A 461,373-nucleotide genomic window follows, 5' to 3' on the forward strand; every position below is an offset into this window, starting at 1 on the left:
TTATTGGCGGTCCTGGCGCTGCTTACAAATACGGACTGGGATGGGTGCTGCTGGCGATGATCCAGTTGCCTGCCGTCTGGCTCTCATTGGGGATTCTTGGTAAGAAATTCGCGATTCTGGCGCGTCGTTATAATGCTGTTACCCTCAACGATATGCTGTTTGCGCGCTACCAGAGCCGCCTGCTGGTGTGGCTGGCGAGTCTCAGCCTGCTGGTCGCGTTTGTCGGAGCAATGACCGTACAGTTTATTGGCGGCGCACGTCTGCTTGAAACCGCAGCGGGCATTCCTTACGAAACTGGATTGCTGATTTTTGGCGTCAGTATCGCATTGTATACGGCGTTCGGCGGATTTCGCGCCAGTGTACTGAACGATACCATGCAGGGTATGGTGATGCTGATTGGAACTATCGTTTTGCTGGTCGGCGTCGTCCATGCTGCCGGTGGCCTTAGCAATGCGGTGGTAACCCTGCAGACTATCGATCCTAAACTGGTCTCGCCGCAGGGCGCTGATGACATTTTGTCACCCACGTTTATGACCTCATTTTGGGTATTGGTGTGTTTTGGCGTAATTGGCCTGCCGCATACGGCGGTACGCTGCATCTCTTATAAAGACAGTAAAGCGGTACACCGCGGCATTATCATCGGCACCATAGTGGTGGCGATCCTGATGTTTGGTATGCATCTGGCGGGTGCTCTGGGACGGGCGGTAATCCCTGACCTGACGGTACCAGACCTGGTTATCCCTACGCTGATGGTCAAAGTCTTGCCGCCGATCGCTGCCGGGATCTTCCTTGCGGCTCCCATGGCCGCGATCATGTCGACGATCAATGCCCAATTGCTGCAAAGTTCCGCTACGATCATTAAGGATCTGTACCTGAACCTTCGTCCGGAACAGCTTAAAAATGAAACCCGGCTGAAGCGCATGTCAGCCGTGATTACCCTATTGCTGGGCGCGTTACTGTTGCTGGCCGCCTGGAAACCACCAGAGATGATTATCTGGCTGAATCTGCTGGCGTTTGGCGGGCTGGAAGCCGTCTTCCTGTGGCCGCTGGTGCTGGGCCTCTACTGGGAGCGGGCAAACGCGTCAGGCGCATTGAGCGCGATGATTGTCGGCGGCGTGCTTTATGCTTTACTCGCCACCTTTAACGTTCAGTTCCTGGGCTTCCATCCAATCGTGCCCTCGTTACTGATAAGCTTGCTGGCTTTCCTGATCGGCAACCGTTTCGGTTCCGCCGTCCCGCAAGTCGCCATATTGACTACTGATAAATAAAGAGTTTTGCCATGCCATGGATCCAACTGAAACTGAACACGACCGGTGCCAACGCTGAAGAGTTGAGCGATGCGCTGATGGAAGCGGGCTCCGTTTCCATTACTTTCCAGGATACGCATGATACGCCGGTATTTGAACCTCTGCCGGGCGAGACTCGCCTGTGGGGTGATACCGACGTTATCGGCTTGTTCGATGCAGAAACCGACATGAAAGAAGTTGTTGCCATCCTGGAACAGCATCCGCTGCTGGGTGAAGGCTTCGTGCATAAAATCGAACAGCTCGAAGACAAAGACTGGGAACGCGAATGGATGGATAACTTCCACCCGATGCGCTTTGGCGAACGTCTGTGGATTTGCCCGAGCTGGCGCGATGTCCCGGATGAGAATGCTGTCAACGTGATGCTGGACCCGGGTCTGGCGTTTGGTACAGGCACGCACCCCACCACCTCTCTGTGCCTGCAATGGCTAGACGGTCTTGATCTTAACGGTAAAACGGTTATCGACTTTGGCTGCGGCTCCGGCATTCTTGCCATTGCGGCACTGAAACTGGGTGCGGCGAAAGCCATCGGCGTGGATATCGATCCGCAAGCGATTCAGGCCAGCCGTGATAACGCCCAGCGTAATGGCGTTTCTGAGCGTCTGGAGCTTTATCTGCCGAAAGACCAGCCAGAAGCCATGAAAGCCGACGTGGTGGTCGCCAACATCCTCGCGGGCCCATTACGTGAACTGGCGCCGTTAATCAGCGTACTGCCCGTTGAGGGTGGTCTACTGGGGCTTTCTGGTATTCTTGCCAGCCAGGCGGAAAGCGTCTGTGAAGCCTATGCCGATCTCTTTACGCTCGATCCGGTTATTGAGAAAGAAGAGTGGTGTCGCATTACCGGCCAGAAAAAATAATCCCTTCCGGCGTGGTTATCTGACCACGCCATTTTCAGACAATAGACCAGCATACCGACACTTTCCTCAGCGATATAATAATCAATTGATTTTGTTATTTTTTATATTGATTTTCATTGAGTAAACGTATGCGTTTCAACTGTTTTACAACAACTTTGCTGGCAGCATGCCTGATGCCACTGACCACGCTGGCCGTACCATGGGGATATACCGAAGAAAACGGCCCCGCACGGTGGGGAGAAATCAGCAAAGCGTATGCAACGTGCCAGACAGGCATAAACCAATCCCCCATAGACATCCAGACCACCACAACCAGTAAACTCGGTCTTCCCGCGCTCAACATGCAGTACGTCGATGGCCCAACTAGATTTCGGAGCATTAACCATACGTTGCAGGCAACGATGAGTAGCTATACATCTAATTCCATTGAAATTGATGAAACGCTTCATTATTTAAAACAATTTGAATTCCACGCCCCGAGTGAACATGCCCTCAACGGTAAAACCTATCCGCTGGAGCTGCAGCTGCTCCACAAAAATCAATCCGGAGACATCGCTATCGTGGCGGTTATGTTTGACGTCGGCGAACCGAACCAGGCGATTCAAAATTTGTGGGAGTCCTTTCCAGCCATGGAAGACAGCAGTATGCCCATCTTCTCACCAGTTAATATCAATCAGCTTTTACCCGACAATAAAACCTACTGGCGCTACCGTGGTTCGTTAACAACGCCACCCTGCACCGAAGGCGTCACCTGGGCTGTCCTGAAAACGCCTGTTGCTCTTTCAGCCGAACAGTTGGATAAATTTCACTACATTGTTGGGCCTGCAAACAATCGCCCGCTGCAGCCGTTGAATGAACGCAAGATTACGGACAGCTATTCTGGGGATACCGAGATCCTGTACTAAAATGAGGTAGCGATCACACAATGGCGAGGTAATTTGCTGATTAATTCAGCAGAATATCTTGTCAGTACCTTCTGCAGCTGAAGAAAAAATGAGAAGTTACGCAAAATTATATGTGTATATAAAATCGACACATTTTTATAATGCAATGATTTATATGATTAAATATTTTCATGCGTTCACATTTACGGCAATTCATTGATCCACCTCAGTGGATTGGTCAAAGTTTGGCCTTTCATCTCGTGCGAAAAATGCGTAATATACGCCGCCTTGCAGTCACAGTATGGTCATTTCTTAACTCATGCGCATCGGACAATACCAGCTCAGAAATCGCCTGATCGCAGCACCTATGGCTGGCATCACTGACAGACCATTCAGGACGCTGTGCTATGAGATGGGAGCAGGATTGACGGTATCCGAGATGATGTCTTCTAACCCGCAGGTTTGGGAAAGTGACAAGTCTCGTTTACGGATGGTGCACGTTGATGAGCCAGGAATTCGCACGGTGCAAATTGCCGGTAGCGACCCTGTTGAGATGGCCGATGCCGCACGTATTAACGTGGAAAGCGGCGCCCAGATTATTGATATCAATATGGGGTGTCCGGCTAAAAAAGTGAATCGTAAGCTCGCAGGTTCAGCCCTCTTGCAGTACCCGGATTTAGTGAAGTCGATACTAACCGAGGTCGTCAATGCAGTGGACGTTCCTGTCACACTCAAGATTCGCACCGGCTGGGCTCCGGAACACCGTAACTGCGTAGAGATTGCCCAACTGGCTGAAGATTGTGGCATTCAGGCTCTGACCATTCATGGACGCACCCGCGCCTGTTTGTTCAATGGAGATGCTGAGTACGACAGTATTCGGGCAGTTAAGCAGAAAGTTTCCATTCCGATTATCGCGAATGGCGACATTACTGACCCGCATAAAGCCAGAGCTGTACTCGACTATACGGGGGCGGATGCCCTGATGATAGGACGTGCAGCTCAGGGAAGACCCTGGATCTTTCGGGAAATCCAGCATTATCTGGACACTGGGGAGCTGCTGCCCCCGCTGCCTCTGGCAGAGGTGAAGCGCTTGCTTTGTGCGCACGTTCGGGAACTGCACGACTTTTATGGTCAGGCAAAAGGGTACCGAATTGCGCGTAAACACGTATCCTGGTATCTCCAGGAACACGCTCCGGATGACCAGTTTCGGCGCACATTCAACGCCATTGAAGATTCCAGCGAACAGCTGGCGGCGTTGGAGGCATACTTCGAAAATTTTGCGTAAACAGAAATAAAGAGCTGACAGAACTATGTTCGAACAACGCGTAAATTCTGACGTACTGACCGTTTCTACCGTTAACTCTCAGGACCAGGTAACTCAAAAGCCCCTGCGTGACTCGGTTAAACAGGCACTGAAGAACTATTTTGCTCAATTGAATGGTCAGGATGTTAACGATCTCTATGAGCTGGTACTGGCTGAAGTAGAACAGCCCCTGTTGGACATGGTGATGCAATACACCCGCGGTAACCAGACCCGTGCTGCCCTGATGATGGGCATCAACCGTGGTACGCTGCGTAAAAAACTGAAAAAATACGGCATGAACTGATACTAATCAGTTAAATGTTTGTTTTAAAAGGCGCTACTCGGCATGGGGAAGCGCCTTTTTTATTAACTTCACACGGGAGGCTTTGGCGATGAACGCAAGATGTGAACCTGTCTATTTTGGCGATGAATCTAAAAAGATAATCCTGGGTGATGCACTGACCGAACTGAAAAAGCTGTCTTCTGAAAGCGTCGATCTCATTTTTGCCGATCCACCTTATAACATCGGTAAAGATTTTGACGGGATGGTGGAGTCCTGGGATGAAGAGGCTTTTCTGGCGTGGCTGTTTGAGTGCATTGACGAGTGCCATCGCATTCTCAAACCGCACGGCACCATGTACATCATGAACAGTACGGAGAACATGCCGTATATTGACCTCAAATGCCGCCAGCTCTTTACTATCAAGAGCCGTATCGTGTGGTCATACGATAGCTCAGGGGTACAGGCCAAAAATTACTTTGGTTCGATGTATGAACCGATCCTGATGATGGTAAAAGATCAGAAAAACTACACATTTAATCGTGACGATATTCTGGTTGAAGCCAAAACCGGGGCTCAACGCGCGCTAATAGACTACAGAAAAAATCCACCGCAGCCATACAATCAGAAAAAAGTGCCGGGAAATGTCTGGGAGTTCCCACGCGTTCGCTATCTGATGGACGAATACGAAAACCACCCCACCCAGAAACCCAAAGCCCTCCTGGAGCGTATAATTCTGGCATCCTCGAACCCAGATGACAGGGTACTGGATCCGTTTGCCGGCAGCTTCACCACCGGTGCCACCGCCGTGGAATTGGGTCGCAAGTTTGTCGGGATTGAGATCAATGTTGAATACGTAAAAATGGGGCTCAGAAGACTGAGTATCGGTTCTCATTTTTCAGAAATTGAGCTTGCCAAGGTGAAAAAACGTAAGACAAAAAACCTGTCTAAAAAGAGTCGATTGACGGCAAAGAGCGGCGATCTTTCAACAAAGTAAAGGCATTGTAAGTCTGCTTTTCAGGTTACAGATTTCGTGTATATTCCCTGCACGCTTGGGCATGAATACACAGGGTTTGGTAATGATTCGCAAGTATTGGTGGCTGGTTGTTTTTGCAGTATTCGTTTTTCTTTTTGATGCGCTGCTCATCCAATGGATAGAGCTGATGACAACAGAGCACGATAAGTGCCGGAATATGAACTCAGTGAATCCCCTTAAGCTGGTCAACTGCGTCGACCTCGAATAGCGCCACCAACCCCACTTCAGCAGCCGTCAGGCCTGGCGGCTAAAACTACCCCACCTGACTCTCACTCTGCGCTAATTGCCTTACGCTACCATCTGGGCTTAACATTTTTAATACATTATCAACTAATACTGGCGCTTGTTTATAAAGATCATAACTCATTGGATTAATGAGCCAGTTTTTAACAATGCCACTAAAACTCCCATGAAGAATAATTATTATAACGTCTAAATCAAGGCTGGTTGCGATAAGTCCGTCGTCCATACATTTTTGCAAGGCAATGCGCATACCCAGATGATTGATACCAATTTTTTCACGAATAGCCTGTTCCGATATCATATCGTTATGGAATTCACATTTATGATATAAAATTTGCATTAATGCCTGCTGGCGAGGATTCTGCGCAATATATTGCAACCCCACAACTAACTTTTCACGCAGTCGCTGTAAAGGATTATCTCCCCAACGGCCAATAAGCTGGTCCTGAATAAGATCGCGCAATGGCGGTTGTTGTAACCATAGTTCATTAAACAATTGCGTCTTGTTTTCAAAATGCCAATACAGCGCCCCCCGCGTCACGCTGGCGGCGTCTGCAATGTCGTTTAGCGTCGTATTGCTTACGCCACGTGCGGCAAACTGTACAATCGCTGTTTCTATCAGGTGCTGCCGCGTTTTGAGGGCATCAGCTTTCGTTTTTCTGGCCATGGTTTCAGCTGTCTGAGGTAAGGGTAAGGTAGAGAATGATTAACTTTCTTATCTAATATTTGCGGTACAGAACAAATGTATCACTTAGCATTTATTTAAACGAGCCCTAAAAAATATTATTACTGACTTTGCACACGAATAAACAAAACAAATACCAACAATCAATATATTCATAAACCAAATACTTATTTCAATTTGTGTTTATACACATCATAGTATTGCTATTAACACCTCAATGAAACAACAGTCGATTAATCTCTTTTTGCTTTTACGTGCCGTGAATCGCACCCATAAATAAGTATTGCTTACATCGCTAGCTAATAATTTGTAGGATAGCCAACTATTATTTTCTCTTGTGCGCGTTATCGCCCCTGCATTACCCGGTTAATAACGAGCGTTCGGTTTTTTAAGGAATTGAAATGACGAAAAATGCCAGGTTTTCACTCCTGCCCTCATTCATCATCGTCTCCGCTGCATTACTCGCCGGTTGTAACGATCAGGGAGAAGCACAAGCTCATCCCGCAGAACCGCAGGTGACTGTCCATGTCGTCGAAAAGGCTCCTTTAGCCGTAACGACCGAATTACCCGGGCGCACAACGGCATTCCGAATTGCAGAAGTCCGTCCCCAGGTCAGCGGGATAGTGCTTAAACGGAATTTCACTGAGGGAAGCGATATTGAAGCCGGACAGTCGCTTTATCAGATCGATCCCGCGACTTACCAGGCCGACTATGACAGCGCCAAAGGTGAACTGGCGAAGAGTGAAGCGGCTGCTGCAATCGCGCATTTAACGGTAAAACGCTATGTGCCATTGGTTGGCACCAAGTACATCAGCCAGCAAGAGTACGATCAGGCAATTGCTGATGCTCGTCAGGCCGATGCCTCCGTGATCGCGGCAAAAGCGGCGGTCGAAGGCGCGCGTATCAATCTGGCCTACACAAAAGTGACATCGCCGATTAGCGGACGCATCGGTAAATCTAACGTCACCGAAGGCGCATTAGTCACGAATGGCCAGGCTACAGAGCTTGCTACCGTTCAACAGCTCGATCCCATTTACGTCGACGTAACACAGTCCAGTAACGACTTTATGCGCCTCAAACAGTCTGTTGAACAAGGGAGTCTGCATAAAGACAGCACCAGCAGTACGGTCGAACTGGTGATGGAAAATGGTCAGTCATACCCGCTAAAAGGCTCTTTGCAGTTTTCTGATGTGACGGTTGATGAAAGCACCGGATCAATCACCCTCAGAGCCGTGTTCCCTAACCCACAGCATACGCTGTTGCCGGGCATGTTTGTGCGCGCACGCATTGATGAAGGTGTTCAGCCAAATGCCATTCTCGTTCCGCAGCAGGGGGTAACGCGTACGCCTCGCGGCGATGCCACCGTAATGGTCGTCAATGACAAGAGTCAGGTTGAGTCTCGCGCAGTCGTTGCCGCACAAGCCATTGGCGACAAATGGCTTATCAGCGAAGGACTGCAACCGGGTGACAAAGTTATCGTGAGCGGCTTACAGAAAGCACGTCCAGGCGTTCAGGTTAAAGCAACCGCCGATACCGAAACTCCTGCCACGAAAGCCCAATAAGGTAACCGGACATGGCTAACTTTTTTATCAGGCGTCCTATCTTTGCCTGGGTACTGGCTATCATTCTGATGATGGCGGGTGCTCTGGCAATCATGCAACTGCCCGTGGCACAGTACCCGACCATTGCGCCTCCTGCGGTCGCCATTTCTGCCACCTATCCTGGTGCAGATGCGCAGACGGTTCAGGATACAGTCACACAGGTTATCGAACAGAATATGAATGGTATCGATAACCTGATGTATATGTCCTCCACCAGCGACTCAGCCGGGAGTGTGACTATTACGCTGACCTTCCAGTCCGGTACCGATCCCGATATCGCGCAAGTACAGGTGCAAAATAAACTGCAGCTCGCCACTCCGTTACTGCCGCAAGAAGTTCAGCAGCAAGGGATCAGCGTCGAGAAATCGAGTAGCAGCTTTTTGATGGTCGCGGGTTTTGTTTCTGACAACCCACAAACCACACAGGATGACATTTCCGACTACGTCGCTTCGAACGTTAAAGACTCCATCAGCCGTCTGAATGGCGTGGGTGACGTGCAGCTGTTTGGTGCACAGTACGCCATGCGCATCTGGCTGGATGCAAATTTATTGAACAAATATCAGCTCACGCCGGTTGATGTGATCAATCAGTTGAAGGTACAGAACGATCAGATTGCCGCAGGTCAGTTAGGGGGGACGCCTGCATTACCTAACCAGCAGTTGAACGCCTCTATCATTGCGCAAACGCGACTGAAAGACCCTGAAGAGTTCGGAAAAGTGACTTTACGCGTGAACAGCGATGGTTCGGTTGTTCACCTGAAAGACGTCGCGCGTATCGAGTTGGGTGGGGAAAACTACAACGTCGTGGCGCGTATTAACGGTAAGCCTGCATCCGGCCTTGGGATCAAGCTGGCAACCGGGGCAAACGCGCTGGATACCGCGAACGCTATCAAAGCCAAGCTGGTTGAACTGCAACCATTCTTCCCGCAGGGAATGAAGGTGGTCTACCCATACGACACGACGCCGTTTGTGACCATCTCCATTCATGAAGTGGTAAAAACGCTGTTTGAAGCGATCGTGCTGGTGTTCCTGGTCATGTATTTGTTCCTGCAAAACATCCGGGCAACGCTCATTCCAACCATCGCTGTCCCCGTCGTATTGTTGGGCACATTCGCCGTACTTGCCGCGTTTGGCTACTCGATAAACACCCTGACGATGTTCGGCATGGTGCTCGCCATCGGTCTATTGGTCGATGATGCGATAGTGGTGGTGGAAAACGTGGAACGCGTGATGATGGAAGATAATCTGCCGCCTAAAGAGGCGACGGAAAAGTCCATGTCACAAATACAGGGGGCACTGGTTGGTATTGCCATGGTGCTGTCTGCGGTATTTATCCCGATGGCCTTCTTTGGCGGTTCAACTGGGGCTATCTATCGGCAGTTCTCCATTACCATCGTTTCCGCCATGGCGCTTTCTGTACTGGTAGCGCTGATCCTGACTCCTGCGCTTTGTGCAACATTGTTGAAGCCGGTATCGGCTGAGCATCACGAGAAAAAAAGCGGTTTCTTTGGCTGGTTTAATGCCAAATTCGATCACAGCGTCAATCACTATACCAATAGCGTCAGCGGTATTGTGCGTAAAACAGGGCGTTACCTTGTCGTCTATCTGATCATCGTGATCGGAATGGCGGTTCTGTTTATGCGCCTGCCGACCTCCTTCCTGCCAGAGGAGGATCAGGGTGTGTTTATGACAATGATTCAACTTCCGGCAGGAGCTACGCAAGAGCGCACCCAGAAAGTACTGGATCAAGTTACTCAGTACTACCTGACCAATGAGAAAGCTAACGTCGAAAGCGTCTTCACGGTTAACGGTTTTAGCTTCAGCGGTCAGGGGCAAAACTCAGGTCTGGCATTCGTTAGCCTCAAGCCCTGGAATGAACGTAGCGGCGAGGAAAATAGTGTTGAAGCGGTCATTGCACGCGCCACACGCGCGTTCAGCCAGATCCGCGATGGGTTAGTCTTCCCCTTCAATATGCCCGCTATTGTTGAACTGGGTACCGCAACCGGCTTCGATTTTGAGCTGATCGATCAGGGCGGTCTGGGGCATACGGCGTTGACGCAAGCCCGTAACCAACTACTGGGAATGGTCGCTAAACACCCCGATCTGTTGGTTCGCGTTCGTCCTAACGGACTGGAAGATACTCCGCAGTTTAAGCTGGATGTTGATCAGGAGAAAGCACAGGCACTGGGGGTATCGCTGTCGGATATCAACGAAACTATCTCCGCATCACTGGGCGGCTATTACGTCAATGACTTTATTGACCGCGGTCGTGTGAAAAAAGTGTACGTTCAGGGGGATGCAAAATACCGCATGCTGCCAGCGGACATCAATAATCTGTATATCCGCAGCTCCAATGGCGAAATGGTTCCGTTCTCTGCGTTCAGTGCATCACATTGGATTTATGGTTCACCGCGACTGGAACGTTACAACGGTATGCCATCCATGGAAATACTGGGCGAAGCGGCACCAGGGCGAAGCACTGGTGAAGCAATGGCGCTGATGGAAAGTCTGGCGGAAAAACTGCCGAATGGTATTGGTCATGACTGGACGGGTATGTCTTATCAGGAAAGGCTGTCGGGTAACCAGGCGCCTGCGCTGTATGCCATCTCGTTAATCGTAGTATTCCTTTGCCTTGCCGCATTGTATGAAAGCTGGTCTATTCCTTTCTCGGTGATGCTGGTTGTACCGCTCGGTGTTGTAGGTGCATTGTTAGCAGCATCACTGCGCGGGATGAATAACGATGTGTATTTCCAGGTTGGCTTACTAACCACTATCGGCCTCTCGGCTAAGAACGCCATCCTGATCGTCGAGTTTGCCAAAGACCTGATGGATAAAGAAGGCAAGGGGTTGATTGAAGCGACGCTGGAGGCATCACGTATGCGTCTTCGTCCTATCCTGATGACATCCCTGGCCTTTATTCTGGGGGTTATGCCTCTGGTTATCAGTCACGGAGCAGGTAGTGGTGCACAGAATGCGGTCGGTACAGGTGTTATGGGAGGAATGCTGACCGCAACATTGTTGGCTATCTTCTTCGTCCCCGTCTTCTTTGTTGTCGTGAGACGGCGTTTTAGTCGGCACAACGATTAATTTGTAAAATAAAGGCGTCTACGGACGCCTTTTTTACCTACGATGCTCCTCTTTATTTATTAGTAAGATAGCCATTTATTTCATTTAAACTACCCCTCTAAACTCGCCTACGACCTTTCTTTTTATCCATTATTTTTACAATCCACATGAATTGAGATTATTCCTCATGTCAGTCCTTTTTTAAGAAGTGGTAAAATAATCACCGAGTTCGCAGATGGCTTAGCGTTTGTCTTTGCTTAATTAGCGAAACGCTTATTTTGAGGTAACACCATGAAAAGATTAATATCCGTTGCATTGCTTACCGCATTCCTGGCTGGCTGTGCACACGATTCTCCTTGCGTACCTGTATACGACGATCAGGGGCGCCTGGTTCATACCAATACCTGTATGAAAGGCACTACCCAGGATAACTGGGAAACAGCCGGAGCCATCGCCGGTGGTGCTGCAGCCGTTGCCGGACTGACACTTGGGATTGTCGCCCTGACCAAATAAATCATCTCAAAAGCGCGGTTATTACCGCGCTTTGAGCACTAAGCATAAAATCTACATATAAGACAAAACGTTGCTTAATAGCGACTGACATATAATAAAATTATTATAGATTTCCCTCACACATCCACGATTTAAAATTAGCATTTTTTCTGTTTTTCGTTACACCACAGTTTCTTTTCATTATTCTCACGCCATTAATATTAACGCCAGAAATCGTTATCACGCGTCCTGTCTGATTTTTAAATTTTTTGCGCTGAAATGTGGCTTACGTTTCAATTTTGCACCACTTCAGGGCGCTGCATTTATTTTTTCCTGTCTACACTCTGCATATTGCGTCGAATAATCAGGCGCAAAAAACTGGCACTACCTTTGCTTAAAAGAGTATGGCCAAAGCCACAGACAGGTAAAAGACGTTTTCAGAACGTTTCCATAACAATAATTCCTCCACACAGGATGCTCTATGAAAAAGATGATAATCGCCAGCCTGGCTGCGGCCGGCGTGCTGCTTGCTGTTGCAAATCAGGCGCATGCCGGCGCAACACTTGATGCCGTAAAGAAAAAAGGGTTTGTGCAATGTGGGATCAGCGACGGCTTGCCTGGCTTTTCTTATGCCGATGCAAGCGGCAAGTTCTCGGGTATTGATGTTGATGTATGTCGTGGCGTTGCCTCCGCCGTATTTGGCGATGATAGCAAAGTAAAATATACCCCGCTCACCGCCAAGGAACGCTTTACTGCATTACAGTCTGGTGAAGTCGACATGCTCTCTCGTAATACCACGTGGACCTCCTCTCGTGATGCCGGTATGGGTATGTCCTTCACTGGCGTAACGTATTATGACGGCATTGGTTTTCTTACCCACAATAAAGCAGGTCTGAAGAGCGCTAAAGAGCTGGATGGCGCAACGGTCTGTATTCAGGCGGGAACCGATACCGAACTGAACGTGGCCGACTACTTTAAAGCCAACAATATGAAGTACACCCCCGTCACCTTTGACCGCTCGGATGAATCAGCCAAAGCTCTGGAATCTGGACGTTGCGATACGCTGGCTTCCGACCAGTCTCAGTTGTATGCCCTACGCATCAAGCTGAGCAATCCTGCGGAGTGGATCGTCCTGCCAGAAGTTATTTCTAAAGAACCGCTGGGACCTGTCGTACGTCGTGGGGATGATGAGTGGTTCTCCATTGTTCGCTGGACGCTGTTCGCCATGTTGAATGCGGAAGAAATGGGTGTTAACTCGAAAAACGTCGATGAAAAAGCGGCTAATCCAGCAACTCCGGATATGGCTCACCTGTTGGGTAAAGAAGGGGATTATGGCAAGGATCTGAAGCTTGATAACAAATGGGCCTACAACATTATCAAGCAGGTTGGTAACTATTCGGAGATCTTTGAACGTAACGTTGGATCGGAAAGTCCGCTGAAGATCAAACGTGGACAGAACAACCTCTGGAATAACGGTGGCATCCAATATGCGCCACCGGTGCGCTAATGCGTAGTGATGTAACGGGCGCCGCAACTGCGGCGCTCAGCCCAGAGTCATAGTTACTGAGGTTTTCTTATGTTCCATCGCCGCTCAACCGTAAAAGGATCGTTATCCTTTTCTAACCCTGCGGTCCGCGCCTGGTTATTTCAAATACTCGCCGTCATTGCGGTTATCAGCATTGCGGTCTATCTCATTCATAACACGATAAATAACCTGAACAATAGCGGTATTACCTCGGGGTTTTCTTTTCTCGATCGCAGTGCCGGATTTGGTATTGTCCAGCATCTGATTGATTACGAGCAAGGCGATACATATGGTCGTGTCTTTGTGGTCGGCCTGCTCAATACGCTATTAGTTTCTGCATTGTGTATTGTTTTCGCATCAATTCTCGGTTTCTTTCTCGGACTGGCACGCCTGTCAGATAACTGGTTATTGCGAAAACTCTCGACGATCTACATCGAAACGTTCCGCAATATACCGCCGCTGCTGCAGATCTTCTTCTGGTATTTCGCTGTATTACGTAACCTGCCCGGCCCACGCCAGGCTGTTAACGCACTGGATTTGATGTTCCTGAGTAACCGGGGGCTCTATATACCGGCCCCACAAATGGGAGAAGGTTTTTTTGCCTTTTGCACCGCTGTCGTTATCGCTATTGTCGTCACCATCGGATTATTTCGCTTCAACAGAATGCATCAAACCAAAACCGGCCAACTACGTCGGACCTGGCCCACGGCTCTGGCGTTGATCATACTTTTACCGGTGATTTCACAGTGGATGTTTGGCGCTGCGCTTCACTGGGACATTCCCGCACTTCGTGGTTTTAACTTCCGTGGCGGTATGGTGCTTATTCCCGAACTGGCGGCACTGACTCTGGCGCTTTCGGTGTACACCTCGGCATTTATTGCAGAAATTATTCGGGCGGGAATTCAGGCCGTTCCTTATGGCCAACATGAAGCCGCACGCTCGCTGGGTCTGCCAAATCCGGTGACGCTACGCCAGGTAATCATCCCACAGGCGCTACGCGTCATCATTCCCCCACTGACCAGCCAGTACCTGAATATCGTCAAGAACTCTTCTCTTGCGGCCGCCATTGGCTATCCGGACATGGTGTCACTGTTTGCCGGCACGGTACTCAATCAAACAGGGCAAGCCATTGAAACGATCGCCATCACTATGTCGGTATACCTGATCATTAGTCTGAGTATTTCTTTGCTGATGAATATTTATAACCGCCGTATTGCACTGATTGAGCGCTAAGGAGCCATGATGACAAAAACCCTGCTGTCTCACCCCTCACGCCAGCGCAGTAATCCGGCAAGCCGCAGCCTACTCTGGGTACGTAAAAACCTGTTCTCCAGTTGGTCAAATAGCCTGCTCACCCTACTATGCATATGGCTGATTTGGTCATTTCTTCCGCCACTGTTGAACTGGGTATTCTTTCAAGCCAACTGGGTAGGTTCAACCCGAGCAGACTGCACCAAAGCCGGAGCCTGCTGGGTGTTCATTCATGAACGCTTCGGGCAATTCATGTATGGACTTTATCCCCACGATCAGCGCTGGCGTGTAAATCTGGCCCTGATAATTGGTTTGCTGTCTATCGTTCCCATGTTCTTGAAAACAATCCCGCATCGTGGCCGCTATATCGCCGTCTGGGCCGTCGTTTATCCAGTGGTGGTTTGGTGGCTGATGTACGGGGGTTTTTTCGGGCTGGAGCGCGTAGAAACCCGGCAGTGGGGTGGATTAACACTGACGCTAATTATCGCATCCGTGGGGATTGCAGGCGCGCTTCCATGGGGCATTTTACTGGCGCTGGGACGTCGTTCCCATATGCCAGTCGTGCGGGTTTTATCCGTCATTTTCATTGAGTTCTGGCGCGGTGTGCCGTTGATTACCGTTCTGTTTATGTCCTCGGTCATGCTTCCTCTGTTTATGTCCGAAGGAACCAGTATCGACAAGCTTATCCGGGCCCTGGTCGGCGTTATTCTTTTCCAGTCGGCCTATGTCGCAGAAGTGGTTCGCGGAGGGTTACAAGCCCTACCAAAAGGTCAGTATGAAGCCGCTGAATCACTGGCGTTAGGATACTGGAAAACTCAGGGGCTGGTCATTCTTCCGCAAGCCCTCAAGCTGGTTATCCCTGGCCTGGTTAACACGATTATCGCCCTGTTCAAGGATACCAGTCTGGTCATTATCATCGGTCTGTTTGATCTCTTCAGTAGCGTGCAGCAAGCAACTGTGGACCCTGCGTGGCTGGGTATGTCGACAGAAGGATATGTTTTCGCTGCACTGATTTACTGGATCTTCTGTTTCAGTATGTCGCGTTACAGCCAACATCTGGAAAAACGTTTTAACACCGGGCGTACACCGCACTGAGGAATTTATGAGCCAATTATTAATGCCGTCTACCGACGCGATGATTACGCTGGAAAACGTCAACAAATGGTACGGACAGTTTCACGTCCTGAAAAACATCAACCTGAAGGTAAAACAGGGAGAGCGCATCGTATTATGCGGGCCTTCCGGTTCGGGTAAATCGACAACTATCCGCTGTATTAACCATCTGGAAGAGCATCAGCAAGGACGCATTGTGGTGGATGGGATTGAACTCAATGAAGACATCCGCAATATTGAGCGCGTCCGACAAGAAGTTGGCATGGTCTTTCAGCACTTTAATCTCTTTCCTCATTTAACTGTCCTACAAAACTGCACACTGGCGCCTATCTGGGTGCAAAAGATGCCGAAAAAAGAGGCTGAAGTACTGGCAATGCACTACCTCGAGCGGGTCCGCATTGCCGAACATGCGCATAAATATCCCGGGCAAATCTCTGGTGGACAACAACAGCGCGTGGCCATTGCACGCTCGCTGTGTATGAAACCCAAAATCATGTTATTTGATGAACCCACATCAGCGTTGGATCCTGAAATGGTAAAAGAAGTGCTGGATACCATGATAGGTCTGGCACAATCGGGCATGACCATGCTATGTGTAACCCATGAAATGGGCTTTGCCCGCACAGTAGCTGACCGGGTGATCTTTATGGATCTTGGCGAGATTGTGGAAGAGGCACCACCGGATGAGTTTTTTGCTCACCCCAAATCTGAACGCACTCGTGCGTTTTTATCGCAGGTTATTCATTAAAGCCATATGCCGGATACAGTTCCGGCTTATTTCCGCGTATAAACGCAAAAAGGCCATCCTTTCGGATGGCCTTTCGCTTTTATTTGATGTCTGGCAGTTCCCTACTCTCGCATGGGGAGACCCCACACTACCATCGGCGCTACGGCGTTTCACTTCTGAGTTCGGCATGGGGTCAGGTGGGACCACCGCGCTACAGCCGCCAGACAAATTCTTTTCTAAGTGCCGAACTTTAACCGAAAAACTGGTGCTGATACCCAGAGTCGAACTGGGGACCTCACCCTTACCAAGGGTGCGCTCTACCAACTGAGCCATATCAGCACACTAAATTTGATGCCTGGCAGTTCCCTACTCTCGCATGGGGAGACCCCACACTACCATCGGCGCTACGGCGTTTCACTTCTGAGTTCGGCATGGGGTCAGGTGGGACCACCGCGCTACAGCCGCCAGGCAAATTCTGTTATCAGACCGCTTTATGCGTTCTGATGTAATCTGTATCAAGCTGAATGTCGTCTCTTCGCCAAAACATCTTCGGCGTTGTAAGGTTAAGCCTCACGGTTCATTAGTATCGGTTAGCTCAATGTATCGCTACACTTACACACCCGACCTATCAACGTCATCGTCTTTAACGTTCCTTCAGGAGACTTAAAGTCTCAGGGAGAACTCATCTCGGGGCAAGTTTCGTGCTTAGATGCTTTCAGCACTTATCTCTTCCGCATTTAGCTACCGGGCAATGCCATTGGCATGACAACCCGAACACCAGTGATGCGTCCACTCCGGTCCTCTCGTACTAGGAGCAGCCCCCCTCAATTCTCCAGCGCCCACGGCAGATAGGGACCGAACTGTCTCACGACGTTCTAAACCCAGCTCGCGTACCACTTTAAATGGCGAACAGCCATACCCTTGGGACCTACTTCAGCCCCAGGATGTGATGAGCCGACATCGAGGTGCCAAACACCGCCGTCGATATGAACTCTTGGGCGGTATCAGCCTGTTATCCCCGGAGTACCTTTTATCCGTTGAGCGATGGCCCTTCCATTCAGAACCACCGGATCACTAAGACCTGCTTTCGCACCTGCTCGAGCCGTCACTCTCGCAGTCAAGCTAGCTTATGCCTTTGCACTAACCTCCTGATGTCCGACCAGGATTAGCTAACCTTCGTGCTCCTCCGTTACTCTTTAGGAGGAGACCGCCCCAGTCAAACTACCCACCAGACACTGTCCGCAACCCGGGTAACGGGTCCACGTTAGAACACCAGCCATTAAAGGGTGGTATTTCAAGGATGGCTCCATGCAGACTGGCGTCCACACTTCAAAGCCTCCCACCTATCCTACACATCAAGGACCAGTGTTCAGTGTCAAGCTATAGTAAAGGTTCACGGGGTCTTTCCGTCTTGCCGCGGGTACACTGCATCTTCACAGCGAGTTCAATTTCACTGAGTCTCGGGTGGAGACAGCCTGGCCATCATTACGCCATTCGTGCAGGTCGGAACTTACCCGACAAGGAATTTCGCTACCTTAGGACCGTTATAGTTACGGCCGCCGTTTACCGGGGCTTCGATCAAGAGCTTCTCCTTACGGATAACCCCATCAATTAACCTTCCGGCACCGGGCAGGCGTCACACCGTATACGTCCACTTTCGTGTTTGCACAGTGCTGTGTTTTTAATAAACAGTTGCAGCCAGCTGGTATCTTCGACTGATTTCAGCTCCATGAGTAAATCACTTCACCTACATATCAGCGTGCCTTCTCCCGAAGTTACGGCACCATTTTGCCTAGTTCCTTCACCCGAGTTCTCTCAAGCGCCTTGGTATTCTCTACCTGACCACCTGTGTCGGTTTGGGGTACGATTTCGTGTTACCTGATGCTTAGAGGCTTTTCCTGGAAGCAGGGCATTTGTTACTTCAGCACCGTAGTGCCTCGTCATCACACCTCAGCGTTAAAAAGGTACCGGATTTACCTGGAACCTCCGCCTACATGCTTAAACCGGGACAACCGTCGCCCGGCTAACATAGCCTTCTCCGTCCCCCCTTCGCAGTAACACCAAGTACAGGAATATTAACCTGTTTCCCATCGACTACGCCTTTCGGCCTCGCCTTAGGGGTCGACTCACCCTGCCCCGATTAACGTTGGACAGGAACCCTTGGTCTTCCGGCGTGCGGGTTTTTCACCCGCATTATCGTTACTTATGTCAGCATTCGCACTTCTGATACCTCCAGCATACCTCACGATACACCTTCAACGGCTTACAGAACGCTCCCCTACCCAACAACACATAGTGTCGCTGCCGCAGCTTCGGTGCATGGTTTAGCCCCGTTACATCTTCCGCGCAGGCCGACTCGACCAGTGAGCTATTACGCTTTCTTTAAATGATGGCTGCTTCTAAGCCAACATCCTGGCTGTCTGTGCCTTCCCACATCGTTTCCCACTTAACCATGACTTTGGGACCTTAGCTGGCGGTCTGGGTTGTTTCCCTCTTCACGACGGACGTTAGCACCCGCCGTGTGTCTCCCGTGATAACATTCTTCGGTATTCGCAGTTTGCATCGGGTTGGTAAGTCGGGATGACCCCCTAGCCGAAACAGTGCTCTACCCCCGAAGATGAGTTCACGAGGCGCTACCTAAATAGCTTTCGGGGAGAACCAGCTATCTCCCGGTTTGATTGGCCTTTCACCCCCAGCCACAAGTCATCCGCTAATTTTTCAACATTAGTCGGTTCGGTCCTCCAGTTAGTGTTACCCAACCTTCAACCTGCCCATGGCTAGATCACCGGGTTTCGGGTCTATACCCTGCAACTTAACGCCCAGTTAAGACTCGGTTTCCCTTCGGCTCCCCTATACGGTTAACCTTGCTACAGAATATAAGTCGCTGACCCATTATACAAAAGGTACGCAGTCACCCCATAAAGAGGCTCCCACTGCTTGTACGTACACGGTTTCAGGTTCTTTTTCACTCCCCTCGCCGGGGTTCTTTTCGCCTTTCCCTCACGGTACTGGTTCACTATCGGTCAGTCAGGAGTATTTAGCCTTGGAGGATGGTCCCCCCATATTCAGACAGGATACCACGTGTCCCGCCCTACTCTTCGAGTTCACAACCTGTGCATTTTGGTGTACGGGACTATCACCCTGTACCGTCGGACTTTCCAGACCGTTCCACTAACACACAAGCTGATTCAGACTCTGGGCTGCTCCCCGTTCGCTCGCCGCTACTGGGGGAATCTCGGTTGATTTCTTTTCCTCGGGGTACTTAGATGTTTCAGTTCCCCCGGTTCGCTTCATTACGCTATGTATTCACGTAATGATAGTGTGACGAATCACACTGGGTTTCCCCATTCGGAAATCGCCGGTTATAACGGTTCATATCACCTTACCGACGCTTATCGCAGATTAGCACGTCCTTCATCGCCTCTGACTGCCAGGGCATCCACCGTGTACGCTTAGTCGCTTAACCTCACAACCCGAAGATGTTTCGTAAAACACCAACGTGTTGCGAAAATTTGAGAGACTCGAACACACCGCTTTTCATTTCTTATTACGGAGAAATGAAACAGTGTGTCGTTTCAATTTTCAGCTTGATCCAGATTTTTAAAGAGCAAAACTTCGCAGTGAACCTTTTCAGGTACACTCTGAAGTTTTCTTGTGTTTTTGCAGTAAAGATGGTGGAGCTATGCGGGATCGAACCGCAGACCTCCTGCGTGCAAGGCAGGCGCTCTCCCAGCTGAGCTATAGCCCCATCGTAGTTATCTCATTCACCTTAATTCCTGCTGAGACAAGGCGTGGAGCGGCGAAGCATACTGAAGTATGCGAGTCGTTTCACAACGCGGTATCAGAAAGAATTTGGTAGGCCTGAGTGGACTTGAACCACCGACCTCACCCTTATCAGGGGTGCGCTCTAACCACCTGAGCTACAAGCCTGCAGAGATTTTCTTACTGCTAATTTTTCATCAGACAATCTGTGTGAGCACTACAAAGAACGTTTCTTTAAGGTAAGGAGGTGATCCAACCGCAGGTTCCCCTACGGTTACCTTGTTACGACTTCACCCCAGTCATGAATCACAAAGTGGTAAGCGCCCTCCCGAAGGTTAAGCTACCTACTTCTTTTGCAACCCACTCCCATGGTGTGACGGGCGGTGTGTACAAGGCCCGGGAACGTATTCACCGTGGCATTCTGATCCACGATTACTAGCGATTCCGACTTCATGGAGTCGAGTTGCAGACTCCAATCCGGACTACGACATACTTTATGAGGTCCGCTTGCTCTCGCGAGGTCGCTTCTCTTTGTATATGCCATTGTAGCACGTGTGTAGCCCTACTCGTAAGGGCCATGATGACTTGACGTCATCCCCACCTTCCTCCAGTTTATCACTGGCAGTCTCCTTTGAGTTCCCGGCCGAACCGCTGGCAACAAAGGATAAGGGTTGCGCTCGTTGCGGGACTTAACCCAACATTTCACAACACGAGCTGACGACAGCCATGCAGCACCTGTCTCAGAGTTCCCGAAGGCACCAAAGCATCTCTGCTAAGTTCTCTGGATGTCAAGAGTAGGTAAGGTTCTTCGCGTTGCATCGAATTAAACCACATGCTCCACCGCTTGTGCGGGCCCCCGTCAATTCATTTGAGTTTTAACCTTGCGGCCGTACTCCCCAGGCGGTCGACTTAACGCGTTAGCTCCGGAAGCCACGCCTCAAGGGCACAACCTCCAAGTCGACATCGTTTACGGCGTGGACTACCAGGGTATCTAATCCTGTTTGCTCCCCACGCTTTCGCACCTGAGCGTCAGTCTTTGTCCAGGGGGCCGCCTTCGCCACCGGTATTCCTCCAGATCTCTACGCATTTCACCGCTACACCTGGAATTCTACCCCCCTCTACAAGACTCTAGCCTGCCAGTTTCGGATGCAGTTCCCAGGTTGAGCCCGGGGATTTCACATCCGACTTGACAGACCGCCTGCGTGCGCTTTACGCCCAGTAATTCCGATTAACGCTTGCACCCTCCGTATTACCGCGGCTGCTGGCACGGAGTTAGCCGGTGCTTCTTCTGCGAGTAACGTCAATCGCTGCGGTTATTAACCACAACGCCTTCCTCCTCGCTGAAAGTACTTTACAACCCGAAGGCCTTCTTCATACACGCGGCATGGCTGCATCAGGCTTGCGCCCATTGTGCAATATTCCCCACTGCTGCCTCCCGTAGGAGTCTGGACCGTGTCTCAGTTCCAGTGTGGCTGGTCATCCTCTCAGACCAGCTAGGGATCGTCGCCTAGGTGAGCCGTTACCCCACCTACTAGCTAATCCCATCTGGGCACATCCGATGGCAAGAGGCCCGAAGGTCCCCCTCTTTGGTCTTGCGACGTTATGCGGTATTAGCTACCGTTTCCAGTAGTTATCCCCCTCCATCGGGCAGTTTCCCAGACATTACTCACCCGTCCGCCACTCGTCACCCAAGGAGCAAGCTCCTCTGTGCTACCGTTCGACTTGCATGTGTTAGGCCTGCCGCCAGCGTTCAATCTGAGCCATGATCAAACTCTTCAATTTAAGTTTGATGCTCGTGAATTAAACTTCGTAATGAATTACGTATGTTCACTCAGAGACTTGGTATTCATTTTTCGTCTTGCGACGTTAAGAATCCGTATCTTCGAGTGCCCACACAGATTGTCTGATAAATTGTTAAAGAGCAGTTGCGACGCGCTTTAGCGCTCTGTCGCGAGGTGGCGTATATTACGCTTTCCTCTTTCAGAGTCAACCCTCATTTTCAGGTTTTTCTCTTCAACCGAACCGGCTGTTTGTGTGAAGTGATTCACATCCGCCGTGTCGATGGAGGCGCATTATAGGGAGTTTCCTGTGGCCCGCAACCCTTAAATGACAGAAAAATGACTGACTGCTGCATTCCACAGCAAAACCCCGCCTTATACCCATTTACGCACAGAGTTATCCACAATCGTAAGCAAATTATCTGTCAGCGTCCCTGAAAAAGGAGAGAACCGGTATGAAAACTTCTATATAGAAAGAAATTCACTCTACGCTATATAAAGAAGAAGGGCTGACAACTTAAGCTCCATAATCCCTACCACCTTTGAATTACGCCCTCCATCAGGCGATAATACCCGCACAAACCGTGATTCCAGGACCGTGATGAGACACTCACTGCAACGTACTGCTATACGCAAACGCCCGATGAAGCTTGGCACCACCGTGATCCTCATGGTTAGTGCAGTTCTCTTCTCCGTGCTGCTTGTCGTTCATCTGATTTATTTCTCGCAAATTAGCAATATGACGCGCGATGCGTTAGCGAGTAAAGCGCTTGCCGTCGCGCGAACGTTGGCCAACTCTCCGGAGATCCGCCAGGGACTAATGAAAAAGCCCGAGGAAAGCGGTATTCAGGCGATTGCCCAGGCGGTGAATAAGAGCAACGATTTTTTGTTCATCGTCGTCACCGATATGCAAAGCATTCGTTACTCCCATCCCGAAGCACAGCGAATCGGCCAGCCATTTAAAGGCGATGACATTTTGCTGGCCCTGCAAGGTAAAGAGAATGTCGCCATTAATCGCGGGTTTCTGGCTAAAGCCCTGCGGGTATTCACCCCTATATATGACGAACATCACCAGCAAATTGGCGTGGTAGCGATCGGTCTTGAGCTAAGCAGAGTTGCTGAACAGATCAATAACAGCCGCGGCAGCATCATCTGGTCAATCTTATTTGGCGTGCTGGTTGGGCTGCTCGGCACATGGATATTCGTTAAGGTCCTCAAACGCATTCTGTTTGGTCTGGAACCTTATGAAATCTCCAATCTGTTCGAACAACGCCAGGCAATGCTGCACTCTATAAAGGAAGGTGTCATTGCCGTTGACGAGTGCGGTGAAGTGACGTTGATTAACCAAGCTGCGCAGGAGCTGCTGGATTATCACAAATCACAAGATGATGCCCAGCTCTCCACGCTCAGCCATGCGTGGTCACAAGTGGTCGATTTTTCACAGGTACTACATGACGGAACGCCGCGCCGCGATGAAGAGATCATGGTGAAGGATCGGCTACTCTTAATTAACACGGTCCCGGTACTCAGCAACGGTAAAATCATCGGCGCCATTTCAACCTTCAGAGATAAGACTGAAGTCCGAAAGTTAATGCAACGCCTGGACGGTATGGTCAACTATGCCGATGCACTTCGTGAACGATCCCACGAATTCATGAATAAATTGCACGTGATTCTGGGATTATTGCATCTGAAAAGTTATAAGCAGCTTGAAAATTACATCCTAAAGACCGCGAACAATTATCAGGAAGAAATTGGCTCACTGTTAGGAAAAATAAAATCTCCGGTGATCGCAGGATTTTTACTCAGTAAGATTAATCGCACATCTGATTTAGGCCATAGCCTGGTCATCAGCAATGAAAGCCAGCTACCGGAGAATAACAACGAAGATCAGGTGGCGGTGCTGATTACCGTTCTGGGGAATCTGATTGAAAACGCCCTGGAGGCGCTAGGTCAAGAACCTGGTGGTGAGATCAGCATATCCTTGCATTATCGACACGGCTGGTTGCATTGCGAAGTGAATGACGATGGTCCGGGGATCGCCCCCGAAAACATTGAGCACATCTTTGAGAAGGGCGTTTCGTCAAAAGGAACCGAACGGGGCGTAGGTTTAGCGCTTGTTAAACAACAGGTTGAAAACGTTGGCGGCAATATATCCGTCGAGTCTGAACCTGGGATCTTCACCCAATTTTTTGTACAGTTACCGTGGAATAGTGAGAGGGCCAGCAGATGATCAATGTCTTAATTGTCGATGACGATGCAATGGTAGCGGAATTAAACCGTCGTTATGTCGCGCAACTCTCCGGTTTTCACTGCTGCGGCACAGCCTCCACGCTGGAGAAAGCAAAAGAGATAATCTTTCATAGCGGTCATCATATCGATCTGATTTTGCTAGATATTTATATGCAAAAAGAAAACGGCCTGGACCTGCTACCGGTTCTGCACAGTGAAGGTTGCAAGTGCGATGTCATCGTCATCTCTTCTGCAGCCGATGCCACCACCATTAAAGATTCACTTCACTACGGCGTCGTTGACTACTTGATCAAACCTTTCCAGGCGTCCCGGTTTGAAGAGGCGCTCACCGGCTGGCTACAGAAAAAAACTGAGATGGAAAAGCATCAGTACTATGAACAGTCTGAGCTTGACCAGTTGATTCACGGCAGCTCCTCCAATGAACAAGAAACGCGGCGCTTACCCAAAGGATTAACGCCACAAACGTTGCGCACGTTGTGCCAGTGGATTGATGAGCACCAGGATCAGGAGTTCTCCACGGATGAGCTGGCTAACGAGGTCAATATCTCGCGCGTCTCTTGCCGTAAATACCTTATCTGGCTCGTCAATTGTCACATCTTATTTACCAGCATCCATTATGGCGTGACCGGCAGACCTGTTTATCGTTATCGCGTGCAGGCTGAACACTACTCATTGCTTAAACAATATTGCCAATAAATACACTTGGGATTATTTGTTATTTGAAAGTAACAATTATTAAAATAATGAAAAATCCCTATTTCACCAGCTGACACTGCAAAATTATAAATTTGCGTTAGATCAAATATATTTGTATCCGGCATGTTAAATGTATTATTTTAATATTAACAAATATCACACTGTTTTTAATTTCAAAATCGCTAACAAAAGTTAATTAAGTATTATCTAACTCGCAGAGTGTGTATTTTTACCCATAAAGGATTAGTCTGAAATTAACCAGACATACAAAATCTAGACTGGTAGCAATGGAGACCATGCTACGTACCATGGACACCGTACATTTTTGTGAGCAAATAAAAGTATCCGCACGCCGACTTCATCACATCATGAAATGGCGTGACCGTGATCACATAAATAACCCACTCACTCATTCTGTCGGTGGTTCATGTAATAGCGGAAAACGCAAAATAGATAAATTACAGCGTCAACCGCGGCTCTCCATGTTCAGCTCTGCTTCCCATCGCCTGAGGATTCTCTCCTCTGATCAAAGCCACAGAAAAAACCAAATATCGCCATAACTTTAAAAAAAAATTCTAGCAAGACATTTGAACATTAATCGCAAATATGGACATATCGAATACTGACCATTTTTTGATGCTTATTCTGGCAAAAAAGAATGTGGCACAGATCCATTTTTCAAAAAATTGACTGGGTTTTTCGCGAGGGTAAATAAAATGTTATTTAGTATACAACTTCTCATAATATTAATATGTTTGTTTTATGGCGCCAGAAAGGGCGGTATCGCGCTGGGTTTATTAGGCGGTATCGGCCTGGTCATTCTGGTTTTCGTTTTCCATCTCCAGCCGGGTAAACCACCTGTAGATGTCATGCTGGTTATTATTGCCGTGGTGGCCGCATCGGCAACCTTACAAGCCTCCGGCGGTCTTGACGTTATGCTGCAAATCGCTGAAAAGCTGCTGCGCCGTAACCCAAAATATGTTTCCATCGTCGCACCTTTCGTTACCTGCACCCTGACGATTCTCTGCGGTACAGGGCACGTGGTATACACCATCCTGCCAATCATTTATGACGTTGCCATTAAGAACAATATTCGCCCGGAACGTCCGATGGCGGCGAGTTCTATCGGTGCGCAGATGGGGATTATCGCCAGCCCGGTTTCTGTAGCCGTTGTGTCACTGGTAGCAATGCTGGGTAACGTAACGTTTGAAGGCAAGCATCTCGAATTCCTCGACCTGCTCAGCATCACCATCCCGTCTACCTTGTTGGGTATCCTGGCGATCGGTATCTTCAGTTGGTTCCGTGGTAAAGATCTGGATAAAGATGAAGAGTTCCAGAAGTTCATTTCTGTACCTGAAAACCACAACTATGTGTATGGCGATACCGCCACGCTGTTAGACAAAAAGCTGCCGAAAAGCAACTGGCTGGCCATGTGGATCTTCCTTGCCGCTATCGCCGTTGTTGCCGTACTCGGCGCGTTCTCTGAGCTGCGCCCTACCTTTAGCGGCAAACCACTGTCAATGGTACTGGTTATCCAGATGTTCATGCTGCTGACGGGTGCGCTGATTATTATCCTGACGAAGACCAATCCCGCTTCAATATCTAAAAACGAAGTCTTCCGTTCCGGTATGATCGCGATTGTGGCGGTGTACGGTATTGCCTGGATGGCCGAAACAATGTTCGGCGCGCACATGACAGAAATCGAAGGTGTGCTGGGCAATATGGTGAAAGAGTATCCGTGGGCCTATGCAATTGTTCTGCTGCTGGTATCCAAATTTGTAAACTCCCAGGCAGCAGCGCTGGCAGCGATTGTTCCGGTCGCACTGGCAATCGGGGTTGATCCAGCGTACATCGTGGCTTCCGCTCCGGCATGTTACGGTTACTACATTCTGCCGACCTACCCGAGCGACCTGGCGGCTATTCAGTTTGACCGCTCTGGCACCACCCACATCGGCCGCTTCGTTATCAACCACAGCTTCATTCTGCCTGGTTTGATCGGCGTAAGCGTATCCTGTGTCTTTGGTTGGATCTTCGCCGCAATGTACGGTTTCCTGTAATCACAGTTCGCGTGCCGTCCGCGTTGGTACGGCACGCCACCATTAAGACACAGAGAATTTTAAAATTCCTGAGAAAAATGAAAAGGCTGGAAGCAAATGTCAAAAGTTGAATTCACTTACCAGGCGGCTTTCCCACTGGGGGAAGACAAAACTGAGTACTACCTGCTGACATCCGATCACGTCAGTGTCGGCGAGTTTGAAGGCGAAACAATCCTGAAAGTAGCTCCTGAAGCACTTACGCTACTGGCCCAACAAGCCTTCCACGATGCCTCCTTCATGCTCCGCCCAGAACACCAACAGCAAGTCGCCTCAATTCTCCATGATCCCGAAGCCAGCGAAAACGATAAGTACGTGGCGCTGCAGTTCCTGAGAAACTCCGAAATCGCCGCCAAAGGCGTGTTGCCAACCTGCCAGGACACCGGTACGGCAATTATCATGGGTAAAAAAGGTCAGCGCGTTTGGACCGGCGGCGGCGATGAAGCGGCCCTCTCCAAAGGCGTATTTAATACCTATATTGAAGATAACCTGCGCTACTCGCAAAACGCGGCGCTGGATATGTACAAAGAAGTGAATACCGGCACCAACCTGCCCGCACAAATCGATCTGTACAGCGTGGACGGTGACGAATACAAATTCCTGTGCGTGGCCAAAGGCGGCGGCTCAGCCAACAAAACCTATCTGTATCAGGAAACCAAAGCGCTGCTGACTCCCGGCAAACTGAAAAACTTCCTGGTTGAGAAAATGCGCACGCTGGGTACTGCAGCTTGCCCGCCGTATCACATCGCATTCGTCATTGGCGGGACGTCAGCGGAAAGTACCCTTAAAACGGTGAAATTGGCCAGCACACACTACTATGACGCGCTGCCGACTGAAGGTAATGCTCACGGCCAGGCGTTCCGCGATCTGCAACTAGAACAGGAACTGCTGATCGAGGCACAGAAACTCGGCCTTGGCGCTCAGTTTGGCGGGAAATACTTCGCACATGATATCCGCGTGATCCGCCTGCCTCGCCACGGCGCATCCTGCCCGGTTGGTATGGGCGTTTCTTGCTCCGCAGACCGTAATATTAAAGCCAAGATTAACCGCGAAGGGATCTGGATTGAAAAACTGGAACATAACCCAGGTCAGTACATTCCGGAATCTCTGCGCCAGGCGGGTGAAGGTGAAGTGGTTAAAGTTGACCTTAACCGCCCGATGAAAGAGATCCTCGCTCAGCTCTCTCAGTACCCGGTTTCTACTCGTCTGTCACTGAGCGGTACTATCATTGTCGGTCGTGACATTGCCCACGCGAAGTTAAAAGAACGTATTGAGTCCGGCGAAGGTTTACCGCAGTACGTGAAAGATCATCCGATCTACTACGCGGGTCCGGCCAAAACGCCTGCAGGCTATCCGTCCGGTTCTTTAGGCCCAACCACCGCGGGTCGTATGGACTCCTACGTTGACCTGTTGCAGTCTCACGGCGGCAGCATGATCATGTTGGCGAAAGGTAACCGCAGTCAGCAAGTGACTGACGCCTGCCACAAACACGGCGGCTTCTACTTAGGCAGCATCGGTGGTCCGGCAGCGGTACTGGCGCAGCAGAGCATTAAGCATCTGGAATGCGTGGAATACCCGGAGCTGGGAATGGAAGCTATCTGGAAAATCGAAGTAGAAGATTTCCCTGCTTTCATCCTGGTCGATGACAAAGGCAACGATTTCTTCCAGCAAATCGTCAGCAAACAATGCGCTAACTGCGCGAAGTAACCCATTCGGCCCGGCACTGGACTGGCACTAAATTTTTGGCGTCAGTCCAGCGATCCCCCCGGGCCAACTTTATCCCCCCATTTACTGGTATTGAATTTTTGCCGTTCACAGGGAATAGTGACCTTTTCCATTACGTGTGAATTCGCAATGCTCCGCACTCTGAACCCCACAATCTTGCACACTGGCGCAGTATTCCTGGCGCTGATCCTTATCTACACCGGTATCTCTGCCTCGGAGAAAATCACCTGGCTGATGGAAGTCACGCCGGTCATTATTGTCGTACCGCTGTTGCTGGCTACCATGAAGCAGTACCCATTGACGCCGCTGCTTTATACGTTGATTTTCTTGCACGCCATCATTCTGATGGTAGGCGGGATGTATACCTACGCCAAAGTTCCCGTCGGTTTTCAGGTTCAGGAATGGCTGGATCTCAGTCGTAACCCCTATGACAAGTTGGGTCACTTCTTCCAGGGGCTGGTACCAGCCCTGACGGCAAGAGAGATTTTAGTGCGCGGCAATATTGTCCGTGGTCGTAAGATGCTGGCATTTTTAGTCTGCTGCGTAGCACTGGCGATTAGCGCAATGTATGAACTGATCGAGTGGTGGGCAGCGCTGGCAATGGGACAAGGTGCGGAAGACTTCCTTGGCACGCAGGGTGACCCGTGGGATACCCAGTCGGACATGTTCTGCGCCCTGCTCGGCGCGTTAACAACGATCCTCGCGTTGGCGGGCTGGCACAATCGGCAGTTGAAAACGGCCGGAGAGCGCTAACGCTTCTCCGGCAATCTGCGCTACCTACTGCGATACTTGATAACCAGAATCGGCAAGGCGAACAACAGTGTCAGAAAGTTCGCCATGCTGACAGCGGTATCTTCAATCAATAACCCATAAGCCAGCCACAACACCAGCCCGCACACAAACATCACATACATTAAACCGGAGATACCCTGGGTGTTGCGGGTGGTAATAACCTTAATCGCCTGCGGCAAAAAAGAGAGCGTCGTCAGCGTTGCCGCCAGATAGCCAATCCAGGAATGCCACTCCATAGCTAGGCCTTCACATCGCTGGCCACTACCACCGGAATCTCCGGAGTATTCGACTGTTTGACGGGCGACGGCACTTTTCGGTACTTATCCAGCAGGTGGATCTGAATCTTACGCAGCATATCGCCATTCAACCGGTAGTAACGGAAATAGAGCACCAGTGTCACAACGAAAAAAAGCGTGGGCAGCGCGATCATGATGAACTGCATGCCGAGGATGGTCTCAGCAGATTGCGTCGCATTCGGAACATAACCAATCAATCCCAGCACCACCGCAATAAAGAAAGCGGAAAACGCCGAGCCACCTTTGACCACCATTGTCTGCACGGCATAGGCAATACTCTCGCAGCGGACGTTAAACTTGTATTCACCGTAATCTACGGTGTCCGCCACCATAATCACCTGCAGTACCCAGAACAGCGCCGTACCAATGTTCAGAAGGATCCCTGCGGTAACAATCAGGAAAGTATTGTGGAATGCCCCCAGAGCCATAATCAGCAATACGCCTGCGCTGAGAACTGGCATAACCGAAGCGCCAGCCCACAGTACCCGGCGAGAAAGCGCCTTTGACAGACGGGGAAAGAGAATCAATGTCAGCAAGTTAGCTGCTCCGGCATAGGAGAGGTAGTATGGGAAAAGGTCAGCATCACCCACCACGTAGGTGAAGTAGTAAATCGCAAAACCTGTAATGATATTGGACGCCACGTTGTAAGCCAGCGCCATCCCCAGCAGGCAGGAAAGCTGATCGTTTTTGTAGATAAGCGCAAGGATTGATTTCAGCGTCAGCCGGGTGCTGTCTGCGGTAGCTTCGCTGTCAGAGGAATACACTTCATGCACATTGCGCAAGGTTACGAGGGTAGAAACAATAAAAAATGCGATCAGCACCAGCGTAAACATCTGAAAACCGAACCCGCGATCCGCGCCGCCAACATAGTTTACAAAGGGTAGCGTCACGCCCGCGGTGACAAACCCGGCAAGGCTGGCGAAGAAACGGGGATACGGCACCAGTTGTTCACGCTCGCGTTTATCCAGCGTAATGGTTGGCACCAGTGACCAGAATGGAATATCCATAATGGTGTAGGTCATTCCCCATAAAATATACGTCACGCAAACAAATACGACCTGCGCAGTACCCTCAAAAAGATGTGCGCTAAAAAGCAAAAACAGCACCAATGAGTTCGCTCAGCGTACCGAGTAAAATCCAGGGTTTAAATTTTCCCCAGCGCGATCGGGTGGCATTCACTATCCACCCCATCACCGGATCGTTAAACGCGTTCCATATTTTTGCCACCAGGAACAAGGTTCCGACGACGCCCACCGATAATCCCACCACGTCGGTGTAGTAATACATCAGATACATGTACACAATACCGATAGCGAAATCCTTACCGAACGCTCCAAATCCGTAACTGAGTTTTGTTGTCAGAGAGATGCTCATAGGGTATCGGGTCGCTGTTACCAGCGCCCGCCTTCTGTAAGAGGAAACGTCAGAGGTTAAACGCCGGATGCTCTGCCCGGCGTGATTGTGTATTAACGGTGCAGCCAGGCCGGCAGCCAGTCGCCGTGAGACGCGATCAGGTCGTCCACCAGCGCATAAATCTCTTCAATCCCCAGTACCGCGGCGGTATGCGGATCCATCATCGCTGCGTGATAAACACGATCGCGGTTCTCCGTCAGGATGGCTTCCGTTAGCAGAGTCTGAACATTGATATTGGTTTGCATCATAGCCGCCAAATGTGACGGGAGAGCACCGACTTTCGTTGGCTGAATACCATTCGCATCAACCAGACAAGCGACTTCAACACAGCAACCTTGTGGCAGGTTATCGATCAGATTGTCATTGCGAACGTTGCCATACACGACGCTCGGTTCACCGGTCCAGATAGCGTTCATGATAGTGCTGGCATATTCGCGCGACGGTTTAATGTCGATCCGCTCAGCCGTTTTGTACTCTTCCAGCTCTTTTTTCCAGTTCGCCAACTGTTCCACACAACGTTTCGGATATTCATCCAATGGCACCTTATAGCGCTCAATCAGATCTTCACGCCCCGGTTTGATAAACCACGGCGTATATTCGGCGAAGTGTTCCGACGATTCGGTGACGAAATACCCCAGTTTTTTGAACATTTCATAGCGCACAATGTTCTGGCAACGGGTATTTCCGTGAATATTCGGTTTCGGTGCCTGACCGGATTCATAGGCCGCCAGCAGCTCCGGGTAGAGATTCACATAGGCGCCGTCCGCCGTTTTGCGCTCCAGCTCCAGATAAAATGCCATATGGTTGATCCCGGCACTGCGATAGCGCAAAGAGGCAGGGTCAATGTTCAGATCGCGGGCCAACTCCTCCGCCGTCCCCTGCACCGAATGACACAGCCCAACCTGCTTAATATGCGGATAGCGTGCATACATTGCCCAGGTGTTCATCGCCATCGGGTTAACGTAGTTAAGCATGGTGGCCTGCGGACAGACTTCGGTCATATCCTCACAAATCTGCCATAAATGCGGAATGGTGCGCAGCGCGCGCATAATGCCGCCCGGCCCCAGCGTGTCGGCAATCGTCTGCTCCAGACCATGGCGTTTACACACCGTAAAATCGGTGACGGTACAGGGTTCATAGCCGCCGATCTGGAAAGCGACCACCACAAAATCAGCATCCTGTAATGCTGCTTTTTGATCGGTATAGCAGGTGATTCGTCCAGACGCGCCCGCAGAATCCATCAACTTGCGCACAACAACGTGTGACTCTTCCAGACGCGTAGGATCGAGATCCATCAAGGCGATATGCGCAGATTTAAGCGCATCGCGGTGAAAGACGTCCCCAAGAATATTTTTGACGAAAATCGTGGAACCGGCGCCGATAAAGGTAATTTTGGGTGCAGACATCATGACTCTCCAGAACATTAGTAAACACAGTCATGGTGGCACAGCGTATAGCTGAAAACTTCCGACTTCTCTGCTGAGCATTCCCATAAACTCAGATCATCACTCTGCACCCTATTGGATCTGAGTTTATGGGACAAAATTACCCAAAAAGCAGAGTATGTGGCCGCAAAATGTCGCTATGCTCAATGGTAACGGTCCAATTTGTGTCCTGATTCTCAGCCTTAATACGTGTTAAATGACATGATTCTGATAATTCAGGAAATGGAGCAACCATGAGTACATTACCGACATCGCCTCTTCCTCCCGATCCGCACATGTGCAGTAGCGATGAAGAACAAACCCGCAGCCCGCTATCGCTGTACTCAGAATATCAACGGATGGATATCGAGTTGCGCTCACCGCATGCTATGCCAGCCAGCCATTGGCATGGGCAGGTGGAGATCAATGTGCCGTTTGATGGTGACGTCGAGTATCTGATCAACAACGAAGTCGTACAGATAAAACAGGGACACATCACGCTATTCTGGGCCTGCACACCGCATCAACTCACGCGTCCGGGCAGTTGCCAAAGTATGGCTATCTTCAATTTACCGATGCACCTTTTCCTCTCCTGGCCGCTGGATCGCGAGTTGATCAACCATGTTACCCATGGAATGGTCATCAAATCGCTGGCGTCGCAGCAGTTGAGCACCTTTGAAGTTCAGCGCTGGCAACAGGAACTGAACAACCCGAACGAACAAATTCGCCAGCTCGCCATTGATGAAATTGGTCTGATGCTCAAGCGGTTTAGCCTTTCCGGCTGGCAGCCTATACTCGTCAATAAAACCTCGCGGACCCACAAAAACAGCGTGTCTCGGCACGCCCAGTTTTACGTCAGCCAAATGCTGAGCTTTATTGCCGATAACTACGATCAGGCGCTCACCATCAACGACGTCGCGGAACACGTGAAGCTCAACGCCAACTACGCGATGGGGATTTTCCAACGCGTGATGCAACTCACCCTGAAGCAGTACATCACGGCAATGCGGATCAATCACGTCCGCGCATTACTTAGCGATACCGATAAAACCATTCTCGACGTTGCGTTGACCGCCGGATTCCGTTCCAGCAGCCGTTTTTATGACACCTTCAGCAAGTTTGTCGGCATGTCGCCGCAGCAGTACCGCAAACTAAGCCAGCAGCATCGGCAAACAATGGCTGGTTGATATCATTCGGCCATATCAGTATCAGCCAAAAAAATATTCCCCCTGTCGATAAACGGTGGTGAAAAACCGCCAACAAGCAAACGTAACCATATGTTTAAAAACAAATTAAACATAAATCAGACTATTTTTCACCCGCTTTACAGCCCGTTTTGACAGGATAATACTTGCCTGCGTCACATTCATACGGTGTGTCTGCAATTCATAGATTGCAACCTTTCCACAACCGGGTAAAAGATGATGAAAGTATTAATTGTTGAAAGTGAGTTTCTGCATCAGGACACCTGGGTCGGTAGCGCTGTCGAACGTCTGGCTGACGCATTAAGCCGCCAAAATGTTACCGTCATTAAGTCCACCTCATTCGACGATGGCTACGCAATCCTCGCCGCCAATGAAGCCATTGATTGCCTGATGTTCAGCTATCAAATGGAACAACAAGACGAACACCTGAACGTCAGGCAATTGATCGGCAAGCTCCACGAGCGCCAGCAAAACGTTCCCGTATTCCTGCTGGGCGATCGCGAAAAAGCCACCGCATCGCTGGATCGCGACCTGCTGGAGCTTGTCGATGAATTCGCCTGGATTCTGGAGGACAGCGCTGACTTTATCGCTGGCCGTGCCATCGCAGCGATGACTCGCTATCGTCAGCAGTTGTTACCACCGCTGTTCAACGCCCTGATGAAATACAGCAATGTCCATGAGTATTCCTGGGCTGCACCGGGTCACCAGGGCGGTGTCGGTTTCACCAAAACACCTGCCGGTCGACTGTACCATGACTACTACGGTGAGAATCTCTTCCGTACCGACATGGGGATTGAACGTACCAATCTCGGTTCTTTACTCGACCATACAGGCGCATTTGGGGAAAGTGAAAAAAATGCTGCCCGCGTGTTCGGTGCCGACCGTTCCTGGTCCGTAGTGGTCGGGACTTCCGGCTCTAACCGCACCATCATGCAGGCCTGCATGACCGACAACGACGTCGTGGTGCTGGATCGTAACTGCCATAAATCCATCGAACAGGGGCTGATCCTCACCGGGGCAAAACCGGTGTACATGGTGCCAAGCCGCAACCGGTACGGCATTATCGGGCCTATCTACCCGCAAGAAATGCAGCCTGAAACTTTACAGAAAAAAATCAGCGAAAGCCCGCTGACCAAAGGCAAAACTGGGCAAAAACCGTCTTACAGCGTTGTGACCAACTGTACCTACGACGGTGTTTGCTACAACGCCAAAGAGGCGCAGGATCTGCTCGCACAAACCAGCGATCGCATCCACTTCGATGAAGCCTGGTACGGCTATGCTCGCTTCAACCCAATTTATGCCGATCACTACGCCATGCGTGGCGCGCCGGGCGATCATAACGGTCCTACCGTTTTTGCCACCCACTCGACCCACAAACTGCTGAATGCGCTCTCTCAGGCATCTTACATTCACGTTCGTGAAGGGCGTGGGGCCGTGAACTTCTCCCGCTTTAACCAGGCGTACATGATGCACGCCACCACCTCTCCGCTGTATGCTATCTGCGCCTCAAACGACGTGGCGGTCTCCATGATGGACGGTAACAGCGGCCTGTCGCTCACTCAGGAAGTGATCGACGAAGCAGTCGATTTCCGTCAGGCCATGGCACGGTTGTACAAAGAGTTCACCGCCGAAGGCGACTGGTTCTTCAAACCGTGGAACAAAGAAGTGGTAACCGATCCGCAGACCGGTAAAACCTATGACTTTGCCGACGCGCCAGCCACATTGCTGGCTACCGATCAGAACTGCTGGGTGATGCGTCCGGGTGAATCCTGGCACGGCTTTAAAGACCTGCCGGATAACTGGAGCATGCTGGACCCGATCAAAGTCAGCATTCTGGCACCGGGGATGGGCGACGATGGCGAACTGGAAGAGAACGGCGTACCGGCTGCACTGGTTACCGCCTGGCTTGGCCGCCACGGCATCGTGCCGACCCGAACCACCGATTTCCAGATTATGTTCCTGTTCTCCATGGGGATTACCCGCGGGAAATGGGGCACACTGATTAACACGCTGTGCTCTTTCAAACACCACTACGATGCCAATACCCCGCTGGCACAGGTGATGCCAGAACTGGTTGAGGAACATCCTGACACTTATGCCAACATGGGTATTCACGATCTGGGCGACACCATGTTCGCCTGGCTGAAAGAGAACAACCCAGGCAGCCGTCTCAATGCAGCCTACTCCGGTCTGCCGGATGCGGATATTACTCCGCGTGACGCTTACAACGCGATAGTCAGTGACAACGTTGAGATGGTGGCGATTGAAAATCTGGCGGGACGTATTGCGGCAAACTCCGTGATCCCTTACCCACCGGGAATTCCGATGCTGCTGTCCGGTGAAAACTTTGGCGATGCCAACAGCCCGCAAATTGGGTACCTGCGTTCGTTGCAGTCCTGGGACCACCACTTCCCTGGATTTGAACATGAAACCGAAGGAACGGAAATTATTGACGGTGTTTATCACGTTATGTGCGTGAAAGCATAAGGTCTCTTTTTAGATAGTCCGATGTTTAAGGTAGACATGTCATTCTTGAGTAATTCCTGAGTATTGCTGCAAAACAATAACACTGTCATACCTTTTTGCGCGGGACCACCCCGCGCTTTTTTTATACGCAAATAGCATCTTTCCACTTGCGTAAAAAAATGTGTACATAAGAAAAATCCCACCAAACATTGTAATTAATTTCAGACACGTTATTTTATTGCGGTCCTGGTTTCATCATACAATTTCAATTTAGCCGATTTGGCTCATCTGATGTTGAGCTACGGTGTTTTTTCATATTCCTGGAGTTGGGTATGAAGCTTTGCAGCAAAGAAGCTTGTGTTGTTGTATTAACGGAGAAGGATGTTTGGTTAAGGATTAACGGTAAAGAAGCCATCAGTTTAAAAGCTAATCATATGGCACTGGTGGCATGCGATAATAATATTATCGATTTTTCATCACTTAATAACGCATTGGTCGTACATATTAGCCGCGATATCATTAAAGACTATCTGCGCTTTTTAAATAAAGACCTTTCACAGATCCCACTCTGGCAACGCAGTGCCAGCCCAGTAATGACCTCAGCGTGTCTGACGCCGGATGTCTTCAGGGTGGCTGCCCAACATAGCGTAATGGACACAGTGAACGAAGCTGAAAGAGAGCGTACGCGCTCGCTACTGTTCACGGTGTTATCACGCTTTCTCGACAGCAAAAAGTTTATCTCTTTGCTCATGTATATGCTGCGCAACTGTATCAGCGACAGCGTTTATCACATTATTGAGAGCGATATACATAAAGACTGGAATTTAAGCATGGTTGCCAGTTGCTTATGCCTGAGTCCCAGTTTGTTAAAGAAAAAGCTCAAAAGTGAAAATACAAGTTACAGCCAAATAATTACCACCTGTCGCATGCGATATGCCGTCAATCAATTACTGATGGACGGCAAAAACATTTCCCAGGTCTCTCAACTATGTGGATATAACAGTACCTCATACTTTATCTCCGTATTCAAAGAGTTCTATGGGATGACGCCTCTGCATTATGTTAGTCAACATAGGGAGCCATCCGCCGCCTGATTTTTAATCAGTTAGCGATAAGCCATAATAATATCAGCATTAGCGATACCCCAGCTCCGTCATCATTAAACAGACTTTTGACGAGGTATGATAAGGCGTCATTTATCCTTATCAGGAGTTAGAAAATATGTCGACGGATGCTGATGCTCACAAAGTGGGCTTAATCCCCGTCACCCTTATGGTGTCGGGGAATATTATGGGTTCCGGTGTATTCCTGCTACCCGCAAACCTTGCGTCAACTGGCGGGATTGCAATCTACGGATGGTTGGTCACGATTATCGGTGCTCTGGCACTGTCGATGGTGTACGCCAAAATGTCGTCCTTAGACTCCAGTCCCGGTGGTTCTTATGCTTACGCCCGCCGCTGCTTCGGTCCTTTTTTGGGCTACCAGACCAACGTACTGTACTGGCTGGCCTGCTGGATTGGTAACATCGCCATGGTGGTCATTGGCGTCGGTTACCTGAGCTACTTCTTCCCCATCTTAAAAGATCCGCTGGTCCTGACGCTGACCTGTGTCGTCGTGCTGTGGATCTTCGTATTACTGAACATTGTCGGACCGAAAATGATCACCCGCGTGCAGGCCGTCGCAACGGTACTGGCGCTGGTACCAATTGTCGGGATTGCCGTCTTCGGCTGGTTCTGGTTCCGCGGTGAAACCTATATGGCGGCCTGGAACGTCAGCGGCATGAACACCTTCGGCGCGATTCAAAGCACTCTGAATGTTACCTTATGGTCATTTATCGGGGTAGAAAGCGCCTCCGTCGCGGCTGGCGTGGTTAAAAACCCCAAACGTAACGTACCTATCGCCACCATGGGCGGCGTGCTGATTGCCGCGGTTTGCTACGTGCTCTCCACCACCGCGATCATGGGTATGATCCCTAACGCGGCGCTACGTGTTTCAGCCTCTCCGTTCGGTGATGCCGCACGCATGGCGCTGGGTGACACCGCAGGGGCAATTGTCTCCTTCTGTGCTGCGGCCGGGTGTCTTGGTTCTCTGGGCGGCTGGACGCTGCTTGCCGGGCAAACCGCCAAAGCCGCAGCCGATGACGGCCTGTTCCCACCGATTTTTGCCCGCGTGAACAAAGCCGGTACGCCAGTGGCCGGGTTAATTATCGTCGGCATTCTGATGACCATCTTCCAGTTCAGCAGCATGTCGCCGAACGCAGCGAAAGAGTTTGGTCTGGTCTCTTCGGTCTCCGTTATCTTCACCCTGGTGCCGTATCTGTACACCTGCGCCGCGCTGCTGCTGCTCGGCCATGGTCACTTTGGTAAAGCACGCCCGATGTACTTACTGGTGACCTTTATCGCCTTTGTCTACTGCATCTGGGCGGTTGTCGGTTCCGGAGCCAAAGAAGTGATGTGGTCGTTCGTCACGTTGATGATCATCACCGCGCTGTACGCACTGAACTACAACCGGATCCATAAAAACCCGTATCCACTGGATGCCCCGGTAAACAATAACTAACACCAACAATCGTCGTGGCCCGATGGCGTAAGTTCATCGGGCCAACGTTCTCCCACCGCTCTTCGAAACATCAACATTAAGAACTTAAGGTTGGCTTAATTTTACTTTGAGAGGATTTGCGCCACATAGTCGATGGAACCCCCTTAATGTTAAAGCTCTTGTTTAAAAGGCCCACTCTCGGGCTAATCAGCTGGCTTCTGCTGATCTCATTTTATCTTGCGACCTTCCTGAACATTGCGTTCTATAAACAAGTGCTGCAAGACCTGCCTCTGGACTCTGTGCGTAACGTGCTGGTGTTTTTATCAATGCCGGTGGTCGCGTTCAGCGTCATGAACATTGTGCTGACACTGGCCTCATTCCTGTGGCTTAATCGCCTGGTGGCGTGCATTTTCATTCTGGTTGGCGCATCGGCCCAATATTTCATCATGACCTACGGCATCATCATCGACCGCTCAATGATCGCCAATATGATGGACACCACCCCCGCCGAAACCTTTGCTTTGCTGACGCCACAACTGCTCATCACGCTCGGGGTGAGCGGCATTCTGGCCGCACTTATTGCCTGCTGGGTAAAAATCAAACCGATCACGTCTGTCATGCGCAGCATACTGTTTCGTGGCGCGAACATTCTGATTTCCGCACTGCTGATCGTGCTGGTCGCTGCGTTCTTCTATAAAGATTACGCTTCACTGTTTCGCAACAACAAAGAACTGGTGAAATCCCTCAGTCCATCCAACAGCATTGTGGCGACGTCATCCTGGTATTCACACCAGAGGCTGGCCCACCTGCCGCTGGTACGCATTGGCGAAGATGCACACCGCAATCCGTTGATGGTGAAAGAAAAGCGTAAGAACCTGACGATTGTGGTTCTCGGCGAGACTTCACGTGGCGATAACTTCTCGCTGTCAGGCTATTCGCGCCAGACCAACCCACTGCTGGAAAAAGATAATGTGGTCTATTTCCCCCGCACAACGTCCTGCGGAACGGCAACGGCAGTATCAGTACCCTGCATGTTCTCGGATATGCCACGCGCGCACTACGACGAAGAACTGGCGCAGCATCAGGAAGGCGTGCTCGACATTATTCAACGGGCGGGAATTAACGTTCTGTGGAACGATAACGACGGCGGCTGCAAAGGGGCTTGTGACCGGGTTCCACACCAGAATATGACTAAGCTGAACCTGCCGGGGCAGTGTATTGACGGTGAATGCTACGATGAAGTCCTGTTCCACGGGCTGGAAGAGTACATTAATAACCTGAAAGGCGACGGCGTGATTGTGTTGCATACCATCGGCAGCCACGGTCCGACCTATTACAACCGCTATCCTGCGCAGTTTAAGAAATTTACGCCAACCTGCGATACCAACGAAATCCAGACCTGTTCACAGCAACAGTTGGTCAATACTTACGACAACACTATTCTTTACGTTGACTATATTGTTGATAAAGCAATCAATATACTGAAAGAGCACCAGGATAATTTCACCACCAGCCTGGTCTATCTTTCCGATCACGGCGAATCCTTAGGGGAAAATGGCGTCTATTTGCACGGCCTGCCGTATTCGATTGCACCTGATACGCAAAAACATGTGCCGATGCTGCTGTGGCTCTCCGAGGATTATCAGCAACGCTATCAGGTCTCTCAGACATGTTTGCAAAAACGGGCAAGCTCAGAAGATTTCTCACAGGATAATCTCTTCTCAACCCTGCTGGGATTAACGGGCGTACAAACACAGAAATATCAGGCGGCGGATGATATTCTGCAACCCTGCCGGGGAGGCTAAACGAATGAAAATCCTGATTGTTGAAGATGATACGTTGTTATTACAGGGACTGATACTCGCCGCGCAAACAGAAGGCTACGCCTGCGACGGCGTATCCACGGCCCGCGCAGCGGAGCAGTGTCTGGAGAGCGGACATTACAGTCTGGTGGTCCTCGACCTGGGCTTACCGGATGAAGACGGCCTGCACTTTCTGAACAGAATCAGACAGAAAAAATACACCGTGCCGGTACTTATCCTCACCGCCCGCGACACGGTGAAAGACCGTGTCAGCGGACTGGACGTGGGTGCTGATGACTATCTGGTCAAACCGTTCGCACTGGAAGAACTGCACGCCCGCATCCGGGCGCTGCTGCGTCGGCATAACAATCAGGGTGAAAGTGAACTCATTGTCAGCAACCTGACGCTGAATATCGGTCGGCGCCAGGTGTGGATGGACGGGCAAGAGGTTATCTTAACGCCGAAAGAATACGCACTCCTGTCACGCCTTATGCTCAAAGCGGGCAGCCCAGTACACCGGGAAATTTTGTATAACGACATCTACAGCTGGGATAACGAACCGTCGACCAATACGCTGGAAGTGCACATTCACAATCTGCGCGACAAAGTCGGAAAATCTCGCATCCGCACGGTCAGGGGATTTGGCTATATGCTGGTTGCCACTGAGGAAAGCTAAGTGAAGCTGCTGCAATATCTAAAACAACCGCTCCCGCTTCGTCATCGCCTGATGCTGACGATTGGTCTTATTCTGCTGGTCTTTCAGCTGATTAGCACTTTCTGGTTGTGGCATGAAAGTACCGAGCAAATACAGTTATTCGAACAGGCATTGCGCGAAAATCGCAACAACGATCGCCACATCATGCATGAGATCCGCGAGGCCATCGCCAGTCTGATCGTCCCCGGCATCTTTATGGTCAGCCTGGCGCTGCTGATTTGCTACCAGGCAGTGCGACGTATTACTCGTCCGCTGGCAGATCTGCAAAAAGAGCTGGAGGCGCGGGCAGCCGATAACCTGACCCCGATTGAAATTCACAGCTCAACCATTGAGATCCAGGCGGTTGTCTCCGCGCTCAACGACCTGGTAACGCGGCTAACCAGCACGATTGAAAACGAACGCTTATTTACCGCCGATGTCGCTCACGAACTGCGCACACCGCTGTCAGGCGTGCGCCTGCATCTGGAATTATTATCCAAAACCCATAAGGTCGACGTTTCGCCGCTAATTGCCCGGCTAGATCAAATGATGGACAGCGTATCGCAACTGCTGCAACTCGCCCGCGTCGGACAGTCGTTTTCGGCCGGGAGCTACCAGCATGTCAAGCTGCTGGAGGATGTTATTCTGCCCTCCTACGATGAACTCAGCACCATGCTGGACCAACGTAAACAGACGCTGCTCCTGCCACAAAGCGCGGCGGACGTTGTCGTGCCTGGTGATGTTACGCTGTTGCGGATGCTACTACGAAATCTGGTGGAAAACGCGCATCGTTACAGCCCGGAAGGCACCCATATTACGATTAGCCTGAACACAGAGCATGATGCCGTCCTTGCCGTTGAAGATGAAGGGCCGGGCATTGATGAAAGTAAATGCGGGGAGTTGAGTAAAGCGTTTGTGCGTATGGACAGCCGCTTTGGCGGAATTGGACTGGGGCTGAGCATTGTCAGTCGCATCACCCAGTTACATCAAGGGCATTTCTATTTGCAAAATCGCCAGGGAGCCAACGGCACTCGCGCATGGGTGGAATTGGCGAAAATTCAGTAAGAGCTCACCCATACATACAAAAAGCTGCTGACGATCAGCAAACTGCACACGGTGGTCAAACTTTCATAAATACGGGTTTTCATGACACTCTCCTCCGAAACTATGGAGGAGAGTTTGCCTGAAGGATATTAAGCCAACCTTAAGGCCACGCGCCGGATGGCGGCAGACGCCTTATCCGGCCTACAAAGTACAATGCTACCCGTAGGCCTAAAATCTGCGTGCCATCAGGCAATGACACGATTACTCATCAATACGCGGATGCTGCTGCACCAGACGCGTGCGCTTAACCTGTAGTTCAGCAATTTCCTGATCGATATCTTCGATTTTCTGTTCAATGTTATCGTAGTGTTCGCCGAGGATCTCTTTCGCTTCCTGAATATCCGAAGCGGCAGGCGTGGCCCCTTTCAGCGGCTGATTGGCGGTCTCTTTCATGGTCACGCCGGTAATTAAACCAACCACCGCAATCACCATCAGATAATAAGCAGGCATCATCAGATTCTGCGAGCTTTCCACCAGCCATGCGGCCAATGTCGGAGTCAAACCAGCAATCAATACCGAGATATTAAACGCGGCGGCCAGTGCACTGTAGCGAATATGCGTCGGGAACATCGCCGGTAACGTTGACGCCATCACCCCGGTAAAGCAGTTGAGGATCACCGCCAACATCAGCAACCCGGCGAAAATCAGACCGATAACATTACTGTTAATCAGGATAAATGCCGGAATCGCCAGCACAAACAGCGCAATACTGCCCATGATCACAAACGGACGGCGCCCGAAGCGGTCGCTGAGCAACCCCATAATCGGCTGCACAAACAGCATACCAATCATGATGGCGATAATAATCAACACACCGTGGTCTTCGGAGTAATGCAGGTTATGCGACAGGTAGCTCGGCATATAGGTGAGCAGCATGTAGTAGGTGACGTTGGTAGCAATCACCAGACCAACACATGCCAACAAGCTGCGCCAGTGCTTAGTCGCAATCTCTTTAAACGAAACCTTCGGACCTTCCTGTAGACCCTGACGATCGCCCTGCTCCAGTTTATCCACGTGCTGCTGGAACGCCGGCGTCTCTTCCAGCGCATGACGCAGGTACAGACCAATCAGCCCTAATGGTAGCGCCAGGAAGAACGGAATACGCCAGCCCCACTCAAGGAAATTTTCCTCGCCGACGACGGTTGAAATCAGAACCACCACGCCCGCACCCAGCACAAACCCGGCAATCGAGCCGAAGTCCAGCCAACTGCCCATAAATCCACGCTTACGGTCCGGCGAATATTCCGCGACAAAAATCGACGCCCCGGTGTACTCTCCGCCGACCGAGAATCCCTGTGCCATCTTACACAGCAGCAGCAGAATCGGCGCCCAGATACCAATCGAGGCATACGAGGGAATAAGACCGATACAGAAGGTACTTATCGACATAATCACAATGGTGATAGCCAGTATCTTCTGACGACCGTATTTATCGCCGAGCATACCGAAGAACAATCCGCCAAGCGGTCGAATCAGAAAGGGAACAGAGAAGGTAGCGAGTGCAGCAACCATCTGCACGCTGGGGTCAGCCCCCGGGAAGAACACTTTACCTAATGCGTAAGCAACAAATCCATAAACACCAAAATCGAACCATTCCATCGCATTACCTAACGACGCTGCGGTAATGGCTTTTCGCAATTTACCGTCATCAATGATGGTAACGTCGCGCAGCGTTATCGGTTTTATTTTTTTCCTTTTTAGCATACTCGTCCTCATAGACTTAGCCCTGTCACGCTCCAGTTCGAGTCCCCCAACGCCCATGCGTCAAGGTCATCACCGAGCGGGGAACGCACAGGCGCATTCCCTGTAACAAGCGTAGCAGGTTTACTTACACTGACGAGAAACGCACAGTACAACCGAACCTGTTGACGCCTGATTGGGCGGTTAATGACCTCTTTACCCTAACAGCGTTTAAATTTGTGATCAACTTCACATATGGTTTTTCATTTCGTCAACATGCGTAAATTAGGTCATTCTTAGTCATCTTTTTTACATGTAACGCTTGTGATTTACTGACAATTAAATACAAGAATAAATCGCTTTATTGCACCAACAATCACAGCGGTCATTATTATTCTGCTAGCAAAAAAAACACCTAATCCCTTCACAAAAAGATCACAGCTTTTTTAATAATCAGAGCGACCGGGAACTTTTGCTCGGAATATGTGATGAAGATAACTAAAACATCGTTTTATTTTGATTGAATCAACGTTCCCATGAATGCAAACTAATTCCAGACGCAATATCCCTGGGAGCAGCAACACGCTCAATGTATGCCGCGTTAGATTTTATAAAACAAAGAGATAGCGATTTTCTTTGTTAAGAGAAACCAGTAACTATTTGAATTTATTAATTTTTACCCTCTTGCGCTAGTGTTAGCGGCGACAAGACATGAGGACGTTTATGAAAATTAAAGCCACGATTGAACGCATCCCCGGCGGAATGATGTTGATTCCTCTGTTATTAGGCGCAGTGTTAAATACGTTAGCTCCGGATACCGGTGCGTATTTCGGTTCGTTTACCAAAGGAATGATCAGCGGAACGGTACCGATTCTGGCAGTGTGGTTTTTTTGTATCGGCGCATCTATTGATTTACGGGCAACCGGCACGGTATTACGCAAGTCCGGTACGCTGGTAATAACCAAAATAGCCGTGGCGTGGGTAGTGGCAATGATTGCGGCTTCATTTATTCCTGATACCGGTATTCAAACCGGGTTCTTTGCAGGCCTCTCAGTTTTGGCAATTGTCTCCGCAATGGACATGACCAACGGTGGTTTGTACGCCAGCCTGATGAACCAGTACGGCACCAAAGAAGAGTCTGGCGCATTTGTGTTGATGTCTCTGGAATCCGGCCCGTTAATGACCATGGTGATCCTCGGCTCCGCGGGTCTGGCCTCCTTCGAGCCACACCATTTCATCGGCGCGGTATTACCGTTCCTGATTGGCTTTACATTAGGCAACCTGGATCATGACCTGCGTTCTTTCTTCAGCAAAGCCACACCGGTGCTGATCCCGTTCTTCGGCTTCGCATTGGGTAACACCATTAACCTGAGCGTAATCGTTGATACCGGTCTGCTGGGTATCTTGCTGGGTGTCGCGGTTATCGTCATCACCGGTATCCCGCTGATTATTGCAGACCGTGTTATTGGTGGCGGGAACGGTACGGCAGGCGTGGCAGCCTCTTCAGCAGCAGGCGCTGCGGTGGCAAACCCGGTGATTATCGCCCAGATTAACCCGGCGTTCGAACCGGTTGCCGCATCCGCTACGGCGCTGGTTGCCGCCAGCGTAATTGTCACCGCCATTCTGGTGCCGATTATCACCGCGCTGTACGCCAAACGTTTTAATAAAAACCTGGTCGCCAACGAGACGGTGGCCACCCCGGCAGACTCTCTGCACCACTAACTCTGTCTTAGCCCCACTGACCGTCCCTGCTCAATTGATGAGTAGGGACGGTGCAAAAATCTCCTCAACCATCGCATCAGCCAGTCGTTTCGCCGAACACAATCGCGGCATTCCTAACGCCACATTTTGCCAACGCTGCGTCACCGACCAGCTCACCGGATGACGCTGCGCATCGCACCAGTCGCCTAACCAGCTCAGCATATCGTTATACTCGCCCGATCCGCCGACAACTGGCGTGCTGAGCCAATGATGATAGTAATGACGCGTAGCAGGCGCCGCATTCACGCTGTCCGCCAACGCCTGAGCGGCCATGGTTCGCAGGTTGTCTTTTAGCATTAACACCACATCGGCATTCGCTAACCGGCAGGCGTCACCGAAGGCTCCCCAGCGCAACTCCTCCAGCGCAACAAAACAGCGTCCAGGTAACGACCAACCGTCATATGCGCCAGCCCGCCAGCGGGTAAAAATTTGTTCGCTGTGTTCGCCCGCCTGAACCGTCAGGCCACGCTGGGTCAGCGCCTTCTCTTTATACGCAGCGCGTTGGGTAAACCAGTCAGTCAGTGAATTTATTTGTTGTAAAAGACCGGGGGTTGAAAGCCCACGCGGGTGTTCGGTTTGTTGTAAAAACTTCAGCCCTTCGGCAATACGCACCAGCGCCAGATGGCCTGGGTCGATCATGCCCGCCAACTTTTCTACCAGCTTAAGACGCATCACCAGATGCTCGCTGGACACTCCCGCCATCACCCACGCCCGCAGTTGTGTCTGGGATAACACCTCCTGCGTCAGACGCGCACGCAACCGCTGCTGCTGTTGCAGAAAACCGCCGGAACGTTTGGTTTCATCTCCCTGAACCAGATCGACCATAAACTTCGGGTAGACACACTCCAGCGTCCTCCCGGGGCCTTCCAGTAAAACGTTAGTCATGTGTGCTCGGTTGCAAAAAGGGTATTGATATCGTCACGCAGCAAACGGGAATCTTCATAAAGCCATGCCGCAATCGTAATGCGCTGCTGCAATTGCTCATTCATTGCATTCACCGCGGATTCATTTTGTTGGCGTAGCGTCAGACTCTCACTCAGGCTCGCCTGTAATTGCGCCAGACACAGTGAAAAATCTGCAAAAAACGTGGCCATGCCTGCCGTAACGGAAATATCGACCTGAGCAACTAAAGCTTTACGAATTTGTTGGCAAAACTGGGAGACATACTGCACAAGGTTCTTATGCAAAGCGCCCATATCAATGAGATAACGCGTTTTTGTTTCGACGTAATCATTCCATCCCCAGTTGGGTTGATTTAGCCAACGAGAGAAAGTGTCACGCACCGCACCACCAGTAGACGGCGCATTTTCTGCCGGAATATCCTGCTCAATGGCCTCGTTAAACAATTGGCGGGTATTGAAATTAAACATCGCTGTATGGAACGCTGGAAAACGGATCCGCGCACGAAAACCGGCGTGGTTTAGCTCCTCTTTCACCCTTTGCTCAATTGGCCGCATCGCGTCATTTAGCGCCCGGGAGAGTGTCGACTCAAGCTGTTCAAAACGCAGGGCTAAGTCACGGCTGATGCTTTCCTGCGCCGCCAGCAATACCCCCTCACAGGACGAGCGAATTTTATCTAACACAATTTTCGCCTGGCCTTCATCGTGCAGCACCAGCATTTCTCCGGCCATTTCTGCCGAGGAGACGCCAGTTCCCAGACTATGTTGTGACATCATCAGGACGTTTTCTTTGACAAAGAACGTGTTGATACCGCAAAGAATCTCGGTTTGTTGCTCTCTGAGATAGGCTGCAGCAGCTTCCAGCGCCAGTTCTACTTCATGGCTGACTTCATCGCTCACCCGCCCCTGGCTCACTTCTAACTGCTGCATATCCTCTTCAATATGCGTGATGTTCAGCCGTAGTTCGTCATAGGCGACCGTTAACCCGTGGGCACGAAACTCCAGATATTCGTGCACGCTTTGCGCATAGTTCAATAACTTATGTGACGCTGAGCGTAGCGCATACAGCGATGCATTGGCGTAAGCGGCGTGAATCACTTTCTGGATAGGCTGTTCAAACAGCGAGTCTTCCCACAACAGGTCGGCGGCATGACGGATATGCTCCGTATCTTCAAGATCGGTGGTGCGCCAGCGTCTGCCAAGCGCCGCTTCGGCAAAATCCTGCACCCAACGTTGCACCTGATGATCCGGCAGTCGCCCACGGGCCGTCAGCTCATGACGCGCCCTGTTTGCCAGATAGCCCCACATTGAGGAAACCGGATAGATTCTTTCAGGGGCAATGCCACCTTGCATCAACGTGCCAGAAATCAACGCCCGCACCTGCTCTTCATCGTCACTGTTGCGGTCTTTCTGATCGAACTTGTTCACCAGCGCATACAGCGGTACTGACTTGCCAACCGCCATAATCGCCTGACGCACTTCCTCATCAGAAATAGATTTCAATTGGGTGTAATCCAACACTGCCAGCACCGCAGAGGCCCGTACCAGCTGTTCATTAAGCATTTTTTGTAAGTGCGGTTGTCCCGCCTCGTTCGGCCCCGGCGTATCCAGCAACGTTAATTGCCCTGGGTAGCTTGCTTGTCCGGCCAAATGGACAAACTCAACCTCAATAACCGGAATATGCTCAATCGCGGCATAGGCAGCAAAAGGAAAATCAACATCCAATGCTTTTGACAGGCGCACCAGGTCGTTCAGGCTTTTAAGGCAATGGAAAATAGGCTGTGCGCCAAGATAATACCGTTCAAATGCCACGCCGGTTTCAATATGCTGCAGCAGGACATTCATATCCTTGTCAATTTCCAGGGTCTGCGTAAGACGCTGGCGATCGCACTCGCGCACACGCTGCTGTAAAACCTTCATTAAGGCATCAATCGGCGCGACATGTGAAAAATGCAGGACCGGCTCTTTCTGCCCCGGCGTATGACGAATTAGCGTTGGTAACGCCGTCATGGGGCGATTACGATTAGGTAAAACTTCTGTCCCTACAATCGCGTTAATCGTCGTCGATTTTCCCGCTTTCATCGTGCCAACAATCGCCAGCACCATTTCCAGACGCGTAATCTTGCGCAACTCATTATTGAGCGTTGCTTGCTGGACATCCATGCCACGCGCGCTGAAGTGCAGGGGCTGAACAACCTGACTGCTATGCTCTCCTTGTTTTAGCGCGACATCATCCAACGACGTTATGGGCAATTTTTGCAATTGCCTGAGATGTTCAAGCGAGAGCATCAGCAAGCGTTCCGCTTCCTGACTTAATTCATATATTGTCTGTGTGTGCATGGAAAATCTTTCCTTAACGCAAATAGCATTGCTTTTATTTAGCCCAATCGTTTTATTTATAGATTTTTTGGCTTTTATAATTACGTGTGGAAATAATTAAAATCAAAACAACCAATTGATATTATTAAAATAAGTTTGGCGTACAACCGCTGGCCTGAAACCTCTCACTTATGTAATAAGTAAGAAAGATAAACAGCGTAGTTCAGTTTTAAAAAATGCCAGCTTAATCCCCCTACTAAAATTAAGGGGGATTGAGATATTCAATCACAATGACTTAGACATCCGCAGGCGATGTTACCTATGAATATCAGATATTTCGCCTCACCTTATCTTAAATAACCTGACGTAGCAATTTCCCTTAAAAAATATTACCCCATACTTTCATTGAGGTAAAAGCAAAGGGTCTTTACAGCAGATCATTTGCGTAATCACACAGTAGTCCCGACAAAAGCAGGGATTTTATGTATAATTGCGGCCTTTTTCGGCAATCTGCCATTTTTTGGGCGCATTTGCCCCTGCTGACTTTTGAGGAAATCCACATGTCATTACCACACTGCCCACAATGCAACTCCGAATACACTTACGAAGATAACGGCATGTTCATCTGCCCGGAATGCACGCACGAATGGAACGATGCTGAACCGGCACAGGACAGCGACGAACTGATCGTTAAAGATGCTAACGGCAACCTGCTGGCCGACGGCGACAGCGTTACCGTCGTGAAAGACCTGAAGGTAAAAGGTAGCTCTTCCATGCTGAAGATCGGTACCAAAGTGAAAAACATTCGCCTGGTTGAAGGTGACCACAACATCGATTGCAAAATCGATGGCTTTGGCCCAATGAAGCTGAAATCTGAGTTTGTGAAAAAGAACTGATGCAAATTGCCTGATGGCACTACGCTCATCAGGTCTACACCAGCTCATCTGCCAGGCGGGAAGCTCATACTTCCCGCCTGGTTTATTTATGCAGACGATAACTACACTTAACTGGTTTCTTTTACCTGAGGTAAAGATTATGCCGTTAAGTCCCTATATCTCCTTTGCAGGCAACTGCGCTGACGCTATCGCCTACTATCAAAAAACGTTAGGCGCTGAACTGCTCTACAAAATCAACTTCGGTGAAATGCCCAAATCGGCGCAGGATAGTGAAGATGGTTGCCCTTCAGGCATGAAATTCCCCGACACCGCCATTGCCCACGCCAACCTGCGCGTTTCGGGCAGCGACATCATGATGAGCGATAGCGCCCCGGACGGAAATGCTCACTACTCTGGCTTTACGCTAGTGCTCGACACGCAAAACGTCGATGAAGGCAAACGCTGGTTTGATAACCTGGCAGCAAACGGAAAAATCGAAATGGACTGGCAGGAAACCTTCTGGGCCCACGGTTTCGGTAAAGTGAGCGACCAGTATGGCGTGCCGTGGATGATCAACGTCGTCAAACAACAGCAACCCCCTACAGAGTAATCCAACGGGAGGCCAGCCCTCCCGTACTGTCATCAAATAGCGCTCAACTCTTCATCATCGAGTAACTATCCCTTAACGAAAACGTCACATTGATCCGCCACGATGGGGCCACTTTTTTAGGGAGGCCGCAGCATGCAAACGATTATTCGCGTCGAAAAACTCTCCAAGTCCTTCAATCAACATCAGGCGCTCAATGCGGTTGATCTGAACATCTGTTCCGGTGAGATGGTGGCTCTGCTTGGGCCGTCCGGCTCCGGCAAATCCACCCTTTTACGTCATTTAAGCGGTTTGATCGTCGGTGATAAATCACCCGGTAGCCGCGTCGAGCTGCTGGGCCGCACCGTTCAACATGAAGGCCGCCTGGCGCGCGATATCCGCAAAAGCCGCGCCCACACCGGCTACATCTTCCAGCAGTTCAATCTGGTGAACCGCCTGACAGTGCTGGAGAACGTCCTGATTGGCGCGCTCGGCAGCACGCCGTTCTGGCGCACCTGTTTTAGCTGGTTTACCGCTGAGCAGAAACAGCGTGCATTACAAGCGTTAACCCGCGTTGGCATGGCGCACTTTGCATACCAGCGTGTTTCCACGCTTTCGGGCGGACAACAGCAGCGCGTCGCAATCGCCCGCGCGCTGATGCAGCAGGCCAAAGTGATCCTTGCCGATGAGCCGATTGCTTCACTGGACCCGGAATCCGCACGCATCGTGATGGACACCCTACGCGACATCAACCAGACCGACGGCATCACCGTGGTCGTCACGCTGCATCAGGTGGATTACGCCCTGCGCTACTGCGAACGCATCGTCGCGCTGCGCCAGGGCAACGTCTTCTTTGATGGCAGCAGCCAGCATTTTGATAACGATCGTTTTGACCATCTTTACCGCAGCATGAACCGCGTCGAACAGAACGCGCAGGCTGCATAGTTCTAAAAAACCAGGCGTTATTGGCGCAGCCAGGCTGGAGACGGCCAGCGCGGAAAAACCGGAGCGTACACGCAGTACGTGAGGATTTTGAGCACTGCCCGGATTCAGGCTGGCAAGTGAAATAGCCTGGAACAATGACTAATTAAGGAAACGACATGAGCTATAAGACAGTTGCCGCGCTGGCTTTCACCAGCATGTTTAGCGTCAGTACCTTGTTAAGCCCGGCGCATGCCGAAGAGCAAGAAAAAGCGCTGAACTTTGGCATTATTTCGACCGAGTCACAGCAAAACCTGAAGCCGCAGTGGGAACCGTTCCTGAAAGACATGGAAAAATCACTGGGCGTGAAAGTGAACGCCTTCTTCGCCCCGGACTACGCCGGGATCATCCAGGGCATGCGCTTTAACAAAGTGGATATCGCCTGGTACGGCAACCTCTCGGCAATGGAAGCGGTGGATCGCGCTAACGGGCAAGTGTTTGCCCAGACCGTCGCCGCCGACGGATCCCCGGGTTACTGGAGCGTGTTGATCGTTAACAAAGACAGTCCGATCAATAACCTGAACGATCTGATCGCCAAACGTAAGGATCTGACCTTCGGCAACGGCGATCCCAACTCAACGTCAGGCTTCCTTGTTCCCGGCTACTACGTCTTTGCCAAAAACAACATCTCCGCGAGCGATTTCAAACGCACCGTTAACGCCGGACACGAAACCAACGCCCTGGCAGTCGCCAACAAGCAGGTTGATGTCGCCACCAACAACACCGAAAACCTCGACAAGCTGAAAACTTCCGCACCGGAAAAGCTGAAAGAGCTGAAGGTGATCTGGAAGTCACCGCTGATCCCGGGCGATCCGATCGTCTGGCGTAAAAACCTCTCCGAAACCACCAAGGACAAGGTGTACGACTTCTTTATGAATTACGGCAAAACGCCGGAGCAGAAAATCGTACTGGAACGCCTTGGATGGGCACCGTTCCGCGCCTCCAGCGATCTGCAACTGGTGCCGATTCGCCAGCTGGCACTGTTTAAAGAGATGCAGGGTGTGAAGGACAACAAAGGGCTGAACGAGGAAGAGAAAACCAGCAAAACCTCGGCGTTGAAAGCGCAGCTCGATGACCTTGACCGTCTGACCGCCGCACTGGGCGCTATGACCAGCGTCACCAAAGCGGTGCAGTAACCCTGGTGCCCGGTGGCGCTTCGCTTACCGGGCCTACGGTGTTTTGTAGGCCGGATAAGACGCCTGCGCCGCCATCCGGCAATAACCTATGCACGGAGCTAAACATGCAAACCATCACCGTCGCCCCGCCCAAACGTAGCTGGTTCTCGCTGCTGAGCTGGGCCATTCTGCTCGCCGTACTGGTGGTCTCGTGGAAAGGTGCCGAAATGGCTCCGCTCACGCTGATCGAAGATTCCGGCAATATGGCAACCTTCGCCGCCGACTTCTTCCCACCGGACTTCAGCCAGTGGCAAGACTATCTCGGTGAAATGGCCGTCACCCTGCAAATTGCCGTCTGGGGGACTGCCCTCGCCGTGGTGCTATCGATTCCCTTCGGCCTGATGTGCGCCGATAACCTGGTGCCGTGGTGGATTTACCAGCCGATGCGCCGCCTGATGGACGCCTGCCGCGCCATCAATGAAATGGTCTTCGCGATGCTGTTCGTGGTCGCCGTCGGGTTAGGGCCATTCGCCGGGGTGATGGCACTGTTTATCCACACTACCGGGGTACTCTCCAAGCTGCTTTCCGAAGCGGTAGAAGCCATTGAGCCGGGTCCGGTAGAAGGTATTCGCGCCACCGGAGCCAACAAAATTGAAGAGATTCTGTACGGCGTTCTGCCACAGGTCATGCCGCTGCTTATCTCCTACTCGCTGTATCGCTTTGAATCCAATGTTCGCTCAGCCACGGTAGTCGGCATGGTGGGCGCAGGTGGTATTGGCGTGACCTTATGGGAAGCGATTCGCGGCTTCCAGTTCCAGCAAACCTGCGCCCTGATGGTGTTAATCATCGTCACCGTCAGCCTGCTGGATTTCCTTTCCCAGCGTTTGCGTAAGCACTTTATCTGATTAGCGAGGCATTGATTGCTATGCACTTGTCTACACATCCGACCAGTTATCCAACGCGTTATCAGGAAATTGCCGCGAGACTTGAGCAGGAGCTACGTCAACATTATCGCTGCGGTGACTATCTGCCCGCCGAGCATCAGCTTGCCGCGCGCTTCGAGGTAAACCGCCACACCCTGCGCCGCGCCATTGACCAGTTGGTTGAACGCGGTTGGGTTCAGCGTCGCCAGGGAGTCGGCGTACTGGTGCTGATGCGCCCGTTCGATTACCCGCTTAATGCCCAGGCACGCTTTAGTCAGAACCTGCTGGACCAGGGCAGCCACCCCACCAGCGAAAAACTGCTGGCGGTGCTGCGTCCGGCCTCCAGCCACATTGCCGATGCGCTCAGCATAAACGAGGGCGATAACGTGATTCACCTGCGCACCCTGCGTCGGGTTAACGGGATCGCACTGTGCCAGATCGACCACTATTTTTCCGACCTCACGCTGTGGCCGCTGCTGCAAGGCTTTAACAGCGGCTCACTGCACGACTATCTGCGCCAACAATCCGGTCTGACGCTGCTGCGCACGCAAACGCGCATCAGCGCCCGCCGCGCGCAGGCCAAAGAGAGCAAGGTGCTGGAAATCCCCAATATGGCGCCGCTGCTGTGCGTGCGCACCCTGAACCACCGTGAAGGCGAAAAACACGCGGCGGAATACTCCGTCAGCCTGACCCGCGCCGACATGATCGAATTCACTATGGAGCACTGAATGCATTTCGATACCGCCACCCGCCAGCGCTGGATGCGCGCCCTGGCTTACAGCAATGCCGATGCCCTGAACGCCCGTATCAACGCGCTCAAACTGACGCCGGACTATGAACTTATCCGCGCACCGGAAAGCGGACTGATGCAGATCCAGGCCCGTATGGGCGGTACCGGTAACCGCTTCTTTGCCGGTGACACCACGCTTACCCGCGCAGTGGTACGCCTGAAGAGCGGCACGCTGGGTTACAGCTACCTGCTGGGACGCAACAAACAACATGCCGAGCAGTGCGCGGTGATTGACGCGCTACTGCAGGAACAAACGCATTTCCAGAACCTAATGGAAACCTTAATTGCCCCGCTGGAAGCGGAACGCGATGCGCTGATTAACGCACGCTGTGCCGAAGTCAACGCCAGCCGGGTCGACTTCTTCACGCTGGTACGCGGAGATAACGCATGACCTTACAGACCGCATTTAATTTACCCGTTCAGGATGCTCAGCAGAGCTTTCGTCGCCTGCTGAAAGCCATGAGCGAACCGGGCGTAATCGTCGCCCTGCATCAGCTGAAACACGGCTGGCAGCCGCTGGGTCTGGCGACCACCAGCGTGCTGCTGACCCTGGTCGATGGCGACACGCCGGTCTGGCTGGCGCCGTCGGTGGATAACGATATCGCCCGGCAGAACCTGCGTTTTCACACCAACGCGCCGCTGGTGGATCAACCACAGTTGGCGGCCTTTGCCGTCGCCGACGAACGTATCAGCAGCGAACAGCTTAACGCCCTCTCCGCCGGTTCAGCCGTCGCACCAGAAACCAGCGCCACGCTGATTGTGCAGGTCTCTGGCTTAAGCGGTGGACGCATGCTGCGTCTGACCGGCGCGGGCATCGCCGAAGAGCGCATGATCGCGCCACAGCTCCCGGAATGCCTGATTCACGAACTCACCGAACGCCCGCACCCGTTCCCACTGGGGGTCGATCTGATCCTCACCTGTGGCGAACGCCTGCTGGCTATTCCGCGAACCACCCATGTGGAGGTGTGCTGATGTACGTCGCCGTCAAAGGGGGCGAAAAGGCGATAGCCAACGCCCACGCCCTGCAGGAAAACCGACGCCGGGGCGATGAGACCATTGCTGAACTGAGCGTGGCGCAAATCGAACAGCAGATGAACCTGGCCGTTGATCGGGTGATGACCGAAGGTGGCATCGCTGACCGCGAACTGGCTGCACTGGCGCTCAAACAGGCCAGCGGCGATAACGTCGAGGCCATCTTTTTGCTCCGCGCCTACCGCACTACGCTGGCAAAGGTAGCTGTCAGCGAACCGGTTAACAGCGCAGAAATGCGTCTTGAGCGCAGAATCTCCGCGGTCTACAAGGATATTCCCGGCGGGCAGCTGTTGGGTCCAACCTATGACTATACCCATCGCCTGCTGGATTTTACCCTGCTGGCGAACGGTGAAGCGCCGCCGCTGCGCACCGCTGAGAGCGAACAAGATGCCTCCCCGCACGTCTTTTCCCTGCTGGCGAACCAGGGCATGGCTAAACGTGAAGAGGATGATGGCGCAACACCCGACGACATCACCCGCACGCCGCCGGTTTACCCCTGCTCACGCGCTTCACGTCTGCAACAGCTGATGCGTGGTGACGAGGGATATTTGCTGGCGCTGGCCTACTCCACCCAGCGCGGCTACGGGCGCAACCACCCGTTTGCCGCCGAAATCCGTAGCGGCTATGTGGCACAGGAAACCGTACCGGAAGAGCTGGGATTTGCGGTGAACGTCGGCGAACTGCTGATGACGGAATGTGAAATGGTCAACGGTTTTGTCGCGCCAGAAAATGAATCCCCCCATTTTACCCGCGGCTACGGGCTGGTGTTCGGTATGAGCGAACGTAAAGCAATGGCGATGGCGCTGGTGGACCGCGCCCTACAGGCAGCCGAATACGATGAAACGGTCACAGGACCGGCGCAGGACGAAGAGTTCGTGCTGGCGCATGCGGATAACGTCGAGGCGGCGGGTTTTGTTTCGCACCTCAAACTTCCCCATTACGTCGATTTCCAAGCCGAACTGGAACTGCTCAAACGCCTGCAACAGGAGGCCACCCGTGACCACTAACCTCTCCGGCTACAACTTTGCCTATCTTGATGAGCAGACCAAACGCATGATCCGCCGCGCAATTCTGAAAGCGGTAGCGATCCCTGGTTACCAGGTACCGTTTGGCGGACGTGAAATGCCGATGCCATACGGATGGGGAACCGGCGGCATTCAACTTACCGCCAGCGTGATTGGCGAACCGGACGTGCTGAAAGTGATTGACCAGGGCGCGGACGACACCACTAACGCCGTATCGATTCGTAATTTCTTCAAGCGTGTGACCGGAGTGAATACCACTGAGCGTACGGAAGATGCGACGCTGATCCAGACCCGCCACCGCATCCCGGAGACGCCGCTGGTGGAAGATCAAATAATCATCTTCCAGGTACCGATCCCCGAGCCGCTGCGCTTTATCGAACCGCGGGAAACGGAAACTCGCACCATGCACGCGCTGGAAGAGTACGGCATCATGCAGGTGAAACTGTATGAAGATATCGCCCGCTTTGGTCATATCGCCACCACTTACGCCTATCCGGTGAAGGTCAACGACCGCTACGTCATGGACCCGTCGCCCATCCCGAAATTCGACAATCCGAAGATGGACATGATGCCGGCCCTGCAACTGTTTGGCGCAGGCCGCGAAAAACGTATCTATGCCGTTCCACCTTACACTCGCGTGGAAAGTCTCGATTTCGACGATCACCCGTTTACCGTGCAGAGCTGGGATGAACCTTGTGCCATCTGCGGCTCAACCCACAGCTATCTCGATGAAGTGGTGCTCGATGACAGCGGCAAACGCATGTTTGTCTGCTCCGACACCGATTACTGCCGCCAACAGAGCGAGGCCCTCAGCAAATGACGCAACCGCTGCTTTCAGTCAACAACCTGACCCATCTCTACGCGCCGGGCAAGGGCTTCAGTGATGTATCTTTTGACCTGTGGCCAGGCGAAGTGCTGGGTATCGTCGGCGAGTCCGGTTCTGGCAAAACCACGCTGCTGAAATCGATCTCTTCACGGCTGACGCCGCAGAGCGGTGAGATTTTGTATCAGAACCGTTCGCTGTACGGCATGAACGAGGCCGACCGTCGCCGTCTGCTGCGCACCGAATGGGGCGTGGTGCATCAGCATCCGCTGGATGGCCTGCGCCGTCAGGTCTCCGCCGGAGGCAATATCGGCGAACGCCTGATGGCCACTGGCGCGCGTCACTACGGCGACATCCGCTCCACCGCGCAGCGCTGGCTGGAGGAGGTGGAGATCCCTGCCTCGCGTATCGACGACCTGCCAACCACCTTTTCCGGCGGTATGCAGCAGCGCCTGCAGATCGCCCGCAACCTCGTCACCCATCCCAAACTGGTGTTTATGGACGAACCCACCGGCGGGCTGGACGTTTCGGTACAGGCCAAACTGCTGGACCTGCTGCGCGGCCTGGTGGTGGAACTGGATCTTGCAGTGGTCATTGTCACCCACGATTTGGGTGTGGCGCGTCTGCTGGCAGACCGTTTGCTGGTGATGAAGCAGGGTCAGGTGGTGGAAAGTGGGTTAACCGACCGCGTGCTCGACGACCCGCACCATCCGTACACCCAGTTGTTGGTGTCGTCCGTTTTGCAAAATTAAACATCGGATGCCGGATGGCAGCTTACGGGGCGCTTTTTGTAGGCCGGATAAGCACAGCAACATCCGGCAATAAGAACCATGAGGCTCAAATGATCCGCGTTGAAAATGTCAGTAAAACCTTTGTCCTGCATCAGCAAAACGGCGTGCGTCTGCCGGTGCTGCAAAACGCCACGCTGGAAGTGAAAAACGGCGAATGCGTGGTGCTGCACGGTCACTCGGGTAGCGGCAAGTCCACGCTGCTGCGATCGCTGTACGCCAACTATCTGCCGGATGAAGGACACATCCACATTCGCCACAGCGATGAGTGGGTCGATCTGGTGCAGGCCCCGGCGCGCAAAGTGTTGGAAGTTCGCCGTTCAACCATCGGCTGGGTAAGCCAGTTCCTGCGCGTAATCCCGAGGATTTCCGCGCTGGATGTGGTGATGCAACCGCTGCTGGATCTGGGTGTCTCCCGTGAGGAGTGTGCAGCCAAAGCGGCTAACCTGCTTACCCGCCTGAACGTGCCGGAGCGGCTGTGGCACCTGGCGCCGTCGACCTTCTCCGGTGGCGAACAGCAGCGCGTCAACATCGCCCGCGGGTTTATCGTCGATTACCCGATTCTGCTGCTCGATGAACCCACCGCCTCGCTGGACGCCAAAAATAGCGCCGCCGTCGTCGCATTGATTGAAGAAGCAAAAGCCCGCGGCGCAGCAATTGTCGGTATTTTTCACGATCAAACCGTGCGCGACCGCGTAGCGGATCGTCTGCATCTGATGGGAACAACAGCATGATTATCAATAATGTAAAGCTGGTACTGGAAGATGACGTGGTGCAAGGATCGCTGGAAATCGAGGGCGGGGTCATTCGCGCCTTTGCTGAAAGTCCGAGCAGCCTACCTGAGGCGCTGGACGGCGAAGGCGGCTGGCTGCTGCCAGGGCTTATCGAGCTGCATACCGATAATCTCGACAAATTTTTTACCCCGCGCCCGAAGGTAGATTGGCCTGCCCACTCGGCGATGAGCAGCCACGACGCGCTAATGGTCGCCAGCGGCATTACCACCGTGCTGGACGCAGTGGCGATTGGCGATGTGCGCGACGGTGGTGACCGTCTGGAAAATCTGGAGAAGATGATCAACGCGGTGGAAGAGACGCAAAAGCGTGGGGTCAATCGCGCCGAGCACCGCTTGCACCTGCGCTGCGAGCTGCCGCATCACACTACCCTGCCGCTGTTTGAAAAACTGGTCGGTCGTGAGCCGGTGACGCTGGTGTCGCTGATGGATCATTCCCCCGGCCAGCGTCAGTTCGCCAATCGTGAGAAGTACCGCGAGTATTATCAGGGCAAGTATTCGCTCACCGACGAGCAGATGGCCCGTTATGAAGAAGAACAGTTAGCGCTGGCTGCGCGTTGGTCACAGCCCAACCGCACGGCGATTGCCCAGATGTGCCGTGAGCGCCAGATTGCGCTGGCGAGCCATGACGATGCCACCTGCGATCATGTGCTGGAATCGCATCAACTTGGCAGCGTGATCGCCGAATTTCCCACAACTTTCGAAGCCGCCGATGCCTCACGCCAGCATGGCATGAACGTGCTGATGGGCGCACCTAACATCGTGCGCGGCGGTTCTCACTCCGGCAACGTGGCGGCACATAGGCTGGCTGAGCTGGGGCTGCTGGATATTCTCTCCTCCGACTACTACCCCGCCAGCCTGCTCGATGCGGCATTTCGCGTAGCGGATGACGACGCTAACCGCTTTACGCTGTCGCAGGCTATTCGTCTGGTGACCCGCAATCCGGCGCGGGCCTTAAATCTCGACGATCGCGGCGTTATTGCCGAAGGTAAACGCGCGGATCTGGTGCTGGCGCATCGCAAAGGCGGCAACATCCATATCGACCACGTCTGGCGTCAGGGCAAAAGGGTATTCTGACTATGGGTAAACTGATCTGGCTGATGGGGCCGTCCGGCTCCGGTAAGGACAGTCTGCTGGCAGAATTGCGCCAGCAGGAACCGGCGCAACTGCTGGTGGCGCATCGCTACATCACCCGCGCCGCCAACGCCGGGAATGAAAATCATATTGCGCTAAGTGAACCAGAGTTTTTTACCCGCGCCGGGCAGAATCTGCTGGCGCTGAGCTGGCACGCCAACGGTTTCTACTACGGCGTCGGCGTGGAGATAGACCTCTGGCTGCACGCTGGTTTTGATGTGGTGGTCAACGGCTCGCGTGCGCATCTGCCCCAGGCGCAGGCCCGTTATGGCGCTTCTTTGCTTCCCATTTGCTTACAGGTTTCTCCGGCAATTCTCCGCCAGCGCCTGCAGGCTCGTGGGCGGGAGAGCGAAACGGAAATCGCCGCCCGTCTTGAACGCGCAGCCCGCTACGCCCCGTATGACTGCCACGTCCTGAATAACGATGGTAGTTTGCTACAGTCTGTCGATACACTGCTCGCACTGATGGGACGCAAGGAGAAGAAACATGTCTGTCTGTGAATTACGCCGCGCCACGCTCTACGATACCGATGCGGTTTACGCGCTCATCTGCGAGTTGAAGCAGGGTCAATTTGACCTGCAGGCTTTTAGCGCTGGTTACGCCGCTAATCTGCAAGATGCCAATATGCACTACCAGCTGGCACTGATCGACGGACAGGTCGTCGGCTTGATCGGTCTACACCTGCAGTTTCATCTTCACCACGCCAACTGGATTGGCGAAATCCAGGAACTGGTGGTGATGCCGCAGGCGCGAGGGTTAAGGGTTGGCAGCCAGCTACTGGCCTGGGCCGAAGCCGCCGCACGCGAAGCGGGCGCAGAAGTCACCGAGCTTTCCACCAGCACCCAACGCCTTGACGCACACCGTTTTTACCAGCGCGAAGGCTATACCATGAGCCATTTTCGCTTCACCAAACCGCTGTAGGGGGAGCCATGAGTCTGACCATTACGCTAACGGGAACGGGCGGCGCACAGCTGGTGCCGACATTTGGCTGCGACTGTGCGGCCTGCCAACGAGCACGCTTACAGGCGCAATATCGTCGACGCCCTTGTAGCGGGGTGGTCAAATTCAACAATGCGGTGACGCTGCTGGACGCGGGGATCCCGCATCTGATGGACGACTGGCCAGCGGGCAGCTTCCAGCAGTTTCTGTTGACCCACTATCATATGGATCACGTGCAGGGGCTGTTTCCGCTGCGCTGGGGCGTGGGGGCGACTATCCCGGTGTACGGACCGCCGGATGAACAGGGTTGCGACGATCTGTTTAAGCATCCCGGTATCCTCGATTTTAGCCATACCGTCGCGCCATTCGTAGTGTTTGACCTGCAAGGATTGCAGGTCACGCCGCTACCGCTCAACCATTCAAAGCTGACGTTTGGTTATCTGCTGGAGACCGCACATAGCCGCGTGGCGTGGCTCTCCGATACCGCCGGACTTCCCGACAAGACGCTGAAGTTTCTCCACAATAACCAACCCCAGGTGATTATCATCGACTGCAGCCATGCCCCGCGCGCCGAGCCACCGCGCAATCACTGTGATTTAAATACCGTTATCGCGTTGAACGACATTATCCGCTGTCCACGGGTGATCCTGACGCATATCAGCCATCAGTTCGACCTGTGGATGATGGAAAACCAGCTTCCCGCAGGGTTTGAGGCAGGATATGACGGTATGGAGATTATGCTGGAGTAAGGAAATTTGCCGGATGCGATGAAAACATCTTATCCGGCCGACAAGACGACAGTCAGGCGACTTTTCCATAAGCATAGAGAGATTGCAATGCATACATGCACTGTGCTCAAGTGCATGCATTAACATAAAATGGCGAGATGTTGAGCTGACAGCGAAATCCCTTACAGGGGATAAAATATTCTTACATTTAGATAGTTACAGTTAACGATCGTAATCTTCTTCCATTCTGCGTTCTTCGTCTTCTAACTGACGCCGTTCTTGATCAAGCTGGCGCTGACGGTCATCCAGTTGGCGACGTCGATCTTCAAACTGGCGGCGGCGATTATCATATTGCCTGCGCCGGTCGTCACTCATCTGGCGCTGCCAGCTTTCATCACGGGAATCATCATAATCCCGCCCGTTGTCCGGTTTGTATGCGTCGTTTATCGCCTGCTGAATATTACCAATGGCGTCATCGATAATATCCGCCTGCGCCGATACGGTGGTCAGCATCAGCAAACTAAAAAGAAGGAATGTCGCGGAGCGTTGCATAAAACCAGCCTCATCAAGAAACTCGCCCCACGGTAACCAAAGCGTATTTGCGCGGGTAGCGGAGGAATCTCAATTACGCGAATGCCGCAGCGCCTGCGCCAGCTCTCCCCGGGTAAAAGGCTTACGCAATAGTGCCACATCCGGCAGCGCCGGGTTATGCGCCGGGCGTAAATCCTGACCGCTCATCAGCAGGATGGACAACTGCGGATAATGTGCCTGGGCATGGTTAACCACATCCACGCCGCTTAAACCACCTGGCAGCATTAAGTCGCTGATAAAAATATCAATCTCGGATGAAGCCGCCAGCATATGCATCGCCTGTTCGCCGTTGGCGGCCTCTAACGTCAGGTAGCCCAGCAGGTGTAATTGCTCGCACAACGTCTGGCGTACATCGTCCTCATCCTCGAGCACCAACACCAGTTTTTCATCGTTAGTCGTTGTGTGTTGCGCTACCGCTTCCACTTGAGCCTGCACCGGAACAACGGCGCGAGGCAGTTGCAGCCGGACAGTCGTTCCCTGCCCGGGGGCGCTTTCAATCTCCACCCGGCCACCGGACTGGCGCACAAAACCGTAAACCATCGACAGCCCCAGCCCACTGCCGCTGCCGGTCTGTTTGGTGGTGAAAAAGGGCTCGAAGACCTGCGCTTTCACTGCCTGCGACATCCCACTTCCCTGGTCGGCTACCTCCAGCATCACCATGTCCTGCTTACGCCCATCGCTGCGCGTAACCCGTTGATTCCAGGTACGGATTTTTATCGTGCCCGCCTGCCCGTCCATGGCGTCACGGGCGTTCATCACCAGATTGATAATGGCGTTTTCTAGTTGGCTGACGTCAATCCACGCGGGCCAGGCAGGCGACTGGGCTTCAATCTCCAGCGTCAATGTGGCCGGAAGAGAGTGGCGCATCAGTTCGCCCAGGTTTTCCAGCAGCGTTTTCAGCTCCACCGCATGAGGGTGCAATGACTGTTTGCGCGAAAAGGCCAGCAGCCGTTGGGTAAGCAGCGCCCCGCGCTCGGCGGCTTTTAGCGCCCGATTGACCCGTGGTGCGTCGGGAGAATCCGGATCCACCAAATCCAGGCTGCCAATAATCACCGCCAGCAGGTTATTAAAATCATGGGCTAATCCGCCCGTCAGTTGCCCTACCGCCTTCAGCTTTTGGCTATGCAATAGCGCTTCCTCCAACCCCTGACGCTCGGTGCGGTCGATTTCCATCTGCGTGGTTTTTTCTTTCAGCAGCCGGGTCGTGTGCTCCAGCGACGCGGTATTGCGGGCAAAGACGCTAAAGGCGCGGGCCAGCTCGCCCAGCTCATCGCGCCGCTGCAGGGCCGGGACACTGACGTCTGATTCACCGTGCGCCAGTCGGGTCATCGCCCGCGAAATGGCCGTTAGGTTGGAGCCGAGATTACGGTAGATATACCACCCGGCAAAACCGGTGATCACCACCGCCAGCAGTGCAAACACTAAAATAAACAACGCGCCGGATTGCAGTTCCTGATGGCTTTGCGCCACCCGCTGCTCTGAGATCAGCGCCACCTGCGAGGCATACTGGTTGATATCGCTGTTGAGGATCGCCACCAACGCTTTGATGTGGAACATATACCAATTGATGGCCAAATCACTTTGCTCCAGCGCGGAGGAGAGCGGCTCCAGCTTATGCAGCTCCTGGTTGAAGTCGTTGAGGATACCGCTAATCAGCGGATTGGCATGCAGCAAGGGAAGAGCGGGCATCACTGCATCCAGTTGTTTCACCACCGAACGCGGCGTGGGCGTGTCGATGGCGGCAACAATTAAGCGGTCCATCTGCCCCAGCAGCACATCGTCCTGCGCGCCGGTGAGCTTTTGCAGATGACGTAAATAGCTTTGATTTTGATACAGCGAACTGAGCAGCGCGTTACGTTCCAGGTGCCGCCGCTGACCGCGCTGCAACATACCTTCTACGCTGCTTTGTAACTCCTGGCTGCGCTGGATAATTCGCTCGACCAGCACCGGCTCCTGCTGTGCCAGCGGCGCGGTAGCCAGTTGTTCCAGTGACTGCTTCAGCGCCCTTTGCGTCTCCTGCAGCCGCTCCGCTTCCCCTTTGTATTCCAGCGCCCCGACTACCTGCGACAGCCGCACCGCCGCTGTCGCGACGTTCGCCGTATCCCGTGCCAGGTTCATGCTGCCGGTCATGTCGTCAACGGTTTGCTGCTGCACCTGCTCCTGGATCTGGCTTGCGTGCTGAAACCCCAGCACCGCCACGCCGCTCACCATCAGCGTGACCGCCACCACCAGCAGATTGAAGAACAGCAATCGTCCACGCGCACTGGCGAAAAAGTGACGTCCCGGTTGCGGCATATCACGCTCCGTGAAGAAAAATCGCAATATGACAAATATGAACGGCTTCTGACATTTTGCATTTACATTCCTGTGATGGACTGCTGATATCGGCCACCCCACAGGAGATCCGCCATGAGCAGGACACCGGTTCTGGAGATGCGCAACATTGCTAAAGCGTTTGGCAAATTTTACGCGCTGAAAGGGGTCGATTTAACGGTCTGGCCGCGCGAGATTCATGCCCTGATGGGCGAGAACGGTGCGGGGAAAAGCACCCTGATGAAGATCCTCGCGGGCGCCTATACCGCCACCAGCGGTGAAATCCTGATTGACGGTCAGCCGTTTCACATTCGCGGTCCCAAAGATGCGCTGAGCGCAGGCATCACGCTGATTTATCAGGAGATGCAGCTCGCGCCGAACCTGACGGTGGCAGAAAATATCTTTCTTGGCAGCGAGCTGTCGCGCGGCGGTCTGGTCCAGCGTAAAGAGATGGTCATGCAGTCACAGAAAGTCATCGATCGACTCGGCGCCCAGTTTAAGGCCAGCGACCGTGTGATGACGTTGACCATCGCCGAACAGCAGCAGGTTGAAATTGCCCGTGCCCTGCACCGTAACAGCCGCATTCTGGTGATGGATGAACCCACCGCCGCCCTCTCCTCACGTGAAACCCACCGCCTGTTTGAACTGATCATGCGCCTGCGCGATGAGGGGATGGCGATTATCTACATCAGCCACCGCATGGCGGAAGTGTACGAACTCTCCGATCGCGTCAGCGTCCTGCGCGACGGGCAATATGTTGGCAGCCTGACCCGCGACAAACTCAACGCCTCGGAGCTAGTGCGCATGATGGTGGGCCGTCCGTTGAGCGACCTGTTCAACAAAGAGCGCGACATTCCCTTAGGTAAAGCACGCCTCAACGTCCATCACCTTACCGACGGCCATAAAGTCCAGCCGTGCAGCTTGCTGGTGCGTTCCGGGGAGATCGTCGGCCTGGCCGGGTTAGTTGGCGCCGGGCGTTCTGAACTGGCGCAGCTGATTTTTGGCGTGCGCAAAGCCATCGGCGGCATGATTGAAGTGGACGGTGAACCGGTGGTGATCCACTCCCCGCGCGAAGCAATTGACCACGGCATTGGCTTTCTGACGGAAAACCGCAAAGAGCAGGGATTATTTTTAGAGCTGGCAGCGGCAGAAAACATCACCATGGCAACGCTGGAACGTGACGCGAACTGGGGCATGCTCGATCGCAAAAAGGCGCAGGCGATTTCTGATGACGCCATCAAATTGCTCAATATTCGCGTCCCGCATGCCCAGGTCCGCGCAGGCGGCTTGTCCGGCGGCAACCAGCAAAAGCTGCTGATTTCGCGCTGGGTGGCGATCGGGCCACGCATTTTGATCCTCGATGAACCGACGCGCGGCGTGGACGTCGGCGCCAAAAGCGAGATCTACCGGATCATGAACGATATGGCGCGCAAAGGCGTGGCGATCCTGATGATCTCCAGCGAACTACCGGAAGTGGTCGGGATGAGCGACCGCGTGTACGTCATGCGCGAAGGCAGTATTGCCGGCGAGCTGAACGGACAAAGTATTACCCAGGAAAATATTATGACGCTGGCAACCGGCGTGAACGACTCCCATCATCAGGCGGTGCCCCATGAATAATCCAACCACTCCCCAGCAGGTGGCGAAATCCGCCTCCGCAAAAAAAATGCTGATGAGCGATCTGATGCAAACGGTCGGTATCTTACCGATTCTCATCCTGATAGTGGCGGTGTTTGGCTTTATCGCGCCTAACTTTTTTACCGAAAGCAACCTGCTGAATATTACCCGCCAGGCGTCGATCAACATCGTGCTGGCCGCTGGCATGACCTTCATTATTTTAACCGGCGGCATCGATCTTTCGGTTGGTTCGATTCTCGGCACCACCGCAGTGGCAGCGATGGTGGTTTCGCTGATCCCGGAGTTTGCCATGCTGTCAGTCCCTGCCGCACTGTTGCTCGGCATGGTGCTGGGGTTGTTTAACGGCGCGCTGGTCGCTTTTGCCGGCCTGCCGCCGTTTATCGTCACGCTTGGAACCTATACGGCGCTGCGCGGCGCGGCCTATCTGCTGGCGGACGGCACCACGGTGATTAACTCCAACATCAGCTTTGAGTGGATCGGCAACAACTATCTCGGTCCGGTTCCGTGGCTGGTGGTCATTGCGCTGGCGGTGGTGGTGGTGTGCTGGTTCATTCTTAGGCGCACAACGCTCGGCGTTCATATCTATGCGGTTGGCGGCAATATGCAGGCCGCGCGCTTAACCGGGATCAAAGTGTGGCTGGTGCTGCTGTTCGTCTACGGCATGAGCGGTTTGCTCTCAGGTCTTGGCGGGGTGATGAGCGCCTCGCGACTGTACAGCGCCAATGGCAACTTAGGTATGGGTTACGAACTGGACGCCATCGCGGCGGTGATCCTCGGCGGCACCAGCTTTGTTGGCGGGATCGGCACCATCACCGGCACGCTGGTGGGGGCGTTGATCATTGCCACGCTCAATAACGGCATGACGCTGATGGGCGTCTCCTATTTCTGGCAATTGGTGATCAAAGGGGCGGTGATCATCATAGCGGTGCTGATCGACAAATACCGTACCCGACACCATCAAAGTGTATAGACAAGCTTACTGGCCTACTCATTCGTAGGCCTGATAAGCGCAGCGCCATCAGGCGTATAACAACAATACCCTACGTGAGGAAACGAGTATGCGTTTGAAGCCATTAGTGACCGCGCTCTGTGCTGGCGCCCTGCTTGCTGCAGCTCCATTTGTGCAGGCAAAAGAACTGAAATCCATCGGCGTTACGGTGGGCGATCTGGCCAACCCGTTCTTCGTGCAGATCACCAAAGGCGCGGAGCTGGAAGCACGCAAACTGGCAGGTGATAGCGTTAAAGTCACGCTGGTTTCCAGCGGCTACGATCTGGGGCAACAGGTGTCGCAAATCGACAACTTTATTGCCGCCAAAGTCGACATGATTATCCTTAACGCCGCCGACTCCAAAGGCATCGGCCCGGCGGTTAAACGCGCGAAAGACGCCGGGATCGTGGTGGTTGCCGTTGACGTAGCGGCGGAAGGCGCAGACGCGACCATTACTTCCGATAACACTCAGGCAGGCGAAATGGCCTGTAAATACATTACCGACCGTCTGAAAGGGAAAGGCAACGTCGTCATCATCAACGGGCCGCCGGTTTCCGCCGTCCAGAACCGTGTGGAAGGCTGCCAGACTGAGTTTAAACGCCACCCGGACATCAAGGTACTGTCGCATAACCAAAACGCCAAAGGCAGTCGCGAAGGCGGGCTGGAGATCATGACCGCGTTGCTGGCGGCGAATCCGAAGATCGACGGCGTATTCGCCATTAACGATCCCACGGCGATCGGCGCCGATCTGGCGGCAAAACAGGCGCAGCGTAGCGAATTCTTTATTGTCGGCGTAGATGGATCCCCAGACGGTGAAGAAGCGCTGAAGCGCGAAAACTCACTATTTGTGGCGACTCCGGCACAAGATCCGCAGGTGATGGCTGCCAAAGCAGTTGAAATCGGCTATGACATATTGCAGGGGAAACCCGCCCCGAAAGAACCCGTGCTGATCCCAGTGACGATGATCGATAAAAACAACGTCGGCAGTTATAAGGGTTGGACGGTTAAATAGCCCGCCACAACAACGCCGGTTGGCGGCAAAGATGCCTTATCCGGTCTACAAAATCGCTATGAATTTGTAGGCCGGATAAGCGCGGCACCATCCGGCATTATATTAAGGAGGATTCTGCCGATGAAACGCTCCGCAATAAACGAGATCCTTGGTCACACGCGCCAGTTTTTCTCTCAGCACGACGTGCATCTCCCCCCTTTTGCCAGCTTCCCCCCGACCCAATGGCGCAAGCTTGATGCCGCTGCCTGGAGCGAAGTGTTCGACCTTAAGCTCGGTTGGGATGTCACCGCGTTTGGCGGCAACAATTTCGCCGCGCAAGGATTAACGCTGTTCACCCTGCGTAATGGTTCGCCGAAAGGCATGCCTTACGAGAAATGCTACGCCGAGAAAATCATGCATGTTCGCGATGCACAGGCCACGCCGATGCATTTTCACTGGCGCAAACGCGAAGACATTATCAATCGCGGCGGCGGCAATCTCATTGTAGAACTGTGGAATGCAGGGATCCGCGAGCAAACGGAAGACAGCGACGTTAGCGTGGTAATTGACGGCTGCCGGCAAACCCATACCGCAGGCAGTCAACTGCGCCTGACGCCGGGTGAAAGCATATGCCTGCCGCCGGGCCTGTATCACAGCTTCTGGGCGGAAGAAGGTTTTGGCGACGTGCTGGTTGGCGAGGTCTCTTCTGTTAATGACGACGACCACGACAACCATTTTCTGCAACCGATTTCCCGCTACAACGACATTGAAGAAGACGAACCGGCGCTGCTGGTACTGTGTAACGAATATCGCCTGTTCCGCTAACCAAGGAGCACATTATGCCGTTGATCTCACTCGCTGATGGCCTTGCCCATGCCCGCGAGCACCGCTATGCCTTAGGGGCGTTTAACGTTCTGGATTCACATTTCCTGCGCGCGTTGTTTGCCGCAGCAAAGCAAGAACGTTCGCCGTTTATTATCAACATTGCCGAGGTGCATTTTAAATATATCTCGCTAGATTCTCTGGTCGAAGCGGTCAAATTCGAAGCCGCGCGGCATGACATTCCGGTAGTGCTGAATCTTGACCACGGCCTGCACTTTGAGTCGGTGGTGCGAGCGTTACGCTTAGGTTTCAGCTCAGTGATGTTCGATGGCTCCACGCTGGAGTACGAAGAAAATATCCGTCAGACCCGTGAAGTGGTGAAGATGTGCCACGCCGTCGGCGTGTCGGTGGAAGCTGAGTTGGGCGCAGTCGGTGGCGATGAAGGCGGTGCGCTGTACGGTCATGCCGACGAATCACTGTTTACCGACCCAATGCTGGCGCGTGATTTCGTTGACAGAACCGGGATTGACGCGCTGGCGGTCGCCATTGGCAACGCCCACGGCAAATATAAAGGCGAACCGCTGCTCGACTTCCCGCGTCTGGACGCCATTCGCCAGCAGGCGGCAATCCCGCTGGTACTGCACGGTGGCTCCGGCATCAGCGACGACGATTTCAAGCGCGCAATTGAACTCGGCATTCACAAAATCAACTTCTATACCGGCATGTCGCAGGCGGCGCTGTCGGCAGTGGAGACGCGGATGGCGAATCGTCAGCCCTTATACGACGAATTCGCTGAACTGCTGCTCGGCATTGAGGAAGCCATTACCGATACCGTTTCAGAACAGATGCGCATTTTTGGCAGCGCGGGACGGGTCTGATGGAACGCAAAGGCGTTATCGCCGCAGGCAACATGCTGGTCGATCATGTGCATCAAATTGTGCAGTGGCCGGAACGCGGCTGGTTGGCGGAAATCACCCGTAGCGAACGCGCCACGGGCGGTGCGCCGCTTAATGTGCTGCTAACGCTGGCAAAAATGCACACTGGGCTGCCGTTGCAGGCGGTGGGGTTAATCGGTCAGGACAGCGATGGCGACTACATCATGGCGATGCTGGAGCAGTATCACGTTAATCGCCAACACGTGCAGCGCACGACATTCGCGCCCACGTCAATGTCGCAGGTGATGACCGATCCCAGCGGTCAGCGCACCTTTTTCCACTCGCCGGGCGCCAACAGACTGCTGGATTTGCCCGCTTTTGAGCAACTGGATACCTCGATGAAAATCTTCCATCTGGGATATCTGCTGCTGCTCGACAGTCTGGACATGCCGGATGAGGAGTACGGGACGCGTAGCGCAAGGCTGCTGGCGCAAATGCGCGACAACGGCTTTGAAACGTCGTTGGATCTGGTCTCACGCAAGGGCGACCCGCGCTACCAACCACTGGTGATGCCAGCCTTGCGCCATCTCGATTATCTGGTGATTAACGAGCTGGAAGCCGGAGAATTTAGCGGGCTGGAGATCCGCCAGCCCAACAGCGAGCTGCATATCCCGCATATCGCTACCGCCGCGCGCGAATTATTGGATGCAGGCGTACGCCAGCGGGTGGTTATTCACTGTCCGGAGGGTGCCTGGGGTGAAGCGCCGGATCTGCCGGGCGTCTGGATCCCGTCGCAGTACCTGGCGCAGGAGGAGATCGTTGGCAGCGTCGGGGCGGGTGATGCGTTTTGCGCCGGATTTTTGTATGGCTGTCATGAGCGCTGGTCGCTGACGGACAGCGTCAGGTTGGCACACGCCTGTGCGCGGGCAAGCTTGCTGTGCGCCAATGCGATAGACGGCGCGAAGACGCTGGCAGAGCTAAAAGCAGAAATGGTTGACGCCTGATGCGCTGCGCTTATCAGGCCTACGACCGCATCCGGCAAGTGCACACGATCACGCCGCCTTATCGTGATGCTGCACGTCAGCGGCAAACACATAACCCAACCCGCGCAGGGTTTTGATCAACATCGGTTGATGCGGGTTAATCTCTATTTTTCGCCGCAAGCGCATGATTAACACGTCAATGGTGCGGTCAAACACCTCAACACTGTCGCTACGCGTCAGCTCCAGCAGTTGTTCCCGGCTCAGCACCCGGCGGGCATTTTGGGCCAGCGCCAACAGCAGGCTGTATTCCCCCTGCGTCAGGTCCACCTTCAATTGCTGAGGATTACGAAGCTGGCAACCGGCGGTATCGAGATGCCAGCCATTGAAAGAAAGCCCCGTGGTCTGTGGCCCGCCGCTTTCTGCCGTTAACACGCCAACGCGTCTGAGCACCGCCTTTACCCGAGCCACCAGCACCCGCGCATTGAACGGTTTACCGATATAGTCGTCAGCGCCCATTTCCAGCCCGACCACCACATCCGACTCGCTACCAAGCCCGGTCAGCATCACCACCGGTAATCCGGGCCTCATCTTTTGCACCTGCTGCAGCACCATCAGACCGTTGATGTCGGGCAACATCATATCCAGCAATACCAGCGCGATCTCCGGATGAGTCTCAATGCAGCGCAACGCCTCCTGTCCGGTGTGACAAGCGGTCACCGCAAAGACGTGTTCGTTCAGCACATCCTGTAAAAGCGAGCAGACTGCCACGTCATCATCCACAACCAGAACAACGGGTTTCATCATTCGACTCCGTCCACTTCGTTATCATCTTATTGTGAGTAATATCAGGCGAAGTGAAAGAGCACACATGATCTATCTGATAAAAATATAATCCTTGTCACACTATTCAGTAAACATAATAGGTTTTCCTCTGCTCAGCACTTTGGGCACAAATACCTAATAAGAATAACTACGCAGATCACACTTCCTTTCTTTAAAATAAACCATTCGAACTTATGATAATGACAAAATTAAAGCAGCGACATTTACCATTTTAATAAATTCACAGTACATATGATAAATGGAGATTCATATGAATAAATCTCAGCCGTTCCGCCTGAGCAGGATTTTTATTGCATTGGTCGCGACTACCGGAATATTAGTTAATCCTGTACTTGCCAGTGAGTTATCCCAACCAGCGTCACAATATACAAAGCAACAGAATCAACATTATTTAACATCATTACCTTTTGCCGATCGCCAGGATTTTGACGATGCGCAGCGTGGTTTTATCGCACCACTGCCTAACCAAGGTATTCTTAAAAATGCCGACGGAAAACCCTTTTATCGCGCAGAAGATTATAAGTTTGATATCAATGCCCCTGCACCAGAAACAGTAAACCCCAGCTTATGGCGACAGTCGCAGATCAACGGTATTTCGGGCTTGTTTAAAGTCACTGAACGGATGTATCAGGTACGCGGCCAGGATATTTCCAATATCACTTTTATCGAAGGTGATACAGGTATTATCGTTATCGACCCATTGGTTACCGCTGGGGCAGCAAAAGCCAGCCTGGACCTCTACTATCAACATCGTCCGCAAAAACCGATTGTTGCCGTTATTTATACCCATAGCCATACCGATCACTATGGCGGTGTGAAAGGCATTGTCTCTGAAAATGACGTGATATCTGGCAAAGTGCAGATTCTCGCCCCGGCAGGCTTTATGGAAGAAGCCATCAGCGAAAACGTATTGCTGGGCAATATTATGAGTCGCCGTGCTCTGTTCTCCTACGGCCTGCTTCTGCCTCGTAACCCACAAGGAAATATCGGCAACGGTCTGGGCGTCACGCTGACAACAGGTCTACCGACCATCATTGCCCCAACCCAATCAATCATCAAAACCGGTGAGAAAAAAGTCATCGACGGCCTGGAGTTCGATTTCCTGATGGCGCCAGGCAGCGAGGCGCCTTCCGAAATGCACTTATATATTCCGGCGCTCAAAGCGCTCTGTACGGCAGAAAATACGACGCACACGCTGCATAACTTCTATACGCTACGCGGTGCAAAAACACGCGATACCAGCAAATGGACCGAGTATCTGAACGAAACACTTGATATGTGGGGCAGCCAGGCAGAAGTGTTGTTTATGCCGCATACCTGGCCCGTCTGGGGTAATCAGCATATTAACGACTATATCGGTAAATATCGCGACACCATCAAGTATATCCACGATCAAACTCTGAATATGGCTAACCAAGGCTATACGATGAATGAGATTGGCAACATGATTCAACTACCACCAACGCTCGCCAATAACTGGGCCAGTCGTGGCTACTACGGTTCGGTCAGCCATGACGCGCGTGCGGTCTACAACTTCTACCTCGGCTACTTCGACGGCAACCCGGCAAATCTGGATCCTTACGGACAGACAGATATGGGTAAACGCTACGTCAAAGCGTTGGGTGGTGCAAAACAGACCATTGAGCTGGCTCAGGAAGCCTATGACAAGGGTGATTATCGCTGGACGTCAGAACTGCTCAAGCACGTGATTTCCGCTGAACCAGACAACCAGGCGGCTAAGAATCTGCAAGCGAATGCGTTTGAACAACTGGGCTATCAGGCCGAGTCCGCCACCTGGCGCGGTTTCTACCTCACCGGCGCGAAAGAACTGCGTGAAGGCGTGCGTAAATTTACACACGGCACCACCAATTCTCCGGACACCATCAACGGCATGAGCGTAGAAATGCTGCTCGATTACATGGCCGTTCGTCTGGACAGTGAGAAAGCATCAGGTAAACACATCAGCCTGAACTTCAACCTGGACAAAGGCGAGAACCTGAATCTGACGCTCAACAACAGCGTGCTCAATCATCGTCAGACCCTGCAACCAGATGCCGACACCTCATTCTATATCAGCCGTACAGATCTGCACGACGTGCTGACAGGCCAGGTGAAAATGAGCGATCTGGTACACGCGAAGAAAGTCAAAGTGATTGGCAAAGCCGCGAAGTTGGATGAAGTGATAGCGATGCTGGATCAATTTGATTTGTGGGTTAATGTCGTTACACCCAATTAATAACAAGCCGCTTCCAGAGATATTTTCAATCTCTGGAAGCATATTTATTCACACAACAATGTGCAATCGCAAAAACAATAGAATAAATAAATGAATTATGAACTCGGTGGGCATGCAAAGATATTTTATCTCGTTAAAAAATTGCCATACTGCTGACGCTTTATATTCACTCAGGATATTGTTCGCGATAAACAGGATGTATTTTGTTATGCAAACGGTTAACTCCAGCATTGTGATACCGCTGAGAATAATAGGCTGGTTCCTCTCGCTGCCATTATTAACAGGATGCAACTTCTCTACCGCCATTCCGGTCATCGGTGCTTACTATCCCGACTGGCTGTTCTGCCTTATTGGCGGCGTCATCCTGACACTCATAACCCGAAAAGTTATTCTGCATAAATATAGCGGATTGGCCTTTATCGGGATTATTTATACCGCCCTTTTTGCCCTCTACTCCATGCTGTTCTGGCTGGTATTTTTCTAACTTATTTTGAGACGCCCCTATGGAAAGCTCGTCGAAAAAAGCTCCGCGTAACAAACTTCCCGCGCTGATGCTGGTGGTACTTGCGCTGATTATTTTGGTCTTCGTCATCTGGAAACTGGATAGCTCACCCGCGACCAATGACGCCTACGCCTCAGCCGACACCATTGATGTCGTGCCAGAAGTCAGTGGTCGCATTGTCGAACTGGCTGTTTCCGATAACCAGCAGGTCAAGCAAGGTGATGTGCTGTTTCGTATCGATCCCCGTATCTATGAAGCGAATCTGGCAAAAGCACAATCGTCCCTCGCCGCTCTGGATAAACAGATCATGCTGACCCAGCGCAGCGTAGATGCACAACAATATGGTGCTGACTCCGTACGGGCTACGGTAGAAAAAGCGCGAGCAGCCGCTAAGCAAGCCAGCGATACTCTGCGCCGTACCGAACCACTACTGACGGAAGGTTTTGTCTCCGCGGAAGATGTTGATCGCGCCAGAACGGCACAACGCGCCTCAGCGGCAGATCTTAATGCGGTGTTATTACAGGCGCAGCAGGCTGCCAGCGCGGTGAGTGGCGTTGATGCCCTGGTAGCTCAGCGCATCGCCGTAGAAGCCGATATCGCCCTGACCAAACTACATCTTGAAATGGCAACAGTACGCGCACCCTTCGATGGCCGCGTGGTGGCATTAAAAACCTCCGTCGGGCAGTTTGCTTCCGCCATGCGACCCATTTTTACCCTGATTGACACCCGTCACTGGTACGTAATCGCCAATTTTCGCGAAACAGAGCTGAAAAATATCCATGCAGGCACACCAGCCAATGTTCGCCTGATGAGCGACAGCGGCAAAGTGTTTGTCGGTAAAGTGGATTCAATCGGCTACGGTGTATTACCTGATGATGGCGGTATGGTGCTGGGCGGTTTGCCGCGTGTTTCCCGCTCTATCAACTGGGTTCGCGTTGCCCAACGCTTCCCGGTAAAAATCGTGGTAGATAAACCGGATGAAGAGATGTTTCGCATCGGCGCATCGGCGGTTGCTACCCTTGAGCCACAGAAATGAAAGCACTTAACTGTTTGCCTCTGCCACTGGTCAGGCTATTGGCGTTTTTTCACGAAGAATTAAGCGAACAACGTCCCGGAAGACTCCCACAAATCATGCAGCTCTGGGCGGGTTGCCTGCTGGTGGTACTGATCTCGATGACCTATGAGATCCCCTTCCTGGCGCTTTCGCTTGCCGTACTCTTTTATGGTATCCAGTCCAATGCTTTCTATACCAAATTCGTGGCGATTCTCTTCGTCGTCGCCACAGCATTAGAGATAGGTAGTTTATTTCTGATCTACAAATGGTCTTATAGCTACCCTCTGGTCCGTCTGATCATTGCCAGCCTGATCGTTCTGGCCTGCATGTTCCTGATGCGAACCCATCGTCTGGGGCTGGTTTTCTTTGCCGTGTCGATTGTTGCAATATACGGGCAATCTTTCCCCGGCATGCTCGACTACCCCGAGGTCGTCGTTCGCCTGACGTTATGGTGCATCGTCGTTGGTCTGTACCCCACGCTACTGATGACGCTGATCGCCGTTTTGTGGTTTCCCAGCCGCGCTGTCAACCAAATGCGCGAAGCCCTGCGTGCCAGGCTGGGTGATGCCCTCAATTACCTGACGGCACCGACAACACCGCTTGCGGAAAAATACATCGAACGAGAAGTGCTGGCGCTGCAAAAGCTGAACATCTTTTGTCTGGCAGATGACGCAGACTGGCGAGAAAAAAGTGCCTGGTGGCAGGCTTGCGTTGCCACAACCACCTATCTGTACACTACGCTCAATCGCTACGATTTCACGGCACATAACCCGGCAACCCGCGATCTCCAGCAGAAACTGTGCCGTGAAATAACCGCACTGCAAGATGCGGTTGCTCGAGGTATGCCCTGGCAAAGTGAATGGGAACTCAGTCAGGCAGAAGCCGCAACGGCCCGCGAATGCGGCCTGGAACCCCTGTGCCAAACCCTGCTACAGCTTGGTCACATGGACCCTAATACGCCGCCAGCTCCTGTCGCTAAATCGCCCTCAATGGTATCTGACGCGTTCACCAACCCAGGCTATATTCGCTACGCGTTAAAAACACTGCTGGCATGTCTGATTTGCTATGTCTTTTACTCCGGTACCGACTGGGAAGGCATTCACACCTGTATGCTGACCTGCATTATTGTCGCGAACCCCAGTATCGGCTCGTCATACCAGAAGATGGCACTGCGCTTCGGCGGAGCATTTTTCGGCGCAATTCTGGCCCTGCTGATGACGATTTTTGTCATGCCCTGGCTGGACAATATCGTCGAACTTCTCCTGGTGCTGGCGCCACTTTTCCTGATGGGTGCCTGGATTGCCACCGGTTCAGAACGTTCCTCTTATATCGGAACCCAAATGGTCGTCACCTTCGCGCTGGCAACACTTGAAAACGTCTTTGGCCCAACCTACGACCTGGTGGAAATCCGCGATCGCGCCTTCGGCATTTTGATCGGCACTCTTGTTTCCGCGGTGATCTACACCTTTGTCTGGCCGGAAAGCGAAGCCAAAGCGCTGCCACAAAAACTGGCAAGCTCGCTGGGACTGCTCAGCAAATTACTGCGGATCCCGCGTCAGCAGGATGCTGTTCTCATGCGCACTTATCTTCAGATGCGTATTGGTCTCCATGCGACGTTTAACGCCTGTGATGAAATGTGCGAGAGGGTCGCGCTGGAACGCCAACTCCCCGGCGATGAACGCATAGCGCTTATTCAACGTAGTCAGCGCGTTATTCACCTGGGCCGTGACATTCTCTATACCTGGGATACCACCCGAAATGACGCCCCGACGCTGGATAACGCGGTATTGCTGGAGAGCGCAACACACCTGGCCGATGCGCTGGAAAAATACGCAGCCGACCTGGCAACAGCATCCAGCCTTCCGCCGTCGATTGAAAACCTGTCCCCATCTCAAGACATTTTACCAACGTTACCCAAACAGGAGCGCTGCATCATACAGCAGATAACCTGTTTACCCGACTGGACTCACCCGACGCTAATACCAGCAAGCGAGCAGGAGCAAGGAACCTCCCAATAATGAACCGATATCTCCCTCGATTACTCCTCTGCGGCATACTCAGCGGCGCAACGGTCCTTTCCGGCTGTGCACTGATCCGCAAAGATTCTGCACCACATCCGCAATTACAGCCTGAGCAGATCTCACTGGCTAAAGACATTCATCTGGCAAGCTCAGGATGGCCACAGGCACAGTGGTGGCGGCAGTTTAACGACCCACAGCTAAACTCGCTTATTGAAGCAACGCTGTCTGGCTCCCATAACCTCGCCGAAGTGAAGCTGCGTGAAGAGAAAGCGCAGTCGCAGACTGAACTGCTGGAAGGGCGTTCTCAGCTCCAGATGGCAGCGCTGGGCATGGTTAACCGCCAGCGAGCGTCTGCCAACGGCTTCCTCGGCCCCTACGCGCTGGATGCGCCACGATTAGGGATGGACGGCCCCTACTACACTGAAGCGACGATTGGTCTGGTCGCCGGACTGGATCTCGACCTGTGGGGCGAGCATCGTTCCGCTGTCGCGGCAGCTATTGGCGCACAAAATGCCGTGATTGCCGAAACCGCAGCAGTGGAACTCTCCCTGACGACCGGCGTCGCGCAGCTGTATTACAGTATGCAAGCCAGCTACCAGATGCTTGATTTGTTGCAGCAGACCCACGATGTTATTGATTATGCCGTGAAGGCCCACCAGAGTAAGGTCGCTCACGGGCTGGAAGCAAAAGTACCGTACCATGGCGCACGTGCGCAATTGCTGGCAGTGGACAAGCAAATCGTCGCGGTTGAAGGACAAATCAAAGAAACTCGGGAATCACTCCGGGCGCTGATCGGTGCCGGCGCAAAAGATCTGCCTGAAATCAAACCGGTCGCACTGCCAACTGTCGATACAGGAATACCCGCAACGCTCTCCTACGACCTGCTTGCCAGGCGTCCGGACTTGCAGGCTATGCGCTGGTATGTGCAGGCTTCGCTGAACCAGGTCGAGGCCGCTCGCGCCCTGTTTTATCCGAGCTTTGATATCAAAGTCTTCTTCGGTTTAGACGCTATCCATATCGATCAACTGTTCAAAAGCACCAGCAGGCAGATCAACTTCATCCCCGGCCTGCGTTTACCGCTGTTTGACGGAGGTCGTCTGAATGCCAATCTGGAAGGCGCCCGCGCAACCAGCAATATGATGATAGAGCGCTACAACCAGTCGGTGCTCAATGCAGTGCGCGATGTCGCGATTAACGGAACACGTCTGCAAACGCTCAATGAACAACGGGTAATGCAGATGGAACGCGTAGATGCCACGCATTACACGCAAGCAGCAGCAGACGCGGCTTACCAGCGAGGCCTGAGCAGTCGCCTGCTGGCAACAGAGGCCAAATTACCCGTGATCGCAGAAGATATGTCGCTCCTGGTCATAGATACCCAACGACTCATGCAGAATATTCAACTCATCAAAGCGCTTGGCGGAGGTTATCAAGCCCCTGCTAACAAGAAGTAGCGTTCTCCGACCTCGCCGCGTGATATCCGTCACGCGGCATTTTCTTTCGTCACGTCAAATATGACGACAGCCTGTTTTTCGTCAGGGTTTTGACCAAAAATCACCCGTAATATCAGGGAATGCCCACAATAAAAAAGTGGCATAGAAGATGCATACTGAGGGCGACAGCGCGTATGCGCGATTTGATTAACTGGAGCGAGACCGATGAAAAAAGTCGTCACGGTTTGCCCATATTGCGCATCAGGTTGCAAAATCAACCTGGTGGTCGATAACGGCAAAATCGTCCGGGCTGAAGCGGCGCAGGGGAAAACCAACCAGGGTACTCTGTGTCTGAAGGGCTACTATGGCTGGGATTTTATCAACGATACCCAGATCCTGACCCCTCGTCTGAAAACCCCAATGATCCGTCGCCAGCGTGGCGGCAAACTGGAATCTGTTTCCTGGGATGAAGCGCTTGATTACGTCGCCACTCGTCTGAGCGCCATCAAAGCGAAGTATGGCCCGGACGCTATTCAGACGACCGGTTCATCTCGCGGTACGGGTAACGAAACCAACTATGTAATGCAAAAATTCGCGCGCGCCGTTATTGGTACCAATAACGTTGACTGCTGCGCTCGCGTCTGACACGGCCCATCGGTTGCAGGTCTGCACCAATCGGTCGGTAACGGCGCAATGAGTAATGCTATCAATGAAATTGATAACACAGATTTAGTGTTCATCTTCGGGTATAACCCGGCGGATTCCCACCCGATCGTGGCGAATCACGTGATTAACGCTAAACGTAACGGGGCGAAAATCATCGTCTGCGATCCGCGCAAAATTGAAACCGCGCGTATTGCCGACATGCACATCGCGTTGAAAAACGGCTCGAACATCGCGCTGCTCAACGCCATGGGTCATGTCATCATCGAAGAAAAACTGTACGACCAGGCGTTCGTCGCCTCCCGTACGGAAGGATTCGAAGAGTACAGCAAGATTGTCGAAGGCTACACGCCGGAGTCCGTCGAAGATATCACTGGCGTTAGCGCGCAGGATATTCGTCAGGCTGCACGTATGTATGCCACGGCAAAAAGCGCGGCTATCCTGTGGGGTATGGGTGTTACCCAGTTCTATCAGGGCGTGGAAACCGTGCGTTCACTGACCAGCCTCGCAATGCTGACCGGCAACCTCGGTAAGCCAAGCGTGGGCGTTAACCCGGTTCGTGGTCAGAACAACGTTCAGGGCGCATGCGATATGGGCGCGCTGCCGGATACCTATCCGGGCTATCAGTACGTTAAGTTCCCGGAAAACCGCGAGAAATTCGCTAAAGCCTGGGGCGTGGAAAGTCTTCCTGCACATACCGGTTATCGCATCAGCGAACTGCCGCACCGTGCTGCGCATGGCGAAGTCCGCGCGGCGTACATCATGGGTGAAGATCCATTACAGACCGATGCTGAACTCTCCGCAGTGCGCAAAGGCTTTGAGGATCTGGAACTGGTCATCGTGCAGGATATCTTCATGACCAAAACCGCCGCTGCCGCAGACGTTATTTTACCGTCTACGTCATGGGGTGAGCATGAAGGCGTATTCTCCGCGGCTGACCGTGGCTTCCAGCGCTTCTTTAAAGCCGTTGAGCCGAAGTGGGATCTGAAAACGGACTGGCAGATTATCAGTGAAATCGCCACCCGTATGGGCTATCCGATGCACTACAACAACACCCAGGAAATCTGGGACGAGTTGCGTCATCTGTGCCCGGATTTCTACGGTGCCACTTACGAGAAAATGGGCGAGCTGGGTTATATCCAGTGGCCTTGCCGCGACACCTCAGAAGCCGATCAGGGGACGTCTTATCTCTTTAAAGAGAAGTTCGACACCCCGAACGGCCTGGCGCAGTTCTTCACCTGCGACTGGGTAGCGCCAATCGACAAACTCACCCCAGAGTACCCAATGGTACTGTCTACGGTGCGTGAAGTCGGCCACTACTCTTGCCGTTCGATGACCGGTAACTGTGCGGCGCTGGCCGCGCTGGCGGATGAACCGGGCTATGCCCAGATCAACACCGCCGACGCAGAACGCCTGGGCATCCAGGACGAAGAACTGGTGTGGGTTAACTCGCGTAAAGGTCGGGTCATTACCCGTGCGGCAGTCAGCGATCGTCCAAACAAAGGCGCGATTTACATGACCTACCAGTGGTGGATTGGCGCATGTAATGAGCTGGTAACCGAGAACTTAAGCCCGATTACCAAAACGCCAGAGTATAAGTACTGTGCCGTTAACGTTGAACGCATTGCCGATCAGCGCGCTGCCGAGCAGTATGTTATTGATGAGTACAACAAGCTGAAAGCCAGTCTGCGCGAAAGCGCGATGGGTTAGTCCGTTTACGTACCTGTTCTGCAACAGCCTCCGCCCGGAGGCTGTTTTTTTATCCATACGATCTCTTTATACTGTTCATTCCGTACCCTAAATAAAACTCAAAATGAAACAACTCATTGCATTGATGTTCTTTATGACATTCTTTGCCCATGCCAGTGATACTGAGCCAGGAAGCCAGTACTTACAGGCCGCTGAGGCAGGGGACCGTCGCGCACAGTACTTTCTTGCCGATACCTGGTTCAGTTCGGGCGATTTGAGCAAAGCCGAGTATTGGGCGCAAAAAGCCGCCGACAATGGCGATGCCGACGCCTGCGCGCTCCTGGCGCAAATCAAAATTACGAATCCGGTCAGTCTGGATTACCCCCAAGCCAAAACGCTGGCGGAAAAGGCAGCCAAAGCGGGCAGTAAAGCGGGAGAACTGACCCTGGCGCGGATTCTGGTCAACACCCAGGCAGGACACACAGATTACCCCAAAGCCATTACCTTGCTGCAAAACGCCTCTGAAGATCTGGAAAATGACTCCGCCGTCGACGCGCAAATGCTGCTCGGGCTGATTTACGCCAACGGCGTGGGGATCCCCGCAGACGATGAAAAAGCGACATGGTATTTCAAACGCAGCTCCGCCATCTCCCGCACCGGTTATTCCGAGTACTGGGCCGGAATGATGTTCTTAAACGGCGAGCAGGGTTTTATCGTGAAGAATAAACAGAAGGCGCTACACTGGCTGAATCTGAGCTGTATGGAAGGGTTCGATACCGGCTGTGAAGAGTTTGAAAAGTTAACAAACGGGTAATGGTTTGCATTGCCGGATGGCGGCATAAACGCCTTATCCGGCCTACAGTTCACCGTCTTCCGTAGGCCGGATAAGCGCAGCGCCATCCGGCAATCTTTCATTAATTAATGATTAGCGGTCTTATCAAATTTACCCAGCATCTCGCGCTCGTAAGCCAGCGCCTTCTTGCGGTCAAATTTGTGCTCCCACTTGGCGATAACCAGCACCGCCAGCGCATTCCCCACCACATTCAGCGCGGTACGCGCCATGTCGAGGATACGGTCAACACCGGCAATAAACGCCAGGCCTTCCAGCGGGATCCCCACGCTGCCAAGCGTAGCCAGCAGTACCACGAAGGAGACGCCCGGCACGCCCGCAATCCCTTTCGAGGTCACCATCAACGTCAACACCAGCACGATTTCCTGCCACAGCGACAGGTCGATACCATACAGCTGCGCAATAAAGATCGCGGCAATACTCTGGTACAGCGTTGAACCATCAAGGTTGAATGAGTAGCCGGTCGGCACCACAAAGCTGGTGATTGAAGCCGGTGCGCCATAGGCTTCCATCTTCTCGATAATACGCGGCAGTACGCTCTCGGAACTGGCGGTAGAGTAAGCCAGAATCAGCTCATCTTTCAAAATGCGGATCAGGATCCAGATGCTCAGACCGCAGATACGCGCCACAATCCCCAGCACCACCAGCGCGAAGAACAGGATGGCAAAATGTACCAACAGCACCAGTTTCGCCAGCGGCCACAGTGAGGCAAAACCGAAGTTCGCGACGGTCACAGCAATCAGCGCAAAAACACCGACTGGCGCATAACGCATCACCATGTGGGTCACTTTAAACATGGTTTCTGAAATCGAGCGGAACACAGTCACCAGCGGCTCGCGGTGGGTTGCTGGTAGTGAAGACAAGCCTAAACCAAACAGCACCGAGAAGAAGATAATCGGCAACATATCGCCTTTCGCCATCGACGCGACGATATTAGTCGGCACCAGCGACACAATCGTGCCCATCAGGCCATGCGCGTGGCTCTGCACTTCTGCGGTGGTATTTTGATATTTCGAAATATCCACGGTCGCCAGTTGCGACATATCAATCCCGGAACCCGGCTGGAAAACATTCGCCAGCGTGATGCCAAGAATAATCGCTACGGTGGTGATCACTTCGAAATAGAGAATGGTTTTGGCGCCAATACGGCCCAGCTGTTTTGCATCACCCACCCCGGCAATACCAACCACCAGCGTGGAGATAACAATCGGCACGACGATCATTTTGATCAGATGGATAAAGATATCGCCCGCCGGAGACAGCAGGTTGACCACCAGCCATTCGCGGCTGTCGCTATGGTAATGCAGGTAACTCCCTAGCAGAATGCCCAGCACCATGGCGATTAGAATCTGCCATGCCAGGCTGACTTTCAAATTTTTCATAACAACGGACTTCCTCGATGGAGCGCTATTCCACATGCGGTGTGTGGGAATAGTACATACTGAAAGGGTATGAATTGTGTTGCGTTCGTTTATGGAGTTTTTTAACGCTTATTATCATTATCATCTGCATGGCATTCCGCGCAACCCTCTAAGAACAGGGCTTTTGGCTGAATTTATGCATAAAAATGCAATTTTATCGCGGTATTGATGAATAACTTTTTGTTATAAAAGAATTTTAATATGTTCAAAAATGAAGAAGTCATAGCGTGAGTTTTTTTCGCTCACCTGTTCGTTTGCCTGTTTTTTAAACAGGCAAAATGATACAAATCACAAATAAAACAAATTTATTTTTGCCGATTCTGCAACAACTTCGCCATATTAATAGAGTCAACGAGCTGTGCCCGGTTCACCCTCGGCGAGTTTAAATCCATAACTTTTTGCCAAACTGAAATAGCCTGGGCGTAGTCTGCCTGCATAAACGCATCTGAGGCTAACAACATCAGCGCGGTGACCTCTGCCGGGTCCAGCGCCAAGGCCTTATCAATCATCTCGCGAGTGGGCGGCGCCATATGTTGTCCGGCCTGGTAATACAATACCGTTGCCATCGCTGAATAGATCTCAGCATTTTCACCGCCGACACGCAGCGCCTGCTCGTAGGCCAGCAGCGCATTATGATACGCGTTTTGCCAAAGATAGTACTCCCCGAGTTGCGCCCATTTCACGCCGTCCCGTGGATTGGCTCGAATCTGCGATTGCAGAAAAAGCAACTGTTTTTCCTGAATATTTTCATCAGAGAAAGCATGTAAAGGGTCCGCCAGTCGCGTCTGCTCCTGACGAACCGCCTGCCATTTTGGCGTCAACAGGTAGCCTCCAATGCAGGCCACAACCATCAGTACCGCCGCAGCGGTCAGCCGCTTCACGGGCATTGGGCGTAACAGCGGCTCGCACTGGCTCATTATTCACCTTCCTCCGTATGCTGACGTCTTCTCACTCGCCAGACCACTACACCTACCAGCAACAACAACAGGCACGGCAACGCCCACAGCAGCAGCGTTTGCTCATTCAGCGGCGGATTATAACGAACGAAGTCACCGTAACGCTCGGTCATCCAGGTGGTTATCTCAGCTTCACTTTTCCCTTCCGCCACCATGCTATAAACCTGATGGCGCATACTGACCGCTACCGGCGCATTGGATTCCAGCAAATTTTGGTTTTGGCACTGTGGACAACGCAGTTGGCTGGCAATAGACAGCGCTTGTTCCTGCTGCTGCGGGTTGGCAAACGTCCATGTGTCCACAACCTGGGCATGCGTAGCGAAAGTAATGAAAAACAGGACGAGCGTTAAGAGTAATAACTTTCTGCCGGATGGCGCTGCGCTTATCCGGCCTACGGTTTGCGCACCTTGTAGGCCGGATAAGGCGTTTACGCCGCCATCCGGCAACGCTGTGATTAATTTACGCATCGCGTTTCCTTCCTCGCCATCCGCTCAGCAGCGCGCCAAAGACCATTAATAGTCCCCCACCCCAAATCCAGCGCACGCCGGTCTGCACGTACAAGCGCATGGCATAACGGTCTGGTCCGGTTTTTTCACCCATTACCGCATACCAGTCATGCATCAGGTTCCATCGGATCCCCGGCTCCATCATCTGTTGACGACGCGCGGCATAGAAGCGCCTTTCAGGTTGCAGGCTGCCAATGCGTTTTTCATTGTGCCACAGCGTGATCTGCGCTTTTTCACTGGTGTAGTTACCTTTGGCTTCCAGGTCGAGACGCTCAAAACGGAAAATGTAACCCGCCAGTTCAACCTGCTGCCCAGGGCTCAGGTTCAGGCTTATCTCCTGACGGCTACCGCTGGAAAAGACGATCCCCGCCGCAAACACCAGCACTCCGGCATGCGCCAGCAGTGCCGGAAGTTGGATGCGGAAAGACACTTTGCGGCTTCTGACCATTGCCAGCACAATAACCAGCAGCATCAGTAGGCCAAAGGGCAGCGTAGCGCGGTTAAAGTACGGTGCACCCACGGAAAGCCGCCCCCAGCCGAACAGCCCGTAAATCATCGGGTAGAGCGTGCCAATCAGCACAATCAGCAGCACCGCACTAAAGAGCAGCAGCGCAACCAGAATCAGCATCTCGCGTGACCAACCGCCAAAACGAGCATTCTGCCGGACTTGCTGGCCCCGCCAGGCGTACAGCCCGAGCGACGCCAGACTCAACACGGTAAACAGCGCAAACAGCGGCGCGGCACGAACGTTATCCAGCGCGAAAGCATGCACCGAAACGAGAATGCCGGAACGCACAATCAGCGTCCCCAGCAGCGATAAAATCAGCGTGACGATCGCCAGCAGCAGCGACCAGTGGCGGAAGATCCCGCGCTGGCGCGTGATATACAGGCTATGTAGCAGCGCGCTGGCGGAAAGCCAGGGTAATAAGGAAGCGTTTTCTACCGGGTCCCAGAACCACCAGCCGCCCCAGCCCAACTCGCAGTAGGCCCACCAGGAGCCGAGGATAATCCCCAGCGTCAGCGCGCACCAGCCGGGCAAGGCCCAGCGCCAGCACACCCAGGCGCTCTGCGCATTAAAGTCACTACGTAGCAGCGAGGCCAGCGCCACGCCTGCCGCCACCATCAAACCACCGTAACCCAGGTACAGCAGCGGTGGATGGAGGATTAACCCAAGATGTTGCAGCATCGGGTTAAGGTCGCGTCCTTCAATGGCTGGCGGAAAGATACGCACGAACGGATCGGACCATACCACCACAAACAGCAGCAGCAGGGCCGTTATCATTGAAAGGACGCAGAGCGTCAGTGGAAACAGCGCGTTGGTATTACGCCGATAGCGAAGAGCAAACAGCGCGCTCCAGGCTGAAAGAAACAGCACCCACAGCAGCAGCGATCCTTCATGACCGCCCCACACCGCCGCCAGTTTTAATCCCCACGGCAGCAGGCTGTAGCTGTGCTGGGCAACGTAGACCACCGAAAAATCGCTGGTCAAAAAGCAGAATACCAGAATGGTAAAGGCCAGTAGCAGCAGGGCAAATTGCGTCCACACGCCCACGCTTGCCAGGCGCATCACCCCTTGCCAGCGCTGCCGGACACCTACCAACACGGCAAGCGGGGTCAACACGTTGACCCCGAGGCTTAATAACAGCGCCAGAAAACCGGCTTCAGGAAGGAGAACGTCCAGATATCACCTTACGCAACGGTTAGCTGACCCGCATAGAGGATAAAAAAGCGCAGCAGCAGTACGCCGGTCAGGCTGGCGCCGCACACTGCCAGCACGCCATGAAACGTCGAACTGCGGTTGGCCCAGGGTTTTAGCAGCATCGGCAGTATCAACCCAAGCCCGGCCACGCCAAGCCAGAACCACCAGGTCCAGAATCCGCCGCCCAGTGCCGCCGCCAGCGCACGCATTTTGCCGTCATCGCCCAGCGCCAGACCAACAAAGAACGCCGCCAGCAGGAAGATCTCCAGCCATACGACCGGGACTTCCATGCGATGCACAAAGTGCGCTTCCGTACTGTGCGGATTGCTACGATGACGTAACGCCATGGCGATCAGCGCCACTGCCGCACCGGAGGAGATCCCGGAGAACAGGAACAGCACCGGCAGGATCGGGTTATTCAGGAACGGGTAGGATTTCAGCGCCGACAGCAGGAACCCGGTATACGCCCCGAGCAGAACCGCCAGCACCAGCATCAGCGTCTCAAGCGCGCGATGGAACGGCGTGATTAGCGTCAGTAGTTTTGACACAATCGTCAGTCGCGGCACGAACCGCTGTTGCAGGACAATTACCTCTTTTTCAAAGATTTTTGCCAGCCACAGCACTAACACCACCATGTACAACTGGAACAGCATGACCCCCATCGACATCACCGAGGTGAAGCTGTAGTGGAACATCAGTTTCCAGAAAGTCCATGGACGCGTCAGGTGGAACACCAGAATCAGCAAACCGAGGATAATTGCCCCCGGCCCTAACACCAGCGTGGTGCGCAGCAGCGTGCTGTCTGAACCGCCCGCCTCCGGATGGAAGCGACGCAGCAGAATCGCCAACGTGACCAGTCCGGCAGAGATACCTATCAGGAACAGATAGATGGCAATGGGCCAGTCCCACACCAGTGATTCAAAATGAAATGCAGAAGCGGATGTCATTGGCTCACCTCCCCAAATTTAAAGGGAACGCGGTAGACCTTCGGTTTTGTACCCAACGCCAGTTTGTAACGGTAGGTAGTTTTCTGCTGCAACAAACGGGATATATCGCTGTTGGGATCGTCCAGATTACCAAACGTCAGCGCCTTCGTCGGGCATGACTCAACGCAGGCGGGCTGTTTGCCCGCTTTCAGGTTGGTTTTCCGGCAGAAATCGCATTTATCCGCCGTTTTGCTCACCGGATGGATAAACCGTACGCGATAAGGACACGCGGCGATACAGTACTGGCAGCCAACGCAAAGGTCCGGGTTCACATCCACAATGCCGCTGGCGGCATCGCGATACGATGCCCCCGTCGGGCAGACGTCAACGCAGGGAGCGTGGTCGCAATGCTGGCACGAGTGACGGAAGAAGCGATACTTCACATCAGGAAATGTCCCTTGCGGCTCACTGCGGATAATCGTCAGACGCGATACGCCTTCCGGCACGTTGTTAACTTCCCGACAAGCATCCATGCAGGCCGTACAGCCAATGCATAAAGACTCATCATGAACCATACCGTAACGCACGCCATTGATGTTCAGCGTCTTCGCCACAACGCGCCCCGCCGTCCCGCTCACTGCCACCAGCGCGCCGACGCCGGTGATAAACTGGCGACGAGAGCAACTCATGGATGCTCCTTAAGCAACGGAACCGACGCCGGGTTAAAGTTCGGATTGTTACGTTGATCGCTGTGGCAATCGACGCAAATCTTGATCCGTCCTTTATCGCTCAGCGTCTGCATCGTGTCTTGCTTCGGATGCAGTGAGTGACAGCTGGCACACGCCACTTTGGTTACGTGGACATCGTGCGGCCAGAACGCTTTTTGCAACTGCTCAGGCAGGTGACAGGACATACAGACACTGTTCTGCTGCTCCACGTTGTACATCGGCTCATTAAAGCGCATCACATCTTTCACCCCTTCGCGGTGGTTCGGTGACGGCTGGCCGTGACAATTGGTGCAGGTGACAGGCAGTTTGTTATTCGGGTTGATGGCTTCCGCATGCTTACCATGCATGCCTTCGGTATCCGGCTTGTGACAGTCCAGACAGGCGGCATCCGGATTACGCTGTTGGGTAACCGTCCAGCGTTGATCCGACTCCTGCGGCGTTGGCGTGGCAGTGATTCCACTCAGGCTCCATAACAAGCCTGACGCCAGCACCCCAGCAGTTAATAACGAACGTAATACGCTCATATTCACTCCGTTGAGTTATCCGCCCCTTGCGGGGCGAAATGGGGTTATTGGCTTAACAGACCGTTTTTACGCGCCTGATCTTCCCACTGCGGAATCACCGTTTTGATGAAGTCCTGCTTCTCAGCATTGATTTGCTGCATGTTCAAACCAATCGCCGCCTGGGCTTTCTCTTTGGTAGAGATATCCGGTAACGGGATTTCATGCGTGATGCCTTTGGTCGCCAGCAGACGGACCAGTTTGGTACGTGCGTCAGCGGCTTTATCCATTGCGCTACCCAGCATCCGCAGACCTTCTTCCGGGGCGTGCATGTGAATACCGTGTGAGGCGATAGACAGGTCCCAACGCCATTGCGCGTGACGGATATCTTCCAGAATCGGCTTCATTTCCGCTTCGGTCGCACCCGCATCCCATGCGGCTTTCGCTTCGAAGTGCGCACGAACAAGCTGGTCTTCAACTTTGATTTTCAGGTCATGAATGGCCTGTTTACGCTCGGCGACCACTTTTTGCAGGGACGCTTTGTCCTGGGTGTGGCAGTTCGCACAGGTCTGAGCGAAGTTATCGAACGGATTACCAATCTTATGGTCGGTGTAAATCTTGCCTTCCGCGTTCTGCACTTTCGGCATGTGGCAGTCGATACAGGTCACGTTGTTCTTGCCATGAATGCCTGCGCTCCAGGTTTCATACTCCGGGTGCTGCGCTTTCAGCATCGGGGTTTTAGACAGGGAGTTGGTCCAGTCAGAGAAGGCGATGGTGTCGTAGTACTTCTCCATGTTCTCGACTTTCATGCCGTCGTCCCACGGGAACTTAACGGCTTTGTTTTTACCGTCGAAGTAATATTCCACGTGGCACTGGCCGCAGACCATGGATTGCTGGTCAAAGCGACCGGCTTTCTCAAACGGTTTGCCGATTGTTTCCATCGCGCGTTCAGCATAAGGACGCGACAGCGTCAGTTCTGGCTTGCCTTTGGCAAAGTCTGGTGACGCGGTGTTATGGCAATCGCCGCAGCCAAGATTATTAACAATTTCAGGACCGCCGCGCGCCCATTTACCGTGGAAGTAGCCATCTTCACCGTCTTTCTGGATCAGACGCGCCACATCCGGGCTTTTACAGCTCCAACAGGCCATCGGCAATGGACCATCTTCTGCCGTTTTGGGTGCGCCAGTACGTAAGGTTTCACGAACATCGGTCACTGCATACGCGTGCCCGCGCGGTTTGTTGTAATCGCGCGAGAAGGGATATCCCGCCCACAGGATCACCAGACGAGGATCTTCTGCCAGCGCATCTTCACGGGCTGATTGCTCAGACGTGGCTTTCCAGGAGAGATATTGATCGGGATGCTGAGGGGCGAAGACTTCATTCTTCGCTTCAACGGTGACGGTTTTTGCGGGTACGGGGGTTTGTTCAGCGTGAACTGCAGTGATAAATAATAAAGGTACTAACAGGCTGAAGAAACGGCGTACGCGTGATTTTATCCTTGCCATAGGGGTCTCATCCAGATGACGCCATTATCTGCAATGGCGGTTCTTTTATTGTTTTCCATAACAGCAACCACACGAATACTGTCATGACATTGCTCCACCCTATTTGTAACAAGAAACCACACTTAAAATGTTGTCTTTAATCAATTGTAAGTGTATGTAAAATACCACTTTAGAGTTAGTAACACCCTTTGATTGCTCCCTCTTTTGTCTAATTCAGATACAGATCACCTTTTCAACAATCCTTTAGATAACTACATGTTATCGCGAGATTTAGTCAATTTTGCTAGCTCCCTTCAAAATTCAGTTTGTCGCTAATTTGCACAATTCGTTTATTGCGTGATCTGCCGCGCAAATACTAAACAAAACTCTCAAAGCCCCTACATTTAACGTTTATGAGACATATTATTAACATCCTACAAGGAGAACAAAAGCCATGAGCCAAATACATAAACACGCTATTCCCGCAAACATTGCGGATCGTTGCCTGATAAATCCGGAGCAGTACGCAGAGAAATACCAGCAATCCGTTAACGAACCCGACACATTTTGGGGCGAACAGGGAAAAATTCTTGATTGGATCAAGCCGTACAGCCAGGTGAAGAACACTTCCTTCGCACCAGGCAACGTGTCGATTAAATGGTACGAAGACGGCACCCTGAATCTGGCCGCAAACTGCCTTGACCGCCACCTGCAGGCAAACGGCGATCGTACCGCCATCATCTGGGAAGGCGATGACGCAACCCAAAGCAAAAACATTACCTATCGCGAGTTGCATCGCGATGTCTGCCGTTTCGCCAATACGCTACTGGATTTAGGCATTAAAAAAGGTGACGTGGTGGCCATTTATATGCCGATGGTGCCGGAAGCTGCGGTCGCCATGCTAGCCTGTGCCCGTATTGGCGCGGTGCATTCGGTCATCTTCGGTGGTTTCTCACCGGAAGCCGTCGCCGGACGTATTATCGACTCCAATTCACGCCTGGTGATCACCGCCGACGAAGGCGTACGCGCCGGGCGCGCTATCCCACTGAAAAAGAACGTCGATGATGCGCTGAAAAATCCAAATGTGAAAACCGTTGAACATGTGATCGTTCTCAAACGTACCGGTGGAAAAACGGAATGGCAGGAAGGTCGCGACCTGTGGTGGTCCGATCTTATCGAGAAGGCCAGCTCAGAACACCAGCCGGAAGAGATGAACGCGGAAGATCCGCTGTTTATCCTGTATACCTCCGGCTCAACCGGTAAGCCGAAAGGCGTACTGCACACTACCGGCGGGTATCTGGTCTACGCTGCAACTACCTTTAAGTATGTGTTTGATTACCATCAGGGCGATATCTATTGGTGTACCGCTGACGTAGGCTGGGTAACCGGGCACAGCTACCTGCTGTACGGTCCGTTGGCCTGCGGCGCAACCACGCTGATGTTCGAAGGCGTGCCAAACTGGCCTACCCCGGCGCGTATGTCGCAGGTTGTGGACAAGCATCAGGTCAATATTCTGTATACCGCACCGACCGCCATTCGCGCCCTGATGGCGGAAGGCGATAAAGCGATTGAAGGCACTGACCGTTCGTCACTGCGTATCCTGGGTTCAGTTGGCGAGCCGATCAACCCAGAAGCATGGGAGTGGTACTGGAAGAAGATCGGCAACGAAAAATGCCCGGTCGTCGATACCTGGTGGCAGACTGAAACCGGTGGATTCATGATTACCCCGCTGCCGGGCGCCACCGAACTGAAAGCCGGTTCTGCAACCCGTCCATTCTTTGGCGTACAGCCTGCGATTGTCGATAACGAAGGTAATCCGCTGGAAGGCGCGACCGAAGGCAATCTGGTGATTACCGACTCGTGGCCGGGCCAGGCGAGAACGCTGTTTGGCGATCACGAACGCTTTGAGCAAACCTACTTCTCTACCTTCAAGAATATGTACTTCAGCGGCGACGGCGCGCGCCGTGACGAAGATGGCTATTACTGGATCACCGGACGTGTGGACGATGTGCTGAACGTCTCCGGCCACCGTCTGGGAACGGCTGAAATCGAATCGGCGCTGGTGTCGCATCCGAAGATTGCCGAAGCCGCGGTGGTAGGGATTCCGCATAATATTAAAGGCCAGGCGATCTACGCTTACGTCACGCTGAATCACGGTGAAGAGCCGTCACCTGAGTTGTACGCCGAGGTTCGCAACTGGGTGCGTAAAGAAATTGGCCCGCTGGCAACGCCAGACGTGCTGCACTGGACCGACTCACTGCCGAAAACCCGCTCCGGCAAAATCATGCGCCGTATTCTGCGTAAAATCGCGGCGGGCGATACCAGCAATCTGGGCGATACCTCGACTCTCGCCGATCCTGGCGTCGTGGAGAAACTGCTCGAAGAGAAGCAGGCCATCGCGATGCCATCATAACCATAACTGTGAAATGCCCGATGGCGCGCAGCTTATCGGGTCTACAAATCCTATCCCTACCCCTCCCCTGACCGGGAGGGAAATATAAAAACCCTCCCCCAAAGGATTTCGCGTTGCAGGAAGGCGGCAAGCGAGCACATCCCCAGGAGCATAGTTCACTATGTGACTGGGGTGGGCGAGTGCGGCCAACGCACCTGCGGCGTGAAAGACGAAGGGGGTATCTCTGGAGACTCTGTGATGAATGACCAAATTTATCAGCGGATAGAAGACAGTGCGCGTTTCAGGGAGTTAGTAGAAAAACGGCAACGGTTTGCCACCATTCTGTCCATCATCATGCTGGCAGTTTATATCAGCTTTATTTTACTGATTGCCTTTGCGCCTAGCTGGCTGGGTACGCCGCTCCACGCGGGAACCAGCGTCACCCGGGGTATTCCGATTGGGGTCGGTGTGATCCTTATCTCCTTCATTCTGACCGGGATTTATATCTGGCGGGCAAACGGTGAATTTGATCGCCTGAACAATGCGGTTCTGCACGAGGTTAAAGCATCATGAAGAGAGTCCTGACGGCGCTTGCCGCCACGCTGCCCTTCGCCGCAAACGCGGCGGATGCTATTAGCGGTGCAGTTCAACGCCAGCCAACCAACTGGCAGGCGATTGTTATGTTCCTGATTTTCGTCATCTTTACGCTCGGCATTACCTACTGGGCGTCTAAACGCGTACGTTCGCGTAATGACTACTACACCGCCGGCGGTAACATCACCGGTTTCCAGAACGGGCTGGCGATTGCGGGCGACTATATGTCGGCGGCATCGTTCCTTGGAATTTCCGCGCTGGTATTTACCTCCGGTTATGACGGGCTGATTTACTCACTCGGCTTCCTGGTCGGCTGGCCAATTATTCTGTTCCTGATTGCTGAGCGTTTGCGTAACCTCGGTCGTTACACCTTTGCTGACGTTGCTTCTTATCGTCTGAAGCAGGGTCCAATCCGTATTCTGTCGGCCTGTGGTTCCCTGGTGGTGGTCGCGCTGTATCTGATCGCCCAGATGGTCGGCGCAGGTAAACTGATTGAGCTGCTGTTTGGTCTGAACTATCACATCGCCGTCGTACTGGTTGGCGTACTGATGATGATGTACGTTCTGTTTGGCGGCATGCTGGCAACCACCTGGGTACAGATCATTAAAGCTGTTCTGCTGCTGTTCGGCGCCAGCTTTATGGCCTTCATGGTAATGAAGCACGTCGGCTTCAGCTTCAACAACCTGTTCACCGAAGCGATGGCAGTACACCCAAAAGGCTCCGCGATTATGAGCCCGGGCGGTCTGGTAAAAGATCCGATATCCGCCCTGTCGTTAGGTCTTGGATTGATGTTCGGTACAGCAGGTTTGCCGCATATTCTGATGCGTTTCTTCACGGTCAGCGATGCCCGCGAAGCGCGTAAGAGCGTATTCTATGCCACCGGCTTTATGGGTTATTTCTACATCCTGACCTTTATCATCGGCTTTGGCGCGATCATGCTGGTAGGCGCTAATCCAGAGTACAAAGATGCTGCAGGCGCACTGATCGGTGGTAACAACATGGCGGCGGTTCACCTGGCGAATGCGGTGGGCGGTAACCTGTTCCTCGGCTTCATCTCTGCAGTGGCGTTTGCCACCATCCTGGCGGTGGTTGCCGGGCTGACGCTGGCGGGCGCTTCGGCAGTTTCTCACGACCTGTACGCCAACGTATTCCGCAAAGGCGCAACCGAACGTGAAGAGCTGAAGGTGTCAAAAATCACCGTACTGGTACTGGGTGTGATAGCCATCCTGCTCGGCGTGCTGTTTGAGAACCAGAACATCGCCTTCATGGTGGGTCTGGCGTTCGCCATCGCGGCCAGCTGCAACTTCCCGATCATCCTGCTTTCCATGTACTGGTCGCGTCTGACCACCCGTGGCGCAATGCTGGGTGGCTGGTTAGGTCTGTTAACAGCGGTAGTATTGATGATTCTCGGCCCAACCATTTGGGTCCAGATCCTCGGTCACGAAAAAGCCATTTTCCCGTATGAATATCCAGCGCTGTTCTCCATCAGCATAGCGTTCCTCGGGATCTGGTTCTTCTCTGCTACCGACAACTCAGAAGAAGGCAACCGCGAACGCGAGCAGTTCCGTGCTCAGTTCATCCGCTCCCAGACCGGGTACGGCGTAGAACAAGGTCGCGCGCACTAACCTCCCCTCTCCTCCGGCTTTCAGGCCGGAGGATTACATCCTTTCTTAGAACATCAGCCTCGCGACCAGCGGCGCCACCAATACCATCACCACACCGGAAAGCATCATCACCAGGCTGGCAACTACGCCCTCTTGCTGACCAAGCTCATAAGAGCGCGCCGTGCCTGCCCCGTGCGATGCGGCGCCAAATCCTGCGCCTTTCGCCATTCCTTCACGAATGGAAAGGCGTAAAAACAGCACATCGCCGACCGCCATGCCGAATACGCCGGTCACCACCACGAACAAGGCCACCAGGTCCGGCTGCCCGCCCAATGGCTCTGCCGCTGCCAGCGCAAATGGCGTGGTGACGGAACGCACCGCCAGACTGCGTTGGATCTCATCAGGCAACATAAACAGACGCGCCAGCCACACGGAACTGGTGACGGCCACCAGCGTTGCCGTTACCACGCCCGCCGTCAGCGACATCCAGTGACGCTTAATCACCGCAAGGTTGTCATACACCGGAACGGCAAAGGCGATGGTCGCCGGTCCTAACAACCACAGCAACCAGTGCGATTCACCAATATAGTTTTGCCAGGAGATATGGCCGAAGACTAGCATCAGCACCAGCAGGGCTGGGGTGAGAACTAATGGCATCAGCGGTAATTTACGAAAACGGCGATACAAACGCTTATTAGCAAAGTAGATACCCAGCGTAATCACCAGACACAGCACGCTTAGCTGAAAATTACTCACGGTTTAGCCTGCTCATTTCATAGCGATACACTTTATCCACCACCCACGCCGTTGCGCCGAGCACCATCAGCGTACTGATCGCAATGACGGCAAATATACGCCAGCCATCAACCAGCAACAGCTGCGTGTAGTTCACAACGGCGACCACCGCCGGGACAAAAAATAGCAGCATTTCAGCCAGTAACCAGCGAGCACCTGCGCGAATCCAGTTCAGCGGGATAACCCGGCAGACAATTAACGCCAGCATCAGCACCATCCCTACCAGGTTGGCAGGAAGCGGCAGATGCAGCCAGGAGACAAGATATTGAGCAAATACAAAGAGACCTGCGTACAACAGAACCTGAACGGGGATCTGGAGTCGATGAATAACAGCAGGCGTCACGCGGCTTATCGCCACAGCCATGAGGGTATGTCCTTAAAAAATAGAGAGCGCCAGTATAGAGAGCCCCCGTCCAGGACTGAAATGAATTAAACTCATTGCAGGCATAGTCTTAAGGAATAATCATGGATATCAGAACGCTGCGATATTTTGTTGAGGTGGTTCGTCAGCAGAGCTTTACTCGCGCAGCGGAGAAGCTTTTTGTCACCCAGCCCACCATCAGCAAGATGTTGAAGAACCTTGAAGACGAGCTTAATTGCACGTTGCTCATCCGCGACGGGCGGCGGTTGTTGTTAACCGACACCGGGCAGGTCGTTTTCGAACGCGGCCTGGCGATCCTCGCTGAGTTTCGCCAGCTTGAAGCCGAACTTAGCGACATTAATCACCTCAACAGGGGTGTGCTGCGCCTCGGTATCCCGCCGATGGTCGGTATGTTGATGGCCGGGCCTATCAGCCTGTTTCGCCAGCGCTATTCCGGCGTTGAGCTGAAGGTCTCTGAATTTGGCGGCTTAACCGTCCAGCAGGCGGTGATGAACGGCGATCTGGATGTCGCGATGACCGCGCTGCCGGTTGAAGAAGAGAGTGGTCTGGCGACCCTACCGCTTTTCAGTCATCCGCTCTGCGTGCTGGTCCCCCGCTCCGGTCAGTGGACAACATGCGAATCCATTTCCCCCGAGGCACTGGCGGAACATCCGCTACTGATCTACAACGAAGATTTCGCGTTGAGCCGCCAATTGCTTGAGCTGTTTAGCCAACACAACGTCAAGCCCCGCATCGCGGTACGCAGCGGGCAGTGGGATTTTCTGGCTGCGATGGTACAAGCCGGAGTCGGGATTGCCATTTTACCGGAGCCGATTTGCCAGCGCCTGGATAAGCAAACGTTGCGCTGGATCCCTCTGGAGAGTGATTTACGCTGGCAGTTGGGCATGATTTGGCGCGAAGGCGTGTATCTGTCGCACAGCGCCCAGGCGTGGCTCAAATGCTGTGAAGGGTTTTGGCTACCGCAAGCGTCGTAAAATGCCGGATGCGGCGCAAACGCCTTATCCGGCCTACATCGGTTTTGTAGGCCTGATAAGCGTAGCGCATCAGGCACTCTCGTTTATTGGTTCTCGATCAACAGCGCTTCCAGCAAGTCCAGATCGTGCAGCAGCTTTTGCAGCGTTTCATTGCTGATTTCCCGCGTCGCGCGCAGATGATAAAGCTCCGCGCGTTCTGAACGCAACGCTGCCAGGCGGAAACGTCGCTCGAGGTTTTCTTCCTGCATCGAGCTTTCCACATCGTTGCGTCCGTCGGCGCGACGACGCAGGTTACCAATCACGCGGGAACTCACCTCGGTGAGTAACTGGTTATCGATGTTCTCTTCGGTGTCCGCGGCCAGTCGCTCCTCCATTTTCTGGATCGCGACAATCGCCACTTCTGCCGTAGCAGCGCGAGCAATACGTTCCTCTTTCTGCTGCTGCGAGTGGTCTGCCACTTCCAGATGTTGTAGCAGAATCGGCAACATCACCACGCCAACAAACAGCGAGAACAGAATCACGCCTGCGGCAAGGAAGATCAGCTCATATCGCGCCGGGAATCCGCTACCGTCCGGTAACAACAGTGGAATGGAGAGCACACCGGCGAGGGTAATTGCCCCGCGCACGCCCGCAAAAGAGGCAATCAGGATTTCACGCGTTGTCCAGGAGCCGAATTCCATTGGTTTTTTCTTCAGGAAGCGCAGACTGAATTTTTTCATCGTCCACAGCCAGCCAAAACGTACCAACATCAGCGCCACGTAAATCAGCACGATATCGGTAAACAGCATCCAGATTTCAACGTTCGGATCGACCTCTGCCGCCGCTAAGGAAGACTCCAGAATCCCCGGTAACTGTAGCCCTAACAGCAAGAAGACCATGCCGTTAAACACAAACTCCAGCATTGCCCAGGTACTGTTAGCACGTAAACGCATCGCCAGCGGTGCGCGGCGCATCACCCCGGAACGAGTGATCGTCATCCCGGCAGCGACCGCCGCGAGGATACCGGAAACGCCGATGTGTTCCGCAATCAGGTAAGACGCAAACGGCAGCAGGAACAGCAGGACGATTTGCGTTGCCGGCTCGTCACCGCCCCAGCGGCTGAGGAAGCGCAGGGAGCGCCCGTACAGCCAACTGACGACAAAACCAGCCAGGATGCCGCCAATCGCCACTTTGAAGAACTCAAGCGTTGCGCCACCAACGGTAAATACCATCGTCCCCATCGCCACGGCGACGGCAAACTTCAGAGAGACCAGACCGGAGGCGTCGTTCATCAACGCTTCGCCCTGCAGGATGCCCATGATTTTCTTCGGTATGCGCCCCTCCCCCACAATGCCGGAAAGGGCAACAGCATCAGTTGGCGAAAGGACGGCGGCCAGCGCAAAGGCTGGGATAAGCGGTATCCCCGGCACCAGCCAGTAAATCATAAATCCAATGCCGACCACCGTGACCAGCACCAGCGCCAGCGCAAGGCCGAAGATCTCTCGCCCATGCTCGAGAAACTCACGCGTTGGCGTCTTCCAGCCATCGGCAAATAGCAGCGGCGGGATGAACAGCACCAAAAACAGCTCAGGATCGAATTCCACATGCAAACCAAACGTCGGCCACGCCAGCAAGGCGCCGATGGCGATCTGCATTAGGGGTAAAGGGAGTTGGAAGGGCAATACGCGAGTAAATACCCCCGACAGCGAGACCACAAGGGTCATGATGAGTATGGTGAAAAAGATTTCCATGCGTTCCCTGTTTGCGATGTTTCTTATGATTAGTGATGAGAGGCGTCGTGCCTCAATTCTATCTAATTGAGAGTAACGCAAAAGACAACGAGTGTGTTCTGAAAATAAAAACGGGCGGCCAAAGCCACCCGTTTTGAGGATCTTTATCGAATAAAAATCAGATAGCCCAGCCGCCCGCGTAGAAGGCCACCAGCGCGATAGCGATAACCACCGTGCCGATGTTCAGCTTGCGCCATTCGCCAGAGACAAGACGGCCAATCACCAGGGTAGCAAAGCCAATCATAATGCCGGTAACGATGTTACAGGTCAGCACGATAAATACGGCCGTTACCAGACCCGCCATTGCGTCGACAAAGTCAGCAAAGTCGATTTTCGCAACGTTGCTCAGCATCAACAGGCCCACATACATCAGTGCAGGCGCCGTTGCGTATACCGGTACAAGATACGAGAGCGGAGAGAGGAACAGGATCAGCAGGAACAGGACACCAACGGTGATCGCCGTCAGGCCAGTTTTACCGCCTGCCGCCGTACCCGCTGCGGATTCAATGTATACCGCCGCAGGAGCAGCGCCCACCAGACCAGAGAACACGCTGCTCAGGGAGTCGGTGGTCAGCGCTTTGCCGCCGTCGATAATCTGTCCGTCTTTATCCAGCAAATTCGCCTGACCGGCTACGGCACGGATGGTGCCGGTCGCATCGAAGACGGCGGTCATGACCAGCGCCAGCACGCTCGGCAGAACGATAGGATTCAGTGCGCCCATTATATCCAGGCTGCCGATCAGCGAGTTGCCGTTTTCGTCGCTCAGAGACGGCATGGCAAAAATACCGGAGAAATGCACGGCCGGGTCGAAAATCAGGCCAACAATGGAAATACCGATAATAGTCAGCAGGATGCCGCCCGGTACTTTCAGTTTTTCGAGGCCAATAATCACCGCCAGACCAACCAGCGACATAATCACCGGGAAGGTATCGAAGTCGCCCAGCGCAACCGGCAGACCGTCCAGCGGATTCTTAATCACCAGACCAACGCCGTTTGCCGCAATCAGCAGCAGGAACAGGCCGATACCGATTCCCGTACCGTGCGCAACGCCCTGCGGCAGATTGCGCAGGATCCAGCTACGAATACCCGTCGCGGAAATGATGGTAAACAGGACACCCATCAGGAACACCGCGCCCAGCGCAACGGGCACGCTGATATGTTGCCCCAATACCAGGCTGAATGCGGTAAACGCCGTCAGAGAAATGGCGCAACCAATCGCCAGCGGCAGATTTGCCCACAGGCCCATCACAATAGAACCGACGCCCGCGACCAGGCAGGTTGCCACAAATACAGCGGCAGGCGGGAATCCGGCTTTACCCAGCATCCCTGGAACCACAATAACGGAGTAAACCATGGCGAGGAACGTCGTTAATCCGGCAACGACTTCCTGACGAACGGTACTGCCGCGAAGCGAAATTTTAAACCAGGCGTCGAGTGAACCGCCGGTACGCGCTGAAGGCGTAGACATAGAAAACATCCCCTGAGAGTTTATTTTTTCGTCATTATGCGTGCTGGACAATCCACTGCCTGCTAAACGTTTTCTCCATGTGCCAGGTTTGCGTCATTAGGGGTGTCGCAAAAAAGCAAACGTTTAGCTCCGCGCATAAAAAACGGGTGGTAAAAAAAAGCAAACGATTATCCAGCGATCATACGCCGGTTTTCAACTGAACTTTGCCGCTTTTTACTCATTTCTTCTTATAACGCACAATAAACAACCAGTCGATGCGCAAACGTTATCGTCAATGCGCAATCTGGTAACAAATTTCGCCAGATTGTCGCAACAATCGTTCTTATTTTTCGCGCAAACTCGCGCAAGAAAACCGGTGAAGATGCGGTAAATTTTTTGGCTAAAAAATCATCGTTTCACTGGCAAATGGAGGGAGGTAGCTTACACTTACATTATCAACACAGGCCGGAACCTCCCCTAATGTGCTCGACTGAGGGGTGTTGATGTCGGGGGAAACCCTCCCGTGAACCAGCGGGATAGAGTGAAAGACAAAGACCGGAACCAAACTAAAGCGCCCTCTGTGGCGCTTTAGTTTTATACCCGTCATACTTCACGTTGCAGGTGTGTTGGCTGCGTTTACTCACCCGAATCACTTAGTTTACTAAGCTCATCGGGATTCGTGCTCTTGCCGCCTTCCCACAACGCGAATTATTTAGGGTATATATCCGTCATATATTTAAACCAATCAATCATCTTCCAGCAGACGCGCCCCGGTTCCTTGCTCGCCCAGCTGATCGCCTGGGTTACGCAACGGGCAATCGCTGCGCGACAAGCAGCCGCAACCAATACATCCATCCAGTTCATCACGTAGCGACACCAAAGTATGAATGCGTCGGTCCAGCTCTTCACGCCATTGCGAAGAGAGCTGTTTCCACTCTTTAGCGCTAAGTGAATGCCCTTCAGGTAATACGCCCAGCGCGTCGCCAATCGTTGCCAGCGGGATCCCAATACGTTGAGCAATCTTGATAATCGCCACGTAACGCAACACATCACGTTTGTAGCGACGCTGATTACCGCTGTTGCGCATGCTGCTGATTAACCCTTTGCTTTCATAGAAATGCAGGGTCGAAACTGCCACGCCGCTACGCTTTGCAACTTCACCTGGCGTGAGCAGCGCTTTTATCCGGGGTAATTTCTTTTCCATAAATCGCTTTACCTCAAGTTAACTTGAGGAATTATACTCGCCCACAGACAAAACGACGAATCGAATACTGAGAAAGAGGCAGCCCTATGTCCCATCAGCAGATTATTCAGACCCTTATTGAATGGATTGATGAACATATCGATCAGCCGCTGAACATTGAGGCGGTTGCGAAAAAATCAGGTTACTCGAAGTGGTATTTACAGAGAATGTTCCGCACGGTGACGCGCCAGACGCTGGGTGACTACATCCGCCAGCGACGACTTCTGCTGGCGGCGGTTGAACTGAGGACGACTGAGCGACCTATTTTCGATATCGCGATGGATCTTGGTTATGTATCGCAACAAACCTTTTCGCGCGTGTTTCGCCGCGAGTTTGATCGTACCCCCAGCGATTACCGCCACCGCCTGTAAGCTTATTGCCCGCTCTGCGTCAGTATGGCGGGCGACCGTTGTATCCAGTGCATGAACTCCTGCGACGGCAGCGCCTTCGCAAAATACCAGCCCTGACAATACTGTACGCCGCGTTCAAGCAGCCATTCGATTTGTTCCTTCGTTTCCACCCCTTCCGCAATCGTCTTCAGGTGTAAGCTTTGCGCCATCTCAATAATATGTTCGGCAATCAAGTGACTGGTGCTGTTAGTGGACAACGTGCTAATAAACGATTTGTCGATCTTCAGGATATCGACATTCAGCGCTGACAAATTATGCAGATTGGAATATCCCGTGCCAAAATCATCAAACGCCACTTCATAACCCGCCTTGCGGAACGCCTGAATTACTGGGGTCATTTTATGTACATCTATGAACCCCCGCTCCGTCACTTCGACTTTAATTTGCTGGGCCGCCACGGAGTACTCACGATTTTTGTCGTTAATCAGAGCAATCAATCGGGATGAATGAAAGTCAGAAGCGGAAAGGTTAATCGAGATATAAAGCTGAGGATGCGCCGAAAGAAAATACCCCAAATCGTTGAACACCTCTTCAACGACATAATCCGTGATCCGCTCAATCATTCCCTCTTTTTCAGCCAACGGAATAAACTCCGTCGGGCTCATCACCTCACCTTTACAACCCGGCCAGCGCAGCAGAGCTTCAGCACCAACACATTGTCCATTCTTAATATCAATGATCGGCTGGTAATGCAGGCAAAGCTGACGTTTTTTGATCGCGCGTTTTAGTAAGCGCCGGGGAGATAAGTATTCCTGGCGCGTGCGCCACCACATTAGCAGTATCAGGATGCTGCAGATAATCCCGAAGGGAATGGTTAACGCCGCCTCGTGATAAAAAATCTGACTTACGCGGTTGTCTGAGGTCGACACAATGATCGCAATTGGGCGTTTTTCTGAATGCACGATGGTGTAAAAGCGATCGTCTTGTTGAAAGGTCGAGGCTTCACCGCGTACGAGAGGCGCGAATTGCGCAATATTTGCCGCTTCGCTGGCGGAGAAAAACGTATCTGTTACTGTGTCATATACGCCCCAGGACAGATCCGGATCATCTGACATGACTTCGCTGTAGGATAATGGATTTATGACTGCGACGTAGTTCCCACGTTGCATGTACGTCATTCTGTAGCCAGCGAAAAAAGGGGTATCGCGGTAGTAATAGATGGCGATATCCGGCGTACGTTTATAGTCTGCGGTCGGCATAATATAGGTAACGGGTGGCACCATCGACGTAGAGCACAAAAAATGATCGCCCTGCGCATAAATTAGCTCGCTGATATATAAACGACCGCGAATAATATTCAGCATACTTTTCTGATGTGCCGGGGTACACATCTTACCCTGATACAACTGGGCCATATCACGCGCCAAATCGGCTTGCAGGATTACCAATTCTGTTTTATTTAACACCAGTTGAGCAAATGAGCGAAGTTGATTACGGGTTTCGGACATAGCCCGAATTTGAGCAAACCATAATGCCAGCACCACGGGGAGCAATACCACCATGAATGTTCCCAGCAACTTCAGCAGCTTGCGTCGCGCACTGTGATTCATGTCAGCCTTATGTCCCTGTTTTGTCTATGCCAGTACCTGTCACGGCAGGATGCTATAAACACCAGCTAGTTAACTTGCATGAATCTATCAGTATTAGCAACAGACGTCTCTATGTAAAAGTCTGATAATAGTTGATGATGATATTATTTTTCCGTAAGGCAAACTTAAAGTTACGCTTATTTCACAACGTTATTATCCCTAAAACGTAAATTTTTTATGAGCACTATCCTGGTTGCATTTAAGAAATTCATTAAATTTTTTTAACACAAAATTTAGGATAAATTAAACCGGTGGTCTAAATGCACCTTTAAGATTGATTATTTAGTGTCAAAAGCCTTTTTGAATATAACCACACATTAAGAGTGGTTATGATCCTGTAAAAATAACGTCCAGTACTGGTGAACAAACGAGCACTTGTGATATATTTCACAAAAATCATGTAACAGAAACAATGTTTCATTCATGTTATTGCCCGTCGATAGCCAGAGTACTACACCCTCGGTGAACACCCCCGCGCTGTCCTGGGCATCCAGACTTTCTGAGGACGTTTTTCATGGCAACGATAACAACTGGCGTGGTTCTTCTGCGGTGGCAATTACTCAGTGCAGTGCTGATGTTTTTAGCCAGTACGCTCAATATCCGTTTTCGTAAATCAGATTATATTGGCCTGGCCGTCATTAGCAGCGGTTTGGGGCTGGTTTTTGCCTGCTGGTTTGCGACTGGATTGCTCGGCATAACCCTGGTGGATATGTCTACTATCTGGAAGAACATTGAAACCGTGATGGTTGATGTGATGAGCCACACACCGCCAGACTGGCCGATGGTGTTGAACTGATAACAACAGTGTGTCCGACCAGAATATACCCGGTCGGACACGGTTTTAAGCAATAACGATTCTACTGACGTTCCGGTAACCGTTTACCACTCCATACGGAACCCTGCGTTCACCTGCCAGTTCATATCAATGTCGCCTCCAGCCGATCTTTCCAGGTCAACATACAGTCGGGAGTTATTGTTCTGAGTGAGGTGGATATTGGTACCAATACCGTAGTTAATCCACGAGTCACTTCCTCCCTCGCGAACCGTCATGGACGCGTCTTTACCCCACACAGTGACATCACGATCGCCGGCAAACTCATGCAGCAGATCCAGCTTCACATAAATGTCGCTGTCCGGGCGTTCTTCAAATCGATAACCTCCTCGCAATCCGACACGACCGATCACGCTATCGATATCATTCTGACGAACCCGTAGTCCGCTGCTGGTGGTATAACGAGCCTCATCCAACCGGGTATACACGAGCTGCGCTTGCGGTTCGATGAAAGAGGATTCTCCCAGACTAAACTCACGACCGTATTCTGCGCTGGCGCTAATTGACCACGTACTGCTATCCGCCACCCCCATATTGCCGTACACATTTCGGTAGTTAAAATCACTCTCATGGCGGCTATATTTCAGCACCAGATCCAGGTAGTCCTGTTTCTCCGGACGGTTCCATGCAGCATAAAGTGAACCACCGTAGCTCTTGTTATCACCCGTGCCATAAGTAAAGTCAGCGTTACCTCTCATGTAATGCGCCGCAATGCCTCGCGTCCAGACTGATTGTTCACCTTCTTCTTTATTGTCATAACCAAGTTGCCAGAAGCTGTACAGGTTTTTGAAGTAGCTGCCATTATCGCTTTCCATTTCGCCGCCTTTATAGCGTATCCACAGACCATTTTGCTGTTGGTTCTGGCGTAATTCCCCTAAACGCTTATTCAGGCTGTCGATTTCGAGACGGGCGGTGGCCGCCGCGTAGTTTAACCCAGCATTGGCAATTGCGGTGTTGCTACCCGCACTGGCTTTCGTTGAAACCCCCGTGATATACCAGTTTGTGCCATACTGGCTTACCGGATCGCCTTCCCGAATATCAGAACGCAGTAGCGGTTTATAGTCGTATACATACTCGTTAGTGATATCGATTTTATCGTACGCTGCGAACGTCACATTGCTGGCGGCATCGGCAACCCAGATATCTTCTTGCAGATTGCTGAGCTTATTAATATTTAACGCCTCAATGGCATGAGTTCCCCCCGTGCTACTCTTAACGACCTCGATAAAGTCGCTCCCATTACGCCGCTGCTCATCGGTTTTATTTGTATTTACATCAATCAGGAAAATACCGTTGTTGCCTTTCAGATCGTGAATCTTCACGGTTTCGTTGATACTCTGATTGGTATGCAGGTTAAAACCATGCAGGTTTATCGTCCCGCCGTCTTGCAAGGTAATGGCGCTGATCTGAGCGTCTTTGCCATCCGGGATCCAGTAAGCATTATTCATCAGCGTCAGATTCAAATCTCCCGCCCATTTACCGCTGGCAGTTTCCAGGAAGTTCGCTTCATGCCCATGCCAGAATGACTCTGCACCATTGAGAGTAATATTCATCTGGCTGGTATTAGCATATATTTTATCGCCGAAGTCGATATTTCCTAACAAATTAACCTTGTGCTCACCTGACTGATTAATATTTACGACACCACCATCTTTAGCACTAACTGCATCACTTTTTGATGAGCCATCAGGATAACCACTATTGTTCTCCAGCAGTTCTTTGAAATTACTGGCGTATGTATTAATGTAAACATCGCCACCGTTAGCTGTAATAGTTGAACCTGCACCGCGCGCATAGACTCCATTATTTGCCAGCGTGGCGTCTTTCCCCTCGTTGCTGTGTTCAACCTCTGAACGAATGTACACATTACCGTTTACAGTGATATCCGCACCGCTTCCCGCATACAACGCAGTATTGTTATGTGTATACTTAGAGCCAATTAAGAAAGTGTTTTTCAGGCTAAAGTTATCGACGGTGACGTTGGTGTCCTGACCTTCGGCGGATAAGCCAAAAAAGGCCAGACCGGCGCGGTGTTCCTGTTGCGTAGTTCCGCTAATATTCACGTTGTAATTGCCAATTTGATAATCTCCCGCCTGGGCTTTGGTGATACTGCCAATCTTCACCTCAAGGCCATTACCTTCACCTCGCACAGGGTTATCAATATTTACCGTGATATCATAGCTTTTATCATCAGCAATCGTATCCTGAATGATGATCCCTTCCTGACCACCATTAACATCTATATAATTTAGTTCATAGTTTTTTGCACTCGCAAATCCGGCGCAAACCAACTGCGCTGCGGTAAATGATAGTGCAAAAGGTATTATTGCTTTCGGGTTTATCTTCCTGTGATACATAGTAAGCTCCATAACAAATAGTTTACCAACGCACTTATTAACACCCCACCAATAAAAAGCAGCCAATAATAAATATATTTTCATCAATGAAGAATTGATAAGCTAAAAGCATTATTTAAAGCCATGCATTAATTTGTCAATATTTACCACGCAGCAAATTACATTTTTTTCTTTAAATTAATTTAATATTGCTCTCCAAAAACTATCTCAAACTGAAAAAATCAAAAGTGCAATATAAATCCATTAGTTATTATCGTCATTTTTAATGTTATTATTCGGTAATACCTACATTGATTTTCATTCCCTGTAACAATCAATAAATATTATCGAATATTAGCGTAAATCAGTTCGTATTAAATGAATAATAAAGCTGCGATGATAAACCAGAAAATACCGAATAATTAATTCTGAATAAGAGATGTAAAAAAACCCCGTCGCAACGGGGTTTTTTTACATTAGAACGTTAATGCGTTCAGCTATCTTAGAACGGAATATCGTCGTCGAAATCCATCGGCGGTTCGTTAGACGGCGCTGCCGGAGCGGACTGCTGCGGACGAGACTGCGCGCCGCCGCTGAACTGATTGCCGCCCTGCGGCTGCTGAGGCTGACCCCAACCACCCTGCTGCTGGCCGCCACCTGCCGGAGCACCACCGCCCTGACGACCGCCCAGCATTTGCATGGTGCCGCCAACGTTAACAACAACCTCAGTGGTGTACTTTTCTACGCCGGACTGATCGGTCCATTTGCGGGTACGCAGCTGGCCTTCGATATAGACCTGGGAACCTTTACGCAGATATTCACTGGCCACTTCCGCCAGTTTGCCAAACAGCACAACGCGGTGCCATTCAGTCTGCTCTTTCATTTCACCGGTCGCTTTATCACGCCAGGATTCGGAAGTAGCCAGCGTAATGTTGGCAACTGCGCCACCATTCGGCATATAGCGTACTTCCGGGTCCTGGCCCAGATTACCGACGAGAATCACCTTGTTTACGCCTCTGCTGGCCATGATCGTGTCTCCTGAAAAACGTTACTGAATAAGTGTAAGCGCGGGATTGTAGCATTTCCAATAGCGCTTTTACTACGTTGCGAAGTTGATTCCAGTAAACAACCCCCGCCAGACATTGTTGCACAGGAACATGCGTTTTGCATTCCAATACTGTATATCCATTCAGGTCAGGTTGTGTCATAATTAACCGTTTGTGATCGCCGGTAGCACCATGCAGCCAGGCAAAAAAGCGTTTAATCCGGGAAAGATGAATGGATAAGATCGAAGTTCGGGGCGCCCGCACCCATAATCTCAAAAACATCAACCTCGTCATCCCGCGCGACAAGCTGATTGTCGTCACCGGGCTTTCGGGCTCAGGCAAATCTTCGCTCGCTTTCGACACCTTATATGCCGAAGGGCAGCGTCGTTACGTTGAATCCCTTTCCGCGTACGCGCGTCAATTTCTGTCGCTGATGGAAAAACCGGACGTCGACCACATTGAGGGGCTCTCTCCTGCCATCTCAATTGAACAAAAATCGACGTCCCATAACCCGCGATCCACGGTAGGTACAATTACCGAAATTCACGACTATCTGCGTCTGCTGTTTGCCCGCGTTGGCGAGCCGCGCTGTCCGGATCACGACGTTCCCCTGGCAGCGCAGACCGTTAGCCAGATGGTGGACAACGTCCTGTCCCAGCCGGAAGGCAAACGTCTGATGCTGCTGGCACCGGTAATTAAGGAGCGTAAAGGCGAGCACACCAAAACGCTGGAAAACCTGGCGGGCCAGGGCTATATCCGCGCCCGTATCGACGGCGAAGTGTGTGACCTTTCCGATCCGCCCAAGCTTGAGCTGCAAAAGAAACACACTATTGAAGTGGTGATTGACCGCTTTAAAGTTCGTGACGATCTCACCCAACGACTGGCTGAATCCTTTGAAACCGCGCTGGAACTGTCCGGTGGTACGGCGGTGGTCGCCGATATGGACGACCCGAAAGCGGAAGAGCTGCTGTTCTCCGCTAACTTCGCCTGCCCTATCTGCGGCTATAGCATGCGCGAACTGGAACCCCGCCTGTTCTCGTTTAACAACCCAGCGGGCGCGTGTCCAACCTGTGACGGTCTCGGCGTGCAGCAGTATTTCGATCCTGACCGGGTGATTCAAAACCCGGAACTGTCGCTGGCCGGTGGTGCTATTCGTGGTTGGGATCGCCGTAACTTCTATTATTTCCAGATGCTTAAATCTCTGGCTGAACACTATAAATTCGACGTTGAAGCCCCATGGGCCAGCCTGAGCCCTACCGTGCATAAAGTGGTGCTGTACGGTTCGGGTAAAGAAAATATCGAATTCAAATACATGAACGATCGCGGCGATACGTCCGTACGTCGTCACCCGTTTGAAGGTGTGCTGCACAATATGGAGCGCCGTTATAAAGAGACGGAATCCAGTGCGGTACGTGAAGAATTAGCCAAATTCATCAGTAACCGACCGTGCGCCAGCTGTGAAGGGACGCGTTTACGTCGCGAGGCCCGCCACGTATTTGTTGAAAATACGCCGCTGCCTGCAATTTCTGACATGAGCATCGGTCATGCAATGGATTTCTTCAACAATCTGAAGCTTGCGGGTCAGCGGGCGAAGATTGCCGAGAAAATTCTTAAAGAGATTGGCGATCGTCTGAAGTTCCTGGTCAACGTCGGCCTCAACTACCTGACGCTATCGCGGTCGGCGGAAACGCTATCCGGCGGTGAGGCCCAGCGTATTCGTCTGGCAAGCCAGATCGGCGCGGGTCTGGTCGGTGTAATGTACGTGCTGGATGAACCGTCTATCGGTTTGCATCAGCGCGATAACGAGCGTCTGCTGGGTACGCTTATCCACCTGCGTAATCTGGGTAATACCGTCATTGTAGTCGAGCACGATGAAGATGCGATTCGCGCCGCTGACCACGTTATCGATATCGGCCCCGGCGCGGGTGTTCACGGTGGTCAGGTCGTCGCCGAAGGGACGCTCGACGACATCATGGCAGTGCCTGAGTCGCTGACCGGCCAGTACATGAGCGGTAAGCGCAAAATTGAAGTACCGAAACAGCGCGTGGCGGCTGATCCAGAGAAAGTGCTGAAGCTCACCGGCGCACGCGGCAACAACCTGAAAGATGTCACCCTGACGCTGCCGGTAGGTTTATTTACCTGCATTACCGGGGTTTCCGGTTCGGGTAAATCGACGCTGATTAACGATACTCTGTTCCCAATTGCGCAGACGGCGCTGAACGGTGCGACGCTGGCGGAACCTGCGCCGTATCGCGATGTTCAGGGTCTGGAACATTTCGACAAAGTCATCGATATTGACCAAAGCCCGATTGGCCGTACGCCGCGTTCTAACCCTGCGACCTACACCGGGGTATTTACGCCGGTGCGCGAACTGTTTGCCGGCGTGCCGGAGTCACGTGCACGCGGTTACACCCCAGGGCGTTTCAGCTTTAACGTCCGCGGCGGACGCTGTGAAGCCTGTCAGGGTGACGGCGTGATCAAAGTCGAAATGCACTTCCTGCCGGATATCTACGTGCCGTGCGATCAATGTAAAGGCAAGCGCTATAACCGCGAAACGCTGGAGATTAAGTACAAAGGCAAGACTATCCACGAAGTGTTGGATATGACGATTGAAGAAGCACGCGAGTTCTTCGATGCCGTTCCGGCGCTGGCGCGTAAGCTGCAAACACTAATGGACGTTGGCCTGACGTACATCCGACTGGGTCAGTCCGCTACCACACTCTCGGGCGGCGAGGCGCAGCGCGTGAAGCTGGCGCGCGAACTGTCAAAACGCGGTACTGGGCAAACGCTGTATATTCTCGATGAGCCGACCACCGGTCTGCATTTTGCGGATATTCAGCAACTGTTGGACGTGCTGCATCAGCTCCGGGATCAGGGCAACACCATCGTGGTGATTGAGCACAATCTGGACGTGATTAAGACCGCTGACTGGATTGTCGATCTCGGTCCGGAAGGCGGCAGCGGCGGCGGCGAAATTCTTGTCTCCGGCACACCAGAAACGGTCGCTGAGTGTGAAGCCTCACACACGGCACGTTTCCTCAAACCACTGTTGTAATTACGCAACACTTATCAGGCCCACAGAACAGGCGTAAAGCTTGTAGGCCTGATAAGGCGCTTGCGCCGCATCTGGCAACGGTTGTGCCTGATGGCGCTACGCTTATCAGGCCTACAAGACCGTTCAGGGCTGCGTCAGTAGCCGCCGTTTATCAGCAGGCAGCGTGTTCACAGCCTGCTGATAAGAGGCGTCAACCAGATAATAAATCTGTGAATCCGGCAGCGAGCCGTCCAGATACACCGTACTCCAGTGCGCCTTATTGAGATGCCTGCTTGGCCGAACATCGCTATGCTGCTGGCGCAACAACTCTGCCAGTTCTGGGCTGGTTTTCAGAGACACCGCCGGGCGTTCTTCCACCTCTTTTACCATGGCAAAAAGCACATCTTCGACTTTGATTTGTGTGGCCTTCCAGTCACTGTGAACGCTCTGCTCCGCGCCCATTTTTGCCATGCAGTATTGCAGCAACTCCGAATTCGTCATCTTTATTCCCCTTACCAGCATATTGCCTAATGAGAACATCATTTATTCAGTGTGCAGCAAGTCCGCAAAAGGTAAAAGCCAGCAATGTAAATTTGTTTAAAAAAACAGCAACCCGCAGCCAGTGTCCTCAATATTCCGAGTTGACGATCACCTCTTCACCAAACGCACCGGCCTGTGGCAGCGGCTTATAAGTGGAGTTAGAGGCGCGCAAAATGCGAATACCACGAATGCCCACGTCGCGAGCGGCAGTGATGTCATTATCGGAGTCACCGTAAAACATGCGGATATTTTTATCCTGTAACCACTGCGTTTTGGTGTTCTGGCCCGGCTTATCGCCGGCAAAAATGACCGGATTCATATTGCCTGCCGGGATGTGAAAGTTATCAGACAACGTTTTCGACACCGTTTCAGTCTTCGTCTGGCTACGCCCGGTCACGAAAAAGATGCTGTCACCACGACGCACATGCATATCAATTAGCTGGCGCGCGACTTCTTTTGGAATACTGAACTCGTCCCAGCCGTTATTCATTTTTTCCCAGAAGGCCGGATTCTTCAGGTAATCCTCACTGTCCGGAGAATACGTTTTTTTACCGCGCCAGAAGCCTGGGCTGGAAAAGAGGACAGTGTCATCGATATCAAACCCGACCGCCATCGGCGGACGTCCGGTCAGGCTGTTTTCAATTTGTGCCACGGAGACCCAGTGAATGGGAGCCTGCTCAGCGAGCTTTGCAACATTGGTGCCTGGATTGAGCTGAGAGGGAGAAGACACGAGTGCCTGGGCTGGCTGATTTAGCGTGAACAATAAACAAACGGCACTCAGTGCCAACGTAAACTTGCGCATATTTTTCCCTAAGTAGTCAGTTAGTTATCATTTTTTTATTAACAACTGGTCAAAAAACTATCTGACCTTACCCCTTAGGGGGAGGGAAAGGAAGGATTTTCTCTGGTTTTGCTCTGGAAAAGGAGCACGATCACACGGAAAACGTGCCTGATGGCACGACGCTTATCAGGCCTCCAAACGAAAATCTATATACCTTTGTAGGCCGGATAAGGCATTTCGCCGCCATCCGGCAACATTCAAAGCCGGTTACATGACGGCGGCAAATGCCTTTGCCACGCGCTGCACGTTACCGTGATTCAACCCAGCTACGCACATGCGACCGCTGGCGATCAGGTACACACCGAACTCATCGCGCAGGCGATCAACCTGGGCTGCGCTAAGCCCGGTATAGCTGAACATACCGCGCTGTTGCAACAGGTAGTCAAAGTTACGGCCCGGGATCTCTGCATTCAATACGTTAACCAGCTCCTGACGCATCGCCAGAATGCGGGTACGCATCTCTTCGACTTCTACCAGCCAACTGGCTTTCAGCGCGTCATCACCCAGTACCGCGGCAACTACCTGCGCACCAAAGTTTGGCGGGCTGGAGTAGTTACGACGCACCGTCGCCTTTAGCTGCCCCAGAACGCGGCTGGCGGTATCACCATCTTCACATACTACAGACAGTCCGCCGACACGCTCGCCGTACAAGGAGAAAATCTTCGAGAATGAGTTACTGACCAGAGCGGGCAATCCGGCGCTGGCAATGGCGCGAATCGCATAGGCGTCGTCTTCTATTCCACCACCGAAGCCCTGGTAAGCAATGTCCAGGAACGGAATCAAATCGCGTGCTTTCAGGATCTCAATAACGCTATCCCACTGCGCAGGCGTTAAATCCGCACCCGTCGGGTTATGGCAGCACGGATGCAGCAGCACGATGCTGCGCGCCGGTAAAGTATTCAGCGTTGCCAGCAGGTCGTTGAAACGCACGCCGTTAGTCGTGTCGTCATACCATGGGTAAGTGCTTACTTCGAATCCAGCCCCCTCAAAAATCGCGATATGGTTTTCCCAGGTCGGATCGCTGACCCATACGCCAGAATCAGAGAAATAGCGTTTCAGGAAGTCTGCGCCAACCTTTAACGCACCGGAGCCGCCCAGCGTCTGAATAGTTGCGACGCGCTGCTGCTGGAGAACCGGATGATCTGCGCCAAACAGCAGCGGCGCAATAGTATGACGATACGTGTTCAGACCTTCCATCGGCAGATACAGCGAAGCACCATGCGGTTTGGCATTAAGTCGAGCTTCCGCTTCCGCCACCGCTTTAAGCTGAGGAATAATTCCGTCTTCGTTGTAATACAGGCCGATGCTGAGGTTCACTTTGTCGCTACGTGAATCTTCTTTGAAGCGCTCCATGAGCGATAAAATCGGGTCGCCGGCGTAGGCGTCAACTTTTTGAAACACGTGTGGTTCTCCAGGTTTACAGGCAAGGGTTAAGAACACAATAAACCGGAAGCGGGAGAAGATCGAGAGGATGTTGAGGGTAATATTGCCGGAAGGCGGCGTAACCGCCTGTCCAGCACATCATTCTGCTAATCGATATACTTCATCGCCACCCTTGAGGTCAGGCGCGTAATAAGTTCGTAAGCACTTACTTTCGTCATTTCAGCAATGCGTTCAACGGGCAGTCCCTCACCCCACAGAATCACCGAATCGCCGGCTTTATCCTGCGCTTCGGGGCCTAAATCGACGCAGATCATATCCATCGCAACGCGACCGACGATCGGCACTTCACGGCCATTGACCAGTACCGGCGTCCCAGACGGCGCCGCGCGCGGATAACCATCACCATAGCCCATTGCCACCACGCCCAGACGCGTGTCGCGCTCGCTCTGCCAGGTTCCACCATAGCCAACCGGTTCGCCCGCTTTGTGCTCACGCACCGCAATCAGGCTGGAGGTCAGCGACATCACCGGCTGGCAGCCAAAATCAGCACCGATAGAGTGGTTTTCCAGTGGCGACACACCATACAGAATCAGTCCCGGACGCGCCCAGTCGAAGTGAGACTGTGGCCACAGCAGAATACCGCCCGATGCGGCAATCGAACGCTGCCCAGGTTTGCCCTCGCAAAAGCTGTTGAAGATATCGAGCTGTTTTTCGGTCGCACCGCATTCAGGTTCGTCTGCGCGCGCAAAATGGCTGACGATATTGACCGGCTGGCGCACATTTTCACATTGCGTTAGGCGCTGATAAAACGCCTCGGCCTGCTCAGGGCGTACGCCCAGGCGGTGCATACCTGTGTCGAGCTTCATCCAGACGGTAACGGGTTCAACCAGATTAGCTGCTTCCAGGGCTTCGAGCTGCTCCTGGTTATGGACGGCTGTATGCAGACGCTGCGCGGAAATAGTCGGCAGATCGGAGGCATCAAAAAATCCCTCCAGCAGCAGGATGGGCTGCGTGATCCCTCCCGCTCGCAACCGCAGGGCTTCTTCAAGACGAGCGACACCAAAAGCGTCCGCATCGGGGAGCGTTCGCGCGGTCTCTAACAGACCATGGCCGTAGGCGTTCGCTTTCACGACCGCAACCAGTTTACTGGCAGGGGCCAGTTCACGCAGACGTTGCAGGTTGTGTCGCAGAGCGCGGCGGTTAATGACTACAGTTGCCGCTTGCATTTGTATTCCTTAGAAATTACTCATCATCATATTGAGGACCGGCATAGTTGTCGAAGCGGGACCACTGTCCGTTAAACGTCAGGCGCACCGTACCGATCGGACCGTTACGCTGCTTACCAATAATAATTTCGGCGATGCCTTTTAAGTCACTGTTTTCGTGATAAACCTCATCACGATAGATAAACATGATTAAGTCGGCATCCTGTTCGATGGAGCCGGATTCACGCAGATCCGAGTTAACCGGACGCTTGTCGGCGCGTTGTTCCAGAGAGCGGTTAAGCTGCGACAGCGCCACCACCGGCACATGCAATTCTTTCGCTAACGCTTTCAGCGAGCGGGAGATTTCTGCAATTTCCAGCGTACGGTTGTCGGAGAGCGACGGCACGCGCATCAGCTGCAGGTAGTCGATCATGATAAGTCCGATACCGCCATGTTCACGGGCGATACGACGGGCACGCGAGCGCACTTCCGTTGGCGTCAGGCCGGAGGAGTCATCAATATAGATGTTTCGTTTCTCCAGCAAAATACCCATTGTTCCGGAAATTCGTGCCCAGTCCTCATCATCCAGTTGACCGGTACGGATTTTGGTTTGGTCTACGCGTGAGAGCGAGGCCAGGGAACGCATCATGATCTGTTCCGAGGGCATTTCAAGACTAAAGATAAGAACCGGCTTATCCTGCAACATCGCCGCATTTTCGACGAGGTTCATCGCAAATGTTGTTTTACCCATCGACGGACGCGCGGCGACGATAATTAAGTCTGACGGCTGCAAACCAGCCGTCTTTTTATTGAGGTCGTCATAACCGGTGTTCACCCCGGTGACGCCGTCGTGCGGCTGCTGGAACAGCTGCTCGATACGCGCGACGGTGGCGTCGAGCACATCAGTAATATTTTTCGGCCCTTCGTCTTTATTTGCGCGGCTTTCCGCGATTTTAAAGACACGGGATTCAGCAAGGTCCAACAGATCTTCACTGGAACGGCCTTGCGGATCAAACCCGGCTTCCGCGATTTCGTTCGCAACCGAAATCATGTCACGAACAACAGCACGTTCGCGGACGATATCCGCATAAGCGCTAATATTCGCCGCACTTGGCGTATTTTTAGATAACTCAGCCAGGTAAGCGAAACCGCCGACGCTATCCAGTTGTCCCTGAACCTCCAGCGACTCTGCCAGTGTGATCAGATCGATGGGTTTCCCCATCTCCTGCAGGCGATGCATTTCCGTAAAGATATGCCGGTGCGGCCGGGTATAAAAATCTTCCGCCACCACACGCTCGGCGACATCGTCCCAGCGTTCGTTATCCAGCATTAAACCGCCCAACACCGACTGTTCCGCTTCAATCGAGTGCGGCGGTACTTTCAGCCCGGCGACCTGGGGATCGCGCTCACGAGCATCAGTCTGTTGTTTGTTGAAGGGTTTATTTCCTGCCATAGTGAATGGAGTTACCGAGATAATGATTGGGTCGAAAGATTACCACATTTCTTTTGGAGGAAGCATGGCAACACGTATTGAATTTCACAAGCATGGTGGCCCTGATGTACTCAAGGCGGTGGAGTTTACACCCGTAGACCCGGCGGAAAACGAAATCCAGGTCGAGAACAAAGCTATTGGGATCAACTATATCGACACCTACATCCGCAGTGGTCTTTATCCGCCGCCATCTCTGCCCAGCGGCCTGGGTACCGAAGCTGCCGGCGTAGTCAGCAAAGTCGGCAGCAAAGTGACACACATAAAAGCTGGCGATCGCGTGGTGTACGCCCAGTCTGCCCTTGGTGCATACAGCTCAGTGCATAACGTTCCGGCCGATAAAGCCGCCATCCTACCCAACGCTATCTCATTTGAACAAGCCGCAGCCTCATTCCTGAAAGGGTTAACCGTTTTCTATCTGCTGCGTAAAACCTATGAAATTCAGCCTGATGAGCCGTTTTTGTTCCACGCGGCTGCGGGCGGCGTCGGGATGATTGCCTGCCAGTGGGCAAAAGCATTGGGCGCGAAGCTGATTGGTACCGTCGGCAGTGCGCAAAAAGCGCAAATTGCGCTGCAGGCCGGCGCATGGCAGGTCATTAACTATCGTGAAGAAAGCATAGTTGAGCGAGTGAAAGAGATAACCGGCGGAAAAAAAGTACGGGTGGTGTATGACTCGGTGGGGAAAGATACCTGGGAAGCCTCGCTGGATTGTTTACAGCGCCGGGGACTAATGGTCAGCTTTGGTAATGCTTCCGGGCCGGTGACTGGCGTGAACTTAGGTATTCTGAACCAGAAAGGTTCGCTGTACGTGACCCGTCCTTCACTCCAGGGGTATATCACCAATCACCGCGAATTAACCGAAGCCAGCAATGAGCTATTCTCGCTAATTGCCAGCGGAGTAATCAAAGTGGATGTCGCGCCTGGTCAGACGTTCGCACTGCACGATGCACAGCGTGCTCATGAAGTACTGGAAAGCCGGGCAACGCAGGGATCGAGTTTGCTAATCCCATAATGCTTCGACTTCCCCTAAATAATTCAAATTGCAGGAAGGCGGCAATTGAATGAATCCCCAGGAGCTTACTGGAGTAAGTGACTGGGGTGAATGAAAGCAGCCAACACACCTGCGGTTTGAATTATGACGGGGAAGTAAAGAATTAGGGCTTCCCGTGGGAAGCCCTTTCTTTTTTTAGTTCGGCTGTATGTAGGGTACAGCTCGATGAATTCGTTAACCCGGCAATAGTGACAGATTTGATAATCAATTCCTATTTGGTTCTAAAGGCAATGTTGCAGGTTGTGACGCACCACTCAATACCTTAGTAAAATCGACGGTTATTGCGCTGATACTGTGGGACTTTTGGCGCTTTTATCGCCTTGATAACCCACACCACGGCAACAGCCAGTAGCAGCCAGGGCAACAGTTTAATCATCAAGGCAAATAGTCCGCCCAGAAACATCACTGCGGTGGCTACGACCAATGCAGCCAGAACGCCCAGTAAAGATACGCCGGTGACCATCAGCATGATAAAAAATCCAATCACAAAAAGTAGTTCCAGCATGGCTCTCTCCCGAAATGAAATTCTCTCCATTGCTTTACAAGAAACATGCCAAAAATAATGTATTGATTTATAAAGAAAACGCCCCGCGACAAAGCGCAGGGCGTGGTGAAATTAACTAACTTTTGGCGAAAACTTAACGCTTGTCAGCGACCAGCTTCAGCGCATGCTCCAGTACGTTAATATCTGCCCCGGCTTTATGCGCATTTTCGCTCAGATAGCGACGCCACTGACGAGCCCCAGGGATCCCCTGAAACAGCCCCAACATATGGCGCGTCACATGTCCCAAATAGGTTCCCTTACTCAGTTCACGCTCAATGTACGGGTACATGGCGCGCACCACGGCAACTGGATCGGCATCTTCGGTGGCAGCAGCAAAAATCTCACGGTCAACGGACGCCAGAATTCCTGGGTTTTGGTAAGCTTCACGCCCCACCATCACGCCATCCATATGTTGCAGATGAATTTTTGCTTCTTCCAGCGATTTAATGCCGCCGTTGATCGACATCGTCAGATGCGGGAAATCACGCTTTAGCTGATAAACACGGTCATAATCCAGCGGTGGGATCTCGCGGTTTTCTTTCGGGCTTAACCCGGATAGCCAGGCCTTGCGGGCGTGAATAATAAACATCTCACATTCGCCGTTGCCAGATACCGTGTTGATGAAATCGCACAGGAATTCGTAGCTGTCCTGGTCATCAATGCCGATACGCGTTTTCACCGTTACCGGAATCGACACCACGTCGCGCATTGCTTTGACGCAATCGGCGACCAGTTGCGCATTCCCCATCAGACAGGCGCCAAACATGCCATTCTGCACGCGGTCGGAAGGACAACCCACGTTGAGATTGATTTCGTCATAACCCCGCTGTTCAGCGAGCTTTGCGCACTGCGCCAGCGCCGCAGGATCGCTCCCGCCCAGTTGCAATGCGACCGGATGCTCTTCTTCGCTATACGCCAGATAATCGCCTTTACCATGAATGATCGCGCCGGTGGTTACCATCTCCGTATAGAGCAACGTCTGGCTGGACAGTAAGCGCAAAAAGTAGCGGCAGTGTCTGTCCGTCCAGTCGAGCATCGGCGCGATAGAAAAACGATGAGCGGGAAAAGCGGTAGACTGAGATTCAGGCAGCATGGCGAATATTCAAGCATCCGGTTAAAAAAGGGGCGCTACTATAGCATAGACCGTTACGATAGTGAGCCACATCCTCGCGGCTCACTCCCCCTGCCCATCAACAAACGCTATTTACGCCCCGGTTTTCCGTCGTGTGATCCGAAAAACTGCGGCGGATGGTCGACCCAGCGATCCTCACGTGTAGCGGCATAGACCGGGTTAAGCGGATAATAAATGCGGTTATATTTTTTGTTCGCCTCACCCACGACTAACAGACGCACCTCTTCACTGGTGTTATTGATAAAGGTATGGCACACGCCTGTACCTGCCGGGAAACCGACGCTGTCGCCCGGCTCTAGCTTCCATAAATACCCGTTAATCCAGGCCTCAGGATAACCTTCCAGCACATAGATAAACTCTTCCTCATCGCTTTCAGCGTGCGGGTACGACGTGCGCCGACCCGGCGGCAGGCGTTCATGATGAATGCCGAGTCGTCCTAACCCCAACTTGCGGGCAAGCGGCGCGCCAATAGCAAATAGCTCATCGCTGTCGGGATAAGTGGAGTCATCAGCCCCCTCAACCTCACGCCAGTGGCGAATACAATCGGGTCTTTTCATGGTTATTTTCCAGTATTGCGATGCGTCAGGTATAGCACACCGCGGTGGATCTCGGCGTTTTAAGCAGAACATGTTAAAGTAAGGGATTAACCTTCCACGCAAATCGAGGCGCCAAATGGACAAAACCACTACGCAAGAGTTATTGGCTCAAGCTGAAAAACTCTGTGCGCAACGCAACGTGCGGCTTACGCCACAGCGTCTCGAAGTGTTGCGCCTGATGAGCCTGCAGGAAGGGGCTATCAGCGCCTATGACCTGCTCGACCTGTTGCGGGAAACCGAGCCACAGGCCAAGCCGCCAACCGTGTATCGTGCGCTCGATTTTCTGCTGGAACAAGGATTTGTGCATAAGGTGGAATCCACCAACAGCTATGTCCTTTGCCATCTGTTCGATCAGCCAACCCACAGTTCCGCGATGTTCATTTGTGACCGCTGTGGTGTGGTAAAAGAAGAGTGCGCAGAAGGTGTGGAAGACATCATGCATACGCTGGCGGCCAAAATGGGCTTTGCTCTGCGACATAATGTTATTGAAGCACACGGACTATGTCCGGCCTGTGTAGAAGTTGAGTCATGCCGCCATCCTGGCGAGTGCCAGCATGACCATACGATTCAGGTGAAGAAGAAAGTGGGGCGCTAGGTAAGCGGGAGAGCGTACATCCTTGTACTCTCAGGAGGGAGGGGTTAATTACCAGCGGTAATCATTACGTTTTTCCCAATCGTTAACTTCTTTCTCCGCCTGATCTTTCGCGTAACCGTAACGCTCCTGGACTTTACCGACCAGTTGGTCACGTTTACCTTCAATGACCGTCATATCATCATCGGTCAGTTTGCCCCATTGCTCTTTCACTTTACCTTTAAACTGCTTCCAGTTGCCGCCGACTTCGTCTTTATTCATCATCAAGTCCTCATCGTTAGGTTGTGAATAGCGAGAGTGCCATGTCCAGACACATGCTGTTTTTGCTGGACGTGAGAATAAGTGTAGTCAGTGATTCTGGGTTTTATTTACTATTCGGAATTTTTAACCATCCAGATTAGGCAAACCAGGTTCCATTACGCCAGTGACGCCGCCAGATAAAGGCCAGCGACAGCCCGCGCAACGCGAGGAAAACGGTTAACGCCAGCCACAAACCATGATTTCCCAGCCACGGCAACGTCAGGAGCGTTAAGGCGAATCCCACTGCGGCAACGGCCATACTGTTGCGCATTTCTGCAGCCCGCGTCGCGCCAATAAACATTCCGTCGAGCAGATAACACCAGACACCCACCAGCGGTAACACCACCTGCCAGAAGAGATAGCGATCGGCCAGTAGTTGGATTTGCGGCAGCGAGGTCAGTAGCGCAACAATCTGCTCGCCAAACAGGGCATAAACCAGCGAAAACAGAATAGCCACAATACCGGACTGCCGACAGGCCGCCCGCCAGACGTCCAGTAACTGGCTACCATCTCGCGCCCCATAGGCCTGGCCCGAATGCGCTTCCACGGCATAGGCAAATCCATCCAGCGCGTAGGCGGTAAAGGTTAGCAGGGTCATCAGAACGGCATTAACCGCAATAATATCGCCTCCCAGACGTGCACCCAGCACCGTGATAGCGCCAAAACAGAGCTGCAGCAGCAGCGAGCGCAACATGATGTCACGGTTAAGCGCCAGCAAACGACGGAAGTTGCCACGCCACGCCTGCTTCAGCATTGCCAGCGATATTCCGCGCATATGCAGGACTTTGCGCACCATCATCAGGCCGATCAGTAAGGTGGCATATTCAGCAATCACCGTCGCCAGTGCCGCACCTTGCACGTTCATATGCAGGCCCATCACCAGCCATAAATCGAGCACAATGTTAAGAATATTGCCAACAATCAACAGGATAACCGGCGCACGCGCATACTGAACGCCAAGCAGCCAGCCGAGCAGCACCAGATTAGCCAGCGAGGCGGGTGCGCTGAGCCAGCGGATTTCAAGGAAACGCCGGGCTTGTTCCAGTACCGCTTTACTTCCCCCGACAATATGCAGCGCTACATCGATAATCGGCGTACGAAACAGTGCGATAAGCAACCCCGCTCCCAGCGCCAGCATTAGCGGCTGCACCAGTGCGCGCGCCAGCGCCTGTGGATTTTTCGCACCAAATGCCTGGGCAGTAAGACCCGTGGTGCTCATGCGCAGAAAAAGCAGCAGCATAAAGAGAAAACTGGTTGCCGTAGCACCAACCGCAACACCGCCAAGATAGACCGGACTATCCAGATGACCAATCACCGCGGTGTCCACCAGTCCCAGCAGGGGAACGGTGATATTGGAGAAGATCATCGGTAAGGCGAGGTGCCAGAGTGCTTTATCAGAGGAGGTAAAGAAAGGCATACAGGAAAGCCTGATGAAAAGAAGTGAAAACTAACTGTGGCGCAGAATGCGCCACAGTATTAATACATGATTACAGCCATTCACCGTTACGAATGACACCTACCGCCAGCCCTTCAATGGTGAAGCTTTGCTCACGCAGGTCGACAACGATAGGTTTAAATTCGCTATTTTCTGGCAGAAGTTCAACCTTGTTGCCCTGCTTTTTCAGGCGCTTAACCGTAACTTCGTCATCAATACGGGCAACAACAACCTGTCCGTTACGCACGTCCTGAGTTTTATGCACCGCCAGCAAATCGCCGTCCATAATACCGATATCTTTCATCGACATACCGCTGACGCGCAGCAGAAAATCGGCGTTCGGTTTGAACAATGAGGGATCGACCTGGTAGTGGCCTTCGATGTGCTGCTGCGCCAGAAGTGGCTCGCCTGCCGCCACACGACCGACAAGCGGTAATCCCTCTTCTTCTTCCTGCAGCAGTCTAATACCGCGCGATGCGCCGGAGACAATTTCCAGCACACCTTTACGCGCCAGCGCTTTCAGATGTTCTTCAGCGGCATTTGGGGAACGGAACCCCAAACGCTGCGCGATCTCCGCACGCGTCGGTGGCATACCTGTCTGGCTGATGTGATCTCTAATGAGATCAAACACCTCTTGCTGCCTGGCCGTTAACGCTTTCATTCCGCCCCCTGGGTGTATATACAGTTATGCTGTGAGTATATACAGCTAAAGGTGATTTTGGAACCGCAAACTGCACAAAAAGCAGGAGATTTATGAAGATGTGGAATCCTTATCGCAAATGCGACCACAACAGGATGCCCCAGGTAATCAGAGCGACAAAAATAGACAACAATACCGCCGCCGACCCCATATCTTTCGCCCGGCCGGAAAGTTCGTGATACTCAGAGCCTATACGGTCAACTACCGCCTCAATCGCACTGTTGAGGATTTCAACGATCATCACCAGCATCACGGAACCAATCAACAGCACGCGAGTAATCGCATCGACGTCCAGCCAGCAGGCGATAGCTACGCCCAGCAGTACGGCAACGCTTTCCTGGCGGAATGCCGCCTCATTGATCCATGCGGCGCGAAAACCTTTCCAGGAATAGCCTGCAGCTTTGATAATTCGGGTGAATCCAGTGGTATTATTGGCCATCAAAAAGAACCTTTTTACATTATTAGCGTCAATGTCATTGTAACGTTACCCCGTTTGTTTCAGGGTGTGGCAAAGCAGCGCGAAGTATGACGGGATACCACAGAAATTCACTAAACTTTCTGATATCCTTGCAGCGCATTTGCATTATTAACCAGAGGCTTTACATCGTTTATGTCCGGCTGGCCACGAATTTACTACAAATTACTGAATTTACCATTAAGCGTCCTGGTAAAAAGCAAGTCTATTCCGGCAGAACCTGCCCCGGAATTGGGACTCGATACGTCTCGTCCCATTATGTACGTCCTACCGTACAATTCAAAAGCAGACTTGCTGACGCTGCGTGCCCAATGTCTGGTGCACGATCTCCCCGATCCCCTGGAACCGCTGGAGATAGACGGGACTTTACTGCCGCGCTACGTGTTTATTCACGGCGGCCCGCGTGTGTTCACCTATTACACGCCAAAAGAAGAGTCCATCAAGCTGTTCCATAACTATCTCGACTTACATCGCAGCAATCCAGACCTGGATGTGCAGATGGTGCCGGTTTCGGTGATGTTTGGCCGTGCGCCAGGGCGTGAAAAAGGTGAAGTTAATCCGCCGTTACGTATGCTAAACGGCGTACAGAAATTCTTTGCGGTTTCATGGCTGGGTCGCGACAGTTTTGTCCGCTTCTCCCCGTCGGTCTCTCTGCGTCGTATGGCGGATGAACACGGTACGGATAAGATCATTGCCCAGAAGCTGGCACGCGTGGCGCGTATGCACTTTGCTCGCCAGCGTCTGGCCGCTGTCGGCCCGCGCCTCCCTGCCCGCCAGGATCTGTTTAATAAACTGTTAGCTTCAAAAGCGATCGCTCGCGCGGTAGAAGATGAAGCGCGCAGTAAAAAAATCTCCCACGAAAAAGCGCAGCAAAATGCCATTGCGCTGATGGAAGAGATTGCCGCCAACTTCTCCTACGAAATGATCCGTTTGACGGACCGTATCCTGGGCTTTACCTGGAACCGTCTGTATCAGGGGATTAACGTTCATAATGCGGAGCGTGTACGCCAGTTGGCGCACGATGGGCATGAAATCGTGTACGTTCCGTGCCACCGCAGCCATATGGACTATATGCTGCTGTCGTACGTTCTGTACCACCAGGGTCTGGTTCCGCCGCACATCGCAGCCGGTATCAACCTGAATTTCTGGCCAGCGGGTCCGATTTTCCGTCGTCTGGGCGCATTCTTTATTCGTCGTACCTTCAAGGGCAACAAGCTCTACTCCACCGTATTCCGCGAATATCTGGGCGAGTTGTTCAGCCGCGGCTACTCGGTTGAGTACTTTGTCGAGGGTGGACGTTCACGTACTGGTCGTTTGCTCGACCCTAAAACCGGCACCCTGTCGATGACTATTCAGGCGATGCTGCGCGGCGGTACGCGTCCTATTACTCTCGTACCGATCTACATCGGCTACGAGCACGTAATGGAAGTGGGCACCTACGCCAAAGAGCTGCGTGGCGCGACGAAAGAGAAAGAAAGTCTGCCACAAATGCTGCGTGGCTTAAGCAAGCTGCGCAACCTGGGTCAGGGCTACGTCAACTTTGGTGAACCAATGCCATTGATGACTTACCTCAACCAGCATGTGCCAGAATGGCGTGAATCTATCGATCCTATCGAGTCTATCCGTCCGGCCTGGCTGACGCCGACGGTGAATAACATTGCCGCCGATCTGATGGTGCGCATTAACAACGCTGGCGCGGCCAACGCCATGAACCTGTGTTGTACCGCGCTGTTGGCTTCCCGCCAGCGCTCTCTGACCCGTGAACAGTTAACCGAGCAGCTCGACTGCTACCTGAGCCTGCTGCGCAACGTGCCGTACGCGGCGGACTCAACCGTTCCTGCGCAAAGTGCCAGTGAACTGATCGACCACGCCTTGCAGATGAACAAGTTTGAGGTCGAGAAAGACACCATCGGTGACATCATTATTCTGCCGCGCGAGCAGGCGGTCTTGATGACGTACTACCGCAATAACATTGCGCATATGCTGGTTCTGCCTTCGTTGATGGCAGCCATTGTGACTCAGCATCGTCGTATTTCACGCGTCGCGCTACAGCAGCATATTGATGCGTTGTACCCGATGCTGAAAGCCGAGTTGTTCCTGCGCTGGGAGCGCGATGAGCTTGCCGGGGTGATTGACGAACTGGCCAGCGAAATGCAGCGCCAGGGGCTGATTACTCTACAGGATGGCGAGCTGCATATTAATCCTGCCCGCTCCCGTACGCTGCAGCTGTTGGCTGCGGGTGCTCGCGAGACGTTGCAACGCTACGCCATCACCTTCTGGCTACTGAGCGCCAACCCGTCGATCAACCGTGGCACGCTGGAGAAAGAGAGCCGCACCGTGGCACAACGCCTCTCAGTGCTGCACGGCATTAACGCGCCGGAATTCTTCGATAAAGCGGTGTTCAGCTCTCTGGTGCTGACGCTGCGTGACGAGGGATTCATCAGCGATACCGGGGATGCCGAGCCGGAAGAGACGATGAAGATCTATCAGATGCTGGCCGAACTGGTGACGTCGGATGTCCGTCTGACCATCGAGAGTGCCACACAGGGCGAGTAAGCATTAAAAAACCGGTCGAAATGACCGGTTTTTATTTTGCAGGCTAAGCCAAACTCAAAAGTGCCAGTAGCTCATCGCCAGTCCTAAGAACAGTACCAGGCCTACATAGTTATTGTTCATAAACGCTTTAAAACAGGCATCACGTTCACGATTAACAATCAGCTTCTGCTGATACGCAAACAGCGCGCCCGCCACCAGCAGAGACCAGTAATAGCCCATCCCCAACCCGTTTAACCACCCCACCAGCGCCATCAGCGCCAGCACACCGACCTGCAGAATACCAATAATGAGTTTGTCGTTCTGGCCGAACAGGATCGCGGTCGATTTAATGCCAATCTTCAGGTCATCATCCCGATCAACCATCGCATACTGTGTATCATAGGCCACCGCCCAGAGAATGTTGGCGAGGAACATCAGCCAGCAGCTCAGTGGTACAGACTCGCTCACGGCGGCAAACGCCATCGGTATAGACCAGCCAAACGCCGCGCCCAGCACCACCTGCGGCAGATGCGTGTAGCGTTTCATGAAGGGATAGACCCACGCCAGCGCTAGCGCCGCAACGGACAACAAAATGGTCATCGTGTTGAGCGTCAAAACCAGCAGGAAGGCGAGCAACACCAATACGACGAACAGCGTTCGGGCTTCTTTTTCGGTGACAGCACCGCTCGGCAGCGGTCGATTCGCGGTGCGTTTAACGTGTCCGTCAAACTTCCTGTCGGCATAATCATTTACCACACATCCAGCGGCGCGCATTAACCAAACGCCGGCGACAAATACCGCCAGGATCCACAGTTGCGGCATGCCTGGGGTCGCCACCCACAATGCCCATAGCGTTGGCCAGAGCAGCAGTAAGGCGCCGATCGGCTTATCCGTACGCATCAAGCGGTGAAACGCCAGCAGCTTATTCTGCGTCAGACTCCACTCCATCTTTATCTTCCTCTTAGTACAACGGCGATGCAGGCAGAAAAAGCTCGGTAAGCATCAGCGGCTTACCGCTCAGCCGTAGGCGGGAACGACGCCCCCATAGCGCTGCATCGCGGCCAATCTCAATAAAATCTCGGGTCAATGTCGATGACGTAAACAGGTAGCGTCCGAGCGGGGTTTTCCCCAGGTTCTGTAAGGCCAGTTCTGGGCCGCACAAGGTTGATTCAGGCACCACGGTCCGTCCGGCAAGCCAGGGTTCACCATCCGCACATAACAGGATTTCACGTAACCAATAGCGAGACTCTTTAGGCAGCAGCATCAGTTCTTCAGCCACCTCATTTTGCCCAACAAATCCTTCGCGAAGTAACGTGACGGTAACCTTTTTCCCCTGCAGCTCAAAACGTTTGGTCATGGAATCTTCCAGTAACAACCAGTCGAGCAGTTGGGGGTCCAGCGCCGGGATCGCATCAAAATAACGCAGCGCACGCAGTTGCGTTAACGCAGGGTGTGGCATGCCTTACTCTCCGATTTATAACCTGAAGGCATTGTATCGCAGAAAATGCATTACGGGGTGAGCAAACACAATTAAGTGATCGTCAGAGCAACATAAGTGTAACAATTAGCACCGAAGGATAAAAAAAGGTGCGCCAGGAGACGCACCAGTTGTTGCAAAATCAGCACTGCGGGGAGACGTTTACCCCTTGCCTTTTACACTGCTGATAAAGGTGGATCGGGCAGATTTGGATCCCAGACGTTCAGCTTCATCAAGCAGCTTCAGCGCTTTATCGACATCGCCTTTCGCCACGGCATCCTTAATGCCCTGGTTAAAATAACTTTCCGTGTCATTTAACATCGGCTCACTTTTCTTCACCGGTTGTGGCGCTGGAGCAGCAACGGCTGCCGCCGGAGCCGCATAAGTAACTGCAGGCGCTGCGGTATTACCCACCGTGACAGGGCCAGGGCCGGATGAGCCAAACAGCGGCCCTACCAGCACGCTGGAGGAGGAACTGGTTTTGACTTTCAGCTTCAGCAGACCGTCGGTGGTATGACGGGCGATCGGGTCAGGAATATCCGGAACAGCGTTACCTACACCCTTGGCATAGGCTTTTGCCGGGTCAAGCAGGGTCGTGGTCTGCTGGAGATCTTTATCTGTGGTAAAGACCAGAACATAGAGCTTTTGCTGGCCCAGCGCTGGCGTCAGACGCATTACGCCTTCCAGACGATCGGCACTCATCACGCCGGGTTCCTGGTAGGTGAAATAGCTGCTGGGGAAGAACGCAGATGGCGTCATGTTCTGATCAAGAATTAAAACGTTTGGTGCAAATACACTGGTTTGTTTGTTGACTTCACTGGTCAGCGTCAGAGTTAACTCACCAATATTCGCGGGTACGCTGTACGCAGCGACTGGGCCAGTAATACCAGCAACATCCAGACGCTGACCCGCTGTCGCTAGCTGTGTCGACTGGGTTTTGGATTGATCAACCGGCGTCCAGGTTAACTGTTGTAGCGCAGCAGTGGGAATAGCTGGAGCCGCGGTGGTGTTCTGCGGAACAATATTTACATCGGCCAGGCTGATGCCAGGCGCGCTGGCAAATAACCCTGCAGATAAACAAAGGGCAACGAGACTTTTCTTCATTTTCATTGTTATCACCTCAGATAGCATGGGTTCAGCGGTGGCCAGGCAATAGCGCGCTAAACCGTAATCAAGAGGGGCTGGCGCCCCTCTTTCGGTCTTTACGTCAGGTTAGTGCTGAATTACCACCAGATTTCCATCTGGGCACCGAAGGACCACTCATCGCTGTCGCCACGGCTGGTTGTGCTGATACCAGAGTTGGTTGCAGCGGCGTATTTGGTTACGTCGTTACCATTTTTAACGTAGCCCCACTCTTCATCCCATTTGGCATAGGTTGCAAAGACACGAATTGCCGGGCGGGACCAGATGCTGTCGCCAGCCTGCCACTGTTGCGCCAGGGTGATTTTGTACTGGCTGTTGCGATCGCCAGTTTGCTGAGATTTGACGTTGTCGTAACCGACTTCCAGCAGGGTGCTCATGATCGGTGTCCATTTGTACATCGGACGGATACCGACGGTGTACCATTCGGTCCCCAGGTCGTTATCCATGTCGAGGTTCTGGTACATACCGACGTACATCAGATCCCATTTGTCGCCAAGGGAGATTGCACCGTGGTCAAGTACGCGGAACAGGCTACCGTTGTTATTAATAACGTTATTGGCGTAATTCGTTTTACTACCGTCTGGGTTAGTAACGGTGAAGGAGGATGAACCGTAAGACCCTTGGTTCAGACCTTTACCCTGAGTGGTCATAGAATCTGTCGCGTACTGAACAACAAACTTGTTGTAGCCCTTCAGCATGCTCTGGGTATGTTCAGCGGTGAACATCCAACCATCTTTAGATGCGCCGTCTGCCAGGTGGTAATCATCGGTGGTATTCGCACGGCCATAGTCAACGCCCAATTCCAACATCCCATCCGGGTTAGTTGCCAACTGTGCTAAACGAACGTCAAATACGTCGTTGGCGGTGTCTTTGGTACGATCATAGATATTCTGGCTGCTGAAAGCATATGAACCACCCGCTTCCTGTGAACGGCTCGCGGCCAGAGACAGTTTACCGAAGCCCAGATCGATGTTTTCAATACCAGCACCAGGACCTGAAATATCCCAGTAGTAGAAGTCGATCATGTGAACATCATGACGCTGATAGAAGCGCTTACCTGCCCAGATAGTGGAGCCTGGCAGCCATTCAATCAGGTTTTTACCCTGCACGTTGGCTTCACGGAAGGCCGGGTCAGTCCCTTCCCAGTCATTCTGCTGTGCGACGGAATAGGCAACGTTAGTGTCGAAGTAGAAGCTCTTATCGCCCTCTTTCCACACTTCCTGACCTAATTTAATTTCCGCATAGGTTTCACATTCGTTACCAAGACGGTATTTACTTTGGGCGCCGGTTGCCTGGAAACACTGTTGTTCACCGCCGCTACCCGTCCAGCCAATACCGGAACGTGCATAGCCATGGAAATCCACAGCCATTGCCTGAACAGACATAATGCCTGCCGCCACAGCAACCGCCAGAGGGAGTTTGCGCAGAGTAATCATCGTTCTATCTCCTGAGATCATTGCTTTTCTTTAAACGCTTCACCTTGACGGTTTTGCGCTTTTTTTTAATGGGATACCTTAAACACCCGGCTCTTGATGCAACCGACGACATGCACTGCCATCCTCACGGAACAGATGGCAACGCTCTGGCGGCAGGCCGATAGCGAATGTGGCACCCTCTTCTACCAACACCACGTCGTTCTGGCGGTAAACCAGGTTTTGACGGATGGCGGGGATCTGGATATGAATTTGTGTTTCGTGACCAAGCTGCTCGACCACCTGCACTTCACCTTCGAGGGTGACATCGGCGATATCGCTGGGCAGCAGATGTTCCGGGCGGATACCTAAAGACATGTTGGCACCAACCTGCACCGCATGGCTGTCTACCGGGAGCCATATTTGCTGGCGGTTAGGCAGTTCAACCTGCACCTGATCGATGGCCGTCCCGGTGACTTTCACCGGCAGGAAGTTCATCTTCGGCGAGCCAATAAACCCGGCAACAAAGCGGTCAGCCGGGTAGTGGTATAGCTCCAGCGGTTTACCGACCTGCGCTACGCGACCGGCATCCAGCACCACAATTTTGTCAGCCAGGGTCATCGCTTCGACCTGATCGTGGGTGACGTAAATCATCGTGCGACCAAGACGTTTATGCAGGCGGGAGATTTCAATACGCATCTGGACGCGCAGCGCGGCGTCGAGGTTTGACAGCGGTTCGTCCAGCAGGAATACACGCGGTTCGGCGACCAGCGTACGGCCAATCGCCACACGCTGACGTTGTCCGCCGGAAAGCGCTTTTGGTTTACGCTCCAGCAGGTGTGCCAGTTGCAGAACTTCCGCAACCTGGTTCACACGTTGGTTCATCACCTCTTTTTTCGCCCCGGCCAGTTTGAGGCCGAATGACATGTTTTCCGCGACAGATAAATGGGGGTATAACGCGTAGGACTGAAAGACCATACCCACACCGCGTTCGGCGGGCGGAATGTCGTTCATCCGGGTCCCCCCGATAAACAAGTCACCACTGGTGATGGTTTCAAGCCCGGCGATCATACGCAGCAAGGTCGACTTACCGCAGCCTGACGGTCCGACAAACACCACGAATTCCCCTTCGTGAATGTCGAGATTGATATCTTTCGATACCACCACGTCACCCCAGGCTTTTGTTACATTTCGCAGCTGTACGCTCGCCATGCCCTTCTCCCTTCGTTACAACCTGTCATCGACAGCAACATTCATGATGGGCTGACTATGCGCGATCACTTGACTGCGTGAATCCTCCACCCCCCGGCTTTTTTATGGGGGAGGAGGCGGGAGGATGAGAGAGCAGCGTCTGAGACCCGGGCTACCTGCCTCAGAGGAATTTCGTGATGCAGCCTGCAAAAATCGGTGGGTTTTTATGTGCGCCAGTACGCAATACTCACATTTATGTAACACAGATCACATAAAGAGCGGGTGGGGCGTAGGGGTAAGGAGGATGGAAAGAGGTTGTCGTATAAAGAAACTAGTAACCGTTAAGCCACCTCTGCAAAATCACCAAACAGGATGGGAACTATGAAAATCAAAACTGGCGCACGCATCCTCGCATTGTCTGCATTAACGACGATGATGTTTTCCGCCTCGGCTCTCGCCAAGATTGAAGAAGGTAAGCTGGTTATCTGGATTAACGGCGACAAAGGCTATAACGGCCTCGCTGAAGTGGGCAAAAAATTCGAGAAAGACACCGGGATCAAAGTCACTATTGAGCACCCGGACAAACTGGAAGAGAAATTCCCGCAGGTTGCCGCGACCGGCGACGGCCCGGACATCATCTTCTGGGCTCATGACCGTTTTGGCGGTTACGCTCAGTCTGGCCTGCTGGCTGAAATCACGCCTGACAAAGCGTTCCAGGACAAACTCTATCCGTTCACCTGGGATGCCGTACGCTATAACGGCAAACTGATTGCCTACCCGATCGCGGTTGAAGCGCTGTCGCTGATTTACAACAAAGACCTCGTGCCAAACCCACCGAAAACCTGGGAAGAAATTCCTGCACTGGATAAAGAACTGAAGGCGAAAGGTAAATCCGCGCTGATGTTCAACCTGCAAGAGCCGTACTTCACCTGGCCGCTGATTGCCGCCGACGGCGGTTACGCATTCAAGTTTGAAAACGGCAAGTACGATGTGAAAGACGTGGGCGTGGATAACGCCGGCGCGAAAGCGGGTCTGACCTTCCTGGTTGACCTGATCAAGAACAAACACATGAACGCGGATACCGATTACTCCATCGCCGAAGCGGCCTTTAACAAAGGTGATACCGCGATGACCATCAACGGTCCGTGGGCGTGGTCCAATATCGACAAGAGCAAAATCAACTACGGCGTCACGCTGCTGCCAACCTTCAAAGGCAAAGCGTCTAAACCATTTGTTGGCGTTCTGAGCGCCGGTATCAACGCCGCCAGCCCGAACAAAGAACTGGCGAAAGAGTTCCTCGAAAACTACCTGCTGACCGATCAGGGTCTGGATGAAGTGAACAAGGACAAGCCGCTGGGCGCCGTTGCGCTGAAATCCTTCCAGGATCAGTTAGCAAAAGACCCACGCATTGCCGCCACCATGGATAACGCCCAGAAAGGCGAAATCATGCCGAACATCCCACAGATGTCCGCATTCTGGTATGCCGTTCGTACCGCAGTGATCAACGCAGCCAGCGGCCGTCAGACCGTCGATGCCGCGCTGAAAGATGCACAAGGTCGTATCACCAAGTAATGCTGTAGCACACGTGCCGGATGGCGGCATAAATGCCTTATCCGGCCTACAACACACCGTAGGCCTGATAAGCGCAGCGCCATCAGGCACGCTGACCAACAGGTTTTCATTGTTGTTGAGGATTGAACCCCATGGATGTCATTAAAAAGAAACACTGGTGGCAAAGCGACACGCTGAAATGGTCAGTGATGGGTCTGCTTGGGCTGCTGGTCGGTTACCTTGTTGTTTTGATGTACGCTCAGGGGGAGTACCTGTTTGCCATCATGACGCTGATTTTAAGCTCTGCTGGCCTGTATATTTTCGCTAACCGTAAAGCCTATGCCTGGCGCTATGTTTACCCGGGCGTTGCCGGTATGGGGCTGTTTGTCCTGTTTCCGCTGATTTGTACGATCGCCATTGCCTTTACCAACTACAGCAGTACCAACCAACTGACCTTTGAACGTGCTCAGGAAGTCCTGATGGATCGTTCGTATCAGGCTGGGAAAACCTACAACTTTGGCCTGTATCCGGCGGGTGATGAGTGGCAACTGGCTCTCACCGACGGTGAAACCGGCAAGAATTATCTCTCCGACGCCTTTAAATTTGGCGGCGAACAGAAACTGCAGTTGAAAGAAGCCGAAGCGCTGCCAGCGGGCGAGCGTGCAACGCTGCGTATCATCACGCAAAATCGCCAGGCATTAACCCAATTGACCGCCATCCTGCCGGATGAAAGCAAAGTGATTATGAGTTCACTGCGCCAGTTTTCCGGCACGCAGCCACTTTATACGCTCGCTGATGACGGTACGCTCACCAACAGCCAGAGCGGCGTAAAATACCGCGCCAATAACGATATTGGTTATTATCAGGCGATTAACGCTGACGGTAACTGGGGTAGCGAAAAACTCAGTCCAGGCTATACCGTTGCCATCGGCTGGGATAACTTCACTCGCGTGTTTACCGACGAAGGCATCCAGAAACCGTTCTTCGCCATCTTTGTCTGGACGGTGGTCTTCTCCGTTCTGACGGTGATCCTCACCGTTGCTGTGGGGATGGTGCTGGCCTGTCTCGTACAGTGGGAGTCTCTCAAAGGCAAAGCGATTTACCGTGTCCTGTTGATTCTTCCGTATGCCGTACCGTCGTTTATCTCGATTCTGATTTTCAAGGGCTTATTCAACCAGAGCTTTGGTGAAATCAACATGATGCTGAGCGCACTGTTTGGCATCAAACCGGCCTGGTTCAGCGACCCAACCACCGCGCGTTCGATGATTATTATCGTCAACACCTGGCTCGGTTATCCATACATGATGATCCTGTGCATGGGTCTGCTGAAAGCGATTCCTGACGATCTGTATGAAGCCTCGGCGATGGATGGTGCAGGTCCGTTCCAGAACTTCTTTAAGATAACGCTACCGCTGCTGATTAAGCCGCTGACACCGCTGATGATCGCCAGCTTCGCCTTTAACTTTAACAACTTCGTGCTGATTCAGCTGTTGACCAACGGTGGCCCGGACCGACTCGGCACCACCACGCCAGCCGGTTATACCGACCTGCTCGTGAGCTACACCTACCGTATCGCCTTTGAAGGCGGCGGTGGTCAGGACTTCGGTCTGGCGGCGGCGATCGCCACGCTGATCTTCCTGCTGGTGGGTGCGCTGGCGATTGTGAACCTGAAAGCCACACGTATGAAGTTTGATTAAGGGAGACAACGAACATGGCTATGGTACAACCCAAATCTCAGAAACTGCGTCTCTTAACAACGCACCTGCTGCTGCTGATTTTCATCGCGGCGATCATGTTCCCGTTGCTGATGGTTATCGCTATCTCGCTGCGCGAAGGTAACTTTGCCACCGGCAGTTTGATCCCGGAAAACATCTCCTGGGAACACTGGAAACTGGCACTGGGCTTTAGCGTTGAACACGCGGATGGCCGCGTGACGCCACCGCCATTCCCGGTATTGTTATGGCTGTGGAACTCGGTGAAAGTGGCCAGCATTACCGCGATCGGTATCGTGACGCTTTCCACCACCTGTGCTTACGCCTTTGCGCGTATGCGTTTCCCGGGCAAAGCAACCCTGCTGAAAGGGATGCTGATTTTCCAGATGTTCCCGGCGGTGCTGTCTCTGGTCGCGTTGTATGCTTTGTTTGACCGCCTGGGTCAGTACATTCCGTTTATCGGCCTGAACACGCACGGCGGCGTGATCTTCGCCTATCTTGGCGGTATTGCGCTGCATGTATGGACGATTAAGGGTTATTTCGAAACCATCGACGGTTCGCTGGAAGAAGCGGCCGCGCTGGATGGCGCAACGCCGTGGCAGGCATTCCGCCTGGTGCTGCTACCACTTTCCGTTCCGATTCTGGCGGTCGTGTTTATTTTGTCTTTCATTGCCGCTATTACCGAAGTACCGGTCGCGTCACTGCTGCTGCGTGATGTGAACAGCTATACCCTCGCGGTAGGTATGCAGCAGTACCTCAATCCACAGAACTATTTGTGGGGCGACTTTGCCGCCGCAGCTGTACTTTCAGCCATTCCGATCACTCTGGTGTTCTTGCTGGCGCAGCGCTGGCTGGTCAACGGACTGACGGCAGGTGGTGTGAAAGGTTAAGTTTTACCGAAGTAACTGCCCGGCAACGGGCAATGCCACTGCAACCCTCAACTTATGTTATCCCAACCTGTGACTGTTATTCGGCGCTCTACGGAGCGCCCTTTTTTTATGTTATTTTGTATTACGCTTACGATTATTTCCTTTCGTGCTCCCCGTCACTGCAATTCTATTTTTCACCCGAGCGCAATAAAATTAAACAGAATTAAGATCACAGAAAAGACAAAACGTAATTGCAATGTAAAAAATGATAATTGTCTTCCCTGCCTGTTAAATTCAACATCACGGCACTGATCAAAAGAGCTGTATCCTCTAAGGCAGGTCTGAATGAACACTCAATATAATTCCAGTTATATTTTTTCGATTACATTAGTGGCAACATTAGGAGGGCTATTATTCGGCTACGACACTGCAGTCATATCCGGAACGGTAGAGTCCTTAAATACCGTATTTGTCGCCCCACAACACTTAAGTGAATCCGCCGCCAACTCGCTGTTGGGCTTTTGCGTCGCCAGTGCGTTGATTGGCTGCATCATCGGCGGTGCGCTGGGCGGCTATTGCAGTAACCGGTTTGGCCGCCGGGACTCGCTGAAAATCGCGGCGCTGCTGTTCTTTATTTCTGGTATTGGTTCCGCCTGGCCGGAACTAGGCTTTACAACTATTAATCCAGATAACGCCGTACCCGTTTATTTAGCCGGATACGTTCCCGAATTTGTTATTTATCGTATCATTGGGGGTATTGGGGTAGGTTTAGCTTCAATGCTCTCACCAATGTATATTGCTGAACTGGCACCCGCACACATTCGTGGGAAACTGGTGTCATTTAACCAATTCGCCATTATTTTTGGTCAACTGTTAGTGTATTGCGTTAACTATTTTATCGCCCGTTCGGGTGATGCGAACTGGCTGAATACCGATGGCTGGCGCTATATGTTTGCGTCCGAAAGTATTCCCGCTCTGCTGTTTTTACTGCTGCTGTACACCGTACCAGAAAGCCCGCGCTGGCTGATGGCGCGTGGCAGACACGAACAAGCGGAAGGTATTCTGCGCAAAATTATGGGCAGCACCCTCGCCACCCAGGCCATGCAGGAGATCAATCAGTCTCTGGAACATGGTCGTAAAACCGGTGGTCGCCTACTGATGTTTGGCGCAGGCGTTATCGTCATCGGCGTAATGCTGTCTATCTTCCAGCAATTCGTCGGTATTAACGTCGTGCTCTACTACGCCCCGGAGGTGTTTAAAACGCTGGGAGCCAGCACCGACGTGGCCTTGTTACAGACCATTATAGTTGGCGTGATCAACCTGAGCTTCACCGTGCTGGCTATCATGACGGTGGATAAATTTGGTCGCAAACCACTGCAGATTATTGGCGCTCTGGGCATGGCCATCGGTATGTTCAGTCTCGGTACCGCGTTTTATACCCAGGCTTCCGGGCTGGTTGCTCTGCTGTCGATGCTGTTTTACGTCGCCGCATTCGCCATGTCCTGGGGACCAGTTTGTTGGGTGCTGCTGGCCGAAATCTTCCCGAACGCGATTCGTGGCAAAGCGCTCGCCATTGCCGTTGCAGCTCAATGGCTGGCGAACTACTTCGTCTCCTGGACCTTCCCGATGATGGACAAAAATTCGTGGCTGGTTTCCCATTTCCACAACGGTTTCTCCTACTGGATTTACGGTTGCATGGGCATTCTGGCCGCGCTGTTTATGTGGAAGTTTGTGCCGGAAACCAAAGGCAAAACGCTGGAAGAACTTGAACAACTGTGGGAACCCGCCGCAGAGAAAACCCAGCCTGCCTCTGCGCAGTAATCCTGCCCTGCAACACGCCGCAGCCCGATTGCGGCGTGTTGTCTTTTACTCTCGCTTCAGCCGTTTGGAATTACACAGCCACAGGGTGATCACCAGCAGCAGGATCGCTGCAGAATAGATCAGCACATCCATCGGCGCTTTATGATCGACAATGATCAACCGCACAATCGCGGTGATCCCGATATAGACAAAGTAGCGCAACGGAAAGTGAAACCCTGACTGAAAGTACTTCACAATCAACGCGATAAATTCAAAATAGAGGAAGTAAACCACCAGCCCTTCCACCAGCTCATACTTGCTGGTTTGTTCCGGGGCGAACAGCACGTCCGCCAGATGCAGCGTTTCTTTCCCGAGGAATACAACCAGGATCAGGCCCAGACTCAGCAGTCCCAGATTCAACACGGTCTGTAAAATAGTGGAGATAAACTCCACGCGCGGACGAGATAGCGACGTCATAGCAGCACCTCTTACTCAGTGGCGAGGTTCCTGTATAACGCAAAAATGTGACAGAGATCTACATTTTTTGTTTATATTTTGTGCAAGAAAGGTCAACGGAGAATGATGAATGCCACGATACATTTCACAGGATGAATTATGCAGCTAAGACAATCCGCTGTCCGCAACGTTACCTGCGGTGAGAACGTGGTGATTTATGAACCCGCCAATCTCTACGATTGCATATTGGGAGACAACGTTTTTGTCGGACCATTTGTTGAAATCCAGGGCAGCACGCAGATTGGCGCAGACAGCAAAATTCAGTCGCACACCTTCATCTGCGAATATGTCACCATCGGTTCCCGCTGTTTTATCGGGCATGGCGTGATGTTCGCCAACGATATGTTCCGCGACGGTAAACCCAACGCCGACCGCAACAGTTGGGGAAGAATTACGATTGGCGACGATGTTTCGATCGGCAGCGGGGCGACCATTCTGGCGGTCACTGTCTGCGATGGCGCGGTCATCGGCGCAGGAAGCGTAGTGACCAAATCGATCACCGAGAAAGGCGTGTACGCGGGAAACCCGGCAAAATTATTGCGTCGCCTGTAACTTCCCTGATGACGGCGTAAATACCTTATCCGGCCTGCAATACAGGCACTTTGTAGGCCGGATAAGCGTAGCGCCATCCGGCTGGCAAACGGCTCGATTACCGAAAATTCACGCTGCGATCGCTGGTCATATCGTACAGACCAAACTTACGCCCAAGCTGCTGACCGCCATCACGTGTTAACGGCGTCCAGCCAATCGCCGCACGGCTGCGGGTCGGACCAGACGAGAACAGATCCAGCGGCACGGAAACGTACACCCCTTTAGTAAAATCACCCTCGCCATACTCATCCGGCGAGGCGTTAGTGATAGTCGCATAACCACCCACCACGACACCGCTGTCGAAGCGTTTGGCGATCTCCAACGTTCCGCCCTTATCCCCGGCCAGATACTGACCCACGCTGGCTTTCACCAGCACATCCTGGGCGAAAGAAGGATTCCAGTACGCGGTCAAATGCCCGGTCTTCACGCTGTAGTCGGTGAATTTCATCATGTCCTGCGCGCTACGCCAGTCACGCTGTTTCACGTAGTTGGCATCAACACCAAACGCCCAGTTGCTGTCTAGCGGGCGATACAGCACTTCTGCCCCCGCCCCGCCGTACATGGTCTCCAGATAGCCGCCGTAAACCTGTCCGTAAAAGCCGTTGCCGAGTGACTGGAAGTAGTTGGCCTGCAGGTTATTCACGTAAACATCGTTTTGCACGTAGTCACGTACATGGGTACGCACACGCGGCAAATGCGAATCCTGCGGCGGGTTGGTGTAGTTAAACTTGTCATAGTTATTGGCGAGGTTGGCGAACAAACTCCCGGTGGTCAGCAGATGATCGGTCACCCACCAATCCGCCGTCCCCATCACGCCCAACTGATACATATAGAAATTTTCCGGGCCACCCACCGACTGGTTTAGCACCGGATCGATATGGAAATCGAAGCGCGACTTATCGATATACCAGCCCTGCTCGGTCGTTTTCGGCACCACGGGCTCCACGCGTTTTTGCGCCAGTTGAGTCTCATGGCCCAACGGCTCGCCTTCCAGATGGCGCTTGAGGCTGGAAACCTCTGTTTCGGTCGTCACCTGCGGCAAGTTAAGGCGATTTTCCGTAATACGGATCGTGCGGATCCCGTCAGGAAGATCGTTCATCACGATCCGGTTGGCACGCTCGATCCCCTCGCGCGAATCACGGTATTTCACCTGTTCGCCTGTTACATACAGCGTATCGCCCTGCACCTGGATTTTAGGATCAGCCAGCCCGGCATTGTATTTCAGCAGCGTTAGCTGATTCGCCACCACCGAATGTTGCAGGATGGCATCCTGCGGCTGCGGCTGATATTTCGGGCGGGCGTTGTCGTTATAGTTTGGTCGCAAGTCGTTGAAGTTAGTCCGCAGCGTGACCCCAAACATAAAGGTGTTGCCGCGCTCATAGCTGAGGTTAACGTCGGCCCAATCGGTGACGCGATAAATAGCGCCGACGTTAAACTTGCTCTTCTGATCCAGCTTGCCCGCAAAATCCTGCTGGTAATTATTACCCTCATACTCCAGTTTCAGACGCAGCGGCTGCCAGGGTGTCTGATATTCCACGCCGCCAAACAGCGACGCCGGGCCGTGGAACATCTGGCTGCCGTCAATGGAACCCGCCTGCTTGTAACTGTTATCGCGATGACAGAATTTATCGCTGTATGAGCAAAACGGATTGCTGACGTTGCCGCTGGTCCCGAGGTATCCCCAGCCAAGACCGAGTGAGAAATCAAACGGTCCCCAGGCTTTGTTCGCCACAATATACTCCGCATCGAACAGGCCCGTTCCGCCAATATCTCGCGCGCCAACTGCCACCTGCGGCATCCAGTAGCTCTCTTCCCACAGACGTAGTTTGAGATCAAAAGCTTTATCCTTGTAAGTCTGATCGCCAGAAAACGACTCCACGCTACTGTATTGTTTGGTACGCACATCGGTATAGCGCAGCGTGGTTTCCAGCCACGGGAAGAGCTGCACCGACGCAGAGTAATAGCGGTACTGATCGTTATCGCGGTAGTTAAGGCTCATTTCGCCCTCACGCGCCATGCGTGCGGTTGGGGTTTGCAGCAGCCCCACGCCGCCAAAATCGGACTGGGAAGGACCAATCGGCGCAGGATACGTTTCACCGTGACAGGCCGCACTGATACCCAGCGCCAACAGGCTGAGCAGATAAGTTTTTCTCATTATTCGGGTATCCGCTGGGTCAGGGTGCGAAGAATGTCGGCATTGATTTCATCCGGGGTGCTGCTCCAGACAGAGTCCGACAACCCGACAAAAATGATGCTGCCGGGCATCGGCTCAATGTGACGTTTGTTCCAGTAGGCGATCGGTACTTTTTGTGTGCGTCCGTTGGGATAGACAACCCAGGCGTAGCTACGATCCGCACCGCTGAGCCGATGCTGCCCATCGAGATAGCTGGCAACATCACGTCCGGGTATAAAAGGCTGTTTACCCGGGTGGCTTAGCAGGCCAAACAGCGTGATATACGTGAGCTGCGGTCCGACCCACAGTGTGTAATTGCCCTGCAACGGCGGGTTGCCTGGCTCACTGGTACGTACTACATCCGGGTCGAGATTAATCGTCTGTCTACCGGTCACCTTCAGCGCCTGAATTTGCTGGCGTAATGCGTTGATAGCGCCAGCATCATCACCGCTTGCTTCAGCGCTCAACGCCGCCAGACGAGCCAGTAATGCCTGCTGCTGACGTTGTGCCTCAGTTGTTGCCCGCTCTTCGCTGATAACCGCACCTGGCCACCAGCTATTGCTCAACCGCGGCTGTCCAACCAGGTCGAGCAGATGTTCAGCCCCGGTCAGCGTTTTTGCTTCTGTGCTACCTGTCGTAATCACTTTTACGCTGCCCGCAGCAAAAACAGATGCCGCGCACAGGCTGAATGTCAGCGCAGTAATCATTTGTTTCATCATGGTTTTGCCGCCTTAATCAGCGTGGTTTTCACCGGGAAGAAACCTGCGCCAAGATACTGTTCCGACTGGCGAATCATGCCGTCACTGTCTACCCAGTAGCGGTTATGCCAGAGCGTTTGATCGGTGGTGATCTCTTCATCAAGGATCCGTACCGGCGTGTTATCGCTGCCGACTTTGATGGTGTCGGCGCCATCCCATGTGAAAACCGAGCGCGCGGTGGCATAGCGTACCTGCTGATGTTCAGTCCAGCCCATCGTGCGGGTCCACGTTGCGCCGTCGACTATCTGATTTGGCTTGATGAGCGGGTCTGTCGCCAGATTATTCACCTCGATTAGGTTGTCCCCGCCAAGGTGCGTTTTCACAATGCGCCCATGCTGCGTGACGAGAATAGCCCGATCCTGAGTCACCCATTTCTGCTGTCCGTTTTCTGCAAACGCGAGTACCACAAACAGTTGGGGACCGCCGTTGAGCTGCATGTACTGGCTGGCGTAAGGCATGTTTTGAATTTCATCGTCCGTCATCTGTACGCCGGGAGTACCAAACACGCTATCCCACAGCGAATGACCCAGCCCTTCGGTAGTGGCTGAGCACGCCTGCAGTAGCAGGCAAACCATTATGATCGCTGGTCGCTTCACGACGTTTCTCCGCATTATTGCCGGGTGGCGCGACGCTTACCCGGCCTACAAATCCCACAGACTTTTGGCAATTCCAAAATAACCACACCGAAGTGTGGTTAGAATTAAACGTACCTTTATTACTGGGTACTGGTGGTTGTGGTAGTTGTGGTTCCGGTATTAGAACCATCGCCGCCGCCGGTCGCCGCCAGGGCAACCCCCACCGCAGAACTTACGGTGCTCACGCTGGTTGCGGAGGAACTTCCTGCCGAAACCGACGCAGCAGCCGACCCTGCAGCCTCACCCACCTGAACGGGGGCGGCATAGACAGAGGTCGCCGCAAGCGCAGATATAGCCCAAAGGCCATACAGAACTTTTTTCATCACAAATTCCCTTCATTGTATGAATGGAGATTTACCCAAAAGAATTTCGGGCGAGATCGAGTATACACAAGCGAAGTTTGTAAATTAGGTCGAGAGAGAATTTAGGACAATTAGATAACGAGAGAAAATATGATTAACAACAAATAATAAAAACAAATTAATTCAAAGAGTTAAAATACCATAATAAAAACACAATACCCGGTAAATCTGAAAATATCAGAAACAGGATAACGTTGAATAAATTATTTTAGGATTAAGCTCAATTAAAGAGTGAAGTAAAAACGTAGATATCCTGGAGTAATCTTATAAAAAAGCCGATATTAATATCGGCTTTTTTATTTCATTAATGCCGGATGGCGGCGAAACGCATTATCCGGCCTACAGGATATGTGCCTGTAGGCCGGATAAGCGCAGCGCCATCAGGCGCGCCAGGCTTTGTAACGGTTAATCAACCCATTAGTAGAAACATCATGGGAAGAAACAGTTTTATCATCGTTCAGCTCTGGCAGAATGCGGTTCGCCAGCTGTTTGCCCAGCTCAACGCCCCACTGGTCAAAGGTGAAGATGTTCAGGATCGCGCCCTGAGTGAAGATTTTGTGTTCGTACAGCGCAATCAGCGCACCCAGGCTGAACGGCGTGATTTCGCGCAGCAGGATGGAGTTCGTTGGACGGTTACCTTCGAACACTTTGAACGGCACAACGTGCTCAAGCGTAGCCGGATCTTTACCCTGGTCGCGATATTCCTGCTCAACCACTTCACGAGATTTACCAAAAGCCAGCGCTTCGGTTTGCGCGAAGAAGTTAGACAGCAGTTTCGGATGGTGATCCGACAGCGGGTTGTGGGTGATTGCCGGCGCGATGAAATCGCACGGCACCATTTTGGTGCCCTGGTGGATCAGCTGGTAGAACGCATGCTGGCCGTTAGTACCCGGCTCACCCCAGATGATTGGGCCAGTCTGGTAATCCACCGCATTGCCGTTACGGTCAACGTATTTACCGTTGGATTCCATGTTGCCCTGCTGGAAGTAGGCCGCGAAACGGTGCATATACTGGTCATACGGCAGAATCGCTTCGGTTTCGGCACCGAAGAAGTTGTTGTACCAGATACCGATCAGCGCCAGCAGCACCGGCAGGTTTTTCTCAGCCGGGGTGGTGGAGAAGTGTTTGTCCATCGCATGCGCGCCGGAGAGCAGCTCAACAAAATTGTCGAAGCCTACGGACAGGATGATGGACAGGCCGATTGCAGACCACAGGGAGTAACGACCGCCAACCCAGTCCCAGAACTCGAACATATTGGCTGTATCAATACCAAACTCGCCAACCGCTTTACCGTTAGTGGAAAGCGCTGCGAAGTGTTTGGCTACGTGCTTGTTGTCGCCAGCGGTCGCCAGGAACCAGTCGCGCGCGCTGTGGGCGTTGGTCATGGTTTCCTGGGTGGTGAAGGTTTTGGAAGCGACCAGGAACAGCGTGGTTTCCGGGTTCACTTTTTTCAGCACTTCGGCGATGTGCGTACCATCGACGTTCGACACAAAGTGCATGTTCAGGTGATTTTTATACGGACGCAGCGCTTCGGTCACCATGAACGGGCCAAGGTCAGAACCGCCGATACCGATGTTTACTACATCAGTGATGGCTTTGCCGGTATAGCCTTTCCAGCTTCCGGAGATGATCGCTTCAGAGAAAGATTTCATCTTCTCCAGTACCGCATTCACTTCCGGCATCACATCTTTGCCGTCAACGATGATCGGCGTATTGCTACGGTTACGCAGCGCCACGTGCAGCACGGCACGGTCTTCAGTACGGTTGATTTTCTCACCGGAGAACATGGACTTGATGGCACCCGCCAAATCGGTTTCTTTCGCCAGATCCTGCAGTTTAGCCAGCGTCTCTTCAGTGATGCGGTTTTTGGAAAAATCCACCAGCATCAGATCGTCAAACGTCGCGGAAAACTTAGTGAAACGATCGCTATCTTTCGCGAAAAGATCCGCGATAGTAACGTCTTTCATTTCTTCAAAGTGTTTTTGTAGTGCCTGCCAGGCTGAGGTCTGCGTTGGATTGATGTTTTTCATTAGCAATACTCTTCTGATTTTGAGAATTGTGACTGAGATCGATTGTAACGCCAGTCACAGAAAAGTGTGATTGTTTTAATGCCATTGCCAGGGCATCCGCCAAACGTGGCTAAAAAGTATAGCGGTTATCAGCGTTGTTATTAGTACCGTTACTCAACGCAGTTGCAGCATGAAAAATCCGCATAATCCCAGCGTTGACAGTGCAAGCTACACATTTTATTTATAAATACGGTATTTGCATTTGCGCCTGCACCGGTTTTCGTTCTGCCTTATGTGCCATGGTCGCTCTATTCATTCCCTGACACGAGGTAGTTATGACTGATGTAGTTGTCTCCAAGTTTGGTGGTACCAGCGTGGCGGATTTTGATGCCATGAATCGCAGCGCTGATGTAGTGCTTTCTGATGCTAACGTCCGTGTGGTGGTACTTTCCGCTTCTGCGGGAATCACCAACCTGCTGGTCGCACTGGCTGAAGGGCTGGAGCCAACCGCGCGCTTCGAAAAACTCGATGCCATTCGTCAAATTCAGTTCAATATTCTGGAACGCCTGCGTTATCCAAACGTGATCCGTGAAGAGATCGAACGTCTGCTGGAAAACATCACCACACTGGCAGAAGCGGCGTCACTGGCGACCTCAACCGCGCTGACCGACGAACTGGTCAGCCACGGTGAACTGATGTCTACCCTGCTGTTCGTCGAGATCCTGCGTGAACGCAACGTGCAAGCGCAGTGGTTTGACGTGCGTAAAGTGATGCGCACCAACGATCGTTTTGGACGTGCAGAACCCGACGTCACGGCGCTGGCTGAACTGGCAACGCTCCAGTTGGCCCCGCGTCTGAGCGAAGGTCTGGTGATTACTCAGGGCTTTATCGGCAGTGAAGGCAAGGGCCGCACCACCACGCTGGGACGTGGCGGCAGCGATTATACCGCCGCCTTACTGGCAGAAGCCCTACACGCAACGCGCGTTGATATCTGGACCGATGTTCCCGGCATCTACACTACCGATCCACGCGTAGTTCCGGCTGCGCAGCGTATTGATGAAATCGCCTTTGAAGAGGCCGCGGAAATGGCGACCTTTGGCGCGAAAGTTCTGCATCCGGCAACCCTGTTGCCAGCCGTACGTAGCGATATTCCGGTGTTTGTGGGCTCCAGTAAGGATCCAAAAGCAGGCGGTACGCTGGTATGTAATAAAACCGCGAATCCACCGCTGTTCCGGGCGCTGGCATTACGCCGTAAGCAGACGCTGCTGACACTGCATAGCCTGAATATGCTGCACTCTCGCGGCTTTTTAGCGGAAGTTTTCGGCATCCTGGCGCGCCACAATATCTCGGTCGATTTAATTACCACATCCGAAGTCAGCGTCGCGCTGACGCTGGATACCACCGGTTCAACGTCCACCGGCGATACACTGTTAACACAGTCTCTGCTGATGGAACTGTCTGCCCTGTGTCGGGTTGAAGTGGAAGAAGGCCTGGCGCTGGTGGCGTTGATTGGCAATGACCTGTCCAAAGCCTGTGGCGTGGGTAAAGAGGTGTTCGGCGTACTGGAGCCGTTCAACATTCGAATGATTTGCTACGGCGCGTCCAGCCATAACCTGTGCTTCCTGGTACCCGGTACTGAAGCGGAGCAGGTTGTACAGAAGCTACACCATAACTTGTTTGAATAAATAGACGTCAGCGCCCGATGGTTCTTAGGCCATCGGGCATTTTCACCGCATCACCGTTTCATATAACAATCTGTCCAGCTCCCTGACATCGCCTTCCCGGCAATCCGGTAACGCCGGTGGAATCTCTCCTCTTTCCAGCTCGGCGCGGATAAACGCATGCAACAGTGGACGGCGCGGGCCGTATTCCGCTTCACCCGCACACTGCTTGCGCTCCAACAGCTCATCAATTTCATGACGCAATGGCGCATCCAGTTCACTCCCCGCCAGCAGGTCGGCAAAACGCATCGGCGGCACGCCTTTTCCCGCCTCCACCCAACGTACCGCCAGCAGCGGCCGAATGACGTAGAAGTACTTCTTCAATCGCACGTCGTCACCTTGCAGATAGCCACGGAAGTTTTTCCGCGCCATCGAGTAGTAGTGCCAGCGGGCACGTAGCGGAGAAAACCATTTGGGCACCAACGCTTTCAGCGCCGAAACGGTCACTTCATCCTGCTGATAGACAACTGGCGAATCCAGCCACTCGATAAGCGTCGGGTTTGCGCCTTTGAGTAACCCCAGCGCCTTGCGCCATTCCCAGCCGCACACGTCCAGCTCATCATCTATCGGCAGCTCGATAACATCGCGAGGCGCTTCGACCCGCAGATACCATTCAGGGGGATGAACATAGAGAAATCGCACGTCGTAATCGCTGTCCGGCGAGGCAAATCCCCAGCCACGGCTGCCGGATTCACAGGCATACAGCACCCTGACGCCATAGCGCTGCTCAACCTCTTTTAGCTGGCGCAATACCCGTTCGCGCATTGCGCCGTCCACTGTGTTGTCGCTCATTATTCTTATCCTTTTATGTTCACAAGACCGTGCAGCACCTGATCCAGGCCCCCGAACACCGAGATTTTATCGATGCGCTCAGCAACTCTTTCGAGGGTTTCCAGTTCTTTTAAGCGCAGCGCTACCGGGTTGTTTTCCATCACTTTTGCCGTATTTAACAGCGATCGCGTGGCGGCAGTCTCTTCGCGACGTCGGATCACGTTGGCCTGGGCGGATTTTTCCGCTTCAACCAGTTGCGATAAAATAGCCTTCATATCGCCGGGCAGGACAATATCCTTCACCCCCAGTGAAGCCACCTCAATACCAAACGGCGTCATACGGGCTTTCACCTGCGCGCTCACCACTTCATCGATCACCTGCTTATCTTCCAGCAATTCGTCCAGCGTGCGCGTTCCCACCGCTTCACGCAGCGCAAACTGCAATTCACGGTAAAGGTGATCCAGCGGTTTAGTCAGTTGACCAAATGCCAGCAACACATCGCTATAACGCCAGTTCGCCGCCAGGTTTAAACGCAGGTTGACCTTATCTTTGGTCAGTATCTCCTGGCCGCCAACCTCCAGCACCTGCAAACGGGTATCCACCACTTCCGCTTCAATCAGATGGTTTACCTTCCAGTATGCTGTTAACCCCGGCAGCAACAGCGCCTGAGTTTCACCATCAATTTTCAGTACACCGACGTGCCACGCCGGGACCTGCACCGTTAAGATAGCTTCGCGACCTTTCACCGCACCGCTGCGACGTGGCTGTAATACTGCGTTCATCACGTCAACAGGAACCAAAACCTGACGTGTATCCATCCGTACCAGCTTCAGCGCTTCATCGGCCTGCCAGTACAGACGGCGCGTTGCCGGTGGCAAAATTTCCTGCAAGACGCCGTTCACATACAGCGCACCTGCTTCAGTATCGGTTAAATCAGCCACCACACAGTACTGCTCCACCCATGTAGGCTGGAAGCGACGTAAATACTCCGCGAGCGCTTCCGGAATTTCGCTGCCATCGGTATTGATTACCAGAACGTCCGGAGTGTTAAACCATGGCAAACGGTGTTCACCTGCATCCAGTACCTGATAGTAATCACCCTGTCGGGATAACAGGCCAAGCTGGCCTTTACGAATAGTGATTTTTTTCATCATTTTTTTATTCCTTATTGTGAGTCAGGTGCGGGTGCAGGGGCGAAGCGACAGGGGAATTCCTTTTTGCCTGTCACACGGCATCATTACCGGCAGCCTGTTCTGGAGCGTGCTAACTGCGCATCACTCCGCTTTATTTCTATGATTAACAACCAGTTTTCATTCGGGGATGAAATTGGGAATCGAACCCACTGTGTGTCATCGGCTGACGGAACACTCCCGGAAAACAGCCTGTGCCGTTCCTGACGTGCCGGCGGGGTTTAACCCCCTGCGCTTTCAGCGTGATTGACGAAAGTGTTATTGCCAGAAGCGTGCCAGGAATTAAAACAGGCATATTTAATTTTTAATTAATTGATTTTTATAATTTTAATTATTGATGCCAATAATGGCGGTTGTCTTGACGGGTTAATTTTTTTATCTTTTATTCTCTTATTTATCTTTTTGGATAAACCATGAAAAAACGGCGGGTAGTGATTGGCGTACTGGGAACGGTGCTCGATAAGCGCGGCAAGCGGGCCAATCGGTTTAAGAAGTGGCGACCCACGGTTGGGCTATGCCAACAACCCGATTTCCCTGTCGACAGGCTGGAACTCCTCCACCAGCCACGCGATGAGAGCATGGCGCAAAGGTTGATTGAAGACGTCGCGCTGCTTTCGCCGCACACCCAGGTTCGCCCGCATGCCGTCACCATTAACGATCCGTGGGACTTTGAAGAGGTCTACGCCGCGTTTCTCGACTTTGCCACGCATTATGAATTTGATACGGAAAACGAAGAGTATCTGGTGCACATCACCACCGGCACTCACGTGGCACAAATCTGCTGGTTTTTGCTGACGGAAGCCCGCTACCTGCCCGCCAGCCTGCTGCAAACCGGCCCCGCGCCACGCGGTTCATCAGATGAGGCCGTCGCCGCTGGCGTCTGCTCGGTTATCGATCTCGATTTAAGCCGCTACGCCACGCTCACCAGCCGTTTTCAGCGCGAACAGCAGCAGTCAGTCTCTTTTCTGAAAGCCGGGATTGATACGCACAACGCCACCTTCAATAAACTGATCGATCGCATTGAGCGGGTCGCTCTGCGTTCGACCGACCCGATCCTGCTCACCGGCCCTACCGGCGCGGGCAAATCCTTCCTCGCGAAACGCATTTTCCAGCTACGCCAGTCGCGGCATCTGGTAGCGGGAAAACTGGTGGCGGTTAACTGCGCGACCCTGCGCGGCGACAATGCGATGTCCACGCTGTTCGGTCACGTGAAGGGGGCGTTTACCGGTGCGCTCACGGCGCGTAGCGGATTACTGCGAGAGGCCGATGGCGGCGTGCTGTTTCTCGATGAGATAGCCGAATTAGGGTTGGACGAGCAGGCCATGCTACTCAAAGCAATTGAAGAAAAAACCTTTTTCCCGTTTGGGTCAGACAAAGAAGTACGCAGCGATTTTCAGCTGATTGCCGGCACCCATCGCGACATGCGGCAATGGGTCGCTGAAGGCCGTTTTCGCGAGGATCTCTACGCGCGTATCAACATGTGGTGCTTCGCCCTGCCCGGTCTGGCGCAGCGGCGGGAAGATATCGCGCCGAACGTCGAGTATGAGCTGCAACGTTTCTCCAACAGCAAACAGACGCAAATCCGTTTCGATAAAGAAGCCCGCGCTTCCTATCTGGCATTTGCCTGCTCCCCACAGGCGCAATGGCGCGGCAACTTTCGCGAACTCAGTTCATCCATCGCGCGCATGGCGACGCTTGCCGAACAAGGTCGCATCACCTTATCCCTTGTCGAAGAAGAGATTGCGCTGCTAAAGGAGAGTTGGCAGATAGCAACTCCGCAGCCTGAACTGAATATGGACATTGACCTGTTCGATCGCCGCCAGTTAGAAACGGTACTGGAAGTGTGCCGCCGCTGCGCGTCGCTGTCGGAAGCCGGACGCGAACTGTTTGCCGTCTCACGGCAGAAAAAAGCCAATCCTAACGATGCAGACCGCCTGCGCAAATATCTCGCTCGTTTCGGGCTAAGCTGGGAAAGCGCTCACAGCGATCAGATACAATGAAACAATATCTAGATCTAATATTACCCAATCTGAACTGTTACTGGTTTTCCTAACTTCACCAGCATCATGACCAGCGCATCAAGAGTAAATTTGTTGGTTTTCTGATTAACAACATCTGAAACACGGGGCCGGGAAATATTCAGTTTCACAGCAGCTTCCGCTTGTTTCAGATGGTTTTCATGAATCCATCCGGAAATTTCTTGCATCAACTGCTGCTTCAGGAGAATGAGTTGTTCTACCTCACATTCAGCATCATGCTTTAGGCTCTTCGCTTCCGCTTCTGCAAATCCCAGTTCGGCAAAAATATTGACATCCGGAGAGGTTACATGGCGAACCTTATTATCAACGGTATTGTTCATTTCTGATTCCTGTCTTCTTACAAAGCCGTTCGATATCTAACTTTAGCAATGTGGTTATCGTGCTCAGAAGTACGTTTTGTCTTTTTATTGAAGCAATGCAATACATAGACCGCGTTAGCATAGCGAGCAATGTAGATGATTCGGTATGCGCCAGATTCATACCTGAGCCTTACCTCCTCAACACCGCGACCTATCTCTGGCATCGACTTCCAGTCAGCAGCTTCTAATCCCGCCTGTAAACGATGTGAAAACCAGCGGTTTTACGTATATCTTCAGAAAAGCTTCGTAAATCATCAAATGAACTGCCAATCCAGACAATGGGCTTTAAGGCTCGCCTTATTGAAAGCATAACACATCCTTGTATAAAATTTTATACAAACAATAAAATGTTGTAACCCACACGTTTTCCTGTCATTACGCTAAATCAGAATAGAAATTCCGTCACTTCAACAAGCTATATTTTGCGAGGCTCTTTCAGGATTAGTTTTATTCTGCACGAATTACCGTACACTGAGGATATCGGCTAACAGAGGGCACCCGTATGGCACTCCCCCGCATTACCCAAAAAGAGATGACCGAGCGCGAACAGCGTGAACTGAAAACGCTGCTCGACCGCGCGCGCATTGCGCATGGCCGGCTGCTGACCAACGCAGAGACCAACAGCATCAAGAAAGAGTACATCGATAAACTGATGGCCTTGCGCGAAGCGGAAGCGAAAAAAGCCCGCCAGTTAAAGAAAAAGCAGGCTTATAAACCGGATTCAGAGGCGTCATTCTCCTGGTCGGCGAATACGCCAACGCGCGGCAGACGTTAACGTCCTTTCTTCTTACGCCCCGGTGAGATAAAACGCTTGCCGTTTGCCGCCGGGCGCGATTTCTCTTTCTCCGCAGATTTTTCGATTTTCACTACCGGGCGCTTAATGCCTGCGGTTTTTGGCTTCGCTTTCGCCTTCGGTTTGGCCTCTGAGGACGAGTTCTCAATCAACTTGAACAGATCGATCAGTTCGTCATCCGTCAGGTCGCGCCATTCACCAAGCGGCAGGCCGGACAAGCCAACGTTCATGATACGCGTACGCTCAAGTTTGGTAACTTCATAGCCAAAGTGTTCGCACATACGACGGATCTGACGGTTCAGCCCCTGAATCAGCGTGATGCGAAACACAAACGGCGCTTCTTTCTTCACCTTACATTTCTTGGTGACGGTACCGAGGATTGGCACACCAGCCCCCATACCACGGATAAAGTCATCAGTGACCGGCTTATCTACCGTCACCAGATACTCTTTTTCGTGATCGTTACCGGCACGCAGGATTTTATTCACCAGGTCGCCGTGGTTGGTCAGAAAGATTAGCCCCTGGGAATCTTTATCCAGACGGCCAATGGGGAACACGCGCTTGCTGTGATTCACGAAATCAACAATGTTGTCGCGTTCGCTGTCTTCGGTGGTGCTGACAATTCCTACCGGCTTGTTCAGCGCGATAAAAACCAGATCTTCCGCTTCACGCGGCTCAATCAACCGACCATTCACTTTTACGACGTCGCCAGGCATCACCTGATCGCCGATGGTGGCGCGTTTACCATTCAGGAAGACATTCCCTTGTTCGATAAAGCGATCCGCCTCGCGACGCGAGCAGATTCCGCTTTCACTGATGTATTTATTTAATCGGATGGATGAGTCGGGCAGCATAATTTCTCCTGTATACACTTCATCCTTCAAGCCGTCTCTGCGTTGGCTGCCCTCACTTACCCTGGTCACATAGTTATCTATGCTCCCAGGAATTCGTTCCCTTGCCGCCTTGATACAACTTGAATGCTTTTGTGTATTAAAAGCGAAATATACCCTACCTTGCGGACGATAAAAAATAATCGTGTTCGACTGCCCACGCGCTATTTGTGATCCGTCACACCTTTTGACACAAAAGTGTCAGCGATCCATCCCTGCAATTTTGTTGGGTGAAAACAAGCAGAATCAATACATTAGAGAGACAAGCACATATGTGCCGACAGCACGCCATCACCACATCAAATGTGCAACACAATCGGTCATTACAGGGCACTGAAATAAGTGAAAATAGCTTTGAGATGGAGAACAGTTGGGGTTATATCAGATCAAGAAGACAATTTCGTGATTTGCACAAATGTGCAGGGGTCCAAAAATGGCGACGGAAAACAGCGATGATATCCGCCTAATCGTAAAGATAGCGCAGCTGTATTACGAACAGGATATGACACAAGCGCAAATCGCCCGCGAGCTGGGGATTTACCGCACCACGATCAGCCGGTTGCTAAAACGTGGACGCGAGCAGGGTATCGTCACCATCGCCATTAATTACGACTACAACGAAAATCTGTGGCTGGAACAGCAGCTAAAACAGAAATTTGGCCTGAAAGAAGCGGTGGTGGTCTCCTGCGACAGTGAACAGGAAGACGAACAACTCACCATGATGGGTGTGCACGGTGCACAGTTGCTGGAACGCTTACTGGAACCAGGGGACATTATCGGGTTCTCATGGGGCCGCGCGGTGCGGGGACTGGTGGAAGGGTTATCCCCTGCCAGCCAGTCGCGCCAGCTGATCTGCGTGCCGATTATCGGCGGACCGTCCGGCAAGCTTGAAAGCCGCTACCACGTCAATACGTTGACCTACGGCGCTGCGGCAAAGCTTAAAGGGGAATCACTCCTGGCAGATTTCCCGGCACTGCTGGAAAACCCGCTGATCCGTAACGGGATCATGCAGTCACGACATTTTAAATCGATTTCCGCTTATTGGGATAATCTGGACATCGCGCTGGTTGGGATTGGATCTCCGGCAATACGTGATGGCGCCAACTGGCACGCTTTTTACGGCAGTGAAGAGAGTGATGACCTGCATGCTCGCCGGGTCGCCGGAGACATTTGCTCGCGCTTTTACGATATCAACGGTGCAACCGTAGAAACCAATATGAGTGAAAAGACGCTCTCCATCGAAACCAATAAATTAAAACAGACGCGTTATTCCATTGGCATTGCAATGGGTGAAGAAAAATACAGTGGGATATTAGGCGCATTACGTGGGAATTATATTAATTGTTTAGTCACCAACAGCCATACCGCTGAATTATTGTTGAAGTAAATAAATTCTAATTGGTCCTGCCATAATTAATTTTATGTGGGATCCCCTTATCTGAAATCGGGAGTTAATTATGCAAACGTGGTTAAACTTGCAGGGCAAAGTCATTATTGTTACCGGTGGTGCATCCGGTATTGGGCTAGCGATTGTTGAAGAGTTATTAGCGCAGGGCGCTAATGTGCAAATGGCGGATATTCACGGTGGTGACGGTAAATATGAAGGCCATAATGGATATCATTTCTGGCCGACAGATATTTCCAGCGCCAAAGAAGTTAATCATACCGTTACCGAAATTATCCACCGCTATGGGCGTATCGATGGTTTGGTGAATAACGCAGGCGTTAATTTTCCGCGGCTACTGGTCGATGAAAAAGCCCCCGCCGGGCAATATGAACTCAACGAAGCCGCTTTTGAAAAAATGGTGAATATCAACCAGAAAGGTGTGTTCTTAATGTCGCAAGCAGCGGCACGCCAAATGGTAAAACAGCGTAACGGCGTGATTGTGAATGTCTCTTCAGAAAGCGGGCTGGAAGGTTCAGAGGGCCAAAGTTGCTATGCCGCCACCAAAGCAGCATTGAATAGCTTTACCCGTTCCTGGTCGAAAGAGTTGGGCAAACACGGCATTCGTGTGGTGGGCATTGCACCCGGCATTCTGGAAAAAACCGGACTGCGTACCCCCGAATATGAAGAAGCGCTGGCCTGGACTCGCAACATCACCGTCGAACAGCTGCGCGAGGGCTACACCAAGAACGCGATCCCAATTGGGCGCTCAGGGCGCTTAAGCGAAGTCGCTGATTTTGTTTGTTATCTTTTGTCTGAGCGCGCCAGTTACATAACCGGAGTAACCACTAACATTGCTGGCGGAAAAACGCGAGGCTAAGGAGGTTTTATGGTCAATGCAATCTTCTGTGCTCACGGCAAACTGGCCTGCGCCATGCTGGAATCGGTACAGATGGTCTACGGTGATGCCAACGTTGAAGCCGTGGCATTTGTCCCCGGAGAGAACGCCAGCGACATCGTGGAAAAGCTGAAAAAGTTAGTAAGTATTCACACTGGCGATGAATGGCTGATTGCCGTCGATTTGCAGTGTGGCAGTCCCTGGAATGCTGCCGCGACGCTGGCGATGCACAATCCGGCGATACGGGTCATTAGCGGGTTATCACTGCCGTTGGCGCTGGAGCTGGTAGACAACCAAAGCAGTATGAATGTGGATGAACTGTGCGAACACCTGACGACCATTGCTCAACAAACCTGTGTCGTCTGGAAACATCTGGAAACGGCCGAAGAGGATTTCTGATGAACATTACCCTTGCTCGTATTGATGATCGCCTGATCCACGGTCAGGTCACCACCGTCTGGTCGAAGGTGGCGAATGCCCAACGGATTATTATCTGTAATGACGACGTTTATAACGATGAAGTACGTCGTACATTATTACGTCAGGCCGCCCCGCCGGGAATGAAAGTGAACGTTGTTAATATCGAAAAGGCGGTCGCAGTTTACCATAATCCGCAATACCAGAACGAAACCGTTTTTTATCTATTTACCCGCCCGCAGGATGCATTAGCAATGGTAAAACAAGGGGTAAAAATCACCACATTAAATATTGGCGGCATGGCCTGGCGACCAGGTAAAAAACAATTAACCAAAGCCGTTTCTTTAGATAACGACGATATTCATGCGTTTCGTGAGTTAGATAAACTGGGTGTCACGCTGGATTTACGCGTCGTCGCATCCGATCCATCTATTAATATTCTCGAAAAAATAGAAGAACAATCGTTCGCTGAATAAATAAAAATGCCTGTGTACTTATGCTTTAACAGGCAGGGATGATCACATTCACAAGGTGACATATTATGGAAATAAGTACCCTACAAATTATCGCCATATTCCTATTTTCCTGTATTGCCGGAATGGGTAGCGTGCTGGATGAGTTCCAGACCCACCGTCCGCTAATTGCTTGTACCGTTATCGGCCTGATCCTCGGTGATTTAAAAACCGGGATTATGCTCGGCGGCACGCTGGAGTTAATCGCTCTTGGCTGGATGAACGTCGGCGCAGCCCAGTCTCCCGATTCGGCGCTCGCCAGTATTATCTCCGCCATTCTGGTTATCGTCGGTCAGCAAAGCATTGCTACCGGTATCGCCATCGCCCTGCCGGTGGCGGCGGCAGGCCAGGTACTGACGGTATTCGCCCGTACTATCACCGTGGTGTTCCAGCACGCGGCGGATAAAGCCGCCGAAGACGCCCGCTTTCGTACCATCGACATGCTGCACGTTTCCGCTCTCGGTGTACAGGCGCTGCGCGTTGCCATTCCTGCATTAATCGTCTCGCTGTTTGTCAGCGCCGATATGGTCAGCAATATGCTCAACGCCATTCCGGAATTCGTCACCCGCGGATTGCAGATTGCCGGTGGCTTTATCGTGGTGGTCGGCTACGCCATGGTGCTGCGCATGATGGGGGTGAAATACCTGATGCCCTTCTTCTTCCTCGGGTTTATCGCTGGGGGTTATCTCGATTTGAGCCTGCTGGCTTTCGGTGGGGTTGGCGTGATTATCGCGCTGGTCTACATCCAGTTGAACCCACAGTGGCGTAAAGCCGAACCGCAGGCGCAACCCGCCTCTTCTCAAGCTATCGATCAGCTTGATGACTAATGGAGCCAGCCATGGAACAGAAAAAACTGACCAAATCCGACCTGTTTAGCATGTTCGTTCGCTCCAACCTGCAACAGGCGTCATTCAACTTTGAACGCATTCATGGGCTGGGCTTTTGCTACGACATGATCTCTGCCATCAAGCGCCTGTATCCGCTGAAAGAAGACCAGGTTGCAGCACTCAAACGGCACCTGGTGTTCTTCAATACCACACCTGCCGTTTGCGGCCCGGTGATTGGCGTGACAGCCGCGATGGAAGAAGCTCGCGCCAACGGTGCGGAAATTGACGACGGTGCCATCAACGGTATCAAAGTTGGGCTGATGGGTCCGCTGGCCGGCGTCGGCGATCCGCTGGTATGGGGAACGCTGCGCCCGATTACCGCCGCGCTCGGCGCATCGCTGGCGCTGTCCGGCAACATTCTCGGCCCACTATTGTTCTTCTTTATTTTCAATGCAGTACGTCTGGCAATGAAGTGGTACGGCTTACAGCTTGGCTTTCGTAAAGGGGTCAACATCGTCAGCGACATGGGCGGCAACCTGCTACAGAAACTGACCGAAGGCGCATCGATTCTCGGCCTGTTTGTGATGGGAGTATTGGTCACCAAATGGACCAGCATCAACGTGCCGCTGGTGGTATCGCAAACGCCTGGCGCAGACGGCACCACCGTCACCATGACCGTGCAGAACATTCTCGACCAACTCTGCCCCGGCCTGCTGGCGTTGGGTCTGACGCTGCTGATGGTGCGTCTGCTCAACAAGAAAATTAATCCGGTATGGCTAATATTCGCCCTGTTTGCGCTGGGAATTATCGGTAACGCACTGGGCTTCCTGTCCTGATTTTTTCGCTCCGGCAATGCCGGGGCAACTTCAACAAATAGTCCTCGAAAGAGGAAGAGGTGGTAACAATGCAAACAACAACAGCTTTACGTCTTTATGGTAAACGCGATCTGCGCCTGGAAACTTTCGACCTTCCTGAAATGCGGGATGACGAAATTCTGGCCTCAGTCGTAACCGACAGCCTGTGCCTTTCTTCCTGGAAAGAGGCTAACCAGGGCGAGAACCACAAAAAGGTGCCGGACGATGTGGCCACCAACCCGATCATCATCGGTCATGAGTTTTGCGGCGACATTATTGCCGTAGGCAAAAAATGGCAGCATAAGTTTCAGCCCGGCCAGCGCTATGTCATTCAGGCTAACCTGCAACTGCCGGATCGCCCGGACTGTCCCGGCTACTCCTTCCCGTGGGTGGGCGGTGAAGCCACGCACGTCATCATTCCTGATGAAGTCATGGAGCAGGACTGCCTGTTGGCCTACGAAGGTGAAACCTATTTTGAAGGTTCGCTGGTTGAGCCGCTATCCTGCGTGATTGGCGCATTCAACGCCAACTATCACCTGCAGGAAGGCTCTTATAACCATAAGATGGGCATTCGTCCGCAGGGACATACACTGATACTCGGCGGCACCGGTCCGATGGGACTACTGGCGATCGACTATGCACTGCATGGCCCGGTTAACCCGGCGCTGCTGGTGGTAACCGATACCAATAACGACAAGTTGAGCTACGCCCGCAAGCACTATCCATCAGAACCACAAACGTTGATCCATTATCTCCACGCCCAGGATGCGAGTTATGACACCTTGATGGCGCTGAGCGGCGGGCACGGGTTTGATGACATCTTTGTGTTTGTGCCCAACGAACAGCTGGTTACGCTGGCCTCTTCCCTGCTGGCTGCCGATGGTTGCATGAACTTCTTTGCTGGTCCGCAGGATAAGCAGTTTAGCGCGCCGATTAACTTCTACGACGTACACTACGCCTTCACCCATTATGTTGGGACGTCTGGCGGCAATACCGACGACATGCGCGCGGCGGTTAAACTTATCGAAGAGAAGAAAGTTCAGGCGGCAAAAGTGGTGACGCACATTCTGGGGCTGAATGCGGCAGGTGAAACCACGCTGGAACTGCCAACAGTCGGCGGCGGGAAAAAACTGGTTTACACCGGCAAAGCCTTACCATTAACCGCGCTCACCCAGATTGATGATCCAGCCTTGCGCGATATCCTGGAGCGTCATCAGGGGGTCTGGTCGCAGGAAGCCGAACAGTACATATTGTCTCACGCCGAGGAAATTTAACATGATTAACCGCGACACCCAGTTGTGCATGTCGCTTGCCGGTCGCCCCGGCAACTTTGGCACTCGCTTTCACAACTATCTGTATGAAAAATTAGGGTTAAATTTTATCTACAAAGCCTTTACCACGCAGGATATTGAGGCCGCAGTGAAAGGCGTTCGCGCGCTGGGTATCCGCGGTTGCGCGGTATCAATGCCGTTTAAAGAGAGCTGCATGCCGTTTCTGGATGCCATCGATCCTTCCGCAAGCGTCATTGATTCCGTCAACACCATCGTCAATGACAACGGTACGCTGACAGGATTTAACACCGACTATATTGCGGTAAAAAGTCTGATTGCCAGCCACCAGCTCGATAGCAGTGCACGCGTGATGATTCGCGGCAGCGGCGGCATGGGCAAAGCCGTCATCGCCGCGTTTCGCGATGCCGGTTTTCGCAATGTGATTATTGCCGCACGTAATCGCGAGAGCGGCCCGACGCTGGCAAAACAGTACGGTTTCCAGTGGCAGCCGCAGCCGGATGGAATTGCCTGCGATATTCTGGTCAACGTGACGCCCGTCGGCATGGCGGGTGGTAAAGAAAGCCATGAGCTGGCCTACAGCGAAGCGATGGTCGCTGCCGCCAGCGTAGTGTTTGACGTCGTCGCCCTGCCGCCAGAAACACCGGTGATTAAGCTGGCACAGCAGTTGGGTAAAAAGACCATCAGCGGTGCAGAGGTGATTGCCTTACAGGCTGTAGAGCAATTCGCCATGTACACCGGCATGCGCCCGGATGACGCGCTGATTGCCGAAGCCGCAGAATTTGCGCGGGCGGGGTAACGAAGCAGGAACAGAGCGCCAGGGATGGGCGCTCTAATAGCCATTAATCAGAAAATCAATCGCATCTCGAAGTTCTGCCCTGTTTGCGGTCAGATCTCCCACAAAGTTACCCACATTCTTCACAGGTATGCCTGTCATCATGTACGTCATCACCACATAGGCTTGCCCACCAATGCTAACAACCGGGCAAATTTTAGCTGGAGGTACTTCGTTGGGAAACTGGCTTAGCGCTATAACGGGTGCGACCAGTACATGCTGCAAAACAGCGGCCACCGGATGCTGTAAGCTAATTAAAAACGGATAAACGCTTTTTCCACTGCCTGTATTCTCATAAGCGCAATACTGCTCCATCAGAATGTCCTTTGAAAATCACTGAACGAACCGTTTTCTTCCACCCATTGATTTAATGCTTCTATCGATTTTTTATTATCCCGCAACCATTCTTCGCGTTTGTTCTCGCGAAATTTTTCGATCAGGGCTTCGGTTAAAACCGCTGACAGATTGATTTTAAGCTTGCGCGCCTCTTCCAGTATCTCTGGAGCCAGAGAGACATTGACTGATTTTTTTACCTTAGACACAGTGCGCATGATAACCCCCATAGTAGTGCGCATGACATGCCTAAGATTAGCGTAATAAGCGAGCATTTCCTATTCCCCGACCAGCAAATCATCATGTCACACTAAGGTGGTTGCACAGGCCTGTCACGCCCCGAAGAAGATGTCTGCGAGGCGCTTTCCAGATTAGTTTAGGGAGTCGCTGACAAACAGCTGCTGGTCAGCTTTCGCTTCCAACTGCGCCAGCGCGGGAATCAACTGGCTGATATTTACCAGACTGTGTCCTAACTGGCATATGCTCTCATAGGCAAAATGTTCCTGACCTTCACCCGCCATGGTCAGCAGGCTTTCGCCCATAAAATTCAGCGTCTGGTACAACCCTGCCAGCGCCTCTTCACAGCCAAACGATAGCGCCAGATTTTCTTCGGTGGTGAGATGGCGACAATCAAGATGGCGGAACGCCTCGGCGAGTGGAAAATAAAGCAGGTCAGCTTGCGGTATGAGAGAAGAAGACGCAAAACAGGCGTTAGTGGTACTATTAGCATCAGCCATAGCATTACCTCGTATAATGTTGTGGTAAGACGCCCTGATCGTGTTCCCGCACTTTCGGGGCGTTGTCATTTTTGGTGTGTGAGAGTAATGTGTCATCACACATACTCACACTACTCTTGTGTAATTAAGGTGTCAACACACATGAACGAAAGAAGAGGCAATCCCCCGTTTCAATTCCGTCTGGATCCGGAACTGCGCAAAGCGATGGAAGAAGCACAACGGCAGGATGGCGATGAATCGTTGGCAGCCTGGATTAAACGTGTGATCAGAAAAGAACTGAAGCAGAAAGGGATTGAAGTCTAGCGATCGGCATTATGTATCGTTTTCTGGAGGTCTGCTTAGAGCACAAAGCAGCCCCTTTACCCTGTTACCGTTTCTCGTATAAACCGCAGCATCCTGGAAAATTACGCATTACTGCGAGGCGCTTTCCTGTTTACGCCCACCAGCATTTCCTCTTACATCCCAGTTTTTTATTCTCTACTTTCAACTTGTCAATTCACAATGTAGTTTATAAAATACATGGAACGTAATCATGGAAATTCTTCAGACCACGGTTTTCCAACGCTGGGAACAGAATCTACGGGATCACAGGGCCAAAACGCTCATTGCCGCACGACTTTTTCGACTGCCGAATGGTTTAGCTGGCGATGTTAAACCTATTGGAGAATGCTCGCCCGTTCACTGGACTATCAGGAGACCTTCCGCCATGAATAAACTTACTCACTACGATCCTGCCACTGCGCTGGTTGATGATGAAGAAATTGCTGTATTTATGGCGGATGCCCTCGAAACAGGCGATGCAACGTACATTGCAAAAGCGTTGGGCGTGGTGGCACGCGCTAAGGGAATGGCGAGCATCGCGGCAGAAACGGGATTATCCCGCGAACAACTCTACCGCTCGTTTAGTGAGAAAGGAAACCCGACGCTGAAAACCACGCTGGCGGTGATGAAGGCGCTCGGTATTGGATTGACACTTAGAAAATAGTCCCAGCCCTTCCAACATCGTGAGCCATATCAGTAAGGCGTCAGGCTGATAGTGGTAGCATTAGCGCGGTTTGTAATTTTCTGATTACATGGAGAAATGATGGAACTGCTTTTATTGAGTAACTCGACGCTGCCGGGCAAAGGCTGGATGGAACATGCGCTGCCGCTGATCGCAGAGCAACTGAATGGTCGCCGTACGGCGGTGTTTATTCCGTTCGCCGGCGTGACGCAAACCTGGGATGAGTACACGGCGAAAACGGCAGCCATCTTTGCGCCAATGGGCGTCAACGTTACGGGTATTCATACCGTTGCCGATCCGATTGCAGCCATTGAAAACGCCGAGCTGGTGATTGTCGGCGGCGGGAATACCTTCCAGTTGCTGAAAGAGAGTCGTGAGCGCGGGTTGCTGGCGCCGATCGTGGATGTCGTCAAACGCGGTGCGCTGTACATCGGCTGGAGCGCGGGTTCCAACCTTGCCTGCCAGACCATCCGCACCACCAACGACATGCCGATTGTCGATCCCAAAGGTTTTGATGCGCTGGGTCTGTTCCCGCTGCAGATTAACCCACATTTCACCAACGCGCTGCCGGAAGGCCACAAAGGCGAAACGCGTGAACAGCGTATCCGCGAACTGCTGGTTGTGGCACCGGAGCTGACGGTGATTGGCTTGCCGGAAGGTAACTGGATCAAGGTGAGTAACGGTAAGTCCGTGCTCGGCGGCCCGAACACCACGTATATCTTTAAAGCGGGTGAAGAGGCGGTTGCTGTTGAAGCAGGCCACTGCTTTTAGTTGATTTGTTGTCTGATGCCGGATGGCGGCATAAATGCCTTATCCGGCCTACCGCTTCAGCTCACTCAATAATCATCCCGCTCATCGTCTTCATCCGGTTGTTCCAGCACGCTGTAGGCCACGGAGCAAAACAGCGAGTTCAGACGCTGCATATCGCCCAACAGCGCCAGGTGTAGGGAACTGGTCTCGATGCTTTGCACGTTCTGCTGATGCAGACGGTCGACGTGCGCATGCGAATAACGACGGTTGAGAATACGAAAACGGTGCTTGCTGCGGCGTAGACGACGGGCACTGGTCACATCGCCTGAGAAGAACACCGACATCGCCAGCTGCAGATTGCTGAGCAGCTGATCGTAAAGTGCATCCAGCTCTTTCAGCCCTTCTACCGAGAATGCCCGACGGGCGGCCAGCGACTTATCGGCAATCTCGCTGCCCATACGTTCAACGATATCGGAAGCCTGTTCGAGGTTGAGCGACATTTCGATAATCTCCGCCCAACGGCGTGATTCCTCTTCCGCCAGTTCATCCTTTGGCATCCGCGCCAGATAGAGCTTAATCGCCGTATACAGCACGTTGATGTCATCCGCCATCCTGCGCAACTCTTTCTCTTCGCGCGGCTCGCCGTGCATCACCTTCTTCAACCCGTCCATCATCTGCTCCATCGCATCGCCAATACGCAGCGCTTCGCGGGCGGCATTAGCCAGAGCGAGCGTCGGCGTATCCAGCGCACTGACGTCCAGATGTTTGGGCTTCAGATGCGCATCCAGCTCCGGCTCATCGCGGATGATGCGTTTACAAAAACGCGCCATCGGTTCGGCGAACGGCACCATCGCCACGCAGCGCACCAGGTTGTAGAAGACGTGGAAGTAGATAACCAGTTCAGATTTCGGCAGCGGCAGTTCATCCATCAGATTGGCCAGCGGATGAACAAACGGCAGGATAATCAGGCTGCCCACCAGCTTAAACAGCAGGCTACCGAGCGCCACACGACGAGCGGCGGCATTCGCAGCACTGTTGTTGAGCATCGCCAACAGACCAGAGCCGAGGTTGGCGCCAATCACCAGACACAACGCTACCGGGAACGAGATAATGCCCGCCGCGGTCAGCGTTGCCGTCAACAGTACCGCCGCCAGGCTGGAGTAACTGATAATCGCAAACATGGCGCCAATCAGCGCATCGAGCATGATATCGCCGGTGAGCGAGGCGAAAATAACCTGTACGCCATTAGCCTGAGTGATCGGCGTTACTGCCTGCACAATCAGCTCCAGCGCCAATAAAATCAACCCCAGACCAATACCAACCCGCCCCAGTTGCCCCACGCGGGACTGCTTACGGCCGAGAAAGAAGATCACGCCGATAAAAATCAGCAGTGGCGACAGCCAGGAGAGATCGAAGGTCAGGATACGCGCCATCAGCGCGGTCCCCACGTCGGCACCAAGCACAATCACCAGCGCAGGGGTGAGCGCCACGAGATCTTGTGCAACAAACGAGGTCACCAGCATGGTGGTGGCGTTGCTACTTTGCACCAGCGCCGTCACGCCGATACCTGCACAAAAGGCGAGCGGCTTCTTTTCAACGCTACGGCTGAGCACGGTACGCAAGCGGGCGCCGAAGACGCGCATCACGCCGGTACGCACAATATGCGTACCCCAAACCAGCATCGCGACGGCAGAAAGCAGGTGTAACAGAGTTAACACGGAATCAGGTACTCCTTATCGTTATATGTTCCTGGGCTCGGCGCAGATAGCGTGCCTGATAAGGCGTTTACGCCGCCATCCGGCAAACAGCGCTCGCGAACCTTCTTTCAGTATAAGGGTTTAAACGTAATAAAGAGACAGGGCACTCATTGAGCGCCCTGTTTGTTGTAAAGAAAGATGACAGTTTGTGAATCAGTCGGCGTCGTAGCCGAGGTTCGGCGCTAACCAGCGCTCCACTTCTGCCACGCTCATCCCTTTACGGAAGGCATAATCTTCAACCTGATCGCGCTGGATTTGCGCCACAGCGTAGTACTTGCTGTCCGGATGACTGAAATACCAGCCGGAAACCGACGCACCTGGCCACATGGCGAAGGATTCGGTGAGCTTCATCCCGGTATGCGCCTCCACGTCCAGCAGTTCCCAAATGGTGGCTTTTTCGGTGTGTTCCGGACACGCCGGATAGCCCGGTGCCGGGCGAATCCCCTGGTAGTTTTCGCGGATCAGCTCCTCGTTACTGAGATTCTCATTCGCCGCATAGCCCCAGTAGACTTTACGTACGCGCTCATGCAGATATTCTGCGAACGCTTCCGCCAGACGGTCAGCGATCGCTTTCACCATGATCTTGTTGTAGTCGTCATGCTGGGCTTCGAAGGCGTCCGCCAGCGCATCTTCTTCCAGACCACCAGTGACCGCAAAAGCACCGATGTAGTCCGCTTTACCGCTCAGTTTCGGCGCAACAAAATCAGACAAGCAGTAGTTGGCGAAACCGACTTTTTCCGTCTGCTGGCGCAGGTGATGACTCACGTTGATGACGTGCGTACGCGTCTCGTCACGGTAAATCTCGATGTCGTCACCCACGCGGTTGGCCGGGAATAAACCCACCACGCCACGCGGATTCAGCGTCTTCTCAGCGCTGAGTTTATCCAGCATGTCGTTGGCATCTTTGAACAGGCGCTTCGCCTCTTCGCCCACTACTTCATCTTCGAGGATGCGAGGATATTTCCCGGCCAACGACCAGGTCATAAAGAACGGCGTCCAGTCGATGTAGTTGCGCAGGGTTTCGATACTGGCTTCCACTTCCTGTACACCCAGACGGTGCGCCACCGGCGGGGTGTAGTTTTCCCAGTCAAAGGCCAGATCGTTGTCGCGGGCAGCCTGTAACGTTACGGGCGGAGTACGCGGTTTCTTACGCGCATGCTGGATACGCACGGTTTCATACTCTTTACGCGTACGGGCGACAAAGTCATCACGTTGGGTGTCAGAGAGCAGCGCAGCGACGACGCCAACGGTACGCGAGGCGTTCTGCACGTACACCGTCGGGCCGCTGTAGTTCTGCTCAATTTTCACCGCGGTGTGCGCTTTCGAGGTGGTCGCGCCGCCAATCAGCAGCGGAATAGTGAAGCCCTGACGCTCCATCTCTTTCGCCACGTTGACCATTTCGTCCAGCGATGGGGTAATCAGCCCGGAAAGGCCAATCAGATCGGCATTCACTTCACGCGCCGTTCTGAGGATTTTCTCCGCGGGCACCATCACGCCAAGATCGACGATTTCGTAGTTGTTACATTGCAGTACCACGCCGACGATATTTTTACCGATATCGTGCACATCGCCCTTCACGGTTGCGATGACCATTTTGCCGTTGCTGGAACCTTTCTCTTTGCTGGCCTCAATGTACGGTTCAAGGTAGGCCACCGCCTGCTTCATCACGCGAGCGGATTTCACCACCTGCGGCAGGAACATTTTGCCCTCACCGAACAGGTCGCCAACCACGTTCATGCCGTCCATCAGAGGCCCTTCAATAACCTCGATCGGGCGCGCGGCCTGCTGGCGAGCTTCTTCGGTATCCAGCTCAATAAACTCGGTTATGCCTTTCACCAGCGAGTATTCGAGGCGCTTCTTCACGTCCCAACTGCGCCACTCCGCCATCTGGGCATTCGCCGTGTCATCGGTTTTACTGCCGCGATACTTCTCAGCAAGCTCCAGCAGTCGTTCGGTGCCATCGTCACGACAGTTGAGGATCACGTCCTCAACCGCATCGCGCAGCTCGGTGGGCAGGTCGTCGTAAATTGCCAGTTGTCCGGCGTTGACGATCCCCATGTCCATGCCGTTGCGAATGGCGTAGTAGAGGAATACCGCGTGAATGGCTTCACGTACTGGGTCGTTGCCACGGAACGAGAATGAAACGTTAGAAACGCCGCCGGAGATCAGCGCATGCGGCAGTTCGCGTTTGATATCTTCACAGGCCCCGATAAAGTCCTGCGCGTAGTTGTTGTGTTCATCAATCCCGGTCGCCACCGCAAAGATGTTCGGGTCAAAGATAATATCTTCCGGCGGAAAGCCCACCTCTTCGGTAAGAATCTTGTACGCCCGACGGCAGATCTCAATTTTGCGCGCGCGAGTGTCGGCCTGGCCCTGCTCGTCAAAGGCCATCACCACCACTGCAGCACCGTAGCGACGCAGCAGCTTCGCGTGATGGATAAAGGTCTCAACCCCCTCTTTCATCGAGATGGAGTTAACGATGCCTTTACCCTGAATGCACTTCAGCCCTTTTTCGATTACTTCCCATTTCGAGGAGTCGATCATAATCGGCACGCGGGCGATATCCGGTTCACCGGCAATCAGGTTGAGGAAACGAACCATCGCCGCTTCGGCGTCGAGCATCCCCTCATCCATGTTGATATCGATGATCTGCGCGCCGCTTTCCACCTGCTGACGGGCGACATCCAGCGCTTCGCTGTATTTCTCTTCTTTGATCAGGCGTTTAAACTTCGCCGAACCGGTAACGTTGGTACGCTCGCCGACATTCACAAACAGGCTGTCGTCGCCGATGTTCAGCGGTTCGAGGCCAGACAGACGGCAGGCAACCGGGATTTCCGGCAAGCGGCGTGGCGGCAGTCCGTCCACTGCGCGACTCATGGCGGCGATGTGTTCCGGCGTGGTGCCGCAGCAGCCGCCAACAATATTCAGGAAGCCCGCCTCGGCCCATTCGCGGATTTGCGCCGCCATGGTGTCGGCATCGAGATCGTACTCACCAAAGGCGTTCGGCAGCCCGGCGTTCGGGTGCGCGGTAACGTAGCATTCGGCAATACGCGACAGTTCCTGCACGTACTGGCGCAGTTCGTCCGGGCCTAAGGCACAGTTCAGACCAAAAGTCAGCGCATCGGCGTGGCGCAGGGAGTTGTAGAATGCTTCGGTGGTCTGGCCGGAGAGCGTACGCCCGGAAGCGTCGGTGATGGTGCCGGAGAGCATAATCGGCAGCTCAACGCCCAGCGCTTCGAATTCAGTTTTAACCGCGAAAATAGCGGCTTTGGCGTTGAGGGTATCGAAAACGGTTTCAATCAGGATCAGGTCACTGCCGCCTTCCACCAGCGCTTTGGTGGATTCGCGGTAGGCGGCCACCAGCTGATCAAAGGTAATATTGCGGTAAGCCGGGTCGTTGACGTCGGGCGAGATAGACGCCGTACGGTTGGTTGGGCCAAGCACGCCCGCGACGTAGCGCGGTTTGTTCGGCGTGCGTGCCGTCCATTCATCTGCCGCCGCGCGCGCCAGTTTGGCTGCCGCAAAGTTGATTTCCGCCGACAGGGATTCCATCTGGTAATCCGCCATGGCGATAGTCGTGGAGTTAAAGGTGTTGGTTTCGATTATGTCCGCGCCCGCCTCGAAGTAGGCGTTGTGAATCGCGGCGATCACCTCCGGTTTGCTGAGCACCAACAGGTCGTTGTTGCCTTTCAGATCGCACGGCCATTCGGCAAAGCGTTCGCCGCGGAAATCCTCTTCGCTCAGACGATATCCCTGGATCATGGTGCCCATACCGCCGTCCAGCACCAGAATACGTTCATTTAACTGCTGACGTAATTGTTCTACTTTGCTGCTCACACTCGCTCCCGACAACGCTCAACCAGACCGAAAAAAACTCAACAGGCCATACTGGCACAAACCTGAGAGGCGGAAAAGAGAACAACGGCCAACATGAGACATGTTCAGCTTCACTCATCCGATCAGTACAGGAATTCTTGCATTATAATTGAATAAAACGAAAATGATTTCCACGATACAGAAAAGGAGTCTGCCATGGTTGCCCCCGTTCCCGCGAAACGCGGTAGAAAACCCGCCGCTACTACTACGCCCGCAACCGGGCAGGTTCAGTCCCTGACGCGCGGCCTGAAGCTACTGGAGTGGATTGCGGAATCCAACGGCAGCGTGGCGCTGACCGAGCTGGCGCAGCAGGCCGGCCTGCCAAACTCCACGACTCACCGATTATTGACCACCATGCAGCAGCAGGGATTTGTTCGTCAGGTTGGTGAATTAGGGCACTGGGCCGTGGGTGCACATGCGTTTATCGTCGGCAGCAGCTTTTTGCAAAGCCGTAATCTGCTGGCGATTGTGCACCCAATCCTGCGCAAGCTGATGGAAGACTCCGGTGAGACGGTCAACCTCGCCGTGCTGGATCAAAGCGATCATCAGGCCATTATTATCGACCAGGTGCAGTGCACCCAACTGATGCGCATGTCCGCGCCTATCGGCGGCAAACTGCCGATGCATGCTTCCGGCGCGGGTAAGGCGTTTTTATCCCAACTGAGCGAAGAACAGGTGACAGGGCTGCTGCACCGCAAAGGACTACACGCTTATACCCACGCCACGCTGGTGTCGCCAGTGCATCTGAAAGAGGATTTGGCTCAGACGCGCAAGCGCGGCTATTCCTTTGATGATGAGGAACATGCGCTGGGTCTGCGCTGCGTGGCGTCGTGCATTTATGACGAGCACCGCGAGCCGTTCGCCGCGATTTCCATCTCCGGACCCATTTCGCGCATTACCGACGATCGCGTGACCGAGTTCGGCGCCATGGCGATCAAAGCGGCGAAAGAAGTGACGCTGGCGTACGGCGGATTTCGCTAAGATGGGGTTGCCGGGTGGCGGTTACGCCTTACCCGGCCTACGGTCGGTTTCATAACGCACGCTGAAACGCTGTTTGCGTCGGTAGGCGTAAACATCTTCCACATGCCCGTTTTTAATCCGCGTTTGCAAACCCCGCCAGTAGTCGGCGCTGAACAAGTCAGCGTGCATCTCTTCAAATAGCGGCCCGATACGCGGGTCGGCACATAGCCAGTGGCGAAACTCTTCCGGGAAGACATCTCCAGGCGATACGCTGTACCACGGCTCAGCGCTCATCTCATCTTCCGGGTAGCGTGGCGGCGGGATATGACGGAAATTAACCTCCGTCATGTAGCAGATTTCATCGTAGTCGTAGAACACCACGCGCCCGTGACGGGTGACGCCGAAGTTCTTAAACAGCATATCGCCGGGGAAAATATTGGCGGCGGCCAGCTGACGAATCGCGTTGCCGTACTCTTCAATGGCATCGCGCAGTTGTTGACCTTCGACTTGCTCCAGCCAGATATTCAGCGGCACCATCCGTCGTTCGATATACAGATGGCGAATGACAATCTGATCGCCAAGATCGGTAATTTTTTCCGGGGCTTCCTGCAATAACAGCGCCATCAGCGCCGGATCGATTTGCCGTTTATCCAGCACAAAATTCTCGAACTCCTGGGTGTCAGCCATCCGCCCCACACGATCGTGCTCTTTGACCAGTTGATAACAGGCGCGGACGTGGGCGGCAGACATCTCTTTTTGCGGCGCAAATTTGTCTTTAATGATTTTAAACACCCGGTCAAAGCCCGGCAGGGTAAACACCAGCATCACCATACCGCGGATCCCCGGCGCTTCAATAAACTGCTCATCACAGTTGGCCAGGTAGAGCAGATACTCCCGATAACTTTCCGTTTTTGCATGCTTCTGACAGCCAATCGCCATATACAATTCAGCGGTGGTTTTACCGGGCAGGATCTCGCGCAACCACTCCACCAGTGCCGCGGGCAGCGGGGCATACACCATAAAGTAGGAGCGGGCGAAGCCAAACACAATGCTCGCCTCCGCCGTCGTGGTCAGGCAGGTATCGACAAACAACTCACCTTCGTCTGTCCGGTGGATTGGCAGTAAAAACGGCAGCGTTCCAGAAGGGGTAATCAGCTTACCGACCAGCCAGGCTGCCTTGTTACGATAAAACAGTTCATTCGCCACCTGTAAATGGCAGCCAGGCAACACATCCGCTCCCAGGGTTTCGGTCAGGTGTTCGATGATGTAGTGGATATCACGATGTTTATTCTGCCATGGAAGACGTAGGGGAAGATCGCTAAGGACGCGAGTTAGCAGCCACTCCCAGCCGGTATCAGGAAAAAAGTCTTTCGCCAACGGGCGTGGGATCGTGCGGAAACGACGCTCTGGCTGAGAACTGAAAATAAACAGCCGCTCGGGAGTCAGCGAGCGGTGGTCAAATAACCGACAGTAAACGGAGTTAAAAAAGCTCTCCGCAATCTCGAAGCGCGGGTAATCCGGCAGTAGCCGGGTGTAATGCTCTTTCACGCGAAGTAAAAAATCCGCGTCGGTACTTTTGCCGTCTGTAATGCAGCGCAACTGCTCCACCACCAGACCTACGTGATGATCGTAAAGGTGAATACGGCTTTTCATCGCCTGCTGAACCGCATGCCAGTCGGCATGTTCAAAACGCTGCTGCGCGCCGGAGGTGACTTCCAGAAAACGCCCGTACTGGGCGTCGAAACCTTGCAAAATCGTCTGAGCAATCAGTAATTCCAGGCCACGCGTCATCGACTTCTCCCATCCGGCACAACGTCATGCCGGATGGCGCGTTCGCTTATCCGGCCTACATCCCTTCGTAGGCCCGGTAAGCACAGCGCCACCGGGCATTAATCAAAACTGCGATTCTTCGGTCGAGCCGGTCAGCGCGGTCACCGAGGAAGCGCCGCCCTGAATGATAGTAGTGACTTTGTCGAAGTAGCCTGTACCCACTTCCTGCTGATGGGACACGAAGGTGTAACCGTCTTTAGCCGCCGCAAATTCTGGCTGCTGAACCTTCTCAACATAGTGGCGCATGCCTTCACCCTGCGCATAGGAGTGTGCGAGGTCGAACATGTTGAACCACATGCTGTGGATGCCCGCCAGGGTAATGAACTGGTATTTGTAACCCATATCCGACAGTTGCTGCTGGAAGCTGGCAATGGTTTTGTCGTCCAGGTTTTTCTGCCAGTTAAATGACGGCGAACAGTTGTAGGCCAGCAGTTTGCCGGGGAATTTCGCGTGAATCGCATCGGCAAAGCGCTTCGCCAGTTCGAGATCCGGCGTGGAGGTTTCACACCACACCAGATCCGCATAAGGTGCATAGGCCAGACCACGGCTGATCGCCTGCTCAATACCCGCATGCGTACGGTAGAACCCTTCGCTGGTACGTTCGCCGGTGATGAACTCGCTGTCGTATGGGTCGCAGTCAGACGTTATCAGATCGGCTGCGTCAGCATCAGTACGCGCAATAACCAGCGTCGGAACACCCATGACGTCGGCTGCCAGACGGGCGGCCACCAGTTTCTGGATAGCTTCCTGAGTCGGCACCAGAACTTTGCCGCCCATGTGACCACATTTTTTTACCGATGCGAGCTGATCTTCGAAGTGAACGGCCGCTGCACCAGCCTCAATCATCGATTTCATCAGTTCAAACGCGTTCAGGACGCCGCCAAAACCCGCTTCTGCATCGGCGACGATCGGCAGGAAGTAATCCACATAGCGCGGATCGTTCGGCTCAATACCGGTTGACCATTGGATCTGATCGGCGCGACGGAATGTGTTGTTGATCCGATCCACCACTGCCGGGACGGAGTTCGCCGGATACAGCGATTGGTCCGGGTACATGCTGGAGGCCAGGTTGGCATCTGCCGCCACCTGCCAGCCTGAAAGGTAGACCGCTTCAATACCGGCTTTCGCCTGCTGCAGCGCCTGACCGCCAGTCAGCGCGCCGAGGCTGTTGATATAACCTTTCTTCGATTCGCCGTGCAGCAGACGCCACATTTTCGCCGCGCCAAGCTGAGCCAGCGTGCATTCCGGGTTGACCGAGCCACGTAATTTCACCACTTCCTCCGCGCTATATGGACGGGTGATGCCTTCCCAGCGCGGTTGAGTCCATTCTTTCTGTAATTCTTCGATTTGTTGAGTACGGGTTTTCATGTGCAGATGCTCCATATTGTTATGTGGTGGATTACGCCAGCAGGCGGTAGCCTGGCAGGGTCAAGAAATCGATCAATTCATCAGAGGTAGTGATTTGCTCCATCAGGCGCGCGGCATCGTCAAAACGCCCGCTGCTGTAGCGGTGTTCGCCCAGCTCGTCCTGAATCACCAGCATCTCTTCGGCCAGCATCTGACGGAACAGCGGTTTGGTAACCGGCTTGCCGTTGCTGAGCGTCTTCTGGTGGTGGATCCATTGCCAGATGGAGGTACGGGAGATTTCGGCAGTGGCCGCATCTTCCATCAGACCGTAAATCGGTACGCAGCCGTTACCGGAGATCCACGCTTCGATGTACTGCACCGCAACACGAATGTTGGCGCGCATGCCTTCTTCAGTACGCTCACCTTCACAAGGTGCCAACAGTTGCTCTGCGGTAATCGGGGCATCTTCTTCACGGGTCACGAACAGCTGATTTTTGTTTTCACCGAGTACGTCGTTGAACACCGCCATAGCGGTATCTGCCAGCCCCGGATGAGCAATCCATGTGCCGTCATGACCGTTATTTGCTTCCAGCGCTTTGTCCGCTTTTACCTTGGTCAGAACCTGGTTGTTACGTTCCGCATCTTTGCTGGGAATGAAAGCTGCCATGCCGCCCATCGCGAATGCGCCACGTTTATGACAGGTTTTAATCAGCAGACGCGAATAGGCGCTGAGGAATGGCTTATCCATCGTCACCACCTGACGGTCCGGCAGCACGCGATCCGGATGGTTCTTCAGCGTTTTGATATAGCTGAATATGTAGTCCCAGCGACCGCAGTTCAGACCGACAATATGGTCACGCAGGGCGTACAGAATTTCGTCCATCTGGAAGACGGCCGGCAGCGTTTCAATCAGCAGAGTCGCTTTGATGGTGCCGCGTGGCAGATTAAAGCGATCTTCTGCATAGCTGAACACTTCGCTCCACCATGCTGCTTCTTGCCAGGCCTGCGTTTTTGGCAGGTAGAAGTAAGGGCCGCTGCCTTTTGCCAGCAACGTTTTGTAATTGTGGAAGAAATAGAGGGCAAAATCGAACAGGCTGCCCGGGATGGATTCGCCACGCCAGGTGACGTGTTTTTCCGGCAGATGCAGACCACGAACGCGGCATACCAACAGAGCCGGATTAGGTTTGAGCTGGTAAATTTTACCCGCTTCATTGGTATAGCTAATGGTGCCATTGACCGCATCGCGCAGGTTTATCTGCCCGTCGATAACTTTGTTCCACTCAGGAGCCAGCGAATCTTCAAAATCAGCCATAAAGACTTTGACGTTCGCATTCAGCGCGTTGATAACCATCTTGCGCTCAACAGGCCCAGTTATCTCTACGCGGCGATCCAGTAAATCATCAGGAATTCCGCGAATTTTCCAGTCACCTTCTCGAATGGAATCCGTTTCCGAAATAAAATCAGGCAACTTACCGTCATCAATATCCTGCTGCTGCTGGATACGTGCAGCCAGAAGTTTATTGCGTTTTGGCGTAAATCTTGTCACCAGTTCAGTCAGAAACTCTACTGCTTCAGCGGTCAGAATTTGTTGCTCCTGTTCGCCACGCGGCCTGGTGAAGACCAGTTCATCGGTTGTCGTTGCCTGTTGATTCATTGCGTAGTTCCTCGTCATTGATCCAAACACATCCCCAATGCGAACGAAGGATCGTTGTGCGCTTTTCGTTCAGCACAACTAAGACTACTCATTTAAATTTCAAAATCAAAAACAATTTCCATTTTTAATTTAATTATCAATTAACCTATTGATAACAATATAAATAAAATTTAATTACACCGTGAGGTGCGTTTCGGAAATAAAAAAGGCACCCGAAGGTGCCTGATTCAATATGCTGAAACGCTTAAGGATCGTCTGCTACAGAAGATTAATCCAGCGTTGGATTCATGTGACGCAGATCATATGGCGTGATCTGGTAGACGTAATAGTTGAGCCAGTTGGTAAACAACAGATTACCGTGGCTACGCCAGGTTGCCCGCGGTTTGTTTTGCGGGTCATCTTTCGGGAAGTAGTTATAGGGCACTTCCGGCGTTAGGCCCGCTTCGACGTCACGAAAATACTCACTGCCGAGCGTATGGGCATCATATTCCGGATGGCCCGTCACAAAGGCAATTCGTTTATCTTTGCTGGCAAACAGGTAGGCATCTCCCTCTTCGGTTTCAGCAAAAATCTCGAGATCGGTGTAGTCGCGAATAAGCGCAGCAGGAAAATCGGCATAGCGCGAATGCGGAGCCAGGAACGCATCATCGAATCCACGCGTCAGCAGCGCATGAGGATGCAGAATATGGTGCTCATAGACGCCTGAGAGTTTGTCCGTACGGGTTTGCTTAGGAATTCCGTACAGGATATTCAGCGCGGCCTGCACCGCCCAACAAACAAATAGCGTTGAGGTAACGTGATCTTTCGCCCATTCAAGCACTTGTTGAATCTGCGGCCAGTAAGCCACGTCATTAAATTCGACCAGACCCAACGGCGCGCCGGTCACGATCAGTCCGTCAAAGTTCTGATCGCAGATATCCTCGAAATTACAGTAAAAGTTATTCAGATGCTCCGTAGGGGTGTTACGTGACTCGCGAGCATCGATGCGCAATAGCTGAACATCTACCTGTAGCGGTGAGTTAGACAGTAAGCGCAGAAACTGGTTTTCCGTTTCAATCTTCTTGGGCATCAGGTTGAGGATGAGCACCTTCAGTGGTCGAATTTCCTGACCGGAAGCGCGGGATGTCGTCATCACAAAGACGTTTTCCTCACGCAAGAAATTGACGGCGGGTAGCTCGTCCTGCACGCGAATTGGCATAACCTGATAACCTCACTACATACGTTTAAACGTTTAGACATCCAGATAGCTGAAGATACCCAGGAATCATGCGAATGTCGAGCCTGCATCCTCAAGTTGAGAAAGTTTCACGGCCCTTGCTGTAGAATAGTGCAGTAAAGATAAAAGGAGAATGCCATGCCCTTTACCATTCGTCGTTCGCGTAAGGACGAAGGCGATAAGCTCATATCTATCTGGTGTCGTTCTGTCGATGCGACGCACCATTTCCTCTCTGCGGATTATCGGATTGAGCTGGAAGAGCTGGTAAGTTCATTTTTACCAGAAGCTCCGCTATGGGTTGCAGTGACAGAACAAGATGAGCCTGTCGCCTTTATGCTTTTGACCGATCAGCATATGGATGCGTTGTTTGTCGATCCGGATGTGCGTGGTAGTGGCGTTGGTAAACTGCTGATTGAACATGCTTTATCAATGGTTTCAACGCTAACGACCAACGTTAATGAACAGAATGAGCAGGCAGTTGGATTCTATAAGAAGATGGGATTTACTGTGACGGGACGGACGGAAGTGGACGATCTCGGACGAGCGTACCCGTTACTCAACCTCGTACACGGGTAGCCGTATCCGGATAACTGCTGGCGCACACCGCATCCGGCGTTTTTTACCCCGCACACACGCAAAAAAGCCCATCCTGACGGATGGGCTTCTTCACTTTAATTGATGCCTGGCAGTTTATGGCGGGCGTCCTGCCCGCCACCCTCCGGGCCGTTGCTGCGCAACGTTCAAATCCGCTCCCGGCGGATTTGTCCTCCTCAGGAGAGCGCTCACCGACAGACCACAGATAAAACAAAAGGCCCGGTCTTTCGACCGGGCCTTTCGCTTTTATTTGATGCCTGGCAGTTCCCTACTCTCGCATGGGGAGACCCCACACTACCATCGGCGCTACGGCGTTTCACTTCTGAGTTCGGCATGGGGTCAGGTGGGACCACCGCGCTACAGCCGCCAGGCAAATTCTGTTATTAACCCGCTTTTCGCCGGTTAATGTAATCTGTAATCAAGCTGAATCTGATGTCTGTCTCTTCGCCAAAACATCTTCGGCGTTGTAAGGTTAAGCCTCACGGTTCATTAGTATCGGTTAGCTCAATGTATCGCTACACTTACACACCCGACCTATCAACGTCGTCGTCTTCAACGTTCCTTCAGGAGACTTAAAGTCTCAGGGAGAACTCATCTCGGGGCAAGTTTCGTGCTTAGATGCTTTCAGCACTTATCTCTTCCGCATTTAGCTACCGGGCAATGCCATTGGCATGACAACCCGAACACCAGTGATGCGTCCACTCCGGTCCTCTCGTACTAGGAGCAGCCCCCCTCAATTCTCCAGCGCCCACGGCAGATAGGGACCGAACTGTCTCACGACGTTCTAAACCCAGCTCGCGTACCACTTTAAATGGCGAACAGCCATACCCTTGGGACCTACTTCAGCCCCAGGATGTGATGAGCCGACATCGAGGTGCCAAACACCGCCGTCGATATGAACTCTTGGGCGGTATCAGCCTGTTATCCCCGGAGTACCTTTTATCCGTTGAGCGATGGCCCTTCCATTCAGAACCACCGGATCACTAAGACCTGCTTTCGCACCTGCTCGAGCCGTCACTCTCGCAGTCAAGCTAGCTTATGCCTTTGCACTAACCTCCTGATGTCCGACCAGGATTAGCTAACCTTCGTGCTCCTCCGTTACTCTTTAGGAGGAGACCGCCCCAGTCAAACTACCCACCAGACACTGTCCGCAACCCGGGTAACGGGTCCACGTTAGAACACCAGCCATTAAAGGGTGGTATTTCAAGGATGGCTCCATGCAGACTGGCGTCCACACTTCAAAGCCTCCCACCTATCCTACACATCAAGGACCAGTGTTCAGTGTCAAGCTATAGTAAAGGTTCACGGGGTCTTTCCGTCTTGCCGCGGGTACACTGCATCTTCACAGCGAGTTCAATTTCACTGAGTCTCGGGTGGAGACAGCCTGGCCATCATTACGCCATTCGTGCAGGTCGGAACTTACCCGACAAGGAATTTCGCTACCTTAGGACCGTTATAGTTACGGCCGCCGTTTACCGGGGCTTCGATCAAGAGCTTCTCCTTACGGATAACCCCATCAATTAACCTTCCGGCACCGGGCAGGCGTCACACCGTATACGTCCACTTTCGTGTTTGCACAGTGCTGTGTTTTTAATAAACAGTTGCAGCCAGCTGGTATCTTCGACTGATTTCAGCTCCATGAGTAAATCACTTCACCTACATATCAGCGTGCCTTCTCCCGAAGTTACGGCACCATTTTGCCTAGTTCCTTCACCCGAGTTCTCTCAAGCGCCTTGGTATTCTCTACCTGACCACCTGTGTCGGTTTGGGGTACGATTTCGTGTTACCTGATGCTTAGAGGCTTTTCCTGGAAGCAGGGCATTTGTTACTTCAGCACCGTAGTGCCTCGTCATCACACCTCAGCGTTAAAAAGGTACCGGATTTACCTGGAACCTCCGCCTACATGCTTAAACCGGGACAACCGTCGCCCGGCTAACATAGCCTTCTCCGTCCCCCCTTCGCAGTAACACCAAGTACAGGAATATTAACCTGTTTCCCATCGACTACGCCTTTCGGCCTCGCCTTAGGGGTCGACTCACCCTGCCCCGATTAACGTTGGACAGGAACCCTTGGTCTTCCGGCGTGCGGGTTTTTCACCCGCATTATCGTTACTTATGTCAGCATTCGCACTTCTGATACCTCCAGCATACCTCACGATACACCTTCAACGGCTTACAGAACGCTCCCCTACCCAACAACACATAGTGTCGCTGCCGCAGCTTCGGTGCATGGTTTAGCCCCGTTACATCTTCCGCGCAGGCCGACTCGACCAGTGAGCTATTACGCTTTCTTTAAATGATGGCTGCTTCTAAGCCAACATCCTGGCTGTCTGTGCCTTCCCACATCGTTTCCCACTTAACCATGACTTTGGGACCTTAGCTGGCGGTCTGGGTTGTTTCCCTCTTCACGACGGACGTTAGCACCCGCCGTGTGTCTCCCGTGATAACATTCTTCGGTATTCGCAGTTTGCATCGGGTTGGTAAGTCGGGATGACCCCCTAGCCGAAACAGTGCTCTACCCCCGAAGATGAGTTCACGAGGCGCTACCTAAATAGCTTTCGGGGAGAACCAGCTATCTCCCGGTTTGATTGGCCTTTCACCCCCAGCCACAAGTCATCCGCTAATTTTTCAACATTAGTCGGTTCGGTCCTCCAGTTAGTGTTACCCAACCTTCAACCTGCCCATGGCTAGATCACCGGGTTTCGGGTCTATACCCTGCAACTTAACGCCCAGTTAAGACTCGGTTTCCCTTCGGCTCCCCTATACGGTTAACCTTGCTACAGAATATAAGTCGCTGACCCATTATACAAAAGGTACGCAGTCACCCCATAAAGAGGCTCCCACTGCTTGTACGTACACGGTTTCAGGTTCTTTTTCACTCCCCTCGCCGGGGTTCTTTTCGCCTTTCCCTCACGGTACTGGTTCACTATCGGTCAGTCAGGAGTATTTAGCCTTGGAGGATGGTCCCCCCATATTCAGACAGGATACCACGTGTCCCGCCCTACTCTTCGAGTTCACAACCTGTGCATTTTGGTGTACGGGACTATCACCCTGTACCGTCGGACTTTCCAGACCGTTCCACTAACACACAAGCTGATTCAGACTCTGGGCTGCTCCCCGTTCGCTCGCCGCTACTGGGGGAATCTCGGTTGATTTCTTTTCCTCGGGGTACTTAGATGTTTCAGTTCCCCCGGTTCGCTTCATTACGCTATGTATTCACGTAATGATAGTGTGTCGAAACACACTGGGTTTCCCCATTCGGAAATCGCCGGTTATAACGGTTCATATCACCTTACCGACGCTTATCGCAGATTAGCACGTCCTTCATCGCCTCTGACTGCCAGGGCATCCACCGTGTACGCTTAGTCGCTTAACCTCACAACCCGAAGATGTTTCTTTCGATTCATCATCGACTTGCGAAAATTTGAGAGACTCGAACACACCATTTTTCATTTCTTATTACGGAGAAATGAAACAGTGTGTCGTTTCAATTTTCAGCTTGATCCAGATTTTTAAAGAGCAAAACTTCTTAATGCACTCGAAAGTACATTCAGAAGTTCATCATTCATCAGACAATCTGTGTGAGCACTACAAAGAACGTTTCTTTAAGGTAAGGAGGTGATCCAACCGCAGGTTCCCCTACGGTTACCTTGTTACGACTTCACCCCAGTCATGAATCACAAAGTGGTAAGCGCCCTCCCGAAGGTTAAGCTACCTACTTCTTTTGCAACCCACTCCCATGGTGTGACGGGCGGTGTGTACAAGGCCCGGGAACGTATTCACCGTGGCATTCTGATCCACGATTACTAGCGATTCCGACTTCATGGAGTCGAGTTGCAGACTCCAATCCGGACTACGACATACTTTATGAGGTCCGCTTGCTCTCGCGAGGTCGCTTCTCTTTGTATATGCCATTGTAGCACGTGTGTAGCCCTACTCGTAAGGGCCATGATGACTTGACGTCATCCCCACCTTCCTCCAGTTTATCACTGGCAGTCTCCTTTGAGTTCCCGACCGAATCGCTGGCAACAAAGGATAAGGGTTGCGCTCGTTGCGGGACTTAACCCAACATTTCACAACACGAGCTGACGACAGCCATGCAGCACCTGTCTCAGAGTTCCCGAAGGCACCAAAGCATCTCTGCTAAGTTCTCTGGATGTCAAGAGTAGGTAAGGTTCTTCGCGTTGCATCGAATTAAACCACATGCTCCACCGCTTGTGCGGGCCCCCGTCAATTCATTTGAGTTTTAACCTTGCGGCCGTACTCCCCAGGCGGTCGACTTAACGCGTTAGCTCCGGAAGCCACGCCTCAAGGGCACAACCTCCAAGTCGACATCGTTTACGGCGTGGACTACCAGGGTATCTAATCCTGTTTGCTCCCCACGCTTTCGCACCTGAGCGTCAGTCTTTGTCCAGGGGGCCGCCTTCGCCACCGGTATTCCTCCAGATCTCTACGCATTTCACCGCTACACCTGGAATTCTACCCCCCTCTACAAGACTCTAGCCTGCCAGTTTCGGATGCAGTTCCCAGGTTGAGCCCGGGGATTTCACATCCGACTTGACAGACCGCCTGCGTGCGCTTTACGCCCAGTAATTCCGATTAACGCTTGCACCCTCCGTATTACCGCGGCTGCTGGCACGGAGTTAGCCGGTGCTTCTTCTGCGAGTAACGTCAATCGCTGCGGTTATTAACCACAACGCCTTCCTCCTCGCTGAAAGTACTTTACAACCCGAAGGCCTTCTTCATACACGCGGCATGGCTGCATCAGGCTTGCGCCCATTGTGCAATATTCCCCACTGCTGCCTCCCGTAGGAGTCTGGACCGTGTCTCAGTTCCAGTGTGGCTGGTCATCCTCTCAGACCAGCTAGGGATCGTCGCCTAGGTGAGCCGTTACCCCACCTACTAGCTAATCCCATCTGGGCACATCCGATGGCAAGAGGCCCGAAGGTCCCCCTCTTTGGTCTTGCGACGTTATGCGGTATTAGCTACCGTTTCCAGTAGTTATCCCCCTCCATCGGGCAGTTTCCCAGACATTACTCACCCGTCCGCCACTCGTCACCCAAGGAGCAAGCTCCTCTGTGCTACCGTTCGACTTGCATGTGTTAGGCCTGCCGCCAGCGTTCAATCTGAGCCATGATCAAACTCTTCAATTTAAGTTTGATGCTCGTGAATTAAACTTCGTAATGAATTACGTATGTTCACTCAGAGACTTGGTATTCATTTTTCGTCTTGCGACGTTAAGAATCCGTATCTTCGAGTGCCCACACAGATTGTCTGATAAATTGTTAAAGAGCAGTTGCGACGCGCTTTAGCGCTCTGTCGCGAGGTGGCGTATATTACGCTTTCCTCTTTCAGAGTCAACCCTCATTTTCAGGTTTTTCTCTTCAACCGAACCGGCTGTTTGTGTGAAGTGATTCACATCCGCCGTGTCGATGGAGGCGCATTATAGGGAGTTTCCTGTGGCCCGCAACCCTTAAATGACAGAAAAATGACTGACTGCTGCATTCCACAGCAAAACCCCGCCTTATACCCATTTACGCACAGAGTTATCCACAAACCACACGATCGTTTCTACGATCCTCTCGTTATATCAGCCTCTTTCAACTGAAAAAGAAGAGGTCAAAATCGAAAATTAAAAATTCGCGAGCGTTGCGCAAACGTTTTCGTTACAATGCCCCCGCACAACAAGGATGCCCCGTAAGGGGCGTTAGCTGAGTTTTTAGCCAAGAATTCACCTAACGCTCTCTGTAATAGTCAAATCCAGGGGATTTACCATGCAACAACGTCGTCCAGTCCACCGCGCTCTGCTCAGTGTTTCTGACAAGGCCGGTATCATCGAATTCGCTCAGGCACTTTCCGCACGTGGTGTGGAGCTGCTGTCTACAGGTGGCACTGCGCGCCTGTTAGCGGAGAAAGGTCTGCCAGTGACCGAAGTTTCCGATTACACCGGCTTCCCGGAAATGATGGATGGACGCGTGAAGACCCTGCATCCGAAGGTCCACGGTGGCATTCTTGGTCGTCGCGGTCAGGATGACGGAATAATGGAACAACATGGTATCGCGCCTATCGATATGGTGGTTGTTAACCTGTATCCATTCGCCCAGACCGTCGCCCGCGAAGGCTGTTCTCTGGAAGATGCGGTAGAGAACATTGATATTGGCGGCCCGACCATGGTGCGCTCCGCTGCCAAGAACCATAAAGATGTAGCTATCGTTGTGAAGAGCAGCGACTACGACGCCATTATTAAAGAGATGGATGCCAACGACGGTTCTCTGACCCTCGACACCCGTTTCGATCTCGCGATTAAAGCCTTCGAACACACCGCCGCTTACGACAGCATGATCGCCAACTACTTCGGCAGCATGGTTCCGGCCTACCACGGTGAAAGCAAAGAAGCCGCCGGTCGCTTCCCACGTACGCTGAACCTGAACTTCATTAAGAAGCAGGATATGCGCTACGGCGAGAACAGCCACCAGCAGGCTGCCTTCTATATAGAAGAGAATGTTAAAGAAGCCTCTGTTGCCACCGCGCAGCAGGTACAGGGCAAAGCACTTTCCTACAACAACATCGCCGATACCGATGCGGCGCTGGAGTGCGTGAAAGAATTCAACGAGCCAGCCTGTGTGATCGTTAAGCACGCTAACCCGTGTGGCGTAGCAGTAAGTACCTCTATTCTTGACGCTTACGACCGCGCCTATAAAACCGACCCGACCTCCGCGTTCGGCGGCATCATCGCCTTTAACCGCGAGCTGGATGCTGAAACCGCGCAGGCGATCATCTCCCGCCAGTTCGTGGAAGTGATCATCGCCCCATCCGCCACCGAAGAAGCACTGAAAATTACCGCTGCCAAGCAGAACGTTCGCGTGCTGGTCTGCGGCCAATGGACGCAGCGCGTTCCGGGCCTGGACTTCAAGCGCGTGAACGGCGGCCTACTGGTTCAGGACCGTGACCTCGGTATGGTGAGCGAAGTTGAACTGCGCGTAGTGACCAAACGCCAGCCGACCGAGCAGGAACTGCGCGATGCGCTGTTCTGCTGGAAAGTGGCGAAGTTCGTGAAATCCAATGCCATTGTTTATGCCAAAGAGAACATGACTATTGGCATAGGCGCAGGCCAGATGAGCCGCGTGTACTCCGCGAAAATCGCCGGGATCAAAGCGGCCGACGAAGGCCTGGAAGTGAAAGGTTCTGCAATGGCTTCTGACGCTTTCTTCCCGTTCCGCGACGGGATTGATGCCGCTGCTGCCGCCGGTGTGACCTGCGTGATCCAGCCGGGTGGTTCTATTCGCGATGACGAAGTGATTGCCGCCGCCAATGAACACGGCATTGCGATGGTATTTACCGATATGCGCCACTTCCGCCATTAATCCACGGAGCAGACGATGAAAGTATTAGTGATTGGCAACGGCGGGCGCGAGCACGCCCTGGCGTGGAAAGCGGCGCAGTCGCCAAAAGTCGAAACAGTATTTGTCGCCCCGGGCAATGCGGGCACCGCGCTGGAACCCACGCTGCAAAACGTGGCCATCGGCGTAACCGATATCCCGGCGCTGCTGGACTTTGCCCAGAACGAGAAGATCGATCTGACCATCGTTGGCCCGGAAGCGCCGCTGGTGATTGGCGTGGTTGATGCCTTCCGCGCCGCCGGTCTGAAAATCTTCGGCCCAACCGAAGGTGCCGCGCAGCTGGAAGGCTCCAAAGCCTTCACCAAAGATTTCCTCGCCCGTCACCAGATCCCAACGGCGGAGTACCAGAACTTCACCGAAATCGAACCTGCGCTGGCTTACCTGCGCGAGAAAGGCGCGCCGATCGTTATCAAAGCCGATGGCCTGGCTGCCGGGAAAGGCGTTATCGTGGCGATGACGCTGGAGGAAGCCGAAGCCGCGGTTCATGACATGCTGGCCGGCAACGCGTTTGGCGACGCGGGCCACCGCATCGTGATTGAAGAGTTCCTCGACGGTGAAGAAGCGAGCTTTATTGTCATGGTCGACGGTGAGCACGTGCTGCCGATGGCCACCAGCCAGGACCACAAGCGCGTGGGCAATGGCGACACCGGCCCGAACACCGGCGGGATGGGTGCCTACTCCCCTGCTCCGGTAGTAACTGACGAAGTCCACCAGCGCACCATGGAACGTATCATATGGCCAACCGTAAAAGGCATGGCGGCGGAAGGTAACACCTACACCGGCTTCCTGTACGCGGGCCTGATGATCGACAAGCAGGGCAACCCGAAGGTTATCGAGTTCAACTGCCGCTTCGGCGATCCGGAAACCCAGCCGATCATGCTGCGCATGAAGTCCGATCTGGTGGAGCTGTGCCTCGCCGCCTGTGACGGCAAGCTGGATGAGAAAACCTCCGAGTGGGACGAACGCGCCTCGCTGGGCGTGGTCATTGCCGCAGGCGGTTATCCGGGTAATTACAATACCGGCGATGAGATCCACGGTCTGCCGCTGGAAGACGTCGCTGACGGTAAAGTGTTCCACGCGGGTACCAAACTGTCTGCTGACGATCGCGTGCTGACCAACGGCGGTCGCGTGCTGTGCGCCACCGCGCTGGGCAACACCGTGGCGGAAGCGCAGAAACGCGCCTACGCCCTGATGACCGACATCCGCTGGGACGGCAGCTTCAGCCGTAACGACATCGGCTGGCGCGCCATCGAACGTGAGCAACGCTAACGCGAAATTTTCGCCAGCAGCGTTTTACGCGTAATGCCTAACTGACGGGCGGCTTCCGTTTTATTGCCGCCCGTTTTTTCAAGCGCCGCCAGAATCACCTCCTTTTCGACATCCACCAGCGGTTGGATCTCGCCACTGAATTCCGTTTTTATCGGCGTCGCGGCAATCGCCATCGGCAGTTCACGTTCGGAAATATATTCCCCTGTCAGCAGCACCACCGAGCGCTCAATCGCATTTTCCAGCTCACGAATATTGCCCGGCCAGTCGTAGTGGATCAGCAGATCCATCGCCTGCGGAGTAAAGCCTTTCACCGCTTTACGGTTACGCGCGGCAAAACGCTGGAGAAAATGTTCGGCTAACAGCGGAATATCTTCCCGGCGCTGGCACAGCGCTGGCATTTCAATGGTGACGACGTTCAGACGATAGTAGAGATCCTGACGAAAGCGCCCGGCGCTGACTTCCTCTGCTAGATCGCGATGCGTAGCGGCTATCAGCCGGACATCAACCGCAATGGTCTGATTGCTACCAACTCGCTGCACTTCTCGCTCCTGGATAGCCCGCAGCAAACGCACCTGCATCAGCGGTGAGATATCGCCAATTTCATCAAGAAATAACGTGCCACCATCGGCTTCCACAAAGCGCCCTTCCCGCCGTTTATCCGCCCCGGTAAACGCCCCTTTCTCGTGGCCAAAAAGTTCGGACTCCAGCAGCGACTCATTGAGCGCCGCACAGTTTAGCGTCACCAGCGGCTTATCGCTGCGCGCGCTACTGGCGTGTAGCGCGCGGGCGACCAGCTCTTTCCCTGTCCCGGAATCTCCATGGATAAGCACCGTGGCGTCCGAGGGCGCTACCATCGCAATTTCGTTGAGCAATTGCTGCATCGCCGGACTTCTGCCAATCATGCCAAACTGCGCAGCCGACGCCGATGGCAGTTCAGCGCCCATTTCCCGCGTATGCGCCAGCGCCTTTTCCAGCGTCTCCTGCAGACGGTCAAAATCCAGCGGCTTGATTAAGTAGTCCAGCGCCCCGGTTTTAAGCGCCTCAACGGCAGTCTCTACGCTGGAGAACGCCGTCATGATCAAGACCGGAATCGCCGGATTCAGCGCTTTAATCTCTTTCAGCGTTGCGATGCCGTCCATCTCCGCCATGCGTACATCACACAGCACTAAATCAAATACGCGTTCGCGCACCTGTTCCAACGCCGCTCGCCCGCTATAGGCCAGCGCGACCTCATAACTCCAGCCGCGCAGCAGCGCCTGTAAAATGGTGCAGTGGCTGATATCGTCATCTACTACCAGAATATTGATTTTTCCGCGCGTCATCCTTGTTAATCCTGTTGTTTCGCTTTGGTCGGCAGCCAAAGAGTAAAGGTCGCACCTTTGCCCTCAACGCTTGCCACCTGAATGGTGCCACCATGCTGTTCGATAATGTTCTGCACTACCGCCAGTCCGAGGCCGGTTCCGTCAGCTTTGGTTGTAAAGTAAGGCGTAAAAATGGCCTCCAGCTGTTCCGCTGCAATTCCCTTCCCGCTATCGGTAACCACAATTTTAACGCGATCGCCGCTGCTTTCATTCGCTTCAACCGTGATCGTGCCCTGACGACCAATCGCATGAATGGCGTTCAGATACAGATTCAACAAAACCTGAGTCAGTCGGTCAGGATCGGCCTGGATAGCGGGCAGCGTAGAATTGGCCGAAAAGCGGAGCTGGATTTCCCTGCTTGCCGCATCCTGACCCACCAGGTGTAATGAGTGGGTGATAACCTCATTGAGATCCACCTGTTGCAGCGTCAGATGTGCAGGCTTCACCAGCTCCAGCAGCTCGCTCACCACCCGATTTAAACGATCCGCCTCTTTCGCCATCACCTGTGCCAGCTCATGCGACTCGCCTCCTGCCGGGGTTCGCTCGGCAAAATACTTCGCCAGACCTTTGATCGATGAAAGCGGATTACGAATTTCATGCGCCACTCCAGCCGCAAGATGCCCGAGCGCTAACAGTTTTTCTTTACGCTTCATCGCATCCTGAAGTTCTTTGTACGAGCGCTGATAGCGCTGATACCAGAAGAACGTCAGCACGGTGGCCAGCAACACAGCCGCCAGCGCACAGAGGACTATCAGTGTGTTACGCCACTCTCTTGCCTGAGTCGCGGTGAGATCGCTGGCATCAAAGGCGATAAATATGGTTTGCGCTGGGGTGATAAGCTGCCCGTCATTGCTGGCACAGCGCGCCATGCCGTGGCGTCCTGGACCATACATCGGCTGAAACTGGCGATAAATTTCCAGGGCCGGCGTTTTTTCACCATCCCTCGCTGGAATTTCAATATTCCGCCAGCTTTCTTGCTCCCCAGGACTAAGCTGTCGCAGGACATCCGGTGAATAGAGCGTTTTTCCGACCATCGCGGCATTGCTGTGAGTAATAATGACACCATGCTCATCGACGACGGCAAACCATAGCACGCCTGGTTGTACGGCCATTTCCTCCAGTAGCGTCTGCTGCTGGGCATGATGCATGCGCATCCCCATGCCTACACGCGTACCAGACTCCAGAGCGCGAATGAGCACGCTGCCTTTTTCCAGTAGCGTTTGCCGCGCGGCGCCACTTTCCCGCCCATAGTCCCGAATAGTCATAATCGAAAACCAGCCGACCAAAATCAGGATTGCCGCCAGCAAGAGTCGGCTCAACCACTTTGCCACCGTATCCTTATAAAGACGCATACGCTCTCCCTTCACCCCACTTGTTCCTTTCATCGTTGCAGGTATACAGCAGAAATCATGCCATTTTTTCCCCCAGATAACCCTGCCCTCAGACACAAACAGCTGAAAGTACCGGATAAAAATGACTCGCCAGAACGCGCCTGCGAGTCATTTTTACTCGTTTCCCTGCAAAGACGGCGGGTACAACGCCCGCAGGACTGGGATTGCCGCTTTGGCACGGAAGATGCAAAAGGGAATGTAAGCTAACCAACAGGAGAACGAACGATGAAACGGAACAACAAACTGGCACTGATTGCACTTTCTCTTATCGCACTGGGCTCCACCCCGGTACTGGCGCAGAATCACTGGGGATATGGTGATGGAATGCAGCAACGGGGCAGTACCCCAATGACCGCTGAACAGCAGGCTGCCGCACAGAAAATCTATGATGATTACTACTCCCAGACCAGCGCGTTGCGCCAACAGCTGACATCCAAACGTTATGAGTACAATGCACTATTAACGGCCAGCTCGCCGGACACAGCAAAAATTAATGCCGTTGCAAAAGAGATGGAAGCGTTGAATCAGTCTCTGGACGAGCAGCGTGTTAAACGCGATGTCGCAATGGCGCAGGCTGGCGTGCCGCGTGGCGCGGGAATGGGCTACGGCGGATGCGGCGGTGGCGGTAACCATCGCGGCGGCGGCCATATGGGAATGGGTCACTGGTAAAAGACTTAATGCCTGATGACGCCATACGGATCAGGCCTGCTGACTAACGGTCTTCAGGTTTTCAGAAAGTTTTGGCTGTAGGCTGCCAGTGACAAAAATCTTCATTGGCGACTAGCAGTAGCTGCGACCCTTCGGGCGCTTCCAGCCATGCCACACTCACCTCTACGGATGAATGTTTCTGGCGGCGCTCGATATGGTTTATCGCCCACGACTCCAGGTCTGGCTTCAGCGTTTCACCTTCACAGGTTGTGACCGTGTTATCCGCATGCCAACGTCCCTGACGCAATATCACCCGTCCCTGACGCAGCGCATCGCTGGTCTGGCGAATTTGATCGGCGCGATAGCGGTAAAGCGCGATTTGATCGCTGGAAAGCTGCTGCTTTTGCCCGTCGACTTCACGCTGCATGAAGCTCAGTTCGCCCCGGTCATCGAAACGTATACGGACATGTTCAGCCGGTTTACTGTAAACGTTGAGTTCTATCAGAGAGAGCGAATCACCCTGCCAGCGGTATTCACTGGTAGTGGTTTCGCCTTTTCGCCACGGACTAAATACCGAGAGCAAGTGAACATCGTCACCGGAGTCTTTACGCCAAATGCGTACCGCCCCCTGATCGCCAACATAGCCGCTGGCCGTGAACGGAGGAAGCTCAGAATGGCTACCGCAGGCAGACAGTAACAGAACACCTGAAAGCCAAAGCGTATGACGCCAGATGGACAAAAGGGGCGAAACCGCCCCTTCGTTAAAACTGTTCACTGCCACGCGAATTACTTAACCGCGTCTTTCAGTGCTTTACCAGAAACAAATGCCGGTACGTTAGCTGCGGCAATTTTGATTTCTTTACCGGTCTGCGGGTTGCGGCCAGTGCGCTCAGCACGGTGGTTCACTTTGAAGGTACCGAAACCAACCAGTTGTACAGCATCGCCTTCTTTCAGAGACTCAGTAATAGCAGCCAGAGTGGATTCCAGAGCAGCTTTAGCCTGTGTTTTAGACAGTTCTGCTTTGTCTGCAATTACATCAATCAGTTGAGTCTTGTTCATAAGTTATCCTTACAATGTGTTTATCGCTTGCTAAGCATCGAGTGCGACGGAAATGCCAGAAAAGCACTCTCCTGCATACACGCACCGATAGCCACTTTTTTTCGCCCCCCAAATGTAGACCAGACCGGGGGCGGATGGGAAGCCTTCAGGCACGACAAATCAGGCGTTAAATCACGTTTTGTGGTGTCATTGCTGAAAATTTATACCAATATTGCTCTCGCCAGCCTCGCGCAGGTCTGCACGCAGCCCTTTTATCAGCTCAATATCGCGTTCTTCACAGTCGGCTAAAAGTCGGAAAATTTCCCACTGAATATCCCATTCTTGCTCAACGGCAGGGTTCTCTTTGAGCTCTTCATCGGTCATTTCGCGACCAGCCTGGGTCATTTCCAGCATCGCTACCGTCGTAATCGAAGCTTTACTAACTTCAATTGCATGCTCCAGCGTTTCACCGCTAAGACGTGAATGCATCAGTTCGCTTAATGCCACACAGGCATCAATCGCCGGATAAACGCCGTACAGATCGTAATCGTCTGCAGAAGGAATGGCCTCTTCAAACTTTTCCAACTGGCTGTCGAAATTGATTTTCGCGTCTTTAACCGTCAGCGCTTCCCAAATCAGATCCAGAATTCGGCGGTAAATCTGTCCATCGCCAAATTCAGTTTGCTTGCAGAACATGGCGTAATTCGGGTACATGCGTTCGCACAGACAGGCCATAAATGTGACGTGCTGCCAGCTTTCCAGCTTCTCCAGACGCAGGTGAATCGGATTTTGTAACATGATGAGTTCTCAAATACGGAAATTAGCCGCAGTTTACCCGATATGGGGCGCTTTTGCTGCAAGCCGCGTAAAAGCCGGGCGTTCGGATGCCACCGCATCTGCCCAGCGCGTTGGTTCCGGCAGACGATAGCCGTTCATACAGCGTTGTACCCACGCCAGTGCGCTGTCCAAACTCACGCGGTGGCCCGTAGAAATAAACAACGGGTTACAGCGCGCTTTGCTGCGCCAGACCCATGCCAGCTGTTCGCCTTTATCCAGCAATGGCACTAGCGCACCGGGTTCAGCAGCGAGCGGTTCAAACTTGCCACACAGCCGTTTTTTCGCCACACCGATCGTTGGGACGTCCACCAGCAGGCCAAAATGGCTGGCCACGCCCAGACGGCGCGGGTGCGAAATGCCGTGCCCGTCAACGAACAGCAGATCTGGCTTGTGCGAGAGCAGTTGCCAGGCGGCCATCAGCGCGGGGGTTTCACGAAAGGAGAGAAAACCGGGAATGTAAGGCATGGTAGTGGCGATACGCGCCACCTTGTATTCAACCAGTTCAAGCGTGGGATACTTCAGTAAGACCATAGCGGCTCGCGTCACTTCGCCACCCTGCTCAAACCCAACGTCCGCCCCGCCGATCAGATCCGGCGGATCGTTCTTCAGACGATCCTCGCGGATCAATGAAGAGGCCAGTTCAAGCTGCTGCGCGCGTAATGACGCGAGATCCATAATGACTCCTTAACGGTGGTACTGTTCGGACAACCGATGTACCGCCTCCACAAAGACACCCGCATGTTCTGGCGGGACGTCCTGATGAATGCCGTGACCCAGGTTAAAGACATGCCCTTCGCCCTGACCGAATCCGGCCAGAATTGTCGCCACCTCTTCTTCGATGCGGGCTGGCGGTGCATACAGCATGGACGGATCCATATTGCCCTGTAGCGCCACTTTATGACCTACACGACGACGCGCATCGGCAATGTCAGTGGTCCAGTCGAGACCTAACGCATCACAACCGGTTTCCGCCATCGCTTCCAGCCACTGACCACCGCCTTTGGTAAACAGGGTCACAGGTACGCGACGACCTTCGTTCTCGCGTAGCAGGCCATCGACGATTTTGTGCATGTAGTACAGGGAGAACTGCTGATAGTCGCGACCGGTCAGCACGCCACCCCAGGTATCGAAAATCATCACCGACTGCGCGCCAGCTTTAATCTGCGCGTTCAGATACAGCGTGACGCTCTTCGCCAGCTTATCAAGCAGCAGATGCAGCGCTTTAGGGTCGGCATACATCATCTTTTTAATCACGGTGAAGGCTTTGCTGCTGCCGCCTTCAACCATGTAGGTCGCCAGCGTCCACGGGCTACCGGAGAAGCCGATCAGCGGCACTTCGCCTTTCAGTTCACGGCGGATAGTGCGCACCGCGTTCATCACGTATCCAAGCCCATCTTCCGGGTCCGGGATCGGCAGTTTGTCGACGTCAGCCTTGCTGGTAATCGGAGAGGTGAAGCGTGGACCTTCTCCTGCTTCAAAATACAGCCCGAGTCCCATCGCATCCGGGATCGTCAGGATATCGGAGAAGAGGATCGCGGCATCAAGTTTATAGCGACGCAGCGGCTGCAGCGTAACTTCGCAGGCCAGCTCGGCATTTTTGCACAGCGCCATAAAATCGCCCGCTTCGGCACGGGTAGCTTTGTATTCCGGTAGATAACGGCCTGCCTGGCGCATCATCCATACCGGAGTGACATCAACGGGCTGGCGCAGCAGCGCACGCAGATAACGATCGTTCTTCAGTTCGGTCATTTTTGCAGTTCCTTATTGCGTCAGTCCATCAGTGTATCACCACTCGCTCTTTACTCGTACTCAGCCCGACACATTGCCACAGTATCTTCAATCAATCGACGCGCGACAGTACCCGGCGGGGGCAAGAGCGGTAAATCGTCATAGCGATACCAGTTCGCTTCCAGCAGCTCTTTCGGGTCGATGACGATTTCGCCGCTATCATACTCCGCCATAAATGCGGTCATCAAAGACTGTGGGAACGGCCACGGCTGAGAAGTGACATAGCGCAGGTTTTTCACCTTAATGCCGCTCTCTTCCATGACTTCACGCGCCACCGCCTGCTCGAGGGTTTCGCCCACTTCGACAAAACCTGCCAGCACGGTATGCACGCCGTTGCGATGGCGAACATGTTGGGCGAGCAGGATGGAATCATCTCGGCGAATAGCGACGATTATGCAGGGAGCAATTTGCGGGTAATAACGTTCGCGGCAGTGACTACAGAGCATCGCCCACTCCGTTTTACTCGGGTGCATGGGATGGCCGCAGTAACCGCAGAATTTATGCGAGCGGTAAAACTCCGCCAGCTGTACGCCTCGTCCGGCCAGTTGAAACAGGCCAACGTCCTGGTCAATGACCTGGCGCACCGACCCCATATCGTGTCGACGCTGCTGCTGAACCAGCCAGACAGTTTCCCCTTCCCACTCGCCTATTGGCAGCGCGCGCTGACCAATCAGATCAAAACGGGCTGCGTCGCCATAAGGTAGCTCGCCATGAGGTAACCATAACTTTTGCTCATGACTGACAATCCACCAGCCGCTATCTAATTTTTCAATTATACGATCCATATCTCTTGCGCAACCTTTGCTTCACAGGCATGTTGTTTACATTATTTTTACATTTACGGGTGAGCAGTTCCTAAACACCATCTTGCGGAGTCAATCATGCTAAACCAGCTGGAAAGCCTGACGGAGCACGTCGGAGGAAGTAATAAACTGGTTGATCGCTGGCTACATGTACGTAAGCACCTGCTCGTGGCTTACTACAATCTGGTTGGCATTAAGCCTGGCAAAGAATCGTACATGCGACTCAATGAAAAGGCGCTGGATGATTTTTGTCAGAGCCTGGTCGATTACCTCTCCACCGGACACTTCAGTATTTATGAACGTATTCTCCATAAATTGGAAGGGAACGGGCAGCTTTTAAAAGCCACAAAAATTTGGCCGCTGCTGGAAGCCAATACGCAGTTGATCATGGACTACTATGACTCCAGCCTGGAAACTGCGATTGATCATGATAACTTCCTTGAGTTTCAAAAGGTTTTATCGGATCTCGGCGAGGCGCTGGAAGCCCGGTTCGTGCTCGAAGATAAGCTGATCATGCTGGTATTTGATGCGATGCACGAGAGTGGCACTCTCAAACGTCCTGCTTGAGATTTGTCGCATTAACGCGTAGTTTACATTCATTACCTCTAAGATAGAGGTTACTTCTTGTCGGAGTGCTTATTTTCCACAACAGCATTCGTGATGCGTCAAGGCGGCAAGTCAGTGAATCTCCAGGAGCTTACCTAAGTAAGTGACTGGAGTGAGCGGACGAAGCCAACAAAGAGGCAGCGCGAAGGATGACGTGGAAAAGGCTGAGACCGTTAATTCGGGATCCGCGGAACCTGATCAGGTTAAGACCTGCGAAGGGAACAAGAGTCAATCTACAACCGTATCGCCCCTGGGCGATCGCCTCTCTTGCTTCATCCGTCGTCTGACAAGCCACGTCCTTACTTTTTTGGAATGAGCTATGTCTGCCACTACTAAACCATCACGCCGCGAACAGCGCGCGCAAGCCCAACACTTTATCGATACCCTGGAAGGGACCGCCTTCCCTAACTCAAAACGCATTTATATTACCGGTTCGCAGCCGGATATCCGCATTCCGATGCGCGAAATCCAGCTTAGCCCGACGCTGATTGGCGGCAGCAAAGACAACCCGCAATTTGAAGACAACGAAGCCGTGCCGGTGTACGACACATCCGGGCCGTATGGCGATCCTGACGTGGAGATTAACGTCCAGCAGGGCCTGGCAAAACTGCGCCAGCCGTGGATTGCGGCGCGTAACGACAGCGAAGAACTAGACGACCGCAGCTCCGCTTATACCAAAGAACGTCTGGCCGACGATGGCCTGGACGAGCTGCGTTTCAGCGGCCTGCTGACGCCAAAGCGCGCCAAAGCCGGTAAGCGCGTGACCCAGTTGCACTACGCCCGTCAGGGGATCGTCACGCCGGAGATGGAGTTTATCGCCATCCGTGAAAATATGGGCCGCGAGCGTATTCGTAGTGAAGTGCTGCGCCACCAGCATCCGGGGATGAACTTTGGCGCGCGTCTGCCGGAAAATATCACCCCGGAATTCGTGCGTGATGAAGTCGCTGCGGGCCGGGCGATTATTCCCGCCAACATCAACCACCCGGAATCTGAGCCGATGATCATCGGCCGCAACTTCCTGGTGAAGGTGAATGCCAACATCGGTAACTCGGCGGTCACTTCCTCTATCGAAGAAGAGGTCGAAAAACTGGTGTGGTCGACCCGCTGGGGCGCAGATACGGTGATGGACCTTTCCACCGGTCGCTATATTCACGAAACCCGCGAGTGGATCCTGCGTAACAGCCCGGTGCCGATCGGCACCGTACCGATCTACCAGGCGCTGGAGAAGGTCAATGGGATCGCCGAAGATCTCACCTGGGAAGCGTTCCGCGATACGTTGCTGGAACAGGCCGAACAGGGCGTCGACTACTTCACTATCCATGCCGGCGTACTGCTGCGCTACGTGCCGATGACCGCTAAACGCCTGACCGGAATTGTCTCGCGCGGCGGTTCGATCATGGCGAAATGGTGCCTTTCTCATCACAAAGAAAACTTCCTGTTTGAGCATTTCCGCGAAATTTGTGAAATCTGCGCCGCCTACGACGTCTCGCTCTCTCTCGGCGACGGCCTGCGCCCGGGTTCGATTCAGGATGCCAACGACGAAGCGCAGTTCTCCGAACTGCATACGCTGGGCGAGCTGACCAAAATCGCCTGGGAATACGACGTGCAGGTGATGATTGAAGGTCCAGGACATGTGCCGATGCATATGATCCAACGCAACATGACCGAAGAGCTGGAGAGCTGCCACGAAGCACCGTTCTACACCTTAGGGCCGTTGACGACAGATATCGCGCCGGGCTATGACCACTTCACCTCCGGCATTGGCGCGGCGATGATCGGCTGGTTTGGCTGCGCGATGCTGTGCTACGTCACGCCAAAAGAGCACCTCGGCTTGCCGAACAAAGAAGACGTGAAGCAAGGGCTGATTACCTACAAAATTGCCGCTCACGCCGCCGACCTGGCGAAGGGGCACCCGGGTGCGCAGATCCGCGACAACGCGATGTCGAAAGCGCGCTTCGAATTCCGCTGGGAAGACCAGTTCAACCTCGCGCTCGACCCGTTCACTGCCCGCGCCTATCACGATGAAACCCTGCCACAGGAGTCCGGCAAAGTCGCCCACTTCTGCTCGATGTGCGGGCCGAAGTTCTGCTCAATGAAAATCAGCCAGGAAGTACGCGACTACGCCGCCGCGCAGACTATTGAAGTGGGAATGGCAGATATGTCGGAGAACTTCCGCGCCAAAGGCGGTGAAATCTACCTCAAAAAAGAGGAGGCATAATGTACCAGCCTGATTTCCCGACCGTGCCGTTCCGCCTCGGGCTTTACCCGGTGGTGGACAGCGTGGCGTGGATTGAACGCCTGCTGCAGGCGGGCGTACGCACGATCCAACTGCGCATTAAAGATAAGCGTGATGAAGAGGTCGAAGCCGACGTCATGGCCGCCATTGAACTGGGGCGTCGCTATGACACCCGCCTGTTTATCAACGACTACTGGCGGCTGGCGATTAAGCACAACGCTTACGGCGTGCATCTGGGCCAGGAAGATCTTGAAACCACCGATCTGAAGGCGATTCAGGCGGCGGGGCTGCGCCTGGGTGTCTCCACTCACGATGATATGGAGATAGACGTCGCGCTGGCGGCTAAGCCTTCTTATATCGCACTCGGCCACGTTTTCCCCACGCAAACCAAGCAGATGCCTTCCGCCCCGCAGGGGCTGACGCAGCTGGCAAGTCATATTGAACGACTGGCCGATTACCCGACCGTCGCCATTGGCGGCATCAGCCTGGAACGTGCGCCCGCGGTGCTGGCAACCGGCGTCGGCAGCATTGCCGTGGTCAGCGCCATTACCCTGGCGGCTGACTGGCAGGCAGCCACGGCGCAGCTGCTCGGCATAGCGGGAGTCGGCGATGAATGACCGCGACTTTATGCGTTACAGCCGGCAGATCCTGCTCGGCGATATCGCGATTGAGGGCCAACAAAAGCTGCTCGACAGCCATGTGCTGATTATCGGTTTAGGCGGGTTAGGTTCGCCTGCCGCGCTGTATCTGGCGGGAGCAGGTATCGGCAAACTGACGCTGGTAGACGATGACGACATTCATTTGAGCAATCTGCAGCGCCAGATCCTGTTTACCACTGATGATATCGCGCGTTCAAAATCGCAGATTGCCCAGCAGCGCCTGACGCGGCTCAACCCGGATATCGAACTGGTATCGCTCCAGCAGCGACTGAAAGGCGATGCGCTCCGACATGCGGTAGCGCGTGCCGATGTGGTGCTCGACTGTACCGACAACATGGCCACGCGTCAGGAAATTAACGCCGCCTGCGTGTCGCTCAACACCCCGCTCATCACCGCCAGCGCCGTCGGTTTCGGCGGCCAGTTGATGGTGCTCACGCCACCGTGGGAGCAAGGTTGTTACCGCTGCCTGTGGCCGGATGATGTCGAACCTGAACGCAACTGCCGTACCGCAGGTATCGTCGGCCCGGTTGTCGGCGTGATGGGCACCTTGCAGGCGCTGGAAGCCATCAAACTGCTTAGCGGCATTGCGACGCCCAGCGGCGAGTTACGCCTGTTTGACGGTAAAACCAGCCAGTGGCGCAGCCTTGCGCTGCGTCGGGCCAATGGCTGCCCGGTATGCGGAGGGCAACATGCAGATTCAGTTCAATGATGAGCCGATGCAGTGCGCCGAGGGACAAACCGTCAGCGGGCTGCTCACCGAGCTTAATCAGCTTAAACCGGGCGCGGCGCTGGCGCTCAATCAGCAGATTCTGCCGCGCGAGCAGTGGCAGCAGCAAATCGTGCAGGAAGGCGACCAGATCCTGCTTTTTCAGGTTATTGCAGGGGGTTGATATGTTACGTATTGCCGACAAAACGTTTGATTCACATCTGTTCACCGGTACCGGAAAATTTGCCTCATCGCAACTGATGGTCGAGGCGATTCGCGCCTCCGGCAGCCAGCTGGTGACGCTGGCCATGAAGCGCGTGGATTTGCGCCAGCATAACGATGCCATTCTGGCCCCGCTTATCGACGCGGGCGTGACGCTGCTGCCTAACACCTCCGGAGCGAAAACCGCTGAAGAGGCGATTTTCGCCGCCCAACTGGCGCGTGAAGCTCTGGGCACAAACTGGCTGAAATTAGAAATCCACCCGGATGCCCGCTGGCTATTGCCGGATCCGATTGAAACACTAAAAGCTGCCGAAGCGCTGGTGAAACAGGGCTTTGTGGTGCTGCCCTACTGCGGCGCGGATCCGGTACTGTGCAAGCGGCTGGAAGACGTGGGCTGCGCGGCGGTGATGCCGCTCGGCGCGCCTATCGGCTCCAACCAGGGGCTGGAAACCAAAGCGATGCTGGAGATTATTATCCAACAGGCGACCGTGCCGGTGGTGGTTGATGCAGGCATCGGCGTCCCCAGCCACGCCACGCAGGCGCTGGAAATGGGCGCCGACGCGGTGCTGGTCAACACGGCAATCGCGGTAGCCGACAGCCCGGTGATGATGGCCACCGCTTTCCGTCTGGCAGTTGAAGCAGGTCTTTTGGCGCGCCAGGCGGTACCTGGAAGCAAAAGCTCGCAGGCAAATCCCACCAGCCCGCTAACCGGATTCCTGGAGGCCTTCGCATGAAAACGTTCAGCGATCGCTGGCGACAGCTGGACTGGGACGACATCCGCCTGCGCATCAACGGTAAAACCGCCGCTGACGTGGAGCGCGCCCTCAACGCTTCGCATCTTAGTCGCGACGATCTGATGGCATTGCTCTCTCCTGCCGCCGCCGATTATCTGGAGCCGCTTGCGCAACGGGCGCAAAAGCTCACCCGCCAGCGTTTTGGCAACACGGTGAGCTTTTACGTGCCGTTGTATCTCTCCAACCTTTGTGCCAACGACTGCACCTACTGCGGTTTTTCGATGAGCAACCGTATCAAACGCAAAACGCTGGACGAAGATGAGATACAACGTGAGTGTGCGGCTATCCGTGAGCTGGGCTTTGAGCATCTGCTACTGGTCACCGGTGAACATCAGGCCAAAGTGGGGATGGATTACTTTCGTCGCCATTTGCCTGCCATTCGCCGCCAGTTTGCCTCTTTACAGATGGAAGTACAGCCGCTGTCAGAGGCTGAATATGCGGAGCTGAAGACGCTGGGGCTGGATGGCGTGATGGTGTATCAGGAGAGCTATCATGAGGCGATTTACGCCCGCCACCATCTGAAGGGGAAAAAGCAGAATTTCTTCTGGCGACTGGAAACGCCGGACCGGCTGGGTCGCGCAGGGATCGACAAAATCGGTCTTGGCGCGTTGATTGGTTTGTCCGACAGCTGGCGGGTTGACTGCTATATGGTAGCTGAACATCTGCTGTGGATGCAGCAGCATTACTGGCAGAGCCGCTACTCTATCTCCTTCCCTCGCCTGCGCCCATGCACCGGAGGCGTTGAGCCTGCATCGATCATGGATGAGCGACAGTTGGTCCAGACCATTTGCGCGTTTCGTTTACTGGCACCAGAAATTGAGCTGTCGCTCTCCACCCGCGAATCGCCATGGTTTCGTGACCATGTGATCCCATTGGCGATCAACAACGTCAGCGCCTTCTCAAAAACCCAGCCCGGTGGTTATGCCGATAACCACCCCGAACTGGAACAGTTCTCCCCGCACGACGAGCGTCGCCCGGAAGCCGTTGCTGAAGCACTGATGGCGCAGGGATTACAGCCCGTATGGAAAGACTGGGACAGCTATCTGGGACGCGCTTAACAGGTACCGTAAGTCAGGAGCGATCGCATAAACAAAAAAACCCGCTTTCGCGGGTTTTTTCTTCACTGGTGCTTAACTGCTCGGGCTCTGGCCTTCATCGCTATCGTAAGCCTTCGTGAAATTATCGGCGTTTACAGCGCGACAACGTTAACAGCAGACGGGCCTTTAGCGCCATTCTCCACGGAGAACTCCACCTTTTGACCTTCGTCTAACGTTTTAAAATCGTTACTCTGGATAGCGGAAAAATGCACAAACACATCCTTGCTACCGTCCTGAGGAGTGATAAAGCCGAAGCCTTTATCAGAGTTAAACCATTTTACTAAACCAGTCATTTTGTTAGACATAGATACTTCCTTTCATGTTTTTGAGCCGCTTATGCAGCGAAGATGGCCTGTTTTGCAGAAATTAACTTATGGGGCACTTAGGGAGGAGGCTCATGAAGAAGAGTATCTGAGGATAACGCTTGAACTGAGAACTGCTTTACTAAAACTGCTTGCATAAGGTCTGTGTTCCAAACCGATGCCGCTATAGTAGACCTACTTCTAATCATTAAGCAAGCATTAATTTTTTTAATACCCACTGAGTGATGCAATGTTGAACCAACGCGGCTAAGCATCCTGGATAACAGCTTGATCTACAATGAACAAAAGCCCCGACTATTGCAGTCAGGGCTTTACGTTACTACACACTTCAAATTTAACATTAATAAACTTAACGATTTAATACTGCTGATGGTACTACTTTAAAATGTACACGTTTACTACAGATAATATTGGATTTTGATACTAACTAAAGCTTTCCTCTATTTACCGTTAAACACATTCCACCCGCTTGATAATAGAACTCAAGGCTGGTGACCTAAACAAGTACACTTCCCCTCGCGACATATACTCTTTGATGCGTTGCCTTATTTCCCTCGTGATAACCAAAAAGCAGAAATCACTAACAATTACTATTAAATCATGGCGTTACATCGTCGCGTTTTACTGATTTTTTGCGATTAGATATATCAACTACGTGGCCTGAAAGCATTGTCGAGGTGAAAAAATAGCGTTTTCAGCATCGACTATCCCATACAAAAAATACTTCGTGGCCTTTATCGCAAACCCCAATCAAGCTCTACTAACACTGACTACGTTAACAGCAAACTACAATTTCTCCGCTGTTAAGTATTAACATACGGGTTTAAAAAGCGCTGTCAATACTGTTTTTTATAACATGTCTTTATTAACAGTAATTATATATTCCAGCATGTGATAAGCGAGTCAAAAAGCCGCTGGTCCCGGTCCAGATCGCAGGGTTCGGCCCCTTTTTGTAACCGGTTTCAGAAAAAGCGGCTTTCTTTGTGATGCCTTGCACACAATCGTTGCAAAGCAGTTGTTGCTAAAGCTGGCTCGCGATAATTATCAACTCACACATGTTGATCGAGACTGCTTATGAAAAACATCGTTTTATGCTGTGCCGCCGGAATGTCCACCAGCATGCTGGTGCAAAGGATGAAAGATGCCGCCCAGAAAAAAGGCGTCGACGTCACTATCAAAGCCGTCCCGGTGGCCGAGTTTGAAGACAATATCGCTACAGCGGATATCGTTTTGCTCGGTCCACAGGTTAAGTATGAACAAGCCAAGCTACAGGCGATCGCCGACCCACTAGGCAAAAAGGTCGACGTTATCGACATGATGGATTACGGCATGATGAAAGGCGATGCGGTACTGGACAAGGCGCTGAAACTACTGGAGTGATGGTATGGAAGAGTTAGAAACGATCATCATGGAGTTATTGGTAAACGCTGGCGCTGCACGCAGCCAGGCCCTGACGGCATTGCAACTGGCGCGTAAAGGTGATTTCTCCGGTGCAGAACAAGCGATGACGGAATCACGCGAGTACGTTAAACAAGCGCATAAAATCCAGACCCAGCTGATCGGAATTGACGAAGGAACCGGCAAGCTACCGGTTAATCTCATCACCGTCCATTCGCAGGATCACCTGATGAACGCGATGGTGATTCAGGATTTGGCGGGAGATATGATTGAGCTTTATCGGCGGTTACCGCCGGTAAATTAATGACACTGCCGGATGGCTTCGTAGCCTCGTAGACCTGATAAGCGCCATCAGAAATAAACCTGGACATAAAAAAACCCGCCGAAGCGGGTTTTTTATTATGGTCGGCAACGATTAATCGTTGTCAGAACCGCCCAGGCCTGCGTTCAGCAGTTCTGCCAGGCTGGCAGACGCATCTTCAGCAGTCACCTGCGGTGCAGCTGGCAGTTCGCCCGCTGCGCGACGGCGCATACGATCCTGGTGGTACGCGTAACCGGTACCTGCCGGGATCAGACGACCCACGATTACGTTCTCTTTCAGACCGCGCAGTTCATCACGTTTACCTGCAACAGCGGCTTCGGTCAGGACACGCGTGGTTTCCTGGAACGATGCTGCAGAGATGAAGGACTCGGTTGCCAGAGACGCTTTGGTGATACCCAGCAGATCGCGGGAGAACGTTGCACCCACTTTGCCGTTCGCTTCCAGCTCGCGGTTAGCGATCTTGACGCGGGAGTATTCAACCTGCTCGCCTTCCAGGAAGTCGGAGCTACCAGCGCTTTCGATGGTGGCTTTACGCAGCATCTGACGAACGATAACTTCGATGTGTTTATCGTTAATCTTAACACCCTGCAGACGGTATACGTCCTGAACTTCGTTAACAATGTAACGAGTTACAGCATGCACACCACGCAGACGCAGGATGTCGTGCGGCGCTTCCGGACCGTCGGAAACCACGTCACCACGTTCTACACGTTCACCTTCGAACACGTTGAGCTGACGCCATTTCGGAATCATCTCTTCGTACGGCTCGCTACCGTCTACCGGGGTGATAACCAGACGACGTTTACCTTTGGTTTCTTTACCGAAGGAAATGATGCCGCTGATTTCAGCCAGGATTGCCGGCTCTTTCGGACGACGTGCTTCGAACAGGTCAGCAACGCGCGGCAGACCACCGGTGATATCCTTGGTACCGCCGGATTCCTGCGGAACACGCGCCAGGGTGTCACCAGAACTGATCTGTACGCCATCTTCCAGCTGAACAATCGCTTTACCCGGCAGGAAGTACTGAGCAGGCATATCGGTGCCTGGGATCAGAACGTCGTTGCCCTGAGCATCAACAATTTTCAGTGCCGGACGCAGGTCTTTACCACCCGCAGTACGCTCTGCAGAATCCAGAACCACCAGAGAAGACAGACCGGTCAGCTCGTCGGTCTGACGAGTAATGGTCTGGCCGTCGATCATGTCAGTGAAGCGGACAAAACCACTCACTTCGGTGATAACCGGCATGGTGTGCGGATCCCAGTTTGCTACGGTTTCGCCGCCAGCAACCTGTTCGCCATCACCTTTCGCCATAACGGAGCCGTAAGGCACTTTATAGCTTTCTTTGGTACGGCCGAATTCGTCGATCAGTTTCAGTTCGGTGTTACGTGAGGTGATAACCAGTTTGCCGCTGGAGTTCACAACCGACTTCGCATTGCTCAGACGGATGCTACCTTTGTTTTTCACCTGAATGCTGGATTCAGCAGCCGCACGAGATGCCGCACCACCGATGTGGAACGTACGCATCGTCAGCTGTGTACCCGGTTCACCGATGGACTGTGCCGCGATAACGCCGATTGCTTCACCTTTGTTGATGATGTGGCCACGCGCCAGGTCACGACCGTAGCAGTGCGCACATACACCAAAGTCGGTGTCACAAGATACAACAGAACGGACTTTGACGGAGTCAACGGAGTTCTCTTCCAGCAGGTCACACCACTGTTCGTGCAGCAGCGTGTTGCGTGGAACCAGAATATCCGCCGTACCCGGCTTCAGAACGTCTTCAGCAGTCACACGACCCAGAACGCGATCGCGCAGCGGCTCTTTAACATCACCACCCTCGATAACCGGGGTCATGGTGATGCCTTCCAGAGTGCCGCAATCGTCTTCAGTAACAACCAGGTCCTGCGCAACGTCGACCAGACGACGAGTCAGATAACCGGAGTTCGCTGTTTTCAGTGCGGTATCCGCCAGACCTTTACGCGCACCGTGAGTAGAGATGAAGTACTGGAGTACGTTCAGACCTTCACGGAAGTTCGCGGTGATTGGCGTTTCGATGATGGAGCCATCTGGCTTCGCCATCAGACCACGCATACCGGCCAGCTGACGAATCTGTGCTGCAGAACCACGCGCACCGGAGTCGGCCATCATGTAGATGCTGTTGAAGGAAACCTGCTGCTCTTCTACGCCGTCACGGTTAATAACGGTTTCGGTTTGCAGGTTATCCATCATCGCTTTGGATACACGATCGTTTGCCGCAGCCCAGATATCGATAACTTTGTTATAGCGTTCGCCCGCGGTTACCAGACCGGACTGGAACTGCTCCTGGATCTCAGCAACTTCAGCTTCCGCTTCAGAGATGATCTCGTGTTTCTTCTCTGGGATGACCATGTCATCAATACCAACAGATGCACCTGAACGCGCTGCATAAGCAAAGCCGGTGTACATTGTCTGGTCAGCGAAGATAACGGTCGGCTTCAGGCCCAGAATGCGGTAACAGGTGTTCAGCATTTTGGAGATAGCTTTCTTGCCCAGCGCCTGGTTGACGATGGAGAAAGGCAGACCTTTCGGTACGATCATCCACAGAATGGCGCGACCAACGGTCGTGTCTTTCAGACTGGTGTGCGCAACGAATTCGCCGTTTTCATCTTTTTCGTATTCAGTGATACGCACTTTAACGCGCGCATGCAGAGAGGCCAGACCTGCGCGATAGATACGCTCAGCTTCTTTCGGGCCAGTCAGCACCATGCCTTCGCCTTTGGCGTTAACACAGTCACGGGTCATGTAGTACAGACCCAATACAACGTCCTGAGACGGAACGATGATAGGTTCGCCGTTCGCCGGAGACAGGATGTTGTTGGTAGACATCATCAGCGCACGCGCTTCGAGCTGGGCTTCCAGCGTCAGCGGTACGTGAACAGCCATCTGGTCACCATCGAAGTCGGCGTTATATGCCGCACAAACCAGCGGGTGAAGCTGGATAGCTTTACCTTCGATCAGTACCGGTTCAAATGCCTGGATACCCAGACGGTGCAGTGTTGGTGCACGGTTCAGCAGTACCGGGTGTTCGCGGATAACTTCGTCCAGGATATCCCAAACGACAGCTTCTTCACGCTCAACCATTTTCTTAGCGGCTTTGATGGTGGTGGCCAGGCCACGCAGTTCCAGCTTGCCGTAGATGAACGGTTTGAACAGTTCCAGTGCCATTTTCTTCGGCAGGCCGCACTGATGCAGACGCAGGTATGGACCTACGGTGATTACAGAACGACCGGAGTAGTCAACACGCTTACCGAGCAGGTTCTGACGGAAACGACCCTGCTTACCTTTGATCATGTCGGCCAAAGATTTCAGAGGACGTTTGTTAGAACCGGTAATCGCACGACCGCGACGACCGTTATCCAGCAGGGCGTCAACCGCTTCCTGCAGCATACGTTTTTCGTTGCGTACGATGATGTCCGGCGCAGCCAGATCCAGCAGACGCTTCAGACGGTTGTTACGGTTGATAACGCGACGATACAGATCGTTCAGATCCGACGTTGCGAAACGACCACCATCCAGCGGAACCAGCGGACGCAGATCTGGCGGCAGAACCGGCAGAACGGTCAGGATCATCCACTCTGGCTTGTTGCCAGACTGTACGAAGGCTTCCAGCAGTTTGATACGCTTGGTTTCGGAGTTGGTTTCGTTCAGCTCTTCGCGCAGAGTTTCACACTCTTGCTCCAGATCCATGCTCTTCAGCAGGGCCTGGATTGCTTCCGCACCCATCTTCGCGTCAAATTCGTCACCGAACTCTTCCAGCGCGTCCAGATACTGCTCTTCAGTCAGGATCTGTTGACGTTCCAGGTTAGTCATACCGCCTTCGATAACCACATAAGATTCGAAGTACAGTACGCGTTCGATATCACGCAGCGGCATATCAAGCAGCAAACCGATACGGGACGGCAGAGATTTCAGGAACCAGATGTGAGCAGTCGGAGACGCCAGCTCGATGTGGCCCATACGCTCACGGCGTACTTTAGTCTGGGTCACTTCAACGCCGCACTTCTCACAGATCACACCACGGTGTTTCAGGCGCTTGTACTTACCGCACAGGCACTCGTAGTCTTTTACCGGCCCAAAGATACGGGCGCAGAAAAGGCCGTCACGTTCAGGTTTGAACGTACGGTAGTTGATGGTTTCCGGCTTCTTAACTTCACCGAAAGACCATGAACGGATCATGTCTGGCGAGGCCAGAGCAATTTTGATCGCATCAAACTCTTCGGTTTTAGTCTGCGCTTTCAGAAACTTTAATAAATCTTTCACGGATTTGCTCCCGTCGGAGTTAGCACAATCTGGCGCTGGCTGTTACGCCAGCACCAGTGACCTGTTTGATCGAGAGTTACTCGTCTTCCAGCTCGATGTTGATACCCAGCGAACGAATCTCTTTCAACAGTACGTTGAAGGATTCCGGCATGCCTGGTTCCATCTGATGGTTGCCGTCCACGATGTTTTTATACATCTTAGTACGACCGTTCACGTCATCAGACTTAACGGTGAGCATTTCCTGCAGGGTGTATGCTGCGCCATATGCTTCCAGCGCCCACACTTCCATCTCCCCGAAGCGCTGACCACCGAACTGCGCCTTACCACCCAGCGGCTGCTGAGTAACCAGGCTGTAAGAACCGGTAGAACGCGCATGCATCTTGTCATCAACCAGGTGGTTCAGTTTCAGCATGTACATGTAGCCAACGGTAACCTGGCGCTCGAACTGCTCACCGGTACGACCGTCGAACAGTGTGATCTGACCGGAAGTCGGCAGGCCACCCAGCTGTAACAGTTCCTTGATTTCAGACTCTTTCGCACCGTCGAATACCGGCGTTGCGATCGGCATACCTTTTTTCAGGTTTTCAGCCAGACGCAGAACTTCTTCATCACTGAAGGTATTCAGGTCAACTTTCTGACGAACATCTGAACCCAGATCGTAAGCACGCTGGATGAATTCGCGCAGTTTCGCGACTTCCTGTTGCTGTTTCAGCATGGCGTTGATCTTATCGCCGATACCTTTTGCAGCCATACCCAGGTGGGTTTCAAGGATCTGACCGATGTTCATACGCGATGGTACGCCCAGCGGGTTCAGTACGATATCTACCGGCGTACCGTTAGCATCGTGTGGCATATCTTCGATCGGGTTGATCTTAGAGATTACACCCTTGTTACCGTGACGACCTGCCATCTTATCACCAGGCTGGATCCGACGTTTAACCGCCAGATAAACCTTAACAATCTTCAGCACGCCCGGTGCCAGATCGTCGCCCTGAGTGATTTTACGGCGTTTCGCTTCGAGTTTTTTCTCAAACTCGTGCTTCAGTTCGTCGTACTGTTCAGCCAGCTGTTCCAGCTGATTCTGTTTCTCTTCGTCGGTCAGGCCGAGTTCTAACCAGCGGTCGCGCGGCAGTTTGTCGAGCTTCTCAGCTTCAACACCACCAGAAACCAGCACAGCGTAGATACGGCTGAACAGGCCAGCTTCGAGGATCTGCAGTTCTTCAGACAGGTCTTTTTTCGCCTGCTTCAGCTGCATCTCTTCGATTTCCAGCGCACGTTTGTCTTTTTCTACGCCATCGCGAGTAAAGACCTGAACGTCGATAATCGTACCGGAAACACCGTTTGGCACGCGCAGAGAAGAGTCTTTAACGTCAGACGCTTTTTCACCGAAGATCGCACGCAGCAGCTTCTCTTCTGGCGTCAGTTGGGTCTCACCTTTCGGCGTTACCTTACCAACCAGAATGTCACCACCGGTCACTTCCGCACCGATATAAACGATACCGGATTCATCCAGTTTGGAGAGCGCAGCTTCACCCACGTTCGGGATGTCAGCGGTGATCTCTTCTGGCCCCAGCTTGGTGTCACGGGACACACATGCCAGTTCCTGAATGTGGATGGTGGTGAAACGGTCTTCCTGAACAACACGCTCGGATACGAGGATGGAGTCTTCGAAGTTGTAACCATTCCATGGCATGAATGCCACGCGCATGTTCTGGCCCAGCGCCAGTTCACCGAGGTCGGTGGACGGACCGTCAGCCAGCACATCACCACGTTCAACCGGCTCGCCCAGAGATACGCAAGGCATCTGGTTGATACAGGTGTTCTGGTTAGAACGGGTGTATTTGGTCAGGTTATAAATGTCGATACCTGCTTCGCCCGGGTACATCTCGTCTTCGTTAACTTTGATAACGATACGGGAAGCATCCACGTACTGAACAGTACCGCCACGTTTAGCAACTGCAGTAACACCGGAGTCAACGGCAACAGCACGTTCCATACCGGTACCAACCAGCGGCTTATCAGCGCGCAGAGTCGGAACCGCCTGACGTTGCATGTTCGCACCCATCAATGCACGGTTGGCGTCATCGTGTTCCAGGAACGGGATCAGGGACGCACCGACGGATACCACCTGCTGGGTGGATACGTCCATGTAGTCAACCTGATCACGGCTGAACAAGCTGGATTCGCCTTTGCTACGGCAGGTAACCAGATCTTCTACAAAGTGGCCTTCGTCATCCAGGTTGGAGTTCGCCTGAGCGATAACGTAGTTGCCTTCTTCGATAGCAGACAGGTAATGAATTTCGTCAGTTACAACACCGTCGGTCACTTTACGGTACGGAGTCTCGAGGAAGCCGTATTCGTTAGTCTGTGCATACACGGACAGGGAGTTGATCAGACCGATGTTCGGACCTTCAGGCGTTTCGATTGGACATACGCGACCGTAGTGAGTCGGGTGTACGTCTCGAACTTCGAAGCCTGCGCGTTCACGGGTCAGACCGCCTGGGCCGAGTGCAGAGATACGACGTTTGTGCGTAATCTCAGACAGCGGGTTGTTCTGGTCCATAAACTGAGACAGCTGGCTGGAACCAAAGAACTCTTTCACTGCTGCAGAAATCGGCTTGGCGTTGATCATATCCTGAGGCATCAGGGTATCCAGATCGCCCAGAGACAGACGCTCTTTCACCGCACGCTCAACACGTACCAGGCCAACGCGGAACTGGTTTTCCGCCATTTCGCCTACGGAACGGATACGACGGTTGCCGAGGTGGTCGATATCATCGACTTCGCCTTTACCGTTACGGATATCGATGAGCTTCTTCATCACTTCGATGATGTCGTCTTTGCTCAGGATACCGGAACCTTCGATTTCGTCGCGCAGCAGAGAACGGTTGAACTTCATACGACCGACCGCAGACAGGTCATAGCGGTCTTCGGAGAAGAACAGGTTCTCGAACAGGCTTTCAGCAGCTTCACGAGTCGGCGGCTCACCAGGACGCATCATGCGGTAGATTTCTACCAGTGCGCTCAGACGATCGTTGGTTGGGTCGACGCGTACAGTTTCAGAAATGTACGGACCGTGGTCCAGATCGTTAGTGAACAGCGTTTCGATACGCTTGTGACCAGACTGGCTCAGCTTAGCCAGCAGATCCAGGCTCAGCTCCATGTTAGCTGCGCAGATCAACTCGCCAGTAGATTCGTCAACGTAGTCTTTAGCCGCAACTTTACCAGCAATGTATTCAACCGGAACTTCGATATGTTTGATATCGTCTTTTTCCAGTTGGCGAATGTGGCGCGCAGTGATGCGACGGCCTTTTTCGACGTAGACTTTGCCGTTAGCTTCAATGTCAAAGGAGGCGGTTTCACCACGCAGGCGTTCCGGCACCAGTTCCATCTGCAGCTTGTTGTCGCGAATTTCGAAAACAACTTTTTCAAAGAACAGGTCAAGGATCTGCTCAGTGGTGTAGTTCAGTGCACGCAGAATAATGGTCGCAGGCAGTTTACGGCGACGGTCAATACGTACGAACAGGTTGTCCTTCGGATCGAATTCGAAGTCCAGCCAGGAACCACGGTAAGGGATGATGCGCGCGTTATACAGCACTTTACCCGAAGAGTGGGTTTTACCTTTGTCGGAGTCAAAGAAGACGCCAGGACTACGGTGCAGCTGAGAAACGATAACACGCTCAGTACCATTGATTACAAAGGTACCGTTGTCAGTCATGAGCGGAATTTCGCCCATGTAGACTTCTTGTTCTTTAATGTCTTTTACGGTGCCTTCCGGCGCTTCGCGCTCGTAGATCACCAGACGCAGTTTTACGCGCAGCGGTGCGGAATAGGTCACGCCACGGATCTGACATTCCTGAACGTCAAACACCGGTTCGCCAAGGCGGTAGCTGACGTATTGCAGCTCGGAATTACCGCTGTAGCTCTGAATCGGGAAAACGGAACGGAAAGCTGCTTCCAGACCATACTGCCCTTCAGGATCTTGCTCGATGAACTTCTGAAACGAGTCAAGCTGGATAGAAAGGAGATAAGGTATGTCCAACACTTGTGGACGTTTACCAAAATCCTTACGAATACGTTTTTTCTCGGTATAGGAGTAAACCATTAGGGTTCCTCAGCTCGCTGACAAGTCGACCCATCTGTCCGACGAAGGGACAGTTTGTGCAACACTATTTTGTTGACCGGAAAATCGAATACTTTCCGCAATGCCTGTTGCTATCACGCTTAAACCATTTCATTGCGATTTACACAGAACTGATGCTCTGTCGCAGTATATTAAGACGTCGATAGAAACAAGCATTGAAAGGCACAGCAGTAGTCAAACAGTGTGAAATGCTACTGGCGCCTTACAGCGCAAAAAGGCTGGTGACTAAAAAGTCACCAGCCATCAGCCTAATTTCTTAGGCTGCAACCAGAAAAGTTGGCTTATTTAACTTCAACTTCAGCGCCAGCTTCTTCCAGAGATTTTTTCAGTGCTTCTGCGTCGTCTTTGCTGATGCCTTCTTTCAGGGCAGCCGGAGCAGATTCTACCAGGTCTTTAGCTTCTTTCAGACCCAGGCCAGTTGCGCCACGTACTGCTTTGATAACAGCAACTTTGTTAGCGCCAGCAGCTTTCAGAATTACGTCGAATTCAGTTTTTTCTTCAGCAGCTTCAGCCGGGCCAGCAGCTACAGCTACAGCAGCAGCAGCGGAAACACCGAATTTTTCTTCCATTGCAGAGATCAGTTCTACAACGTCCATTACGGACATAGCGGATACTGCTTCAATGATTTGATCTTTAGTGATAGACATTTAAATTGTTCCTGAAAATCAGAATAAGTTTATACGTAAGCAGATGCTTGAGAAAGATAACTGCGATTAAGCAGCTTCTTTCGCATCGCGTACAGCAGCCAGAGTACGAACCAGTTTGCCAGCCGAAGCTTCTTTCATGGTTGCCATCAGGCGTGCAATTGCTTCTTCGTAGGTCGGCAGAGTTGCCAGGCGATCGATTTGCGATGCCGGGATCAATTCACCTTCAAAGGCTGCGGCTTTGACCTCAAATTTTGCATTCGCTTTCGCGAACTCTTTGAACAGACGAGCAGCAGCGCCCGGGTGTTCCATAGAGTATGCAATCAGGGTCGGACCAACAAACGTGTCTTTCAGGCACTCGAACTGAGTACCTTCAACGACGCGGCGCAGCAGGGTGTTACGAACAACACGCATGTATACGCCAGCTTCACGACCTGCTTTACGCAGTTCAGTCATTTTATCTACAGTTACGCCACGGGAATCCGCAACTACTGCAGACAGCGCGCCTTTGGCTACTTCGCTGACTTCAGCAACAATCGCTTGTTTGTCTTGAAGATTTAAAGCCATTAGCTTTGCTCCTGGATGTTTGCCGGAACTCATGTTCCGGAACTCACTTCACTCTCCCCAACGGAGAGAGCGTCTAAATACGGTGAGCAGAAACAAGCCAGAGTATCAGAAATAATCTTAGCGTTCTGTCACCGTCTACGCAGGGCATTAAGTTTCTTACGAAACACCTGCGGTCTTCGACGGAGGCCTGGATAGGCCAGGCTCCAACGAACAAATCTTGTCTATCTGTCGCTATTCAATCTGTGCCGGCGTTGACTGCCTTCGTTCACACCAGTCACATAGTTAACTATGCTCCTGGCGATTCACTCAGTTGTCGCCTTGCCACAGCCTGAATATCTCGGATATACGTCTGCAATTAGCAGAAACGTGGGGGTAAGATTGTAGACAAAATCACCGCCCACGTAAAGGCGAATATTAGTTCGCCACAGTCGCAGTCAGACCGGACTGATCAACGGCAACACCAGCACCCATGGTGGTGGAGATGCTAACTTTCTTGATGTACACGCCTTTAGCCTGAGTCGGTTTCGCTTTTTTCAGCGCAACCAGCAGAGATTCCAGGTTTTCTTTCAGTTTGTCAGCGTCAAAATCCACTTTACCGATGGTGGTATGGATGATGCCGTTTTTGTCGTTACGGTAACGAACCTGACCTGCTTTAGCGTTCTTAACCGCTTCAGCAACGTTAGGGGTTACAGTACCAACTTTCGGGTTTGGCATCAGGCCGCGCGGGCCCAGAACCTGACCCAACTGGCCAACAACGCGCATTGCATCCGGGGAAGCAATAACAACGTCAAAGTTCATTTCGCCTTTCTTGATCTGGTCAGCCAGATCTTCCATACCTACCAGCTCAGCGCCTGCAGCTTTAGCAGCTTCAGCGTTTGCGCCCTGGGCAAATACGGCTACGCGAACGGAACGGCCAGTACCGTGCGGCAGTACAGTTGCACCACGTACGTTCTGGTCAGATTTACGAGCATCGATACCGAGGTTAACGGCAACGTCTACGCTTTCTACGAATTTAGCAGTGGCCAGCTCTTTCAGCAGAGCAATAGCTTCGTTGATGTCGTACTGTTTAGTTGCATCAACTTTGTCACGGATCACGCGCATACGCTTGGTCAGTTTAGCCATTTCTTAGTCCTCCACTACCAGGCCCATGGAACGTGCAGTACCTTCAATGGAGCGAGTCATCGCTTCAATGTCGGAACCAGTCATGTCGGCAGCTTTGGTCTGCGCGATTTCCTGCAGCTGAGCGCGGGAAATTTTACCCACTTTGTCTTTGTTCGGCTTACCGGAACCAGACTTGATACCAGCCGCTTTCTTCAGCAGAACTGCTGCCGGAGGCGTTTTGGTAACGAAAGTGAAAGAACGGTCAGCGTAAACGGTGATAACAACCGGGATCGGCAGACCTTTTTCCATGGAATCAGTTTTTGCGTTGAACGCTTTGCAGAATTCCATGATGTTCACGCCTTGTTGACCCAGTGCTGGACCTACCGGCGGACTCGGGTTAGCCATACCAGCTGCAACTTGCAGCTTGACGTAGGCCTGGACTTTCTTAGCCATTCTAAATTCCTCTAGTTGGGTTATAGCGCCTCAAGGAGGCTCCCCGTGATTAAATTCGTTTTACGGACAGGGTCCATAAAAACAAAAGGCGCGAAATTGTATTCCAATCTCGCGCCTTGTGCAACGATTAAATCGCCGCTTTTTTGATCGCTGTTTAGGCTTTTTCTACCTGGGCAAAGTCCAGTTCTACCGGGGTCGCACGACCAAAGATAGAAACAGAGACTTTCAGGCGGGACTTCTCGTAGTCCACTTCTTCAACCACGCCGTTAAAGTCAGCAAACGGACCGTCACTAACGCGAACCATTTCACCTGGCTCAAACATCGTTTTCGGACGCGGTTTATCACCAACCTGCTGCAGACGGTTCATGATCGCATCAACTTCTTTGTCGCTGATCGGCGCCGGACGGTCAGATGTACCACCGATAAAGCCCATCACACGCGGCACGCTACGCACCAGGTGCCAGCTTGCGTCATTCATCACCATCTGGACCAGTACATAGCCCGGGAAGAATTTACGTTCGCTCTTGCGACGCTGGCCACCACGGATTTCGACCACTTCTTCGGTCGGCACCATGACTTCGCCAAACAGCTCTTCCATATTTTGTAACTTGATATATTCGCGCAGCGACGTGGCTACGCGGCCTTCAAAACCGGAAAACGCCTGAACGACGTACCAGCGCTTTTTAGGGGCTTCAGACATCTTAGAACCTCAGGCCAGTGATAAAGGATACCAGGCGAACCAGAATACCATCCAGTCCCCACAGGATCAGTGACATTACTGCGGTAACCGCAGCCACAATTAATGTGGTGTGCAATGTTTCCTGGCGAGTTGGCCAAATGACCTTACGGACTTCGGTTCTCGCTTCACGGGCAAAAGCAACGGTCGCTTTACCTTTTGTTGTCAACAGCGCGACACCACCCGCTGCGGCAATCAGAATCACTACGGCCAGCGCACGCAGCGGCAGCATCATGTCACGATAGAGGTAGTTGCCAACGATAGCTACAAGCAGCAATACAGCGACAACAACCCACTTCATCGCTTCCAGGCCGCGCCCGCTTCCTTGAGCTTCGGTATTCGCACTCATAAACCAACCTGTCAGAAGTATTCTACAAACATTTTCACCCCGCGTAAGCGAGGCGATCCAAACCGAAATGCTCTGGTGCGTTTCGGACTAAACGCCCTCTTCAGAGCCTGTCTCAGCAATGATTATGACAAAAAAAATCACTGATGAGCCAGGTTCTGGTGTGAAAGCGTGCAAAAAGGGCATCAAATGATGCCCTTTTATTGCGCATTGCGTCAAATGTTATTCGGCAATTAGCTCATTACTTTGGCAACAACGCCCGCACCAACAGTACGGCCGCCTTCACGGATTGCGAAACGCAGACCGTCGTCCATCGCGATTGGGTGGATCAGGGTAACAACCATTTTGATGTTGTCGCCCGGCATTACCATCTCTACGCCTTCCGGCAGTTCGATGGTACCAGTCACGTCAGTAGTACGGAAGTAGAACTGCGGACGGTAGCCTTTGAAGAACGGAGTATGACGGCCGCCTTCGTCTTTGGACAGAATGTACACTTCAGATTCGAACTTGGTGTGCGGCTTGATAGAGCCCGGCTTAGCCAGTACCTGACCACGTTCGATTTCTTCACGTTTGATACCACGCAGCAGAACACCAACGTTCTCACCAGCACGGCCTTCGTCCAGCAGTTTGCGGAACATTTCAACGCCAGTACAGGTAGACTTAGCAGTCTCTTTGATACCAACGATTTCAACTTCTTCACCAACTTTGATGATACCGCGCTCTACACGACCGGTAACAACGGTACCACGACCGGAGATGGAGAATACGTCTTCGATAGGCAGCAGGAACGGCTTGTCAATCGCACGCTCTGGTTCTGGGATGTAAGAATCCAGGAAGCCAGCCAGTTCGATGATTTTCGCTTCCCACTCTGCTTCGCCTTCCAGCGCTTTCAGAGCAGAACCACGAACGATCGGAGTGTCGTCGCCCGGGAAATCGTACTGAGACAGAAGTTCACGAACTTCCATTTCTACCAGTTCCAGCAGCTCTTCGTCATCAACCATGTCGCATTTGTTCAGGAACACGATGATGTACGGAACGCCTACCTGACGACCCAGCAGGATGTGCTCACGAGTCTGCGGCATCGGGCCGTCAGTCGCAGCAACAACCAGGATCGCGCCGTCCATCTGCGCAGCACCGGTGATCATGTTTTTAACATAGTCGGCGTGGCCCGGGCAGTCTACGTGTGCGTAGTGGCGAGTCGGGGTGTCATATTCAACGTGAGAAGTGTTGATGGTGATACCACGTGCTTTTTCTTCCGGCGCGTTATCGATCTGGTCGAATGCACGAGCAGCACCGCCGTAGGTTTTAGCCAGTACGGTAGTGATTGCAGCGGTCAGCGTTGTTTTACCATGGTCAACGTGGCCGATAGTACCGACGTTAACGTGCGGTTTAGTACGTTCAAATTTTTCTTTAGACATCGATTGTCCCTCTAAGACACGGATAAATCGGTGATATCACCACATCAACCAGGCAATATACCTGAGCTGTTGAATGCTTTTAAAAGTAAACAGAGAGAAACGGGAAGGAGAAGTGAAGTGGTGCTGATACCCAGAGTCGAACTGGGGACCTCACCCTTACCAAGGGTGCGCTCTACCAACTGAGCCATATCAGCACGTCTGGAGCGGGCAGCGGGAATCGAACCCGCATCATCAGCTTGGAAGGCTGAGGTAATAGCCATTATACGATGCCCGCATCCTGAAACTCGGCTACCCAGTTCTTTCTGTAACAAAAAAGAGATTTCTCTCTTTTCTGTTCGAGCTGATTAATTTTTTAATCAACTCAGGCGGCGATAACGCTGCCAGAAAGTGGTGGTGGGGGAAGGATTCGAACCTTCGAAGTCTGTGACGGCAGATTTACAGTCTGCTCCCTTTGGCCGCTCGGGAACCCCACCGGACTTGATGGTGCCGACTACCGGAATCGAACTGGTGACCTACTGATTACAAGTCAGTTGCTCTACCTACTGAGCTAAGTCGGCATCAAGTAGCGCGCATTTTATGGAGACATGCGCACTCATGCAACTAAAAAATTGCATAAAATGTTCTATCGCTCACATTTTGCACTATGCGACCGATAAATAATCTATTTCTTCTTTGGATTGGACAAATTTCCAACGCCAGGTGCCACCTCAGGGAGGAATTTTGCCCCAGCATGCACGCGTCGATAGAGAGAAAGCACATCTTTATACATCTGGAATACCCGTCACATTGCATTTCAGAGGATGATTTTTTCTTATTATTCCCCTCCATCTGGTGTTACCCTCCTGCCCATTGTCCAAATTAACTGAAATGTGCGTGCCATTGCGTACCGGGGATGATTTCGTTTTTTACCGCAGACCTGATATAGCAATGACAGCCAGACCATGCGTATGAGTATAAAAGAGCAAGCGTTAACGTCGCCTTACCTACAGTTTGATCGCAACCAGTGGGCTGCGCTTCGTGATTCCGTGCCGATGACCCTGACCGAGGAAGAGATTGCTCGTCTTAAAGGCATTAACGAAGACTTATCGCTGGAAGAAGTTGCCGAGATTTATTTGCCTCTCTCGCGTTTGCTAAACTTTTACATCAGTTCAAACCTGCGACGTCAGGCAGTGCTGGAGCAATTTTTAGGCACGAATGGCGAGCGTATTCCTTATATTATTAGTATTGCTGGCAGCGTTGCCGTCGGTAAAAGTACGACAGCGCGTGTTTTGCAGGCCTTACTCAGTCGCTGGCCAGAGCATCGTAAGGTTGAATTGATTACTACCGATGGCTTTCTCCACCCTAACCAGGTATTGAAAGATCGTGGACTAATGAAGAAGAAAGGCTTCCCCCAGTCCTATGATATGCATCGCTTGGTTAAATTCGTTTCCGATCTGAAATCAGGCGTACCTAACGTCACGGCGCCGGTCTATTCCCATCTCATCTATGATGTGATCCCTGATGGCGACAAAACCGTTGCCCAGCCCGACATATTAATACTCGAAGGGTTAAATGTATTACAAAGCGGGATGGACTATCCTCACGATCCACATCATGTATTTGTTTCTGACTTTGTCGACTTTTCTATTTATGTTGATGCGCCAGAAGAATTACTCCAGACGTGGTATATCAACCGCTTTCTGAAATTCCGTGAAGGGGCGTTTACCAACCCGGACTCTTATTTCCATAACTATGCAAAATTATCAGAAGATGAGGCTATCAATACTGCCACATCGCTATGGAAAGAAATTAACTGGCTGAATTTAAAGCAAAACATTTTACCAACACGTGAAAGAGCCAGCTTGATTATGACTAAAAGCGCCAATCATGCCGTTGAGCAAGTCAGACTACGTAAATAAATAAAAAAGGGGAGCCTCAGCTCCCCTTTTTATTATTCAGCACTTCTCAGCGATATTTCTCCACCCATCCAGGGTTTGATCTCGCCATTTTGTTCAAGCAATAATGCACCTTGCGCGTCTATTCCACGAGAGATACCAAATATTTCTTTATCACCAATAATAAGTTTTACCGGGCGGTCGATAAAGTTATCCAGTTTCTTCCAGCGAGACAGATACGGTGCTAGTCCTTCGTGCTCAAAGAGCACCAACGCAGCGCGCAACTCACGTATCAGTCGGGCAGCAAGGGTATTGCGGTCAATGTTAATGCCCGCTTCCTGCAGGTTAATCCAGCCTTGATTAACCACATTTTCCTCAACCCGGCGCATGGACATATTAATACCTGCGCCGATAACAATTTGCGCGGCATCACCTGTCTTACCGGTCAGTTCAACCAGGATCCCTGCCAGTTTACGGTCGAGTAAATAGAGGTCGTTGGGCCATTTTACACGGACTTTATCCGCACCCAGATCGCGCAAAACCTCAGCCATGACGATACCAATAACCAGACTCAGGCCAATCGCGGCGGCCGGTCCTTGTTCCAGCCGCCAGAACATTGAGAGGTAAAGGTTGGCACCAAACGGTGAAAACCATTTCCGACCACGGCGGCCGCGCCCGGCCTGCTGATATTCAGCGACGCAGGCATCCCCTGACTCCAGCTGACCTATTCGGTCCATCAGGTACTGATTGGTTGAGTCGATAACCGGCAGGACAGTGATATTTCCACCATCCAGTTGAGAATGAATAAGTGAGGCATCTAATAGTTGGATAGGCTCCGGTAAGCTGTATCCTTTACCTGGAACAGTAAAGACATCAACCCCCCAGTCGCGCAACGTCTGGACATGCTTATTGATTGCGGCACGGCTCATTCCCAACGTTTCACCGAGCTGCTCACCGGAATGAAATTCTCCATCGGCCAATAATGAAATAAGCGTCAGAGGGACGGTATTATCCTTCATGCAATGATCTCCACAGCATTCATTTCACCCTGCGGACCAATAAACCGGACCTCTGGTTCGAGCCAGACATTAAATTTCTCACCGACTTTTTGGCGCACATGGTGTGCAAGTTGCACTACATCCTGACTCGTCGCATTATCTGCATTGACCAGCACCAGTGCCTGCTGCTGATGTACCGCCGCGCCACCAATACGCATACCTTTTAGCTGGCACTGATCGATAAGCCAGCCTGCTGCCAGTTTCACAGAACCATCAGCCTGCGGGTAATGAGGTGCTGTTGGGAATTTAGCCAGGAGCTCCTGCGCAATATTCCCAGTGACAACTGGGTTTTTAAAGAAGCTACCCGCATTACCGTTTACTTTCGGATCGGGCAGTTTTGTCGTGCGCATATGGCAGACTGAATCAAAAACCTGCTGAGGTGTAACTGTTGTAGGATCCAGACGCGTCAGGTCACCGTAAGTCAAAACGGGCTGCCACTGTTTAGGTAAGCGCAGACCAACGGCTACAATTGCGAAACGATCCTGGTATTCATGCTTGAAGATGCTGTCACGGTAACCAAAACGGCATTCTGTAGCACTGACGCTCAGATGTTTGCCGGTCGCCAGTTCAATGCAGTCCACATATTCGCAAACACGCTGAAGTTCCACACCATAAGCACCAATGTTCTGGATTGGCGATGAGCCGACACAGCCCGGAATAAGTGCCAGATTTTCCAGGCCAGGCATGTTGTGCTCCAGCGCATAGCACACCAACTGATGCCAGTTTTCACCCGCGCCTACGTGCAAATGCCACGCATCAGGTTGATCTGTAATCTCAATACCCTTAATACGATTGACGATCACCGTACCCTGGAAGGTATCAAGAAACAGGACGTTACTCCCTTCGCCCAGAATCAGTACTGGATGATGCGATGCATTGGCTAATTGCCAGGCATTCAGTAATTGTTGTTCATTTTCGGCGCAGACAAGTTCATTCGTTTGCTGATCGATACCGAAGGTGTTCCAGGCTTTAAGGGAGTGATTCATAGACGCTTTCCTGATGCAAAATCGCGCCTAGTTTACCGCATATACCGCAGGATGGCTTGTGTTATGGAGGCTCAGGATATTGCTTTGCACCCGATGGTGCGGCGATGTGCCTGATGCGCTGCGCTTATCAGGCCTGCACAATACGTTCAGCCCGGCGGTTTTTACCCCGCACACACGCAAAAAAGCCCATCCGTCAGGATGGGCTTCTTCACTTTATTTGATGCCTGGCAGTTCCCTACTCTCGCATGGGGAGACCCCACACTACCATCGGCGCTACGGCGTTTCACTTCTGAGTTCGGCATGGGGTCAGGTGGGACCACCGCGCTACAGCCGCCAGGCAAATTCTGTTGTCAGACCGCTTTATGCGTTCTGATGTAATCTGTATCAAGCTGAATGTCGTCTCTTCGCCAAAACATCTTCGGCGTTGTAAGGTTAAGCCTCACGGTTCATTAGTATCGGTTAGCTCAATGTATCGCTACACTTACACACCCGACCTATCAACGTCATCGTCTTCAACGTTCCTTCAGGAGACTTAAAGTCTCAGGGAGAACTCATCTCGGGGCAAGTTTCGTGCTTAGATGCTTTCAGCACTTATCTCTTCCGCATTTAGCTACCGGGCAATGCCATTGGCATGACAACCCGAACACCAGTGATGCGTCCACTCCGGTCCTCTCGTACTAGGAGCAGCCCCCCTCAATTCTCCAGCGCCCACGGCAGATAGGGACCGAACTGTCTCACGACGTTCTAAACCCAGCTCGCGTACCACTTTAAATGGCGAACAGCCATACCCTTGGGACCTACTTCAGCCCCAGGATGTGATGAGCCGACATCGAGGTGCCAAACACCGCCGTCGATATGAACTCTTGGGCGGTATCAGCCTGTTATCCCCGGAGTACCTTTTATCCGTTGAGCGATGGCCCTTCCATTCAGAACCACCGGATCACTAAGACCTGCTTTCGCACCTGCTCGAGCCGTCACTCTCGCAGTCAAGCTAGCTTATGCCTTTGCACTAACCTCCTGATGTCCGACCAGGATTAGCTAACCTTCGTGCTCCTCCGTTACTCTTTAGGAGGAGACCGCCCCAGTCAAACTACCCACCAGACACTGTCCGCAACCCGGGTAACGGGTCCACGTTAGAACACCAGCCATTAAAGGGTGGTATTTCAAGGATGGCTCCATGCAGACTGGCGTCCACACTTCAAAGCCTCCCACCTATCCTACACATCAAGGACCAGTGTTCAGTGTCAAGCTATAGTAAAGGTTCACGGGGTCTTTCCGTCTTGCCGCGGGTACACTGCATCTTCACAGCGAGTTCAATTTCACTGAGTCTCGGGTGGAGACAGCCTGGCCATCATTACGCCATTCGTGCAGGTCGGAACTTACCCGACAAGGAATTTCGCTACCTTAGGACCGTTATAGTTACGGCCGCCGTTTACCGGGGCTTCGATCAAGAGCTTCTCCTTACGGATAACCCCATCAATTAACCTTCCGGCACCGGGCAGGCGTCACACCGTATACGTCCACTTTCGTGTTTGCACAGTGCTGTGTTTTTAATAAACAGTTGCAGCCAGCTGGTATCTTCGACTGATTTCAGCTCCATGAGTAAATCACTTCACCTACATATCAGCGTGCCTTCTCCCGAAGTTACGGCACCATTTTGCCTAGTTCCTTCACCCGAGTTCTCTCAAGCGCCTTGGTATTCTCTACCTGACCACCTGTGTCGGTTTGGGGTACGATTTCGTGTTACCTGATGCTTAGAGGCTTTTCCTGGAAGCAGGGCATTTGTTACTTCAGCACCGTAGTGCCTCGTCATCACACCTCAGCGTTAAAAAGGTACCGGATTTACCTGGAACCTCCGCCTACATGCTTAAACCGGGACAACCGTCGCCCGGCTAACATAGCCTTCTCCGTCCCCCCTTCGCAGTAACACCAAGTACAGGAATATTAACCTGTTTCCCATCGACTACGCCTTTCGGCCTCGCCTTAGGGGTCGACTCACCCTGCCCCGATTAACGTTGGACAGGAACCCTTGGTCTTCCGGCGTGCGGGTTTTTCACCCGCATTATCGTTACTTATGTCAGCATTCGCACTTCTGATACCTCCAGCATACCTCACGATACACCTTCAACGGCTTACAGAACGCTCCCCTACCCAACAACACATAGTGTCGCTGCCGCAGCTTCGGTGCATGGTTTAGCCCCGTTACATCTTCCGCGCAGGCCGACTCGACCAGTGAGCTATTACGCTTTCTTTAAATGATGGCTGCTTCTAAGCCAACATCCTGGCTGTCTGTGCCTTCCCACATCGTTTCCCACTTAACCATGACTTTGGGACCTTAGCTGGCGGTCTGGGTTGTTTCCCTCTTCACGACGGACGTTAGCACCCGCCGTGTGTCTCCCGTGATAACATTCTTCGGTATTCGCAGTTTGCATCGGGTTGGTAAGTCGGGATGACCCCCTAGCCGAAACAGTGCTCTACCCCCGAAGATGAGTTCACGAGGCGCTACCTAAATAGCTTTCGGGGAGAACCAGCTATCTCCCGGTTTGATTGGCCTTTCACCCCCAGCCACAAGTCATCCGCTAATTTTTCAACATTAGTCGGTTCGGTCCTCCAGTTAGTGTTACCCAACCTTCAACCTGCCCATGGCTAGATCACCGGGTTTCGGGTCTATACCCTGCAACTTAACGCCCAGTTAAGACTCGGTTTCCCTTCGGCTCCCCTATACGGTTAACCTTGCTACAGAATATAAGTCGCTGACCCATTATACAAAAGGTACGCAGTCACCCCATAAAGAGGCTCCCACTGCTTGTACGTACACGGTTTCAGGTTCTTTTTCACTCCCCTCGCCGGGGTTCTTTTCGCCTTTCCCTCACGGTACTGGTTCACTATCGGTCAGTCAGGAGTATTTAGCCTTGGAGGATGGTCCCCCCATATTCAGACAGGATACCACGTGTCCCGCCCTACTCTTCGAGTTCACAACCTGTGCATTTTGGTGTACGGGACTATCACCCTGTACCGTCGGACTTTCCAGACCGTTCCACTAACACACAAGCTGATTCAGACTCTGGGCTGCTCCCCGTTCGCTCGCCGCTACTGGGGGAATCTCGGTTGATTTCTTTTCCTCGGGGTACTTAGATGTTTCAGTTCCCCCGGTTCGCTTCATTACGCTATGTATTCACGTAATGATAGTGTGACGAATCACACTGGGTTTCCCCATTCGGAAATCGCCGGTTATAACGGTTCATATCACCTTACCGACGCTTATCGCAGATTAGCACGTCCTTCATCGCCTCTGACTGCCAGGGCATCCACCGTGTACGCTTAGTCGCTTAACCTCACAACCCGAAGATGTTTCGTAAAACATCATCGACTTGCAAAAATTTGAGAGACTCGAACACACCGCTTTTCATTTCTTATTACGGAGAAATGAAACAGTGTGTCGTTTCAATTTTCAGCTTGATCCAGATTTTTAAAGAGCAAAACTTCGCAGTGAACCTTTTCAGGTACACTCTGAAGTTTTCTTGTGTTTTTGCAGTAAAGATGGTGGAGCTATGCGGGATCGAACCGCAGACCTCCTGCGTGCAAGGCAGGCGCTCTCCCAGCTGAGCTATAACCCCATCGTAAATGCTAATCTCTGTACCCTAATTCGTTTCCGGGCAAGGCGCGGTGGTGCGAAGCATACTGAAGTATGCGAGCATCGCCGTAACACAGCACGGAGGCGAATTTGGTAGGCCTGAGTGGACTTGAACCACCGACCTCACCCTTATCAGGGGTGCGCTCTAACCACCTGAGCTACAAGCCTGCAGAGATTTTCTTACTGCTAATTTTTCATCAGACAATCTGTGTGAGCACTACAAAGATCGGTTCTTTAAGGTAAGGAGGTGATCCAACCGCAGGTTCCCCTACGGTTACCTTGTTACGACTTCACCCCAGTCATGAATCACAAAGTGGTAAGCGCCCTCCCGAAGGTTAAGCTACCTACTTCTTTTGCAACCCACTCCCATGGTGTGACGGGCGGTGTGTACAAGGCCCGGGAACGTATTCACCGTGGCATTCTGATCCACGATTACTAGCGATTCCGACTTCATGGAGTCGAGTTGCAGACTCCAATCCGGACTACGACATACTTTATGAGGTCCGCTTGCTCTCGCGAGGTCGCTTCTCTTTGTATATGCCATTGTAGCACGTGTGTAGCCCTACTCGTAAGGGCCATGATGACTTGACGTCATCCCCACCTTCCTCCAGTTTATCACTGGCAGTCTCCTTTGAGTTCCCGACCGAACCGCTGGCAACAAAGGATAAGGGTTGCGCTCGTTGCGGGACTTAACCCAACATTTCACAACACGAGCTGACGACAGCCATGCAGCACCTGTCTCAGAGTTCCCGAAGGCACCAAAGCATCTCTGCTAAGTTCTCTGGATGTCAAGAGTAGGTAAGGTTCTTCGCGTTGCATCGAATTAAACCACATGCTCCACCGCTTGTGCGGGCCCCCGTCAATTCATTTGAGTTTTAACCTTGCGGCCGTACTCCCCAGGCGGTCGACTTAACGCGTTAGCTCCGGAAGCCACGCCTCAAGGGCACAACCTCCAAGTCGACATCGTTTACGGCGTGGACTACCAGGGTATCTAATCCTGTTTGCTCCCCACGCTTTCGCACCTGAGCGTCAGTCTTTGTCCAGGGGGCCGCCTTCGCCACCGGTATTCCTCCAGATCTCTACGCATTTCACCGCTACACCTGGAATTCTACCCCCCTCTACAAGACTCTAGCCTGCCAGTTTCGGATGCAGTTCCCAGGTTGAGCCCGGGGATTTCACATCCGACTTGACAGACCGCCTGCGTGCGCTTTACGCCCAGTAATTCCGATTAACGCTTGCACCCTCCGTATTACCGCGGCTGCTGGCACGGAGTTAGCCGGTGCTTCTTCTGCGAGTAACGTCAATCGCTGCGGTTATTAACCACAACGCCTTCCTCCTCGCTGAAAGTACTTTACAACCCGAAGGCCTTCTTCATACACGCGGCATGGCTGCATCAGGCTTGCGCCCATTGTGCAATATTCCCCACTGCTGCCTCCCGTAGGAGTCTGGACCGTGTCTCAGTTCCAGTGTGGCTGGTCATCCTCTCAGACCAGCTAGGGATCGTCGCCTAGGTGAGCCGTTACCCCACCTACTAGCTAATCCCATCTGGGCACATCCGATGGCAAGAGGCCCGAAGGTCCCCCTCTTTGGTCTTGCGACGTTATGCGGTATTAGCTACCGTTTCCAGTAGTTATCCCCCTCCATCGGGCAGTTTCCCAGACATTACTCACCCGTCCGCCACTCGTCACCCAAGGAGCAAGCTCCTCTGTGCTACCGTTCGACTTGCATGTGTTAGGCCTGCCGCCAGCGTTCAATCTGAGCCATGATCAAACTCTTCAATTTAAGTTTGATGCTCGTGAATTAAACTTCGTAATGAATTACGTATGTTCACTCAGAGACTTGGTATTCATTTTTCGTCTTGCGACGTTAAGAATCCGTATCTTCGAGTGCCCACACAGATTGTCTGATAAATTGTTAAAGAGCAGTTGCGACGCGCTTTAGCGCTCTGTCGCGAGGTCCCGTATATTACGTTCTCCTCATTCAGAGTCAAGCATTTATTTTTGCTTTTCTCTACGAGATTCTCTGGAGAACCCCGCTGACCCGGCGGCTTGTAATCCGTTGTTCCGTGTCAGTGGAGGCGCATTATAGGGAGTTATTTCAGGCTGACAAGGGGAAATTTAAAATAATCTTCCGAGTGCGTGTTTTTTCATCAAAACCACTTAAACTGACAGTTTTTCGAGCGTTTTAAAGCCATAGCGCTGTAGCACGGGCAATAGTTGTTCGGCTTCTGTCGTCATTGCCATACAAAATGCAACGTTCTCATCGGTTGATTTCGCATCTGGCGCTTCATGTTCTAATAACCAGGCCGTGCGGCGCGCAATCGCGGCACCAGAATCCACCAGCCGCGTCCCCTCGGGCAGGACCTGTAAAAGCTCTTCCTGTAATAGAGGGAAATGAGTGCACCCGAGCACTACCGTATCGGGTGGTTCCGACATCCGCAGCCACGGACGCAGAATACGCCGCAGATCTTCCAGAGAAACTGTTTCACCGTGCAGCTTCGCTTCCGCCAGTTCCACCAGCTCAGCAGAACCCAACATTGCAATTTGGCATTCGTTAGCAAACCGCGCAATCAGCTCATGGGTATACGAGCGCTTCACCGTTGCACGCGTAGCCAGCAGCCCCACTACGCCATTCGCCGTGAGTCGCGCCGCCGGTTTAATCGCAGGCACCACGCCCACAACCGGGAAGGCAAACTTCTCACGTAACGCAGGAAGCGACACCGTGCTTGCTGTATTACATGCGATGACCGCAAGAGAAAGGGGATAGCGCTGCTGGACAGCAGTCACAATCTCAACAACACGCTCGACGATAAACTCCTCGCTCTTCTCTCCATAAGGAAAGGCGACGTTGTCGAAAGCGTAGATATAGTGGAGATCCGGCAGAAGACGCCGGATCTCGTCATAGACCGACAACCCACCGACGCCGGAATCAAACACCAGCACGGTGGGACGGGGATCAGAAGGTGTAGCTGCCAGACAAGGTGTATTCCCGTCCTGCAGTTGCGTAGCCATAAACTGTCTCGTAATCTTTATCGAACAGGTTGGCGATTTTACCACGAACTGTCAGCTGTGAGGTGATTGGATATGACACGGCAAGATCCCACAGGCTAACTCCTCCCATTTTTACCGGCTGGTAGGTTACGTAGTCCGTGTCATAACGCGTTCCCAGGTAGTGATACGTCAGGCCCCAGTCAAAATCATAGACCTGCCAGTCAAGCTGGTATTTCACCTGCTGTTTAGAACGTCGTGCGAGCGGCTTGTCCGTAATTGCATTGCGCGAATCGACATAATCGTAGCTCAACGTATGTGCCAGCGGTCCGGTATCAAAGTTTGCGGTCGCTTCAACGCCTTTAATGCGTACTTTACCTTCGTTAAAGTATTTCTCGGTATGTGGGTCATAATCGATCATGTCATCGATATCGTTACGATACCCTGAAACTCGCCAGTTCACACCCGCCGTTAAGCCTTCAAACGCCCCTTCCCATTGCTTACTTTGTTCAGGATCCAGGTTCGAATTGCCGTAATAACCATGCAACTGCCCGAGATTAGGTGCTTTGTAAGATGTACCGTAGGACGCAATAAAGCGATAGCCTTCAATAAACTCCCATCCGGCGCTGGTTTGCCATGTGCCATGACGTCCAAACTCGGAGTTATCATCACTGCGCGCAGCACCTTCGAAAGTGAAATCACCCAGTTGCTGTAATCCCGTCAAGTAGAGGCCGGTATTTCGCTGGTCGTAACCGTCCGTGACATACCCGGTGCCAGGCTCCGTAGTTTGCTTTTGCCAGTCGACACCAGCGCCCACATTACCATGACCAACCACTATGCTGTTTGACCACTGCACATTATATTGCTTCATCTCATCCAGTGTGGCCGAGGAATCATAGCGGCCATAATCCGGATCATAGTTGTAGTCTTTGCTATGGCTATAGCTCGAAACCAGCTGCGACTGGATAAGCTCGCCATTAAAACGCAGTCCGGCATCCCAGCTTTGGCTGTAGAGTTTTCGGGTATCGAGGAGCGGCGAGCCAGGAGAGTAATATGAGTCGTAATTCGTGCGGTTATCATAACCATAACCGCGAACAAACCCGCTCCATGTATCGGAAAAGTTGTGTTCCAGCGCGCCATACAGCGTTTTACTTAAAAAACCGTCTTTATCGGGCTGAGCCTGAGAGCCGGTGCTGCCGTATGCTACAACATCAAAGCCTTTGGTATAGGCATAATCGCCCATCAGCGTGACGCGCGTATTTTCGCCGAGCTGTTGTTGGGTTGAGACATCGTAATTCTGGTAGCCATTGCTTCCCACGCCAGCGGTCAGTTCCGTCCCCGGCTTTTCGCGCGTGGTAATGATATTCACCACGCCGCCAATCGCATCAGAACCATAAACCGCCGAACGCGGCCCTCGAATGTATTCGATACGCTGCACTAACGAGACCGGGAACTGGCTGAGATCGGCTGCGCCGCTAACCCCTGCCAGGTTCAGGCGCACGCCGTCAATCAGCACCAGAACATGGCTGGCGTTGGTGCCGCGAATAGAGATAGACGAGTTTTGTCCCATACCACCGTATTGAGCGATATCGACGCCAGGCAGGCGACGAAGCACATCATTCACGGAGGTAGATTGCCAGCGATCGATATCCTGACGCGTAACAACGGTAATAGGAGCGAGTACTGCGCTACGAGGCTGCTGAAAACGGTTGGCAGTGACGACGAGAGTATCCGGGCGAGTGTCCTGTGCCCAACCAGAAAATGCCGTGACGGACAGCGCCGTGCACAGCAATGATTTTTTGATCATTGTAAAGCATCCACAATTTAAGAAGGATGCCGCAGGTCCCACCGATAGTACGCGATGATGAAAACCAGATGCGACGTTAGCCGGCAGGTCTTCGGGCTTGGAGGCGACTTAAAGAGACGATGACTTCCCGCGGCAATCCGCAGTGTCTGCACCAGGTGCGCTCATCTCTTACCTTCCTTACCGCTGCGCGTCAGCTCCAGATTTACACTGGATTCCCTTTTAACTCACAGGACCGGAAAACGGATGCTACAGTTTGTTACAACCTGGTGTCCAGACCGCGTATCACATTATCGGAAATCATCAATGACTGGACATCTGTTGAGCAATCCCTACAATCCCCGCGTACTTTTATTTTTCAGGACGCATCATGACCCCCGAACACCTGCCGACAGAACAGTACGACGCCCAGTTAGCTGAGAAAGTAGTGCGTCTGCAGAGCTTAATGACGCCATTTTATGCACAGGCTCCGGAAGTGTTTCGCTCACCGGTCAGCCATTACCGTATGCGCGCCGAATTCCGCCTGTGGCATGACGGTGATGACCTGTACCACATCATGTTCGACAGCCAGACCAAAAACCGTATTCGCGTCGACAGCTTCCCGGCAGCCAGCGAGCTCATCAACACGTTGATGACGGCAATGATCGACGGCGTTCGCAACAACCACGTCCTGCGCCACAAACTGTTTCAGATTGATTACCTCACAACCCTGAGCGATCAGGCGGTGGTTTCGATGCTGTACCATAAAAAGCTGGATGATGAATGGCGTAAGGAAGCCGAAGCGCTGCGAGATGCGCTGCGGGCGCAAAACCTGAACGTGCATTTGATTGGTCGGGCTACCAAAACCAAAATTGAGCTGGACCAGGACTACATTGACGAACGCTTGCCGGTTGCAGGTAAAGAGATTATCTACCGCCAGGTTGAGAACAGCTTCACCCAGCCGAACGCCGCCATGAATATTCAGATGTTGGAGTGGGCGATTGATGTCACCAGGGGCTCAAAAGGCGACCTGCTGGAGCTGTATTGCGGCAATGGCAATTTCTCGTTAGCCCTGGCGCAAAACTTCAACCGCGTACTGGCCACTGAAATCGCCAAACCGTCCGTGGCTGCTGCACAGTACAACATCGCGGCTAACCATATTGATAACGTACAAATTATCCGCATGGCGGCCGAAGAGTTTACTCAGGCGATGAACGGCGTTCGCGAGTTCAACCGTTTGCAGGGAATCGATCTGAAGAGTTACCAGTGTGAAACTATCTTCGTTGACCCACCGCGCAGCGGTCTGGACAGCGAAACGGAGAAAATGGTGCAGGCGTATCCGCGCATTCTGTACATCTCCTGCAATCCGGAGACGCTGTGTAAGAACCTGGAAACGTTAAGCCAGACGCACAATGTTTCACGTCTGGCGCTATTCGATCAGTTCCCATATACGCACCATATGGAGTGCGGAGTACTGTTAACGAAGAAGTAAGACTGAACGGAGGCCGGATAAGCACTACCGGTTCAGATTGCCGGATAGCGGCTTTGCCTTATCCGGCCTACAGCGACAACTGTTACTCCACAATTTCCTGTTTACGGTTACGCACTTTAAAGCCGATCCAGAACACCAGAATCACCGACAGCACCGCCGGGAAGAAGTTAGAGCCAATATCCGGATATTCAGCGCGTACCACGGTGCTGTACAGCAGAACACCGAGAATAAAACAGGCGGCGGCCAGGCCCGGCAATCCCACAGGCATGGTGCGGTTCTGATAGCGTTGATGCAGACAATAAACCGTCAGCACCAGCGAAATAATCGGGAATACGGAGAATGGCACAATGGAGCTAAACAGCGCCGCAAATGTACCATTGATCGATAAGCCAGCAACCAGCGCCAGCAGCAGCGTACCTTTATCTTGACCTGACTGTTTCATTGCTTGTCCTTCTCGTTACTCGGAGTGGTGCGTCATCTTCTCTTGTTCACGGCGGTACCAATAAAATGCGCCTTTCGCGATCATGCGCAGTTGCAATACCAGCCGCTCTTCTAGCTGTCGACGCTGTTCAGCGCCAACATCCAGTGCTTCTGCCCCGGCGCTGAAAACAATGGTTACCATGGCTTCGGCTTGCGCTTCAGTAAACGCACGAGGCATATGGTTTTCGAGTTCCAGATAGTCCGCAAGTTCCGCAATGAAGTGCTGAATTTCACGTGCGACCGCTGCACGAAACGCTGCGGATGTCCCCGAACGCTCGCGCAATAATAAACGGAAGGCGTTGGGATTGTTGCCGATGAACTCCATAAATGTTGAGACCGAGGTGCGGATCACACTCCCGCCCTTCGCGATACGCTGGCGCGCCTGGCGCATCAATTGACGCAGCATCAGACCGCTTTCGTCCACCATCGTCAGGCCGAGTTCATCCACATCGCGGAAATGGCGATAAAACGAGGTTGGCGCAATGCCCGCTTCACGAGCAACTTCGCGTAAACTGAGGCTGGCAAAACTACGCTCAGCGCTCAGTTGACTAAATGCGGCTTCTACCAGCGAACGCCGGGTTTTTTCTTTTTGTTGCGCTCTAACGCCCATCACGATGTCTGAATCCTTCCACATACCTTGCTGGCACTATACCAGAGATTAGGCGGTTGGCATGGCTTTGTGAATGATTGTTTACGCGCAGTTTGTGCTTCGACTTCGCAAAAAAGCACAACGATAATTGGGTTATCCTGACAACGATGTTACTATTCTGTTGCTTTTATGTATAAGAACAGGTAAGCCTGACCATGTCACATTCCTACGATTACGATGCAATAGTAATAGGTTCCGGTCCCGGCGGCGAAGGCGCTGCAATGGGTCTGGTTAAGCAAGGAGCGCGCGTCGCGGTGATTGAGCGCTATCATAACGTCGGCGGAGGCTGTACCCACTGGGGCACCATCCCGTCGAAAGCCCTCCGCCACGCCGTCAGCCGCATTATTGAATTCAATCAGAACCCACTGTACAGCGACCACTCCCGACTCCTTCGTTCTTCTTTTGCCGATATTCTCAACCACGCTGATAACGTTATTAATCAGCAAACGCGTATGCGGCAAGGATTTTACGAGCGCAATCACTGCGAAATTTTGCAGGGGAATGCCCGTTTTGTTGATGAACACACGATCGCCCTGGAATGTCACGACGGTACGGTGGAAACGCTGACTGCGGATAAGTTTGTTATTGCCTGCGGTTCGCGTCCTTATCGCCCTGTTGATGTCGACTTTTCGCATCCACGGGTTTACGACAGCGACTCTATCCTGAGCCTGCACCACGAACCCCGCCATGTGCTGATTTATGGCGCGGGGGTCATTGGCTGTGAATATGCGTCGATCTTCCGTGGAATGGACGTCAAAGTTGATTTAATCAACACCCGCGATCGTCTGCTGGCATTCCTCGATCAAGAGATGTCCGACTCGCTCTCTTACCACTTCTGGAACAGCGGTGTGGTCATTCGCCACAACGAAGAGTATGAGAAGATTGAAGGCTGCGATGACGGCGTCATCATGCACCTGAAATCCGGTAAGAAACTGAAGGCAGACTGCCTGTTGTACGCCAATGGCCGTACCGGTAATACCGATTCGCTGGCGCTGGAAAACATTGGCCTGAAAACCGACAGCCGTGGGCAGCTCAAAGTGAATAGCATGTACCAGACGGCGCTGCCGCATGTGTATGCCGTAGGGGATGTGATCGGTTATCCGAGCCTGGCATCGGCGGCCTACGACCAGGGACGCATTGCCGCCCAGGCGTTGGTAAAAGGCGAAGCGACCGCGCATCTGATTGAAGATATCCCGACCGGGATTTATACCATTCCAGAAATCAGCTCCGTTGGTAAAACCGAACAGCAACTCACGGCAATGAAAGTTCCATACGAGGTTGGCCGCGCCCAGTTTAAGCATCTGGCACGTGCGCAAATCGTGGGTATGAGTGTTGGGACGCTGAAGATCCTGTTCCATCGCGAAACCAAAGAGATTCTGGGGATCCACTGCTTTGGGGAGCGCGCGGCCGAAATTATTCACATCGGGCAAGCGATAATGGAGCAAAAAGGTGGTGGTAACACTATCGAGTACTTCGTTAACACCACCTTTAACTACCCAACCATGGCAGAAGCCTATCGGGTAGCAGCGCTAAATGGCTTAAACCGCCTGTTTTAACGCACTGTCGAAATGGCCATCCATTGATCCACGGATGGCCTCTGCCAACTGTTCATAACGGCTGCGCAGCGGCGAACCAGGACGGTACACCAGACCAATCGTACGACGCGGTTCGGGTTTAATGCATGGCAGATAAACGACACCATCACGCTTACGCTCCGGCGGAACAGCCAGCGCAGGCAGTAAGGTAATACCGCTTCCTGCCGCCACCATGTTACGCAGCGTTTCCAGACTGGTTGCCCGAAAATGGGTATCTTCATCAGCACCCGCTTCAAAGCAGAAGCCCATTGCCTGATCGCGCAGGCAGTGGCCATCTTCCAGCATCAGCAGTTTTTCACCCGCCAGATCGGACATCGGTACACAGTCACGGTTTGCCCACGGATGATCTTCATAGATCGCCAGCAGCATAGGCTCATCAAATAGCGGTACTTCGATGAACGCCTCACTCTCTTTCACCAGCGCCAGAATGACGCAGTCGAGCTTGCCGCTATCCAGTTGCGCTAACAGCTGATGTGTCTGCGCCTCATGGAGATACATTTCCAGTTTTGGGAAGGTCTGGTGCAACATCGGAATAATATGCGGCAGCAGGTATGGCCCCACCGTTGGGATCAAACCAATATGCAGCGGGCCAGACATTGTCTCGCCTTGTTGGCTTGCCATCTCCTTGAGCACTTTGACCTCGCGCAGCACGGTGCGCGCCTGATCCACCAGCAGCAAACCAGCCTGGGTGAACAGCACCTTGCGACTCGTACGCTCCAACAACATGACGCCAAGCTCATCTTCCAGCTTGCGGATCTGCCCGCTCAGTGTTGGTTGGCTAACGTGACAGGAGTCTGCCGCTCGTCGGAAGTGACGATGTTCGGCTAGCGCTACCAGGTATTCAAGATCACGAATATTCATTATTCATCCTCCATCGCCACGATAGTTCGTAGCGATAGGTAGCATAGCAACGAACGATTATCCCTATCAAGCTTTCTGTTTAATAATGCACCACAGAAACGGAACGGTACCCCTTTAACCCTTGAAGCTACTGTCCGTTCTGAGAGTTTCTCTCATACTCGAAATAACTAAAGCCAACGTGAACTTTTGCGGACCTTGTGTCCGCATTTTTTTTGCATAAAAAAGCCCGGCGTGACGCCAGGCTCGAATGATTACCCATCACTTTATGCCAGACGTGCCTTCGCGTAGTCGATCGCCTGTGCAACCTGCTGGGGTGACACGCCGCCTTTCGCCGCACGCTTGTCCAGGCACGATTGCAACGAGAGGATCGGGTAAACGTCATCGCCAATCACCTGGCTAAACTTTTGTAAGTCAGCAAGCGACAGCGCCTCCAGCGGTTTGCCCTGTCGAATCGCCTCGACCACCGTTTCACCTACGATATGGTGCGCTTCGCGGAACGGGACACCTTTCGCCACCAGATAATCCGCCAGTTCAGTGGCGTTAGCATAGCCCTGCTGCGCCGCTTCCTGACAACGCGGACGTTTCACCTGGATACCATCCAGCACCAGCGCGGCCATATGCAGACAGTCCAGCCAGGTGTCGAGCGCGTCGAACAGCCCTTCTTTGTCTTCCTGCATATCTTTGTTGTATGCCAGCGGGAGGCCTTTTAACGTCATCATCATGCCGGTCAACGCACCCTGCACGCGACCGCATTTGCCACGGATCAGCTCCAGCGCATCCGGATTTTTCTTCTGCGGCATCAGAGATGAACCCGAAGTCACACGATCGGACAGCTCGACAAAGCCCGCTTCGCCGGTGTTAAAGAAAATCAGGTCTTCAGTAAAACGCGACAGGTGTACCATGCCGATAGAGGCGTCTGAGAGTAACTCCAGCACGTGGTCACGGTCAGAAACGCTGTCCAGACTGTTGCGCGTAGCCGAGGCAAAGCCCAACCAACCCGCCAGCTGCTCGCGATCGATTTCATACGCCGTACCCGCCAGCGCGCCGCAGCCTAACGGACTGACGTCCAGGCGTTTGAGCGCATCCTGCAGGCGGCTCTCGTCACGCGCCAACATTTCAACATAGGCCAGACACCAGTGAGCAAACGTCACCGGCTGCGCACGTTGCAGGTGGGTGTAACCCGGCATGACGGCGTCCTGGTTATTCTCCGCCGTCACCACCAGCGCAGTTTGCAACTGACGATTGGCCGATAGTAATTCGATAACCGTGTCTTTGCACCACAGCTTGAGATCGGTCGCGACCTGGTCGTTACGGCTACGTCCGGTATGCAGTTTTTTACCAAGCTGGCCGACTTTATCAATCAGCTTACCTTCCACCCAACTGTGAATATCTTCGGCATCGCTTTGCAGAATCTGCTGAGGATTCGCGCGAACCTCTTCCAGCAGATTATTCAGCGCTTCTTCCAACCGCAGCTGTTCATCAGCAGTCAGTACACCGACCGTTACCAACGCTTTGGACCAGGCCACAGAGCCAACAATATCCTGTTCTGCCAGGCGGTAGTCAAAACGCAACGAGTCGTTGAACTGTTTGAACCGCTGATCTGCTGCCTGTGTAAAACGCCCACCCCAAAGTGCCATAACGAATTTCCTTAATATGATATTTTTGCCCGGTGGCGCTGCGCTTACCGGGCCTACAAAACCCACGTAGGCCGGATAAGGCGAAGCCGCCATCCGGCACATTAGTAGTTAAGCCAGAATACGCGTACCAATTGGCGTGCCGTTAAACAGCGCCGGGAGTTGCTCTGCATGACGCCAGGAGGCGATATCCACCGGACGACCCAGCGTACGCGCGGCATCCAGCGCCGCATTCACCTTCACGATCATGCCATCGGTAATAATGCCCTGTTCAATCAGCTGTTCCGCTTTCGCTGCAGTCATTTCGGCAATACGCTGGCCTTTGCCATCCAGAATACCGCTTACATCAGAGAGCAGGATCAGATCCGCACCCAGCGTTGCCGCCAGCGCCGTTGCCGCCTGATCGGCATTCACGTTCATCAGCAGCCCATCATCAGTGACGCCAATAGAGCTCACTACCGGCAGAAAACCGCTTTCCAGCAGCGTGTTAATCAGCTTAGGCGAACCCGGCTGCGCCAGTCCAACATGACCCAGTTCTTTATCGAGCGGCGTCACTTTTACGCTGTCGCCATCGCCAAGATACAGACCCACAGACGCGATGTGATGCTTTTTCGCCCAAGCCAGCAAGGTTTTATTCGCCGTTCCCGCCAGGGCACCGGTAATAATGTCAATTTGATCGGCAGGCGTGACGCGCAGACCATTTTTCTTTTTCACCGGCAGATTCAGCTGCTTCATCAGCTCGTCGACCACGCAGCCGCCACCGTGCACAATGACCAGCGGACGCTGGTGCGACTCACGATAATTCACCAGTGCGGTAAACAAGCGCTCCAGCGCCTCTTCGCTATCCAGTAAAACGCCGCCCAACTTGATAATTAATGGATTCATTGTTGCACCCTAAATAAGAGACTGCGTTTGGGCAAAGCCAAAACGAATATTTGCGCACTGCATCGCCTGTGCCGCCGCGCCTTTCAATAAGTTGTCTTCCGTCGCCACGACGATCAGGTGTTCACCCTGTACGGCAAACCCGATATCGCAGAACGGTAATCCAACCACATTCTTCAGCGCCGGAACCCCTTTGTCATACAGACGCACCAGCGGTGTATCGCCATACGCCTGTTGCAGCGTCTGAGCCACCTGTGCATGGGTTACGCCCGACTTAAGGCGACAAGTGATAGTTTCCAGAATTCCGCGCGGGAAGTTACCCAGATGCGGGGTGAAAATCACCTCTGTCCCCAGATGAGTGGCGATTTCCGGCTGATGACGATGGGTAAACACGCCATACGGCTGCAGGCTCACCTCACAAAAGCTGTTGGAGATAGCCGCTTTACGCCCCGCACCGCTCACGCCGCTGGTCGCATTAATTACCGGCCACTGGCTGAGATCCAGCAGCCCGGCATCAATCAACGGTTTCAGCGAAAGCTGCGCCGCCGTCGGGTAACAACCTGGCACAGCAATCAGATTCGCTTCTTTCAGTTTGTCCGCATTCCACTCCGCCAGCCCATAAACGGCCTGCTCCAGCAGCTCAGGATGCTGATGCGTAAAGCCATAATATTTTTCATAGAACGCGCCGTCGTTTACGCGAAACGCGCCCGAAAGGTCAAACACCACGCAACCGGCCTGCAAAAACTGCGGAGCCAGGTCATGACTCACCTCATGAGCCGTTGCGAGGAACACAACATCCACCCCTGCGCTAAACTCGCTGATATCTGACATTGGCTGCAACGGTAAATCGACAATGCCTTTCAACTGCGGATGCAAATCGGAGATTAATTTTCCTGCATCATTGCTTTGCGCTGAGACGGTCAAAGCGGTTATGGTCATATCAGGATGGCGATTTACATAGGTCACAAGCTCTGCGCCGGCATAGCCACTGGCGCCCACAATCAGCGTATTCAACATCGGGGCAGCTCACCTTCTTAGATTCTGTTGCCAGGTATAAGCCTTTATCACCTCACCTTACACTTGGTGGGTTTTATTACGCTCAACGTTAATGTATTTTTATTCACAAATACTGCATGAATATTGATACTATCATGACCCGAGGTGTGTCAACAATGAAAAACAATTTACCGCCATTTATCGAGATTTACCGCGCTCTGATTGCCACGCCATCGATCAGTGCCACCGAAGAAGCACTCGATCAAAGCAATGCAGGTTTAATCACTCTGCTGGCGGGCTGGTTTAAAGATTTAGGCTTCAATGTGGAGGTCCAACCGGTTCCCGATACGCGAAATAAATTCAATATGCTGGCGAGCATTGGACAGGGCGCTGGCGGCCTGTTGTTGGCGGGCCATACCGATACCGTACCCTTTGACGACGGACGCTGGACCCGCGATCCGTTCACTCTAACCGAGCATGACAATAAGCTGTATGGTTTGGGTACGGCGGATATGAAAGGCTTCTTCGCCTTTATCCTCGACGCGTTGCGTGATGTCGACGTCACGAAACTGAAAAAACCCCTGTACATTCTGGCCACTGCTGACGAAGAGACCAGCATGGCGGGAGCTCGCTACTTCTCTGAAACTACCGCTCTGCGCCCGGACTGCGCGATCATTGGCGAACCCACATCCCTGCAACCGGTGCGCGCGCACAAAGGCCATATCTCTAATGCGATACGCATTCTGGGACAGTCGGGTCATTCAAGCGATCCGGCGCGTGGCGTTAATGCGATTGAACTGATGCATGATGCCATCGGCCATATCATGCATCTGCGCGATGACCTGAAAGCGCGCTATCACCATGATGCCTTTACCGTCCCGTATCCAACGTTAAATTTGGGCCACATCCACGGCGGTGACGCCGCCAACCGAATCTGCGCCTGCTGCGAACTGCATATGGATATTCGCCCGCTACCGGGTATGACGCTAAACGATCTCAATGGGTTACTTAACGAAGCGCTGGCCCCTGTCAGCGAACGTTGGCCGGGTCGCCTGACCGTATCGGAACTGCATCCGCCGATTCCCGGCTATGAGTGCCCACCTGACCATCAACTGGTAGAGGTGGTTGAGAAACTGCTGGGCGCACAGACTGAAGTGGTGAACTATTGCACCGAAGCGCCGTTTATCCAGACGCTTTGCCCAACGCTGGTGTTGGGTCCAGGCTCCATTAATCAGGCGCATCAGCCGGATGAGTATCTGGAAACGCGCTTTATTAAGCCAACCCGCGAATTAATCACTCAGGTTGTGCACCATTTCTGCTGGCATTAACTGCTTGTCACCCCGCTAATCCCTTAGTGGTAAGCGGGGCGATTTTTTAACATTTCCATAAGCAACGCTTATTTGATTGGATGTGAATTAAATAACGTAAATTCACGGCATTTATTCGTTTGCTGAACCGATTTCGCAGCAATTGACGTCACGTGTTTTACGTGGCTTTATAAAAGACGGCTAAAAAGTTAAGTCCGCAAGATTTTGCGTGATAGTCAGGCGCGAAAGATACAGGACATATTCAAAATAGATGGGGTGTCTGGGTTAATATGAACGAACAATATTCCGCGTTGCGTAGTAATGTCAGTATGCTCGGCAAAGTGCTGGGAGAGACCATCAAGGATGCGTTGGGAGAGAACATTCTTGATCGCGTAGAAACAATTCGAAAGCTGTCCAAATCATCTCGCGCTGGCAATGAAATTAATCGCCAGGAATTGCTCACCACACTGCAAAATCTGTCTAACGACGAGCTGCTGCCGGTTGCCCGCGCATTTAGCCAGTTCCTGAACCTGGCCAACACCGCCGAGCAGCACCACAGCATTTCGCCAAAAGGCGAAGCCGCCAGCAACCCGGAAGTGATTGCTCGCACTCTGCGTAAACTGAAAGAGCAGCCCAACCTCAATGACGCCACCATCAAGAAAGCCGTAGAATCACTCTCTCTGGAGCTGGTACTCACCGCCCACCCGACCGAGATCACTCGTCGTACGCTGATCCATAAAATGGGTGAAGTGAACGCCTGCCTCAAGCAGCTTGATAACAAAGACCTCGTCGATTATGAACGCAACCAACTGATGCGCCGTCTGCGTCAGCTCATTGCTCAGTCCTGGCATACGGATGAAATCCGCAAACTGCGCCCAAGCCCGGTTGATGAAGCTAAATGGGGATTCGCGGTTGTTGAAAACAGCCTGTGGGAAGGTGTGCCGAACTACCTGCGCGAGCTGAATGAACAACTGGAAGAGCATCTTGGATATAAGCTGCCGGTTGATTTTGTCCCGGTTCGATTTACCTCCTGGATGGGCGGCGACCGTGACGGCAACCCGAACGTAACGGCGGATATCACCCGTCACGTGCTATTGCTCAGCCGCTGGAAAGCGACAGACCTGTTCCTGAAAGACATCCAGTTTCTGATTTCTGAGCTGTCGATGGTGGATGCCACGCCGGAGCTGATGGCGCTGGTAGGCGAAGAAGGCGCTGCTGAACCATACCGCTATCTGATGAAAACCCTGCGTTCTCGTCTGATGGCGACCCAGGCCTGGCTTGAAGCTCGTCTGAAAGGCGAGAAATTGCCGAAACCTGCGGGACTTCTCACCCAAAACGAACAGCTCTGGGACCCGCTTTACGCGTGCTACCAGTCTCTACAGGCCTGTGGTATGGGCATCATCGCCAATGGCGAATTGCTCGACACCCTGCGCCGCGTGAAGTGTTTCGGCGTGCCGCTGGTGCGTATTGATATTCGTCAGGAAAGCACCCGTCATACTGAAGCCTTGGGCGAACTGACTCGTTATCTGGGCATTGGCGACTACGAAAACTGGTCGGAAGCGGATAAACAGGCTTTCCTGATCCGTGAACTGAATTCCAAGCGTCCGCTCCTGCCGCGTAACTGGGAGCCGAGCAATGACACCCGTGAAGTGCTCGACACCTGTCAGGTCATTGCCGAAGCCCCGTATGGCTCCATTGCCGCCTATGTTATCTCGATGGCGAAAACGCCGTCGGATGTGCTGGCCGTGCATCTGCTGCTGAAAGAAGCCGGAATTGGTTTTGCTATGCCGGTCGCTCCGCTATTTGAAACGCTGGACGACCTCAACAATGCCGATGACGTCATGTCCCAGCTTCTGAATATCGACTGGTACCGCGGCTTTATCCAGGGCAAACAGATGGTCATGATTGGCTACTCTGATTCCGCAAAAGACGCGGGCGTGATGGCAGCGTCCTGGGCGCAATACCAGGCTCAGGACGCGCTGATCAAAACCTGCGAAAAAGCCGGTATCGAACTGACGCTGTTCCATGGTCGCGGCGGATCCATTGGTCGCGGCGGCGCGCCTGCGCATGCGGCGCTGCTCTCTCAACCACCAGGCAGCCTGAAAGGCGGTCTGCGCGTGACAGAACAAGGGGAGATGATCCGCTTTAAGTACGGCCTGCCGGAAGTGACCATCAGCAGCCTGTCGCTGTATACCGGAGCAATTCTGGAGGCCAACCTGTTACCACCGCCAGAACCGAAGGATAACTGGCGTCATATCATGGATGAGCTTTCCGATATTTCCTGCGAGCTATACCGTGGATATGTGCGTGAAAACAAAGACTTCGTCCCTTATTTCCGCTCAGCCACACCGGAGCAGGAACTGGGTAAATTGCCGCTCGGTTCACGTCCGGCAAAACGCCGTCCGACCGGCGGCGTTGAGTCTCTGCGTGCTATACCGTGGATCTTTGCCTGGACGCAGAACCGTCTGATGCTCCCGGCCTGGCTTGGTGCTGGTACCGCGCTGCAAAAAGTGGTTGAAGATGGTAAGCAAAGCGAACTCGAAGCGATGTGCCGCGACTGGCCATTCTTCTCCACACGCCTTGGCATGCTGGAAATGGTTTTCGCGAAAGCAGACCTGTGGCTGGCAGAGTATTACGATCAGCGCCTGGTCAAAAAAGAGCTGTGGCCGCTGGGTGAAGAGCTACGCCAACGCCTGGCAGCAGATATCGATGTCGTACTGGCGATTGCCAACGACTCACATTTGATGGCCGACCTGCCGTGGATTGCCGAGTCCATTCAGTTAAGGAATGTTTATACTGACCCGCTGAACGTCTTACAGGCAGAGTTGTTACACCGCTCACGCCAGGCCGAAGAGCAAGGCCATGAACCGGATCCACGCGTTGAACAAGCGCTGATGGTGACCATCGCGGGTGTCGCCGCCGGTATGCGCAATACAGGCTAACGTCCCCTCCTGCTGTCGCCTTCGTGCTACTGTACGAAGGCGACAGTAAAAACCGCTGTTACAACCACTTCATTTTCAATATATTCCTGCCTGAACATATTCACTACGTGAATATTACAACAGCAAAACACGATCCTGAGATCGTGATGCTTCAGTTCCTCTTAATGTTTAGTCGCTACTCTTGGCGCTACGATTAAAGACAGGCTCACATTATGCAATCCTTACAACTCCAGTCTAAACCCGCCTTTAGCTGGAAAGCCCTGGGTTGGGCGCTCCTCTATTTTTGGTTTTTTTCCTCATTACTGCAGGCCGTTATCTATTTTAGCGGCTATAGCGGATCTACCGGCCTACGCGACTCCCTGCTGTTCAGCTCGCTGTGGTTGATCCCGGTATTTTTATTTCCAAACCGTATCCGCATTATTGCTGCCGTCATTGGCGTAATTCTATGGGCGGCCTCGCTGGCTGCGCTGAGCTATTACGTCATTTACGGGCAAGAGTTCTCGCAAAGCGTTCTGTACGTAATGTTTGAAACCAATGCGAACGAAGCCAGCGAGTACCTGAGTCAATACTTCAGCCTGAAGATCGTCTTAATTGCGCTGGCATATACAGCAATGGCAATTCTGCTATGGACACGTTTGCGTCCGGTACATATTCCATCACCCTGGCGCTATCTGGTGTCGTTTGCACTGTTATACGGATTGATTCTGCATCCGATGACAGTGAACACATTTATCAAACATAAGCCGTTTGAAAAAACGTTGGATGGGCTCGCTTCACGTATGGAGCCCGCCGCGCCGTGGCAATTCATCTCCGGGTATTATCAATATCGTCAGCAGTTGACCTCGCTCAATAGCCTGCTGAATGAGAACAATGCCCTGCCGCCGCTGGCTAACTTTAAAGACAGCTCAGGTGACGCACCGCGTACATTGGTGCTGGTGATTGGCGAATCAACGCAACGTGGCCGCATGAGCCTGTATGGCTACCCGCGTGAAACGACGCCAGAACTGGATGCGCTGCATAAATCCGATCCTAACTTCACCGTATTCAATAATGTCGTGACTTCCCGTCCGTACACCATTGAAATCCTGCAGCAGGCGCTGACCTTCGCTAACGAGAAGAACCCGGATCTGTATCTGACTCAGCCGTCCCTGATGAACATGATGAAACAGGCGGGTTATAAAACCTTCTGGATCACTAATCAGCAGACGATGACCGCCCGCAACACCATGCTGACGGTGTTCTCTAAGCAGACGGATAAACAGTTCTATATGAACCAGCAGCGTACGCAAAGTGCGCGCGAATATGACAGCAACGTGCTGGCGCCATTTAAAGAAGTACTGGCCGACCCGGCACCGAAAAAGTTCATCATCGTGCATCTGCTGGGTACGCATATTAAGTACAAATTCCGCTATCCGGATGGCCAGGGTAAGTTCGACAATAATATCGACCATGTTCCCGCAGGTCTGAGTAACGATGAGCTGGAAGCCTACAACGATTACGACAGCGCGAATGTTTACAACGATCATATTATTGCCAGCCTGATCAAAGACTATAAAGCGACCGATCCGAACGGCTTCCTGCTGTACTTCTCCGATCATGGCGAAGAGGTTTACGATACGCCACCGCACAAAACGCAGGGTCGTAATGAAGACAACCCAACGCGCCATATGTACACGGTGCCGTTCCTGTTGTGGACTTCGGAAAAATGGCAGGCCGCGCACCCGCGTGACTTCTCACAGGATGTGAATCGTAAATACAGCAGCTCAGAGCTTATCCACACATGGTCTGACTTAGCGGGCTTCACCTACGATGGCTTCGATCCAACTCGCGCCATTACCAGTCCTCAGTTCAAAGAGACAACCCGCTGGATTGGCAATCCGTACAAGAAAAATGCCCTGATAGATTACGATTCCCTGCCTTACGGCGATCAAATCGGTAATCAATAACCGTCTGCCGGATGCGTTACGCTTATCCTGCCTACAGCTCGCAAAGACTTGTAGGCCGGATATGGCATTAGCCGCCATCCGGCAATAATCACTTGAGGGCGATTGTTTTCAACGTTACTGTTTCCCTGTCTGCTGCCTGCAAGGGATTAACATGTATCACGACGTCAGCCATCTTCTCTCCCGACTGATTAACGGCCCCACGCCGCTGCGGCAGATTTATTTTGCCAGCACCACTAGCACAACGCCGGAACTGGCGTATCAGGTCGATTTTCCCCGGCTGGAAATTGTGCTGGAAGGTGAATTTGCGGATTCTGGCATCGATAAGGTGCTTACCCCCGGCGATGTCTTGTTTGTTCCGGCTGGCGGCTGGAATATTCCGCAGTGGGTCACACCAGTCACCACACTCAGCATCCTGTTCGGCAAACAACAACTGGGTTTCAGCGTCGTGCAGTGGGACGGCAAGCAATATCAAAACCTTACCCACCAGCACGTCGCTCGGCGTGGGCCGCGTATTGGCTCTTTTCTGCTGCAAACGCTCCATGAGATGCAAATGCAGCCGCAGGAGCAGCAAACGGCCAGGCTAATCGTTGCGAGCTTGCTGAGCCACTGTCGCGATCTGCTCGGCAGCCAGATCCAAACCGCATCACGTAGTCAGGCGCTTTTCGACGCCATTCGCGGCTATATTGACGAACGCTACGCTTCGCCACTCACCCGTGAATCCGTCGCACAGGCGTTTTACATTTCACCTAATTACCTCTCCCACCTGTTTCAAAAAACGGGCGCTATCGGTTTTAACGAATACCTGAACCACACGCGACTGGAACACGCAAAAACGCTGTTAAAGGGTTACGAGCTGAAGATCAAAGACGTGGCGCACACCTGTGGGTTTATTGACAGCAACTACTTCTGCCGCCTGTTTCGCAAGAATACTGAACGTTCGCCGTCAGAGTATCGTCGGCAGTATCACAGCCAGTTGACGGAGAAAAAAACTGACCAGTTATAATCGCATACTGGGACAGAAAACGGAGACAAAGGTAATATTTACTGGATTTTTGTATTATCAAAAAACATATACCATCACATATCACTTACATGTGAGGTATCTCTCACTTTTATAGACATATTACATTTATCCAGCTTTTGACAGATTTGTCAGATAGCACCGCGTGACGAAACACTCTTATCCTGTGCATAGCAAAGCAACCCGGCAACGGGCAGCTAACGGAAAACGTAGAGGGTGTTTTTGTATGGAACTTTATCTTGATACCGCCAACGTCGCGGAAGTCGAACGTCTGGCCCGCATCTTCCCTATCGCGGGCGTCACCACCAACCCAAGCATTGTGGCAGCAAGCAAAGAATCCATCTGGGATGTGCTGCCACGCCTGCAGAACGCCATTGGCAAAGAGGGCATTCTGTTTGCCCAGACCATGAGCCGGGATGCGCAGGGCATGGTGGAAGAAGCTAAACGCCTGGGCAATGCGGTGCCCGGTCTGGTAGTGAAAATCCCGGTGACATCCGAAGGTCTGGCCGCGATCAAGATGCTGAAAAAAGAGGGTATCACCACGCTGGGAACCGCCGTTTACAGTGCTTCTCAGGGGCTACTGGCTGCGCTGGCAGGAGCGAAATATATCGCGCCTTACGTTAACCGTATCGACGCGCAGGGCGGCGACGGGATTCGCACAGTACAGGAACTGCAAACATTGCTGGAACTGCATGCACCGAACAGCATGGTACTGGCGGCCAGCTTTAAAACTCCACGTCAGGCGCTGGATTGCTTGCTGGCAGGATGTGAAGCAATCACCCTGCCATTAGACGTAGCGCAACAAATGCTCAATACCCCTGCGGTAGAGTCAGCAATAGAGAAGTTTGAGCAGGACTGGAACAACGCATTTGGTCACATCAACCTGTGAGGGAAATAAAGTATGGATCGCATTATTCAATCACCTGGTAAGTACATCCAGGGTGCCGATGTTATTACCCGTCTTGGCAGCTACCTCAAACCACTGGCAGAGCGCTGGCTGGTCGTTGGAGACAAGTTTGTCTTAGGCTTTGCCCAGGGGGCACTGGAAAAAAGCTTCCAGGATGCCGGACTGGCGCTGGAAATTGCACCGTTTGGCGGCGAATGTTCACAAAACGAAATCGACCGTCTGCGCGTCGTAGCGGAAAAAGCGCAGTGTGCGGCAGTACTTGGTATTGGTGGCGGTAAAACGCTGGATACCGCCAAAGCGCTGGCGCACTTTATGGGCGTGCCTGTCGCCATTGCGCCAACCATCGCCTCTACCGATGCGCCGTGCAGCGCGCTGTCCGTCATTTACACCGATGCCGGTGAATTCGATCGCTATCTGCTGCTGCCTAATAACCCGGACAGGGTCATTGTTGATACCAAAATTGTCGCGGGCGCACCGGCGCGTCTGTTAGCTGCGGGTATTGGCGATGCGCTGGCGACCTGGTTCGAAGCGCGTGCCTGTTCACGCAGCGGCGCAACCACCATGGCGGGCGGTCAGTGTACTCAGGCGGCGCTGGCGCTGGCAGAGCTGTGCTTTAATACGCTGATCGAAGAAGGTGAAAAAGCGATGCTGGCTGCAGAGCAGCACGTGGTTACACCAGCACTGGAGCGCATTATTGAAGCCAACACCTATCTGAGTGGCGTCGGTTTTGAAAGCGGTGGTCTGGCAGCGGCTCACGCCATTCATAACGGTCTGACCGCAATCCCGGATGCACATCATTATTACCACGGCGAGAAAGTGGCTTTCGGTACGCTGACGCAGTTGGTGCTGGAAAACGCGCCGGTCGATAAAATTGAAACCGTTGCCGCGCTGTGCCATTCCGTTGGCTTGCCGATTACCCTGGCGCAACTGGATATCAAACAGGATATTCAGGCGAAAATGCGCATTGTGGCTGAGGCAGCCTGTGCCGAAGGCGAAACCATCCACAACATGCCTGGCGGCGCAACGCCGGACCAGGTGTATGCCGCCCTGCTTGTGGCTGACCAGTACGGTCAACGTTACCTGCAAGAGTGGGAATAACCTGCAAATAGAAAATCCCCGCAAATGCGGGGATTTTTTTATTCCTACCATGCCGGACCCGCGCAAGCGGCATCCGGCATCGTCTGTTACAGCAGGTCGAAACGATCCAGGTTCATCACTTTCACCCATGCAGCCACGAAATCTCTCACGAACTTCTCGTGGGCATCGCTGCAGGCATAAACTTCAGCCACTGCGCGCAGTACAGAGTTAGAACCAAATACCAGATCGGCGCGGGTTGCGGTGTATTTTACTTCGCCGCTCAGACGGTCACGACCTTCAAACAGCTCTTTTGACTCATCAACCGCCTTCCACTCATGGCGCATATCCAGCAGATTGACGAAGAAGTCAGTGCTGAGTACGCCTGGACGATCGGTAAAGACACCGTGCTGGCTACCATCAAAGTTGGTGCCCAGTACGCGCATACCGCCCACCAGCACGGTCATTTCCGGTGCGGTTAGCGTCAGCTGCTGTGCTTTATCGATCAGCAGCGACTCGGTGGTCGATACGTCAGGACGGGCGCGGTAGTTACGGAAGCCATCGGCGATCGGCTCAAGCAGTTCAAACATCTCAATATCCGTTTGATCCTGGCGCGCATCCACGCGGCCCGGCGCAAAAGGTACCTTAATGCTGACGCCCGCAGCGCTAGCCGCCTGCTCGATACCGACAACACCTGCCAGCACGATAATATCGGCCAACGAGGCGGTATGGGCAGACTTATAAATCCCTTCCAGCACAGGCAGAACGCGTGCTGCGGTGGCATTCACATCCCAGCCGCGCTGTGGATCCAGCGCCAGACGCGCACCGTTAGCGCCGCCACGTTTATCCCCACCGCGGAAAGTCGATGCCGACGCCCACGCTACCGATACCAGTTCGCCCACGGACAGCCCGGAAGCGGCAATGGTCGCTTTCAGCTTCAGGATATCTTCTTCGCTTGGGTTGAAGAACGCATGCGGCAGCGGGTCTTGCCAAATCAGATCTTCTTTTGGCACTTCCGGCCCGATGTAACGCGCTTTCGGCCCCATATCACGGTGCGTCAGTTTAAACCACGCACGGGCAAACGCTTCGTTGAACGCCTGTGGATCGTTCAGGAAACGGCGGGAGATTTTCTCGAACTCAGGATCGAAACGCAGCGTCAGGTCGGTAACCAGCATCGTCGGCTTACGTTTTTTCGATGGATCAAACGGATCAGGAATAATTTCTGGCGCATCAACCGCTTCAAACTGAATAGCGCCTGCCGGACTGCGAGTTTGTACCCACTCATATTTGAACAGGTTCTCGAAGAAATAGTTGCTCCATTGGGTCGGCGTCTGCGTCCAGACCACTTCCAGACCGGAAGTAATTGCGTCTGCGCCCGCGCCGCTGCCGTAGCTGCTCGCCCAGCCCAGGCCCTGTGCTTCAATCGGTGCGGATTCAGGATCGGCGCCTACGTGCGAAGCCGGTGCAGCGCCGTGGGTTTTGCCCAACGTATGACCGCCGCCAATCAGCGCTACAGTTTCTTCGTCGTTCATTCCCATGTTACCGAAGGTCGCGCGAATAGCTGCTGCCGCTGAAAGCGGTTCGCCGCTATGGTCCGGCCCTTCCGGGTTCACATAGATAAGGCCCATTTCGGTTGCGCCCAACGGCGCTTTGGCCAGTTCTTCCGGGTGACGGTGAGTCAGCCAGGCTTTTTCATCACCCCAGTTTACGTCGAGATCCGGTTCCCAGACATCTTCACGACCAGCACCAAAGCCGAAGGTGCGGAAGCCTGAGTTTTCCAGCGCCACGTTACCCGCGAGGATAAACAGGTCGGCCCAGGAAATTTTCTGGCCATATTTCTGCTTGATTGGCCACAGCAGACGACGCGCTTTATCAAGGCTGACGTTATCCGGCCAGGAGTTCAGTGGTGCAAAACGCTGCTGTCCGCGACCCGCGCCACCGCGTCCATCGATGGAGCGATAGGTCCCTGCACCGTGCCATGCCATGCGGATAAACAATCCAGCATAGGTTCCCCAGTCAGCGGGCCACCACGGTTGAGATTCGGACAGAAGGGCTCTGAGATCCCCTTTCAGGGCAGAGTAGTCGAGTTTGCTAAACTCTTTGCGGTAGTCGAAGTCCTCACCCAGCGGGTTAGAACGGTTGGAATGTTGGTTTAAAAGATCAACGCGCAGTTGATTTGGCCACCAGTCGCGGTTGTTCGTTCCTGCTCCCGCGCTCTGGTCGTGACCGCCCTGATGAAAAGGACACTTACCGGCAGTTGATGTGTTCTGGCTATCGTCGGACATGCTCATCTATATGCTCCCTTTACAGTGTTCTGACTACGATATACACCACCAGAGATAAGATATAGTCGAAAAAACCCACAGATTCGATAGCTAATTCCTTTTATATTTTACGTTACAGAGATGTAGATCAAAATGATCAACAAAAAGCCCTCCGTAGAGGGCTGGGGCATCTGTTTAGTTCGGTCTTACACCCAGTGTGTGACAAATAGCGTAGCTCATCTCGGCACGATTAAGGGTATAGAAGTGAAAATCTTTCACCCCTTCGCGGCTGAGAATCTTCACCATGTCCATAGCGATATTAGCGCCCACCAGCTTGCGGGTTTCCGCGTCATCATCCAGACCATCAAACATGGTCGACATCCACGCCGGAATGCGGACGTTGGTCATGTCGGCAAATTTTTTCGCCTGCTTAAAGTTGGAGACTGGCAGGATACCCGGAATAATTTCCACGTCGATTCCCGCAGACACACAGCGATCACGAAAGCGCAGATAGCTTTCTACATCGAAGAAGAACTGGGTAATCGCACGGTTCGCACCGGCATCAACCTTACGCTTCAGGTTCAGCAGATCGGCCTGAGCGCTCTTCGCTTCCGGGTGCACTTCCGGGTAAGCCGCAACGGAGATATCAAAGTCTGCAACGTCTTTCAGTAGCGTCACCAGGTCAGAAGCATACATATCCGGTTTACCGCTTCCCGGCGGCAGGTCACCGCGCAGGGCAACAATATGACGAATACCGTTGTTCCAGTAGTCCTGAGCAATAGTCCGCAGCTCATCGCGGGTTGCATCAATACAGGTCAGGTGCGGAGCCGCTTCAAGGCCAGTGCGATCCTTAATGCCTTTAATAATGCTGTGCGTACGGTCGCGCTCACCAGAGTTTGCACCGTAAGTGACTGAAACAAACTTCGGCTTCAGGCTGCTCAGGCGATCGATGGAGTTCCACAGGGTTTGCTCCATTTCACTGGTGCGCGGCGGGAAAAACTCAAATGAAACGTTAATCTGACCGGCAACTTCTGCCAGGCTCTGATTCAGGGCTTCCCGCTGGTTGGCGTGAAAAAAGCTCATACCTTACCTCATCAATCTTTTGTCGTTATATGTTGTGTTGTGAACTGCTATACGTTTAGACGTCTAGATGTAAAAATGACGGAAAAGCATGCTGGCGTCAACACAAAAATCATCGCTAAAGGTGAGGAATACTCAGCCAACGTGAAAAAAATTCACATCAGTCTGAATTGATGAGGGATTGCGCCATGACCGTCTGCAGCCATGCTAATTTTTTTACGTTTTCAGGCAGCATCAGCAACCCCGTGCTAATACGCAATTCGGTATCGGTAAGCGGCAGGAATATCACCCCCCGACGTTGGATAGCGGAAAAGGAGGCCGGAAGTAGGCTCAGACCTTCACCCTGCGCGATCCGCGCCAACAACACATCATGTTCCAGCGGTTCTTCAATACAGGCAGGAGAGTAACCAGCATGACTAAAAATATGTCGGGTGTAATCAAAAAAGGCGGGGTTACGTTCACGTTTGAACCAGAACAGTGGTCGGTGGCTCAGCGACATTAACGAGAGCGAAGGCAGCGCTGCCTCTGGCCAGAGCGCGGGTAAGGCGACGATCAACGATTCTTGCCAGCCGAGCGGCGTGACGCTAAGCCCCGAAGTCTCAAGCGGTAACGCCACCAGCGCGGCATCCAGCTTTCCACGACGCACCAGACGCGCGAGTTCAGGCGAACCATGACGGACAATATGTCGCTTCTGCACATGCGTAGTCAGCTGTGACTCAAGCGCCGCAAAAACGCCCTGTTCAAACGCCGTGCTTAACCCTAAGCGCAGAGATGGCTCCCTGATTTGCGTTAATTGACTCAACGCAGCATAGGTTTTGTCCTGGAGATCAAGCAACGGGCGTACCATTTCAAGTACGCGCTGGCCGTCCTCCGTCAGCGTTAATCCACGGGTATGACGGACAAACAGCGTGACCCCCAGGCGCTCTTCAAGCTGGCGAATGTGGCGACTCAACGGCGGTTGCGACATAAACAAGCGCTGCGCAGCCCGGCTCATATTGTTCTCTTCCGCTACTACGGAAAAGTAACGCAGTAGACGAATATCCAGAGAGTGTAATGGCGATGTTGTCATACCGAAAAGGTATCACGGAAACGGTATTATCCAAATCATTCTACACCCCCTATTCTCTCGCCATACGCCACACCTACGAGGGAAAAATCATGGAATCAGAACGTTTTATTACCGGCCAGAAAATGCTGCAACAGGTAGATGGCAAAGGGGGAGAGGCCGTCGTTGAGAGCCTGAAGGATATCGCGCCGGATTTTGCCCGCTACCTGCTGGAATTTCCGTTTGGCGACATCTATACACGTCCAGGTCTGGACCTGCGCAGCCGAGAAATTGCCACTGTCGCCGCGTTAACAGCAATGGGCAATGCCGCCCCGCAGTTGAAAGTGCATATTGGCGCGGCATTACACGTTGGTTTAACGCAGGATGAGATCGTTGAAGTGATTATGCAGATGGCCGTATATGCCGGCTTCCCTGCCGCACTCAATGGTTTGTTCGCCGCGAAAGAGGTGTTTGCCTCTCACAGAGGCTAAAACAACAGGCCAGCGGATTGTCTGCTGGCCTGAGCTCACTATGGTTTCACATCTGCCACACGCATGCCTTTAAGCTGCTCATCCGTCAGCGTATTTCCCGCCTTGAAATAGTCAACGACAGCATTAGAGACATAGTAACCTCCGGAGGTATTTCGCGCTTTTCCTTCGGCAAATGCCGTAAAACCATCACCGCCGTCTGCCAGGAAGCTATTGGTAGCTATGTGATAAACTGTGGCATCCTCAATCGGTTTACCGTTTAACGTTAGTACGGTGACGCGCTGACCGACTGGTTTACTGCTGTCATACTTCATCTCCAGTCCTTTGGACACCTGCAATACACCGTTGCTTAAACCCGCGCCGTGCTCCATCAGGCTACGCAACTGTTTACCGGTGAGATCCATTGTTGCCAGCTCGTTGGGGAACGGGAAGGTGCTAATGACTGCACCCATCGTGATAGCACCGGCTGGGATTTCATTACGGATACCGCCCGAATTAGTGAGCGCTAATTGAGTATCTTTACCTGCCGCCACCAGCAACGCATCCGCCGCCAGATTGCCCAACGAAGAAGATTCACCGTAAGCACGCGTCAGCTCAACCGGAGAGTTTGCAACCGTCTGTTGTACCACTTTATCGAGCTTTTTATTCCAGCCATCGATGACCTGTTTCGTCTGCGGGTCTGGCTGCCACTCATCAGCATAAATGGTCTTCAGCTCGAAGTTCTTCACGGTAAATTGATGCGGTTTCTGCTGGTAATCCAGTACCAGTTTACCCACATCAATACCGCCGCTGTCGGTGGAAAGAATCAGGGTGTTACCGACTTTAATCGGCTCCGGCGTGCCCACATGCGCATGGCCGGTGATCAGGATATCCAGCCCCTTTACCTGACCTGCGGTCTGGATGTCTTTATCCAATGCACGGCGTACATCGGTGCCACCCAGACTGGACTGACGCGCTGGCGTGCCTTCATGGATTAGCGCCACAGTGAGATCCACTTTTCCTTTAAGCTCATCGATATAGCGTTGCAACCACTTCACTTCATCCCGCGCTTCAATACCGACACGTGTCGCAGCAGAAACCGTATCATCAAAAGCAAACACGCCGTGCAGGCCAATCACACCAATCTTCACGCCATCTTTTTCAATAATGGTGTAAGGCTTATCCCAGAACATTTTGCTGCTGTTCTGATAAAAGATATTACCCTGCACGATGGGGAATTTCGCCTGACTCAGTTGTAGTAGCGTGTTATCCCAACCGTGATCGAATTCATGATTACCCATGGTGACAGCATCAAAATTCATGGTGTTCATGATATCGATAATCGCCTTACCCTTGGTCAGGCTGCTGATATACGGCCCGGTAAAATAATCACCGGCATCAAAAAACCAGGTGGCGCTATTTTTCGTTTTTTCCTGCTTCACCATCGTCGTGATATTAGCCCAACCACCAATATCACGCGTGCCATTAGCAATCCATGGGACTTTATAAGGTTCAACGTGGGCGTGAAGATCGTTGGTATAGATAATCGTGACATCTTTGGCACTCGCCCAAAGCGGCAACGATACCAGAACACCAACAGCAAGCATTTTTAACTTCATAATCAATCCCTTTCAGTCATATAAAGAATCGCTACGTTACGTTCTGAAAGGTTTTTTTATGTGAGAAAACTCACATCCACTGGTGATAGTCGCGGGTCAAAATCAACGACCATTAAAAATCGTTGGTAATACGATGACGTCACTGTTCACCATCAATTGCTGTAAGTCCTTCGGCTGTAAAAATCTGGGGCTGGCGAGCTCACCAGATTACAGCTGGCCCGAGTATCGGTTGGGTTATGCTGCGCTGCATTGCCGGGCATGCGGCAGCTATCCCCCGCTGTTTAATGAGGAACAGTTTGGTGGGTGGTTGTCAGCATATTTAACGGATTTTGCCGCCCAAAGCGGTCATTTTTGCCCACGATGTTATCAGCGGGAAACCATCCTCTATGGGCATAATCCTCAGGGCAGCCAACGCGTTCAGTGCCGGAGCTGCAAACATGTCTGGACACCAAAGCAGCAGCCGCTCACCACCATTGTTCCACCAGAACAAATAGCGACGGTTCCCTTAATCGTCCCTTTTCAGGGAGCCTGCACCGACCAGAAACTTTATGTATTACTCAGTTTTGACGCTATTCGCGGCAATATTTTGCATATTTCCAGTAATTTCACGCCCCATCTCGTAGGGGATACATTACGATACCGCTGGCGTAACAACGTTGAACCCGCGGTCATTCATGACAATGTCGTTGAACGAGTAAGACAGAGGGAAACCCTGTTTTTACGCCGCAGCCAGTTTGATGAAATCCAGTACGGCAGTGCCATGCTCAAACGAAATGCCAATGGCGCAGTTTTACGCCCGGTCATTACCACGCACGGACATTTCCGCATACTGAGCCATCTCTGGCCTGAGGTAAAAACGCACATTATTGCCCACGAATGTTTTCTGCGCGGCGCGGCGATTACCGCATGGGCGCAGCAATATCGCGATCATCACGCTTCGCTTTGGTTTATTGATGAAGAGATCAATAGCGATAAGTGCACACTGCCCTGGCGATTGCTGGGTAAAACCTGGCAGGGGTGGTGGCAAAACCAGTGGCAAATTTGGCAACAAGGCGACACACGCAAAATGGTGTGTCTGTTAACGGAGGGTCAGGTTGAAAAAGGGGCGTCAATCACACTGGCGGCAGGCCACCATTTTCTCGTCTGGTTACAGCAGCAGGCGGAGTTTCGGGATAGCGCCCGTTACTCGGCTCATTCGGTGTTTCAGACGATAAGGACGCTGGCAGATAAATACAACGCCTTGAATTTGCCCGGTGGCGCTACCGCTTACCGGGCCTACGGTTCATGCCATATGTAGGCCGGATAAGCGTAAGCGCCATCCGGCAACACAAACTACAGCAACTGCGCCAAACGGTTGATGTCAGACTGAATCGCCCCTGCGGTAACGTCACGGCCCGCGCCCGGTCCACGGATCACCAGCGGGTTATCGCGATACCAGCGGCTCTCTATGGCGAATACGTTATCGCACGGCAACAGCGCCGCCAGCGGGTGTTCAGGGCGAACCGCTTCAACACCAACGCGAGCTTTGCCGTTAGCATCAAAACGCGCCACATAGCGCAGCACCAGCCCCATTTCACGCGCCGCTTCCAGACGCTGCACCATCTGCTCGTTCAGCTCATCGCCATTCTCAAAGAAATGGTCAATAGAGCCTTCTTCACAATGCGCAGGCACCAGCGATTCCACGCGAACCTGGTCCGGTTCGATGTCGTAACCCGCTTCACGCGCCAGAATCACCAGCTTACGCATCACATCTTTGCCGGAAAGATCTACGCGCGGATCGGGTTCAGTCAGACCCTGTTGCCATGCCTGATCCACCAGATCGGTGAATGGGACCGTGCCATCAAATTGCAGGAACAACCACGACAACGTGCCGGAGAAGATCCCGCTGATCGACAAAATGGTATCGCCACTATCAATCAGATCGCGCACGGTATGGTTGATCGGCAAACCTGCACCCACGGTGGCGTTATATAACCAGTGGCGACCCGTTTTTTCGAAAGCGTCATGAATCTGGCGGTAATTATTACTGCTGCTCGCCCCGGCCAGTTTGTTGGCGCTGATGACGTGGAAACCATGGCTGGCAAAATCCAGATACTGATCCGCCAGTTGCTCGCTCGCGGTCACATCCAGCACCACTAAATCATCATACGGGTGAGCACGCATCCACAGGAATAGAGACTCTTCATCCTGCTCTACCGCCTCGTCATCAAAGAAAGCTAACGCGCGGCTGGCATCCAGTCCTTCGTAATTCAGCAGGCTACGACGGCTATCAACCACACCCGCCAGCACAAACTCTAATCCGGTACGCGCCGAGAGCGTGCTCTGCTCGCGAGCGAACAGCTCCAGCCAGCGCGACCCAATGTTACCTTTGCCGAACAACACCAGACCAATGCGTTTTTCAGCACGGAAGATTGACTGATGCAGACCCTGAATCAGGCTCTCCGTTGGCCCAGTACGCAGTACCGCGACCAGGCTGATTCCCTCTTCCGACTGCCAGGTGAATTCAACCGGCTGACCTTTCAACTGTTGCCAGAAACGGTGGCAGTGCAGCGGATTACGGGTGACGCCCGCCCCGACCATCGCCACCAGCGCCAGCCCCTGGCGCAGACGCAGCTCGCCTGGCAGGCCAGCTTCATCCAGAATTTTCAGCGCGCTGTCAGCGACTTCGGAGGTGTAGCAAAATTGCAATAGCTGGCGGTCAGGATGCACGCCCACTGCCAGCGGACGCACCTGGCTACGTTTTAAAACCTGGTCAATCTCTTTATAAGCCAGCTTAAAATCCTGGCCAGTCGGAACCAGAAACTCAATCAGGCAGACGTCATCATGACTGGTCACAATACGCGCCCCGGTACCGGAGGCCAGTACTCGCTCAATACGCGTTGAACCCTGCTCTGGGGTATAGCTACAGCGCAACTGGAGATCGATATCGCTACCGGAAACCGGCTGTAAGGTACGGGCATGGAGAACCGGTGCCGCCAGACGCGCCAGCTCGCTGGCTTCATCCAGACGCAACAGCGGCAGCAAACAGGCGTCTTTTACTTTACGCGGATCCGCGCTGTAAACCCCGGCGACATCGCTCCAGATGGTTACTCGGGAAACGCCCGCCAACGCACCAACCTGCGTCGCCGAGTAGTCAGAACCGTTACGCCCCAGTAGCACTGTTTCACCGGCATTGCTGCGGCTAATAAAGCCGGTAACCACCAGGCGTTTACCCGGATGCTGCGCCAACAGTTGCTGCAGTAATGGGTAAGAAAGACCTTCATCTACCTGCGGCTGGGCACCGCGTTCAGCACGTAAAAAATCGCGCGCATCCAGCCAGGCTGACTCCAGCCCCTGTTGATTAAGGACGGCAGACATCAAACGCGCGGACCATACCTCACCATGCCCAACAACCTCAGCATAGACGGCATCGTTCACGCCGCTGTCGAGTAACCCAGCCAGGCGTTCCAGATCGTGAATAAACGCGCCAATCAGTCCATCCGCCACCTCGGGAGGTAACAAACCGCTGATAAGCTCACTTTGATAGCGACGTAACGCCTGTTGAACCTGATGCGCAGAAAGGCGATCGGTCTGGCTTAATTTCAGCCAGCTAATCAACTGGTTAGTGGTACTGCCTGCGGCTGAAACAACCATCATGTCATCAGGCTGCGAGTAATCCGCCATAATGCCTGCGACACGCAGATAACATTTCACGTCTGCCAGACTACTACCACCAAATTTGTGCAGTTGACGACCCTTCGCCCCTGCCTGCGCAATCACACTCATGTTTACCCCTTGTTTGCAGCCCGGAAGCCATTTTCCAGGTCGGCAATTAAATCTTCGCCATCTTCAATACCGGTGGAGATACGCAGCAGCGTTTCGGAAATTCCGGCAGCAGCACGCGCTTCTGGTGCCATGCCCGCGTGTGTCATAGTTGCGGCGTGGGAGATCAGACTTTCAACGCCCCCTAACGATTCCGCCAGCGTAAACAATGACAACCCGCCGAGGAAACGGCGCAGCGTTTGCTCATCGCCATCCAGTTCAAAACTTAACATCGCGCCAAAGCCTTTTTGCTGACGCGCAGCAATCTCATGGCCCTGATTATCCGGCAATGACGGGTGATACAATTTTTTCACCAGCGGCTGAGTTTGCAGATAATCGACTATCGCCTGAGCATTACGTTGCGCCACCTCCATACGAGGAGACAAAGTACGCAGGCCGCGCAACAGCAGATAACTATCAAACGCGCCGCCGGTCACACCAATATTATTCGCCCACCATGCCAGTTCAGTGACCGTTTCCGGATCTTTGGCTATAACCACACCAGCCACCACGTCTGAGTGACCGTTTAAATATTTCGTGCATGAATGCAACACCAGATCGGCGCCTAATGCCAGTGGATTTTGCAGTGCCGGGCTTAAAAAAGTGTTGTCGACCACGCTGACCGCGCCAGCTTCACGCGCCAACTGGCAGATTTTCGCAATATCCACCACGCGCAGCAGCGGGTTGCTTGGGCTTTCTACCAGCACCAGCTTCGGTTTTTCCGCCAATGCAGCCTGCAATGCCTGCTCATCTCCTTGATCGACAAACAGGACGCGGTAACAGCCACGCTTTGCCAGACTGTCAAACAGTCGGTAGCTCCCGCCGTAGCAGTCGTGCGGTGCAACCAACAGATCGCCAGGCTTAAGGAAGACAGTGGTCACCAAATGAATCGCCGACATACCGGTATTAGTCAGTACCGCTCCGGCCCCTCCTTCCAGTTCAGCCAGCGCACGTTGAACGACATCACGCGTTGGGTTGCCGCGACGCGAATAGTCATGAGCACGAGGTTCATTAAATCCGGTAAAGTTATAGGTGCTGGAGAGGTGAATCGGCGGGACAACGCAACCGTACTGTTCGTCGTCATTTAACCCGCTACGCACTGCGATGGTGGCCTGTTTACGCGTCATATTGAGAAGATCCTGGCTGAGTCGGTGAAAAGTCAGGCACCAGAGTAATCATTGTTACTATAGCCGTCAATACATCTGGACATCTAAACTTCTTTGCGTATAGATTGAGCAAACTGGAAATAGCCGTTAAAATTATATGCATTAGCGTACATCTGCGTCGGCTACTTCGTGTCAGGGCCGCGCCACTACGATAAACTACGCGCAATTATGGTCCGGGCTCAGGTTCTGGCCTCAATATTAATGACAAAGAGGATTAGGTATCTCATGGCTGAATGGAGCGGCGAATATATCAGCCCATACGCTGAGCACGGTAAGAAGAGTGAGCAAGTCAAAAAAATTACGGTTTCCATTCCTCTGAAGGTGTTAAAAATCCTTACCGATGAACGCACGCGTCGTCAGGTGAACAACCTGCGCCACGCCACCAACAGTGAACTGCTGTGTGAAGCGTTTCTGCATGCTTTTACCGGGCAACCATTACCCAACGATGAAGACCTGCGTAAAGAGCGCAGTGATGAAATCCCGGAAGAAGCAAAGGTAATCATGCGTGAACTGGGTATCAACCCGGAAACGTGGGAATACTGATTGTTAGAACAGATGAGAAAAGGCGGGATTACTCCCGCCGATTCTCGCTATGTTACTTACTGATACCATTAAGTTTATTCAATGTTTCTTCCATTTTGAGCGTTTCCGTACGGTTTAATGGATAGAAATAAATCAGAATGACCGCCGCCAAAAACAGGCATAGTGCCGGCAAGAGATTCGCCATCGTATAAATATTTTCCTGCACAATGCTGGTTTGCACAGCGCCACCTGTTGACGATGATTGATAACCAATGATGGCCAACATAAAGCCGCCAATGGCCCCTGCACACGCCTGACCAACCTTGCGGGCAAAGAAGTTCACACCATAGACGGTACCATCCTCGCGATCGCCGGTGACATACTGGTGATAATCACAAACATCGGTCATAAACGCCCAAATCATCAGGTTGAATAGTCCGGCCCCCAACGTCGCCAGGAACAGGAAAACCAAATAGACTTTCGCGTCGGTAATGTGGATGAAGTACATAATCAAATACATCGCTACTGCAAAGAGTAGCGCGCCGACGCTGGCCTCTTTTTTACCAAACCGCTTCGTGAGCCAGGATGCCGATGGTGCCAGCAAAACCAGGGAACCAAAGGTAAACAGCAACGCGACTGACATCGCCTCTTTATTGTGGAAATAGTCATTAAACAGGTAAGTCATATTGGTACCGGACAATCCCTGATTAATCACAATCAGCAAATCCACAACCACTAAAACAATCAGCGCCTTATTGCGTGCCAGTCCCTTCAGCAACACCGAAACGGGCATGCTCTCTTTTCTCTCCACGCGCACGCGTTCGGTCGTTAACTGACAGGTCAAGGATAAAAAGATAAAGCCCAGCACTGCGCAACCAATGGAAATCCAGAAGAAGTGTTGCCCGGAAATCACCTGGCTTCCGTCCACCAGGGTGGTGTACATCAGGATCGGAATGAAAAAGCCAGTTGCCCCACCGCCGATAGCTGACCCAACGCTGCGCCAGGTTGACAGCGAGACACGATCATCCGGATTCGAGCTAATCGCCGCAGACATAGCGCCGTACGGAATACTCACGGTCGATAACAGCGAACCGTAAATGAAATAGGAGCAACAGATGTAGATAATTTTCGCCGTATAAGAAAAATCATTTACAAACGGCAGAAACAGGACAACTGCAATGATGCAAAATGGATACTTCATGCGACGCACCCACGGGTTAAAACGTCCATGTACCGTCAATTTAGAGGTATCGCATAAGCGTCCTACACCAACATCAACGAACGCATCAAAGAGTTTGGTCACAAAATAGAGTGAGCCAACAATAACGCCGGAAATACCGAGGACGTTAGTGTAATAAATCATTAAAAAACTATTAACTAAGCCAAGAATAAAACAGGTTCCGAGGTCACCACATAAATAACCAATTTTATCTCGAATTCCGAAAGGTCTGACGGCAGTGGGTTCATTATTTCCGATAATAGTTCCATCATTAGACATGATGTCAACTCCTTAGACATATTATTCACACAAACTATGCTTATCGATGTAATCAGTCGATATGAAAGCTATTACCGGTTAGAAGTTATAACCAAGACCGACACGATAACGGGTCTGACGATCGTCTGTCGTTGTTGTGTTATAACCCGAGGAAACGTTACCAACCTCAACAAATGGAACCCAGGAGCCTAGTTTATACGCCACGCGGAAGTTATATTCATAATCATCTTTCCGGTTGTTATATAAATCTTCGCTATCGGCAATTTTATAAATACCATTTAACTCAAACATCCAGTCATTGACGTTATAACCAAGCCAAGCTTCCGGACGATAGACCATGCGGTCATCTTTGCCGTCAGTGTTTCTGCGCATGTACTCCTGACGATAGCGGAACGCGGTCCACCAGCTGTCGTTAATGTTGTACTGCACGCGGATATAAGGTTTATAAATCGTGATGTTATCGCCCGTTTCGATCGCAATACCTGGCTGCCAGATAAGATCCCGCCAGGTAAACTGATAGCTTGCAGTATACTCGTTGCCATTACTTTCCATATTATTCCACGCATCATTAGATTGCGTATCTTCGGAACGTGAAATGGCTTCGACTGCGACACCAAAACCAGTCGCAAAACGGTGAGACATATAAACACGATCGTAATTACGCCCATCGTCATAATATTCATGCCGGTAATCAACATAACCCGCTTGTGCGGCCGCAGAGAATAATGGAATCAGTAATAACGCAGATTTAAATTTCATGACAATCCCTCTTCACACTCAACAACGGAAATTCCCCATCTCGTCCCGTCCATTAATGGGAAACGATGAAGGATTAAGAATAATTTTATATTTCCACGAAAGTGTATTTTAGAAAGAAAGCAGAAACCTTTGGTATTTTGCCAACAATTGGCATGAGTGGCAGAAATCAGAAGATAAAAATGACGTAGATCACTACTAGAAACATTTTACCTAAAAAATAAAAACACTGTTTCATTTATTAAACAAAAAACACCATTCAACACATCAATATAAATTTTAGTCTTCAAGCGCAGATACAAAAAAAGCGCCATAAGGCGCTTTTTTCTGACAGCTGAACTTACTTGCTGCCTGGGATGCTGAAACGCTTGTTGAAGCGATCAACACGGCCACCGGTAGCAACATCACGCTGCTTGCCAGTATAGAACGGGTGGCACTTGCTGCACACGTCGAGGTTCAGATCGTGACCGACAGTAGAGCGGATTTTAATGACGTTACCGCAAGAGCAGTTTGCAGTAATTTCTTCGTATTTCGGGTGAATATCTTTTTTCATGGGAAAACCTCGGTTTAAGGCCGCGTCGCTCTTCCAGCCCTAACGCCAGACACCACGCGATGTTAATAGTATAGGTCAGTGATACAAATTTGTATCAAAGGCGGCGAATCATACAGAAATTAACCTGCTCATGCAAACTGATCCGCATTCTACCCTCCACTAATGTGTATACTAACCCGCCAGATTTCAAGTCAGGATGATTCAATGCCCGTTGCGCACGTTGCCTTACCTGTTCCGCTACCTCGCACCTTTGACTACCTCCTGCCGGAAGGCTTGAGCGCCAAAGCCGGGTGTCGTGTACGCGTGCCTTTTGGCAAGCAGCAGGAGCGCGTGGGTATCGTCCTGTCCGTCAGCGAGCACAGTGAACTACCGCGGAGCGAATTGAAAGCCGTTCTCGAAGTGCTGGACAGCGAACCGGTCTACTCAACCTCTGTCTGGCGTCTGCTGTTGTGGGCGGCGGATTATTATCATCATCCTATCGGTGACGTACTGTTTCACGCTCTGCCAATTTTACTGCGCCAGGGACGTCCGGCGACAAACGCGCCCATGTGGTACTGGTTTGCCACTGAAGAAGGCCAGGTTATTGACCTCAACAGCCTGAAGCGTTCTCCCAAGCAGCAACAGGCGCTGGCTGCGCTACGCCAGGGAAAAATCTGGCGCGACCAGGTGGCTGAACTGGAATTTAATGACGCCGCATTACAGGCACTGCGGAAAAAAGGGCTGTGCTCCCTGGCGAGCGAAACGCCAGGCTTTAGCGACTGGCGTACGCACTACGCGGTTTCCGGTGAGCGTCTGCGGCTGAATACCGAACAGGCCACCGCCGTCGGGGCGATCCACAGCGCATCTGACAGTTTTAGCGCCTGGCTATTAGCGGGCGTGACGGGATCGGGTAAAACAGAGGTCTATTTAAGCGTACTGGAAAATGTGCTCGCTCAGGGCAAACAGGCACTGGTAATGGTGCCGGAGATTGGCCTGACGCCGCAAACTATTGCCCGTTTTCGCGAACGCTTCAATGCGCCGGTCGAAGTTCTGCACTCGGGTTTAAATGACAGTGAACGTCTTTCGGCATGGCTGAAGGCGAAAAATGGTGAAGCGGCAATTGTTATCGGCACGCGCTCGTCGCTGTTTACGCCGTTTAAAAATCTGGGCGTGATTGTCATCGACGAAGAGCACGACAGCTCTTATAAACAGCAGGAAGGCTGGCGTTATCATGCGCGCGACCTCGCGGTTTATCGCGCCCATAGCGAACAAATTCCCATCATTCTCGGCTCAGCCACCCCTGCGCTGGAAACGCTGTGCAACGTGCGGCAGAAAAAATACCGCATGTTGCGCCTGACGCGCCGTGCCGGGAATGCACGCCCAGCCACTCAGCACGTGCTGGATCTCAAGGGTCAGCAGGTACAGGCCGGGCTCGCCCCTGCGCTTATCGCCCGTATGCGTCAGCATCTGCAAGCGGATAACCAGGTGATCCTGTTTTTAAACCGCCGGGGTTTTGCGCCTGCCCTGCTGTGCCACGACTGTGGCTGGATTGCTGAATGCCCGCGCTGCGATCACTACTACACGCTGCATCAGGCGCAACACCATCTGCGCTGCCATCATTGCGACAGTCAGCGTCCGATACCGCGTCAATGCCCTTCCTGCGGCTCAACGCACATGGTTCCGGTAGGACTCGGCACCGAACAGCTTGAGCAGGCTCTGGCGCCTTTTTTCCCCGGCGTGCCAATCTCACGCATCGATCGCGACACTACCAGCCGCAAAGGCTCGCTGGAGCAGCATCTGGCAGAAGTGCATCGCGGCGGCGCGCGAATCCTGATCGGCACGCAAATGCTGGCGAAAGGCCACCATTTCCCGGACGTCACCCTGGTGGCGCTGCTGGACGTTGACGGCGCGCTGTTCTCCGCAGATTTCCGGTCGGCAGAACGCTTCGCCCAGCTCTACACGCAGGTTTCCGGGCGTGCCGGCCGCGCCGGGAAGCAGGGCGAAGTGGTACTGCAAACGCACCACCCTGAACATCCGCTGCTGCAAACCTTGCTGTATAAAGGGTATGACGCCTTTGCCGAGCAGGCGCTGGCAGAGCGACAAACGCTCCAGCTTCCCCCATGGACCAGCCATGTGATCGTGCGGGCAGAAGATCACAACAACCAGCATGCGCCGATGTTCTTACAGCAGTTACGAAATCTGATTCAGGCCAGTCCGCTGGCCGATGAAAAACTGTGGGTGTTAGGCCCAGTTCCCGCCCTGGCGCCCAAACGTGGCGGTCGCTATCGCTGGCAAATTTTGTTGCAGCACCCGTCGCGAATTCGCCTGCAGCATATCGTCAGCGGAACGCTGGCGCTGATTAATACGTTACCCGATGCACGTAAGGTTAAATGGGTGCTGGATGTCGATCCCATCGAGGGATAATCCCTCACGATGCGAGGCGGATCGTAAAATTAAATATCCATCACACTTTTTATGAAAATTCTGTAACCGCTTCCATTCACTATCTGATAAAAATGTTTCAGATGAAGGCTATTCAAGGACGAGTCTGTGCCAGCAGCTCTCTGGCGAGGAGAAAGAGTGAAACCGAATAAGCAGGTTGCCGCCGCTACGATGAAAGATGTTGCTCTGAAGGCGAAAGTCTCAACGGCAACCGTATCCCGCGCATTAATGAACCCAGACAAAGTCTCGCAGTCAACCCGTAACAAGGTTGAGCAGGCAGCGCTTGAAGTGGGATATTTACCCCAATCAATGGGACGTAACGTTAAGCGTAATGAGTCGCGTACCATTCTGGTGATTGTGCCGGATATCTGCGATCCGTTTTTTAGCGAAGTGATTCGTGGCATCGAAGTCACCGCCGCAGAACAGGGATATCTGGTGCTTATCGGCGATTGCGCGCACCAGAACCAGCAGGAAAAGACCTTCCTCAACCTCATAATTACCAAGCAGATCGATGGCATGGTGCTGCTCAGCTCGCGCCTGCCGTTTGATGCCAGCGTGGAAGAGCAACGCAACTTGCCACCGATGGTTATGTCCAACGAGTTCGCGCCAGAGCTGGAACTGCCCACCGTGCACATTGATAACCTCACCGCCGCCTTCAACGCGATGAACTATCTGCTGGAACTGGGGCATAAACGCATTGGCTGTATCGCCGGGCCCGAAGATATGCCGCTGTGCCATTACCGTCTGCAAGGTTACGTTCAGGCACTACGTCGCAGCGGAATTACGGTCGATCCGCATTTCATCGCGCGCGGTGACTTTACCTATGAAGCGGGAGCCAATGCGCTTAAACAGCTCCTGGCGCTACCACAGCCGCCTACCGCGGTCTTTTGTCACAGCGATGTCATGGCGCTTGGCGCCCTCTCTTACGCCAAACGTCAGGGTCTGAAGGTGCCCGACGATTTATCGATTATCGGCTTCGATAACATTTCGCTCGCGGAATTTTGTGATCCACCCCTGACAACCGTCGCACAGCCGCGTTTCGATATCGGACGTGAAGCTATGCTGTTACTGCTCGATCAATTACAAGGACAGAACGTCAGCAGTGGCTCACGATTGCTGGACTGCGAGCTTATTATTCGGGGTACTACCCGGGCACTGACGTAAAGTAAAGTGCTTTCGGACTCCCCTGTCTGGTCAAAGGCCCGCCGCTTAAGTAACATGGCGGGCTGACGAACGAATAAATACAGCGAAACGATAGTGGCACAACGAGATTATGTACGTCGCGGCCAACCGGCACCTTCGCGGCGCAAGAAGAGCACATCACGGAAAAAACAACGCAATACGCCTGCGGTATCGCCCGCAATGGTTGCTATTGCTGCAGCCGTACTCGTGACCTTTATCGGTGGTCTGTACTTCATTACGCATCACAAGAAAGAAGAGTCCGAAACGCTGCAAAACCAGAAAGTCACCGGTAATGGCATCCCGCCAAAACCGGAAGAGCGCTGGCGATACATTAAAGAGCTGGAAAGCCGTCAGCCTGGCGTACGTGCGCCTACCGAACCGTCTGCCGGCGGCGAGGTGCTGAACGCCGATCAGCTAACCAATGAGCAGCGCCAGCTATTGGCGCAGATGCAGGCTGATATGCGTCAACAGCCAACGCAGCTCAACGAAGTGCCGTGGAACGAACAAACGCCTGAACAGCGTCAGCAAACGTTGCAGCGCCAGCGTCAGGTACAGCAACAGCAATGGGCCAACACGCAGCAGCAGGCTCAACAGCCGCGCACGCAACCACGGGTAGCGGAACAGCCTTACCAGCAGCCGCAAACGCGTACGGCGCAAACCGCGCCGGTACAGCAGCCGAAAGCACAGCCAAAACCGGCGGCGCAACAGCCGTATCAGGATTTGCTGCAAACGCCTGCGCATACCACCGCCGCTCAGCCGAAAACGCAACCGGCCGCGCCAATAACGAATGAAACGCAGCCGCCAAAACAGACGGCGGAGAAAAAAGATGAACGCCGCTGGATGGTTCAGTGCGGGTCATTTAAAGGCGCTGAGCAGGCAGAAACCGTGCGCGCGCAGCTGGCCTTTGAAGGGTTCAACTCGCGTATTACCACCAATAACGGCTGGAATCGCGTGGTCATTGGTCCGGTCAAAGGCAAAGAGAATGCCGACAACACCATCAGCCGCCTGAAGGTTGCTGGTCACACAAACTGCATTCGACTCGCCACTGGGGGTTGAAACCCCCAAAATCCCCCCCATCTATACTTGCATTACGCCCCGCATACTGTGCGGGGCCTGTACATTGCATTTGTAACCAAGGGGTCTGCTCGTGACAACAATAGTAAGCGTACGCCGTAACGGCCATGTGGTAATCGCCGGTGATGGTCAGGCCACACTGGGTAACACCGTAATGAAAGGCAACGTGAAGAAAGTCCGCCGTCTGTACAACGACAAAGTCATCGCGGGCTTTGCGGGCGGTACTGCGGATGCATTCACGCTGTTTGAACTGTTTGAACGCAAGCTGGAAATGCACCAGGGCCACCTGGTGAAAGCTGCCGTTGAACTGGCAAAAGACTGGCGTACAGACCGTATGCTGCGCAAACTCGAAGCGCTGCTGGCCGTCGCAGATGAAACGGCATCGCTCATCATCACCGGTAACGGCGACGTCATCCAGCCAGAAAACGATCTGATTGCCATCGGCTCCGGCGGTCCCTACGCCCAGGCTGCTGCACGCGCTCTGCTGGAAAACACCGAGCTTGGCGCACGCGAGATTGCTGAGAAAGCGTTGGATATTGCAGGGGATATCTGCATTTATACCAACCACTTCCATACCATCGAAGAATTGAACTCCAAAGCGTAAGGATCCCCCATGTCTGAAATGACCCCACGCGAAATTGTCAGCGAACTGAACAAACACATCATCGGCCAGGATAACGCTAAGCGTTCCGTGGCGATTGCCCTGCGTAACCGCTGGCGTCGTATGCAGCTCAACGAAGAGTTGCGCCATGAAGTCACGCCGAAAAACATTCTGATGATTGGCCCGACCGGCGTCGGTAAAACCGAAATCGCCCGTCGCCTGGCAAAACTGGCCAACGCGCCGTTCATCAAAGTTGAAGCAACCAAATTCACCGAAGTTGGCTATGTTGGTAAAGAAGTTGACTCAATCATCCGCGATCTGACCGATGCTGCCATTAAGATGGTTCGCGTTCAGGCAATCGAGAAAAACCGCTTCCGCGCTGAAGAGATGGCGGAAGAGCGCATTCTCGACGTGCTGATCCCACCGGCTAAAAATAACTGGGGACAGTCTGAACAGCCGCAGGAACCTTCTGCAGCGCGTCAGGCGTTCCGTAAAAAACTGCGTGAAGGCCAGCTGGATGATAAAGAGATCGAAATCGATCTCGCGGCCGCACCGATGGGCGTTGAAATTATGGCACCTCCGGGAATGGAAGAGATGACCAGCCAGCTGCAGTCCATGTTCCAGAACCTGGGCGGTCAGAAGCAAAAACCGCGTAAGCTGAAAATCAAAGACGCGATGAAACTGCTGATTGAAGAAGAAGCGGCCAAACTGGTGAACCCGGAAGAGCTGAAACAAGAAGCTATCGACGCCGTTGAGCAGCACGGGATCGTGTTTATCGACGAAATCGACAAAATCTGTAAACGCGGTGAATCCTCCGGCCCGGACGTGTCCCGCGAAGGCGTACAGCGCGACCTGCTGCCGCTGGTTGAAGGCTGCACGGTCTCCACCAAGCACGGTATGGTGAAAACAGATCATATTCTGTTTATCGCCTCTGGCGCATTCCAGGTGGCGAAACCGTCCGACCTGATCCCGGAACTGCAGGGTCGTCTGCCGATTCGTGTCGAGCTGCAGGCGCTGACCACCAGCGATTTTGAGCGTATCCTTACCGAACCGAATGCCTCCATCACCGTGCAGTACAAAGCGCTGATGGCGACTGAAGGTGTGGACATCAACTTCACTGAATCCGGTATTAAACGCATTGCCGAAGCGGCCTGGCAGGTTAACGAAACCACCGAAAACATCGGTGCACGTCGTCTGCATACCGTTCTGGAACGTCTGATGGAAGATATTTCCTATGATGCGAGCGATTTGAACGGCCAAAGCATCACAATTGATGCCGAATATGTGAGCAAACATCTGGATGCGCTGGTCGCAGATGAAGATCTGAGCCGTTTTATCCTATAATCGCGTTCAATGCATTTTCATCACTGTTGATGGGGCTGATAAAGCCCCATTTTTATTGGCGCTAAATATGACTGAACAACAACAAATTAGCCGCTCACAAGCCTGGCTGGAAAGTTTACGACCTAAGACCTTACCGCTCGCCTTCGCGGCGATCATCGTCGGTACGGCATTAGCATGGTGGCAAGGATACTTCAATCCGCTGGTTGCTCTGCTGGCATTGATTACGGCGGGATTACTGCAAATTCTGTCCAATCTCGCTAACGACTATGGCGATGCCGTCAAAGGCAGCGACAAGCCCGACCGCATAGGACCGCTGCGCGGTATGCAAAAAGGGGTCATCACCCAACAGCAGATGAAGCGGGCGCTGATCGTCACCGTGGTCTTGATCTGCCTGTCCGGTCTGGCCCTGGTTGCTGTGGCCTGTCACACGCTGGCAGATTTTGTCGGCTTCCTGGTGCTCGGCGGCCTGTCGATCATCGCCGCAATCACCTACACCGTAGGCAATCGCCCTTACGGATATATCGGTCTGGGCGATATTTCCGTGCTGGTGTTCTTCGGCTGGCTGAGCGTTATGGGAAGCTGGTATCTGCAGGCGCATACGTTGATTCCGGCGCTCATTCTGCCTGCTACCGCCTGCGGCCTGCTGGCAACTGCCGTGCTCAACGTCAACAATCTGCGCGATATCAACAGCGACAGAGAGAACGGCAAGAACACACTGGTCGTGCGTTTAGGCGCTGTCAATGCCCGCCGCTACCACGCCTGTCTGCTGATGGGCACGCTGGTCTGCCTGGCCCTGTTTAACCTGTTCTCACTGCAAAGCCTGTGGGGATGGCTGTTTATCCTCGCCGCTCCGCTGCTGATTAAACAGGCGCGATACGTGATGCGTGAGATGGATCCTGCGGCAATGCGCCCAATGCTGGAACGCACCGTAAAAGCGGCATTGTTAACTAACCTGCTGTTTGTCGTTGGAATTTTCTTAAGTCAGTGGTCTCTTTAACTGACAAATATCAATTAACAATTGATGATTTTGCCAACAGTACACATAGCGCGATATACTAAAAATTCTCGCAGCAACTGAACGTTGAGCCTATGAAATACGATACATCCGAGCTTTGTGACATCTATCAGGAAGATGTCAACGTCGTGGAACCACTGTTCTCTAACTTTGGAGGACGGTCGTCGTTTGGCGGACAAATCATCACGGTAAAATGTTTCGAGGACAACGGGTTGCTGTACGATCTGCTCGAACAAAACGGCCGTGGTCGCATTCTGCTGGTCGATGGCGGTGGTTCTGTCCGTCGTGCGCTGGTCGATGCCGAACTGGCTCGACTGGCCGTACAGAATGAATGGGAAGGTCTGGTCATCTACGGCTCAGTCCGTCAGGTAGACGATCTGGAAGAACTGGATATCGGCATTCAGGCGATTGCCGCCATTCCGGTCGGTGCCGCAGGGGAAGGTATTGGAGAAAGCGATGTACGCGTCAACTTTGGCGGTGTAACGTTCTTCTCTGGAGACCACCTGTACGCCGACAACACCGGGATAATCCTCTCCGAAGACCCGCTCGATATCGAGTAAAGAAAACACCGCAATTCGGTGTGATGCCAGTCGGTTAAACAACTGACTGGCTTTTTTTTTGCCACACCACCCTTCCGATTCCCCCATCCTGCGCATTGACGAAGAAAAAACTCTCTCTATACCTAATGATGAATCTCATCACTCTCATCACGAGGTCATCATGCATATCGATCTGACAGGTAAAAAAGCGCTGGTCACCGGAGCCAGTCGTGGATTAGGGCGCGCCATTGCACTGTCGCTGGCGAAAGCCGGTGCTGATGTTGTTATAACCTATGAAAAATCTGCGGAGAAAGCCCAGGCCGTTGCCGATGAAATTACAGCACTTGGCCGCCATGGTGAGGCGATTCAGGCAAACAGTGCAGACGCTCAGGCGATTCAGAATGCCGTAAACCGCACGGTACAGTCACTCGGAGGACTGGATATCCTGGTCAACAACGCAGGGATCGCACGCGGCGGCCCGCTGGAGTCGCTGTCACTGGAAGACATCGACGCATTGATTAACGTGAACATCCGTGGCGTGGTAGTTGCCATACAGGCCGCGCTACCGCATCTCCCTGAAGGTGGGCGAATCATCAATATTGGCAGTTGTCTTGCCAACCGCGTCGCCCAGCCGGGGATTGCCGTCTACGCGATGACTAAATCAGCGCTCAACTCGCTAACCCGTGGCCTGGCTCGTGATCTCGGCCCACGAGGCATTACCGTTAATCTTGTCCATCCCGGCCCAACGGACAGTGATATGAACCCGGCAGATGGCGAGCAGGCAGAATCCCAACGACAGCTTATTGCGACAGGGCATTACGGAACACCGGAGGATGTTGCAGCGGCAGTGACGTTTCTGGCAAGCCCAGCGGCTGGGCAGATTTCCGGCACCGGTCTGGACGTAGATGGGGGGTTGAATGCCTGAAATTAACGTTGTGTTGCGGTAAAACGATTGTATTGCCGGATGACGGCTTACGCCTTATCCGGCCTACACAGGAACGATTACGCAATAGATTTCGTGTTGTAGCAAGGCGGCAAACGAAGGTATCCCCAGGAGCGTAGTAACTTAACTACGTGACTGGGGTAACTGAGCGCAGCCAACGCAGCTACGGCACGAAAGATGAAGCGTAATTAGACTTCTTCCATACGACCCAGCAGGGCATGCAGACGATCCTGCCAGCCATTCTGCTGTTCTTTCAGGTTGTTGTTCTCACGCTCCAGCTCTTCACGCTGCTGCTGTGCAGTCTGAACTTCCTGCGACAGTGAGTTGTTCTTTTCTTTCAGCTCTTCGATTTCCATCTGTAACAACGTGATGGTATCAATCGCCTGCTGTACTTTTGCTTCCAGTTTCTCAAACACTTCTAATGACATCGTCATACCTCTCCTGAATTGCAAGGCGTTGATGGATAAAAATCCTCGTCCCGATAACCGGCGACGCCTTAATAAAAACGAGCGCACTCTACTTAACACCGATTGTATGAAGCCGCGTCATCGCTGTCCAGCGGCATCCCGCGCAGATTGCGGTTTGCAACACTTTTAGTCTTTCTCCTGGTGACATGACTGTCATAACTCTTAAGTGTTAACAGATTGATCAGTGAAATGATTCAGCTCACACTATTTTTGTATAACAAATACCGCACAATGGCGCGAAAACGCTCATTTTGTTGATGCAGTACACACATTTTAATTTCGATATTTCTCGTTTTTGAGCGTTAACGATAAATTAACAGTGTGCCTACCGGCTCCGGGGATGTCAGTGACCTTCTCGCACACAATAAACATTAAACTCTCTTCAGGATCCGATTATGAGTCAAACCTCAACCTTAAAAGGCCAGTGCATTGCTGAATTCCTCGGTACCGGGTTGTTGATTTTCTTCGGTGTGGGCTGTGTCGCTGCACTCAAAGTAGCTGGTGCTACTTTTGGTCAGTGGGAAATCAGTATCATCTGGGGTCTGGGGGTAGCGATGGCTATCTATCTGACCGCAGGTGTTTCTGGTGCACACCTGAATCCCGCGGTAACCATCGCACTCTGGCTGTTCGCCTGTTTTGATAAACGCAAAGTTGTTCCTTTTATTATTTCGCAAATTGCCGGCGCCTTTTGCGCAGCGGCATTGGTTTACGGGCTTTATTACAATCTTTTCATCGATTTTGAACAAACCAACCATATCGTGCGTGGCACTACCGAAAGCCTGGGTCTGGCGGGTACTTTCTCCACCTATCCGAATCCGCATATCAATTTTGTGCAGGCCTTCGCGGTTGAAATGGTCATTACCGCTATTCTAATGGGGCTGATTCTGGCTCTGACCGACGATGGTAACGGTGTACCTCGTGGTCCGCTGGCACCGCTGCTGATTGGCTTATTAATTGCCGTTATTGGTGCTTCCATGGGGCCGCTGACAGGTTTTGCGATGAACCCGGCACGTGACTTCGGACCGAAACTCTTCGCCTGGATGGCCGGATGGGGTGAGATTGCCTTCACAGGTGGTCGCGATATCCCTTACTTCCTGGTTCCGGTGTTTGGCCCGATTACCGGCGCGATTTTGGGCGCATGGGCATATCGCAAACTGATTGGTCGCCATTTACCGTGCGATGTCTGCGTGATTGAAGAAAAAGACGCGGCGGCCAACACTCAACAAAAAGCTTCGCTGTAATGTGACTACGGGACAAAAATTATGACTGAAAAAAAATATATCGTTGCGCTCGACCAGGGCACCACCAGCTCCCGCGCGGTCGTAATGGACCACGATGCGAATATCGTTGCCGTTTCACAGCGCGAATTCGAGCAAATCTACCCGAAAGCAGGTTGGGTAGAACACGACCCAATGGAAATTTGGGCAACCCAAAGCTCTACGCTGGTTGAAGTTCTGGCGAAAGCCGATATCAGTTCCGATGAAATTGCAGCGATCGGTATTACCAACCAGCGTGAAACCACCATCGTCTGGGAGCGTGAGACCGGTAAACCAATCTACAACGCCATTGTGTGGCAGTGTCGTCGTACCGCAGATATCTGCGAAAAGCTCAAGCGCGATGGCATGGAAGAATACATCCGTAACAACACCGGCCTGGTCATTGACCCGTACTTCTCTGGCACCAAGGTGAAATGGATCCTCGACCACGTTGAAGGCTCGCGTGAGCGCGCTCGTCGCGGCGAACTGCTGTTTGGTACCGTGGACACCTGGCTTATCTGGAAAATGACGCAGGGACGCGTACACGTCACGGATTACACCAACGCTTCACGTACCATGCTGTTCAACATCCACTCCCTGGACTGGGATGACACGATGCTGGATGCGCTGGATATTCCGCGCGCCATGCTGCCAGAAGTGCGTCGCTCTTCTGAAGTGTACGGTCAGACCAACATTGGTGGTAAAGGCGGCATTCGTATTCCTATCTCCGGTATCGCCGGTGACCAGCAGGCAGCTCTGTTTGGCCAGCTGTGCGTAAAGGAAGGGATGGCGAAAAACACTTACGGTACTGGCTGCTTCATGCTGATGAATACCGGTGAGAAAGCCGTTAAGTCCGAAAACGGACTGCTGACCACCATCGCCTGCGGACCGACCGGGGAAGTGAACTACGCGCTGGAAGGTGCGGTATTTATGGCTGGCGCATCTATTCAGTGGCTGCGCGATGAAATGAAACTCATCAGCGATGCATTCGACTCTGAGTATTTCGCCACCAAAGTGAAAGACACCAACGGCGTGTACGTCGTTCCGGCATTTACTGGCCTGGGTGCACCGTACTGGGACCCGTATGCACGTGGCGCCATCTTCGGCCTGACCCGTGGCGTAAACTCCAACCACATCATCCGCGCAACGCTTGAGTCTATCGCTTATCAGACGCGTGATGTTCTGGAAGCGATGCAGGCTGACTCCGGTATTCGTCTGCACGCCCTGCGCGTTGACGGCGGTGCGGTCGCCAACAACTTCCTGATGCAGTTCCAGTCTGACATTCTGGGCACCCGCGTAGAGCGTCCGGAAGTTCGCGAAGTCACCGCATTAGGTGCAGCGTACCTGGCTGGCCTGGCAGTAGGCTTCTGGCAGAATCTGGATGAGTTGCAGGAGAAAGCGGTCATCGAGCGTGAATTCCGTCCAGGCATCGAAACCACCGAGCGTAACTTCCGTTACAGCGGCTGGAAAAAAGCGGTAAAACGCGCCATGGCATGGGAAGATCACGACGAGTAATACGTCATTGCCGGATGGCTACTTTGGCTTATCCGGCAAAATCTTCGTGCGGGGGCAACCCCGCACACACATCAATAATCTCGCCCCCTCCCCTGTGCTACACTTCGCGCCATTCCTTTCAGCTACGAGTTTGCAATGAGACGAGAACTTGCCATTGAATTTTCACGCGTGACCGAAGCGGCCGCGCTGGCTGGCTATAAATGGCTGGGCCGCGGCGATAAAAATACCGCTGACGGCGCGGCGGTGAACGCCATGCGTATTATGCTCAACCAGGTCAACATCGACGGCACCATCGTGATTGGCGAGGGTGAGATTGATGAAGCGCCGATGCTGTTTATCGGTGAAAAAGTCGGGACCGGTCTTGGCGATGCGGTCGACATCGCCGTCGATCCTATTGAAGGCACACGCATGACGGCAATGGGTCAGGCAAACGCGCTGGCCGTACTGGCTGTGGGCGATAAAGGCTGCTTCCTGAATGCGCCAGATATGTACATGGAAAAGCTGATTGTCGGCCCAGGCGCAAAAGGGTCTATCGACCTGAACCTGTCGCTGGAAGCCAACCTGCATAACGTTGCCGCTGCACTCAATAAACCGCTGAGTGAGCTGACCGTAACCATTCTGGCCAAACCACGCCATGATGAAACGATCGCCGAAATGCAAAAACTGGGCGTGCGCGTCTTCGCTATTCCAGACGGCGACGTTGCGGCCTCCATTCTGACCTGCATGCCAGACAGTGAAGTTGACGTGCTGTACGGCATTGGCGGCGCACCTGAAGGTGTGGTTTCCGCAGCGGTGATCCGCGCACTGGACGGCGACATGCAGGGCCGTTTGCTGGCGCGTCATGACGTCAAAGGCGACAGCGAAGAGAACCGTCGCATTGGCGAACAAGAACTGGCTCGTTGCGCCGCCATGGGCATTGAAGCGGGTAAAGCGCTGCGCCTCGATGAAATGGCGCGTAGCGACAACGTCATTTTCTCCGCCACCGGCATCACCAAAGGCGATTTGCTGGAAGGGATTAGCCGTAAAGGTAATATCGCGACCACCGAAACGCTGCTGATCCGCGGCAAATCACGTACGATCCGTCGCATTCAGTCGATTCACTACCTCGATCGTAAAGATCCCGATGTGCAGGCGCACATCCTGTAATTGATTTGATCAATAGAGCCTTCCAGCCCATATGGGCTGGAAATCTTTCGTCCAACGAACGAAGATAAGGCAATCAAAGCAGACAGGAGAAAACCATGGCAGATTGGGTAACAGGCAAAGTCACAAAGGTGCAAAACTGGACCGATGCCCTGTTTAGTTTGACCGTGCGAGCTCCAGTTCTTCCTTTCACTGCAGGTCAGTTCACTAAGCTTGGCCTTGAGATCGACGGCGAACGCGTCCAGCGCGCCTATTCTTACGTAAATGCCCCTGATAACCCCGATTTAGAGTTTTATCTGGTGACGGTTCCCGACGGCAAACTGAGCCCTCGTCTGGCAGCACTGAAGCCTGGCGATGAAGTGCAGGTGGTGAGTGAAGCTGCTGGTTTCTTCGTGCTGGATGAAGTCCCCGATTGCGAAACGCTATGGATGCTGGCGACCGGCACGGCTATCGGCCCATATTTGTCGATTCTGCAGTTAGGCAAGGACCTGGATCGCTTTAAAAATCTGGTGCTGGTCCACGCCGCGCGCTATGCCGCCGATTTGAGCTATCTGCCGCTGATGCAGGCGTTGGAAAAACGCTACGAAGGTAAATTACGCATCCAGACGGTTGTCAGCCGTGAAACAGCCGCAGATTCACTGACCGGACGTGTACCGGCGTTAATTGAAAGCGGTGAGCTAGAAAAAGCAGTCGGGTTGCCAATGGATAAAGAAACCAGCCATGTGATGCTGTGCGGAAACCCGCAAATGGTACGCGACACGCAGCAGTTGCTGAAAGAGACCCGGCAAATGACCAAACACCTGCGCCGTCGACCGGGCCATATGACCGCAGAGCACTACTGGTAAGAACGTTTCAATGCCCGGTAAACACCCGGGCATTTTGCCGGATGGCGCTTACGCTTATCCGGCCTACGAGTCAGCTCTGTACTTTACGTCCTGCGTATCCTTACCATATTTATTCGCGTCCTGGGTGCCAATGAACGCCCCCAGATCGATAAGCATACCAACCAGAATCAACGTTGGAACAAAGCGGCCTACCGCCCATTGCCAGACGCCGGGTAAAATCGCCCAATTTCCGGCCAGCAGCATCCACGCCAGGATCATCAACAGCGCCCACGCTCCGGAGCGCCCCCGGTCATGCAGACGTTTTACCGTCACTGCCGCCGTTGGCCATAGCAGACACACCAGACAAAAAGCCGCGGTCTGAATATCGAGTAATTGTTTGCTCGCCAGCGAAAACAGAACCAGCATGCTGACGATCCAAAGGCCAATCCAAATCCAGAAATCACGGCGCCCGATGCGCCCTTTAAATGAGAATAACCACTGCTGTATGGTCATGTAAGTTCCTTTATTATTACCTTCCAGAACAGTTTACCCTTTTGACAAGCTCGACGGTTACCGTTTTAATCGTGAGCAATGAGAATGAAAGGTACGATTGATGAAGCAAGGATTTACACTGTTTTTATTATTGTTTTCAGCCTTAACCGCGAGCACTGCGGTACTGGCGGAAGAGCCGTCGACGGCAACCACGGCCCCCTATTTACTGGCGGGCGCGCCGACCTTTGACCTGTCGATTAGCCAGTTTCGTGAAAACTTTAATACGCAGAATCCGAAGCTTATTCTGAATGAGTTCCGTGCCATCGACAGCAGTCGCGATCGAGCAAATCTCACCCGCGCAGCCAGTAAAATCAATGAAAACCTGTATGCGTCTTCCGCTCTTGAACGCGGCACCCTTAAAATCAAAAGCATGCAGATAACCTGGTTACCCATTCAGGGGCCAGAACAAAAGGCAGCCAAAGCGAAAGCGCTGGAATACATGACCGCCGTCATCCGCACCGTCGCACCGCTACTGACGAAGGAACAGAGCCAGAAAAAGCTGCAAAAACTGCTCGCCGCAGGCAAAGGTAAGCGCTATTACGCTGAAACAGAAGGCGCAATTCGCTATGTTGTTGCTGACAACGGTGAAAAAGGACTGACCTTCGCTGTTGAACCGATTAAGCTGGTACTATCAGAAAGTCTTGAGAAGGCGAATTGATGACAAAAAGCAAAGCCTTTCAGGGGATGAATCTCTATACTGTTTCACAGACCATGCTGCCCTCACGGGCGGCCATATTCCTTAATTCGCTGACAAGCGTGGAGAAATGAAATGCGACATCCTTTAGTGATGGGTAACTGGAAACTGAACGGCAGCCGCCACATGGTAAACGAACTGGTTGCTAACCTGCGTAAAGAACTGGCTGGCGTTGCTGGCTGTGCAGTAGCGATTGCTCCACCGGAAATGTATATCGACCTGGCGAAACACGCCGCTGCCGGTAGCCACATCATTCTGGGCGCGCAGAACGTTGACCTGAACCTGTCTGGCGCATTCACTGGTGAAACAAGTGCTGAAATGCTGAAAGACATCGGCGCGCAGTACATCATTATCGGTCACTCTGAGCGTCGTACTTACCACAAAGAATCTGACGAGCTGATCGCTAAAAAATTCGCCGTGCTGAAAGAGCAGGGTCTGACTCCAGTTCTGTGCATCGGCGAAACCGAAGCAGAAAACGAAGCGGGCAAAACTGAAGAAGTTTGTGCACGTCAGATCGACGCGGTTCTGAAAACTCAGGGCGCGGCAGCATTCGAAGGCGTCGTTATCGCTTACGAACCAGTATGGGCTATCGGTACCGGCAAATCTGCAACTCCTGCTCAGGCTCAGGCTGTTCACAAATTTATTCGTGACCACATTGCTAAAGCTGACGCGAAAATCGCTGAGCAAGTTATCATCCAGTACGGCGGTTCTGTAAACGCAGCTAACGCGGCAGAACTGTTCGCTCAGCCGGACATCGACGGTGCGCTGGTTGGTGGTGCTTCTCTGAAAGCAGACGCCTTCGCAGTCATCGTTAAAGCAGCAGAAGCCGCTAAACAGGCTTAAGTTGTTAAGGCGGGAGGAGCCCTCCTCCCGCTGTATTAACTACCAGTATCCCAACCAGTGCCACCAGAAGGCGCCGGTCACACCCCAAATGGTCAGGTTGACCACACTCATCACCAGCCCCGTTTTCCACCACTCCGCCAACGTGACATAGCCCGAACCAAAGATAATAGGCGCAGTACCCGTGCCATAGTGCGTGAGCGACATCATCAAGGAGGAGGAGAAACCGAGCATTAAACCAAGCAGCGCTGGCGGCGCGCCGAGGCCTAAGCCTGCGGCGAAGAACGCAGCGAACATAGCCGTAATATGCGCAGTTGTGCTGGCGAAAAAGTAGTGCGAGTAGACGTAAAGCAGGATTAACAGCAGCGTCGCAACACTCCAGTGCACGCCAAGATGGTCGATTGCGCTACCCACGCTGGTTGCCAGCCATCCCACCAATCCCAGTTTGCTGAGATAATCCGCCATCATCACCAGCGCGGCAAACCAGACTATCGTATCCCATGCCCCGCGGCATTTAAGAATGTCATCCCAGCTCAATACACCCGCCATCAATAGAATCGACAATCCAATTAACGCGGCGCTAGTGGGGTTTACGCTCCAGGCACTGCCCATCAGCATTGCTGGAACACCCGCCCATAGACAGAGCAGCAAAATGAACACCCCCAGGGTGATTTTCTCTGCCAAAGAAAGTGGACCCAGCGCATCCAGTTTTTGCCGCGCAAACTGCGGCGCATTTGGCGTGCGCGTGATAGCTGGCGGATAGAGCCACCAGATTACAATCGGCATGACAACCAGTGATACCAGTGCGGGAAGAAGCGCCGCAATAGCCCACATTCCCCAGGTCATGTTCAGCACGCCATCCGTCCCCTTTGTCAAAAAACTGACGATTAACGGATTAGGTGCGGTCGCAGTGATGAACATAGCCGAGCTGATCGGGTTAATGTTGTAGTTCACCAGCGCGAGATAACGGCCCGTGGAGCCATTCTCGGCATGGCCTGGTTGCGAGCCGAGGCTCTCCGCAATCGCTCGCATTACCGGGTGGATAATGCCACCACCACGCGCGGTATTGCTTGGCGTTACGGGTGCAATTAGCGTTTCCGCAAGGGTTAATGCCCACGCAATACCCAGCGTTCTTTTACCAAATAGCGCAATAAACCCGTAGCCAATACGCGCGCCCAGGCCGGTCTTTAACAGACTTTGCGACAGCATAATGGATAAACCAATCAGCCAGATTAGCTGGTTAGAAAAACCACTCAATGCATCGTTCAATGCCGCCGAGGGTTTGCCTGGGTTAGTAACGCCTGTCATCGCCACCAGCATAATCGCCACAATCGCAATTGCGCCAATGGGCATAGCTTTACCGATAATCGCGGCGATCGTACCAATAAACAGTGCCAGCAGGTGCCACGCTTGCGGGGTTACGTCAGGAGGACACGGGATAACAAACCAGATGGTCAGCGTAATCACAAGCGAGATGATGGCAGGCCAGCGGCGGATGGGGGTCAAACTGTCCATGAATCAATCCTTGAGTTTCCAGTGCGCAAATCTGCGCTCAGGCATTAACCGATATTGCCGCGCATAATACAATTCACTCACTCACAAAACATAAAATTAACATTTTGATACAGCTACAGTTTTCCCAACACCGTAAACCAAGCGTAATCCAGCGGCAGAAGAATCAAATACGTTGCCGCCGCCAGTGCGATACACAGCAGCATCCCTGCCCTTGCAGGTACTTTCCCGAGCGCCATCGCCACCACGATCGGTGAAGCCTGATACGGCAACAGTGGTGTGGAATAACCCAGCACCTGGATCATAATCACCGACAGCAGCGGGAATCCCGTCGCATCGGCAAAGCTTTGCGCCAACGTGGTATACAGCGCCGGAACACCGTTCGCCGTCATAATAAAATTAAGCGCCGTGGTAATACCGGTCAGCGCGAGGAAACTGGTAAACGGCTTTTCCGCATCCAGCGGCATCACCTGTAACAGCGCTTCGCCAACGGCGCTACCAATACCTGTCTGCGTGACGGTGATCGCCAGCCCCAGAATACCCGCCACATAAATACAGGTACGAATGTTGACCCCAGTGGAAAACTCGTCGCCATTGATAAAGCCAACCCGTGGGAGCAATGTGATAACTGCCGCCGCCAGCCCGGTCCACGCGGGGCCAATGCCGTGCCAGCTTTCGCTTACCCAAAGAAGCAACACCACAGCTAACATCCAGGCCAGACGTTTTTCATCTCCACTCATCGGTTCCGACGGCGTGAGATCGCGTGGCGCATGGGGCTTGCCAGGGAACAGCCAGCAGATAAGCACGATGAGAACCGCGCCTTTAAGCCAACCCAGAACCGGCGTATGCAGCAGCAAATAGGGAAGATAATTGAGGTGGATGCCGTAAGAGCCTTCCGCCGCGCCGCTCATCACCAGATTCGGTACGTTTGCGGGTAAAATCGTCGCAGAAAGCTGGAATGTCCCAAACCCAACGGCCAGTGCCAGACCATACCAGGCGCGCGTACCATCGTTAATTCCAGCCCGTTTCGCCATCGCTGCGACAATCGGCATCAGCAGCGCAATGCGGCCCATGTTGGATGGCATTACAAACGCCAGCGCGTAACTCAACAGCACCACACTCGCCACCATTAACGGCCAGGAGTCGGTCAACCGTGATGACAGCGCCCTCGCCGCCCTGTCCGCCAGCCCCGTTTTACGAATCGCGATACCCAGCACAAAGCCGCTAAACACCAACCAGAATGCGGAGGACGCAAAGCCGCCAAAGATCACATCCGGAGGCGCGATTTTGGCGACCATCGCCACGGCAAAGAACAGCAGCGCCGTTATAAACTCCGGCAGCAGCGACGTAGCCCAGAGCAGAATGGTGATGCCAACCACCAGAGAGGGGATAAACAGAGGGTGTGTAAGCCAGAGCGACATGCCTGTCTCCTGTTGTTTTTTTCAACAAGAATACGGGGACAGGCATGCGGAGTAAACGCCAGATTAGGTGGGGTTAACGCAGAATATCACATTGATGATCCTGAATTTCCTCAGCGGAGGCGAGATTCAGCGCCAGCAGATTGCGCTGAGTAGCCAGCAGAACAAAGGATTCATCGCTCTGACGCACCATCGCCAACGCATAGCTGCCCATATGCTCACGTGCATCCGGCACCTCTTCTGCCAGCATCATAAATGGGCTGCGTTGTGCCAGTTCATTTTCCGTGACGCGACGCGCCAGATATTCATGACCGCGCAGCCCACCTGGTAGAGGTAGCCAGCGGGTGCTGATTTTCGCCAGGTTGTCATCCAGCTGTTTTCTGACATCGGTTCGCAGGCAGGAGATATGAATATGCAGGTGATTTTGAGTACGCCCGCTACGTGAGTTAATGGTCAGAGAGACTGCTTTGTCAGGGATTTCCTGGCCGTATTTTTGGCTCATAAAGCTACGCGCCTGCCAGGCCAGCCAGAAAAAGTTCGGCGTGCCTGATTTCAACAGCAGTGGGCTTTCCGTACCGTTAATGCGATAAGTGGGCATCAACAAATATTGCAAAGGGCCGTTACGGTCTTTGAACACCACATATCCGGCATCCGTCTTCACTTCTGCGCATGGTGCAGGATCCTGCTGCTGCAACTGGTACGGCAAGCATTGTTGAAGGACGATCTGGCGTAATGCGTCCGGGTTGCCGGTGAATTTCCAGTACCCGATGCCTGCAGCGGCGGCGACCACAATCACCGCCAGTAAAAGATAGCCTGCTTTTTTCATTACGCGTTTCCTGTATCCCATTGAAGGGCAAGAGTAACGCAAAACCATGACAAATAAAAAACCCGGTCGCGTTAGGCCACCGGGTCGGTAAATCACAGACTTATTTAGCGTTTGCTGATCTGGTCGAACGTACCGCCATTAGAGAAGTGCTCTTTCTGCGCTTTTGTCCAGCCGCCAAACTCTTCGTCGATGGTGAACAGCTTCAGCTTCGGAAATGCATTTTCGTATTTCTTCGCAACGTCTGTATCACGTGGACGATAGTAGTTTTTCGCTGCAATTTCCTGGCCTTCCGGAGAGTAGAGATACTTCAGATAAGCTTCCGCCACCGCTTTGGTGTCTTTCTTTTCCACCACTTTATCGACCACGGAAACGGTCGGCTCCGCGAGAATAGATTCACTCGGCGTCACTATCTCGAATTTGTCTTTACCCAGCTCGTTCGTTGCCAGCAGCGCTTCGTTTTCCCAGGCGATCAGCACATCACCGATACCACGCTCAACGAAAGTATTGGTTGAGCCACGTGCACCAGAATCGAGCACCTCAACGTTTTTATACAGGGCCTTCACAAAGTCTTGTGCCTTGGCCTGATCGTTGTTGTTGTGGTGCAGGGCATAGCCCCATGCCGCCAGATAGTTCCAGCGTGCGCCGCCTGAGCTTTTCGGGTTTGGTGTAATCACTGACACGCCCGGTTTGATCAAATCGTTCCAGTCATGAATTTGTTTGGGGTTGCCTTTGCGGACCAGGAACACGATGGTGGAGGTGTAAGGCGCAGAGTTATCCGGCAAGCGCTTAATCCAGTTTTTATCAATTCGACCACGTTCAGCAATGGCATCCACGTCATATGCCAGTGCCAACGTCACCACATCGGCTTCAATACCGTTGATGACAGAGGTCGCCTGTTTACCAGAGCCGCCGTGTGACTGGCGGATCACGACGTTATCGCCCGTTTCCTGCTTCCAGTGCGCGCTGAAGGCTTTATTGTACTGCTCGTACAGTTCACGTGTTGGATCGTACGATACGTTAAGTAACTGAATATCCTTTGCCAGAACGCTGGTCGATGCCAGCAATAATGTTAACCCTACGCCCCATTTGTTCATCGCCCAGCTCTCTTATGTGATGTTGTGATGAGCAAAGCGTGCCAGAAAGGCATCCAAACATTAAAGAATAAAAAAAGATTTGCTATAACTTCGGGGAATAAATGAGGAAGGTTGTGCCGGATAACGACTTACGCCTTATCCGGCCTACAAGAGTACACTCTGTAGGCCCGGTAAGCGAAGCGCCACCGGGCAACAAAAAAACAATCAGTACAGTTTTTTCGCGCAGTCCAGCCAGTCACCTTTGAACGGACGCTTCATGTTCTCGATAGCATCGATGATATCGTGGTGAACCAGTTGCTCGTTCTGAATACCGACACAGCGGCCGCCATGACCTGCCAGCAGCAGTTCAATAGCATATGCGCCCATACGGGATGCCAGAATACGATCGTAAGGAACCGGGGAACCACCACGCTGAATGTGACCCAGCACGGTCGAACGCGTTTCGCGGCCCGTTTCCTTCTCGATGTAATGCGCCAGTTCGTCAACGTCACACATGTGCTCAGTGATCGCTACGATTGCGTGTTTTTTACCTTTCGCGATGCCCGCTTTGATTTCAGCAACCAAATCGTCGCGACTGAATTCCACTTCCGGAACCACTACGAACTCACAACCACCGGCAATTGCAGCCGCCAGGGTCAGATCGCCACAGTAGCGGCCCATCACTTCAACGATGGAAATACGCTGGTGAGAAGAAGAGGTATCACGCAGACGGTCAATCGCTTCTACTACAGTACCCAGAGCGGTGAAGTAACCGATGGTGTAGTCGGTGCCCTTGATATCGTTGTCGATAGTGCCCGGCAGACCGATGCATGGGAAGCCCATTTCAGTCAGGCGTTTTGCACCCATGTAAGAACCGTCACCGCCGATAACAACCAGCGCATCAATGCCACGCTTTTTCAGGTTTTCGATAGCCACCGCACGCACGTTTTCGTCGCGGAATTCCGGGAAGCGAGCTGAACCGAGGAAAGTACCGCCACGGTTGATCATGTCGGACACGCTGTAGCGGTCAAGCTGGACCATACGGTCTTCATACAAACCCAGGTAGCCATCATGGATCCCCATGACTTCCAGCCCTTCCGTCAACGCTGCACGTACAACACCACGGATTGCTGCGTTCATGCCCGGCGCATCACCGCCGCTTGTCAACACACCGATTTTCTTAATCATGACTACCTCTGAACTTTGGAATGCAAAATGAAATCTGCTGCCGGAAGTCGATTCCGCATATCGAAACGATCCAACGAATATGCAGATAGTATAACAATCACTTCCTGCTGAATTGATTCAGGTCAGGCCAAATGGTGGTAATTTATACACAAAATGCTGGCCCGGTTCACTTTTTACAACGAATTATGAAAGCTCAAACACCTTGCCTTCCTTGGGTACGACTGAACAGGGATCCTGATGAATGATGACATCCGATCCCGGGAAACGCCGTAAAATTGCCTGCTCAACCTGTTCAGCCACTAAATGCGCCTGAACGAGCGGCAGATTATCTTCCATTTCCAAATGAATCTGAATAAAACGGGTCGGCCCTGACTGCCGCGTGCGAAGATCGTGAGCGCCGCTGACCCCAGGCCATGACGTCACGATATCAATAATTTCCTGACGTTCCTCATCGGGTAAAGCGCGATCCAGCAAAGATTGCACTGCCTCATACCCCATGCGTAATGCGCTATATAAAATATAGATGCCAATCCCGAGCGCAAACAAGGCATCCGCACGATGCCAACCGTACCATGCCAGCCCGAGCGCAATGAGAATCGCACCGTTCATCATAACATCAGACTGATAATGAAGCATATCTGCCCGAACGGCCTGACTTTGCGTACGCTTCACTACCCAGCGCTGAAACGAGACCAGAATGATTGTACACACTAACGCAATGATGGTGACAACCACCCCAACGCCGGGATCTTTCATCGGCGTCGGTTGGATGAGATGCTGAATCCCGGTCAGGAATAAAAACAGCGCCGAACCGGAAATAAACATGCTTTGCGCCAGCGCCGCCAGTGATTCCGCTTTTCCGTGTCCGAACGTATGTTCATCATCGGCCGGTTGCAGCGAATAGCGCACCACCAACAGGTTGGTTAACGACGCCGCGATGTCCACCAGAGAATCCACCAGTGCAGCCAGAATACTGACCGATCCGGTGTACCACCACGCGAAAATTTTGATCAAAAGTAACAGTGATGCCATCACGGTCGCCGCGATTGCCGCCCGGCTCACCAGCCGCCCATAGGTATGATTCATAAACACTCCAGCCAGAATATGCCGCTAGTATAACGGATGAAGTAAAACAGTCAGGCAATAACCGAGCGACAAATTTTGGGCAAAAAAAACCCCCACATCATGTGGGGGAAGACAGGGATGGTGTCTATGGCAAGGAAAACAGGGTTACTACTGGGAACGTGAGTTGCTACTACTCAATAAATTCAACGATGAGCTTTTTTTCCAGTGCGCTACGTCGCGCAATTGCTCCATTCGTTGTTCATGTTTCTCATTTAAAACCGCTTGCTGCTCGGGCGTTAACAGGCGATACATCTGGTTGCGGATCCTGGCTATTTCAACCTGGCGGGCAACCTGTTCTTGCGCCATTCTTTCTGCCTGAGCGCGCACTGCGCTTTCATCAAATTTCTCTGCGGTGACAAGGCGATGCATTGTCTCCATTTCGCTAACATTAACAGGAGGCTGTTCGTGTCTTGCCTGCTGCATTAAATCTCGCATCTGTTGACGTTGATGTTCGGTTAAACTGATACCGTCAAACATGTGGCTCTGAACGCTACGTTGCGATGAGCCTTCACCCAGGTGCCAGTGATCGCCTGTGACGACTTCAGCTGCATGGCTAAATGTACTGAGTGCCAGCGTTGAGGCCATGACGGCAGCGCTAACTTTGCCCATCACTTGCTCCCAAAATCTTTTCTGTCGCGATTCAACGAGAGACAGTTTACGATTCGGGCTGCAAACATGCGTCAGGGGGTGTAAAACAACGTAAAGTCATAGATTAGCGACGCCTGATGACGTAATTTCTGCCTCGGAGGTACGTAAACAATGAATAAAATCCTGTTAGTTGATGATGACCGAGAGCTGACTTCCCTGTTAAAGGAGTTGCTCGAAATGGAAGGTTTCGATGTGCTGGTTGCCTATGATGGGGAACAGGCGCTTGAGCTTCTGGATGACAGCATCGATTTACTTTTGCTCGACGTCATGATGCCGAAGAAAAACGGCATTGATACGCTGAAAGCACTTCGTCAGACACACCAGACACCCGTAATCATGCTGACCGCTCGCGGCAGCGAATTGGATCGCGTACTTGGCCTTGAGCTGGGCGCGGACGACTATTTACCCAAACCGTTTAACGACCGTGAACTGGTCGCGCGCATCCGCGCTATTCTGCGTCGCTCACACTGGAGCGAACAGCAGCAGAACAGCGATAACGGCTCGCCGACTCTGGAAGTAGATGCGTTAAGCCTTAATCCGGGTCGCCAGGAAGCCAGCTTTGACGGGCAAATTCTGGAGTTAACCGGTACCGAATTCACCCTGCTTTATTTGCTGGCACAGCATCTCGGTCAGGTGGTTTCGCGTGAGCACCTGAGCCAGGAAGTGCTGGGTAAACGCCTGACGCCTTTCGATCGCGCTATCGATATGCATATCTCGAACCTGCGTCGTAAGCTGCCAGAGCGTAAAGACGGACACCCGTGGTTTAAAACCCTGCGTGGTCGCGGCTACCTGATGGTTTCCGCTTCATGATAGGGAGCTTAACCGCGCGCATCTTTGCCATCTTCTGGTTGACGCTGGCACTGGTGTTGATGTTGGTACTGATGTTACCCAAGCTCGACTCACGCCAGATGACCGAGCTACTGGACAGCGAGCAGCGCCAGGGGTTAATGATTGAGCAACACGTTGAAGCTGAACTGGCGAACGATCCACCCAACGATTTGATGTGGTGGCGTCGCTTGTTTCGGGCGATAGACAAGTGGGCGCCGCCAGGACAGCGGTTATTACTTGTTACGACGGAAGGACGCGTGATCGGCGCAGAACGCAATGAAATGCAGATCATTCGTAACTTTATTGGTCAGGCCGATAACGCCGACCATCCGCAAAAGAAAAAATACGGTCGCGTTGAGATGGTCGGGCCTTTCTCCGTCAGAGACGGTGAAGATAACTACCAGCTGTATCTCATTCGACCAGCCAGCAGCTCACAATCTGACTTTATCAACCTGCTGTTTGACCGACCGCTGTTATTGCTGATTGTCACCATGTTAGTCAGCTCTCCGCTATTGCTCTGGCTTGCCTGGAGTCTGGCGAAACCAGCGCGTAAGTTGAAAAACGCGGCGGATGAAGTGGCCCAGGGCAACCTGCGTCAACATCCGGAGCTGGAAGCCGGTCCGCAGGAGTTTCTGGCGGCAGGTGCCAGCTTTAACCAGATGGTGACGGCGCTGGAACGGATGATGACCACGCAGCAACGTCTGCTGTCGGACATCTCTCACGAGCTGAGAACACCGCTAACGCGTCTGCAACTGGGCACCGCTCTGCTGCGCCGTCGTAGCGGTGAGAGCAAAGAGCTGGAGCGCATTGAAACAGAAGCACACCGACTAGACAGCATGATCAACGACCTGCTGGTGATGTCACGTAATCAGCAGAAAAACGCGCTGGTCAGTGAAACGGTGAAAGCTAATCAGCTTTGGGGCGAAGTGCTGGATAACGCCGCCTTTGAAGCTGAGCAGATGGGTAAATCGCTCACGGTGAATTTCCCGCCGGGCCCGTGGCCGCTGTACGGTAACCCAAATGCGTTGGAAAGTGCGCTGGAAAACATTGTGCGCAATGCCCTGCGCTATTCACATACGAAGATTGAAGTTGGCTTCGCGGTGGATATCGACGGGATTACCATCACCGTGGACGACGATGGCCCAGGTGTAAGCCCTGAAGACAGAGAACAGATTTTCCGTCCGTTTTATCGTACCGATGAGGCGCGCGATCGCGAGTCTGGCGGAACAGGTCTGGGTCTGGCGATTGTTGAAACCGCAATCCAGCAGCATCGTGGCTGGGTGAAGGCCGAAGACAGCCCGCTGGGTGGTTTACGGCTGGTAATTTGGTTACCGTTGTATAAGCGTTCCTGAGTCTCTCTGTGTTGCCGGATGGCGGCGTAATGCCTCATCCGGCCTCCACGGACAGGGGGAATTATTTCCCCCACAAACGGCGGGAATTGTCTTCGATCTTGCCGCTTAAACGACGCTTTTGCATCGTTCTGGTCCAACTTTTTGATAACCCGGCAGCCGACAGTAAACGGTGATATTGCGAATCATCAAACGGCATATGCCAGGCGATAGCAATTGCCTCCCGCACGCTGACGTCGCTCACGCGTGACGCCAGGATCAACGGCGCGTCTGCAGATACCAGCCCTGCCGCGACGACGCTGCACAGCCAGCCCGTCTTACCTGCATCCTGCATCTGGCAGGCCATATCGCTGATGCCAAAATGGAAATTCAACTTAAAGCACGGCGAGCGCGGCTGTGTGACCTGAATCAACGCCTCTCCCCACTGGAAAATGTCACCAATATACACATTCTCTTCAGTCAGCCCCTCAGTAGAGAGGTTCTCACCAAACGCGGGCGCGACAAATAGCTCCGCCTGCTCCGGAAACGCTTGTCTCCAGTGCTGATAGTGTTCACGCGGATAGTGACACAGCGCGCGATCCGGCCCGCCATGAATTTTCGCTTCCGCCTGTTCATCTCCCGTCAGCCCCAGTTCGGTCAGCATCAGCTCGCCGTCAATCTGGACTTTAGCAATCGCGCTGGGACGGCTTCCCGTGTAGTCCCGAACTTTGCCCGTAAAAACATCGACCGGATATCGCATCTGTTCCCTCTCCCGATAAATTTCCCCCATTACACCACATTTATTTTACCCCAGTCGCTCAAAATGAGAGCACGGTTCACATGAAACTTAGGGACACATGCTATCAATGTAAGCTGGTTTTGAAACATCATTTCAAATAAGGAGTCGACAACGTGACTGATCAATCGCAATTTGCTGGCGTCTGGTGTCCTTCCATTACGCCAATGGACAATGACGGTAAGATCGATCTCAACGGTCTAAGCCAGCATCTCAAACGCCTTACCGAGGCCAAAATCGACGTGATTTTGCTGATGGGCAGCATCGGGGAATTTGCTTCCTTTACGCTCGAAGAAAGGCTGCTGCTGATCCGCGAGGCCCGCGCCATGAGCTCGCTGAAGATGGTCGCCAACGTCTCATCCACCTGCCAGAATGATGTATTGTTGATGGCGCAGGAAGCGTATCGCTCAGGTTACGATGCCGTGATGATCCTGCCGCCCTACTACTACGGACAAACGGCGAAACAGCTGCTGAGCTACTTCCGTCAGTTGGGGCAGAAACTCAGCGGCAAATGGTTTGCCTATAACTTCCCGGCACGCACCGGCTGCGATTTAACCCCCGAGCTGGTTGCCTCCCTCGCCGCTGAGTTCCCGAATTTCGCTGGTATCAAAGACACCGTCGACTGCCAGTCTCATACCCGCAGTATGATTCAGACCACCCGCGCCGTGCGGAAGGATTTTGCCGTGCTGTCCGGCTACGACGAATACTATATTCCCAACCTGTTGGCAGGTGGCGCAGGGATTATTTCAGGGTTGAACAACGTCATGCCGGAACTGTTTGTCAGCGCGCGGGAAGCGTTTAAACAGGGCGACCTGGCAGCGCTTCGCGATATTCAGGACCAGATTGGCACCTACATGTCCATCTATGCCATCGGCGAAGATTTTGTCACCACCATCAAAACCGTGGTATCGCGTAAGTTTGGCTATTGCTCCGGCGTGTCACGTAATGCCGGTGGAGAGTTGAACGAGAGTGAGTGTAGAACAATCGATGAGGTGTTTGTCGTCAAAGGGTAAATAATTAAGCCGGATGGTGCAGACCATCCGGCTTAAGAGACTTACTTCACGGTGCCACGAAGATCAATTTCTGCCGCCCTTGCTTTGGCCCTTTTCGACCAGATAGACGTGATAATCGGCACCAGAATGGAGGTCACAATCACCGACGTGGCGACCAGGGAAGTTGCTGCCGGTGCCATCGGTTTAAATGCCGGAACCATTTCAGCAATCAGCACAGGCGTAGCAACCGCCGCCCCCGCAGAACTGGAAGCCGCAATCCCCGCCGTACCATCGCCACCACCAATCAGTTTATCGGCGATAATCAATGGAATACCAGTGATGATAATCACTGCCACGCCCAGCAGAATACCCAGCACGCCGGTCTGAGCAATCACGCTCAAATCAATGGTGTTACCTAATGCGAAGGCAAAGAACGGGATCAGCGTCTGCACGGCCTTACTGAAGAATTCCCGCAGCTCAGGATCCAGATTACCCAGCGCAAAACCAATCAGGAACGGCAATACTGCGCCAACAAATACGTGCGGTTCAAACGACGCGATCCCGGCAGTTCCCAGAATCACCATGGTCATCAGCGGGCCAGACTCCAGCGACATCAGGACAAACGCCCCAGCCTCTTCTTTGGTGCCGTACTGCTGCATAATCGAGGCATACAACCCGCCGTTGGTCATATCCATCGCGGCCACCAGCGCCAGCGTAGACAACCCAGCGAAGAATCCGACCTCTACGCCATGTTCCGGCAGAATGCGTGAGGCAATCGCTGCAACCACCCACGCCACCAGAATCTTGGTTATGACTAACGTACCTGATTTACGCAGCACGGTGCCGGTGGCGCTTAGCTTGATCGACGCCCCCATGCAAAAGAACCAGACCGCCAGGATAGGTACCGTACCGGTGATCATACCGTTGGTAAAGGAGCCGAAGTATTTCCCGGCGCCGGGGGAAAAGGTGTGACACAACGCGCCCAGGAAAAGCGGCACCAGCATCATACCGCCTGGGATTTTCTCTATCGTACGTTTGATCTGCATTTCCATCACCTGTAGACATAAAAATGGGGCAATTTTTATGGGCGATTGCATCTTGCTTTGAGATGCGCCCGTCTTGATGAAAAGAAGATAGACATTCATAGAGACTATAAAAGTGATCCCACTCGCATAATAAAACCTTGTTTCAATTTAAGTGGATCATTGTTTTTATATTGAGTTTGATCACAAAAAAACCCCACAAGCATCGCTTGCAGGGCTTCGTTAAAGCATAGAATTTATTTTTTTGCTGCGAAACGCGCGGCAGCTTCGTCCCAGTTCACGACGTTCCAGAACTCTTTGATGTAGTCCGGGCGACGGTTCTGGAATTTCAGGTAGTAAGCGTGTTCCCAAACATCCAGGCCCACGATTGGGAAACCGGAAGCGCCAGAGATAGCTTCACCCATCAGCGGGGAATCCTGGTTGGCGGTGGAAACAACAGCCAGTTTGTCACCTTTCAGCACCAGCCACGCCCAGCCGGAGCCAAAGCGGGTTGCCGCTGCTTTTTCAAATTCAGCTTTGAAGTTGTCAACGGAGCCAAAGTCACGTTCGATAGCCGCTTTCAGGTCACCCTGCAGCGTAGTACCGGTTTTCAGGCCTTTCCAGAACAGGCTGTGGTTAGCGTGACCGCCCGCGTTGTTACGCAGTACGGTTTTCTTGTCTGCTGGCAGTTGATCCAGTTTGGTGATCAGCTCTTCAGCGGACAGGCTGGCGAATTCTGGCAGGCTTTCCAGCGCAGCGTTCGCGTTGTTTACGTAAGCCTGGTGGTGTTTGGTATGGTGGATTTCCATCGTCTGCTTATCGAAGTGCGGTTCAAGGGCATCATAAGCGTACGGCAGGGATGGCAGTGTATAACTCATAATCATCTCCAGTATTGTCGGGCGGCCTGTGTTAACGCCGCGTAAGCAGTTGGGTCATTATAGTTAATTAAATGATATTGAAAATGATTATCAATGCCGTACTTTTTACAAGGTTTTAATAGCGCATGTTGATTGCTAAAGATGTGAACCGAATCACCCAGTTAACGTGATGATTGCCAACATGCGCAAAATGGCGGCAATCGTTAAAAGGTTAACATCCTGCGTAATTTTTAAACTCGTTTGGTCGGAGGGGTCATTACCGACGATAAAAAATAACGAGGATTAAGTCATGAGTAACGCGATTACGATGGGTATCTTTTGGCATTTGATAGGCGCAGCCAGTGCCGCCTGTTTCTATGCCCCGTTCAAACAAGTCAAACATTGGTCATGGGAAACGATGTGGTCGGTTGGCGGGATCGTCTCTTGGCTTATCCTGCCATGGACCATTAGCGCCATGTTGCTTCCCAATTTCTGGGCCTACTTCAGTTCTTTCAGCCTCTCTACGCTGGCTCCGGTGTTTCTGTTCGGCGCGATGTGGGGGATTGGCAATATCAACTATGGTCTGACCATGCGCTATCTCGGTATGTCGATGGGGATCGGCATTGCAATTGGGATTACGTTGATTGTCGGCACGCTGATGACCCCAATTATCAACGGCAACTTTGATGTGCTGATCAATACTTCCGGCGGACGCATGACGCTGCTTGGCGTACTGGTCGCGCTGATTGGCGTCGGTATTGTGACTCGGGCCGGTCAGTTAAAAGAACGCAAAATGGGCATCAAAGCGGAAGAGTTCAACCTGAAAAAAGGGCTGGTTCTGGCGGTCATGTGCGGCATTTTCTCCGCCGGGATGTCATTTGCGATGAACGCCGCTAAACCAATGCACGATGCCGCCGCCGCGCTGGGTGTCGATCCATTGTATGTCGCCCTGCCCAGCTACGTGGTTATCATGGGCGGCGGCGCGTTAGTCAACCTGGGCTTTTGCTTCATTCGTCTGGCAAAAGTGAAAAACTTGTCGATAAAAGCCGACTTCTCGTTAGCCAAGCCACTGATTATCACCAACGTGCTGCTGTCTGCGCTTGGTGGCCTGATGTGGTATTTGCAATTCTTCTTCTACGCCTGGGGCCACGCGCGTATTCCGGCTCAATATGATTATGTAAGCTGGATGCTGCACATGAGCTTCTATGTTCTGTGCGGCGGGATTGTCGGGCTGGTGCTGAAAGAGTGGAAAAACGCGGGTCGCCGTCCGGTAAGTGTGCTAAGCCTTGGCTGCGTGGTGATCATTGTCGCGGCAAACATTGTGGGTCTGGGAATGGCCAGCTAATCATGTTGGGTGCTGAGATGACGCCACTGGCTCGGCGTCATCCCGGTTTCGCGCGTGAACACTACCGAAAAGTAGTTACTGTCCTCAAAGCCGCAGCGCATGGAAATCTCACTAATCATCAACCGACTATGTTTGAGCAGATACTGCGCATGGCAAACCCGCACCTGGCGGAGATACTGGTTGATGGTCATGCCGGTCTGGCTGCGAAACTGCTGGCGCAAAACGCGCTCGCTGCACCGTTCGCGCTCGCAAAACTTATTCAGTTCGAACGCATGCTCATGGCTACCGGCTAACGCGGTGATCAGTTTATCCAGCAGCGTTTCGCTCGACGTCGCCGGGAGCGTATCCGTGGCATAACGATGCCGCTTAAGGTGGGTCACCAGTTGCCCGAACAGCAGCTCAGCCATGGTAAAAGCCTGCGCATCACGTTGATTACTTTCATGCTCAAGCTGGCTTATCACCTGTCTGACCTGGCTCATGCCAACGCTACCGAGTCGCCAGTGCGGGTGCCTCGGCGCACCATCAAATCCGGGGATCGCCCCTTGCCAGTCAACATTCAGCGTCAACCGCTCCGGGCAGTAGATGATATTTTGCAGCACAAGGTCGTTAACGGAAGTGTAGGAATGTTTGTCTTCGGCGCGAATGTAAAACAGATCGCCACGGGTTATCCGGTACGGGCGATCGTTAAGGACATGCAGGCCATTACCGCGCCAGACCAGAACCAGCTCGCAAAACTCATGGGTATGCTCAGCAAAGACATCCTGCGGATAACGATCGGCTACGGCGACAGCCTGCTGTTCATGCGCAAAAAAGTCTGATTTCAGAAGGACCAGATGGTTCGCCATCACAATATTCCCTGCCGGGTGGCGGCTACGTGTCACGTAATCTGTAGGCCGGATAAGGCGTAGCCGCCATCCGGCGTTAAGGAACATGATTATCTGAGATTCGGCGATAAAAAACGTTGATAGCTTTCGCGTTACTGGAGGCTGCTTGCCACAACGAGATCGCGCCCCTGACGAATATCGCGTGGCGACCACTTGAACTCACGGCGAAAAAGCGTCGAAAAGTGGTTACTGTCGCCGAATCCGCAGAGATAAGCGATGTCTGTCACGCTATCATCACTGTGACGAAGCAGATGCCGAGCCTTGATCAGCCGCAAGCGGTTAAGGTAGCGCTGCGGCGTCAATCCGGTTTGCTGTTTGAGCTGGCGATGCAGAGTACGCAAAGAGAGGGAAAACTTCTCGGCCAGCGCCTCCCAACATACCTCGTCGGCAAAGTTATCTTCCAGCCACGCCATCAGGAGGTTAAGCCGCGCGTCGTTATCGGTCGCTGCTTCCATCAGGCTGCTTTTACGCAGCAGCACCAGCAACTGCATAAACAGGATCTCGCGATTTGCCGCCGTTGGTGTATCCATCCCCTCACCGAGCGCTTCCATCTGCCCCACCAGTTGTCGAACCTGCTGCAACACACCCTGATTCACCCGCCAGTGCGAAGGATACTGCCCATTCTGTTCCTGAGGTAAAAGCTGATTCAGCCCAGCCAGAAATTGAAACGCATCCGGGGAGCGATACAACACATTGGTCAGGCACAGATTGTCAGTATGTTCATATAAATGCCGGTCATGATCGCGAACGAAACACACCGTACCGCCGCTGATGGTGTAAGGCTGTCCGTTGAACACATGGATCCCCGTTCCATGTTCGACCACCACAATTTCATGAAAATCATGATGATGTTCTGGAAACGCAGGTTGAGGAAGCCGCGGTTCAATAGCCACTGGCGCTTTACCTGTCGGAAAAAAATCCACGCAATGCAATATCGTCATGATGACATCCTTCCCGATCAAATGAACATGGCTGAATAGTAATTAAGGGTTATCACCCTCACCTTAAATTTTTGACGCCAAAGTGCGTAAACACGGTCAATTCTTCAAGAAATGGCGGGAAAGATCGGGAATTGCGGAAGACGTCACATCCGCTAAAACCGACCCTATTAATAGAAATTGTGAACAGCATCACGTTCACCTTTGCCATGTTGCCAGCCGCTAATTGTGGCTGTCACTGTCAAGAAGGTACGCGTTATCTGGGGTTCTTAGACTGAGTGCAATAAAACTCAGAAGGACCTCGCTATGACTTTTCGCCATTGTGTCGCAGTCGATCTCGGCGCATCCAGTGGGCGCGTAATGCTGGCGCGTTACAACAGTGAACACCGCACCCTGACGCTGCGTGAAATCCACCGCTTCGTGAACTGCCTGCAAAAAACAGACGGTTTTGACACCTGGGACATCGACAGCCTGGAAAACGATATTCGTCTTGGCCTGAAAAAAGTCTGCGATGAAGGCATTCGGATAGACAGCATCGGCATTGATACCTGGGGCGTGGATTACGTTCTGATCGATAACGTCGGTCAACGTGTCGGTCTGCCGGTCTCTTACCGTGACAGCCGCACGACCGGCATTATGGCGCAAGCGATGGCGCAGCCGGGTAAAGGTGAAATTTACCGCCGTAGCGGCATTCAGTTTCTGCCCTTTAACACCCTGTATCAGTTGCGTGCGCTGGTTGAACAACAGCCAGAACTGCTCCCGCAGGTGGCCCATGCCCTGCTGATCCCCGACTACTTCAGCTTTCGCCTGACCGGCAAAATGAACTGGGAATACACCAATGCCACCACCACCCAGTTAGTCAATATTAATACCGACGACTGGGATGACACTCTGCTGGCGTGGACCGGAGCAGACAAAGCCTGGTTTGGTCGTCCGACGCATCCGGGGAACGTAATTGGTCACTGGATTTGCCCGCAGAAAAATCAAATTCCGGTCGTAGCCGTCGCCAGTCACGACACGGCCAGCGCGGTCATTGCTTCTCCGCTGGCCGACAAAAACAGCGCCTATCTTTCTTCCGGGACCTGGTCGCTGATGGGCTTTGAGAGCAGAACGCCGTATACCAACGATGCGGCACTGGCGGCGAATATCACCAACGAAGGCGGCGCGGAAGGGCGCTACCGTGTCCTGAAAAATATTATGGGGCTGTGGCTGCTCCAGCGCGTATTAAAAGAGCGCCAGATTTCCGACCTGCCAACGCTTATCAGCCAAACGCAAGCGCTGCCGGCTTGTCAATTCCTGATAAACCCGAACGACGATCGCTTTATCAACCCCGACGATATGAGTGCAGAAATTCAGGCAGCATGCCGTGAATCAGGCCAACCCGTACCCCTGCAAAACGCCGAACTGGCGCGCTGTATCTTCGACAGCCTGGCGTTGCTGTACGCCGACATCCTGCAAGAGCTGGCACAACTGCGTGGTGCAGCATTTAGCCAACTGCACATTGTCGGTGGCGGCTGCCAGAACACCTTACTGAACCAGTTGTGCGCGGATGCCTGCGGTATTCGCGTGATGTCCGGGCCAATTGAGGCCTCCACGCTCGGCAATATTGGCATCCAGCTGATGACGCTGGACGAGCTGAACAACGTTGATGATTTCCGTCAGGTGGTGCGCGCTAACTACGAACTGACCACCTTCATTCCCAATCCTGAAAGTGAAATTGCCCGCTACCAGGCGCAGTTTCAATCACTACGACAGACAAAGGAGCTTTGCGCATGACCACTCAACTTGAACAAGCCTGGGAACTGGCAAAACTGCGTTTTGCCGCGGTAGGCATTGATGTCGAGGCGGCCTTACGCCAGCTCGATCGTCTGCCGGTCTCCATGCACTGCTGGCAGGGCGATGATGTCGCCGGTTTCGAAAATCCGGAAGGTTCGCTCACTGGCGGTATTCAGGCTACCGGTAACTATCCGGGTAAAGCGCGTAACGCCACCGAACTGCGGGCCGATCTGGAGCAGGCGCTGAGCCTGATTCCGGGTCCAAAACGTCTGAATTTGCACGCGATCTATCTGGAATCTGATACGCCGGTTGCCCGCGATCAAATCAAACCTGAGCACTTTAAAAACTGGGTGGAGTGGGCGAAAGCGAATCAGTTAGGACTGGATTTCAACCCATCCTGCTTCTCACACCCGCTGAGCGCCGACGGTTTCACGCTGGCCCACGCCGATGACACCATTCGCCAGTTCTGGATCGATCACTGCAAAGCCAGCCGTCGCGTCTCGGCGTATTTTGGCGAGCAGTTGGGTACGCCATCAGTGATGAACATCTGGATCCCGGATGGCATGAAAGACATCACTGTTGATCGTTTAGCGCCGCGCCAGCGTCTGCTGGACGCGCTGGACGAAGTGATCAGCGAGAAACTCGACCCGGCGCACCATATCGATGCCGTCGAAAGCAAGCTGTTTGGCATCGGTGCGGAAAGCTACACCGTGGGCTCTAACGAGTTCTACATGGGTTACGCCACCAGTCGCCAGACGGCGCTGTGTCTGGATGCGGGTCATTTCCATCCGACCGAAGTGATTTCCGACAAAATCTCCGCCGCCATGCTGTACGTGCCGCGCCTGCTGCTGCATGTCAGCCGTCCAGTGCGTTGGGACAGCGATCACGTGGTGCTGCTGGATGATGAAACGCAGGCGATTGCCAGCGAGATCGTGCGCCACAACCTGTTTGACCGCGTACACATCGGCCTCGACTTCTTCGACGCCTCCATTAACCGCATCGCCGCGTGGGTGATCGGTACCCGCAATATGAAAAAAGCCCTGCTGCGCGCGCTGTTAGAACCGACCGAGCAACTGCGCCAGCTCGAAGCCAGCGGCGACTACACCGCACGCCTGGCCCTGCTGGAAGAGCAAAAATCGCTGCCGTGGCAGGCCGTCTGGGAGATGTATTGCCAGCGTCACGACACGCCAGCGGGCAGCCAGTGGCTGGATAGCGTGCGCACTTATGAAAAAGAGATTTTGAGCAAACGTAGCTAACCGTGACGCCAGGCTTGTAGGCCGGATAAGACGCCCCGCGTCGCCATCCGGCAATGAATGAAACACGATTGCCGGATGGTGCTTCGCTTATCCGGCCTACGTAAGACCCGATAACGTTCGGGCAATAAACAGGAACACCGAACATGCAAAACATTACTACTTCCTGGTTCGTCCAGGGGATGATCAAAGCCACTTCTGATGCGTGGCTGAAAGGCTGGGACGAGCGTAACGGCGGTAACCTGACGCTGCGTCTTGATGAAGCAGATATCGCGCCATTTAGCGCCGATTTCCACGAAAAACCACGCTATATCGCGCTGAGTCAGCCGATGCCGCTGCTGGCGAATACGCCGTTTATCGTCACCGGTTCGGGGAAATTTTTCCGCAACGTCCAGCTCGATCCAGCAGCCAATTTGGGCGTGGTGAAAATCGACAGCGACGGTGCGGGCTACCACATCCTCTGGGGCCTGACTCACGAGGCCGTACCGACCTCTGAACTGCCGGCTCACTTCCTCTCTCACTGCGAACGCATTAAAGCGACGAACGGTAAAGACCGCGTGATCATGCACTGCCATGCCACCAACCTGATTGCTCTGACCTACGTGCTGGAAAACAACACCGCGCTGATTACCCGCAAGCTGTGGGAAGGCAGTACCGAGTGCCTGGTGGTGTTCCCGGATGGCGTTGGCATTCTGCCGTGGATGGTGCCAGGTACAGATGAAATTGGTCAGGCGACCGCCGAGGAAATGCAGAAACACTCGCTGGTACTGTGGCCATTCCACGGCGTGTTCGGCAGTGGACCCACCCTCGACGAAGCGTTCGGTTTGATCGATACCGCAGAGAAATCCGCTGAGGTTCTGGTCAAGATTTACTCGATGGGCGGTATAAAGCAGACCATCACGCGTGAAGAACTGGTCGCACTCGGCAAACGTTTTGGTGTGACGCCGCTGGCAAGCGCACTGGCATTGTAAGGAGAATAATGATGAGCTTTATGTTGGCACTGCCAAAAATTAGCCTGCATGGCGCCGGCGCGATTGCCGATATGGCGAACCTCGTGGCGAATAAACAATGGGGCAAAGCGCTGATCGTCACCGATGGTCAACTGGTAAAGCTGGGCCTGCTGGATAGCCTGTTTGCTGCGCTGGATGAACATCAGATGTCTTACCACCTGTTTGATGAGGTGTTTCCAAACCCGACGGAAGAGCTGGTGCAGAAAGGTTTCGCGGCGTATCAGAACGCAGAATGTGACTACATTATTGCCTTCGGTGGCGGTAGCCCGATCGATACGGCTAAAGCGGTGAAGATCCTGACCGCCAACCCCGGCCCTTCTACCGCTTACTCCGGCGTAGGCAAAGTGAAAAATGCAGGTGTACCGCTGGTCGCCATCAATACCACCGCCGGAACGGCAGCAGAGATGACCAGCAACGCGGTCATTATCGACTCTGCCCGTAAGGTCAAAGAGGTGATCATCGACCCGAATATCATCCCGGATATCGCCGTGGATGACGCCAGCGTCATGCTGGACATTCCGGCATCCGTCACCGCCGCAACCGGTATGGACGCCTTAACCCACGCGGTGGAAGCCTATGTTTCCGTTGGTGCGCATCCGCTCACCGACGCTAACGCGCTGGAAGCGATTCGCCTGATCAACCTGTGGCTACCAAAAGCGGTCGACGACGGTCATAATCTCGACGCTCGTGAGCAAATGGCGTTTGGTCAGTATCTGGCGGGGATGGCCTTTAACAGCGCTGGTCTCGGTCTGGTGCATGCTCTGGCGCACCAGCCGGGCGCAACCCATAATCTGCCACACGGCGTCTGCAACGCCATCCTGCTGCCGGTAATCGAAAACTTTAACCGTCCAAACGCCGTGGCGCGCTTTGCCCGCGTGGCGCAGGCGATGGGCGTCGATACCCGTGACATGAGCGATGAAGCGGCAAGTATGGAGGCCATCAACGCGATTCGTGCACTCAGCAAGCGTGTCGGTATTCCTGCGGGCTTTAGTTCACTTGGCGTGACGAAAGAGGATATTGAGGGCTGGCTGGATAAAGCGTTGGCCGATCCGTGTGCGCCGTGCAACCCGCGCACCGCCAGCCGCGACGAGGTCCGCGAGCTGTATCTGGAGGCGTTATGATTCGCAAGGCCTTTATAATGCAGGTGAATGCCGACGCGCACGTTGAGTACCAGCGTCGTCATAACCCCATCTGGCCAGAACTGGAAACAGTGCTGAAAGAACATGGCGCCCATCACTACGCGATTTATCTCGATCAGGCGCGCAATCTGCTGTTCGCCACCGTTGAGATTGAGTCCGAAGAACGCTGGAATGCCGTTGCCAGCACCGACGTTTGCCAACGTTGGTGGAAGCATATGCGCGACGTAATGCCGACCAACCCAGACAACAGTCCGGTCAGCGCAGAGCTAAAAGAAGTGTTTTATTTGCAGTAGTCTTGTAGGCCGGATAAGGCGCTAACGCGCCGCATCCGGCACAACGCAACATAACAGTTAGTTCTGCTCAGAAACCAGAATCGCCTGGGTGTCAGGCTCCAGCGCTTTAAAGATATGCGCCTGGTCAGCGGGGTAACAAATATAGTCGCCCTCGCCTAACTCCTCCGGTGCTTCCGTCAATCCCACCATCGCTTTACCCTGCGTCACGATGATGTGTTCAACCGATCCCGGCGGATGCGGCTGTGAAATCCGATCCGCACCCGGCTGCGTCAGCAGCAGATAGATATCCCGCCGTGCCCCCGGTGGGCAGGCGGCCAGTAAAATGGCCTGATAGTGGGCCTGCTCAGCCACAACTTTTGTTCCTTCGCCGCGGCGAATCACCTGCGTTTTTTGTTCCTGCGGCTCCAGCAGGCGCGCAAAGGGAATATCCAACGCCACACACAGCGACCAGAGCGTTTCCAGGCTAGGATTGCCATTGCCCGCTTCCAATTGCGAGAGTGTCGATTTTGCAATCCCTGCGCGACGGGCAATCTCTGCCAATGACAAACCGGTGCGCTGACGTTCACGCACCAGGCTTTTCGCGATCATACTGATGGGCTGGGTCATTCACGACTCCATGTTCTTTATATCGAACGAATCGTTCGACTTGTAATATTAACTGGTCGCGTTCATTATAATGGAAATTCGTTCGATATGGCTAAAATGGTATGAAACATTATTTTTCCAGTCTCAAAGGCGACACAATAAAAGCAATATTTTTAGTCTGTCTGGCCGTCGGCGTAGTCGGCATGTCATACGGCTCGCTGGCAATGGCCTACGGCTTCCCGCTGTGGGTACCGTTTGTGCTCTCTATTACCGTGCTGGCGGGTGCATCCGAGTTTATGTTTATCGGCATCGTCGCCAGCGGCGGTAACCCACTGGCGGCTGCGGCTGCCGGTTTACTGGTCAACGCCCGACACATCCCGTTTGGCGTCACGGTGCGCGATCTTGTGGGCTCCCGGGCTGCGAGTTTCCTCGGCTGTCATATCATGAACGACGAAAGCGTAGTATTCGGCCTGTCGCAAAAAACACCCGAACAACGTAAAGCAGCCTATTGGCTGTGCGGTCTGGGCGTCGCTATTTTCTGGCCTGTTGGCACACTGATCGGCGCGGGCGTCGGCAAACTGCTCCCCGCCCCGGAAACCATCGGTCTGGATGCCGTCTTCCCTGCAATTTTATTGGCCTTAGTGGTCCCGGCCTTTAAAAACCGCACCACACTGATTCGCGCCTGTAGCGGTGCCGGGTTGTCGCTTGCCGCCATCCCCTTTGCGCCGGTCGGTTTACCGGTTTTGCTCTCACTGTTTGGCTTACTGACGAGGAAAAAATAATGGGCAACATGACGCTGTTTATCGTCGGTATCGCCATCTTATCTCTGGGAACCTATTTAATGCGTTTAGGCGGAGCGAAGCTTGGGAGTCGTTTAGCGTTCTCGGAACGCTCGCAGGCGCTGCTTTCCGACGCCGCAACGGTATTACTGTTCTCCGTTGCGCTGGCGACCACCTTTTACGAAGGCGAACACTTTGCCGGTATGGCGCGGGTTCTTGGGGTTGGCTTCGCGGTATTTCTCGCCTGGCGCAAGCTGCCGCTAATCGTGGTGATCGTTGCCGCCGCGGTGGTGACCGCATTGCTGCGAATAGCGGGCATAAACTAAAAAAGCGCCTCAAGGGCGCTCTTTCGACAGTACTGAGGTATCTTATTTCAGCAGTTCAGCAGTCATGTGCACGCGGTTGCCGGTATAAGCCTGAGTGATTTTATAATCGCTGGCGCCTGCACGTTCAGCCTGGGCGGCAATTTTTGCTTCAGCACTTTCCAGCGTAGAACCGGTTGCGGTAACTGTCTGAGCAGCGAAAGAACCGAAAGAAGTAGCCAGAGCGATAACTGCGACAAAAGTTTTGATGCTTTTCATGATATAAACCCTTTAACTTAGTTGTTTGAGTAAGGCACCGTGCCTTGATGTGATAAATAATAGCCCTCACATCGCACAACTAAAAGCGGAAGGATTTGCCAGTCTTATTCAAAATAATTGAATAATTGTTATTCAGCTATCAGACGCTCGGGGTGTGTATAAATCGTCGCCCTGCCCGGTTTGCAAAAACCCACCAGCGTCAGGTTGCAGCGCTCGGCAACTTCTACCGCCAGCGTTGTCGCCGCAGAAACAGCAAACAGGATCTCCACGCCGCACATCGCCGACTTCTGCACCATCTCGTAGCTGGCCCGGCTGGAGACTAATACCGCGCCCTGTTGCCAGGTTTCCCCTTCGATTGCGCGTCGCCCCAGCAGTTTATCCAGCGCAACATGACGCCCAACATCTTCATGCCCGCCCGCCAGATGACCTGACGGCTGTACCCAGGCAGCCGCGTGTGTGCAGCCTGTCAGTTGCCCCACGGGTTGAAAATTATTGAGATGGCGTAAAGCGTGATCGAGATTCGCCAGATCGAATGTCTGGGTAAACGGCAGCGGCTGGACTGGCTTGCCAATGTCATTGAGCTGCTCCACGCCACAAACGCCGCAACCGGTGCGACCGGCCAGCGCGCGACGACGTTCCTTCAGCCCCATAAATCGGCGACTGGACAGCTCAACCTGCACTTCTAATCCGTTACAGGAAGGAACCACTTCCATTGCGTAGATATCCTGCGGGCGCTCAATAATGCCTTCAGAAAGTGAAAAGCCCATCGCAAAGTGCTCAAGATCTTTCGGTGACGCCATCATCACCACGTGCGAAATCCCGTTGTAAACCAGCGCAACCGGTACTTCTTCAGCGACGACATCCGGCTGAGGATGTTGCAAATCCTCGCGTTTCCAGAGGGTCAACTGGCGCGATCCTGTCAAAGTCGTCACATTTTTGATGTTTTCTCGAATAATCTTATTCACTTTCTTTTAACCATATTGGAACACGCATACCAACATTGTGGTATTCTTTACAAACCCCTCCTGGAGGGAGGGAAATTCACCCAATTCTGGACCTTTGCGGTCCCGTCCGCAAAGAAAAATAACAACCACTTCCCTCACGCTCGAGTAACGGAAAAGTGAAGGGAACGTGACAATGTCGAAAAAGGAGCAAACCATGCAGGTCAGCAGAAGGCAGTTCTTTAAGATCTGCGCTGGCGGTATGGCAGGCACCACGGCAGCGGCACTGGGTTTTGCACCCGGCGTAGCGCTCGCGGAAACACGGCAATATAAACTGCTGCGTACCCGCGAAACCCGTAACACCTGCACTTACTGTTCCGTTGGCTGTGGACTGTTAATGTACAGTCTCGGTGACGGAGCAAAAAACGCCAAAGCATCCATCTTCCATATCGAAGGGGACCCGGATCACCCGGTGAACCGTGGCGCGTTGTGCCCGAAAGGGGCAGGACTTGTGGACTTCATCCACTCCGAAAGTCGCCTGAAATTCCCGGAATACCGCGCACCAGGCTCTGATAAGTGGCAACAGATTAGCTGGGATGAGGCATTTGACCGCATCGCTAAGCTGATGAAAGAAGACCGTGACGCAAACTACGTTGCACAAAACGCCGAAGGCGTAACCGTTAACCGCTGGCTTTCCACTGGGATGCTGTGTGCTTCCGCTTCCAGTAACGAAACCGGCTATTTAACGCAAAAATTCTCCCGCGCGCTCGGTATGCTCGCGGTCGACAACCAGGCACGCGTCTGACACGGACCAACGGTAGCAAGTCTTGCTCCAACATTTGGTCGCGGTGCGATGACCAACCACTGGGTCGATATTAAAAACGCCAACCTCGTTGTGGTGATGGGCGGTAACGCCGCTGAAGCTCACCCGGTCGGATTCCGCTGGGCGATGGAAGCTAAAATTCACAACGGCGCGAAGCTGATTGTGATCGATCCGCGCTTTACGCGAACCGCAGCGGTGGCTGATTTCTATGCGCCGATTCGTTCCGGTACTGACATTGCTTTCCTGTCAGGCGTCTTGCTGTACCTGCTGAACAACGAAAAATTCAACCGCGAATACACTGAGGCCTATACCAACGCCAGCCTGATCGTGCGTGAGGATTACGGTTTCGAAGATGGCCTGTTCACTGGCTACGACGCGGACAAACGCAAGTATGACAAAACCAGCTGGAACTACGAGCTGGATGAAAAAGGCTTCGCCAAACGCGATGTCACCCTGCAACACCCGCGCTGCGTGTGGAACCTGCTGAAACAGCACGTCTCCCGCTACACGCCGGACGTTGTAGAAAATATCTGCGGTACGCCAAAGGCTGACTTCCTGAAGGTCTGTGAGTACATCGCAGAAACCAGTGCCAAAGATAAAACCGCGTCGTTCCTGTACGCCCTTGGCTGGACACAACACTCCGTAGGTGCGCAGAACATCCGTACCATGGCGATGATCCAGTTGCTGCTTGGCAACATGGGGATGGCCGGCGGCGGTGTTAACGCCCTGCGCGGTCACTCCAACATTCAGGGTCTGACCGACTTAGGCCTGCTGTCACAAAGCCTGCCGGGCTATATGACGCTGCCGAGCGAAAAACAGACTGACCTGCAAACCTACCTTGCCGCCAACACGCCAAAACCGTTGCTGGAAGGTCAGGTGAACTACTGGGGTAACTACCCGAAATTCTTCGTTTCGATGATGAAAGCCTTCTTTGGCGATAAAGCGACAGCGGAAAACAGCTGGGGCTTCGACTTGCTGCCGAAGTGGGATAAAGGGTACGACGTGCTGCAGTACTTCGAGATGATGAACCAGGGCAAAGTGAATGGCTATATCTGCCAGGGCTTTAACCCGGTCGCGTCATTCCCGAATAAAAACAAGGTCGTGGCTTCACTGTCCAAACTGAAATTCCTGGTCACCATTGACCCACTCAACACCGAAACGTCTACCTTCTGGCAGAACCACGGTGAGTCGAACGATGTTGACCCGTCGAAAATCCAGACCGAAGTATTCCGTCTGCCGTCCACCTGCTTCGCCGAAGAGAACGGTTCTATCGTCAACTCCGGTCGCTGGTTGCAGTGGCACTGGAAAGGCGCGGACGCCCCGGGGATTGCCGTTACCGATGGTGAAATCCTCGCCGGTATCTTCCTGCGCATGCGCAAGATGTATGCCGAGCAGGGTGGCGCGAACCCGGAACAGGTGCTGAGCATGACCTGGAACTACTCCACACCACACGAACCGGCTTCGGAAGAAGTGGCGATGGAGAGCAACGGTAAAGCGCTGGCCGACATTACCGACCCGGCAACAGGTGCAGTCATCGTCAAGAAAGGCCAACAGCTTAGCTCGTTCGCCCAACTACGAGACGACGGCACCACTTCCAGCGGCTGTTGGATTTTTGCCGGTAGCTGGACGCCGGAAGGTAACCAGATGGCACGTCGCGATAACGCCGACCCATCAGGCCTTGGCAACACGCTGGGCTGGGCATGGGCGTGGCCGCTCAACCGACGCATTCTGTATAACCGCGCGTCTGCTGACCCGCAGGGGAATCCGTGGGATCCAAAACGTCAGATCCTGAAATGGGATGGGGCGAAATGGAGCGGGATGGATATTCCGGACTACAGCGCCGCCGCACCTGGCAGCAACGTTGGGCCGTTCATCATGCAGCCGGAAGGGATGGGACGCCTGTTTGCTATCGATAAGATGGCGGAAGGTCCGTTCCCGGAACACTACGAGCCGTTTGAAACGCCGCTAGGGACTAACCCGCTGCACCCGAACGTCATCTCTAACCCTGCCGCGCGCATCTTTAAAGGTGACGCGGAAGCACTGGGTAAAGCAGATAAATTCCCGTACGTCGGTACGACCTATCGTCTGACCGAGCACTTCCACTACTGGACCAAGCATGCGCTGCTCAATGCCATCGCACAGCCGGAACAGTTTGTGGAAATTGGCGAGAAGCTGGCGAATAAGCTCGGTATCTCTCATGGCGATACCGTCAAAGTCTCCTCTAACCGCGGCTACATTAAAGCCAAAGCAGTGGTGACTAAACGTATTCGCACGCTGAAGGCCAACGGTCAGGATATCGACACCATCGGTATTCCGATTCACTGGGGCTACGAAGGTGTGGCGAAAAAAGGCTTTATCGCTAACACGTTAACGCCATTCGTCGGTGATGCGAACACGCAGACGCCGGAATTTAAGTCCTTCCTCGTGAACGTGGAAAAGGTGTAACGGAGACGACCTATGGCTTATCAATCGCAAGACATCATTCGTCGTTCCGCCACTAACGGTTTCACCCCCGCGCCTCAGGCGCGGGATCACCAGGAAGAGGTGGCGAAGCTTATCGACGTCACCACCTGTATCGGCTGTAAAGCGTGTCAGGTGGCCTGTTCGGAATGGAACGACATCCGTGATGAAGTGGGCAACAACGTTGGGGTGTACGACAACCCGGCTGATTTGACCGCTAAATCCTGGACGGTAATGCGCTTCTCAGAAGTGGAACAAAACGACAAACTGGAGTGGCTTATCCGCAAGGATGGCTGTATGCACTGTGCCGATCCGGGCTGCCTGAAGGCGTGTCCGGCTGAAGGTGCAATCATTCAGTATGCCAACGGTATCGTCGACTTCCAGTCCGAGCAGTGTATCGGCTGTGGCTACTGTATCGCAGGCTGTCCGTTCGACGTGCCGCGCCTCAACCCGGAAGACAACCGCGTCTACAAATGTACGCTGTGCGTTGACCGTGTCGTGGTCGGGCAAGAACCGGCCTGCGTGAAAACCTGCCCAACCGGCGCGATTCATTTCGGTACTAAAGAGTCGATGAAAACGCTGGCAGGCGAGCGTGTGGCGGAGCTGAAAACGCGTGGTTACGAAAACGCGGGTCTGTACGATCCGGCAGGCGTTGGCGGTACGCACGTCATGTACGTATTGCACCATGCTGACAAGCCGAATCTGTATCACGGCCTGCCGGAGAACCCGGAAATCAGCGCCACCGTGAAATTCTGGAAAGGCATCTGGAAACCTCTCGCAGCCGTCGGCTTCGCAGCGACATTTGCGGCCAGTATCTTCCACTACGTCGGTGTAGGCCCGAACCGCGCGGAAGAGGAAGAAGACAACCTGCATGAAGAAAAAGACGAGGTGCGCAAATGAAACGACGTGACACCATCGTGCGCTACACGGCGCCGGAACGCATCAACCACTGGATCACCGCCTTCTGCTTCATTCTGGCGGCAGTGAGCGGGATGGGCTTTCTCTTCCCGTCTTTTAACTGGCTGATGCACATCATGGGCACTCCGCAACTGGCGCGAATTGTGCACCCGTTTGTCGGCGTGATCATGTTTGCCTCGTTTATCATCATGTTTTTCCGTTACTGGCACCACAATCTAATCAATCGGGATGATATCTTTTGGGCGAAGAATATTCGTAAGATTGTCGTCAACGAGGAAGTAGGTGACACGGGACGTTATAACTTCGGCCAGAAATGCGTATTCTGGGCGGCGATTATCTTCCTGGTCCTGTTGCTGGTGAGCGGAGTGGTCATCTGGCGTCCGTATTTTGCACCTGCTTTCTCAATCCCGGTGATCCGATTCGCGTTAATGCTGCATTCATTTGCCGCAGTAGCGCTAATTGTGGTTATCATGGTGCACATTTACGCCGCCCTTTGGGTGAAAGGCACCATTACCGCGATGGTGGAAGGATGGGTTACCAGCTCATGGGCGAAGAAACATCACCCGCGCTGGTACCGTGAAGTCCGCCAGAAACAGGAAAAGTCATCTGAATGAGTATTCGCATAATCCCGCAAGATGAGCTGGAGAAGAGCGAGAAACGCACGGCGGATATGATTCCGCCGTTATTATTCCCCAGACTCAAAAATTTGTATAACCGCCGCGCTGAGCGCCTGCGCGAGCTGGCCGAGAGCAACCCGCTGGGCGACTACCTGCGCTTTGCCGCGCTGATCGCCCACGCGCAGGAAGTGGTGCTGTACGACCATCCGCTGCAGATGGATCTGACCGCGCGCATCAAAGAAGCGAACGATCAGGGCAAACCGCCGCTGGATATCCACGTCCTGCCACGCGACAAGCACTGGCAAAAGCTGCTGCAGTCGTTGATTGCTGAGCTGAAGCCAGAGATGAGCGGTCCCGCGTTAGCGGTGATCGAGAATCTGGAAAAAGCCTCAGAGCAAGAACTGGAGCTAATGGCCAGCGCGCTGTTTGCCTCTGATTTTGCCTCCGTCAGCAGCGACAAAGCACCGTTCATTTGGGCTGCCCTGTCGCTCTACTGGGCGCAGATGGCAAGCCTGATCCCCGGCAAAGCCCGTGCGGAATACGGTGAACAGCGTCAGTACTGCCCGGTGTGTGGTTCAATGCCGGTCTCCAGCATGGTGCAAATCGGTACCACCCAGGGTCTGCGTTATCTGCACTGCAACCTGTGCGAAACCGAGTGGCACGTGGTGCGCGTGAAGTGCAGCAACTGCGAGCAGAGCCGTGATTTGAACTACTGGTCACTGGATAACGAACAGGCGGCAATCAAAGCTGAAAGCTGCGGCGACTGCGGGACTTACCTGAAGATTCTCTATCAGGAAAAAGACCCGAAAGTCGAAGCCGTGGCCGACGATCTCGCCTCACTGATGCTGGACGCGCACATGGAGCAAGAGGGCTTTGCCCGCAGCTCCATCAACCCGTTCCTGTTCCCGGGTGAAGGGGAGTAAGTTCTTCGCACTACCGGGCGGCGTAAGTCGCCCGGGTTATAATGTATACGGTGTGACCACACCGGATAGGCCTGCAAAATCCTTAGTATTTCGCGTAACCAGCGTAAGACGATGAATCTGTGCTGTTGCCAAAATAATGGCATCCGGCAATTTCATCCCAAATTCCTGTCTGATACTCACGCTTCGTTCAGCAATATCCTGTGAAACGCCGATCACGTTAAAAGCACCTAGCGCAACACGAGTACGGGCTTCCTGATGGTATTTTTTTGCACCCACCATCACCTCCATCCATGTAATGAGGCTGATTGCATTCTGCGGCGGCCATGTTTCTATCGCTAGTTTTGCTTCATTTCTCCCACTAAACAGATCGATGAGGATGTTGGTATCAAAAAGCGCGGATCCTTTGACCATTACCATTCCTCACGGAGTTTACGCTGGTATTCAACACCATCTTCCTCACAGCCTTGCCACAGCCCAAGAGCACGTGAAATTGTGGTTTCAGCCTGATCCTGCCTCTCAAGATACTGTTCAACGGCCTCCCGTAAAAGTTCTGCTCGCGGCAGGTTGCGCTGCACCTTGAGATCATCAAGACGTTTAATCACTTCATCTGATAAATCGAGTAAAATTCTGCCCATATCCATCCCAGCCATCATACTCATATATACCTCCAGTATATCATCAGCGATTAATTTCCACACAACATACACCTGAAAAAAGCAAGAAAATAGCCTCCACGCGAACGATTTTTACTTTTGCGAGCCGCTTTCCAAAATCATACCCATCCCTATTTTTCCCATTTTCATTCTTAGTAATCCAGGTTATAAACCTGTATATCCATACAGATAAGAGTATTTAAAAATGGCACTGGAAAGCGGGATTGCGCAGTTAGTTGAGGCATTTATCGCGGCGGGACGCCCTTCTTCCCGTGAGCAGAATATTGATGACCGGAGAGCGGCCTATATTGCCAGTACGGCGCTGGCCGGAGAAACTGAAACCCGCGTACAGGTTGAAGATATTGAACTCGACGCCATAGCATTTCGCGTTATTTCGCCGCGGGGCAGCACGGGAAACCTCCCCTGCGTTATCTATTATCACGGCGGTTGCTTTGTCAGCGGTGGATTTGCCACACATGATAACCAGCTAAGGCAACTCGCCTGGTACAGCGGCTGTCGGGTCATTGCGGTGCAGTATCGCCTCGCACCAGAGCATACCTTCCCGGCAGCACATAACGATGCTGAAACCGGGGCCAATATCATCTGGAAGTATGCCCAGAAACTGGGAGTAGACCGGGACAACATTACGCTTGCTGGCGACAGCGCAGGTGGACACCTGGCGCTGGTCACCGCACTACGCCTGAAAGCTGCCAGGCAATGGCAACCTGCACAGCTTATGCTGATCTACCCGATGCTGGACGCAACTGCCAGCTTTGCGAGCTATGACCATAATGGACGGGATTACATTATCACCCGCGATACACTGCTTTCGGGCTACGAAATGTATATGCCGAAAACCGATCCATTACATCCCGAAGTCAGCCCACTCTGGCGCAAAGACTTCAACGGTTTACCGCCCACGCACATCATTACTGCCGAATTCGACCCACTGCGAGATGAGGGTGAAGCCCTGTATCAACGGTTCCTGGAGCAAGGCGTGGAGTGCTCTTGCCAACGCTATCTCGGCGTTATCCACGGTTTTTTCCAGTTGGCAGGGGTGAGCCCGGCGGCACGAAATGTGATGCGAGATGTGGCCTGGCGGCTTGGCCAATAAGGTTGTTCATGAGTTCTGAAATTAAGGAAGGTACCCGTCAATACAATCATCGACAGCATGCGATTTTTATCAAAATGCGGATTATGGCATTTTCATAATCCGCATTTTACATCAGCAAATGAACCTAACATTACATTTTAGCCAGAGGACCTACTCTTCCTCGTTACCGCCTTCTTCATATGCGCCAAACGGTTTCGCAGGTAGCACAATGTAAGTACCTTCAAACACGACGCCCGGTGTGTCATCGCCAAACACCCCGACCTGCATCTGAACACGCGCCTTGCGACCTCTTGCCAGGCGGTCGAGGTCACCGCTCAACGACCCCAGATCGGCAATAGCAGTTGGTTTCCCGGTGATCGGCCTGCTGTATCGGATATGCGCGTCAGCCAGGATTATTGTCCCACCCAGATGACGCTCGCGCAGCATCAGCCAGATAAGTCCCCAGCCCGTTAGCGTAGCCAGTGAAAACAGGCTACCGGCAAACAGGGTATGGTGCGGATTCTGATTGCCTGTCTCGGGCATCGTGGTGATAAATTTCTGCCCAGTGTACTGCTGAATGCGTACGCCCATTTTCTCACTCAATGGAATATGTTCGTACCAGGCTTGTTGTAGCTGTCCGCACCAGTCCCCGCGATGGAGAATATCGTCCAGCGTCGCAATGGGCTTAATCATCAAAAAGTGGCGCACCGGCGTGGTTTGCGGTGTGGTGATTTCCCCCTGGCTCACAAAACCGAGCTTGGCGAAAAATTCGACCGCATCTTCACGGGCACTACAGGTTACGCGTTTGACCCCTTCCTGACGCGCCACAGACTCCAGAGTCATCGCCATCAGCGTGCCCAACCCTTTCTCTTGCACGGAGGGGTCTACTGCCATAAAGCGTATGGAAGCTTCGTTATCCGCATTGATATACAGACGCCCTACCGCAACCAGATTCCCCTCTTCGTCCACCACCATCTGGTGATGCGCCATCGCGTCCCAGGCATCCCGTTCGGAGCCTTTTGGCTGGTGCAATGGTTTACGCAGCATCTCCCAGCGAAACTGGTAGTAACGCTCCAATTCTTCTTCTGTTTGCGGTACTCGAAGGTGATACATAGTCGTATTCTCTCTTGTTGTCCGCGGCCATACCGGTAGCTGGTTCATACTTGTAACCAGAACGTCACCGGGCCATCATTAACCAGTGAAACCTGCATATCCGCAGCGAATCGACCGGTTTGCGTATTCATTTCCTGTTGGCGGCAACGCTCAACAAAGTATTCATACAGTGCTTCTGCATGCTCGGGCGCTGCGCCTTTCGAAAACCCCGGGCGCATGCCACGCTCGGTATCTGCCGCCAGCGTAAACTGTGAAACCACCAGCACGCTGCCGCCTGACTGCTGCACGTTGAGGTTCATTTTACCTTCGGCATCGCTAAAGATTCGATAACCGAGTACACGCTCGCACAGGCGATTCGCTTTCTGTTCGTCATCATCCCTTTCGACACCTAACAGGACCAAAAGTCCTGGGCCAATTTCACCCGTCACCTCGCCCTCCACGGTGACGCTGGCACGGGTTACGCGCTGAATTAATGCAATCATGGTTGCTCTGCTTCTTCTTTTTCTGCGGCTTGTTTAAGTTTGCGGTATTCCCCGAGAGTGACAGTTATTTCCGCGCCTAGCAAGACGATACACCAGGTCCAGTATACCCAGACAAATAAAATGGGGATCACCGCCAGAACACCGTAAATGAGCTGATAAGACGGGAACATCGTGATATAGAGCGCAAATCCTTTCTTTCCGGCTTCGAACAACACAGCAGCCACAAAGGCACCAATAACCGCATCACGGTTGGGTACACGCGTAGTCGGTACAATGCTGTAAAGCAGCCAGAACGAGAGCCAGGAAAGCACCAGCGGGAAAATACGCAGGACGTTATCAATCACCGTGTTGAGATCGCTGGCCCAGCGCAATGACAACAGATAAGAGCTGATCGCCAGACTGGCCCCCGCCAACAGCGGCCCCAGCGTTAAAATCATCCAGTAGACGGCGAAAGAGTAAACTTTAGGGCGAGTACGCTTACTGCGCCAGATAGTATTCAACGCATTATCAATGGCATACATCAACAATAACGCTGTGACAATCAGCCCGCATGCCCCGACTGCCGTCATTTTGTTCGAGTTGGCGACAAACTGTTCGATATAACGTTGAATGACGTCTCCCGTCGCCGGGATAAAGTTTGCGAAAATAAAATGACGTAACTGGACACTGACGTCGGAAAACATCGGAAATGCGGCGAAAAGCGCAAATACGACGGCAATAAGCGGCACTAATGAGAGCAACGAAACGTAGGCAAGATTCCCTGCCAGCGTCGTCATATTGTCCTCATCAATCCGCTGCCATAATAGCTTCAGCCAGTCTCGTACAGGACGCGTATGATGCCTGGCTTGCTGCTGAACATTTTTTAGCATAACAACGTCGCGAAATAGTCAGGAATGGTCTTTTTATCGACGACCTGGATACTGGTGATCCCTAACCGGTTAGCCCCTTCAATATTATCGGCGTTATCGTCAAAAAAGACCGCATCGTGCGCAGAAAAACCTTCAGACTGCAGGACGTGCTGGTAAATCCGCGCTTCCGGTTTACGCATGCCCAGTTCCTGGGAAAGGTAAATATGGTCAGCAGCCTGACGGATCTCGGGATATTCATCCGGCCAAAACGTGGTGTGCAGGCGGTTGGTATTCGACAAGACGACCACCCGATGCCCCTGCTCACGCAGCTTTTGCATGATGTCGATGACCTCAGGGCGCAAGGCGACAAAAACGGCCTGCCAGCCGTGAGAGAACTGCTCGTAACTTAGCGGCAGCGCCATCTCATGACATAGCGCCTCGGCAAAGGCTTCATCCGTTATTTCACCTCGCTCGTGCTGGTGAAAAGCCTCCCCCATGGTGAAACTTTGCTTTAGCGAAGCCAACGGTACACGACTTAGATCGCTCCATGTGCCCAACACGCGGTTGAAGTCGATATCGACAATCACATTACCCAAATCAAAGATATAGAGCATGCCCTTCTCCTTATTCGCCGTGGATGAATAACTGTAGCGGGAAAGGAGAAGTTTGACTATGCGTCCCTGTCGGGATTATTGGCTAAGCCATCAGAATTCCTGTGTAAATTGCCAGCGCGACTCAATCACCAACGGAAGACCTGCACTGACAAACTGCGGTGTCCTATTTATCGCATTTGGCGCCTGAGTAAGCGGATTGACACATGTTGCGTCGGGCTGTTTGTCAAAGATAACCAGACTTTGCGCACTCGATGTCATCGTCATACTCAGCTTACCTGGCCACTGTAATCTGACATTGAGACCATCATTAAAACCAAAGCAGTCATCCCACGGACCTGATTGCGGAGGGATTTTATTACCTGTTGGTAACTCATTATTCCCGGCTTCTTCCTGCCAGTTGGCCTTAAAACATACCAGTAATTCATCTTCTTCATTCTGCTGGTCCAGTTGTTTTACAAACCAGGGGTGCCATCCAGCAGATGCCGGAAAAGTTTCAGACATGGTGTGAATTTCAAGTCGCAGAATTAACGCATCGTCTTCAAGAGTCAACGTCTGCAGGACCTCTCCTTGCCAGGGCCAAGGAGCGCCAAGTGGCATGCGCAGTTTCAAGGTATCCGCTTTATGTTCGACAATTTCCCATGATGAATAACAGGCCATACCATGTAGAGCATGGGGCGGTTTGTTAGCAGGTAATGCGTACTGTTTCTCCCCCATTGTTAACGTTGCATCGCCAAGGCGACCTGCCCAAGGAACCATAGGAAAGCAGCCATACTGAAATGCTTTACGCTGTGGCTCCCATTGACGTAACACTTCAAAACCAAATGCCTGTAGCGAGGTGATTCTGGCACCATCACGCGGAAAAACTTGCAGACGTAAATGTCCTTTTTCCAGCAAAATAGGTTGGCCGATCGGTCCCGGCCAGGCGGTATCAAAAGCACGCTGTAATGCTTGATAATGCTCAGTATTCAATTCATTGTTCATGTTATTGCTCTCTGATATTTCGGTAAGAAGTTAAATGTTATTAGCGTCATTTTTATTGTCTGAATGTGGCTCTATAAGCCAGACGCAAATGAATGAAAGTATTGAGATAACAAACAGAAACAGTGCTACATACCACGGTTTCCCGCCTCCCAGTGCCAACAAGCTGGAAGCAATTAGCGGGCTTAACCCACCCAGAATTGCTGAGAACTGATAGGCAAATGAAAGACCCGTATAACGCACTCGTGTTCCGAACATACGGGTAAATAAGGTGGGCTGTACTGCAAACATCATCGTTGGCCCCAGATTATAGCCAAGAATCATGCAGCACCAAATAATGAGTGTGCTTTTTGTATCCAGGAGCATGAAGAATGGAAATGCGAAAAGGATGCAAAAACCAGCGCCAAACAAATACATCCGCCGTTGCCCAACGCGGTCGGAAATCCAACCAATTAATGGACAACATACAATGCCAATTGCCGAAGCGATCAACATACCGTTGAGTGGAATATCTCTGGATAACGCTAGCTGACTAGAAATATAGACAATCCCAAACGCATTAATAATATTCGACGAAACGCTCTCTGCCAGTCTCGCGCCAAGCGCCAATAAAATATTACGTGGATGTTTACGGAAAAGTTCAATCAACGGCGGCGCTGATTTTTTCTTCGATACAGCCGTTTTTTGTTTCTTAAAGTCCAGAGTCTCTTCAGTATGCAGTCGTATGAACATCCCAACAATTAACATGATGGCAGACAGCCAAAAAGGGATACGCCAACCCCAATCCAGAAACTCTTCTTGGGTTAGAAAGTGATTACATATTGCAAACACCCCTGTCGCCAGCATAATCCCAACCGAGGCTGCCGTTTGTGGAAGCGAACCTAAAAATCCTCGTTTTGCTTCAGGCGCAGATTCAATAGTCATTAATGCGGCTCCGCCATATTCCCCACCTAGACCGAATCCCTGCACCAGACGCAAAACCATCAAAATAATCGGAGCCCAGATACCAATGTCCTTATATGTTGGTATGAAGCCGATTAAAAACGTTGATGAACCAACAATCGCTAATGTCCAAATCAACGTTATTTTGCGACCGACTTTATCGCCAAAGTGGCCAAAAACAATGCCCCCTAACGGACGTGATAAGAAACCAACACCAAAAGTCGCGAATGCGGCGATCAGACCAATAAAAGGATCGCTATCAGGGAAAAATAGAGGAGCGAAGATAAGCCCCGCTGCCGTTCCGAAAATGAAAAAATCGTACCATTCCATCAGCGCGCCAGCGAAACTTCCCATGACAACGCGCCTCATGGCTTTGCCGGATAGTTCTTTCCCTTGTGCCTGTACTATTTCAGCCATAATTTTCCTCTCCGGGTCGGCGAGAAATCTGCGCAATAAAATCACTAAAAAAGCGGCGGATTTATACGAAAAAGCGCGTCGACATTTTGCGACGCGCTTGCTTGTTATTTATCCAGCTCAGCCAGTACCTCAGCGTCTTCAGCGTCAACGTTTGCACCAAGTGGTTCCCACTTGATCAATACGCATGTCAGGAAACCAAGGAAAGGAACAACTGCCAGCCAATAGAATGCATCTGTCTTTAGCGCTCCCCATAACATAGGCCAGAAAATAAGTCCGGCAATTGCCCCTGTACGCATAATGGCACGAGCAAATCCTACGCCGGTCGGGCGAATAGATGGTGGATAAGAAAGTGTGGCAATGGTCATTCCCAGGCCGCCCGGGCCCGCTGAATGGAAGAAAATGATTGCACCCAACAAACCTAAAGAAAGCCATGGGTTGGTGGTTGCTAATGCACCTAAAGCCAGTAATGCAACCGTTACGACGGCGAAACCATACATCGACTGAAGGCGAGTACCCAAACGCTGGAGGATAAGTGAACCAATCAATCCACCTGTAATGCCACACAGGGCATTCACTACCGCAGAACCGCTAAGAGCCCCAGTTAATCCACCGCTCAGTATTCCCGCCAAAGTCAGAGGTAAATAAACACCCACGGCGTTATATTGCCAGGCTTGCATCGTCGCCACAACGCAGCCGAGAATAGTACGTTTGCGATAACGTGAGTTAAATAAAATCCCATAACCACCATGAAACTTACTTTCTGTTTTTTCAGCAGAAAAATCATCGCTTTTTGGTTTGGCAGCAACGCGGGCATGAACACCATAGCGTTTAGCCAGAATATCGCAGGCTTTATCATAACGTCCGACTCGTGCGGCCCACATTGCAGACTCACCGATGAAGAAATAACGCAGGATCATGATAATGACGGCAAAAATAGCACCAATGAAAATACCATAGCGCCATAATTGCTCTTCTGCGATACCCGACAACAACAGTGGAAACAGCACAAGATAGACGACCGTAGTTGATACATACCAGGCCATTTGCCAGAGATTAACTGACGAACCGGTTTTCTTAGATGTTGAGCCGCGTAGTTCTGCCACCGCATTTGTTGCCAGCGGGAAATCAATACCCAAGCCAAATCCCATGATTACGCGACACACCAGCACCCACCAGATGTTCGGGGCTATCGCGACGGCTGCGGCACCTATTGTGCACAGGCCCATTCCGATGATAAAAGCACGCTTTTGACCAAAGCGGTTAATCACACGGTTCGCCAGTAATCCACCAATCAGGGCGGCGACTAAAACAGAGGCGTTAACCGTCGCCGCCAGCCCCGGTGAAATACCAAATTGCAATGCAATATATTTATTAACAAACCCCACCATCGCCGCCTGATAGGCATCAATTAGAATGCCGCCAAGAGCGATAAAAATGACGCCGACACTGGTGTTTACTGCTGAATGTTTGTTAACAATATCAATCACGTCCTGGGGACGGCCGATCGAGTAAGGTGTAGGACTGGTGATGTGACTCATCGCAGCATCCTTTTTCATTGTTGTAGGATGGCGCTACCCATAAGCAGCGCCAGACAGAGGGTTACAGCATCAAACCTCAGCAAATTGCAGCATGACTTTTATAGAGTCATTTTGCTGCGCACGTTCAAACGCCTTATCCGCATCTTCGACAGGGAAGAGATCAGTCACCAGTTCGCTGGTGTCAAACCGCCCATCCGCAAGCCATTCAATCACGGCATCGAAGTCTTCCGGGATATACATGCCGGAATTCAACAAATCGCGTTCGAAGCGCTGCATCATCGGAAGAGGTATTTCACGTGGGCCACTCGGTACCCCCATGCACACTACCGTTCCGCCAGCATAAACGTGGGTAAATGCATCATTCAGCGTGGTCTGGGCAGCAACAACATCAATTGCCCCCGTAAAACGGACCTGTGCATCCAATTCCCCCGGAGTCCAGACTTCGGTGGCACCTAGCTTTAACGACAACGCGCGCTTGGCGGCATCAGGTTCGATGACGGTGATCTTTCCCGCGCCCATGATGCGCAATGCTTGAACGATGGATAAGCCTATTGTCCCTGCACCTATCACTAGTACACTTTCCAATGACGCTTTCGGCATACGGCTCACGCAATGACGCGCGCAGGCTGCGGGCTCAGCGAAAGCCAGTGCTTTTAGTGGTAACGAAGCAGGTGCAACATGGCAATTTCGTGCAGGTACAATGTGTTGCGAGCGGGCAAAACCCGGTGCCCGGAAGCCTGCAACCTGTGGCGGCTCACAGAGATTAAAGCGGCCCGCTTTACAAGCACGACACTCCATGCAGGCCATTATCGGGTCGACTACGACATGATCGCCCGGCTTAACATTCGTTACTTCAATGCCCACTTCAGTTACGCGTGCCGCAATTTCATGTCCAGGCACAACCGGAGGTTTTGCAAATGGGTGTCCTCCTTTCAGCACATGCAGATCAGAGCCACATATTCCGTAAAACACCGGAGCAATGCGGACTTCTTGCGGTTTAAGTTCCTGGTGCGGCAGCTCAACATATTGGGTGGTCACCTTCCCAATATCAGAAAATAGAACTTGGGTAATCTTATCCATGGTTCTTCTCCAGATTCGTTAAAATGGGTGATTAACGCTGAGAAATCCCTTCATCGACGATTTCTGCCAGACGTTGTAAGCGTGGAACCGACACATCACGCAACATTGTTTGCGGATCTTGAGCACCAACAACCGATGCCCAAACGGCACGCCCTGCCAGGAATCCGGAAGCTCCACCCTTCATGGCGATACGGACCGCGCGGCCAAAAATATCCGCATCAACACCAGAAGAGAGAATGACCCACGGCATTTTCATTTGTTCATGCAACTTTTGACACGCAGCAAGCAGGGTCTGTTCATCACCTTTGCCGCCTAATGGCATTTCAGCTTTATAGAGGTCAGCATCGGTGCAACCGAGTTCAGCCGCTGCGGCAACGATGGCGCTTTCCCGGTCAAATTCCCAACCACGACGAGGAGGTCGGACGACCGGTTCAATGATGCTGACCAACCCTGCGCTACGGCAGCGTTGAACAAACTCAGCCACCATAGCCAAACGTTCTTCTGCAGGTTCATCTTCACGCCACAGCACCAACAACTTCATGGCTTTCGCACCCATTTCGCGGGCTTTATGCGGATCAATCGCTCTGTCAATTTCGACACTATCAACTGGAATACCATTACCCGGAACAAAATGGTCAGCCGCCACAATCAGTCCACATGAATCTGCCGCTGCACCTTGAGAGACAATCTGATCGAGACAAAATTGTTTATCTGCCAGAACCGCTGAAGCGTAAGGAGACAGAATTTGTGTTGCTGCAACTTTAAAATCAGTCAATACGCTGTCGGCAACCGGTTTAGGGTGTCCAGACGCTGCAAACATCAGGCGCATTGCTTCACGCTGATCAACGGCCAGCATGGCAAATCCACCGCCAGGGCGAGAAATATCTTTCAGCGTGTATGGGGTATTGTGGGAAGACATAATAACTCCTGTAACTGTTTAAAATTTAGAGTGAATCTGGTCGGCCAGCCTGCTGACGAACCTGAGATAACAGTGCACTCCAGTCCTGACGGCCTCGACCGTTCTCGCTGGCACGGGTGTAATAGGTTTCTGCTGCAATGCCCATATTGAGCGGCGCGCCGGTCTGACTAGCGACATCGACGGCAATGCGCAGGTCTTTCAACGCGAGGTCCACCATGAATGCCGGAGAAAGGTCTCCTTTAAGTACCTTGCCAGGCCAGGTTGTCGTAAAGTGCCCCTTGCCTGCGGCAGTACCGCTCATGACTTTAATGGCCACATCAAGGCTCAAACCCAATGATTCGCAAAGAACAGCGGCTTCCGCTGACAAGGCGTTCAGCGCAATACTCATATAGTTATTGATGAGCTTTACGCGGATTCCCATACCGGGACCGCCAGCTTCCACCAGCTCATTCCCCATACACATCAGCACAGGGCGAGCACGTTTAACCTGTTCAGGCGTTCCGCCAGCAAGAATCAGCAGCGTGCCGTCAATCGCGTTAACTGACGTCCTGCCCACGGGGGCATCCATCATGCTGATGCCTTTCTCTTTCATCTCATGGATCAATGCATCGGTCTGCAATGGATGAATCGTGGACATGTCAATAACCAATGCATTGGGAGACAGGCCTTCGCTTACACCATCTTTACCCAGCAGAACTTGCCGAACGATGTCGCCATTTGGCAGCACAGTGATAATGAATTCGGCACCTTTAGCGGCTTCAGCAGGTGTTTGAGCAGCAGTCGCACCTTTTTGTACTAATTCATTGACTGCCTGTTGGTTTACGTCGAACACACGTAAAGCATGTCCCTTTTGCAACAGATTATTAGCCATTGGGCTGCCCATCTGGCCCAAGCCCAAAAATGCAACGGTTGTCATGAATGCTCTCCTGTCTCAGGTTGACAAAATAATTACAATTAAAAATCGTTTTCGTCTGTTTTTGAGCATATTTGTAATTTATGACTAAAAACAAGACACACGTCACTAATTTGATCATTTATGTCATTAAAATGAACAAAATAAGACAAGATCACACAGGACTAACCAAATATGACCAGAATTGCATGTGTTGGAATCACCGTTCAGGACCGTATTTATTCTCTGAACAGCCTGCCCTATGGCGGGGGGAAATATCAGTCAAATCAATATCTGGAGACAGGTGGCGGCCCGGCAGCAACGGCAGCTGTCGCCATTGCCCGGCTTGGTATTGACGTTGATTTTATAGGCCGTGTAGGCGATGACAGTTGTGGGAATACCTTGCTTAACGAGCTTCAGAGCTGGGGGGTCAATACGGCGTTCTGCCGGCAATACCCGAACTCCCGTTCATCCCAGTCCGCAATTTTGGTCGACCAGCATGGCGAACGCATCATCGTGAACTATCCAAGCCCAGATCTCGATACGGATGCAGGGTGGCTGGAGTCGATTGATTTTTCCCGTTATGACATCGTTCTGGCCGATGTACGTTGGCATGAAGGAACGTTGAAATCCTTCGAACTGGCACGTGCCGCTGGAGTTCCAACGCTGTTGGATGCCGATATGACACCACAAGATATCACCCCATTGGTGGCGCTGGCCGATCATGCCGTTTTTTCAACTCCAGGTCTGAAGAGAATGACCGGGCAAGATGATGCACAACAGGCACTTAAACTGGCCGCTGAGCAAACCAATGGTAAAGTGTACGTTACGCTTGGTGGCGAAGGGTCACTATGGGTCGAAAATGGGCATATGTGTCAACAGACTGCATTTTCTGTCAATGTTGTGGATACAACCGGTGCAGGCGATGTTTTCCATGGTGCAATGGCAGCAGCTCTTGCAGAGCAAATGCCGACTGACCAGGCGATTCGCTTCGCAAGTGCGGTGGCGGCGATGAAATGCACTCAGGCGGGTGGACGAGCCGGAATTCCTAATCGTGCGCAAACCGAATCATTTTTGTCACTTTATGCGTAAAATAGCCAACAATTACGGGGAAGAAGTCCAGGAGTATTCATGAGCATCATTGAAGTCACCGGTAATCCGCGACACGATCAACTTGTTCATTACATTACAGAACGCGGCTATATGAATATCGAAGAGCTCGCACAATTGCTGGACGTGTCCACGCAAACCGTGCGCCGGGATATTCGTAAATTAAGCGAACAGGGCTTGATCACCAGACATCATGGTGGAGCCGGACGTGTATCCAGCGTCATGAATACCGCCTTTGAACAGCGAGAGTTGTCCCTTACCCAGGAAAAAGAAGCGATTGCGGAAGCGGTTGCTGATTATCTTCCTGAACGCTGTACGGTATTTATTACCATTGGTACAACGGTGGAAGCCGTCGCACGAGCTTTGCTGAACCGCCGGGATCTCCGCATCATTACTAACAGTCTTCGTGTTGCACAGATCTTATATAAGAATCAAGATCTTGAGGTCATGGTGCCCGGTGGAACGCTACGTGCTCATAATGGCGGTATTGTTGGTCCAGGAGCAGTGAACTTTATTGAAGGATTCAGAGCCGACTATTTGATTACTAGTATTGGTGCCATTGAGGAAGACGGCACCCTATTGGAATTTGACGTTAACGAAGCGCTTGTCGCCAAAACGATGATTAAGCATGCACGTAATACGCTGTTAGTTGCTGATCATACTAAGTTTACTGCCTCAGCCGCTGTATCCATCGGTAATATGCGTAAAATTCGGGCATTTTTTACCGATTCCCAGCCACCAAATTCATTCAAACAATTGCTTGATTTAGAAAATATTGAGCTAGTCATTGCAGAGAAGGAAACGACCTGATCTTTTAGATAAAAAAAGCCGCTGATAATCAGCGGCTTTTTTATGCTTACCTGAGAAAGAGCGTTAATTACTCTTCTTTCGCGCCACGCATTGCACGGCGACGATCGTTTTCAGTCAGGTGACGCTTACGAATACGGATAGAGGTTGGAGTAACTTCTACCAGTTCGTCGTCATCGATGAATTCCAGAGCCTGCTCCAGAGTCATCTTAACCGGCGGAACCAGAACCGTTGCTTCGTCAGTACCGGACGCACGCATGTTGGTCAGTTTCTTACCGGTCAGGCAGTTTACAGTCAGGTCGTTAGAGCGGCTGTGAATACCGATGATCTGGCCTTCGTAAACTTCAGCACCGTGACCCAGGAACAGCTTACCGCGGTCCTGCAGGCTGAACAGTGCGAACGCAACTGCTTTGCCCTGGCCGTTAGAGATCAGTACGCCGTTCTGACGCTGACCCACATCACCCGCACGAACATCGTCGTAGTGGCTGAATGTGGAGTACAGCAGACCGGTACCGGAAGTCATGGTCATGAATTCTGAACGGAAGCCGATCAGACCACGGCTTGGGATCACGTAGTCAAGACGTACGCGGCCTTTGCCATCTGGATTCATGTTTTTCAGGTCGCCTTTACGCTCACCCAGAGCCTGCATGACAGAACCCTGATGCTGCTCTTCGACGTCCAACGTTACGTTTTCGAACGGCTCTTGTTTACGGCCATCGATTTCGCGGAAGATAACTTTCGGACGGGAAACCGCCATTTCGAAACCTTCACGACGCATGTTTTCAATCAGAACAGACAGGTGCAGCTCACCACGACCGGATACGCGGAACGCATCCGCATCTTCGGTTTCTTCAACGCGCAGCGCAACGTTGTGCACCAGCTCTTTGTTCAGGCGGTCAAGGATCTGACGAGAGGTAACATATTTACCTTCTTTACCACAGAACGGAGAGGTGTTTACGCAGAAGAACATGGTTACGGTCGGTTCATCAACGGACAGAGCCGGCAGCGCTTCGACGTTCTGCGGATCGCAGATGGTGTCGGAGATGTTCAGTTCGCCCAGACCGGTGATCGCGATGATATCGCCGGCTTCGGCAATATCGCTCTCGATACGTTCCAGACCCAGATGAGTCAGAACTTTACCGACTTTACCGTTACGGGTTTTGCCTTCGCTATCAATGATAGTGATCTGCTGGTTCGGTTTAACTTTACCGCGTTTAATGCGGCCGATGCCGATTACGCCAACGTAGTTGTTGTAGTCCAGCTGAGAGATTTGCATCTGCAGCGGGCCATCAAGATCTACGTTCGGAGCCGGTACACGATCAACGATAGTCTGATACAGCGGAGTCATGTCTTCAGCCATATCTTCGTGATCCAGACCTGCGATACCGTTCAGCGCGGAAGCGTAAACGATCGGGAAGTCCAGCTGTTCGTCGGTAGCGTCGAGGTTAACGAACAGGTCGAATACCTGATCAACAACCCAGTCAGGACGCGCGCCAGGACGGTCAACTTTGTTGATAACAACAATTGGCTTCAAGCCATGGGCAAAGGCTTTTTTGGTCACGAAGCGCGTCTGCGGCATCGGACCATCCATTGCATCCACCACCAGCAGCACGGAGTCGACCATGGACATTACACGTTCAACTTCACCACCGAAGTCGGCGTGCCCCGGGGTATCAACGATGTTGATGCGGTAGTCATTCCATTTGATAGCGGTGTTTTTAGCGAGGATGGTAATCCCACGCTCTTTCTCCAAATCGTTGGAGTCCATCACGCGCTCTTGGGTTTCAGCACGTGCATCGAACGTACCGGATTGTTGGAGCAGCTTGTCTACCAGGGTCGTTTTACCATGGTCTACGTGCGCGATGATGGCGATGTTACGCAAATTTTCGATCACAACTTTGCCTCAGGCATTTTAGAAATAGCGCGTTATTGTACACGGATTAATCGCAGTACAAAACAGGATCACAAACATCCTCCGCAAACAAGTATTGCAGAGTTTCTTTGTGATCACATTCACGGAGCGTTAAAAGGGGTAATCTGACATGCTTTGCACCAATATGGTGCTTAATGTTCACATTAAAGCACTATAATGGTGCGATACAACCTTCATGGTGCAGCCCCTTTGCACGATAGTGCGCATGATAACGCCTTTTAGGGGCAATTTAAAAGTTGGCACAGATTTCGCTTTATATTTTTTACGGCGACACGGCCAATTTTTTGCAGAATTGAAGACTTCGTTACCACGACGACCATGACCAATCCGGGAGAGTAAGTATGTCCGCTGAACACGTTTTGACGATGCTGAACGAACACGAAGTGAAGTTTGTTGATTTGCGCTTCACTGATACCAAAGGTAAAGAACAGCACGTCACTATTCCTGCTCATCAGGTAAATGCCGAATTCTTTGAAGAAGGCAAAATGTTTGACGGCTCCTCAATCGGTGGCTGGAAAGGCATTAACGAATCAGACATGGTTCTGATGCCAGATGCGTCTACTGCACTCATCGACCCGTTCTATGAAGAGTCCACTCTGATCATCCGTTGCGATATCCTGGAACCTGGTACACTGCAGGGCTATGACCGCGACCCGCGCTCCATCGCAAAACGCGCTGAAGAGTATCTGCGTTCTACCGGCATCGCAGACACCGTTCTGTTCGGACCAGAGCCAGAATTCTTCCTGTTTGACGACATCCGTTTCGGCGCGTCTATTTCCGGTTCCCACGTGGCAATCGATGACATCGAAGGCGCATGGAACTCCTCCACCAAATACGAAGGTGGTAACAAAGGTCACCGTCCTGGTGTGAAAGGCGGTTACTTCCCGGTTCCTCCGGTAGATTCTTCTCAGGACATCCGTTCTACCATGTGTCTGATCATGGAAGAGATGGGCCTGGTTGTTGAAGCGCATCACCACGAAGTGGCGACCGCTGGCCAGAACGAAATCGCGACCCGCTTTAACACCATGACCAAAAAAGCGGACGAAATTCAGATCTACAAATACGTCGTGCACAACGTTGCGCACCGTTTCGGTAAAACCGCGACCTTTATGCCAAAACCGATGTTCGGTGATAACGGTTCCGGTATGCACTGCCACATGTCCCTGTCCAAGAACGGCGTAAACCTGTTCTCTGGCGACAAATATGCGGGTCTGTCTGAGCAGGCGCTGTTCTACATCGGCGGTGTAATCAAGCACGCTAAAGCGATCAACGCCCTGGCTAACCCGACCACCAACTCCTATAAGCGTCTGGTCCCAGGCTACGAAGCGCCGGTAATGCTGGCTTACTCTGCCCGTAACCGTTCTGCTTCTATCCGTATTCCGGTTGTTGCTTCTCCGAAAGCGCGTCGTATTGAAGTGCGTTTCCCGGACCCGGCTGCTAACCCGTACCTGTGCTTCGCAGCACTGCTGATGGCTGGTCTTGACGGTATCAAGAACAAGATCCACCCGGGCGAAGCCATGGACAAAAACCTGTACGACCTGCCGCCGGAAGAAGCGAAAGAGATCCCACAGGTTGCTGGTTCTCTGGAAGAAGCACTGAAAGAACTGGATCTGGACCGTGAGTTCCTGACTGCAGGCGGCGTGTTCACCAATGAAGCGATCGATGCGTATATTACGCTGCGTCGCGAAGAAGATGACCGTGTGCGTATGACTCCGCACCCGGTAGAGTTTGAGCTGTACTACAGCGTTTAATCGTTTGAGTTGCCGTGGAAATTTTAGCCTGCTCAGGCAGGCTTGAGATCGATGGCGAATGATAAGACGCCTGATGGCGCAAGCTTATCAGGCCTACCGGTAACATCACCTTGTAGGCCGGATAAAGCAAAGCCGCCATCCGGCATCTGCGTTTGCCAGTCATCTGTAGCCCATCCCAGGATGGGCTTTTTTCTCCACTAACAACCTGCTTTCTCGCGCTTTTTTGATGTAAAAAGCTATAATGCACTAAATTGGTGCAACACTTTTCAGGAGACTGCTGAATGGCAACCGGCACGCTGCCCGATGCTGGGCAGATCCTCAATTCTTTAATCAACAGCATCTTACTCGTCGACGATGAGCTGGCGGTACATTACGCCAACCCGGCGGCACAGCAGCTGCTCGCCCAAAGCTCCCGCAAACTGTTTGGTACACCGCTTCCCGATCTGTTGAGTTATTTCTCCTTAAACATCGGACTGATGCGAGAGAGCCTGGAAGCAGGCCAGGGCTTTACGGATAACGAAGTGACGCTGGTGATAGACAGCCACTCACATATCCTCTCAGTGACCGCTCAGAGGCTGCCTGATGGCCTTATCCTGCTGGAGATGGCGCCAATGGATAACCAGCGCCGTCTGAGTCAGGAGCAGCTTCAGCACGCCCAGCAGATTGCCGCCCGCGATCTGGTGCGCGGTCTGGCGCACGAAATCAAGAACCCTTTAGGTGGATTACGCGGCGCAGCGCAGCTACTCAGCAAAGCGCTTCCGGACCCGGCGCTGACCGAATATACCAAAGTCATTATTGAGCAGGCCGACCGCCTGCGTAATCTGGTCGACCGTCTGCTGGGACCACAACAGCCTGGCATGCATGTCACGGAAAGTATTCACAAGGTGGCGGAGCGCGTGGTGGCGCTGGTCTCAATGGAGCTCCCGGAAAACGTCACGCTGATTCGTGATTACGACCCGAGTCTGCCCGAATTACTGCACGACCCGGACCAGATCGAGCAGGTTCTGTTAAACATCGTGCGCAATGCTTTGCAGGCGCTGGGAGCGGAAGGCGGTGAGATCATTCTGCGTACCCGCACCGCGTTTCAGCTCACGCTGCACGGTGTACGTTATCGCCTGGCGGCACGGATTGATGTTGAGGACAACGGTCCGGGTATTCCCTCGCATTTGCAGGACACGCTGTTCTACCCAATGGTCAGCGGTCGCGAAGGCGGTACCGGGCTTGGATTATCCATCGCCCGCAATTTAATTGATCAACATTCCGGCAAAATTGAATTTACCAGTTGGCCGGGTCATACCGAGTTCTCGGTTTACCTGCCTATCAGGAAATAAGGTGACGTTTATGCAACGAGGAATAGTCTGGGTCGTTGATGACGATAGTTCCATCCGTTGGGTGCTTGAACGTGCGCTCGCAGGGGCAGGGCTAAGCTGTACCACATTTGAAAGTGGTAAAGAGGTGCTGGACGCGCTGGCCAGCAAAACGCCTGACGTACTGTTGTCGGATATTCGCATGCCGGGCATGGACGGTCTGACGCTGTTAAAACAGATTAAACAGCGGCATCCGATGCTTCCGGTCATCATAATGACCGCGCACTCCGATCTGGATGCTGCCGTCAGCGCCTATCAGCAAGGGGCGTTTGATTATCTGCCCAAACCTTTTGATATTGATGAAGCCGTGGCGCTGGTCGAACGTGCCATCAGCCATTATCAGGAACAGCAGCAGCCGCGCAATGTTCAGATAAACGGCCCAACAACTGACATCATCGGCGAAGCGCCGGCAATGCAGGACGTCTTTCGCATTATTGGCCGCCTGTCCCGATCGTCAATCAGCGTATTGATTAACGGGGAGTCCGGGACCGGTAAAGAGCTGGTCGCCCATGCGTTGCACCGTCATAGCCCGCGCGTCAAAGCGCCGTTTATCGCCCTGAACATGGCGGCTATTCCGAAAGATTTGATCGAATCTGAGCTGTTTGGTCATGAAAAAGGGGCATTTACCGGGGCGAATACGATTCGCCAGGGGCGCTTTGAACAGGCTGACGGCGGTACGCTGTTCCTCGATGAAATTGGCGATATGCCGCTGGACGTGCAAACGCGTTTATTGCGCGTATTAGCCGATGGACAGTTTTATCGCGTTGGCGGCTATGCGCCCGTGAAGGTGGACGTACGTATTATCGCCGCCACGCACCAGAATCTGGAACTACGCGTACAGGAAGGCAAATTCCGCGAAGACTTATTCCATCGTCTGAACGTCATCCGCGTGCATTTGCCGCCGCTGCGTGAACGTCGGGAAGATATCCCACGTCTGGCGCGCCATTTCCTGCAGGAGGCCGCGCACGAACTGGGGGTTGAAGCCAAACAATTACACCCGGAGACCGAGGCGGCGCTGACCCGTCTGGCCTGGCCGGGTAACGTGCGTCAGCTTGAGAACACCTGCCGCTGGTTAACCGTCATGGCCGCCGGGCAGGAAGTACTGATTCAGGACTTACCAGCCGAGCTGTTTGAAACCACCGTGCCTGACGCACCGTCCCATATGCAGCCAGACAGCTGGGCAACCCTGTTGGCACAGTGGGCAGACCGGGCCTTGCGTTCCGGTCATCAAAACCTGCTTTCTGAGGCTCAACCTGAAATGGAGCGCACGCTGTTGACCACCGCGCTACGTCATACCCAGGGGCACAAACAGGAAGCCGCACGCCTGCTTGGCTGGGGCCGTAATACCTTGACGCGTAAGTTAAAAGAACTCGGAATGGAGTGACGATTCGTCACTGTGTAAAGATTGATAATTGAGCGCAAATTGCTGCTATTTTGCGCTTTACTGTTCCGATGAGTTAAGTATGATCGTGCCCGGCAAACGGGGAAAGTCATCATGCTGGAATCAATGATTAATCTACTGTCGAGCGGTGCGGTCGAAAGCCATACGCCACAAACTGCGGTTGCCGCAGTGCTGTGTGCGGCGCTGGTTGGGCTGTTCAGCTGAAGGCGCGCCGGATGGCGCTAACGCTTATCCGGCCTACAGATTATTGCGACGTGTAGGCCCGGTAAGCGTAGCGCCACCGGGTAACCCGGTTAAATGACGCGGGAGAACTGCTGCATGCGTGCTTTCTGCCGCAGATAGGCATCAAAGCACATGCAAATATTACGGATCAACAGGCGCCCCTTCGGCGTAACCTGAATCCCCTTCTCATCCACATCCACCAGCCCATCTTTCGCCAGCGGTGCCAGCAGTTTCAGGTCTTCGGCAAAATAGTCAGCGAAGTTCAGAGCCCATTGCTGTTCCACAGCGGCATAGTCGAGGCGGAAGTTACAGATCAGGAGCTTAATAACATCACGACGAATGCAGTCATCGCGGGTCAGGGCAATTCCGCGCCACAGTGCGTTCCCCTGCTCGTCTACCTGCTGATAATAGCGCTTCAGCTCTTTCTGGTTCTGCGCGTAGTTGTCACCAATCATACTAATGGCTGACACGCCCATTCCCAGCAGATCGGTATCACCCTGGGTGGTATAACCCTGGAAATTACGATGCAGCACCCCCTTGCGTTGAGCAATCGCCAGCTCATCATCCGGCCGAGCAAAGTGATCCATACCAATGAACTGATAACCGGTTTCGGTCAGTGAAGAAATGGTTTCCTGCAGGATATTCAGCTTCTGCTGCGCGCTGGGCAGGTCGGCGTCTTTAATCTTGCGCTGAGCGGCAAACAGCGTCGGCAGGTGCGCGTAGTTGAAGACGCTCAGTCGGTCTGGATTCAGCTCAGCAACGCGTTTCAGGGTAAAGGCGAAACTTTCCGGCGTCTGTTTTGGCAAACCATAAATCAGATCGATATTCGTTGAGGTAAAGCCAATCTCACGCGCATGATTCAGCAGCGCAAAGATAAACTCCTCATCCTGCTCACGGTTCACCAGGCGCTGAACTTCTTTATTGAAGTCCTGCACCCCCATGCTCAGGCGGTTAAAACCTTCAGCGCGTAAATGATCGAGCACATCCAGCTCAATTTCACGCGGATCCACTTCGATCGAGATTTCGGCGTCGTCGTTAAAGTTAAAGTTGCCACGCAGCAGCGACATCAAACGGCTGATTTGCGCTTTATTCAGATACGTTGGCGTGCCGCCGCCCCAGTGCAGCTGACTGACATGACGTCCGGCAAACAGCGGTGCGCGATGAATAATTTCTTGTTCTAAGACATCGAGGTATTGATCGGCTTTATGCTGCTGGCGAGTCACGACCTTGTTACAGCCACAGAAATAACACAGCTTGTGGCAGAACGGGATGTGAACGTACAGCGAGAGAGGACGCTCAGGATAACGCGTCACGGCCTTTAGAAATGCTTCAGTGCCGTAGTCTTCAGAAAACTCCAGCGCGGTCGGGTACGAGGTATATCGTGGCCCGGAATAGTTATATTTCTGGATCAGGGCCAGGTCCCAGTCTATAAACTGCTCTGACATGCTCACTCCTTCCGATGGCGTCTCTGGCGGGTACGGCGTACCGACTTAACCCCAGTACGGGTGATAAGTCGGTTGCGCAGCCACTTCTGTCGCCGCGACAACCGCTGTAGTTTAACGAATAACCACACCAGATAACATATAACCGGAAGGGTTATAAGCAGGACGGGAAGACCCACGGTGTAAAACCGTTAGTTGCCGCCTTTCAGCAGGCGCATCATGTCTTCCTGCTTTTCTTCTTCTTCCTCTTCTTCCTCGTCATCGTAAGAAAGACCCAGCTTTTGCATCAGCTCATCAATGCGGTCCAGCTTGGCATCAACCCAGGACTGATCTTCCGCGCTCAGGGTCTCTCCTGCTTCAAGACGCTCCAGCAGCGCATCCAGGCGCTCATCCGTTTCCAGTAAATCCAACTCAGCCTGTGGTGAAAGCATAGGTTTCTCACTCTTCGGTTTGTGCTGTTTGGTGACTTTTTCGGTCACGCCCAATGGAATGGGGGTTTTGCTGCCAATACGAGGATCTTTTTGCTTATTTTGGTTTCCGCCACCAGATGCGCCTTCGCTACCGGACGCACGGCTACCTGCCGCATGACCACGGTGTTTTTTCTGGCGCTTACGGTCGCGAGCTTCCTGGTTAATTTCTTCGCGTGTTTTACGACGCGCTTTTGCAGGACCTTTACCGCGTGGTGTAGAAGTTGGTTTCATCATGATTCGTCTTTGGCTGTTTTATTCAGTATATAATTGCGCCGGAATCTAGCAGAAATAAAGAAAAAAGGCGACAGAGTAATCTGTCGCCTTTTTTCCTGACTCTCAACCCTTACGGGCTCTACAATCCCTGTTGGCTATCAACACACCCTGTTTTTCCCTTAGCCTCTAACATTCCGTGTTGTTTCCATTTCCTTTTACTAACGTCTCCGGACGTTTGTCTTCCTGACAATCCTGTGTCTTCGCCTCCTGGCGCTCCTGACCCTCATCCTGAGTCGTCTATCCTGTCAGCTTCCTCGCTATGGACGCTACTTTACCGTTTTGGTTTAAACGTACAAGTAACCTGGGTAACAATTTCTGATTTTAAGAATAGCGCCCAAATGTAACTCTATGATTTATTTTAGTTCTGTCATTTTCTACTCTGTCATCTCGTATAGAAACTGTCGGCAATGTCTCACAAAGCGCGTGGTTTTTACTCACACAGCCCACTCGTCGAAAAACCAGCCTTTTGCTGGGGTTCAGGTATAATCGCTGCAAAGCCCTGATTGATGGAGAGGACTGCTTTGACTAACTTGAATTATCAACAGACGCACTTTGTGATGAGTGCGCCTGATATTCGCCACTTACCTTCCGACACGGGTATAGAAGTGGCTTTTGCTGGCCGTTCCAACGCAGGCAAATCCAGTGCGCTAAATACCCTGACGAATCAAAAGGGTCTGGCGCGTACATCTAAAACGCCAGGTCGTACTCAGCTCATCAACCTGTTTGAAGTCGTTGACGGCAAACGCCTGGTCGATTTGCCAGGATACGGTTATGCCGAAGTTCCAGAAGAGATGAAGCGCAAATGGCAGCGCGCGCTGGCTGAATATCTGGAAAAACGTCAGAGCCTGCAAGGTCTGGTGGTACTGATGGATATTCGTCATCCGTTAAAAGATCTCGATCAACAGATGATCCTGTGGGCGGTTGAGAGCAACGTTCAGGTTCTGGTACTGCTGACTAAAGCAGATAAGCTGGCCAGCGGTGCACGCAAAGCGCAGTTGAATATGGTACGCGAAGCCGTACTGGCATTTAACGGTGATGTGCAGGTAGAAGCATTCTCATCGCTGAAAAAGCTGGGTGTGGACAAACTGCGGCAAAAACTGGATAGCTGGTTTAGTGAACTGGCACCGATTGAAGAGATGCAGGACGGGGAATAACCCACCGTATTGCCGGATGGCGCCGCTGCGCGTCTTATCCGGCCTACAGCATGTACAAAACTTTTCTTTCGCACAATAAAAAACGCCCCAGTCATTACTGACTGGGGCGGCTAAAATATTCAGCCAAATCCGATTACGTGAAGTAAAAGGTCTGAAAGATAGAACATCTTACCTCTGTACCCTACGAGAATAACTTTACTCTTTTTTGAGCAGCTCAGAAAGCACTTTTTGTAATTTTTTTTCATTCCTTACATAGGGAATTCTAATGGACATCACAAAAAGCTCTCTCTTATGTTGCTTAGTTACGAAAAAGAGCCGTTATTCAGTAAACCCTTAGTGCGCCTGATCCCAGTTTTCGCCACTACCGACTTCCACCAGCAACGGCACGTCAATCTGGGTCTCGTTTTCCATCAGTTGGTGGATCTTTTTAGAGACGCTTTCGAGGTCATCTTTATGCACCTCAAACACCAGTTCATCGTGTACCTGCATGATCATACGCACACGCGGTTGCTCGGTTTGCAGCCATCTGTCCACCGCAATCATCGCTCGTTTGATAATGTCTGCGGCAGTACCCTGCATCGGGGCGTTAATTGCCGCGCGTTCTGCACCTGCACGACGAGCACCATTACTGGATTTAATATCCGGTAAATAGAGACGGCGACCTTCCAGCGTTTCTACATAACCCTGCTCTTTCGCCTGCGCGCGGGTGCGTTCCATATATTCCAACACGCCAGGGTAGCGTTCGAAGTAGAGATCCATGTACTTCTGTGCTTCTTTACGCGGAATATTCAACTGGCGCGCCAGACCAAAAGCGCTCATCCCGTAGATCAAACCGAAGTTGATGGCTTTCGCGCTGCGGCGTTGCTCGCTGGTCACAGAATCAAGCGGTAAACCAAAGACTTCTGCCGCCGTTGCGCGGTGAATATCTTTCCCTTCGGCAAACGCGGTAAGCAGACCTTTATCACGTGAAAGGTGCGCCATGATACGCAGTTCAATCTGTGAGTAGTCCGCAGAGACAATCACGTAGTCTTCTGGCGCAATGAACGCCTGACGAATACGACGACCTTCGTCATTACGTACCGGGATGTTTTGCAGGTTCGGATCCGTTGAAGACAAGCGACCCGTTGCGGTAACTGCCTGATGATAGGAAGTGTGCACGCGCCCGGTCTTCTTGTTAATCATCAACGGAAGCTTATCCGTATAGGTCGACTTCAGTTTTGCTAAACCACGATATTCCAGGATAACTTTCGGCAACGGATAATCCAGCGCGAGCTCTTCCAGCACTTCTTCTGACGTTGATGGCGCGCCGCCAGGGGTTTTCTTCAGCGGCTTAATACCCTGCTTTTCAAACAGGATGGTTTGCAGTTGCTTGGTGGAAGACAGGTTAAACGCTTCTCCGGCGATCTCGTGCGCTTTTTGCTCCAGCTCGTTCAAACGCAGCGTCAGTTCTTCTGAATGCTTGTGCAGAACAGCCGGATCGATTTTCACACCGTTGCGCTCAACACGAGACAAAACTGGCACCAGCGGCATATCGATATTTTCAAAGACGTTCAGTGGCCCTTTATGCTGCTGTAATTCTGGCCACATTTTCAGATGCAGCTGTAGCGTAACGTCGGCGTCTTCCGCAGCGTAACGCCCGGCTTCTTCCAATGCTATCTGGTTAAAGGTCAGCTGGTTTTTGCCTTTTCCAGCGATCTCTTCAAAGGTGATGGTTTTATGTTTAAGCCAGCGGTCCGACAGGCTGTCCATATCGTGTCGGCCAGCGACGCTGTTAAGAATGTAGGATTCAAGCATGGTGTCAAAGGTGATGCCGCGCAGCTCGATGCCATAGTTCGCCAGGATACCACGATCGTACTTCAGGTTCTGCCCGACTTTGTGCGCGTTCTCATCTTCCAGCAGCGGCTTCAGCAGCTGCAGCGCGCGATCGCGAGCTATTTGATCGGGGGCATCCAGGTAATCGTGGGCAACAGGAACATATGCCGCCACACCCGGTTCAATGGCAAAAGACAGGCCAACCAGATTCGCGGAAATATTGTCCAGGCTGTCAGTTTCAGTATCGAAGGCAAAGACAGGTGCTTTTTTCAGCTTCGCGATCCACTCTTCCAGCGTCGCTTCGTCCAGAATCGTCACATAGTTATCATACGAAAGAACCGTAGCCGGCTCCTCAGGCGTTTCATCGACGACAATAGTTTCTTGCGGTTTTGCCGCCGGCTTCGTCCCTTTCGCCTGTAGCCATTTACCCGCTTCAACGTCAGTAACCCAACGTTTGAATTCATACTGTTTAAACAGGCCAAGCAGTTCTTCCGCTGCCGGTTGACGGACTTCCAGCTGCTCGCAGGTCAACTCCAGCTCAACATCCGTTTTGATAGTAGCCAATTGATAAGAGAGGTACGCCACCTCTTTATTCTGCTCAAGTTTGCCCGCCATGGTTTTCGCACCACGGAATGTCAGCCCTGCAATTTTGTCTGATTCAGCATAGAGAGTATCCAGCCCACCCAGCCCCTGCAGCAGAGCCTGCGCAGTTTTTTCACCTACGCCTGGAACGCCAGGGATGTTATCTGAGGAATCCCCCATCAGCGCCAGGAAATCGATGATCAGTTCCGGCGGGACACCGTATTTATTTACCACCTCATCCGGGCCGAGGATCGTATTGGTCATGGTGTTGATAAGGGTGATATTCGGCGTCACCAACTGAGCCATATCTTTATCACCAGTGCTAATCAGCACCGGACGACCCACCTTCTCTGCTTCCCGCGCCAGCGTACCGATGACATCATCCGCCTCCACGCCAGAAACCGCCAACAGTGGCAGCCCCATCGCTTTTACCATCGCATGCAGAGGTTCAATCTGCGCACGCAGATCGTCCGGCATGGGTGGGCGGTGCGACTTATAGTGTTCGAATAACTCATCACGGAAGGTTTTACCCTTGGCGTCGAATACCACCGCCGCGTGGGTCGGCTGATATTGCAAAATCAAGCTACGCAGCATGTTGAGGACACCGTACATCGCGCCCGTAGGTTCTCCTGCGCTGTTAGTCAGCGGTGGGAACGCGTGGTATGCGCGATACAGGTAAGATGAGCCATCTACAAGGATAAGTGGGTTTTCTGGGATCTGAACCATAATGTCCGTGCCTGTTTATCAGATTATGGGTAAAGGATGCCACAGACAGGATGAAAACATGAGTTTTTCGCCGCATTTGTCGAAAAACTTTTGTAGATCTTCTGCTTTGCTCGCAAAGACAGCTGTGGATAACTTTGTGAATAAATAATTTACAGCTCTTTAAATATAACAAGGCAATTATTGACTCATAATATTTTTATATGTATTTCAATGAATTAAATAAATACACAGCATTTTATCCCATTTTTACAGCTTATATCCTGATGTGGATAGATATTCCTCTTTTTTCTATTGAGGGAAGATCCATCATTTGGTTCGTTTTCTGATAAAATCAGCCCCTTGCGCCTCTTTCGCGCACTGTCTATGGCTAACCTTTTGAATAATTTAATTATGACGAGAATACTCGCTGCGATAACGCTGTTGCTGAGTATCGTATTGACCATATTGGTCACGATTTTTTGTTCTGTGCCGATCATCCTTGCCGGGGTTGTGAAACTCCTTTTGCCTATTCCTGTCGTCTGGCGCAAGGTTTCTGTCTTCTGTAATTTCATGATGTACTGCTGGTGTGAAGGTCTGGCGCTACTGCTGCACCTTAATCCACGGCTAAAGTGGGATGTTGAAGGACTGGAAGGTCTTAGCAAGAAAAACTGGTATCTGCTCATTTGTAATCATTACAGCTGGGCCGATATCGTTGTGCTTTGCGTTCTGTTCCGTAAGCACATCCCGATGAATAAATATTTCCTCAAGCAGCAGTTGGCCTGGGTACCCTTTATTGGCCTGGCCTGCTGGGCGCTGGATATGCCGTTTATGAAACGCTATTCACGTGGCTATCTGCTTCGCCATCCGGAACGCCGTGGTAAAGATGTCGAAACAACGCGTCGTTCCTGCGAGAAATTTCGCGTACACCCGACAACCATTGTGAATTTTGTCGAAGGTTCGCGCTTTACCAAAGATAAACGTGAGCAAACCCGCTCGCCCTATCAAAACCTGCTCCCTCCTAAGGCGGCCGGTATTGCAATGGCATTGAATGTACTGGGTTCACAGTTCGATAAAATGTTGAACGTCACGTTGTGCTATCCGGAAAACAGCAGTCGACCGTTCTACGACATGCTGAGCGGTAAGTTAACGCGGATTGTCGTGCGGGTGAATCTGGAGCCAATTCATGAAGAGTTGCACGGTGATTACGTGAACGATAAGGGATTCAAGCGTCGGTTTCAGCTCTGGCTAAATACGCTATGGAGTGAGAAAGACGCGCAGCTCGACGCGATTAAAGCCTCAAATAAAAAAGCCGGTCAGTGACCGGCTTTTGCTTTTATTTCTGACCAACCAGGTACTTCACGGTATCCGCATACTGTTGTACGAAGATATCCATGCTGCTGGTATCCATGCCCTGTGGGTTGACCTGATATTTGCCATTCACGAACATCGCCGGAACGCCCTGCAGCTGTAAATCAGCCGCCGCTTTTTCCTGCTGTGCCACGAGTGATTTCACCACGAAGCTATTCCATGCCGCATCATAATCTTCGCCTTTAATACCTGCGTCGACAAACACTTTACGGATATCAGCAACAGACTGAACGGTCTGGGTTTTCTGAACGCCTTCAAACAGCGGAACGGTGACCTGATCTTCAACACCCAGCGCCATTGCAACCGCCCATGCCTGCGTCAGATCTTTACCCAAAGGCCCGAGAAACTCGACGTGGTATTTGGTCATCTTGGTGCCTTCCGGCAGCTTTTTCTTCACATTATCAGATACGTGAAGCACTTCTTCAAACTGGTAGCAGTGCGGGCAGTAGAAGGAGAAGAACTCCAACACTTGCGGTTCACCCGCAACTGGCTTTTCCAGAGTGATGTATTGTTTGCCATCCTGGAACTGCGCTGCAGATGCGCTAAAAGCTAAGACCATACCAGCCAGCGCCAGCCATATTTTTTTCATGTTCAAGTTTCTCCGATTAATACATTGGCGTTAATTGTAAGGGGGGCTCTTGCAGAATTTTTGCCTGCTCAATAAAGGTCGCGGTCTGACGATGCCAGTAATCTTCCCCGGTTAACCACGGGAAGTTTTTTGGAAATGCAGGGTCAGCCCAACGTCGAATTAGCCAGGCAAGATAATAAACTAAACGCATAGCGCGTAAAGGTTCTATCAGTCCGATTTCAGAGATGTCGAACTCACTAAACTCTTCATAAGCCTCGATAATGGTTTCAAGCTGCATACGTTGTTCAGCTTTATCGCCATTGAGGAGCATCCATAAATCCTGAATAGCCGGACCGTTGCGGGCATCATCTAAATCGACAAACATCGGACCATCGCGCCACAGAATATTACCGGCATGACAATCACCGTGCAGGCGTAACGTGGTTAAACGCGTATGCCAGCGTTCAGTAACGATCGCCATAAGCGCATCCGTTGCCTTCAGGAAGGCCGCTTTTTGCCCTGATGGGATTAGCTGTGCGTGTTCAAAAACTTTACGCGGCTCAGTCAGGTATTCTTCAAGGCCGATCGTTGGGCGGAAGGCAAAAGTACGCTTGCATCCGGTCTGGTGCATACGCCCGAGATAGCGCCCCACCGCCTCCATCTGATCGATGTTGTCGGCTTCAAACTGACGTCCACCGACGCTGGGAAAGATCGCATAATGGAAACCCTGATGGCTTAATAGCGTTTGACCGCTGAATTCCAGCGGAGCAGCTACCGGGACTTCATCGTTTACCAGTTCCAGAGCAAACTGGTGCTCTTCCTGGATCTGATCGACAGACCAACGTTCAGGGCGATAAAACTTAACGACAAAGCGTCGACGGTCTTCGTCCTGGAATTGATAGACACGGTTTTCATAGCTGTTAAGCGGGGTAAGCCCGGAGTCCACCCGGATCCCCTGCTCAAACAGTGCATCCATGATGGTATCCGGGTGTAGCGTCTGGAAATTAAAAGCGTTGTCGTTCATCCCATCATCCGGAAAATACTACGAATGATTCAGGATATCATTTCGCAGCGCTTTCGGTGGCGGCGATTACAAGCTTTTACTCTTTAATTACGCCACGTGCGCGGAGTAGTGCAGTTTTAAAATCTTCTTCATAATCTTTCTGAATACCTGGAATGACCGCATCTTTCGCCGAGTCACGCATTTTCAGGTGATAGATCAGAATGTCATCAGTTAAATCCGCCAGTTCGCCGTCAAAACCTGACTCTTGCGCCAGTTTCTGTAAAAATTGCATCAGGTTAAGATCGGGTTCCTTCTGCCAGGCAGGCTGGAGGAGTTCAATAACTTCATTCAGACGTTTACATTTCATGGTTGTGCTCCTTAGGCTCAATACAGATACGTTAGCAGGGTCAATCCCACATTAAAAGAGGCGATATCAGTGATTCTGGATAGTGCAATAACAGGGGTTGTGCTGGCTGGCGGTAAGGCCAGACGGATGGGCGGAACCGATAAAGGTCTGCTTGAGCTGGACGGTAAACCTCTTTGGCGACATGTGGCCGACATTCTCGCTTTGCAGGTCGAAACCGTGGTGGTTAATGCCAATCGCCACAGGGATATATACCAGCAAAGCGGCCTGAAAGTTATTCCCGATTCATTGGCCGATTTCCCTGGCCCACTGGCCGGGATGCTATCGGTATTCCTGCAGCAAACGGGGGAATGGTTTTTGTTCTGCCCGTGCGATATGCCCTATATTCCTCACGATCTGGTCGCTCGTTTAAAAGAGCAGCGCAAAGCAGCACCGGTTGTCTGGGTGCATGATGGTGAAAGAGATCACCCAACCATTGCGCTGATGCACCGCTCTATGCAGCCTTTACTGCAGGATTATCTTCAGTCCGGTGAACGACGCGTTATGGTCTTTATGCGTCTGGCTGGCGGTCATGCTGTCGATTTCAGCGATCATAAAGATGCGTTCGTAAACGTGAACACCCCCGAAGAGCTCGCAAAATGGCAGGAAAAATCATGATCCCATTACTCGCCATTGCGGCATGGAGCGGCACGGGAAAAACCACGCTGCTCAAAAAGTTGATCCCGGAACTACGTGCCAGAGGTATACGTCCCGGATTGATTAAGCATACTCATCACAAGATGGATGTCGACAAGCCCGGTAAAGATAGCTATGAGTTACGCAAAGCCGGTGCAGCACAAACGCTGGTCGCCAGCCAGCAACGTTGGGCATTAATGGTAGAAACACCGAAAGAGCCCGAACTGGATTTAGCGTATCTGGTAAGCCGGATGGACGCTTCAACGTTGGATATGGTGTTGGTCGAGGGATTTAAGCATGAACCTGTCGCTAAGATCCTACTTTTCCGCGAAGGCTGCGGGCATAGTCCTGAGGAATTGGTGATGGACGACTATGTTATAGCGGTTGCCAGTGACGTTCCGCTGGCGGTGGATGTTCCATTGTTAGATATCAACAACACACAGCAAGTAGCTGATTTTGTTACGCAATGGGCCAGAAGATAACTGCGGTGTCGTGATCTGCCTGATGCGCTACGCTTATCAGGCCTGCACAATACGTTCAGCCCGGCGGTTTTTACCCCGCACACACGCAAAAAAGCCCATCCGTCAGGATGGGCTTTTTCACTTTATTTGATGCCTGGCAGTTCCCTACTCTCGCATGGGGAGACCCCACACTACCATCGGCGCTACGGCGTTTCACTTCTGAGTTCGGCATGGGGTCAGGTGGGACCACCGCGCTACAGCCGCCAGGCAAATTCTGTTATCAGACCGCTTTATGCGTTCTGATGTAATCTGTATCAAGCTGAATGTCGTCTCTTCGCCAAAACATCTTCGGCGTTGTAAGGTTAAGCCTCACGGTTCATTAGTATCGGTTAGCTCAATGTATCGCTACACTTACACACCCGACCTATCAACGTCATCGTCTTTAACGTTCCTTCAGGAGACTTAAAGTCTCAGGGAGAACTCATCTCGGGGCAAGTTTCGTGCTTAGATGCTTTCAGCACTTATCTCTTCCGCATTTAGCTACCGGGCAATGCCATTGGCATGACAACCCGAACACCAGTGATGCGTCCACTCCGGTCCTCTCGTACTAGGAGCAGCCCCCCTCAATTCTCCAGCGCCCACGGCAGATAGGGACCGAACTGTCTCACGACGTTCTAAACCCAGCTCGCGTACCACTTTAAATGGCGAACAGCCATACCCTTGGGACCTACTTCAGCCCCAGGATGTGATGAGCCGACATCGAGGTGCCAAACACCGCCGTCGATATGAACTCTTGGGCGGTATCAGCCTGTTATCCCCGGAGTACCTTTTATCCGTTGAGCGATGGCCCTTCCATTCAGAACCACCGGATCACTAAGACCTGCTTTCGCACCTGCTCGAGCCGTCACTCTCGCAGTCAAGCTAGCTTATGCCTTTGCACTAACCTCCTGATGTCCGACCAGGATTAGCTAACCTTCGTGCTCCTCCGTTACTCTTTAGGAGGAGACCGCCCCAGTCAAACTACCCACCAGACACTGTCCGCAACCCGGGTAACGGGTCCACGTTAGAACACCAGCCATTAAAGGGTGGTATTTCAAGGATGGCTCCATGCAGACTGGCGTCCACACTTCAAAGCCTCCCACCTATCCTACACATCAAGGACCAGTGTTCAGTGTCAAGCTATAGTAAAGGTTCACGGGGTCTTTCCGTCTTGCCGCGGGTACACTGCATCTTCACAGCGAGTTCAATTTCACTGAGTCTCGGGTGGAGACAGCCTGGCCATCATTACGCCATTCGTGCAGGTCGGAACTTACCCGACAAGGAATTTCGCTACCTTAGGACCGTTATAGTTACGGCCGCCGTTTACCGGGGCTTCGATCAAGAGCTTCTCCTTACGGATAACCCCATCAATTAACCTTCCGGCACCGGGCAGGCGTCACACCGTATACGTCCACTTTCGTGTTTGCACAGTGCTGTGTTTTTAATAAACAGTTGCAGCCAGCTGGTATCTTCGACTGATTTCAGCTCCATGAGTAAATCACTTCACCTACATATCAGCGTGCCTTCTCCCGAAGTTACGGCACCATTTTGCCTAGTTCCTTCACCCGAGTTCTCTCAAGCGCCTTGGTATTCTCTACCTGACCACCTGTGTCGGTTTGGGGTACGATTTCGTGTTACCTGATGCTTAGAGGCTTTTCCTGGAAGCAGGGCATTTGTTACTTCAGCACCGTAGTGCCTCGTCATCACACCTCAGCGTTAAAAAGGTACCGGATTTACCTGGAACCTCCGCCTACATGCTTAAACCGGGACAACCGTCGCCCGGCTAACATAGCCTTCTCCGTCCCCCCTTCGCAGTAACACCAAGTACAGGAATATTAACCTGTTTCCCATCGACTACGCCTTTCGGCCTCGCCTTAGGGGTCGACTCACCCTGCCCCGATTAACGTTGGACAGGAACCCTTGGTCTTCCGGCGTGCGGGTTTTTCACCCGCATTATCGTTACTTATGTCAGCATTCGCACTTCTGATACCTCCAGCATACCTCACGATACACCTTCAACGGCTTACAGAACGCTCCCCTACCCAACAACACATAGTGTCGCTGCCGCAGCTTCGGTGCATGGTTTAGCCCCGTTACATCTTCCGCGCAGGCCGACTCGACCAGTGAGCTATTACGCTTTCTTTAAATGATGGCTGCTTCTAAGCCAACATCCTGGCTGTCTGTGCCTTCCCACATCGTTTCCCACTTAACCATGACTTTGGGACCTTAGCTGGCGGTCTGGGTTGTTTCCCTCTTCACGACGGACGTTAGCACCCGCCGTGTGTCTCCCGTGATAACATTCTTCGGTATTCGCAGTTTGCATCGGGTTGGTAAGTCGGGATGACCCCCTAGCCGAAACAGTGCTCTACCCCCGAAGATGAGTTCACGAGGCGCTACCTAAATAGCTTTCGGGGAGAACCAGCTATCTCCCGGTTTGATTGGCCTTTCACCCCCAGCCACAAGTCATCCGCTAATTTTTCAACATTAGTCGGTTCGGTCCTCCAGTTAGTGTTACCCAACCTTCAACCTGCCCATGGCTAGATCACCGGGTTTCGGGTCTATACCCTGCAACTTAACGCCCAGTTAAGACTCGGTTTCCCTTCGGCTCCCCTATACGGTTAACCTTGCTACAGAATATAAGTCGCTGACCCATTATACAAAAGGTACGCAGTCACCCCATAAAGAGGCTCCCACTGCTTGTACGTACACGGTTTCAGGTTCTTTTTCACTCCCCTCGCCGGGGTTCTTTTCGCCTTTCCCTCACGGTACTGGTTCACTATCGGTCAGTCAGGAGTATTTAGCCTTGGAGGATGGTCCCCCCATATTCAGACAGGATACCACGTGTCCCGCCCTACTCTTCGAGTTCACAACCTGTGCATTTTGGTGTACGGGACTATCACCCTGTACCGTCGGACTTTCCAGACCGTTCCACTAACACACAAGCTGATTCAGACTCTGGGCTGCTCCCCGTTCGCTCGCCGCTACTGGGGGAATCTCGGTTGATTTCTTTTCCTCGGGGTACTTAGATGTTTCAGTTCCCCCGGTTCGCTTCATTACGCTATGTATTCACGTAATGATAGTGTGACGAATCACACTGGGTTTCCCCATTCGGAAATCGCCGGTTATAACGGTTCATATCACCTTACCGACGCTTATCGCAGATTAGCACGTCCTTCATCGCCTCTGACTGCCAGGGCATCCACCGTGTACGCTTAGTCGCTTAACCTCACAACCCGAAGATGTTTCGTAAAACACCAACGTGTTGCGAAAATTTGAGAGACTCGAACACACCGCTTTTCATTTCTTATTACGGAGAAATGAAACAGTGTGTCGTTTCAATTTTCAGCTTGATCCAGATTTTTAAAGAGCAAAACTTCGCAGTGAACCTTTTCAGGTACACTCTGAAGTTTTCTTGTGTTTTTGCAGTAAAGATGGTGGAGCTATGCGGGATCGAACCGCAGACCTCCTGCGTGCAAGGCAGGCGCTCTCCCAGCTGAGCTATAGCCCCATCGTAGTTATCTCATTCACCTTAATTCCTGCTGAGACAAGGCGTGGAGCGGCGAAGCATACTGAAGTATGCGAGTCGTTTCACAACGCGGTATCAGAAAGAATTTGGTAGGCCTGAGTGGACTTGAACCACCGACCTCACCCTTATCAGGGGTGCGCTCTAACCACCTGAGCTACAAGCCTGCAGAGATTTTCTTACTGCTAATTTTTCATCAGACAATCTGTGTGAGCACTACAAAGAACGTTTCTTTAAGGTAAGGAGGTGATCCAACCGCAGGTTCCCCTACGGTTACCTTGTTACGACTTCACCCCAGTCATGAATCACAAAGTGGTAAGCGCCCTCCCGAAGGTTAAGCTACCTACTTCTTTTGCAACCCACTCCCATGGTGTGACGGGCGGTGTGTACAAGGCCCGGGAACGTATTCACCGTGGCATTCTGATCCACGATTACTAGCGATTCCGACTTCATGGAGTCGAGTTGCAGACTCCAATCCGGACTACGACATACTTTATGAGGTCCGCTTGCTCTCGCGAGGTCGCTTCTCTTTGTATATGCCATTGTAGCACGTGTGTAGCCCTACTCGTAAGGGCCATGATGACTTGACGTCATCCCCACCTTCCTCCAGTTTATCACTGGCAGTCTCCTTTGAGTTCCCGACCGAATCGCTGGCAACAAAGGATAAGGGTTGCGCTCGTTGCGGGACTTAACCCAACATTTCACAACACGAGCTGACGACAGCCATGCAGCACCTGTCTCAGAGTTCCCGAAGGCACCAAAGCATCTCTGCTAAGTTCTCTGGATGTCAAGAGTAGGTAAGGTTCTTCGCGTTGCATCGAATTAAACCACATGCTCCACCGCTTGTGCGGGCCCCCGTCAATTCATTTGAGTTTTAACCTTGCGGCCGTACTCCCCAGGCGGTCGACTTAACGCGTTAGCTCCGGAAGCCACGCCTCAAGGGCACAACCTCCAAGTCGACATCGTTTACGGCGTGGACTACCAGGGTATCTAATCCTGTTTGCTCCCCACGCTTTCGCACCTGAGCGTCAGTCTTTGTCCAGGGGGCCGCCTTCGCCACCGGTATTCCTCCAGATCTCTACGCATTTCACCGCTACACCTGGAATTCTACCCCCCTCTACAAGACTCTAGCCTGCCAGTTTCGGATGCAGTTCCCAGGTTGAGCCCGGGGATTTCACATCCGACTTGACAGACCGCCTGCGTGCGCTTTACGCCCAGTAATTCCGATTAACGCTTGCACCCTCCGTATTACCGCGGCTGCTGGCACGGAGTTAGCCGGTGCTTCTTCTGCGAGTAACGTCAATCGCTGCGGTTATTAACCACAACGCCTTCCTCCTCGCTGAAAGTACTTTACAACCCGAAGGCCTTCTTCATACACGCGGCATGGCTGCATCAGGCTTGCGCCCATTGTGCAATATTCCCCACTGCTGCCTCCCGTAGGAGTCTGGACCGTGTCTCAGTTCCAGTGTGGCTGGTCATCCTCTCAGACCAGCTAGGGATCGTCGCCTAGGTGAGCCGTTACCCCACCTACTAGCTAATCCCATCTGGGCACATCCGATGGCAAGAGGCCCGAAGGTCCCCCTCTTTGGTCTTGCGACGTTATGCGGTATTAGCTACCGTTTCCAGTAGTTATCCCCCTCCATCGGGCAGTTTCCCAGACATTACTCACCCGTCCGCCACTCGTCACCCAAGGAGCAAGCTCCTCTGTGCTACCGTTCGACTTGCATGTGTTAGGCCTGCCGCCAGCGTTCAATCTGAGCCATGATCAAACTCTTCAATTTAAGTTTGATGCTCGTGAATTAAACTTCGTAATGAATTACGCATGTTCACTCAGAGACTTGGTATTCATTTTTCGTCTTGCGACGTTAAGAATCCGTATCTTCGAGTGCCCACACAGATTGTCTGATAAATTGTTAAAGAGCAGTGCCGCTTCGCTTTTTCTCAGCGGCGCGGGGTGTGCATATTACGCTATCCCGCTGCGAAGTCAAGCATTTAATTTCGCTTTCTTCGCCGGAGTTCTCAGTGGAACCCCGCTGACCCGGCGGCTTGTAATCCGTTGTTCCGTGTCAGTGGAGGCGCATTATAGGGAGTTATTTCAGGCTGACAAGGGGAAATTTAAAATAATCTTCCGAGTGCGTATTTTTTATTCTTTACGTTTATTTTAACGACGTTTTGTTGGTTAATTGGGCTATTTCCCGCGCGAATCTCGCAACCTGTTCCCAATCGGTATACACCACTTCTTTATTCGTATCCGTTTCACCGCCTGACATCTTCATTATCAGTTGGATCATAACTCGGTCATACCAGCGATAGCGGGGATACAGCAAAGCACCCGCAATGACTGCACTGTGATCTGGTCGCCACGGCGAACCCATCAGGAACTTACGCGCATAGCTGTTGGTTTGCGGCGTACGTTTCTCCGGTTTACGGGCAACGAGGTTTACGGAGTAGAACGCACTCGGCATCGAATTCAGCCGTGTGGCATGCTTTTTCACAAACTCCTGAAAAGCAGCATGGTAATGACCATAGCGAATCGAGGCGCCAATCACCACGCTGTCATAATTTTGCCAGTCCGGCTCCGCGGTACGATGCAAATTAACAACATCTGCCCAAACGCCCAGCTCTTTGAGTTCAGAAGCCAGATATTCAGCGATTTCACGCGTTTGTCCGTCCCGGGAAGAAAAAAGAATCAGTGTTTTCACGTGTTACTCCATTATTCACGCCAGAAGGTAGGGGTAAAGAGCACCAGCAGAGTAAAGACCTCCAGACGACCAAACAGCATATTGGCAATCAGGATCCACTTCGCCACAGGGTTCATACTGGCAAAGTTGTCGGCAACAACCCCCAGTCCAGGCCCCAGGTTATTCAACGTTGCCACAACGGAGGCAAACGCGGAGAAGTCATCAACGCCGGTCGCAATAATCGCCAGCATACTGATAATAAAGACCAACGCATAGGCAGAGAAGAATCCCCATACGGCTTCGAGAATTCGCTCCGGCAACGCACGGTTACCCAGTTTGATACTGTAAACCGCATTCGGATGAACCAGTCGTTTCAATTCGCGGTTGCCTTGCTTAAACAGCAGCAGGATACGAATCACCTTCAAGCCCCCCCCCGTCGACCCGGCACAGCCGCCGATAAAAGCAGAACACAGCAGCAGCACCGGCAGGAACAGCGGCCAGCGGGCAATACTGTCCGTGGTAAATCCGGCAGTCGTCGCCATCGATACCACCTGGAAAAAGGCCTGGTTGATCGTCGTGAGCGCCGAGCCATAGGTATTGTGTATCCACAGCACCAACGTACAGACAGCCACCAGCGTCAACTGCACGCCGATGAACATGCGGAATTCCGGATCGCGCCAGTAAACCTTCAGACTACGCCCACTTAATAAAGAGAAGTGCAGACCATAGTTACAACCGGAGATCAGCAAGAAGATTGCAATAATCGTATTAATCGTGGGACTGTCGAAATACCCCACGCTGGCATCGTGTGTGGAAAAACCACCGATGGCAATCGTGGCAAAACTGTGCCCAATGGCGTCAAACGCGGGCATCCCGGCAAACCATAGCGCCAGCGCGCACGCCACCGTCAGTAATACATAGATAAGCCACAGCGTTTTCGCCGTTTCGGCAATACGCGGGCGCATCTTATTATCTTTCAGCGGCCCCGGCATTTCTGCCCGATAGAGCTGCATCCCACCCACGCCAAGAATAGGCAGGATAGCCACCGCCAGCACGATGATCCCCATCCCGCCGAACCATTGCAGCATCTGGCGATAAAAGAGAATCGCGTGTGGCAATGAATCCAGCCCCACCAACGTCGTTGCACCGGTGGTGGTCAATCCGGAAAAGGATTCAAAAAAAGCGTCGGTTATCGTCAGGTTTGGGCTTTCCGCAAAGATGAACGGTAGCGCACCCACGCTGCCCAGAACGGTCCAGAACAAAACGACAATCAGAAATCCTTCGCGCGATTTCAGCTCGCCCTTCTCTTTACGGTTTGGCCACCACAGCATGGAGCCGATCGCCAAAGCAACGAAGAAAGTTTGGGTGAATGCACGCCCTGCCCCGTCACGGTAGATGAGCGCTACCAGTCCAGGGATAATCATTGTCCCCGAGAATAAGATGACCAGTAGTCCAACGATTCGGGTGATGGCGCGAAAATGCATCTCTGCCGCTTCCTTAGTTCTTTAAAATGAGGTGGGGATTATTCTTCAATCGCTAACAATTGCAATGAACCACGACTAAAATCCGCCAGTTTTGCCGAAAACTCATCCACTTTGGCAAAAGGAAGCGCCACCCTGAGTCGAACAAAAGCCTGGTAATCACTGGCAACGACTTTACCGTCAAACTGCCCCAGCAAAGCTTCAATGCCTGCCAGCTGACCGTACTCACACTGCAAAGTATATTCGGTTAATGGCGTCTTGCGCTGTGTCGTTAACTGGCGCAACGCCTGATTCACACCGCCGCCGTAGGCTTTTACCAATCCTCCAGTACCGAGAAGGATACCGCCGTAGTAGCGCACGACTACAGCGGTAATCTCACCGACACCGCTCCCCATCAGCTGTGCGAGCATCGGTTTACCTGCCGTACCTGCCGGTTCGCCATCGTCTGAAAATCCTAGCTGCTGCGAGTCATTGGGCGCACCCGCCACCCACGCCACGCAATGGTGGCGGGCGTCCGGGTGTTCCGCTTTGACTGACTCAACAAACGCTTTTGCCGCTTCTACGCCGTCCGTATGGGCGAGCAGCGTAATGAAGCGGCTTTTTTTGATCTCTTCGACGACGCTAACCGGCCCCGCAGGGATTAACCAACTGTCCATTACGCCAGTTTCAAATCCCGAGTCATGTTTTCGATATTGTTTTCGTGGACCACCACGTTGTCTTCAATACGAATACCGCCGAACGGTTTCAGGGCTTCAATTTTCTGCCAGTTGAAGTGTTTGCTGAACTGCCCTTCACGCCACGGCGCCAGCAGAGATTCAATGAAGTAAATGCCCGGTTCGATGGTCAGAACCATGCCCGGTTGCAATACGCGGGTGCAACGCAGGTAAGGATACTTCGACGGCGCGGCCAGATGGGTACCACTGTCATCCTGCATAAAGCCAGCGACATCATGTACCTGCAGGCCCAACTGGTGACCAATGCCGTGTGGCATAAACGGCCCAGTAAGATCGTTTTCTACCATCGCCTCTTCACTCATATCGGTGATGATTTGATGCTTACGCAGCAGCTTCGCGATGCGCTGGTGGAACTGAATGTGGTAATCCACGTAGCTGGCACCTGCTTTCATGGTGGCAATCAGCGCCAGCTCTTCGTCGTTAACGTCTTTCACCAGATGCGCATAGTCGTTGTCGTTTTTCGCCGACCAGGTACGCGTCAGGTCTGCCGCATAGCCGTTGTATTCCGCGCCAGCGTCGAGCAGGAAGCTGCGGATTTCAGACGGCGCCTGATGATCCAGCTTGGTGTAATGAAGAACCGAAGCATGCTCGTTAAGCGCCACAATGTTGCTGTATGGCACGTCGGTGTCGCGGTGACCGGTGGCAGTCAGGTAAGCGAGGTTGATGTCAAACTCGCTCATTCCGGAACGGAACGCCTCTTCTGCTGCACGGTGTCCATTTACCGCCATTTTCTGCGCTTCGCGCATACAGGCCAGTTCGTAGTCCGTTTTATAGGCACGGTAATAATGCAGGTAGTCGATCACCCCTTTCGGGTTGATGTTGCTGGCCGCAATGTCCAATTGCAGGGCACGTTCCGGAACCGGGCCAATGTAACCGATATTGCCGCGAGCAGCAGGCAGTTGGCTACCGATACCATCCGCTTTCGGCAGCGCGATGATCTCGATTTCTTCCGTCCAGAAAGAGGTAGGCAGCGGCTCAACGTTGTGCCAGTAATCGACCGGCAGGTAGAACCACAGTTTCGGCTTGTTTACGCCATCCACCAGCAACCAGCAGTTAGGAACCTGCGTGACAGGCACCCAGGCTTTGAATTGCGGATTGACCTTAAACGGATACGGATGATCGTCGAGAAAGACGTTAACAAGTTCGCCTGAGTGAATAAGTAACGCATCCAGCTTGAAGCGCTCCAGCGCGTCGCGCGTCCGTTCTTGTAAGGTAACGATATGATTTTTATAGAGTGCGGCCAGTGATTCCATTTTCTACCCTTCTGTTTTTTTGACCTCAAGTCTCCGCATCTTAGCACATCGCTTTGTGAGTGCGTGATTTCTGCCGAGCGTGATCGAATCGTCATTTCTTTAATCATTCGTTTGCATTTTATTAACATAAAACACACACTTCGATTCATCTGGTATGACCAGATCACCTTGCGGATTCAGGAGACTGACATGCTTTACAAAGGCGACACCCTGTACCTCGACTGGCTGGAAGATGGCATCGCCGAACTGGTGTTCGATGCCCCTGGTTCGGTCAATAAACTCGACACGGCCACCGTTGCCAGCCTGGGCCATGCGCTTGATGTGCTGGAAAAACAACCGAATTTAAAAGGGCTGCTGCTGCGCTCTAACAAAGCAGCCTTTATTGTTGGTGCCGATATCACCGAATTCCTTTCACTGTTCCTCGTGCCTGAAGAGCAACTGAGCCAGTGGCTGCATTTTGCCAACAGCGTCTTTAACCGCCTCGAAGATCTACCTGTTCCGACCCTCTCAGCGGTAAATGGCTATGCGTTGGGCGGTGGCTGCGAGTGTGTCCTGGCAACCGATTATCGTCTGGCAACGCCGGACCTGCGCATTGGTCTGCCGGAAACCAAGCTGGGCATTATGCCGGGCTTTGGCGGCTCTGTGCGTATGCCACGTATGCTGGGTGCGGACAGCGCGCTGGAAATTATTGCGGCAGGTAAAGACGTTGGTGCTGAGCAGGCGCTAAAAATCGGTCTGGTCGATGGCGTAGTGAAGCAAGACAAACTGCTTGATGGCGCGATCGCGGTATTACGTCAGGCGATTAACGGCGACCTCGACTGGAAAGCCAAACGTCAGCCTAAGCTGGAGCCGTTGAAACTCAGCAAAATTGAAGCGGCTATGAGCTTTACCATCGCCAAAGGCATGGTGGCGCAGACGGCAGGTAAGCATTATCCCGCACCGATTACCGCGGTAAAAACCATTGAAGCAGCGGCTCGTTTTGGCCGTGAAGAAGCGCTGAATCTGGAAAATAAAAGCTTTGTGCCACTGGCGCACACCAGTGAAGCTCGCGCGCTGGTTGGGATCTTCCTTAACGATCAGTTCGTGAAAGCCAAAGCCAAAAAGCTCACCAAAAATATTGAAGCACCAAAGCAAGCGGCAGTGCTGGGTGCAGGCATTATGGGCGGCGGCATCGCTTACCAGTCAGCCTGGAAAGGCGTGCCGGTTGTCATGAAAGATATCAACGACAAATCATTAACGCTGGGCATGACCGAAGCGGCCAAACTGCTGAACAAACAGCTTGAGCGCGGCAAAATTGACGGTCTGAAAATGGCGGGCGTGATTTCCACTATTCATCCAACCCTCGACTATAGCGGTTTTGAGCGTGTGGACGTGGTGGTTGAAGCGGTCGTGGAAAACCCGAAAGTGAAAAAAGCGGTACTGGCGGAAACCGAAGATCAGGTACGCCCGGACACCGTACTGGCGTCGAATACCTCTACCATCCCAATCAACGAGCTGGCCAGCGCGCTCAAGCGCCCGGAAAACTTCTGTGGGATGCACTTCTTTAACCCAGTACACCGCATGCCACTGGTTGAGATCATTCGCGGCGAGAAAAGCTCGGATGAAACCATCGCCAAAGTTGTCGCATGGGCAAGCCAGATGGGCAAAACGCCAATTGTGGTCAACGACTGCCCCGGTTTCTTCGTGAACCGCGTGCTGTTCCCGTATTTTGCCGGTTTCAGCCAGTTGCTGCGCGATGGGGCGGATTTCCGCAAAGTCGATAAAGTCATGGAAAAACAGTTTGGCTGGCCGATGGGCCCGGCTTATCTGCTGGACGTGGTGGGAATTGATACCGCACATCACGCGCAGGCAGTGATGTCCGCAGGCTTCCCTCAGCGTATGCAGAAAGATTATCGCGACGCGATAGACGCCCTGTTTGATGCTAACCGTTTCGGACAGAAAAACGGTCTTGGATTCTGGCGTTATAAAGAAGACAACAAGGGCAAGCCGAAAAAAGAAGAGGATGCCACCGTTGATGATCTGCTGGCAGAAGTCAGCCAGCCGAAACGCGAATTCAGTGATGAAGAGATTATCGCTCGCATGATGATCCCGATGGTCAACGAAGTGGTACGGTGCCTGGAAGAAGGTATTATCGCCAGCCCGGCAGAAGCCGATATGGCGCTGGTGTATGGCCTGGGCTTCCCTCCTTTCCACGGCGGCGCGTTCCGCTGGCTGGATACGCTCGGCAGCGCGAAGTATCTCGATATGGCCCAGCAGTATCAGCACCTCGGAGCGCTGTATGAAGTTCCTGCTGGTCTGCGTGATAAGGCGCGCCATAACGAACCGTATTATCCCCAGGTTGAGCCTGCCCGCCCGGTTGGCAGCCTGAAAACGGCTTAAGGAGTCACAATGGAACAGGTTGTAATTGTTGATGCGATCCGTACCCCGATGGGCCGTTCAAAAGGGGGGGCGTTTCGTAACGTGCGTGCAGAAGATCTCTCCGCACACTTAATGCGTAGCCTGCTGGCGCGTAATCCGGCGCTGGATCCAACCGCGCTGGATGACATTTACTGGGGCTGTGTGCAGCAAACGCTTGAGCAGGGTTTCAACATCGCCCGTAACGCCGCGCTGCTGGCGGAAATCCCGCACTCCGTTCCGGCGGTCACCGTGAACCGCCTGTGCGGTTCATCAATGCAGGCGCTGCACGACGCGGCACGTATGATCATGACCGGCGATGCTCAGGCGTGCCTGATTGGTGGCGTGGAGCATATGGGCCATGTACCAATGAGCCACGGCGTTGATTTCCATCCGGGCATGAGCCGCAACGTAGCAAAAGCGGCGGGGATGATGGGTCTGACCGCAGAAATGCTCTCCCGCATGCACGGCATCAGCCGTGAAATGCAGGATGCTTTCGCCGCACGTTCACATGCTCGCGCCTGGGCTGCAACACAGTCTGGCGCATTTAAAAACGAAATCATCCCGACCGGCGGTCATGATGCCGACGGCGTGCTGAAGCAGTTTAACTACGATGAGGTTATCCGCCCGGAGACAACCGTTGAAGCGCTCTCCACCCTGCGCCCAGCGTTCGATCCGGTTAGTGGAACGGTCACTGCCGGTACCTCCTCCGCGCTCTCCGACGGCGCAGCGGCGATGCTGGTCATGAGTGAAAGTCGCGCCCGTGAACTGGGTCTGACGCCGCGTGCCCGTATTCGTTCGATGGCGGTAGTCGGCTGCGACCCTTCCATCATGGGTTACGGTCCGGTTCCGGCCTCAAAGTTGGCGCTGAAAAAAGCGGGACTCTCCACCAGCGACATCGGCTTGTTTGAAATGAACGAAGCCTTTGCCGCTCAGATCCTGCCGTGCATTAAAGATCTGGGACTGATGGAGCAGATAGACGAGAAGATCAACCTCAACGGCGGCGCGATCGCTCTGGGCCACCCACTGGGATGCTCCGGGGCGCGTATCAGCACCACCCTGCTCAATCTGATGGAACGCAAAGACGTACAGTTTGGCCTGGCGACGATGTGTATCGGGTTAGGCCAGGGCATCGCAACGGTATTTGAGCGAGTTTAATCAAAGATAAATTCCCCTAAATAATTCGCGCTGCATCGCGGCGGCAACTGAGCGAATCCCCGGGAGCATAGATAACTATGTGACCGGGGTGAGCAAAGGCAGCCAACAAAGAGGCAGAGTGAATTATGACGGGGAAAGGTTTAGTTGCCGTTCTTCCCGCCTGTCAGGGGCGGGTTTTTTATTTCCCTGAACTACCACGCACCACTAACTGCACCGGCAACAGCAGATTCTCTTCCTGATTTTCTTCCAGCAATAAACGCAGCGCTTCACGCCCCAATTGTTGTTTATCAACCGCAATGGTGGTGAGTGGTGGATGTGACCAGGCCGCAGCATCAATATCATCAAACCCCACCAACGCAAGATCTTCCGGGATACGTATACCCTGCTGCGTACACACCCGTTGAACAACCAGCGCTGCCGCGTCGTTATAGGCAAAAATGGCGTCGGGCGGCTCTGGCAGACTGAGCAATTCATTAACCGCCTCCACCAAAGATTGCTCGGTATCCAGCAGTGGCGGCGCAATGGCTTCATACTCTGGCGGCATCAGCAAGCGGGCTTCATACAATGCCTGACGGTAGCCCTTCTCGCGCTGACGGATGCTGTAGTGCGCAAGCGAACTGGCAAGAAAAGCGATACGGCTGCGCCCTTGCGCAATCAGATGTTGCGTGGCCAGATAACCGCCCTGGGTATTGTCCGGGTTCACGCAAGGCAGGTCCGGCGCCCAGAGATCCACCAGCACCAACGGCAGTTTCATCTGTTGCAGCAAGCCAAGTAATTCAGGCTCAAAAAATCCCGCGCAGATCAGCGCATCAGGCTGGTGCAACATCACCTGCTCACTCACTGCATCGCCTGGACCAATGGAGAGAAAGCTCAGCGCAATACCATGGTCACGACAGTTATCTTCTATCCCCAGCAGCAGTTGAGAATAAAACGGCAATGCCCGGCTGATATTGTGCTGGCGGTGCAGCAAAAACAGGACGCGTTTGATCTTGTCTGCGCGCAGGCGAGAAAAATCATAACCCTGCTGCTGCGCCACAGAAATAATGCGCAGCCGGGTATCTTCACGTAGCCCTGGCTGCCCTTTCAGGGCGCGGGAAACCGCGCCAACCGAGACACCACAAGCTTCGGCAATGTCCCTGATACGTACAGGTTTCGTCATGTCACTCTCATTGATTTACGCTGGCCTTTTGTGCCCCCAGCCAGGCCGCGCCGCGTACGCCGCTGCTGTCACCGTGTCGGGCCTGAACGATCGGCGTACGGCACTGTTTACCAAATACGTACTGCGCCACTCGCGCCTGCAAGCCTGAGTACAGTAAAGTGATATTGGATACCCCACCGCCCAGCACGATAACATCGGGATCGAGCGTATTCACCACCCCCGCCAACGCGCGCGCCAGCTGATCGCAATAGCGTTCCCATAACAAACAGGCATCTGCATCACCCGATTCTACCCGCTGCATAATATGTGGCACATCTGCATGTTGTGCGGTGTGACTCATATACTGACGCTCCAGGCCGCTGCCGGAAATAAAGCTCTCAATACAGTTCACCTGTCCGCAATAGCATGTCACTTCAGCCCCATCCCGAGATTCGTGGTAGCGCGGCAATGCATTATGTCCCCACTCTCCTGCACAGGCGTTAGGTCCAGAGATCAAACGGTTATCGATGCATAGTCCACCGCCGCAACCGGTACCGAGGATCACACCAAATACCACGCTATGCCCGTGTCCGCTACCGTCCATCGCTTCCGACAGGGTAAAGCAGTTGGCATCATTAGTAACAGGCACGGGTATTCCTAACGCTAGCTCAAGGTCTTGAGCAAAAGCCTGCTGATTCAACACCAGGATGTTCGAATTCTTAATCAAACCTTCGCTATCCACCGCGCCAGGCACTCCAACACCAACCGATAAAGACTGATTAACGGCCAGTCTGGCCTTAGAAATCATCTCCGTCACGGCCTGGAAAAAATCACCGTAACTCTGCTTTGGTGTCGCACATCGCTCGCGGTAAACAATTTCACCCGCGTTATCAATCACCACCGCTTCAATTTTAGTCCCGCCGATATCCAGTCCGAGCCTCATGGTTTTCCCTCGTTGATGTCCAGCAATGTGATGCGATACAGCTTGCCCATTTTGTTTACTAAACAAAATGAGACCCGTCACAAAAAATCAGTTTTATGGTTAACAGATAGGAAAAACATGTTTACTAAAAATGTTCTGAAAAGAGGAGCAGTGAGACCGGGCTTGCACCCTGTTAGAAGAAGTAAGGTTGGTGATGGATGCGCCGGAAGGACTCCGGCGCACAGCGCTTAAATGAACGCGAACGCGTCGCCAAACAGGCGATCTTCACGTGCCTGACGCTCATTACAGAACAGGTCGCGCGCGATTTTTGCCATCTCAAAACGACCGGCAATGTAGATATCGTGTTCCGCCAGAGTACCGTAATCCTGCAATACTGCCGTTAACACGGTTCCCGTACGACCACGCCAGCCGTCTTCAGGCTGCTCTACCACCGGCTCAACACGCAGGTTCGGGTGATTCACCGACAATGCTTCCAGCTCTGAGAGATCGTAGAGATGCTTCTCTTCGCGCCCGCCCCAGTAAATAGTGATATCGCGGTTGGGATTGCGCGCCAGCGCGGTAAGCAGAATAGAACGCACGTAAGAGAACCCTGTACCTCCGGCAATCAGGATCAGCGGGCGCTCGTCTTCATCACGCAGCCAGGCTTCGCCATGCGGAATATCGACCTTGATTTCCCGGTCTTTCAGAATACGGTCCATCACGGCCATGGCGTAAAGATTTAGCTCAGAGGCGCCAACGTGCAGCTCAATGAATCCTTGCTCGTCCGGCGTTGATGCCATGGAGAACGGACGCTTATCCCTTTCGTCCATCACGACCATTAAATACTGGCCAGCACGAAAGGAAAACGCCGCGTCTGGCACTAAACGAACGCGATATACGGTGTCAGTTATAGCTTCTACCGAGGTCACTTTACAGCTTAAGGTTGTCATGCGCTCTCTCTGTCGGATCAATAGGCAAAACGATCGCGCCTCAGGCGCTTTTGCCGTCATTAAAGATGGCCAGTTCATCCCAAATTGCGTCAATACGCGCAATCACTTCAGGATCTTTTTTAATCGGACGTCCCCATTCGCGTTGGGTTTCGCCCGGCCATTTATTTGTGGCATCCAGCCCCATTTTTGAACCAAGGCCGGAAACCGGCGAGGCAAAGTCCAGGTAATCAATTGGCGTATTCTCTACCAGTACCGTATCCCGGGCGGGGTCCATACGGGTAGTAATAGCCCAAATTACATCATTCCAGTCGCGCGCGTTAACGTCATCATCGCAGACAATAACAAATTTGGTGTACATGAACTGACGCAAAAACGACCAAACACCCATCATGACGCGTTTGGCATGGCCTGCGTACTGTTTTTTCATCGTCACCACGGCCAGACGATATGAACAGCCTTCCGGAGGCAGGTAAAAATCGACGATTTCCGGGAACTGCTTTTGCAGAATAGGAACGAATACTTCGTTCAGCGCCACGCCGAGCACTGCTGGCTCATCAGGCGGACGTCCGGTATAGGTAGAGTGATAAATAGCATCTTCACGCTGGGTAATGTGGGTGACGGTAAAGACCGGGAAATTATCTACTTCGTTGTAGTAGCCGGTATGATCGCCATAGGGCCCTTCTGGAGCCAGCTCGCCCGGTTCGATGTACCCTTCCAGTACGATTTCTGCGCTGGCAGGCACTTCCAGGTCGTTGGAAATACATTTGACCACTTCGGTCTTGGTACCGCGCAACAGCCCGGCAAATGCGTACTCGGATAATGTATCAGGAACGGGTGTCACAGCCCCCAGAATGGTCGCAGGATCTGCCCCCAACGCCACTGAAACCGGGAAACGTTCACCAGGATGCGCCGCGCACCACTCCTGATAATCAAGCGCGCCGCCGCGATGGGACAACCAGCGCATAATAAGCTTGTTTTTACCAATCAGCTGCTGGCGATAGATGCCCAGATTCTGCCGCTCTTTATGCGGACCACGCGTGACGGTGAGTCCCCAGGTAATCAGCGGCGCGGCATCTTCCGGCCAGCAGGTCATAATCGGAATGCGGTTTAAATCAACGTCATCGCCTGAGTAGATTTTTTGCTGACAAGGCGCACCACGCAACCGCTTAGTCGGCATGTTCAACACCTGCTTAAACTGCGGCAGCTTATCAAACAGATCGCGGAATCCTTTCGGTGGCTCTGGCTCTTTCAAAAACGCCAACAGTTTACCGACTTCTCGTAGCGCCGAGACATCTTCTTGTCCCATCCCCATCGCAACACGCTTTGGTGTGCCAAACAGGTTACACAGCACCGGCATTGAATAGCCTTTCGGATTCTCAAACAGTAAGGCAGGCCCACCGGCACGCAGAGTGCGATCGGCAATTTCAGTAATTTCCAGGTGGGGATCCACCTCAAGCGAAATGCGTTTGAGCTCACCCTGCTGTTCAAGCAGCGTCAGGAAGTCGCGTAAATCGTGATATTTCATGGCGTCCATTGTGGCCTCTTCGTAAGCGCTTCATTATACGGCGTTCATCATTGTGATGCTGTATTTTTGTTAAATTAGCGTGAACTCTGGCGATACATATAAGCCTTGGGAGTATATACCCATTGGGTTTCAGCCTGCGTTGAGGCGGGTATAATTAACTTAACGCATGGCTTTTGCTATGCTGGCGCTCAGAACAAGCGGATAAGAGTTATTATGCAATCCTGGTATTTACTGTACTGCAAACGTGGGCAACTTCAGCGAGCCCAGGAACACCTGGAAAGGCAGGCGGTGAACTGCCTGACGCCTATGATCACCCTGGAAAAAATAGTGCGCGGTAAACGTACCACAGTCAGTGAACCACTATTCCCTAATTACATGTTTGTCGAGTTCGACCCGGAAGTGATCCACACCACCACTATCAATGCCACGCGTGGTGTCAGCCATTTCGTCCGTTTTGGCGCGACGCCTGCGACAGTTCCTTCTCCCGTTATTCACCAGCTTTCTATCTACAAGCCTGAAGGAATTGTTGACCCGCAAACTCCTCAGCCAGGGGACAGCGTGATTATTACTGAAGGGGCGTTTGAGGGGCTAAAAGCGATCTTCACCGAACCGGATGGCGAAGCACGTTCCATGCTACTGCTTAACCTGTTGAATAAAGAGGTTAAGCAGAGCGTGAAAAATACCGGCTTTCGAAAAATTTAAGCCGTTTAGAAGGTCACTTCGAACAGTGTTCGGACGTTAGCATCAATGGTTGCTGACAGCCATTGAGGATCTTCCCCGCGCCAGTGGGCAATACGCTCAAGAATATGTGGCAGGTGCGCCGGTTCATTGCGCCGTGACGTCGGTTTAGGCGTTAAGTCGCGAGGGAGCAGGTAAGGCGCATCGGTTTCAATCAGCAGCCTTTCCACCGGAATAAACGGCAGCAGTTCCCGCAGTTCCATCCCCCGGCGCTCATCACAGACCCAGCCGGTGATACCGATATAGAGTCCCCGGTCCACGCAGTCCTGCATCTCCTGTCGCGTTCCGGTAAAACAGTGCAGCACCGCGCCTGGGAGGCTATCCAGCCACGGCTCCAGCAACGTCAGAAAACGCTCATGGGCATCCCGACAATGCATGAAAATCGGCATCTGCAGTTCAGCAGCAATGCGCAACTGCGCCTCAAAAGCACGTTCCTGCTCCTGCGGCGTGGAGAAATTGCGATTGAAATCCAGACCGCACTCGCCAATAGCGACCACCTCAGACTGGTTTGCCAGCGCGATAATCTCGTCTTCCGTTGAGGATTGCCATTGGCTGCTGTCATGCGGGTGCACGCCAGCCGTGGACCAGCAATGCGGATAATGCTGTGCCAACTTTAGCGCCTGCTGGCTTTCGTGCAGGTTTGTTCCGGTCAGAAGCATACCGTTTACGCCCGCAGCAAAGGCGCGCGCCACAACATCATCCCTGTCTTTTGCAAATTGTGAACTGGTTAAATTAACGCCAATGTCAAACATGCTACCTCCCATATGACAACCGCCCTGACGGGCGGTTGAATTTACTCTTCTGTTTTCTCGGTGGCTTCGGCTTCTTTTGCTTCTTCAGCCTCGTTGTCCTCATCTCGCGTACGTCGCTTGCCGACATAGAAACGAGAGAAGAAAACGCCCACTTCAAACAGGCAGTACATCGGTATCGCCAACAACGTTTGCGAGAAGACATCTGGCGGGGTCAGTAACATCCCGACGACAAATGCCCCTACCACAACGTAAGGACGCTTCTTGCGTAAATCGTCTGGCGTCGTAATGCCCATCCAGCATAGCAGCACAATGGCGACAGGGACCTCAAAAGAGACCCCGAAAGCCATAAACAGAGCCATGACGAAACTGAGATAGCTGGCAATGTCCGTTGATACCTGTACGCCTTGCGGAGCCGTGTTGGCCAGAAAACCAAACGCCAACGGGAAGACAACAAAATAGGCGAATGCCATGCCGATGTAGAACAGCAACGAACTGGAGACCAGCAGCGGCACAACCAGGCGACGTTCATGTTTGTACAAAGCAGGCGCAATGAATGCCCATACCTGGTAGAGGATCACTGGCGCTGACAGGATCAGCGACACCATGAAGGTCAACTTGATTGGCGTAAAGAACGGCGAAGCCACATCGGTGGCGATCATCGTTGCACCCTGCGGCATCTGTTTAATCAGCGGTGCCGCAACCATATGGTAAATGTCGTTGGCAAAATAAACCAACGCCAGAAAGATCACGATTACCGCAATAATGCAGTTCAGGAGTCGCTTACGCAGCTCAATAAGATGCGTGATGAGCGGTTGGGTATCTTCTACAGACATGTTTACGGTTTATCACTCGACGAGGGTGAGGATTCGACAACAGGTGCGGCAGCTTTCTTTTCTGCATCCATCAACGTAGCGGAAGTGTTTTCCGTCGGCTCTGGCGTTTTAGCACCCGTGGATTCCGGTTTTTGCTCCGGCGAACTGGCCTGATTTTCAGCGGCGGCAGGGGTGACCCCTTCTCGCTGCGCTTCACCTTCTTTCACCACCGGATTATGGATAGTGTGCGCTTCATCGCTCGCTTTCTCAGGATCGTGCACGCTGTAAGAACGCTTCATCGATTCCGCCGCTTCACGCAGCTCATCCATTGACGCTTTCAGCTCCGGGGTTAGATTTGTCAGGCTCGCTTTCTCTACTTTCTTCAGGCTGTCCTGAAACTCCTGAAGCTTAAGCTCCTGGGTCAGTTCATTCTGAACAGTAGTTGCAAGGGAACGCAAAGCGCGAACCCAGCCAGCAACCGTTTTTACCGCTACGGGTAATCGTTGCGGCCCCAGAACAATGAGGCCGATCACGAACACCAATAACAGTTCGCTAAAACCGATATCAAACACGGATTATACCTGCTCTTTATCTTGGCTTTTGGCGTCTTCCTTTTTCACTTCGCCCTGCTTATCGGTGATGGATTTAGCTGTAAAATCAGCGTCCTGGCTGGTTTTATCTTGCTTAGGCTCATCATCACCCATCGCTTTTTTGAAGCCTTTAATCGATGCGCCAAGATCGGAACCGATGGAGCCGAGTTTCTTGGTGCCAAATAGCAGTACAACGATGACGGCAATGATCAACAACTGCCAAATACTGATACCACCCATACATGTTCCTCTGTCATAGATGATGAATTAATAAGGCCGTAGTATACGTTACACGGCCTGCCTTGGGCGATGAAAAATTCAGCGCATTTTGCGCCAGCCGATTAACCAGGCTAAGACACCGCCTGCCATCAACCAGCCCGGCATAAGCCCCCACTCAGGGCGGCTTACCAGCAGGAATGTTCCACTTAGCAACAATGTTGCGCCAATGCCCAATAAATAACGGGATTGTCCCTGGCGTACATGATTCGCGTGAAGCTCGCGGGCAATCTTATCAACACTGTGCTGTAAATATTTGCCCTGGCGCAAACTGTCATACACCAGTTCAGGTATTTCTGGCATTTTTTCGACCCAGAACGGTGCTTTTTCTTTAAATGCCCTAACGAGCGCCGGAATACCAACCTGATCTTTAATCCAGGATTCGAGGAATGGCTTAGCCGTTTTCCACAAATCTAATTGCGGGTAGAGCTGTCGTCCGACACCCTCAACGTACAGCAGCGTCTTCTGTAGCAATACCAGTTGAGGCTGGACTTCCATATTGAAGCGGCGCGCAGTGTTGAACAAATTCAACAGCACATGACCAAAGGAAATCTCCGCCAGCGGTTTTTCAAAAATCGGCTCGCACACGGTACGAATAGCAAATTCAAACTCTTCTACGTTGGTATCCGGTGGAACCCAACCAGAATCCACGTGCAGTTCAGCAACTTTGCGGTAATCGCGGTTAAAGAACGCAATGAAGTTTTCAGCCAGGTAACGCTTATCTTCTTTGTTTAAAGAGCCCACAATCCCACAATCAATACCAATGTATTTCGGGTTTTCAGGGTGCTCGTAACTGACAAAAATGTTCCCGGGATGCATATCCGCATGGAAAAAGCTGTCGCGGAATACCTGAGTAAAGAAGACCTGAACACCACGCTCAGCCAGCAACTTCATATTGGTGCCGTTCTTCTCAAGCGTGGTGACATCTGAAACCGGGATACCGTAAATGCGCTCCATCACCATCATGTTCTGACTGCAATAGTCGGAATACACTTCCGGGATGTACAGCATCGGGCTATCTTCAAAATTACGTCGTAGCTGAATGGCGTTCGCCGATTCGCGCAGCAGATTTAGCTCATCAATCAACGTTTTTTCATATTCACGGACGACTTCTGTTGGTCGCAGGCGACGCCCATCTGGCAGCAGACGAGGAACCCAACGAGCCAGGCGGTAGATCAGTTTTAAATCCGCTTTGATGACCGGCAGTATGTCCGGGCGAATAACTTTGATCACCACCTCTTTGCCATTCGATTTCAATCGCGCAGTGTGAACCTGAGCAACAGACGCAGATGCCAGCGGCGTGATTTCAAAATCATCAAACCATTCCTCGACGGGCAGCCCGCCCATGGCCTCTTCGATTTGTTTTTTCGCTCTAAGCCCATCAAACGGGGCAACACGATCCTGCAATAGCGCAAGCTGATCGGCGATGTGCGGAGGGAAAAGGTCACGACGGGTGGAGAGCATCTGCCCAAACTTGATCCACACCGGGCCGAGTTCCTGTAAAGCCAGTCTCAGCCTTTCTCCCAGCGGTTTGTCTTTATGTCGGTTGGGCATCCAGAACAACGAGTATCGCCACAACCTAAGCGGCAGCGTGATTCGCATTTTGGGGATGAGTTCATCAAGACCGTAGCTTAAAAAAGTGCGAATGATGAAATAAAGGCGCCGTACTTCACCTGGCGTCATTTGGCCTCCAGTTTTTCCAGCCGTTTGGCCAGAGATTCAACCGCGCGCTCAACGGCTGCCGTTTCTTCAGCAAACCATGCAACCTCTAGTGGGCCAGGAGCCATGCGCCACTCTTCGGTGATCGCTTCGGCGACATAGCGCTGCTGGCGCTGAAAGTTATGGCACAGGAACTTCGCTCCACCACGCAAGACTTTGCTGACCCCTTCCGCGACGATATCGCCGGTATAGGGTGCTAACAGTTCTGCAGGATCCAACTCGGCCAGATCGGCCAGCGCAACAAAGTTCTGTACTACCTGGATATCACCCTGGACTTCCAGTTCACCGCTGCGGATAAGCGTGGTGAGTTGCTGTCTGTCACGCAATTTCGGTAACACACTGGCATATGTGATTACGGTGCAATCGGCTTCGCCTTCCCACGCCCCCAGCACATCGACCTGGCGCTCACTAAACACCAGGACTAACGATGTTGAAAATCCTTTGAGATCAACACGTAGCACTTTGCCCTGTAAACGCGTTCTGGCTGACTTGAGCGCAGGAGAGCGGTACAGAAAGGTGTTGAGCAGATTTTCAACGCCTGCGGTCACTAAGGGTTTTAAAGGCATCCCCACTCTCCTGTCAGAACTTGTAACCACGATGCAGCGCAACGACACCTGCTGTCAGGTTGTAGTAATCAACGCTTTCGAACCCGGCATCTTGCATCATTGCTTTTAAGGTGTCCTGATCGGGATGCATGCGGATGGATTCCGCCAGATAGCGATAGCTGTCCGCATCGCTTGCTACCATTGAACCTATACGCGGCAGAACATGGAAAGAGTACGCGTCGTAGGCTTTGCTCAACGGTTCGATAATCGGCTTGGAGAATTCCAGCACCAGTAGACGTCCGCCCGGCTTCAATACGCGGTACATGGAGCGTAATGCTTTGTCTTTATCCGTAACGTTGCGCAGACCGAAAGAGATGGTGATGCAGTCAAACGTGTTGTCAGGGAAAGGTAGTGCTTCCGCATTCGCCTGAACGTACTCAACGTTACCCACCACACCAATATTGCGCAGCTTTTCGCGACCCATTTTGAGCATTGAGTCATTGATATCCGCCAGCACAACTTTGCCGGTTTCGCCTACCATGCGAGAGAATTTCGCCGTCAGATCGCCGGTACCGCCTGCTAAATCGAGAACGGTTTGCCCGCGACGCACGCCACTGCAGTCAATGGTGAAGCGCTTCCACAAACGATGAATGCCAAATGACATTAAGTCATTCATAACGTCATATTTAGAGGCCACAGAATGAAAAACGTGGGCCACCATGTCAGCTTTCTGCTCTTTAGCGACGGTCTGAAAGCCAAAGTGCGTCGTTTCTTGTGAATTATCCACCATCTCAGTGCCTGCTCATCCAAAAAATGTTCGAGAAGTGTAACAGATTGGGCCAATTTGCCCTACCCTTCTGCCGGGTTCAACTACCCCAAATGGACTAGTTTGATTGCTGATTTACCGCTTCACCATCGGGGCAAGATGCATCTTGTTGCGTCTCAGGGACCGAGCGCAAGCGGTATTCTTCATCCTGCGTAGTGGCTTGCTCAGCCAGCTCAGGATTAATCTCGCGCTTAATTTCTACACCTAAACTGCGAAACGCTTCTGCCTGCGACAGGACGTTTCCACGACCGGAAGAGAGTTTTTTCATCGCCTGTCGGTAATTATCCTGGGCTTTGTCCAGGCTTTGACCTATTGCCGACATATCATCCACAAACAACCGCATCTTGTCATAAAGTTTGCTGGCCCGATCGGCAATTTGTTGCGCATTACGACTCTGATGCTCGTAGCGCCACAGGTTGGCAATCGTGCGCAATGCCACCAACAGCGTGGTAGGGCTCACCAGCATAATGTTATTTCTAAGCGCTTCGGTAATCAGTTCGGGCTGTCTGTCGAGCGCCAGCAAAAAAGCGGGCTCAACGGGGATAAACATCAGAACATAGTCAAGCGTACGCAGCCCCGGAAGCTGCTGATAGTCTTTGCGGCCCAGCAGACGAATGTGGTTGCGCACCGAGGCGATGTGCTCCTGCAACGCGCTCTCGCGGGTGAATTCATCTTCAGCGTTAAAATAGCGTTCATAGGCGACCAGCGTCATTTTCGCATCAATCACCACATCTTTGCCCTGCGGTAATCGGACAATAACATCTGGCTGCATCCGCGAACGGGCGTCGTTTTCGATGCTGACCTGGGTTTCGTATTCATAGCCTTCGCGCAGACCGGAAGCCTCAAGCACCCGCGTGAGTACGACCTCGCCCCAGTTACCCTGCGTTTTGTTATCGCCTTTTAATGCCCGCGTCAGGTTTACCGCTTCCTGTGCCATCTGCGCATTCAGTTGCTGGAGATTACGAATTTCGTGCGCCAGAGTATGACGTTCCTGTGCCTCTTTACCAAAGCTGTCCTGAATCTGGCGTCGAAATCCGTCCAATTGTTCGCGAAGCGGTGCCAGCAGGCTGTTCAGGCTTTGGCGATTTTGCTCATCTACGCGGCGATTGCTGTGCTCGAATATACGGTTCGCCAGATTTTCAAACTGCTCGCTCAGGCGCTGTTCGCTGTTGATCATCTGACGGATCTTATCTTCCGCATGCTGTTGCGTTGCTTCCAGCCGGGTAGTGACTTCACGGAGATCAGCTTCCAGAGAGGTGTTGATACTGTGCAGGCTGCGCAATTCGTTATTAAGCAGTTCGCACTCATCACGCCAGTGGGCTTCCTGTGAGAGTTGTTGCCGGGCGGCACTTAGCGCGATATCCAGTTCACGTCGTTCTTCGATGAGATCGGCACGGATTCTGTCGGCGTGCGCTTTTGTTGCCAGCCACCCAACCAGCAGCCCTGCGGCTAACGCCAACACGGCACTCATCATAATTGAAATATCCACAACGCCCCCTTACAGCAACGACTTACCCGCACAAAATAGAATTGTGCTGTATAAACGTCCAGTTTAAAAGGAATTTCCTGCGAGGTACTACGCAAAATAAAAAGGCCGAACGCGTCGGCCTTTTTGAATAGACGGGAGAATTACAGTAAACGACGCGCAGCTTCCACCACGATTTTTACCGCATGGCTTTCTGTTTGTTTCATCGTTTCCGCATTAGGGATCTCTTGCTGAGTACGGTTCACGATAACACCCGCGACCATACCGGCACGCAGACCCTGGCTTGCGCACATGGTCAGCAGCGTGGCAGATTCCATTTCGTAGTTCATAACGCCCATAGACTGCCACTCTTCCATCGAGCCTTTGAAACGGCTCACGACGCGACCAGAGAAGGTGTCGTAACGTTCCTGGCCCGGGTAGAAGGTGTCAGAAGATGCGGTAACGCCCACGTGGGTAGTGGCGCCGATAGATTTCGCCGCTTCCACCAGCGCGGTGGTGCACTCGAAGTCCGCAACGGCCGGGAACTCCATTGGCGCGAAGTGCAGGCTTGCGCCGTCCAGACGGACAGACGCCGTGGTGACCAGGACATCACCTACATTGATATGCGGCTGGATAGCGCCAGTCGTACCGATACGCAGGAAGGTACGAATGCCCAGTTGTGCCAGTTCTTCAACGGCAATAGAGGTTGACGGGCCGCCGATACCGGTAGAGCAAACGATCACGGCTTTACCATCCAGCTCAGCACGCCAGGTAGTGAACTCGCGATGAGATGCCAGCTTAACCGGCTTATCCATCAGCGCGGCGATCTTTTCCACACGCTCCGGGTCGCCAGGGACGATAGCAAGCGTAGCCCCTTGTAAGTCGCTCTTAGTGAGGCCGAGATGAAAAACATCAGACTTAGACATAAAAACTCCTCTGTGAATCGGTTTTGTCAGAAGAAGCAAAAACACACTTTACCGAAGGCATGAACATATTTTCGTGACAGTCATCACTATGATGTAAATCAATTGCATTCAATTACCATTAAAAAGTGATGCGTATCACATAAATGATGCGATGTAAGGAAGCCCTGCACAAAAGATAGCCCGTTTAAGGCAATGTGGTTCGTTGCATGTGTCTATAGTTAACAATGCGCTTTTTGGCTGAATATTTAAGGGTACGGAGAATACCATGACAACACGACAATCTGGCTTTGCACCTGCTGTATCTCCACCGACGTCTACCACGGTTCACACTCCGGATAACGAAATTATCGCCGGTGTAACGTCCATACCTTCACAAGGCGATGATATGCCAGCGTATCACGCACGACCAAAACAAACCGATGGACTGCTTCCCGTGGTCATTGTCGTGCAGGAGATTTTTGGTATTCATGAGCACATTCGTGACGTTTGCCGCCGTCTGGCTCTGGAAGGGTATCTGGCTATCGCACCAGAACTCTATTTTCGCGAAGGCGATCCCAATGACTTTGCCGATATCCCCACGTTGCTCAGCGGCCTTGTCGCCAAAGTGCCTGACTCTCAGGTACTGGCCGATCTGGACCACGTCGCCAGTTGGGCCTCCCGCAACGGGGGAGATGCGCACCAACTGATGATCACCGGATTTTGCTGGGGTGGACGCATCACCTGGCTGTATGCCGCACATAATCCGCAGTTAAAAGCGGCGGTGGCGTGGTATGGCAAACTGGTGGGTGATAAAACCCTCAACTCGCCGAAACATCCCGTTGATATCGCAACCGATCTTAACGCCCCCGTTTTGGGACTTTATGGCGCCCAGGATACCAGCATTCCGCAAGATACCGTTGAAACAATGCGTCAGGCGCTACGCGCCGCCAATGCGAAAGCGGAAATCGTGGTCTATCCCGATGCCGGACATGCCTTCAACGCCGATTATCGCCCGAGCTATCACGAAGAGTCCGCGAAAGACGGCTGGCAGAGAATGCTGGAGTGGTTCGCGCAATACGGTGGGAAGAAATAATTCCCGCCAGGCAAACCAATAAACAAAACGGAGGCATCAGCCTCCGTTTTGTTTTTACGCCTGACGCAGATTCTGCGCCGCTTTAACCATGTTTGCCAGCGCAGCACGGGTTTCCGGCCAGCCGCGCGTTTTCAGGCCGCAGTCCGGGTTCACCCACAGACGCTCAGCCGGAATACGCTGCTCGGCTTTCTTCAGCAGAGCTTCAATCCACTCCACGCTCGGGACGTTCGGCGAGTGAATGTCGTAGACGCCCGGCCCGATTTCGTTCGGATAGTCGAACTCTTCGAACGACTCCAGCAGCTCCATATCAGAACGTGAAGTCTCAATAGTGATCACGTCCGCGTCCAGCGCCGCAATGGAGTCCATGATGTCGTTGAACTCGCAGTAACACATGTGGGTGTGGATCTGGGTTTCATCCTTCGCCACTGCCGCGTTAATGCGAAAGGCTTCCACGCCCCACTCCAGATACGCCGCCCAGTCGCTGCGACGCAGCGGTAAACCTTCACGCAGTGCCGGCTCATCAATCTGGATAATGCCGATCCCCGCTGCTTCCAGATCCGCAACTTCATCACGCAACGCCAGCGCAATCTGCTTCGCGATGGTTTCACGCGTCACGTCTTCACGCGGGAATGACCAGCAAAGAATGGTCACCGGACCGGTCAGCATACCTTTTACCGGTTTGTCGGTCAGTGACTGGGCATACTTCGCCCACTCCACGGTGATCGCTTCCGGGCGGCTGACGTCGCCAATGACTACCGGTGGCTTCACGCAACGGGAGCCATAGCTCTGCACCCAACCGTTCTGGGTAAAGACGAACCCGTCCAGATGCTCACCAAAGTATTCCACCATGTCGTTACGTTCGGCTTCACCGTGTACCAGCACGTCGAGCCCCAGACGCTCCTGTTCAGCGATCGCCTGTTTGATATGTTCCGCAATACCGGTGCGGTAGTTACCGGCATCCAGGTTGCCCTTTTTGAAGTCCAGACGCAGACCGCGAATTTCGGTGGTTTGCGGGAATGAGCCGATAGTCGTGGTCGGCCATGCCGGCAGATTAAAGCGGGCACGTTGCGCCTCGGCACGAACCGGATAAGCGTTGGCGCGCTGGCTGTCCTGGGCGGTGATTGCCGCCAGACGTTTTTCCACTGCAGCGTTGTGGACACGAGTAGAGTGACGACGAGCCTGAATCGGTGCGCTCCATTCGACAATTGCCGCCGTATCACCGCTGTTCAACGCATCACGCAGCAGCGCCAGCTCGCCGCATTTTTGCAGGGCGAAGGAAAACCAGCTCTTCACCTCTGCATCAAGGCGGGTTTCCACGCTGAGATCGATGGGGCTGTGCAGCAGGGAGCAGGAAGAAGCCACCCACAGGTCACGTTTCCCGACGATATCTTTAATTTGCGCGTATTTTTCGCTGAGATCGGCGCGCCAGACGTTGCGCCCGTTCACCAGGCCCGCTGACAGCAGCCAGTCGGCAGGCAGACGTTTGTGCAGCTCGGCGACATCATCTTTACCGTGCACGAAGTCGACGTGCAGTCCCTGCACCGGCAGCGCGGTAATGGTATCCAGGTTTGGCGTTACGCCTTCGAAGTAGGTGGTCAGTAGCAGCTTCACCTGGCCCCGCAAGGCACCATAAGCTGGTTTGAAGGCGTCCAGCCACGCTTGCGGTAATTCCAGCACCAGAGCAGGTTCGTCAATCTGCACCCACTCAATACCCCGTTTTGCCAGCTCCGCCAGCACCTGCTGGTAAACCGGCAGAATGTCGTTCAACAGACTCAGGCGGTCAAACTGTTCGCCCTTCACTTTCCCCAGCCACAGGTAAGTTACCGGCCCCAGCAGCACAGGTTTCACCTTATGCCCGAGCGCCAGCGCTTCGTCTACTTCATCCAGCAGTTGCGTCCAGGTCAGTTTGAACTGCTGGCCTTTGGTGAACTCCGGTACCATGTAGTGATAGTTGGTGTTAAACCATTTGGTCATTTCTGCCGCCGCCGCTGGCTCACCGGTCGGTGCGCGGCCACGGCCAATACGGAATAAGGTATCGATATCGACCGAGCCGTCTTTATTCTGATGACGAGCCGGAACGTTGCCGAGCAGCAGGCTGGTAGTCAGCACGTGATCGTACCAGGCAAAATCACCTACCGGCAGCAGGTCAACACCCGCCTGCTTCTGCTGATCCCAGTGGCGGGCACGCAGCTCGCGGCCAACGGCCAGCAATTCTTCACGGGAGGAATTTCCCGCCCAGTAGCTTTCTTGCGCTTTCTTCAACTCGCGACGCAGGCCAACGCGAGGGAAACCGAGGGTGTGATTCAATATTGTCATTTTTCTTCCTCTAATTATATGTAAATCCTATGGATTTTGAATTTAGGGAAGGCGGCAAGTTTACTCATCCCCAGGAGCTTACTGAAGTAAGTGACTGGGGTGGGGAAACGAAGCCAACGCACCATAAATTTAAAAGACGAAGGATTTTAGCCGTCCAGATGTTTACACATCCATAATTGGCGGTTACTGTATATTCCTCAAGCGCAATTTGTTCATGCCGAAGTGAAGGACTTTCATGATCGAGATTAAACACCTGAAAACGCTCCAGGCGTTGCGGAATAGCGGTTCGCTGGCAGCCGCCGCGGCGACGTTGCATCAGACCCAATCCGCTCTTTCTCACCAGTTCAGCGATCTGGAGCAGCGCCTTGGCTTTCGACTTTTTATCCGTAAAAGCCAGCCTCTGCGCTTTACGCCGCAGGGAGAAATCCTGCTGCAGTTAGCTAATCAGGTGTTGCCGCAAATTGGTCGTGCGCTGCAGGCTTGCAACGAACCGCAGCAAACCCGGCTGCGAATCGCAATTGAATGTCACAGTTGTATTCAATGGCTGACGCCCGCGCTGGAGAATTTTCGTGCCAACTGGCCACAGGTGGAGATGGACTTTAAATCCGGCGTGACGTTCGATCCGCAACCAGCGCTACAGCAGGATGAGCTGGATCTGGTATTAACCTCCGACATCCTGCCGCGCAGCGGATTGCACTACTCACCGATGTTTGATTTTGAAGTCCGCCTGGTACTGGCGCCTGACCATCCGTTGGCCAGCAAAACGCAAATCACGCCGGAAGATTTGGCCAGCGAGACGCTGCTCATTTACCCAGTGCAACGGAGTCGACTGGATGTATGGCGGCATTTCCTGCAGCCTGCGGGCGTGAGCCCGTCGCTGAAGAGCGTGGATAACACCCTGCTGCTGATTCAGATGGTTGCAGCCAGAATGGGTATCGCGGCGTTACCGCACTGGGTGGTGGAGAGTTTTGAACGCCAGGGTTTAGTAGTGACTAAAACCCTGGGTGATGGATTGTGGAGCCGACTGTACGCCGCCGTGCGTGATGGCGAGCAGCGACAGCCGGTCACAGAAGCGTTTATTCGCTCAGCGCGGAATCACGCCTGCGATCATCTGCCGTTTGTGCGGAGTGCGGAACGACCCACTTTCGATGTACCCACAGTGAGGCCACTATCACAGCCGCGCCAATGATGAAGCTTGGCCAGTGAGGCTGTTGATGCCAGATAGCCAGGTTGACCAACAGCCCGGCCGGCACATGCATATTGTTCATGATACCCAGTGTGCCCGCATCCACTTGGGTCGCACCGTAGTTCCACATAAAGTAACCAACGCCGGACGCTGCCACGCCAAGAAAGACCAGAATTCCCCACTGTAGCGTGGTTGCAGGCATTTTTTGCGCATTGCCCAGCATGAACCAGGCCACGACAGCCACCATAAAGGCCCCCATATAAAACCAGGCAAAGGCGTTGTGCTGCGGCATTGGCCGCGTTTCCATCAGACGTTTATAGCCCACCATACCGATGGCAAAACTAATGTTGGAAAGCTGCACCAGCAGCAGGCCAGTCCAGAAGTGGCTGGTTACCTGATCGTAACGAATAATCCCCGCGCCAATCACCGCCAGTAACGCACTGAAAGCGTAGCTCCAACGCAAACGGCGCCCGCTCATCAGGTCATAAATCAGCGTGATGTAGAGCGGCGTCAGCACGGTGAAAAGCAACAGCTCTGAAACCGTCAGATACAGGTAGGCGTGAAAACTCAGCATATACATAATGCCAAGCTGCATGGCCCCCACCAGCATATATAGCGCGATCGTTTTTACGCTGTGCCCACGGGTTCGTAAAAACGGCAGGAACACCAGCGCCGCGAGTCCAACGCGCACCAGCACCGCAAAATAGCTATCGACATGACCGGCAAGGTACTCGCCAAACAGGCTGAAGGAAAAGGCCCACAAAATAGTGGTAATGATGAGTAGCGCCACAATGGATGTCTCTTAGAACAGGGAACATCCATTGTAGCGGAGAGTTTAGTTGACAACTGGTCAACTAAAGAACAATCACTTTAAAAAGAGATCGCGCAGGTAGTGCGGTACGGCATCGTCGGCATTAAGACCAATGACTTCCAGTTCTGGGTGCAGATCCTTCAGGCGCTGGTGGGCGTTGCCCATGATGCAGCCTTTGCCCGCCATAGAGAGCATTTCCGCATCATTCATCCCATCGCCAAAAGCGATGCAGTCTTTCAGGCTGTAGCCCATCGCTTTCGCTACCGCTTCCAGCGCATGACCTTTCGACACGCCGCCCGCCATGACTTCCAGACAGGTAAGCGTAGAGAAGCTGACGTTGACGCGATCGCCCCAGCGGGCGTTAATCGCCTGCTCCAGCGGTAGCAGTCTTTCGTGAGAGTCGGTGGTGAAGAACACTTTGCTGACGCCTTCAGGCTCCAGTAATGCAGGTTCAAACAGGGAATAGTTAAACACTGCTTCTTTGAAGAATCGCATTTCGTCCGGACGATGGCGATTCATAAACCATTCATCATCGCGATAAACGTTGGTCACGATGTCCGGATTTGCATTCACTACGCCAAACAGGTCGCTGGCAATGTCGCGATCCAGGTTATGGGAAAAAACCAGATTCCCGTCAGAATCATGCACCCGCGCGCCGTTGGACGTGATCATGTAGGTTTTAATGCCGAGGTTATCGCGAATTTGCCCCACATCAACATGATGACGGCCAGTCGCAAACACGAAGTTAACGCCGCGAGCGGTCAATAACTTCAGCGTCTCTTTGGCATAGGGGGACAGAGTATGGTCGGGGGAAAGCAGCGTACCGTCTAAATCAGACGCAACAACCTGATACATAAGAAAATTAAACCTCTAGGCAAAGCGGGTTCCGCTGGATGAGTTATGTTTGTCGAAAAATTCGACAATAGCGTTAAGCGCGACTGAGCGCATGGCGTCCTTTTCAAAAAGGATCTCATGGTACGCGCCTTTGATGACAAGCGGCTGACCTCCTTCTACAGGATGGCCCGCTGCGGCGCGGAGTTCACAAAAACGATCGTGCATGCGGTTATCCACTACACGTTCTTCTTCAGCCTGAATCAGCAGCGTCGGCGTCGCATCATCCCCAGCGCCAGCCAAAACCTGTTCACCAGCCAGAATCCCTTCGCGTACCCAGTGATAGGTGGGACCACCAACGCGCAACCGCGGCTCATCAGCATAGAAGCGTAGATTGCGCCGATAGCGCTGTCGACTATGGGTTAACGCATTCATACCGAACGGCAGCGCCCGCCAGCGCCCGGTTCCCATCGCATAGCCTTCGCGGATCCGCGGATGCCCTTCAGCCCAGTCCAGAATGTGGCGCACCATCCAGTCGGGAAAGCGCATCACAATACCAAACATCGGTGCACAAAGCGCGATGGCATCACACTGATTCGGGTGGCGCTGCAGGAATAACGTGGCAATCGCCCCGCCCATTGAATGCGCCAGGATATAGCGTTTTCTCCACGGGCCGGGTAGCACCTCCTGCTGCCAGAAGGCGGTTAAATCGTCGACATAGTCATTAAAGTTATCGACATGACCGCGATGCGGATCCGAAAGCATTCGCCCGGAACGCCCCTGACCACGGTGATCGATAATGAGCACGTCAAAACCAGAATGAAACAGGTCATACGCCAGTTCAGCGTATTTCACATAGCTTTCAATGCGTCCAGGACAGACGACGATGACGCGATCGTTTTTTTCTGCATGAAAACGCACAAAATGTACGGGGATATCATCCACGCCCGTAAATTCCGCTTCTTCCCGCTGACGCCAGAAATCTGTCAGTGGCCCCATGGAAAAAGCAGCAAACGCGTTTTCTCTTGTTTCCCAGTCTTTTTGCTGCTGAAACATCGGGTATCCAGCCTCGCTGACCAAGTAAAATCGTTTTTTTCGCCGTCGCTGATACAACCTAACGGCAGTAGCGTATTGTGGCATAAAAATAGACAATCCGGGAGTTTCTCATGACCTTTGAATGGTGGTTCGCCTACCTGCTGACCTCTATTATTTTGAGCTTGTCTCCAGGCTCTGGCGCAATCAACACTATGACCACCGCCATCAGCCATGGTTATCGCGGTGCCAGCGCGTCGATTGCAGGTTTACAGACCGGGCTGGGCATTCATATCGTTTTGGTTGGCGTGGGGCTGGGAACGCTATTTTCACGTTCGGTGATCGCATTTGAGGTGCTGAAGTGGGCGGGAGCGGCCTATCTGATTTGGCTGGGTATTCAACAATGGCGGGCTGCGGGCGCTATCGATCTGAACACCATGGCGAATACACAATCACGCAGGCGCCTGTTCAAACGCGCGGTCTTTGTGAATCTGACCAACCCCAAGAGCATTGTTTTTCTTGCCGCCCTGTTCCCGCAGTTTATCCTGCCGCAGGAACCGCAACTGATGCAGTACGTGGTGCTTGGCGTTACGACCATCGTGGTCGATATCATTGTGATGATCGGTTACGCGACGCTGGCCACGCGCATTGCTGGCTGGATTAAAGGGCCAAAGCAAATGAAGGCGCTGAACAAAGTGTTCGGTTCGCTGTTTATGCTGATAGGCGCCCTGCTGGCATCGGCAAGGCATGCCTAGCCAATGGAACGGCACTCGCAAAGAAATGCTAACAGTATGAACGTCTGAATATGACTTTCCGTACTTAGCCGCAAAGGAGGAAAAGTCTTTTATTCTGCGCTGTTAGGTGTTGAATACCAGTGTAAGAATGCCGCCACTCTCACTTCTCACGGATGATGGACGATGGCGGAAGCAACGACACCCCATGACGCAGTATTTAAGACCTTCCTCTCCCGCGTGGAAACCGCGCGGGACTTTATCGAACTTCATCTTCCTCCCTCGTTAATCAAAATCTGCAAACTGGAAACGCTCCGTCTGGAATCAGGCAGTTTTGTGGAGGACGATCTGCGCCCCTATTTCAGCGATATTCTCTACTCACTGGAAACCACCAGCGGACAAGGCTATGTACATGTGCTTATTGAGCATCAAAGCTCACCTGACAAGCATATGTCATTTCGCCTGATGCGCTACGCTATCGCCGCGATGCAACGTCATCTTGAGGCTGGAAACGACACTCTACCGCTGGTGATTCCAGTGCTCTTTTACCATGGCAAGCAAAGCCCATGGCAAGGCTCAATGAACTGGCTGGATCACTTTGAGGATTCGGGAACCGCCCTTCAACTTTACAGCACACCGTTTCCGTTGGTGGATGTGACGGTTATTCCAGATGATGAAATCATGCAGCATCGCAGTATGGCGGCGCTGACATTAGTGCAAAAGCATATTCGCCAGCGCGACATGGCACAGCTGCTGGATAAACTTACCCGCCTGTTTATGCTGGAGAAGATGAGCGGACAACAAATAACCGTGCTGGTAAACTACATGGTGCAAGCAGGGAATACACAAGATGTTCAGACATTACTGTATAAGCTGGCACAGCGTGTGCCGCAGCATGGAGACAAACTGATGACAATGGCGGATCAACTAAAGCAGATAGGCCGTGAAGAGGGCAAACGCATTGCCCTCACTGATGTAGCAAAAGCAATGCTCAAGCGAGGTCTTGATACCGATGCGATTATAGAAATGACCGGCCTTTCGAAGGATGAATTACAGAAGCTTGCGCAATAAACCGTACTCCGCCTGGGACTCCCAGGCGGGTAACAAACTTAGCGCGAAATAATCAGGTGGATGCCGAAACCCGCGAACAGCGCCCCGGCAAAACCGTCAATCCACTTCGCCAGGCGCTGATAGCCACGACGCATCTTCGGCAGCGCAAACAGGCTGGCGACCACGGTAAACCACGCCAGCGTTTCCACGATAATCAGGGCAAAAATCCCCCAACGCGCACCCGTTCCCACGTTATCGCCAACGAACAATGAGAAGACGGAGCCAAAATAGATAATGGCTTTAGGGTTCGCCAGGTTGGTCAGCAGACCTTTCAAGAAGCTGCGTCCGCTCTGCGCCAGCTCAACCTGCGGAGTGGGAGCTGCAACATCCTGTTTTTTAAACGCGCCGCGCAGCATCTGATAACCCATCCAGCACAGATACAGCCCCCCACCTACCATAATAATGGTGTGCAGCCAGGCCATTTTTTCGATAATCAGATGCAGGCCGAGCAGTGCCACGCCAGCCCAGACCATGACGCCGCAGGTAATACCCAGCACGCCCATCATCGCCTCTTTGCGCGAACGGCTAACCGCAGTTTGAGAAACAAAAAAGAAATCGGGACCGGGGCTCATCAGCGCAACGATATGCACCAACGCAACGGTGAAAAATAGCGTTAACATAAAAATGACTCGCGGGGGAATAGTTCAGTGAGTCACCATCCTGGCACTTTTTTGCCCTGCTGACTACTCTTCGTCATCACCATCAACGTGTGCGCGGATAAGCGCCATAAACTCTTTGCCAAAACGTTCAAGTTTACGCATTCCCACGCCGTTGACGCTCAGCATTTCACTCGGCGAAACCGGCATTTGTTCGGCCATTTCAATCAACGTAGCGTCGTTGAACACCACGTACGGCGGGATGTTCTCTTCATCGGCAATGGCTTTACGCAGCTTACGCAATTTGGCGAACAGTTTGCGGTCATAGTTGCCGCCGAAGGATTTCTGCATCGCGCGCGGTTTCAGCGCCACAATACGCGGCACGGCAAGCTGTAGTGGAACTTCACCGCGCAGCACCGGACGCGCGGCTTCGGTTAACTGTAACGCGGAGTGATGAGCAATATTCTGCGTCACCAGGCCCAGGTGAATAAGCTGGCGAATAACGCTCACCCAGTGTTCGTGGCTTTGCTCACGTCCAATGCCATAGACCGGCAGTTTGTCATGGGCCAGCTCGCGAATACGCTGGTTATTCGCGCCACGCAGAACCTCGACGACATAGCCCATACCAAAACGTTGGTTAACACGGTAGATCGTCGACAGCGCTTTACGCGCATCCATGAGTCCGTCGTACTGCTTTGGCGGATCGAGGCAGATGTCGCAGTTACCACACGGCTCCTGACGCCCTTCGCCAAAATAATTCAGCAGCACCAGGCGACGACAGGTTTGTGCCTCGGCAAACGCCCCCATCGCATTGAGCTTATGCCGTTCGATATCCAGCAGTTGCCCAGCGGGTTTCTCTTCGAGGCAACGGCGTAGCCATGCCATATCAGCCGGATCGTAAAACAGCATCGCTTCCGCCGGTAGGCCATCACGCCCGGCGCGGCCGGTTTCCTGGTAATAGGATTCGATATTGCGCGGAATGTCGAAATGCACCACGAAGCGTACGTTAGGTTTGTTGATCCCCATACCGAACGCCACGGTCGCCACCACGATTTGCAGGTCGTCGCGCTGGAATTTCTCCTGCACCTCGGCGCGTACGGCATTTTCCAACCCGGCATGATAAGCCCCGGCGCTGATGCCACGGCTTTGCAGACGCGCGGCAGTGTCCTCGACTTTAGCGCGACTGTTACAGTAGATAATGCCAGACTTACCGCGCTGCTCTTGCACGTAGCGCATCAGCTGATCGAGCGGCTTAAACTTCTCCATCAACATGTAGCGAATGTTCGGGCGGTCAAAGCTGCTGATCTGAATTAACGGGTCGTTGAGTCCCAGCAGACGCACAATATCCAGCCGGGTTGTCTCATCCGCGGTCGCGGTCAGCGCCACAAACGGCAGGGTTGGGAAACGTTGGCGCAACTGTCCCAGCGCCGCGTATTCGGGGCGGAAATCATGCCCCCACTGCGAAATACAGTGCGCTTCATCAACCGCCAGCAGCATCGGATTCCAGTGCGCCAGATGCTCAAGGAAGTTATCCAGCATCAGGCGTTCGGGCGCAATGTACAGTAAGCGAATCTGTCCTGTACGACAGCCTGCCATCACCTCAAGCTGCTGCTCACGACTTTGAGTAGAGTTAAGGCACGCCGCCGCCACGCCGTTGGCCAGCAGTTGATCGACCTGATCCTTCATCAAGGAAATCAGCGGAGAAACAACAACGGTGAGTCCGTTTAGCAATAATGCGGGAATTTGATAGCACAGGGATTTACCGCCGCCGGTCGGCATAACGACCAGGCAGTCGCGACCAGAGAGCACGGTATCAATGATTTCTTCCTGACCAGGGCGAAACTGTTGGTAGCCAAAGGTTTCTTGCAAAACCTGTTTAGCGCCCATTTCCAGATTCAACACTTCCGCCTGCGCCACATTAACCCCATTAGCCTGAAATAAAAACAGGCGCTATTTTCAGCGCCTGAGAGAGAAACTGCAATGATTAAAATACTCTCAATACTTATCAGAAGATATCGTTGAGCATCACGCCCACACCAACACGGGTCTGATTGAAGTTATAGTCAATCAGCGATTCGCCGTAACCGCTGTAAACCTGGGTGTAAAGACGCACATGCTTCGTAATGGGGTAACTGACACCCAACTCAGCGCCGCCGTAACCGGTATTCCAGTTGTACTGACCTTTCGCACTTAAGACGGCGTCACCGAGGTGATAACCCAGTTTGAGCTGATAGTAGCCCATATATTTTGTGATATCCGGGTTATCATCAGTGCTGCCGATGACGTACCACGGCTTAACTTCCACCAGCCAGTTACCGTTTTCAGCCATCAGGCGAGTATAAAGACGGTTCCAGCTACGTGAAGTGGGATCGGAGCGGCCGTTGGAATCATGGTTATAACCCATTTCGACATCACGAAGCGTCCAACCGGCAAAACGGTAGTCGGTGGCGAAACCGAGGAACAATTGCGGTTCGTAGTTGGTTTCGCGAAACGGTGAAGACTCTTCACTGTTAGAAAGCTGCCACCAGGATTTCTGGGTATAGGAGCCGCCGAGTACCGAATTTGGGCCTAATATCCCGCGCCAGAGCGGAAACGCCAGGCTTAGCTGAAACTTAACCTCATCTTTGCGCGCATTTTCGGACCAGCTATAGCTGCTGATCGCCTCTTTGTTCATGTCGCTGGTATTGGTGTAGATAAGATAGTTAGTGTCATAAGGATAAAGCGTGAAAGGGTTGTCATGTTCCTGCAGCATGTTGGCGATAATACTGCCACGAACCGCCGGTGCATCATGAATCTCTTTCACTGTCGCTTCCTGCGCATACGCGGTCAACGGCAGCATGACTGCTGGTAGTAACCATCCCAAAATCGCCCGCATCGGTACTGTTCTCCTGAACCAAAATATTGATGAATTGTATAATTATCTGGCAAGTATTCTACATACTTAGCGAGTTCCTCGTTAGTTATCCCGTCCTAAAGTAGAAAACAACAAATAATAAGCATAATATCAACATTTCATTAACTATTAAGATGTAGGGATCATATGTCTGCCGTACTTACTGCTGAGGAAGCGCTGAAGTTAGTGGGTGAAATGTTTGTCTATCATATGCCGTTTAACCGGGCGCTGGGACTGGAGCTTGAACGCTATGAGAAAGAATTTGCTCAATTAGCCTTTAATAACCAACCGATGATGGTCGGCAACTGGGCGCAAAGCATTTTGCATGGCGGCGTGATCGCCTCGGCGCTGGACGTCGCCGCCGGACTGGTGTGCGTTGGCAGTACGCTAACCCGCCATGAGACAATCAGTGAGGACGAACTGCGTCAGCGGATGTCACGCATGGGAACCATCGATTTGCGCGTTGATTACCTGCGTCCAGGGAGAGGGAATCGCTTTACCGCCACCAGCAGCCTGCTGCGGGCGGGTAATAAAGTCGCCGTGGCACGCGTGGAACTGCATAACGAAGAACAGCTTTATATTGCCAGCGCAACCGCCACTTATATGGTGGGGTAAGCGGCCAAAAAAAGGTAAACTGCTGTTACATTTCTGCAATGAGTTTTCCCGATGGATGCTAAACAAACGCGGCAGGGCGTGTTACTCGCTCTTGCTGCTTATTTTATTTGGGGTATCGCACCTGCCTACTTCAAGCTGATTTACTATGTCCCGGCGGATGAGATCCTGACGCACCGCGTCATCTGGTCATTTTTCTTCATGGTGGTGCTGATGAGCATCAGCCGCCAATGGTCGGGTGTCAAAACGCTGCTCCAAACGCCAAAGAAGATCTTCCTGCTGGCGCTCTCGGCGGTGCTCATCGGCGGAAACTGGCTGCTGTTCATTTGGGCGGTCAATAATCACCATATGCTGGAAGCCAGCCTCGGCTATTTTATTAACCCGCTGGTGAATATTGTGCTGGGAATGCTTTTCCTCGGCGAACGCTTTCGTCGCATGCAGTGGCTGGCGGTACTGTTAGCCGCATGCGGCGTGCTGGTACAGCTGTGGACCTTCGGATCGCTGCCAATCATCGCGCTGGGACTGGCGTTCAGCTTTGCGTTCTATGGCCTGGTGCGCAAGAAGATTGCGGTCGAAGCACAAACCGGCATGCTGATCGAAACCCTGTGGCTTTTACCCGTTGCAGCCATCTATCTGTTTGGCATTGCCGACAGCCCAACCAGCCATATGGGGCAAAACCCGATGTCGCTCAATTTGCTGCTGATTGCTGCGGGTGTCGTGACCACCATTCCGCTGCTGTGCTTTACCGGCGCGGCAACCCGCCTGCGTCTGTCGACGCTGGGTTTTTTCCAGTACATTGGCCCTACGCTGATGTTCCTGCTGGCGGTAACGTTCTACGGTGAAGTACCGGGTGCGGACAAGATGGTCACTTTCGCGTTTATCTGGGTCGCACTGGCGATTTTCGTGATGGATGCGATTTATACGCAACGACGGGTTCGTCGGAGCTAGGGGATTGCCGGATGGCGCTTCGCTTATCCGGCCTACAAAAGCACATCACCGTAGGCCGGATAAGTCACCGCCATTACAGCCAGTTCTTGCGCTTAAAGTACAGATACGGCGCCAGACCGGCGAGCATCATAAAGACAATCGCCCCAGGATAACCAAAGCTCCAGTGCAGTTCCGGCATGAACTCAAAGTTCATCCCATAGCTGGACGCCACCAGCGTCGGCGGCAGGAACACCACAGAAACCACCGAGAAGATCTTGATGATGCGGTTCTGCTCGATGTTGATAAAACCCATCGCCGCCTGCATCAGGAAGTTAACCTTCTGGAACAGCGATTCATTGTGCGGCAGCAGAGATTCGATATCGCGCAGGATCTCACGCGCCTGCTCCAGCTGACTGCCCGGCAACCGCGCTTTACGCACCAGGAAGTTCAGTGCACGTTGGGTATCCATCAGACACAAGCGTACCTTCCAGCCGATATCTTCCAGTTCCGCCAGCGTCGACAGCGCTTCGTCATATTCATCGCCCTGACGCCCTTCCATGATCACACGGCTGAGTTTTTCCAGGTCGCTGTAGATGTTTTCGATCTCATCCGCCAGCTGTTCAATTTTGGTTTCGAACAGGTCGAGCAACAGCTCGTAGGCATTGCCATCCACCATAGCCTGGTTACGCGCACGCATGCGGTACAGGCGAAAGGCCGGCAATTCGCGCTCACGCAGGGTAAACAGACGGCCTTCGCGAATAGTAAATGCGACGGTTGAGTTACCCGCGTGATCGTCGGCATCTTCATAAAAGAAGAAGGAGTGAATGTGCAGACCGTCTTCGTCTTCAAAAAAACGCGCGGATGCTTCGATGTCTTCCAGTTCAGGGCGCGTAGCCAGATTCTGGCCCAAGTCCTTTTGCACACGGTTTCGTTCTTCGTCATCCGGCTCGACTAAATCGACCCAAACCGAACTGGCCAGGTGCTCGATCTCGTCTGCCTCAAGGCGAGTTAAACGATTGTTTTCCAGTTGAAATGCGCTCAGCATGACCGGGACTCCCAATGCAAAAAATTATCGGACAGTTCGGAGGGCACACAGAAACAAATTGGGTTTCAGACCATTAAACAGCCTGACTCAGCGCGACGGGAAAAACAGAAGGTCGCTGACAACCGCGAAGGCTATCAGCAAAAAGGGATAGCCTTAGGAGTTGATCCTGGATGACAGGATAATGAGCCAGTATCTACTGGGTGTGTCCAAGGCGAATGTCCTCTTAGCGTAATCGTGCGCGCATGTTACGCCAGCAAAATTTTGACGTCAACACGCAACGAAACGCTAGCCTGGATAAATTACCTGCTCATCAGTAAGGCTAGCAGATCGTTACAAAATAATGATATTTTTCTGAAAGTTATACCGTTTCCAGTCGGGCATAGGCCGCCACCAGCCATTTGATCCCCTGCCCCTGGAACGCGACCTGCAAACGACTGTGCTCGCCACTGCCTTCCAGATTGACAATGGTGCCCTCGCCAAACTTGGCATGGCGTACGCGCTGGCCAAGCTTATAGCCGGTATCGTTTTCCGCCATTGGCGTGCCCATTCGCTGATGGCTTACCGGGCGGCTGACCGTGGCGCGCAGACGTACCTCTTCAACACACGCTTCCGGCAGTTCACCAATAAAGCGCGACGGGCGATGGTAAACCTCTTTGCCGTACAGACGACGCGTTTCGGCGTAGGTCAGCGTCAGCTTTTGCATCGCGCGGGTCACGCCGACGTAGGCCAGGCGGCGTTCCTCTTCGAGACGTCCGCCTTCGTCCAGCGACATCTGGCTGGGGAACATGCCTTCTTCCATGCCGACGATAAACACCTGGGGGAACTCCAGACCTTTCGCCGAGTGCAGGGTCATCAGCTGAACCGCATCCTGCCAGGTATCCGCCTGCCCTTCGCCCGCCTCCAGCGCGGCGTGAGACAGGAACGCCTGCAACGGCATTAAGTCTTCATCTTCCTCGTTGTAGCTAAACTGGCGCGTTGCCGTCACCAGTTCGTCTAAGTTTTCGATACGCGTCTGGCCCTTCTCGCCTTTTTCCTGCTCGTACATCATGCGCAGGCCGGAGTCTTTAATCACCCGGTCAGTTTGCACGTGCAGCGGCATATCGGCGGTCTCCTGGGCCAGGGCGTCAATCAGCTCCATAAAACGCTGTAAGGCGCTGGCAGCGCGCCCCGCGAGGGCTTTTTCCTGCAACAGCTCACGACAAGCCTGCCACAACGTTAGCTGGCGGTCACGGGAGGTCTGACGCACCACATCTAAAGTACGATCGCCAATCCCGCGGGTCGGTGTATTCACCACGCGCTCAAATGCGGCGTCGTCATTGCGATTAGCGATCAGGCGCAGGTAAGAGAGCGCATCTTTGATTTCCTGGCGCTCGAAGAAGCGCATCCCGCCATAAATCCGATACGGCATGCTGGCCTGTAACAACGCCTCTTCCAGTACGCGCGACTGGGCGTTGCTGCGGTACAGAATAGCGCATTGTTCAAGCGCGCCGCCGTTGTCCTGCCAGGTCTTGATGCGGTTAACGACAAAACGCGCTTCATCAAGTTCGTTGAACGCGCAGTAAAGCGAGATCGGTTCACCGTCGACACCGTCGGTCCACAGCTTTTTACCCAGACGCCCGTTGTTGTTCTCAATCAGGGCGTTAGCTGCGCTGAGGATATTGTTGGTCGAGCGGTAATTCTGCTCCAGACGAATGGTTTCTGCACCCGGGAAATCGGTGAGGAAGCGCTGGATGTTTTCCACCTGCGCCCCGCGCCAGCCGTAGATCGACTGGTCGTCATCACCCACGATCATCACTTTACCGGTATCGCCCGCCAGGAGGCGGATCCAGGCGTATTGAATGTTGTTGGTATCCTGAAATTCGTCCACCAGGATATTGGTAAAGCGTTCGCGATAGTGCTGCAGGATATGCGGCTTGTTGAGCCACAGTTCATGGGCGCGCAGCAGCAGCTCGGCGAAATCAACCAACCCGGCGCGATCACACGCTTCCTGGTAAGCCTGATACACTTTCTGCCAGGTTTGCTCAACCGGGTTGCCATAGCTCTGCAGATGGTGCGGGCGCAGCCCTTCGTCTTTCTGACTATTGATAAACCACATCGCCTGACGCGGCGGCCACTGCTTCTCATCCAGGTTCATCGCCTTGATCAGGCGCTTGAGCAGACGCAGTTGGTCTTCGCTGTCGAGGATCTGGAAATCCTGCGGCAGGTTGGCATCCATATGGTGCGCGCGCAGCAGACGGTGCGCCAGACCGTGGAACGTCCCCACCCACATACCGCCCTGGCTGGTTCCCATGATCTGACCAATACGGTGGCGCATTTCCGCTGCCGCTTTGTTGGTAAAGGTTACCGCCATAATCGAATACGGCGAGTTGTTCTCTACCGTCAGTAACCAGGCGATACGGTGCACCAGCACGCGCGTTTTACCACTCCCCGCACCTGCCAGAACCAACATGTTGCTGCGTGGCGCGGCCACAGCCTGGCGCTGTTCGTCATTGAGGCTATCGAGCAGGTAAGAAACGTCCATTGGCACCGCCGGAATCAACAGGGCCCAGCCGGACCCCTGGGAATTTATACAGAGTTGTTGGTGATTATATCAGCGAGGTCAGAGATGCCAACTGTGAAATTTCGATATGCGGCAGCAAACGGCTGTCAGCGGTGTGCATCAGGTCGGCATTTTCCGGTTTGATCCAGCAGGCCTGCATACCACAACGGATAGCGCCCGCGACGTCTGTCGTCAGGTCATCACCCACATGCAGGATCTCACCTACAGGCATTTTCAGTTTTTCCGCCGCCAGCGTGTACATGTCGCTGAACGGTTTTGATCGTCCGTCGGGACCGGCGCGCAGCACAAACTCAAAGTAATCACCCAGGCCAAACAGTTCCGGCTGCGCGTTACCGTTGGTGATCGCCACCAGCGGCCATTTGCGAGCCAGCGCTTTCAGCGTGTCATGCGTCGTCTGTGGGACTTCAATGCGGCTACGCCATTTGGCAAAATTCATCATCGCCGCATTCGCCCCCATTCTGGCTTCTGCCGCTGACAAACCCGCCTCCAGCATAGCGCGTTCTACGGCCCGGTGACGCCATTGGGTAACATCGTGATAGATTTCCGGCTCGGCGTCACGAACGGCCTGACGCAAGCGCTGTAGGTCGCTATTTTGCAGCGAATTCAACGCCGGATGGTAATTCTGTACAAACGCGAGCGCTTCCTGCTCGGTGCGTGTGATAACGGGACGGTTATCGTAAAGGGTGTCATCAAGGTCAAAGGTGAGCGCAGAAATGCGCCCCAAAGGCCGGTAAAAACGCATTATTTCCCCCGTTTGGCGCGCGGATGCGCCGCATCGTACACTGAAGCCAGGTGTTGAAAATCAAGATGGGTATAGATTTGAGTTGTGGAGAGATTGGCATGACCCAATAACTCCTGCACTCCGCGCAGATCGCCGCTCGACTCCAGCATATGCGTCGCAAAGGAGTGGCGTAATTTGTGGGGATGTACATGGCTGTTCAGCCCCTGCTTGATACCCCATTCAGCAAAGCGTTTCTGCACGTTACGCGCCGAGATGCGTTTGCCCAGTTTTGACAGAAATAGCGCATCGTCATCGCAGCCAAAGAGTCCGCGTAGATCCAGCCAGTGCTCAATCCACGCCACCGCATTGCGGCCAATCGGCAGGCGACGCTCTTTACTGCCCTTACCCATCACCCACACTTCGCCGGTGTCGAGATCGAGATGTTTAATATCCAGCCCAACCAGTTCAGATAAACGCAGACCCGCGCCGTACATCACTTCCAGCATCGCTCTATCACGCACGGCAAGGGGGTCGTTGAGATCGATATCCAGCAGACGATTAACGTCGTCGACATCGATATTTTTAGGCAGATGACGCGGTGCTTTCGGCGCGGAAACGCTTTTTGCCGGATTGGCTTTCAGTTCGCCCTGATTAACCAGCCAGTCGAAGAAACTGCGTAACGCGGAGAGACGCAGCGCCAGACTCGCCGGCCCCAATCCTTTACGACGGCTGCGAACAGCAAAACTGCGGACCATGAGCGCATCACATTGTTGCCAGCTTTGCAGACCGGTCTCTCCAGCTAACGCAATGATGGCATCAAGCTGACGCTGATAATTAAGCAAGGTGATCGGGCTAAGCTGACGCTCAACGCCCAGATAGCGCAAAAAGCGCGCCACATCCTGAGAAAGGGGTGAATCGGTCATACGCGTTCAATCCAGCGCTCCAGCAGCTCCGGCAACATCAGCGAGATTTCCTGCAGCAATTGCGTGCCTTGCCCCTGCTGGTAATGATTAACATCACGACTGCTAAACAGCATCACGCCAAGGGATCCATCCTGCCCGAGCATCGACATCGCGACTGAGCCTATGGCTTTCGCCTCCGGCATCATGACCAGCAATTCAGGACCATTGAGCGGCCCAAGATAGTGCTGCGACTGGCCCAAACGCTGGATACGCAACGGTTCAAAAGCCTGACGGCTTAATGCCAGATGGGTGAATTTTGAGGGCGCGCCTAGTCGCCAGCGATCCGGGAACAGACGAACCGTCGCTCCTGCCAGCCCTAACTCACGCGCCCAGCGATGAAATCGCATCAGCATATCGTCAAGGCTGCTGGCCGCCACCAGACGTCCTTGCAGATTTAACAGACGATAGAACAGGCTTTCATTGGCGTTGGCCTGTTCCATCAACAGCGCCATGTTCTCTTCCAGCACGTTAATATGATTACGCGCCCGCGCCATATGCCATTCCACTAAAGAGACCGTGCCCCGCACTGGGTGCGGAACTCGCATCGCTTCAACAGCCTGGGCATTACGGATAAAAAACTCAGGATTACGTTGCAGATAATCGACGACCGCCCGATCGTCGAGCTCCATGAGCGTTTCCTGTAGTTCTTCCCCTGGTTGCTTCATAAGTGAATAAATCCGTCGTAGACATGTGCCGCCGGGCCAGTCATATACAGCGGATGACCCGGACCTTTCCAGGCGATATCAAGTCGACCGCCCGGTAATTCCACCCTCACTTCTTCTGCCAGCAGCCCCTGCTGGATACCGACTGCAACGGCGGCGCATGCACCGCTGCCGCAGGCCTGCGTTTCACCCGCGCCGCGCTCATAGACGCGCAGTCGGATATGCTCGCGTTTTACCACCTGCATAAATCCGATGTTGGCGCGTTCAGGGAAGCGTTCATGGCTTTCCAGAACCGGTCCCAGTGTTTCTACCGTGGCCGTATCAACATCATCAACCTGAATCACGCAGTGCGGGTTCCCCATTGAAACCACGCCGCACAATACTGTCTGTTCGGCCACGCGCATAATATAGGTCTTCTCTGCTTTATTAGCGCGAAAAGGAACCTGCGAGGGTTCAAAATTGGGTTCGCCCATATTCACCCGCACCAGCTCGTCGTCGGTTACGGTTAATACCATACGGCCATTCGCGGTACTGACGCGAATATCGCGCTTATTGGTCAGCCCTTTCAGGCGAACAAAACGGGCAAAACAGCGGGCGCCATTGCCGCACTGTGACACTTCACTGCCGTCGGCATTAAAAATACGGTAGTGGAAATCCAGCTCCGGATCATACGGAGGTTCAACCACCAGCAGTTGATCAAATCCAACGCCGAGATGTCTGTCGGCCAGGCGGCGGATCAGCTCTGGTGAGAAAAAGACATTCTGCGTTACCGCGTCGACGACCATAAAATCGTTGCCAAGGCCATGCATTTTAGAGAATTGCATCATTCACTCCGTTCACGCGGGTACAGAAATGTAAAATCTATTCCTGCCGTTAGTAATTCACCTGAGAAGGCCCATCACTAATCCCACGATCGTTTTTCTCAGGCGTGGTGGATTGCGATTGCGGCTGAACGCTCTTGGTCGGAGGCGGCGCGGTTTTATCAGCTGGTGGGAAATAGAGCGGGCCTTTGAGCCCACAGCCCGTCAGGCTGAACAGAGTAAAAATGACAGCGAGTGGCTTTAACACGTTTTTCATTATCGATTGCCTGTAAAGTTCATGCTTTCTGTTTTCTATCATCGCAGGAGAAGGCGTAAAAGCAAGAGTTTGGCTAAAAACTGCATCGCGATTTATTCCACGTTATACTGCGGGCATCACGAAAAATAGGATAAGAAAATGAACGACAGTGAATTTCATCGCCTTGCTGACACCCTGTGGATGACCATTGAAGAACGTCTGGATGACTGGGATGGCGACAGCGATATTGATTGTGAGATCAACGGCGGCGTTCTGACCATCAGTTTCGAAAACGGCAGCAAAATTATCATTAACCGTCAGGAGCCGCTGCACCAGGTATGGCTGGCGACCAAACAGGGCGGCTACCACTTTGACCTGAAAGGCGACGAGTGGATCTGCGACCGAAGCGGCGAAACGTTCTGGGATCTGCTGGAACAGGCGGCAACGCAGCAGGCAGGTGAAGAGGTGAGCTTCCGCTAAGTGTGATTGCCGGATGCGCTTCGCTTATCCGGCCTGGGTATCTCGCGCATTTGGAGGCCGGATAAGGTGTTTACACCGCCATCCGGCACTATGCTTAAGAGAAGTACTGCTGCAACTGCGGCGCGTCGTTGTCCTGATTGACGGGCGGAACAGCGCTAATCGGCTGGGTGCGGAACGGAATCACCTGCGCGCGCCCGTCGGTTTTCACAATCTGATAGAACTGCGGCAGGTTAAAGTTGATGAAGCTGGAGCCGTAGGTAAAACGATCGTGCGACGATGAGTAGAAACGGCTGACGTCGCGTACCAGTTCCTCTTTACTACCTTCGCAGTGGTGATACACCTCAGCCCGATTGCTTTCGTCCAGAATGTAGATATTAAAGCCCTGCTCATCACCCGTTTCTTCGAAAAAGAACTGAATAATCCCTTCACTGGCAAAACCGTCTACCACCGACGGCAGTTTCACATGGTTGGTCTCAACCTGGACGGAAAGCCCGTGCAGTTTGTTATGTGAAATCGCGCCATAGAATTCAATCGCATTTTCCAGCTTCTGTACCGAAACGTTCAGGCGCTCGAAGAACAAACCCCACGTCTGGCCAGAAACACGCAGCGCTTTGAAACGTCCGGTTTCCTGACGGGTGCTGGAGAGGCGTAATTCGATGCACTCAGACACCAGTTGCTGAACGCGGGTGCGAATTAAACCGCGCAGATGCTGGCTATAGCAGAAAACCTCGACGCTATCTGGCGGCGCGGCATCCTGGTGCATTTTGCCCAGAATCGTTTTTAACGCTTCAATCATCGCCTGCTCGCCGTTGAAGTGCAGCGTACGCACCTCATTCCACGAGTTGCGGTACAGCAGGTCTACGCTACCCACCAGGCATTTTTGCTCTTCACCAAAACTGAAGACGTCCAGCTTACGGAAATCAAAATGCACCACCTGATTGCGAAACGCTGCCGTCGGGTCATATTCGAGGTTAACGATAATCGCCAGATGGCGAATTTCGCATGGGCTATAGAGCGCTTTCGGCGTTGGCGCAGGCAGTCGCAGTGGGAAGTGGTGCGACACGTCGGCGACCATTTCCTGCAGCTTCGGCAAATCAACAATGCCGTTGCCCTTAATAAACAAATGCGTACGCGAGGTCAGCAAGCCATTGAACCAGGCCCACGCCACCAGCTTGTTGAGATAGCGGTTATATTCCAGCGGCTGATGGCTGATGATCGAGTCCATGTTAGGCGCGCGGTTGTAGAGATACCAACCCGAACGGTTGGCACGACCCGGCGGTACATGGATAAAGGTCAGATTCGGTTCCGAGAGATCCGGAGATATCTGCGGGTTCACCAGCGTGACCTTACCCGGCAACGCTTCAAACGCAGCATACAGCTTACGGGTCAGCACACCGATATCCTGCGGACTGGCGCTGACGCTGAGGTTATTGCGCCGCGCAAAGCGGATCAGGTTACGATAGCTCTGCATCATCGCATCGAGCAGTTCGTTATGCGCTTCACGTACCTGGTCAATCTTCCAGTTAGCGCGGTTATCCAGCATGGTCAGACGGGTGTCATCCCAGCCCCACTCTTTCACTAACTGACTTAATACTTCACGACGCCAGCCCACGCAGGCGCGCTCACGGCTCAGTTTCTCGCACACTTTTAAGTAGAAACATCGACGTACTAAATCCAGGCGCGTCGGATCTTCGATCGCCGTGAGGTACTCGGTAACGCGCTCCAGCATCATGCAGTAAGGGTCGAGACCAAAAGAGACGATCTCGCCGTCATGCAAGCGCTGTTTAATGTCTTTCGCCAACAGGCGTGGGTTGGGATATTCCCAGGAATAGGCTTCCAGCAACAGCGTTTTCAGCACCGCTTTGTACGAGGAGTCGATACTCTTGTACAACTGCCAGAGGCTGGCGCCAAAGTACTCTTCGGCGGAAAGCGAACTGAGTCCGCCGAGATCCAGCCATTCATTTGGCGTTAACACCCCCTGTGCGTAGAGCGTCATGACGTAATCGTCGTAGTGCTCTTCTTCGTCGCCCGGCACCATATTCCACAGAATACGTTTACCCGCGAGGCGCACAGCGGTGCGATAGAATTCATCCAGCAACAGGATATGCTGCGTCGAGCCACAGTCCTCACCACCCAGACTGCCGCTTTCATTGTGACGGAAACGGTTTTCGTCAATCAGGAAGAAACTGACTTCCACGCCCAACGAGGCCGCCCAGCTTTCCAACAGGCTACATTTACGCTGCAGCAGTTGGCGCTCTTCGCTATCCAGCCAGGATTGATGGCAGACCCAGATATCAAGGTCAGACGAACAGCTTTGCCCTACCGAAGAGGTGCTGCCCATTGAGTAAACGCCGGTGATCGGCAGTTCGCCCTTCGGCGGGTCCTGCGGCGACATACCGCGGTACAGTTCCAGCTCGTTCAGGTAGTGGCGTTGGGTTTCATCAGGCGTGTAAAGGCATATGCCCTTGGGAACGTTACCATCAAGGTAACCCGGCATCAGCGGATGGTGGTAGTGCAATAATGTCGGCAGCAGACTGTATACCTGCTGGAAAGCAGGTCCCATGGCAGCAAGCGCGCGATCCACACGCAGTTGATTTATGGCATCCAGTCTCTGTTTCAGAGTCTCAATATAGAGGTACAAGACGTATCGCCTGATGTTGCATCCGTCATGGCGTCGATAGCGGCGGCGCAAACGCTCACCACCTTCGTCATCAGTCCGGATAAACCGTATGTCAAAAATAACCGTTACCTTTTTCCCCTGCACTTTTATTAGTTACAGATGAAAAAATGGTCTAAAACGTGATCAATTTAACACCTTGCTCATTGACCGTAAAGAAAGATGCGCTACATACCAGTGTAGCACCGTTCGTTACGTGTAAATTCCTTCATACGGTCGGGAGGTTTTTCTCGTCATTATTCACTGACAGTGATGATGCAGCGCCTTTCCTCTCACTTACGTTTGAGCGTAACGCTGACATCCCTTTGATAAGGATGTTAGGATGGTCAATGATTGATAATGACGGTAACAAGCATGTTAGACAATGTTTTGAGAATTGCCACACGCCAAAGCCCCCTTGCGCTCTGGCAGGCACATTATGTCAAAGACGCCTTAATGGCAAACCACCCAGGTCTGATCGTGGAACTGGTTCCTATGGTAACCCGTGGCGATGTGATCCTTGATACCCCGCTGGCGAAAGTCGGAGGGAAAGGGTTGTTTGTTAAAGAGCTGGAAGTCGCGCTGCTGGAAAAACGCGCCGATATCGCCGTGCATTCCATGAAGGATGTGCCGGTTGAATTCCCTGACGGTCTTGGACTGGTCACCATTTGCGAGCGAGAGGATCCGCGTGATGCTTTCGTCTCAAATAAGTACAACACGCTGGATGAACTCCCCGCAGGCAGCATCGTTGGGACATCCAGTTTGCGTCGCCAGTGCCAGTTAGCGAAGCGTCGCCCGGATCTCGTCATCCGTTCGCTGCGCGGCAACGTAGGCACGCGCCTCAGCAAACTGGATAACGGCGATTATGACGCCATTATTCTGGCGGTCGCTGGATTAAAACGTTTAGGTCTTGAGTCGCGAGTCCGTACCGCTCTGCCGCCGGAAGTCTCCCTGCCCGCTGTCGGACAAGGCGCAGTAGGCATAGAATGTCGACTGGATGATATGCGCACTCAGGCGCTGTTAGCGCCGCTCAACCATGAAGAAACCGCGCTACGCGTCAAAGCAGAACGCGCCATGAACACCCGCCTGGAAGGGGGATGTCAGGTACCTATTGGTAGCTATGCCGAAATCATCGACGGTGAGATTTGGCTACGTGCGCTGGTCGGCGCGCCAGACGGTTCACAGATGGTATGCGGAGAACGTCGCGGCGCCACACAGGATGCCGAACAGATGGGCATCTCTCTGGCAGAAGAACTGCTGGAGAACGGTGCGCGCGCCATTCTGGCTGAAGTTTATAACGGAGAAGCACCCGCATGAGTATTCTGGTCACCCGCCCGTCTCCCGCTGGGGAAGAGTTAGTGAGCCGTCTGCGCACACTGGGGCAGGTGGCCTGGAGTTTTCCGCTCATCGAGTTTTCACCTGGTCGGGAACTGGCAACGCTTGCTTCCCGACTGTCGGCGCTGACGGAGAACGATCTGGTCTTCGCCCTCTCGCAGCACGCCGTTACCTTTGCAGATGCCGAGCTTCAGCAGCAAGAGAAAAGCTGGCCATCCCTTCCGCAGTATTTTGCCATTGGCCGTACAACGGCGCTGGCGCTGCATACTGTTAGCGGCTTCAATATTCACTACCCTCTGGATCGGGAAATTAGCGAAGTCTTGCTACAATTACCTGAATTACAAAATATTGCGGGAAAACGCGCGCTTATATTACGCGGCAACGGTGGCCGCGAGCTGATAGGTGAAACCCTGACGGCACGCGGAGCCGATGTCGATTTTTGTGAATGTTATCAACGCAGTGCAAAATATTACGATGGTGCAGAAGAAGCGATGCGCTGGCAATCCCGTGGCGTAACCACGGTGGTCGTCACTAGCGGAGAGATGCTACAACAGCTCTGGACGCTTATTCCACAGTGGTATCGTGAGCACTGGTTACTACGCTGTCGGCTGCTGGTCGTCAGTGAGCGTCTGGCGCACCTCGCCCGGGAACTGGGCTGGCAAGATATTAAGGTCGCTGATAACGCCGACAACGATGCGCTTCTACGCGCATTACAATAACTCTCATAATGGGATGCCATAATGACGGAACAAGAAAAATCCTCCGCCGTGGTTGAAGAGACCAGGGAGGCCGTGGAAACCACGTCACAGCCAGTTAATACTGAAAAAAAGAGTAAGAACAGCACGGCGCTGATTCTGAGCGCTGTGGCAATTGCTATTGCGCTGGCAGCAGGCGTTGGGCTGTACGGCTGGGGGAAACAACAGGCAACAACACAAACGGCAACCAGCGATGCGCTGGCGAACCAGCTGACGGCACTGCAAAAAGCGCAGGAAAGCCAGAAAGCTGAACTGGAAGGTATTATTAAACAGCAGGCAACACAGCTGGATGAAGCCACTCGCCAGCAGGCCGCGCTGGTCAAACAGCTTGATGAAGTCCAGCAAAAAGTCGCCACCATCTCCGGCAGCGATGCTGGAACATGGCTGCTGGCGCAGGCTGATTTCCTGGTGAAACTGGCTGGTCGCAAATTATGGAGCGATCAGGACGTCACTACCGCCGCGGCGCTGCTGAAAAGCGCCGATGCCAGTCTGGCAGATATGAACGACCCGAGCTTAATTACCGCGCGACGTGCGATTACTGACGATATCGCGAGCCTCTCCGCGGTGACTCAGGTCGACTATGACGGCATTATCCTGAAAGTGAATCAACTCTCTAATCAGATCGATAACCTGCGTTTGGCCGACAACGACACCGACGATTCACCGATGGACTCGGACAGCAGCGAGCTTTCCAGCTCGATTAGCGAATGGCGCGTCAATCTGCAAAAAAGCTGGCAGAACTTTATGGACAGCTTTATCACCGTGCGCCGTCGTGATGAAACTGCCGTACCGCTGCTGGCACCGAACCAGGACGTTTACTTACGTGAAAATATCCGTTCCCGCCTGTTAGTAGCTGCACAGGCCGTGCCGCGTCATCAGGAAGAGACATACCGCCAGGCGCTGGAAAATGTCTCCACATGGGTGCGTGCTTACTACGACACCGACGATGCAGCGACCAAAGCGTTCCTTGAAGAAGTAGACCAACTGAGCCAGCAAAGCATCAGTATGGATGTCCCGGAAACGCTGCAGAGTCAGGCTATTCTCGACAAGTTAATGCAGACCCGCGTACGTAATTTACTGGCGCAACCTGCCACAGCACCGGTAGCAGCAGCGCCAGCGCCTTCGACAGACGCTCCGGCAACCGCGCCGCAAGGAGAATAATGATGCTAAAAGTATTGTTGCTCTTTGTGCTGTTGATCGCCGGGATCGTCGTCGGTCCGATGATAGCCGGTCATCAGGGCTATGTGCTGATCCAGACGGATAACTACAATATCGAAACCAGCGTGACGGGCCTGGTGATCATCCTGATCGTCGCCATGGTCGTCCTGTTTGCGATTGAATGGCTGTTGCGCCGAATTTTCCGCACCGGCGCACATACCCGTGGGTGGTTTGTGGGTCGTAAACGTCGTCGCGCCCGTAAGCAGACCGAACAGGCGTTGCTCAAACTGGCAGAAGGTGACTATCAGCAGGTTGAGAAGCTGATGTCGAAAAATGCCGATCATGCAGAACAGCCAGTAGTGAATTACCTGCTGGCGGCAGAAGCGGCTCAGCAGCGCGGTGACGAAGCTCGCGCCAACCAACACCTTGAGCGTGCTGCCGAACTGGCGGGAAATGATACGATCCCGGTAGAAATCGCTCGCGTTCGCCTGCAACTGGCGCGTAATGAAAATCACGCCGCACGCCACAGCATAGACAAACTGCTGGAAGTAACGCCACGTCATCCGGAAGTGCTGCGTCTGGCTGAGCAGGCCTACATTCGCACCGGCGCATGGAGTTCCTTGCTGGATATCATCCCATCCATGGCAAAAGCGCATGTGGGTGATGACGAGCACCGCGCCATGCTGGAACAACAGGCATGGGTTGGCTTGATGGATCAGGTCCGCGCCGATCAGGGCAGCGAGGGGCTGCGTGCATGGTGGAAAAACCAGAACCGTAAAACCCGTCATCAGGTTGCTTTGCAGGTAGCAATGGCTGAACATCTGATTGAGTGTGACGATCACGATACGGCGCAGCAGGTCATCATTGATGGTTTGAAACGTCAGTACGATGACCGTCTGGTGCTGCCGATCCCGCGTCTGAAAACCAATAATCCGGAACAGATAGAAAAAGTGCTGCGCCAGCAGATTAAAGCCGTGGGCGATCGCCCGTTGCTGTGGAGTACGCTGGGTCAGTCGTTAATGAAGCATGGGGAATGGCAGGAAGCCACGCTCGCCTTCCGTGCCGCTCTCAAACAGCGCCCGGATGCCTATGACTACGCCTGGCTTGCTGACGCGCTGGACAGACTGCATCAACCGGAAGAAGCCGCCACCATGCGTCGTGATGGCCTGATGTTGACGTTGCAGAACAACAATCCCCCGCAGTAACTCCTGAATGCCCGGTGGCGCTTTCGCTTACCGGGCCTACATATTTTTCATCTCGTATACACAAAATCATTCGAGAAACAGCTCGAAGGATTTTGTGTATGCATAAAAAAACGCCCGCTCGGTAAGGAGCAGGCGTTAAACAGGTCTGTATGACAACATAAATGGGTGCTTCACTCAACGTTATGTCCATGGTGTTTGATGAGGCTACGCGACATCTGTCTGTGGACGATAAGCACCGTAAATGGCTCTGCATCATTCCTGAGTTTATGAGGCCAGAGGGCGAACATAAGAGATGGAATGAGCATCTACCCGCATATTATTGCACAAGGCATGCCACGATTGCACTGCAAAAACCAGGTATTCGGACTTTTTAAGACATCAGGTAATTCGCGGGAATAAAGGCTGAGAAGGGAAAATCAGAAAACAAAAAACCCCGCCGAAGCGGGGTTCAAAATTGGTCGGCGAGAGAGGATTCGAACCTCCGACCCACTGGTCCCAAACCAGTTGCGCTACCAAGCTGCGCTACTCGCCGTTTTACTGCTTTTTGAATTTTTAGTTCAATTCTTTAAGTCGTGGTGCGAGGGGGGGGACTCGAACCCCCACATCCTAAGGACACTAACACCTGAAGCTAGCGCGTCTACCAATTCCGCCACCTTCGCATTTCACAACTTTAAATTAATGGGGTGGCTAATGGGATTCGAACCCACGACAACTGGAATCACAATCCAGGGCTCTACCAACTGAGCTATAGCCACCACTGCAAATCTTTTACGCGGTATTAAAACCACCGCAGCTCTGGCACCCTACTAAATGGTGCGCCCGACAGGATTCGAACCTGAGACCTCTGCCTCCGGAGGGCAGCGCTCTATCCAGCTGAGCTACGGGCGCTTAGCGCCGTTGCGGGGCTGGATATTACGGAGGTCTCGGTCTTCTGTCTAGTGCTTTTTTAAAATAAATTATCGTTTGGTCATGGTTTGTGCGTTTTGTCGCTTATTCCCGCAATTTATGGGCTGTGCCATGACGATTCAGACCAAAAACCTTATAAATGAACGTCACGGCCAGTAAGAAACCCATGCCAACAAAAAGCGACATTCGGGTATCTTCATTAAAGTACATGCCAATTAATACGCAAATCAGGAACGCCATCGTCAAATAATTCGCCCACGGGAACAGAATGGAGCGGAATGGATGACTGGCAATCGCCGCTTTATGCGCCTGACGGAAACGCAGCTGGCTTATCAGGATCACAAACCACGGCACCATCCCCGGCAACACGCTGGCGCTATAGACATAAACAAACACGCGCTGCGGATTGGGAATGATGTAGTTCAGGCACGAACCAATCAGCAGGATCGCGATAGAAATGGCCACGCCGGCAACCGGTACACCATGGCGAGAAACTTTCCCAACAGCGGCGGGGAGCTGGCGATTCTTGGCCAGCGCGTAGAGCATACGCCCACAGCTGTACATGCCGCTGTTACAGCCAGACAGCGCCGCCGTCAGGACCACAAAGTTAATAATCCCCGCCGCGGCGGTAATACCAATCTTGGCAAAGGTGAGAACAAACGGACTGCCGTTGCTGCCAATCTCGTTCCACGGGAAAATAGTGACGATAACAAAAATTGCGCCAACGTAGAAAATCAGGATACGCCACAGCACTTTACCTACCGCGCTACGCAGCGTGACTTGTGGGTTCTTCGCTTCACCTGCAGTAATGCCGATCAGTTCCACGCCCTGATAAGAAGCCACGACAATACACAATGCCGTCAGGAAACCCTTCCAACCACCGGCAAAGAAACCGCCGTGTTCGGTCAGGTTGCCAAAGCCGATAGCCTGACCGCCATTACCAAAACCGAAGAAAATCACCCCTAACCCAATGACGATCATCACAATGATGGTGGTCACTTTGATCATGGCAAACCAGAACTCAATTTCACCATACAAGCGAACTGCGGCGAGGTTCGCCAATGCAACCAATCCGACCGCGACCAGTGCGGGTATCCATTGCGCCATTTCAGGGAACCAGAACTGGACGTACACCCCGATGGCGGTAATCTCTGAGATCCCCACCGCCATCCACATAAACCAGTATGACCAGGCGGTGAGATAGCCAAAGAAGGGGCTCATATAACGGTGAGCGTAAACAGCGAATGAACCGGCAACCGGCTCGAGGAATAACATCTCCCCCATAGAACGCATAATGAAAAATACGAACAGCCCGGCGACGATATACGCCAGCAGAACCGAAGGTCCCGCCCATTTCAGGGTACTGGCGGCCCCCATAAACAGCCCGACGCCAATAGTGCCCCCGAGGGCAATTAATTCGATGTGACGAGCCTCCAGCCCACGCTGTAGCTCAGGTTTGTTCTCGGCCATAAATCCTCTTGTTGTGTTTGCATACTGTCCGGTATTACCGGTTCTCGTTATGGGTACATCTTGTTATGTCATAACAGGCTATACGACACCGACCGCTTAGCAGTTGGCGTCAAAACTCCACGGCACTGAAATGATTATTGCGAATGGTTTCCTAAAATCGCTTAAATGGCAATTAAAGCATTCAAAAAATGAATATATTGTGCGAGAAAGCAGCGATTATGTTGTGAATAAGTAGCGTAATTAGCAGATCACGCTACTTATCAGAGGAGAGAGGGCGTCAGAGGTTGCCGGTATAGTGCCAGCGGAGATAGCGTAATAAGCGAAGTTGTCGAGTAATACGGCTCGGTTGCGACAATAAGCGATACAGCCACTCCAGCCCCAGATTTTGCCAGATTTTAGGCGCACGCTTAACGTGACCGGTAAAGACGTCGTAGGTGCCACCCACGCCCATATACAGCGCGTCAGGGTGAGTCTTGCGGCAATCACGCATAAAGATCTCTTGTTTCGGCGAACCCATCGCCACCGTCACAATTTGCGCGCCGCTGGCGTGAATACGCTCAAATAACGCCTGACGCTGCTCTGGGGTAAAATAACCATCCTGGCTACCCACAATGTTCACACGCCACTGTGCACGTAGTTTTGCTTCTGTTTGCGCCAGAACTTCAGGCTTGCCACCAACCAGGAAAACAGGCGTTCCGTTTTGCCCAGCTCGCGCCATCAGCGCTTCCCAAAGATCAGCACCGGCCACACGTGAAACCTGCGCCTGCGGGAATTTTTTGCGCACCGAACGCACCACGCTAATCCCATCCGCATATTTGAACTCCGCGGCGTTGATCAGCTCCCTCACTTCAGGATTATCTTCTGCTGTCAGCATTTTCTCAGCGTTGATAGCCACCAGCGTTCCTGACCTGAGGTGTCCTTCGGCAAACAGGTAATTCAGCGCATGTTGCATATCGCGCCAGCCAATCAGTTGTAATCCGCGCAGCGAATACAGCGGCGCAGTTGTGTTATCTGTCATTACGATCCTTCAATTTGTGTCCGGGGCAGCGACTTGATTCGTTTATGGATGAGTCCTGCGCTATCGAATAGCCAAAACAGCAGTTTTGCCATCAGTAGGCAAACGCCAAAAATCACGAGGAAAAAGACCACTCGCGAGACAAACGAATCCAGCCCTTCACGTGCCAACACGATCATATTGAAAATGGCGCCAAAACAGAAACTGTGCAAAATCGCCGCCTTATAGCGATTGGTTTCTTGGTTACCTAGCTCATACAGCCAGTCGAACCACTTGATAATGAGTCCAACAACAATCGCGCCTAACGGTATAAAAAGCGCCCCGCCCATCACCACCAGCGAACCAATTAACGTCGGCGAAATCGCCAGTCCCGAGTGGTTGTTCAACACTTCCCAGGTAAAGTAGTTCGCTGAGTTGAGTACAATACTCGGCCGCCCAGGCCACAGCCAGGAAGGGATAAAGACATAGAAGTCACGAACAATCGGCGCCAGCCCCTGGAACTCAATATTGTGGTAATTCTGCAGCAACAGCGCCAGGTTCTCCCACGGCGAGAAGGTGTCGCGCGTAAGGTACAGGAACGTATAGAACGCCTCATCGCCGCTAACGCTCATTCCGTAGCGCTTCAAGGCCAGCCAGAACATCCCGACAATACCCAGCACGCCTGCGGCGACCAACATCCACAGCGAAATCCAGCCGCGAATAATGCCGATAAACAAGAAGATGGCAAACGCGATAATGATATTGGCGCGCGTCCCGCCCACAATCATATAGGTCAGCAAACCAAACGCGACGGTGCTCACCAGGAAGAACAACCACGCTTTGCTGTCCTGACGCAGGAAATAAACCACCAGCATGGCCGGAATGAAGAAGTAGAAGAAACGCTTCAGAGCGACCCCAGAGACTTCGCTGGAAAAAATCTGGCTATAGGATTGCAGTCTGAACAGCAGGAATCCGTTGTGCATAAAGAAGACGCCCACGCTCACCAGCGCAATCGCCATCAGGATAACCCAGGTCAAATGGGCTTCAACGCGATTGATGGTAAACAGCGGCCTGCGCGGCTTACCCTCTACTCGCTTACGCAATCGCGTTTTATACGTCACGTAGTAGACGGCATAGAAACAGGCTGCTGACAGCAAGGCCTGCAGCAGGATCTCCGGCGGAGCCACTGCCACATCAAAGCGGAACACCAGGATGCTGGTTAACGGGAATCCGAAGAAGAACGTCAGCAAGAACAACAATGAGAAGAAAACATTGAAGTTAAAACGTACGCGGCGGAACTCAAACCAGGTCAGCGTGGCGATAAACAAGGTGGAGAGCAGCCAGACTACCAGCAGACCGCTGAATTGCATCAGGCTCATACGGTTTCTCCTGAAGCAATGCGCAGCGCGTTATACCACGGCTGCAGATAATTCGGGCTAAAGAAGGTAATCGTGTTTTTATCTACCGATGCCAACTGGCGCTGCGCTTCACGTACGACGCCTTCATTGAGATCATCCGTGGTAAATAACACTGGAAGATTCTGTTCCACCATATCCTGCCAGAAGGGATTTTCACGGTTGAGCACGCACGGGATACCCGCCTGGATCAGCAAACACAGGGTACCGATCCCCTGCTGCCGGGCAAAAATAAAGTAACCCAAATCACATTGCCGCAATAATGTTAGATAGGCATCAAATTCCAGCTTTTCACTTAAAATTTGCAGATTATCAGCGCTAAATAATGCCATACCGGCCTGGCGAACCTCGTCGATATAGGCATCATTATTGGCGGGGTAACCCATCGGCACAATCACGTTCACCGTGTCGCCGAACTGCTGATGGACAGCACGCAGCGCGGCAACATGCTCATTGCTGCGATCGCCAGAGTTGCCAACCAGCACCGTCATCTTGCCGCTGCGCTGACAATCATTGCTCATGTTATTGAGTGAAGGATCCATTCGCGTTGGGAAATAGAGCAACTCACCCCGTACATGCGGATGTTGCTCGGCGAAATAACGTAAATCGCCCCGCGTGGCAAACACGCAGCCCACGCGGTTCTGCGCCATGCGGCGAATCGGGTAAAACAGGCGGAATTTCAGCCCACTGGAGACTTCGTATAAATCAGCACCCCAGATATGCCAGTAAAACTGCGTCGGTTTAATTCCCCCGCTCAGCAGCGCCAACCACAGGCTGGTGTTGAACTGACCGTGGAAGAAGAATCGCTGTTGGCGATTCGCTTTTGCTTTCGCAATAACTGCTTCGGCTAACGCTTTTTTCCCGCTGTAGAAACTCAGCGATAACGCCGGGCAGCTCTCACTGAATCCCGCATCCTGACCGGCAACCATAAACGTGCGCGCGTGCTCGCTCGTCGCGGCAAGCGAGTCGTTGAAAAACCGCAGCACGGTTTGGTTATGGTGAGGGATATCCGATCCCAGAACGTGAATCAGTACAGTCATGCCCGCCTACGCCAGAGTAAAAACACGCCACAACAAAGAGAAAAATAGACGATGTACGTTGCCATATAAGCCTGTGCCGCTCCCAGCGCACCATGTGCAGGGATCAGCCAGTGAGCAAACACCGTCAATAACATGAACTGGCTAATTTCAGCCAAAATATAAAACCGCAGTGACGCTTTCGCGATCACCAGATACCCAAAGACATACGCCCCAACTTTTAGTACATCGCCAACCAGTTGCCAGGCAAACAGATCGCGCATGGCGGTGAATTTTGCGGAGAAAAGCAGCCAGATAGCAAAGTCACGCAGTAGCCAAACGGTAAAGCTCGCAGCGGCAACTGCTGGTAACACGAACTTCAGCGACTTAACCACCTCGCGCGTAATGTCGCGCTTTTCAGTAAGTCGCGACAACGTCGGCAGCAAGTAAACGCTGAATGAAGCGGTAATGAATTGCAGATAAGCATCAGAGATACTGCTTACCCCCTGCCAAATCCCCACATCATCCCAACTGTACTGCGCCGCCAGCAGGTTTCGCATCATCACGTATGCCACAGGCAACGTTACGGAGGTAATCAGCGCCATCAGCGTAAACTTGCTTAGCTGTCCAGCCAGACCGTTATCCCACGAGGGTTTCAGGTAATGCAGCGGAATCGCCCCACGCTTAATCAGCATAATAGCGGCGGGGATAACGACCAACGCGGGCACTAACGCCAGACCCAGCAAAGCGCCTTCATACCCTCCCAGGCGATAACAGCCATAATAAGCCACTACGCCCACTAGGCTACCCACAATCAGCGACAGCGCGTTACCCGCCGCATCGCGAAAACCCTTCATCAACGCCAACAGCAGATTCGCCCAGGCAATGCCCATCTGCACCAGCGCAACCAGTCTTACCAGCCCCTGATAATGAGTATGACCAAACAATCCCTGACTGATTGGCGCGGCCGCCAGCAGAAAAATCACCGCCATCAGCGTAGAGAATCCCAGCACCATCGCGGAAGATGTACCGACGACCTTGCGGAGCCGGGTCGGATCGTCATGGTGCTGCGCAACATATTTCGTGACGCCGTTGAAAATGCCGGCCCCCGCCAGGACACCAAGCACGGTGACCATCTGGCGGAAGTTACCCGCCTGCCCCACGCCTGCCGGGCCAAACGACACCGCCAGCAGCTTCACGACCAGCAAACCCGCACCAATTTTTACCAGCGTACTGGCTGCCGTCCATAAGGACGCTTTAGCAAGCGACATTTCAGGCGAAGTAGTTGAGTAAGGTCGAAATTACCGTTCGCTGGTTGACCGGCGACAAGTTGTAGAACAACGGTAAACGCAGCAAACGCTCGCTCTCTTTGGTGGTGTAACGATCAACACCGGCAAATACGCCGAATTTGTCGCCAGCCGGGCAATCATGCAGCGGGATATAGTGGAACACCGCCATAATTTCAGCTTCTTTCAGGAAGTTAATCAACGCCGTGCGATCGTCGATATCGCGCAGCTTGATGTAAAACATATGGGCGTTTTGCACGCAGTCTTCCGGTACAGAAGGCAGCTCGATACGTCCGGCACGCGCCAGCGGTTCAAGAGCATCATAGTAGTTCTGCCACTGAGTCAGACGCTGCTGGTTAATGCGGTCCGCTGCTTCCAGTTGCGCCCACAGATAAGCGGCCTGTAGATCGGACATCAAATAGCTGGAGCCGATATCACGCCAGGTATATTTATCTACCTGGCCACGGAAAAACTGGCTGCGGTTTGTCCCTTTTTCACGGATGATCTCTGCACGTTCGACTAATTTTTTATCATTAATCAGCGTCGCGCCGCCTTCACCACCTGCGGTATAGTTTTTGGTCTCATGAAAGCTAAAGCAACCAATGTGACCAATCGTCCCCAGCGCCCGACCTTTGTAAGTCGACATAACGCCCTGGGCCGCATCTTCCACCACAAACAGGTTATGTTTGGTCGCCAGCGCCATAATAGTATCCATTTCGCAGGCCACACCCGCGTAATGCACCGGCACAATAGCGCGGGTTTTGTCGGTGATCGCCGCTTCAATCAGCGTTTCGTCAATGTTCATGGTATCCGGGCGGATATCAACAAAGACAATTTTCGCGCCTCGCAGCACGAAAGCATTGGCCGTGGAGACAAACGTATAGCTTGGCATAATGACTTCATCGCCAGGCTGGATATCCAGCAGCAATGCCGCCATCTCAAGCGATGCGGTGCAGGAAGGCGTCAGCAATACTTTCTCGCTGCCAAAATGCTGTTCCAGCCACTGCTGGCAGCGACGGGTAAAACCGCCATCGCCACACAGTTTGCCGCTGTTCATCGCAGACTGCATGTAATCGAGTTCAGTGCCCACCACCGGCGGTGCGTTAAATGGAATCATCGTGTCACCTGTATAACCAATACGCGGTGCTTTCCACATTCGCACCACTGTGTATATAACGTTTAAGCGCGGCGGTATTGCCCATTTGGGTCGCCACACGCAGTGCTGTTTTACCGTGAGCCTGCGCCCAGCAAAGCGCGGCCTGCATCAGTTCTGCTCCCGCCCCACGCCCGGCTAGCAGGCCAATTCGCGCCTCGGTCGCATTCAGTTCACGCAGCGAGACATAGCCACGAATCTCACCTGTTGGTGTACGAAAAACGAGGCATTGATGATCGAACGTCCCCAGCACCGCGTTTTCAATCCACTGCGCATAAAAACGCGCGCTGGCATCTGCGGCATACCACGGGGCGCGAAAACGACTTTGCGCGAACGCCTGTCCTGCCAGATGGCGTAATGCAGGGATATCCGTAGTTTGTGCGACCTGCGCACCGGGGTCACCATGCGCACACGTCACTGGCAGCACAAAATCCACTTCACCTTCAACCAGTGAGAAGCCCAGCTGTTGCAGGGCATCTAATGCTTGGGTATTGGCGGCAGGTATTTTTGCCTGTACCCGCGACCAGGGCTGCAACGCATCCGCAGTCAGAACCGACGCGTGTTGGTCAAAACGCACAATAGCGCTATGCACGCCAAAGAACGTATTTTCCCAGCTAAGCGGCTCAATACTGGCGCGGATTTTCACCGCCAGACCCCTTTGGTATCAACGACATATTGCTGGTGAACCGCATCGCCTTTAATGGCTTTAAATTCATTGTGGTCGACCAGCAAGACCAGTACATCGGCGCTTTCCAGGGCATCGCCCAGCGTTGCCAGTTGGCACAGACCGTCCAGTTTTTTCGGCAGTTGATGGATATTCGGTTCCACCACCAATGTTTCGCCTTTGTGCCAATGCGCGATACTTTGCGCAATTCCCATCGCCGGGCTTTCACGTAAATCATCAATATTCGGTTTAAATGCCAGACCAAAACAGGCAATTTTCACTTCGCTGGCCCGTTTATTGGTATCCGCCAGACAGTCGGCCACGGCTGCTTTTACCCGATCGACCACCCAATGAGGCTTACCGTCGTTTACCTCACGCGCGGTGCGAATCAATTTCGCCTGCTGCGGGTTCTGCGCCACGATAAACCACGGATCAACTGCGATACAGTGCCCGCCAACACCCGGACCCGGCTGCAAAATATTCACGCGCGGATGGCGATTTGCCAGGCGAATCAGTTCCCAGACGTTGATCCCCTGATCGGCGCAAATCAGCGACAACTCATTAGCGAAGGCGATATTGACGTCGCGGAAGCTATTTTCAGTCAGCTTGCACATTTCCGCAGTGCGGGCGTTGGTCACGACACATTCCCCTTCAAGGAAGATGTTGTACAGCTCACTGGCGCGTGCGGAACAGACGGAGGTCATGCCCCCAATCACGCGGTCGTTTTTAATCAGTTCAACCATCACCTGGCCCGGCAGCACACGTTCTGGACAATAAGCAATGTTAACGTCAGCCTGTTCACCGACCTGCTGCGGGAAAGTCAAATCAGGACGCATTTCAGCCAGCCATGTGGCCATCTGTTCGGTAGCCCCGACAGGCGACGTCGATTCAAGGATCACCAACGCGCCTTTTTTCAACACCGGTGCAAGAGACTTGGCTGCGGCTTCAACGTAGACCATATCGGGTTCGTGCTCCCCCTTAAACGGAGTAGGCACAGCAATCAGAAAGGCATCCGCATCTACAGGGGTTGTGGTCGCACGCAGAAATCCATTTTCGACCGCCGTTTTCACCACGGCGCCCAAATCTGGCTCAACGATATGAATTTCACCGCGATTAATGGTATCCACCGCGTGTTGATTTACATCTACGCCAATCACATGCTTTTGACGGGAAGCAAAGGCAGCCGCCGTCGGCAGTCCGATATAACCCAGCCCAATGACAGAAATGGTCGTAAAACTCATAGCGATATCCGATTATTTTTTAACGCGTGTAAAATGCGGCCACATGCCTGCCCGTCACCATACGGATTATGGGCGCGGCTCATGGTCTGATATTCATTATCGTCATGCAGCAAACGCGTGACTTCTTCGACGATACGCTGCGGGTCTGTCCCTACCAGACGTACTGTACCTGCAGTAATCGCTTCCGGACGTTCCGTCGTTTCGCGCATCACCAGTACCGGTTTCCCCAAAGATGGGGCTTCTTCCTGAATCCCACCGGAGTCGGTCAGGATCAGCCAGGCATGATTCATCAGCCAGACAAACGGCATGTAATCCTGCGGTTCAATCAGGATGACGTTTTCAACGTGACCCAGAATGCGATTCACCGGTTCGCTGACGTTAGGATTCAGGTGAACCGGATAAACAATCTGCACGTTCTGATTGGCCGCAGCAATTTCCGCCAGCGCATGGCAAATGCGTTCAAAACCGCGACCGAAGCTTTCCCGACGATGACCGGTCACCAGTATCATTTTTTTATCAGAGCTCAGGAAAGGATAATGCTCTGCTAATTCAGCACGCAATTTATCGTTCGCCAGTACGCGGTCGCGAACCCAGATCAACGCATCAATCACCGTATTGCCTGTGACGAAAATACGATTTTCGGGAATAGCTTCCCGTAACAAATTTTGGCGCGAGTTTTCTGTTGGCGCAAAATGATACATAGCCAGACGCCCGGTCAGCGTACGGTTCGCCTCTTCCGGCCAGGGAGAATAGAGATCACCAGTACGTAAACCAGCCTCTACATGCCCCACCGGGATGCGCTGATAGAACGCAGCCAGACTCGTGGCAATGGTCGTTGTGGTATCACCATGAACCAACACCACATCAGGTTTAAAATCAGCCAGAATTGGCTTTAATCCTTCCAGTATTCGGCAGGTGATTTCTGTTAGTCCCTGACCTGGCTGCATAATGTTGAGATCGTAGTCAGGTACAATGGAAAAGAGGTTCAACACCTGATCGAGCATCTCCCGATGCTGCGCCGTGACGCAAACTTTTGCCTCAAAATCAGGATCTTTTGCCAACGCATGAACCAGAGGTGCCATTTTTATGGCCTCCGGTCGCGTGCCAAATACAGTCAGTACTTTCACATCGATTCTCTTCGGATTGGCAGTGAGGGCCCAGCCCCTCACTGCAACGATATTGCTAGATCGTGCGGCGGCGGGTTAACGCGACACCAGCACCGATCAGAGCCCCAACGATGCCCCACATAATCATCAGGAAAGCACGACGAGGGCTGTCACGTTTTACCGGTTCTTCCGGCGTACGCAAATAACGATAGGTCTGAAAACGCGGATCCAGCGTTGGCCCAACGTTCAGTGTGTTAAGCATGGCCCGGTTTTGGAAGTAGTCCAGATCGAAATCAGGACCAACAGATTGCAGGTTCTCGAGTCGCGCCTGCAGCATAGGACGTCCAAGCAAGAACAGTTCAGAATCCGGTAATTCCTCAGCAGGAACATCCGTAGAAGTACGCGAAATATTATGCTGTTCCGCAATTTTGAGCGCCTGCTCAATGTTGTGAACACGGCGAGAGAAGATCGATTTCGCCACTTCCTCCTGACGTTTAACCTGCGCCTTCATCTGCACGGTGCGTGCAGCCCAGGCGCCCTTCAACTCATCATTCAGATGACGCGCTGCGCGCTGGCTGGCAAACGCCACGTACTGACGCAGCAAATTGTTGGCATCAGGCGCCGTCTCGGCAATCAGCTTCACGCTGTCGTTGGTATTACGAACCGCATCGCCAGGCATAAACTGAATGTTATTGATCAGTTCATCCAGCATCGCCGCATCGGCTTTGCTGTTACCCACCATACGTTGCTTGTAGTAATCTGTCTGCTGCCAGAATTCACGGCGCGTATCCCATGAGGCAAGCTGCATAATAAATTCTTTATAGGCTTCATCCATCACTGACGGTTGATCCGCAGATGCAAGACTGGCCTTGATGTCCAGGTTACGCAAAAACTGCTGCTGAGAGTAATAGCCGCCCAACATATTGACCGTTGGCCTGTCTGAAATCGCCGTCGCACTCCACTCCTGACGAGCAAAGAACGTATAGGCGAGAGCGACTAACGCGAAGGCGAGAGCCATACCGACGATCCACACCTTCCCTGTCCACAAAGTACGAAACAACCCACGGATGTCCAGTTCATTTTCAGCGCTCATGGCATGTTCCCCCGGTAATGGTTGTGTCATCGTACCCTCAATTTATTTGGTTAAGTTTGGTTTACTGTCACGGTTTCTACGCAACTTGCGCTTCCAGCGTTTGATAAATCTCGCCACCTTCCAGGCGCGTTTTATACAGATGTCGTACAGGACAAACGCCAGTAAAAAGAGCACCAACATCACCCATTCCGGGACAATACGAGAATATTCAGCCAACACGCCGATAGAAGCCAGGATCGCAGCAGCCAGCGTAATCAGGACAAAAGCCTGTCGGGAAGTAAACCCGGCGCGCATGATTAAATGGTGAATATGTTGGCGATCCGGGGAGAAAGGACTCATGCCTTTACGTAAACGGCGATACATAATTGCCACCATATCCATTAAAGGAATGGCAATAATCCACAGAGCCGTGACCGGGCTAATAGGATGCGTTGGCCCCTGGGTAGTCTCCAGCAGAATCCAAATCACCGTGAAGCCAATCAACGTACTTCCCGCATCCCCCATAAAGACTTTATAGCGGCGTCCGAGAATCCCCAGGTTCAGCAGGATGTAAGGCAGAATGGCGGCGATCATGGCAAAACACCAGATTGCCAGGCTTGTCTGGCCATCGAACCACAGAATAAGCCCCATCGCGGCGAATGAGACGCTGGATAGCCCACCGAGCAGACCATCGATCCCATCGACCATATTGAAGGCGTTAATCGCCGCCCAAACGGCAAACAGGGTCAGGAAATAACCAAAAGGACCGAGCACCATCTCCCAGGGGCCGAAAATATAGCCAAGGCTTAGCAGATAGAGTTTGCCCACTGACATCATAATGATGCCAATAAGGGCCTGGATGGTCGCGCGGATTTTTACACTGATATCAAAACGATCGTCCAGGGCACCGATAAACACCAGTACACCGGCACAGGCCAGGTAGAGAGTAGCATGCGGGATATAATAATCGGCGATGAGGAAGGTAAAGCAAATGCCTGCGTAAACCGAAATCCCCCCAACCAGCGGAATCAGTCCCTGATGACGTTTACGGAAGTTGGGTTTATCCACCAATCCAATCTTTTTCGCAACCTTGCGGGCAAAGAAAAGAAACAGCGTTGTGAATAAAAAAATACTGATGAGATCAGTACTTGCTGTCAGTAAATTCACTATACATGCTCTCAGAGAATATCAATATATGAAGTATAACCATCCGGGCGATTATTCAGAAGAGAAACCCGATTCCATATCAGGTGGTTCTGTATGATTATTAACCACAAAATACGAATTACAACCCTTCGTCACCAGGCGGTATGTCATACCGGATTATTATTATTGTGTCGTTAAGATTACATCCACAAAAGCAAAACGCCACGTAAAAACGTGGCGTTTTCAGATGATGCCCGAATCAGGAACGCTTCATCATATCGAAGAAGTCGTCATTGGTCTTGGTCATCGCCAGTTTGTTAATGAGGAATTCCATTGCGTCGATTTCACCCATAGGATGGATGATTTTGCGCAGGATCCACATTTTCTGCAGCTCTTCCTGGGTAGTGAGCAGCTCTTCTTTACGGGTACCGGAACGGTTGTAGTCGATAGCCGGGAAGACGCGTTTTTCAGCAATCTTACGAGAGAGGTGCAGTTCCATGTTGCCGGTACCTTTAAACTCTTCATAGATAACTTCATCCATTTTAGAGCCGGTATCAATCAGCGCAGTCGCGATGATGGTCAGGCTACCGCCCTCTTCCACGTTACGTGCAGCACCAAAGAAACGCTTCGGACGATGCAGGGCGTTGGCGTCCACACCACCGGTCAGTACTTTACCGGAAGCAGGAACCACGGTGTTATATGCACGTGCCAGACGGGTGATGGAGTCAAGCAGAATGATAACGTCTTTCTTGTGTTCAACCAGACGTTTCGCCTTCTCGATAACCATTTCCGCAACCTGAACGTGGCGGGAGGCTGGTTCGTCAAAGGTAGACGCAACCACTTCACCTTTCACCAGACGCTGCATCTCGGTAACTTCTTCCGGACGTTCGTCAATCAGCAGCACCATCAACACGCAGTCAGGATGATTGTATGCAATGCTCTGCGCGATGTTCTGCAGCAGCATGGTTTTACCCGCTTTCGGCGGAGCAACAATCAGACCACGTTGGCCACGACCGATCGGCGATGCCAGATCCAGTACACGCGCCGTTAAATCTTCAGTAGAACCGTTACCACGTTCCATACGCAGACGAGAGTTTGCGTGCAGCGGCGTTAAGTTCTCAAAGAGGATTTTGTTACGGGCGTTTTCTGGTTTGTCGTAGTTAACTTCGTTAACTTTCAACAGCGCAAAGTAGCGTTCACCTTCTTTCGGCGGGCGAATCTTACCAGAAATGGTATCACCAGTGCGGAGGTTGAAACGGCGGATTTGGCTGGGAGAAACGTAGATGTCATCAGGACCGGCGAGGTAGGAGCTGTCTGCAGAGCGGAGGAAACCAAATCCATCCTGCAATATCTCCAGCACACCGTCACCAAAGATATCTTCGCCACTCTTTGCGTGCTGCTTCAGGATGGCAAAAATAATGTCCTGCTTGCGCATACGAGCCAGGTTTTCAAGGCCCATATTTTCGCCGAGAGTGATCAGCTCAGAAACCGGCGTATTCTTTAATTCGGTAAGATTCATAATGGTGTGAGTTCTTAAACTTGGGGTAAATCTCGAACTTAATGTTGTGAATGGTATGGCAGGGTCATCCATGCCTGTTTACGGCCATCAACTCATGTCTGTTCGCTGTCTGGTCACAGGAAAGTACGCAGAACTGAAACGACAAGACGGATTGAGTGACAAGCCAGGAATCTGTCCACTTCTCGCGCGAGAAACAACGGGAAGTATTGGATATAACTAGATTCAAACTTAATAAGGTATGTTTAATACGAAGTCAACACTAACTTAGCACGACTCAAGTCGGGCGTCCAGTCATCCGAATCATTTCGAAGTATGGTCGCCCGATCATGAGACTTCCTTACGCTAAATTAGCGTCGAGGAATTCTTTCAACTGACCTTTGGACAGCGCGCCGACTTTTGTCGCCGCAACTTCGCCGTTTTTAAACAGCAACAGGGTCGGGATGCCACGGATACCATACTTCGGCGCGGTGCCTGGGTTTTGGTCAATGTTCAATTTAGCAACCGTCAGTTTGCCCTGATATTCGTCAGCGATTTCATCCAGAATCGGAGCGATCATTTTGCACGGACCGCACCACTCTGCCCAGAAATCAACGAGGATTGCTCCGTCCGCTTTGAGTACATCCGTGTCAAAACTGTCGTCAGTCAGGTGAATAATTTTATCGCTCATAATAACTCCACAGGAATAAGCCTGGTGCATTGGTGTAGCATTAATCAACGACGTGTTGATGTAGCATTAACCAACTAAAGGTTGACTTTATTTCACCGGATACGCTTTCGTAAAGCAATAGTAAGCTGATATTCTACCACACTATGAGCAAAACACATTTAACAGAACAGAAGTTTTCCGACTTCGCCCTGCACCCAAAGGTGATAGAAGCCCTTGAAAACAAAGGCTTTCATAACTGTACGCCCATTCAGGCCCTCGCGCTGCCGCTAACGCTGGCTGGTCGTGATGTTGCCGGGCAGGCGCAAACCGGTACCGGAAAAACGATGGCGTTCCTGACGTCAACGTTTCATTATCTTCTCTCTCATCCCGCGATTGCCGATCGCAAGGTGAACCAACCGCGTGCGTTAATTATGGCGCCAACGCGTGAGTTAGCCGTGCAGATCCACGCCGATGCCGAGCCGCTGGCACAGACCACTGGTCTGAAATTAGGCCTGGCGTATGGCGGCGACGGTTACGATAAACAGCTGAAAGTGCTGGAAAGCGGCGTCGATATTCTTATCGGCACGACCGGTCGTCTTATCGACTATGCAAAACAGAACCACATTAATCTGGGCGCGATTCAGGTCGTGGTGCTGGATGAAGCCGATCGTATGTACGATCTGGGCTTTATTAAAGATATCCGTTGGCTGTTCCGTCGTATGCCGCCAACCACCCAACGTCTGAATATGCTGTTTTCTGCAACCCTCTCTTACCGCGTTCGCGAACTGGCGTTCGAACAAATGAATAACGCTGAGTACGTTGAAGTCGAACCGGAACAGAAAACTGGCCATCGCATTAAAGAAGAGCTCTTCTACCCCTCCAACGAAGAGAAAATGCGTTTACTGCAAACGCTGATTGAAGAAGAGTGGCCAGATCGCGCCATTGTTTTTGCTAACACCAAGCATCGTTGTGAAGATATCTGGGGCAGCCTTGCTGCAGACGGCCATCGTGTCGGTCTGCTGACCGGTGACGTGGCGCAGAAAAAACGTCTGCGAATCCTCGATGAATTCACCCGTGGCGATATCGACATTCTCGTTGCGACGGATGTTGCTGCACGTGGTCTGCATATCCCAGCCGTAACGCACGTATTTAACTATGACCTGCCGGATGACTGTGAAGATTACGTTCACCGTATTGGTCGTACCGGTCGTGCTGGTGCAAGCGGTCACTCTATCAGCCTCGCTTGTGAAGAGTACGCGCTGAATTTACCCGCAATTGAGACCTATATCGGCCACTCGATTCCGGTCAGCAAATATAACCCGGATGCGCTGATGACCGATCTGCCGAAGCCTTTGCGCTTAACGCGCCCGCGCACAGGCAATGGCCCACGCCGTACCGGTGGTGCTCCGCGTAATCGTCGTCGTTCAGGTTAAGAAAAGTTATGCCATACACAAAATCATTCAGCCTGTATCAAGGCGGCAAGAAAACGAATCCTGATGAACCTACTTTAGTAAGTGATTCGGGTGAGAGAACGCAGCCAACACAGATACAGGTTGAAGGATGAAGTGTATGAATTCTACTTCGCTGTATGCGGCAATCGATCTCGGATCAAATAGTTTTCATATGCTGGTTGTACGTGAGGTGGCAGGAAGCATCCAGACGCTCACTCGTATCAAACGCAAAGTGCGTCTGGCTGCTGGACTCAACGGTGACAACGAGCTCTCTGTTGAAGCGATGGAGCGCGGCTGGCAATGTTTGCGCCTGTTTGCAGAACGTCTGCAGGATATTCCGCATCCACAAATCCGCGTGGTCGCCACGGCAACATTACGCATCGCCGTAAATGCCGATGTGTTTATTGCTAAAGCGCAAGAGATCCTCGGCTGCCCTGTCCAGGTGATTAGCGGTGAAGAAGAAGCGCGCCTGATTTATCAAGGTGTGGCCCACACTACCGGCGGCGCAGATCAGCGTCTGGTCGTCGACATTGGCGGGGCCAGCACAGAGTTGGTTACCGGTTCTGGCGCGCAAACCACTTCCCTGTTCAGCCTGTCAATGGGCTGCGTCACCTGGCTCGAACGCTATTTTACCGATCGTAATCTGGCACAGGAAAACTTTGACGAGGCCGAGAAAGCGGCTCGCGAAGTTCTGCGCCCGGTCGCCGACAAACTGCGTTTTCATGGCTGGAAAGTTTGCGTTGGTGCCTCTGGCACCGTCCAGGCGTTGCAGGAAATCATGATGGCGCAGGGCATGGATGAGCGCATTACGCTGGCCAAACTTCAGCAGCTTAAGCAGCGCGCCATTCACTGCGGTCGTCTGGAAGAGCTAGAGATCGAAGGGTTAACGCTGGAACGTGCGCTGGTTTTCCCCAGCGGGCTGGCCATTTTGATTGCTATTTTCACCGAACTGAACATTCAATGCATGACCCTGGCCGGCGGCGCATTACGTGAAGGTCTGGTCTACGGTATGCTGCATCTGGCGGTGGATCAGGATATTCGTAGCCGCACATTACGCAATATCCAGCGTCGCTTTATGGTCGATACAGAGCAAGCACATCGCGTTGCCAATTTGGCGACTAAATTTCTCGATCAGGTAGAAAAAAAGTGGCATCTTGAACCGATTAGCCGCGAATTACTGATTAGTGCCTGTCAGCTGCATGAAATTGGCCTAAGCGTTGATTTTAAACAGGCACCACAGCATGCCGCTTATCTGGTGCGCAATCTCGATCTCCCGGGTTTTACCCCTGCGCAAAAGAAACTGCTAGCGACGCTGTTACTCAACCAGACCAATCCCGTCGATCTCTCTTCGCTCCACCAGCAAAACGCAGTGCCGCCGCGCATCGCGGAGCATCTTTGTCGTTTGCTACGCCTGGCGATCATCTTCGCCAGTCGTCGCCGTGACGATCTTGTGCCGGAAATTCAATTGGATGCAAGAAACGAGCACCTGACGGTCACTCTACCAGAAGGCTGGCTGGAACATCATCCGCTGGGTAAAGAGTTAATCGATCAGGAAAGCCAGTGGCAAAGCTATGTCCACTGGCCGCTGGACGTTCATTAGATGCTGGTTGCCGGATAGTGCTTACACATATCCGGCCCATAAAATACCTACTTCGCTTTAGCTTTCGCCATCATTGCCCGAATATTAGCGATGCTGGCCTGCCCTTTTTGCATCCGCTCCTCTGCGCTCACCACTTTTCGCTCTTGCTCCCAGATAACGTCATCCTGTGGCAGCTCCAGAAGGAAACGACTCGGTTCCGGACGCACCAGCTCACCGTACTGACGACGCTCTTTACATAGCGTGAAGATGAGCTCTTTTTGTGCACGCGTAATCCCTACATAAGCCAGACGACGTTCTTCGTCGATATTGTCTTCATCGATACTGCTCTGGTGCGGCAAAAATCCTTCTTCCATTCCCACCATAAACACGTATGGGAACTCCAGCCCTTTTGAGGCATGCAGTGTCATCAATTGCACCTGATCCAGCTCTTCTTCACTCTCTCCACGCTCCATCATGTCGCGTAGGGTAAAGCGGGTAACGACCTGGGTAAGGGTCATTGGCTCTTCCAGCTCACTGCCTTCCAGCATCTCCGTCATCCAACTGAACAGCGTATTGACGTTTTTCATACGCATTTCAGCCGCTTTCGGGCTCGGCGAGGTTTCATACAGCCAGGATTCGTAATCAATACCGTGGATAAGATCGCGCACAGCGGCAACCGGCTCACGCTCCGCCAGACGCTGAATTTCCCCCAGCCAGTGCGTAAAGCGAGTCAGAGAATCATACCCGCGCCCGGTCAGTGTCTGGCTAAGCCCCATATCAAAGCTGGCGGTAAACAGGCTTTTATTACGTGTCATCGCCCATTCCCCCAACTTTTGCAGCGTGGCCGGGCCGATTTCACGTTTTGGCGTATTTACGATACGCAAAAATGCGCTATCGTCATCCGGGTTGCTCAGCACGCGCAGGTAGGCCAGCAGATCTTTAATCTCCGGACGCGAGAAGAACGACGTTCCGCCGGAAATTTTGTACGGGATACGGTTCTGCATTAGAAACTTTTCGAACACGCGCGACTGATGATTACCGCGATACAGGATGGCGTAGTCTTTATATTGCGTCTTGTTCACAAAATGATGGGCTATTAATTCCCCGGTCACGCGTTCCGCTTCGTGCTCTTCATTATTGGCACTCAGCACCTTCAGTTCAGCACCGTAACCCAACTCGGAAAAGAGTCGCTTTTCAAAGACGTGTGGATTGTTCGCAATAAGGATGTTCGCCGCCTTCAGGATGCGACCTGATGAACGGTAGTTTTGCTCCAGCTTCACCACCTGCAAAGCCGGAAAATCTTTGCTTAACAGTACCAGGTTCTGCGGACGGGCGCCGCGCCAGGAGTAGATCGACTGATCGTCATCGCCCACGACGGTAAAGCGCGCGCGTTTACCTACCAGCAACTTCACCAGCTCGTACTGGCTGGTGTTGGTATCCTGATATTCATCCACCAGCAGGTAGCGGATTCTGTTTTGCCAGCGCTCACGCACTTCTTCATTGCGCTGTAGCAGCAGCGTGGGAAGCAGGATCAGATCGTCAAAATCGAGGACGTTACACGCCTTCATATGCGCGTCATACAGACCATAGCAGTGGGCAAAAATACGATCGCGCTCACCCTTGGCGCTGGCTGCCGCCTGTGCCGGAGTCATCAGATCGTTTTTCCAGTTGGAGATCGTCGAGATCAACTGCTGGAGGATAAGCTTATCGTCTTCGATTAGCCCTTCGGTCAGTTCCTTGAGCAAGGCCACCTGGTCAGTATCGTCAAACAACGAGAAGTTAGACTTCATCCCCAGCGCCGCATATTCACGCTTAATGATATCCAGTCCCAGGGTGTGGAAGGTGGAGATCATCAACCCACGCGCCTCTTTACGACCCAGCGTTTGCGCCACGCGCTCTTTCATCTCGCGCGCAGCCTTATTGGTAAAGGTCACGGCCGCAATATGGCGTGCCTGATAACCACATTCACGGATCAGATGGGCGATTTTGTTGGTGATAACACGCGTCTTGCCGGAACCCGCTCCCGCCAGCACCAGGCAAGGTCCGGTGACGAATTCGACGGCTTGTTGTTGTCCGGGGTTCAAACGCATAAAGGGTCACTCATGAAAGTCGGGAGGGGAGAATAACAGCGTGGTAGTATAGCCAGCCTTAACCACCCCACTCAAGGCACGATCATGGCAAAAACAGCAGCAGCAGTGCATATCCTTGTTAAAGAAGAGAAACTGGCACTGGATCTTCTGGAACAGATTAAAAACGGCGCAGACTTCGGCAAACTGGCGAAGAAACACTCTATCTGCCCATCAGGCAAACGCGGCGGTGATTTAGGTGAATTCCGTCAGGGCCAGATGGTTCCGGCGTTCGACAAAGTGGTCTTTTCCTGCCCAGTGCTGGAGCCAACCGGCCCGCTGCACACTCAGTTTGGTTACCACATCATTAAAGTACTGTACCGTAACTAATAAAAAATCCCGGAGCGTTCAGGCACCGGGATTTTTTTGCCGGATGGCGGCTACGCCTTATCCGGCCTACATCTGCTGTGCGTAGGTCGGGTAAGCGCAAGCGCCACCCGACATCCTATTTAGCCAGCAACGGCAATGCGTTTCATATCGGTCATGTAACCGCGCAGTTTCTTACCAACCTGCTCGATAGCGTGGCTGCGAATCGCTTCGTTCACGTCGCGCAGCTGCGCGTTGTCTACCGCACCTTCGGCAATCGCTTTGCCCAGGTCGCCGGTCTGCAGGGTGGTCATGAACTCTTTCAGCAGCGGTACGCAAGCGTAAGAGAACAGGTAGTTGCCGTATTCTGCGGTATCGGAGATAACCACGTTCATTTCGTACAGACGCTTACGGGCGATGGTATTCGCGATCAGCGGCAGTTCATGCAGTGATTCGTAGTAAGCAGATTCTTCGATGATGCCGGAATCCACCATGGTTTCGAACGCCAGTTCAACGCCCGCTTTCACCATCGCAATCATCAGAACGCCTTTATCGAAGTACTCCTGCTCACCGATTTTACCTTCAAACTGCGGAGCGGTTTCGAACGCGGTTTTACCGGTCTCTTCACGCCAGGTCAGCAGTTTCTTATCGTCGTTAGCCCAGTCAGCCATCATGCCGGAAGAGAATTCGCCGGAAATGATGTCGTCCATGTGTTTCTGGAACAGCGGCGCCATAATCTCTTTCAGCTGTTCGGACAGCGCATAAGCACGCAGTTTCGCCGGGTTAGACAGACGGTCCATCATCAGGGTGATGCCGCCCTGCTTCAGCGCTTCGGTGATGGTTTCCCAGCCGAACTGAATCAGTTTTTCAGCATATGCCGGGTCAGTACCTTCTTCCACCAGCTTATCGAAGCACAGCAGAGAACCTGCCTGCAGCATACCGCACAGGATAGTCTGCTCACCCATCAGATCAGATTTCACTTCCGCAACGAAGGAGGACTCCAGCACGCCCGCACGGTGACCACCGGTGGCCGCAGCCCAGGCTTTGGCGATAGCCATACCTTCGCCTTTCGGATCGTTTTCCGGGTGAACGGCGATCAGGGTCGGTACACCGAAGCCACGTTTGTACTCTTCACGAACTTCAGTACCCGGGCACTTCGGTGCCACCATCACAACGGTGATGTCTTTACGGATCTGCTCGCCCACTTCGACGATGTTGAAGCCGTGTGAATAGCCCAGCGCCGCGCCATCTTTCATCAGCGGTTGTACCGAACGTACAACGTCGGAGTGCTGCTTGTCTGGCGTCAGGTTAACCACCAGGTCAGCCTGCGGGATCAGCTCTTCGTAGGTACCCACTTTGAAGCCGTTTTCGGTCGCTTTACGCCAGGAAGCACGCTTCTCAGCAATGGCTTCTTTACGCAGTGCGTAGGAGATATCCAGACCGGAGTCACGCATGTTCAGGCCCTGGTTCAGACCCTGAGCGCCACAGCCGACGATGACCACTTTTTTACCCTGAAGGTAGCTCGCACCATCGGCGAATTCGTCGCGGCCCATAAAGCGACATTTACCCAGCTGTGCCAGCTGCTGGCGCAGGTTCAGTGTATTAAAGTAGTTAGCCATGATGGTGTACTCCGTGATGTTGTGTTGTGGTGCTTATTATTCGGTTCGCAGATTTGTATTTGCGAGATTGAATCCACATTACAACAGGAAATTTATTGCGGAAATTGATATATTCACAACATCACATTGCAATTTATGCAACGTAGAAAATCGGAGGTTCGTCTGTGGATTTACGCGATCTGAAAATGTTCCTGCATTTGGCTGAAAGTCGCCACTTTGGCCGCAGCGCACGGGCAATGCACGTCAGCCCCTCCACGCTTTCGCGCCAGATTCAGCGCCTGGAAGAAGATCTCGGCCAGCCGCTGTTTGTGCGCGATAACCGCACGGTCACGCTGACCGAAGCGGGCGAAGAGCTGCGCGTATTCGCCCAACAGACGCTGCTGCAATACCAGCAACTGCGCCACACCCTCGATCAACAAGGGCCGTCGCTGTCAGGCGAACTGCATATTTTCTGTTCGGTGACCGCCGCGTACAGCCATCTGCCGCCAATCCTCGACCGCTTCCGCGCCGAACATCCGTCGGTGGAAATCAAGCTCACCACCGGCGACGCCGCCGATGCGATGGACAAAGTGGTCACTGGTGAAGCCGATCTGGCGATTGCCGGTAAGCCCGAGACACTACCCGGCGCGGTAGCTTTCTCGATGCTGGAGAATCTGACGGTGGTGCTGATCGCCCCGGCGCTGCCCTGCCCGGTGCGTAATCAGGTTTCCGTCGAGAAACCCGACTGGTCGACGGTGCCGTTTATCATGGCCGACCAGGGGCCGGTCCGCCGCCGCATTGAGCTGTGGTTCCGCCGTCACAAAATCAGCAACCCATCGATTTACGCTACGGTAGGCGGTCATGAAGCGATGGTCTCAATGGTGGCGCTGGGCTGCGGCGTGGCGCTGCTGCCGGAAGTGGTGCTGGAAAACAGCCCGGAGCCGGTACGTAACCGCGTGATGATTTTAGAACGCAGCGACGAGAAAACGCCGTTCGAACTGGGCGTCTGCGCGCCGAAAAAGCGGCTGCATGAACCGCTGATCGACGCGTTCTGGAAGATTGTTCTGGAACGTAAATCTGCCGACTAGCGCCAGCGTCAGGCCTAAAATCAGTGGTAGATTCAGTATTGGCGCTCCTTTTCTGTATAATGTCGTGATCCATTGTAGTGGGGGGCTTGTTAACCATCGCGTTAAGCAGGCCAGAACAGACGGTGTCATTGCGCACTTGACAGCGAAAATACAAACTTAATTAGCCATCATTATGATAATCAAACCAAAAATTCGTGGATTCATCTGTACAACGACCCATCCGACTGGCTGCAAAGTCAACGTGGAAAAGCAGATCGAGTATGTTAAGCAGAACGGGAAAATCGAGAACGGCCCGTCCCGCGTGCTGGTGATCGGTGCTTCCACCGGTTACGGTCTGGCTTCCAGAATTTCCGCCGCCTTTGGCAGCGGAGCCGCCACTATCGGCGTATTTTTCGAAAAACCGGGCACGGATACCAAACCGGGTTCCGCAGGCTGGTATAACTCTGCCGCCTTCGATGAAGCAGCTAAGCGTGAAGGTCTGTACTCCAAAAGCATCAACGGCGATGCGTTCTCTGACGAATGCCGTGATGAAGTGATCAAACTGATAAAAGAAGACCTGGGTCAGATTGACCTGGTGGTTTACTCACTGGCTTCCCCAGTGCGTAAAATGCCGAAAACCGGTGAAATCGTCCGTTCTGCGCTGAAGCCAATCGGTGAGGTTTACACCTCTAAAGCGATCGATACCAACAAAGATCAGATCATCACCGCCAGCATTGAGCCGGCAACCGAAGAAGAAGTTCAGAACACCGTTACCGTAATGGGCGGAGAAGACTGGGAACTGTGGATGGGCGCGCTGAGCGAAGCTGGCGTGCTGGCTGACGGCGTGAAAACCGTAGCCTACTCCTACATCGGTACCGACCTGACCTGGCCAATCTACTGGCACGGCGCGCTGGGCAAAGCGAAAGAAGATCTCGATCGCGCCGCGGGCGAACTGCGTAACCAGCTGGCTCCGCTGCACGGTTCCGCGAACGTTGCCGTACTGAAATCCGTAATCACTCAGGCGTCTTCCGCCATTCCAGTGATGCCGCTGTACATCTCCATGGTCTTCAAGCTGATGAAAGCACAGGGGATTCATGAAGGTTGTATCGAGCAAATCAACCGTCTGATGACCACCAGCCTGTACGGTGACAAAGTGGCGCTTGATGACAACCAGCGTATCCGTATGGATGACTGGGAACTGCGTGATGACATTCAGCAGGCATGTCGCGACCTGTGGCCGCTGATCACAACCGAAAACCTGGCGCAAGAAACCGATTATGCAGGCTACAAGCAAGAATTCCTGAACCTGTTCGGTTTTGGCCTCGACGGCGTGGACTACGACGCTGACGTGAACACCGAAGTCGAATTCGACGTTATCACGCTGTAATCTGCTGATACAGTAGCAAAAAGGGTTCATGTTTTTACATGAACCCTTTTTTAATGGCTGTTGTTAACCCGCCAGGAAGAACCTGAACGCCGGGTTATGCGTTTCATCGTGACAATCATAGCCCAGTTCGTTCAGCCGCGTTTCGAAATCAGGCTCGTGTTCCCCCAACTCAAACGCCGCCAGTACGCGACCATAGTCGGTACCGTGACTGCGATAGTGGAACAATGAAATATTCCAGTGCGTCCCCAGGGTATGCAGGAATTTGAGCAACGCCCCTGGTGATTCAGGAAATTCGAAGCTGTAGAGACGTTCCTGTAAGGGTTTCGACGGACGTCCACCGACCATATAGCGCACGTGTAGCTTCGCCATCTCGTCATCAGACAGATCCACCACGCTGTAGCCGCCCTCGTTGAGCAGTTGCAGGATTTCCTTACGCTCTTCCAGCCCACGGCTCAGGCGTACACCGACAAAAATGCAGGCGTCTTTGGCATCGGCAAAGCGGTAGTTAAACTCCGTTACCGAACGGCCACCCAACAGCTGGCAGAACTTCAGGAAACTTCCCTTCTCTTCCGGGATGGTCACCGCCAGTAAGGCTTCGCGCTGCTCCCCTAACTCGCAACGTTCGGAAACGTAGCGCAAGCCGTGGAAGTTAACGTTCGCACCGGACAACACGTGCGCCAGACGTTCACCGCGAATATTGTGCTGGGCGATGTATTTTTTCATCCCCGCCAGCGCCAGCGCCCCGGAAGGCTCAGCCACCGCACGTACATCCTCGAAGAGGTCTTTCATTGCCGCACAAATAGCATCGCTATCGACAGTGATAATATCGTCGAGATACTCCTGGCACAGACGGAAGGTTTCATCGCCAATACGTTTCACCGCCACGCCTTCGGCAAAGAGACCCACTCGCGGCAGATCCACCGGATGACCGGCATCCAGCGCTGCCTTCAGGCAGGCCGAATCTTCCGCTTCCACGGCAATCACTTTGATTTGCGGCATCAGCTGTTTAATCAGCACCGCAACACCTGCCGCTAATCCGCCACCACCAACAGGCACGAATACGCGATCGAGATGAGCGTCCTGCTGAAGCAGCTCCAGCGCCAGCGTGCCCTGCCCGGCAATCACCATCGGATGATCAAACGGTGGAACCCAGGTAAAACCCTGCTGCTGCGACAGCTCAATCGCTTTGGCTTTGGCTTCATCAAAATTCGCGCCGTGCAGCAGCACTTCTCCGCCGAAGCCGCGAACGGCATCGACTTTGATATCGGCGGTAGCCGTTGGCATGACAATCAGCGCCTTCACGCCTAATCGCGCAGAAGAGAACGCGACACCCTGAGCATGATTACCCGCCGATGCGGTGATGACCCCATGCGCTTTTTGCTCTTCGGTCAAGCCCGCCATCATGGCATAGGCACCGCGTAGCTTGAAGCTGTGAACGGGTTGACGGTCTTCGCGCTTCACCAGAATGACGTTATCGAGGCGCGAAGAGAGCTTTTCCATTTTCTGTAGCGGCGTTACCTGTGCCGCTTCGTATACCGGCGCACGCAGTACCGCTCTGAGATATTCAGCGCCCTCAGGAGCACCGGATAGAGGTTGTGAATCCGCCATGGTCATTATCCCCCGAGCTTCGACTTATCGCGCACCGCACCTTTGTCGGCACTGGTTGCCAGGCTGGCATAGGCGCGCAGTGCAAAGGAGACCTGACGTTGACGATCTTTTGGCGTCCAGGCTTTGTCACCGCGAGCTTCCTGCGCTTCACGGCGCGCAGCGATTTCCGCATCACTCAGTTGCAGTTGAATGCCACGATTCGGGATATCAATGGCAATCATGTCACCATCTTCGATAATCGCGATATTACCGCCGCTGGCGGCTTCCGGAGAAACGTGACCGATGGAAAGCCCCGAAGTACCGCCGGAGAAACGACCATCGGTAATCAGCGCACAAGCCTTGCCGAGGCCCATCGATTTCAGGAAGGTGGTTGGGTAGAGCATTTCCTGCATGCCTGGCCCGCCTTTCGGCCCTTCGTAGCGAATGACAACCACGTCGCCAGCCACCACTTTACCGCCGAGGATTGCTTCAACCGCATCGTCCTGGCTTTCATACACTTTTGCCGGGCCGGTGAATTTCAGGATACTGTCATCCACGCCTGCAGTTTTTACGATACAGCCGTTTTCCGCAAAGTTACCGTACAGGACTGCAAGACCGCCGTCTTTGCTGTAAGCATGTTCCAGCGAGCGGATGCAGCCTTCAGCGCGGTCGTCATCCAGCGTATCCCAACGGCAGTCCTGCGAGAACGCCTGGGTGGTACGGATGCCCGCCGGTCCGGCGCGGAACATTTTTTTCACCTCGTCGTCTTTGGTCAACATCACGTCATACCGATCAAGCGTTTGCGGCAGAGTCAGACCCAGCACGTTTTTCACGTCGCGGTTCAGCAGTCCGGCACGATCCAGTTCGCCTAAAATACCCAGTACGCCGCCTGCGCGGTGCACGTCTTCCATATGGTATTTCTGCGTGCTCGGCGCCACTTTACACAGTTGTGGGACTTTGCGGGACAGCTTGTCGATATCACTCATGGTGAAGTCGATTTCCGCTTCCTGTGCGGCCGCCAGCAGGTGCAGAACGGTGTTGGTGGAGCCGCCCATGGCGATATCCAGCGTCATGGCGTTCTCAAACGCCGCTTTACTGGCAATGTTGCGCGGCAGGGCGGAGGCATCATCCTGCTCGTAATAGCGTTTGGTCAGCTCGACGATGCGTTTACCCGCGTTAAGGAACAGCGTTTTACGGTCGGCGTGAGTCGCCAACAGCGAACCGTTACCCGGCTGCGACAGGCCCAGCGCTTCGGTCAGGCAGTTCATCGAGTTGGCGGTGAACATGCCGGAGCAGGAGCCGCAGGTTGGACAGGCGGAACGTTCAACCTGCTCGCTTTGTGAGTCGGAGACTTTCGGGTCAGCGCCCTGAATCATCGCATCAACCAGGTCGAGCTTGATGATTTGGTCAGAGAGCTTGGTTTTCCCGGCTTCCATCGGACCGCCGGAAACAAAGATCACCGGAATATTCAGGCGCAAAGAGGCCATTAACATCCCAGGGGTGATTTTGTCGCAGTTAGAGATACAGACCATCGCATCGGCGCAGTGGGCGTTAACCATGTACTCAACGGAGTCAGCAATCAGCTCGCGGGACGGCAGTGAATACAGCATGCCACCGTGCCCCATGGCGATACCATCATCCACAGCAATGGTGTTGAACTCTTTCGCCACGCCGCCTGAGGCTTCGATTTGTTCGGCAACCAGTTTACCGAGATCGCGCAGGTGGACGTGACCCGGCACAAACTGGGTAAAAGAGTTCACCACAGCGATAATCGGTTTACCGAAATCATCATCGGTCATCCCGGTGGCGCGCCACAGTGCGCGAGCACCCGCCATATTGCGGCCGTGGGTGGTGGTAGCAGAACGATACTTAGGCATGCTTGATTAACTCCCGTCTGTCTAATAATTGGGACGGTGCGTGCCGTCCCAAATTTATGTTTATTGATTAACCTGATCCAACCAGCCGTATTTATCTTCCGTTTCACCAGTGAAGAGGCCAAAGAAGGCCTGCTGGATGCGTTTGGTGACCGGACCGCAGCGGCCTTCACCCACCTGGATACCATCGACGCTGCGTACCGGAGTGATTTCGGCCGCGGTACCGGACATGAACACTTCGTCGGCCAGGTACAGCGATTCACGGGACAGCACCTGCTCACGCACTTCGATATCGAGATCTTTCGCCAGCTTAATGATCGCGTCACGGGTGATACCCGGCAGTGCAGAAGAGGTAAACGGCGGGGTAAACAGAATGCCGTCTTTTACTTCAAACAGGTTTTCACCCGCGCCTTCAGAGATGTAACCATTCACATCCAGGGCAATGCCTTCCTGATAGCCATGACGACGCGCTTCACTACCCACCAGCAGTGAAGACAGATAGTTACCGCCCGCTTTAGCCGCTGTAGGGATGGTGTTCGGCGCAACGCGGTTCCAGGAAGAAACCATCGCGTCGATCCCCTGTTCCAGCGCTTCAGCACCAAGGTAAGCGCCCCACGGGAACGCAGCGATGATCACGTCAGTGGTGTACCCCGCTGGCGGGTTAACGCCCATCCCCACGTCGCCAACAAACACCAGCGGACGGATATAGGCGCTGGTCAGATTGTTTTTACGAATCACCTCACGGCAAGCTTCCATCAGCTCATCAACGCTCTGAGAAACCGGAAAACGATAGATCTTGGCTGAATCACGCAGACGCTGCATATGTTCGCGATGACGGAACACCACCGGCCCTTTGTGAGAATCGTAGCAACGGATGCCTTCAAATACAGAAGTACCGTAGTGCAGCGCGTGGGACATCACGTGAACCTTAGCGTCTTCCCAACGAATCATCTCGCCATTAGACCAAATGTAATCAGCTTTTTTCGTCGTCATTTTTCTTCCTTTTGCGCTCAGGCGCGGATTTGTTGTGATGTGGTTGTGCTCTGGCAGATAGCAACATGTGCAACGTCTACCAGTTTACTTAACTGACTAAACAGTAAGTCGACCGACCGGGGGCTGGCAACGGTCAATTCGATATTTATATTCTGCGCATCGCTAGCGGCTTCCATATTCATGGAGCACACCTGAAAACCGCGATGGCGTACCACGCGTAAAACACGTTCTAACGTTTCCGGATTGAACCGAGCCTCAACGGCGACCTGATGTTGCATCATGATAATTTCTCCAGCATTTCTGAGTTACTGGCACCTGGCGGTACCAGAGGCCAGACATTCTCAAGTTCGTCGATTGAGACATGAAGCAGGTATGGCCCCTCGCTGTTCAGCATGGTGTCGAGTGCCGCTTCAACCTGGTCTTTACGGGTGATGTGTTGACCTGGTATGCCGAAGGCGCTGGCCAACATGAGGAAATCGGGGTTATCGGTAAGGGTAGTTTCGCTATAACGTTCCTGGAAAAACAGCTGCTGCCATTGTCGCACCATGCCTAACCGCTGGTTGTCGAGTAAAACTATCTTCAGCGGCAACTGCTTGCGTTTTACGGTGCCGAGCTCCTGTACATTCATCATGAAGGAACCGTCACCGGAGATACAGATTACCGTATCGTTCGGGCGAGCAACCTGCGCGCCAACCGCTGCTGGCAAGCCAAAGCCCATCGTGCCCAGGCCGCTCGAGGTGATAAAATTTTCCGGGCGGGTGTAGGTCATATGCTGCGCCGACCACATCTGATGCTGGCCAACATCCGTTGTCACTACGCTGTCCGCGGGTTTGCGATCGGACAACTGCTTCAACAACAGTGGCGCGTAGATAGCCTCACCGGGATGATCATAGCGCCAGGTATGCTCTGTGCGCAGTTCAGCACTATGCTGACGCCATGCGTCAATCTTCAGCGATTGCTGCAATGCCGGCAGCAGAGAATTTAAATCACCCTGCAATGCTACGTGCGCCTGGCGCAGCTTGTTCATTTCCGCAGGGTCGATATCCATGTGGATCACGCTGGCGTTTGGTGCGAAGGTATTCAGCTTGCCGGTTACCCGGTCATCAAAACGCGCGCCCACTGCAATCAGTAAATCACATTCTTGCACCGCGAAATTTGCCGCTTTAGTGCCGTGCATTCCCAACATACCCAAATAGTATGGGTAGTCAGCCTCTACTGCGCCCAGCCCCTTCAACGTGCAGGCGACCGGCATTTGGGTTACCGCGATAAATTCACGCAGGGCCGGGACCGCCTGCGCCATACCAACGCCGCCACCTACGTACAGGATAGGTTTCTGCGCTTGTGCCAGCATTTTACGCGCCTGCTCAACGTCAGCGTGCGGGAAAACCTCTACGTTTTTGACTGTCGTAAAATACGGCTCCAGCGTACCGCTGGCCAATTGGATGTCTTTCGGGATATCAACCAGAACCGGCCCCGGACGACCGGAATTCGCCACAGCAAAAGCTTCAGCCATGATGCGCGGCAGCTCTTCCAGTGACTGCACCAGGAAACTGTGTTTGGTGCAGGACAGAGACATACCCAGAACGTCCACTTCCTGAAACGCATCCGTTCCGATGAAAGATGATGCCACCTGGCCGGTGATCGCCACCACAGGAACTGAATCTAACAGCGCATCGGCAAGGCCCGTGATCAGGTTGGTAGCACCAGGCCCGGAAGTGGCGATACACACGCCGGTTTTACCGGTCGCACGGGCATAGCCAATTGCTGCCATTGCCGCGCCCTGCTCGTGTCGGCACAACAGGTGCTCTACGCCGCCGTCATATAACGCATCGTAAACCGGCATAATTGCGCCACCAGGATAACCAAAGACGGTTTGAACCCCTTGTGCACGCAACGCATGTACCACCCACTGTGCCCCATTCATAGTTACATCCCCGCCGTAAATCTTGAGAAACAGAATTTTATGCTACCGTTCACTTTCTGCTCCTCGTGTATGTTTTTAAGGTCAAAAAAAACCCCCGGACCTTTCGGTGCGGGGGTCTTAGTTCGTTAAGGCTTGTTTTCTAAGCCTTTCCTCGTCCAAGTGCAGCCCCGCACGGTGGGATAATAATCACCACCACGCTAATCACGACCAGGCTAATCACTCGTAGAAGGGCTGTCATTTTTGTATTTTCTTGCATCTTGTTCGAAGGAATACCTAAAGAGTTACCATAGAATTTGCAAATGACACAAGATATTTTTTTATTCGTTTTTCTGACGACGTTAACGGTTTAGATAAATATCGTTGTTTTTTAAACAAAAAATCAAAGGTGAAAATATTTCACGTTTCAGGTGATTCTCGGCTACCCATTCCCTACTAAAAATGCCATGCAAAAGCGTTTGCGAGCGCTATTCCAGACTTAATGTAATCAGTGTTGAGCTACATAAAAACACGGGAATAAGCCTCTAAAAACCGTAATTATGTGAAATCTTGCAGCGATGTATTGCGACATAATGCTTTCATCAGGAGGGCTTATGTCACTATCGATTGTTCACACACGCGCTGCGCTGGGCGTGAATGCGCCAGCCATTACCATCGAGGTACATATCAGCAATGGTTTGCCTGGTTTAACCATGGTGGGATTACCCGAAACAACGGTAAAAGAGGCCCGCGATCGGGTTCGCAGTGCGGTAATTAATAGCGGTTATGAATTCCCGGCAAAGAAGATAACCATAAACCTCGCTCCGGCCGATCTCCCAAAAGAAGGGGGACGATATGATTTACCTATCGCAGTTGCGCTTCTGGCCGCTTCTGAGCAGCTTACTACCCATAATCTCGATACATATGAGCTGGTAGGCGAATTAGCGCTTACAGGTGCGTTACGCGGCGTTCCCGGTGCGATATCAAGTGCAACCGAAGCCATTCGCGCAGGCAGGAGAATTATTGTCGCAAAAGAGAATGCAGCTGAAGTTGGACTAATACAGGGTGAAGGGTGCCTCATAGCCGATCATCTACAGGCAGTATGCGCATTCCTCGAAGGTAAGCATGATTTAGACAGACCATCATCAGCAGATTTTATCCCCTGCGCATTAGCAGATGATCTGAGCGATGTTATCGGCCAGGAACAGGGTAAACGCGGGCTGGAGCTTACCGCAGCTGGCGGTCATAACCTCATACTCATCGGCCCTCCGGGTACGGGTAAGACTATGCTGGCCAGTCGCCTGAGAGGATTGCTTCCGCCACTGAGTAACGATGAGGCACTGGAAAGCGCCGCGATTCTTAGTCTGGTCAATTCCGACACGCTACAGAAACAGTGGAAACAACGCCCTTTTCGCTCTCCGCATCACAGTGCTTCATTAACCGCCATGGTCGGTGGAGGCTCTATTCCTGCGCCAGGCGAGATCTCTCTGGCGCATAACGGCATACTATTTCTGGATGAACTACCCGAGTTTGAGCGGCGCACACTGGATGCACTGCGCGAACCCATTGAGTCCGGACAGATACATCTATCCCGCACCAGAGCAAAAATCACCTATCCCGCTCGCTTTCAACTCATAGCCGCCATGAATCCCAGCCCAACAGGCCATTATCAGGGGAACCATAACCGCTGTACCCCAGAGCAGACGCTACGCTACCTCAATCGATTATCAGGTCCATTTCTTGACCGCTTCGATCTCTCTCTCGAAATCCCTTTGCCACCGCCCGGGATACTCAGCCAGAACCAGGTAAAAGGGGAAGATAGCGCAACGGTGAAGCAACGTGTTATGGCAGCGCGAGATCGTCAGTATCGACGACAAAATAAGTTAAACGCGCATCTGGACAGTCAGGATATCCATAAATACTGTCCACTGCGCAGTGATGATGCACAGTGGCTTGAAGAAACGCTCGCGCATCTCGGATTATCCATCCGCGCCTGGTTACGCCTGATAAAGGTTGCTCGAACGATCGCGGATATAGAACAATCTGACCATATCTCTCGCCAGCACTTACAGGAGGCTGTTGGGTATCGGGCGATAGGCAGATTACTCATTCATTTGCAAAAACTACTGGCATAAAAAAAGGGCTTTCGCCCTTTTTTATTAATCATCAGATTCGGTGTAGTCTTCCGCACCTTCCACCTGAGGTTTCCCGCCAGACAGCGTGTGGAAGCGTTTTGGACGCTTAATGCGCGTCATGTATTTGGACCACACACGTTCAGCTTCGGTAACCGGTTCGCGCTCACCACGGCATACCGCAACAAACAGTTTTTCTTCTTCCGTTACCGGCTCACGCTTGCCCAGATCCAGCTCGTTGAAAGCATAACCGTGACGCTCAAGCAGTTGTGCTTCTTTAATGGTGAAATCACCATGACGGGAGAATCCGCGGGGATAATATTTATTATCGAAATATCGATTAGTCGTCGTAAAGCTTTCCGCCATCCTGCACGCTCCTAATTCTTTGGCCGAGCTATTTATGGCGCGGAGTATTAGTTACGCTTGACAGAGCGTCAAACAAAAGATTTAAATCATAACGACAAATAATTTTATGGAGCGAGTTGTGGATACGGAATTGTTAAAAACTTTCCTGGAAGTTAGCCGGACACGCCACTTTGGCAGGGCTGCTGAAGCGCTCTATCTGACCCAATCAGCGGTTAGTTTCCGGATCAGACAACTGGAAAATCAATTGGGTGTAAACCTGTTCACCCGACACAGAAACAATATCCGTTTAACCGCTGCAGGTGAAAAATTACTGCCTTACGCTGAAACGCTGATGAATACGTGGCAAGCCGCACGTAAGGAGGTTGCGAATACCTCGCGGCATAACGAGTTTTCTATTGGTGCCAGCGCATCCCTCTGGGAATGCATGCTTAATGGCTGGCTGGGGCGTTTGTACCAATCCCAGGAGCCGCAATCCAGCCTGCAGTTTGAAGCGAGGATCGCTCAGCGACAGTCGTTAGTAAAACAGCTCCATGAACGACAGCTTGATCTACTGATTACTACCGAAACGCCCAAAATGGACGAATTTAGCAGCCAACTGTTGGGATATTTCACGCTGGCGCTCTATTGCAGTTCTCCTTCGCAAACCAAGGATGAACTGAATTATCTGCGTCTGGAGTGGGGACCTGACTTTCAGCAACACGAAGCGGGATTGATTGCGGGAGATGAAGTGCCGGTACTCACCACCAGTTCGGCAGAATTGGCCAGGCAGCAACTTTCAGTCCTTAGAGGCTTTAGCTGGCTTCCGGTCAGTTGGGCTAAAGGTAAAAGCGATCTCCATACGGTTAGTGACAGTACAACCCTTTCGCGCCCGTTATATGCAGTTTGGCTGCAAAACAGCGATAAACATGCACTGATTTGCGACTTGCTGAGAACGAATATTCTGGAAGATTAAAGAAAATACGGGCAAGGATGCCGGGAATAAAACAATTGGAAGGCACAGCGCAAATTGCAGATAAAAAAAATCCTTAGCAAGAATGCTAAGGATTGTTTCTGGCAGGGGCGGAGAGACTCGAACTCGCGACACCCGGTTTTGGAGACCGGTGCTCTACCAACTGAGCTACGCCCCTAAATTTTTTTATCATTAAGCCTGCTTAGTAGCAGGCTTAATTTTCTAATAAGTGGCGGAACGGACGGGACTCGAACCCGCGACCCCCTGCGTGACAGGCAGGTATTCTAACCAACTGAACTACCGCTCCACCGAATTTCTTTGTCACTACCCGGATTCTTCATCCCGGTTTACTGCAATTTGATGCCTGGCAGTTCCCTACTCTCGCATGGGGAGACCCCACACTACCATCGGCGCTACGGCGTTTCACTTCTGAGTTCGGCATGGGGTCAGGTGGGACCACCGCGCTACAGCCGCCAGGCAAATTCTGTTATCAGACCGCTTTATGCGTTCTGATGTAATCTGTATCAAGCTGAATGTCGTCTCTTCGCCAAAACATCTTCGGCGTTGTAAGGTTAAGCCTCACGGTTCATTAGTATCGGTTAGCTCAATGTATCGCTACACTTACACACCCGACCTATCAACGTCATCGTCTTTAACGTTCCTTCAGGAGACTTAAAGTCTCAGGGAGAACTCATCTCGGGGCAAGTTTCGTGCTTAGATGCTTTCAGCACTTATCTCTTCCGCATTTAGCTACCGGGCAATGCCATTGGCATGACAACCCGAACACCAGTGATGCGTCCACTCCGGTCCTCTCGTACTAGGAGCAGCCCCCCTCAATTCTCCAGCGCCCACGGCAGATAGGGACCGAACTGTCTCACGACGTTCTAAACCCAGCTCGCGTACCACTTTAAATGGCGAACAGCCATACCCTTGGGACCTACTTCAGCCCCAGGATGTGATGAGCCGACATCGAGGTGCCAAACACCGCCGTCGATATGAACTCTTGGGCGGTATCAGCCTGTTATCCCCGGAGTACCTTTTATCCGTTGAGCGATGGCCCTTCCATTCAGAACCACCGGATCACTAAGACCTGCTTTCGCACCTGCTCGAGCCGTCACTCTCGCAGTCAAGCTAGCTTATGCCTTTGCACTAACCTCCTGATGTCCGACCAGGATTAGCTAACCTTCGTGCTCCTCCGTTACTCTTTAGGAGGAGACCGCCCCAGTCAAACTACCCACCAGACACTGTCCGCAACCCGGGTAACGGGTCCACGTTAGAACACCAGCCATTAAAGGGTGGTATTTCAAGGATGGCTCCATGCAGACTGGCGTCCACACTTCAAAGCCTCCCACCTATCCTACACATCAAGGACCAGTGTTCAGTGTCAAGCTATAGTAAAGGTTCACGGGGTCTTTCCGTCTTGCCGCGGGTACACTGCATCTTCACAGCGAGTTCAATTTCACTGAGTCTCGGGTGGAGACAGCCTGGCCATCATTACGCCATTCGTGCAGGTCGGAACTTACCCGACAAGGAATTTCGCTACCTTAGGACCGTTATAGTTACGGCCGCCGTTTACCGGGGCTTCGATCAAGAGCTTCTCCTTACGGATAACCCCATCAATTAACCTTCCGGCACCGGGCAGGCGTCACACCGTATACGTCCACTTTCGTGTTTGCACAGTGCTGTGTTTTTAATAAACAGTTGCAGCCAGCTGGTATCTTCGACTGATTTCAGCTCCATGAGTAAATCACTTCACCTACATATCAGCGTGCCTTCTCCCGAAGTTACGGCACCATTTTGCCTAGTTCCTTCACCCGAGTTCTCTCAAGCGCCTTGGTATTCTCTACCTGACCACCTGTGTCGGTTTGGGGTACGATTTCGTGTTACCTGATGCTTAGAGGCTTTTCCTGGAAGCAGGGCATTTGTTACTTCAGCACCGTAGTGCCTCGTCATCACACCTCAGCGTTAAAAAGGTACCGGATTTACCTGGAACCTCCGCCTACATGCTTAAACCGGGACAACCGTCGCCCGGCTAACATAGCCTTCTCCGTCCCCCCTTCGCAGTAACACCAAGTACAGGAATATTAACCTGTTTCCCATCGACTACGCCTTTCGGCCTCGCCTTAGGGGTCGACTCACCCTGCCCCGATTAACGTTGGACAGGAACCCTTGGTCTTCCGGCGTGCGGGTTTTTCACCCGCATTATCGTTACTTATGTCAGCATTCGCACTTCTGATACCTCCAGCATACCTCACGATACACCTTCAACGGCTTACAGAACGCTCCCCTACCCAACAACACATAGTGTCGCTGCCGCAGCTTCGGTGCATGGTTTAGCCCCGTTACATCTTCCGCGCAGGCCGACTCGACCAGTGAGCTATTACGCTTTCTTTAAATGATGGCTGCTTCTAAGCCAACATCCTGGCTGTCTGTGCCTTCCCACATCGTTTCCCACTTAACCATGACTTTGGGACCTTAGCTGGCGGTCTGGGTTGTTTCCCTCTTCACGACGGACGTTAGCACCCGCCGTGTGTCTCCCGTGATAACATTCTTCGGTATTCGCAGTTTGCATCGGGTTGGTAAGTCGGGATGACCCCCTAGCCGAAACAGTGCTCTACCCCCGAAGATGAGTTCACGAGGCGCTACCTAAATAGCTTTCGGGGAGAACCAGCTATCTCCCGGTTTGATTGGCCTTTCACCCCCAGCCACAAGTCATCCGCTAATTTTTCAACATTAGTCGGTTCGGTCCTCCAGTTAGTGTTACCCAACCTTCAACCTGCCCATGGCTAGATCACCGGGTTTCGGGTCTATACCCTGCAACTTAACGCCCAGTTAAGACTCGGTTTCCCTTCGGCTCCCCTATACGGTTAACCTTGCTACAGAATATAAGTCGCTGACCCATTATACAAAAGGTACGCAGTCACCCCATAAAGAGGCTCCCACTGCTTGTACGTACACGGTTTCAGGTTCTTTTTCACTCCCCTCGCCGGGGTTCTTTTCGCCTTTCCCTCACGGTACTGGTTCACTATCGGTCAGTCAGGAGTATTTAGCCTTGGAGGATGGTCCCCCCATATTCAGACAGGATACCACGTGTCCCGCCCTACTCTTCGAGTTCACAACCTGTGCATTTTGGTGTACGGGACTATCACCCTGTACCGTCGGACTTTCCAGACCGTTCCACTAACACACAAGCTGATTCAGACTCTGGGCTGCTCCCCGTTCGCTCGCCGCTACTGGGGGAATCTCGGTTGATTTCTTTTCCTCGGGGTACTTAGATGTTTCAGTTCCCCCGGTTCGCTTCATTACGCTATGTATTCACGTAATGATAGTGTGACGAATCACACTGGGTTTCCCCATTCGGAAATCGCCGGTTATAACGGTTCATATCACCTTACCGACGCTTATCGCAGATTAGCACGTCCTTCATCGCCTCTGACTGCCAGGGCATCCACCGTGTACGCTTAGTCGCTTAACCTCACAACCCGAAGATGTTTCGTAAAACACCACCGTGTTGCGAAAATTTGAGAGACTCGAACACACCATTTATCTGTTCTTATTACGGAGAACAGACACAGCGTGTCGTTTCAATTTTCAGCTTGATCCAGATTTTTAAAGAGCAAATATCTCAAACGTCACCCGAAGGTAAGTTTTGAGATATTGAGGTCGGCGACTTTCACTCACACAAACCAGCAAGTGGCGTCCCCTAGGGGATTCGAACCCCTGTTACCGCCGTGAAAGGGCGGTGTCCTGGGCCTCTAGACGAAGGGGACACTGAAGTCTCAATCGCAAGACGCCTTGCTATTTACTTTTCATCAGACAATCTGTGTGAGCACTACAAAGGCAGGTTCTTTAAGGTAAGGAGGTGATCCAACCGCAGGTTCCCCTACGGTTACCTTGTTACGACTTCACCCCAGTCATGAATCACAAAGTGGTAAGCGCCCTCCCGAAGGTTAAGCTACCTACTTCTTTTGCAACCCACTCCCATGGTGTGACGGGCGGTGTGTACAAGGCCCGGGAACGTATTCACCGTGGCATTCTGATCCACGATTACTAGCGATTCCGACTTCATGGAGTCGAGTTGCAGACTCCAATCCGGACTACGACATACTTTATGAGGTCCGCTTGCTCTCGCGAGGTCGCTTCTCTTTGTATATGCCATTGTAGCACGTGTGTAGCCCTACTCGTAAGGGCCATGATGACTTGACGTCATCCCCACCTTCCTCCAGTTTATCACTGGCAGTCTCCTTTGAGTTCCCGGCCGAACCGCTGGCAACAAAGGATAAGGGTTGCGCTCGTTGCGGGACTTAACCCAACATTTCACAACACGAGCTGACGACAGCCATGCAGCACCTGTCTCAGAGTTCCCGAAGGCACCAAAGCATCTCTGCTAAGTTCTCTGGATGTCAAGAGTAGGTAAGGTTCTTCGCGTTGCATCGAATTAAACCACATGCTCCACCGCTTGTGCGGGCCCCCGTCAATTCATTTGAGTTTTAACCTTGCGGCCGTACTCCCCAGGCGGTCGACTTAACGCGTTAGCTCCGGAAGCCACGCCTCAAGGGCACAACCTCCAAGTCGACATCGTTTACGGCGTGGACTACCAGGGTATCTAATCCTGTTTGCTCCCCACGCTTTCGCACCTGAGCGTCAGTCTTTGTCCAGGGGGCCGCCTTCGCCACCGGTATTCCTCCAGATCTCTACGCATTTCACCGCTACACCTGGAATTCTACCCCCCTCTACAAGACTCTAGCCTGCCAGTTTCGGATGCAGTTCCCAGGTTGAGCCCGGGGATTTCACATCCGACTTGACAGACCGCCTGCGTGCGCTTTACGCCCAGTAATTCCGATTAACGCTTGCACCCTCCGTATTACCGCGGCTGCTGGCACGGAGTTAGCCGGTGCTTCTTCTGCGAGTAACGTCAATCGCTGCGGTTATTAACCACAACGCCTTCCTCCTCGCTGAAAGTACTTTACAACCCGAAGGCCTTCTTCATACACGCGGCATGGCTGCATCAGGCTTGCGCCCATTGTGCAATATTCCCCACTGCTGCCTCCCGTAGGAGTCTGGACCGTGTCTCAGTTCCAGTGTGGCTGGTCATCCTCTCAGACCAGCTAGGGATCGTCGCCTAGGTGAGCCGTTACCCCACCTACTAGCTAATCCCATCTGGGCACATCCGATGGCAAGAGGCCCGAAGGTCCCCCTCTTTGGTCTTGCGACGTTATGCGGTATTAGCTACCGTTTCCAGTAGTTATCCCCCTCCATCGGGCAGTTTCCCAGACATTACTCACCCGTCCGCCACTCGTCACCCAAGGAGCAAGCTCCTCTGTGCTACCGTTCGACTTGCATGTGTTAGGCCTGCCGCCAGCGTTCAATCTGAGCCATGATCAAACTCTTCAATTTAAGTTTGATGCTCGTGAATTAAACTTCGTAATGAATTACGTATGTTCACTCAGAGACTTGGTATTCATTTTTCGTCTTGCGACGTTAAGAATCCGTATCTTCGAGTGCCCACACAGATTGTCTGATAAATTGTTAAAGAGCAGTGCCGCTTCGCTTTTTCTCAGCGGCGCGGGGTGTGCATATTACGCCATCCCGCTGCGAAGTCAAGCATTTAATTTCGCTTTCTTCGCCGGAGTTCTCAGTGGAACCCCGCTGACCCGGCGGCTTGTAATCCGTTGTTCCGTGTCAGTGGAGGCGCATTATAGGGAGTTATTTCAGGCTGACAAGGGGAAATTTAAAATAACTTTCTGAGTGCGTGTTTTTTCACCAAAACAACCATTAACATGCCATAAAATAAGCAAATTGCCGTTTTTGCAGCCGCAATCACACTTCCAGGTGGCATACTAATGAATAAGAAAAAAAGTAAGGAAGAACATTCATGCCGTTAAATGCCCAACAGCTAGCCGCACAGAAAAACTTGTCCTACGTTCTGGCCGAAAAGCTGGCTCAGCGAATATTAAAAGGTGAATACGCGCCGGGCGCTATATTGCCTGGCGAAATAGAGCTGGGCGATCAGTTTGGTGTGAGTCGCACCGCGGTAAGAGAGGCGGTAAAAACGTTAACGGCAAAAGGTATGGTATTACCACGCCCACGTATCGGCACACGCGTCATGCCGCAAGCAAACTGGAACTTCCTCGACCAGGAGCTGCTCACCTGGTGGATGACGGAAGATAATTTCCCGCAGGTCATTAAACATTTTCTGGTGATGCGTATCAGCCTGGAGCCTCAGGCGTGTTTACTGGCGGCGACCATTGGTACGGCTGAACAGAAAGCGCACCTCAACACGCTGATGGAAGAGATGGTCGAGCTGAAAAGAAACTTCAGACGCGAACGCTGGATTGAGGTTGATATCGCCTGGCATGAACACATCTATGAAATGAGTGCGAATCCGTTCCTTATTTCCTTTGCATCTCTGTTCCATTCGGTTTACCAGACCTACTTTACCTCTATTACCTATAACGATGTGGTGAAACTGGATTTGCACCAGGCCATTGTCGATGCAATAGATGATAACGATGGCGATCGCGCCTTTGCTGCTTGTCAGGCATTGCTGATAGCACCGAACGTGCTACCGGATAAATAATATGTCAGAAAAGAAATCACGTAGTATGGCCGGGCTACCGTGGATAGCAGCCATGGCCTTTTTTATGCAGGCACTAGACGCCACTATCCTCAATACCGCCCTACCCGCAATAGCACATAGTCTTAACCGCTCTCCGCTCGCCATGCAGTCGGCCATTATCAGCTATACCCTGACGGTCGCGATGCTGATCCCGGTAAGTGGTTGGTTGGCAGACCGATTTGGTACCCGACGCGTCTTTATGATTGCTGTTAGCCTGTTTACGTTGGGATCGCTGGCCTGTGCGCTGTCCAGCTCCCTAAGCGAGCTGGTGATTTTCCGTGTCATTCAGGGGATCGGTGGCGCCATGATGATGCCCGTTGCCCGTCTGGCGTTATTGCGTGCCTACCCTCGTAGTGAACTGCTTCCCGTGCTTAACTTCGTCACCATGCCTGGACTTGTGGGGCCGATTTTAGGTCCGGTATTGGGCGGTGTACTGGTTACATGGGCCAGTTGGCACTGGATCTTCCTGATTAATATTCCAATTGGCATTGCCGGTATCTTCTACGCTCGCAAATATATGCCGAACTTCACCACCCCACGCCGCGGTTTTGATATGACCGGTTTCTTTCTGTTTGGTTTGAGCCTGGTGTTGTTTTCCAGCGGCGTTGAATTGTTCGGCGAGAAGCTTGTCGCTACCTGGGTCGCACTCGGTATTATTCTTGCCAGTGTGTTGTTACTACTCGCCTATATTCGCCATGCTCGTCGTCACCCAACGCCACTTATATCTCTTCCGATATTTAAGACTCGAACCTTTTCTGTTGGGATCGCCGGCAACCTCGCCACTCGCTTGGGCACAGGCTGCGTGCCCTTCTTAATGCCGCTGATGTTGCAGGTAGGCTTTGGATATCCGGCTCTGATAGCCGGTTGTATGATGGCGCCAACGGCGTTGGGTTCAATTCTGGCAAAATCCATGGTGACGCAGGTTCTGCGCAAACTCGGCTACAGGACCACATTGGTGGGTGTTACGGTTTTTATCGGCCTGATGATTGCGCAGTTCGCTTTGCAATCTCCTGCCATGCCGGTCTGGATGCTGATCCTGCCGCTGTTCATTTTAGGTATGGCGATGTCCACCCAGTTTACCTCAATGAATACTATCACTCTGGCGGATCTGACCGATGAAAACGCCAGCAGCGGCAACAGCGTATTGGCCGTTACTCAGCAGTTATCAATCAGTTTAGGGGTTGCCATCAGCGCCGCCGTTCTGCGTATCTATGAAGGTATGGAAGGAACCAATACGGTCGAACAGTTCCACTACACCTTTATGACGATGGGCGCTATCACGGTAATATCCGCGCTGATGTTCATGCTGCTAAAAGCCAAAGATGGACGTAACCTGATCAAAGATCGGCACAAACCTAAACCGACCCCCGCTCCATCAAAACAGGAGTAAGCTGCAAACGCTGTTGTTGTAATGCGGGCTGGGCCATCCGATGGATTAATACATCGATGGCCAGTTCGCCCAATTCATCTTTTGGTTGATGTATGGTCGTCAGCGGAGGCGTCATATAGCGCGCCAGCTCGATATCATCATAACCCACCACCGCCATATCCTGCGGAATGCGCAATCCCGACTGGTACAGAGCCTGATACGCGCCAACCGCCATTGCATCATTGCCGGTAAAAACGGCCTGCGGTCGCTGTTTATGCGACAGCAACGTTTGCATAGCTTCAAAGCCGCCACCAAACTCAAAGTCACCGGTAATCTCGTAGCCTTCCGGGACAGGCAAGCCCGCCCGCTTCATTGCCGCCCGATATCCTTCCAGACGCAAACGCGCCGGGGTTTTATCCAGCGGCCCGGTGATGCAGGCAATGCGCGTAAAACCTTTTTCGATAAGATGTTGCGTGGCTAAATCCCCGCCCAGCAGGGAGTTATCCTGAATCAGATCGCTTTCACCATCAAAGGGCGACCAGTCCATCATCACGGTCGGTATAGAAGGATAACGCTGCATTATCTCTCTGGAAGGCTGATGTGTTTCCGTGCAGAGCAGCAGCAAGCCATCCACGCGTTTTTGCATTAGCGTTTCCAGATTACGGTTCATGCGCTGTTCATCGCCTTCGGTATTGCACAGCACCAGGCTGTAGCCGCGCTCAAAACAGCTACGTTCAACGCCGCGCACCAGCTCAGAATAGAAGGGATTGGTACTGGCAGTGATTAACATGCCAATCGTGCGGGTCTGGTTTAACTTGAGGCTACGCGCCAGCGCGGAGGGAGCGTAGTTAAGCGCTTTAATCGCAGCTTCTACTTTGTCAGTGACAGACTCACTGACAAAGCGATCTTTATTAATGACGTGAGAAACCGTCGACGTGGAAACACCCGCCAGGCGGGCGACGTCCTTCATTGTAGCCAAGCGTTACCTCTGTTGACTTAAAAACGCTTCTATTTCTTCGCGCCACGGAACGGAAGGCTGTGCGCCTTTACGGGTAACCGCAATCGCCGCAGCGGCATGCGCAAAACGGATCGCTTCAGGCAGTGGAGTCTCTTCCAGTAACGCTGTAATTAACGCGCCATTAAAGGTGTCTCCGGCGGCAATAGTATCAACGGCTTCCACTTTAAAACCGGGTACTCGCTGACCTTCGCCATTCACGCTGGCCCACACACCGCGACTCCCTAAGGTAATCAGTACAGTATGGATTCCTTTAGCATGCAATGCCTGCGCCGCTTTGGCCGCGTCTTCATCATTTTCAACCCGGATCCCCGTCAGCTTTTCAGCCTCGGTTTCATTCGGGGTAATAATATCTACCAGCGCCAACAGCTCGTCAGAAAGTTCACGTGCCGGAGCCGGGTTTAGGGCGACCATGGTCTTATTTTGATGTGCAATCTTTGCCGCAGCCAGAACACTTTCGATCGGCGACTCTAGCTGCATCAGTAAAGCGGACGCCTGCGCAATACGCTCATGCTGTGCTTCCACCAGCGCTGGCGAAAGCGCTGCGTTAGCTCCAGCATGAATGCCGATAACGTTCTCACCTTCACCATTCACAAAAATCAACGCAACACCGGTCGATTCCCCCGAAATTACGCTAATCGGCGCAATATCAATGTTGTCTTTGGCTAACTGTTTACGCACACTTTCGCCAATATCATCATCGCCCGTACAGGCAATGAATGCGATATTCGCGCCACTACGACCCGCAGCAACAGCCTGATTCGCGCCTTTACCGCCAAATGCGACCTGATAATGACTACCGGTTACGGTTTCACCAGGTGTCGGGAAAGAGTTAAGGTTAAGGATGTGATCGGCATTGATACTGCCAAGAACAACGAGGTTGCCTGCGGTTTTCATATTTGGTGTTCCAAGTCAAAGTGCGCCACCGGGTTAGGGTGGCGCGTGCCCTGCTTTTCTTTTTACGCTTTCATCCCCAAAACCAGATACGGGGATGGCGTATTTATGTCTCCATCAGGCCGCGAGCGACCTGAATCGGTATTACTGCTTGATGACCAGCTTCAGGTCAACCGGATATTTAGCCTGAACCTTCTCGCCTTTCAGGACTTTATCCGCAGTCTCAACGCCTTTCGCGCCGATCTGATCCGGCAACTGAGCAATGGTCGCAGCCAGTTTGCCATCATTTACTGCTTTTTCGCCATCTGGAGTGCCGTCAAATCCAACCACCATCACATCAGATTTACCCGCGGTTTGCAGTGCGCGCAGCGCACCCAGCGCCATTTCATCGTTCTGAGCAAATACGGCCTGCACATCAGGATGCGCGGTCAACAGGTTCTGCATGACGTTCAAACCTTTAGTGCGGTCGAAGTCTGCCGGCTGGCTGGCCAGTACGTTAAATTTGTGTGCCGCAACGGCCTGCTGGAAACCTTCGCCACGCTCACGCGCCGCTGAAGTTCCGGCAATCCCCTGCAGTTCGATAACTTTTGCGCCTTCACCTGCTTTCTTCGCGATGTAATCACCCGCAATTTTGCCGCCTAACACGTTATCAGACGCAATGTGGCTTACCACTTCGCCTTTGGAGGCAACACGGTCAAGGGTAATAACCGGAATTTTTGCCTGGTTAGCCATCTTCACAGCATTACCAACGGCATCAGAGTCGGTTGGGTTGATCAGCAGAATTTTAGTTCCACGAACCGTTAAGTCCTGAACGTTAGCCAGCTCTTTCGCCGGGTTGTTCTGCGAGTCCAGAATCACCAGGTTGTAACCCAGCTTATCCGCCTCTTTTTGCGCCCCATCCTTCAGAGAAACAAAGAACGGGTTATTGAGGGTGGAGACCACCAGCGCAATGGTATCTTTAGCCATCGCATTCGCGCTCACGGTGGCGCTTAGCGCAACAGCAGAAACCAGGGTAGCCAGTTTTTTCATGTTCATATTTAAGATGTCCTGTAATCGTTGTTACTGCTTTTTGTTGTCTACCAGTACCGCCAGCAAAATCACCACCGCTTTGACGATCATCTGGTAATAGGAGGATACACCTAACAAATTCAACCCATTATTGAGGAAACCAAGAATCAATGCGCCGATCAGCGTCCCAACAATTCGTCCTTTACCACCCGCCAGGCTAGTACCGCCTAATACTACCGCTGCGATAGCATCTAACTCATAGCCAGTACCTGCCGTCGGTTGCGCAGAGGAGAGGCGCGCAACTTCAATGATGCCCGCCAGCGATGCCAGCAGACCGCACAGTGAGTAAACGATAATTTTGATTTTACTTACGCTGATACCGGACAGACGCGTTGCCGCTTCGTTACCGCCCAGCGCATAGATATAACGCCCCAGACGCGTGTGGTGCAGCATGTACCACGCCGCGAGGAAGACAATCCCCATGATCCACACCGGCGTAGGGACGCCTAACGGACGACCAATCCCGAACCAGCCAAACAGATCGGCATTGTCAGTAAACCCGGTGTTTACCGGACTGCCGTTGGTGTAGACCATGGTCACACCGCGCAGCAGCAGCATCATAACCAGAGTCGCGATAAACGCCTGCACGCGACCTTTCGCGACAATCACCCCGGTTACCGCGCCAATGGCAGCGCCGAGCGCCAGGGCCGCAGCAACAGCCACCAGCGCATTGACTTCAATCCCTACAATCGAAGCCGCAACCGCACCGGTAAGCGCCAGCAAGGAACCGACGGACAGATCGATACCCGACGTCAGGATAACCAGCGTCATGCCAACCGCCATGATGGCGTTCACCGACGTTTGCTGAAGAATGTTGAACAGGTTATTAACGGTAAAAAAGTTAGGGCTCATGGTGGAAACAATCGCGATCAGCACTAACAGAGCGATGAGCGACTTTTGCTCCAGAAGCCATGCTTTAGTGAAATAACGGCGACCAGAAACAGCCTGGGTAGTCATCTTTTTTACTCCTGATTCACGCGATTAAGCTTGCCCACAGCGGCAGCCATTAATACTTCCTGAGTGGCCTGCTCGCGAGTGAATTCACCGCCGAGATGCCCTTCATGCATAACGATAATTCGATCGCTCATGCCCAATACTTCTGGCATCTCAGAAGAGACCAGAATGATACTCAGCCCATCAGCCTTAAACTGGTTGATAAGCTGATAGATTTCTTTTTTCGCCCCAACGTCAACGCCGCGCGTTGGTTCATCAAGGATCAGCACTTTTGGCCGGGTCATCAGACCGCGCGCAATCGCCACTTTCTGCTGGTTACCGCCGGAAAGAAGGCCGATAGCCTGTTCCATCGATGGCGTTTTAACATTGAACAGGCGAATAAAATCACCCACCGCCTGCTGCTCATCTTTATGTTTAAGGCTTCCGCCTGCACGGCTGAAATAGCGCAGCGCGGTCAGTGACATATTCTCTTTCACCGACATGCCGAGCACTAAACCATCGCGTTTACGGTCTTCAGAAATATAGACGATGCCGTTAGCCAGTCCATCCTGCGGCGAACGGGTAACCACTTCATGGCCATCAAGCGTGACGTAGCCGCTGGTACGCGGCAATGCGCCGTACAACACTTTCATCAGCTCGGTACGCCCAGCCCCCATCAGCCCCGATACGCCAAGGATCTCACCTTTACGCAGCGTGAATGACACATCATTTACGCCAGGACCGCACAGATTATCGACCTTCAGGCGAATATCACCCGGCACTTTTTCCAGGCGCGGGTACTGATCTTCCAACTTACGTCCCACCATCATTTCAATCAGCGAGTCTTCGGTAAGCGATGCGACTTCACGCTCGGCAATAAACTGCCCGTCGCGGAAGACGGTTACGTCGTCGCAAATCTCGAAGATCTCTTTCATGCGGTGAGAAATATAGACAATGCCGCGACCCTGGGATTTCAGTTCGCGGATGACGCGGAACAGGGATTCTGTTTCGGTGTCGGTGAGGGCATCCGTCGGTTCATCCATAATGATGACCTTCGATTCAAAGCTCAGCACTTTGGCAATTTCGACCATCTGCTGATCGCCAATCGACAGCTCACCGACCAGCCTGTCGCTTTTAAAGCGCAGATTGAGTTTGGCGAGCAGCAGATCGGCTTCGGCGTACATCTTCTTCCAGTCAATTTTGCCAAAGCGATTCACAAACTCACGACCGAGAAAAATGTTTTCAGCGATAGTGAGTTGCGGGATCAGGTTCAGCTCCTGGTGGATGATACCGATTCCGGCTTCCTGGGAGGATTTCGGACCGTTAAAGGTGGTCTCTTTCCCCAGCCACAATAAGGAACCGGCATCACGGGTGTAGATTCCGGTCAGCACCTTCATCATGGTGGATTTACCCGCGCCGTTTTCGCCCACCAGCGCCATTACGCGGCCTGGGTAGACATTCAGCGCGGCGCCGGATAGCGCTTTTACGCCCGGGAACGCTTTATCGATCCCTTTGAGTTGCAGTAATGCGTTCATGATGGCCTCAGAACGTGACGCCAGCACAGAGAATGATATTCGCATACGGAGAACACTCTCCGCTGCGAATTACCGCCTGACTGTCTGCGGTTTGTTTTTTGAATTGTTCATGCGTGGTGTAACGAATTTCTATGGTGTTTCCCTGGTGTTGTTGCAGTTGCTCAATGTGGCTGAGCAACGTTTCGTGGAGTTGCGGATTATGTTGTTTAATTTCCGACGCGAGAATGGCTGCCTCGACCTGCATTTCACGTGTGACCACATCCAGTACCTGCATAAAAGAAGGTACGCCCTGGGTTAATGCCATATCGATACGCGTTGTGCTGTTCGGGATGGGTAAACCTGCATCACACACCACCAGCGTATCGGTATGCCCCAGACGGGAGATCACCGATGAAATTTCAGAGTTGAGTACCGTGCCTTTCTTCATTTTCTTTCCCCACTAGCGAAACGTTTCGCTGGAGATAAGTGTAGTGCGAAGAGTGGACAGAAAACCACCGCGACGTTACGAAAATGTGATCGCCATCGAAACGTTTCGCAAGGATTATCATTAGATGAAATGAAAACTGGGAGGGGCAAAACAAAACGCCCCCTTTCACGATGAAAGAGGGCGTCAATGAGATTAAATCTCGACCTGAGTACCGAGCTCAATAACCCGGTTCGGTGGGATTTCAAACTGGTCCGGCGCACGCAGCGCATTGCGCTGTAACAGCAGATACAGCTTACCGCGCAGACGCAAGTACCATGGTCGTTTGCCGACAATCAGCGACTCGTGCGACATGAAGAAGGAGGTTTCCATCATCCGGCAGCTTAAGCCTTCCAGACCGCAGCGATGGAACACCTCCTCCACGTTCGGCGTTTCGCGCCAACCGTAGCTGGCAACCACGCGCCAGAAGGTGGGCGATAACTGCTCAATCTGCACCCTACGCACGTTGTGAACATAGGGCGCATCTTCCGTGCGCAGCGTCAGCAGAATAACGCGCTCATGCAGCACCTTGTTATGTTTGAGGTTATGCAGAAGCGCAAACGGGATGACGTTCAGTGCGCGGGACATATATACAGCCGTTCCCGGCACGCGTACCGGTGGCGATTTCTCCAGAGAAGCAATCATCGCCTCCAGAGAGTTACCGTGCTCATGCATACGACGCAGCAGACGGAAGCGTTCACTTTTCCAGGTGGTCATGATGGTGAACATCACCAGACCCAGCGTCAGAGGCAGCCAACCGCCGGAAATCAGTTTATCGAGGTTCGCGGAGAACAGCGGAACATCGACGCACAAGAATGCCACCAGGATCAGGAAGACGAAGTATTTATTCCAGTGCCAGTTTTTGCGCGCCACGGTGGTCGACAAAATAGAGGTCAGCACCATCGTCCCCGTTACCGCAATCCCGTACGCCGCGGCCAGATTACTGGAGTGTTCAAAACTCACAATCACAATAACCACCGCAAAATAGAGCATCCAGTTAACGAAAGGAATGTAGATCTGGCCCGACTCCATTTCCGAGGTATGGATAATGCGCATTGGCGATAAATATCCCAAACGCACGGCCTGACGCGTCAGCGAGAACACACCGGAGATAACCGCCTGCGAAGCGATTACCGTCGCCAGCGCAGCGAGGATCAGTAGCGGGATCAACGCCCAGTCTGGTGCCAACAGGAAGAACGGGTTTTTGATCGCTTCAGGATGCTTTAACAGTAGCGCCCCCTGACCAAAATAGTTCAGTACCAGTGAAGGCAACACCACAGAGAACCATGCCAGGCGAATCGGCAACTTACCGAAGTGGCCCATATCCGCATACAGCGCTTCAACACCGGTAATCGACAACACCACCGCACCCAGTGCAATAAAAGACAACGTTTTGAATTCGAGGAAGAAATGCACCGCCCAATACGGATTTAGCGCCTGCAGTACTTCCGGATTGCCAATAATACTGCGTACGCCTAAAACCGCCAGCGTCAGGAACCACAGCAGCATAATCGGCGCAAACAGCTTACCGACCATGCCGGTACCGTGTTTTTGAATCAAAAACAGCAGGGTCAGTACGATTATCGAGAGCGGAACAATCCAGGTATCCAGTTGCGGGGCAATAATCTCCAGACCTTCAATCGCAGACATCACCGAAATGGCTGGCGTAATCACCACTTCACCATAGAAGAAGCTGCCGCCTATCAATCCCATAATGACCAGCATGGAGGTTGTTCGCGCCGAGGTATTGCGCCCGGCCAATGACATCAGCGTCAGGATCCCGCCTTCTCCGGCGTTATCTGCGCGCATGACAAACGTCAGGTATTTAATGGAGACAACAAAGATCAGCAGCCAGAAAATCAGCGAGAGAAAACCAAATACGGCATCACGTTCAACGCCAAAACCAAACTGGCCGGACAAACATTCACGAAGCGTATAAAGTGGGCTGGTACCAATATCACCGTAGACAACCCCAATGGCTGCAAGGGTAATCGCAGACAATGATTGTTTATTATCAGTGCTCATAGACTCGTCTTTCGTTTATACACATCATCTTTCAAGCCACTCCGTGTAGGCTGCATTCGTTATTCCCCCCATCCCAGGAGAAAACTCCATTGCCGCCTTGGTGCAGCTTGATTGATTTGGTGTATATATAAGAAATGTGTGCGTCGTCCCTTGGCCCACAAAAAGGCGCACAGTATGCACGATTAATCACAAAATCGTACCCCTAAATGAGACCAGATTAATCTGGCTCAAAGAAAAATAAGCGCACCTTCAGTCTATTACTGCAATGGTGTGAAGCATCTATACTCGCAGTTTATGCAGTACATTTGGCGAAAGGACGCCACTTCATTATGGCTCACCCACATTTATTAGCGGAAAGAATTTCCCGTCTGAGCAATGCGCTGGAAAAGGGACTTTTTGAACGTAGCCACGCCATTCGTCTGTGTCTGCTGGCAGCACTCAGCGGCGAGAGCGTTTTCTTATTAGGGCCCCCGGGGATCGCAAAGAGCTTAATTGCCCGCCGACTGAAGTTTGCCTTCCAAAATGCACGCGCTTTTGAATACCTGATGACGCGCTTCTCTACGCCGGAAGAAGTTTTCGGCCCGCTGTCCATTCAGGCCCTTAAAGACGAAGGTCGCTATGAACGCTTAACGGTGGGCTATCTTCCTGAAGCTGAAATCGTTTTTCTCGATGAAATCTGGAAAGCAGGCCCGGCAATTCTTAACACCCTGCTGACCGCCATTAACGAACGTCACTTTCGCAACGGCGCGTATGAAGAAAAAATTCCGATGCGTCTGCTGGTGGCCGCATCCAACGAACTGCCTGAAGCCGACAGCAGCCTGGAAGCGCTGTACGACCGTATGCTGATTCGTCTGTGGCTGGATAAAGTTCAGGACAAGGCCAATTTCCGCTCCATGCTGCTAAGTCAGCAGGATGAAAGCGACAACCCGGTCCCGGCATCATTGCAGGTGACGGATGAAGAGTATCACCAGTGGCAAAAAGACATTGGCGCCATCAAGCTTCCCGATCGCGTGTTTGAGCTTATTTTCACCCTACGCCAGCAGTTGGACACGCTACCGAATGCCCCCTACGTGTCCGATCGTCGCTGGAAAAAAGCGATCCGCTTACTCCAGGCCAGCGCTTTCTTTAGCGGACGTGATGCGGTAGTACCTATCGACCTGATCCTGCTGAAAGATTGTCTGTGGTACGACGCGCAAAGCCTGAATCTGATGCAACAGCAGCTTGAAATATTGATGACCGGACACGCCTGGCAGCAGCAAGCCATGCTGACGCGCCTGGGCAGTATTGTGCAGCGCCGCATTCAACTCCAGCAGCAACAAAGCGACAAAACGGCGTTCACGGTAATCCGTCAGGGTGGCATGTTCAGTCGTCGTCCTCATTATGATTTACCACCAGAAGCTACGTCCTCAGTCGTGACATTACTGCTACAAAAGCCATTAAAGCTGCATGATATGGAAGTTATCCATATTGCTTTTGAACGCAGTGCGCTGGAACTGTGGCTAACAAAAGGCGGTGAAATCCGCGGAAAATTAAACGGGATCGGCTTTGCCCAAACACTGAATATGGAAGTCGATAGTGCACAGCATCTGGTTGTGCGCGATGTCAGTTTACAGGGTTCTCGCCTGGCGCTGCCGGGGGCTTCGCAAGAGAGTATGCCCGCAGAGATAAAGCAGGAGCTTGAAGCGCTCGATAACGAGTGGCATCAGCAGCACAGCGCATTCAGCGAACAGCAAAAATGCCTGTTTATTCATAGCGACTGGTTAGGCCGCATTGAGGCCAGCCTGCAGGATGTCGGGGTGCAAATCCGCCAGGCGCAACAATGCTGACCCTTGATACACTCAACATAATGCTGGCAGTCAGCGAAGAGGCGATGATCGAAGAGATGATCGTCGCCCTGTTGGCTTCCCCAAAGATGGTGGTATTTTTTAAAAAATTTCCTCGCCTTAAAAAAGCGATCACTGACGATATTCCCCGCTGGCGCGAATCTTTGCGTAGCCGCCTCAAAGATACCCATGTGCCGCCGGAGTTGGCAGAAGAAGTCATTTGTTATCAACAAAGCCAGCTCCTCTCTCATGCGCAGTTTATCGTTCAACTACCGCAAATATTATCGCTATTGCACCGACTCCATTCGCCCTGGGCTGGGCAAGCGCAGCAACTGGTCAATGACAACAGCACCTTTACGCCCGCCCTGCATACGCTTTTTCTCCAGCGCTGGCGCCTGAGCCTGGTGGTGCAAACCACAACGCTGAATCAGCAACTGCTGGAAGAAGAGCGCGAGCATTTGCTCAGTGAAGTACAGGAACGGATGACCCTTAGCGGACAACTGGAACCCGTTCTGGCGGAAAATGATAACGCTGCAGGCCGGTTGTGGGATATGAGCGCGGGCCAAATCAAGCGCGGTGATTATCAGTTGATGGTGAAATACGGCGAATTTCTGACGCAACAACCCGAACTCCAGCGGCTGGCCGAGCAGTTAGGTCGTTCCAGAGAGGCGAAATCCGTGCCGCGTAAAGATGCGCCAATGGAAACCTTCCGTACCCTGGTGCGCGAACCGGCAACCGTCCCGGAGCAGGTGGATGGCATCCAGCAAAGTGACGATATCCTGCGCCTGCTACCGCCAGAACTGGCCACGTTGGGCATAACCGAACTGGAATACGAGTTCTACCGACGGCTGGTGGAAAAGCAACTGCTGACCTACCGCCTGCACGGCGAAGCATGGCGTGAGAAGGTAACAGAACGTCCGGTGGTGCATCAGGATTTTGACGAGCAACCGCGCGGACCTTTTATCGTCTGCGTTGATACATCAGGATCGATGGGCGGGTTTAATGAGCAGTGTGCGAAAGCCTTTTGCCTGGCGCTAATGCGCGTCGCCCTTGCCGATAACCGGCGCTGTTTCATTATGCTGTTTTCAACAGAAGTGGTGCGCTATGAGCTTTCCGGTCCGGAGGGCATCGAACAGGCGATCCGCTTTTTAAGTCAGCGCTTTCGTGGCGGTACTGATATTGCCAGCTGTTTTCGCGCCATTATTGAACGCATGCAGGGTCGGGAATGGTTTGATGCCGATGCGGTGGTTATCTCAGATTTTATCGCTCAGCGATTACCCGATGAAGTCGTCAGCAAAGTGGGGGAATTACAGCGGGTGCACCAGCACCGTTTTCATGCGGTAGCGATGTCAGCACATGGCAAACCCGGCATCATGCGCATTTTCGATCATATCTGGCGCTTTGATACCGGGATGCGAAGCCGCCTGCTCAGACGCTGGCGGCGTTAATTGTTACAGCAGAGAAGCGACGCTTTCACGTACCTGGGCCGGCCATACGCCACACTGAACCTGGCCAATGTGCGGTAATTGCAGCAACAGCATGGTCAGACGCGACTGCCCAATCCCCCCACCAATCGTCTGCGGCATTTCACCACGCAGCAGCGCCTGGTGCCATTCCAGACTCAGGCGATCTTCATCACCGGTCAAAGACAGCTGGTGTTTCAGAGCGTCAGCATCCACACGGATCCCCATAGAAGACAGCTCAAACGCATCTTCCAGAACCGGGTTCCAGACCAGAATATCACCGTTCAGACCGGCATGACCCAGCTCAGACGCTGAACTCCAGTCATCATAATCCGGCGCGCGTACATCATGACGGTGACCGTCACTGAGTTTACCGCCGATCCCCACCAGGAATACCGCGCCCAGCTCTTTAGCAATCGCACGTTCACGACCTTTTGCGTCAAGATCCGGATAACGAGATAACAGCTCCTGGCTATGAACAAAGTGGATCTGCTCTGGCAGGAACGGTGCCAGACCAAACTCTTTGCTAACCGCAGCTTCGGTGGCCTTAATTCCCGCCCAGATAGCCTCTACCGTGCTTTTCAGAGTGGAGAATTGACGCTCACCGTCGCCCATCACGCGCTCCCAGTCCCACTGGTCAACGTACACTGAGTGCAGCGGGGAGAGGCGATCTTCATCGGGACGCAGGGCTTTCATATGCGTGTACAGCCCCTCGCCTGCGCTAAAGTCGTGTTGTCCTAACGTTTGACGCTTCCACTTCGCCAGTGAATGAACCACTTCGAATTGAGCGTCTGGCAATGCTTTAACCTTCACCTGCACCGCTTTTTCACAGCCCGACAAGTTATCCTGCGTGCCATCTCCAACGCGGCTGAGGATCGGAGCCTGAACTTCGATCAGACCTAAACGCTCTTCCAGCTGGCGAGAAAAATGAGATTTTACGAAGCTAATTTGACGTTGTTTGGCAATGTAAGCGGTTTTCATTATGTGTACTCCTGTGTCCTGTTGCCTATGATTAAGCAACAGAATGGAGGTAATATTCAATAATCAACAAACAAAAAGCCGACTTCGATTTTGATTCGTTAAAATTAACGTCTAAAATAGAGGGAATCATTAATCTACATAAGAAAAACCTATGGAAAATTATCAGATCGACAATCTGGACCGCGGCATTCTTGATGCCCTGATGGAAAATGCCCGTACTGCCTACGCAGAATTAGCCAAACAGTTCGGCGTCAGCCCAGGAACAATTCACGTTCGCGTAGAAAAGATGAAGCAGGCCGGGATTATTACTGGCGCGCGGATTGATGTTAGTCCCAAACAATTGGGTTACGACGTCGGCTGCTTTATCGGCATCATTCTGAAAAGTGCGAAAGACTATCCGTCAGCACTTGCAAGACTGGAAAGCCTCGATGAAGTGACCGAAGCGTATTACACCACCGGGCACTACAGCATCTTTATTAAGGTAATGTGCAAATCGATCGACGCGTTGCAGCAGGTACTTATCAACAAGATCCAAACAATTGACGAAATTCAGTCCACTGAAACCCTGATCGTCTTGCAGAACCCGATTATGCGTACCATCAAGCCATGATCGGTTTTTTTAATCCCCTATTTTTCCACAGGTAGATCCCAGCTCGCACACAGCGTACAATACGCCCTCTTTATAAAGGTGGGCGATCATGGCAGACATCACTCTTATCAGCGGTAGTACGCTTGGCAGTGCGGAATATGTAGCAGAGCATCTGGCTGAAAAGCTGGACGACGCCGGTTTTTCCAGCGAAATACTGCATGGGCCAATGCTTGAAGAGGTTCCGACTGACGGGATCTGGCTGATTATCAGCTCCACACACGGAGCAGGAGACATTCCTGACAACCTGCAGCCTTTATATGATGCCTTACGCGAGCAGAAACCGAACCTGTCACAAGTGCACTTTGGTGCAATCGGGATCGGCAGTCGTGAATATGACACCTTTTGCGGCGCAATCGACAAGCTGGAAGCCGAATTGAAGGCCTGTGGGGCAAAACAGATCGGCGAAACACTCAGGATCAACGTACTGGAACATGAAATTCCGGAAGATCCGGCTGAAATTTGGCTGGGATCGTGGCATCCGTTGCTCAGAGATTTGTAAAGATCGTACTTTTTTATGTGGATAACTCTGGTTAAAAGCTTGGATCAACCGGTAGTTATCCCAAGAACAACCGTTGTTCAGTTTTTGAGTTGTGTATAACCCTTCATTCTGATCCCAGCTTATACGGACCAGGATCACCGATCATTCACAGCTAATGATCCTCAGCAACCTGTTGATCTTACTTAAAGGATCGCCCTTATCCACAGAAAGGTGCGATCCTAATAAGAGATCACAATAAAACAGATCTCTAAATAAAAAGATCTTCTTTTTAATACCCAGGATCCCAGGTCTTTCTCCATCGACTAAAGTTGAGTAGAATCCACGGCCCGGGCTTCAATCCATTTTCAAACCGCTTTACGCGAGGCAAACCACCATGTTTTATCAGGATCCTTTTGACGTCATCATCATTGGCGGGGGTCATGCAGGCACTGAGGCCGCGATGGCCGCAGCGCGAATGGGTCAACAGACTCTGCTTTTGACACACAATATCGACACGTTGGGGCAGATGAGCTGCAACCCGGCGATTGGCGGTATTGGGAAGGGACACCTGGTAAAAGAAGTGGATGCGCTTGGTGGGTTGATGGCAAAAGCGATCGACCATGCGGGTATCCAGTTTAGGATACTAAACGCCAGCAAAGGGCCTGCCGTTCGTGCTACTCGCGCTCAGGCCGATCGTGTGCTCTATCGCCAGGCGGTACGTACAGCACTGGAGAATCAACCCAACCTGATGATCTTCCAACAGGCGGTTGAAGATCTGATTGTTGAAAACGATCGTGTCGTAGGCGCGGTAACCCAAATGGGACTGAAGTTCCGTGCCAAAGCGGTCGTGTTAACCGTGGGGACTTTCCTCGACGGCAAAATTCATATTGGTCTGGACAACTACAGCGGTGGCCGCGCTGGCGATCCGCCGTCTATTCCGCTGTCACGTCGTCTGCGTGAACTGCCGCTGCGCGTCAGTCGCCTGAAAACCGGTACACCGCCGCGAATCGATGCGCGCACGATTGATTTCAGCGTGCTCGGCCAGCAAAACAGCGATAACCCGATGCCGGTCTTCTCATTCCTGGGCGATGCTTCTCAACATCCGCGCCAGATGCCGTGTTACATCACGCATACCAATGAAAAAACCCATGATGTGATCCGTAATAACCTCGATCGTAGCCCGATGTACGCAGGCGTGATCGAAGGTATCGGCCCACGCTATTGCCCGTCGATCGAAGACAAAGTGATGCGCTTTGCCGATCGTAACCAACATCAGATCTTCCTCGAACCGGAAGGACTGACGTCTAACGAAATTTACCCGAATGGCATCTCCACCAGCCTGCCGTTCGATGTGCAGATGCAAATTGTCCGTTCCATGCAGGGGATGGAAAATGCCAGAATCGTCCGTCCTGGCTACGCGATTGAGTATGATTTCTTCGATCCGCGCGACCTGAAACCTACTCTGGAAAGCAAATTCATCCAGGGTCTGTTCTTTGCTGGTCAGATCAACGGTACGACCGGTTATGAAGAAGCTGCCGCGCAAGGGATGCTGGCTGGTCTGAACGCCGCACGCTTGTCTGCTGACAAAGACGGCTGGGCGCCGCGCCGCGATCAGGCTTATCTTGGTGTGCTGGTGGACGATCTGTGTACGCTGGGCACCAAAGAACCGTACCGCATGTTCACCTCACGCGCGGAATACCGTTTGATGCTGCGCGAAGATAACGCCGACCTGCGTCTGACCGAAATTGGCCGTGAGCTGGGACTGGTGGACGATGAGCGTTGGGCTCGCTTCAACGAGAAGCTGGAGCGTATTGAACAAGAACGCCAGCGTCTCAAATCAACCTGGGTGAATCCGTTAGCGGAGTCCGCTGCAGAAGTGAATGCTCACCTGGCGACACCTCTGTCACGTGAAGCGAGCGGTGAAGATCTGCTGCGTCGCCCGGATATGACCTATGCTCAGTTGACCTCTTTATCTGCGTTTGCACCTGCGCTTGATGATGCTCAGGCCGCAGAACAGGTTGAAATTCAGGTGAAATACGAAGGATATATCGCCCGTCAGCAGGAAGAGATCGAGAGACAACAGCGTAATGAGAACACCCTGTTGCCTGCAACGCTGGATTATCGTCAGGTCTCCGGCTTGTCGAATGAGGTCATTGCCAAACTGAACGATCACAAACCGGTATCGATCGGTCAGGCATCGCGTATTTCCGGCGTAACACCTGCCGCCATCTCCATTCTGCTGGTATGGCTGAAAAAACAAGGTATGCTGCGTCGCAGCGCTTGATATCACTTTTTGGCGGGAGCTCTTCGTTTGCCCGCCCTACAAATTTGTCGGCCCGATAAGCGACAGCGCGTCGGGCAATAGATTATTTACAGGTAACGACCGTGCTCAACAAACTCTCTCGTCTGCTGGCTGATGCCGGTATTTCTCTTACCGATCACCAGAAAAATCAGCTGATTGCGTATGTCGATATGCTGCATAAATGGAACAAAGCGTACAACCTGACGTCGGTGCGTGATCCCAACGAAATGCTGGTGCGCCATATTTTGGACAGCATTGTCGTCGCGCCGTACCTGAAGGGCGAGCGTTTTATCGATGTCGGCACTGGTCCGGGCCTACCGGGAATCCCTCTCTCCATCGTACGTCCTGAAGCGCATTTCACACTGCTGGATAGCCTGGGAAAACGCGTTCGTTTCTTGCGCCAGGTGCAGCATGAGCTTGCGCTTACTAACATCACTCCAGTGCAAAGTCGCGTTGAAGAATTCCCTTCGGAGCCGCCGTTTGATGGGGTGATTAGCCGTGCTTTCGCGTCACTCAATGATATGGTGAGCTGGTGCCATCATTTGCCTGGTCAGGAAGGGCGTTTTTATGCGCTAAAAGGGCAGTTGCCTGAAGATGAAATTGCCTCGTTGCCTGCAGAATTCAGCGTCGAGTCGGTCGAAAAATTACGCGTTCCGCAACTGGATGGTGAACGTCATCTGGTGGTTATTAAGCCAAACAAAATTTAATTTTTATCAAAAAAAATAGAAAAAAAACGGTTCTTCGGGTGTTAAAAGTCATAAGGAATAGTGTGGTTAAATGTCGTTACATTTCACTAATGCCTTACGGTTTTGCATCATAACTATAACGTACCGTTTTTTGTTAAAAGTGAAACAAGTCAGCTGTGAAAATATCAGCCTGCTAAAAATAGAATCAAAGAATCACCGCTCGTGTTAATTTTTTATTATAAATGTCAATGGGTGGTTTTTTTGTTGTTATTCGCTATTTTTAAAACAGTAACGAATTTTAGGCTTAAATATCAAAAAGTTGAAATGGCATCATTTGCCAAGTAAATAAATAGTGCCGGGGCGAATATGCTTAATATGTGATCTGGTGCACGCTTTGCAGCCAGTGTTTACGCGGCTTTTGCAGTTTTGCATGATCGTTCACAGTTTGCATAAAAGTGATAAATGTGGCGTAGCGAAAAATATTTAAACATTTATTCACTTTTTAGCTACTTATTGTTTGAAATCGAGAAGGCGCACCGTATAATTTGACCGCTTTTTGATGCTTGACTCTAAGCCATAAAGAACGTTTTATACGACACGCGGCATACCTCGAAGGGAGCAGGAGTAAAAACGTGATGTCTATGTCGCTCTTGAGTCGAAACGTTGCTCGTAAGCTTTTGCTCACACAGTTTCTGGCGGTAATAGCAAGTGGACTGCTATTTAGCCTCAAAGACCCTTTCTGGGGCATCTCCGCATTGTGCGGTGGATTGGCAGTGTTACTGCCTAATGTGTTGTTTATGATATTTGCCTGGCGTCACCAGGCACATACACCAGCTAAAGGCCGAGTAGCCTGGACGTTCGCTTTCGGCGAAGCCTTCAAGGTATTAGCTATGCTGGTGTTGTTGGTGGTGGCGTTGGCTGTTTTGAAAGCGGTATTCATGCCGCTGATCGTTACGTGGGTTTTGGTGCTGGTGGTTCAGATACTGGCGCCGGCTGTAATTAACAACAAAGGGTAAAGGCATCATGGCTTCAGAAAATATGACGCCGCAGGATTACATAGGACACCATCTGAATAACCTTCAGTTGGACCTACGTACATTCTCGCTGGTGGATCCGCACAACCCCCCAGCCACCTTCTGGACGCTCAATATTGACTCCATTTTCTTCTCGGTGGTTCTGGGTCTGTTGTTCCTGCTTATGTTCCGTAGCGTAGCCAAAAAGGCGACCAGCGGCGTACCAGGTAAATTTCAGACTGCGATTGAGCTGGTAATCGGCTTTGTGCATGGTAGCGTGAAAGACATGTACCATGGCAAAAGCAAGCTGATTGCTCCGCTGGCCCTGACGATTTTCGTCTGGGTATTCCTGATGAACTTGATGGATTTGCTGCCTATCGACCTGCTGCCGTACATCGGTGAGCATATCTTTGGCCTACCGGCTCTGCGTGTGGTTCCGTCTGCTGACGTGAACATCACCCTGTCGATGGCGCTGGGCGTATTTATCCTCATTCTGTTCTACAGCATCAAAATGAAAGGCATCGGTGGCTTCGCGAAAGAGTTGACGCTGCAGCCGTTCAATCACTGGGCGTTCATCCCTGTCAACTTAATCCTTGAAGGGGTAAGCCTGCTGTCCAAACCAATCTCACTTGGTCTGCGACTGTTCGGTAACATGTACGCTGGTGAGCTGATTTTCATTCTGATTGCTGGTCTGTTGCCGTGGTGGTCACAGTGGATCCTGAATGTGCCGTGGGCCATTTTCCACATACTGATTATCACGCTGCAAGCCTTCATATTTATGGTTCTGACGATTGTCTATCTGTCGATGGCATCTGAAGAGCATTAATTTACCAACACTACTACGTTTTAACTGAAACAAACTGGAGACTGTCATGGAAAACCTGAATATGGATCTGCTGTACATTGCTGCCGCTGTGATGATGGGTCTGGCGGCAATCGGTGCTGCGATCGGTATCGGCATCCTCGGGGGTAAATTCCTGGAAGGCGCAGCGCGTCAACCGGATCTGATTCCTCTGCTGCGTACTCAGTTCTTTATCGTTATGGGTCTGGTGGATGCAATCCCAATGATCGCTGTAGGTCTGGGTCTGTACGTGATGTTTGCTGTCGCGTAGTAAGCGTTGCTTGAATTAAGAGCAATATCAGAACGTTAACTAGATAGAGGCATTGTGCTGTGAATCTTAACGCAACAATCCTCGGCCAGGCCATCGCGTTTGTCCTGTTCGTTCTGTTCTGCATGAAGTACGTATGGCCGCCTTTAATGGCTGCCATCGAAAAACGTCAAAAAGAAATTGCTGACGGCCTTGCTTCTGCAGAACGAGCACATAAGGATCTTGACCTTGCAAAGGCCAGCGCGACCGACCAGCTGAAAAAAGCGAAGGCGGAAGCTCAGGTAATCATCGAGCAGGCGAACAAACGCCGTGCTCAGATCCTGGACGAAGCTAAAACTGAAGCAGAGCAGGAACGTACTAAAATCGTGGCACAGGCGCAGGCGGAAATTGAAGCCGAGCGTAAACGTGCTCGCGAAGAGCTGCGTAAGCAAGTTGCTATCCTGGCTGTTGCTGGCGCCGAGAAGATCATCGAACGTTCCGTGGATGAAGCTGCTAATAGCGACATCGTGGACAAACTTGTCGCTGAACTGTAAGGAGGGAGGGGCTGATGTCTGAATTTGTTACGGTAGCTCGCCCCTACGCCAAAGCAGCTTTTGACTTTGCCGTTGAGCACCAAAGCGTTGACCGTTGGCAGGATATGCTGATGTTTGCCGCTGAGGTGACAAAAAACGAACAAATGGCAGAGCTTCTCTCTGGCGCGCTGGCGCCGGAAACGCTCGCTGAGTCGTTTATCGCCGTATGCGGTGAGCAACTGGACGAAAGCGGCCAAAACCTGATTCGGGTAATGGCTGAAAATAACCGTCTGAATGCGCTCCCGGATGTTCTTGAGCAGTTTATTCACCTGCGTGCAGCCAGTGAGGCTATCTCTGAGGTAGAAGTTACTTCTGCCAATGCACTGAGTGATGAACAGCTTAAGAAGATTAGCGCAGCGATGGAAAAACGTCTGTCACGCAAAGTTAAGCTGAATTGCAAAATCGATAAGTCTGTAATGGCGGGCGTAATCATCCGAGCGGGTGATATGGTCATTGATGGCAGCGTACGCGGCCGTCTTGAACGCCTTGCAGACGTCTTGCAGTCTTAAGGGGACTGGAGCATGCAACTGAATTCCACCGAAATCAGCGAACTGATCAAGCAGCGCATTGCTCAGTTCAATGTTGTGAGCGAAGCTCACAACGAAGGTACTATTGTTTCTGTAAGTGACGGTGTTATCCGCATTCACGGCCTGGCCGATTGTATGCAGGGTGAGATGATTTCCCTGCCGGGTAACCGTTACGCTATCGCACTGAACCTGGAGCGCGACTCCGTAGGTGCAGTTGTGATGGGTCCATACGCTGACCTCGCCGAAGGCATGAAGGTTAAGTGTACGGGTCGTATTCTGGAAGTTCCGGTTGGCCGTGGCCTGCTGGGTCGTGTGGTGAACACTCTGGGTTCCCCGATTGACGGTAAAGGTCCGGTTGATAACGATGGCTTCTCGCCAATCGAAGTTATCGCACCAGGCGTAATCGAACGTCAGTCCGTCGACCAGCCAGTACAGACCGGTTATAAATCTGTTGATGCCATGATCCCAATCGGTCGTGGCCAGCGTGAGCTGATCATCGGTGACCGTCAGACAGGTAAAACCGCGATGGCAATCGATGCCATCATCAACCAGCGTGATTCCGGCATCAAATGTGTGTACGTGGCTATCGGCCAGAAAGCGTCCACCATTTCTAACGTGGTTCGTAAACTGGAAGAACACGGCGCACTGTCCAACACCATCGTTGTTGTGGCGACCGCGTCTGAATCTGCTGCACTGCAATACCTGGCACCATATGCCGGTTGCGCAATGGGCGAATACTTCCGTGACCGCGGTGAAGATGCACTGATCGTTTACGATGACCTGTCTAAACAGGCTGTTGCTTACCGTCAGGTTTCCCTGCTGCTGCGTCGTCCACCAGGACGTGAAGCATTCCCGGGCGACGTATTTTACCTCCACTCCCGTCTGCTGGAACGCGCATCCCGCGTAAACGCGGAATACGTTGAGAAGTTCACCAATGGTGAAGTTAAAGGTAAAACCGGCTCCCTGACCGCTCTGCCGATTATCGAAACCCAGGCGGGTGACGTTTCTGCGTTCGTTCCGACCAACGTAATTTCTATTACCGATGGTCAGATCTTCCTGGAAACCAACCTGTTTAACTCCGGTATTCGTCCGGCAGTTAACCCGGGTATCTCCGTATCTCGTGTTGGTGGTGCAGCGCAGACCAAGATCATCAAGAAACTGTCCGGTGGTATTCGTACCGCGCTGGCGCAGTATCGTGAACTGGCAGCGTTTTCTCAGTTCGCTTCCGACCTGGATGAAGCTACTCGTAAGCAGCTGAGCCACGGTCAGAAAGTAACTGAACTGCTGAAGCAGAAACAGTATGCGCCAATGTCTGTTGCACAGCAGGGTGTGGTGCTGTTCGCGGCTGAACGCGGTTACCTCGAAGATGTGGAACTGGCGAAAATCGGTAGCTTCGAAGCCGCTCTGCTGGCTTACGTTGACCGTGACCACGCTCCGCTGATGCAAGAGATCAACCAGTCCGGTGGCTATAACGATGAAATCGAAGGCAAGCTGAAAGCTATCCTCGATTCCTTCAAGGCAACCCAGTCCTGGTAACGTCTGGCGGTCTGCTTTAGGGTGGACCGCAAGGCATTGAGGAGAAGCTCATGGCCGGCGCAAAAGAGATACGTAGTAAGATCGCAAGCGTCCAGAACACGCAGAAGATCACTAAAGCGATGGAGATGGTCGCCGCTTCCAAAATGCGTAAATCGCAGGATCGCATGGCGGCCAGCCGTCCTTATGCAGAGACCATGCGCAAAGTGATTGGTCACCTTGCGAATGGTAATCTGGAATATAAGCACCCTTACCTGGAAGAACGCGACGTTAAACGCGTGGGCTACCTGGTGGTGTCGACCGACCGTGGTCTGTGCGGTGGCTTGAACATTAACCTGTTCAAAAAGCTGCTGGCGGATATGAAAACATGGTCCGATAAAGGCGTTCAGTGCGATATCGCAATGATCGGCTCTAAGGGCGTGTCTTTCTTTAACTCCGTTGGCGGTAATGTGATTGCTCAGGTAACCGGTATGGGGGATAACCCTTCCCTGTCCGAACTGATCGGTCCGGTTAAAGTGATGCTGCAGGCCTACGATGAAGGTCGCCTGGACAGACTGTACGTTGTCAGCAACAAATTTATTAACACCATGTCTCAGACGCCAACCATCACCCAACTGCTGCCTCTGCCGGCATCAGATGATGATGAATTGAAGCGTAAATCCTGGGATTACCTGTATGAGCCAGACCCGAAAGCGCTGCTGGATACCCTGCTGCGTCGTTATGTCGAGTCTCAGGTTTATCAGGGCGTGGTAGAAAACCTGGCCAGCGAGCAGGCCGCACGTATGGTGGCGATGAAAGCCGCGACCGACAATGGCGGCAGCCTGATTAAAGAGCTGCAGTTGGTATACAACAAAGCTCGTCAGGCCAGCATTACTCAGGAACTCACCGAAATCGTCGGTGGTGCATCCGCGGTATAACCAGGTTAATTCGTAGAGGATTCAAGATGGCTACTGGAAAAATTGTCCAGGTAATCGGCGCCGTGGTTGACGTCGAATTCCCTCAGGATGCCGTACCGCGCGTGTACGATGCTCTTGAGGTTATGAATGGTAAAGAGAGCCTGGTGCTGGAAGTTCAGCAGCAGCTCGGCGGCGGTATCGTACGTACCATCGCCATGGGTTCTTCTGACGGTCTGCGTCGTGGTCTGGAAGTTAAAGACCTCGAGCACCCGATCGAAGTCCCGGTAGGTAAAGCAACGCTGGGTCGTATCATGAACGTTCTGGGTCACCCGATCGACATGAAAGGCGATATCGGTGAAGAAGAGCGTTGGGCTATCCACCGTGCAGCACCTTCCTACGAAGAGCTGTCAAGCTCTCAGGAACTGCTGGAAACCGGTATCAAAGTTATCGACCTGATGTGTCCGTTCGCTAAGGGCGGTAAAGTTGGTCTGTTCGGTGGTGCGGGTGTAGGTAAAACCGTAAACATGATGGAGCTGATCCGTAACATCGCGATCGAACACTCCGGTTACTCCGTGTTTGCGGGCGTAGGTGAACGTACTCGTGAGGGTAACGACTTCTACCACGAAATGACCGACTCCAACGTTCTGGACAAAGTATCCCTGGTATATGGCCAGATGAACGAGCCGCCTGGAAACCGTCTGCGTGTTGCGCTGACCGGTCTGACCATGGCTGAGAAGTTCCGTGACGAAGGTCGTGACGTTCTGCTGTTCGTTGATAACATCTATCGTTACACCCTGGCCGGTACAGAAGTATCTGCACTGCTGGGTCGTATGCCATCAGCGGTAGGCTACCAGCCGACCCTGGCGGAAGAGATGGGTGTTCTGCAGGAACGTATCACCTCCACCAAAACCGGTTCTATCACCTCCGTTCAGGCGGTATACGTACCAGCGGATGACTTGACTGACCCATCCCCAGCAACCACCTTTGCTCACTTGGATGCAACCGTGGTACTGAGCCGTCAGATCGCATCTCTGGGTATCTACCCGGCAGTTGACCCGCTGGACTCCACCAGCCGTCAGCTGGATCCGCTGGTTGTTGGTCAGGAACACTACGACACCGCGCGTGGCGTACAGTCCCTGCTGCAGCGTTATCAGGAACTGAAAGACATCATCGCCATCCTGGGTATGGATGAACTGTCTGAAGAAGATAAACTGGTGGTAGCACGTGCACGTAAGATTCAGCGCTTCCTGTCCCAGCCGTTCTTCGTTGCGGAAGTATTCACCGGTTCTCCGGGCAAATACGTTTCCCTGAAAGACACCATCCGTGGCTTTAAAGGCATCATGGAAGGCGAATACGACCACCTGCCAGAGCAGGCGTTCTACATGGTGGGTTCTATCGACGAAGCCGTGGAAAAAGCCAAAAAACTTTAACGCCTTAATCGGAGGGTGATATGGCAATGACTTACCACCTGGACGTCGTCAGCGCAGAGCAACAAATGTTCTCTGGTCTGGTCGAGAAAATCCAGGTAACGGGTAGTGAAGGTGAACTGGGTATTTTCCCGGGTCACGCACCGCTGCTCACCGCCATTAAGCCTGGTATGATCCGCATCGTTAAACAGTTCGGTCATGAAGAGTTTATCTACCTGTCCGGCGGCATTCTCGAAGTGCAGCCTGGCAGCGTGACCGTTCTGGCTGATACCGCGATTCGCGGACAGGATCTCGATGAAGCGAGAGCCCTGGAAGCGAAGCGTAAGGCTGAAGAGCACATCAAGAGCTCTCATGGTGACGTGGATTACGCTCAGGCATCTGCGGAACTGGCCAAAGCGATCGCGAAACTGCGCGTTATCGAGTTGACCAAAAAAGCGATGTAACACCGGCTTGAAAAGCATAAAGGCCAGTCTGGTTTCCAGGCTGGCTTTTTTTTGCTTTTGCTGCAAGAACATTTAAATTGAAAGCTGTTTTGTGATTTAGATCATAAAAATATTGATTGGCTAAAAAATGCGGCGTAGACTCTTTTTATGTGATGTGTGTCACATAATAAAATCAGATAAAAAGAGATGCCAACATGAAATTACTCAATAAAATCATCGCCATGTTCAGCAATATGAGCTTTTAGACTTTACCTGCCTGTCCTGTGGCGCGATGCTTGATATGGTTTATCAGTCAGCGCCACTTGTTGTTATAAATCCCCTCCCCTACTCTTCTCCCTCAACTTTTTATTTCGCGTACGTATGTTCGGTTTCTCACTGAATCACATAAATAAAACCGGGCTTTGCATGTGTAACTCTTTATTCATGCGGTGAAAAAATAGCAAAAACATTAACCTAAGGCTTTAATAAGAGCAGCCCCCAGGTTTTTGGCAGACAAAAGATACTGATTTAGACGAAAATAGTGAGTTATCAGATGGGGAATTACCCCTGTTGAACGTTTTATCTTCGGTCCATTTCACGCTGAAAAAAATGTAGTATTTTCAATGTGAAACGGTATAAATTCGTTCTCAAATTACAGTCAGGATGTGTATGTTGAATAATGCTATGAGCGTCGTGATCCTTGCCGCAGGCAAAGGCACGCGTATGTATTCCGATCTCCCTAAAGTGCTGCATACCCTCGCAGGAAAACCGATGGTTCAGCATGTCATTGATGCTGCTAATGAATTAGGTGCGACTCACGTACATCTGGTCTACGGGCACGGTGGTGATTTGCTCAAGCAGACGCTGAAAGATGGCAATCTGAACTGGGTTCTGCAGGCGGAACAGTTGGGTACCGGCCATGCAATGCAGCAGGCGGCGCCATTCTTTGGTGATGATGAAGACATTTTAATGCTCTATGGCGATGTGCCGCTGATCTCTACCGATACCTTACGTCGCCTGCGTGAAGCTAAACCGCAGGGCGGCATTGGTTTGCTAACGGTAAAACTTGATGACCCAACCGGTTATGGCCGAATTACCCGCGATAACGGCAATGTCACGGGTATCGTTGAGCATAAAGATGCCACCGACGAGCAGCGTCAAATCCAGGAAATAAACACTGGTATCCTGATTGCCAACGGCGCTGACATGAAGCGTTGGCTGTCTAAACTGACCAACAACAACGTGCAGGGTGAATACTACATCACCGATATCATCGCGATGGCGTATCAGGAAGGACGTGAAATTGCTGCAGTACATCCGGCACGCATTAGCGAAACTGAAGGGGTGAATAACCGTCTTCAGCTATCCCGTCTGGAACGTGTTTATCAGTCCGAGCAGGCAGAAAAACTGCTGCTGGCAGGCGTGATGCTGCGCGATCCGGCACGTTTTGATCTTCGCGGTACGCTTATTCACGGGCGCGATGTTGAAATTGATACTAACGTTATCATTGAAGGTAACGTAACCGTTGGGGATCGCGTCAAGATTGGTGCCGGTTGCATCATCAAAAACAGCGTGATTGGTGAGGGTTGCGAGCTTAGCCCATACAGTGTGGTGGAAGATGCGCATCTGGAAGCCGCTTGCACCATTGGTCCATTCGCACGTCTGCGCCCGGGTGCTGAGCTGCAGGAAGGCGCGCACGTGGGTAACTTTGTCGAAATGAAAAAAGCGCGTCTGGGTAAAGGCTCCAAAGCCGGTCATTTGACCTACCTGGGTGATGCGGAAATTGGCGATAACGTGAATATCGGCGCGGGTACGATTACCTGCAACTACGATGGCGCCAATAAGTTTAAAACCATTATTGGTGATGATGTGTTTGTGGGTTCTGATACTCAACTGGTGGCGCCTGTCACCGTGGGTAAAGGTGCGACGATTGCCGCCGGAACCACCGTAACGCGTAATGTCGCCGATAACGAACTGGTATTAAGCCGTGTACCTCAGGTCCATAAACAGGGCTGGCAGCGTCCGGTGAAGAAGAAGTAAGTGATTTTTGCCGGATGGCGGCCTACGTGCGGTGACGTTCTGTAGGCCTGATAAGCGTAAGCGCCATCAGGCACACAAGAGATGAGGGGATAACATAATCCTCCGCTCAACAAGCAGTACCATAAAAATAACCCCACTCTCTACAAGGCTCGGGGCGCCCGAAATGGGCAAATACAGGTCAGCGACAACGACAGGCATAATGCCTAAATTCGGAATCAAAAAATATGTGTGGAATTGTTGGCGCTATCGCGCAGCGTGATGTAGCTGAAATCCTTCTCGAAGGTTTACGTCGTCTGGAATATCGTGGTTATGACTCTGCTGGTCTGGCCGTCGTCGATGCTGAAGGTAACATGACCCGTCTGCGTCGTCTGGGTAAAGTGCAGATGCTGACTGCTGCTGCGGAAGAACATCCGTTGCATGGTGGTACAGGTATCGCTCATACCCGTTGGGCGACACACGGTGAACCTTCAGAAGCGAACGCGCATCCTCATGTTTCTGAACACATTGTTGTGGTGCATAACGGCATCATTGAAAACCATGAACCACTGCGTGAGCTGTTGAAAACGCGTGGCTATACCTTTGTTTCTGAAACCGACACCGAAGTGATTGCTCACCTGGTGCACTGGGAACTGGAACAGGGTGGTACGCTGCGTGAAGCCGTGCTGCGTACTATTCCCCAACTACGTGGTGCCTACGGCACGGTGATCATGGATACCCGTAATCCGGAAACCCTGCTGGCGGCCCGTTCTGGTAGCCCGCTGGTGATTGGTCTGGGTATGGGCGAAAACTTCATCGCTTCCGATCAGCTGGCGCTGCTGCCGGTAACCCGTCGCTTCATCTTCCTGGAAGAGGGTGACATCGCGGAAGTGACTCGTCGTTCTGTCTCTATTTTCGACAAGTCTGGCGCAGAAGTGAAACGTCAGGATATCGAATCGAATCTGCAGTATGACGCGGGCGAAAAAGGTATTTATCGCCACTACATGCAGAAAGAGATCTACGAACAGCC

Annotated in this window: 390 protein-coding genes, 18 tRNA genes, 16 rRNA genes, 5 pseudogenes and 1 riboswitch (2 of these 430 running past the window's edge); of the genes and pseudogenes, 193 read left to right on the plus strand and 236 right to left on the minus strand. The window is 52.6% G+C overall.

Features of this window, described 5'->3' with window-relative positions; all coding sequences use genetic code 11:
- The 7 genes from panF to G4551_RS21555 form a co-directional block, all read left to right on the plus strand.
- Positions 1 to 1,268: the 3' portion of a sodium/pantothenate symporter gene (panF, locus tag G4551_RS21525; protein WP_003839880.1), read on the plus strand. It extends 184 nt beyond the left edge of the window; the window shows 1,268 of its 1,452 coding nt (coding positions 185-1,452); its start codon lies beyond the left edge, outside the window; its stop codon occupies positions 1,266 to 1,268.
- Positions 1,269 to 1,279: 11 nt separating this feature from the next.
- Positions 1,280 to 2,161 carry a 50S ribosomal protein L11 methyltransferase gene (gene prmA / locus G4551_RS21530; protein ID WP_003839878.1) on the plus strand — a complete coding sequence of 294 codons (882 nt, stop codon included), beginning with the start codon at positions 1,280 to 1,282 and terminating at the stop codon, positions 2,159 to 2,161.
- Positions 2,162 to 2,289: 128 nt separating this feature from the next.
- On the plus strand, positions 2,290 to 3,066 hold the full coding sequence (locus G4551_RS21535) for a carbonic anhydrase (RefSeq protein ID WP_003839876.1): 777 nt from the start codon (positions 2,290 to 2,292) through the stop codon (positions 3,064 to 3,066).
- 298 nt (positions 3,067 to 3,364) lie between these two features.
- On the plus strand, positions 3,365 to 4,330 hold the full coding sequence (gene dusB, locus G4551_RS21540; RefSeq protein ID WP_003025224.1) for a tRNA dihydrouridine synthase DusB: 966 nt from the start codon (positions 3,365 to 3,367) through the stop codon (positions 4,328 to 4,330).
- Between the two features lie 25 nt (positions 4,331 to 4,355).
- Positions 4,356 to 4,652, plus strand: coding sequence for a DNA-binding transcriptional regulator Fis (gene fis, locus G4551_RS21545; protein WP_000462905.1), 297 nt, complete (start codon positions 4,356 to 4,358; stop codon positions 4,650 to 4,652).
- Positions 4,653 to 4,740: 88 nt separating this feature from the next.
- Positions 4,741 to 5,625, plus strand: coding sequence for an adenine-specific DNA-methyltransferase (gene yhdJ / locus G4551_RS21550; protein WP_003839873.1), 885 nt, complete (start codon positions 4,741 to 4,743; stop codon positions 5,623 to 5,625).
- An 82-nt stretch (positions 5,626 to 5,707) separates the two neighbouring features.
- Positions 5,708 to 5,872, plus strand: a complete 165-nt coding sequence (locus G4551_RS21555; RefSeq protein ID WP_003025279.1) for a DUF2556 family protein — start codon at positions 5,708 to 5,710, stop codon at positions 5,870 to 5,872.
- A gap of 45 nt (positions 5,873 to 5,917) precedes the next feature.
- Here the strand turns inward: G4551_RS21555 and envR are convergent, their stop codons facing one another.
- Positions 5,918 to 6,574 (minus strand): acrEF/envCD operon transcriptional regulator, encoded by a 657-nt coding sequence (envR, locus tag G4551_RS21560; RefSeq protein WP_003025283.1) that lies wholly within the window; start codon positions 6,572 to 6,574, stop codon positions 5,918 to 5,920.
- 419 nt (positions 6,575 to 6,993) lie between these two features.
- Between envR and G4551_RS21565 the strand changes: the two genes are divergently transcribed.
- The 7 genes from G4551_RS21565 (at position 6,994) to G4551_RS21595 (ending at position 16,387) form a co-directional block, all read left to right on the plus strand.
- Positions 6,994 to 8,154: an efflux RND transporter periplasmic adaptor subunit gene (locus G4551_RS21565; protein ID WP_003839871.1), complete on the plus strand. Its 1,161-nt coding sequence runs from the start codon at positions 6,994 to 6,996 to the stop codon at positions 8,152 to 8,154.
- Between the two features lie 11 nt (positions 8,155 to 8,165).
- Positions 8,166 to 11,279, plus strand: coding sequence for an efflux RND transporter permease subunit (locus tag G4551_RS21570; RefSeq protein WP_003839869.1), 3,114 nt, complete (start codon positions 8,166 to 8,168; stop codon positions 11,277 to 11,279).
- Positions 11,280 to 11,549: 270 nt separating this feature from the next.
- Complete coding sequence (locus tag G4551_RS21575) at positions 11,550 to 11,771, plus strand: lipoprotein (RefSeq protein WP_003025292.1); 222 nt, start codon at positions 11,550 to 11,552, stop codon at positions 11,769 to 11,771.
- Between the two features lie 460 nt (positions 11,772 to 12,231).
- Positions 12,232 to 13,257 (plus strand): amino acid ABC transporter substrate-binding protein, encoded by a 1,026-nt coding sequence (locus G4551_RS21580; protein WP_003025295.1) that lies wholly within the window; start codon positions 12,232 to 12,234, stop codon positions 13,255 to 13,257.
- A 69-nt stretch (positions 13,258 to 13,326) separates the two neighbouring features.
- On the plus strand, positions 13,327 to 14,508 hold the full coding sequence (locus tag G4551_RS21585; RefSeq protein WP_003839866.1) for an amino acid ABC transporter permease: 1,182 nt from the start codon (positions 13,327 to 13,329) through the stop codon (positions 14,506 to 14,508).
- Between the two features lie 9 nt (positions 14,509 to 14,517).
- On the plus strand, positions 14,518 to 15,621 hold the full coding sequence (locus tag G4551_RS21590) for an amino acid ABC transporter permease (RefSeq protein ID WP_003839864.1): 1,104 nt from the start codon (positions 14,518 to 14,520) through the stop codon (positions 15,619 to 15,621).
- A 7-nt stretch (positions 15,622 to 15,628) separates the two neighbouring features.
- Positions 15,629 to 16,387 (plus strand): amino acid ABC transporter ATP-binding protein, encoded by a 759-nt coding sequence (locus tag G4551_RS21595; protein ID WP_032941116.1) that lies wholly within the window; start codon positions 15,629 to 15,631, stop codon positions 16,385 to 16,387.
- Between the two features lie 88 nt (positions 16,388 to 16,475).
- On the opposite strand, the gene rrf (G4551_RS21600) is transcribed toward G4551_RS21595, so the two are convergent.
- From rrf (G4551_RS21600) to G4551_RS21630, 7 genes are all read right to left on the minus strand, one after another.
- Positions 16,476 to 16,591: ribosomal RNA gene (gene rrf, locus G4551_RS21600) — 5S ribosomal RNA — on the minus strand.
- A gap of 38 nt (positions 16,592 to 16,629) precedes the next feature.
- Positions 16,630 to 16,705 (minus strand) — tRNA-Thr (locus G4551_RS21605).
- Between the two features lie 14 nt (positions 16,706 to 16,719).
- Positions 16,720 to 16,835 (minus strand): 5S ribosomal RNA (gene rrf / locus G4551_RS21610).
- 90 nt (positions 16,836 to 16,925) lie between these two features.
- Positions 16,926 to 19,832, minus strand: a 23S ribosomal RNA gene (locus tag G4551_RS21615).
- Between the two features lie 206 nt (positions 19,833 to 20,038).
- Positions 20,039 to 20,114, minus strand: a tRNA-Ala gene (locus G4551_RS21620).
- A 105-nt stretch (positions 20,115 to 20,219) separates the two neighbouring features.
- Positions 20,220 to 20,296 (minus strand) — tRNA-Ile (locus G4551_RS21625).
- Between the two features lie 72 nt (positions 20,297 to 20,368).
- Positions 20,369 to 21,910 (minus strand): 16S ribosomal RNA (locus tag G4551_RS21630).
- Together the 16S, 23S and 5S rRNA genes with 3 tRNA genes alongside form the textbook arrangement of a ribosomal RNA operon.
- Positions 21,911 to 22,507: 597 nt before the next feature.
- Here G4551_RS21630 and G4551_RS21635 point away from each other — a divergent pair.
- From G4551_RS21635 to G4551_RS21655, 5 genes are all read left to right on the plus strand, one after another.
- On the plus strand, positions 22,508 to 24,139 hold the full coding sequence (locus G4551_RS21635; RefSeq protein WP_003841154.1) for a sensor histidine kinase: 1,632 nt from the start codon (positions 22,508 to 22,510) through the stop codon (positions 24,137 to 24,139).
- Positions 24,136 to 24,855 (plus strand): two-component system response regulator DcuR, encoded by a 720-nt coding sequence (gene dcuR, locus G4551_RS21640; protein ID WP_003031875.1) that lies wholly within the window; start codon positions 24,136 to 24,138, stop codon positions 24,853 to 24,855. Before G4551_RS21635 ends, dcuR begins: the two co-directional genes overlap by 4 nt.
- A gap of 716 nt (positions 24,856 to 25,571) precedes the next feature.
- Complete coding sequence (dcuB, locus tag G4551_RS21645) at positions 25,572 to 26,912, plus strand: anaerobic C4-dicarboxylate transporter DcuB (RefSeq protein ID WP_003031873.1); 1,341 nt, start codon at positions 25,572 to 25,574, stop codon at positions 26,910 to 26,912.
- 96 nt (positions 26,913 to 27,008) lie between these two features.
- The gene (fumA, locus tag G4551_RS21650; RefSeq protein WP_003031871.1) at positions 27,009 to 28,655 is read left to right on the plus strand and encodes a class I fumarate hydratase FumA; all 1,647 of its coding nucleotides are present in this window, start codon (positions 27,009 to 27,011) and stop codon (positions 28,653 to 28,655) included.
- Positions 28,656 to 28,802: 147 nt separating this feature from the next.
- The gene (locus tag G4551_RS21655) at positions 28,803 to 29,426 is read left to right on the plus strand and encodes a DUF2238 domain-containing protein (RefSeq protein WP_003031870.1); all 624 of its coding nucleotides are present in this window, start codon (positions 28,803 to 28,805) and stop codon (positions 29,424 to 29,426) included.
- Positions 29,427 to 29,446: 20 nt separating this feature from the next.
- Here the strand turns inward: G4551_RS21655 and G4551_RS21660 are convergent, their stop codons facing one another.
- From G4551_RS21660 to melA, 3 genes and pseudogenes are all read right to left on the minus strand, one after another.
- Positions 29,447 to 29,701: a SemiSWEET transporter gene (locus tag G4551_RS21660; RefSeq protein WP_003031867.1), complete on the minus strand. Its 255-nt coding sequence runs from the start codon at positions 29,699 to 29,701 to the stop codon at positions 29,447 to 29,449.
- A 2-nt stretch (positions 29,702 to 29,703) separates the two neighbouring features.
- Positions 29,704 to 31,135 (minus strand): annotated as a pseudogene (gene melB / locus G4551_RS21665) (melibiose:sodium transporter MelB).
- Positions 31,136 to 31,227: 92 nt separating this feature from the next.
- Positions 31,228 to 32,583, minus strand: a complete 1,356-nt coding sequence (melA, locus tag G4551_RS21670) for an alpha-galactosidase (protein WP_003031864.1) — start codon at positions 32,581 to 32,583, stop codon at positions 31,228 to 31,230.
- Positions 32,584 to 32,852: 269 nt separating this feature from the next.
- On the opposite strand from melA, the gene melR reads away from it, so the two are divergent.
- The 7 genes from melR to pmrB all read left to right on the plus strand — a co-directional run bounded on the left by melR (position 32,853) and on the right by pmrB (position 42,368).
- Positions 32,853 to 33,785 carry a transcriptional regulator MelR gene (gene melR / locus G4551_RS21675; protein ID WP_003841146.1) on the plus strand — a complete coding sequence of 311 codons (933 nt, stop codon included), beginning with the start codon at positions 32,853 to 32,855 and terminating at the stop codon, positions 33,783 to 33,785.
- A gap of 237 nt (positions 33,786 to 34,022) precedes the next feature.
- On the plus strand, positions 34,023 to 36,290 hold the full coding sequence (gene adiA, locus G4551_RS21680) for an arginine decarboxylase (RefSeq protein WP_100225775.1): 2,268 nt from the start codon (positions 34,023 to 34,025) through the stop codon (positions 36,288 to 36,290).
- Between the two features lie 311 nt (positions 36,291 to 36,601).
- Positions 36,602 to 37,363, plus strand: coding sequence for an AraC family transcriptional regulator (locus tag G4551_RS21685; protein ID WP_003031855.1), 762 nt, complete (start codon positions 36,602 to 36,604; stop codon positions 37,361 to 37,363).
- Between the two features lie 127 nt (positions 37,364 to 37,490).
- The gene (gene adiC, locus G4551_RS21690; RefSeq protein WP_003031853.1) at positions 37,491 to 38,828 is read left to right on the plus strand and encodes an arginine/agmatine antiporter; all 1,338 of its coding nucleotides are present in this window, start codon (positions 37,491 to 37,493) and stop codon (positions 38,826 to 38,828) included.
- A gap of 146 nt (positions 38,829 to 38,974) precedes the next feature.
- Complete coding sequence (gene eptA, locus G4551_RS21695) at positions 38,975 to 40,612, plus strand: phosphoethanolamine transferase EptA (RefSeq protein ID WP_003031851.1); 1,638 nt, start codon at positions 38,975 to 38,977, stop codon at positions 40,610 to 40,612.
- Positions 40,613 to 40,616: 4 nt separating this feature from the next.
- Complete coding sequence (gene pmrA, locus G4551_RS21700) at positions 40,617 to 41,285, plus strand: two-component system response regulator PmrA (RefSeq protein WP_003031849.1); 669 nt, start codon at positions 40,617 to 40,619, stop codon at positions 41,283 to 41,285.
- Positions 41,286 to 41,336: 51 nt separating this feature from the next.
- On the plus strand, positions 41,337 to 42,368 hold the full coding sequence (pmrB, locus tag G4551_RS21705) for a two-component system sensor histidine kinase PmrB (RefSeq protein ID WP_230323728.1): 1,032 nt from the start codon (positions 41,337 to 41,339) through the stop codon (positions 42,366 to 42,368).
- Here the strand turns inward: pmrB and pmrR are convergent.
- Positions 42,362 to 42,451, minus strand: a complete 90-nt coding sequence (gene pmrR / locus G4551_RS21710) for an LpxT activity modulator PmrR (protein WP_008321468.1) — start codon at positions 42,449 to 42,451, stop codon at positions 42,362 to 42,364. The two genes, pmrB and pmrR, sit on opposite strands and share 7 nt — an antisense overlap.
- A 157-nt stretch (positions 42,452 to 42,608) precedes the next feature.
- Positions 42,609 to 44,111 carry a glycine betaine/L-proline transporter ProP gene (gene proP / locus G4551_RS21715; RefSeq protein ID WP_003841133.1) on the minus strand — a complete coding sequence of 501 codons (1,503 nt, stop codon included), beginning with the start codon at positions 44,109 to 44,111 and terminating at the stop codon, positions 42,609 to 42,611.
- Between the two features lie 699 nt (positions 44,112 to 44,810).
- Here proP and kdgT (G4551_RS21720) point away from each other — a divergent pair.
- Positions 44,811 to 45,809 (plus strand): 2-keto-3-deoxygluconate transporter, encoded by a 999-nt coding sequence (gene kdgT, locus G4551_RS21720; RefSeq protein WP_003841132.1) that lies wholly within the window; start codon positions 44,811 to 44,813, stop codon positions 45,807 to 45,809.
- A 30-nt stretch (positions 45,810 to 45,839) separates the two neighbouring features.
- On the opposite strand, the gene G4551_RS21725 is transcribed toward kdgT (G4551_RS21720), so the two are convergent.
- Both G4551_RS21725 and crfC read right to left on the minus strand, forming a co-directional pair.
- Positions 45,840 to 46,733, minus strand: coding sequence for a diguanylate cyclase regulator RdcB family protein (locus tag G4551_RS21725; protein WP_032941067.1), 894 nt, complete (start codon positions 46,731 to 46,733; stop codon positions 45,840 to 45,842).
- Positions 46,730 to 49,087, minus strand: a complete 2,358-nt coding sequence (gene crfC / locus G4551_RS21730; protein WP_003841128.1) for a clamp-binding protein CrfC — start codon at positions 49,085 to 49,087, stop codon at positions 46,730 to 46,732. Before crfC ends, G4551_RS21725 begins: the two co-directional genes overlap by 4 nt.
- A 539-nt stretch (positions 49,088 to 49,626) precedes the next feature.
- Here crfC and G4551_RS21735 point away from each other — a divergent pair.
- The 16 genes from G4551_RS21735 (at position 49,627) to phnP (ending at position 61,616) form a co-directional block, all read left to right on the plus strand.
- On the plus strand, positions 49,627 to 49,962 hold the full coding sequence (locus G4551_RS21735; protein WP_003841127.1) for a zinc ribbon domain-containing protein YjdM: 336 nt from the start codon (positions 49,627 to 49,629) through the stop codon (positions 49,960 to 49,962).
- A gap of 139 nt (positions 49,963 to 50,101) precedes the next feature.
- Entirely contained in the window at positions 50,102 to 50,551 is a 450-nt protein-coding gene (gene yjdN, locus G4551_RS21740; RefSeq protein ID WP_003841125.1) for a VOC family metalloprotein YjdN, read from the plus strand.
- Positions 50,552 to 50,683: 132 nt separating this feature from the next.
- The gene (gene phnC, locus G4551_RS21745) at positions 50,684 to 51,472 is read left to right on the plus strand and encodes a phosphonate ABC transporter ATP-binding protein (RefSeq protein WP_003841124.1); all 789 of its coding nucleotides are present in this window, start codon (positions 50,684 to 50,686) and stop codon (positions 51,470 to 51,472) included.
- Positions 51,473 to 51,627: 155 nt separating this feature from the next.
- Complete coding sequence (gene phnD / locus G4551_RS21750; RefSeq protein ID WP_003841122.1) at positions 51,628 to 52,644, plus strand: phosphonate ABC transporter substrate-binding protein; 1,017 nt, start codon at positions 51,628 to 51,630, stop codon at positions 52,642 to 52,644.
- A 104-nt stretch (positions 52,645 to 52,748) separates the two neighbouring features.
- Positions 52,749 to 53,528: a phosphonate ABC transporter, permease protein PhnE gene (phnE, locus tag G4551_RS21755; RefSeq protein WP_003841119.1), complete on the plus strand. Its 780-nt coding sequence runs from the start codon at positions 52,749 to 52,751 to the stop codon at positions 53,526 to 53,528.
- Between the two features lie 20 nt (positions 53,529 to 53,548).
- Entirely contained in the window at positions 53,549 to 54,274 is a 726-nt protein-coding gene (gene phnF / locus G4551_RS21760; protein ID WP_003841117.1) for a phosphonate metabolism transcriptional regulator PhnF, read from the plus strand.
- Complete coding sequence (gene phnG / locus G4551_RS21765) at positions 54,275 to 54,727, plus strand: phosphonate C-P lyase system protein PhnG (RefSeq protein WP_003031825.1); 453 nt, start codon at positions 54,275 to 54,277, stop codon at positions 54,725 to 54,727.
- Complete coding sequence (gene phnH, locus G4551_RS21770) at positions 54,724 to 55,308, plus strand: phosphonate C-P lyase system protein PhnH (RefSeq protein WP_003841109.1); 585 nt, start codon at positions 54,724 to 54,726, stop codon at positions 55,306 to 55,308. Before phnG ends, phnH begins: the two co-directional genes overlap by 4 nt.
- Positions 55,308 to 56,375 carry a carbon-phosphorus lyase complex subunit gene (locus G4551_RS21775; protein ID WP_003841107.1) on the plus strand — a complete coding sequence of 356 codons (1,068 nt, stop codon included), beginning with the start codon at positions 55,308 to 55,310 and terminating at the stop codon, positions 56,373 to 56,375. The genes phnH and G4551_RS21775 overlap by 1 nt, the downstream gene beginning before the upstream one ends.
- A gap of 46 nt (positions 56,376 to 56,421) precedes the next feature.
- Positions 56,422 to 57,213: an alpha-D-ribose 1-methylphosphonate 5-phosphate C-P-lyase PhnJ gene (gene phnJ, locus G4551_RS21780; protein ID WP_224774781.1), complete on the plus strand. Its 792-nt coding sequence runs from the start codon at positions 56,422 to 56,424 to the stop codon at positions 57,211 to 57,213.
- The gene (gene phnK, locus G4551_RS21785) at positions 57,210 to 57,968 is read left to right on the plus strand and encodes a phosphonate C-P lyase system protein PhnK (protein WP_003031816.1); all 759 of its coding nucleotides are present in this window, start codon (positions 57,210 to 57,212) and stop codon (positions 57,966 to 57,968) included. The genes phnJ and phnK overlap by 4 nt, the downstream gene beginning before the upstream one ends.
- Before the next feature lie 89 nt (positions 57,969 to 58,057).
- Positions 58,058 to 58,738 carry a phosphonate C-P lyase system protein PhnL gene (gene phnL, locus G4551_RS21790; protein WP_003841104.1) on the plus strand — a complete coding sequence of 227 codons (681 nt, stop codon included), beginning with the start codon at positions 58,058 to 58,060 and terminating at the stop codon, positions 58,736 to 58,738.
- Positions 58,735 to 59,871, plus strand: a complete 1,137-nt coding sequence (gene phnM, locus G4551_RS21795) for an alpha-D-ribose 1-methylphosphonate 5-triphosphate diphosphatase (protein ID WP_003031811.1) — start codon at positions 58,735 to 58,737, stop codon at positions 59,869 to 59,871. The genes phnL and phnM overlap by 4 nt, the downstream gene beginning before the upstream one ends.
- A gap of 2 nt (positions 59,872 to 59,873) precedes the next feature.
- Positions 59,874 to 60,428 carry a ribose 1,5-bisphosphokinase gene (phnN, locus tag G4551_RS21800; protein WP_003841102.1) on the plus strand — a complete coding sequence of 185 codons (555 nt, stop codon included), beginning with the start codon at positions 59,874 to 59,876 and terminating at the stop codon, positions 60,426 to 60,428.
- Positions 60,415 to 60,849: an aminoalkylphosphonate N-acetyltransferase gene (gene phnO / locus G4551_RS21805; RefSeq protein WP_003031809.1), complete on the plus strand. Its 435-nt coding sequence runs from the start codon at positions 60,415 to 60,417 to the stop codon at positions 60,847 to 60,849. The genes phnN and phnO overlap by 14 nt, the downstream gene beginning before the upstream one ends.
- A gap of 8 nt (positions 60,850 to 60,857) precedes the next feature.
- Positions 60,858 to 61,616 (plus strand): phosphonate metabolism protein PhnP, encoded by a 759-nt coding sequence (gene phnP, locus G4551_RS21810; protein WP_003841100.1) that lies wholly within the window; start codon positions 60,858 to 60,860, stop codon positions 61,614 to 61,616.
- 201 nt (positions 61,617 to 61,817) lie between these two features.
- Here phnP and yjdP read toward each other — a convergent pair whose 3' ends face one another.
- Both yjdP and G4551_RS21820 read right to left on the minus strand, forming a co-directional pair.
- The gene (gene yjdP, locus G4551_RS21815) at positions 61,818 to 62,147 is read right to left on the minus strand and encodes a DDRRRQL repeat protein YjdP (RefSeq protein WP_003031807.1); all 330 of its coding nucleotides are present in this window, start codon (positions 62,145 to 62,147) and stop codon (positions 61,818 to 61,820) included.
- 69 nt (positions 62,148 to 62,216) lie between these two features.
- Entirely contained in the window at positions 62,217 to 64,481 is a 2,265-nt protein-coding gene (locus tag G4551_RS21820) for a hybrid sensor histidine kinase/response regulator (protein ID WP_003841097.1), read from the minus strand.
- 114 nt (positions 64,482 to 64,595) lie between these two features.
- On the opposite strand from G4551_RS21820, the gene G4551_RS21825 reads away from it, so the two are divergent.
- From G4551_RS21825 to G4551_RS21850, 6 genes are all read left to right on the plus strand, one after another.
- On the plus strand, positions 64,596 to 66,119 hold the full coding sequence (locus G4551_RS21825; RefSeq protein WP_003841096.1) for a sugar ABC transporter ATP-binding protein: 1,524 nt from the start codon (positions 64,596 to 64,598) through the stop codon (positions 66,117 to 66,119).
- A complete protein-coding gene (locus G4551_RS21830; protein ID WP_003841094.1) occupies positions 66,112 to 67,107 on the plus strand; it encodes an ABC transporter permease subunit in 996 nt (331 codons plus the stop codon). The genes G4551_RS21825 and G4551_RS21830 overlap by 8 nt, the downstream gene beginning before the upstream one ends.
- An 88-nt stretch (positions 67,108 to 67,195) precedes the next feature.
- Entirely contained in the window at positions 67,196 to 68,137 is a 942-nt protein-coding gene (locus tag G4551_RS21835; protein WP_003826688.1) for an ABC transporter substrate-binding protein, read from the plus strand.
- A gap of 120 nt (positions 68,138 to 68,257) precedes the next feature.
- Positions 68,258 to 68,941 (plus strand): D-lyxose/D-mannose isomerase, encoded by a 684-nt coding sequence (locus G4551_RS21840; RefSeq protein WP_003841092.1) that lies wholly within the window; start codon positions 68,258 to 68,260, stop codon positions 68,939 to 68,941.
- A 14-nt stretch (positions 68,942 to 68,955) separates the two neighbouring features.
- On the plus strand, positions 68,956 to 69,816 hold the full coding sequence (locus G4551_RS21845) for a ketose 1,6-bisphosphate aldolase (RefSeq protein WP_003031787.1): 861 nt from the start codon (positions 68,956 to 68,958) through the stop codon (positions 69,814 to 69,816).
- Positions 69,813 to 70,817, plus strand: coding sequence for a carbohydrate kinase family protein (locus G4551_RS21850; RefSeq protein WP_085951598.1), 1,005 nt, complete (start codon positions 69,813 to 69,815; stop codon positions 70,815 to 70,817). The genes G4551_RS21845 and G4551_RS21850 overlap by 4 nt, the downstream gene beginning before the upstream one ends.
- A 48-nt stretch (positions 70,818 to 70,865) precedes the next feature.
- Here G4551_RS21850 and G4551_RS21855 read toward each other — a convergent pair whose 3' ends face one another.
- Positions 70,866 to 71,597, minus strand: a complete 732-nt coding sequence (locus tag G4551_RS21855; protein ID WP_003841088.1) for a response regulator transcription factor — start codon at positions 71,595 to 71,597, stop codon at positions 70,866 to 70,868.
- Positions 71,598 to 71,889: 292 nt separating this feature from the next.
- On the opposite strand from G4551_RS21855, the gene G4551_RS21860 reads away from it, so the two are divergent.
- From G4551_RS21860 to yjcO, 7 genes are all read left to right on the plus strand, one after another.
- Entirely contained in the window at positions 71,890 to 73,875 is a 1,986-nt protein-coding gene (locus G4551_RS21860; protein ID WP_003841086.1) for an alkyl/aryl-sulfatase, read from the plus strand.
- Positions 73,876 to 74,083: 208 nt separating this feature from the next.
- The gene (locus G4551_RS21865; RefSeq protein ID WP_032938239.1) at positions 74,084 to 74,359 is read left to right on the plus strand and encodes a YtcA family lipoprotein; all 276 of its coding nucleotides are present in this window, start codon (positions 74,084 to 74,086) and stop codon (positions 74,357 to 74,359) included.
- Between the two features lie 19 nt (positions 74,360 to 74,378).
- Entirely contained in the window at positions 74,379 to 75,413 is a 1,035-nt protein-coding gene (mdtN, locus tag G4551_RS21870; RefSeq protein ID WP_003841082.1) for a multidrug transporter subunit MdtN, read from the plus strand.
- Entirely contained in the window at positions 75,410 to 77,449 is a 2,040-nt protein-coding gene (gene mdtO, locus G4551_RS21875) for a multidrug efflux transporter permease subunit MdtO (RefSeq protein ID WP_003841081.1), read from the plus strand. The genes mdtN and mdtO overlap by 4 nt, the downstream gene beginning before the upstream one ends.
- A complete protein-coding gene (locus tag G4551_RS21880; protein WP_032941068.1) occupies positions 77,446 to 78,906 on the plus strand; it encodes an MdtP family multidrug efflux transporter outer membrane subunit in 1,461 nt (486 codons plus the stop codon). The genes mdtO and G4551_RS21880 overlap by 4 nt, the downstream gene beginning before the upstream one ends.
- 204 nt (positions 78,907 to 79,110) lie before the next feature.
- On the plus strand, positions 79,111 to 81,258 hold the full coding sequence (fdhF, locus tag G4551_RS21885; protein WP_080602221.1) for a formate dehydrogenase subunit alpha: 2,148 nt from the start codon (positions 79,111 to 79,113) through the stop codon (positions 81,256 to 81,258).
- 103 nt (positions 81,259 to 81,361) lie between these two features.
- Positions 81,362 to 82,051 carry a Sel1 family TPR-like repeat protein YjcO gene (gene yjcO / locus G4551_RS21890; RefSeq protein ID WP_003031775.1) on the plus strand — a complete coding sequence of 230 codons (690 nt, stop codon included), beginning with the start codon at positions 81,362 to 81,364 and terminating at the stop codon, positions 82,049 to 82,051.
- Between the two features lie 104 nt (positions 82,052 to 82,155).
- Here the strand turns inward: yjcO and gltP are convergent, their stop codons facing one another.
- From gltP to nrfA, 7 genes and pseudogenes are all read right to left on the minus strand, one after another.
- A complete protein-coding gene (gene gltP / locus G4551_RS21895) occupies positions 82,156 to 83,469 on the minus strand; it encodes a glutamate/aspartate:proton symporter GltP (protein ID WP_003031773.1) in 1,314 nt (437 codons plus the stop codon).
- A gap of 344 nt (positions 83,470 to 83,813) precedes the next feature.
- Positions 83,814 to 84,425, minus strand: a complete 612-nt coding sequence (gene nrfG, locus G4551_RS21900) for a heme lyase NrfEFG subunit NrfG (protein ID WP_003841075.1) — start codon at positions 84,423 to 84,425, stop codon at positions 83,814 to 83,816.
- Positions 84,425 to 86,651: pseudogene (nrfF, locus tag G4551_RS21910) on the minus strand (heme lyase NrfEFG subunit NrfF). The gene nrfG and the pseudogene nrfF overlap by 1 nt, the downstream one beginning before the upstream one ends.
- A gap of 8 nt (positions 86,652 to 86,659) precedes the next feature.
- Positions 86,660 to 87,616, minus strand: a complete 957-nt coding sequence (gene nrfD, locus G4551_RS21915; protein ID WP_003841070.1) for a cytochrome c nitrite reductase subunit NrfD — start codon at positions 87,614 to 87,616, stop codon at positions 86,660 to 86,662.
- Positions 87,613 to 88,284 carry a cytochrome c nitrite reductase Fe-S protein gene (gene nrfC, locus G4551_RS21920; protein WP_003031761.1) on the minus strand — a complete coding sequence of 224 codons (672 nt, stop codon included), beginning with the start codon at positions 88,282 to 88,284 and terminating at the stop codon, positions 87,613 to 87,615. The genes nrfD and nrfC overlap by 4 nt, the downstream gene beginning before the upstream one ends.
- Positions 88,281 to 88,847 carry a cytochrome c nitrite reductase pentaheme subunit gene (gene nrfB, locus G4551_RS21925; protein ID WP_003031758.1) on the minus strand — a complete coding sequence of 189 codons (567 nt, stop codon included), beginning with the start codon at positions 88,845 to 88,847 and terminating at the stop codon, positions 88,281 to 88,283. The genes nrfC and nrfB overlap by 4 nt, the downstream gene beginning before the upstream one ends.
- A gap of 44 nt (positions 88,848 to 88,891) precedes the next feature.
- On the minus strand, positions 88,892 to 90,328 hold the full coding sequence (nrfA, locus tag G4551_RS21930) for an ammonia-forming nitrite reductase cytochrome c552 subunit (protein WP_003841065.1): 1,437 nt from the start codon (positions 90,326 to 90,328) through the stop codon (positions 88,892 to 88,894).
- 433 nt (positions 90,329 to 90,761) lie between these two features.
- Here nrfA and acs point away from each other — a divergent pair, with 433 nt between their 5' ends.
- From acs to actP, 3 genes are all read left to right on the plus strand, one after another.
- Complete coding sequence (acs, locus tag G4551_RS21935) at positions 90,762 to 92,720, plus strand: acetate--CoA ligase (protein WP_003841063.1); 1,959 nt, start codon at positions 90,762 to 90,764, stop codon at positions 92,718 to 92,720.
- A gap of 237 nt (positions 92,721 to 92,957) precedes the next feature.
- The gene (locus tag G4551_RS21940) at positions 92,958 to 93,272 is read left to right on the plus strand and encodes a DUF485 domain-containing protein (RefSeq protein WP_003841061.1); all 315 of its coding nucleotides are present in this window, start codon (positions 92,958 to 92,960) and stop codon (positions 93,270 to 93,272) included.
- On the plus strand, positions 93,269 to 94,918 hold the full coding sequence (gene actP, locus G4551_RS21945; RefSeq protein WP_003031747.1) for a cation/acetate symporter ActP: 1,650 nt from the start codon (positions 93,269 to 93,271) through the stop codon (positions 94,916 to 94,918). The genes G4551_RS21940 and actP overlap by 4 nt, the downstream gene beginning before the upstream one ends.
- 45 nt (positions 94,919 to 94,963) lie before the next feature.
- Here actP and G4551_RS21950 read toward each other — a convergent pair whose 3' ends face one another.
- Positions 94,964 to 95,653 carry an LrgB family protein gene (locus G4551_RS21950; RefSeq protein WP_003031745.1) on the minus strand — a complete coding sequence of 230 codons (690 nt, stop codon included), beginning with the start codon at positions 95,651 to 95,653 and terminating at the stop codon, positions 94,964 to 94,966.
- Positions 95,646 to 96,056: a CidA/LrgA family protein gene (locus G4551_RS21955; protein ID WP_003031742.1), complete on the minus strand. Its 411-nt coding sequence runs from the start codon at positions 96,054 to 96,056 to the stop codon at positions 95,646 to 95,648. Before G4551_RS21955 ends, G4551_RS21950 begins: the two co-directional genes overlap by 8 nt.
- 101 nt (positions 96,057 to 96,157) lie before the next feature.
- Between G4551_RS21955 and G4551_RS21960 the strand changes: the two genes are divergently transcribed.
- A complete protein-coding gene (locus G4551_RS21960; RefSeq protein WP_003841057.1) occupies positions 96,158 to 97,048 on the plus strand; it encodes a LysR family transcriptional regulator in 891 nt (296 codons plus the stop codon).
- Positions 97,049 to 97,131: 83 nt separating this feature from the next.
- On the opposite strand, the gene G4551_RS21965 is transcribed toward G4551_RS21960, so the two are convergent.
- From G4551_RS21965 to soxR, 3 genes are all read right to left on the minus strand, one after another.
- The gene (locus tag G4551_RS21965) at positions 97,132 to 98,778 is read right to left on the minus strand and encodes a Na+/H+ antiporter (protein WP_003031737.1); all 1,647 of its coding nucleotides are present in this window, start codon (positions 98,776 to 98,778) and stop codon (positions 97,132 to 97,134) included.
- Between the two features lie 157 nt (positions 98,779 to 98,935).
- Positions 98,936 to 100,285 carry a guanine/hypoxanthine transporter GhxP gene (gene ghxP / locus G4551_RS21970; protein ID WP_003031735.1) on the minus strand — a complete coding sequence of 450 codons (1,350 nt, stop codon included), beginning with the start codon at positions 100,283 to 100,285 and terminating at the stop codon, positions 98,936 to 98,938.
- A gap of 724 nt (positions 100,286 to 101,009) precedes the next feature.
- Complete coding sequence (soxR, locus tag G4551_RS21975; RefSeq protein WP_003031733.1) at positions 101,010 to 101,468, minus strand: redox-sensitive transcriptional activator SoxR; 459 nt, start codon at positions 101,466 to 101,468, stop codon at positions 101,010 to 101,012.
- Between the two features lie 86 nt (positions 101,469 to 101,554).
- Here soxR and soxS point away from each other — a divergent pair, with 86 nt between their 5' ends.
- Positions 101,555 to 101,878 carry a superoxide response transcriptional regulator SoxS gene (soxS, locus tag G4551_RS21980; protein ID WP_003031731.1) on the plus strand — a complete coding sequence of 108 codons (324 nt, stop codon included), beginning with the start codon at positions 101,555 to 101,557 and terminating at the stop codon, positions 101,876 to 101,878.
- A 2-nt stretch (positions 101,879 to 101,880) separates the two neighbouring features.
- On the opposite strand, the gene G4551_RS21985 is transcribed toward soxS, so the two are convergent.
- The gene (locus G4551_RS21985) at positions 101,881 to 103,467 is read right to left on the minus strand and encodes an EAL domain-containing protein (RefSeq protein WP_003841054.1); all 1,587 of its coding nucleotides are present in this window, start codon (positions 103,465 to 103,467) and stop codon (positions 101,881 to 101,883) included.
- Between the two features lie 553 nt (positions 103,468 to 104,020).
- Here G4551_RS21985 and G4551_RS21990 point away from each other — a divergent pair.
- Positions 104,021 to 104,302, plus strand: coding sequence for a YjcB family protein (locus G4551_RS21990; RefSeq protein WP_003031727.1), 282 nt, complete (start codon positions 104,021 to 104,023; stop codon positions 104,300 to 104,302).
- An 83-nt stretch (positions 104,303 to 104,385) separates the two neighbouring features.
- Here the strand turns inward: G4551_RS21990 and G4551_RS21995 are convergent, their stop codons facing one another.
- Positions 104,386 to 106,695 carry an autotransporter family protein gene (locus tag G4551_RS21995; RefSeq protein WP_003841051.1) on the minus strand — a complete coding sequence of 770 codons (2,310 nt, stop codon included), beginning with the start codon at positions 106,693 to 106,695 and terminating at the stop codon, positions 104,386 to 104,388.
- Positions 106,696 to 107,176: 481 nt separating this feature from the next.
- Complete coding sequence (ssb1, locus tag G4551_RS22000; RefSeq protein WP_003826621.1) at positions 107,177 to 107,701, minus strand: single-stranded DNA-binding protein SSB1; 525 nt, start codon at positions 107,699 to 107,701, stop codon at positions 107,177 to 107,179.
- Between the two features lie 251 nt (positions 107,702 to 107,952).
- Here ssb1 and uvrA point away from each other — a divergent pair, with 251 nt between their 5' ends.
- Complete coding sequence (uvrA, locus tag G4551_RS22005) at positions 107,953 to 110,775, plus strand: excinuclease ABC subunit UvrA (RefSeq protein ID WP_003031720.1); 2,823 nt, start codon at positions 107,953 to 107,955, stop codon at positions 110,773 to 110,775.
- Positions 110,776 to 110,898: 123 nt separating this feature from the next.
- Here the strand turns inward: uvrA and G4551_RS22010 are convergent, their stop codons facing one another.
- The 5 genes from G4551_RS22010 to dnaB form a co-directional block, all read right to left on the minus strand.
- The gene (locus G4551_RS22010) at positions 110,899 to 111,255 is read right to left on the minus strand and encodes an MmcQ/YjbR family DNA-binding protein (protein WP_003841354.1); all 357 of its coding nucleotides are present in this window, start codon (positions 111,253 to 111,255) and stop codon (positions 110,899 to 110,901) included.
- Between the two features lie 127 nt (positions 111,256 to 111,382).
- Positions 111,383 to 112,096 carry an acid phosphatase AphA gene (gene aphA, locus G4551_RS22015; protein WP_003826615.1) on the minus strand — a complete coding sequence of 238 codons (714 nt, stop codon included), beginning with the start codon at positions 112,094 to 112,096 and terminating at the stop codon, positions 111,383 to 111,385.
- Positions 112,097 to 112,342: 246 nt separating this feature from the next.
- A complete protein-coding gene (gene tyrB, locus G4551_RS22020; RefSeq protein ID WP_003841356.1) occupies positions 112,343 to 113,536 on the minus strand; it encodes an aromatic amino acid transaminase in 1,194 nt (397 codons plus the stop codon).
- A 128-nt stretch (positions 113,537 to 113,664) separates the two neighbouring features.
- Positions 113,665 to 114,744 carry an alanine racemase gene (gene alr, locus G4551_RS22025; RefSeq protein ID WP_003031716.1) on the minus strand — a complete coding sequence of 360 codons (1,080 nt, stop codon included), beginning with the start codon at positions 114,742 to 114,744 and terminating at the stop codon, positions 113,665 to 113,667.
- A gap of 16 nt (positions 114,745 to 114,760) precedes the next feature.
- Positions 114,761 to 116,176, minus strand: a complete 1,416-nt coding sequence (gene dnaB / locus G4551_RS22030; RefSeq protein ID WP_003826610.1) for a replicative DNA helicase — start codon at positions 116,174 to 116,176, stop codon at positions 114,761 to 114,763.
- Positions 116,177 to 116,240: 64 nt separating this feature from the next.
- On the opposite strand from dnaB, the gene G4551_RS22035 reads away from it, so the two are divergent.
- Positions 116,241 to 117,224, plus strand: coding sequence for a quinone oxidoreductase (locus G4551_RS22035; protein WP_003841359.1), 984 nt, complete (start codon positions 116,241 to 116,243; stop codon positions 117,222 to 117,224).
- A gap of 301 nt (positions 117,225 to 117,525) precedes the next feature.
- Here G4551_RS22035 and pspG read toward each other — a convergent pair whose 3' ends face one another.
- From pspG to G4551_RS22050, 3 genes are all read right to left on the minus strand, one after another.
- A complete protein-coding gene (gene pspG / locus G4551_RS22040; protein WP_003031713.1) occupies positions 117,526 to 117,768 on the minus strand; it encodes an envelope stress response protein PspG in 243 nt (80 codons plus the stop codon).
- A 133-nt stretch (positions 117,769 to 117,901) separates the two neighbouring features.
- Entirely contained in the window at positions 117,902 to 118,900 is a 999-nt protein-coding gene (gene dusA, locus G4551_RS22045) for a tRNA dihydrouridine(20/20a) synthase DusA (RefSeq protein ID WP_003841361.1), read from the minus strand.
- Positions 118,901 to 119,007: 107 nt separating this feature from the next.
- On the minus strand, positions 119,008 to 119,496 hold the full coding sequence (locus tag G4551_RS22050) for a cupin domain-containing protein (protein WP_003031710.1): 489 nt from the start codon (positions 119,494 to 119,496) through the stop codon (positions 119,008 to 119,010).
- A gap of 115 nt (positions 119,497 to 119,611) precedes the next feature.
- Between G4551_RS22050 and zur the strand changes: the two genes are divergently transcribed.
- Positions 119,612 to 120,130 carry a zinc uptake transcriptional repressor Zur gene (gene zur / locus G4551_RS22055; protein WP_003031709.1) on the plus strand — a complete coding sequence of 173 codons (519 nt, stop codon included), beginning with the start codon at positions 119,612 to 119,614 and terminating at the stop codon, positions 120,128 to 120,130.
- Positions 120,131 to 120,178: 48 nt separating this feature from the next.
- On the opposite strand, the gene G4551_RS22060 is transcribed toward zur, so the two are convergent.
- The 4 genes from G4551_RS22060 to G4551_RS22075 all read right to left on the minus strand — a co-directional run bounded on the left by G4551_RS22060 (position 120,179) and on the right by G4551_RS22075 (position 123,001).
- On the minus strand, positions 120,179 to 120,388 hold the full coding sequence (locus G4551_RS22060; protein ID WP_003031706.1) for a CsbD family protein: 210 nt from the start codon (positions 120,386 to 120,388) through the stop codon (positions 120,179 to 120,181).
- 136 nt (positions 120,389 to 120,524) lie between these two features.
- A complete protein-coding gene (gene dinF / locus G4551_RS22065) occupies positions 120,525 to 121,844 on the minus strand; it encodes an MATE family efflux transporter DinF (protein ID WP_003841363.1) in 1,320 nt (439 codons plus the stop codon).
- A gap of 70 nt (positions 121,845 to 121,914) precedes the next feature.
- Positions 121,915 to 122,523: a transcriptional repressor LexA gene (gene lexA, locus G4551_RS22070; protein WP_003031703.1), complete on the minus strand. Its 609-nt coding sequence runs from the start codon at positions 122,521 to 122,523 to the stop codon at positions 121,915 to 121,917.
- Positions 122,524 to 122,632: 109 nt separating this feature from the next.
- Complete coding sequence (locus G4551_RS22075) at positions 122,633 to 123,001, minus strand: diacylglycerol kinase (RefSeq protein ID WP_003826594.1); 369 nt, start codon at positions 122,999 to 123,001, stop codon at positions 122,633 to 122,635.
- A gap of 171 nt (positions 123,002 to 123,172) precedes the next feature.
- Here G4551_RS22075 and plsB point away from each other — a divergent pair, with 171 nt between their 5' ends.
- Positions 123,173 to 125,593, plus strand: a complete 2,421-nt coding sequence (gene plsB, locus G4551_RS22080) for a glycerol-3-phosphate 1-O-acyltransferase PlsB (protein ID WP_003841366.1) — start codon at positions 123,173 to 123,175, stop codon at positions 125,591 to 125,593.
- A gap of 54 nt (positions 125,594 to 125,647) precedes the next feature.
- Here the strand turns inward: plsB and ubiA are convergent, their stop codons facing one another.
- The 5 genes from ubiA to malK all read right to left on the minus strand — a co-directional run bounded on the left by ubiA (position 125,648) and on the right by malK (position 130,816).
- On the minus strand, positions 125,648 to 126,520 hold the full coding sequence (gene ubiA, locus G4551_RS22085) for a 4-hydroxybenzoate octaprenyltransferase (RefSeq protein WP_003841368.1): 873 nt from the start codon (positions 126,518 to 126,520) through the stop codon (positions 125,648 to 125,650).
- A gap of 13 nt (positions 126,521 to 126,533) precedes the next feature.
- Positions 126,534 to 127,031 (minus strand): chorismate lyase, encoded by a 498-nt coding sequence (ubiC, locus tag G4551_RS22090; RefSeq protein ID WP_003841370.1) that lies wholly within the window; start codon positions 127,029 to 127,031, stop codon positions 126,534 to 126,536.
- 180 nt (positions 127,032 to 127,211) lie between these two features.
- Positions 127,212 to 128,159, minus strand: coding sequence for a maltose operon protein MalM (gene malM / locus G4551_RS22095; RefSeq protein ID WP_003841372.1), 948 nt, complete (start codon positions 128,157 to 128,159; stop codon positions 127,212 to 127,214).
- A 113-nt stretch (positions 128,160 to 128,272) separates the two neighbouring features.
- Complete coding sequence (locus tag G4551_RS22100) at positions 128,273 to 129,628, minus strand: maltoporin (protein WP_003031683.1); 1,356 nt, start codon at positions 129,626 to 129,628, stop codon at positions 128,273 to 128,275.
- A gap of 78 nt (positions 129,629 to 129,706) precedes the next feature.
- On the minus strand, positions 129,707 to 130,816 hold the full coding sequence (malK, locus tag G4551_RS22105; RefSeq protein WP_003841375.1) for a maltose/maltodextrin ABC transporter ATP-binding protein MalK: 1,110 nt from the start codon (positions 130,814 to 130,816) through the stop codon (positions 129,707 to 129,709).
- A 360-nt stretch (positions 130,817 to 131,176) separates the two neighbouring features.
- On the opposite strand from malK, the gene malE reads away from it, so the two are divergent.
- From malE to xylE, 4 genes are all read left to right on the plus strand, one after another.
- A complete protein-coding gene (gene malE, locus G4551_RS22110; protein WP_003031680.1) occupies positions 131,177 to 132,367 on the plus strand; it encodes a maltose/maltodextrin ABC transporter substrate-binding protein MalE in 1,191 nt (396 codons plus the stop codon).
- 131 nt (positions 132,368 to 132,498) lie between these two features.
- A complete protein-coding gene (gene malF, locus G4551_RS22115; RefSeq protein ID WP_003841377.1) occupies positions 132,499 to 134,043 on the plus strand; it encodes a maltose ABC transporter permease MalF in 1,545 nt (514 codons plus the stop codon).
- 14 nt (positions 134,044 to 134,057) lie between these two features.
- Positions 134,058 to 134,948 (plus strand): maltose ABC transporter permease MalG, encoded by an 891-nt coding sequence (malG, locus tag G4551_RS22120; RefSeq protein WP_003031677.1) that lies wholly within the window; start codon positions 134,058 to 134,060, stop codon positions 134,946 to 134,948.
- Between the two features lie 324 nt (positions 134,949 to 135,272).
- Positions 135,273 to 136,748, plus strand: a complete 1,476-nt coding sequence (gene xylE / locus G4551_RS22125) for a D-xylose transporter XylE (protein ID WP_003841380.1) — start codon at positions 135,273 to 135,275, stop codon at positions 136,746 to 136,748.
- A 45-nt stretch (positions 136,749 to 136,793) separates the two neighbouring features.
- Here xylE and psiE read toward each other — a convergent pair whose 3' ends face one another.
- On the minus strand, positions 136,794 to 137,204 hold the full coding sequence (gene psiE / locus G4551_RS22130) for a phosphate-starvation-inducible protein PsiE (protein WP_003031674.1): 411 nt from the start codon (positions 137,202 to 137,204) through the stop codon (positions 136,794 to 136,796).
- Positions 137,205 to 137,342: 138 nt separating this feature from the next.
- Between psiE and G4551_RS22135 the strand changes: the two genes are divergently transcribed.
- Positions 137,343 to 137,795, plus strand: coding sequence for an acyltransferase (locus G4551_RS22135; protein ID WP_003841382.1), 453 nt, complete (start codon positions 137,343 to 137,345; stop codon positions 137,793 to 137,795).
- Between the two features lie 97 nt (positions 137,796 to 137,892).
- Here G4551_RS22135 and G4551_RS22140 read toward each other — a convergent pair whose 3' ends face one another.
- The 5 genes from G4551_RS22140 to pgi all read right to left on the minus strand — a co-directional run bounded on the left by G4551_RS22140 (position 137,893) and on the right by pgi (position 143,792).
- Positions 137,893 to 139,989 carry a YjbH domain-containing protein gene (locus G4551_RS22140; protein ID WP_003841383.1) on the minus strand — a complete coding sequence of 699 codons (2,097 nt, stop codon included), beginning with the start codon at positions 139,987 to 139,989 and terminating at the stop codon, positions 137,893 to 137,895.
- The gene (locus G4551_RS22145; RefSeq protein ID WP_003841385.1) at positions 139,989 to 140,726 is read right to left on the minus strand and encodes a capsule biosynthesis GfcC family protein; all 738 of its coding nucleotides are present in this window, start codon (positions 140,724 to 140,726) and stop codon (positions 139,989 to 139,991) included. The genes G4551_RS22140 and G4551_RS22145 overlap by 1 nt, the downstream gene beginning before the upstream one ends.
- Positions 140,723 to 141,361, minus strand: a complete 639-nt coding sequence (locus G4551_RS22150; RefSeq protein ID WP_003841387.1) for a YjbF family lipoprotein — start codon at positions 141,359 to 141,361, stop codon at positions 140,723 to 140,725. Before G4551_RS22150 ends, G4551_RS22145 begins: the two co-directional genes overlap by 4 nt.
- A 119-nt stretch (positions 141,362 to 141,480) precedes the next feature.
- On the minus strand, positions 141,481 to 141,723 hold the full coding sequence (gene yjbE, locus G4551_RS22155) for an exopolysaccharide production protein YjbE (RefSeq protein ID WP_003826562.1): 243 nt from the start codon (positions 141,721 to 141,723) through the stop codon (positions 141,481 to 141,483).
- Between the two features lie 419 nt (positions 141,724 to 142,142).
- Entirely contained in the window at positions 142,143 to 143,792 is a 1,650-nt protein-coding gene (gene pgi, locus G4551_RS22160) for a glucose-6-phosphate isomerase (RefSeq protein ID WP_003031668.1), read from the minus strand.
- Positions 143,793 to 144,106: 314 nt separating this feature from the next.
- Between pgi and lysC the strand changes: the two genes are divergently transcribed.
- Positions 144,107 to 145,456, plus strand: a complete 1,350-nt coding sequence (gene lysC, locus G4551_RS22165) for a lysine-sensitive aspartokinase 3 (RefSeq protein WP_003031667.1) — start codon at positions 144,107 to 144,109, stop codon at positions 145,454 to 145,456.
- Between the two features lie 42 nt (positions 145,457 to 145,498).
- Here the strand turns inward: lysC and G4551_RS22170 are convergent, their stop codons facing one another.
- Positions 145,499 to 146,284 (minus strand): nucleotidyltransferase domain-containing protein, encoded by a 786-nt coding sequence (locus tag G4551_RS22170; RefSeq protein WP_003841391.1) that lies wholly within the window; start codon positions 146,282 to 146,284, stop codon positions 145,499 to 145,501.
- Between the two features lie 5 nt (positions 146,285 to 146,289).
- Positions 146,290 to 147,417: a slipin family protein gene (locus G4551_RS22175; RefSeq protein WP_003841393.1), complete on the minus strand. Its 1,128-nt coding sequence runs from the start codon at positions 147,415 to 147,417 to the stop codon at positions 146,290 to 146,292.
- Positions 147,418 to 147,866: 449 nt separating this feature from the next.
- On the opposite strand from G4551_RS22175, the gene rtcR reads away from it, so the two are divergent.
- Entirely contained in the window at positions 147,867 to 149,453 is a 1,587-nt protein-coding gene (gene rtcR / locus G4551_RS22180) for an RNA repair transcriptional activator RtcR (RefSeq protein ID WP_032941073.1), read from the plus strand.
- 20 nt (positions 149,454 to 149,473) lie between these two features.
- Here rtcR and G4551_RS22185 read toward each other — a convergent pair whose 3' ends face one another.
- Together G4551_RS22185 and G4551_RS22190 are read right to left on the minus strand one after the other, a co-directional pair.
- A complete protein-coding gene (locus G4551_RS22185; RefSeq protein WP_003841397.1) occupies positions 149,474 to 149,812 on the minus strand; it encodes a helix-turn-helix domain-containing protein in 339 nt (112 codons plus the stop codon).
- A 17-nt stretch (positions 149,813 to 149,829) separates the two neighbouring features.
- Positions 149,830 to 150,161: pseudogene (locus tag G4551_RS22190) on the minus strand (type II toxin-antitoxin system RelE/ParE family toxin).
- Between the two features lie 192 nt (positions 150,162 to 150,353).
- Between G4551_RS22190 and G4551_RS22195 the strand changes: the two are divergent.
- Positions 150,354 to 150,626, plus strand: a complete 273-nt coding sequence (locus G4551_RS22195; RefSeq protein ID WP_003031655.1) for a YjbD family protein — start codon at positions 150,354 to 150,356, stop codon at positions 150,624 to 150,626.
- Here the strand turns inward: G4551_RS22195 and rluF are convergent.
- Positions 150,623 to 151,498 carry a 23S rRNA pseudouridine(2604) synthase RluF gene (rluF, locus tag G4551_RS22200; protein ID WP_003841400.1) on the minus strand — a complete coding sequence of 292 codons (876 nt, stop codon included), beginning with the start codon at positions 151,496 to 151,498 and terminating at the stop codon, positions 150,623 to 150,625. The genes G4551_RS22195 and rluF overlap by 4 nt on opposite strands.
- Positions 151,499 to 151,967: 469 nt before the next feature.
- Here rluF and G4551_RS22205 point away from each other — a divergent pair, with 469 nt between their 5' ends.
- From G4551_RS22205 to G4551_RS22240, 8 genes are all read left to right on the plus strand, one after another.
- The gene (locus G4551_RS22205) at positions 151,968 to 152,921 is read left to right on the plus strand and encodes a sugar-binding transcriptional regulator (protein WP_003841401.1); all 954 of its coding nucleotides are present in this window, start codon (positions 151,968 to 151,970) and stop codon (positions 152,919 to 152,921) included.
- A 70-nt stretch (positions 152,922 to 152,991) separates the two neighbouring features.
- On the plus strand, positions 152,992 to 153,798 hold the full coding sequence (locus G4551_RS22210; protein ID WP_003031649.1) for an SDR family oxidoreductase: 807 nt from the start codon (positions 152,992 to 152,994) through the stop codon (positions 153,796 to 153,798).
- A 9-nt stretch (positions 153,799 to 153,807) separates the two neighbouring features.
- On the plus strand, positions 153,808 to 154,215 hold the full coding sequence (locus G4551_RS22215) for a mannose/fructose/sorbose PTS transporter subunit IIA (RefSeq protein WP_003031647.1): 408 nt from the start codon (positions 153,808 to 153,810) through the stop codon (positions 154,213 to 154,215).
- Positions 154,215 to 154,709 carry a PTS system mannose/fructose/N-acetylgalactosamine-transporter subunit IIB gene (locus G4551_RS22220; RefSeq protein WP_003031646.1) on the plus strand — a complete coding sequence of 165 codons (495 nt, stop codon included), beginning with the start codon at positions 154,215 to 154,217 and terminating at the stop codon, positions 154,707 to 154,709. Before G4551_RS22215 ends, G4551_RS22220 begins: the two co-directional genes overlap by 1 nt.
- A 65-nt stretch (positions 154,710 to 154,774) precedes the next feature.
- The gene (locus G4551_RS22225) at positions 154,775 to 155,572 is read left to right on the plus strand and encodes a PTS mannose/fructose/sorbose transporter subunit IIC (RefSeq protein WP_003841402.1); all 798 of its coding nucleotides are present in this window, start codon (positions 154,775 to 154,777) and stop codon (positions 155,570 to 155,572) included.
- Positions 155,573 to 155,583: 11 nt separating this feature from the next.
- Positions 155,584 to 156,408: a PTS system mannose/fructose/sorbose family transporter subunit IID gene (locus G4551_RS22230; protein ID WP_003841403.1), complete on the plus strand. Its 825-nt coding sequence runs from the start codon at positions 155,584 to 155,586 to the stop codon at positions 156,406 to 156,408.
- A gap of 68 nt (positions 156,409 to 156,476) precedes the next feature.
- Positions 156,477 to 157,700: an L-sorbose 1-phosphate reductase gene (sorE, locus tag G4551_RS22235; protein WP_003841404.1), complete on the plus strand. Its 1,224-nt coding sequence runs from the start codon at positions 156,477 to 156,479 to the stop codon at positions 157,698 to 157,700.
- Position 157,701: 1 nt separating this feature from the next.
- Positions 157,702 to 158,514 carry a shikimate 5-dehydrogenase gene (locus tag G4551_RS22240; protein ID WP_003841407.1) on the plus strand — a complete coding sequence of 271 codons (813 nt, stop codon included), beginning with the start codon at positions 157,702 to 157,704 and terminating at the stop codon, positions 158,512 to 158,514.
- Positions 158,515 to 158,547: 33 nt separating this feature from the next.
- Here G4551_RS22240 and G4551_RS22245 read toward each other — a convergent pair whose 3' ends face one another.
- The 3 genes from G4551_RS22245 to G4551_RS22255 all read right to left on the minus strand — a co-directional run bounded on the left by G4551_RS22245 (position 158,548) and on the right by G4551_RS22255 (position 159,620).
- The gene (locus G4551_RS22245) at positions 158,548 to 158,865 is read right to left on the minus strand and encodes a CcdB family protein (protein WP_003841409.1); all 318 of its coding nucleotides are present in this window, start codon (positions 158,863 to 158,865) and stop codon (positions 158,548 to 158,550) included.
- Positions 158,865 to 159,158, minus strand: coding sequence for a type II toxin-antitoxin system CcdA family antitoxin (locus tag G4551_RS22250; RefSeq protein WP_032941075.1), 294 nt, complete (start codon positions 159,156 to 159,158; stop codon positions 158,865 to 158,867). The genes G4551_RS22245 and G4551_RS22250 overlap by 1 nt, the downstream gene beginning before the upstream one ends.
- A gap of 96 nt (positions 159,159 to 159,254) precedes the next feature.
- Positions 159,255 to 159,620 carry a hypothetical protein gene (locus G4551_RS22255; protein ID WP_003841415.1) on the minus strand — a complete coding sequence of 122 codons (366 nt, stop codon included), beginning with the start codon at positions 159,618 to 159,620 and terminating at the stop codon, positions 159,255 to 159,257.
- A 141-nt stretch (positions 159,621 to 159,761) separates the two neighbouring features.
- Between G4551_RS22255 and G4551_RS22260 the strand changes: the two genes are divergently transcribed.
- From G4551_RS22260 to pepE, 3 genes are all read left to right on the plus strand, one after another.
- Entirely contained in the window at positions 159,762 to 159,923 is a 162-nt protein-coding gene (locus G4551_RS22260) for a phage protein (protein WP_003841416.1), read from the plus strand.
- A gap of 403 nt (positions 159,924 to 160,326) precedes the next feature.
- Positions 160,327 to 160,605, plus strand: a complete 279-nt coding sequence (locus G4551_RS22265) for an addiction module antidote protein (protein WP_003841419.1) — start codon at positions 160,327 to 160,329, stop codon at positions 160,603 to 160,605.
- 99 nt (positions 160,606 to 160,704) lie between these two features.
- The gene (gene pepE / locus G4551_RS22270; RefSeq protein ID WP_003841421.1) at positions 160,705 to 161,394 is read left to right on the plus strand and encodes a dipeptidase PepE; all 690 of its coding nucleotides are present in this window, start codon (positions 160,705 to 160,707) and stop codon (positions 161,392 to 161,394) included.
- 65 nt (positions 161,395 to 161,459) lie between these two features.
- Here the strand turns inward: pepE and G4551_RS22275 are convergent, their stop codons facing one another.
- Positions 161,460 to 163,091, minus strand: a complete 1,632-nt coding sequence (locus tag G4551_RS22275; protein WP_003031618.1) for a Na/Pi cotransporter family protein — start codon at positions 163,089 to 163,091, stop codon at positions 161,460 to 161,462.
- A gap of 192 nt (positions 163,092 to 163,283) precedes the next feature.
- Positions 163,284 to 166,967 (minus strand): methionine synthase, encoded by a 3,684-nt coding sequence (gene metH, locus G4551_RS22280; RefSeq protein ID WP_003841423.1) that lies wholly within the window; start codon positions 166,965 to 166,967, stop codon positions 163,284 to 163,286.
- Positions 166,968 to 167,162: 195 nt separating this feature from the next.
- Between metH and iclR the strand changes: the two genes are divergently transcribed.
- Positions 167,163 to 167,987 carry a glyoxylate bypass operon transcriptional repressor IclR gene (iclR, locus tag G4551_RS22285; protein ID WP_003841425.1) on the plus strand — a complete coding sequence of 275 codons (825 nt, stop codon included), beginning with the start codon at positions 167,163 to 167,165 and terminating at the stop codon, positions 167,985 to 167,987.
- 21 nt (positions 167,988 to 168,008) lie between these two features.
- Here the strand turns inward: iclR and aceK are convergent, their stop codons facing one another.
- The 4 genes from aceK to metA form a co-directional block, all read right to left on the minus strand.
- Positions 168,009 to 169,757: a bifunctional isocitrate dehydrogenase kinase/phosphatase gene (gene aceK / locus G4551_RS22290; RefSeq protein WP_003841427.1), complete on the minus strand. Its 1,749-nt coding sequence runs from the start codon at positions 169,755 to 169,757 to the stop codon at positions 168,009 to 168,011.
- A gap of 102 nt (positions 169,758 to 169,859) precedes the next feature.
- Entirely contained in the window at positions 169,860 to 171,164 is a 1,305-nt protein-coding gene (gene aceA / locus G4551_RS22295) for an isocitrate lyase (RefSeq protein WP_003031609.1), read from the minus strand.
- Positions 171,165 to 171,195: 31 nt separating this feature from the next.
- Positions 171,196 to 172,797 (minus strand): malate synthase A, encoded by a 1,602-nt coding sequence (gene aceB, locus G4551_RS22300; RefSeq protein WP_003841430.1) that lies wholly within the window; start codon positions 172,795 to 172,797, stop codon positions 171,196 to 171,198.
- 268 nt (positions 172,798 to 173,065) lie between these two features.
- Positions 173,066 to 173,995 (minus strand): homoserine O-acetyltransferase MetA, encoded by a 930-nt coding sequence (metA, locus tag G4551_RS22305; RefSeq protein ID WP_003841431.1) that lies wholly within the window; start codon positions 173,993 to 173,995, stop codon positions 173,066 to 173,068.
- A 156-nt stretch (positions 173,996 to 174,151) separates the two neighbouring features.
- Between metA and G4551_RS22310 the strand changes: the two genes are divergently transcribed.
- Positions 174,152 to 174,589: an acetyltransferase gene (locus G4551_RS22310; RefSeq protein ID WP_003841433.1), complete on the plus strand. Its 438-nt coding sequence runs from the start codon at positions 174,152 to 174,154 to the stop codon at positions 174,587 to 174,589.
- Positions 174,590 to 174,862: 273 nt separating this feature from the next.
- Here G4551_RS22310 and rrf (G4551_RS22315) read toward each other — a convergent pair.
- From rrf (G4551_RS22315) to G4551_RS22325, 3 genes are all read right to left on the minus strand, one after another.
- Positions 174,863 to 174,978 (minus strand): 5S ribosomal RNA (gene rrf, locus G4551_RS22315).
- 97 nt (positions 174,979 to 175,075) lie between these two features.
- Positions 175,076 to 177,982, minus strand: a 23S ribosomal RNA gene (locus G4551_RS22320).
- Between the two features lie 235 nt (positions 177,983 to 178,217).
- A 16S ribosomal RNA gene (locus G4551_RS22325) occupies positions 178,218 to 179,759 on the minus strand.
- A gap of 621 nt (positions 179,760 to 180,380) precedes the next feature.
- Between G4551_RS22325 and purH the strand changes: the two genes are divergently transcribed.
- Together purH and purD are read left to right on the plus strand one after the other, a co-directional pair.
- Positions 180,381 to 181,970 carry a bifunctional phosphoribosylaminoimidazolecarboxamide formyltransferase/IMP cyclohydrolase gene (gene purH, locus G4551_RS22330; RefSeq protein WP_003842005.1) on the plus strand — a complete coding sequence of 530 codons (1,590 nt, stop codon included), beginning with the start codon at positions 180,381 to 180,383 and terminating at the stop codon, positions 181,968 to 181,970.
- A gap of 15 nt (positions 181,971 to 181,985) precedes the next feature.
- Positions 181,986 to 183,275, plus strand: coding sequence for a phosphoribosylamine--glycine ligase (gene purD / locus G4551_RS22335; RefSeq protein WP_003033057.1), 1,290 nt, complete (start codon positions 181,986 to 181,988; stop codon positions 183,273 to 183,275).
- Here the strand turns inward: purD and zraR are convergent.
- Together zraR and zraS are read right to left on the minus strand one after the other, a co-directional pair.
- Positions 183,272 to 184,597: a sigma-54-dependent response regulator transcription factor ZraR gene (gene zraR, locus G4551_RS22340; protein WP_003842007.1), complete on the minus strand. Its 1,326-nt coding sequence runs from the start codon at positions 184,595 to 184,597 to the stop codon at positions 183,272 to 183,274. The genes purD and zraR overlap by 4 nt on opposite strands.
- Positions 184,598 to 184,602: 5 nt before the next feature.
- The gene (zraS, locus tag G4551_RS22345; RefSeq protein ID WP_003842008.1) at positions 184,603 to 185,988 is read right to left on the minus strand and encodes a two-component system sensor histidine kinase ZraS; all 1,386 of its coding nucleotides are present in this window, start codon (positions 185,986 to 185,988) and stop codon (positions 184,603 to 184,605) included.
- A gap of 57 nt (positions 185,989 to 186,045) precedes the next feature.
- Between zraS and G4551_RS22350 the strand changes: the two genes are divergently transcribed.
- Together G4551_RS22350 and zraP are read left to right on the plus strand one after the other, a co-directional pair.
- Complete coding sequence (locus G4551_RS22350) at positions 186,046 to 186,234, plus strand: hypothetical protein (protein ID WP_152025446.1); 189 nt, start codon at positions 186,046 to 186,048, stop codon at positions 186,232 to 186,234.
- Between the two features lie 18 nt (positions 186,235 to 186,252).
- Complete coding sequence (gene zraP, locus G4551_RS22355; RefSeq protein WP_003842009.1) at positions 186,253 to 186,696, plus strand: zinc resistance sensor/chaperone ZraP; 444 nt, start codon at positions 186,253 to 186,255, stop codon at positions 186,694 to 186,696.
- Positions 186,697 to 186,757: 61 nt separating this feature from the next.
- On the opposite strand, the gene G4551_RS22360 is transcribed toward zraP, so the two are convergent.
- The 6 genes from G4551_RS22360 to nudC all read right to left on the minus strand — a co-directional run bounded on the left by G4551_RS22360 (position 186,758) and on the right by nudC (position 191,123).
- Positions 186,758 to 187,450 (minus strand): DUF1481 domain-containing protein, encoded by a 693-nt coding sequence (locus G4551_RS22360; protein WP_003842011.1) that lies wholly within the window; start codon positions 187,448 to 187,450, stop codon positions 186,758 to 186,760.
- An 11-nt stretch (positions 187,451 to 187,461) separates the two neighbouring features.
- Positions 187,462 to 187,734, minus strand: a complete 273-nt coding sequence (hupA, locus tag G4551_RS22365) for a nucleoid-associated protein HU-alpha (protein ID WP_001044509.1) — start codon at positions 187,732 to 187,734, stop codon at positions 187,462 to 187,464.
- 186 nt (positions 187,735 to 187,920) lie between these two features.
- The gene (locus tag G4551_RS22370; RefSeq protein WP_003842015.1) at positions 187,921 to 188,511 is read right to left on the minus strand and encodes a YjaG family protein; all 591 of its coding nucleotides are present in this window, start codon (positions 188,509 to 188,511) and stop codon (positions 187,921 to 187,923) included.
- Positions 188,512 to 188,544: 33 nt separating this feature from the next.
- Entirely contained in the window at positions 188,545 to 189,225 is a 681-nt protein-coding gene (gene nfi / locus G4551_RS22375; RefSeq protein WP_003842017.1) for a deoxyribonuclease V, read from the minus strand.
- Positions 189,226 to 189,234: 9 nt separating this feature from the next.
- Positions 189,235 to 190,299 carry a uroporphyrinogen decarboxylase gene (gene hemE / locus G4551_RS22380; RefSeq protein WP_003826889.1) on the minus strand — a complete coding sequence of 355 codons (1,065 nt, stop codon included), beginning with the start codon at positions 190,297 to 190,299 and terminating at the stop codon, positions 189,235 to 189,237.
- Between the two features lie 50 nt (positions 190,300 to 190,349).
- On the minus strand, positions 190,350 to 191,123 hold the full coding sequence (gene nudC / locus G4551_RS22385; protein ID WP_003033074.1) for an NAD(+) diphosphatase: 774 nt from the start codon (positions 191,121 to 191,123) through the stop codon (positions 190,350 to 190,352).
- A gap of 96 nt (positions 191,124 to 191,219) precedes the next feature.
- Between nudC and G4551_RS22390 the strand changes: the two genes are divergently transcribed.
- From G4551_RS22390 to thiH, 7 genes are all read left to right on the plus strand, one after another.
- Positions 191,220 to 191,708 (plus strand): Rsd/AlgQ family anti-sigma factor, encoded by a 489-nt coding sequence (locus G4551_RS22390; protein WP_003033077.1) that lies wholly within the window; start codon positions 191,220 to 191,222, stop codon positions 191,706 to 191,708.
- A 358-nt stretch (positions 191,709 to 192,066) separates the two neighbouring features.
- Positions 192,067 to 193,965 carry a phosphomethylpyrimidine synthase ThiC gene (thiC, locus tag G4551_RS22395; RefSeq protein ID WP_003842020.1) on the plus strand — a complete coding sequence of 633 codons (1,899 nt, stop codon included), beginning with the start codon at positions 192,067 to 192,069 and terminating at the stop codon, positions 193,963 to 193,965.
- Complete coding sequence (thiE, locus tag G4551_RS22400) at positions 193,965 to 194,600, plus strand: thiamine phosphate synthase (RefSeq protein WP_003842022.1); 636 nt, start codon at positions 193,965 to 193,967, stop codon at positions 194,598 to 194,600. Before thiC ends, thiE begins: the two co-directional genes overlap by 1 nt.
- Positions 194,593 to 195,351 (plus strand): HesA/MoeB/ThiF family protein, encoded by a 759-nt coding sequence (locus tag G4551_RS22405; RefSeq protein ID WP_003842023.1) that lies wholly within the window; start codon positions 194,593 to 194,595, stop codon positions 195,349 to 195,351. Before thiE ends, G4551_RS22405 begins: the two co-directional genes overlap by 8 nt.
- Entirely contained in the window at positions 195,332 to 195,532 is a 201-nt protein-coding gene (thiS, locus tag G4551_RS22410) for a sulfur carrier protein ThiS (RefSeq protein WP_003033088.1), read from the plus strand. The genes G4551_RS22405 and thiS overlap by 20 nt, the downstream gene beginning before the upstream one ends.
- Before the next feature lies 1 nt (position 195,533).
- On the plus strand, positions 195,534 to 196,304 hold the full coding sequence (thiG, locus tag G4551_RS22415; RefSeq protein WP_003842025.1) for a thiazole synthase: 771 nt from the start codon (positions 195,534 to 195,536) through the stop codon (positions 196,302 to 196,304).
- Complete coding sequence (gene thiH / locus G4551_RS22420) at positions 196,301 to 197,422, plus strand: 2-iminoacetate synthase ThiH (protein WP_003842027.1); 1,122 nt, start codon at positions 196,301 to 196,303, stop codon at positions 197,420 to 197,422. Before thiG ends, thiH begins: the two co-directional genes overlap by 4 nt.
- Positions 197,423 to 197,553: 131 nt before the next feature.
- Here thiH and cspG read toward each other — a convergent pair whose 3' ends face one another.
- A complete protein-coding gene (gene cspG, locus G4551_RS22425) occupies positions 197,554 to 197,766 on the minus strand; it encodes a cold shock protein CspG (RefSeq protein ID WP_003033098.1) in 213 nt (70 codons plus the stop codon).
- A 1,092-nt stretch (positions 197,767 to 198,858) separates the two neighbouring features.
- Between cspG and G4551_RS22430 the strand changes: the two genes are divergently transcribed.
- Together G4551_RS22430 and G4551_RS22435 are read left to right on the plus strand one after the other, a co-directional pair.
- The gene (locus G4551_RS22430; RefSeq protein WP_003842029.1) at positions 198,859 to 199,164 is read left to right on the plus strand and encodes a PTS sugar transporter subunit IIB; all 306 of its coding nucleotides are present in this window, start codon (positions 198,859 to 198,861) and stop codon (positions 199,162 to 199,164) included.
- 4 nt (positions 199,165 to 199,168) lie between these two features.
- On the plus strand, positions 199,169 to 199,486 hold the full coding sequence (locus tag G4551_RS22435) for a PTS lactose/cellobiose transporter subunit IIA (protein ID WP_003033104.1): 318 nt from the start codon (positions 199,169 to 199,171) through the stop codon (positions 199,484 to 199,486).
- Between the two features lie 111 nt (positions 199,487 to 199,597).
- Here G4551_RS22435 and rpoC read toward each other — a convergent pair whose 3' ends face one another.
- The 13 genes from rpoC to G4551_RS22500 all read right to left on the minus strand — a co-directional run bounded on the left by rpoC (position 199,598) and on the right by G4551_RS22500 (position 213,769).
- Positions 199,598 to 203,803: a DNA-directed RNA polymerase subunit beta' gene (gene rpoC, locus G4551_RS22440; RefSeq protein WP_003842033.1), complete on the minus strand. Its 4,206-nt coding sequence runs from the start codon at positions 203,801 to 203,803 to the stop codon at positions 199,598 to 199,600.
- Between the two features lie 76 nt (positions 203,804 to 203,879).
- Positions 203,880 to 207,908, minus strand: a complete 4,029-nt coding sequence (gene rpoB / locus G4551_RS22445) for a DNA-directed RNA polymerase subunit beta (RefSeq protein WP_003033111.1) — start codon at positions 207,906 to 207,908, stop codon at positions 203,880 to 203,882.
- A 320-nt stretch (positions 207,909 to 208,228) separates the two neighbouring features.
- Positions 208,229 to 208,594: a 50S ribosomal protein L7/L12 gene (rplL, locus tag G4551_RS22450; protein WP_003033114.1), complete on the minus strand. Its 366-nt coding sequence runs from the start codon at positions 208,592 to 208,594 to the stop codon at positions 208,229 to 208,231.
- Between the two features lie 66 nt (positions 208,595 to 208,660).
- Complete coding sequence (gene rplJ / locus G4551_RS22455; RefSeq protein WP_001207203.1) at positions 208,661 to 209,158, minus strand: 50S ribosomal protein L10; 498 nt, start codon at positions 209,156 to 209,158, stop codon at positions 208,661 to 208,663.
- 414 nt (positions 209,159 to 209,572) lie between these two features.
- Positions 209,573 to 210,280, minus strand: a complete 708-nt coding sequence (rplA, locus tag G4551_RS22460) for a 50S ribosomal protein L1 (protein WP_003033119.1) — start codon at positions 210,278 to 210,280, stop codon at positions 209,573 to 209,575.
- A 3-nt stretch (positions 210,281 to 210,283) separates the two neighbouring features.
- Positions 210,284 to 210,712 (minus strand): 50S ribosomal protein L11, encoded by a 429-nt coding sequence (gene rplK / locus G4551_RS22465; RefSeq protein ID WP_003033122.1) that lies wholly within the window; start codon positions 210,710 to 210,712, stop codon positions 210,284 to 210,286.
- A gap of 154 nt (positions 210,713 to 210,866) precedes the next feature.
- A complete protein-coding gene (gene nusG, locus G4551_RS22470; protein WP_003033125.1) occupies positions 210,867 to 211,412 on the minus strand; it encodes a transcription termination/antitermination protein NusG in 546 nt (181 codons plus the stop codon).
- Between the two features lies 1 nt (position 211,413).
- On the minus strand, positions 211,414 to 211,797 hold the full coding sequence (gene secE / locus G4551_RS22475) for a preprotein translocase subunit SecE (RefSeq protein ID WP_003033128.1): 384 nt from the start codon (positions 211,795 to 211,797) through the stop codon (positions 211,414 to 211,416).
- Between the two features lie 230 nt (positions 211,798 to 212,027).
- Positions 212,028 to 213,212, minus strand: a complete 1,185-nt coding sequence (gene tuf, locus G4551_RS22480) for an elongation factor Tu (RefSeq protein WP_003031109.1) — start codon at positions 213,210 to 213,212, stop codon at positions 212,028 to 212,030.
- A gap of 118 nt (positions 213,213 to 213,330) precedes the next feature.
- A tRNA-Thr gene (locus tag G4551_RS22485) sits at positions 213,331 to 213,406 on the minus strand.
- Between the two features lie 5 nt (positions 213,407 to 213,411).
- Positions 213,412 to 213,486 (minus strand) — tRNA-Gly (locus G4551_RS22490).
- Between the two features lie 114 nt (positions 213,487 to 213,600).
- Positions 213,601 to 213,685, minus strand: a tRNA-Tyr gene (locus G4551_RS22495).
- A gap of 8 nt (positions 213,686 to 213,693) precedes the next feature.
- Positions 213,694 to 213,769, minus strand: a tRNA-Thr gene (locus tag G4551_RS22500).
- A gap of 19 nt (positions 213,770 to 213,788) precedes the next feature.
- On the opposite strand from G4551_RS22500, the pseudogene G4551_RS23920 reads away from it, so the two are divergent.
- Positions 213,789 to 213,869 (plus strand): annotated as a pseudogene (locus tag G4551_RS23920) (hypothetical protein); the annotation flags it as partial.
- Between the two features lie 290 nt (positions 213,870 to 214,159).
- Positions 214,160 to 215,110, plus strand: a complete 951-nt coding sequence (coaA, locus tag G4551_RS22505) for a type I pantothenate kinase (RefSeq protein ID WP_003031107.1) — start codon at positions 214,160 to 214,162, stop codon at positions 215,108 to 215,110.
- A 32-nt stretch (positions 215,111 to 215,142) separates the two neighbouring features.
- Here the strand turns inward: coaA and birA are convergent, their stop codons facing one another.
- The 9 genes from birA to btuB all read right to left on the minus strand — a co-directional run bounded on the left by birA (position 215,143) and on the right by btuB (position 225,558).
- Complete coding sequence (gene birA / locus G4551_RS22510; protein WP_003031105.1) at positions 215,143 to 216,105, minus strand: bifunctional biotin--[acetyl-CoA-carboxylase] ligase/biotin operon repressor BirA; 963 nt, start codon at positions 216,103 to 216,105, stop codon at positions 215,143 to 215,145.
- Positions 216,102 to 217,130 (minus strand): UDP-N-acetylmuramate dehydrogenase, encoded by a 1,029-nt coding sequence (murB, locus tag G4551_RS22515; RefSeq protein ID WP_003842264.1) that lies wholly within the window; start codon positions 217,128 to 217,130, stop codon positions 216,102 to 216,104. The genes birA and murB overlap by 4 nt, the downstream gene beginning before the upstream one ends.
- A gap of 222 nt (positions 217,131 to 217,352) precedes the next feature.
- A 5S ribosomal RNA gene (gene rrf, locus G4551_RS22520) occupies positions 217,353 to 217,468 on the minus strand.
- A gap of 90 nt (positions 217,469 to 217,558) precedes the next feature.
- Positions 217,559 to 220,465, minus strand: a 23S ribosomal RNA gene (locus G4551_RS22525).
- Positions 220,466 to 220,671: 206 nt separating this feature from the next.
- A tRNA-Ala gene (locus G4551_RS22530) sits at positions 220,672 to 220,747 on the minus strand.
- 108 nt (positions 220,748 to 220,855) lie between these two features.
- Positions 220,856 to 220,932 (minus strand) — tRNA-Ile (locus G4551_RS22535).
- Positions 220,933 to 221,004: 72 nt separating this feature from the next.
- Positions 221,005 to 222,546: ribosomal RNA gene (locus tag G4551_RS22540) — 16S ribosomal RNA — on the minus strand.
- A 377-nt stretch (positions 222,547 to 222,923) separates the two neighbouring features.
- Complete coding sequence (murI, locus tag G4551_RS22545; protein WP_003028870.1) at positions 222,924 to 223,775, minus strand: glutamate racemase; 852 nt, start codon at positions 223,773 to 223,775, stop codon at positions 222,924 to 222,926.
- The gene (btuB, locus tag G4551_RS22550; RefSeq protein WP_003840550.1) at positions 223,720 to 225,558 is read right to left on the minus strand and encodes a TonB-dependent vitamin B12 receptor BtuB; all 1,839 of its coding nucleotides are present in this window, start codon (positions 225,556 to 225,558) and stop codon (positions 223,720 to 223,722) included. Before btuB ends, murI begins: the two co-directional genes overlap by 56 nt.
- A gap of 65 nt (positions 225,559 to 225,623) precedes the next feature.
- Positions 225,624 to 225,810: riboswitch (cobalamin riboswitch) on the minus strand.
- A 115-nt stretch (positions 225,811 to 225,925) separates the two neighbouring features.
- On the opposite strand from btuB, the gene trmA reads away from it, so the two are divergent.
- Positions 225,926 to 227,026 (plus strand): tRNA (uridine(54)-C5)-methyltransferase TrmA, encoded by a 1,101-nt coding sequence (gene trmA, locus G4551_RS22555; protein WP_003028866.1) that lies wholly within the window; start codon positions 225,926 to 225,928, stop codon positions 227,024 to 227,026.
- A gap of 82 nt (positions 227,027 to 227,108) precedes the next feature.
- Here trmA and G4551_RS22560 read toward each other — a convergent pair whose 3' ends face one another.
- Together G4551_RS22560 and fabR are read right to left on the minus strand one after the other, a co-directional pair.
- Entirely contained in the window at positions 227,109 to 227,468 is a 360-nt protein-coding gene (locus G4551_RS22560) for a YijD family membrane protein (protein ID WP_003028863.1), read from the minus strand.
- A 15-nt stretch (positions 227,469 to 227,483) separates the two neighbouring features.
- Positions 227,484 to 228,119 (minus strand): HTH-type transcriptional repressor FabR, encoded by a 636-nt coding sequence (gene fabR / locus G4551_RS22565; RefSeq protein ID WP_003028862.1) that lies wholly within the window; start codon positions 228,117 to 228,119, stop codon positions 227,484 to 227,486.
- A gap of 191 nt (positions 228,120 to 228,310) precedes the next feature.
- Between fabR and sthA the strand changes: the two genes are divergently transcribed.
- Positions 228,311 to 229,711 (plus strand): Si-specific NAD(P)(+) transhydrogenase, encoded by a 1,401-nt coding sequence (gene sthA / locus G4551_RS22570; RefSeq protein WP_003028860.1) that lies wholly within the window; start codon positions 228,311 to 228,313, stop codon positions 229,709 to 229,711.
- On the opposite strand, the gene oxyR is transcribed toward sthA, so the two are convergent.
- The 4 genes from oxyR to argC all read right to left on the minus strand — a co-directional run bounded on the left by oxyR (position 229,694) and on the right by argC (position 234,144).
- Entirely contained in the window at positions 229,694 to 230,611 is a 918-nt protein-coding gene (gene oxyR, locus G4551_RS22575) for a DNA-binding transcriptional regulator OxyR (protein ID WP_003028858.1), read from the minus strand. The genes sthA and oxyR overlap by 18 nt on opposite strands.
- A gap of 263 nt (positions 230,612 to 230,874) precedes the next feature.
- Positions 230,875 to 232,248 carry an argininosuccinate lyase gene (argH, locus tag G4551_RS22580; protein ID WP_003840546.1) on the minus strand — a complete coding sequence of 458 codons (1,374 nt, stop codon included), beginning with the start codon at positions 232,246 to 232,248 and terminating at the stop codon, positions 230,875 to 230,877.
- Positions 232,249 to 232,356: 108 nt separating this feature from the next.
- Complete coding sequence (argB, locus tag G4551_RS22585) at positions 232,357 to 233,130, minus strand: acetylglutamate kinase (RefSeq protein WP_003028854.1); 774 nt, start codon at positions 233,128 to 233,130, stop codon at positions 232,357 to 232,359.
- 9 nt (positions 233,131 to 233,139) lie between these two features.
- On the minus strand, positions 233,140 to 234,144 hold the full coding sequence (gene argC / locus G4551_RS22590; protein ID WP_003840544.1) for an N-acetyl-gamma-glutamyl-phosphate reductase: 1,005 nt from the start codon (positions 234,142 to 234,144) through the stop codon (positions 233,140 to 233,142).
- A gap of 155 nt (positions 234,145 to 234,299) precedes the next feature.
- Here argC and argE point away from each other — a divergent pair, with 155 nt between their 5' ends.
- From argE to gldA, 6 genes are all read left to right on the plus strand, one after another.
- Entirely contained in the window at positions 234,300 to 235,451 is a 1,152-nt protein-coding gene (gene argE / locus G4551_RS22595) for an acetylornithine deacetylase (protein WP_003028848.1), read from the plus strand.
- Between the two features lie 269 nt (positions 235,452 to 235,720).
- A complete protein-coding gene (ppc, locus tag G4551_RS22600; protein ID WP_003840542.1) occupies positions 235,721 to 238,372 on the plus strand; it encodes a phosphoenolpyruvate carboxylase in 2,652 nt (883 codons plus the stop codon).
- Between the two features lie 212 nt (positions 238,373 to 238,584).
- On the plus strand, positions 238,585 to 240,318 hold the full coding sequence (locus G4551_RS22605) for a phosphoethanolamine transferase CptA (RefSeq protein ID WP_003840540.1): 1,734 nt from the start codon (positions 238,585 to 238,587) through the stop codon (positions 240,316 to 240,318).
- 151 nt (positions 240,319 to 240,469) lie between these two features.
- Positions 240,470 to 241,321, plus strand: coding sequence for an AraC family transcriptional regulator (locus G4551_RS22610; RefSeq protein WP_003840537.1), 852 nt, complete (start codon positions 240,470 to 240,472; stop codon positions 241,319 to 241,321).
- Between the two features lie 244 nt (positions 241,322 to 241,565).
- The gene (fsa, locus tag G4551_RS22615) at positions 241,566 to 242,228 is read left to right on the plus strand and encodes a fructose-6-phosphate aldolase (RefSeq protein ID WP_003840536.1); all 663 of its coding nucleotides are present in this window, start codon (positions 241,566 to 241,568) and stop codon (positions 242,226 to 242,228) included.
- A gap of 12 nt (positions 242,229 to 242,240) precedes the next feature.
- Complete coding sequence (gene gldA, locus G4551_RS22620) at positions 242,241 to 243,344, plus strand: bifunctional L-1,2-propanediol dehydrogenase/glycerol dehydrogenase (RefSeq protein WP_003840533.1); 1,104 nt, start codon at positions 242,241 to 242,243, stop codon at positions 243,342 to 243,344.
- An 86-nt stretch (positions 243,345 to 243,430) separates the two neighbouring features.
- On the opposite strand, the gene katG is transcribed toward gldA, so the two are convergent.
- The 3 genes from katG to G4551_RS22635 form a co-directional block, all read right to left on the minus strand.
- Entirely contained in the window at positions 243,431 to 245,611 is a 2,181-nt protein-coding gene (gene katG, locus G4551_RS22625; protein ID WP_003840531.1) for a catalase/peroxidase HPI, read from the minus strand.
- Positions 245,612 to 245,779: 168 nt separating this feature from the next.
- A complete protein-coding gene (gene metF, locus G4551_RS22630) occupies positions 245,780 to 246,667 on the minus strand; it encodes a methylenetetrahydrofolate reductase (RefSeq protein WP_003028830.1) in 888 nt (295 codons plus the stop codon).
- Between the two features lie 157 nt (positions 246,668 to 246,824).
- On the minus strand, positions 246,825 to 247,733 hold the full coding sequence (locus G4551_RS22635; RefSeq protein WP_032941082.1) for a LysR family transcriptional regulator: 909 nt from the start codon (positions 247,731 to 247,733) through the stop codon (positions 246,825 to 246,827).
- Between the two features lie 89 nt (positions 247,734 to 247,822).
- On the opposite strand from G4551_RS22635, the gene G4551_RS22640 reads away from it, so the two are divergent.
- On the plus strand, positions 247,823 to 248,200 hold the full coding sequence (locus G4551_RS22640) for a carboxymuconolactone decarboxylase family protein (protein ID WP_003840527.1): 378 nt from the start codon (positions 247,823 to 247,825) through the stop codon (positions 248,198 to 248,200).
- A gap of 38 nt (positions 248,201 to 248,238) precedes the next feature.
- Here G4551_RS22640 and G4551_RS22645 read toward each other — a convergent pair whose 3' ends face one another.
- Positions 248,239 to 249,795 carry a bifunctional metallophosphatase/5'-nucleotidase gene (locus G4551_RS22645; RefSeq protein WP_003840524.1) on the minus strand — a complete coding sequence of 519 codons (1,557 nt, stop codon included), beginning with the start codon at positions 249,793 to 249,795 and terminating at the stop codon, positions 248,239 to 248,241.
- 133 nt (positions 249,796 to 249,928) lie between these two features.
- On the opposite strand from G4551_RS22645, the gene G4551_RS22650 reads away from it, so the two are divergent.
- A complete protein-coding gene (locus G4551_RS22650; protein ID WP_003840522.1) occupies positions 249,929 to 251,092 on the plus strand; it encodes a hypothetical protein in 1,164 nt (387 codons plus the stop codon).
- Positions 251,093 to 251,127: 35 nt separating this feature from the next.
- Here the strand turns inward: G4551_RS22650 and metL are convergent, their stop codons facing one another.
- Together metL and metB are read right to left on the minus strand one after the other, a co-directional pair.
- Positions 251,128 to 253,560 (minus strand): bifunctional aspartate kinase/homoserine dehydrogenase II, encoded by a 2,433-nt coding sequence (gene metL / locus G4551_RS22655; RefSeq protein WP_003028820.1) that lies wholly within the window; start codon positions 253,558 to 253,560, stop codon positions 251,128 to 251,130.
- A gap of 2 nt (positions 253,561 to 253,562) precedes the next feature.
- On the minus strand, positions 253,563 to 254,723 hold the full coding sequence (gene metB, locus G4551_RS22660; RefSeq protein WP_003028818.1) for a cystathionine gamma-synthase: 1,161 nt from the start codon (positions 254,721 to 254,723) through the stop codon (positions 253,563 to 253,565).
- 264 nt (positions 254,724 to 254,987) lie between these two features.
- On the opposite strand from metB, the gene metJ reads away from it, so the two are divergent.
- Positions 254,988 to 255,305, plus strand: a complete 318-nt coding sequence (metJ, locus tag G4551_RS22665; RefSeq protein ID WP_003028816.1) for a met regulon transcriptional regulator MetJ — start codon at positions 254,988 to 254,990, stop codon at positions 255,303 to 255,305.
- Between the two features lie 52 nt (positions 255,306 to 255,357).
- On the opposite strand, the gene G4551_RS22670 is transcribed toward metJ, so the two are convergent.
- From G4551_RS22670 to rpmE, 3 genes are all read right to left on the minus strand, one after another.
- Entirely contained in the window at positions 255,358 to 256,782 is a 1,425-nt protein-coding gene (locus G4551_RS22670; protein ID WP_003840517.1) for an MFS transporter, read from the minus strand.
- 78 nt (positions 256,783 to 256,860) lie between these two features.
- Entirely contained in the window at positions 256,861 to 257,541 is a 681-nt protein-coding gene (locus G4551_RS22675) for an oligogalacturonate-specific porin KdgM family protein (protein WP_003028811.1), read from the minus strand.
- A 337-nt stretch (positions 257,542 to 257,878) separates the two neighbouring features.
- A complete protein-coding gene (gene rpmE, locus G4551_RS22680) occupies positions 257,879 to 258,091 on the minus strand; it encodes a 50S ribosomal protein L31 (protein WP_003028810.1) in 213 nt (70 codons plus the stop codon).
- A 204-nt stretch (positions 258,092 to 258,295) separates the two neighbouring features.
- Between rpmE and priA the strand changes: the two genes are divergently transcribed.
- From priA to G4551_RS22720, 8 genes are all read left to right on the plus strand, one after another.
- Positions 258,296 to 260,494 (plus strand): primosomal protein N', encoded by a 2,199-nt coding sequence (priA, locus tag G4551_RS22685; RefSeq protein ID WP_003840515.1) that lies wholly within the window; start codon positions 258,296 to 258,298, stop codon positions 260,492 to 260,494.
- Between the two features lie 156 nt (positions 260,495 to 260,650).
- Positions 260,651 to 261,676, plus strand: coding sequence for a DNA-binding transcriptional regulator CytR (gene cytR / locus G4551_RS22690; RefSeq protein WP_003028807.1), 1,026 nt, complete (start codon positions 260,651 to 260,653; stop codon positions 261,674 to 261,676).
- 93 nt (positions 261,677 to 261,769) lie between these two features.
- Positions 261,770 to 262,750, plus strand: coding sequence for a cell division protein FtsN (gene ftsN, locus G4551_RS22695; RefSeq protein WP_003840513.1), 981 nt, complete (start codon positions 261,770 to 261,772; stop codon positions 262,748 to 262,750).
- 91 nt (positions 262,751 to 262,841) lie between these two features.
- Positions 262,842 to 263,372, plus strand: a complete 531-nt coding sequence (hslV, locus tag G4551_RS22700) for an ATP-dependent protease subunit HslV (protein ID WP_003028805.1) — start codon at positions 262,842 to 262,844, stop codon at positions 263,370 to 263,372.
- A gap of 9 nt (positions 263,373 to 263,381) precedes the next feature.
- Positions 263,382 to 264,713 (plus strand): HslU--HslV peptidase ATPase subunit, encoded by a 1,332-nt coding sequence (gene hslU, locus G4551_RS22705; protein WP_003028803.1) that lies wholly within the window; start codon positions 263,382 to 263,384, stop codon positions 264,711 to 264,713.
- A gap of 67 nt (positions 264,714 to 264,780) precedes the next feature.
- Positions 264,781 to 265,710, plus strand: coding sequence for a 1,4-dihydroxy-2-naphthoate polyprenyltransferase (gene menA, locus G4551_RS22710; RefSeq protein WP_003028801.1), 930 nt, complete (start codon positions 264,781 to 264,783; stop codon positions 265,708 to 265,710).
- 92 nt (positions 265,711 to 265,802) lie between these two features.
- Positions 265,803 to 266,288 (plus strand): ribonuclease E activity regulator RraA, encoded by a 486-nt coding sequence (gene rraA, locus G4551_RS22715; protein WP_003028798.1) that lies wholly within the window; start codon positions 265,803 to 265,805, stop codon positions 266,286 to 266,288.
- 160 nt (positions 266,289 to 266,448) lie between these two features.
- Positions 266,449 to 267,192: an SDR family NAD(P)-dependent oxidoreductase gene (locus G4551_RS22720; protein WP_003840511.1), complete on the plus strand. Its 744-nt coding sequence runs from the start codon at positions 266,449 to 266,451 to the stop codon at positions 267,190 to 267,192.
- 206 nt (positions 267,193 to 267,398) lie between these two features.
- Here the strand turns inward: G4551_RS22720 and zapB are convergent, their stop codons facing one another.
- Positions 267,399 to 267,644, minus strand: coding sequence for a septal ring assembly protein ZapB (zapB, locus tag G4551_RS22725; RefSeq protein ID WP_088732415.1), 246 nt, complete (start codon positions 267,642 to 267,644; stop codon positions 267,399 to 267,401).
- Between the two features lie 428 nt (positions 267,645 to 268,072).
- Here zapB and G4551_RS22730 point away from each other — a divergent pair, with 428 nt between their 5' ends.
- The 4 genes from G4551_RS22730 (at position 268,073) to fpr (ending at position 272,436) form a co-directional block, all read left to right on the plus strand.
- On the plus strand, positions 268,073 to 268,918 hold the full coding sequence (locus G4551_RS22730) for an MIP/aquaporin family protein (protein ID WP_003028793.1): 846 nt from the start codon (positions 268,073 to 268,075) through the stop codon (positions 268,916 to 268,918).
- A gap of 21 nt (positions 268,919 to 268,939) precedes the next feature.
- Positions 268,940 to 270,448 carry a glycerol kinase GlpK gene (gene glpK / locus G4551_RS22735; RefSeq protein ID WP_003028792.1) on the plus strand — a complete coding sequence of 503 codons (1,509 nt, stop codon included), beginning with the start codon at positions 268,940 to 268,942 and terminating at the stop codon, positions 270,446 to 270,448.
- 135 nt (positions 270,449 to 270,583) lie between these two features.
- The gene (glpX, locus tag G4551_RS22740) at positions 270,584 to 271,594 is read left to right on the plus strand and encodes a class II fructose-bisphosphatase (RefSeq protein WP_003840506.1); all 1,011 of its coding nucleotides are present in this window, start codon (positions 270,584 to 270,586) and stop codon (positions 271,592 to 271,594) included.
- Between the two features lie 95 nt (positions 271,595 to 271,689).
- Entirely contained in the window at positions 271,690 to 272,436 is a 747-nt protein-coding gene (gene fpr, locus G4551_RS22745) for a ferredoxin--NADP(+) reductase (RefSeq protein ID WP_003840504.1), read from the plus strand.
- A 63-nt stretch (positions 272,437 to 272,499) separates the two neighbouring features.
- Here the strand turns inward: fpr and G4551_RS22750 are convergent, their stop codons facing one another.
- A complete protein-coding gene (locus G4551_RS22750) occupies positions 272,500 to 272,928 on the minus strand; it encodes a DUF805 domain-containing protein (RefSeq protein ID WP_003840502.1) in 429 nt (142 codons plus the stop codon).
- Between the two features lie 100 nt (positions 272,929 to 273,028).
- On the opposite strand from G4551_RS22750, the gene G4551_RS22755 reads away from it, so the two are divergent.
- Together G4551_RS22755 and tpiA are read left to right on the plus strand one after the other, a co-directional pair.
- Positions 273,029 to 273,625, plus strand: a complete 597-nt coding sequence (locus tag G4551_RS22755; RefSeq protein WP_003028785.1) for a YiiQ family protein — start codon at positions 273,029 to 273,031, stop codon at positions 273,623 to 273,625.
- 111 nt (positions 273,626 to 273,736) lie between these two features.
- On the plus strand, positions 273,737 to 274,504 hold the full coding sequence (tpiA, locus tag G4551_RS22760) for a triose-phosphate isomerase (protein WP_003028783.1): 768 nt from the start codon (positions 273,737 to 273,739) through the stop codon (positions 274,502 to 274,504).
- A gap of 39 nt (positions 274,505 to 274,543) precedes the next feature.
- Here tpiA and G4551_RS22765 read toward each other — a convergent pair whose 3' ends face one another.
- The 7 genes from G4551_RS22765 to cpxP form a co-directional block, all read right to left on the minus strand.
- Positions 274,544 to 276,016, minus strand: coding sequence for a DASS family sodium-coupled anion symporter (locus G4551_RS22765; RefSeq protein WP_003840498.1), 1,473 nt, complete (start codon positions 276,014 to 276,016; stop codon positions 274,544 to 274,546).
- A 113-nt stretch (positions 276,017 to 276,129) separates the two neighbouring features.
- A complete protein-coding gene (locus G4551_RS22770) occupies positions 276,130 to 277,434 on the minus strand; it encodes an SLC13 family permease (protein ID WP_003840496.1) in 1,305 nt (434 codons plus the stop codon).
- A gap of 73 nt (positions 277,435 to 277,507) precedes the next feature.
- Complete coding sequence (locus tag G4551_RS22775) at positions 277,508 to 278,257, minus strand: CDP-diacylglycerol diphosphatase (protein WP_003840491.1); 750 nt, start codon at positions 278,255 to 278,257, stop codon at positions 277,508 to 277,510.
- A gap of 104 nt (positions 278,258 to 278,361) precedes the next feature.
- Positions 278,362 to 279,351, minus strand: coding sequence for a sulfate/thiosulfate ABC transporter substrate-binding protein Sbp (gene sbp, locus G4551_RS22780; protein WP_003840489.1), 990 nt, complete (start codon positions 279,349 to 279,351; stop codon positions 278,362 to 278,364).
- A 204-nt stretch (positions 279,352 to 279,555) separates the two neighbouring features.
- The gene (gene pfkA / locus G4551_RS22785; RefSeq protein ID WP_003028778.1) at positions 279,556 to 280,518 is read right to left on the minus strand and encodes a 6-phosphofructokinase; all 963 of its coding nucleotides are present in this window, start codon (positions 280,516 to 280,518) and stop codon (positions 279,556 to 279,558) included.
- Positions 280,519 to 280,701: 183 nt separating this feature from the next.
- Complete coding sequence (fieF, locus tag G4551_RS22790; protein WP_003028775.1) at positions 280,702 to 281,604, minus strand: CDF family cation-efflux transporter FieF; 903 nt, start codon at positions 281,602 to 281,604, stop codon at positions 280,702 to 280,704.
- Positions 281,605 to 281,751: 147 nt separating this feature from the next.
- Positions 281,752 to 282,252 (minus strand): cell-envelope stress modulator CpxP, encoded by a 501-nt coding sequence (gene cpxP, locus G4551_RS22795; protein ID WP_003028767.1) that lies wholly within the window; start codon positions 282,250 to 282,252, stop codon positions 281,752 to 281,754.
- 150 nt (positions 282,253 to 282,402) lie between these two features.
- Between cpxP and cpxR the strand changes: the two genes are divergently transcribed.
- A complete protein-coding gene (gene cpxR, locus G4551_RS22800) occupies positions 282,403 to 283,101 on the plus strand; it encodes an envelope stress response regulator transcription factor CpxR (RefSeq protein WP_003028763.1) in 699 nt (232 codons plus the stop codon).
- Positions 283,098 to 284,471 carry an envelope stress sensor histidine kinase CpxA gene (cpxA, locus tag G4551_RS22805; RefSeq protein ID WP_003840485.1) on the plus strand — a complete coding sequence of 458 codons (1,374 nt, stop codon included), beginning with the start codon at positions 283,098 to 283,100 and terminating at the stop codon, positions 284,469 to 284,471. The genes cpxR and cpxA overlap by 4 nt, the downstream gene beginning before the upstream one ends.
- 61 nt (positions 284,472 to 284,532) lie before the next feature.
- Here the strand turns inward: cpxA and yiiM are convergent, their stop codons facing one another.
- A complete protein-coding gene (yiiM, locus tag G4551_RS22810; protein WP_003028749.1) occupies positions 284,533 to 285,207 on the minus strand; it encodes a 6-hydroxyaminopurine reductase in 675 nt (224 codons plus the stop codon).
- 152 nt (positions 285,208 to 285,359) lie between these two features.
- On the opposite strand from yiiM, the gene G4551_RS22815 reads away from it, so the two are divergent.
- Positions 285,360 to 286,256, plus strand: coding sequence for a dihydrodipicolinate synthase family protein (locus tag G4551_RS22815; protein ID WP_003840484.1), 897 nt, complete (start codon positions 285,360 to 285,362; stop codon positions 286,254 to 286,256).
- A 41-nt stretch (positions 286,257 to 286,297) separates the two neighbouring features.
- Here the strand turns inward: G4551_RS22815 and kdgT (G4551_RS22820) are convergent, their stop codons facing one another.
- Together kdgT (G4551_RS22820) and sodA are read right to left on the minus strand one after the other, a co-directional pair.
- A complete protein-coding gene (gene kdgT, locus G4551_RS22820) occupies positions 286,298 to 287,281 on the minus strand; it encodes a 2-keto-3-deoxygluconate transporter (protein ID WP_003028743.1) in 984 nt (327 codons plus the stop codon).
- Between the two features lie 233 nt (positions 287,282 to 287,514).
- A complete protein-coding gene (gene sodA, locus G4551_RS22825; protein ID WP_003840480.1) occupies positions 287,515 to 288,135 on the minus strand; it encodes a superoxide dismutase [Mn] in 621 nt (206 codons plus the stop codon).
- Between the two features lie 289 nt (positions 288,136 to 288,424).
- On the opposite strand from sodA, the gene rhaT reads away from it, so the two are divergent.
- Complete coding sequence (gene rhaT / locus G4551_RS22830; protein ID WP_003840477.1) at positions 288,425 to 289,459, plus strand: L-rhamnose/proton symporter RhaT; 1,035 nt, start codon at positions 288,425 to 288,427, stop codon at positions 289,457 to 289,459.
- Here the strand turns inward: rhaT and rhaR are convergent.
- Positions 289,456 to 290,304, minus strand: a complete 849-nt coding sequence (rhaR, locus tag G4551_RS22835; protein WP_003840475.1) for an HTH-type transcriptional activator RhaR — start codon at positions 290,302 to 290,304, stop codon at positions 289,456 to 289,458. The two genes, rhaT and rhaR, sit on opposite strands and share 4 nt — an antisense overlap.
- Positions 290,305 to 290,435: 131 nt before the next feature.
- The gene (gene rhaS / locus G4551_RS22840) at positions 290,436 to 291,284 is read right to left on the minus strand and encodes an HTH-type transcriptional activator RhaS (protein ID WP_003840473.1); all 849 of its coding nucleotides are present in this window, start codon (positions 291,282 to 291,284) and stop codon (positions 290,436 to 290,438) included.
- A 303-nt stretch (positions 291,285 to 291,587) separates the two neighbouring features.
- Here rhaS and rhaB point away from each other — a divergent pair, with 303 nt between their 5' ends.
- From rhaB to rhaM, 5 genes are all read left to right on the plus strand, one after another.
- A complete protein-coding gene (gene rhaB, locus G4551_RS22845) occupies positions 291,588 to 293,057 on the plus strand; it encodes a rhamnulokinase (protein WP_003840470.1) in 1,470 nt (489 codons plus the stop codon).
- Entirely contained in the window at positions 293,054 to 294,313 is a 1,260-nt protein-coding gene (gene rhaA / locus G4551_RS22850) for an L-rhamnose isomerase (protein ID WP_003028731.1), read from the plus strand. Before rhaB ends, rhaA begins: the two co-directional genes overlap by 4 nt.
- Positions 294,314 to 294,456: 143 nt before the next feature.
- The gene (rhaD, locus tag G4551_RS22855) at positions 294,457 to 295,281 is read left to right on the plus strand and encodes a rhamnulose-1-phosphate aldolase (RefSeq protein ID WP_003840465.1); all 825 of its coding nucleotides are present in this window, start codon (positions 294,457 to 294,459) and stop codon (positions 295,279 to 295,281) included.
- Positions 295,282 to 295,292: 11 nt separating this feature from the next.
- Positions 295,293 to 296,441: a lactaldehyde reductase gene (gene fucO, locus G4551_RS22860; RefSeq protein ID WP_003840463.1), complete on the plus strand. Its 1,149-nt coding sequence runs from the start codon at positions 295,293 to 295,295 to the stop codon at positions 296,439 to 296,441.
- On the plus strand, positions 296,438 to 296,752 hold the full coding sequence (gene rhaM / locus G4551_RS22865; RefSeq protein WP_003840461.1) for an L-rhamnose mutarotase: 315 nt from the start codon (positions 296,438 to 296,440) through the stop codon (positions 296,750 to 296,752). Before fucO ends, rhaM begins: the two co-directional genes overlap by 4 nt.
- Positions 296,753 to 296,809: 57 nt before the next feature.
- Here the strand turns inward: rhaM and G4551_RS22870 are convergent, their stop codons facing one another.
- Positions 296,810 to 297,358 carry a helix-turn-helix domain-containing protein gene (locus G4551_RS22870; protein WP_003028726.1) on the minus strand — a complete coding sequence of 183 codons (549 nt, stop codon included), beginning with the start codon at positions 297,356 to 297,358 and terminating at the stop codon, positions 296,810 to 296,812.
- Between the two features lie 101 nt (positions 297,359 to 297,459).
- Here G4551_RS22870 and G4551_RS22875 point away from each other — a divergent pair, with 101 nt between their 5' ends.
- Positions 297,460 to 298,119, plus strand: a complete 660-nt coding sequence (locus G4551_RS22875) for an AzlC family ABC transporter permease (RefSeq protein WP_003028720.1) — start codon at positions 297,460 to 297,462, stop codon at positions 298,117 to 298,119.
- Positions 298,119 to 298,442, plus strand: coding sequence for an AzlD domain-containing protein (locus G4551_RS22880; RefSeq protein WP_003840456.1), 324 nt, complete (start codon positions 298,119 to 298,121; stop codon positions 298,440 to 298,442). The genes G4551_RS22875 and G4551_RS22880 overlap by 1 nt, the downstream gene beginning before the upstream one ends.
- Positions 298,443 to 298,484: 42 nt before the next feature.
- Here G4551_RS22880 and G4551_RS22885 read toward each other — a convergent pair whose 3' ends face one another.
- Entirely contained in the window at positions 298,485 to 298,697 is a 213-nt protein-coding gene (locus G4551_RS22885) for a YdgH/BhsA/McbA family protein (RefSeq protein ID WP_003825262.1), read from the minus strand.
- Positions 298,698 to 298,825: 128 nt separating this feature from the next.
- A complete protein-coding gene (fdhD, locus tag G4551_RS22890; protein WP_003840454.1) occupies positions 298,826 to 299,662 on the minus strand; it encodes a formate dehydrogenase accessory sulfurtransferase FdhD in 837 nt (278 codons plus the stop codon).
- A gap of 193 nt (positions 299,663 to 299,855) precedes the next feature.
- Here fdhD and fdnG point away from each other — a divergent pair, with 193 nt between their 5' ends.
- Genes fdnG through fdhE form a run of 4 tightly spaced genes read left to right on the plus strand, consistent with a single transcriptional unit; the run spans position 299,856 to position 305,379 of the window.
- Positions 299,856 to 302,906, plus strand: a complete 3,051-nt coding sequence (fdnG, locus tag G4551_RS22895) for a formate dehydrogenase-N subunit alpha (protein ID WP_085951592.1) — start codon at positions 299,856 to 299,858, stop codon at positions 302,904 to 302,906.
- Between the two features lie 12 nt (positions 302,907 to 302,918).
- On the plus strand, positions 302,919 to 303,821 hold the full coding sequence (gene fdoH, locus G4551_RS22900) for a formate dehydrogenase O subunit beta (protein WP_003028691.1): 903 nt from the start codon (positions 302,919 to 302,921) through the stop codon (positions 303,819 to 303,821).
- Entirely contained in the window at positions 303,818 to 304,453 is a 636-nt protein-coding gene (gene fdoI, locus G4551_RS22905; RefSeq protein ID WP_003028686.1) for a formate dehydrogenase cytochrome b556 subunit, read from the plus strand. The genes fdoH and fdoI overlap by 4 nt, the downstream gene beginning before the upstream one ends.
- Positions 304,450 to 305,379: a formate dehydrogenase accessory protein FdhE gene (gene fdhE, locus G4551_RS22910; RefSeq protein ID WP_003840450.1), complete on the plus strand. Its 930-nt coding sequence runs from the start codon at positions 304,450 to 304,452 to the stop codon at positions 305,377 to 305,379. Before fdoI ends, fdhE begins: the two co-directional genes overlap by 4 nt.
- Positions 305,380 to 305,415: 36 nt before the next feature.
- On the opposite strand, the gene G4551_RS22915 is transcribed toward fdhE, so the two are convergent.
- Together G4551_RS22915 and G4551_RS22920 are read right to left on the minus strand one after the other, a co-directional pair.
- Positions 305,416 to 305,790, minus strand: a complete 375-nt coding sequence (locus G4551_RS22915; protein ID WP_003840448.1) for a type II toxin-antitoxin system VapC family toxin — start codon at positions 305,788 to 305,790, stop codon at positions 305,416 to 305,418.
- Entirely contained in the window at positions 305,790 to 306,032 is a 243-nt protein-coding gene (locus tag G4551_RS22920; protein WP_043018956.1) for a ribbon-helix-helix domain-containing protein, read from the minus strand. Before G4551_RS22920 ends, G4551_RS22915 begins: the two co-directional genes overlap by 1 nt.
- A gap of 205 nt (positions 306,033 to 306,237) precedes the next feature.
- Here G4551_RS22920 and G4551_RS22925 point away from each other — a divergent pair, with 205 nt between their 5' ends.
- On the plus strand, positions 306,238 to 307,146 hold the full coding sequence (locus G4551_RS22925) for an alpha/beta hydrolase (protein ID WP_003840443.1): 909 nt from the start codon (positions 306,238 to 306,240) through the stop codon (positions 307,144 to 307,146).
- 150 nt (positions 307,147 to 307,296) lie between these two features.
- Here G4551_RS22925 and fabY read toward each other — a convergent pair whose 3' ends face one another.
- From fabY to yihU, 10 genes are all read right to left on the minus strand, one after another.
- Positions 307,297 to 308,238: a fatty acid biosynthesis protein FabY gene (gene fabY, locus G4551_RS22935; RefSeq protein ID WP_003825286.1), complete on the minus strand. Its 942-nt coding sequence runs from the start codon at positions 308,236 to 308,238 to the stop codon at positions 307,297 to 307,299.
- 44 nt (positions 308,239 to 308,282) lie between these two features.
- Positions 308,283 to 308,720 carry a D-aminoacyl-tRNA deacylase gene (gene dtd, locus G4551_RS22940; protein WP_003840439.1) on the minus strand — a complete coding sequence of 146 codons (438 nt, stop codon included), beginning with the start codon at positions 308,718 to 308,720 and terminating at the stop codon, positions 308,283 to 308,285.
- Positions 308,717 to 309,589: a virulence factor BrkB family protein gene (locus G4551_RS22945; protein ID WP_003840437.1), complete on the minus strand. Its 873-nt coding sequence runs from the start codon at positions 309,587 to 309,589 to the stop codon at positions 308,717 to 308,719. The genes dtd and G4551_RS22945 overlap by 4 nt, the downstream gene beginning before the upstream one ends.
- Entirely contained in the window at positions 309,583 to 310,182 is a 600-nt protein-coding gene (yihX, locus tag G4551_RS22950) for a glucose-1-phosphatase (protein ID WP_003028663.1), read from the minus strand. The genes G4551_RS22945 and yihX overlap by 7 nt, the downstream gene beginning before the upstream one ends.
- A gap of 90 nt (positions 310,183 to 310,272) precedes the next feature.
- On the minus strand, positions 310,273 to 311,163 hold the full coding sequence (locus tag G4551_RS22955) for an aldose epimerase family protein (RefSeq protein ID WP_003840435.1): 891 nt from the start codon (positions 311,161 to 311,163) through the stop codon (positions 310,273 to 310,275).
- A 30-nt stretch (positions 311,164 to 311,193) separates the two neighbouring features.
- Complete coding sequence (locus G4551_RS22960) at positions 311,194 to 312,519, minus strand: MFS transporter (protein WP_003840433.1); 1,326 nt, start codon at positions 312,517 to 312,519, stop codon at positions 311,194 to 311,196.
- 104 nt (positions 312,520 to 312,623) lie between these two features.
- Complete coding sequence (locus G4551_RS22965; protein WP_003840431.1) at positions 312,624 to 314,057, minus strand: MFS transporter; 1,434 nt, start codon at positions 314,055 to 314,057, stop codon at positions 312,624 to 312,626.
- A gap of 69 nt (positions 314,058 to 314,126) precedes the next feature.
- Positions 314,127 to 315,137 carry a zinc-dependent alcohol dehydrogenase gene (locus G4551_RS22970; protein WP_003840430.1) on the minus strand — a complete coding sequence of 337 codons (1,011 nt, stop codon included), beginning with the start codon at positions 315,135 to 315,137 and terminating at the stop codon, positions 314,127 to 314,129.
- A gap of 31 nt (positions 315,138 to 315,168) precedes the next feature.
- A complete protein-coding gene (locus G4551_RS22975) occupies positions 315,169 to 316,056 on the minus strand; it encodes an aldolase yihT (protein ID WP_003840428.1) in 888 nt (295 codons plus the stop codon).
- Between the two features lie 25 nt (positions 316,057 to 316,081).
- Positions 316,082 to 316,972 (minus strand): sulfolactaldehyde 3-reductase, encoded by an 891-nt coding sequence (gene yihU / locus G4551_RS22980; protein ID WP_003840426.1) that lies wholly within the window; start codon positions 316,970 to 316,972, stop codon positions 316,082 to 316,084.
- Between the two features lie 171 nt (positions 316,973 to 317,143).
- On the opposite strand from yihU, the gene G4551_RS22985 reads away from it, so the two are divergent.
- Both G4551_RS22985 and G4551_RS22990 read left to right on the plus strand, forming a co-directional pair.
- On the plus strand, positions 317,144 to 318,040 hold the full coding sequence (locus tag G4551_RS22985) for a sugar kinase (protein ID WP_003840425.1): 897 nt from the start codon (positions 317,144 to 317,146) through the stop codon (positions 318,038 to 318,040).
- A 39-nt stretch (positions 318,041 to 318,079) separates the two neighbouring features.
- Positions 318,080 to 318,868: a DeoR/GlpR family DNA-binding transcription regulator gene (locus G4551_RS22990; RefSeq protein ID WP_003840423.1), complete on the plus strand. Its 789-nt coding sequence runs from the start codon at positions 318,080 to 318,082 to the stop codon at positions 318,866 to 318,868.
- 67 nt (positions 318,869 to 318,935) lie between these two features.
- On the opposite strand, the gene typA is transcribed toward G4551_RS22990, so the two are convergent.
- Entirely contained in the window at positions 318,936 to 320,759 is a 1,824-nt protein-coding gene (gene typA, locus G4551_RS22995) for a ribosome-dependent GTPase TypA (RefSeq protein ID WP_003028641.1), read from the minus strand.
- Between the two features lie 380 nt (positions 320,760 to 321,139).
- On the opposite strand from typA, the gene glnA reads away from it, so the two are divergent.
- From glnA to G4551_RS23015, 4 genes are all read left to right on the plus strand, one after another.
- Positions 321,140 to 322,549 carry a glutamate--ammonia ligase gene (gene glnA, locus G4551_RS23000; protein WP_003028638.1) on the plus strand — a complete coding sequence of 470 codons (1,410 nt, stop codon included), beginning with the start codon at positions 321,140 to 321,142 and terminating at the stop codon, positions 322,547 to 322,549.
- A gap of 281 nt (positions 322,550 to 322,830) precedes the next feature.
- On the plus strand, positions 322,831 to 323,880 hold the full coding sequence (gene glnL, locus G4551_RS23005) for a nitrogen regulation protein NR(II) (protein WP_003028636.1): 1,050 nt from the start codon (positions 322,831 to 322,833) through the stop codon (positions 323,878 to 323,880).
- A 10-nt stretch (positions 323,881 to 323,890) separates the two neighbouring features.
- A complete protein-coding gene (glnG, locus tag G4551_RS23010; protein ID WP_003028633.1) occupies positions 323,891 to 325,300 on the plus strand; it encodes a nitrogen regulation protein NR(I) in 1,410 nt (469 codons plus the stop codon).
- 111 nt (positions 325,301 to 325,411) lie between these two features.
- Positions 325,412 to 325,522, plus strand: coding sequence for a YshB family small membrane protein (locus tag G4551_RS23015; protein ID WP_003028631.1), 111 nt, complete (start codon positions 325,412 to 325,414; stop codon positions 325,520 to 325,522).
- 89 nt (positions 325,523 to 325,611) lie between these two features.
- Here the strand turns inward: G4551_RS23015 and hemN are convergent, their stop codons facing one another.
- The 3 genes and pseudogenes from hemN to G4551_RS23925 form a co-directional block, all read right to left on the minus strand.
- The gene (gene hemN, locus G4551_RS23020; RefSeq protein WP_003840418.1) at positions 325,612 to 326,985 is read right to left on the minus strand and encodes an oxygen-independent coproporphyrinogen III oxidase; all 1,374 of its coding nucleotides are present in this window, start codon (positions 326,983 to 326,985) and stop codon (positions 325,612 to 325,614) included.
- A gap of 188 nt (positions 326,986 to 327,173) precedes the next feature.
- A complete protein-coding gene (yihI, locus tag G4551_RS23025; protein WP_003028627.1) occupies positions 327,174 to 327,683 on the minus strand; it encodes a Der GTPase-activating protein YihI in 510 nt (169 codons plus the stop codon).
- A gap of 168 nt (positions 327,684 to 327,851) precedes the next feature.
- Positions 327,852 to 328,037 (minus strand): annotated as a pseudogene (locus tag G4551_RS23925) (hypothetical protein).
- A gap of 209 nt (positions 328,038 to 328,246) precedes the next feature.
- Between G4551_RS23925 and yihA the strand changes: the two are divergent.
- Entirely contained in the window at positions 328,247 to 328,879 is a 633-nt protein-coding gene (yihA, locus tag G4551_RS23030) for a ribosome biogenesis GTP-binding protein YihA/YsxC (RefSeq protein ID WP_003840416.1), read from the plus strand.
- A 119-nt stretch (positions 328,880 to 328,998) separates the two neighbouring features.
- Here yihA and spfP read toward each other — a convergent pair whose 3' ends face one another.
- Positions 328,999 to 329,046: a small protein SpfP gene (gene spfP, locus G4551_RS24150; RefSeq protein ID WP_071892919.1), complete on the minus strand. Its 48-nt coding sequence runs from the start codon at positions 329,044 to 329,046 to the stop codon at positions 328,999 to 329,001.
- A gap of 166 nt (positions 329,047 to 329,212) precedes the next feature.
- Positions 329,213 to 331,999, minus strand: coding sequence for a DNA polymerase I (gene polA, locus G4551_RS23035; RefSeq protein WP_003840413.1), 2,787 nt, complete (start codon positions 331,997 to 331,999; stop codon positions 329,213 to 329,215).
- Positions 332,000 to 332,362: 363 nt separating this feature from the next.
- Here polA and G4551_RS23040 point away from each other — a divergent pair, with 363 nt between their 5' ends.
- Positions 332,363 to 333,298, plus strand: coding sequence for an acyltransferase (locus tag G4551_RS23040; protein ID WP_003028622.1), 936 nt, complete (start codon positions 332,363 to 332,365; stop codon positions 333,296 to 333,298).
- A gap of 13 nt (positions 333,299 to 333,311) precedes the next feature.
- Here the strand turns inward: G4551_RS23040 and dsbA are convergent, their stop codons facing one another.
- The 3 genes from dsbA to G4551_RS23055 all read right to left on the minus strand — a co-directional run bounded on the left by dsbA (position 333,312) and on the right by G4551_RS23055 (position 335,284).
- Positions 333,312 to 333,935, minus strand: coding sequence for a thiol:disulfide interchange protein DsbA (dsbA, locus tag G4551_RS23045; RefSeq protein ID WP_003028621.1), 624 nt, complete (start codon positions 333,933 to 333,935; stop codon positions 333,312 to 333,314).
- A gap of 16 nt (positions 333,936 to 333,951) precedes the next feature.
- Complete coding sequence (locus G4551_RS23050) at positions 333,952 to 334,938, minus strand: serine/threonine protein kinase (protein ID WP_003840410.1); 987 nt, start codon at positions 334,936 to 334,938, stop codon at positions 333,952 to 333,954.
- A 76-nt stretch (positions 334,939 to 335,014) separates the two neighbouring features.
- Positions 335,015 to 335,284 carry a YihD family protein gene (locus G4551_RS23055; protein ID WP_003028616.1) on the minus strand — a complete coding sequence of 90 codons (270 nt, stop codon included), beginning with the start codon at positions 335,282 to 335,284 and terminating at the stop codon, positions 335,015 to 335,017.
- Between the two features lie 69 nt (positions 335,285 to 335,353).
- Between G4551_RS23055 and mobA the strand changes: the two genes are divergently transcribed.
- Together mobA and mobB are read left to right on the plus strand one after the other, a co-directional pair.
- Positions 335,354 to 335,938, plus strand: a complete 585-nt coding sequence (gene mobA, locus G4551_RS23060) for a molybdenum cofactor guanylyltransferase MobA (RefSeq protein ID WP_003028614.1) — start codon at positions 335,354 to 335,356, stop codon at positions 335,936 to 335,938.
- Positions 335,935 to 336,438, plus strand: coding sequence for a molybdopterin-guanine dinucleotide biosynthesis protein MobB (gene mobB, locus G4551_RS23065; RefSeq protein ID WP_003840407.1), 504 nt, complete (start codon positions 335,935 to 335,937; stop codon positions 336,436 to 336,438). The genes mobA and mobB overlap by 4 nt, the downstream gene beginning before the upstream one ends.
- A 131-nt stretch (positions 336,439 to 336,569) precedes the next feature.
- Here mobB and rrf (G4551_RS23070) read toward each other — a convergent pair.
- The 9 genes from rrf (G4551_RS23070) to pepQ all read right to left on the minus strand — a co-directional run bounded on the left by rrf (G4551_RS23070) (position 336,570) and on the right by pepQ (position 346,128).
- Positions 336,570 to 336,685 (minus strand): 5S ribosomal RNA (gene rrf, locus G4551_RS23070).
- A gap of 90 nt (positions 336,686 to 336,775) precedes the next feature.
- A 23S ribosomal RNA gene (locus tag G4551_RS23075) occupies positions 336,776 to 339,682 on the minus strand.
- Between the two features lie 206 nt (positions 339,683 to 339,888).
- A tRNA-Ala gene (locus tag G4551_RS23080) sits at positions 339,889 to 339,964 on the minus strand.
- A gap of 105 nt (positions 339,965 to 340,069) precedes the next feature.
- Positions 340,070 to 340,146 (minus strand) — tRNA-Ile (locus tag G4551_RS23085).
- 72 nt (positions 340,147 to 340,218) lie between these two features.
- A 16S ribosomal RNA gene (locus tag G4551_RS23090) occupies positions 340,219 to 341,760 on the minus strand.
- A gap of 375 nt (positions 341,761 to 342,135) precedes the next feature.
- Positions 342,136 to 342,681, minus strand: coding sequence for a menaquinone-dependent protoporphyrinogen IX dehydrogenase (gene hemG, locus G4551_RS23095; protein WP_003841254.1), 546 nt, complete (start codon positions 342,679 to 342,681; stop codon positions 342,136 to 342,138).
- Positions 342,682 to 342,692: 11 nt separating this feature from the next.
- Entirely contained in the window at positions 342,693 to 344,144 is a 1,452-nt protein-coding gene (gene trkH / locus G4551_RS23100; RefSeq protein ID WP_003017848.1) for a Trk system potassium transporter TrkH, read from the minus strand.
- Between the two features lie 38 nt (positions 344,145 to 344,182).
- Positions 344,183 to 344,797, minus strand: coding sequence for an IMPACT family protein (locus tag G4551_RS23105; RefSeq protein ID WP_003841252.1), 615 nt, complete (start codon positions 344,795 to 344,797; stop codon positions 344,183 to 344,185).
- On the minus strand, positions 344,797 to 346,128 hold the full coding sequence (pepQ, locus tag G4551_RS23110) for a Xaa-Pro dipeptidase (protein ID WP_003841250.1): 1,332 nt from the start codon (positions 346,126 to 346,128) through the stop codon (positions 344,797 to 344,799). Before pepQ ends, G4551_RS23105 begins: the two co-directional genes overlap by 1 nt.
- A 189-nt stretch (positions 346,129 to 346,317) precedes the next feature.
- Here pepQ and fadB point away from each other — a divergent pair, with 189 nt between their 5' ends.
- Together fadB and fadA are read left to right on the plus strand one after the other, a co-directional pair.
- Positions 346,318 to 348,507 (plus strand): fatty acid oxidation complex subunit alpha FadB, encoded by a 2,190-nt coding sequence (fadB, locus tag G4551_RS23115; protein WP_003017855.1) that lies wholly within the window; start codon positions 346,318 to 346,320, stop codon positions 348,505 to 348,507.
- A gap of 9 nt (positions 348,508 to 348,516) precedes the next feature.
- The gene (fadA, locus tag G4551_RS23120) at positions 348,517 to 349,680 is read left to right on the plus strand and encodes an acetyl-CoA C-acyltransferase FadA (RefSeq protein ID WP_003017858.1); all 1,164 of its coding nucleotides are present in this window, start codon (positions 348,517 to 348,519) and stop codon (positions 349,678 to 349,680) included.
- A 178-nt stretch (positions 349,681 to 349,858) separates the two neighbouring features.
- Here fadA and G4551_RS23125 read toward each other — a convergent pair whose 3' ends face one another.
- The 4 genes from G4551_RS23125 to ubiD all read right to left on the minus strand — a co-directional run bounded on the left by G4551_RS23125 (position 349,859) and on the right by ubiD (position 354,224).
- Entirely contained in the window at positions 349,859 to 350,839 is a 981-nt protein-coding gene (locus tag G4551_RS23125) for a LacI family DNA-binding transcriptional regulator (RefSeq protein WP_003841244.1), read from the minus strand.
- A 7-nt stretch (positions 350,840 to 350,846) separates the two neighbouring features.
- Positions 350,847 to 351,761, minus strand: a complete 915-nt coding sequence (locus G4551_RS23130) for an ROK family protein (protein ID WP_003841242.1) — start codon at positions 351,759 to 351,761, stop codon at positions 350,847 to 350,849.
- A 227-nt stretch (positions 351,762 to 351,988) separates the two neighbouring features.
- Positions 351,989 to 352,690, minus strand: coding sequence for an NAD(P)H-flavin reductase (gene fre / locus G4551_RS23135; protein WP_003017873.1), 702 nt, complete (start codon positions 352,688 to 352,690; stop codon positions 351,989 to 351,991).
- A gap of 40 nt (positions 352,691 to 352,730) precedes the next feature.
- Positions 352,731 to 354,224: a 4-hydroxy-3-polyprenylbenzoate decarboxylase gene (gene ubiD, locus G4551_RS23140; protein WP_003841240.1), complete on the minus strand. Its 1,494-nt coding sequence runs from the start codon at positions 354,222 to 354,224 to the stop codon at positions 352,731 to 352,733.
- A 204-nt stretch (positions 354,225 to 354,428) separates the two neighbouring features.
- On the opposite strand from ubiD, the gene rfaH reads away from it, so the two are divergent.
- Positions 354,429 to 354,917, plus strand: coding sequence for a transcription/translation regulatory transformer protein RfaH (rfaH, locus tag G4551_RS23145; RefSeq protein ID WP_003017881.1), 489 nt, complete (start codon positions 354,429 to 354,431; stop codon positions 354,915 to 354,917).
- Positions 354,918 to 354,922: 5 nt separating this feature from the next.
- Here the strand turns inward: rfaH and tatD are convergent, their stop codons facing one another.
- The 9 genes from tatD to udp form a co-directional block, all read right to left on the minus strand.
- The gene (gene tatD / locus G4551_RS23150) at positions 354,923 to 355,705 is read right to left on the minus strand and encodes a 3'-5' ssDNA/RNA exonuclease TatD (protein ID WP_003841237.1); all 783 of its coding nucleotides are present in this window, start codon (positions 355,703 to 355,705) and stop codon (positions 354,923 to 354,925) included.
- A gap of 41 nt (positions 355,706 to 355,746) precedes the next feature.
- Positions 355,747 to 356,538: a Sec-independent protein translocase subunit TatC gene (tatC, locus tag G4551_RS23155; RefSeq protein ID WP_003017884.1), complete on the minus strand. Its 792-nt coding sequence runs from the start codon at positions 356,536 to 356,538 to the stop codon at positions 355,747 to 355,749.
- Between the two features lie 2 nt (positions 356,539 to 356,540).
- On the minus strand, positions 356,541 to 357,089 hold the full coding sequence (gene tatB / locus G4551_RS23160) for a Sec-independent protein translocase protein TatB (RefSeq protein ID WP_003841235.1): 549 nt from the start codon (positions 357,087 to 357,089) through the stop codon (positions 356,541 to 356,543).
- A 3-nt stretch (positions 357,090 to 357,092) separates the two neighbouring features.
- Positions 357,093 to 357,347, minus strand: a complete 255-nt coding sequence (gene tatA / locus G4551_RS23165; protein WP_003017888.1) for a Sec-independent protein translocase subunit TatA — start codon at positions 357,345 to 357,347, stop codon at positions 357,093 to 357,095.
- A 78-nt stretch (positions 357,348 to 357,425) separates the two neighbouring features.
- Complete coding sequence (gene ubiB, locus G4551_RS23170) at positions 357,426 to 359,066, minus strand: ubiquinone biosynthesis regulatory protein kinase UbiB (protein ID WP_003841233.1); 1,641 nt, start codon at positions 359,064 to 359,066, stop codon at positions 357,426 to 357,428.
- Positions 359,063 to 359,668, minus strand: a complete 606-nt coding sequence (ubiJ, locus tag G4551_RS23175) for a ubiquinone biosynthesis protein UbiJ (RefSeq protein ID WP_003017894.1) — start codon at positions 359,666 to 359,668, stop codon at positions 359,063 to 359,065. The genes ubiB and ubiJ overlap by 4 nt, the downstream gene beginning before the upstream one ends.
- Positions 359,669 to 359,681: 13 nt before the next feature.
- Positions 359,682 to 360,437 (minus strand): bifunctional demethylmenaquinone methyltransferase/2-methoxy-6-polyprenyl-1,4-benzoquinol methylase UbiE, encoded by a 756-nt coding sequence (gene ubiE / locus G4551_RS23180; RefSeq protein ID WP_003017897.1) that lies wholly within the window; start codon positions 360,435 to 360,437, stop codon positions 359,682 to 359,684.
- A 94-nt stretch (positions 360,438 to 360,531) separates the two neighbouring features.
- Entirely contained in the window at positions 360,532 to 361,962 is a 1,431-nt protein-coding gene (rmuC, locus tag G4551_RS23185; protein WP_003841232.1) for a DNA recombination protein RmuC, read from the minus strand.
- 140 nt (positions 361,963 to 362,102) lie between these two features.
- On the minus strand, positions 362,103 to 362,864 hold the full coding sequence (gene udp / locus G4551_RS23190) for a uridine phosphorylase (protein ID WP_003017903.1): 762 nt from the start codon (positions 362,862 to 362,864) through the stop codon (positions 362,103 to 362,105).
- A gap of 265 nt (positions 362,865 to 363,129) precedes the next feature.
- On the opposite strand from udp, the gene G4551_RS23195 reads away from it, so the two are divergent.
- Positions 363,130 to 363,936, plus strand: a complete 807-nt coding sequence (locus G4551_RS23195; protein ID WP_032938484.1) for a dienelactone hydrolase family protein — start codon at positions 363,130 to 363,132, stop codon at positions 363,934 to 363,936.
- A 54-nt stretch (positions 363,937 to 363,990) separates the two neighbouring features.
- On the opposite strand, the gene metE is transcribed toward G4551_RS23195, so the two are convergent.
- Entirely contained in the window at positions 363,991 to 366,252 is a 2,262-nt protein-coding gene (gene metE, locus G4551_RS23200; protein WP_003841226.1) for a 5-methyltetrahydropteroyltriglutamate--homocysteine S-methyltransferase, read from the minus strand.
- Between the two features lie 235 nt (positions 366,253 to 366,487).
- Here metE and metR point away from each other — a divergent pair, with 235 nt between their 5' ends.
- Positions 366,488 to 367,441 (plus strand): HTH-type transcriptional regulator MetR, encoded by a 954-nt coding sequence (metR, locus tag G4551_RS23205; protein ID WP_003841224.1) that lies wholly within the window; start codon positions 366,488 to 366,490, stop codon positions 367,439 to 367,441.
- Here metR and G4551_RS23210 read toward each other — a convergent pair.
- The 3 genes from G4551_RS23210 to pldB all read right to left on the minus strand — a co-directional run bounded on the left by G4551_RS23210 (position 367,329) and on the right by pldB (position 370,136).
- Positions 367,329 to 368,228, minus strand: a complete 900-nt coding sequence (locus G4551_RS23210) for a carboxylate/amino acid/amine transporter (RefSeq protein WP_003841223.1) — start codon at positions 368,226 to 368,228, stop codon at positions 367,329 to 367,331. The genes metR and G4551_RS23210 overlap by 113 nt on opposite strands.
- 75 nt (positions 368,229 to 368,303) lie before the next feature.
- Positions 368,304 to 369,104, minus strand: coding sequence for a sugar/pyridoxal phosphate phosphatase YigL (gene yigL, locus G4551_RS23215; protein WP_003017910.1), 801 nt, complete (start codon positions 369,102 to 369,104; stop codon positions 368,304 to 368,306).
- 15 nt (positions 369,105 to 369,119) lie between these two features.
- Positions 369,120 to 370,136 (minus strand): lysophospholipase L2, encoded by a 1,017-nt coding sequence (gene pldB / locus G4551_RS23220; protein ID WP_003017911.1) that lies wholly within the window; start codon positions 370,134 to 370,136, stop codon positions 369,120 to 369,122.
- A gap of 110 nt (positions 370,137 to 370,246) precedes the next feature.
- Here pldB and rhtB point away from each other — a divergent pair, with 110 nt between their 5' ends.
- On the plus strand, positions 370,247 to 370,867 hold the full coding sequence (gene rhtB, locus G4551_RS23225) for a homoserine/homoserine lactone efflux protein (RefSeq protein ID WP_003841220.1): 621 nt from the start codon (positions 370,247 to 370,249) through the stop codon (positions 370,865 to 370,867).
- 162 nt (positions 370,868 to 371,029) lie between these two features.
- Positions 371,030 to 371,914 (plus strand): Rpn family recombination-promoting nuclease/putative transposase, encoded by an 885-nt coding sequence (locus G4551_RS23230; RefSeq protein WP_003841219.1) that lies wholly within the window; start codon positions 371,030 to 371,032, stop codon positions 371,912 to 371,914.
- 38 nt (positions 371,915 to 371,952) lie between these two features.
- On the opposite strand, the gene rhtC is transcribed toward G4551_RS23230, so the two are convergent.
- The 3 genes from rhtC to pldA form a co-directional block, all read right to left on the minus strand.
- Entirely contained in the window at positions 371,953 to 372,573 is a 621-nt protein-coding gene (gene rhtC / locus G4551_RS23235) for a threonine export protein RhtC (protein ID WP_003828942.1), read from the minus strand.
- A 63-nt stretch (positions 372,574 to 372,636) separates the two neighbouring features.
- Entirely contained in the window at positions 372,637 to 374,466 is a 1,830-nt protein-coding gene (gene recQ / locus G4551_RS23240) for an ATP-dependent DNA helicase RecQ (protein WP_003841217.1), read from the minus strand.
- An 88-nt stretch (positions 374,467 to 374,554) separates the two neighbouring features.
- Positions 374,555 to 375,424 carry a phospholipase A gene (gene pldA, locus G4551_RS23245; protein ID WP_003017916.1) on the minus strand — a complete coding sequence of 290 codons (870 nt, stop codon included), beginning with the start codon at positions 375,422 to 375,424 and terminating at the stop codon, positions 374,555 to 374,557.
- 165 nt (positions 375,425 to 375,589) lie between these two features.
- On the opposite strand from pldA, the gene yigI reads away from it, so the two are divergent.
- Both yigI and rarD read left to right on the plus strand, forming a co-directional pair.
- The gene (gene yigI, locus G4551_RS23250; RefSeq protein WP_003017917.1) at positions 375,590 to 376,057 is read left to right on the plus strand and encodes an acyl-CoA thioesterase YigI; all 468 of its coding nucleotides are present in this window, start codon (positions 375,590 to 375,592) and stop codon (positions 376,055 to 376,057) included.
- A gap of 51 nt (positions 376,058 to 376,108) precedes the next feature.
- Positions 376,109 to 377,002 (plus strand): EamA family transporter RarD, encoded by an 894-nt coding sequence (gene rarD / locus G4551_RS23255; RefSeq protein ID WP_003841213.1) that lies wholly within the window; start codon positions 376,109 to 376,111, stop codon positions 377,000 to 377,002.
- Positions 377,003 to 377,075: 73 nt separating this feature from the next.
- Here the strand turns inward: rarD and corA are convergent, their stop codons facing one another.
- The 8 genes from corA to lptM form a co-directional block, all read right to left on the minus strand.
- Complete coding sequence (gene corA / locus G4551_RS23260; RefSeq protein WP_003017920.1) at positions 377,076 to 378,026, minus strand: magnesium/cobalt transporter CorA; 951 nt, start codon at positions 378,024 to 378,026, stop codon at positions 377,076 to 377,078.
- Positions 378,027 to 378,179: 153 nt separating this feature from the next.
- On the minus strand, positions 378,180 to 378,236 hold the full coding sequence (ysgD, locus tag G4551_RS23930) for a YsgD/CorL family protein (protein ID WP_212723238.1): 57 nt from the start codon (positions 378,234 to 378,236) through the stop codon (positions 378,180 to 378,182).
- A 148-nt stretch (positions 378,237 to 378,384) separates the two neighbouring features.
- Positions 378,385 to 380,547 (minus strand): DNA helicase II, encoded by a 2,163-nt coding sequence (gene uvrD / locus G4551_RS23265; protein ID WP_003017922.1) that lies wholly within the window; start codon positions 380,545 to 380,547, stop codon positions 378,385 to 378,387.
- 64 nt (positions 380,548 to 380,611) lie between these two features.
- Positions 380,612 to 381,328, minus strand: coding sequence for a 5-amino-6-(5-phospho-D-ribitylamino)uracil phosphatase YigB (yigB, locus tag G4551_RS23270; protein ID WP_003017925.1), 717 nt, complete (start codon positions 381,326 to 381,328; stop codon positions 380,612 to 380,614).
- On the minus strand, positions 381,328 to 382,230 hold the full coding sequence (gene xerC / locus G4551_RS23275) for a tyrosine recombinase XerC (RefSeq protein WP_003841210.1): 903 nt from the start codon (positions 382,228 to 382,230) through the stop codon (positions 381,328 to 381,330). Before xerC ends, yigB begins: the two co-directional genes overlap by 1 nt.
- Complete coding sequence (locus G4551_RS23280) at positions 382,227 to 382,934, minus strand: DUF484 domain-containing protein (protein WP_003841208.1); 708 nt, start codon at positions 382,932 to 382,934, stop codon at positions 382,227 to 382,229. Before G4551_RS23280 ends, xerC begins: the two co-directional genes overlap by 4 nt.
- Positions 382,931 to 383,755, minus strand: coding sequence for a diaminopimelate epimerase (gene dapF / locus G4551_RS23285; RefSeq protein ID WP_003841207.1), 825 nt, complete (start codon positions 383,753 to 383,755; stop codon positions 382,931 to 382,933). Before dapF ends, G4551_RS23280 begins: the two co-directional genes overlap by 4 nt.
- Before the next feature lie 49 nt (positions 383,756 to 383,804).
- Entirely contained in the window at positions 383,805 to 384,008 is a 204-nt protein-coding gene (gene lptM, locus G4551_RS23290; protein WP_003017937.1) for an LPS translocon maturation chaperone LptM, read from the minus strand.
- A 138-nt stretch (positions 384,009 to 384,146) separates the two neighbouring features.
- Here lptM and cyaY point away from each other — a divergent pair, with 138 nt between their 5' ends.
- Positions 384,147 to 384,467: an iron donor protein CyaY gene (gene cyaY, locus G4551_RS23295; RefSeq protein WP_003828967.1), complete on the plus strand. Its 321-nt coding sequence runs from the start codon at positions 384,147 to 384,149 to the stop codon at positions 384,465 to 384,467.
- A 94-nt stretch (positions 384,468 to 384,561) separates the two neighbouring features.
- Here cyaY and cyaA read toward each other — a convergent pair whose 3' ends face one another.
- The gene (cyaA, locus tag G4551_RS23300) at positions 384,562 to 387,108 is read right to left on the minus strand and encodes a class I adenylate cyclase (RefSeq protein WP_164948146.1); all 2,547 of its coding nucleotides are present in this window, start codon (positions 387,106 to 387,108) and stop codon (positions 384,562 to 384,564) included.
- 390 nt (positions 387,109 to 387,498) lie between these two features.
- Between cyaA and hemC the strand changes: the two genes are divergently transcribed.
- Genes hemC through hemY form a run of 4 tightly spaced genes read left to right on the plus strand, consistent with a single transcriptional unit; the run spans position 387,499 to position 391,576 of the window.
- Entirely contained in the window at positions 387,499 to 388,440 is a 942-nt protein-coding gene (gene hemC / locus G4551_RS23305; RefSeq protein ID WP_003841203.1) for a hydroxymethylbilane synthase, read from the plus strand.
- Complete coding sequence (gene hemD, locus G4551_RS23310) at positions 388,437 to 389,177, plus strand: uroporphyrinogen-III synthase (protein ID WP_003017952.1); 741 nt, start codon at positions 388,437 to 388,439, stop codon at positions 389,175 to 389,177. Before hemC ends, hemD begins: the two co-directional genes overlap by 4 nt.
- A 21-nt stretch (positions 389,178 to 389,198) precedes the next feature.
- Positions 389,199 to 390,374: a uroporphyrinogen-III C-methyltransferase gene (gene hemX / locus G4551_RS23315; RefSeq protein WP_003017955.1), complete on the plus strand. Its 1,176-nt coding sequence runs from the start codon at positions 389,199 to 389,201 to the stop codon at positions 390,372 to 390,374.
- A 2-nt stretch (positions 390,375 to 390,376) separates the two neighbouring features.
- Positions 390,377 to 391,576, plus strand: coding sequence for a protoheme IX biogenesis protein HemY (gene hemY / locus G4551_RS23320; RefSeq protein WP_003017958.1), 1,200 nt, complete (start codon positions 390,377 to 390,379; stop codon positions 391,574 to 391,576).
- A gap of 455 nt (positions 391,577 to 392,031) precedes the next feature.
- Here hemY and G4551_RS23325 read toward each other — a convergent pair.
- The 18 genes from G4551_RS23325 to trxA form a co-directional block, all read right to left on the minus strand.
- Positions 392,032 to 392,108, minus strand: a tRNA-Pro gene (locus G4551_RS23325).
- A gap of 41 nt (positions 392,109 to 392,149) precedes the next feature.
- Positions 392,150 to 392,235 (minus strand) — tRNA-Leu (locus G4551_RS23330).
- Between the two features lie 20 nt (positions 392,236 to 392,255).
- Positions 392,256 to 392,331 (minus strand) — tRNA-His (locus G4551_RS23335).
- A 56-nt stretch (positions 392,332 to 392,387) separates the two neighbouring features.
- Positions 392,388 to 392,464: transfer RNA gene (locus tag G4551_RS23340), tRNA-Arg, on the minus strand.
- Positions 392,465 to 392,566: 102 nt separating this feature from the next.
- Positions 392,567 to 393,952: a bifunctional threonine/serine APC transporter ThrP gene (gene thrP, locus G4551_RS23345; protein WP_003841199.1), complete on the minus strand. Its 1,386-nt coding sequence runs from the start codon at positions 393,950 to 393,952 to the stop codon at positions 392,567 to 392,569.
- Between the two features lie 277 nt (positions 393,953 to 394,229).
- Positions 394,230 to 394,970, minus strand: a complete 741-nt coding sequence (gene wecG, locus G4551_RS23350; RefSeq protein ID WP_003017964.1) for a lipopolysaccharide N-acetylmannosaminouronosyltransferase — start codon at positions 394,968 to 394,970, stop codon at positions 394,230 to 394,232.
- On the minus strand, positions 394,970 to 396,325 hold the full coding sequence (gene wzyE / locus G4551_RS23355) for an ECA oligosaccharide polymerase (protein WP_003017967.1): 1,356 nt from the start codon (positions 396,323 to 396,325) through the stop codon (positions 394,970 to 394,972). The genes wecG and wzyE overlap by 1 nt, the downstream gene beginning before the upstream one ends.
- Positions 396,322 to 397,401: a TDP-N-acetylfucosamine:lipid II N-acetylfucosaminyltransferase gene (locus G4551_RS23360; protein WP_003841197.1), complete on the minus strand. Its 1,080-nt coding sequence runs from the start codon at positions 397,399 to 397,401 to the stop codon at positions 396,322 to 396,324. Before G4551_RS23360 ends, wzyE begins: the two co-directional genes overlap by 4 nt.
- Positions 397,398 to 398,648: a lipid III flippase WzxE gene (wzxE, locus tag G4551_RS23365; RefSeq protein ID WP_003017971.1), complete on the minus strand. Its 1,251-nt coding sequence runs from the start codon at positions 398,646 to 398,648 to the stop codon at positions 397,398 to 397,400. The genes G4551_RS23360 and wzxE overlap by 4 nt, the downstream gene beginning before the upstream one ends.
- Position 398,649: 1 nt before the next feature.
- Entirely contained in the window at positions 398,650 to 399,780 is a 1,131-nt protein-coding gene (gene rffA, locus G4551_RS23370; RefSeq protein ID WP_003841193.1) for a dTDP-4-amino-4,6-dideoxygalactose transaminase, read from the minus strand.
- A 4-nt stretch (positions 399,781 to 399,784) separates the two neighbouring features.
- Complete coding sequence (gene rffC, locus G4551_RS23375) at positions 399,785 to 400,462, minus strand: dTDP-4-amino-4,6-dideoxy-D-galactose acyltransferase (RefSeq protein ID WP_003841192.1); 678 nt, start codon at positions 400,460 to 400,462, stop codon at positions 399,785 to 399,787.
- Positions 400,459 to 401,721 (minus strand): UDP-N-acetyl-D-mannosamine dehydrogenase, encoded by a 1,263-nt coding sequence (gene wecC / locus G4551_RS23380; protein WP_003841190.1) that lies wholly within the window; start codon positions 401,719 to 401,721, stop codon positions 400,459 to 400,461. The genes rffC and wecC overlap by 4 nt, the downstream gene beginning before the upstream one ends.
- Positions 401,718 to 402,848: a non-hydrolyzing UDP-N-acetylglucosamine 2-epimerase gene (gene wecB, locus G4551_RS23385; RefSeq protein ID WP_003841188.1), complete on the minus strand. Its 1,131-nt coding sequence runs from the start codon at positions 402,846 to 402,848 to the stop codon at positions 401,718 to 401,720. Before wecB ends, wecC begins: the two co-directional genes overlap by 4 nt.
- Before the next feature lie 55 nt (positions 402,849 to 402,903).
- Positions 402,904 to 403,950, minus strand: coding sequence for an ECA polysaccharide chain length modulation protein (wzzE, locus tag G4551_RS23390; protein WP_003829003.1), 1,047 nt, complete (start codon positions 403,948 to 403,950; stop codon positions 402,904 to 402,906).
- 12 nt (positions 403,951 to 403,962) lie between these two features.
- A complete protein-coding gene (gene wecA / locus G4551_RS23395; protein WP_003017991.1) occupies positions 403,963 to 405,066 on the minus strand; it encodes a UDP-N-acetylglucosamine--undecaprenyl-phosphate N-acetylglucosaminephosphotransferase in 1,104 nt (367 codons plus the stop codon).
- 238 nt (positions 405,067 to 405,304) lie between these two features.
- On the minus strand, positions 405,305 to 406,564 hold the full coding sequence (rho, locus tag G4551_RS23400; protein ID WP_002437993.1) for a transcription termination factor Rho: 1,260 nt from the start codon (positions 406,562 to 406,564) through the stop codon (positions 405,305 to 405,307).
- 87 nt (positions 406,565 to 406,651) lie between these two features.
- Positions 406,652 to 406,771 (minus strand): rho operon leader peptide, encoded by a 120-nt coding sequence (locus tag G4551_RS23405; RefSeq protein ID WP_049259789.1) that lies wholly within the window; start codon positions 406,769 to 406,771, stop codon positions 406,652 to 406,654.
- Between the two features lie 130 nt (positions 406,772 to 406,901).
- Positions 406,902 to 407,231, minus strand: a complete 330-nt coding sequence (gene trxA, locus G4551_RS23410) for a thioredoxin TrxA (protein WP_001280776.1) — start codon at positions 407,229 to 407,231, stop codon at positions 406,902 to 406,904.
- A 143-nt stretch (positions 407,232 to 407,374) separates the two neighbouring features.
- On the opposite strand from trxA, the gene rhlB reads away from it, so the two are divergent.
- Complete coding sequence (rhlB, locus tag G4551_RS23415) at positions 407,375 to 408,643, plus strand: ATP-dependent RNA helicase RhlB (protein ID WP_003017994.1); 1,269 nt, start codon at positions 407,375 to 407,377, stop codon at positions 408,641 to 408,643.
- A 136-nt stretch (positions 408,644 to 408,779) separates the two neighbouring features.
- Complete coding sequence (gppA, locus tag G4551_RS23420; RefSeq protein WP_003017996.1) at positions 408,780 to 410,261, plus strand: guanosine-5'-triphosphate,3'-diphosphate diphosphatase; 1,482 nt, start codon at positions 408,780 to 408,782, stop codon at positions 410,259 to 410,261.
- A 47-nt stretch (positions 410,262 to 410,308) separates the two neighbouring features.
- Here the strand turns inward: gppA and rep are convergent, their stop codons facing one another.
- A complete protein-coding gene (gene rep / locus G4551_RS23425) occupies positions 410,309 to 412,330 on the minus strand; it encodes a DNA helicase Rep (protein WP_003829018.1) in 2,022 nt (673 codons plus the stop codon).
- 84 nt (positions 412,331 to 412,414) lie between these two features.
- On the opposite strand from rep, the gene ppiC reads away from it, so the two are divergent.
- On the plus strand, positions 412,415 to 412,696 hold the full coding sequence (ppiC, locus tag G4551_RS23430; protein WP_003017999.1) for a peptidylprolyl isomerase PpiC: 282 nt from the start codon (positions 412,415 to 412,417) through the stop codon (positions 412,694 to 412,696).
- 119 nt (positions 412,697 to 412,815) lie between these two features.
- Here ppiC and ilvC read toward each other — a convergent pair whose 3' ends face one another.
- Positions 412,816 to 414,291, minus strand: a complete 1,476-nt coding sequence (gene ilvC, locus G4551_RS23435; RefSeq protein WP_003018001.1) for a ketol-acid reductoisomerase — start codon at positions 414,289 to 414,291, stop codon at positions 412,816 to 412,818.
- A gap of 164 nt (positions 414,292 to 414,455) precedes the next feature.
- Between ilvC and ilvY the strand changes: the two genes are divergently transcribed.
- Together ilvY and fabV are read left to right on the plus strand one after the other, a co-directional pair.
- Positions 414,456 to 415,358 carry an HTH-type transcriptional activator IlvY gene (ilvY, locus tag G4551_RS23440; protein WP_003018003.1) on the plus strand — a complete coding sequence of 301 codons (903 nt, stop codon included), beginning with the start codon at positions 414,456 to 414,458 and terminating at the stop codon, positions 415,356 to 415,358.
- 172 nt (positions 415,359 to 415,530) lie between these two features.
- Positions 415,531 to 416,724, plus strand: a complete 1,194-nt coding sequence (gene fabV / locus G4551_RS23445; RefSeq protein WP_003841179.1) for an enoyl-ACP reductase FabV — start codon at positions 415,531 to 415,533, stop codon at positions 416,722 to 416,724.
- 63 nt (positions 416,725 to 416,787) lie between these two features.
- On the opposite strand, the gene ilvA is transcribed toward fabV, so the two are convergent.
- From ilvA to ilvL, 6 genes are all read right to left on the minus strand, one after another.
- Positions 416,788 to 418,332: a threonine ammonia-lyase, biosynthetic gene (gene ilvA, locus G4551_RS23450; RefSeq protein WP_003018007.1), complete on the minus strand. Its 1,545-nt coding sequence runs from the start codon at positions 418,330 to 418,332 to the stop codon at positions 416,788 to 416,790.
- Positions 418,333 to 418,337: 5 nt separating this feature from the next.
- Positions 418,338 to 420,188, minus strand: coding sequence for a dihydroxy-acid dehydratase (gene ilvD / locus G4551_RS23455; protein WP_003841177.1), 1,851 nt, complete (start codon positions 420,186 to 420,188; stop codon positions 418,338 to 418,340).
- Between the two features lie 60 nt (positions 420,189 to 420,248).
- Complete coding sequence (locus G4551_RS23460) at positions 420,249 to 421,178, minus strand: branched-chain amino acid transaminase (protein WP_003018014.1); 930 nt, start codon at positions 421,176 to 421,178, stop codon at positions 420,249 to 420,251.
- 17 nt (positions 421,179 to 421,195) lie between these two features.
- Positions 421,196 to 421,459 carry an acetolactate synthase 2 small subunit gene (ilvM, locus tag G4551_RS23465; RefSeq protein WP_003018017.1) on the minus strand — a complete coding sequence of 88 codons (264 nt, stop codon included), beginning with the start codon at positions 421,457 to 421,459 and terminating at the stop codon, positions 421,196 to 421,198.
- Positions 421,456 to 423,102, minus strand: coding sequence for an acetolactate synthase 2 catalytic subunit (ilvG, locus tag G4551_RS23470; protein WP_003841174.1), 1,647 nt, complete (start codon positions 423,100 to 423,102; stop codon positions 421,456 to 421,458). The genes ilvM and ilvG overlap by 4 nt, the downstream gene beginning before the upstream one ends.
- A 139-nt stretch (positions 423,103 to 423,241) precedes the next feature.
- Positions 423,242 to 423,340, minus strand: coding sequence for an ilv operon leader peptide (gene ilvL / locus G4551_RS23475; protein ID WP_001311244.1), 99 nt, complete (start codon positions 423,338 to 423,340; stop codon positions 423,242 to 423,244).
- A gap of 352 nt (positions 423,341 to 423,692) precedes the next feature.
- Here ilvL and G4551_RS23480 point away from each other — a divergent pair, with 352 nt between their 5' ends.
- Positions 423,693 to 425,213 carry a YifB family Mg chelatase-like AAA ATPase gene (locus G4551_RS23480; protein ID WP_003841173.1) on the plus strand — a complete coding sequence of 507 codons (1,521 nt, stop codon included), beginning with the start codon at positions 423,693 to 423,695 and terminating at the stop codon, positions 425,211 to 425,213.
- 24 nt (positions 425,214 to 425,237) lie between these two features.
- On the opposite strand, the gene maoP is transcribed toward G4551_RS23480, so the two are convergent.
- On the minus strand, positions 425,238 to 425,576 hold the full coding sequence (maoP, locus tag G4551_RS23485; protein ID WP_003018025.1) for a macrodomain Ori organization protein MaoP: 339 nt from the start codon (positions 425,574 to 425,576) through the stop codon (positions 425,238 to 425,240).
- A gap of 106 nt (positions 425,577 to 425,682) precedes the next feature.
- Between maoP and hdfR the strand changes: the two genes are divergently transcribed.
- On the plus strand, positions 425,683 to 426,528 hold the full coding sequence (gene hdfR / locus G4551_RS23490; RefSeq protein WP_085951600.1) for an HTH-type transcriptional regulator HdfR: 846 nt from the start codon (positions 425,683 to 425,685) through the stop codon (positions 426,526 to 426,528).
- A 99-nt stretch (positions 426,529 to 426,627) separates the two neighbouring features.
- Here the strand turns inward: hdfR and G4551_RS23495 are convergent.
- From G4551_RS23495 to G4551_RS23520, 6 genes are all read right to left on the minus strand, one after another.
- Positions 426,628 to 426,703, minus strand: a tRNA-Trp gene (locus tag G4551_RS23495).
- 52 nt (positions 426,704 to 426,755) lie between these two features.
- Positions 426,756 to 426,832: transfer RNA gene (locus G4551_RS23500), tRNA-Asp, on the minus strand.
- 55 nt (positions 426,833 to 426,887) lie between these two features.
- Positions 426,888 to 427,003, minus strand: a 5S ribosomal RNA gene (gene rrf, locus G4551_RS23505).
- A gap of 90 nt (positions 427,004 to 427,093) precedes the next feature.
- Positions 427,094 to 430,000: ribosomal RNA gene (locus G4551_RS23510) — 23S ribosomal RNA — on the minus strand.
- Positions 430,001 to 430,219: 219 nt separating this feature from the next.
- Positions 430,220 to 430,295, minus strand: a tRNA-Glu gene (locus G4551_RS23515).
- Positions 430,296 to 430,380: 85 nt separating this feature from the next.
- A 16S ribosomal RNA gene (locus G4551_RS23520) occupies positions 430,381 to 431,922 on the minus strand.
- Positions 431,923 to 432,400: 478 nt separating this feature from the next.
- Here G4551_RS23520 and G4551_RS23525 point away from each other — a divergent pair.
- A complete protein-coding gene (locus G4551_RS23525) occupies positions 432,401 to 433,105 on the plus strand; it encodes a FadR/GntR family transcriptional regulator (RefSeq protein WP_003023753.1) in 705 nt (234 codons plus the stop codon).
- Between the two features lies 1 nt (position 433,106).
- Entirely contained in the window at positions 433,107 to 434,534 is a 1,428-nt protein-coding gene (gene mdtD, locus G4551_RS23530; protein ID WP_003840564.1) for a multidrug transporter subunit MdtD, read from the plus strand.
- Here mdtD and rbsR read toward each other — a convergent pair.
- The 7 genes from rbsR to kup form a co-directional block, all read right to left on the minus strand.
- Positions 434,500 to 435,492 carry a ribose operon transcriptional repressor RbsR gene (gene rbsR / locus G4551_RS23535; RefSeq protein WP_003023757.1) on the minus strand — a complete coding sequence of 331 codons (993 nt, stop codon included), beginning with the start codon at positions 435,490 to 435,492 and terminating at the stop codon, positions 434,500 to 434,502. The genes mdtD and rbsR overlap by 35 nt on opposite strands.
- A 3-nt stretch (positions 435,493 to 435,495) precedes the next feature.
- A complete protein-coding gene (rbsK, locus tag G4551_RS23540) occupies positions 435,496 to 436,425 on the minus strand; it encodes a ribokinase (RefSeq protein WP_003023758.1) in 930 nt (309 codons plus the stop codon).
- A gap of 141 nt (positions 436,426 to 436,566) precedes the next feature.
- Positions 436,567 to 437,457 carry a ribose ABC transporter substrate-binding protein RbsB gene (gene rbsB, locus G4551_RS23545; RefSeq protein WP_003023760.1) on the minus strand — a complete coding sequence of 297 codons (891 nt, stop codon included), beginning with the start codon at positions 437,455 to 437,457 and terminating at the stop codon, positions 436,567 to 436,569.
- 24 nt (positions 437,458 to 437,481) lie between these two features.
- Positions 437,482 to 438,447: a ribose ABC transporter permease gene (rbsC, locus tag G4551_RS23550; RefSeq protein ID WP_003023762.1), complete on the minus strand. Its 966-nt coding sequence runs from the start codon at positions 438,445 to 438,447 to the stop codon at positions 437,482 to 437,484.
- A 5-nt stretch (positions 438,448 to 438,452) separates the two neighbouring features.
- Positions 438,453 to 439,958, minus strand: a complete 1,506-nt coding sequence (gene rbsA / locus G4551_RS23555; RefSeq protein ID WP_003840566.1) for a ribose ABC transporter ATP-binding protein RbsA — start codon at positions 439,956 to 439,958, stop codon at positions 438,453 to 438,455.
- Positions 439,959 to 439,965: 7 nt separating this feature from the next.
- Entirely contained in the window at positions 439,966 to 440,385 is a 420-nt protein-coding gene (gene rbsD, locus G4551_RS23560; protein ID WP_003023766.1) for a D-ribose pyranase, read from the minus strand.
- Between the two features lie 192 nt (positions 440,386 to 440,577).
- Positions 440,578 to 442,446 (minus strand): low affinity potassium transporter Kup, encoded by a 1,869-nt coding sequence (gene kup, locus G4551_RS23565; RefSeq protein WP_003023768.1) that lies wholly within the window; start codon positions 442,444 to 442,446, stop codon positions 440,578 to 440,580.
- Between the two features lie 329 nt (positions 442,447 to 442,775).
- Here kup and ravA point away from each other — a divergent pair, with 329 nt between their 5' ends.
- Both ravA and viaA read left to right on the plus strand, forming a co-directional pair.
- The gene (gene ravA, locus G4551_RS23570) at positions 442,776 to 444,272 is read left to right on the plus strand and encodes an ATPase RavA (RefSeq protein ID WP_003840570.1); all 1,497 of its coding nucleotides are present in this window, start codon (positions 442,776 to 442,778) and stop codon (positions 444,270 to 444,272) included.
- The gene (viaA, locus tag G4551_RS23575; RefSeq protein ID WP_003023773.1) at positions 444,266 to 445,717 is read left to right on the plus strand and encodes an ATPase RavA stimulator ViaA; all 1,452 of its coding nucleotides are present in this window, start codon (positions 444,266 to 444,268) and stop codon (positions 445,715 to 445,717) included. Before ravA ends, viaA begins: the two co-directional genes overlap by 7 nt.
- Before the next feature lie 3 nt (positions 445,718 to 445,720).
- Here the strand turns inward: viaA and asnA are convergent, their stop codons facing one another.
- On the minus strand, positions 445,721 to 446,713 hold the full coding sequence (asnA, locus tag G4551_RS23580; RefSeq protein WP_003827009.1) for an aspartate--ammonia ligase: 993 nt from the start codon (positions 446,711 to 446,713) through the stop codon (positions 445,721 to 445,723).
- Positions 446,714 to 446,864: 151 nt separating this feature from the next.
- Here asnA and asnC point away from each other — a divergent pair, with 151 nt between their 5' ends.
- The 15 genes from asnC to glmS all read left to right on the plus strand — a co-directional run.
- A complete protein-coding gene (gene asnC / locus G4551_RS23585; protein ID WP_003023780.1) occupies positions 446,865 to 447,323 on the plus strand; it encodes a transcriptional regulator AsnC in 459 nt (152 codons plus the stop codon).
- 88 nt (positions 447,324 to 447,411) lie between these two features.
- A complete protein-coding gene (mioC, locus tag G4551_RS23590) occupies positions 447,412 to 447,861 on the plus strand; it encodes an FMN-binding protein MioC (protein WP_003023782.1) in 450 nt (149 codons plus the stop codon).
- Positions 447,862 to 448,234: 373 nt separating this feature from the next.
- Positions 448,235 to 450,124, plus strand: a complete 1,890-nt coding sequence (gene mnmG, locus G4551_RS23595; protein WP_003023784.1) for a tRNA uridine-5-carboxymethylaminomethyl(34) synthesis enzyme MnmG — start codon at positions 448,235 to 448,237, stop codon at positions 450,122 to 450,124.
- A gap of 101 nt (positions 450,125 to 450,225) precedes the next feature.
- On the plus strand, positions 450,226 to 450,849 hold the full coding sequence (gene rsmG, locus G4551_RS23600) for a 16S rRNA (guanine(527)-N(7))-methyltransferase RsmG (protein WP_003023788.1): 624 nt from the start codon (positions 450,226 to 450,228) through the stop codon (positions 450,847 to 450,849).
- 614 nt (positions 450,850 to 451,463) lie between these two features.
- Positions 451,464 to 451,844 carry a F0F1 ATP synthase subunit I gene (gene atpI, locus G4551_RS23605; RefSeq protein ID WP_003023790.1) on the plus strand — a complete coding sequence of 127 codons (381 nt, stop codon included), beginning with the start codon at positions 451,464 to 451,466 and terminating at the stop codon, positions 451,842 to 451,844.
- A gap of 7 nt (positions 451,845 to 451,851) precedes the next feature.
- A complete protein-coding gene (atpB, locus tag G4551_RS23610; protein WP_003023792.1) occupies positions 451,852 to 452,667 on the plus strand; it encodes a F0F1 ATP synthase subunit A in 816 nt (271 codons plus the stop codon).
- Between the two features lie 46 nt (positions 452,668 to 452,713).
- Positions 452,714 to 452,953: a F0F1 ATP synthase subunit C gene (gene atpE, locus G4551_RS23615; protein WP_003023794.1), complete on the plus strand. Its 240-nt coding sequence runs from the start codon at positions 452,714 to 452,716 to the stop codon at positions 452,951 to 452,953.
- Positions 452,954 to 453,012: 59 nt separating this feature from the next.
- Entirely contained in the window at positions 453,013 to 453,483 is a 471-nt protein-coding gene (atpF, locus tag G4551_RS23620) for a F0F1 ATP synthase subunit B (protein ID WP_003023796.1), read from the plus strand.
- A gap of 14 nt (positions 453,484 to 453,497) precedes the next feature.
- Positions 453,498 to 454,031, plus strand: coding sequence for a F0F1 ATP synthase subunit delta (gene atpH, locus G4551_RS23625; protein ID WP_003023799.1), 534 nt, complete (start codon positions 453,498 to 453,500; stop codon positions 454,029 to 454,031).
- Between the two features lie 12 nt (positions 454,032 to 454,043).
- The gene (gene atpA, locus G4551_RS23630) at positions 454,044 to 455,585 is read left to right on the plus strand and encodes a F0F1 ATP synthase subunit alpha (RefSeq protein WP_003023802.1); all 1,542 of its coding nucleotides are present in this window, start codon (positions 454,044 to 454,046) and stop codon (positions 455,583 to 455,585) included.
- Positions 455,586 to 455,635: 50 nt separating this feature from the next.
- A complete protein-coding gene (gene atpG / locus G4551_RS23635; protein ID WP_003023804.1) occupies positions 455,636 to 456,499 on the plus strand; it encodes a F0F1 ATP synthase subunit gamma in 864 nt (287 codons plus the stop codon).
- Between the two features lie 26 nt (positions 456,500 to 456,525).
- Positions 456,526 to 457,908: a F0F1 ATP synthase subunit beta gene (gene atpD / locus G4551_RS23640; protein WP_003023806.1), complete on the plus strand. Its 1,383-nt coding sequence runs from the start codon at positions 456,526 to 456,528 to the stop codon at positions 457,906 to 457,908.
- Positions 457,909 to 457,928: 20 nt separating this feature from the next.
- Complete coding sequence (locus G4551_RS23645) at positions 457,929 to 458,348, plus strand: F0F1 ATP synthase subunit epsilon (RefSeq protein ID WP_003023809.1); 420 nt, start codon at positions 457,929 to 457,931, stop codon at positions 458,346 to 458,348.
- 648 nt (positions 458,349 to 458,996) lie between these two features.
- Positions 458,997 to 460,367 carry a bifunctional UDP-N-acetylglucosamine diphosphorylase/glucosamine-1-phosphate N-acetyltransferase GlmU gene (gene glmU / locus G4551_RS23650; protein ID WP_003840578.1) on the plus strand — a complete coding sequence of 457 codons (1,371 nt, stop codon included), beginning with the start codon at positions 458,997 to 458,999 and terminating at the stop codon, positions 460,365 to 460,367.
- 224 nt (positions 460,368 to 460,591) lie between these two features.
- Positions 460,592 to 461,373: the start of a glutamine--fructose-6-phosphate transaminase (isomerizing) gene (gene glmS / locus G4551_RS23655; protein ID WP_003840580.1), read on the plus strand. Its footprint extends 1,048 nt past the window's final position; the window shows 782 of its 1,830 coding nt (coding positions 1-782); it begins with the start codon at positions 460,592 to 460,594; its stop codon lies off the right edge, out of view.

The sequence above is a fragment of the Citrobacter freundii ATCC 8090 = MTCC 1658 = NBRC 12681 genome, from assembly GCF_011064845.1.
Lineage (GTDB): Bacteria > Pseudomonadota > Gammaproteobacteria > Enterobacterales > Enterobacteriaceae > Citrobacter > Citrobacter freundii.

Excerpts from the sequence above, each read along its gene's own strand:
- prmA (WP_003839878.1), top strand. The coding sequence starts at position 1,280 with ATGCCATGGATCCAACTGAAACTGAACACGACCGGTGCCAACGCTGAA.
- G4551_RS21535 (WP_003839876.1), top strand. The coding sequence starts at position 2,290 with ATGCGTTTCAACTGTTTTACAACAACTTTGCTGGCAGCATGCCTGATG.
- dusB (WP_003025224.1), top strand. The coding sequence starts at position 3,365 with ATGCGCATCGGACAATACCAGCTCAGAAATCGCCTGATCGCAGCACCT.
- fis (WP_000462905.1), top strand. The coding sequence starts at position 4,356 with ATGTTCGAACAACGCGTAAATTCTGACGTACTGACCGTTTCTACCGTT.
- yhdJ (WP_003839873.1), top strand. The coding sequence starts at position 4,741 with ATGAACGCAAGATGTGAACCTGTCTATTTTGGCGATGAATCTAAAAAG.
- G4551_RS21555 (WP_003025279.1), top strand. The coding sequence starts at position 5,708 with ATGATTCGCAAGTATTGGTGGCTGGTTGTTTTTGCAGTATTCGTTTTT.
- envR (WP_003025283.1), bottom strand. The coding sequence starts at position 6,574 with ATGGCCAGAAAAACGAAAGCTGATGCCCTCAAAACGCGGCAGCACCTG.
- G4551_RS21565 (WP_003839871.1), top strand. The coding sequence starts at position 6,994 with ATGACGAAAAATGCCAGGTTTTCACTCCTGCCCTCATTCATCATCGTC.
- G4551_RS21570 (WP_003839869.1), top strand. The coding sequence starts at position 8,166 with ATGGCTAACTTTTTTATCAGGCGTCCTATCTTTGCCTGGGTACTGGCT.
- G4551_RS21575 (WP_003025292.1), top strand. The coding sequence starts at position 11,550 with ATGAAAAGATTAATATCCGTTGCATTGCTTACCGCATTCCTGGCTGGC.
- G4551_RS21580 (WP_003025295.1), top strand. The coding sequence starts at position 12,232 with ATGAAAAAGATGATAATCGCCAGCCTGGCTGCGGCCGGCGTGCTGCTT.
- G4551_RS21585 (WP_003839866.1), top strand. The coding sequence starts at position 13,327 with ATGTTCCATCGCCGCTCAACCGTAAAAGGATCGTTATCCTTTTCTAAC.
- G4551_RS21590 (WP_003839864.1), top strand. The coding sequence starts at position 14,518 with ATGACAAAAACCCTGCTGTCTCACCCCTCACGCCAGCGCAGTAATCCG.
- G4551_RS21595 (WP_032941116.1), top strand. The coding sequence starts at position 15,629 with ATGAGCCAATTATTAATGCCGTCTACCGACGCGATGATTACGCTGGAA.
- G4551_RS21635 (WP_003841154.1), top strand. The coding sequence starts at position 22,508 with ATGAGACACTCACTGCAACGTACTGCTATACGCAAACGCCCGATGAAG.
- dcuR (WP_003031875.1), top strand. The coding sequence starts at position 24,136 with ATGATCAATGTCTTAATTGTCGATGACGATGCAATGGTAGCGGAATTA.
- dcuB (WP_003031873.1), top strand. The coding sequence starts at position 25,572 with ATGTTATTTAGTATACAACTTCTCATAATATTAATATGTTTGTTTTAT.
- fumA (WP_003031871.1), top strand. The coding sequence starts at position 27,009 with ATGTCAAAAGTTGAATTCACTTACCAGGCGGCTTTCCCACTGGGGGAA.
- G4551_RS21655 (WP_003031870.1), top strand. The coding sequence starts at position 28,803 with ATGCTCCGCACTCTGAACCCCACAATCTTGCACACTGGCGCAGTATTC.
- G4551_RS21660 (WP_003031867.1), bottom strand. The coding sequence starts at position 29,701 with ATGGAGTGGCATTCCTGGATTGGCTATCTGGCGGCAACGCTGACGACG.
- melA (WP_003031864.1), bottom strand. The coding sequence starts at position 32,583 with ATGATGTCTGCACCCAAAATTACCTTTATCGGCGCCGGTTCCACGATT.
- melR (WP_003841146.1), top strand. The coding sequence starts at position 32,853 with ATGAGTACATTACCGACATCGCCTCTTCCTCCCGATCCGCACATGTGC.
- adiA (WP_100225775.1), top strand. The coding sequence starts at position 34,023 with ATGAAAGTATTAATTGTTGAAAGTGAGTTTCTGCATCAGGACACCTGG.
- G4551_RS21685 (WP_003031855.1), top strand. The coding sequence starts at position 36,602 with ATGAAGCTTTGCAGCAAAGAAGCTTGTGTTGTTGTATTAACGGAGAAG.
- adiC (WP_003031853.1), top strand. The coding sequence starts at position 37,491 with ATGTCGACGGATGCTGATGCTCACAAAGTGGGCTTAATCCCCGTCACC.
- eptA (WP_003031851.1), top strand. The coding sequence starts at position 38,975 with ATGTTAAAGCTCTTGTTTAAAAGGCCCACTCTCGGGCTAATCAGCTGG.
- pmrA (WP_003031849.1), top strand. The coding sequence starts at position 40,617 with ATGAAAATCCTGATTGTTGAAGATGATACGTTGTTATTACAGGGACTG.
- pmrB (WP_230323728.1), top strand. The coding sequence starts at position 41,337 with ATGCTGACGATTGGTCTTATTCTGCTGGTCTTTCAGCTGATTAGCACT.
- pmrR (WP_008321468.1), bottom strand. The coding sequence starts at position 42,451 with ATGAAAACCCGTATTTATGAAAGTTTGACCACCGTGTGCAGTTTGCTG.
- proP (WP_003841133.1), bottom strand. The coding sequence starts at position 44,111 with ATGCTAAAAAGGAAAAAAATAAAACCGATAACGCTGCGCGACGTTACC.
- kdgT (WP_003841132.1), top strand. The coding sequence starts at position 44,811 with ATGAAAATTAAAGCCACGATTGAACGCATCCCCGGCGGAATGATGTTG.
- G4551_RS21725 (WP_032941067.1), bottom strand. The coding sequence starts at position 46,733 with ATGACTAACGTTTTACTGGAAGGCCCCGGGAGGACGCTGGAGTGTGTC.
- crfC (WP_003841128.1), bottom strand. The coding sequence starts at position 49,087 with ATGCACACACAGACAATATATGAATTAAGTCAGGAAGCGGAACGCTTG.
- G4551_RS21735 (WP_003841127.1), top strand. The coding sequence starts at position 49,627 with ATGTCATTACCACACTGCCCACAATGCAACTCCGAATACACTTACGAA.
- yjdN (WP_003841125.1), top strand. The coding sequence starts at position 50,102 with ATGCCGTTAAGTCCCTATATCTCCTTTGCAGGCAACTGCGCTGACGCT.
- phnC (WP_003841124.1), top strand. The coding sequence starts at position 50,684 with ATGCAAACGATTATTCGCGTCGAAAAACTCTCCAAGTCCTTCAATCAA.
- phnD (WP_003841122.1), top strand. The coding sequence starts at position 51,628 with ATGAGCTATAAGACAGTTGCCGCGCTGGCTTTCACCAGCATGTTTAGC.
- phnE (WP_003841119.1), top strand. The coding sequence starts at position 52,749 with ATGCAAACCATCACCGTCGCCCCGCCCAAACGTAGCTGGTTCTCGCTG.
- phnF (WP_003841117.1), top strand. The coding sequence starts at position 53,549 with ATGCACTTGTCTACACATCCGACCAGTTATCCAACGCGTTATCAGGAA.
- phnG (WP_003031825.1), top strand. The coding sequence starts at position 54,275 with ATGCATTTCGATACCGCCACCCGCCAGCGCTGGATGCGCGCCCTGGCT.
- phnH (WP_003841109.1), top strand. The coding sequence starts at position 54,724 with ATGACCTTACAGACCGCATTTAATTTACCCGTTCAGGATGCTCAGCAG.
- G4551_RS21775 (WP_003841107.1), top strand. The coding sequence starts at position 55,308 with ATGTACGTCGCCGTCAAAGGGGGCGAAAAGGCGATAGCCAACGCCCAC.
- phnJ (WP_224774781.1), top strand. The coding sequence starts at position 56,422 with ATGATCCGCCGCGCAATTCTGAAAGCGGTAGCGATCCCTGGTTACCAG.
- phnK (WP_003031816.1), top strand. The coding sequence starts at position 57,210 with ATGACGCAACCGCTGCTTTCAGTCAACAACCTGACCCATCTCTACGCG.
- phnL (WP_003841104.1), top strand. The coding sequence starts at position 58,058 with ATGATCCGCGTTGAAAATGTCAGTAAAACCTTTGTCCTGCATCAGCAA.
- phnM (WP_003031811.1), top strand. The coding sequence starts at position 58,735 with ATGATTATCAATAATGTAAAGCTGGTACTGGAAGATGACGTGGTGCAA.
- phnN (WP_003841102.1), top strand. The coding sequence starts at position 59,874 with ATGGGTAAACTGATCTGGCTGATGGGGCCGTCCGGCTCCGGTAAGGAC.
- phnO (WP_003031809.1), top strand. The coding sequence starts at position 60,415 with ATGTCTGTCTGTGAATTACGCCGCGCCACGCTCTACGATACCGATGCG.
- phnP (WP_003841100.1), top strand. The coding sequence starts at position 60,858 with ATGAGTCTGACCATTACGCTAACGGGAACGGGCGGCGCACAGCTGGTG.
- yjdP (WP_003031807.1), bottom strand. The coding sequence starts at position 62,147 with ATGCAACGCTCCGCGACATTCCTTCTTTTTAGTTTGCTGATGCTGACC.
- G4551_RS21820 (WP_003841097.1), bottom strand. The coding sequence starts at position 64,481 with ATGCCGCAACCGGGACGTCACTTTTTCGCCAGTGCGCGTGGACGATTG.
- G4551_RS21825 (WP_003841096.1), top strand. The coding sequence starts at position 64,596 with ATGAGCAGGACACCGGTTCTGGAGATGCGCAACATTGCTAAAGCGTTT.
- G4551_RS21830 (WP_003841094.1), top strand. The coding sequence starts at position 66,112 with ATGAATAATCCAACCACTCCCCAGCAGGTGGCGAAATCCGCCTCCGCA.
- G4551_RS21835 (WP_003826688.1), top strand. The coding sequence starts at position 67,196 with ATGCGTTTGAAGCCATTAGTGACCGCGCTCTGTGCTGGCGCCCTGCTT.
- G4551_RS21840 (WP_003841092.1), top strand. The coding sequence starts at position 68,258 with ATGAAACGCTCCGCAATAAACGAGATCCTTGGTCACACGCGCCAGTTT.
- G4551_RS21845 (WP_003031787.1), top strand. The coding sequence starts at position 68,956 with ATGCCGTTGATCTCACTCGCTGATGGCCTTGCCCATGCCCGCGAGCAC.
- G4551_RS21855 (WP_003841088.1), bottom strand. The coding sequence starts at position 71,597 with ATGAAACCCGTTGTTCTGGTTGTGGATGATGACGTGGCAGTCTGCTCG.
- G4551_RS21860 (WP_003841086.1), top strand. The coding sequence starts at position 71,890 with ATGAATAAATCTCAGCCGTTCCGCCTGAGCAGGATTTTTATTGCATTG.
- G4551_RS21865 (WP_032938239.1), top strand. The coding sequence starts at position 74,084 with ATGCAAACGGTTAACTCCAGCATTGTGATACCGCTGAGAATAATAGGC.
- mdtN (WP_003841082.1), top strand. The coding sequence starts at position 74,379 with ATGGAAAGCTCGTCGAAAAAAGCTCCGCGTAACAAACTTCCCGCGCTG.
- mdtO (WP_003841081.1), top strand. The coding sequence starts at position 75,410 with ATGAAAGCACTTAACTGTTTGCCTCTGCCACTGGTCAGGCTATTGGCG.
- yjcO (WP_003031775.1), top strand. The coding sequence starts at position 81,362 with ATGAAACAACTCATTGCATTGATGTTCTTTATGACATTCTTTGCCCAT.
- gltP (WP_003031773.1), bottom strand. The coding sequence starts at position 83,469 with ATGAAAAATTTGAAAGTCAGCCTGGCATGGCAGATTCTAATCGCCATG.
- nrfG (WP_003841075.1), bottom strand. The coding sequence starts at position 84,425 with ATGAGCCAGTGCGAGCCGCTGTTACGCCCAATGCCCGTGAAGCGGCTG.
- nrfD (WP_003841070.1), bottom strand. The coding sequence starts at position 87,616 with ATGACATCCGCTTCTGCATTTCATTTTGAATCACTGGTGTGGGACTGG.
- nrfC (WP_003031761.1), bottom strand. The coding sequence starts at position 88,284 with ATGAGTTGCTCTCGTCGCCAGTTTATCACCGGCGTCGGCGCGCTGGTG.
- nrfB (WP_003031758.1), bottom strand. The coding sequence starts at position 88,847 with ATGAGCGTATTACGTTCGTTATTAACTGCTGGGGTGCTGGCGTCAGGC.
- nrfA (WP_003841065.1), bottom strand. The coding sequence starts at position 90,328 with ATGGCAAGGATAAAATCACGCGTACGCCGTTTCTTCAGCCTGTTAGTA.
- acs (WP_003841063.1), top strand. The coding sequence starts at position 90,762 with ATGAGCCAAATACATAAACACGCTATTCCCGCAAACATTGCGGATCGT.
- G4551_RS21940 (WP_003841061.1), top strand. The coding sequence starts at position 92,958 with ATGAATGACCAAATTTATCAGCGGATAGAAGACAGTGCGCGTTTCAGG.
- actP (WP_003031747.1), top strand. The coding sequence starts at position 93,269 with ATGAAGAGAGTCCTGACGGCGCTTGCCGCCACGCTGCCCTTCGCCGCA.
- G4551_RS21955 (WP_003031742.1), bottom strand. The coding sequence starts at position 96,056 with ATGGCTGTGGCGATAAGCCGCGTGACGCCTGCTGTTATTCATCGACTC.
- G4551_RS21960 (WP_003841057.1), top strand. The coding sequence starts at position 96,158 with ATGGATATCAGAACGCTGCGATATTTTGTTGAGGTGGTTCGTCAGCAG.
- G4551_RS21965 (WP_003031737.1), bottom strand. The coding sequence starts at position 98,778 with ATGGAAATCTTTTTCACCATACTCATCATGACCCTTGTGGTCTCGCTG.
- ghxP (WP_003031735.1), bottom strand. The coding sequence starts at position 100,285 with ATGTCTACGCCTTCAGCGCGTACCGGCGGTTCACTCGACGCCTGGTTT.
- soxR (WP_003031733.1), bottom strand. The coding sequence starts at position 101,468 with ATGGAAAAGAAATTACCCCGGATAAAAGCGCTGCTCACGCCAGGTGAA.
- soxS (WP_003031731.1), top strand. The coding sequence starts at position 101,555 with ATGTCCCATCAGCAGATTATTCAGACCCTTATTGAATGGATTGATGAA.
- G4551_RS21985 (WP_003841054.1), bottom strand. The coding sequence starts at position 103,467 with ATGAATCACAGTGCGCGACGCAAGCTGCTGAAGTTGCTGGGAACATTC.
- G4551_RS21990 (WP_003031727.1), top strand. The coding sequence starts at position 104,021 with ATGGCAACGATAACAACTGGCGTGGTTCTTCTGCGGTGGCAATTACTC.
- G4551_RS21995 (WP_003841051.1), bottom strand. The coding sequence starts at position 106,695 with ATGTATCACAGGAAGATAAACCCGAAAGCAATAATACCTTTTGCACTA.
- ssb1 (WP_003826621.1), bottom strand. The coding sequence starts at position 107,701 with ATGGCCAGCAGAGGCGTAAACAAGGTGATTCTCGTCGGTAATCTGGGC.
- uvrA (WP_003031720.1), top strand. The coding sequence starts at position 107,953 with ATGGATAAGATCGAAGTTCGGGGCGCCCGCACCCATAATCTCAAAAAC.
- G4551_RS22010 (WP_003841354.1), bottom strand. The coding sequence starts at position 111,255 with ATGACGAATTCGGAGTTGCTGCAATACTGCATGGCAAAAATGGGCGCG.
- aphA (WP_003826615.1), bottom strand. The coding sequence starts at position 112,096 with ATGCGCAAGTTTACGTTGGCACTGAGTGCCGTTTGTTTATTGTTCACG.
- alr (WP_003031716.1), bottom strand. The coding sequence starts at position 114,744 with ATGCAAGCGGCAACTGTAGTCATTAACCGCCGCGCTCTGCGACACAAC.
- dnaB (WP_003826610.1), bottom strand. The coding sequence starts at position 116,176 with ATGGCAGGAAATAAACCCTTCAACAAACAACAGACTGATGCTCGTGAG.
- G4551_RS22035 (WP_003841359.1), top strand. The coding sequence starts at position 116,241 with ATGGCAACACGTATTGAATTTCACAAGCATGGTGGCCCTGATGTACTC.
- pspG (WP_003031713.1), bottom strand. The coding sequence starts at position 117,768 with ATGCTGGAACTACTTTTTGTGATTGGATTTTTTATCATGCTGATGGTC.
- dusA (WP_003841361.1), bottom strand. The coding sequence starts at position 118,900 with ATGCTGCCTGAATCTCAGTCTACCGCTTTTCCCGCTCATCGTTTTTCT.
- G4551_RS22050 (WP_003031710.1), bottom strand. The coding sequence starts at position 119,496 with ATGAAAAGACCCGATTGTATTCGCCACTGGCGTGAGGTTGAGGGGGCT.
- zur (WP_003031709.1), top strand. The coding sequence starts at position 119,612 with ATGGACAAAACCACTACGCAAGAGTTATTGGCTCAAGCTGAAAAACTC.
- G4551_RS22060 (WP_003031706.1), bottom strand. The coding sequence starts at position 120,388 with ATGAATAAAGACGAAGTCGGCGGCAACTGGAAGCAGTTTAAAGGTAAA.
- dinF (WP_003841363.1), bottom strand. The coding sequence starts at position 121,844 with ATGCCTTTCTTTACCTCCTCTGATAAAGCACTCTGGCACCTCGCCTTA.
- lexA (WP_003031703.1), bottom strand. The coding sequence starts at position 122,523 with ATGAAAGCGTTAACGGCCAGGCAGCAAGAGGTGTTTGATCTCATTAGA.
- G4551_RS22075 (WP_003826594.1), bottom strand. The coding sequence starts at position 123,001 with ATGGCCAATAATACCACTGGATTCACCCGAATTATCAAAGCTGCAGGC.
- plsB (WP_003841366.1), top strand. The coding sequence starts at position 123,173 with ATGTCCGGCTGGCCACGAATTTACTACAAATTACTGAATTTACCATTA.
- ubiA (WP_003841368.1), bottom strand. The coding sequence starts at position 126,520 with ATGGAGTGGAGTCTGACGCAGAATAAGCTGCTGGCGTTTCACCGCTTG.
- ubiC (WP_003841370.1), bottom strand. The coding sequence starts at position 127,031 with ATGCCACACCCTGCGTTAACGCAACTGCGTGCGCTGCGTTATTTTGAT.
- malM (WP_003841372.1), bottom strand. The coding sequence starts at position 128,159 with ATGAAAATGAAGAAAAGTCTCGTTGCCCTTTGTTTATCTGCAGGGTTA.
- G4551_RS22100 (WP_003031683.1), bottom strand. The coding sequence starts at position 129,628 with ATGATTACTCTGCGCAAACTCCCTCTGGCGGTTGCTGTGGCGGCAGGC.
- malK (WP_003841375.1), bottom strand. The coding sequence starts at position 130,816 with ATGGCGAGCGTACAGCTGCGAAATGTAACAAAAGCCTGGGGTGACGTG.
- malE (WP_003031680.1), top strand. The coding sequence starts at position 131,177 with ATGAAAATCAAAACTGGCGCACGCATCCTCGCATTGTCTGCATTAACG.
- malF (WP_003841377.1), top strand. The coding sequence starts at position 132,499 with ATGGATGTCATTAAAAAGAAACACTGGTGGCAAAGCGACACGCTGAAA.
- malG (WP_003031677.1), top strand. The coding sequence starts at position 134,058 with ATGGCTATGGTACAACCCAAATCTCAGAAACTGCGTCTCTTAACAACG.
- xylE (WP_003841380.1), top strand. The coding sequence starts at position 135,273 with ATGAACACTCAATATAATTCCAGTTATATTTTTTCGATTACATTAGTG.
- psiE (WP_003031674.1), bottom strand. The coding sequence starts at position 137,204 with ATGACGTCGCTATCTCGTCCGCGCGTGGAGTTTATCTCCACTATTTTA.
- G4551_RS22135 (WP_003841382.1), top strand. The coding sequence starts at position 137,343 with ATGCAGCTAAGACAATCCGCTGTCCGCAACGTTACCTGCGGTGAGAAC.
- G4551_RS22140 (WP_003841383.1), bottom strand. The coding sequence starts at position 139,989 with ATGAGAAAAACTTATCTGCTCAGCCTGTTGGCGCTGGGTATCAGTGCG.
- G4551_RS22145 (WP_003841385.1), bottom strand. The coding sequence starts at position 140,726 with ATGATGAAACAAATGATTACTGCGCTGACATTCAGCCTGTGCGCGGCA.
- yjbE (WP_003826562.1), bottom strand. The coding sequence starts at position 141,723 with ATGAAAAAAGTTCTGTATGGCCTTTGGGCTATATCTGCGCTTGCGGCG.
- pgi (WP_003031668.1), bottom strand. The coding sequence starts at position 143,792 with ATGAAAAACATCAATCCAACGCAGACCTCAGCCTGGCAGGCACTACAA.
- lysC (WP_003031667.1), top strand. The coding sequence starts at position 144,107 with ATGACTGATGTAGTTGTCTCCAAGTTTGGTGGTACCAGCGTGGCGGAT.
- G4551_RS22170 (WP_003841391.1), bottom strand. The coding sequence starts at position 146,284 with ATGAGCGACAACACAGTGGACGGCGCAATGCGCGAACGGGTATTGCGC.
- G4551_RS22175 (WP_003841393.1), bottom strand. The coding sequence starts at position 147,417 with ATGATGAAAAAAATCACTATTCGTAAAGGCCAGCTTGGCCTGTTATCC.
- rtcR (WP_032941073.1), top strand. The coding sequence starts at position 147,867 with ATGAAAAAACGGCGGGTAGTGATTGGCGTACTGGGAACGGTGCTCGAT.
- G4551_RS22185 (WP_003841397.1), bottom strand. The coding sequence starts at position 149,812 with ATGAACAATACCGTTGATAATAAGGTTCGCCATGTAACCTCTCCGGAT.
- G4551_RS22195 (WP_003031655.1), top strand. The coding sequence starts at position 150,354 with ATGGCACTCCCCCGCATTACCCAAAAAGAGATGACCGAGCGCGAACAG.
- rluF (WP_003841400.1), bottom strand. The coding sequence starts at position 151,498 with ATGCTGCCCGACTCATCCATCCGATTAAATAAATACATCAGTGAAAGC.
- G4551_RS22205 (WP_003841401.1), top strand. The coding sequence starts at position 151,968 with ATGGCGACGGAAAACAGCGATGATATCCGCCTAATCGTAAAGATAGCG.
- G4551_RS22210 (WP_003031649.1), top strand. The coding sequence starts at position 152,992 with ATGCAAACGTGGTTAAACTTGCAGGGCAAAGTCATTATTGTTACCGGT.
- G4551_RS22215 (WP_003031647.1), top strand. The coding sequence starts at position 153,808 with ATGGTCAATGCAATCTTCTGTGCTCACGGCAAACTGGCCTGCGCCATG.
- G4551_RS22220 (WP_003031646.1), top strand. The coding sequence starts at position 154,215 with ATGAACATTACCCTTGCTCGTATTGATGATCGCCTGATCCACGGTCAG.
- G4551_RS22225 (WP_003841402.1), top strand. The coding sequence starts at position 154,775 with ATGGAAATAAGTACCCTACAAATTATCGCCATATTCCTATTTTCCTGT.
- G4551_RS22230 (WP_003841403.1), top strand. The coding sequence starts at position 155,584 with ATGGAACAGAAAAAACTGACCAAATCCGACCTGTTTAGCATGTTCGTT.
- sorE (WP_003841404.1), top strand. The coding sequence starts at position 156,477 with ATGCAAACAACAACAGCTTTACGTCTTTATGGTAAACGCGATCTGCGC.
- G4551_RS22240 (WP_003841407.1), top strand. The coding sequence starts at position 157,702 with ATGATTAACCGCGACACCCAGTTGTGCATGTCGCTTGCCGGTCGCCCC.
- G4551_RS22245 (WP_003841409.1), bottom strand. The coding sequence starts at position 158,865 with ATGGAGCAGTATTGCGCTTATGAGAATACAGGCAGTGGAAAAAGCGTT.
- G4551_RS22250 (WP_032941075.1), bottom strand. The coding sequence starts at position 159,158 with ATGCTCGCTTATTACGCTAATCTTAGGCATGTCATGCGCACTACTATG.
- G4551_RS22255 (WP_003841415.1), bottom strand. The coding sequence starts at position 159,620 with ATGGCTGATGCTAATAGTACCACTAACGCCTGTTTTGCGTCTTCTTCT.
- G4551_RS22260 (WP_003841416.1), top strand. The coding sequence starts at position 159,762 with ATGAACGAAAGAAGAGGCAATCCCCCGTTTCAATTCCGTCTGGATCCG.
- G4551_RS22265 (WP_003841419.1), top strand. The coding sequence starts at position 160,327 with ATGAATAAACTTACTCACTACGATCCTGCCACTGCGCTGGTTGATGAT.
- pepE (WP_003841421.1), top strand. The coding sequence starts at position 160,705 with ATGGAACTGCTTTTATTGAGTAACTCGACGCTGCCGGGCAAAGGCTGG.
- iclR (WP_003841425.1), top strand. The coding sequence starts at position 167,163 with ATGGTTGCCCCCGTTCCCGCGAAACGCGGTAGAAAACCCGCCGCTACT.
- aceK (WP_003841427.1), bottom strand. The coding sequence starts at position 169,757 with ATGACGCGTGGCCTGGAATTACTGATTGCTCAGACGATTTTGCAAGGT.
- aceA (WP_003031609.1), bottom strand. The coding sequence starts at position 171,164 with ATGAAAACCCGTACTCAACAAATCGAAGAATTACAGAAAGAATGGACT.
- aceB (WP_003841430.1), bottom strand. The coding sequence starts at position 172,797 with ATGAATCAACAGGCAACGACAACCGATGAACTGGTCTTCACCAGGCCG.
- metA (WP_003841431.1), bottom strand. The coding sequence starts at position 173,995 with ATGCCAATTCGCGTGCAGGACGAGCTACCCGCCGTCAATTTCTTGCGT.
- G4551_RS22310 (WP_003841433.1), top strand. The coding sequence starts at position 174,152 with ATGCCCTTTACCATTCGTCGTTCGCGTAAGGACGAAGGCGATAAGCTC.
- purH (WP_003842005.1), top strand. The coding sequence starts at position 180,381 with ATGCAACAACGTCGTCCAGTCCACCGCGCTCTGCTCAGTGTTTCTGAC.
- purD (WP_003033057.1), top strand. The coding sequence starts at position 181,986 with ATGAAAGTATTAGTGATTGGCAACGGCGGGCGCGAGCACGCCCTGGCG.
- zraR (WP_003842007.1), bottom strand. The coding sequence starts at position 184,597 with ATGACGCGCGGAAAAATCAATATTCTGGTAGTAGATGACGATATCAGC.
- zraS (WP_003842008.1), bottom strand. The coding sequence starts at position 185,988 with ATGCGTCTTTATAAGGATACGGTGGCAAAGTGGTTGAGCCGACTCTTG.
- G4551_RS22350 (WP_152025446.1), top strand. The coding sequence starts at position 186,046 with ATGCCATTTTTTCCCCCAGATAACCCTGCCCTCAGACACAAACAGCTG.
- zraP (WP_003842009.1), top strand. The coding sequence starts at position 186,253 with ATGAAACGGAACAACAAACTGGCACTGATTGCACTTTCTCTTATCGCA.
- hupA (WP_001044509.1), bottom strand. The coding sequence starts at position 187,734 with ATGAACAAGACTCAACTGATTGATGTAATTGCAGACAAAGCAGAACTG.
- G4551_RS22370 (WP_003842015.1), bottom strand. The coding sequence starts at position 188,511 with ATGTTACAAAATCCGATTCACCTGCGTCTGGAGAAGCTGGAAAGCTGG.
- nfi (WP_003842017.1), bottom strand. The coding sequence starts at position 189,225 with ATGGATCTCGCGTCATTACGCGCGCAGCAGCTTGAACTGGCCTCTTCA.
- hemE (WP_003826889.1), bottom strand. The coding sequence starts at position 190,299 with ATGACCGAACTGAAGAACGATCGTTATCTGCGTGCGCTGCTGCGCCAG.
- nudC (WP_003033074.1), bottom strand. The coding sequence starts at position 191,123 with ATGGATCGTATAATTGAAAAATTAGATAGCGGCTGGTGGATTGTCAGT.
- G4551_RS22390 (WP_003033077.1), top strand. The coding sequence starts at position 191,220 with ATGCTAAACCAGCTGGAAAGCCTGACGGAGCACGTCGGAGGAAGTAAT.
- thiC (WP_003842020.1), top strand. The coding sequence starts at position 192,067 with ATGTCTGCCACTACTAAACCATCACGCCGCGAACAGCGCGCGCAAGCC.
- thiE (WP_003842022.1), top strand. The coding sequence starts at position 193,965 with ATGTACCAGCCTGATTTCCCGACCGTGCCGTTCCGCCTCGGGCTTTAC.
- G4551_RS22405 (WP_003842023.1), top strand. The coding sequence starts at position 194,593 with ATGAATGACCGCGACTTTATGCGTTACAGCCGGCAGATCCTGCTCGGC.
- thiS (WP_003033088.1), top strand. The coding sequence starts at position 195,332 with ATGCAGATTCAGTTCAATGATGAGCCGATGCAGTGCGCCGAGGGACAA.
- thiG (WP_003842025.1), top strand. The coding sequence starts at position 195,534 with ATGTTACGTATTGCCGACAAAACGTTTGATTCACATCTGTTCACCGGT.
- thiH (WP_003842027.1), top strand. The coding sequence starts at position 196,301 with ATGAAAACGTTCAGCGATCGCTGGCGACAGCTGGACTGGGACGACATC.
- cspG (WP_003033098.1), bottom strand. The coding sequence starts at position 197,766 with ATGTCTAACAAAATGACTGGTTTAGTAAAATGGTTTAACTCTGATAAA.
- G4551_RS22430 (WP_003842029.1), top strand. The coding sequence starts at position 198,859 with ATGAAAAACATCGTTTTATGCTGTGCCGCCGGAATGTCCACCAGCATG.
- G4551_RS22435 (WP_003033104.1), top strand. The coding sequence starts at position 199,169 with ATGGAAGAGTTAGAAACGATCATCATGGAGTTATTGGTAAACGCTGGC.
- rpoB (WP_003033111.1), bottom strand. The coding sequence starts at position 207,908 with ATGGTTTACTCCTATACCGAGAAAAAACGTATTCGTAAGGATTTTGGT.
- rplL (WP_003033114.1), bottom strand. The coding sequence starts at position 208,594 with ATGTCTATCACTAAAGATCAAATCATTGAAGCAGTATCCGCTATGTCC.
- rplJ (WP_001207203.1), bottom strand. The coding sequence starts at position 209,158 with ATGGCTTTAAATCTTCAAGACAAACAAGCGATTGTTGCTGAAGTCAGC.
- rplA (WP_003033119.1), bottom strand. The coding sequence starts at position 210,280 with ATGGCTAAACTGACCAAGCGTATGCGCGTGATCCGTGACAAAGTTGAT.
- rplK (WP_003033122.1), bottom strand. The coding sequence starts at position 210,712 with ATGGCTAAGAAAGTCCAGGCCTACGTCAAGCTGCAAGTTGCAGCTGGT.
- nusG (WP_003033125.1), bottom strand. The coding sequence starts at position 211,412 with ATGTCTGAAGCCCCTAAAAAGCGCTGGTACGTCGTTCAGGCGTTTTCC.
- secE (WP_003033128.1), bottom strand. The coding sequence starts at position 211,797 with ATGAGTGCGAATACCGAAGCTCAAGGAAGCGGGCGCGGCCTGGAAGCG.
- tuf (WP_003031109.1), bottom strand. The coding sequence starts at position 213,212 with ATGTCTAAAGAAAAATTTGAACGTACTAAACCGCACGTTAACGTCGGT.
- coaA (WP_003031107.1), top strand. The coding sequence starts at position 214,160 with ATGAGTATAAAAGAGCAAGCGTTAACGTCGCCTTACCTACAGTTTGAT.
- birA (WP_003031105.1), bottom strand. The coding sequence starts at position 216,105 with ATGAAGGATAATACCGTCCCTCTGACGCTTATTTCATTATTGGCCGAT.
- murB (WP_003842264.1), bottom strand. The coding sequence starts at position 217,130 with ATGAATCACTCCCTTAAAGCCTGGAACACCTTCGGTATCGATCAGCAA.
- murI (WP_003028870.1), bottom strand. The coding sequence starts at position 223,775 with ATGGCTACGCAACTGCAGGACGGGAATACACCTTGTCTGGCAGCTACA.
- btuB (WP_003840550.1), bottom strand. The coding sequence starts at position 225,558 with ATGATCAAAAAATCATTGCTGTGCACGGCGCTGTCCGTCACGGCATTT.
- trmA (WP_003028866.1), top strand. The coding sequence starts at position 225,926 with ATGACCCCCGAACACCTGCCGACAGAACAGTACGACGCCCAGTTAGCT.
- G4551_RS22560 (WP_003028863.1), bottom strand. The coding sequence starts at position 227,468 with ATGAAACAGTCAGGTCAAGATAAAGGTACGCTGCTGCTGGCGCTGGTT.
- sthA (WP_003028860.1), top strand. The coding sequence starts at position 228,311 with ATGTCACATTCCTACGATTACGATGCAATAGTAATAGGTTCCGGTCCC.
- oxyR (WP_003028858.1), bottom strand. The coding sequence starts at position 230,611 with ATGAATATTCGTGATCTTGAATACCTGGTAGCGCTAGCCGAACATCGT.
- argH (WP_003840546.1), bottom strand. The coding sequence starts at position 232,248 with ATGGCACTTTGGGGTGGGCGTTTTACACAGGCAGCAGATCAGCGGTTC.
- argB (WP_003028854.1), bottom strand. The coding sequence starts at position 233,130 with ATGAATCCATTAATTATCAAGTTGGGCGGCGTTTTACTGGATAGCGAA.
- argC (WP_003840544.1), bottom strand. The coding sequence starts at position 234,144 with ATGTTGAATACGCTGATTGTGGGCGCCAGTGGCTATGCCGGCGCAGAG.
- argE (WP_003028848.1), top strand. The coding sequence starts at position 234,300 with ATGAAAAACAATTTACCGCCATTTATCGAGATTTACCGCGCTCTGATT.
- ppc (WP_003840542.1), top strand. The coding sequence starts at position 235,721 with ATGAACGAACAATATTCCGCGTTGCGTAGTAATGTCAGTATGCTCGGC.
- G4551_RS22605 (WP_003840540.1), top strand. The coding sequence starts at position 238,585 with ATGCAATCCTTACAACTCCAGTCTAAACCCGCCTTTAGCTGGAAAGCC.
- G4551_RS22610 (WP_003840537.1), top strand. The coding sequence starts at position 240,470 with ATGTATCACGACGTCAGCCATCTTCTCTCCCGACTGATTAACGGCCCC.
- fsa (WP_003840536.1), top strand. The coding sequence starts at position 241,566 with ATGGAACTTTATCTTGATACCGCCAACGTCGCGGAAGTCGAACGTCTG.
- gldA (WP_003840533.1), top strand. The coding sequence starts at position 242,241 with ATGGATCGCATTATTCAATCACCTGGTAAGTACATCCAGGGTGCCGAT.
- katG (WP_003840531.1), bottom strand. The coding sequence starts at position 245,611 with ATGAGCATGTCCGACGATAGCCAGAACACATCAACTGCCGGTAAGTGT.
- metF (WP_003028830.1), bottom strand. The coding sequence starts at position 246,667 with ATGAGCTTTTTTCACGCCAACCAGCGGGAAGCCCTGAATCAGAGCCTG.
- G4551_RS22635 (WP_032941082.1), bottom strand. The coding sequence starts at position 247,733 with ATGACAACATCGCCATTACACTCTCTGGATATTCGTCTACTGCGTTAC.
- G4551_RS22640 (WP_003840527.1), top strand. The coding sequence starts at position 247,823 with ATGGAATCAGAACGTTTTATTACCGGCCAGAAAATGCTGCAACAGGTA.
- G4551_RS22645 (WP_003840524.1), bottom strand. The coding sequence starts at position 249,795 with ATGAAGTTAAAAATGCTTGCTGTTGGTGTTCTGGTATCGTTGCCGCTT.
- G4551_RS22650 (WP_003840522.1), top strand. The coding sequence starts at position 249,929 with ATGACGTCACTGTTCACCATCAATTGCTGTAAGTCCTTCGGCTGTAAA.
- metL (WP_003028820.1), bottom strand. The coding sequence starts at position 253,560 with ATGAGTGTGATTGCGCAGGCAGGGGCGAAGGGTCGTCAACTGCACAAA.
- metB (WP_003028818.1), bottom strand. The coding sequence starts at position 254,723 with ATGACGCGTAAACAGGCCACCATCGCAGTGCGTAGCGGGTTAAATGAC.
- metJ (WP_003028816.1), top strand. The coding sequence starts at position 254,988 with ATGGCTGAATGGAGCGGCGAATATATCAGCCCATACGCTGAGCACGGT.
- G4551_RS22670 (WP_003840517.1), bottom strand. The coding sequence starts at position 256,782 with ATGTCTAATGATGGAACTATTATCGGAAATAATGAACCCACTGCCGTC.
- G4551_RS22675 (WP_003028811.1), bottom strand. The coding sequence starts at position 257,541 with ATGAAATTTAAATCTGCGTTATTACTGATTCCATTATTCTCTGCGGCC.
- rpmE (WP_003028810.1), bottom strand. The coding sequence starts at position 258,091 with ATGAAAAAAGATATTCACCCGAAATACGAAGAAATTACTGCAAACTGC.
- priA (WP_003840515.1), top strand. The coding sequence starts at position 258,296 with ATGCCCGTTGCGCACGTTGCCTTACCTGTTCCGCTACCTCGCACCTTT.
- hslU (WP_003028803.1), top strand. The coding sequence starts at position 263,382 with ATGTCTGAAATGACCCCACGCGAAATTGTCAGCGAACTGAACAAACAC.
- menA (WP_003028801.1), top strand. The coding sequence starts at position 264,781 with ATGACTGAACAACAACAAATTAGCCGCTCACAAGCCTGGCTGGAAAGT.
- rraA (WP_003028798.1), top strand. The coding sequence starts at position 265,803 with ATGAAATACGATACATCCGAGCTTTGTGACATCTATCAGGAAGATGTC.
- G4551_RS22720 (WP_003840511.1), top strand. The coding sequence starts at position 266,449 with ATGCATATCGATCTGACAGGTAAAAAAGCGCTGGTCACCGGAGCCAGT.
- zapB (WP_088732415.1), bottom strand. The coding sequence starts at position 267,644 with ATGACGATGTCATTAGAAGTGTTTGAGAAACTGGAAGCAAAAGTACAG.
- G4551_RS22730 (WP_003028793.1), top strand. The coding sequence starts at position 268,073 with ATGAGTCAAACCTCAACCTTAAAAGGCCAGTGCATTGCTGAATTCCTC.
- glpK (WP_003028792.1), top strand. The coding sequence starts at position 268,940 with ATGACTGAAAAAAAATATATCGTTGCGCTCGACCAGGGCACCACCAGC.
- glpX (WP_003840506.1), top strand. The coding sequence starts at position 270,584 with ATGAGACGAGAACTTGCCATTGAATTTTCACGCGTGACCGAAGCGGCC.
- fpr (WP_003840504.1), top strand. The coding sequence starts at position 271,690 with ATGGCAGATTGGGTAACAGGCAAAGTCACAAAGGTGCAAAACTGGACC.
- G4551_RS22750 (WP_003840502.1), bottom strand. The coding sequence starts at position 272,928 with ATGACCATACAGCAGTGGTTATTCTCATTTAAAGGGCGCATCGGGCGC.
- G4551_RS22755 (WP_003028785.1), top strand. The coding sequence starts at position 273,029 with ATGAAGCAAGGATTTACACTGTTTTTATTATTGTTTTCAGCCTTAACC.
- tpiA (WP_003028783.1), top strand. The coding sequence starts at position 273,737 with ATGCGACATCCTTTAGTGATGGGTAACTGGAAACTGAACGGCAGCCGC.
- G4551_RS22765 (WP_003840498.1), bottom strand. The coding sequence starts at position 276,016 with ATGGACAGTTTGACCCCCATCCGCCGCTGGCCTGCCATCATCTCGCTT.
- G4551_RS22770 (WP_003840496.1), bottom strand. The coding sequence starts at position 277,434 with ATGTCGCTCTGGCTTACACACCCTCTGTTTATCCCCTCTCTGGTGGTT.
- G4551_RS22775 (WP_003840491.1), bottom strand. The coding sequence starts at position 278,257 with ATGAAAAAAGCAGGCTATCTTTTACTGGCGGTGATTGTGGTCGCCGCC.
- sbp (WP_003840489.1), bottom strand. The coding sequence starts at position 279,351 with ATGAACAAATGGGGCGTAGGGTTAACATTATTGCTGGCATCGACCAGC.
- pfkA (WP_003028778.1), bottom strand. The coding sequence starts at position 280,518 with ATGATTAAGAAAATCGGTGTGTTGACAAGCGGCGGTGATGCGCCGGGC.
- fieF (WP_003028775.1), bottom strand. The coding sequence starts at position 281,604 with ATGAATCATACCTATGGGCGGCTGGTGAGCCGGGCGGCAATCGCGGCG.
- cpxP (WP_003028767.1), bottom strand. The coding sequence starts at position 282,252 with ATGGGCAAAGTTAGCGCTGCCGTCATGGCCTCAACGCTGGCACTCAGT.
- cpxR (WP_003028763.1), top strand. The coding sequence starts at position 282,403 with ATGAATAAAATCCTGTTAGTTGATGATGACCGAGAGCTGACTTCCCTG.
- cpxA (WP_003840485.1), top strand. The coding sequence starts at position 283,098 with ATGATAGGGAGCTTAACCGCGCGCATCTTTGCCATCTTCTGGTTGACG.
- yiiM (WP_003028749.1), bottom strand. The coding sequence starts at position 285,207 with ATGCGATATCCGGTCGATGTTTTTACGGGCAAAGTTCGGGACTACACG.
- kdgT (WP_003028743.1), bottom strand. The coding sequence starts at position 287,281 with ATGCAGATCAAACGTACGATAGAGAAAATCCCAGGCGGTATGATGCTG.
- sodA (WP_003840480.1), bottom strand. The coding sequence starts at position 288,135 with ATGAGTTATACACTGCCATCCCTGCCGTACGCTTATGATGCCCTTGAA.
- rhaT (WP_003840477.1), top strand. The coding sequence starts at position 288,425 with ATGAGTAACGCGATTACGATGGGTATCTTTTGGCATTTGATAGGCGCA.
- rhaR (WP_003840475.1), bottom strand. The coding sequence starts at position 290,304 with ATGGCGAACCATCTGGTCCTTCTGAAATCAGACTTTTTTGCGCATGAA.
- rhaS (WP_003840473.1), bottom strand. The coding sequence starts at position 291,284 with ATGACGATATTGCATTGCGTGGATTTTTTTCCGACAGGTAAAGCGCCA.
- rhaB (WP_003840470.1), top strand. The coding sequence starts at position 291,588 with ATGACTTTTCGCCATTGTGTCGCAGTCGATCTCGGCGCATCCAGTGGG.
- rhaA (WP_003028731.1), top strand. The coding sequence starts at position 293,054 with ATGACCACTCAACTTGAACAAGCCTGGGAACTGGCAAAACTGCGTTTT.
- rhaD (WP_003840465.1), top strand. The coding sequence starts at position 294,457 with ATGCAAAACATTACTACTTCCTGGTTCGTCCAGGGGATGATCAAAGCC.
- fucO (WP_003840463.1), top strand. The coding sequence starts at position 295,293 with ATGAGCTTTATGTTGGCACTGCCAAAAATTAGCCTGCATGGCGCCGGC.
- rhaM (WP_003840461.1), top strand. The coding sequence starts at position 296,438 with ATGATTCGCAAGGCCTTTATAATGCAGGTGAATGCCGACGCGCACGTT.
- G4551_RS22870 (WP_003028726.1), bottom strand. The coding sequence starts at position 297,358 with ATGACCCAGCCCATCAGTATGATCGCGAAAAGCCTGGTGCGTGAACGT.
- G4551_RS22875 (WP_003028720.1), top strand. The coding sequence starts at position 297,460 with ATGAAACATTATTTTTCCAGTCTCAAAGGCGACACAATAAAAGCAATA.
- G4551_RS22880 (WP_003840456.1), top strand. The coding sequence starts at position 298,119 with ATGGGCAACATGACGCTGTTTATCGTCGGTATCGCCATCTTATCTCTG.
- G4551_RS22885 (WP_003825262.1), bottom strand. The coding sequence starts at position 298,697 with ATGAAAAGCATCAAAACTTTTGTCGCAGTTATCGCTCTGGCTACTTCT.
- fdoH (WP_003028691.1), top strand. The coding sequence starts at position 302,919 with ATGGCTTATCAATCGCAAGACATCATTCGTCGTTCCGCCACTAACGGT.
- fdoI (WP_003028686.1), top strand. The coding sequence starts at position 303,818 with ATGAAACGACGTGACACCATCGTGCGCTACACGGCGCCGGAACGCATC.
- fdhE (WP_003840450.1), top strand. The coding sequence starts at position 304,450 with ATGAGTATTCGCATAATCCCGCAAGATGAGCTGGAGAAGAGCGAGAAA.
- G4551_RS22915 (WP_003840448.1), bottom strand. The coding sequence starts at position 305,790 with ATGGTCAAAGGATCCGCGCTTTTTGATACCAACATCCTCATCGATCTG.
- G4551_RS22920 (WP_043018956.1), bottom strand. The coding sequence starts at position 306,032 with ATGATGGCTGGGATGGATATGGGCAGAATTTTACTCGATTTATCAGAT.
- G4551_RS22925 (WP_003840443.1), top strand. The coding sequence starts at position 306,238 with ATGGCACTGGAAAGCGGGATTGCGCAGTTAGTTGAGGCATTTATCGCG.
- fabY (WP_003825286.1), bottom strand. The coding sequence starts at position 308,238 with ATGTATCACCTTCGAGTACCGCAAACAGAAGAAGAATTGGAGCGTTAC.
- dtd (WP_003840439.1), bottom strand. The coding sequence starts at position 308,720 with ATGATTGCATTAATTCAGCGCGTAACCCGTGCCAGCGTCACCGTGGAG.
- G4551_RS22945 (WP_003840437.1), bottom strand. The coding sequence starts at position 309,589 with ATGCTAAAAAATGTTCAGCAGCAAGCCAGGCATCATACGCGTCCTGTA.
- yihX (WP_003028663.1), bottom strand. The coding sequence starts at position 310,182 with ATGCTCTATATCTTTGATTTGGGTAATGTGATTGTCGATATCGACTTC.
- G4551_RS22955 (WP_003840435.1), bottom strand. The coding sequence starts at position 311,163 with ATGAACAATGAATTGAATACTGAGCATTATCAAGCATTACAGCGTGCT.
- G4551_RS22960 (WP_003840433.1), bottom strand. The coding sequence starts at position 312,519 with ATGGCTGAAATAGTACAGGCACAAGGGAAAGAACTATCCGGCAAAGCC.
- G4551_RS22965 (WP_003840431.1), bottom strand. The coding sequence starts at position 314,057 with ATGAGTCACATCACCAGTCCTACACCTTACTCGATCGGCCGTCCCCAG.
- G4551_RS22970 (WP_003840430.1), bottom strand. The coding sequence starts at position 315,137 with ATGGATAAGATTACCCAAGTTCTATTTTCTGATATTGGGAAGGTGACC.
- G4551_RS22975 (WP_003840428.1), bottom strand. The coding sequence starts at position 316,056 with ATGTCTTCCCACAATACCCCATACACGCTGAAAGATATTTCTCGCCCT.
- yihU (WP_003840426.1), bottom strand. The coding sequence starts at position 316,972 with ATGACAACCGTTGCATTTTTGGGCTTGGGCCAGATGGGCAGCCCAATG.
- G4551_RS22985 (WP_003840425.1), top strand. The coding sequence starts at position 317,144 with ATGACCAGAATTGCATGTGTTGGAATCACCGTTCAGGACCGTATTTAT.
- G4551_RS22990 (WP_003840423.1), top strand. The coding sequence starts at position 318,080 with ATGAGCATCATTGAAGTCACCGGTAATCCGCGACACGATCAACTTGTT.
- glnA (WP_003028638.1), top strand. The coding sequence starts at position 321,140 with ATGTCCGCTGAACACGTTTTGACGATGCTGAACGAACACGAAGTGAAG.
- glnL (WP_003028636.1), top strand. The coding sequence starts at position 322,831 with ATGGCAACCGGCACGCTGCCCGATGCTGGGCAGATCCTCAATTCTTTA.
- glnG (WP_003028633.1), top strand. The coding sequence starts at position 323,891 with ATGCAACGAGGAATAGTCTGGGTCGTTGATGACGATAGTTCCATCCGT.
- G4551_RS23015 (WP_003028631.1), top strand. The coding sequence starts at position 325,412 with ATGCTGGAATCAATGATTAATCTACTGTCGAGCGGTGCGGTCGAAAGC.
- hemN (WP_003840418.1), bottom strand. The coding sequence starts at position 326,985 with ATGTCAGAGCAGTTTATAGACTGGGACCTGGCCCTGATCCAGAAATAT.
- yihI (WP_003028627.1), bottom strand. The coding sequence starts at position 327,683 with ATGAAACCAACTTCTACACCACGCGGTAAAGGTCCTGCAAAAGCGCGT.
- polA (WP_003840413.1), bottom strand. The coding sequence starts at position 331,999 with ATGGTTCAGATCCCAGAAAACCCACTTATCCTTGTAGATGGCTCATCT.
- G4551_RS23040 (WP_003028622.1), top strand. The coding sequence starts at position 332,363 with ATGGCTAACCTTTTGAATAATTTAATTATGACGAGAATACTCGCTGCG.
- dsbA (WP_003028621.1), bottom strand. The coding sequence starts at position 333,935 with ATGAAAAAAATATGGCTGGCGCTGGCTGGTATGGTCTTAGCTTTTAGC.
- G4551_RS23050 (WP_003840410.1), bottom strand. The coding sequence starts at position 334,938 with ATGAACGACAACGCTTTTAATTTCCAGACGCTACACCCGGATACCATC.
- G4551_RS23055 (WP_003028616.1), bottom strand. The coding sequence starts at position 335,284 with ATGAAATGTAAACGTCTGAATGAAGTTATTGAACTCCTCCAGCCTGCC.
- mobB (WP_003840407.1), top strand. The coding sequence starts at position 335,935 with ATGATCCCATTACTCGCCATTGCGGCATGGAGCGGCACGGGAAAAACC.
- trkH (WP_003017848.1), bottom strand. The coding sequence starts at position 344,144 with ATGCATTTTCGCGCCATCACCCGAATCGTTGGACTACTGGTCATCTTA.
- G4551_RS23105 (WP_003841252.1), bottom strand. The coding sequence starts at position 344,797 with ATGGACAGTTGGTTAATCCCTGCGGGGCCGGTTAGCGTCGTCGAAGAG.
- pepQ (WP_003841250.1), bottom strand. The coding sequence starts at position 346,128 with ATGGAATCACTGGCCGCACTCTATAAAAATCATATCGTTACCTTACAA.
- fadB (WP_003017855.1), top strand. The coding sequence starts at position 346,318 with ATGCTTTACAAAGGCGACACCCTGTACCTCGACTGGCTGGAAGATGGC.
- fadA (WP_003017858.1), top strand. The coding sequence starts at position 348,517 with ATGGAACAGGTTGTAATTGTTGATGCGATCCGTACCCCGATGGGCCGT.
- G4551_RS23125 (WP_003841244.1), bottom strand. The coding sequence starts at position 350,839 with ATGACGAAACCTGTACGTATCAGGGACATTGCCGAAGCTTGTGGTGTC.
- G4551_RS23130 (WP_003841242.1), bottom strand. The coding sequence starts at position 351,761 with ATGAGGCTCGGACTGGATATCGGCGGGACTAAAATTGAAGCGGTGGTG.
- fre (WP_003017873.1), bottom strand. The coding sequence starts at position 352,690 with ATGACAACCTTAAGCTGTAAAGTGACCTCGGTAGAAGCTATAACTGAC.
- ubiD (WP_003841240.1), bottom strand. The coding sequence starts at position 354,224 with ATGGACGCCATGAAATATCACGATTTACGCGACTTCCTGACGCTGCTT.
- rfaH (WP_003017881.1), top strand. The coding sequence starts at position 354,429 with ATGCAATCCTGGTATTTACTGTACTGCAAACGTGGGCAACTTCAGCGA.
- tatD (WP_003841237.1), bottom strand. The coding sequence starts at position 355,705 with ATGTTTGACATTGGCGTTAATTTAACCAGTTCACAATTTGCAAAAGAC.
- tatC (WP_003017884.1), bottom strand. The coding sequence starts at position 356,538 with ATGTCTGTAGAAGATACCCAACCGCTCATCACGCATCTTATTGAGCTG.
- tatA (WP_003017888.1), bottom strand. The coding sequence starts at position 357,347 with ATGGGTGGTATCAGTATTTGGCAGTTGTTGATCATTGCCGTCATCGTT.
- ubiB (WP_003841233.1), bottom strand. The coding sequence starts at position 359,066 with ATGACGCCAGGTGAAGTACGGCGCCTTTATTTCATCATTCGCACTTTT.
- ubiJ (WP_003017894.1), bottom strand. The coding sequence starts at position 359,668 with ATGCCTTTAAAACCCTTAGTGACCGCAGGCGTTGAAAATCTGCTCAAC.
- ubiE (WP_003017897.1), bottom strand. The coding sequence starts at position 360,437 with ATGGTGGATAATTCACAAGAAACGACGCACTTTGGCTTTCAGACCGTC.
- udp (WP_003017903.1), bottom strand. The coding sequence starts at position 362,864 with ATGTCTAAGTCTGATGTTTTTCATCTCGGCCTCACTAAGAGCGACTTA.
- G4551_RS23195 (WP_032938484.1), top strand. The coding sequence starts at position 363,130 with ATGACAACACGACAATCTGGCTTTGCACCTGCTGTATCTCCACCGACG.
- metE (WP_003841226.1), bottom strand. The coding sequence starts at position 366,252 with ATGACAATATTGAATCACACCCTCGGTTTCCCTCGCGTTGGCCTGCGT.
- metR (WP_003841224.1), top strand. The coding sequence starts at position 366,488 with ATGATCGAGATTAAACACCTGAAAACGCTCCAGGCGTTGCGGAATAGC.
- yigL (WP_003017910.1), bottom strand. The coding sequence starts at position 369,104 with ATGTATCAGGTTGTTGCGTCTGATTTAGACGGTACGCTGCTTTCCCCC.
- pldB (WP_003017911.1), bottom strand. The coding sequence starts at position 370,136 with ATGTTTCAGCAGCAAAAAGACTGGGAAACAAGAGAAAACGCGTTTGCT.
- rhtB (WP_003841220.1), top strand. The coding sequence starts at position 370,247 with ATGACCTTTGAATGGTGGTTCGCCTACCTGCTGACCTCTATTATTTTG.
- G4551_RS23230 (WP_003841219.1), top strand. The coding sequence starts at position 371,030 with ATGGCGGAAGCAACGACACCCCATGACGCAGTATTTAAGACCTTCCTC.
- rhtC (WP_003828942.1), bottom strand. The coding sequence starts at position 372,573 with ATGTTAACGCTATTTTTCACCGTTGCGTTGGTGCATATCGTTGCGCTG.
- pldA (WP_003017916.1), bottom strand. The coding sequence starts at position 375,424 with ATGCGGGCGATTTTGGGATGGTTACTACCAGCAGTCATGCTGCCGTTG.
- yigI (WP_003017917.1), top strand. The coding sequence starts at position 375,590 with ATGTCTGCCGTACTTACTGCTGAGGAAGCGCTGAAGTTAGTGGGTGAA.
- rarD (WP_003841213.1), top strand. The coding sequence starts at position 376,109 with ATGGATGCTAAACAAACGCGGCAGGGCGTGTTACTCGCTCTTGCTGCT.
- corA (WP_003017920.1), bottom strand. The coding sequence starts at position 378,026 with ATGCTGAGCGCATTTCAACTGGAAAACAATCGTTTAACTCGCCTTGAG.
- uvrD (WP_003017922.1), bottom strand. The coding sequence starts at position 380,547 with ATGGACGTTTCTTACCTGCTCGATAGCCTCAATGACGAACAGCGCCAG.
- yigB (WP_003017925.1), bottom strand. The coding sequence starts at position 381,328 with ATGCGTTTTTACCGGCCTTTGGGGCGCATTTCTGCGCTCACCTTTGAC.
- xerC (WP_003841210.1), bottom strand. The coding sequence starts at position 382,230 with ATGACCGATTCACCCCTTTCTCAGGATGTGGCGCGCTTTTTGCGCTAT.
- G4551_RS23280 (WP_003841208.1), bottom strand. The coding sequence starts at position 382,934 with ATGAAGCAACCAGGGGAAGAACTACAGGAAACGCTCATGGAGCTCGAC.
- dapF (WP_003841207.1), bottom strand. The coding sequence starts at position 383,755 with ATGCAATTCTCTAAAATGCATGGCCTTGGCAACGATTTTATGGTCGTC.
- lptM (WP_003017937.1), bottom strand. The coding sequence starts at position 384,008 with ATGAAAAACGTGTTAAAGCCACTCGCTGTCATTTTTACTCTGTTCAGC.
- cyaY (WP_003828967.1), top strand. The coding sequence starts at position 384,147 with ATGAACGACAGTGAATTTCATCGCCTTGCTGACACCCTGTGGATGACC.
- hemC (WP_003841203.1), top strand. The coding sequence starts at position 387,499 with ATGTTAGACAATGTTTTGAGAATTGCCACACGCCAAAGCCCCCTTGCG.
- hemD (WP_003017952.1), top strand. The coding sequence starts at position 388,437 with ATGAGTATTCTGGTCACCCGCCCGTCTCCCGCTGGGGAAGAGTTAGTG.
- hemX (WP_003017955.1), top strand. The coding sequence starts at position 389,199 with ATGACGGAACAAGAAAAATCCTCCGCCGTGGTTGAAGAGACCAGGGAG.
- hemY (WP_003017958.1), top strand. The coding sequence starts at position 390,377 with ATGCTAAAAGTATTGTTGCTCTTTGTGCTGTTGATCGCCGGGATCGTC.
- thrP (WP_003841199.1), bottom strand. The coding sequence starts at position 393,952 with ATGGCCGAGAACAAACCTGAGCTACAGCGTGGGCTGGAGGCTCGTCAC.
- wecG (WP_003017964.1), bottom strand. The coding sequence starts at position 394,970 with ATGACAGATAACACAACTGCGCCGCTGTATTCGCTGCGCGGATTACAA.
- wzyE (WP_003017967.1), bottom strand. The coding sequence starts at position 396,325 with ATGAGCCTGATGCAATTCAGCGGTCTGCTGGTAGTCTGGCTGCTCTCC.
- G4551_RS23360 (WP_003841197.1), bottom strand. The coding sequence starts at position 397,401 with ATGACTGTACTGATTCACGTTCTGGGATCGGATATCCCTCACCATAAC.
- wzxE (WP_003017971.1), bottom strand. The coding sequence starts at position 398,648 with ATGTCGCTTGCTAAAGCGTCCTTATGGACGGCAGCCAGTACGCTGGTA.
- rffA (WP_003841193.1), bottom strand. The coding sequence starts at position 399,780 with ATGATTCCATTTAACGCACCGCCGGTGGTGGGCACTGAACTCGATTAC.
- wecC (WP_003841190.1), bottom strand. The coding sequence starts at position 401,721 with ATGAGTTTTACGACCATTTCTGTCATTGGGCTGGGTTATATCGGACTG.
- wzzE (WP_003829003.1), bottom strand. The coding sequence starts at position 403,950 with ATGACACAACCATTACCGGGGGAACATGCCATGAGCGCTGAAAATGAA.
- rho (WP_002437993.1), bottom strand. The coding sequence starts at position 406,564 with ATGAATCTTACCGAATTAAAGAATACGCCGGTTTCTGAGCTGATCACT.
- trxA (WP_001280776.1), bottom strand. The coding sequence starts at position 407,231 with ATGAGCGATAAAATTATTCACCTGACTGACGACAGTTTTGACACGGAT.
- rhlB (WP_003017994.1), top strand. The coding sequence starts at position 407,375 with ATGAGCAAAACACATTTAACAGAACAGAAGTTTTCCGACTTCGCCCTG.
- gppA (WP_003017996.1), top strand. The coding sequence starts at position 408,780 with ATGAATTCTACTTCGCTGTATGCGGCAATCGATCTCGGATCAAATAGT.
- rep (WP_003829018.1), bottom strand. The coding sequence starts at position 412,330 with ATGCGTTTGAACCCCGGACAACAACAAGCCGTCGAATTCGTCACCGGA.
- ppiC (WP_003017999.1), top strand. The coding sequence starts at position 412,415 with ATGGCAAAAACAGCAGCAGCAGTGCATATCCTTGTTAAAGAAGAGAAA.
- ilvC (WP_003018001.1), bottom strand. The coding sequence starts at position 414,291 with ATGGCTAACTACTTTAATACACTGAACCTGCGCCAGCAGCTGGCACAG.
- fabV (WP_003841179.1), top strand. The coding sequence starts at position 415,531 with ATGATAATCAAACCAAAAATTCGTGGATTCATCTGTACAACGACCCAT.
- ilvA (WP_003018007.1), bottom strand. The coding sequence starts at position 418,332 with ATGGCGGATTCACAACCTCTATCCGGTGCTCCTGAGGGCGCTGAATAT.
- ilvD (WP_003841177.1), bottom strand. The coding sequence starts at position 420,188 with ATGCCTAAGTATCGTTCTGCTACCACCACCCACGGCCGCAATATGGCG.
- G4551_RS23460 (WP_003018014.1), bottom strand. The coding sequence starts at position 421,178 with ATGACGACGAAAAAAGCTGATTACATTTGGTCTAATGGCGAGATGATT.
- ilvM (WP_003018017.1), bottom strand. The coding sequence starts at position 421,459 with ATGATGCAACATCAGGTCGCCGTTGAGGCTCGGTTCAATCCGGAAACG.
- ilvG (WP_003841174.1), bottom strand. The coding sequence starts at position 423,102 with ATGAATGGGGCACAGTGGGTGGTACATGCGTTGCGTGCACAAGGGGTT.
- ilvL (WP_001311244.1), bottom strand. The coding sequence starts at position 423,340 with ATGACAGCCCTTCTACGAGTGATTAGCCTGGTCGTGATTAGCGTGGTG.
- G4551_RS23480 (WP_003841173.1), top strand. The coding sequence starts at position 423,693 with ATGTCACTATCGATTGTTCACACACGCGCTGCGCTGGGCGTGAATGCG.
- maoP (WP_003018025.1), bottom strand. The coding sequence starts at position 425,576 with ATGGCGGAAAGCTTTACGACGACTAATCGATATTTCGATAATAAATAT.
- hdfR (WP_085951600.1), top strand. The coding sequence starts at position 425,683 with ATGGAGCGAGTTGTGGATACGGAATTGTTAAAAACTTTCCTGGAAGTT.
- G4551_RS23525 (WP_003023753.1), top strand. The coding sequence starts at position 432,401 with ATGCCGTTAAATGCCCAACAGCTAGCCGCACAGAAAAACTTGTCCTAC.
- mdtD (WP_003840564.1), top strand. The coding sequence starts at position 433,107 with ATGTCAGAAAAGAAATCACGTAGTATGGCCGGGCTACCGTGGATAGCA.
- rbsK (WP_003023758.1), bottom strand. The coding sequence starts at position 436,425 with ATGAAAACCGCAGGCAACCTCGTTGTTCTTGGCAGTATCAATGCCGAT.
- rbsB (WP_003023760.1), bottom strand. The coding sequence starts at position 437,457 with ATGAACATGAAAAAACTGGCTACCCTGGTTTCTGCTGTTGCGCTAAGC.
- rbsC (WP_003023762.1), bottom strand. The coding sequence starts at position 438,447 with ATGACTACCCAGGCTGTTTCTGGTCGCCGTTATTTCACTAAAGCATGG.
- rbsA (WP_003840566.1), bottom strand. The coding sequence starts at position 439,958 with ATGAACGCATTACTGCAACTCAAAGGGATCGATAAAGCGTTCCCGGGC.
- rbsD (WP_003023766.1), bottom strand. The coding sequence starts at position 440,385 with ATGAAGAAAGGCACGGTACTCAACTCTGAAATTTCATCGGTGATCTCC.
- kup (WP_003023768.1), bottom strand. The coding sequence starts at position 442,446 with ATGAGCACTGATAATAAACAATCATTGTCTGCGATTACCCTTGCAGCC.
- ravA (WP_003840570.1), top strand. The coding sequence starts at position 442,776 with ATGGCTCACCCACATTTATTAGCGGAAAGAATTTCCCGTCTGAGCAAT.
- viaA (WP_003023773.1), top strand. The coding sequence starts at position 444,266 with ATGCTGACCCTTGATACACTCAACATAATGCTGGCAGTCAGCGAAGAG.
- asnA (WP_003827009.1), bottom strand. The coding sequence starts at position 446,713 with ATGAAAACCGCTTACATTGCCAAACAACGTCAAATTAGCTTCGTAAAA.
- asnC (WP_003023780.1), top strand. The coding sequence starts at position 446,865 with ATGGAAAATTATCAGATCGACAATCTGGACCGCGGCATTCTTGATGCC.
- mioC (WP_003023782.1), top strand. The coding sequence starts at position 447,412 with ATGGCAGACATCACTCTTATCAGCGGTAGTACGCTTGGCAGTGCGGAA.
- mnmG (WP_003023784.1), top strand. The coding sequence starts at position 448,235 with ATGTTTTATCAGGATCCTTTTGACGTCATCATCATTGGCGGGGGTCAT.
- atpI (WP_003023790.1), top strand. The coding sequence starts at position 451,464 with ATGTCTATGTCGCTCTTGAGTCGAAACGTTGCTCGTAAGCTTTTGCTC.
- atpB (WP_003023792.1), top strand. The coding sequence starts at position 451,852 with ATGGCTTCAGAAAATATGACGCCGCAGGATTACATAGGACACCATCTG.
- atpE (WP_003023794.1), top strand. The coding sequence starts at position 452,714 with ATGGAAAACCTGAATATGGATCTGCTGTACATTGCTGCCGCTGTGATG.
- atpH (WP_003023799.1), top strand. The coding sequence starts at position 453,498 with ATGTCTGAATTTGTTACGGTAGCTCGCCCCTACGCCAAAGCAGCTTTT.
- atpA (WP_003023802.1), top strand. The coding sequence starts at position 454,044 with ATGCAACTGAATTCCACCGAAATCAGCGAACTGATCAAGCAGCGCATT.
- atpG (WP_003023804.1), top strand. The coding sequence starts at position 455,636 with ATGGCCGGCGCAAAAGAGATACGTAGTAAGATCGCAAGCGTCCAGAAC.
- atpD (WP_003023806.1), top strand. The coding sequence starts at position 456,526 with ATGGCTACTGGAAAAATTGTCCAGGTAATCGGCGCCGTGGTTGACGTC.
- G4551_RS23645 (WP_003023809.1), top strand. The coding sequence starts at position 457,929 with ATGGCAATGACTTACCACCTGGACGTCGTCAGCGCAGAGCAACAAATG.
- glmU (WP_003840578.1), top strand. The coding sequence starts at position 458,997 with ATGTTGAATAATGCTATGAGCGTCGTGATCCTTGCCGCAGGCAAAGGC.